This is a genomic window from Nocardia aurea, assembly GCF_003123685.1.
Classification (GTDB): Bacteria; Actinomycetota; Actinomycetes; order Mycobacteriales; family Mycobacteriaceae; genus Nocardia; species Nocardia aurea.
On the sequence record NZ_QCYJ01000005.1, the window covers coordinates 57,672 to 519,044 of the forward strand.

At 67.0% G+C, this 461,373-nt stretch carries 383 protein-coding genes, 10 tRNA genes, 1 other RNA gene and 4 pseudogenes (2 of these 398 running past the window's edge); 190 read left to right on the forward strand and 208 right to left on the reverse strand.

Features of this window, described 5'->3' with window-relative positions; all coding sequences use genetic code 11:
• The 3 genes from DAT37_RS00990 to DAT37_RS01000 all read left to right on the forward strand — a co-directional run.
• A protein-coding gene (locus DAT37_RS00990) for a hydroxysqualene dehydroxylase (RefSeq protein WP_288049784.1) crosses the window boundary here: on the forward strand, positions 1-1,002 show its 3' portion. Its footprint begins 675 nt before the window's first position; the window shows 1,002 of its 1,677 coding nt (coding positions 676-1,677); the start codon falls outside the window, past its left edge; the stop codon is at positions 1,000-1,002.
• Positions 1,003-1,550: 548 nt separating this feature from the next.
• Complete coding sequence (locus tag DAT37_RS00995; RefSeq protein ID WP_109522754.1) at positions 1,551-2,816, forward strand: Mur ligase family protein; 1,266 nt, start codon at positions 1,551-1,553, stop codon at positions 2,814-2,816.
• A complete protein-coding gene (locus DAT37_RS01000; RefSeq protein ID WP_109522755.1) occupies positions 2,813-3,523 on the forward strand; it encodes a type 1 glutamine amidotransferase in 711 nt (236 codons plus the stop codon). The genes DAT37_RS00995 and DAT37_RS01000 overlap by 4 nt, the downstream gene beginning before the upstream one ends.
• Positions 3,524-3,526: 3 nt before the next feature.
• On the opposite strand, the gene DAT37_RS01005 is transcribed toward DAT37_RS01000, so the two are convergent.
• From DAT37_RS01005 to DAT37_RS01045, 7 genes are all read right to left on the reverse strand, one after another.
• The gene (locus DAT37_RS01005; protein ID WP_109522756.1) at positions 3,527-3,901 is read right to left on the reverse strand and encodes a type II toxin-antitoxin system VapC family toxin; all 375 of its coding nucleotides are present in this window, start codon (positions 3,899-3,901) and stop codon (positions 3,527-3,529) included.
• Complete coding sequence (locus DAT37_RS01010) at positions 3,898-4,152, reverse strand: type II toxin-antitoxin system Phd/YefM family antitoxin (protein ID WP_232839418.1); 255 nt, start codon at positions 4,150-4,152, stop codon at positions 3,898-3,900. Before DAT37_RS01010 ends, DAT37_RS01005 begins: the two co-directional genes overlap by 4 nt.
• A 70-nt stretch (positions 4,153-4,222) precedes the next feature.
• On the reverse strand, positions 4,223-5,437 hold the full coding sequence (locus DAT37_RS01015) for a zinc-binding metallopeptidase family protein (RefSeq protein ID WP_232839419.1): 1,215 nt from the start codon (positions 5,435-5,437) through the stop codon (positions 4,223-4,225).
• 6 nt (positions 5,438-5,443) lie between these two features.
• Positions 5,444-6,349, reverse strand: coding sequence for a transglutaminase family protein (locus DAT37_RS01025; RefSeq protein WP_109523194.1), 906 nt, complete (start codon positions 6,347-6,349; stop codon positions 5,444-5,446).
• Positions 6,346-9,864 carry a circularly permuted type 2 ATP-grasp protein gene (locus DAT37_RS46325; protein WP_109522758.1) on the reverse strand — a complete coding sequence of 1,173 codons (3,519 nt, stop codon included), beginning with the start codon at positions 9,862-9,864 and terminating at the stop codon, positions 6,346-6,348. The genes DAT37_RS01025 and DAT37_RS46325 overlap by 4 nt, the downstream gene beginning before the upstream one ends.
• Before the next feature lie 84 nt (positions 9,865-9,948).
• Positions 9,949-13,635, reverse strand: coding sequence for a transglutaminase family protein (locus tag DAT37_RS01035; protein WP_109522759.1), 3,687 nt, complete (start codon positions 13,633-13,635; stop codon positions 9,949-9,951).
• Between the two features lie 342 nt (positions 13,636-13,977).
• On the reverse strand, positions 13,978-14,367 hold the full coding sequence (locus tag DAT37_RS01045) for a Uma2 family endonuclease (RefSeq protein WP_109522761.1): 390 nt from the start codon (positions 14,365-14,367) through the stop codon (positions 13,978-13,980).
• A 156-nt stretch (positions 14,368-14,523) separates the two neighbouring features.
• On the opposite strand from DAT37_RS01045, the gene DAT37_RS01050 reads away from it, so the two are divergent.
• Positions 14,524-15,180 carry a hypothetical protein gene (locus tag DAT37_RS01050; protein WP_109522762.1) on the forward strand — a complete coding sequence of 219 codons (657 nt, stop codon included), beginning with the start codon at positions 14,524-14,526 and terminating at the stop codon, positions 15,178-15,180.
• 176 nt (positions 15,181-15,356) lie between these two features.
• Here DAT37_RS01050 and recR read toward each other — a convergent pair whose 3' ends face one another.
• Complete coding sequence (recR, locus tag DAT37_RS01055) at positions 15,357-15,965, reverse strand: recombination mediator RecR (RefSeq protein WP_109522763.1); 609 nt, start codon at positions 15,963-15,965, stop codon at positions 15,357-15,359.
• A gap of 11 nt (positions 15,966-15,976) precedes the next feature.
• Positions 15,977-16,318: a YbaB/EbfC family nucleoid-associated protein gene (locus DAT37_RS01060; RefSeq protein WP_109522764.1), complete on the reverse strand. Its 342-nt coding sequence runs from the start codon at positions 16,316-16,318 to the stop codon at positions 15,977-15,979.
• 3 nt (positions 16,319-16,321) lie between these two features.
• Here DAT37_RS01060 and DAT37_RS01065 point away from each other — a divergent pair, with 3 nt between their 5' ends.
• From DAT37_RS01065 to DAT37_RS01075, 3 genes are read left to right on the forward strand one after another with little or no spacing between them, the layout of a single operon-like run.
• Positions 16,322-17,098, forward strand: coding sequence for a hypothetical protein (locus DAT37_RS01065; RefSeq protein WP_232839420.1), 777 nt, complete (start codon positions 16,322-16,324; stop codon positions 17,096-17,098).
• Positions 17,099-17,137: 39 nt separating this feature from the next.
• Positions 17,138-17,953 carry a MerR family transcriptional regulator gene (locus DAT37_RS01070; RefSeq protein ID WP_109522765.1) on the forward strand — a complete coding sequence of 272 codons (816 nt, stop codon included), beginning with the start codon at positions 17,138-17,140 and terminating at the stop codon, positions 17,951-17,953.
• 29 nt (positions 17,954-17,982) lie between these two features.
• A complete protein-coding gene (locus DAT37_RS01075) occupies positions 17,983-18,333 on the forward strand; it encodes a VOC family protein (RefSeq protein WP_109522766.1) in 351 nt (116 codons plus the stop codon).
• Positions 18,334-18,391: 58 nt separating this feature from the next.
• Here DAT37_RS01075 and DAT37_RS01080 read toward each other — a convergent pair whose 3' ends face one another.
• Entirely contained in the window at positions 18,392-18,826 is a 435-nt protein-coding gene (locus DAT37_RS01080; protein ID WP_109523196.1) for an SRPBCC family protein, read from the reverse strand.
• Between the two features lie 250 nt (positions 18,827-19,076).
• Between DAT37_RS01080 and DAT37_RS01085 the strand changes: the two genes are divergently transcribed.
• Both DAT37_RS01085 and DAT37_RS01090 read left to right on the forward strand, forming a co-directional pair.
• Positions 19,077-20,519, forward strand: coding sequence for an FAD-binding oxidoreductase (locus DAT37_RS01085; protein WP_109522767.1), 1,443 nt, complete (start codon positions 19,077-19,079; stop codon positions 20,517-20,519).
• Positions 20,516-21,832, forward strand: a complete 1,317-nt coding sequence (locus tag DAT37_RS01090) for a class I SAM-dependent methyltransferase (RefSeq protein ID WP_109522768.1) — start codon at positions 20,516-20,518, stop codon at positions 21,830-21,832. Before DAT37_RS01085 ends, DAT37_RS01090 begins: the two co-directional genes overlap by 4 nt.
• Before the next feature lie 47 nt (positions 21,833-21,879).
• Here the strand turns inward: DAT37_RS01090 and DAT37_RS01095 are convergent, their stop codons facing one another.
• The 5 genes from DAT37_RS01095 to DAT37_RS46330 form a co-directional block, all read right to left on the reverse strand.
• Positions 21,880-25,476 carry a serine/threonine-protein kinase gene (locus DAT37_RS01095; RefSeq protein WP_109522769.1) on the reverse strand — a complete coding sequence of 1,199 codons (3,597 nt, stop codon included), beginning with the start codon at positions 25,474-25,476 and terminating at the stop codon, positions 21,880-21,882.
• A 215-nt stretch (positions 25,477-25,691) separates the two neighbouring features.
• Entirely contained in the window at positions 25,692-26,324 is a 633-nt protein-coding gene (locus DAT37_RS01100; RefSeq protein WP_157978234.1) for a hypothetical protein, read from the reverse strand.
• Between the two features lie 212 nt (positions 26,325-26,536).
• Entirely contained in the window at positions 26,537-28,687 is a 2,151-nt protein-coding gene (locus DAT37_RS01105; protein ID WP_109522771.1) for a 3-hydroxyacyl-CoA dehydrogenase NAD-binding domain-containing protein, read from the reverse strand.
• 37 nt (positions 28,688-28,724) lie between these two features.
• Complete coding sequence (locus DAT37_RS01110) at positions 28,725-29,939, reverse strand: acetyl-CoA C-acetyltransferase (protein ID WP_109522772.1); 1,215 nt, start codon at positions 29,937-29,939, stop codon at positions 28,725-28,727.
• Positions 29,940-30,231: 292 nt separating this feature from the next.
• Entirely contained in the window at positions 30,232-33,264 is a 3,033-nt protein-coding gene (locus DAT37_RS46330) for a DNA polymerase III subunit gamma and tau (protein WP_408637353.1), read from the reverse strand.
• A 444-nt stretch (positions 33,265-33,708) separates the two neighbouring features.
• On the opposite strand from DAT37_RS46330, the gene DAT37_RS01120 reads away from it, so the two are divergent.
• From DAT37_RS01120 to DAT37_RS01135, 4 genes are all read left to right on the forward strand, one after another.
• Positions 33,709-34,542: a hypothetical protein gene (locus DAT37_RS01120; protein WP_232839421.1), complete on the forward strand. Its 834-nt coding sequence runs from the start codon at positions 33,709-33,711 to the stop codon at positions 34,540-34,542.
• Positions 34,543-34,615: 73 nt separating this feature from the next.
• Positions 34,616-36,853, forward strand: a complete 2,238-nt coding sequence (locus DAT37_RS01125) for an MMPL family transporter (protein ID WP_109522773.1) — start codon at positions 34,616-34,618, stop codon at positions 36,851-36,853.
• On the forward strand, positions 36,850-37,530 hold the full coding sequence (locus DAT37_RS01130) for a TetR/AcrR family transcriptional regulator (RefSeq protein ID WP_109522774.1): 681 nt from the start codon (positions 36,850-36,852) through the stop codon (positions 37,528-37,530). Before DAT37_RS01125 ends, DAT37_RS01130 begins: the two co-directional genes overlap by 4 nt.
• Positions 37,531-37,619: 89 nt before the next feature.
• Positions 37,620-38,897 carry an ammonium transporter gene (locus DAT37_RS01135; RefSeq protein ID WP_109522775.1) on the forward strand — a complete coding sequence of 426 codons (1,278 nt, stop codon included), beginning with the start codon at positions 37,620-37,622 and terminating at the stop codon, positions 38,895-38,897.
• Here DAT37_RS01135 and DAT37_RS43770 read toward each other — a convergent pair.
• The gene (locus DAT37_RS43770; protein WP_198654035.1) at positions 38,894-39,502 is read right to left on the reverse strand and encodes a TetR/AcrR family transcriptional regulator; all 609 of its coding nucleotides are present in this window, start codon (positions 39,500-39,502) and stop codon (positions 38,894-38,896) included. The two genes, DAT37_RS01135 and DAT37_RS43770, sit on opposite strands and share 4 nt — an antisense overlap.
• A 62-nt stretch (positions 39,503-39,564) precedes the next feature.
• On the opposite strand from DAT37_RS43770, the gene DAT37_RS01145 reads away from it, so the two are divergent.
• Positions 39,565-40,545, forward strand: a complete 981-nt coding sequence (locus DAT37_RS01145; protein WP_157978236.1) for an SDR family NAD(P)-dependent oxidoreductase — start codon at positions 39,565-39,567, stop codon at positions 40,543-40,545.
• Here the strand turns inward: DAT37_RS01145 and DAT37_RS01150 are convergent.
• Together DAT37_RS01150 and DAT37_RS01155 are read right to left on the reverse strand one after the other, a co-directional pair.
• Positions 40,509-41,315, reverse strand: a complete 807-nt coding sequence (locus DAT37_RS01150; protein ID WP_109522777.1) for an acyl-CoA thioesterase domain-containing protein — start codon at positions 41,313-41,315, stop codon at positions 40,509-40,511. The genes DAT37_RS01145 and DAT37_RS01150 overlap by 37 nt on opposite strands.
• 63 nt (positions 41,316-41,378) lie before the next feature.
• Positions 41,379-42,563 (reverse strand): neutral zinc metallopeptidase, encoded by a 1,185-nt coding sequence (locus DAT37_RS01155; RefSeq protein ID WP_232839422.1) that lies wholly within the window; start codon positions 42,561-42,563, stop codon positions 41,379-41,381.
• Positions 42,564-42,719: 156 nt separating this feature from the next.
• Between DAT37_RS01155 and DAT37_RS01160 the strand changes: the two genes are divergently transcribed.
• On the forward strand, positions 42,720-44,351 hold the full coding sequence (locus tag DAT37_RS01160; RefSeq protein ID WP_109522779.1) for a DUF2207 family protein: 1,632 nt from the start codon (positions 42,720-42,722) through the stop codon (positions 44,349-44,351).
• Positions 44,352-44,411: 60 nt separating this feature from the next.
• Here DAT37_RS01160 and DAT37_RS01165 read toward each other — a convergent pair whose 3' ends face one another.
• The 3 genes from DAT37_RS01165 to DAT37_RS01175 all read right to left on the reverse strand — a co-directional run bounded on the left by DAT37_RS01165 (position 44,412) and on the right by DAT37_RS01175 (position 47,644).
• Entirely contained in the window at positions 44,412-45,680 is a 1,269-nt protein-coding gene (locus DAT37_RS01165; RefSeq protein WP_109522780.1) for an ROK family transcriptional regulator, read from the reverse strand.
• 553 nt (positions 45,681-46,233) lie between these two features.
• Positions 46,234-46,944 carry a hypothetical protein gene (locus DAT37_RS01170; RefSeq protein WP_109522781.1) on the reverse strand — a complete coding sequence of 237 codons (711 nt, stop codon included), beginning with the start codon at positions 46,942-46,944 and terminating at the stop codon, positions 46,234-46,236.
• 115 nt (positions 46,945-47,059) lie between these two features.
• Positions 47,060-47,644, reverse strand: coding sequence for an HhH-GPD-type base excision DNA repair protein (locus DAT37_RS01175; RefSeq protein ID WP_109522782.1), 585 nt, complete (start codon positions 47,642-47,644; stop codon positions 47,060-47,062).
• Positions 47,645-47,800: 156 nt separating this feature from the next.
• Here DAT37_RS01175 and DAT37_RS01180 point away from each other — a divergent pair, with 156 nt between their 5' ends.
• A complete protein-coding gene (locus DAT37_RS01180) occupies positions 47,801-48,649 on the forward strand; it encodes a methyltransferase domain-containing protein (protein ID WP_408637354.1) in 849 nt (282 codons plus the stop codon).
• 57 nt (positions 48,650-48,706) lie between these two features.
• Here the strand turns inward: DAT37_RS01180 and DAT37_RS01185 are convergent, their stop codons facing one another.
• Both DAT37_RS01185 and ffs read right to left on the reverse strand, forming a co-directional pair.
• A complete protein-coding gene (locus DAT37_RS01185) occupies positions 48,707-49,996 on the reverse strand; it encodes an aminotransferase class I/II-fold pyridoxal phosphate-dependent enzyme (protein ID WP_109522784.1) in 1,290 nt (429 codons plus the stop codon).
• Positions 49,997-50,211: 215 nt separating this feature from the next.
• Positions 50,212-50,306, reverse strand: an RNA gene (ffs, locus tag DAT37_RS01190) — signal recognition particle sRNA small type.
• Between the two features lie 137 nt (positions 50,307-50,443).
• On the opposite strand from ffs, the gene DAT37_RS01195 reads away from it, so the two are divergent.
• Positions 50,444-50,531 (forward strand) — tRNA-Ser (locus DAT37_RS01195).
• Between the two features lie 110 nt (positions 50,532-50,641).
• Here DAT37_RS01195 and DAT37_RS01200 read toward each other — a convergent pair.
• The 3 genes from DAT37_RS01200 to DAT37_RS01210 all read right to left on the reverse strand — a co-directional run bounded on the left by DAT37_RS01200 (position 50,642) and on the right by DAT37_RS01210 (position 52,421).
• Positions 50,642-51,139 carry a hypothetical protein gene (locus DAT37_RS01200; RefSeq protein ID WP_109522785.1) on the reverse strand — a complete coding sequence of 166 codons (498 nt, stop codon included), beginning with the start codon at positions 51,137-51,139 and terminating at the stop codon, positions 50,642-50,644.
• Positions 51,140-51,160: 21 nt separating this feature from the next.
• Positions 51,161-51,943 carry an ArsR/SmtB family transcription factor gene (locus tag DAT37_RS01205; RefSeq protein WP_109522786.1) on the reverse strand — a complete coding sequence of 261 codons (783 nt, stop codon included), beginning with the start codon at positions 51,941-51,943 and terminating at the stop codon, positions 51,161-51,163.
• A 160-nt stretch (positions 51,944-52,103) separates the two neighbouring features.
• The gene (locus DAT37_RS01210) at positions 52,104-52,421 is read right to left on the reverse strand and encodes a hypothetical protein (protein WP_109522787.1); all 318 of its coding nucleotides are present in this window, start codon (positions 52,419-52,421) and stop codon (positions 52,104-52,106) included.
• Positions 52,422-52,677: 256 nt separating this feature from the next.
• Between DAT37_RS01210 and DAT37_RS01215 the strand changes: the two genes are divergently transcribed.
• On the forward strand, positions 52,678-53,520 hold the full coding sequence (locus DAT37_RS01215) for an ADP-ribosylglycohydrolase family protein (protein ID WP_109522788.1): 843 nt from the start codon (positions 52,678-52,680) through the stop codon (positions 53,518-53,520).
• Positions 53,521-53,612: 92 nt separating this feature from the next.
• Here DAT37_RS01215 and DAT37_RS01220 read toward each other — a convergent pair whose 3' ends face one another.
• Positions 53,613-55,052 carry a wax ester/triacylglycerol synthase domain-containing protein gene (locus DAT37_RS01220; protein ID WP_109522789.1) on the reverse strand — a complete coding sequence of 480 codons (1,440 nt, stop codon included), beginning with the start codon at positions 55,050-55,052 and terminating at the stop codon, positions 53,613-53,615.
• A gap of 354 nt (positions 55,053-55,406) precedes the next feature.
• Complete coding sequence (locus DAT37_RS01225) at positions 55,407-55,655, reverse strand: DUF397 domain-containing protein (protein ID WP_332873259.1); 249 nt, start codon at positions 55,653-55,655, stop codon at positions 55,407-55,409.
• Positions 55,656-56,035: 380 nt separating this feature from the next.
• Between DAT37_RS01225 and DAT37_RS01230 the strand changes: the two genes are divergently transcribed.
• Genes DAT37_RS01230 through DAT37_RS01240 form a run of 3 tightly spaced genes read left to right on the forward strand, consistent with a single transcriptional unit; the run spans position 56,036 to position 58,276 of the window.
• On the forward strand, positions 56,036-56,539 hold the full coding sequence (locus DAT37_RS01230; protein WP_109522791.1) for a DUF309 domain-containing protein: 504 nt from the start codon (positions 56,036-56,038) through the stop codon (positions 56,537-56,539).
• Between the two features lie 51 nt (positions 56,540-56,590).
• Complete coding sequence (gene gluQRS, locus DAT37_RS01235) at positions 56,591-57,508, forward strand: tRNA glutamyl-Q(34) synthetase GluQRS (RefSeq protein WP_109522792.1); 918 nt, start codon at positions 56,591-56,593, stop codon at positions 57,506-57,508.
• Positions 57,509-57,562: 54 nt separating this feature from the next.
• Positions 57,563-58,276, forward strand: a complete 714-nt coding sequence (locus tag DAT37_RS01240; protein WP_109522793.1) for an RDD family protein — start codon at positions 57,563-57,565, stop codon at positions 58,274-58,276.
• A 69-nt stretch (positions 58,277-58,345) separates the two neighbouring features.
• Here DAT37_RS01240 and DAT37_RS01245 read toward each other — a convergent pair whose 3' ends face one another.
• The gene (locus tag DAT37_RS01245; protein WP_109522794.1) at positions 58,346-58,864 is read right to left on the reverse strand and encodes a DUF4190 domain-containing protein; all 519 of its coding nucleotides are present in this window, start codon (positions 58,862-58,864) and stop codon (positions 58,346-58,348) included.
• An 85-nt stretch (positions 58,865-58,949) separates the two neighbouring features.
• On the opposite strand from DAT37_RS01245, the gene DAT37_RS01250 reads away from it, so the two are divergent.
• The gene (locus DAT37_RS01250) at positions 58,950-59,702 is read left to right on the forward strand and encodes a queuosine precursor transporter (RefSeq protein WP_109522795.1); all 753 of its coding nucleotides are present in this window, start codon (positions 58,950-58,952) and stop codon (positions 59,700-59,702) included.
• Positions 59,703-60,004: 302 nt separating this feature from the next.
• Here the strand turns inward: DAT37_RS01250 and tgt are convergent, their stop codons facing one another.
• The 5 genes from tgt to DAT37_RS01275 all read right to left on the reverse strand — a co-directional run bounded on the left by tgt (position 60,005) and on the right by DAT37_RS01275 (position 66,179).
• On the reverse strand, positions 60,005-61,252 hold the full coding sequence (gene tgt, locus DAT37_RS01255; RefSeq protein ID WP_109522796.1) for a tRNA guanosine(34) transglycosylase Tgt: 1,248 nt from the start codon (positions 61,250-61,252) through the stop codon (positions 60,005-60,007).
• A gap of 81 nt (positions 61,253-61,333) precedes the next feature.
• On the reverse strand, positions 61,334-63,250 hold the full coding sequence (locus DAT37_RS01260) for an ABC transporter ATP-binding protein (RefSeq protein ID WP_109522797.1): 1,917 nt from the start codon (positions 63,248-63,250) through the stop codon (positions 61,334-61,336).
• Positions 63,247-64,980, reverse strand: coding sequence for an ABC transporter ATP-binding protein (locus tag DAT37_RS01265; RefSeq protein ID WP_109522798.1), 1,734 nt, complete (start codon positions 64,978-64,980; stop codon positions 63,247-63,249). The genes DAT37_RS01260 and DAT37_RS01265 overlap by 4 nt, the downstream gene beginning before the upstream one ends.
• A gap of 90 nt (positions 64,981-65,070) precedes the next feature.
• A complete protein-coding gene (locus DAT37_RS01270) occupies positions 65,071-65,538 on the reverse strand; it encodes an RrF2 family transcriptional regulator (protein ID WP_109522799.1) in 468 nt (155 codons plus the stop codon).
• A gap of 98 nt (positions 65,539-65,636) precedes the next feature.
• Positions 65,637-66,179: a TetR/AcrR family transcriptional regulator gene (locus tag DAT37_RS01275; RefSeq protein WP_232839423.1), complete on the reverse strand. Its 543-nt coding sequence runs from the start codon at positions 66,177-66,179 to the stop codon at positions 65,637-65,639.
• A 251-nt stretch (positions 66,180-66,430) separates the two neighbouring features.
• Here DAT37_RS01275 and DAT37_RS01280 point away from each other — a divergent pair, with 251 nt between their 5' ends.
• Positions 66,431-68,725 carry an MMPL family transporter gene (locus DAT37_RS01280; protein ID WP_109522801.1) on the forward strand — a complete coding sequence of 765 codons (2,295 nt, stop codon included), beginning with the start codon at positions 66,431-66,433 and terminating at the stop codon, positions 68,723-68,725.
• Between the two features lie 209 nt (positions 68,726-68,934).
• Positions 68,935-71,230 (forward strand): annotated as a pseudogene (locus tag DAT37_RS01285) (MMPL family transporter).
• A gap of 27 nt (positions 71,231-71,257) precedes the next feature.
• Here DAT37_RS01285 and DAT37_RS01290 read toward each other — a convergent pair.
• Entirely contained in the window at positions 71,258-71,506 is a 249-nt protein-coding gene (locus tag DAT37_RS01290) for a hypothetical protein (protein ID WP_232839424.1), read from the reverse strand.
• 441 nt (positions 71,507-71,947) lie between these two features.
• Complete coding sequence (locus DAT37_RS01295) at positions 71,948-72,163, reverse strand: hypothetical protein (RefSeq protein ID WP_109522802.1); 216 nt, start codon at positions 72,161-72,163, stop codon at positions 71,948-71,950.
• Positions 72,164-72,292: 129 nt separating this feature from the next.
• On the opposite strand from DAT37_RS01295, the gene DAT37_RS01300 reads away from it, so the two are divergent.
• Complete coding sequence (locus DAT37_RS01300; RefSeq protein WP_198654036.1) at positions 72,293-72,655, forward strand: DUF6191 domain-containing protein; 363 nt, start codon at positions 72,293-72,295, stop codon at positions 72,653-72,655.
• Between the two features lie 21 nt (positions 72,656-72,676).
• On the opposite strand, the gene DAT37_RS01305 is transcribed toward DAT37_RS01300, so the two are convergent.
• The 5 genes from DAT37_RS01305 to DAT37_RS01325 all read right to left on the reverse strand — a co-directional run bounded on the left by DAT37_RS01305 (position 72,677) and on the right by DAT37_RS01325 (position 74,636).
• Complete coding sequence (locus DAT37_RS01305) at positions 72,677-73,090, reverse strand: type II toxin-antitoxin system VapC family toxin (RefSeq protein WP_109522803.1); 414 nt, start codon at positions 73,088-73,090, stop codon at positions 72,677-72,679.
• Positions 73,083-73,334, reverse strand: a complete 252-nt coding sequence (locus tag DAT37_RS01310) for a type II toxin-antitoxin system Phd/YefM family antitoxin (protein WP_109523199.1) — start codon at positions 73,332-73,334, stop codon at positions 73,083-73,085. Before DAT37_RS01310 ends, DAT37_RS01305 begins: the two co-directional genes overlap by 8 nt.
• A gap of 141 nt (positions 73,335-73,475) precedes the next feature.
• Positions 73,476-73,566 (reverse strand) — tRNA-Ser (locus DAT37_RS01315).
• A gap of 55 nt (positions 73,567-73,621) precedes the next feature.
• Positions 73,622-74,056 (reverse strand): nucleoside deaminase, encoded by a 435-nt coding sequence (locus DAT37_RS01320; RefSeq protein WP_408637358.1) that lies wholly within the window; start codon positions 74,054-74,056, stop codon positions 73,622-73,624.
• A 40-nt stretch (positions 74,057-74,096) separates the two neighbouring features.
• Positions 74,097-74,636: a tRNA adenosine deaminase-associated protein gene (locus DAT37_RS01325; protein WP_109522804.1), complete on the reverse strand. Its 540-nt coding sequence runs from the start codon at positions 74,634-74,636 to the stop codon at positions 74,097-74,099.
• A 58-nt stretch (positions 74,637-74,694) separates the two neighbouring features.
• Between DAT37_RS01325 and DAT37_RS01330 the strand changes: the two genes are divergently transcribed.
• Positions 74,695-75,645: a prephenate dehydrogenase gene (locus DAT37_RS01330; RefSeq protein WP_232839425.1), complete on the forward strand. Its 951-nt coding sequence runs from the start codon at positions 74,695-74,697 to the stop codon at positions 75,643-75,645.
• A 6-nt stretch (positions 75,646-75,651) separates the two neighbouring features.
• On the opposite strand, the gene DAT37_RS01335 is transcribed toward DAT37_RS01330, so the two are convergent.
• From DAT37_RS01335 to DAT37_RS01345, 3 genes are all read right to left on the reverse strand, one after another.
• A complete protein-coding gene (locus DAT37_RS01335) occupies positions 75,652-76,248 on the reverse strand; it encodes a putative glycolipid-binding domain-containing protein (RefSeq protein WP_109522806.1) in 597 nt (198 codons plus the stop codon).
• Between the two features lie 110 nt (positions 76,249-76,358).
• A complete protein-coding gene (locus DAT37_RS01340) occupies positions 76,359-78,164 on the reverse strand; it encodes an ABC transporter ATP-binding protein (RefSeq protein ID WP_198654062.1) in 1,806 nt (601 codons plus the stop codon).
• 98 nt (positions 78,165-78,262) lie between these two features.
• Positions 78,263-80,161 (reverse strand): ABC transporter ATP-binding protein, encoded by a 1,899-nt coding sequence (locus DAT37_RS01345; RefSeq protein ID WP_232839427.1) that lies wholly within the window; start codon positions 80,159-80,161, stop codon positions 78,263-78,265.
• 159 nt (positions 80,162-80,320) lie between these two features.
• Between DAT37_RS01345 and DAT37_RS01350 the strand changes: the two genes are divergently transcribed.
• Positions 80,321-80,599 (forward strand): putative quinol monooxygenase, encoded by a 279-nt coding sequence (locus tag DAT37_RS01350; protein ID WP_109523202.1) that lies wholly within the window; start codon positions 80,321-80,323, stop codon positions 80,597-80,599.
• 219 nt (positions 80,600-80,818) lie between these two features.
• Here the strand turns inward: DAT37_RS01350 and fadD32 (DAT37_RS01355) are convergent, their stop codons facing one another.
• Both fadD32 (DAT37_RS01355) and DAT37_RS01360 read right to left on the reverse strand, forming a co-directional pair.
• Positions 80,819-82,738, reverse strand: a complete 1,920-nt coding sequence (gene fadD32 / locus DAT37_RS01355; protein ID WP_198654037.1) for a long-chain-fatty-acid--AMP ligase FadD32 — start codon at positions 82,736-82,738, stop codon at positions 80,819-80,821.
• A gap of 121 nt (positions 82,739-82,859) precedes the next feature.
• Positions 82,860-84,110 carry a KasA/KasB family beta-ketoacyl-ACP synthase gene (locus DAT37_RS01360; protein WP_109522808.1) on the reverse strand — a complete coding sequence of 417 codons (1,251 nt, stop codon included), beginning with the start codon at positions 84,108-84,110 and terminating at the stop codon, positions 82,860-82,862.
• 341 nt (positions 84,111-84,451) lie between these two features.
• Here DAT37_RS01360 and DAT37_RS01365 point away from each other — a divergent pair, with 341 nt between their 5' ends.
• The 5 genes from DAT37_RS01365 (at position 84,452) to DAT37_RS01385 (ending at position 88,123) form a co-directional block, all read left to right on the forward strand.
• Complete coding sequence (locus DAT37_RS01365) at positions 84,452-85,585, forward strand: DNA cytosine methyltransferase (protein ID WP_109522809.1); 1,134 nt, start codon at positions 84,452-84,454, stop codon at positions 85,583-85,585.
• Positions 85,582-85,992 carry a very short patch repair endonuclease gene (locus DAT37_RS01370; RefSeq protein WP_109522810.1) on the forward strand — a complete coding sequence of 137 codons (411 nt, stop codon included), beginning with the start codon at positions 85,582-85,584 and terminating at the stop codon, positions 85,990-85,992. Before DAT37_RS01365 ends, DAT37_RS01370 begins: the two co-directional genes overlap by 4 nt.
• Before the next feature lie 270 nt (positions 85,993-86,262).
• Entirely contained in the window at positions 86,263-86,973 is a 711-nt protein-coding gene (locus tag DAT37_RS01375) for a DUF998 domain-containing protein (RefSeq protein ID WP_109523204.1), read from the forward strand.
• Positions 86,966-87,358 carry a RidA family protein gene (locus tag DAT37_RS01380; protein ID WP_109522811.1) on the forward strand — a complete coding sequence of 131 codons (393 nt, stop codon included), beginning with the start codon at positions 86,966-86,968 and terminating at the stop codon, positions 87,356-87,358. Before DAT37_RS01375 ends, DAT37_RS01380 begins: the two co-directional genes overlap by 8 nt.
• Positions 87,359-87,397: 39 nt before the next feature.
• A complete protein-coding gene (locus DAT37_RS01385) occupies positions 87,398-88,123 on the forward strand; it encodes a maleylpyruvate isomerase family mycothiol-dependent enzyme (protein WP_109522812.1) in 726 nt (241 codons plus the stop codon).
• Positions 88,124-88,142: 19 nt separating this feature from the next.
• Here the strand turns inward: DAT37_RS01385 and DAT37_RS01390 are convergent, their stop codons facing one another.
• Positions 88,143-88,625: a hypothetical protein gene (locus DAT37_RS01390; protein ID WP_232839428.1), complete on the reverse strand. Its 483-nt coding sequence runs from the start codon at positions 88,623-88,625 to the stop codon at positions 88,143-88,145.
• 151 nt (positions 88,626-88,776) lie between these two features.
• On the opposite strand from DAT37_RS01390, the gene DAT37_RS01395 reads away from it, so the two are divergent.
• Positions 88,777-89,124: a hypothetical protein gene (locus DAT37_RS01395; RefSeq protein ID WP_109522813.1), complete on the forward strand. Its 348-nt coding sequence runs from the start codon at positions 88,777-88,779 to the stop codon at positions 89,122-89,124.
• A gap of 86 nt (positions 89,125-89,210) precedes the next feature.
• Positions 89,211-89,354, forward strand: a complete 144-nt coding sequence (locus DAT37_RS43775; protein WP_157978237.1) for a hypothetical protein — start codon at positions 89,211-89,213, stop codon at positions 89,352-89,354.
• A 43-nt stretch (positions 89,355-89,397) separates the two neighbouring features.
• On the opposite strand, the gene DAT37_RS01400 is transcribed toward DAT37_RS43775, so the two are convergent.
• The 4 genes from DAT37_RS01400 to DAT37_RS01415 all read right to left on the reverse strand — a co-directional run bounded on the left by DAT37_RS01400 (position 89,398) and on the right by DAT37_RS01415 (position 90,692).
• Positions 89,398-89,470 (reverse strand) — tRNA-Ala (locus DAT37_RS01400).
• 218 nt (positions 89,471-89,688) lie between these two features.
• A tRNA-Arg gene (locus DAT37_RS01405) sits at positions 89,689-89,761 on the reverse strand.
• A gap of 35 nt (positions 89,762-89,796) precedes the next feature.
• Positions 89,797-89,886, reverse strand: a tRNA-Ser gene (locus DAT37_RS01410).
• Positions 89,887-89,978: 92 nt separating this feature from the next.
• Complete coding sequence (locus DAT37_RS01415) at positions 89,979-90,692, reverse strand: dienelactone hydrolase family protein (RefSeq protein WP_109522814.1); 714 nt, start codon at positions 90,690-90,692, stop codon at positions 89,979-89,981.
• A gap of 179 nt (positions 90,693-90,871) precedes the next feature.
• Here DAT37_RS01415 and hisC point away from each other — a divergent pair, with 179 nt between their 5' ends.
• Entirely contained in the window at positions 90,872-91,948 is a 1,077-nt protein-coding gene (hisC, locus tag DAT37_RS01420) for a histidinol-phosphate transaminase (RefSeq protein WP_109522815.1), read from the forward strand.
• Here hisC and DAT37_RS01425 read toward each other — a convergent pair.
• Positions 91,945-92,991, reverse strand: coding sequence for an alpha/beta hydrolase (locus DAT37_RS01425; RefSeq protein WP_109522816.1), 1,047 nt, complete (start codon positions 92,989-92,991; stop codon positions 91,945-91,947). The genes hisC and DAT37_RS01425 overlap by 4 nt on opposite strands.
• A gap of 545 nt (positions 92,992-93,536) precedes the next feature.
• Between DAT37_RS01425 and DAT37_RS01430 the strand changes: the two genes are divergently transcribed.
• A complete protein-coding gene (locus tag DAT37_RS01430) occupies positions 93,537-94,628 on the forward strand; it encodes a nitric oxide synthase oxygenase (protein ID WP_232839429.1) in 1,092 nt (363 codons plus the stop codon).
• A 7-nt stretch (positions 94,629-94,635) separates the two neighbouring features.
• Here the strand turns inward: DAT37_RS01430 and DAT37_RS01435 are convergent, their stop codons facing one another.
• Complete coding sequence (locus DAT37_RS01435; RefSeq protein ID WP_109522818.1) at positions 94,636-95,466, reverse strand: enoyl-CoA hydratase/isomerase family protein; 831 nt, start codon at positions 95,464-95,466, stop codon at positions 94,636-94,638.
• A gap of 77 nt (positions 95,467-95,543) precedes the next feature.
• Between DAT37_RS01435 and DAT37_RS01440 the strand changes: the two genes are divergently transcribed.
• The 3 genes from DAT37_RS01440 (at position 95,544) to DAT37_RS01450 (ending at position 98,492) form a co-directional block, all read left to right on the forward strand.
• A complete protein-coding gene (locus DAT37_RS01440) occupies positions 95,544-96,023 on the forward strand; it encodes a winged helix-turn-helix transcriptional regulator (protein ID WP_109522819.1) in 480 nt (159 codons plus the stop codon).
• Positions 96,024-96,147: 124 nt separating this feature from the next.
• Positions 96,148-97,893, forward strand: coding sequence for an N-acyl-D-amino-acid deacylase family protein (locus DAT37_RS01445; RefSeq protein WP_109522820.1), 1,746 nt, complete (start codon positions 96,148-96,150; stop codon positions 97,891-97,893).
• Positions 97,890-98,492 (forward strand): TetR/AcrR family transcriptional regulator, encoded by a 603-nt coding sequence (locus tag DAT37_RS01450; RefSeq protein WP_109522821.1) that lies wholly within the window; start codon positions 97,890-97,892, stop codon positions 98,490-98,492. Before DAT37_RS01445 ends, DAT37_RS01450 begins: the two co-directional genes overlap by 4 nt.
• A 17-nt stretch (positions 98,493-98,509) precedes the next feature.
• On the opposite strand, the gene DAT37_RS01455 is transcribed toward DAT37_RS01450, so the two are convergent.
• The 3 genes from DAT37_RS01455 to DAT37_RS01465 form a co-directional block, all read right to left on the reverse strand.
• Positions 98,510-98,594 (reverse strand) — tRNA-Ser (locus DAT37_RS01455).
• 84 nt (positions 98,595-98,678) lie between these two features.
• Entirely contained in the window at positions 98,679-99,170 is a 492-nt protein-coding gene (locus DAT37_RS01460; RefSeq protein WP_109522822.1) for a MarR family winged helix-turn-helix transcriptional regulator, read from the reverse strand.
• 43 nt (positions 99,171-99,213) lie between these two features.
• A complete protein-coding gene (locus tag DAT37_RS01465) occupies positions 99,214-100,389 on the reverse strand; it encodes an alpha-hydroxy-acid oxidizing protein (RefSeq protein WP_232839430.1) in 1,176 nt (391 codons plus the stop codon).
• Positions 100,390-100,660: 271 nt separating this feature from the next.
• Between DAT37_RS01465 and DAT37_RS01470 the strand changes: the two genes are divergently transcribed.
• Positions 100,661-101,662 (forward strand): NAD(P)H-quinone oxidoreductase, encoded by a 1,002-nt coding sequence (locus tag DAT37_RS01470; RefSeq protein ID WP_109522823.1) that lies wholly within the window; start codon positions 100,661-100,663, stop codon positions 101,660-101,662.
• A gap of 62 nt (positions 101,663-101,724) precedes the next feature.
• Here DAT37_RS01470 and DAT37_RS01475 read toward each other — a convergent pair whose 3' ends face one another.
• A complete protein-coding gene (locus DAT37_RS01475; RefSeq protein WP_109522824.1) occupies positions 101,725-102,927 on the reverse strand; it encodes a cysteine desulfurase-like protein in 1,203 nt (400 codons plus the stop codon).
• A 294-nt stretch (positions 102,928-103,221) separates the two neighbouring features.
• On the opposite strand from DAT37_RS01475, the gene DAT37_RS01480 reads away from it, so the two are divergent.
• The 7 genes from DAT37_RS01480 (at position 103,222) to DAT37_RS01510 (ending at position 110,106) form a co-directional block, all read left to right on the forward strand.
• Complete coding sequence (locus DAT37_RS01480; protein WP_198654038.1) at positions 103,222-103,824, forward strand: bacterial proteasome activator family protein; 603 nt, start codon at positions 103,222-103,224, stop codon at positions 103,822-103,824.
• A 273-nt stretch (positions 103,825-104,097) separates the two neighbouring features.
• On the forward strand, positions 104,098-104,946 hold the full coding sequence (gene wzm / locus DAT37_RS01485) for a galactan export ABC transporter permease subunit Wzm/RfbD (protein WP_408637359.1): 849 nt from the start codon (positions 104,098-104,100) through the stop codon (positions 104,944-104,946).
• A 12-nt stretch (positions 104,947-104,958) separates the two neighbouring features.
• Positions 104,959-105,822: a galactan export ABC transporter ATP-binding subunit Wzt/RfbE gene (gene wzt, locus DAT37_RS01490; protein ID WP_109522825.1), complete on the forward strand. Its 864-nt coding sequence runs from the start codon at positions 104,959-104,961 to the stop codon at positions 105,820-105,822.
• Complete coding sequence (glfT1, locus tag DAT37_RS01495) at positions 105,819-106,865, forward strand: galactofuranosyltransferase GlfT1 (protein WP_232839431.1); 1,047 nt, start codon at positions 105,819-105,821, stop codon at positions 106,863-106,865. The genes wzt and glfT1 overlap by 4 nt, the downstream gene beginning before the upstream one ends.
• 244 nt (positions 106,866-107,109) lie before the next feature.
• Positions 107,110-108,153 carry a ribosome small subunit-dependent GTPase A gene (gene rsgA / locus DAT37_RS01500; protein WP_109522826.1) on the forward strand — a complete coding sequence of 348 codons (1,044 nt, stop codon included), beginning with the start codon at positions 107,110-107,112 and terminating at the stop codon, positions 108,151-108,153.
• 55 nt (positions 108,154-108,208) lie between these two features.
• Positions 108,209-109,057 (forward strand): hypothetical protein, encoded by an 849-nt coding sequence (locus DAT37_RS45215; protein WP_232839432.1) that lies wholly within the window; start codon positions 108,209-108,211, stop codon positions 109,055-109,057.
• A 197-nt stretch (positions 109,058-109,254) separates the two neighbouring features.
• Positions 109,255-110,106 (forward strand): SDR family oxidoreductase, encoded by an 852-nt coding sequence (locus DAT37_RS01510; protein WP_109522827.1) that lies wholly within the window; start codon positions 109,255-109,257, stop codon positions 110,104-110,106.
• Positions 110,107-110,154: 48 nt separating this feature from the next.
• Here DAT37_RS01510 and DAT37_RS01515 read toward each other — a convergent pair whose 3' ends face one another.
• Both DAT37_RS01515 and DAT37_RS01520 read right to left on the reverse strand, forming a co-directional pair.
• The gene (locus DAT37_RS01515) at positions 110,155-112,050 is read right to left on the reverse strand and encodes a glycosyltransferase (protein WP_109522828.1); all 1,896 of its coding nucleotides are present in this window, start codon (positions 112,048-112,050) and stop codon (positions 110,155-110,157) included.
• Between the two features lie 171 nt (positions 112,051-112,221).
• Positions 112,222-112,794 (reverse strand): GtrA family protein, encoded by a 573-nt coding sequence (locus DAT37_RS01520; RefSeq protein WP_232839433.1) that lies wholly within the window; start codon positions 112,792-112,794, stop codon positions 112,222-112,224.
• A gap of 129 nt (positions 112,795-112,923) precedes the next feature.
• On the opposite strand from DAT37_RS01520, the gene DAT37_RS01525 reads away from it, so the two are divergent.
• Positions 112,924-113,916 (forward strand): glycosyltransferase, encoded by a 993-nt coding sequence (locus tag DAT37_RS01525; protein ID WP_109522829.1) that lies wholly within the window; start codon positions 112,924-112,926, stop codon positions 113,914-113,916.
• Positions 113,913-115,553, forward strand: a complete 1,641-nt coding sequence (locus tag DAT37_RS01530) for a DUF2142 domain-containing protein (RefSeq protein ID WP_109522830.1) — start codon at positions 113,913-113,915, stop codon at positions 115,551-115,553. The genes DAT37_RS01525 and DAT37_RS01530 overlap by 4 nt, the downstream gene beginning before the upstream one ends.
• Before the next feature lie 44 nt (positions 115,554-115,597).
• On the opposite strand, the gene rfbB is transcribed toward DAT37_RS01530, so the two are convergent.
• On the reverse strand, positions 115,598-116,608 hold the full coding sequence (gene rfbB / locus DAT37_RS01535) for a dTDP-glucose 4,6-dehydratase (protein WP_109523212.1): 1,011 nt from the start codon (positions 116,606-116,608) through the stop codon (positions 115,598-115,600).
• A 307-nt stretch (positions 116,609-116,915) separates the two neighbouring features.
• Between rfbB and DAT37_RS01540 the strand changes: the two genes are divergently transcribed.
• Positions 116,916-117,635, forward strand: a complete 720-nt coding sequence (locus DAT37_RS01540; RefSeq protein WP_109522831.1) for a hypothetical protein — start codon at positions 116,916-116,918, stop codon at positions 117,633-117,635.
• A 116-nt stretch (positions 117,636-117,751) separates the two neighbouring features.
• Here DAT37_RS01540 and DAT37_RS01545 read toward each other — a convergent pair whose 3' ends face one another.
• Positions 117,752-118,732, reverse strand: coding sequence for an alpha/beta hydrolase (locus DAT37_RS01545; protein WP_109522832.1), 981 nt, complete (start codon positions 118,730-118,732; stop codon positions 117,752-117,754).
• A gap of 254 nt (positions 118,733-118,986) precedes the next feature.
• On the opposite strand from DAT37_RS01545, the gene rfbA reads away from it, so the two are divergent.
• Complete coding sequence (gene rfbA, locus DAT37_RS01550) at positions 118,987-119,859, forward strand: glucose-1-phosphate thymidylyltransferase RfbA (protein WP_109522833.1); 873 nt, start codon at positions 118,987-118,989, stop codon at positions 119,857-119,859.
• Between the two features lie 2 nt (positions 119,860-119,861).
• Complete coding sequence (locus DAT37_RS01555) at positions 119,862-120,419, forward strand: dTDP-4-dehydrorhamnose 3,5-epimerase family protein (protein WP_109522834.1); 558 nt, start codon at positions 119,862-119,864, stop codon at positions 120,417-120,419.
• A 57-nt stretch (positions 120,420-120,476) separates the two neighbouring features.
• On the opposite strand, the gene DAT37_RS01560 is transcribed toward DAT37_RS01555, so the two are convergent.
• Positions 120,477-121,943 carry an MFS transporter gene (locus DAT37_RS01560; RefSeq protein ID WP_109522835.1) on the reverse strand — a complete coding sequence of 489 codons (1,467 nt, stop codon included), beginning with the start codon at positions 121,941-121,943 and terminating at the stop codon, positions 120,477-120,479.
• A gap of 85 nt (positions 121,944-122,028) precedes the next feature.
• Here DAT37_RS01560 and DAT37_RS01565 point away from each other — a divergent pair, with 85 nt between their 5' ends.
• Complete coding sequence (locus DAT37_RS01565; protein WP_109522836.1) at positions 122,029-122,436, forward strand: MarR family winged helix-turn-helix transcriptional regulator; 408 nt, start codon at positions 122,029-122,031, stop codon at positions 122,434-122,436.
• Between the two features lie 66 nt (positions 122,437-122,502).
• On the opposite strand, the gene DAT37_RS01570 is transcribed toward DAT37_RS01565, so the two are convergent.
• Both DAT37_RS01570 and DAT37_RS01575 read right to left on the reverse strand, forming a co-directional pair.
• Positions 122,503-123,369: a helix-turn-helix domain-containing protein gene (locus DAT37_RS01570; protein ID WP_109522837.1), complete on the reverse strand. Its 867-nt coding sequence runs from the start codon at positions 123,367-123,369 to the stop codon at positions 122,503-122,505.
• 226 nt (positions 123,370-123,595) lie between these two features.
• Complete coding sequence (locus DAT37_RS01575; RefSeq protein WP_109522838.1) at positions 123,596-124,156, reverse strand: DUF4282 domain-containing protein; 561 nt, start codon at positions 124,154-124,156, stop codon at positions 123,596-123,598.
• A 189-nt stretch (positions 124,157-124,345) separates the two neighbouring features.
• Here DAT37_RS01575 and DAT37_RS01580 point away from each other — a divergent pair, with 189 nt between their 5' ends.
• The 3 genes from DAT37_RS01580 (at position 124,346) to DAT37_RS01590 (ending at position 128,129) form a co-directional block, all read left to right on the forward strand.
• Entirely contained in the window at positions 124,346-124,879 is a 534-nt protein-coding gene (locus DAT37_RS01580) for a hypothetical protein (protein WP_232839434.1), read from the forward strand.
• A gap of 191 nt (positions 124,880-125,070) precedes the next feature.
• The gene (locus DAT37_RS01585) at positions 125,071-127,272 is read left to right on the forward strand and encodes a molybdopterin-dependent oxidoreductase (RefSeq protein ID WP_109522839.1); all 2,202 of its coding nucleotides are present in this window, start codon (positions 125,071-125,073) and stop codon (positions 127,270-127,272) included.
• Positions 127,273-127,502: 230 nt separating this feature from the next.
• Positions 127,503-128,129 carry a pyridoxamine 5'-phosphate oxidase family protein gene (locus DAT37_RS01590; protein ID WP_109522840.1) on the forward strand — a complete coding sequence of 209 codons (627 nt, stop codon included), beginning with the start codon at positions 127,503-127,505 and terminating at the stop codon, positions 128,127-128,129.
• A gap of 10 nt (positions 128,130-128,139) precedes the next feature.
• On the opposite strand, the gene DAT37_RS01595 is transcribed toward DAT37_RS01590, so the two are convergent.
• The gene (locus tag DAT37_RS01595) at positions 128,140-128,643 is read right to left on the reverse strand and encodes a GtrA family protein (RefSeq protein ID WP_109522841.1); all 504 of its coding nucleotides are present in this window, start codon (positions 128,641-128,643) and stop codon (positions 128,140-128,142) included.
• Positions 128,644-128,799: 156 nt separating this feature from the next.
• Between DAT37_RS01595 and DAT37_RS01600 the strand changes: the two genes are divergently transcribed.
• The 6 genes from DAT37_RS01600 (at position 128,800) to DAT37_RS44755 (ending at position 139,436) form a co-directional block, all read left to right on the forward strand.
• Positions 128,800-130,218, forward strand: a complete 1,419-nt coding sequence (locus DAT37_RS01600; protein ID WP_109522842.1) for an FAD-binding oxidoreductase — start codon at positions 128,800-128,802, stop codon at positions 130,216-130,218.
• A complete protein-coding gene (locus DAT37_RS01605; protein ID WP_109522843.1) occupies positions 130,215-130,976 on the forward strand; it encodes a decaprenylphospho-beta-D-erythro-pentofuranosid-2-ulose 2-reductase in 762 nt (253 codons plus the stop codon). Before DAT37_RS01600 ends, DAT37_RS01605 begins: the two co-directional genes overlap by 4 nt.
• A 280-nt stretch (positions 130,977-131,256) precedes the next feature.
• The gene (locus DAT37_RS01610; protein ID WP_198654039.1) at positions 131,257-133,278 is read left to right on the forward strand and encodes a galactan 5-O-arabinofuranosyltransferase; all 2,022 of its coding nucleotides are present in this window, start codon (positions 131,257-131,259) and stop codon (positions 133,276-133,278) included.
• Positions 133,279-133,521: 243 nt separating this feature from the next.
• The gene (locus tag DAT37_RS45220) at positions 133,522-135,558 is read left to right on the forward strand and encodes a glycosyl transferase (protein WP_232839436.1); all 2,037 of its coding nucleotides are present in this window, start codon (positions 133,522-133,524) and stop codon (positions 135,556-135,558) included.
• A 161-nt stretch (positions 135,559-135,719) separates the two neighbouring features.
• Positions 135,720-139,094, forward strand: a complete 3,375-nt coding sequence (locus DAT37_RS01625; RefSeq protein WP_456320108.1) for an arabinosyltransferase domain-containing protein — start codon at positions 135,720-135,722, stop codon at positions 139,092-139,094.
• Positions 139,095-139,277: 183 nt separating this feature from the next.
• On the forward strand, positions 139,278-139,436 hold the full coding sequence (locus DAT37_RS44755) for a hypothetical protein (RefSeq protein ID WP_198654040.1): 159 nt from the start codon (positions 139,278-139,280) through the stop codon (positions 139,434-139,436).
• A 154-nt stretch (positions 139,437-139,590) separates the two neighbouring features.
• Here DAT37_RS44755 and DAT37_RS01630 read toward each other — a convergent pair whose 3' ends face one another.
• Positions 139,591-142,926 (reverse strand): arabinosyltransferase domain-containing protein, encoded by a 3,336-nt coding sequence (locus DAT37_RS01630; protein ID WP_198654041.1) that lies wholly within the window; start codon positions 142,924-142,926, stop codon positions 139,591-139,593.
• 228 nt (positions 142,927-143,154) lie between these two features.
• On the opposite strand from DAT37_RS01630, the gene DAT37_RS01635 reads away from it, so the two are divergent.
• Entirely contained in the window at positions 143,155-143,652 is a 498-nt protein-coding gene (locus tag DAT37_RS01635) for a peptidylprolyl isomerase (RefSeq protein WP_109522845.1), read from the forward strand.
• A 68-nt stretch (positions 143,653-143,720) separates the two neighbouring features.
• On the opposite strand, the gene DAT37_RS01640 is transcribed toward DAT37_RS01635, so the two are convergent.
• The 17 genes from DAT37_RS01640 to DAT37_RS01720 form a co-directional block, all read right to left on the reverse strand.
• Positions 143,721-145,265, reverse strand: a complete 1,545-nt coding sequence (locus DAT37_RS01640; protein WP_109522846.1) for an acyl-CoA carboxylase subunit beta — start codon at positions 145,263-145,265, stop codon at positions 143,721-143,723.
• On the reverse strand, positions 145,262-150,715 hold the full coding sequence (gene pks13, locus DAT37_RS01645; protein WP_198654042.1) for a polyketide synthase Pks13: 5,454 nt from the start codon (positions 150,713-150,715) through the stop codon (positions 145,262-145,264). Before pks13 ends, DAT37_RS01640 begins: the two co-directional genes overlap by 4 nt.
• A 91-nt stretch (positions 150,716-150,806) precedes the next feature.
• Positions 150,807-152,720 (reverse strand): long-chain-fatty-acid--AMP ligase FadD32, encoded by a 1,914-nt coding sequence (gene fadD32, locus DAT37_RS01650; protein WP_109522847.1) that lies wholly within the window; start codon positions 152,718-152,720, stop codon positions 150,807-150,809.
• Positions 152,721-152,914: 194 nt separating this feature from the next.
• Positions 152,915-153,946 (reverse strand): LLM class F420-dependent oxidoreductase, encoded by a 1,032-nt coding sequence (locus DAT37_RS01655; protein WP_109522848.1) that lies wholly within the window; start codon positions 153,944-153,946, stop codon positions 152,915-152,917.
• 211 nt (positions 153,947-154,157) lie between these two features.
• Positions 154,158-155,090: a cutinase family protein gene (locus DAT37_RS01660; protein WP_232839484.1), complete on the reverse strand. Its 933-nt coding sequence runs from the start codon at positions 155,088-155,090 to the stop codon at positions 154,158-154,160.
• A 47-nt stretch (positions 155,091-155,137) separates the two neighbouring features.
• Positions 155,138-155,686 carry a DUF732 domain-containing protein gene (locus DAT37_RS46005; protein WP_109522849.1) on the reverse strand — a complete coding sequence of 183 codons (549 nt, stop codon included), beginning with the start codon at positions 155,684-155,686 and terminating at the stop codon, positions 155,138-155,140.
• Between the two features lie 112 nt (positions 155,687-155,798).
• Positions 155,799-157,670 (reverse strand): alpha/beta hydrolase-fold protein, encoded by a 1,872-nt coding sequence (locus DAT37_RS01670; RefSeq protein ID WP_109522850.1) that lies wholly within the window; start codon positions 157,668-157,670, stop codon positions 155,799-155,801.
• Between the two features lie 274 nt (positions 157,671-157,944).
• A complete protein-coding gene (locus DAT37_RS01675; protein WP_109522851.1) occupies positions 157,945-158,982 on the reverse strand; it encodes an alpha/beta hydrolase in 1,038 nt (345 codons plus the stop codon).
• 357 nt (positions 158,983-159,339) lie between these two features.
• Positions 159,340-160,314 (reverse strand): alpha/beta hydrolase, encoded by a 975-nt coding sequence (locus DAT37_RS01680; protein WP_109523217.1) that lies wholly within the window; start codon positions 160,312-160,314, stop codon positions 159,340-159,342.
• Positions 160,315-160,596: 282 nt separating this feature from the next.
• A complete protein-coding gene (locus DAT37_RS01685; protein WP_109522852.1) occupies positions 160,597-161,652 on the reverse strand; it encodes an alpha/beta hydrolase in 1,056 nt (351 codons plus the stop codon).
• Between the two features lie 296 nt (positions 161,653-161,948).
• Positions 161,949-163,031, reverse strand: a complete 1,083-nt coding sequence (locus DAT37_RS01690; protein WP_269814727.1) for an alpha/beta hydrolase — start codon at positions 163,029-163,031, stop codon at positions 161,949-161,951.
• Between the two features lie 255 nt (positions 163,032-163,286).
• Positions 163,287-165,221, reverse strand: a complete 1,935-nt coding sequence (zomB, locus tag DAT37_RS01695; protein ID WP_109523218.1) for a flagellar motor control protein ZomB — start codon at positions 165,219-165,221, stop codon at positions 163,287-163,289.
• A 7-nt stretch (positions 165,222-165,228) separates the two neighbouring features.
• Positions 165,229-166,161, reverse strand: a complete 933-nt coding sequence (locus tag DAT37_RS01700) for a decaprenyl-phosphate phosphoribosyltransferase (RefSeq protein WP_109522854.1) — start codon at positions 166,159-166,161, stop codon at positions 165,229-165,231.
• A 13-nt stretch (positions 166,162-166,174) separates the two neighbouring features.
• Positions 166,175-166,681, reverse strand: coding sequence for a phosphatase PAP2 family protein (locus DAT37_RS01705; RefSeq protein ID WP_109523219.1), 507 nt, complete (start codon positions 166,679-166,681; stop codon positions 166,175-166,177).
• A 119-nt stretch (positions 166,682-166,800) separates the two neighbouring features.
• Positions 166,801-168,738 (reverse strand): glycosyltransferase, encoded by a 1,938-nt coding sequence (locus DAT37_RS01710; RefSeq protein ID WP_109522855.1) that lies wholly within the window; start codon positions 168,736-168,738, stop codon positions 166,801-166,803.
• A 64-nt stretch (positions 168,739-168,802) separates the two neighbouring features.
• Positions 168,803-170,029: a UDP-galactopyranose mutase gene (gene glf / locus DAT37_RS01715; protein ID WP_109522856.1), complete on the reverse strand. Its 1,227-nt coding sequence runs from the start codon at positions 170,027-170,029 to the stop codon at positions 168,803-168,805.
• A gap of 192 nt (positions 170,030-170,221) precedes the next feature.
• On the reverse strand, positions 170,222-170,944 hold the full coding sequence (locus tag DAT37_RS01720; protein WP_109522857.1) for an SDR family NAD(P)-dependent oxidoreductase: 723 nt from the start codon (positions 170,942-170,944) through the stop codon (positions 170,222-170,224).
• 100 nt (positions 170,945-171,044) lie between these two features.
• Between DAT37_RS01720 and DAT37_RS01725 the strand changes: the two genes are divergently transcribed.
• Positions 171,045-171,671, forward strand: a complete 627-nt coding sequence (locus DAT37_RS01725; protein WP_109522858.1) for a TetR/AcrR family transcriptional regulator — start codon at positions 171,045-171,047, stop codon at positions 171,669-171,671.
• Here DAT37_RS01725 and DAT37_RS01730 read toward each other — a convergent pair.
• The 3 genes from DAT37_RS01730 to DAT37_RS01745 form a co-directional block, all read right to left on the reverse strand.
• A complete protein-coding gene (locus DAT37_RS01730) occupies positions 171,660-172,199 on the reverse strand; it encodes a hypothetical protein (RefSeq protein ID WP_109522859.1) in 540 nt (179 codons plus the stop codon). The genes DAT37_RS01725 and DAT37_RS01730 overlap by 12 nt on opposite strands.
• Before the next feature lie 110 nt (positions 172,200-172,309).
• Positions 172,310-173,080: a MerR family transcriptional regulator gene (locus tag DAT37_RS01735; protein ID WP_109522860.1), complete on the reverse strand. Its 771-nt coding sequence runs from the start codon at positions 173,078-173,080 to the stop codon at positions 172,310-172,312.
• 541 nt (positions 173,081-173,621) lie between these two features.
• Positions 173,622-174,920 (reverse strand): SpoIID/LytB domain-containing protein, encoded by a 1,299-nt coding sequence (locus DAT37_RS01745; RefSeq protein ID WP_232839439.1) that lies wholly within the window; start codon positions 174,918-174,920, stop codon positions 173,622-173,624.
• A gap of 338 nt (positions 174,921-175,258) precedes the next feature.
• Between DAT37_RS01745 and DAT37_RS01750 the strand changes: the two genes are divergently transcribed.
• Complete coding sequence (locus tag DAT37_RS01750) at positions 175,259-177,280, forward strand: N-acetylmuramoyl-L-alanine amidase (RefSeq protein ID WP_109523221.1); 2,022 nt, start codon at positions 175,259-175,261, stop codon at positions 177,278-177,280.
• Between the two features lie 72 nt (positions 177,281-177,352).
• On the opposite strand, the gene DAT37_RS01755 is transcribed toward DAT37_RS01750, so the two are convergent.
• Complete coding sequence (locus DAT37_RS01755; RefSeq protein ID WP_109523220.1) at positions 177,353-178,153, reverse strand: HAD family hydrolase; 801 nt, start codon at positions 178,151-178,153, stop codon at positions 177,353-177,355.
• 74 nt (positions 178,154-178,227) lie between these two features.
• Positions 178,228-179,121, reverse strand: a complete 894-nt coding sequence (locus DAT37_RS01760; protein ID WP_109522863.1) for a DUF4064 domain-containing protein — start codon at positions 179,119-179,121, stop codon at positions 178,228-178,230.
• A gap of 180 nt (positions 179,122-179,301) precedes the next feature.
• On the opposite strand from DAT37_RS01760, the gene DAT37_RS01765 reads away from it, so the two are divergent.
• The 8 genes from DAT37_RS01765 to DAT37_RS01800 all read left to right on the forward strand — a co-directional run bounded on the left by DAT37_RS01765 (position 179,302) and on the right by DAT37_RS01800 (position 190,748).
• Positions 179,302-180,279: an ABC transporter permease gene (locus DAT37_RS01765; protein ID WP_109522864.1), complete on the forward strand. Its 978-nt coding sequence runs from the start codon at positions 179,302-179,304 to the stop codon at positions 180,277-180,279.
• Positions 180,280-180,343: 64 nt separating this feature from the next.
• Entirely contained in the window at positions 180,344-181,333 is a 990-nt protein-coding gene (locus DAT37_RS01770; protein ID WP_109522865.1) for an ABC transporter permease, read from the forward strand.
• Positions 181,330-183,180: an ABC transporter ATP-binding protein gene (locus tag DAT37_RS01775; RefSeq protein ID WP_109522866.1), complete on the forward strand. Its 1,851-nt coding sequence runs from the start codon at positions 181,330-181,332 to the stop codon at positions 183,178-183,180. The genes DAT37_RS01770 and DAT37_RS01775 overlap by 4 nt, the downstream gene beginning before the upstream one ends.
• 31 nt (positions 183,181-183,211) lie before the next feature.
• Entirely contained in the window at positions 183,212-184,918 is a 1,707-nt protein-coding gene (locus tag DAT37_RS01780; protein ID WP_456320109.1) for an ABC transporter family substrate-binding protein, read from the forward strand.
• Positions 184,915-186,603, forward strand: a complete 1,689-nt coding sequence (locus DAT37_RS01785) for an ABC transporter family substrate-binding protein (protein WP_109522867.1) — start codon at positions 184,915-184,917, stop codon at positions 186,601-186,603. Before DAT37_RS01780 ends, DAT37_RS01785 begins: the two co-directional genes overlap by 4 nt.
• Positions 186,604-186,671: 68 nt before the next feature.
• A complete protein-coding gene (locus DAT37_RS01790) occupies positions 186,672-188,351 on the forward strand; it encodes an ABC transporter family substrate-binding protein (protein ID WP_109522868.1) in 1,680 nt (559 codons plus the stop codon).
• A gap of 46 nt (positions 188,352-188,397) precedes the next feature.
• Positions 188,398-190,068: an ABC transporter family substrate-binding protein gene (locus tag DAT37_RS01795; protein WP_109522869.1), complete on the forward strand. Its 1,671-nt coding sequence runs from the start codon at positions 188,398-188,400 to the stop codon at positions 190,066-190,068.
• Positions 190,065-190,748 carry a hypothetical protein gene (locus DAT37_RS01800; protein ID WP_408637355.1) on the forward strand — a complete coding sequence of 228 codons (684 nt, stop codon included), beginning with the start codon at positions 190,065-190,067 and terminating at the stop codon, positions 190,746-190,748. Before DAT37_RS01795 ends, DAT37_RS01800 begins: the two co-directional genes overlap by 4 nt.
• Here DAT37_RS01800 and DAT37_RS01805 read toward each other — a convergent pair.
• The gene (locus DAT37_RS01805) at positions 190,745-191,251 is read right to left on the reverse strand and encodes an NUDIX domain-containing protein (RefSeq protein WP_109522870.1); all 507 of its coding nucleotides are present in this window, start codon (positions 191,249-191,251) and stop codon (positions 190,745-190,747) included. The two genes, DAT37_RS01800 and DAT37_RS01805, sit on opposite strands and share 4 nt — an antisense overlap.
• 111 nt (positions 191,252-191,362) lie before the next feature.
• Between DAT37_RS01805 and DAT37_RS01810 the strand changes: the two genes are divergently transcribed.
• The 4 genes from DAT37_RS01810 (at position 191,363) to DAT37_RS01825 (ending at position 196,426) form a co-directional block, all read left to right on the forward strand.
• On the forward strand, positions 191,363-192,085 hold the full coding sequence (locus tag DAT37_RS01810; RefSeq protein WP_109522871.1) for a FadR/GntR family transcriptional regulator: 723 nt from the start codon (positions 191,363-191,365) through the stop codon (positions 192,083-192,085).
• Positions 192,086-192,120: 35 nt separating this feature from the next.
• Positions 192,121-192,804, forward strand: a complete 684-nt coding sequence (locus tag DAT37_RS01815; RefSeq protein WP_109523224.1) for a sterol desaturase family protein — start codon at positions 192,121-192,123, stop codon at positions 192,802-192,804.
• A gap of 320 nt (positions 192,805-193,124) precedes the next feature.
• Positions 193,125-194,066, forward strand: a complete 942-nt coding sequence (locus DAT37_RS01820; RefSeq protein WP_109522872.1) for a hypothetical protein — start codon at positions 193,125-193,127, stop codon at positions 194,064-194,066.
• 50 nt (positions 194,067-194,116) lie between these two features.
• Positions 194,117-196,426: a heavy metal translocating P-type ATPase gene (locus tag DAT37_RS01825; RefSeq protein ID WP_109522873.1), complete on the forward strand. Its 2,310-nt coding sequence runs from the start codon at positions 194,117-194,119 to the stop codon at positions 196,424-196,426.
• 54 nt (positions 196,427-196,480) lie between these two features.
• Here the strand turns inward: DAT37_RS01825 and DAT37_RS01830 are convergent, their stop codons facing one another.
• From DAT37_RS01830 to DAT37_RS01850, 5 genes are all read right to left on the reverse strand, one after another.
• On the reverse strand, positions 196,481-197,464 hold the full coding sequence (locus tag DAT37_RS01830) for an NADPH:quinone oxidoreductase family protein (protein WP_109522874.1): 984 nt from the start codon (positions 197,462-197,464) through the stop codon (positions 196,481-196,483).
• 152 nt (positions 197,465-197,616) lie between these two features.
• A complete protein-coding gene (locus DAT37_RS01835; RefSeq protein ID WP_109522875.1) occupies positions 197,617-198,234 on the reverse strand; it encodes a TetR/AcrR family transcriptional regulator in 618 nt (205 codons plus the stop codon).
• Positions 198,235-198,454: 220 nt separating this feature from the next.
• A complete protein-coding gene (locus tag DAT37_RS01840) occupies positions 198,455-198,634 on the reverse strand; it encodes a hypothetical protein (protein ID WP_109522876.1) in 180 nt (59 codons plus the stop codon).
• Between the two features lie 215 nt (positions 198,635-198,849).
• Positions 198,850-198,922 (reverse strand) — tRNA-Gly (locus tag DAT37_RS01845).
• A gap of 352 nt (positions 198,923-199,274) precedes the next feature.
• The gene (locus tag DAT37_RS01850) at positions 199,275-200,147 is read right to left on the reverse strand and encodes an NAD(P)H-binding protein (RefSeq protein WP_109522877.1); all 873 of its coding nucleotides are present in this window, start codon (positions 200,145-200,147) and stop codon (positions 199,275-199,277) included.
• Between the two features lie 394 nt (positions 200,148-200,541).
• Between DAT37_RS01850 and DAT37_RS45230 the strand changes: the two are divergent.
• Positions 200,542-200,985, forward strand: a pseudogene (locus tag DAT37_RS45230) (helix-turn-helix domain-containing protein); the annotation flags it as partial.
• Positions 200,986-201,050: 65 nt separating this feature from the next.
• On the opposite strand, the gene DAT37_RS01860 reads toward DAT37_RS45230, so the two are convergent.
• Positions 201,051-201,806: a lysophospholipid acyltransferase family protein gene (locus DAT37_RS01860; protein WP_109522878.1), complete on the reverse strand. Its 756-nt coding sequence runs from the start codon at positions 201,804-201,806 to the stop codon at positions 201,051-201,053.
• Between the two features lie 189 nt (positions 201,807-201,995).
• On the opposite strand from DAT37_RS01860, the gene DAT37_RS01865 reads away from it, so the two are divergent.
• Together DAT37_RS01865 and DAT37_RS01870 are read left to right on the forward strand one after the other, a co-directional pair.
• A complete protein-coding gene (locus tag DAT37_RS01865; RefSeq protein ID WP_109522879.1) occupies positions 201,996-202,835 on the forward strand; it encodes a hypothetical protein in 840 nt (279 codons plus the stop codon).
• 80 nt (positions 202,836-202,915) lie between these two features.
• Entirely contained in the window at positions 202,916-204,457 is a 1,542-nt protein-coding gene (locus tag DAT37_RS01870; RefSeq protein WP_109522880.1) for an MBL fold metallo-hydrolase, read from the forward strand.
• Positions 204,458-204,548: 91 nt separating this feature from the next.
• On the opposite strand, the gene DAT37_RS01875 is transcribed toward DAT37_RS01870, so the two are convergent.
• From DAT37_RS01875 to serS, 6 genes are all read right to left on the reverse strand, one after another.
• Complete coding sequence (locus DAT37_RS01875; protein ID WP_109522881.1) at positions 204,549-204,887, reverse strand: BP74-related protein; 339 nt, start codon at positions 204,885-204,887, stop codon at positions 204,549-204,551.
• A gap of 197 nt (positions 204,888-205,084) precedes the next feature.
• Positions 205,085-206,116 (reverse strand): MauE/DoxX family redox-associated membrane protein, encoded by a 1,032-nt coding sequence (locus DAT37_RS01880; RefSeq protein ID WP_109522882.1) that lies wholly within the window; start codon positions 206,114-206,116, stop codon positions 205,085-205,087.
• Positions 206,117-206,190: 74 nt separating this feature from the next.
• Positions 206,191-207,159: a DMT family transporter gene (locus DAT37_RS01885; protein WP_198654043.1), complete on the reverse strand. Its 969-nt coding sequence runs from the start codon at positions 207,157-207,159 to the stop codon at positions 206,191-206,193.
• A gap of 314 nt (positions 207,160-207,473) precedes the next feature.
• The gene (locus DAT37_RS01890; protein WP_332873260.1) at positions 207,474-208,760 is read right to left on the reverse strand and encodes an MFS transporter; all 1,287 of its coding nucleotides are present in this window, start codon (positions 208,758-208,760) and stop codon (positions 207,474-207,476) included.
• A gap of 126 nt (positions 208,761-208,886) precedes the next feature.
• Positions 208,887-210,170, reverse strand: coding sequence for a diguanylate cyclase domain-containing protein (locus DAT37_RS01895; protein WP_232839441.1), 1,284 nt, complete (start codon positions 210,168-210,170; stop codon positions 208,887-208,889).
• An 86-nt stretch (positions 210,171-210,256) separates the two neighbouring features.
• Positions 210,257-211,519 (reverse strand): serine--tRNA ligase, encoded by a 1,263-nt coding sequence (serS, locus tag DAT37_RS01900; protein ID WP_109522884.1) that lies wholly within the window; start codon positions 211,517-211,519, stop codon positions 210,257-210,259.
• A 93-nt stretch (positions 211,520-211,612) separates the two neighbouring features.
• Between serS and DAT37_RS01905 the strand changes: the two genes are divergently transcribed.
• The 6 genes from DAT37_RS01905 (at position 211,613) to DAT37_RS01930 (ending at position 217,483) form a co-directional block, all read left to right on the forward strand.
• Entirely contained in the window at positions 211,613-213,313 is a 1,701-nt protein-coding gene (locus tag DAT37_RS01905) for an aldehyde dehydrogenase family protein (protein WP_109522885.1), read from the forward strand.
• A gap of 76 nt (positions 213,314-213,389) precedes the next feature.
• The gene (locus DAT37_RS01910; protein WP_232839442.1) at positions 213,390-214,517 is read left to right on the forward strand and encodes a septum formation family protein; all 1,128 of its coding nucleotides are present in this window, start codon (positions 213,390-213,392) and stop codon (positions 214,515-214,517) included.
• Between the two features lie 2 nt (positions 214,518-214,519).
• Entirely contained in the window at positions 214,520-214,870 is a 351-nt protein-coding gene (locus tag DAT37_RS01915; protein WP_109522886.1) for a metallopeptidase family protein, read from the forward strand.
• Between the two features lie 225 nt (positions 214,871-215,095).
• On the forward strand, positions 215,096-215,419 hold the full coding sequence (locus DAT37_RS01920) for a PE domain-containing protein (RefSeq protein WP_109522887.1): 324 nt from the start codon (positions 215,096-215,098) through the stop codon (positions 215,417-215,419).
• A 76-nt stretch (positions 215,420-215,495) separates the two neighbouring features.
• Entirely contained in the window at positions 215,496-216,653 is a 1,158-nt protein-coding gene (locus DAT37_RS01925) for a PPE domain-containing protein (RefSeq protein ID WP_109522888.1), read from the forward strand.
• The gene (locus DAT37_RS01930; RefSeq protein ID WP_198654044.1) at positions 216,650-217,483 is read left to right on the forward strand and encodes an ESX secretion-associated protein EspG; all 834 of its coding nucleotides are present in this window, start codon (positions 216,650-216,652) and stop codon (positions 217,481-217,483) included. Before DAT37_RS01925 ends, DAT37_RS01930 begins: the two co-directional genes overlap by 4 nt.
• Before the next feature lie 3 nt (positions 217,484-217,486).
• Here DAT37_RS01930 and DAT37_RS01935 read toward each other — a convergent pair whose 3' ends face one another.
• From DAT37_RS01935 to DAT37_RS01945, 3 genes are all read right to left on the reverse strand, one after another.
• Positions 217,487-218,149, reverse strand: a complete 663-nt coding sequence (locus tag DAT37_RS01935) for a histidine phosphatase family protein (protein WP_109522889.1) — start codon at positions 218,147-218,149, stop codon at positions 217,487-217,489.
• Positions 218,146-219,063, reverse strand: a complete 918-nt coding sequence (gene pheA / locus DAT37_RS01940; RefSeq protein ID WP_109522890.1) for a prephenate dehydratase — start codon at positions 219,061-219,063, stop codon at positions 218,146-218,148. Before pheA ends, DAT37_RS01935 begins: the two co-directional genes overlap by 4 nt.
• A 61-nt stretch (positions 219,064-219,124) precedes the next feature.
• Positions 219,125-219,559: a hypothetical protein gene (locus DAT37_RS01945; RefSeq protein WP_198654045.1), complete on the reverse strand. Its 435-nt coding sequence runs from the start codon at positions 219,557-219,559 to the stop codon at positions 219,125-219,127.
• A gap of 183 nt (positions 219,560-219,742) precedes the next feature.
• On the opposite strand from DAT37_RS01945, the gene DAT37_RS01950 reads away from it, so the two are divergent.
• The 5 genes from DAT37_RS01950 (at position 219,743) to DAT37_RS01970 (ending at position 224,437) form a co-directional block, all read left to right on the forward strand.
• Positions 219,743-220,504 carry a DUF2470 domain-containing protein gene (locus DAT37_RS01950; RefSeq protein ID WP_109522891.1) on the forward strand — a complete coding sequence of 254 codons (762 nt, stop codon included), beginning with the start codon at positions 219,743-219,745 and terminating at the stop codon, positions 220,502-220,504.
• Between the two features lie 480 nt (positions 220,505-220,984).
• Entirely contained in the window at positions 220,985-221,740 is a 756-nt protein-coding gene (locus DAT37_RS01955; RefSeq protein WP_408637360.1) for a CPBP family intramembrane glutamic endopeptidase, read from the forward strand.
• Positions 221,741-221,873: 133 nt separating this feature from the next.
• Positions 221,874-223,268 carry an LCP family protein gene (locus DAT37_RS01960; protein WP_109522893.1) on the forward strand — a complete coding sequence of 465 codons (1,395 nt, stop codon included), beginning with the start codon at positions 221,874-221,876 and terminating at the stop codon, positions 223,266-223,268.
• Positions 223,269-223,277: 9 nt separating this feature from the next.
• On the forward strand, positions 223,278-223,817 hold the full coding sequence (locus DAT37_RS01965; protein WP_109522894.1) for a ferritin: 540 nt from the start codon (positions 223,278-223,280) through the stop codon (positions 223,815-223,817).
• A gap of 71 nt (positions 223,818-223,888) precedes the next feature.
• Positions 223,889-224,437 (forward strand): ferritin, encoded by a 549-nt coding sequence (locus tag DAT37_RS01970; RefSeq protein WP_109523229.1) that lies wholly within the window; start codon positions 223,889-223,891, stop codon positions 224,435-224,437.
• 229 nt (positions 224,438-224,666) lie between these two features.
• Here the strand turns inward: DAT37_RS01970 and DAT37_RS01975 are convergent, their stop codons facing one another.
• From DAT37_RS01975 to DAT37_RS01990, 4 genes are read right to left on the reverse strand one after another with little or no spacing between them, the layout of a single operon-like run.
• Complete coding sequence (locus DAT37_RS01975; RefSeq protein ID WP_109522895.1) at positions 224,667-225,587, reverse strand: DUF5926 family protein; 921 nt, start codon at positions 225,585-225,587, stop codon at positions 224,667-224,669.
• A 50-nt stretch (positions 225,588-225,637) separates the two neighbouring features.
• Positions 225,638-226,402 carry a glycerophosphodiester phosphodiesterase gene (locus DAT37_RS01980; protein ID WP_109522896.1) on the reverse strand — a complete coding sequence of 255 codons (765 nt, stop codon included), beginning with the start codon at positions 226,400-226,402 and terminating at the stop codon, positions 225,638-225,640.
• A complete protein-coding gene (locus tag DAT37_RS01985) occupies positions 226,399-227,475 on the reverse strand; it encodes a DUF4328 domain-containing protein (protein ID WP_109522897.1) in 1,077 nt (358 codons plus the stop codon). Before DAT37_RS01985 ends, DAT37_RS01980 begins: the two co-directional genes overlap by 4 nt.
• Before the next feature lie 25 nt (positions 227,476-227,500).
• Entirely contained in the window at positions 227,501-227,866 is a 366-nt protein-coding gene (locus DAT37_RS01990; protein WP_109522898.1) for a rhodanese-like domain-containing protein, read from the reverse strand.
• A 416-nt stretch (positions 227,867-228,282) separates the two neighbouring features.
• Between DAT37_RS01990 and DAT37_RS01995 the strand changes: the two genes are divergently transcribed.
• The 4 genes from DAT37_RS01995 to DAT37_RS02010 all read left to right on the forward strand — a co-directional run bounded on the left by DAT37_RS01995 (position 228,283) and on the right by DAT37_RS02010 (position 231,662).
• Positions 228,283-228,894 carry a hypothetical protein gene (locus DAT37_RS01995; RefSeq protein ID WP_109522899.1) on the forward strand — a complete coding sequence of 204 codons (612 nt, stop codon included), beginning with the start codon at positions 228,283-228,285 and terminating at the stop codon, positions 228,892-228,894.
• 353 nt (positions 228,895-229,247) lie between these two features.
• Positions 229,248-229,871 (forward strand): superoxide dismutase, encoded by a 624-nt coding sequence (locus tag DAT37_RS02000; RefSeq protein ID WP_109522900.1) that lies wholly within the window; start codon positions 229,248-229,250, stop codon positions 229,869-229,871.
• A 249-nt stretch (positions 229,872-230,120) separates the two neighbouring features.
• Entirely contained in the window at positions 230,121-230,648 is a 528-nt protein-coding gene (locus DAT37_RS02005) for a peptidase (RefSeq protein ID WP_109522901.1), read from the forward strand.
• A 297-nt stretch (positions 230,649-230,945) separates the two neighbouring features.
• Positions 230,946-231,662 carry a TMEM165/GDT1 family protein gene (locus DAT37_RS02010; RefSeq protein ID WP_109522902.1) on the forward strand — a complete coding sequence of 239 codons (717 nt, stop codon included), beginning with the start codon at positions 230,946-230,948 and terminating at the stop codon, positions 231,660-231,662.
• Between the two features lie 7 nt (positions 231,663-231,669).
• Here DAT37_RS02010 and DAT37_RS02015 read toward each other — a convergent pair whose 3' ends face one another.
• Both DAT37_RS02015 and DAT37_RS02020 read right to left on the reverse strand, forming a co-directional pair.
• Positions 231,670-232,335 (reverse strand): TetR/AcrR family transcriptional regulator, encoded by a 666-nt coding sequence (locus tag DAT37_RS02015; RefSeq protein ID WP_109522903.1) that lies wholly within the window; start codon positions 232,333-232,335, stop codon positions 231,670-231,672.
• 25 nt (positions 232,336-232,360) lie between these two features.
• Entirely contained in the window at positions 232,361-233,239 is an 879-nt protein-coding gene (locus DAT37_RS02020) for an SDR family NAD(P)-dependent oxidoreductase (RefSeq protein ID WP_109522904.1), read from the reverse strand.
• A 152-nt stretch (positions 233,240-233,391) separates the two neighbouring features.
• Between DAT37_RS02020 and DAT37_RS02025 the strand changes: the two genes are divergently transcribed.
• Complete coding sequence (locus DAT37_RS02025; RefSeq protein WP_109523230.1) at positions 233,392-234,159, forward strand: SDR family NAD(P)-dependent oxidoreductase; 768 nt, start codon at positions 233,392-233,394, stop codon at positions 234,157-234,159.
• 67 nt (positions 234,160-234,226) lie between these two features.
• Here the strand turns inward: DAT37_RS02025 and DAT37_RS02030 are convergent, their stop codons facing one another.
• The 3 genes from DAT37_RS02030 to DAT37_RS02040 form a co-directional block, all read right to left on the reverse strand.
• Positions 234,227-235,054 carry a class I SAM-dependent methyltransferase gene (locus tag DAT37_RS02030; RefSeq protein ID WP_109522905.1) on the reverse strand — a complete coding sequence of 276 codons (828 nt, stop codon included), beginning with the start codon at positions 235,052-235,054 and terminating at the stop codon, positions 234,227-234,229.
• A 225-nt stretch (positions 235,055-235,279) separates the two neighbouring features.
• On the reverse strand, positions 235,280-237,244 hold the full coding sequence (gene htpG / locus DAT37_RS02035) for a molecular chaperone HtpG (RefSeq protein ID WP_109522906.1): 1,965 nt from the start codon (positions 237,242-237,244) through the stop codon (positions 235,280-235,282).
• Between the two features lie 49 nt (positions 237,245-237,293).
• Positions 237,294-239,018 (reverse strand): TM0106 family RecB-like putative nuclease, encoded by a 1,725-nt coding sequence (locus DAT37_RS02040; protein WP_109523231.1) that lies wholly within the window; start codon positions 239,016-239,018, stop codon positions 237,294-237,296.
• Positions 239,019-239,259: 241 nt separating this feature from the next.
• On the opposite strand from DAT37_RS02040, the gene DAT37_RS02045 reads away from it, so the two are divergent.
• From DAT37_RS02045 to rraA, 10 genes are all read left to right on the forward strand, one after another.
• Positions 239,260-239,889, forward strand: coding sequence for a DUF6474 family protein (locus DAT37_RS02045; protein WP_109522907.1), 630 nt, complete (start codon positions 239,260-239,262; stop codon positions 239,887-239,889).
• Positions 239,890-240,028: 139 nt separating this feature from the next.
• Entirely contained in the window at positions 240,029-240,505 is a 477-nt protein-coding gene (locus DAT37_RS02050) for a hypothetical protein (protein WP_157978238.1), read from the forward strand.
• Positions 240,506-240,543: 38 nt separating this feature from the next.
• Positions 240,544-241,194 carry a YcnI family copper-binding membrane protein gene (locus DAT37_RS02055; protein ID WP_109522909.1) on the forward strand — a complete coding sequence of 217 codons (651 nt, stop codon included), beginning with the start codon at positions 240,544-240,546 and terminating at the stop codon, positions 241,192-241,194.
• Between the two features lie 32 nt (positions 241,195-241,226).
• Complete coding sequence (locus DAT37_RS02060; RefSeq protein ID WP_109523232.1) at positions 241,227-241,745, forward strand: copper resistance CopC family protein; 519 nt, start codon at positions 241,227-241,229, stop codon at positions 241,743-241,745.
• A gap of 13 nt (positions 241,746-241,758) precedes the next feature.
• Entirely contained in the window at positions 241,759-242,688 is a 930-nt protein-coding gene (locus DAT37_RS02065) for a CopD family protein (protein ID WP_109522910.1), read from the forward strand.
• Positions 242,689-242,748: 60 nt separating this feature from the next.
• The gene (locus tag DAT37_RS02070) at positions 242,749-243,216 is read left to right on the forward strand and encodes an SRPBCC family protein (RefSeq protein WP_109523233.1); all 468 of its coding nucleotides are present in this window, start codon (positions 242,749-242,751) and stop codon (positions 243,214-243,216) included.
• A 2-nt stretch (positions 243,217-243,218) separates the two neighbouring features.
• A complete protein-coding gene (locus DAT37_RS02075; RefSeq protein WP_109522911.1) occupies positions 243,219-243,599 on the forward strand; it encodes a DUF5313 family protein in 381 nt (126 codons plus the stop codon).
• Between the two features lie 64 nt (positions 243,600-243,663).
• A complete protein-coding gene (locus tag DAT37_RS02080) occupies positions 243,664-244,251 on the forward strand; it encodes a hypothetical protein (RefSeq protein ID WP_109522912.1) in 588 nt (195 codons plus the stop codon).
• Positions 244,252-244,314: 63 nt separating this feature from the next.
• Positions 244,315-244,680, forward strand: coding sequence for a DUF5313 family protein (locus tag DAT37_RS02085; protein ID WP_109522913.1), 366 nt, complete (start codon positions 244,315-244,317; stop codon positions 244,678-244,680).
• A 65-nt stretch (positions 244,681-244,745) separates the two neighbouring features.
• A complete protein-coding gene (gene rraA / locus DAT37_RS02090; protein WP_232839444.1) occupies positions 244,746-245,258 on the forward strand; it encodes a ribonuclease E activity regulator RraA in 513 nt (170 codons plus the stop codon).
• Between the two features lie 3 nt (positions 245,259-245,261).
• On the opposite strand, the gene DAT37_RS02095 is transcribed toward rraA, so the two are convergent.
• Positions 245,262-245,486: an RNA-binding S4 domain-containing protein gene (locus tag DAT37_RS02095; protein WP_109522914.1), complete on the reverse strand. Its 225-nt coding sequence runs from the start codon at positions 245,484-245,486 to the stop codon at positions 245,262-245,264.
• 175 nt (positions 245,487-245,661) lie between these two features.
• Between DAT37_RS02095 and lysX the strand changes: the two genes are divergently transcribed.
• The 4 genes from lysX (at position 245,662) to DAT37_RS02115 (ending at position 250,543) form a co-directional block, all read left to right on the forward strand.
• Positions 245,662-248,985 carry a bifunctional lysylphosphatidylglycerol synthetase/lysine--tRNA ligase LysX gene (gene lysX / locus DAT37_RS02100; protein WP_109522915.1) on the forward strand — a complete coding sequence of 1,108 codons (3,324 nt, stop codon included), beginning with the start codon at positions 245,662-245,664 and terminating at the stop codon, positions 248,983-248,985.
• Positions 248,986-249,100: 115 nt separating this feature from the next.
• Complete coding sequence (locus DAT37_RS02105; RefSeq protein ID WP_109522916.1) at positions 249,101-249,322, forward strand: hypothetical protein; 222 nt, start codon at positions 249,101-249,103, stop codon at positions 249,320-249,322.
• 154 nt (positions 249,323-249,476) lie between these two features.
• Positions 249,477-250,100 (forward strand): histidine phosphatase family protein, encoded by a 624-nt coding sequence (locus DAT37_RS02110; RefSeq protein WP_109522917.1) that lies wholly within the window; start codon positions 249,477-249,479, stop codon positions 250,098-250,100.
• A 128-nt stretch (positions 250,101-250,228) separates the two neighbouring features.
• Positions 250,229-250,543, forward strand: a complete 315-nt coding sequence (locus DAT37_RS02115) for a hypothetical protein (RefSeq protein ID WP_157978239.1) — start codon at positions 250,229-250,231, stop codon at positions 250,541-250,543.
• Positions 250,544-250,620: 77 nt separating this feature from the next.
• Here DAT37_RS02115 and DAT37_RS02120 read toward each other — a convergent pair whose 3' ends face one another.
• The 3 genes from DAT37_RS02120 to gltB form a co-directional block, all read right to left on the reverse strand.
• A complete protein-coding gene (locus tag DAT37_RS02120) occupies positions 250,621-251,517 on the reverse strand; it encodes a cutinase family protein (protein WP_109522919.1) in 897 nt (298 codons plus the stop codon).
• 531 nt (positions 251,518-252,048) lie between these two features.
• Entirely contained in the window at positions 252,049-253,518 is a 1,470-nt protein-coding gene (locus DAT37_RS02125; protein ID WP_109522920.1) for a glutamate synthase subunit beta, read from the reverse strand.
• 59 nt (positions 253,519-253,577) lie between these two features.
• Positions 253,578-258,230: a glutamate synthase large subunit gene (gene gltB, locus DAT37_RS02130; protein ID WP_109522921.1), complete on the reverse strand. Its 4,653-nt coding sequence runs from the start codon at positions 258,228-258,230 to the stop codon at positions 253,578-253,580.
• Positions 258,231-259,301: 1,071 nt separating this feature from the next.
• Here gltB and DAT37_RS02135 point away from each other — a divergent pair.
• The 6 genes from DAT37_RS02135 to DAT37_RS02160 all read left to right on the forward strand — a co-directional run bounded on the left by DAT37_RS02135 (position 259,302) and on the right by DAT37_RS02160 (position 267,066).
• The gene (locus tag DAT37_RS02135; protein ID WP_109522922.1) at positions 259,302-261,020 is read left to right on the forward strand and encodes a DUF4407 domain-containing protein; all 1,719 of its coding nucleotides are present in this window, start codon (positions 259,302-259,304) and stop codon (positions 261,018-261,020) included.
• A 101-nt stretch (positions 261,021-261,121) separates the two neighbouring features.
• The gene (locus DAT37_RS02140) at positions 261,122-262,681 is read left to right on the forward strand and encodes an adenylate/guanylate cyclase domain-containing protein (protein WP_109522923.1); all 1,560 of its coding nucleotides are present in this window, start codon (positions 261,122-261,124) and stop codon (positions 262,679-262,681) included.
• A gap of 195 nt (positions 262,682-262,876) precedes the next feature.
• A complete protein-coding gene (locus DAT37_RS02145; RefSeq protein WP_232839445.1) occupies positions 262,877-263,665 on the forward strand; it encodes a hypothetical protein in 789 nt (262 codons plus the stop codon).
• Positions 263,662-264,735, forward strand: coding sequence for a DUF4129 domain-containing protein (locus tag DAT37_RS02150; protein ID WP_109522925.1), 1,074 nt, complete (start codon positions 263,662-263,664; stop codon positions 264,733-264,735). Before DAT37_RS02145 ends, DAT37_RS02150 begins: the two co-directional genes overlap by 4 nt.
• A 49-nt stretch (positions 264,736-264,784) precedes the next feature.
• Positions 264,785-265,768, forward strand: a complete 984-nt coding sequence (locus DAT37_RS02155) for an AAA family ATPase (protein ID WP_109522926.1) — start codon at positions 264,785-264,787, stop codon at positions 265,766-265,768.
• Between the two features lie 2 nt (positions 265,769-265,770).
• Positions 265,771-267,066, forward strand: coding sequence for a DUF58 domain-containing protein (locus DAT37_RS02160; protein WP_109522927.1), 1,296 nt, complete (start codon positions 265,771-265,773; stop codon positions 267,064-267,066).
• Between the two features lie 26 nt (positions 267,067-267,092).
• On the opposite strand, the gene DAT37_RS02165 is transcribed toward DAT37_RS02160, so the two are convergent.
• Positions 267,093-267,869 (reverse strand): RDD family protein, encoded by a 777-nt coding sequence (locus DAT37_RS02165; RefSeq protein WP_109522928.1) that lies wholly within the window; start codon positions 267,867-267,869, stop codon positions 267,093-267,095.
• Positions 267,870-267,911: 42 nt separating this feature from the next.
• On the opposite strand from DAT37_RS02165, the gene DAT37_RS02170 reads away from it, so the two are divergent.
• Positions 267,912-269,000 (forward strand): stage II sporulation protein M, encoded by a 1,089-nt coding sequence (locus DAT37_RS02170; protein ID WP_109522929.1) that lies wholly within the window; start codon positions 267,912-267,914, stop codon positions 268,998-269,000.
• A gap of 754 nt (positions 269,001-269,754) precedes the next feature.
• Here the strand turns inward: DAT37_RS02170 and DAT37_RS02175 are convergent.
• Complete coding sequence (locus tag DAT37_RS02175; protein WP_109522930.1) at positions 269,755-271,920, reverse strand: MMPL family transporter; 2,166 nt, start codon at positions 271,918-271,920, stop codon at positions 269,755-269,757.
• Positions 271,921-272,010: 90 nt separating this feature from the next.
• On the opposite strand from DAT37_RS02175, the gene DAT37_RS02180 reads away from it, so the two are divergent.
• Positions 272,011-272,679, forward strand: a complete 669-nt coding sequence (locus DAT37_RS02180) for a TetR/AcrR family transcriptional regulator (RefSeq protein ID WP_109523235.1) — start codon at positions 272,011-272,013, stop codon at positions 272,677-272,679.
• A gap of 463 nt (positions 272,680-273,142) precedes the next feature.
• On the opposite strand, the gene DAT37_RS02185 is transcribed toward DAT37_RS02180, so the two are convergent.
• The gene (locus DAT37_RS02185) at positions 273,143-274,555 is read right to left on the reverse strand and encodes an NHL repeat-containing protein (protein ID WP_109522931.1); all 1,413 of its coding nucleotides are present in this window, start codon (positions 274,553-274,555) and stop codon (positions 273,143-273,145) included.
• A 140-nt stretch (positions 274,556-274,695) separates the two neighbouring features.
• Between DAT37_RS02185 and DAT37_RS02190 the strand changes: the two genes are divergently transcribed.
• Positions 274,696-275,334: a class I SAM-dependent methyltransferase gene (locus tag DAT37_RS02190; RefSeq protein ID WP_109522932.1), complete on the forward strand. Its 639-nt coding sequence runs from the start codon at positions 274,696-274,698 to the stop codon at positions 275,332-275,334.
• Here DAT37_RS02190 and DAT37_RS02195 read toward each other — a convergent pair whose 3' ends face one another.
• Together DAT37_RS02195 and DAT37_RS02200 are read right to left on the reverse strand one after the other, a co-directional pair.
• A complete protein-coding gene (locus DAT37_RS02195; RefSeq protein WP_109522933.1) occupies positions 275,335-276,102 on the reverse strand; it encodes an SDR family NAD(P)-dependent oxidoreductase in 768 nt (255 codons plus the stop codon). It abuts the gene before it with no gap.
• A gap of 251 nt (positions 276,103-276,353) precedes the next feature.
• Positions 276,354-276,436: transfer RNA gene (locus tag DAT37_RS02200), tRNA-Leu, on the reverse strand.
• Positions 276,437-276,683: 247 nt separating this feature from the next.
• On the opposite strand from DAT37_RS02200, the gene DAT37_RS02205 reads away from it, so the two are divergent.
• From DAT37_RS02205 to pknB, 7 genes are all read left to right on the forward strand, one after another.
• Entirely contained in the window at positions 276,684-278,129 is a 1,446-nt protein-coding gene (locus DAT37_RS02205; RefSeq protein ID WP_109522934.1) for a DUF3662 and FHA domain-containing protein, read from the forward strand.
• Between the two features lie 220 nt (positions 278,130-278,349).
• The gene (locus DAT37_RS02210) at positions 278,350-278,817 is read left to right on the forward strand and encodes an FHA domain-containing protein FhaB/FipA (protein WP_109522935.1); all 468 of its coding nucleotides are present in this window, start codon (positions 278,350-278,352) and stop codon (positions 278,815-278,817) included.
• Entirely contained in the window at positions 278,814-280,358 is a 1,545-nt protein-coding gene (locus DAT37_RS02215; RefSeq protein WP_109522936.1) for a PP2C family protein-serine/threonine phosphatase, read from the forward strand. Before DAT37_RS02210 ends, DAT37_RS02215 begins: the two co-directional genes overlap by 4 nt.
• The gene (locus tag DAT37_RS02220; protein WP_109522937.1) at positions 280,358-281,833 is read left to right on the forward strand and encodes an FtsW/RodA/SpoVE family cell cycle protein; all 1,476 of its coding nucleotides are present in this window, start codon (positions 280,358-280,360) and stop codon (positions 281,831-281,833) included. Before DAT37_RS02215 ends, DAT37_RS02220 begins: the two co-directional genes overlap by 1 nt.
• Complete coding sequence (locus tag DAT37_RS02225; protein WP_109522938.1) at positions 281,830-283,296, forward strand: peptidoglycan D,D-transpeptidase FtsI family protein; 1,467 nt, start codon at positions 281,830-281,832, stop codon at positions 283,294-283,296. The genes DAT37_RS02220 and DAT37_RS02225 overlap by 4 nt, the downstream gene beginning before the upstream one ends.
• Before the next feature lie 34 nt (positions 283,297-283,330).
• Complete coding sequence (locus tag DAT37_RS02230) at positions 283,331-284,827, forward strand: protein kinase domain-containing protein (RefSeq protein WP_109522939.1); 1,497 nt, start codon at positions 283,331-283,333, stop codon at positions 284,825-284,827.
• Positions 284,824-286,731 carry a Stk1 family PASTA domain-containing Ser/Thr kinase gene (gene pknB / locus DAT37_RS02235; RefSeq protein ID WP_109522940.1) on the forward strand — a complete coding sequence of 636 codons (1,908 nt, stop codon included), beginning with the start codon at positions 284,824-284,826 and terminating at the stop codon, positions 286,729-286,731. Before DAT37_RS02230 ends, pknB begins: the two co-directional genes overlap by 4 nt.
• Positions 286,732-286,890: 159 nt before the next feature.
• On the opposite strand, the gene DAT37_RS02240 is transcribed toward pknB, so the two are convergent.
• The 3 genes from DAT37_RS02240 to DAT37_RS02250 are packed head-to-tail and all read right to left on the reverse strand — an operon-like array spanning position 286,891 to position 288,784.
• Positions 286,891-287,454: a deaminase gene (locus tag DAT37_RS02240; RefSeq protein ID WP_232839446.1), complete on the reverse strand. Its 564-nt coding sequence runs from the start codon at positions 287,452-287,454 to the stop codon at positions 286,891-286,893.
• Positions 287,451-288,143 carry a RibD family protein gene (locus DAT37_RS02245; RefSeq protein WP_109522941.1) on the reverse strand — a complete coding sequence of 231 codons (693 nt, stop codon included), beginning with the start codon at positions 288,141-288,143 and terminating at the stop codon, positions 287,451-287,453. The genes DAT37_RS02240 and DAT37_RS02245 overlap by 4 nt, the downstream gene beginning before the upstream one ends.
• Entirely contained in the window at positions 288,140-288,784 is a 645-nt protein-coding gene (locus DAT37_RS02250) for an aminodeoxychorismate/anthranilate synthase component II (RefSeq protein ID WP_109522942.1), read from the reverse strand. Before DAT37_RS02250 ends, DAT37_RS02245 begins: the two co-directional genes overlap by 4 nt.
• Before the next feature lie 206 nt (positions 288,785-288,990).
• On the opposite strand from DAT37_RS02250, the gene crgA reads away from it, so the two are divergent.
• Both crgA and DAT37_RS02260 read left to right on the forward strand, forming a co-directional pair.
• Positions 288,991-289,254 carry a cell division protein CrgA gene (gene crgA, locus DAT37_RS02255; RefSeq protein WP_109523237.1) on the forward strand — a complete coding sequence of 88 codons (264 nt, stop codon included), beginning with the start codon at positions 288,991-288,993 and terminating at the stop codon, positions 289,252-289,254.
• Between the two features lie 99 nt (positions 289,255-289,353).
• Entirely contained in the window at positions 289,354-289,815 is a 462-nt protein-coding gene (locus tag DAT37_RS02260) for a PH domain-containing protein (RefSeq protein ID WP_109522943.1), read from the forward strand.
• Positions 289,816-289,870: 55 nt separating this feature from the next.
• Here DAT37_RS02260 and DAT37_RS02265 read toward each other — a convergent pair whose 3' ends face one another.
• Together DAT37_RS02265 and DAT37_RS02270 are read right to left on the reverse strand one after the other, a co-directional pair.
• On the reverse strand, positions 289,871-290,743 hold the full coding sequence (locus tag DAT37_RS02265; RefSeq protein WP_109522944.1) for a rhomboid family intramembrane serine protease: 873 nt from the start codon (positions 290,741-290,743) through the stop codon (positions 289,871-289,873).
• An 8-nt stretch (positions 290,744-290,751) separates the two neighbouring features.
• Positions 290,752-291,282 (reverse strand): peptidylprolyl isomerase, encoded by a 531-nt coding sequence (locus DAT37_RS02270; protein ID WP_109522945.1) that lies wholly within the window; start codon positions 291,280-291,282, stop codon positions 290,752-290,754.
• A gap of 149 nt (positions 291,283-291,431) precedes the next feature.
• Between DAT37_RS02270 and DAT37_RS02275 the strand changes: the two genes are divergently transcribed.
• Entirely contained in the window at positions 291,432-291,635 is a 204-nt protein-coding gene (locus DAT37_RS02275) for a hypothetical protein (protein WP_109522946.1), read from the forward strand.
• Between the two features lie 4 nt (positions 291,636-291,639).
• Here the strand turns inward: DAT37_RS02275 and DAT37_RS02280 are convergent, their stop codons facing one another.
• The 3 genes from DAT37_RS02280 to DAT37_RS02290 all read right to left on the reverse strand — a co-directional run bounded on the left by DAT37_RS02280 (position 291,640) and on the right by DAT37_RS02290 (position 295,095).
• Positions 291,640-292,494: an ABC transporter permease gene (locus DAT37_RS02280; RefSeq protein WP_109522947.1), complete on the reverse strand. Its 855-nt coding sequence runs from the start codon at positions 292,492-292,494 to the stop codon at positions 291,640-291,642.
• Positions 292,491-293,516, reverse strand: coding sequence for an ATP-binding cassette domain-containing protein (locus DAT37_RS02285; RefSeq protein WP_198654046.1), 1,026 nt, complete (start codon positions 293,514-293,516; stop codon positions 292,491-292,493). Before DAT37_RS02285 ends, DAT37_RS02280 begins: the two co-directional genes overlap by 4 nt.
• Before the next feature lie 646 nt (positions 293,517-294,162).
• Entirely contained in the window at positions 294,163-295,095 is a 933-nt protein-coding gene (locus tag DAT37_RS02290) for an acyl-CoA dehydrogenase family protein (protein WP_109522948.1), read from the reverse strand.
• 168 nt (positions 295,096-295,263) lie between these two features.
• Between DAT37_RS02290 and DAT37_RS02295 the strand changes: the two genes are divergently transcribed.
• Positions 295,264-295,974 carry a YoaK family protein gene (locus DAT37_RS02295; RefSeq protein WP_109522949.1) on the forward strand — a complete coding sequence of 237 codons (711 nt, stop codon included), beginning with the start codon at positions 295,264-295,266 and terminating at the stop codon, positions 295,972-295,974.
• Positions 295,975-296,052: 78 nt separating this feature from the next.
• On the opposite strand, the gene DAT37_RS02300 is transcribed toward DAT37_RS02295, so the two are convergent.
• A tRNA-Ala gene (locus DAT37_RS02300) sits at positions 296,053-296,125 on the reverse strand.
• Positions 296,126-297,298: 1,173 nt separating this feature from the next.
• On the opposite strand from DAT37_RS02300, the gene DAT37_RS02305 reads away from it, so the two are divergent.
• Positions 297,299-297,751 carry a hypothetical protein gene (locus DAT37_RS02305; protein WP_157978240.1) on the forward strand — a complete coding sequence of 151 codons (453 nt, stop codon included), beginning with the start codon at positions 297,299-297,301 and terminating at the stop codon, positions 297,749-297,751.
• A 492-nt stretch (positions 297,752-298,243) separates the two neighbouring features.
• On the opposite strand, the gene DAT37_RS02310 is transcribed toward DAT37_RS02305, so the two are convergent.
• The 3 genes from DAT37_RS02310 to DAT37_RS02320 form a co-directional block, all read right to left on the reverse strand.
• Positions 298,244-299,119, reverse strand: a complete 876-nt coding sequence (locus DAT37_RS02310; RefSeq protein ID WP_109523238.1) for an RNA polymerase sigma factor — start codon at positions 299,117-299,119, stop codon at positions 298,244-298,246.
• A 42-nt stretch (positions 299,120-299,161) separates the two neighbouring features.
• Positions 299,162-300,034, reverse strand: a complete 873-nt coding sequence (locus DAT37_RS02315) for a haloalkane dehalogenase (protein ID WP_232839447.1) — start codon at positions 300,032-300,034, stop codon at positions 299,162-299,164.
• 987 nt (positions 300,035-301,021) lie between these two features.
• Positions 301,022-301,095, reverse strand: a tRNA-Ile gene (locus DAT37_RS02320).
• 211 nt (positions 301,096-301,306) lie between these two features.
• On the opposite strand from DAT37_RS02320, the gene DAT37_RS02325 reads away from it, so the two are divergent.
• A complete protein-coding gene (locus DAT37_RS02325) occupies positions 301,307-301,657 on the forward strand; it encodes a GntR family transcriptional regulator (RefSeq protein ID WP_109522952.1) in 351 nt (116 codons plus the stop codon).
• 67 nt (positions 301,658-301,724) lie between these two features.
• On the opposite strand, the gene DAT37_RS02330 is transcribed toward DAT37_RS02325, so the two are convergent.
• The 8 genes and pseudogenes from DAT37_RS02330 to dnaA form a co-directional block, all read right to left on the reverse strand.
• On the reverse strand, positions 301,725-302,858 hold the full coding sequence (locus DAT37_RS02330; protein ID WP_109522953.1) for a DUF3566 domain-containing protein: 1,134 nt from the start codon (positions 302,856-302,858) through the stop codon (positions 301,725-301,727).
• 39 nt (positions 302,859-302,897) lie between these two features.
• Positions 302,898-305,408, reverse strand: coding sequence for a DNA gyrase subunit A (gene gyrA, locus DAT37_RS02335; protein ID WP_109522954.1), 2,511 nt, complete (start codon positions 305,406-305,408; stop codon positions 302,898-302,900).
• 56 nt (positions 305,409-305,464) lie between these two features.
• Positions 305,465-307,513: a DNA topoisomerase (ATP-hydrolyzing) subunit B gene (gene gyrB / locus DAT37_RS02340; protein WP_109522955.1), complete on the reverse strand. Its 2,049-nt coding sequence runs from the start codon at positions 307,511-307,513 to the stop codon at positions 305,465-305,467.
• 300 nt (positions 307,514-307,813) lie between these two features.
• The gene (locus DAT37_RS02345; protein WP_198654047.1) at positions 307,814-308,752 is read right to left on the reverse strand and encodes an alpha/beta fold hydrolase; all 939 of its coding nucleotides are present in this window, start codon (positions 308,750-308,752) and stop codon (positions 307,814-307,816) included.
• 189 nt (positions 308,753-308,941) lie between these two features.
• Positions 308,942-309,508, reverse strand: coding sequence for a DUF721 family protein (locus DAT37_RS02350; protein WP_109522956.1), 567 nt, complete (start codon positions 309,506-309,508; stop codon positions 308,942-308,944).
• Between the two features lie 880 nt (positions 309,509-310,388).
• Positions 310,389-311,543, reverse strand: a pseudogene (recF, locus tag DAT37_RS02355) (DNA replication/repair protein RecF); the annotation flags it as partial.
• A gap of 63 nt (positions 311,544-311,606) precedes the next feature.
• A complete protein-coding gene (gene dnaN, locus DAT37_RS02360) occupies positions 311,607-312,782 on the reverse strand; it encodes a DNA polymerase III subunit beta (RefSeq protein ID WP_109522957.1) in 1,176 nt (391 codons plus the stop codon).
• Between the two features lie 837 nt (positions 312,783-313,619).
• Complete coding sequence (dnaA, locus tag DAT37_RS02365) at positions 313,620-315,527, reverse strand: chromosomal replication initiator protein DnaA (protein ID WP_109522958.1); 1,908 nt, start codon at positions 315,525-315,527, stop codon at positions 313,620-313,622.
• Between the two features lie 660 nt (positions 315,528-316,187).
• Here dnaA and rpmH point away from each other — a divergent pair.
• The 9 genes from rpmH to DAT37_RS02420 all read left to right on the forward strand — a co-directional run bounded on the left by rpmH (position 316,188) and on the right by DAT37_RS02420 (position 328,873).
• The gene (rpmH, locus tag DAT37_RS02370) at positions 316,188-316,331 is read left to right on the forward strand and encodes a 50S ribosomal protein L34 (RefSeq protein ID WP_071932098.1); all 144 of its coding nucleotides are present in this window, start codon (positions 316,188-316,190) and stop codon (positions 316,329-316,331) included.
• A gap of 21 nt (positions 316,332-316,352) precedes the next feature.
• Positions 316,353-316,817 (forward strand): ribonuclease P protein component, encoded by a 465-nt coding sequence (rnpA, locus tag DAT37_RS02375; RefSeq protein WP_109522959.1) that lies wholly within the window; start codon positions 316,353-316,355, stop codon positions 316,815-316,817.
• Positions 316,814-317,167: a membrane protein insertion efficiency factor YidD gene (gene yidD, locus DAT37_RS02380; RefSeq protein WP_109522960.1), complete on the forward strand. Its 354-nt coding sequence runs from the start codon at positions 316,814-316,816 to the stop codon at positions 317,165-317,167. The genes rnpA and yidD overlap by 4 nt, the downstream gene beginning before the upstream one ends.
• A 4-nt stretch (positions 317,168-317,171) precedes the next feature.
• Positions 317,172-318,266, forward strand: a complete 1,095-nt coding sequence (gene yidC / locus DAT37_RS02385; RefSeq protein WP_109522961.1) for a membrane protein insertase YidC — start codon at positions 317,172-317,174, stop codon at positions 318,264-318,266.
• Between the two features lie 157 nt (positions 318,267-318,423).
• Entirely contained in the window at positions 318,424-318,930 is a 507-nt protein-coding gene (locus tag DAT37_RS02390) for a Jag family protein (RefSeq protein ID WP_232839489.1), read from the forward strand.
• A 170-nt stretch (positions 318,931-319,100) separates the two neighbouring features.
• Positions 319,101-319,865: a 16S rRNA (guanine(527)-N(7))-methyltransferase RsmG gene (rsmG, locus tag DAT37_RS02395; protein WP_109523240.1), complete on the forward strand. Its 765-nt coding sequence runs from the start codon at positions 319,101-319,103 to the stop codon at positions 319,863-319,865.
• A 6,011-nt stretch (positions 319,866-325,876) separates the two neighbouring features.
• Positions 325,877-326,827: a ParA family protein gene (locus DAT37_RS02410; RefSeq protein ID WP_232839490.1), complete on the forward strand. Its 951-nt coding sequence runs from the start codon at positions 325,877-325,879 to the stop codon at positions 326,825-326,827.
• Positions 326,828-326,881: 54 nt separating this feature from the next.
• Positions 326,882-327,925 (forward strand): ParB/RepB/Spo0J family partition protein, encoded by a 1,044-nt coding sequence (locus tag DAT37_RS02415; protein ID WP_109522965.1) that lies wholly within the window; start codon positions 326,882-326,884, stop codon positions 327,923-327,925.
• A 228-nt stretch (positions 327,926-328,153) separates the two neighbouring features.
• Entirely contained in the window at positions 328,154-328,873 is a 720-nt protein-coding gene (locus DAT37_RS02420) for a hypothetical protein (protein WP_109522966.1), read from the forward strand.
• A gap of 85 nt (positions 328,874-328,958) precedes the next feature.
• On the opposite strand, the gene DAT37_RS02425 is transcribed toward DAT37_RS02420, so the two are convergent.
• The 8 genes from DAT37_RS02425 to DAT37_RS02460 all read right to left on the reverse strand — a co-directional run bounded on the left by DAT37_RS02425 (position 328,959) and on the right by DAT37_RS02460 (position 341,626).
• Positions 328,959-330,155, reverse strand: a complete 1,197-nt coding sequence (locus DAT37_RS02425; protein ID WP_109522967.1) for an N-acetylmuramoyl-L-alanine amidase — start codon at positions 330,153-330,155, stop codon at positions 328,959-328,961.
• Positions 330,156-330,432: 277 nt separating this feature from the next.
• Positions 330,433-330,765 carry a thioredoxin gene (gene trxA / locus DAT37_RS02430; RefSeq protein ID WP_109522968.1) on the reverse strand — a complete coding sequence of 111 codons (333 nt, stop codon included), beginning with the start codon at positions 330,763-330,765 and terminating at the stop codon, positions 330,433-330,435.
• Positions 330,766-330,838: 73 nt separating this feature from the next.
• Complete coding sequence (gene trxB / locus DAT37_RS02435; RefSeq protein ID WP_109522969.1) at positions 330,839-331,819, reverse strand: thioredoxin-disulfide reductase; 981 nt, start codon at positions 331,817-331,819, stop codon at positions 330,839-330,841.
• Between the two features lie 138 nt (positions 331,820-331,957).
• Positions 331,958-332,749, reverse strand: coding sequence for a hypothetical protein (locus tag DAT37_RS02440; RefSeq protein WP_109522970.1), 792 nt, complete (start codon positions 332,747-332,749; stop codon positions 331,958-331,960).
• Positions 332,750-332,913: 164 nt separating this feature from the next.
• The gene (gene sigM, locus DAT37_RS02445; RefSeq protein ID WP_232839491.1) at positions 332,914-333,462 is read right to left on the reverse strand and encodes an RNA polymerase sigma factor SigM; all 549 of its coding nucleotides are present in this window, start codon (positions 333,460-333,462) and stop codon (positions 332,914-332,916) included.
• A gap of 313 nt (positions 333,463-333,775) precedes the next feature.
• On the reverse strand, positions 333,776-338,077 hold the full coding sequence (locus DAT37_RS02450; protein WP_232839449.1) for a lipid II flippase MurJ: 4,302 nt from the start codon (positions 338,075-338,077) through the stop codon (positions 333,776-333,778).
• A 442-nt stretch (positions 338,078-338,519) separates the two neighbouring features.
• Entirely contained in the window at positions 338,520-341,093 is a 2,574-nt protein-coding gene (locus tag DAT37_RS02455) for a DUF6049 family protein (protein WP_109522972.1), read from the reverse strand.
• Positions 341,090-341,626, reverse strand: a complete 537-nt coding sequence (locus DAT37_RS02460; protein ID WP_109522973.1) for an NUDIX hydrolase — start codon at positions 341,624-341,626, stop codon at positions 341,090-341,092. The genes DAT37_RS02455 and DAT37_RS02460 overlap by 4 nt, the downstream gene beginning before the upstream one ends.
• A gap of 160 nt (positions 341,627-341,786) precedes the next feature.
• On the opposite strand from DAT37_RS02460, the gene DAT37_RS02465 reads away from it, so the two are divergent.
• Complete coding sequence (locus DAT37_RS02465) at positions 341,787-343,262, forward strand: CCA tRNA nucleotidyltransferase (protein ID WP_109522974.1); 1,476 nt, start codon at positions 341,787-341,789, stop codon at positions 343,260-343,262.
• Here DAT37_RS02465 and DAT37_RS02470 read toward each other — a convergent pair whose 3' ends face one another.
• Positions 343,263-344,078 (reverse strand): hypothetical protein, encoded by an 816-nt coding sequence (locus DAT37_RS02470; protein ID WP_109522975.1) that lies wholly within the window; start codon positions 344,076-344,078, stop codon positions 343,263-343,265.
• A gap of 111 nt (positions 344,079-344,189) precedes the next feature.
• Between DAT37_RS02470 and DAT37_RS02475 the strand changes: the two genes are divergently transcribed.
• From DAT37_RS02475 to DAT37_RS02485, 3 genes are all read left to right on the forward strand, one after another.
• On the forward strand, positions 344,190-344,942 hold the full coding sequence (locus DAT37_RS02475; RefSeq protein WP_109522976.1) for a LamB/YcsF family protein: 753 nt from the start codon (positions 344,190-344,192) through the stop codon (positions 344,940-344,942).
• 159 nt (positions 344,943-345,101) lie between these two features.
• On the forward strand, positions 345,102-345,755 hold the full coding sequence (locus tag DAT37_RS02480) for a 5-oxoprolinase subunit B family protein (protein ID WP_109522977.1): 654 nt from the start codon (positions 345,102-345,104) through the stop codon (positions 345,753-345,755).
• Positions 345,752-346,612: a 5-oxoprolinase subunit C family protein gene (locus DAT37_RS02485; protein ID WP_109522978.1), complete on the forward strand. Its 861-nt coding sequence runs from the start codon at positions 345,752-345,754 to the stop codon at positions 346,610-346,612. Before DAT37_RS02480 ends, DAT37_RS02485 begins: the two co-directional genes overlap by 4 nt.
• An 18-nt stretch (positions 346,613-346,630) precedes the next feature.
• Here the strand turns inward: DAT37_RS02485 and DAT37_RS02490 are convergent, their stop codons facing one another.
• Entirely contained in the window at positions 346,631-348,235 is a 1,605-nt protein-coding gene (locus tag DAT37_RS02490; protein WP_109522979.1) for a DUF4185 domain-containing protein, read from the reverse strand.
• A gap of 137 nt (positions 348,236-348,372) precedes the next feature.
• Here DAT37_RS02490 and DAT37_RS02495 point away from each other — a divergent pair, with 137 nt between their 5' ends.
• Positions 348,373-348,948 (forward strand): hypothetical protein, encoded by a 576-nt coding sequence (locus DAT37_RS02495; protein ID WP_109522980.1) that lies wholly within the window; start codon positions 348,373-348,375, stop codon positions 348,946-348,948.
• On the opposite strand, the gene DAT37_RS02500 is transcribed toward DAT37_RS02495, so the two are convergent.
• Both DAT37_RS02500 and DAT37_RS02505 read right to left on the reverse strand, forming a co-directional pair.
• Positions 348,945-350,333, reverse strand: coding sequence for an MFS transporter (locus tag DAT37_RS02500; RefSeq protein WP_408637356.1), 1,389 nt, complete (start codon positions 350,331-350,333; stop codon positions 348,945-348,947). The genes DAT37_RS02495 and DAT37_RS02500 overlap by 4 nt on opposite strands.
• A gap of 35 nt (positions 350,334-350,368) precedes the next feature.
• On the reverse strand, positions 350,369-350,848 hold the full coding sequence (locus DAT37_RS02505) for an NUDIX hydrolase (RefSeq protein WP_109522981.1): 480 nt from the start codon (positions 350,846-350,848) through the stop codon (positions 350,369-350,371).
• Positions 350,849-351,110: 262 nt separating this feature from the next.
• Between DAT37_RS02505 and DAT37_RS02510 the strand changes: the two genes are divergently transcribed.
• Complete coding sequence (locus DAT37_RS02510; RefSeq protein WP_109522982.1) at positions 351,111-351,887, forward strand: pirin family protein; 777 nt, start codon at positions 351,111-351,113, stop codon at positions 351,885-351,887.
• Positions 351,888-352,078: 191 nt separating this feature from the next.
• Positions 352,079-352,567 (forward strand): DUF4190 domain-containing protein, encoded by a 489-nt coding sequence (locus tag DAT37_RS02515; RefSeq protein WP_109522983.1) that lies wholly within the window; start codon positions 352,079-352,081, stop codon positions 352,565-352,567.
• Here the strand turns inward: DAT37_RS02515 and DAT37_RS02520 are convergent.
• Positions 352,545-353,087 carry a hypothetical protein gene (locus tag DAT37_RS02520; protein WP_109522984.1) on the reverse strand — a complete coding sequence of 181 codons (543 nt, stop codon included), beginning with the start codon at positions 353,085-353,087 and terminating at the stop codon, positions 352,545-352,547. The two genes, DAT37_RS02515 and DAT37_RS02520, sit on opposite strands and share 23 nt — an antisense overlap.
• A 126-nt stretch (positions 353,088-353,213) precedes the next feature.
• On the opposite strand from DAT37_RS02520, the gene DAT37_RS02525 reads away from it, so the two are divergent.
• The 6 genes and pseudogenes from DAT37_RS02525 (at position 353,214) to DAT37_RS02550 (ending at position 358,490) form a co-directional block, all read left to right on the forward strand.
• Complete coding sequence (locus tag DAT37_RS02525; protein ID WP_109522985.1) at positions 353,214-354,065, forward strand: Scr1 family TA system antitoxin-like transcriptional regulator; 852 nt, start codon at positions 353,214-353,216, stop codon at positions 354,063-354,065.
• Positions 354,066-354,075: 10 nt separating this feature from the next.
• Entirely contained in the window at positions 354,076-354,483 is a 408-nt protein-coding gene (locus DAT37_RS02530; RefSeq protein WP_109522986.1) for a DUF397 domain-containing protein, read from the forward strand.
• A 93-nt stretch (positions 354,484-354,576) separates the two neighbouring features.
• Positions 354,577-356,595, forward strand: a complete 2,019-nt coding sequence (locus DAT37_RS02535; RefSeq protein WP_198654048.1) for a M13 family metallopeptidase — start codon at positions 354,577-354,579, stop codon at positions 356,593-356,595.
• A 49-nt stretch (positions 356,596-356,644) separates the two neighbouring features.
• Complete coding sequence (locus tag DAT37_RS02540; protein ID WP_109522988.1) at positions 356,645-357,658, forward strand: NAD-dependent epimerase/dehydratase family protein; 1,014 nt, start codon at positions 356,645-356,647, stop codon at positions 357,656-357,658.
• An 84-nt stretch (positions 357,659-357,742) separates the two neighbouring features.
• A pseudogene (locus DAT37_RS02545) lies at positions 357,743-358,297 on the forward strand (zinc-binding dehydrogenase); the annotation flags it as partial.
• A 4-nt stretch (positions 358,298-358,301) separates the two neighbouring features.
• Complete coding sequence (locus DAT37_RS02550) at positions 358,302-358,490, forward strand: hypothetical protein (RefSeq protein WP_109522989.1); 189 nt, start codon at positions 358,302-358,304, stop codon at positions 358,488-358,490.
• 17 nt (positions 358,491-358,507) lie between these two features.
• On the opposite strand, the gene DAT37_RS02555 is transcribed toward DAT37_RS02550, so the two are convergent.
• Entirely contained in the window at positions 358,508-360,388 is a 1,881-nt protein-coding gene (locus DAT37_RS02555) for an ABC transporter ATP-binding protein (RefSeq protein WP_109522990.1), read from the reverse strand.
• A gap of 168 nt (positions 360,389-360,556) precedes the next feature.
• On the opposite strand from DAT37_RS02555, the gene DAT37_RS02560 reads away from it, so the two are divergent.
• Both DAT37_RS02560 and DAT37_RS02565 read left to right on the forward strand, forming a co-directional pair.
• Complete coding sequence (locus tag DAT37_RS02560; RefSeq protein WP_109522991.1) at positions 360,557-363,307, forward strand: FAD-binding and (Fe-S)-binding domain-containing protein; 2,751 nt, start codon at positions 360,557-360,559, stop codon at positions 363,305-363,307.
• 433 nt (positions 363,308-363,740) lie between these two features.
• On the forward strand, positions 363,741-364,688 hold the full coding sequence (locus DAT37_RS02565) for a DNA-3-methyladenine glycosylase family protein (RefSeq protein ID WP_232839450.1): 948 nt from the start codon (positions 363,741-363,743) through the stop codon (positions 364,686-364,688).
• A 42-nt stretch (positions 364,689-364,730) separates the two neighbouring features.
• On the opposite strand, the gene DAT37_RS02570 is transcribed toward DAT37_RS02565, so the two are convergent.
• Both DAT37_RS02570 and DAT37_RS02575 read right to left on the reverse strand, forming a co-directional pair.
• Positions 364,731-364,937, reverse strand: a complete 207-nt coding sequence (locus DAT37_RS02570) for a hypothetical protein (RefSeq protein ID WP_109522992.1) — start codon at positions 364,935-364,937, stop codon at positions 364,731-364,733.
• Positions 364,937-365,260, reverse strand: a complete 324-nt coding sequence (locus DAT37_RS02575) for a hypothetical protein (protein WP_232839451.1) — start codon at positions 365,258-365,260, stop codon at positions 364,937-364,939. The genes DAT37_RS02570 and DAT37_RS02575 overlap by 1 nt, the downstream gene beginning before the upstream one ends.
• Before the next feature lie 276 nt (positions 365,261-365,536).
• Here DAT37_RS02575 and DAT37_RS43780 point away from each other — a divergent pair, with 276 nt between their 5' ends.
• From DAT37_RS43780 to DAT37_RS02595, 5 genes are all read left to right on the forward strand, one after another.
• Positions 365,537-365,695, forward strand: a complete 159-nt coding sequence (locus DAT37_RS43780) for a hypothetical protein (RefSeq protein ID WP_157978241.1) — start codon at positions 365,537-365,539, stop codon at positions 365,693-365,695.
• Positions 365,696-365,877: 182 nt separating this feature from the next.
• The gene (locus tag DAT37_RS02580; RefSeq protein WP_232839493.1) at positions 365,878-366,723 is read left to right on the forward strand and encodes a helix-turn-helix domain-containing protein; all 846 of its coding nucleotides are present in this window, start codon (positions 365,878-365,880) and stop codon (positions 366,721-366,723) included.
• Positions 366,720-366,926: a DUF397 domain-containing protein gene (locus DAT37_RS02585; RefSeq protein ID WP_109522994.1), complete on the forward strand. Its 207-nt coding sequence runs from the start codon at positions 366,720-366,722 to the stop codon at positions 366,924-366,926. The genes DAT37_RS02580 and DAT37_RS02585 overlap by 4 nt, the downstream gene beginning before the upstream one ends.
• Before the next feature lie 33 nt (positions 366,927-366,959).
• Positions 366,960-367,181 (forward strand): DUF397 domain-containing protein, encoded by a 222-nt coding sequence (locus tag DAT37_RS02590; RefSeq protein WP_109522995.1) that lies wholly within the window; start codon positions 366,960-366,962, stop codon positions 367,179-367,181.
• A 179-nt stretch (positions 367,182-367,360) separates the two neighbouring features.
• Positions 367,361-367,498 (forward strand): hypothetical protein, encoded by a 138-nt coding sequence (locus DAT37_RS02595; RefSeq protein WP_232839452.1) that lies wholly within the window; start codon positions 367,361-367,363, stop codon positions 367,496-367,498.
• Between the two features lie 62 nt (positions 367,499-367,560).
• Here DAT37_RS02595 and DAT37_RS02600 read toward each other — a convergent pair whose 3' ends face one another.
• Genes DAT37_RS02600 through DAT37_RS02610 form a run of 3 tightly spaced genes read right to left on the reverse strand, consistent with a single transcriptional unit; the run spans position 367,561 to position 371,144 of the window.
• Entirely contained in the window at positions 367,561-368,307 is a 747-nt protein-coding gene (locus DAT37_RS02600; protein WP_109522997.1) for a succinate dehydrogenase/fumarate reductase iron-sulfur subunit, read from the reverse strand.
• Positions 368,308-368,309: 2 nt separating this feature from the next.
• On the reverse strand, positions 368,310-370,250 hold the full coding sequence (locus DAT37_RS02605) for a fumarate reductase/succinate dehydrogenase flavoprotein subunit (RefSeq protein WP_109522998.1): 1,941 nt from the start codon (positions 370,248-370,250) through the stop codon (positions 368,310-368,312).
• 45 nt (positions 370,251-370,295) lie between these two features.
• Positions 370,296-371,144 (reverse strand): hypothetical protein, encoded by an 849-nt coding sequence (locus DAT37_RS02610; RefSeq protein WP_232839453.1) that lies wholly within the window; start codon positions 371,142-371,144, stop codon positions 370,296-370,298.
• A gap of 460 nt (positions 371,145-371,604) precedes the next feature.
• Here DAT37_RS02610 and DAT37_RS02615 point away from each other — a divergent pair, with 460 nt between their 5' ends.
• Complete coding sequence (locus tag DAT37_RS02615; protein WP_109523246.1) at positions 371,605-372,822, forward strand: thiolase family protein; 1,218 nt, start codon at positions 371,605-371,607, stop codon at positions 372,820-372,822.
• A gap of 44 nt (positions 372,823-372,866) precedes the next feature.
• On the opposite strand, the gene DAT37_RS02620 is transcribed toward DAT37_RS02615, so the two are convergent.
• From DAT37_RS02620 to DAT37_RS02635, 4 genes are all read right to left on the reverse strand, one after another.
• Positions 372,867-373,154, reverse strand: a complete 288-nt coding sequence (locus tag DAT37_RS02620; protein ID WP_109523247.1) for a hypothetical protein — start codon at positions 373,152-373,154, stop codon at positions 372,867-372,869.
• Between the two features lie 282 nt (positions 373,155-373,436).
• Complete coding sequence (locus tag DAT37_RS02625) at positions 373,437-374,402, reverse strand: alpha/beta fold hydrolase (RefSeq protein ID WP_109522999.1); 966 nt, start codon at positions 374,400-374,402, stop codon at positions 373,437-373,439.
• Positions 374,403-374,692: 290 nt separating this feature from the next.
• Positions 374,693-376,657 carry an acyl-CoA dehydrogenase family protein gene (locus tag DAT37_RS02630; RefSeq protein ID WP_109523248.1) on the reverse strand — a complete coding sequence of 655 codons (1,965 nt, stop codon included), beginning with the start codon at positions 376,655-376,657 and terminating at the stop codon, positions 374,693-374,695.
• 144 nt (positions 376,658-376,801) lie between these two features.
• Positions 376,802-377,983: an ATP-binding protein gene (locus DAT37_RS02635; protein WP_109523000.1), complete on the reverse strand. Its 1,182-nt coding sequence runs from the start codon at positions 377,981-377,983 to the stop codon at positions 376,802-376,804.
• Positions 377,984-378,145: 162 nt separating this feature from the next.
• Between DAT37_RS02635 and DAT37_RS02640 the strand changes: the two genes are divergently transcribed.
• The 3 genes from DAT37_RS02640 (at position 378,146) to DAT37_RS02650 (ending at position 379,845) form a co-directional block, all read left to right on the forward strand.
• The gene (locus tag DAT37_RS02640; protein WP_109523001.1) at positions 378,146-378,397 is read left to right on the forward strand and encodes a hypothetical protein; all 252 of its coding nucleotides are present in this window, start codon (positions 378,146-378,148) and stop codon (positions 378,395-378,397) included.
• Between the two features lie 475 nt (positions 378,398-378,872).
• Entirely contained in the window at positions 378,873-379,436 is a 564-nt protein-coding gene (locus DAT37_RS02645) for a C40 family peptidase (RefSeq protein WP_232839454.1), read from the forward strand.
• Positions 379,437-379,440: 4 nt separating this feature from the next.
• Positions 379,441-379,845 (forward strand): RNA-binding S4 domain-containing protein, encoded by a 405-nt coding sequence (locus DAT37_RS02650; RefSeq protein WP_109523003.1) that lies wholly within the window; start codon positions 379,441-379,443, stop codon positions 379,843-379,845.
• Here the strand turns inward: DAT37_RS02650 and DAT37_RS02655 are convergent.
• From DAT37_RS02655 to DAT37_RS02685, 7 genes are all read right to left on the reverse strand, one after another.
• Positions 379,842-380,984 carry a cation:proton antiporter gene (locus DAT37_RS02655; RefSeq protein ID WP_109523004.1) on the reverse strand — a complete coding sequence of 381 codons (1,143 nt, stop codon included), beginning with the start codon at positions 380,982-380,984 and terminating at the stop codon, positions 379,842-379,844. The two genes, DAT37_RS02650 and DAT37_RS02655, sit on opposite strands and share 4 nt — an antisense overlap.
• A complete protein-coding gene (locus DAT37_RS02660) occupies positions 380,981-381,358 on the reverse strand; it encodes a hypothetical protein (protein WP_109523249.1) in 378 nt (125 codons plus the stop codon). Before DAT37_RS02660 ends, DAT37_RS02655 begins: the two co-directional genes overlap by 4 nt.
• Positions 381,359-381,424: 66 nt before the next feature.
• Entirely contained in the window at positions 381,425-383,152 is a 1,728-nt protein-coding gene (locus tag DAT37_RS02665; protein WP_109523005.1) for a fatty acyl-AMP ligase, read from the reverse strand.
• Positions 383,149-388,533 carry a type I polyketide synthase gene (locus DAT37_RS02670; RefSeq protein ID WP_109523006.1) on the reverse strand — a complete coding sequence of 1,795 codons (5,385 nt, stop codon included), beginning with the start codon at positions 388,531-388,533 and terminating at the stop codon, positions 383,149-383,151. Before DAT37_RS02670 ends, DAT37_RS02665 begins: the two co-directional genes overlap by 4 nt.
• A complete protein-coding gene (locus tag DAT37_RS02675) occupies positions 388,530-388,814 on the reverse strand; it encodes an acyl carrier protein (RefSeq protein ID WP_109523007.1) in 285 nt (94 codons plus the stop codon). Before DAT37_RS02675 ends, DAT37_RS02670 begins: the two co-directional genes overlap by 4 nt.
• 135 nt (positions 388,815-388,949) lie before the next feature.
• Positions 388,950-390,041, reverse strand: coding sequence for an RNA ligase (ATP) (locus DAT37_RS02680; RefSeq protein WP_109523008.1), 1,092 nt, complete (start codon positions 390,039-390,041; stop codon positions 388,950-388,952).
• 72 nt (positions 390,042-390,113) lie between these two features.
• A complete protein-coding gene (locus DAT37_RS02685) occupies positions 390,114-390,794 on the reverse strand; it encodes a class I SAM-dependent methyltransferase (RefSeq protein ID WP_109523009.1) in 681 nt (226 codons plus the stop codon).
• A gap of 118 nt (positions 390,795-390,912) precedes the next feature.
• Here DAT37_RS02685 and DAT37_RS02690 point away from each other — a divergent pair, with 118 nt between their 5' ends.
• Positions 390,913-391,530 carry a TetR/AcrR family transcriptional regulator gene (locus DAT37_RS02690; RefSeq protein ID WP_109523010.1) on the forward strand — a complete coding sequence of 206 codons (618 nt, stop codon included), beginning with the start codon at positions 390,913-390,915 and terminating at the stop codon, positions 391,528-391,530.
• Positions 391,531-391,633: 103 nt separating this feature from the next.
• Here DAT37_RS02690 and fadD5 read toward each other — a convergent pair whose 3' ends face one another.
• Entirely contained in the window at positions 391,634-393,205 is a 1,572-nt protein-coding gene (gene fadD5 / locus DAT37_RS02695) for a fatty-acid--CoA ligase FadD5 (RefSeq protein ID WP_109523011.1), read from the reverse strand.
• A gap of 373 nt (positions 393,206-393,578) precedes the next feature.
• On the opposite strand from fadD5, the gene DAT37_RS02700 reads away from it, so the two are divergent.
• Positions 393,579-394,556: an NAD(P)H-dependent flavin oxidoreductase gene (locus DAT37_RS02700; RefSeq protein ID WP_109523012.1), complete on the forward strand. Its 978-nt coding sequence runs from the start codon at positions 393,579-393,581 to the stop codon at positions 394,554-394,556.
• Between the two features lie 57 nt (positions 394,557-394,613).
• On the opposite strand, the gene DAT37_RS02705 is transcribed toward DAT37_RS02700, so the two are convergent.
• Positions 394,614-396,986 (reverse strand): lysylphosphatidylglycerol synthase transmembrane domain-containing protein, encoded by a 2,373-nt coding sequence (locus tag DAT37_RS02705; RefSeq protein ID WP_109523013.1) that lies wholly within the window; start codon positions 396,984-396,986, stop codon positions 394,614-394,616.
• A 139-nt stretch (positions 396,987-397,125) separates the two neighbouring features.
• Between DAT37_RS02705 and DAT37_RS02710 the strand changes: the two genes are divergently transcribed.
• Positions 397,126-398,118: an SDR family NAD(P)-dependent oxidoreductase gene (locus DAT37_RS02710; RefSeq protein WP_198654050.1), complete on the forward strand. Its 993-nt coding sequence runs from the start codon at positions 397,126-397,128 to the stop codon at positions 398,116-398,118.
• Positions 398,119-398,187: 69 nt separating this feature from the next.
• Here the strand turns inward: DAT37_RS02710 and DAT37_RS02715 are convergent, their stop codons facing one another.
• On the reverse strand, positions 398,188-398,931 hold the full coding sequence (locus DAT37_RS02715; RefSeq protein ID WP_109523014.1) for a 2OG-Fe(II) oxygenase: 744 nt from the start codon (positions 398,929-398,931) through the stop codon (positions 398,188-398,190).
• Between the two features lie 131 nt (positions 398,932-399,062).
• Here DAT37_RS02715 and DAT37_RS02720 point away from each other — a divergent pair, with 131 nt between their 5' ends.
• Positions 399,063-399,692 (forward strand): DUF459 domain-containing protein, encoded by a 630-nt coding sequence (locus tag DAT37_RS02720; RefSeq protein ID WP_109523015.1) that lies wholly within the window; start codon positions 399,063-399,065, stop codon positions 399,690-399,692.
• Here DAT37_RS02720 and DAT37_RS02725 read toward each other — a convergent pair.
• Complete coding sequence (locus tag DAT37_RS02725) at positions 399,689-401,161, reverse strand: ABC1 kinase family protein (RefSeq protein ID WP_232839455.1); 1,473 nt, start codon at positions 401,159-401,161, stop codon at positions 399,689-399,691. The two genes, DAT37_RS02720 and DAT37_RS02725, sit on opposite strands and share 4 nt — an antisense overlap.
• Positions 401,162-401,265: 104 nt before the next feature.
• On the opposite strand from DAT37_RS02725, the gene DAT37_RS02730 reads away from it, so the two are divergent.
• Together DAT37_RS02730 and DAT37_RS02735 are read left to right on the forward strand one after the other, a co-directional pair.
• Positions 401,266-402,036, forward strand: a complete 771-nt coding sequence (locus DAT37_RS02730; protein WP_109523016.1) for a GntR family transcriptional regulator — start codon at positions 401,266-401,268, stop codon at positions 402,034-402,036.
• Positions 402,037-402,134: 98 nt separating this feature from the next.
• Positions 402,135-403,118, forward strand: a complete 984-nt coding sequence (locus DAT37_RS02735; RefSeq protein WP_109523017.1) for a DUF5996 family protein — start codon at positions 402,135-402,137, stop codon at positions 403,116-403,118.
• Here DAT37_RS02735 and DAT37_RS02740 read toward each other — a convergent pair.
• The 4 genes from DAT37_RS02740 to DAT37_RS02755 all read right to left on the reverse strand — a co-directional run bounded on the left by DAT37_RS02740 (position 403,105) and on the right by DAT37_RS02755 (position 408,628).
• On the reverse strand, positions 403,105-404,226 hold the full coding sequence (locus DAT37_RS02740; RefSeq protein WP_109523018.1) for a nitronate monooxygenase: 1,122 nt from the start codon (positions 404,224-404,226) through the stop codon (positions 403,105-403,107). The two genes, DAT37_RS02735 and DAT37_RS02740, sit on opposite strands and share 14 nt — an antisense overlap.
• Before the next feature lie 287 nt (positions 404,227-404,513).
• Positions 404,514-405,869, reverse strand: a complete 1,356-nt coding sequence (locus DAT37_RS02745) for a WS/DGAT/MGAT family O-acyltransferase (RefSeq protein WP_109523019.1) — start codon at positions 405,867-405,869, stop codon at positions 404,514-404,516.
• Between the two features lie 132 nt (positions 405,870-406,001).
• The gene (locus DAT37_RS02750) at positions 406,002-406,634 is read right to left on the reverse strand and encodes a class I SAM-dependent methyltransferase (RefSeq protein ID WP_109523020.1); all 633 of its coding nucleotides are present in this window, start codon (positions 406,632-406,634) and stop codon (positions 406,002-406,004) included.
• Between the two features lie 143 nt (positions 406,635-406,777).
• Positions 406,778-408,628: a cutinase family protein gene (locus DAT37_RS02755; protein WP_109523021.1), complete on the reverse strand. Its 1,851-nt coding sequence runs from the start codon at positions 408,626-408,628 to the stop codon at positions 406,778-406,780.
• A 642-nt stretch (positions 408,629-409,270) separates the two neighbouring features.
• On the opposite strand from DAT37_RS02755, the gene DAT37_RS02765 reads away from it, so the two are divergent.
• Complete coding sequence (locus tag DAT37_RS02765) at positions 409,271-410,170, forward strand: hypothetical protein (protein WP_157978242.1); 900 nt, start codon at positions 409,271-409,273, stop codon at positions 410,168-410,170.
• Positions 410,171-412,123: 1,953 nt separating this feature from the next.
• Here DAT37_RS02765 and DAT37_RS45235 read toward each other — a convergent pair.
• The 7 genes from DAT37_RS45235 to rpsF form a co-directional block, all read right to left on the reverse strand.
• Complete coding sequence (locus tag DAT37_RS45235) at positions 412,124-412,615, reverse strand: hypothetical protein (protein WP_232839456.1); 492 nt, start codon at positions 412,613-412,615, stop codon at positions 412,124-412,126.
• Between the two features lie 434 nt (positions 412,616-413,049).
• Positions 413,050-413,706: a hypothetical protein gene (locus DAT37_RS02780; RefSeq protein WP_157978244.1), complete on the reverse strand. Its 657-nt coding sequence runs from the start codon at positions 413,704-413,706 to the stop codon at positions 413,050-413,052.
• A gap of 416 nt (positions 413,707-414,122) precedes the next feature.
• Positions 414,123-416,780: a replicative DNA helicase gene (locus DAT37_RS02785; RefSeq protein ID WP_109523027.1), complete on the reverse strand. Its 2,658-nt coding sequence runs from the start codon at positions 416,778-416,780 to the stop codon at positions 414,123-414,125.
• Between the two features lie 659 nt (positions 416,781-417,439).
• The gene (gene rplI, locus DAT37_RS02790) at positions 417,440-417,892 is read right to left on the reverse strand and encodes a 50S ribosomal protein L9 (protein ID WP_109523028.1); all 453 of its coding nucleotides are present in this window, start codon (positions 417,890-417,892) and stop codon (positions 417,440-417,442) included.
• Between the two features lie 17 nt (positions 417,893-417,909).
• The gene (gene rpsR / locus DAT37_RS02795) at positions 417,910-418,161 is read right to left on the reverse strand and encodes a 30S ribosomal protein S18 (protein ID WP_067786801.1); all 252 of its coding nucleotides are present in this window, start codon (positions 418,159-418,161) and stop codon (positions 417,910-417,912) included.
• Positions 418,162-418,252: 91 nt separating this feature from the next.
• A complete protein-coding gene (locus DAT37_RS02800; RefSeq protein WP_109523029.1) occupies positions 418,253-418,807 on the reverse strand; it encodes a single-stranded DNA-binding protein in 555 nt (184 codons plus the stop codon).
• A 93-nt stretch (positions 418,808-418,900) separates the two neighbouring features.
• Entirely contained in the window at positions 418,901-419,188 is a 288-nt protein-coding gene (rpsF, locus tag DAT37_RS02805) for a 30S ribosomal protein S6 (RefSeq protein ID WP_109523030.1), read from the reverse strand.
• A 134-nt stretch (positions 419,189-419,322) separates the two neighbouring features.
• On the opposite strand from rpsF, the gene DAT37_RS02815 reads away from it, so the two are divergent.
• Positions 419,323-420,705 carry a glycosyltransferase family 87 protein gene (locus DAT37_RS02815; RefSeq protein ID WP_109523031.1) on the forward strand — a complete coding sequence of 461 codons (1,383 nt, stop codon included), beginning with the start codon at positions 419,323-419,325 and terminating at the stop codon, positions 420,703-420,705.
• 61 nt (positions 420,706-420,766) lie between these two features.
• Here the strand turns inward: DAT37_RS02815 and DAT37_RS02820 are convergent, their stop codons facing one another.
• From DAT37_RS02820 to DAT37_RS02830, 3 genes are all read right to left on the reverse strand, one after another.
• Positions 420,767-421,387, reverse strand: a complete 621-nt coding sequence (locus tag DAT37_RS02820) for a Tellurium resistance (protein WP_232839457.1) — start codon at positions 421,385-421,387, stop codon at positions 420,767-420,769.
• A gap of 128 nt (positions 421,388-421,515) precedes the next feature.
• Positions 421,516-422,625, reverse strand: coding sequence for a DUF475 domain-containing protein (locus DAT37_RS02825; RefSeq protein ID WP_109523252.1), 1,110 nt, complete (start codon positions 422,623-422,625; stop codon positions 421,516-421,518).
• Between the two features lie 164 nt (positions 422,626-422,789).
• Complete coding sequence (locus tag DAT37_RS02830; RefSeq protein WP_109523033.1) at positions 422,790-423,365, reverse strand: TerD family protein; 576 nt, start codon at positions 423,363-423,365, stop codon at positions 422,790-422,792.
• Between the two features lie 204 nt (positions 423,366-423,569).
• On the opposite strand from DAT37_RS02830, the gene DAT37_RS02835 reads away from it, so the two are divergent.
• The 5 genes from DAT37_RS02835 to DAT37_RS02855 all read left to right on the forward strand — a co-directional run bounded on the left by DAT37_RS02835 (position 423,570) and on the right by DAT37_RS02855 (position 429,520).
• On the forward strand, positions 423,570-424,787 hold the full coding sequence (locus DAT37_RS02835; RefSeq protein ID WP_109523034.1) for a hypothetical protein: 1,218 nt from the start codon (positions 423,570-423,572) through the stop codon (positions 424,785-424,787).
• 13 nt (positions 424,788-424,800) lie between these two features.
• Positions 424,801-426,015, forward strand: coding sequence for an HpcH/HpaI aldolase/citrate lyase family protein (locus DAT37_RS02840; protein WP_109523035.1), 1,215 nt, complete (start codon positions 424,801-424,803; stop codon positions 426,013-426,015).
• Between the two features lie 65 nt (positions 426,016-426,080).
• Positions 426,081-427,514, forward strand: a complete 1,434-nt coding sequence (locus DAT37_RS02845) for a phosphoribosyltransferase family protein (protein ID WP_109523253.1) — start codon at positions 426,081-426,083, stop codon at positions 427,512-427,514.
• Positions 427,511-428,677 (forward strand): cysteine protease StiP family protein, encoded by a 1,167-nt coding sequence (locus DAT37_RS02850; RefSeq protein ID WP_109523036.1) that lies wholly within the window; start codon positions 427,511-427,513, stop codon positions 428,675-428,677. Before DAT37_RS02845 ends, DAT37_RS02850 begins: the two co-directional genes overlap by 4 nt.
• A gap of 3 nt (positions 428,678-428,680) precedes the next feature.
• Positions 428,681-429,520, forward strand: coding sequence for an HAD family hydrolase (locus DAT37_RS02855; protein ID WP_109523037.1), 840 nt, complete (start codon positions 428,681-428,683; stop codon positions 429,518-429,520).
• Between the two features lie 104 nt (positions 429,521-429,624).
• Here the strand turns inward: DAT37_RS02855 and DAT37_RS02860 are convergent, their stop codons facing one another.
• Positions 429,625-430,677, reverse strand: a complete 1,053-nt coding sequence (locus DAT37_RS02860) for an alpha/beta hydrolase (RefSeq protein ID WP_109523038.1) — start codon at positions 430,675-430,677, stop codon at positions 429,625-429,627.
• 252 nt (positions 430,678-430,929) lie between these two features.
• On the opposite strand from DAT37_RS02860, the gene DAT37_RS02865 reads away from it, so the two are divergent.
• Entirely contained in the window at positions 430,930-431,157 is a 228-nt protein-coding gene (locus tag DAT37_RS02865) for a hypothetical protein (RefSeq protein ID WP_157978245.1), read from the forward strand.
• 41 nt (positions 431,158-431,198) lie between these two features.
• On the opposite strand, the gene DAT37_RS02870 is transcribed toward DAT37_RS02865, so the two are convergent.
• The 4 genes from DAT37_RS02870 to DAT37_RS02885 are packed head-to-tail and all read right to left on the reverse strand — an operon-like array spanning position 431,199 to position 434,901.
• Entirely contained in the window at positions 431,199-432,704 is a 1,506-nt protein-coding gene (locus DAT37_RS02870; protein ID WP_157978246.1) for a hypothetical protein, read from the reverse strand.
• Between the two features lie 55 nt (positions 432,705-432,759).
• Positions 432,760-433,521 (reverse strand): AIM24 family protein, encoded by a 762-nt coding sequence (locus DAT37_RS02875; RefSeq protein WP_109523041.1) that lies wholly within the window; start codon positions 433,519-433,521, stop codon positions 432,760-432,762.
• A 47-nt stretch (positions 433,522-433,568) separates the two neighbouring features.
• Entirely contained in the window at positions 433,569-434,267 is a 699-nt protein-coding gene (locus DAT37_RS02880) for an AIM24 family protein (RefSeq protein WP_109523042.1), read from the reverse strand.
• Positions 434,268-434,277: 10 nt separating this feature from the next.
• On the reverse strand, positions 434,278-434,901 hold the full coding sequence (locus DAT37_RS02885) for an AIM24 family protein (protein WP_109523043.1): 624 nt from the start codon (positions 434,899-434,901) through the stop codon (positions 434,278-434,280).
• A gap of 250 nt (positions 434,902-435,151) precedes the next feature.
• Between DAT37_RS02885 and DAT37_RS02890 the strand changes: the two genes are divergently transcribed.
• Entirely contained in the window at positions 435,152-436,483 is a 1,332-nt protein-coding gene (locus DAT37_RS02890) for a TerD family protein (RefSeq protein ID WP_109523044.1), read from the forward strand.
• A 27-nt stretch (positions 436,484-436,510) separates the two neighbouring features.
• Positions 436,511-438,067 (forward strand): TerD family protein, encoded by a 1,557-nt coding sequence (locus DAT37_RS02895; RefSeq protein WP_232839494.1) that lies wholly within the window; start codon positions 436,511-436,513, stop codon positions 438,065-438,067.
• Positions 438,068-438,078: 11 nt separating this feature from the next.
• On the opposite strand, the gene DAT37_RS02900 is transcribed toward DAT37_RS02895, so the two are convergent.
• Positions 438,079-439,770, reverse strand: a complete 1,692-nt coding sequence (locus tag DAT37_RS02900) for a glycosyltransferase family 87 protein (RefSeq protein ID WP_109523254.1) — start codon at positions 439,768-439,770, stop codon at positions 438,079-438,081.
• A 285-nt stretch (positions 439,771-440,055) separates the two neighbouring features.
• Here DAT37_RS02900 and DAT37_RS02905 point away from each other — a divergent pair, with 285 nt between their 5' ends.
• The gene (locus DAT37_RS02905) at positions 440,056-440,316 is read left to right on the forward strand and encodes a hypothetical protein (RefSeq protein WP_109523046.1); all 261 of its coding nucleotides are present in this window, start codon (positions 440,056-440,058) and stop codon (positions 440,314-440,316) included.
• Positions 440,317-440,390: 74 nt separating this feature from the next.
• Here DAT37_RS02905 and DAT37_RS02910 read toward each other — a convergent pair whose 3' ends face one another.
• Positions 440,391-442,541: a transglycosylase domain-containing protein gene (locus tag DAT37_RS02910; RefSeq protein WP_232839495.1), complete on the reverse strand. Its 2,151-nt coding sequence runs from the start codon at positions 442,539-442,541 to the stop codon at positions 440,391-440,393.
• Positions 442,542-443,417: 876 nt separating this feature from the next.
• Positions 443,418-443,837: a DUF5318 domain-containing protein gene (locus DAT37_RS02915; protein WP_109523047.1), complete on the reverse strand. Its 420-nt coding sequence runs from the start codon at positions 443,835-443,837 to the stop codon at positions 443,418-443,420.
• A gap of 158 nt (positions 443,838-443,995) precedes the next feature.
• On the opposite strand from DAT37_RS02915, the gene DAT37_RS43785 reads away from it, so the two are divergent.
• The 4 genes from DAT37_RS43785 to DAT37_RS02935 all read left to right on the forward strand — a co-directional run bounded on the left by DAT37_RS43785 (position 443,996) and on the right by DAT37_RS02935 (position 447,703).
• Positions 443,996-445,111 carry a DUF1707 SHOCT-like domain-containing protein gene (locus DAT37_RS43785; RefSeq protein WP_157978247.1) on the forward strand — a complete coding sequence of 372 codons (1,116 nt, stop codon included), beginning with the start codon at positions 443,996-443,998 and terminating at the stop codon, positions 445,109-445,111.
• A 31-nt stretch (positions 445,112-445,142) separates the two neighbouring features.
• Positions 445,143-445,931, forward strand: a complete 789-nt coding sequence (locus DAT37_RS02925) for a DUF1707 SHOCT-like domain-containing protein (RefSeq protein WP_157978248.1) — start codon at positions 445,143-445,145, stop codon at positions 445,929-445,931.
• A gap of 124 nt (positions 445,932-446,055) precedes the next feature.
• Positions 446,056-446,613 (forward strand): PadR family transcriptional regulator, encoded by a 558-nt coding sequence (locus DAT37_RS02930; RefSeq protein WP_109523049.1) that lies wholly within the window; start codon positions 446,056-446,058, stop codon positions 446,611-446,613.
• Positions 446,606-447,703, forward strand: a complete 1,098-nt coding sequence (locus tag DAT37_RS02935; protein ID WP_109523050.1) for an inositol-3-phosphate synthase — start codon at positions 446,606-446,608, stop codon at positions 447,701-447,703. The genes DAT37_RS02930 and DAT37_RS02935 overlap by 8 nt, the downstream gene beginning before the upstream one ends.
• Positions 447,704-447,785: 82 nt before the next feature.
• Here the strand turns inward: DAT37_RS02935 and DAT37_RS02940 are convergent, their stop codons facing one another.
• The 7 genes from DAT37_RS02940 to DAT37_RS02965 all read right to left on the reverse strand — a co-directional run bounded on the left by DAT37_RS02940 (position 447,786) and on the right by DAT37_RS02965 (position 455,479).
• Positions 447,786-448,211, reverse strand: a complete 426-nt coding sequence (locus tag DAT37_RS02940) for a GyrI-like domain-containing protein (RefSeq protein WP_109523051.1) — start codon at positions 448,209-448,211, stop codon at positions 447,786-447,788.
• 9 nt (positions 448,212-448,220) lie between these two features.
• Positions 448,221-448,679 (reverse strand): GyrI-like domain-containing protein, encoded by a 459-nt coding sequence (locus DAT37_RS02945; RefSeq protein WP_109523052.1) that lies wholly within the window; start codon positions 448,677-448,679, stop codon positions 448,221-448,223.
• Positions 448,680-449,017: 338 nt separating this feature from the next.
• Complete coding sequence (locus DAT37_RS02950) at positions 449,018-451,144, reverse strand: transglycosylase domain-containing protein (RefSeq protein WP_109523256.1); 2,127 nt, start codon at positions 451,142-451,144, stop codon at positions 449,018-449,020.
• A 949-nt stretch (positions 451,145-452,093) separates the two neighbouring features.
• Positions 452,094-452,963, reverse strand: a complete 870-nt coding sequence (locus DAT37_RS02955; RefSeq protein WP_109523053.1) for a carbohydrate ABC transporter permease — start codon at positions 452,961-452,963, stop codon at positions 452,094-452,096.
• Complete coding sequence (locus tag DAT37_RS43790) at positions 452,963-453,109, reverse strand: hypothetical protein (RefSeq protein ID WP_157978249.1); 147 nt, start codon at positions 453,107-453,109, stop codon at positions 452,963-452,965. The genes DAT37_RS02955 and DAT37_RS43790 overlap by 1 nt, the downstream gene beginning before the upstream one ends.
• The gene (locus DAT37_RS02960; RefSeq protein ID WP_408637357.1) at positions 453,106-454,128 is read right to left on the reverse strand and encodes a carbohydrate ABC transporter permease; all 1,023 of its coding nucleotides are present in this window, start codon (positions 454,126-454,128) and stop codon (positions 453,106-453,108) included. The genes DAT37_RS43790 and DAT37_RS02960 overlap by 4 nt, the downstream gene beginning before the upstream one ends.
• Positions 454,129-454,177: 49 nt before the next feature.
• Positions 454,178-455,479, reverse strand: a complete 1,302-nt coding sequence (locus tag DAT37_RS02965) for an ABC transporter substrate-binding protein (protein WP_109523054.1) — start codon at positions 455,477-455,479, stop codon at positions 454,178-454,180.
• A gap of 183 nt (positions 455,480-455,662) precedes the next feature.
• Here DAT37_RS02965 and DAT37_RS02970 point away from each other — a divergent pair, with 183 nt between their 5' ends.
• A complete protein-coding gene (locus DAT37_RS02970; RefSeq protein ID WP_232839458.1) occupies positions 455,663-456,517 on the forward strand; it encodes a DUF2786 domain-containing protein in 855 nt (284 codons plus the stop codon).
• Between the two features lie 43 nt (positions 456,518-456,560).
• Complete coding sequence (locus DAT37_RS02975) at positions 456,561-457,073, forward strand: TIGR04338 family metallohydrolase (protein ID WP_109523056.1); 513 nt, start codon at positions 456,561-456,563, stop codon at positions 457,071-457,073.
• Between the two features lie 15 nt (positions 457,074-457,088).
• Here DAT37_RS02975 and DAT37_RS02980 read toward each other — a convergent pair whose 3' ends face one another.
• Positions 457,089-458,057 (reverse strand): o-succinylbenzoate synthase, encoded by a 969-nt coding sequence (locus DAT37_RS02980; RefSeq protein WP_109523057.1) that lies wholly within the window; start codon positions 458,055-458,057, stop codon positions 457,089-457,091.
• Between the two features lie 72 nt (positions 458,058-458,129).
• Here DAT37_RS02980 and DAT37_RS02985 point away from each other — a divergent pair, with 72 nt between their 5' ends.
• Positions 458,130-458,462 (forward strand): hypothetical protein, encoded by a 333-nt coding sequence (locus DAT37_RS02985; RefSeq protein ID WP_109523058.1) that lies wholly within the window; start codon positions 458,130-458,132, stop codon positions 458,460-458,462.
• 39 nt (positions 458,463-458,501) lie between these two features.
• On the opposite strand, the gene DAT37_RS02990 is transcribed toward DAT37_RS02985, so the two are convergent.
• On the reverse strand, positions 458,502-459,671 hold the full coding sequence (locus tag DAT37_RS02990) for a thiolase family protein (RefSeq protein ID WP_109523059.1): 1,170 nt from the start codon (positions 459,669-459,671) through the stop codon (positions 458,502-458,504).
• Between the two features lie 101 nt (positions 459,672-459,772).
• Here DAT37_RS02990 and DAT37_RS02995 point away from each other — a divergent pair, with 101 nt between their 5' ends.
• Entirely contained in the window at positions 459,773-460,294 is a 522-nt protein-coding gene (locus tag DAT37_RS02995) for a winged helix-turn-helix transcriptional regulator (protein ID WP_198654052.1), read from the forward strand.
• A 51-nt stretch (positions 460,295-460,345) separates the two neighbouring features.
• On the opposite strand, the gene DAT37_RS03000 is transcribed toward DAT37_RS02995, so the two are convergent.
• A protein-coding gene (locus tag DAT37_RS03000; RefSeq protein ID WP_109523259.1) for an ABC transporter ATP-binding protein crosses the window boundary here: on the reverse strand, positions 460,346-461,373 show its 3' portion. It continues 64 nt past the right edge of the window; the window shows 1,028 of its 1,092 coding nt (coding positions 65-1,092); its start codon lies off the right edge, out of view — the gene reads right to left on this strand; the stop codon is at positions 460,346-460,348.

Sequence of the window (461,373 nt, forward strand, 5' to 3'; positions counted from 1 at the left end):
TTCCTCGGCAACCCGTTCGAAGTCGGTAACGACGGCGCGCTCGACCGGGTGCTGAACGGGCCGACCAATGCCGCGTGGATCGACCCGTGGACCGAACGTCTGCGCGCACTCGGGGTCGAATTCGCGCTCGGCGCGGAAGTTCGCGGGCTGGAGGTGCGCGACCGCAGGATCGCGGGGGCGCGCATCGTCGACGCGGCCGGGGCTCGCACGGTGGAAGCCGACTATTTCGTCGTCGCGCTGCCCGCCGAGATCGCCCGCACCCTGTGGTCACCCGCCGTTCTCGAATTGCAGCCGGAACTGGCCTCGATGGACCGGCTTTTCGTCGACTGGATGACCGGTATCCAGTTCTACCTGCGCACGCCGTCGGATATCTCGCGGGGCCACACCGCCTATATCGACGCGCCGTGGTCACTCACCTCGATCAGCCAGAATCAGCACTGGTCACGCAAACTGCCACAGTACGGCGACGGCACCGTGCGGGACTGCCTCTCGGTGGACATCTCCGACTGGAACACCCCCGGTGTGCTCTACGGCAAGACCGCCAAGGAGTGCAGCCCCGACGAGATCGCGCGCGAGGTCTGGGCGCAGATGCGTCAGCACCTCGACGACAACGGTGAATCACTGCGCGACGCCGATCTGCATTCCTGGTTCCTCGATCCCGGAATCACCTGGAATGCCGCCCAAGGCCGCAACACCAACGCCGATCCGCTGCTCATCAATACCGCCGGTTCCTGGGAGTACCGCCCCGAGTCGCACGGCGCGATCGAGAATCTGTTCCTCGCCGGTGATTACGTGCGCACCAACGTGGATCTCGCCACCATGGAGGGCGCCAACGAATCCGCGCGCACCGCCGTGAACGCCCTGCTCGACGTCGCCGGATCGAACGCGGCACGCTGCCGCATGTTCGAGATGTACCGCGCCGTCGAATTGGAACCGCTGCGCCAGATCGATGCCGACCGCTACGCCACCGGACAACCCAACCTGTTCGACCGGGCGGTGTGAGCGGTCATTCGCTCCGAACCGGGCACACGGTAAGCCGAACACCCGGCGACCGCCCCGACGGCTCGCTGGACATCCCGCCCTTCTCCACACAGGCGTGATCTTCGTCATTTTCGGCCGAAGCGAGACACCGCGCGTCAACGACCGCGCCCACCCCGTCCATGACGCCGATCACTTCGACCACGGGTGGCTCCTAGCCATCACCCCGATCCTCGCGATCGAGATCGACATCGAGCAGATCTTCTTCCACTGCGCCGAGCCTTCCTCCGCCGCCACGTCCGGAACCCGACAGGTGACGCTTCACCCCCACAAGAGCCCAGTTCACGCCCGATCTCCCACCGCAGATCGCGACGCACCCCACCACTGGCGCGAGCCCGACGAGCGCTCGGTTCGCGGCCCGTCTCGCGTCCGAGCGGTCGAGACAATGCGACGCAGTCGCGAGTATCGACCGCTCGGACGCGAGACAACAAGGGGCCGCGAACCCGCGGCCCCCGGGCCGCCGAATTACAGCGAACCCGCGGCCCCGGCCGCAAATAACCTAAGCTCACCGCGTGGCAGAGATTTCGGTGCGTGGGCGTATCGCCCTGCGGGCCGCGGCGGCAGCGTCGTGGGCGTCGCAGCGAGCGGGTCGCGGCAAGGGGTCGATGATCGGCGGGCTGATCGCGCTGAAAATCGATCCGTCGATCATGGATCAGCTGGGTCGTGGCAGGCGCACGGTGCTGGTGACCGGAACGAACGGCAAGTCCACCACGACCAGGATGACGACGGCGGCGCTGGCGACCTTGGGCGAGGTGGCCACCCAGGCCGACGGCGCGAATATGGATGCCGGGATCGTCGCCGCGTTGAGCGCGCATCCGGGTGTCGAGTTGGCGGCGATCGAGGTGGATGAATTGCATCTGCCGCATGTGACCGATTCGCTGGTTCCGGCGGCGGTGGTGTTGTTGAATCTGAGCCGCGACCAGCTGGATCGAGTGGGCGAGATCAATATGATCGAGCGCCGACTGCGGGCCGGGCTGGCGAAACATCCCGATACCGTGGTGATCGCCAACTGTGACGATGTGCTGGTCGCCTCGATCGCCTACGACCACCCGAATGTGGTGTGGGTGGCCGCGGGCGGCGGCTGGGCCATGGACGCGACGAGTTGTCCGCGCAGTGGTGAGCCGATCGTGTGGGAGGGCGCGCATTGGCGCAGTACCGGCACCGATTTCGAACGGCCGGAACCGAATTGGTGGCTCGATGGCGAGGAGTTGCGCGGCCCGGACGGTATCCGTTTGCCGTTGACGCTGGCGCTGCCGGGCAAGGCGAATCGCGGTAACGCGGCGCAGGCGGTGGCCGCCGCGGTCGCGCTCGGCGCCGATGCCGGGCAGGCGGCCGCGGCCGCGGGGACCGTGCGTGAGATCGCGGGCCGCTATCGGACCGTGCAGGTCGGCGAGCACGCGGCTCGGCTGTTGCTGGCGAAGAATCCGGCGGGCTGGCAGGAGGCGCTGTCGATGATCGAACCGTCCTCGGCGGGGCTGGTGATCGCGGTGAACGGGCAGGTGCCCGACGGCGAGGATCTGTCCTGGCTGTGGGATGTGCGTTTCGAGCATTTCGAGGGCGTGCAGGTGGTGGCCTCCGGTGAGCGGGCCACCGATCTCGCGGTCCGCCTCACCTATGCGGGGGTGGAGCACACGACCGTGGCCGATCCGAAGCGGGCCATCGCGTCCTGTCCGGCGGGCCATGTGGAAGTACTCGCGAATTACACCGCGTTCCGGGATCTGAACCGCGACCTCGAGGCAGTGACCAGGGTGACGAACAGCAGCGAGCGGAAGTCATGAGTGAATCGACCGTGCGGATCGGGCTGGTACTGCCCGACGTGATGGGTACCTACGGCGACGGCGGCAATGCGTTGGTGCTGCGTCAGCGGGCGCGGATGCGCGGCTACGACGCCGAGATCGTGGAGATCACGCTGCCCGATCCGGTGCCCGAATCGCTGGATATCTACACCCTCGGCGGTGCGGAGGATTCGGCGCAGCGGTTGGCGACCCGGCATCTGCAACGCTATCCCGGTTTGCAGCAGGCGGCCGCGAAAGGTGTTCCGGTTCTTGCCATCTGCGCCGCGATCCAGGTGCTCGGCCACTGGTACGAGACGTCCACCGGCGAACGGGTCGACGGTGTCGGCCTGATCGATGTCACCACGTCCCCGCAGTCCAAACGCGCCATCGGCGAGGTCACCACGACCCCGCTGCTGCCCGGCCTCACCGCCGCACTGACCGGTTTCGAGAACCACAGGGGCGGAACGAAACTCGGCGGCGACGCGACGGGTCTGGCCCGCGTCACCCGCGGGGTCGGCAACGGCGTCGGCGACGGTCTGGAGGGCGTCGTCCAGGGTTCGGTCCTGGGCACCTACATGCACGGCCCCGCCCTGGCCCGCAACCCGGAACTGGCCGATTTTCTGCTGCGCCGCGCTCTGGGCGTCGATGAACTGGCCCCTCTCGATCTCCCCGAGGTGGACCAGCTCCGCCGCGAACGCCTGCGCGCCTGATTTCTAGACGGCCAAGATCGCGACGTCGTATTTCTGACAGTAAGGATCGCGGGTCGCGAACGTCAGCCCCTCGCACTGTGCCTGCGCGACCAACATCCGATCGAACGGGTCACGGTGCAAGGGTGGCAAGCGCCCGGCGACGATCGCGTGTTCGTGGCTGATCGGGAGCGCGAGAAAACCGCTGTCCCTGATGCGTTCAGGAAGGTCACCTGGTCCCGCGAGTTTCCCTGTCGCCTGCTTGATCGCGACCTCCCACAGGATCGCGGCACTGAGGTACACATCCATATCGTGGTCGATCCGATCCACGATGTCCGACGACAGTGCGGGGTCACCGGTCAACCACCAGAGAACCACATGGGTGTCGAGAAGAAGACTCATGGCATCAGACCGAAATCGTCGGCGATCGAGGCGTTGGTCTCGTCGGAATCCCATTCCGGCCCGAGCACGAGATGTCCACGCAACGACCCACGCCCACGGCGGTCGACACGGCGGATGAGCGGTACAACCTTCGCGACAGGATGGCCCGCTCGGCTGATGACGATCTCCTCGCCTTGTTCGACTCGCTCGATTATCCGCGACAAATTGGTCTTGGCCTCGTGGATGTTGAACTGCTCCGCTGCATCACCCACCACACCACCTCCTTAGCTAATAGCTTAGTCCGATCGTCGGCGCATTGCGATGGAACGGCGAGAACGTCGCTCAGACCGCCGCGGTCGCGCAGAGTTCGTGGACCAGGCGCATCTTCTCCAGGACCGGTTCGGGGAGGACGAAGGGGTAGAGGTCGGGATGGCCCATCGAGCGGTTCACCATGTTCAGCGACCAGGCCAGGGGCAGCCACTGGTCGATGATTTTGTCGAATCCGGCGGGTCCCGGCTGCGGCCGGTCCAGGGTCGCGCCCGCGGAGGCGATGCCGAACGCGGCGGCCGTGTCGAGGGTGTCGCGGATGTGCAGGTAGTGGGCGAATGTCTCGGCCCAATCCTCGGCGGCGTGCATGGTGGCGTAGGAGGAGACGAAATTCGACTCCCAACCGGCGGGCGCGCCGTGGGAATAGTGGTGGTCGATGGCCGCCTGGTAGTCGGCGTCGGGATCGCCGAACAGATTCAGGAAGCGTTGCCGCGCTTGGTCATCGGCGACGAGCACGGTGAAGTAGTAGTGACCGATCTCGTGCCGGAAATGTCCGAGCAGAGTGCGATACGGCTCGGCCATCTCGATGCGCAATTGCTCACGATGCGGATCGTCGGCCTCGGCCAGATCCAGGGTGATGACACCGTTCTGGTGGCCGGTGAACACCTTGTCGATCTTGCTGGACAGCAGGTCGAAGGCGAGTCCGGTGTTCGGATTCTCGTCGCGGCCGACCAGCGGGAGACCGAGTTCGGCCAGTTCTACGATCAGACGGCGTTTGGCGGCCTCGGCCTCGGCGAAGGCGTCCAGCCCCGCGATATCGGCGTCGTTCGGCCTGGTGCGCGTCAACCGGCAGGATTCGCACAGCGCGGGACCGGTGCCGTACACGGCGGGCGGGGCCGGCTCGATCACTTCCTGTCGGGTCGTCGACCCTCGGAACCGCGCGCGCAACCGCTGGGCCCGCGTGAGGCGTCCCTGTTCGGGCGCCGAACCCGACGGGTTCGGATCGAACTGCGCGCCGTTTCCGCCATCGGAGACCGACTGCCCCGCGGGCTCGGTGGGGATCTGTACGAGCCAATTGCATTTGGCGACATGCAGATTGTCGCAGAGCCGGTAACGCCGACCGTCGACCTCGCCGCTGAGGTTGCCGTTGTCACCGGTCGGGACGAAATCGGCGATGACGAGCAGGGTCCGCAGCGCGAGACTGAAACCCAGTGGGCTGGAACAGGAAAGGCAGACCGAATTCTCGAACGCGAGTTGTTGACCGCAGTTCGGGCAGGTGAAATCACGCACTCGGGTTCATACCTCCAGCGGAGCGACGTCGACCGATACGGTAATGATGCTCTCCCTTGCGTCGGTGTAGATGATGCCCCGCAGCGGCGGCACATCCGCGTAGTCGCGACCCCAGGCCGCGGTCACATAGCGCTCATCGGCGAACTGATCGTTCGTCGGGTCGAAACCGATCCAGTGCCCGGTCCGGTCCGAAGCCGAATCCGCAGGCACCCATACCGCGGCCCAGGCGTGGGTGGCGTCGACCCCGACCATCCGTTCCTTGCCGGGCGGCGGATCGGTCGCCAGATATCCCGACACGTATCGCGCGGCCAGACCGTGTGAGCGCAGGCAGGCCGCGGCGATGCGCGCGAAATCCTGGCACACGCCTTCGCGGGCGGCGAACACATCGGCGACCCTGGTGGAGACATTGGTCGAGCCGGACCGGTAGGCGAAATCGCGGTGGATCCTGGTGTTCAGATCCGTGACCGCCTCCAGCATCGGACGACCCGGCGTCAGCGATTCCGCCGCGTAGGCGGTGACCTCTGCGCTGATCTCCGGCGGACGCAGATCCAGGGTGAATTCCACCGCGAGCGGGCCGTTGACGGACGTCGGACGCGCCTGTTCCCACGGCCCGTCCGCACTGGCGGGAACCGGGCGCTGTACGTCCACCACCGATATCCCGGTGACCACCAGTTCGGTGTGCTCGGCTGTCACGTGGAAATACGAGGTGGTGTTGCCGTAGACGTCGGTGCCGACTGAACGATCCGACGGCACCGGGTCGATGGTCAGATCGTGCGAGACCAGGCGCTGGCCGGGGAATTCACGCGGGGTGAGGTAGGCGCGGCCGTAGGAACTGCTGACCTCGTCCGAATACGAGTACTTGGTTCTGTGCTCCACCCGGTAACGACGGGCGAAACCGTCACGCCCGGTCATCCGACCACCCTCGTGCTGCCCCACAGCGGTTGTATACCCGCCGGCAGCGAAAGTTTCGTCGTCTCGAACGATTCGGAGACCTTGCGCAGCCGCAAATGCACACCTTCCAACAGCTCGGCGAGTTCGGTCCGCTTGCCGTCCGCGTCGGTGGCCTCCAGATCCGCCGGATCGACGCGGCGCAACATGCGTTGCGCGTCGGCCAGAAGCCGTTGCGGCCGTGACGATCCCGATGCTCCGGGCAGCGCCTGGAAATTCTCGTCGAGCCGATCGAGCTGGTAGGCCAGTGACCGCGGATTGCTCGCGTCGAAGAGCAGCAGCCCGGCGACCGCCGACACCCGCACCGAATCCCGGTGCCGCCGTCGGTAACTCACCAACGATTCCGCGGCGCGCAGCACGGATTCGGTGACCACCTGCTGGGTTTCACCGTGGAAGGTCTGCGTCAACGCCGCCGACATCAGCGCCGTCAGCGCGAGCCCGCGCTCGATGCGCTTGCCGATGTCCATGACGTACCAGCCCGCGTCTCGCACCAGCGATTCTGACCCGATCCCGTTCAGCGAGAGCAGTGCGGCGAGGGTCAGCGAATGCATCGACGACAACGCCGCCTCGCCGTCCTCCTCGCTCCCGCGAATCTCGGCCAATGCCCGATCCACCGCGCTCAGGATCATCCAGGTGTCCTGCGACAGCTGATCGCGTACCGCCCGCGCCGCCGACCCGTACCGGTCGATCGCGAACGCGAGCGAACCGGGCAGACCCGGGTCGAGGGTCAGCGACATCAGGTAGTCGTACCCCGCACGCGAGGCACTCGAGCTCAGCTGCGAAGCACGGGTGCGCCGGGGATCACGCTCCCCCGCACCGGAATTCCCGCGCAGGAGGGCGGGTTGATCGCCGAGGATCGGCTGCGCATCGCCACCGGTGAGACCGGCAGTTCGTGACTGCTCACCGGCCGATCGGGACTGGGACTGACCGCCACCCGATTGAGACTGAGACTGACCACCGCCCGATTGAGACTGAGACTGACCGCCACCCGATTGAGACTGAGACTGACCGCCACCCGATTGAGACTGAGACTGACCGCCACTCGATTGAGACTGCGACTGACCGCCACTCGACTGCGTTCGGCCACCGGTCGACTGCGACTGGCCACCGGCACCCGGCTGGGACTGGCCACCAGCATCTGCCTGCGATGTAACACCGGCATCCGATCGATCCTGACCAGCAGCACCCGATCGGGACGGGGACTGACCGCCAGCTGACTGCGGTTCACCCGCCACCCCAGACTGCGCCGAGGACGGCACCGTGGTCCCCGATCCAGATTCTGCCGCACCGAGCGGGGTCGCGGATCGATCCTCGCCGACCGTCGACGGCGACCGCGTAGCCTCCGTCTCGGAGTTCGCCGAGTCGGTCGCGGAAGCATCGCCGTTCGCGGCAACCGCGCCGGAATCCACCGGCCCGGAACCTGGAACAGCCTGTGTATCAGCACCACTCGCGGCGGTGGCCGGGCTCTCGCCGTCGGCCGGGGAACCACCCTCGGACCGCACCGACGTCGCCTGTTGCGGAACGGGTGGTGTTTCGACGGGCGTGGCCGCCACCACGGCGGCCGGGGCGATCGTGCCGGTGGTCCTCGCCAGCGCCGACATGAGGACCGGAAGGGCTTCCGCGCCGTCGGACCAGGCGCGGTAGCGGTAGTCCTGGTAACAGTCGTTGGTGGCGATGAGCAGGCGGACCACCGACTCTGCGCGTTCGCTGTAGCGGCCCATCCAGAACAGATCGTTGAGGACGCGGGGCGAACTGATCGCCTCCACGATCGCGGTCGACCGCTGCGGGCGTTCCTCGACCTGGGGTTCGGCCGAGACCGCCGTCACCTGGGTCGGCGCGGCGCGTACCCACACATCCTTGGCGGCGACCTTGATGACCGCGCGGTCCGGTTCCAGTCGCTGTCGCAATTGGCCGAGACCGCCCGCCATGGCCGTATAGCCACCGCGTCGCGCCAACGAGAACAGCCGGATGCCGACCGGCGCCGAGGCCAATCCGCCGTAGCCCTGCACCGCGGGCGACACCGAGAACTGGGCCGGTTCCTGTCCGACCCACTGCCACGGATTCGCCTCGATCCGCGCCTTCGACGCCTCGAGTTGTTCGGACGACAGTTCGGGGCCGAACAGGGTCGAACCGTCGACCGCCGACCGGATGACCAACCGATCCAGTCGTGCCAGCAGATGCGACCGTTCGCTGTCGTCGCCGCCCCAGTAGGTCGGCGTGCTGTCGAGAAGTAGTTCCTCGCCGAGCAGCGCGCGCGAGATCCGGGGCAGGAATCCGGTCAGCGCCGGACTTTCCAGCAGACCGCTGCCGAGGGTGTTGACCACGGTCACCGCGCCCCGGCGCAGCACTTCGACCAGACCGACGACACCCAGGTGGGAGTCCGGGCGCAGGTCGAGCGGGTCGGAGAATTCCGCGTCGACGCGGCGCAGCACCACGTCCACGCGTTTGAGGGTGCCGAGCGAGCGCATCCACAGCGCGCCGTCGCGAACGACGAGATCGGCGCTCTCGACCAGCGGGAAACCCAGCGTCGCGGCGAGATACGCCTGATCGAACGCCGTCTCGGAGTGCACACCGGGACTCAGGACGACCACCATCGGGTCGTCGACATCGGCGATGGGCGCCGATTCGATCAGCATCAACCGCATGGCGCGCGCGAACGGAGTCAACGGGCGCGGGCTGGAATGTTCGAAGGATTCGGGGATCGCGGTCGAGATCACGCGCCGGTCGGCCAGCGCGTAACCGGCGCCCGACGGTGCCTGTGCCCAATCGGCGACGACCCGGAAATCCCCGTCGCCCCACCTACTGATATCGCAGGCGTGCAGGAACAGCTGATGCCGTCCAGGAATCGTGATGCCGTGCGCGGCACGCACGTATCCGCTGTTGCCGAAGACGATCTCGGGCGGAAGCAGACCCGAGGTGATGGTGCGGCGCGAACCGTAGATATCGGTGAGCACCTCGTCCAGCACCCGCGAGCGCTGCACGAGACCCGCTTCCAGCCGGGTCCAGTCGTCGGCCGACACCAGCAGCGGGATCGGATCCAGCCGCCACGGCACCGGTTTCACCGGCTCCCCCGAGCCGTTCACCTCGGTATAGGTGATGCCGTCGTCCTCGATCAGCCTGCGGACCCTGGTGTCGAGCCTGCCGAGACCGGTGGTGCCGATATCGAGGAAATCCGACGACAGTTCCGACCACATCGAACGGACCGAACCCTGCGGGTCGACGAGTTCGTCGTAGTAGCCGGAGGTCGGGAGACCGCATTCGTCGTAGGCCCCCGACGCCCCGCTCTCCTCCCGATACCGGGCGAACTGTTCGGCTATCTGCTCACGCACCGTGACTCGGCGAGCTTCCCGTGCGTTCCATAAGGTGCCCTGTTCGTCACGCGCCGACGAGTCCTCGTGGTCGCTGCGCGGGTCGGATTCGAGTACGTCCGTCCTGGTTCCGGCCTCGGATGTGCCGGCCTCGGATGCTTCGTGGTTCATCGCTGCGCGCCTCCCCTGTGGGTGGCCGCCGCATACTCCGCATCGGCCACCATGCCGACCTCATTTCCGCTGCCCGACGTATGTTTACCGGTCGTTGACCAGCCCCCAAACGGTGCGAGCCCGGCGTAGATCCAGGATGCCCGGCGCGCCGACATCGGTCGACTGTGCTGCAATCTTCGCACGGAGTTCGCCGGGATCCATCGGGGTCGTGGTGTGACCGGCCGCCTCGAATCGGCGATTCCGTCGCGACTGCGCGACTTCCGCGTTCACCGGGGGCTGCTCCCAGTACTGCCCGCCCGGATGCGACACGTGATAGGTGCAGCCGCCGCGCGAGATCCCGGTTCCGGCGTCGAGCAGGTCGAAGACCAGCGGCGCGTCGACGGTGATCGACGGATGCAGGGAATTCGGCGGCTGCCAGGCGCGGTAGCGGACTCCGGCGACCTGGACATCGGTCTTGTCGGTGGCGAGCAGCGGAACCGGCATGCCGTTGCAGGTCAGCACATACCGCTCCCGGTCCGCGCCGACCACCCTGACCTGGATCCGCTCCACCGAGGAGTCGACGTAGCGGGCGGTGCCGGTGGCGGCGGACTGCTCGCCCAGGGTGTGCCAGGGTTCGATGGCCCCGCGCAGTTCGATCTCGATATCCCCGATGACCACCGTGCCGATACGCGGGAACCGGAATTCGGTGAACGGATCGAGCCAGCTCGCGTCGAACTCGATGCCGTGCGCGCGCAGATCCGCGGTGACCTCGGCGATATCGGTCATCAGGAAATGCGGGAGCAGGTAGCGGCCGTGCAGATTGGCGCCGTGCCTGACCAGCCGCGCGCGCAACGGCTCCCGCCAGAAGCGCGCGACCAGGCCGCGGACCAGCAGTGATTGCACCATCGCCATCTGGAAATGCGGCGGCATCTCGAATCCACGCAATTCGACCAGGCCGAGTCTGCCCCTGGCCGAATCGGGGCTGTAGAGCTTGTCGATGCAGAATTCGGCGCGGTGGGTATTGCCGGTGAGGTCGGTGAGCAGATGCCGCAGCGCGCGGTCGATATGCCACGGCGCGACAGGCTGGTCACCGCCCGCCGTATTCGCGGTCAGCCGAGCGATTTCGGAGAACGCGATCTCGAGTTCGTAGAGCGCGCCCTCGCGGCCCTCGTCGGCCCGTGGCGCCTGCGAGGTCGGGCCGATGAAACGACCGGAGAACAGGTACGACAACGCCGGATGACGCTGCCAGTAGGTGAGCATCGACACCAGCAGATCCGGCCTGCGCAACATCGGTGACCGCGCGGGCGTCACGCCGCCGAGGGTGATGTGATTGCCACCGCCGGTACCGCTGGAGCTGCCGTCGACATCGAAGGATTCGGTGCTCAGCCGGGCCAGTCTGGCCTGGTCGTAGAGGGTGGACAGCAGTTCGGCCTGTTCGGCGAACGACGCGGTCGGCTGCACGTTCACCTCGATGACGCCCGGATCGGGGGTCACCGACAGGCTCTGCAACCGCGCGTCGACCGGAGGGCCGTAGCCCTCCAGCACCACCGGATGTCCCGGTAGTCCGGTGACCGAACCCGCCGGGTTGAGCGCGGCGGCGGCGTCCTCGACCCGGGCGATCAGGTCGATGAAATCGGACAGCTGATCCACCGGGGGTAGGAATATGTGCAGTCGGCCGTTGCGCACCTCTGCCACCACGGCGGTCGTCGGTTCCCAGTGACCCGGTTCCACGACCGCGGGCGGATCCTCGCGCACGGGGCGCAGCGGGCCCATGAACAGCGGGTCGTTGTCCGGGCGCGGGCGCGGGGTGCGCCAGGAGATGGCGTCGAGCGGTAGTCGCAGACCGGCGGGAGAATCGCCGTCGGCGAGGACGATTCGACCGCCGGGGGAATCCTCCGAACGGCCGCGTCGCAATTGCCAGTCGGCGCTGGCCCACCCGCGCCCGTCGCTCCTGCGGTACAGCGGGAGCACGTAGGCGACGGGTTCGGTGACCGGTTCGTCGAGACGTTCGAGCAGTTCCTTCCTCTTCTGCGGTGAATCGTCCTCCGGGTCGATATCGGTGGGGACGGGCGGATCGCCCGCCGGGGTGCGCAGTGTTCCGGCCAGGCGAGCCAGCGGATCTTCGTAGGCGGGGCGGACCTGTGTCTGCGGCAGTCCGAGCCCTTCCGCCAGATGCGCGATAAGACCCTCGGCGGTCCGGAAATCGGCGGCGGGGATCCGGCGCGGGCCGGGCAGGACCGCGGTGGCGCCCGCGTCGGTATTGCCCTCCACCCGGACGATGCGCAGATCCTCGTCGTCGGATGCGTGGTCGGTGACAACAGACCGATCGGTACTGTTCAACTTCGAGAAGCCGTTGCCCTCAGCACCGTTCGCGCCCGTCTCGGCGGCCTCCTCCGCGCCGGGGAGTCCGGACGGTGACGAGCCACCGTTCGACGAGGTTGTCGCAGCCTCGCTATCGGGCCTCGAATCATCCTGTCGGGCAACCGCGTCTACCCGCGCGGACACGGTGTCGATCGGCGTCCACGGATCGATGAGCAGATCCGGGCGGGTCCACAGCGGTTCGTTGTCGGTGCGCCAGACGATGGCGATCTCCCAGCGCGGCAACGGCTCACCGGGGTACCACTTGCCCTGCCGGTACTGCACGAGTCCGGTGGGGGCGTAGATGCGGCGCAGGCGGTCGGCCAGGTCGACGGCGCGTTCGCGTTTGTGCGCGCCGTCGGCGTCGGTGGTCCACTGCGGACTCATCTGGTCGTCGACGGAGACGAAGGTGGGTTCGCCGCCCATGGTGAGTTCGATGCGGTCGGCCGCCATCCTCGCGTCGAGTTCGATACCCGCCGCTCGGATCCGTTCCCACTGGGAGTCCGTATAGGGCAGGGTGACCCGGGGATCCTCGTGGATTCGCCGGACGGTATTGGAGAATTCCAGGGTGGATTCGGTGCGGCCGGTCGCACCGGAGATCGCCGCCGAGGTGCTGGGGTGCGGGGTCGCGGATAGCGGAATATGGCCCTCGCCAGCGAAAAGACCGGAAGTCGGGTCCATCCCGATCCAGCCCGCGCCGGGCACGTAAACCTCGGTCCAGGCATGCAGGTCGGTGAAATCCGCCGGAGGACCGGACGGCCCATCAAGCGATGGCACGTCCTGGGCGAGCTGCACCAGGTAACCGGAGACGAAACGTGCGGCAAGACCGAATTCGCGCAGGATCGATACGAGCAGCCAGGCGGAATCCCGGCAGGATCCGATCGCGGTGCGCAAGGTGTGATCCGGTGTCTGCACACCGGGTTCCATGCGGATCGTATATCCGACATCTTCTCGCAACACGCGGTTCACTTCGACGAGGAAGTCGATGGTTCGCGGGGCGCTTTCCGGTCGGTGCGCACGCACCCACTCCCGCACCAATTCTCCCGCACCGGAACCCGGTGTCGATTCGTCCACGCGCCGCAGATACGGCTCGAGATCCGCTGTCAGTTCCGAACTGTAGGTGAACGGAAAGTATTCGGCGGAATCCTCGATGAAGAAATCGAAGGGATTGACGACCTCGAGATCGGCGATCAGGCCGATCGTTATCGACAATTCCCTGGTCGGCTCGGGGAATACGAGCCTGGCAAGGAAGTTGCCGAAGGCGTCCTGCTGCCAGTTGACCCAGTGTTCGGCCGGTGTCACGCGCATCGAATAAGCCTCGATGCGCGTGCGCGAGTGCGGGGCCGGACGCAGGCGCACCACGTGAGGATGCACCTCCACCAGCCGGTCGAAGGTGTAGGTGGTCCGGTGCTCGAGTGACACCTTGATGCCCATGAAGCAAGTTCACCACACCGCGCCGATGCGTGCGGTGCCATGCAGCAGGCGTTTTCCGGACAGCAACATTGCGTCATATGCCGACACGCGGCCGACTTCCCACATCCTGTGCACGCCCGGTGATAAGACCGCATTACCAATAGATCTCATCGGGAGGTCAAAAATATATGCCTGCTCCGATATGCCGATCTTGCGAAACCGCGATCGATCACTGCCACGGCACGCTCATTATCCACGTGGGCCGCATGCCCGAATGCACCGATCTCGACTGCATCGATTTCGATCACAGCCGTCACACATTCCTCATCGACTGCACCGATATCGCGGGCGGATGCCCCTGTGTCAACCGGTACCGCAGCGCCCGATAAGCCCTCGGTCCATCCCGTCGTCGAGTTCCTGCCAGGTCAACCGCACATCGAACGGCACCGGGCATTCGATAGCCGGAGACGAAGCGTCACCTCGGCTGCGATGGCCGGACGTGACGTAGTTCCCAGCGGAATCGAGGGTCAACATTTCGATGGAGATCGCCGGCCCGTCCTCATCGACCATCCGGACGATCCAGTAGTGCTGTATGCCGAACCGGGCGTACTCGGCACGCTTGTCGACGAGATCAGCGGTGATCGTCGTCGGCGAGACGACCTCTACCACCAGCACCGTTTCGGCTACCGTCGGTTTCAGCTTCCATTTCGGCCGGGGCTGATCGATGCGGCGATAGACGATGACATCGGGGATCCGCGCCTCGCGTACCCGTCATAGGTCTTCGGTGAAGACCAGTCGAACGCTTCCGACACGGTAACCGTCCTCGGCTGGTAGTCGCCGGTAATCGTAGGTCAGCGAAGCGGGGAAGGGCAGCGAGCCCGCGGCAGTGCCGGGTCGTAGGCTGGGCGGGTGAATTACGACCACGTGCTGTTGCCGTCCGGGGTTGCGTCGACGCCGGACGAGGCCGACGAGTATCTGGCGGGGCAGCAGGGGCTCGCGGAGACCGAGGTGGTCGCGGAGCTGGCGGCGGTGCTGAATCGCCGCAACGGCGAATTGCCCGAGGCGGATACTTTTCTGGGAACGGAGTCGGTGGGCGGCGCCGCGACCGGGGCGGTGCTCCAGGTGTCGTGCCCGTACGACGCGATCGGGTTCGTCCGGAATCTGCTGTTCGAGATCGCGACGCCGCGCGAGTACGCGGTGTACGACCCGCAGTTGGCCTGGCTGATCGATCCGGCCGGACGGGTCGACATCACCGTGACGCACGGCGGCGCGGGCGAATTCCCGTACGTCACAAAAGCACTGTTGGACCTGTGGATTCCCGCCCTGGTCGACCCCAACCCCTACCTCATCGCCGAACGCGCCGATCAGGTCTACATCCAGACATATCGGGACCCGGTCGGGGTGTACACGATCGAATACCGCGACGGCTCGCCCGACAGGCATTTCGGTACGACGGCCGAGGACCCCTCCGAGGTGGTCGCGTTGATCTGGGCGTGGGCCACCGGCGCAAAACTTGCCGACACCGATTGGAAACGGATCGAATTCGAGCCCGAACAGCGCCGGTGATTCCGGAGGGTCGACCGCGACGGACGGCCGGTGACGTGCGTCAGCAAACCTTGGTGCACGTCACCGGATCAGGGGCTGAACGCAGGTCGAGCCCAGTCGGATTGCGGTGAACGGAGATCCGACGGAATTCGATCCCGCGCCAGCTGATCACAGTGCGACACAGCGGGGACCGCTGTTCAGAGTGCGCGGCGCCCCGACAGCGCTCGGCCGAGCGTCAATTCGTCGGCGAATTCCAGGTCGCCGCCCATCGGCAGGCCCGACGCCAGCCGGGTCACGCTGAGGCCGGGGAAATCTCGCAGCATCCGAACCAGGTAGGTCGCTGTCGCCTCGCCCTCGGTATTCGGATCGGTCGCGATGATGACCTCGCTGACGTCGATCCCGTCCTGTTGATTGCCGATGCGCGCCAGCAGTTCCCTGATCCGCAACTGGTCCGGGCCGATACCGCTGAGCGGATCGAGCGCGCCGCCGAGAACGTGGTAGCGGCCGCGGAATTCCCGGGTGCGCTCGATGGCCTGCACATCCTTCGGCTCCTCGACCACGCAGATCATGGTGCGATCGCGGCGCGGATCGGCGCAGATGCGGCACAACTCGTTGTCGGCGACGGTGCCGCACATCACGCAGAACTGCACGCCGTCGCGCACCTTCTGCAACGCGGACTGCAACCGGTCGATCTCGGGAGGTTCCACCTGGAGCAGGTGGAAGGCGATGCGCTGTGCGCTCTTCGGCCCGACGCCGGGGAGTTTGCCCAGTTCGTCGATCAGATCCTGGACCGGACCCTCGTACAACTGCGGAAACCCTAGAAATCCGGCAGACCGGGCAGCGCACCGCCGCCGAGTCCACCGGAAAGGGGCCCGAGACGCTCGACGGCGATCTGCTGCGCGTTCGCCATGGCGTCGTTGACCGCGCCGATCACCAGATCCTGTAGACCTTCGACATCCTCCGGGTCGACCACCTTCGGATCGATCGTCAGCGCGATGACCTCACCACTGGCCTTGATGGTGACCTTGACCAGCCCGCCGCCGGCCTGACCTTCGACCTCGGAGGCCGCGATCTCGGCTTGGGCTTCCATCACCGCCTGCTGCATCTGCTGCGCCTGGGCGAGTAACTGCTGCATGTCGAACTGACCACCGGGCTGCACGGCATGTCCTCTCTGCGGAAAGTGTCGTGGTCCAGCGTAGTGGACGGGCGCGGGGCGATTCCGCCCGCGCCCGAGCCCGAGAGCCCGGTCACCGAGGCCGTCTACGCGTGCCGCCGCGCCGCGCTGATCGGTAACGGAATCATTGCCGAAGATCGGCAAGGCCGCGACCCGGCCTACCATCGAGAACGGGTCGGACAGGAGTCTGGAGACGACATGGGCACGAACCGAGCACGCTTCCTCTCCGCCCTGACAGCGGTGTTTGCCATGTTCATCGCGGTCGGAGCACCATCGGCCACCGCCGATTCCGGGGTGAATCCACCGATGGACTACGGCGGCGGATGTGTCATCGATCCCGCGAACAGATCGGTAACCATCTATTCGCTTCGCTCCCGTTGCGCGCTCCAACAACAGAACTCGATCTTCGGCAACGCGGCGCGCGGCGCGGTGCCGACAGGGGTGAAGAACGGCTGGGTGACCAGCCCCGCGACCACGCGGGCGATCGCCCCGGCGTTCTGGATCGGCAAGACCTTCTACACCGGCCAGGACGGCGGTTACGTGCTGAACCGGCTGACCGGTGCGGGGCTCGAGGGTCTGCGGGCGAACGTCTACTCCGGACCCGCGATCACCGATGGCGCACCGACCTGGGCATTGGACTACCTGCCACCGGTCGCGCAGATCTACGACGAGATCCGGGAGATCACCCCCGGTGTCTGGTTCGGCTATTCCTGGCAGCGCGACACCGCCCCGCCCACGCTGATGCTGACCTTCGCGCTGGCGTGAGCTTGACCCTCCCGTCACGGGAGGGTGTGCTCTGTAGGCATGACAGCGACGGTGTCGATCGGAGAATTCTCCAGGCTGACCTATCTGAGCGTAAAGACGCTGCGCCACTATCACGATGTCGGCCTGCTCGCGCCGGTCGATATCGACGCGCATTCCGGTTACCGCCGCTATTCGACCGACCAGGTGACCCGCGCCCATCTGATCCGCAGGTTACGCGGCCTCGACATGCCCATTCCCGAGATCAGGGCGGTATTGGAGGCGCCGGATACCGGCACCCGCGACGCCGCGCTGCGCGCGCATCTCGAGCGGATGGAGGCGCAATTGCAGCGCACCCGCGACGCGGTGGCCTCGCTGCGCGCGCTGCTCACCCCGGCTGCGCCGCTCACGGTGGAATACCGCACCGTGGCCGCCTTTCCCGCGCTCGCGATCCGCGACGTGGTCGGTCGCGATGCCATCGGCGACTGGTGCGGATCCTCGTTCGCGCTGCTGTACGAGACCCTCGCCGCGGCGGACGGTGTACCCGCCGGACCGGGCGGCGCCACCTACTCGATGGATTTCTTCGCGGAGGAGTCGGGCGAAGTACTCGCCTTCGTTCCGGTCGCGCCCGGTACCCGGTTCGCCACACCGGCAGGCGTCGCGCTGGTGGAAATGCCCGCGCGCCGATTCGCGATCACCGCGCACCGAGGATCGTTCGAGAATTTCGACCGCACCTACGGCGCGCTGGGTAGTCACGTCGCCGAACACGACACCGTGTCGACCGAGCCGGTGCGCGAGATCTACCTGATCTCGCCCGACGAGACCGACGACCCGGCCGAATACCTCACCGAACTGTGCTGGCCCGTCGACCGCCCCTGAACGATCCGAACAACCCGACAAGGAGAGGTATGGCCCTGACCCTCGAGAACATCACCTTCGACTGTGCCGACGCCGCGGCGCTGGCGGACTTCTGGGCGCGACTGCTCGAACGTCCCGTCGACCCGGAGGCGAGTACCGGTTTCGCCACGGTCGGACGCACGGCGGGCACGTCCCCGATACTCATGTTCATCCAGGTGCCCGACAAGAATCCCGGCAAGAACGTGGTGCATCTCGACCTGCACGCCACCGCGTTGCGCGAGCAGATCGAGCGCGCGGTCGCGCTCGGCGCGAAACATGTCGCCGACTTCGAGGAATACGGCGGCCGATGGGCGACCCTGGCCGACCCCGAAGGCAATCTGTTCGATATCGCCGAGGGCTGAATACACGTGTGGCGGCCCGGCACGATGATGTGCCGGGCCGCCGCCGTACGTGTGCTCGCTAGCCGAGTTCGTTCTTCAGATTCCCCAGCACCTCGGCCTGGATCTTCTTCAGCCCGAGCGGCGCGAAGATGCCCTCGAAGATGCCGGACACACCGCCCGCGCCCTGCCACGAGGTGCGCAGGGTCACCTGCGAACCCGTACCGTCCGGCGTCACGGTCCAGGTGTTGACCATGGTGGAGTTCGAATCCCGCTCGGTCACCATGGAATCGGACACCGAGACGACCGCGCGCACATTGCGCGAGCGCTTCTCGGTGGCCTGCAACGTCCACTCGGCGACGGTGCCCGCGCCGGTTCCGCCTTCGACGACCTTGTAGTCGCGGTAGTGCGGCGAGAGGATGCGCGGACGCACCGACCGGTAATCCGCGATGGCCTCGAGTGCGCGCTGCGGATCCGCCGCCACGGCGATCGAACTGCTGGCGCTGACCTGTCCCACGATGAACTCCTTGTCCGGGTACGTTGCTCGGCCTTCGGGATTCACCATAGGCGCTGCGCGCCCGGCGAGTGTCGGCGCGCCCCGGTAGGCTCGGACCGCGATACGGCGCTATTCCGATCGAACAAATCCAGTTGCGCTACCGTCATCAACGATCAATATTCCCGTTGCAACATATGCGTGACATTTCTCCTCCGGCGGTCACCTCGCGGTGGCTGTCGGCCATGGTGCGTACTAGCGTCGAGGGGTGGCAGTGAGTCTGTTGGGTAAAGCCGGTTTCGCGTCGGCCGAACGTGAATCCGGGTTCGCCGCGCACCGGGCGGGCGTGGATCGCCTGTTGGCGAGTTACCGCGCCATTCCCGCCGGTGCGAGCGTGCGGTTGGCGAAGAAGACTTCCAACCTGTTCCGGGCCAGGGCGAAGAACACCGGTCCCGGACTCGATGTGTCCGGATTGACCCGGGTGATTTCGGTCGACCCGGTGGCCAAGACCGCCGATGTCGCCGGAATGACGACCTACGAGGATCTGGTCGCCGCGACGCTGCCCTACGGGCTCGCGCCGACGGTGGTCCCGCAGCTCAAGACCATCACCCTGGGTGGCGCGGTCACCGGCCTCGGCATCGAGTCCACCTCGTTCCGTACCGGGTTGCCGCACGAGGCGGTACTGGAGATGGATGTGCTGACCGGGGCGGGCGAGATCATCACCGCGACCCCCGACGGCGAATACTCCGATCTGTTCCGCGGCTTCCCGAATTCCTACGGCACGCTCGGCTACACCGTCCGGTTGAAGATCGAGCTGGAGACGGTCCTGCCCTATGTCGCGCTGCGGCACGTGCGCTTCCACGACCTGCGCGAACTCGAGACGACGCTGGCGAAGGTCGTGGACGAGAAGTCCTACGACGGCGAGCGGGTCGACTATCTCGACGGGGTGGTGTTCACCGCCGAGGAGAGCTACCTGACCCTCGGCAGGCAGACCGACGAACCGGGCCCGGTCAGCGATTACACCGGGATGGACATCTTCTACCGTTCGATCCAGCACGACAGCCGCACGCCCAAACGTGACCGGCTGACCATCCACGACTACCTGTGGCGCTGGGACACCGACTGGTTCTGGTGCTCGCGTGCCTTCGGGGCCCAGAACCCCACGGTCCGGCGGTTCTGGCCGAAACGCTACCGGCGCAGCAGTTTCTACTGGAAGCTGATCGCCCTCGATCACAAGTACCACGTCGGCGACAAGCTGGAGGCCCGCAAGGGCAATCCGCCCAGGGAGCGGGTGGTGCAGGACATCGAGGTTCCGGTCGAGCGCACCGCCGATTTCGTGGAATGGTTCCTGCGCGAGATCCCGATCGAGCCGATCTGGTTGTGCCCGTTGCGGTTACGCTACGACGCCGCGACCGCGGGCTCCACCGAGCGCGCTTGGCCGCTCTACCCCCTCGAACCCGATCGAACCTACGTGAACGTGGGTTTCTGGTCGGCGGTGCCGACCACCCCCGGCGCGCAGGAGGGCGCGGCCAATCGAGCGATCGAGAAGACCGTGACCGACTTCGACGGCCATAAGTCCCTGTACTCCGACGCGTATTACGACAAAGATGAATTCGCGGCGCTGTACGGCGGCAGTATCTACACAGAATTGAAGAAACGCTACGACCCGGACCAGCGCTTGCTGGATTTGTATTCGAAGGCGGTGCAACGCAAATGACGACATTCAAGGACCGGTCCGATGTCTTCGCGGATCTCGGAACCAAGCTCAGCATTGCCGAAATCTTCGAGACGCTGATAGACGGCGACATGCCGATCCGGTTGACCGCCTACGACGGTAGCGCCACCGGTCCCGAGGATTCGGAATTCGTGCTGGATGTGAAAACTCCGCGCGGTATCAACTACCTGGCGACCGCGCCCGGCGATCTCGGGATGGCGCGCGCCTACATCTCCGGCGACATGTCGGCCGACGGCGTCCACCCCGGCGATCCGTACGACATCCTGAAAGCGATGGACAGCCTCAAGTTCCGGCGTCCTTCCGCGCTGGCGCTGGTGACCATCGCGCGCTCGCTGGGCTGGGAACGGCTGCGCCCGGTCGCGCCGCCGCCGCAGGAGACGCTGCCGCGCTGGCGTCGCATCGCCTTCGAGGGCCTACGCCACTCCAAGACCCGCGACGCCGAGGCCATCCACCACCACTACGACGTCTCGAACACCTTCTACGAGTACGTCCTCGGACCGTCGATGACCTACACCTGCGCGGTCTACGAGGACGAGAACTGGACTCTGGAACAGGCCCAGGAGAACAAGTACCGCCTGGTCTTCGAGAAGCTCCGGTTGAAGGAAGGCGATCGCCTGCTCGATATCGGCTGTGGCTGGGGCGGAATGGTCCGCTACGCGGCCAAGCGCGGGGTCAAGGTCATCGGCGCGACGCTGTCGGCCGAACAGGCCGAGTGGGCGCAGCAGCGTATCGCCGAGGAAGGTCTGTCGGATCTGGCCGAGGTCAGGCATTCCGATTACCGCGATATCGCCGAGGGCGGTTTCGACGCCGTCTCCTCGATCGGGCTCACCGAACACATCGGCGTGCACAACTACCCGTTCTACTTCGAGTTCATCAAGAGCAAGCTGCGCGACGGCGGCGTGTTCCTGAACCACTGCATCACCCGCCCGGACAACCTGCGCACCACCAAGGCCGGTGATTTCATCGACCGGTACGTGTTCCCCGACGGGGAGCTGATCGGGTCGGGACGCATCATCAGCGAGATCCAGAACATCGGTCTCGAGGTGGTGCACGAGGAGAATCTGCGTGAGCACTACGCGCTCACGCTGCACGAATGGTGCAAGAACCTGGTCGCCAACTGGGATGCCTGCGTCGCCGACGTCGGCGAGGGCACGGCCAAGGTGTGGGGGCTCTACATGGCGGGCTGTCGGCTCGGATTCCAGCGCAACGTGGTCCAACTGCACCAGGTGCTCGGCGTCAAACTGGGCCCGGACGGCGCCTCGGGTCTGCCGCTTCGCCCCTGGTGGCAGGCGTAACCGCGCTCCCCGTGACCCCGTCCGCCTTCCGGCGGGCGGGGTTTTTCTCAATCCAGCAGTTCCGCGAGGAACAGGGCTGGAAGCGTCACTTCCTCGGCTCCCTCGGGCGCGGTGTGCATATCGCTGCGCAGCACCCGCAGGATGGCGAGCACCCCCGGACCCGCGTCCAACAGCGGCCTGGTCCAGCCGAGTTCGGCGCAGGTCGCGGCGGCGGGTAGCAGCAGGCCGGTGGCCTCGCCCACCCAGCCCGACGCGGCGAGACATTCCGCCAGGAGCAACGCGGTGTCCAGTTCCGCGCGCGGACGAACCTGCTCGCGGGTCCTGACGTACAGGGCTCGGGCGCGGCGGACCGCGCGATCGTCGGAGCCGAGGCGCGCTTCGGCGAGCAGTGCCCTGATATCGGCGATCTCCTGCGCTTCCGAGGCCAGCGCCGCGGCACCGGTCAGCCGGTGCGAGCGGTGGACGCCGTCGCTGTCCGTCACCTGTTCGGAGTCAGCGGCGCTCTCCTGGAGTCCGAGCCGCAGCCGTTCGGCGCGCACATGGGCGGCCAGGCGCGGCAATTCGTTATCCGCCGCGATACGCGCGCCTTCGTCGAGACGGGCCGACGCGGTGTACAGATCGCCGAGCACCGCCTTGACCCGCGCGCCGATCACGAAGGTGGCGATCAGGAAATCGACCGGGCCGATCCTGGTCACCAACTGGTGGCTCTCGTCGAACAACCGATCGGCGGCGTCGAGGTCGCCGCGGCGGTAACTCAATTCGCCCAGCAGCGCCGAGGCCACCCGGACCGCGTGCGAACGCGGACCGGATCGGGTGTGCGCGGTGTCCCAGGCCAGGTGGAAACAGCTGTCCGCGGTCTCGATATCGAGCTGTTCGTAGGCCGCGGCGCCCTGCCCGCACAGACCGAAGACCGCGCCGAGCGGATTCTTGGCGCGCGCGTGGTATTCGGCGGCCCAGTCCTGGATCTCGCGGGCGCCGTCGAAGTCGAAGGTGCACAGCCGCACGAACGAGATCAGGTTCGCCGCGGTCGAGACCGTCCAGGCGGGTAGTTCGTCGGGCCGTTCCAGGCAGTCGGCGACCCGTTCGAGCACCCCCTCGGTGTGGTCACGCGAGATGTCGTCGGAGGCGGCCAGCACCGCGGCCTCGCACCGCTGCGTGATGACGTCGGCGTCGGTCGAGGAACTCCGCGCGAGGATATTCGACAGTCGCCCCAGCGCGTTGCGCGCCGCACCGGACTGTTGCAGATTGACATTGGCTCGCGCCACCGCCATCAGCAGTTTCGAGCGCGAGGCCACCTGTTGCATCGGCAGTTTCGACACCGTGCCGAGCAATGTCGCCAGGCGGGAACCGTCGATGAGATCCATGCCGCCGTTCTCGATCAGATCCATCGCGAATTTCAGATCCGTCGCGGCCAGCGCGTGATCGACCGATTTGCGCAGCAGCTGATGTTCGGCATACCAGCGGGAAGCCTTGCGGTGCAGGGATTTCAGCTCGCCCGGCGTGGTGCGCTCCAGCCTGGCCCGCAGATGTTCGGCGAACAGCGGCTGCATCCGGAACCACTCCGGATCGTGTTCTATGCGCTGGAGGAACAGCTCACGCTGCTCGGCTTGGACGAGGAGCATCTCGGCCTCGCTGTCGCCCGAGAGCGCGGAAGCCAGCGACGCGTTGACCCGCTCGGTCACCGAGATCGCGGTCAGGAAATCGAGCATGCGGGGTTCGAGGGTGTCGAGGACGTTCTCGGCGAGGTATTCGCGAATGCCGTGGCTGCCCTCGGAGAGGTTCTCGATCAACGGGGCCGGATCCGGATTGCCGCGCAGCGACAGGCTGACCAGCTGAATCGCGGCGGGCCAGCCGTCGGTGACCTCGTAGATCTGCTGGACCTGCGCGTCGGTGAGATCGAAACCGTTGCGCTCGACGAGGATCCGGGCCGTCTCCTCGACGGTCAGACGCAGATCCGACGATCCGATCTCGACCAGTTCGTCGTGAACTCGCATCCGACTGGTCGGCAAACCGGCCTGGTCCCGGCTCGTCACCACGAAACGCAGGTGGTGGCATCCGTTGTCGAGCAGCGCCGCCATCGCCCGGTGCGCGCCCCTATCGGCCACCCGATGCCAGTCGTCGACCACGACGACCACGGTTTTCCCGCTGGCGTGGATCTCGTCGATGAGCGTCGAGATGACGTAGGCGACGGCGTCGGCGGGTCGTTCCTCCAGCACCTGATCCAGACCGGTCCCCAGCTCGGGCCGAACCCGCCGGATCGCCTCGATGAGATGGGCGAGGAACCAGATCTCGTTGTCGTCGCCGTTGTCGACCCCGATCCACGCGACGGCGACCCCGCGTTCGGCAAGTTCCGCCCGCCACTGCGCGACGAGCGTGCTCTTGCCGAATCCCGCGGGCGCGTGGACGGCTGCCAGCTTGCGGCGTCCGCCCGCGCGCAGGATTTCCAGCAGCCGTGGGCGCGCGACCGGTTCCCTGGCGGGCGTCGGCGGCCGGAATTTCGTCGCGGCGGTCGGCGGCATGGTGGTCGTGTAGCCGGATCCGGATCCGGTCGGGTGCCGCGATACCGCGGGTCGCATCGTCAGCGGCCAGCTGCGGCGGGCGGTCACGGCGGGCCGTGACGCGGTGGACTCGCCCGCACCGAGTGCGCCGTCCACCTGCCCGGCGAGCGCCGGATCGGGTAATGCCATCTCGTCGGGCACCTGACCGTGCGCGACCTGGACCGCGCGGAGCATTTCACCGAATTCGAAGGCCGACCGGGGCCGATCACCCTGCTCGGGCGACATCGCCTTCTCGATCGCGGCCGCGACATCGGGCGGTATGTCCTGATCGCGCAGATTCGGCACGGGTTGGGTGGTGATCCGCAGGAATTGCGCGACCACCTTCTCCCCCGCCTGTCTCTCGAAGGCCGCGTGCCCGGTGAGCAGGGCGAACAACGTGGCGCCCAGTCCGTAGATATCGGAGCGCACCGTCGGCTCGTCGCCGCGCAGCACCTCGGGCGCGGTGAAGGCGGGCGAACCGGTGATGAGACTGCTCGAGGTGCGGAACCCACCGGGAATCCGGGCGATGCCGAAATCGGTGAGTTGCGGTTCGCCGTAGCTGTTGAGCAGGACGTTGGCCGGTTTCACATCCCGATGCAGGATCCCGGCGCGGTGTGCGCTCTCGATCGCACCCGACAGTTTCACCCCGGCGCGCAGGGCGTCCTGCCAGGTCAACGGCCCCTGATCGCGGATCAGCTGTTCCAGCGACCCGCGCGTGCAGTAGGGCATCACGATGAAGGGCAGCCCGGTGGCCGTGACATCGACCTGGAGGATGTCGACGATATTGGGATGCCCGGAGAGCCTGCCCATGGCCTGCTCCTCGCGCAGGAAGCGCTCACGGCTCTCGCGGTCGATCTCCGAGGACAGCACCTTGACGGCGACCACGCGTTCCAGGGCCGATTGCAGACAGCGGTAGACCACGCCGAAGCCGCCGCGACCGATCTCGACGGCGCCGGACAGACCCATCGCCTCCAATTCGTCGGCGATCCCTATCGGCTCGTCACGCTCGGTATTCGCCCCCTGCTGCCGAACTTCCCCCCGCGATGACGACGAATCGGCCGACGTTTCCCCGCGACTCCCCCGGCCCGAGCGAATCTGTGGATTCATGTGACCACCTCGAACTCACATCGAATCGACGTCACCGGCGATCCTGCGTGCGCCGACAACAGACAACGCGGAGCGAACCAACGCTGTCCGTCATGCCTGCGCATACTCCAACGTAGCGCGCTCCCGGGCCGGGTGGGTGGAGATTCGATTCAGTGGTGTCGCACCGGAGACGGGCAGTGGTCGACGCTCGCGCTCACCGGATCGCGGCGACGGTCTCAGACCTCGGCGGGCACCGGAGCACGGGCGGGTTCGGGGGCGATCTCGTCGGCGTCTTCCTGGACGTCCCTGTCCTTGAGCACCTCGATGCCGAGTTCGGCGCGGGTCGCGTAGATGACCGAGGTCTCCTGCTCCACGGTCTTGGCCATCGCCTTGTGCCACAGCGTCAGCACGTCGAGCACTTCCTTGCTACTCGGATCGTCGTCGAGTTCGGTTTTCAGCCGTTGCAGGGTGATGGCCTGTGCCGCGGTCAGCGTGCGCAGCAGATCCTCGCAGCGATTGGGGATCTTGCGATTCGACAGCACCCGCAACCGGCTCACCGTCCCGTGGCAGCCCTCGATGATCCGGGCGACCTCGTCACCGACGGCGTCGATCTCGTCGGCGTCGGTGGCATTCCAGTGGGCGCAACCCTCCAGCTGATCGCGCACCTCCTCCGACACGGCGAGCACGGTGGAGACCGCGGCCAGAATCGAATCGCGACGCCACTTGTCGCGTTCGCGGCGTTCGGCCGCGGAATTGGTGAGTTCGGTACTGCGCTGGGCGGTTTCGATGGTGACTCTGTTGCGTTCGTCGGCCGCCGTTATCGCGTCGCGGTTGGTGCGATTGTTGACGAGGACGCCCACGAGCGCCACGCCGGCAATGATGAGCGAGCTGAGAAGCGGAAGCCACTGGGTCACCACGGAATCATCGCATCGCGGCCGGGCCCCGCGCCCCGCAACCGTCGCCGGACCGGGGGAAATCCGGCGCCGAAGGCGTTCGTCGCTGGTCAGCGAACCGCGAGTGTTTCGGACGACGAAGCCCGCCACCGCGAAAGGCGGTGACGGGCTTCGGCGTAACTATCGGATTACTTGCGCAGCGAGGCCGGAACCTCGAAACGCTCGCCGTAGGTCTTGGCGAGTTCGTCCGCGCGGGCCACGAAGGCTTCCTGTCCGCCCGGGTAACCGACGATGAACTGGTGCACGCCACCGGTCCAGGCCGGGTAGCCGATGCCCAGGATCGAGCCGATGTTGGCGTCGGCCGAGGTCTCGAGCACACCCTCGTCGAAGCACTTCTGGGTCTCGATCGCCTCGATGAAGAGCATGCGGTCGATCAGATCCTGCAACGGGACGGTGAAATCCGCCGTGGTCTTGAAGTGATCGCGCAGGCCCTGCCACAGACCGAGACGCTTGCCGTTCTCGTCGTAGTCGTAGAAACCGGCCTTGCCGAGACGACCCGGACGACCCTCGGAAACCAGGTAGTCGATGACGTCCTGGGCCGGGTGCCGCTTGTTGCCCATGGTGGTGTCGCCCTGCTTGAAGGCCTCTTCGGTCTCCTTGGCGATCTTCTGCATGAGCGTCAGGTTCAGCTCGTCCGACAGCTGCAACGGCGCGGCCGGGTAGCCCGCCTGCATACCGGCCTGCTCGATGGTGGCGGGCTCGATGCCCTCACCCAGCATGGCGATCGCCTCGTTGACGAAGGTGCCGATGACCCGCGAGGTGAAGAAGCCGCGGCTGTCGTTGACGACGATCGGGGTCTTCTTGATCGCGAGGGTGTAGTCGAACACCCGGGCCAGCGCCTCGGGAGAGGTCTTCTCGCCCTTGATGATCTCGACCAGCGGCATCTTGTCGACCGGGGAGAAGAAGTGGATGCCGATGAAATCGCTCTCGCGCTTCACGCCGGTCGCCAGACCGGTGATCGGCAGGGTCGAGGTGTTCGAGCCCAGCAGCGCGTCGGGATCGACGATGTCCTCGATCTCCTGGAACACCTTGTGCTTGAGCTCGGTGTTCTCGAAGACGGCCTCGATGACGAAGTCGACGCCCGCGAAATCGGCGGCGTCGGCGGACGGGGTGATCCGGTCCAGCAGCGCCTTGGACTTCTCCTCGGTGGTCTTGCCACGCGAAAGGGCCTTGGCCTCGATCTTCTCGGAGTAGTTCTTGCCGCGCTCGGCCGCCTCGATGGTGACGTCCTTGAGCACGACCTCGAAGCCTGCCTTGGCCGAGACATAGGCGATGCCCGCGCCCATCATGCCCGCGCCGAGCACGCCGACCTTCTTGATCTCACGCTTGGGCACGTCCTTGGGACGCGAACCACCGTTGTTGATCGACTGCAGGTCGAAGAAGAACGCCTGGATCATGTTCTTCGCGACCGGGCCGGTCAGCAGGTGCACGAAGTAGCGCGACTCGATCAGCGACGCGTTGTCGATATCGACCTGCGAGCCCTCGACCGCGGCCGAGAGGATCGCGCGCGGCGCGGGCATGTTGGTGCCCTTGAGCTGCTTGCGCAGGTTGGCCGGGAACGCGGGCAGGTTCGCCGCGAGACCGGGGGAAGCGGGGGTGCCGCCCGGGATCTTGTAGCCCTTCTTGTCCCAGGGCTGCACGAAGGCTTCGGGATTGGCCTTGATCCACGCCTTGGCGGCGGGCACCAATTCCTCGACCGAGCCGACGACCTCGTTGATCAGGCCGATCTCCTTGGCCTGAGCCGGACGGAACTTGTTGCCCTGCAACAGCACCGACAGCAGCGCGGTCTGCAGACCCAGCATGCGCACGGTGCGGATGATGCCACCGCCTGCGGGCAGCAGGCCCAGGCTCACCTCGGGCAGGCCCAGCTGCACACCCGGCACGTCGGCCGCGATGCGGTAGTGGGTGGCCAGGGTGATCTCCAGGCCGCCGCCGAGCGCGGCGCCGTTGATCGCGGAGACGACCGGCTTGCCGAGGGTCTCGAGCCGACGCAGCGCACCCTTGATGGTGGCCAGCTCGTCCATGAGGGCCTGGCCGTCGCCGGGGCCGACATTCATCATGTTCTTCAGGTCGCCGCCGGCGAAGAAGGTCTTCTTCGACGAGGTCAGCACCACACCGGTGATGCTGTCCTTCTCGGCCTCCAGCCGGTCGACGGTCGCCGTCATCGACGCCTTGTACAGCTCGTTCATCGTGTTGGCGCCCTGGTTCGGGTCGTTCATCGTCAGTACGACGATGCCGTCCGAATCCTGCTCCCAACCGATCATGTTGGTTTCGCTCACAGCTCTGTGTCTCCTTGTGAAGAAAAGTCGGTGGGGATCAGACGCGTTCGATGATGGTCGCGACGCCCATGCCGCCGCCGATGCACAGCGTGATGAGCGCGTAGCGGCCGTTGCGGCGCTCGAGCTCGTCGATCATGGTGCCGGTGATCATCGCGCCGGTGGCGCCCAGCGGGTGGCCCATCGCGATGGCGCCACCGTTGACGTTCAGCTTCTCGTCCGGGATGTTCAGATCCTTCTGGAACTTCAGCACCACGGAGGCGAACGCCTCGTTGATCTCGACCAGGTCGATGTCGTCGAGGGTCAGACCCGCCTTGGCCAGCGCCTTCTTGGCGGCCGGGGTGGGACCGGTCAGCATGATGGTGGAGTCGGCGCCACTGGTGGCGGTCGCGACGACGCGGGCGCGCGCGGTCAGGCCCGAGGCCTTGCCCGCCTCTTCGGTGCCGACGAGCACCAGCGCGGCGCCGTCGACGATGCCCGAGCTGTTGCCACCGTGGTGGACGTGGTCGATCTTCTCCACGAAGTGGAACTTCTGCAGCGCGACGGCGTCGAAGCCGCCGACTTCACCGACACCGGCGAAGGACGGGGTCAGCTTGCCCAGATCCGCGGCGGTGGTGCCGGGACGCATGTGCTCGTCGTTGTCGAGCACGATCAGACCGTTCTGGTCCTTGACCGGAACGATCGACTTGGCGAAGTAGCCGCCGGTGGTGGCCGCGGCCGCCAGTTCCTGCGAGCGCACCGCGTAGGCGTCGACGTCATCGCGGGTGAAACCCTCGATGGTGGCGATCAGGTCGGCGGAAACACCCTGCGGCACGAAGTAGGTGTCGTAGTTGGTGGCCGGATCGAGCAGCCAGGCGCCGCCGTCGGAGCCCATGGGCACGCGCGACATGGATTCGACGCCACCGGCCAGCACCAGATCATCGAAGCCCGAGCGCACCTTCTGGGCGGCCAGGTTGACGGCCTCGAGGCCGGAAGCGCAGAAGCGGTTCAACTGGAAGCCGCCGACGGTGTCGGGCAGGCCCGCCGCGGTCACCGCGGTGCGGGCGATATCGGCGCCCTGGTCACCCACCGGCATCACGACGCCGAGGATGAGATCGGAGATCCGGTCCTCGTCGAGGTTCGGGAAACGACCGCGCAGCTCCTGGATCAGACCAACGGTCAGGTCGATCGGCTTGACCGAGTGCAGCGAACCGTTCTTCTTGCCGCGTCCGCGCGGGGTGCGGATGGCCTCGTAAATGTAGGCCTCTGTGGTCATGTGGAGTGTTTCCTTCCTTAGGGTGCGGCGGCCGGGCTCTCGCCCGCCCGAGCGCTCTTTGCACCGCGCACCGCGCATGGCACGCGGACACGGCTGACCTCGCCGACCGGCCCCGGGACCGACCGTTCTAACGCTGTACAAAACACGGCACGCAACGACCGGCACACGTTCCCGGTACCCGCGTACACGGGCATCACATCGAACCTCGCCGGACCGGAGCTCGCGCCCACACGCCCCATACTACCGTGGTGTGCGAACTCCGGTTAACTTAACGTCCTCGAGGCGGTGGTTGTCAACCATCCAGGCGTGTGGCACCGAGCTCACTGCGGAGCAACTCCAGAGCGACCTCGTCCGGGTCACGCCGGTCTTCCGGCGCGACGGGTACCGCGGCGGCGTCGAGCATCTCCTGCTCCTCCTCCGGCGTCGGCGGCCGCGACACGGCCGAGCCCGCTCCACCGGAGGTTTCGTAGGCCGCCCCCGGATCCGGGGGCGGGTAATCACCCGGTCCGGGATCGTCGGGCAGATCGGGGAAGTCCGGCGGCGGGATATCGTCCTCGCCCACGAACGATCGCGACTCCGACCCGGTCCGAGGCCCACCACCGGACGGTTCGGGCGCCTTGTTGGCCTGACTCGGCCGCGAGAACCGCGGCGCGGCGGGCGCGGCGGCCTTCCTGCCGTTCGGGTCCGCACCGCCGCCGTTCGGCGCGTCGACACCGCGACCGTTCGGCGGCGCTTGGCCACGGCTCGCCGGAACCCGCTGCTGCGGCGCCGCGGCACCGCGCCCCCTGCCACCGGCCTGCGCCGCCGCCGGACGCGCCGACGCGCTCCCCACTTCCCAGCGCACCGCGTGATCGCGACCGAGCACCGCGCGCACCGCGGACTGCACCGCCGCCAGATTCTGCGCGCCGGAAAGCCGCTCGGCCAGCGGCGCGTGCTGATGCGCGAAGACGATGACATCACCCTCGATTCGCGACACCGAGGCACCCGACAGCAGCGCGTGCACCGCAGCCCCGAACTCGCGCACCTTCGCGCGGATATCGCCCCACGCCTCTTCGACCGCCCGCAACAGCTCCGCTTCCGACCCGGCTCCCGCCGCCGGCGACGGTGCGGCAACCGATGCCGCGTCCGACCCGGAGGCCGCACCGGCCGCCACCGTGCGCCGCTCGGGTTCGCCCGGCTGCCCGCTCACTTGCGGCCGCGTCCGCCCCGCCTCGGAAACAGCTGTCGCCGTGGGGACTCCGGACGAGTCGGCGGTAGCGCCCTCCGGCCCGCTGAGATCGGAAACATCCTGACCACCACGTCGATCGACGGCCGGTCCGCTCACACCGCGTCGCTCGCTGCCCTCGCCGTCCGCCGCTCCGGCGGTCCGCTCGTCGGCCGGGGGGGAATTCGGCACGCCGCCGCTCGCACCTTCGTCCGCTCGGGCCGAACGCTCCTCGGCGGCGCCATCGGGACCACCCCGCGCGTCCCCTACCGCGCGACCACCGGTCCCAACGTCCACAAGATCGGAGGCCGTCCCGTCGTCGGATCGCCGCCCCCGCGAATCCTCCGCACCCGGCGACACCCGCGAGACTTCCGCCCCGGCGCGCCCCTGAGAATCGTCGACCGGTCGCCGCACCACGCTTACCTCGGCACCCGCTGATCCCCGCCCCGCCGCCTCGTCGCCCTCGACGGCGACAGGAACATCGGAACCACTCCCGCTCGGCGACCCGCTCGGCGACCCGCTCGGCGACCCGCTCGGCGACCCGCTCGGCGACCCGCTCGGCGACCCGCTCGGCGACCCGCTCGGCGACCCGCTCGGCGACCCGCTCGGCGACCCGCTCGGCGACCCGCTCGGCGAACCGCTCGGCGACCCGCTCGGCGACCCGCTCGGCGAACCGCTCGGCGACCCGCTCGGCGACCCGCTCGGCGCGATCGCGCCCTCGCTGGGCTCGCGACTCGAAGTATCGACGGTTCCGGAACCCGCGTCCCGCGACGGCGCCTCGTCGCGACTCCGGTCCCCTTCCCCGGCGGCCGAGGTGCCCGCCCCACCCCTTGTCTTGCCTTCCCGCACCGCCGCGAGGACTTCCGCCCCACGGCGGCGGCCGGGCTCGGCGGGCGCCGGGCGCGCGGCGGGCGCCGCGGGGGAATCCGCGGCGGGAGCGGAGGCGGCGGCGGGGGCGATCGCACCGGTGGCGACACCACGCTCGAGGCGCTCCAGGCGTTGGAGGGTGGCGGATTCGGTGTCGGCGACCGAGGGCAGCAGCATGCGGGCGCACACGATCTCGAGGAGCAGGCGCGGGGCGGTGGCTCCGCGCATCTCGCCGAGACCCTCGTGCAGCAATTCCGCGTAGCGGGTCAGGGTGGCGGGGCCGATGCGTTCGGCCTGTTCGTTCATCCGCGCGAGTACGTCACCGGGGCCGGAGACCAGACCGCGGTCGGTGGCGTCCGGGACCGCGCGCATCAGGATCAGATCCCGGAAGCGTTCCAGCAGATCGACCGCGAATCGACGCGGATCGTGCCCGGCCTCCATCACCCGGTCCACGGTGCCGAACAGGGCGGCGCCGTCCTCGGAGGCCAGCGCGTGCACCGCGTCATCGATCAGCGCGACATCGGTGACGCCGAGCAGCGATACCGCCCGCGTATAGGTGACGCCCTCCGGACCCGCGCCCGCCAGCAGTTGGTCGAGCACGCTGAGACTGTCACGCGGTGATCCGCCGCCCGCGCGAATCACCAATGGGTACACCGCGTTTTCGACCGGTACGTTCTCCTGTTCGCAGATGCGGGCGAGCAGTCCGTGCATCGTCGTCGGCGGCAGCAGCCGGAACGGATAGTGGTGGGTGCGCGAACGAATCGTCGGCAGCACCTTGTCCGGTTCGGTGGTGGCGAAGATGAAGATCAGATGCGCCGGCGGCTCCTCGACGATCTTGAGCAGCGCGTTGAACCCCGCGGTGCTGACCATGTGCGCCTCATCGACGATGAACACGCGGTACCGGGATTCCGCCGGCGCGTAGAACGCGCGATCACGCAGTTCGCGGGTGTCGTCGACACCGCCGTGGCTGGCGGCGTCGAGTTCGATCACATCGAGGTTGCCCGGACCGCCGGGACCGAGCGCGACGCAGGACGGGCAGACGCCGCACGGTGTCGACGTCGGGCCCTCCACGCAGTTGAGGGAGCGCGCGAGGATGCGCGCGGAGGAGGTCTTACCGCAGCCGCGCGGTCCCGAGAAGAGATAGGCATGACTGATCCGCCCGGTGTCGAGCGCGGTACTCAAAGGGTCGGTGACGTGCTCCTGACCCACTACCTCAGCGAACGTTGCCGGTCGGTACTTCCGGTACAGAGCCACGGCCAGAGGTTACCGGCGTGGGCCGACAAAGAACATTCCGCCGACGGCCACGGTGCGACACGACCGAGCCGGGCCGGATAAGTGATATAGATCACATAATTCACGTTGCCTTCTTCGCCGCACTCGAACCACATTCGCGATGGCTACCCACTGGCAATCACAAAAGAAGAGGCGACCAGATTCCGACGCAAGCACTCTCAACGACGGATAAACAGAGCTAGCCATACTTGCTCCCCGTTTTCGAGCGTCGAAATGGATGTAACGAATCCATCACCATCAGTGACATCCATGCAAGCTGCTGGCTACCGTGGTTATCGGCAACTTCGGTAGCCAAACCTTCATCAGGTTGGTGGCCCCGGTCGGTCCCTCATCCCGACCGGGGCACAACCTGGAATCCCATGATCCTCGGGCGTCATCGCCGAACTCCCACCGACTTCCGGAGGAATGTTCCACGTGCCGTCTTGTGACGACATCGCCACCGCACTGCTCTCCAGCACCGACTTCGCGGGTGACCCGATCGCGGTCGACCTGCTGAGCCGGGCCATCAGTCCGCGAGATTTCGCGCTGAAACGCGATTCACTGCCGGTGGCCGCGGCCGCCGACCCGGCGACCGCCTCGGCGATTCTGGAACTACTCGAACGCGGCCAGGTACCGACCATGGCCGCCATCCGCACCCTGACCGCGCAGAACGAGATGCGCCACGAGGCCGAGCGGATCGAACGCCTCGGCCGCCGCGCCCAGCGCAGCATCGACGATTTCGGTCGCACTCTCGCCCGCCTGGCGCACGAGCACTGGACCGAACACGGCACCGGCCCGATCCGGCGCGACATCCTCAACTCCGAACCGGTCATGGCGCTGATCCAGGAACGAATCGGCGACGTCGCGCCGAGCGCGGTCAAACACCTGTGGTTGATCGAACGCGCCCAGCGCGCGGGATGGATCGCCTCCAACGCCAATCCGCAGTCGCTGTGCGCGGGGCGGCGATTCCATGCCGCGAAGTACGGCAATCGGGTCTCACTGCGACCGGTGAACTCCATCGGCACGCTGGTCGCGGGGTTCCTCGCCGAATACCGCGAGGGCCACGGACGCTCGCCGCGCTGGTCGGCGGTCGCGCACGAACTGCGCGACGACCGGGCCCGCCGCGTGTTCTTCGATACCGCCGACGCGACGACCCAGCAGTTGTGGCTCCGCACTGCCGAATGGGTCGACATCGTCGACGGAATGCCCGTTCCCGGCCGACGCGGCCAGCGCGCACTGGCCAAACAGGCGCGCCGCTGACCCGATCGAGCTCTCGACTTTCATAGGTTAACAGCGTTACTCTAACGTCGTTAACCTACGGAGGGGACCTCGGATGCTGACCAGAATCGCCCAACTCGCCACCGGAAGACCGCGTACCGTACTCGCCGCGGCCCTGGCCTTCGCGCTGTTCTGCGGCATCTTCGGCGCCACCGCGGCCGGTCATCTCAAATCCGGCGGATTCACCTCCGACGACGCCGAATCCTCCCGGGTCACCCGGTTGCTCGCCGACGATTTCGACGGCGCCGCCCCCAATTTCGTCCTGCTGATCGAATCCGAGGCGGGCGCCGACGACCCCGTCACCCGCGCGGCGGGGCTGTCCCTGGTCGACACCCTGCGGTCGCGATCGGACGTGCGCGGCACCCGGTCGTACTGGACCGCGCCGCCCACGCTGGCCTCGGCGCTGCGCGGCACCGACGGCAAGAGCGCCCTGATCGTGGCCTACCTGGTCGGCGACGAAACCGAAATCCAGCGGGTCGCGGGTGATCTCGCCGACGAGCTCACCGGAACCACCGACGGCGTCACGGTCAGGCAGGGCGGAATCGCCGCGATCTACCACGACGTCAACGCCCAGACCACGCGCGATCTCGCGGTGGCCGAATCCGTCGCGATACCGCTGTCGATGATCGTGCTCGTCCTGGTCTTCGGCAGTCTCGTCGCGGCCTCCCTGCCGCTGATCATCGGCCTGTTCGCCATCGCGGTGACGCTGGCGATCCTGCGCCTGTTCACGGTCTTCACCGATGTCTCGATCTACGCGCTGAACCTGACCACCGCGATGGGCCTGGCACTGGCCATCGATTACGCCCTGTTCATCGTCAGCAGATATCGCGAGGAACTGGGCAACGGCCTCGAACCCGTCGCCGCCACCATCCGGGCCGTGCAGACCGCCGGACGCACGGTGCTGTTCTCGGCGCTGACCGTCGCGCTGTCGATGGCGGTGCTGAGCGTGTTCAACCTCTACTTCCTCAAATCCTTCGCCTACACCGGCGTCGCGGTCGTCGCCGCTGCCGCCGCCGCGTCGATCCTGGTGCTGCCCGCCGCGCTCGTACTGCTCGGACACCGGGTCAACGCCGTCGATCTGCGCGTTCCGCTGCGTCGCTTGTTCGGCCGCGATCCGCACCCCGGCCCGATCACTCCCGAGCAGAGCGGCTGGTACCGCCTGGTCCATTGGGTCATGCGCCACGCCGTGCCGGTCTCGGTCGTCATCATCGCGATCCTGCTCGCCCTCGGATCACCGTTCCTCTCGGTGAAATTCGGCTATCCCGACGACCGGGTGCTGCCGACGAGCGCGCCCGCACACCAGGTCGGCGACACCCTGCGCGAGGAATTCCCGCAGGCCGATCCGGGAGCCGTCACCACCGTCGTCCTCGACGACTACCGGGGTGACACCGCCGCGATCGGCGCCTACGCCGCCCGGCTGTCGACCATCGACGACGTGCCCGCGGTGCTCTCCGCGGCCGGTGTGTACGTCAACGGCCAGCGCGTCGCCCCGGCCCCGCCCGGCATGTCCAACGACACCGGCACCTACCTCAGCGTCTCCACCCGCCTGGATCCCTACTCCCCCGGCGGACAGGACCAACTCGCGGAGATCCGCGCCGTCGACGCGCCCGCGCCCGCGCTCTACGGCGGCGCGGCCGCGGTCAACGCCGACTCGCTCGCCGCGCTCGGCGCGCGAATGCCGTTGGCGCTGGCGCTGATCGCGCTGACGACATTCGTGGTGCTGTTCCTGTTCACCGGCAGCGTGGTGCTGCCGATCAAGGCGCTGCTGCTCAACACCCTGTCGCTGGCCGCGGCCTTCGGCGCGATGGTGTGGATCTTCCAGGACGGACATCTGTCGGGTCTGCTCGGCTTCACACCGGTCGGGCACATGGTGCCGACCATGCCGATCCTGATGTTCTGCCTCGCGTTCGGCCTTTCGATGGACTACGAGGTCTTCCTGTTGTCGCGCATCCGCGAGGAATGGCTGCTCACCCACGACAACACCCGTGCGGTCGCCATCGGCGTCGCGAGGACCGGACGCATTTTCACCGCCGCCGCCGTGCTGATGGCTATCGTCATGGGCGCGATGATTACTTCCAAAGTGGCGTTCATGCAGTTGATGGGGCTGGGTCTGACCCTGACTATCCTGGCCGACGCGACCATCATCCGAGGGCTGCTCGCCCCCGCCCTGATGCGACTGCTCGGCCCGCTCAACTGGTGGGCACCGAAACCGCTGGTGCGTCTGCACACTCGCATCGGCCTGTCGGAGGAGGTAGAGCCCGACCGCGAACCGGTCGCCGCCGCACGCCTATGACCGCATCACCTCGTCCACGTTCACCGCGCGGTTCCGGAGCTCGACTCCGTGCCGAAATCCTCGATGCCACGGCTGAATTGCTCGCCAGCGCCGGGCATTCCGATGCGGTGTCGATCCGGGATGTCGGCAGAATGGTCGGCATCAGCGCGCCGTCGATCTACCGGCATTTCGCCGACAAGGACGAATTGATCGAGGCGGTGGTCGCCCGCGCCTTCGAAGATTTGTCCGGCGCGATGCACGCCGCGAGCGATCCCGCGCTGTCCGCGATGAGCAGACTACGAGCCCAGGGCATGGCCTACGTTCGCTACGCGCTGGAACATCCGGCGCAGTACCGGGTCGCCACCGCGCCCACGGCCGAGAGCGGCGCGGTGGACCGGGTACTGAGCAGCGGCGCGTTCCGGCTGTTCGCGACGACGGTGTGCGAATGCATGGACGAGGGCGTCATGACCCCGGGCGACCCGACGCCCATCGTCCTCGAACTCTGGGCCGCCGCGCATGGTATCGCCTCCCTGTTGATCGCCAAACCGTTCCTGCCGTGGGGTGAGGTGGAGGCGAGCGCGGACCGCGTGCTGTCGGCGGCCTGTGTCGGACACGCGGTCCTCGACATGATCGGGGACGCACCGGGGCCGGACGAGATCACCGACTGGCTGGACCGGCTCAGGCGCGATCCGCCCTGAGTCCCGCTCGCTGCCGACCTGTCCGGCTCGGCGGTCGTGCGGATTCGGTAACTTCCTTGCAACGCCCCGAGGTGTCAGAAGGAGTCTCCATGCCACCGACCATCGATCCCGCGGCCACCGCCTGGTTGCTCGTGAGCACGGCACTGGTGCTGCTGATGACTCCCGCGCTGGCCATCTTCTACGGCGGCATGGTGCGCTCCACCGGTGTGCTGAACATGCTGATGATGAGTTTCATCTCGATTCCGCTGGTCACCGTCGTCTGGCTGCTGCTCGGTTACAGCCTCGCCTTCGGCGACGACGCGGGCGGCGGCCTCATCGGCGATCTCTCGCACGCGGGCATGACGGGTATCGATCCGAACACCGTGCACGAGACCGCGCACGGCGGGGTGCCGGAGCTGCTGTTCGCGACCTTCCAGCTGACCTTCGCCGTGCTGACGGTCGCGCTGGTCAGCGGCGCTATCGCGGACCGGGCGAAATTCGCCGGGTGGATGGTGTTCGTCCCGCTCTGGACGCTGGTGGTCTACGTGCCGATCGCGCACTGGGTGTGGGGGCCCGACGGCTGGCTGATGTCGTTCGGCGCACTCGATTACGCGGGCGGTCTGGTCGTCGAGGTCGCGTCGGGCTCCTCCGCGCTCGCGCTGGCCCTGGTGCTCGGCCCGCGCGTCGGCTTCAAGATCGACGCGATGCGTCCGCACAATCTGCCCTTCGTCCTGCTCGGCGCGGGCCTGCTGTGGTTCGGCTGGTTCGGATTCAACGCCGGATCGGCGCTGGCCGCCGACGGTATCGCCGCGGCCGTCTTCCTGAACACCCTGGTCGCGGGCTGTCTCGGCATGCTCGGCTGGCTCGCGGTCGAACAGGTCCGCGACGGACGCCCGACCACCTTCGGCGCGGCCTCGGGCGTGGTGGCGGGTCTGGTCGCGATCACCCCGTCCTGCGGTTCGGTCAACACCCTCGGCGCCGTCGTCGTCGGCACCGCGGCGGGGGTGGTGTGCTCGTTCGCGGTCGGCTGGAAACACAAGGCGGGCTACGACGATTCGCTCGACGTGGTCGGCGTGCACTTCATGGGCGGCGTGGTCGGCACCGTGCTGATCGGCCTGTTGGCCGCCGAGGTGATGACCGGCGGCGTCGAAGGACTCTTCTTCGGCGGCGGCCCCGCCCAGCTGGGCAAACAGATCGTCGCCGTACTCGCGGTCGCGGCCTACGCGTTCGGGGTCACCTACGCGCTCGGCACCGGGGTCGCCAAGGTCGTCGGCTTCCGCGTCAGCCGGGAGGACGAGACCTCCGGCATCGATTTCGCGCTGCACGCCGAAACCGCGTATGCCGAAGGCGTGCACGGACACTCGCCCCGCCGCTTGGACGAGAGCTAGCCCGCCGCCCGCGCCTCGACACAGGCGACGGCGGCGTCGAGCGCCGCTTCCAAGGGTTCGGGCGCGCGCTGCGCCCTGGAGACGAGCATGCCACCCTCGTAGGCGGTGACCACGACCAGGGCCAAGCGATCGATGTCGGTGTCGGACAGCAGTTCTCCCGCGTCGCGCATCGCGGTCAGGCCCGCGGCGACGGCGGCGGTCAGGCGACGCAATCCGGCGGCCACCAGTTCGAGGAGTTCCGGATCGGAATCCGGGATGTCCTCGGCGAACGATGCCAGCGGGCAACCGACGCGGCATCCGGTCGCGCGCGCCGCGTCGACCACCGCGTCCCGCCAGGCGCGCAGATCCCGCAGCGAACGCATCTCGAGCAGCCAGGTGTTGGCGAGCACGATCTCGGTACTCGCCTGGATGACCGCCGCCAGCAGATCCCGTTTGTTGTCGAAGTAGTGGTAGAGCTGCGAGGCACTGACCTCGGACTCGTGCTGGATCGCCTCCATCGTCGTGCCGTGCGCGCCGTTCGCGAGGATCAGGCGGGTGGCGGTATCGACGATTCTGGTCCGGGTACGCAGTCCTTTGGCGGTCAGCGCGTCGACGGATGCTGGCATCGGCTTCTCCGTACTCGATTTTTGGTATTGGCATTCCATTCTGGGCTCCCACAATGAGAGCAATGGACACAACGAACCGATCGACGGTCCCACCGGCCTCGACCGCCTTGGTGACTGGAGCGACCGGCGGTATCGGATTCTCGGTCGCCTCTTCCCTGGCAGGCCTCGGGTGGACCGTCCTGGTGCACGGGCGTAGCGCGGAGCGTGCGCGGGAAGCCACCGCGCGGATGGGCGACGTGCCGGGTCGTCTCGTTCCACTCGACGCCGACCTCGACACGCGGGCCGGGGTTGCTCGCCTGGTCGAACAGGTGCGCGGCGCCGCCCCGGATGGTCTCGACGTCCTGGTGAACAACGCCGGCGCCGCCTTCGACCGGCGACGGCTCACCCCGGACGGTGTCGAACGGACGGTAGCCGTCAACCATCTGGCGGTCGCCGAACTCACCCGGGATCTCGGACCACTGCTGGAATCGGCTCGCGGACGGTCGGATTCCCCCGCGCGCGTGATCATGATGACCTCGTACCTGGAAGCCCGGGCCCGCCCGGCGCAGGACTGGGCGTATCCGAGCGACTGGACGCAGCTGCGCGCGTACGCCGCGAGCAAACTCCTCAACCTCGCCTACACCTACGCGCTGGCCGAGCGATGGGGCGAACGAGCGCTGGTGTACGCGGTGGATCCCGGTGCCGTGCGGACCGGATTCCAGCGCAGCGCGGGCGGATCACTGCGGGTGATCGGCCTCTTCGGCGCGCCCTTGATGACATCCCCGCACCGTTGCGCGCGCACGGTGGTCGCGGTCGCCACGCGACCGGTCGCGCACCCCGGCGGCAGCTATATCCGCGCGGTCCGCGCCGTGGACACCGGACGGGTGACGTTGTCGTCGGCCCGTTCCCGCGACCGCGCCTATCAGCGCGATGTGTACGACGCGACCCACCGCTACCTCGACACCGGGACCGTACCTCCGGTCACCGCCACGGGATCATCGCCAGAGGTCCGGAGCGCCGACGTGGATCAGCCCGCGCGCTCGGACACCCGGAACCGCGAGTAGTCGATCTGACGCCGGGCGTTCGACAACGTGCTCACCACGCAGGTTCCGAGCTGGCCCGCGCGATCGTAGAGGGTCGCGGTGCCGATCGAGATCCCGTCGGCGGCAATGATGTTGTCGGCGCGCAGCCCCAGTTCGAAACCGGTCGGCAGCCGCGCGAGGGTCAGGGTCATATCGGCGTTGATATAGCCCGCGCCCTCCGAACCCCAGTGACAGATGTGATTGGTGGTGTCGCCCACCATCGCCGCGTGCTGGAACGGTGTCAGCGGCTCGTCCTCGACGAGTGCGGGCATGGCGTGCCAGGAGATCTTGCGGTCGGCGTTCTGGTTCACGGTGAAATCGCCGCTCCAGTCCCGATCGCCGCTCTTGAACAGCGGCGGCGCCCCGTTCGGGGACACGCACCCGGGCGGCGGCATGGGCAGATCCGGCGTCGGACTCCACACCCGGCCCGGCGGCTCGGTCCCGGTGGCGAGGAATACCGCCGTCGCGCGGACCCGCGTCTTGCCGCCCTGGGCGATGGACGCGTCCGCGACGGCGATCCTTCTGCCCCTGCGCACGATGTCGCTGTCGACCTCGAGCGGCACATTGCTCACCGGACTGAACAGGTCGACGGTCAACCGGGCCGGGACGAATCCGTCCGGACAGTGCGTCTCCAGTCGCCGTGCCAGCACACCGCACACGCCGGGACCGCTCAGCTGATCAGCGGACCAATGGCTGATCGCGAGTTCCCGCGCGACCAGTTGGTCCCCGTCCCGCGCGAAGAAACAGACCATCGCAACGCCTCACACTCGAATCGACCGAAGTGCAACACGTTACAGGTCAGCGGCGGGCGGGGCTCATTCGACCGAATCCGCCGACGCGGTGAAGGTATTGCACCGCGAGGTCAGATTCTTCTCCAATCCGAGTTCGAACCAGTCGCCGCTGTTCTCCGGAGTGCCGTGATCGCGGGAGTCGGAAGGCGCGTCACCTCGGCCGTTGGCGTCGCGTTTGGCGATGGTGATCTGCGAGTTGGTCAGCGAGCCCGCATCGGCAGACGAGCCGACGTACATGCCGTTGAAGCACTGGGCCTGCAATTCGACGCGGCGCGAGAGTTCGAGACCTCGGTCGCTGCGGGTACCGGCGTCGACCCGTTCGGCATTGGCCTTGCGCAGGATGCCCGACATGGCCTGCACGTGATGTCCGTACTCGTGCGCGAACACCGACAGGTAGACGACCCAGTTGTCCTTGAACAGATCCGTCTGCAACTGACTGATCGGCATGTAGATGGTCTTGTTCGCCGGGCAGTAGAAAGCGGCGAAATTCGTGGTGGAACCGGTGCACGGGGTAGTGATACCGGTGGTGTTCGCGCTGACGTTCACCGTCGGCGGCTCGAACGGCAGATCCGCTTCGGCGAGCACCGGTTTCCACGCGGACTCCAGGCAGTCGGCGGCGCTGTCGAAGAATTTGCGTGCCGTCTCGACCTGGGTGCCCCACGGCGAGTAGCTGCAACGGGCCGGAACCAGGGTCGCGTCGGTATCGGTGAGCAGCGGATTGTTCGCGGTTTCCGCCGATGCCGAGGTGCCGTCGGACGGGAAGGTCAGACTCGGATCGGGACCCGCGGACGGATCGTCGACGACGCTGCGCGCGGCGTTGAGCACCAAACCGCCTGCCACCAGCACGATCACCACGACCAGCAGTGCCAACAGGCCGCCGCCACCGCGTTTACGCGGACGCTGCGGTGGACGACCGGGCGGACCGTAGGGCATGGGCGCAGGCATCCCCTGGCGGTATCCGGACGGCGGATACCCCTGCGGCGAACCGTAACCCGGCGGCGGACCGTATCCGGGCCGGTTGCCGGGCTGCCCGTATCCGGGCTGCTGACCGTATCCCGGCTGCGATCGGTACCCGGGCTGCTGACCGTATCCCGGCTGCGATCGGTACCCGGGCTGCTGACCGTATCCGGGCGGTGTGCCGTATCCCGGTGGCGGCCCCGGCCGCCCGCCGGGTGGAACCGGTCCGGATCCGTACGGTGGTTGCGTCACTCCCCCGTACCCCCTCGTCTCGATTGGTCACCGACAGTGTTGGTATCAGCAGCGCGCGTCAGGCCCCCGTGTGGTGACGCTGCGCTGCTGCCGCCGGGCCCGTCGCTCGCGCCGTGCCGCTGACGAAGGATAGCAACTTGTCTAGAGTAGGCAGCCATGCTGACATTTCGGGGGGCCGCCGCGAGCGCGCTTGTTCTCGCAGGCCTTGGAATGGCGGCGGCCGTGCCCGCGTACGCCCAGCCCGCCCCTTCGGGCGTCACGATCACCGCGGATCTGACCCTGAACCGCGAGGGCGTCCTCGACGTGGTGGAGACCGTGAATGTGCCCGAGGGCGGCCACTTCACGATGGCGCTGCCGCTGCGCCTACAGGTGAGCGACGATGTCGAGCGGGTCTTCCAGGTCACCGATGTCGACACCACCGGCGCGGGCACCGCGACCGTCGCCGGTGACCGGTTCACCATCGACGCCAACCCCGGCGAATCGACCTTCACCTACTCCCTGCACAACACCGTCAGGAACGCGCCGGGCACCCAGGTCTTCCACTGGATCGGGGTGATGAGCACCGATATCGCCTCGATCAGCGCCTCGGTGATCGCCCCGAGTTTCGAGATGGGCATCGTCGACTGCAAACTCGGCCCGCCGGGCAATATCCGGCCGTGCGCCGATGTTCGCGTCGAGGCGACCGGCGCGCTGTATCTCGAACAGACGGACCTGCGCAAGGGCGACACCATCGACCTCACGCTGCAACTGCCGCCGGGGACCGTACCAGCCAACGCCGATATCCGCGTGGACGAACCGGGCCCCTTCGCCCTGACCGGTCCGGTGTGGCTCGCCTTCGGCGTCCTGCTGGCCGTGCTCGCCGGACTGGCCGCGGTGGTGCTGCGCGCCCGGCGCGAGAACGCCTCGGCCGGGGCCGGATCCGATATCGCCGACCCGCTGGAACGCGACGGTGACCAGGTGCGATTCATCTCGCCCGACGCCATCCTGCCCGGCGAGGCGGGTCTGCTGCTCGACGAGCACGCCGATCCGATCGATATCGCCGCCACCGTGGTGGATCTCGCGGTACGCCGCTACATCTGGGTCACCCCGATCAGCGCGGCCACCGGCACCCCCGGGGGTAACGACTGGCGGATCACCAGGGTCAATGCCGTCGACGATCAACTGCGCGACTACGAGAAGGCCGTCTACGGCGCGCTGCTGCCCGATGGCGTCGACGCGGTCACCGTCAGTGAACTACGCGCGCCGGACCGGGTTTCGGTCGACGCGATCCGCGCGGCGATGATCGCGGACGCCGTCGAGCGCGGGGCCTTCGCCGATCGGTCCGGTCCGGGCCTGGCGCGCCTGATCGGCGGCGGGCTGATCGTGGCGGGTATCGCCGCGACCCTCGGCCTCGCCTTCTCCGCCGGGCACGCCCTGGTCGGCGTGGCCATCGCCATCGGCGGTGTCGCGGTCTTCCTGCTGCCCACCTATCTGCCCGTGCGCACCGGCTACGGCCGCGAACTCACCGGCCGGGTGCGGGCCTTGCAGCGCGGACTCGAGGCGACTCGGCGCGAACAGATTCCGGACAGCGATCAGGAGACCGTGTTCTCCCGCGCGCTGCCGTTCACGGTCGTCAACGGTCGCGCCGACAATTGGATCCGCGTCTTCCGCGACCTCAATCCGGCGGCCGACTCCCAGCCCGGCCTGTACTGGTTCGGCGGTTTCGAGCGCGACGCGAATCTGCAACGCTTCGCCGGACATTTCCCGTACTTCATCACCGCGATGGAAGGTCTCTTCGGTCACGACTGAGACGGAACGGCAACGGCCGGGTCCGATCGGACCCGGCCGTTGCCGTCTGCGGAGGCGGTATCAGTCGTTGAGCGACAGCCGGCGCATCGCGGCCAGCGGATCGGCGTAGATCGCGCTCACCGAGGTGACGACGGCGGCGAATTCCTGCACCTTGCCGCCGAATCCGCTGATCCGGATATCGGTCGGCGGCAGCGTCGAACCCTGCCGGAACGCACTCGCCACGTGGGCGACCGCGGGCCGGTAGCCGGTGAACGCCTGTCCGCCGAGGATGACCCGATCCGGGTTGAGCATGTCCCTGACCATCGCGACCGTGTGCCCGAGCATCGTCGCCCGCTCCGCGAGCAACTCACGCGCGGGTTCGGAACCGGCCTCGGCCGCCCGGTACAGATCGGAGATGGTCGACCCGGCGGTTCCGTTGTACGCGGGGATGATTCCGCGACCGACGGCCCGCGCGTGCAGCGCCCGGTCACCGACGGTGACCTCCAAGCAGCCGCGACGGCCGCAGGTGCAATCGACATTCGAGCCGGTCGGCAGATGCGCGATGGAACCGGGACCGTTACTCGGCGTATGCACCCGACCGTCCAGAGTCACCGCGATTCCGGCGGTTTCACGAACGTAGAAGTACAGGCTGCTACCGCGTTCCTGACCTTCGCGCGGTTCCGGCGTCGGCAGCAGCAGTTCGGACGCGGCCATCGCCTCGACGTGCGGGGCCACCGAAACCGGCAGTTCCAGCACCTCGCCGAGGACGGCGCCGACGGGCGCGCCGTGCCATTCCAGTTTGGGGTGATCGACCACGCCGGTCAGCGGATCGACCCGGCCGCCGATGGCGACACCGGCCCACAGCGGTTTGCGCCGATGCCAACGCTGCAGGAAGGCCTTGGCGCTGCGGGCGACGGTGGTGGTCGCGAATTCCTGGCCGGTCTGCGGGGTGGCGATGGCGAGTCCGCCGAGGATCCGGCCGCGCAGATCGGCCGCGACGATCTTGGTGACGGCGGCGCCGATGTGGATTCCGAGGGTCAGGTACGCCTCGTGATCGATCTCGAAGGGCACCCGGGGACGCCCCACCGCTCCGGAAGCGGTCAGGTCCGGTCGCTCGCGCAGCAGTCCGGCGGCCAACAGCGCGGAAACTTGACGATTGACGGTGGCGATACTCAAACCCGTTGTACGCGCGGCATTGTCGCGGGAGACCGGGCCACCGGTCGCTGCCCGCAGCACGGCCGCGGCGGGGTTGTCGGCGATACGGAGTTCGGGGGCGATGACTGGACGCTGGACACGGACACGACCGGTGGCGGCCCGCGAGGCGGGACGCTCCAGGATGGGGAGGGCCATATGAAGATTCCTTGCTGAAGTCCCGAAATCGAAACGGGACGTGCCTACACCTACGGCGACGAGGCAGCCGGGAGCTGAAAGGGGGTGCTCAGCTCAGCTGCAGCGGAAGGAACAACACAGTTCGCGAGTCAACGGCAACCGCAGGCCCAGCGCGGCGGTCACGTAGGTGACCCGCGGGGCGGTGGGGCGGTTGCTGGACATAAAAAAACGGTAACACCCGGTTGGTCGGTATACCAACACAATGGCAGATTTCGGTGTGGAAGCCCACATGATCTCCGCAGGTCACGGCAATATCCCACGGCGTGTCACGGAAGCGACACGGCGGGCGTCCACCGGTTAGCGACCGGATAGGCCGGGTCGTGCGGCGATTCCCACGAATCCGACGTGACCGTCACCCGACCGCGCCCGACGCCACCGGAGCGCAGGCCGGGTTCCCCTCCGGTCGTGCCGATGCGGAGCGTCATGTGCGCAAACAAAAGCGGACGTCACCCGCTGTCTTGGACAGCGGGTGACGTCCGTTTGTTCCGAACCAGGAAGAGTCCTCCCGGTCAGATCACTTCGCCGGAGCCGGGAACGGCGTGTTGACCGTGGTGAAGTACTGGATCGCGGCGGCGATCGCGACCGGTGCCGTCACGAAGATCTGGCCGAGCAGCGTGCCGAGGAACCCGACCGTGCTGGCGCCGATGAGGCAGCCGACTGCGGCGGCCGGGATGAACGGACCGAACAGGCCCGCGATGGTCGCCGCGGCGACGGTGCCCGCGGTGAGCGCGCCGACAACGCAGCCGATGCCGCCGCCCGCGATACCGCCGACGAGCGTGCCGATGGTCGCGCCCGCGGCGATCGTGCTGGTCAGACGGGTCCAGGCCGCGACCTCACGGTCGTACTCGTTCTTCCAGGGCGCCTTGTCCTCGTAGGGCAGCGCGACCGGCTTGTACACGGCCTGGGCGACGTCGAGCTGCGGGGTCAGGGTCGCGGAATTACCCGCGATCTGGGCGGCGATCGGGAATTCGAACTCGTCGACCCGGAACTTCAGCTCGGTGCCCGCGACGACGGTGCCGTCGGCGGCCTTGATCTTCAGGGTGTCGTTCTCCACGACGATGGAGCCCGCGTCGGTGGTGATGATCGACTGGGTGTCGGTGGCTCGCGCCGTGAAATTGATGGAGGCGGGTTCGGCCGCCTCGGGTGCCGCTCCCGCAGTCCCCGCGGCGACACCGGTCGCCACCGTAAGCAATGCGGCCACAACGGCCAGTTTCCTCATCCGCATGATCGTGCAATCCCTCATCTCGGTCCAGCTTTCGAGGGAAAGCATCACCGAGAATTCCCGGGCAGACGAGGAAAAAACGCAGCGCGATTCGAACCCCGCAAACGCGCGGGAAACCCTATTTTCCTGCCGTTTCCTTCGCGGCCGCCTTCATCTGCTTTTTGAAAGCGCGAACCTCGAGCAACGACTCACCGTCGACGATGTCAGCGGCCGAACGACGTGAGCCCTTCTCCGAATACGCGCCCGCCGCCTTCTCCCACCCGGCGGGCCGCACCCCGAGCTGTTTTCCCAACAGGGCCAAGAAGATTCGTGCCTTCTGGTCGCCGTAACCCGGCAGCGCCTTGAGCCGGCGCAGCACCTCTTTGCCGTCCGGATCGCCCTCGGTCCAGATCGCCTCGGTCCTGCCGCCGTAATTCTCGACGACATACCGGGCAAGTTCCTGAGTCCGGCGCGCCATGGAACGGCCGTAACGATGGATGGCGGGCGGTGTCGCACACAACTCTTCGAAAACCTCGGGGTCGGCCTCGGCGATCTTATCGATCGCGAAACCGTCCATCCGGTCGGCGATTTTCTTGGGGCCGCGGAATGCGTGTTCGAGCGGGAATTGCTGATCCAGCAGCATTCCGGTCAGTAGCGCGAAGGGGTCCGTGGAGAGCAGTTCGTCCGCTTCCGGTTCCTGCGCGAGACACAGTTCGACGGTCACCGTGGATCCTTTCGCCGTTGCCACTCGGACTACATCCGATCATCGCACCGCGGCCGCGCGAGCGGACAACCCACCTCACACCACCCGCCTCCGGAACGTGACACAGCTCACACCCCTGCCGTGCGGGCCGTTGTGCCCCCCGGTAGGCTACCGGCCATGCCCCAGACGACGGCGATAACCAGGGACGGACGCGGGCCCATGGACACTTACTCCCCCCGACCGGATCGCTTCGACAGCGCGGGCCAGGACCAATTGGTCGACGTCCGCGACCTGCAGGCCGCCCTGCCCGCCATCCGGCGCTTGCGCACCTGGGCCCACGAGGCGCTCGCCCTGCGACTCGGTGAATCCGCCGTCGATATCGGCTCCGGTACCGGCTCCGAAGTTCTCGCGTTCGCCGAAGCCGTCGGGCCGACCGGCACCGCCATCGGCGTCGAACCCGATCCCAATCTGCTGGCCTCCGCCGAGCGGCGGGCCGAACAGGCGGGTTCGTCGGCGAAATTCCATTCCGGCGACGCCTACGGCATACCGTTCGGCGCCGAAACCTTCGACGCCGCGCTCTGCGAGCGCGTGTTCCAGCATCTGACCGCGCCGGGGCGCGCGGCGAACGAGATCGCCCGCGTGCTGCGTCCGGGCGGTCGCACCGTCGTGGTCGACGTCGACTGGGGCACCGCGATCGTGCACCCGGGCGAACTGTCCGTCGTGCGACAGGTCATCGATACCCTGGCCGCCGCCACCACCAACCCGCGCTCGGGCCGCAGACTGCCGGGCCTGCTCACCAGGGCGGGCCTGGTCATCGACGATATCGGCTCGCACGCACTGGTCCAGGAGCGCACCGTCGGCGCGGGCTCACTGGTCACCAGGATTTCCGCGATGGCGGTGGCGCGCGGCGCGATCACCGAGGCCCAGCGCGATCAGTTGCTCGCCGACCTGCGCCGCGGGGCCGAGACCGGCGATATCCACCTCTCGGTCACCATGTTCGCGGTACTGGCCCACAAACCACGCTGATCCCGGTCGAAAACGGCGGGCCCCACCGAGTTCCGGTGGGGCCCGCCGTTTCTTCCGCTATTGCGCCAGTGCCTTCTCGGTCGCGGCGAGCAGCACGCAGGTCGCGAGGCCGTCCATGGCCTTCTCCAGTTCGGGCAGCTTCGGGAAACTCGGCGCGATCCGAATATTCTTGTCTTCGGTGTCGTTCCGATACGGGAAGGCCGAACCGGCGGCGGTGAGCGCGATTCCGGCGTCCTTCGCCAGCGCGATCACGCGAGCCGCGGTGCCCTCCAGCACGTCGAGGCTGATGAAATAGCCGCCCTTCGGCTCGGTCCAGGACGCCACCTTCGACGCGCCGAGCCGGTCCTCCAGAATCCTGCGCACCAGCGCGAACTTGGGTTCGAGGATCTCGCGATGCTTCTGCATATGCGCCCGCACCCCCTCGGCGTCGCCGAAGAAGCGCAGGTGCCGCAGCTGATTGATCTTGTCCGGACCGATACTGCTCTTGGCCGCGTGCCCCAGGTACCAGTCCAGATTCGCGGTCGACGCACCGAGGAAGCTGACGCCCGAGCCCGCGAAGGTGATCTTGGAGGTGGAGGCGAAAACGATGGGGCGGTTGGGGTTTCCGGCCGCCGCCGCGAGTCCGAGAACGTCGATGACGGGCTCGGCGGTATCGGTCAGCGGATGCACCGCGTACGCGTTGTCCCAGAACAAGCGGAAGTCCGGCGCCGCGGCGCGCATCGAAACCAGTTCACGGACAACGGATTCGGAGTAGACGGTGCCGGTCGGATTGGCGTAGTTCGGCACCGCCCACAGGCCTTTGATCTGCGGGTCGGCGGCGACCAGCTCGGCGATGGCGTGGGTGTCGGGCCCGTCGTTGCGCATCGGAATCGGGATCATCTCGAAACCGAGCGCCTCGGTGATGGCGAAATGCCGGTCGTATCCCGGACTCGGGCACAGCCACTTGATCTTCGGTTCCTCGACCCAGCGCCGCTCGGAATCACCGGTGCCGTACAGCATCGCGTAGGTGATGACGTCGTGCATCAGTTGCAGGCTCGCGTTGTTGCCCGCGATCAGGTTCTCCACCGGAATGTTCAGCAGTTCGCCGAAGATCGCGCGCAACTCCGGGAGACCGTGCTGCCCACCGTAATTACGGCAGTCGACCCCGCTGCCGTCGCGGTAGTCGCCCGGACCCGGTAGCGATAACAGCCCCGCCGACAGATCCAGTTGTTCGGGCGAGGGTTTCCCCCTCGTCAGGTCCAGCGTGAGCTTTTCGGCCTGGAGCGTCACGTAATTCGCGGTCTGGGTCTCGTGTTCGGACACGAGCTCCTCGTGGCTCATCACACCGATTTGCGTTTGCCGGGGCATCCTGAAAGGCCTTTCGAAGCAGCGTAAGGGGGTGTTTCGACGTCCTGGCCGAAGCCTGTGGCGACCGTCGGCGGACCGCTGTTCACGTTACCCGGCCCTCGCTCCGAAGTGGGGGGTATATGCGGGCCGACTCCGATGCCCTCGCGACCCGAACCTCGCTACCTGAACCTCACTGCCCGAACTTCACGGGAGGGAATCGGCCGAGTGCCGGAAATTTGAGGGGACCCCGCGCACCCGGCAGAGCCCGTTGACCCTTGCTGCCTTCCGGCCCTGGGGGAGTTCACAGGATGCGCGCCGCGCGGGATCCGTCGGCAAGTGTAGCCGGTTGTCGATCCCCCGTACGAATCCGGGGCATACCGAACGTGTCCGCACTGGTCAGAGCGACGTGGTTGCGAGCCCGACCCCCGGTTTGGCATGTCGAGGGGTGGAGCCGCTATGCTGCTCCACGGAGGATTCGCCTAGTGGCCTATGGCGCTCGCCTGGAACGCGGGTTGGGTTAACGCCCTCAGGGGTTCAAATCCCCTATCCTCCGCCACGAGAACGGCCGGGGTGGATACGCACATACGTATCCACCCCGGCCGTTCCGCTTCGACAGGGCAGTTCACCGGAGAGAAACCCGGTCGCCCTCGACTCCCGCGCCGAACGTCAGGCCGTGACCACCACCGGTTCGACGAGCAGGGCCATGAGCTGTTTCGTATGACCGGGTAGTTCCACTTCCGTCAGGCCGGTGATGATGTCGCGCAGCGGAACGGGGCGGTCGAGCAGCAGCGTGGTACCCGACAGCAGTCGGGTCGATACGGGGATGTCGAGTTCGGTCTCGCTCAGCGACGAGCCGACCAGTGCGCACATGGCGTCCGCTTGGCCGCTGATCCGGGCGCGGAGCCCGGCGGAGCCACCGGCGAGGGTGATGGCGCGGTCGATGGTCCAGGGGTCGAGCGTGAGGCGGGTGTCGTAGACGGTGTGGGATCCGGCGGTGACCGCGGCGACCACGCCGATGGTCGTGGCGTCCACGAGGGTGACGTGCGCCAGGATCTGGTCGGCGTTCCATTCGCCCGGCGGTGGCGCGGTGGCGGTGTCCGCGACGGTGACGGCGGCGTCGAGCAGCGCGTCGTAGGCCGCGCGCAGTGCGGTGGTGTCGAACATGTCGGCTTCCTTCGGTGATCGTCAGGCGTGCGAGTCGGTCATCTCCCACGGCGCCTGCGGCAGGACGTGTCCGGTCTCCAGCAGCGATTTGAGGTTGGCGAGTACGGCGGGCCAGCCCTGCGAGATACCGTCGCGCATATCGGCGTTCGGGAACTTCTCGTGGGTCACGGTCAACCGGACGATGTCGCGGTGCGGTTCGACGAGGAAGGTGACCACCGACGGTTCCCGCGTCTTGTCCGCGTCCGGGACATCATCGAAGGTGACGACGAGACGGGTGGGCGGTTCGGCTTCGAGCACCGTGCCGAAGACGTCGACCTTGTCCGATCCGTCGATGCGGCGGTGCTCCCAGTCCGAGCCCGGCTGCCAGTCCGACACGTTCGCGTGCCCCCAGTATCGCGCCGTCAGATCGGCGTCGGTCAGGGCCTGCCACACCTGTTCCGCACTGGCCTTTATATAGGTGACGTAGACATAGCTCGGTATGGATGCACTGGTCATGGCGTACTCCTCTGCCTGATTCTTGATGGCGTTGATCATCTGTAAGCGGGGCCGGTCGAATATCGCGATCCAGCGCTGTTCGATGTCGTGGATCGGCACCGGATTGAGGTAGTGCAGCCGTTCGCGCCCGCGCCGCACGACGGTGACGAGACCGGCTCGCACGAGGATGTCGAGATGCTGCGTCACCGACTGCCGCGCCATATCCACGCTCTCGCACAATTCGCGCAGGGTCTGCCCGTTGTGTTCGCGCAGCCGATCGAGCAGTCGCCGCCGAGTCGAATCGGCCAGCGCCTTGAAAACCGAGTCCATCTCTGTCGCCTCGCCACTCACCCCGCAATTATGCAGGTATTTACCTGCCTATTGCAACAGCCGCGTCCCACCGGCTCGGACGGTCATCGGGACCCGGCACGAGAAAGGGCCCCGACCGGAATTCCGATCGGGGCCCTCTACCAGGCTGAAACAGGCCGTGTCAGAGGCACTCACCATTGGCGACGGTGCCGCGGACCCACACGCCGAAGCCCGCGTCCCTGGTGCACTCGGTGCCGTCGGGGAGGTTGACCTGCACGTAGCGACCATCGGGCATCAGGCACCCCGCCTTGCCGGCGAACTGGCCGGGAACATTGAAGTAGTTCTGCGGGTAGGTACCGCCGATGGCCGCGCAGGCTGCTTCCACCTGTGCGCGCAACTGCGCCTCGTTCTGCTCGGCCGCGGCTACACCTCCCGCGAAGACCGTCATCGCAGTAGCCGCCAACGCCGCGAAACCAGCGGCCAGAACTCGAACACCCATACCGGAAACTCCTTGTTGTCCAACGCCGTTGTGATCGAAATTCACAGTAGATGGCTCGGTTGTGATTAGCCAAGTACGTGATCTTGTCGTTGATCGGAAAAGGAGGGACGCAATGTCCTTTCGCAGGTCACGGCGGAGAAAACGGTACGCCGTCAATTCAACGGAACACCGTGGCACAAATCCCTTCGCGCGAATGATCACGCGATGGCATGCTGACAGGGTTCGGGGTGGTGAGGCGCGATGAGATGGGGGCGACATGCTGGTCGAGTTGGCGGTCGGTGACGCGTACGGTGCCGGTTTCGAGTACGCGGAACCGGCTTTCGTCGCCGAGCACAACACCCTCGCCGGATACGTCCAGCACCCGACCCATCTCGGCATCCGGCCGGGCGCCTACACCGACGACACCCAGATGACATTGGCCGTAGCGGAGTTGCTCGTGTCGGGAAAGCCCTGGGACCGGGCGCATGTGGCCGAATACTTCGTGCGCGCCTACCGCAGGGATCCGCGCGACGGTTATGCCGGGCGGTTCCAGCGATTCCTCGACACCGTCCACACCGGCGCGGATTTCCTCGCCCGCATCGAACCGGCCAGCGACAAGAGCGGCGCGGCGATGCGCGCGGGCCCGATCGGTCTACTGCCGACCGTCGAGGACGTCCTGCACTACGCACGGGAACAGGCGCGCGTCACCCACGACACCCCGGACGGGATCGCCGCCGCACAGGCCGCGGCCCTCGCGGTGCACTACTGCCACCACGGGATCGGCCCGGTCGCCGAATTGCCCGGCTGGATCGGGTCGCGACTCGGCACGTCATGGGCACGACCGTGGCGGGGGAAAGTCGGGTCGAAGGGCTGGATGAGCGTGCGCGCGGCGCTCACCACACTCTCGACCAGCACGAGTCTGCGTGAGGCGTTGCGCGGCGCGGTGGCCTGGACCGGTGACGTCGACACGGTCGCGACGATCGCGCTGGCCGCCGGATCTCGCACTCCCGAAATCGCCCACGACCTGCCGGAGATCCTCACCGACGAACTGGAGAACGGCGAGTTCGGACGAGACTATCTGCGCGACTTGAACTCTCGCCTGCTCGCGGCGTACTCCTGACGGCGAGGCCGCATCCGAGCGGATCGCACGCCGACCGAGCGCGGGAATCCTGTGCTGTCGTAGACCGCGCCGCGCAATCTCCGGAGCGCTCGTCAACGCGGTTCGATGGCCGAAACCCGGTTGAGCGCGACCCGCAGGAGCTCGGCGTAGACGTCGATATCGGGAAGAACCGCGAGGTCGGCGTGCACCGAGATCGTCACCGTATCGCCGAGGCCGTGAATCCCGTGGGTCAGGTGCATCACCGAACCGATCGCGGGAAATCCGCCGGTGAACCGCACGGGACCGCCGAAGTGGAGATCGGCCGCGCCCCGGTGCACGCTGGAGACGACGGTATGCCCCGCGATGGATTCGGGAGTGTCGAGCGGATAGCTCTCGGTGTCGCGTCGCAGCACCCGCGCCGGTGTCACCGCCGTCACTCGCTCCTGCGCTCCCAACAGTGGATGACCCGCGCGAATCCGGCGTTCGGCCAATTCGTCGGCGATACGGTCGGCACGGCGGGACAGGTCCGGTTCGTCCGCGTGCAGATCGACGCCGAGGCCGCGATAGTTGTTTCGCACGTGTGCGCCCCCGGGCACCGCCATGGGAACCTGCGCGCCGAGCCGATCCACCGATTCGCCACGCAGGGCGAGGTATTCGGTGAGTGCGACCGATACCGCGGTCAAGGCCAGTACCGTCACGGTACGTCCCGCGAGCCGCATGTCGTCACCGTCGGTCATGATCACGCGCACCGCGTGCCGCGAAATGCCCTCGGCCGCAGATCGGTTCAGTGAGGTAGGCGTGAACCCCGATGGAGGTGCGGGCACCGCGCCCGCGGCGGTCGATCGGGCCAATTCCCGCTGGGCCCGGTAGGCGCGCACACCGCGCGTGACGGTTCGCACCACCTGTACGGGCGTGGCGACCAATCCGACCACGGCGTCGACGGGTTCGCTGCTCCCGACTCCGCGTAGAAAGCCCGCCGCGCGGATCGCGAGAGCGCGCGACCGCCCGAACACCGAATCCCGGGACGAATCGGTATCCGGGTCCGATTCCGCCGCTTCCGTGCCGATCCCGGGCGACGCGAACAGCGCACGCGCGACCGCGGAAGCGCGTCGCCCGTCCACCAGGGCATGCGACATCTGTAACAGCACGACCGTCGCCTGTTCGGACTCGCCTCCCGGCGCGGGTGCGCCTTCCACCGCGCGAAATACGTGCACGCGCCACGGCCGGACCGCGGCATCCACCGAGGTGTCGAGTAGTTCCCCGACGGCGTCCAGCAGATGCGGCCAGTCCGGGCGGCGCAGCGGATGTTCGATGAATTGATCGTCGCGGAAATCGCACGGCACCCACGCCGGGTAGTCGAGATCGCCGCGAACCGCACGCAGCCGTACGCGCAGGTCGGCGATCTCGGCGCTGCGGGTTTCGACGAGAGCGCGCAGCACCCCGGTCGGTACGCCCTCGTCGGCGAATCTGTAGAGCAGGAACAGGTCGTTGCGGGTACGCGCGGACAGCCAGAACATCGTCGCGTCCTGCGCGGCGACCCTGTTCACCCGCATATCGCGCCGCCCGACAGGTCGCCGCGCGTCGCGGATCCGATGCCCCCGGCGGGTCTGCTCACCGCTTCGATACCACCGTTGTCCGACCGCTCACTCACGGATCCGACCATATCGACCGAATGCCGCGACGGTGCGTAGGTGACGGCCTTCGAGGCCGAACCCGGGGTGGTTGGGGGTCCAGAGAAGAGGAGAGTCCGCGCGTCGATGCGCGGACGTCACGAGCGGGGGCGGCCGATGCCCCGCGATTTCGCCGCAGGCGATGAAAAGTGAGGTGGAACAGTAGGTTTCGCAGACGCGACGACCCCGAGTTTGTGCCTACCCGGGGCCATGCTTACCGTTCCGACGCCCGAGGACTCAGGAACGCCCGAACGCTCCGACCGAAACCCCCGTTAGGAATGCGTCCCATCCGCCCGGAGCGAAAGCCAGCACCGGGCCGTTGCCATTATCCTTGGTGTCACGAACTGCTACTTTGCCGTTGCCGAGAACCGCGACTTCCACGCAGTTCCCATCGGGGCCGCTGTATGTGCTCTTGTGCCACACAGCACCCGTCAAATCAACCTCCACGGCACTAGCTCCTTTGCTGCGTCGAGAACGAGAATTCATTGGACATCGTTCTAACTAGCACCGGAATCCAGCGAGGAAGCGCCGAATCCCCGTGGTGCGCCTAGCGTTAGCGCGCTACTTTCACGGTGCGTCGTATCGCACTGTCGTTCGAGGTGGAATACACCCCCGGGGTCGTCCCCGCGCGGTAAACACTAGCAGCTCCGCTCATAGTTTGCCGACCTCCCGATAATTCGATCGCCATTTTTGCCAATCTTGCGAAGATATGATGTTGCGGGAACATTGCCAGCATCGAACCGGGAAAGAAGTGGACCTCGGATGACTAACTTCCAAATGGGCGTGATTGGTCCGTGATGCGCCAATTGGTCCACCCCTGATCCACATCCGCGACACGGACGACACGAAGCGTGGATCATGGAGACATGCTGGAACGCCCTCGCGACGAGGCAGGTCGCGCCCGTAACCCCCGTCCTCGTGATCGATTCGGACGCCCACTACCGCACGGTAGTGTCGGAATTCCCCGAATTCCGGACGACCTGAATCTGCCACCCCAGCAAACTCTTACCTTCGCCCAGCAACTGCTGGACGACGGTTTGGCATTCAACGCACACGAGGTATTAGAGGCCGCATGGAAGAACCAACCGTTCGCCGAAAGGATGCTGTGGCAAGGGTTGGCCCAATACGCGGTCGCTCTGACACACATCCAACGGGGCAATCCGAAGGGCGCGCGTACCCTGCTCGGCCGTGCGATGACCCGTCTGGAGAGCTACGAGCCAGGTGATAGCCGGGAACCCACCGACGACGCGGGCTGCTACGGGGTCGATCGGCGAGGGCTGATCGCGCACGCGAACGCACTGTTGCGAGCACTGGACGCGGGGACCCCGATCACGCCGGACGAGTTGAAGCCTCGACTGTGCGGCCCATGATCCGCACTACCATGGCGATCGTGGCCGCCAGCTCCGAGACAGATCCGACCCGTGGCTGAGCGGGCCGCGGGCAGATACGCCCCGAGCCCCTCCGGTGACCTGCACCTGGGCAATCTCCGCACCGCCCTGCTGGCCTGGCTGTTCGCGCGATCGACCGGAAGACGTTTCCTGATGCGCGTCGAGGATCTCGATCGCGTGCGCCCCGGCGCCGAACAGCGCCAGCTCGCCGATCTCGCCGCGCTCGGATTGGACTGGGACGGACCGGTGGTACGACAGAGCGAACGTCTCGACCTGTACGGCCACGCCATCGACAGACTCCGCGCACAGGGCCGCACCTACGAATGTTTCTGCACCCGCAAGGAAATACAGCAGGCCGCGACCGCCCCGCACGGGCCGATGGGCTCCTACCCCGGCACCTGCCGCACCCTGACGACCGCCGACCGCGCCCGGCTGCGCGCCGAAGGCAGGCCCGCCGCGCTCCGATTGCGCGCCGATATCACCGAATACGAGATCGTCGACGAATTGCACGGCGTCTATCGCGGCTTGGTCGACGATGTGGTGCTCCGTCGCGGTGACGGTCTGCCCGCCTACAACCTGGCGGTCGTCGTCGACGACGCCGACCAGCACATCGACCAGGTGGTTCGCGGTGACGACCTGTTGCCGTCGACCCCGCGGCAGGCGTATCTGGCCGCTCTGCTCGGGCTGCCCGTACCGCGCTACGCGCACGTCCCGCTCGTACTCAACACGGCCGGGCAGAGATTGGCCAAAAGGGACGGTTCGGTCACGCTCGCGGACCGAACAGCCCTCGGCGACACCGTCGAAGACGTGGTCAGCGCGTTATCATGCTCGCTGGGCTATAGCGCTCGTACACCGGCGCACCTGCTCCGACAATTCGATCCCGCCGTGCTGCCACGCCGGCCGTCGACCTTCGACGAGAATGGGTTGTTGCAACCCGACGGATGTCCGTAACGTACCCAGTCGACCGATCTATTGATCTACTGATCACAACGAGGACGAAACACTATGACAAGCGGTGGCTACGACCCCAACCAGAATCCGCAGGGCGGCCAGCCGTACGGCGAACCGTATCCGCAAGGTGGACAGCAGTACCCGCAACAGGGCTACGGGCAGCAGCCCCCGCAGTACGGCCAGCAGCCCCCGCAGTACGGGCAGCAGCCGCAGCAGTACGGCCAGCAGCCTTACGGCCAGCAGCAGCCGCAGTACGGGCAGGACCCGTACGGGCAGCCGCAGCAGCAGTACGGGCAGGACCCCTACCAGCAGCAGGGCTACGGCCCGCAGGGCGGAGGATCCGGTGTCGGGGCCGATATCGGCGTCCGCATCGGCGCGCGCGTCATCGATCATCTGATCGTGGCCATCCCCGTCGTGATCATCGTCTCCGTCCTCTTCGGTCTCGGTACCGGAGGACAGATCATCAACGGCGTGCTGTCGACCGTCGCGCTGCTCGCGTACTTCGTCGGCATGGAGACCAGCCAGGGCACCACCCTCGGCAAGAAGATTCTCGGCCTGAAGGTCGTCGCCCCCGGCGGCGCGCCGAAGCTCACCCCCGAGGTCTCGCTCAAGCGCAACCTCTACGTCGCGGCGCAGATCATTCCGTGCGTCGGCGGGCTGATCTCGCTCGGTCTGGCGATCTACATCATCATCACCACCTCGCAGGATCCGAACAAGCAGGGCTGGCACGACAAGTTCGCCGGCGGCACCCAGGTCGTCAAGGCCTGATATCGCGCACCGAACCGAACAGGGGCGCCCCCACGAAGGGAGCGCCCCTGTTTCATGTCCGGAGACCGGCTAGGTCGAATTGTTGGCCAGCAGAACGACGAAGTAGATCGCCACCGAGACGATGCCACCGACACCGACCCAGATACCGGCCAGCGCCATACCGCGACCGTCCTGCGGACGCTCCTTCAGCTGATTCAGCGCGAGGACACCGAGAATGATGCCGACTATCGACCCGACGGCGCAGGTGCAGAACCCGAGCAGCGAAGCGACGAGCGCGCCGATCGCCAAACCGTTGGTGCCCTGTACGACCGGACCGCCGTAGGGCTGATACCCGGACGGATAGCCGTAATTCGGTTGCTGCGGATACGGCTGCGAGGGCGACTGCTGGTAGGGCTGCTGCTGGTATTGCGGCTGCGAGGGCTGCTGATACGGCGGCGGTTGCTGCTGAGGGTATTGCGGAGCCGAGGGATACCCGGACGGTTCGGAGGTCGGGTACTGCGGGACCGAACTCTGGGCGCCGGACTCCGGCGACACACCTTCGCCGCCGTACTGTTTCCACCACTCGTCGGAATCGCCGGGATTGGTCATGGCTACAGACTAATGGGCGAGGACAACGCGTAGCACGGTCGAAGCCGACCTTCGACCGGACACGGCGGGCTCAGAACCTGGTTTGATGAGACCCGTGAGTGACTCGATCAAGACCGAAGAACACGAGGGGTCTGGACACCCCGCCGACCATGCGGCATTCGCCCAGGTCGCGCGGGGGTACTACACACCCATCGTCGTACTGTTCACCGCTACCCTCATCATCTCCAATATCTGCGCCACCAAAGGCGTGGAGTTCCTGGGCGACAAATCGGTGTCGCTCGGTCCGCTCCAGATCCTGCCGATCGCGACCGACGGGGCGTTCTTCCTCTTCCCCCTCGCCTACATCCTCGGCGACGTCCTCAGCGAGGTCTACGGCTTCCGCGCCACCCGCCGCGCCGTCTACTACGGTTTCGCCGCCCTGCTGCTGACCGTGGCTTGTTTCGCCATCGCCATCCGCCTGCCCGCCGCCGGCTTCTACGAGAACCAGGAAGCGTTCCGCACCGTCATCGGCACCACGCCGCGGCTCGTCGTCGCGGGCCTCGCCGGATATTTCGTCGGCCAGCTGCTGAATTCCGCCACCCTGGTACTGATCAAGGAACGGACGAAGGAAAAGTACCTGTGGGCCAGGCTGATCGGCTCCACCGTCATCGGCGAATTCGCCGACACCCTCATCTTCTGCTCTATCGCCGCCGCCGCCATCGGCATCGACAGCTGGGAGCAGTTCGTCAACTACGTGATCATCGGGTTCCTGTGGAAGACGCTGTGCGAGATCGTCGTCATGCCGATCACGTACCGGGTGATCGGCTTCCTGAAGAGGCACGAACCCAGCTACAGCTGAAATTTGGCGGCCCGGGGGCCGCGGGTTCGCGGCCCTTCTTGTCTCGCGTCCGAGCGGTCGAGACTCGCGACTTCGTCGCATTGTCTCGACCGCTCGGACGCGAGACGGCCGCGAACGGGGCGCTCGTAAGACTCGCGCCGTTGTGGGTGGGGTTGGTGAATGTTGCTTGTGAGGCTCGCCTGTAGGAACTGGGGCGGGCGTGAGCCGTCGCCTTCGGGGTGCACCGTGCAGGGGCGGATCTGGTATGGACGGGTGCGCTCTCGAAACCGCACCGATCCGGGGGCACGTGAATGAGGCAGTTGCTACTTCTTGGCGCTGTTCCAGAGAGCCAATGTTTCCGCCTTGAAATCGTCGAAGTAGCCGCCGTCGATGCTGGCGCGGATCTGGTCGACCAGGCGAATCGTGAAGCGCTCGTTGTGGATCGTGCACAGGGTCGCGGCCAGGATCTCCTTGGCTTTGAACAGGTGGTGCAGGTAGGCGCGGGTGTAGTTGGCGCAGGTGTAGCAGTCGCAGGTGTCGTCGATGGGGGTGAAATCGCGACGGAAGCGGGCGGTATTGATATTGAATCGGCCGCGCGCCACGTAGATGGCGGCGTTGCGCGCGACGCGGGAGGGGTTGACGCAGTCGAAGGTGTCGGCGCCGTTCTCCACGGCGACGAAGATGTCCTCGGGCTCGCTGATGCCGAGCATATGCCTCGGCTTCTCCTCGGGCAGTTCGTCGCAGCACCAGCCGACGATGGTGCCGAGGTTGTGTTTCTCCAGCGCGCCGCCGATGCCGAAACCGTCGAAGGATGTTCCCGCTTCGCCGCGGATCGCGTCCAACTCCCGGCACGCCTTGCGGCGCAGATCCTCGTACTGCGCGCCCTGGATCACGGCGAACAGCGCCTGGTACGGGTGCTCGGCGCGCGCGGTGGTCAGCCGTTCGTGCTCGTCGATGCACCGCTGCGCCCACTCGTGCGTGCGTTGCAGTGATTTCTCCTGGTAGCCACGGGTATTGAGCAACGTGGTGAGTTCATCGAAGGCGAACATGATGTCGGCGCCGAGCTGATGCTGGATCCCCATCGAGACTTCGGGGGTGAAACGGTGTCTCGACCCGTCCAGGTGAGAGCGGAAGGTGACGCCGTCGTCGTCGACGGTCGCGAGGCGTTCCTTGCCTTTGGCGATCACGTCGTCGCTGCGGACGTCGACGGCCTCCATCGCGAGCACCTTCTTGAATCCGACCCCGAGCGACATCACCTGGAATCCGCCGCTGTCGGTGAAGGTCGGCCCCGGCCAGTTCATGAATTTCCCGAGCCCGCCCGCCTCGTCCACGATGTCGGAACCAGGTTGCAGATAGAGGTGGTAGGCGTTCGCGAGCAGGGCCTGCGCGCCGATCTCCTTCATGGTCTCCGGCAGCACCGACTTGACCGTCGCCTTGGTGCCGACGGGGATGAACGCGGGCGTCGCGATGGAGCCGTGCGGCGTTTCGATCACGCCGGTTCGCCCGTGCCGCCCGTCGAGCCGGGTACCGACGGTGAAGGAGAACGATTCGGGTGCAGACACGACGACCATCCTCCCAGCGCCCTGCCGCGCACCGCGCCGCAGGGCCGGTGGCACCTGCGGCGATCGGCGTGTTCGGCCGCTCAGGCGGCTCTAGGCATCCGAGGCCGCGGCCGCGAACTGGGAGTTGTACAGGCGGTAGTACGCGCCACGTTCCGCGAGCAGACGCTCGTGGTTGCCGTGTTCGACGATGCGCCCGGATTCCATGACGACGATCAGATCGGCGTCGCGGATGGTCGAGAGCCGGTGCGCGATGACGAAACTGGTGCGGTCGCGGCGCAGCGCCGCGGTAGCGTGCTGCACCAGCAGTTCGGTGCGGGTGTCGACCGAACTCGTCGCCTCGTCCAGGATCAGGATGGACGGTTTGGCGAGGAACGCGCGGGCGATCGTGATCAGCTGCTTCTCACCGGCGCTGACCCCGGACCCCTCCTCGTCGATGACGGTGTCGTAACCGTCGGGCAGCGCGTGCACGAACCGGTCGACGTACGCGGCGCGGGCGGCGGCGAGGATGTCCTCTTCGCTCGCGTCCGGATCGCCGTAGGCGATGTTCTCCCGGATGGTGCCCTTGAACAGCCAGGTGTCCTGCAACACCATGCCGATCCTGGAACGCAGGTGGTCGCGGGTCATCTCGGTGATGTCGACATCGTCGATGGTGATGGTGCCCGCGTCGAGTTCGTAGAACCGCATCAGCAGGTTGACCAGCGTGGTCTTACCCGCACCTGTCGGTCCGACGATGGCGACGACGTGACCGGGTTCGGCCACCAACGACAGCCGCTCGATCACCGGCTTCTCCGGTTCGTAGCGGAACGACACCGCCTCGAATTCGACGCGGCCCCGATCGACCGGGCGCGCGTTCTCGACCGCCGGATCGGGTGACTGCTCTTGCGCGTCGAGGATTTCGAAGATCCGCTCGGCCGAGGCGACGCCGGATTGCAGCAGGTTGGCCATCGCGCCGATCTGGGTCAGCGGCTGACTGAACTGCCTGGAGTACTGGATGAAGGCCTGCACCTCGCCGAGCGAGATATGCCCTGTCGCCACCCGCAGCCCGCCGACCAGCGCTACCAGCACGAAATTGATGTTCCCGAGGAACATGATGGCGGGCATGATCAGCCCGGAGATGAACTGCGCCTTGAAACTCGCGTCGTAGAGATCCTGGTTCCGCTTGTCGAATTCCTCGCCGACCTCGCGGTTGCGGCCGAACGCGGTGACCACCTCGTGCCCGGTGTAGGCCTCCTCGACCTGGGCGTTCACCATGCCGGTGTATTTCCACTGATTCACGAAATGCGGTTTGGAGCGTTTGGCGATCTGGGCGGTGACCACCACCGCCGCGGGCACCGTGAGCAGGGCGATCACGGCGAGCAGCGGCGAGATCCAGAACATCATGATCAGGATGCCGATCACCGAGAACAGCGACGTCAGCAACTGGCTCATGGTCTGCTGCAAGGTCTGCGAGACATTGTCGACGTCGTTGGTGACCCGGCTCAGCACGTCACCGCGCGGCGAGGAATCGAAGTAGCGCAACGGAAGCCGGTGGATCTTGTCCTCGACCTCGCCGCGCAGCCGCTTGACGGTGGTGTTGATGACGATATTGAGCAGATATCCCTGCAACCAGCTGAAGACGGCCGCGCCGATGTAGAGCGCGAGCACCAGCATCAGCACCCGGCCGACGGCGGAGAAGTCCACTCCGACACCGGGTACGACATCCATGGCGCCGAGCATGTCGGCCAGGGTGCCCTCGCCGCGCGCACGCAGCGTTTCGACGACTTCGTCCTTGCTCATCCCGGTGTACGGGGTGAGTTGTTTGCCGACCAGGCCGTCGAAGACGATATTGGTCGCCTTGCCGAGGATGTAGGGACCGAGGGTGTTGAGTACCACCGAGGCGATCACCAGTGTGACGATCAGCCCGACGTAGAACTTCTCTGGCGCGAGTCTGCGCAGTAGTCGTTTCAGCGAGGGGCCGAAGGATTTCGGCTTGGCCTCGGGCGCACCCGGCCCGGCACCGGGCCTCATCGGACCTCCTCCGCGCTCAGCTGGGATTCGACGATCTCCCGGTATTCGGGACAGTCACGGAGTAATTGATCGTGCGTGCCGATGCCCGCCATCTCACCGTCCTCGAGAACCACGATCTGGTCGGCATCGCGGATGGTCGAAATTCGTTGCGCCACGATGATCACCGAGGCGTCTTCGGTTTCCGGCCGCAACGCCTCGCGCAGCCTGGCATCGGTCGCCACGTCGAGCGCGGAGAACGAGTCGTCGAACAGGTAGATCCGCGGCCTGCGCACCAGCGCCCGCGCGATGGCCAGACGCTGACGCTGTCCACCCGAGACGGTGGTGCCACCCTGGGCGACAGGCGTGTCGAGGCCCTGCGGCATCTCGCGGACGAAATCGGCGGCCTGCGCGATCTCGAGCGCGCGCCACAGTTCGTCGTCGGTGGCGTCGGGTTTGCCGTAGCGCAGATTGGTCGCCACCGTGCCCGAGAACAGATAGGCCTTCTGTGGGACGAGGCCGATCTGGTTGCGCAGCAGTTCGAGATCGGCCTGCCGCACGTCGGTGCCGCCGATGATCACCGCGCCGTCGGTGACGTCGACCAGCCGCGGAATCAGATTGAGCAGCGTGGTCTTGCCCGCACCCGTCGATCCGACGATCGCGGTGGTCTTACCCGGCTCCACGCGGAACGAGATACCCGTCAGCACCGGTTTCTCCGCGCCGGGGAAACTGAATTCGGCGGCGGCGAATTCGATCGAGCCGGGATCGCCCGTGAGGGGTTGCGGCTTCGACGGCGGCACCACCGAGGTCTCCGTCTCCAGCACCTCGCCGAGCCGATCGGCCGAGACCGCAGCGCGCGGGGCCATCATGGCCAGGAACGAGGCCATCATGACGGCCATCAGGATCTGCATGATGTAGGACAGCATCGCGGTGAGCGAACCGATCTGCATGGTGCCGTCGTCGATCAGGTGACCGCCGAACCAGATCACCCCGACCGCCGTCACATTGCTGATCAGCATGACCGTCGGGAACATCAGCGCCATCAAGCGGCCGACCCGCAGCGATGTCTCGGTGAGATCGCTGTTGGCCACCCCGAAGCGCCAGGTCTCCTGCCGTTCCCTGACGAAGGCGCGAACCACCCTGATGCCGGTGATCTGCTCGCGCAGCACCCGGTTCACCTCGTCGATGCGGAACTGCATCTCGCGGAAGCCCGGCACCATCTTGGCGACGATGAAACCCATCGAGAGCCCGAGTGCGGGAACGGCGATCAGCAGCAGCCACGACAGATCGAAATCCTCGCGAAGCGCCATGAAGATACCGCCGACGCACATGATCGGCGCCATCACCAGAATCGTGGCCGACATGACGATCAGCAGCTGAACCTGCTGAATATCGTTGGTATTGCGGGTGATCAGCGACGGTGCGCCGAACATTCCGACCTCGCGGGCGGAGAAGGTGCCGACTCGGTGCAGCAGGGCGCCGCGCAGGTCTCGGCCCGCGCCCATCGCCGCCTGCGCGCCCAGGTACACCGAGAACGCCGACGCCACGATCTGCACCGCGCTGACCGCGAGCATCCAGAGGCCGGTCGTCCAGATGTAGCCGATATCACCTTTGGTGACGCCGCCGTCGATGAGATCGGCGTTGAGGCTCGGCAGGAAAAGCATCGCGATCACCGAGATCAGCTGAAGGACGACGACCCCGGCCAGCTGAGCGCGATAGGGATTCAGATATGTACGAAGCACGCTGATCAACATGATGAAGGCAGGCTACCGGGTGCGGGTGAAATACGTCTCGAACTTTCCTGACCAGCGTTGATGTCCGATTTCGGAGGATTCACATACCGCTCACCGTCGTGCCCAGGCACCCGAGTCCTCGGTGAGCGCCTCGACGAACGCGGGCAGTTCGTCGAGTGCGATCTCGGCGATCGAGACATTCTCCAGCACCGAGCGGATATTGACGCGCAGCGCGATCCACACCCGCTGCAACGGCCGCGCCGCTCCCCCGTATTCGACATCCTCGGGCCGCTGCCCGCGCACCGAGGCCAGCGGACCTTCGATCGCACGGATGACATCGGCGATCGAGATCTGCGCGGCGGGCCTGGCCAGCCAGTAGCCGCCGTCCGGACCGCGCCTGCTGATCACCAGTTCGGCCCTGCGCAATTCGCCGAGAATCGTTTCGAGCACCTTGGGCGGGATCCGCTGCGCCGACGCGATGGCATCGGCCTTGAGCGCCACGTTGCCGCTGTGCTGTGCCGCACGGGCGATTTCGAGCAGGGTTCGCACCGCGTAGTCGATCTTCGCGGTGATGTGCACGGGATTACTCCTGGACGCTGAGCGGTCGTCGAAAACGGTCCGGCCGGACGATCCGCTCGAATCTACGCCGAACCGTCCCGGTGGCGGGCATGCGGACGCTACCCCGATCCGATGCCGGTCAACACCGAGGTCGCCGCGTCGAGCAGGGTGGTGGCGACGGTGGCGTCGTCCGCGGCGGGAACGAATTCCTTCGACGTCAGCGCCACCCCGAGCACCTCGAGCGCGGCACAGGCGCGCAATTGCATTTCGGGAGTCGCGGACGGTCCGGCGAGCCAGGTGCGCAGTACCCGGTTGGCGTTCATCAGATCCGGATACCGGTCGGCCATCGCGTTGAGGATCGCCACGGTGTCGCGAATACACAGCGCCCCGGCGTCGCGGTTGCGGATCATCCCGCGCAGGTAGGTGCGCAGGACCGCGCGAATCCCCTCCGCGTCGTGGGGTACCGCGTCTATGTCCTCCACCACATCCCGCATGTGGTCGACGATCGGATCGATGATCGCGAGAAGCAGGTCAAGTTTCGACGGGTAGTGGTAGTAGAGCGAAGCCTTTGTGATTCCTACCGCATCTGCGACCTCGCGAAGGCTGGTCTGCTCGAAACCTTTGCTGCCGAAAAGCTTCACCGCGGCATCGCGAATCGCCACTTTGGTACTTCTACCAGCGACGACGCTTTCCGATACTGCACGGACGACCATCCGATGATCCTCTCACCACTACTGCGGGCAGCCAACGGCCCCACTGAAATCGAGGTTGTATCTCCGCTTAGCCGATGGGTAGTCTACCTACCGCACGGTAGGCAGGAGCGTCACATTGGAGGCGGGGACGATCAGGGCCCCGCGAGTGCTGTCTACGCGCCACGATCCAGCACGTCCCAGTCACCGCTAGGAGTTCACTCGTGTCCGTATACCTCTATAGATGGGGAAAGCTCGCTTTCCGCCGGAAATGGATAGTGCTACCGGTCTGGCTTGTGCTGTTCGTTCTGATCGGCGGCTTGGGCTCCCAGCTCAGCAAGCCGATGACGAACGACTTCAGTATGCCCGCCCTTCCATCGGAGCGCGCCAACGAGATCCTCGACAAACACTTCCCCGGCGCCTCGGAAGCGTTCAAATTCGATGCCGTCACCGGCACGTATGTGATCGCCGCGCCCGAGGGCCAGAAACTGACCGACCCGGCGAACCGTGCGGCGCTCGATGCGTTCATCGCCAAACTCGGTCAGCTCGATATCGTGGATCACGCCAAACCGCTGACCAATCCGGTCGAGACCGCCGACAAGATGGGCTGTCTGACCAACCCGGATCCGTCGCAGTGCAGTGGCGCACCGCTCAACGTGCTCAACAAGACCGAACCGGCGTCCGTGGCCTTCATGAGCGTGCCGTTCACCATCCCCACCTTCACCGATATCACCGACGAGCAGCGTGAGGCCGCCTACGACGTCGCCGCCGACGCGCGCAACGCCGGACTCACCGTCGAGATGAGCGGCTCGATCGCCCAGACCAACGAGGGTCCGACCGGCAAGGCCGAGATGATCGGCATGGGCGTCGCGCTGATCGTCATGATCATCGCCTTCGGAGCGATCGTGGCCGCGTTCATCCCGATCGTCACCGCGATCGTCGGTCTCGGCGCCGCCATGTCGCTGATCATGCTCGGTACCTCCATCACCGACGTGCCCAGTTTCACCACGTTCCTGGCCTCGATGATCGGTATCGCGCTCTCGATCGACTACGCGCTGTTCATCGTCTCGCGCTACAAACACGAACTCGCCGTGCAGGATTCACCGGAGGAAGCGGCCGGTATCGCACTCGGCACCGCCGGTTCGGCGGTGGTGTTCGCCGGTCTGACCGTCATCATCGCGCTCGCCGGACTCGGCATCATCGGCGTGCGGTTCATGACGTTCATGGGGCTCGGTGGCGCACTCGCCGCCGCGCTCGCGGTGCTCGCGGCCATCACCCTGATGCCCGCGCTGCTCGGCGCGTTCGGCCGGTTCCTGTTCACGCCGAAGCTGCCGCTGGTCGCCCAGCACGATCCCGAGGACGACACGCAGGTCACCAACGGTATGCGCCTGGGTCGCCTGATCGGCAAGGCCCCGTGGGCCGCGCTGATCCTGAGCGTCGCGGTACTCGGCGCGCTCGCCGCACCCGCCGCGGGTCTGAACCTGGGTCTGCCCGGTGAGGACAGCCAGCCGAAGACGACCACCATCCGCAAGGCCTACGAACTTCGCACCGAGGGGTTCGGCGAGGGCAGCAACGGTGTGCTCAATATCGCCGCCGACCTCAGCGGCGTCCCCGCGGACAAGCGCGAAGAGGCGGTCGAGGCGCTGCGGAGCAAACTGGCCTCGTATCCGAATATGGATTACGTGACCGCGCCGCAGTGGAGCGAGGACAAGCAGGGCGCACTGCTCGACGGCGTGCCCGAATTCGGTCCGAACAACCAGGACACCAAGGATCTGGTGTCCGACGCCAGGGACGCGGAGGCCGAATTCGAGGCCGCCTACGGCATGGCGTACGGCGTCACCGGCAGCACCGCCATCGCGGCCGATATCGACCACGTACTGCTCAGCAAGATCGCGCCCTACCTGGCGATCGTCGCGGGCGCGGCGTTCGTGCTGCTGATCCTGGTATTCCGCTCGATTCTGGTACCGCTGACAGCGGCGCTGGGCTTCCTGCTGTCCATGGCGGCCACCTTCGGCGCGACCGTGCTCATCTTCCAGGAGGGCGCGCTCGGACTCATCGATGATCCACGTCCGCTGATCAGCTTCCTCCCGATCATGTTGATCGGTCTGGTCTTCGGCCTCGCGATGGATTACCAGGTCTTCCTGGTCACCCGCATGCGCGAGGAATACGTGCACGGCAAGTCCGCGAAGGACGCGATGGTCTCCGGCTACCACCACGGCGCCAGGGTCGTCACGTCGGCGGCGATCATCATGATCTCGGTCTTCGCGTCCTTCCTGCTGGAATCGGACGCGATCGCCAAGCAGATGGGCTTCGCGCTCGCCGTCGGCGTGCTGCTGGACGCCTTCCTCGTCCGCATGGTGCTGATCCCCGCGCTCTTGACCATCATGGGCAAGTGGTCGTGGTGGATGCCGAAGTGGCTGGATCGGATCGTGCCCGAGATCGACGTCGAGGGCTCGAAACTGGTCGAACTACAGAAGAAGACGGTGGACATCACCAAGGAACCCGTCCGTGTGAGCTGATCACGCGCTCGGTCGACGATCCTTCGGCCCCGTACCCCTACCCGGGGTACGGGGCCGAAGCCGTATCGGCATGTGATCTTGAACTCGGGCTCGGCGCGCAGCAGACTCGGGGGTAGTTCGACTCTTCAGCTCGGTGCTTCGCCGATGCACGGCGGTCGGTGGAGAAATTCGTGATCCGGATCGACCCCGACCATCGCGAGGAGAACGCTGTGTCCGTCTACCTGTATCGGTGGGGAAGGTTCGCCTTCCGGCACAAATGGATCGTGCTGCCGATCTGGGCGGTGCTCTTCGTCGTCCTCGGCGTGCTCGGCACCCAGCTGAAACAACCGATGACCGATGACCGATGACTTCAGCCTGCCGAACCTGCCCTCCGAACGGGCGACCGAAATCCTCGACGAACATTTCCCCGGCATGTCCGAGGCATTCGAATTCGACGCGGTCACCGGCACTTACGTCGTCGGCGCGCCCAAGGGCGAGAAACTCACCGACCCGGCCAACCGGGACACGGTGGCCGCGCTGATCGGGCAGATCGAGCAGCTCGGAATCGTCGATCACAGCACGCCGATCGTCGACCCGATCACCGCGACCGAGGAAATGGGCTGCCTGGTCCCGAATCCCGATCCGAGCACATGCAGCGGCGCGCCCATGAACGTGCTCAACAAGACCGAACCGCAGACCGTCGCCTACTTCAGCGTGCCGTTCACGATCGCGAACTTCAGCGATATCACGGCCGAGGATCGTCACGCCGCCTACGACGTCGCCGCTCCCGCCCGCGACGCCGGACTCACCGTGGAGATGAGCGGCACCATCGCGATGGATCAGGAGGGGCCGAGCGGACAGTCGGAGATGATCGGCATGGCGGTCGCGTTGGTCGTGATGATCGTGGCGTTCGGCGCGATCGTCGCCGCGTTCGTCCCGATCGTCACCGCGCTCGTCGGCCTGAGCGCGGCGACCTCGCTGATCTTCCTCGGCACCTCGTTCCTCTCGATCCCGAGTTTCACCACCTTCCTCGCCACCATGATCGGCATCGCGCTCTCGATCGACTACGCGCTGTTCATCGTCTCGCGCTACAAACACGAACTCGCGGTGCGGGAACTCCCCGAGGAGGCGGCGGGCACCGCGCTCGGCACGGCGGGCTCCGCCGTGGTGTTCGCGGGCCTGACCGTCATCATCGCGCTGGTCGGACTGGCCGTGGTCGGCGTGCGATTCCTGACGTTCATGGGTTTGGGCGGCGCGGTCGCCGCCGCGTTCGCCGTACTCACCGCGATCACCCTGATGCCCGCGCTGCTCGGCGCGTTCGGCAGGTTCCTGTTCACACCGAAACTGCCGATCGTCGCCCAGCACGATCCCGAGGACGACGACCAGGTCACCAACGGTATGCGGGTCGGCCGGTTCATCGGCCGGTTCCCGGTGCTGACCCTCGTGCTGAGCATCGTGGTTCTCGGCCTGCTCGCCGCGCCCGCGGTGAATCTCACCCTCGGTCTGCCGGGCGAGGACAGCATGCCCGAGACCTCCACGGTGCGTAGGGCATACGAATTACGCACCGAGGGTTTCGGCGAGGGCAGCAACGGCGTCCTCCAGGTCGCGGTGGACCTGAGCGATGTCGCGCCGGAAGCCAGACCGGAAGCGCTTGCGGCACTGCGCGATACCCTCGCGTCCTATTCGGGCATGGAGTATGTGACGCGACCGACGATGAGCCGGGACGGGCGGGGCGCACTACTCGACGGAGTGCCCGAGGCCGGGCCCAACAACCAGGAGACCAAGGATCTGGTGCGCGATGCCCGCGACGCCGAGAACCCACTGCGTGAGCGATACGGCATGACCTACGGCATCACCGGCACCACGGCCATCTACGCCGACATCGACCACGTGCTGCTCAGCAAGATCGTCCCCTACCTGGCGATCGTCGCGGGCGCGGCGTTCATCCTGCTGATCCTGGTGTTTCGTTCCATCCTGGTGCCGCTGACGGCGGCGCTGGGCTTCCTACTGTCCATGGCGGCCACCTTCGGCGCGACCGTGCTCATCTTCCAGGACGGCGCGCTCGGACTCATCGAGGACGAACACGCGATCGTCAGCTTCCTGCCGATCATGTTGATCGGCTTGGTATTCGGACTCGCCATGGACTACCAGGTCTTCCTGGTCACCCGCATGCGCGAGGAATACGTGCACGGCAAACCGCCGAAGCAGGCCATGATCTCCGGTTACCACCACGGGGCGCGGGTCGTCACCTCGGCCGCGATCATCATGATCTCGGTCTTCGGTTCCTTCATCCTCGAAACCGACGCCACCGCCAAGCAGATGGGTTTCGCCCTGGCCGCCGGCGTGCTGCTGGACGCCTTCCTCGTCCGGATGGTGTTGATCCCCTCGCTGCTCGCGCTGATGGGCACGTGGTCGTGGTGGATGCCGGGATGGCTGGACCGGATCGTTCCCGACATCGACGTGGAAGGCGCGAAACTGCACGCCCTGCGGACCGATTCGACAGTCACCGAATCCACGTCGGCCTGATCGCGGCCGGACGACGGGCGCGAGCCCCTATTCGCTGGGTTGCGGCAGATCGCCGCATTCGGAGAGTTTCGGATTCAGGCCCACGTAGTTGAGCGGACCCGCGACGGCCGTGAGCGCGATGGTGCCGAAACCCGCGCAGTTGATCGGCCCGATGACGAAGTAGTTCCGCTGGCCTGCGGCGATCATGCCGATGGCCAACCAGATCAGGACCAGGAGGCTCCCGACTCGCATGCCGAACTCGTGGGACGGTCGGCCGTAGGTCGCACGCTCGCGCATAGTCATCGCATCCTTCCGCACTCGCGTAAGGGCCGGAAACTCGTACAACCCTCCGCTACCTGCTTTCATGCCCCACGAAGCGTCCCTGCACCGCTACAGCAATTTTTTCAGCGGGATCTGGTAATTTCGCGGCATCTTTTTCTCACTCGGGGGCATATTCAATGTTTCTTGTGAAACATCGCTCTACGCTGCGCGGTAACTCAAATTCTCCGGCCCGAATCGACTCCCGGCACTTTTCGGAGCGCGATCGGTATACAAGATCATCCGGTTCGCAAACACATCGCGATCTGACCGCAACCTATCGCCCGACCGAATGTGCATCCACCCGGCAAACCCAGTTCGCCTCCGCGGCAACGACACCCGTGCCATCCCCGCCGACGCGTATCCCCCGGACACGAAAACGGGCCGGATGCTCGCGCACCCGGCCCGTTCTCCGAACCACTACGGACTCGGCTGCGGCACGTTGCAGTCATCGATCTTCGGATTCACCCCCATGTAGTTCAGGGGCCCCGCGATGGTGGTCACCACGATGGTGCCGAAACCTGCGCAGTTCACCGGCCCGCTGTCGAAGTAATCGCGCTGCGCCGCGGCGATGACGCCGATGAGCAACCAGACAAGGACAATCAGTCCACCGATTCTCGAATAACTGTCACGCATTGTTCCAACGCGGCTCCGTCGGTGACGCCTCGAACGTCACACCTGTCCGCGCTCCTTACTTCCGCACATACCCCGTTCCGGACAAAACATCCGCGGGAACATCGCATTAGTTCCGTTCGTTCAGCGGGGGTGACAGGACTGCTGGCGTGGATGATCCCCGGCTGGGTGCTGCTGCTGGTCGCGGTGGCCGTCTTCGAAACCCTCACGCGCAAGCGACGCCGACGCCGCACCCCCATCGCCGCCACCTTCACCGACGAATTCACCGCGCTGTTCTACCCCACCAAACGCATGGAACTCGACCACCGCGAATCCATTTCGATGCTCCGCGACGATCACACCCGGGCGGCCCCACCCCCGGTCACGGTGGATCTCACCCGCCGCATCGTCACCCTCGAGCCGACCTCGGCCGCGATACCGTCCGGTGAAACCGCACCCGCGAATGTGCCCGTTCCGCCACGGATCCGAGCGCTTGCGTCGCAAGACGGGCGTTGAACGCGCCCGTCCAGTGACCATCTAGACCGCGACGAGGTTCAGCAGCGGTTCGAGCCCCTTGAAGTCGTCAGGGTTACGGGTGTACAGCGGCAAGCTGAACTGGACCGCCGTAGCGGCTATCTGTAGGTCGGCCACGCGACCCCGCGGCTTGCGTCCGATCTGCTCCAGGAGAAACGCCAACGACCCGTAGACGTTGGCCGTCTCGGCGTCGAACGCGAGCGGGTTGAAAGATCTTGCCACCCACTGAAACTGGAGCTGGCGTCGGGCCTGTTTCATCGGGTCCGCGGTGGAGTGCAATCCCGCCGCGAGTTCGGCGAGACTCACCGCGCTGATGGCCGCTTCCGCTTCTTCGGGTAGCGATGAATACACCTCGGAGTAATCGATGAGGACCGACGTGTCGAGCAGCACGTGCCGAGGAACAGCGGGCTCATTCACGGCCAGGCATCTCCTGGTCGATCATCGCGTCCATGTCGGCACGCCACTCGCTGTAGTCGACATGCGGTAAATGGGCACTTGTACGGGTGAGCTCGGCGATCGGCACAAAGGTTCGCCGTGCCAGCGGTCTGAGTTCGGCAACAGCTTTGCCATTGCGGGTGATAGTGAAGCTCTCCCCGGCTTCGACCGCGGCGAGAACTTTGCCACTGTCATTGCGGAGGTCGCGCTGCTGGATAGTCCTCATAGCTTCCAAGCTACCCATGGTGCTACACGGTGTACAGAGTGCTACAGCAAAACGGCACTTGTTTCATCGAACGCTTGCCGGGTGAAGCGTGTTCTTATGGTATGAAAAAGCCCCTGACCTGCACTTGCAGGTCAGGGGCTCTGGCGGTGGCGGAGGGATTTGAACCCTCGGAGGGGGGTTACCCCTCACACGCTTTCGAGGCGTGCTCCTTAGGCCGCTCGGACACGCCACCGCCGAGAACAATACCGGAAGGGCGCTGGATCGCTAAATCGCCTGGAACCGGGCGGTCAGCGACGCTGCTGGAAGAAGGTGTCGAGGAGGGCGGCGCATTCGGGTTCGAGGATTCCGCCCCTGACGTCGGGGCGGTGATTGAGGCGACGGTCCCGCACGACGTCCCACAGCGAGCCGACCGCGCCGGTCTTGGGCTCCCAGGCGCCGAAGACGACCCGGCCGACGCGGGCGAGGACCAGGGCGCCCGCGCACATCGTGCACGGTTCGAGGGTGACGGCCAGGGTCGCGCCCTCCAGCCGCCAACTGTCGCCGAAGACGGCGGCCGCACGGCGCAGCGCCAAGACCTCGGCGTGGGCGGTGGGGTCACCGAGGGCCTCGCGCGCGTTCGCGGCGCGCGCGAGTTCGCGGCCTTGCGCGTCGAAGACGACCGCGCCGACCGGGACATCGCGGGGGTCGGCCTCGGCAGCCGCCGCGATGGCGGCACGGACCATCGCGGTATCCGAAATGATCGGGTTCTGCGGCAGATTCACGTCACCGAGGCAGTTTGTCCAGCACCGCGGATAGTTCGTTGGCGAAACCGAGTCGCTGGGCGATCATGCCGAGCTGTTCGTCCGGGTACAGGTCGGTCTCGGCGAGGATGACGCTCAGCACGGGCTCGGGCAGGCCGAGATCGGCGAGCACACCGAGATCGCCTTCTTCCCAGGGTTCGATATCGTCGAGTTCGTCGGGTTCGATATCGGGAATCTCGACATTGAGCGCTTCGAGGACGTCGGCGGCGATGTCGTATTCGATCGCCGCGGTGGCATCCGATACCAGCAGCCTGGTTCCGCTCGGCGCCGGACGCAAGACGACGAAGAATTCGTCATCGATGTCGAGCAGGCCGAACACCGCGCCCGAGCTGCGCAATGCTTTGAGTTCGTCCTCCGCCACGGACAAATTGGTGAGCGCTTCCGAGCTCAGCGGACTACACCGCCATTTGCCGTCTTCGCGGACAACCGCCACTGCGAACCCTTCCACGTCGTCGTAATCTTCCGACGTCGCCCTGTTAGTGCCCGAGCGCTGTGCTGCCATGGCCGCAACGGTAGTCTGCCTGACCCGAAATGTTGAAGTCGTATGCCAATCTGTTCCGGTGACTTCCGACCAGAAAGCGCCGGTTTGCGTCCTCGGAGCCGGTTTGATCGGCGGTTCCCTGTTGCGGGCCGCCGCCGACGCCGGATATCGAGCCTGGGGATACAACCGATCCGAGGCCGGGGTCACGGCCGCGGTCGCCGACGGTTTCGACGTCTCCGCTGATCTGCCCGCCACCTTGACCCGCGCCGCCGAGGCGGACGCGCTGATCGTCATCGCGGTCCCGATGCCCGCGGTGGACCACCTGCTCGGTGCCATCACCACCTTCGCCCCGGACTGCGCGCTCACCGATGTCGTCAGCGTGAAGGGTCCGGTGGCCGACGCGGTGCGCGCGCACGGTCTCTCCCGCCGCTACGTCGGCGGGCACCCCATGGCGGGCACTTCCGAATCCGGCTGGGCCGCGACGAATTCCGACCTGTTCGAGTCCGCCGTATGGGCGGTCGGGGTCGATCCGGGCACGCACGCGCTGACGTGGACCCGGGTGACCCGGCTGGCGCTGGACTGCGGCGCGGTGGTGGTGCCGGTGACATCGGAGGACCACGACCGCGCGGTCGCCAGGATCTCGCACCTGCCGCACGTCCTGGCCGAGGCGCTCGCGGTCGCGGGCGCGAGCGGCGGACCGCTCGCGCTCGGCTTGGCCGCCGGATCCTTCCGCGACGGCACGCGGGTCGCGGCCACCGCGCCCGACCTGGTCCGGGCGATCTGCGAGCCGAATCGCGACGCCCTGTTGAGCGTGCTCGACGACACGCTCACGGTGCTCGGCGCGGCCCGCGACAGTCTGCGCGCCGACGGCTCGCTGGCCGATCTGATCGCGGCCGGACACGACGGCCGCACGGCCTACGAGGACAGCGAACGCTGGGAGATCACCGATATCCGCCCCGGCGACCACGACTGGCTGGAACGGATGCGCGAGGCGGGCAGGCGCGGCGGGGTGTACACCGCGCGGGCGTGAACCGGCTCAGATGCGTTCGGCGAGGCCGGGATAGTCGAGCAGGAATCCTTCCGCGTCCACGGTGACGGTCGCGCTCGACACCGGCGACAGCACGCTGATGCCGTCGACTCCACTGCTGTAGGTGAGACTCGCCTCCTGCACGAGCAGGTCCGGCAGCCGCACGTAGACGACGGGAACCTGCACGTCGTCGGCCCGGTGTTGCAGGCCGAACCGGCGAATCGGAAGGGTATTGAAGAACGGGCTGAGCACGACGTCGACGTCGAGCGCACCGGCGAAGGTCGAGCGCACGTGGCTGCCGCCCGCGTCGACGAGCCAGTAGCTCTCCTCGTCCCTGGCGATCGACGCGTGCCGTTCCCCCGCCGCGGTGGTGGTCCGCAGGGATAGTCGCTTGGTGGCGCCGTTCTCGTCGGTGACCAGATCGTAGGACGCACTGAACGCGGGATGATCCGCGCAATCGCCACCGATCATGCGGCCGGCGGCGCGGATGCGATTGCCGTTCATGGTCACGCGCACCGACTCCATCCGCGTGGCATTGTGGGACCGCCACGTGAGAATCGCCGGCCACCGGGATGCGCTCTCGGAGCCAGGGGCTGGATTGGTCACCTATCTACCGTAAGCGACAAACCCCCGGCAACCGCATCGCACCGGCGTCTGCCCTCGTCACACCGCGAATCTCGTCCTCTTTTCTGCCGGGTGGATCACAGGTCGACGCGTCACACCAGCGACTCCCGCCACGCCGCGTGCAGCCCGGCGAACCGGCCCGCGCCCGCGATGAGCTGGGCCGGTGCGCCGTCCTCGACGATCCTGCCCTGTTCGAGGACGAGCACCCGGTCGGCGATGGCGACGGTCGAGAGCCGGTGGGCGATGATCACGGCGGTCCGTTCGCGCAGCACCGTCTCCAACGCCTGCTGCACCTGACGCTCGCCCGGGATATCCAGGCTGGAGGTGGCCTCGTCGAGCACGATCACGGCGGGGTCGGCCAGGAAGACCCTGGCGAAGGCAACGAGTTGGCGCTGCCCCGCGGACAGCCTGCCACCGCGCTTGCGCACATCGGTGTCGAAACCGTCGGGCAGGGCCGCGACGAAATCGTGCAACCCGACCGCGCGGGCCGCCGCGTACACCTGCTCGTCGGTCGCGTCCGGCCTGCCGAGCCGGATGTTGTCGGCCACCGATCCGGCGAACAGATAGGCCTCCTGCGTCACCATCACCACGTGCCGTCGCAGATCCACGTCGGAGAGTGCGCGCAGGTCGACACCGTCGAGGGTGACCGTGCCGCCCGACGGGTCGTAGAACCGCGTCAGCAGTTTCGCCAGCGTCGATTTACCCGCGCCGGTCGCGCCGACCAGGGCGATCACCTGGCCCGCCGGAATATCGAGGGAGAATTCCGGGAGCACCGCGCGCACCCGCCCGCCGCCGTCGCGGTCCGGTTCCGCGCCGGGCAGCGTCCCGTAGCCGAACCAGACGTGATCCATCCGCACCGCGCCCGCCGCCTGCGCCAGCGGTGTCGGATCGGCGGGTTCTGGCACCGAAGGACGCTCCTCCAGCACCCCGGAGATCTTCTCCAGCGCGGCGGCGGCGGACTGGTAGGAGTTGAAGACCTGCGCGAGCTCGTCCAGCGGGCCGTAGAACTCGTTGAGGTAGAGCAGGTAGGCCGCGAGGACGCCGACCGCGAGATTGCCCTCGATGACCTGCCAGGCGCCCACCACGATGACGATCACCGTCGTCAGATTGCCGAGCAGCCTGGTGAGTCCGGCGTAATCGCCCATGCCGCGCATGGCGACGATGGTCGACGACGCGAATTCCCCGTCCTCGACGGCGAGAACCGATTCGTTGCGCTGTTCACGGCGGAACGTCTGCACCGCGCGTATGCCGCCCATCGATTCGACGAACTGCACGACGACCCTGGCGATGGCGACACGCGTGCGTCGGTATCCGGCCCGCTGCCTGCGCTGCGCCCAGCGGGTGACCAGCGCGAGCGGTACGAAGCCGACGAGCACGATCGCGGCGAGCAACTGGTCCAGGTAGATCAGGATGGCGGCGATCGTGATGACCGAGAGGATCGCGCTCAACGCCTGGTCGAGTGCGCCTTTCAACAATTCCTGGAGGGTTTCGATATCGCCGGTCAAGCGGGTGACCACCTTGCCCGAGGTGTACTTCTCGTGGAAGGACACGCTCAACCGCTGGGTGTGCGCGAACAGCCGCACCCGCAGATCGAAAAGCACGCTCTGACTGAGCCGCCCCGAGACGCGGAGGAAGAAATACGTGGTGAGCACGCCGATGCCGACCGTGGTCAGATAGCCGGTCACCGTCCACGCCAGCGGAGCCCAGTCGCCCTCGGCTCCCCGGGCGATTCCGGTGTCGAGACCGTGCGCGATGAACAGCGGCGCCGAGACCATGGCCGCGTTGTCGATGACGATGAGCGCCAAGGCGAGCACCGCGAGGGAACGGTAGGGGCGGGCCAGACTCATCAGCAGTCGCCGGGATCGTCCGGCCAGCACCACGTTTCCGGCCTCGGTCATCTCGCGGTCCTCGCCCGCGATCCCCCGCCAGTCGGCGGTGTCGTCCCCGGCCGGATCGCGAGGGGTCTTCTCGTTCGGTCGCGCGGTCTCGCTCGTGCTCACGCGTCCGCCTCCGATCGGGTACTCGACTGCGCGCCGACCGCCGCGTCCACGGGATCGGATGTGCCGCCCATCAATTCCCGGTAGTGGGCGCTGGTGCGCAACAACTGTTCGTGGGTGCCCTCGGCGGTGATGCGACCGTCGGCCAGCACCGCCACCCGGTCGGCGAGCGACGCGGTCGACGGACGGTGCGCGACCAGCAAGGTCGTCGCTCCGGCGAGCACGGTGCGCAGCCGTTCCTGCACCCGCTCCTCGGTTTCCACGTCCAATGCCGACAGCGGGTCGTCGAGCACCATGATTCTCGTTCGCTGACCGGCGCTCTCGCTGGTCAGGACCGCGCGGGCCAGGGCGAGACGCTGACGCTGTCCGCCGGACAGGCTCAGGCCCTGCTCGCCGATCCTGGTGTCGAGCCCCCACGGCAGGTCGTTCACGAAATCGGTGGCCTGCGCGACGTCGAGCGCGCGAAGCACATCGGCGTCGGTGGCCTCGGGATCGCCGAGCGCGACATTCTCGCGCACGCTCGCCGAGAACAGCACCGGATCCTCGAACGCGACCGTCACCAGCGAACGCAGATCCGCCAACCGCATCGACGCGACATCGATACCGTCGATGGTGACGGCGCCGCTCGACACGTCGTACAAACGCGGAATCAGGTTGAGCAGCGCCGTCTTCCCGCTTCCCGTCGCCCCGACCAGCGCCACCGTCTCACCGGGGCGCACCCGGAGCGTGACATCGCGCAGCACCCGGTCCTGCGGCTCGCGAGCGCTGTCACCGGTGCGCGGAAAAGCGAAACCCACCTTTTCCAAACGCAATTCACCGGCGACCCGCGCGGGCAGCCGGACCGGATCGACCGGATCGGCGATATCCACCGGCGTATCGATGATTTCCCAGTAGCGGTCGGCCGCGGTACGCGCGTCGTTCAGTTCGGCGAGCAGGAACCCCATCCAGATGAACGGCCACTGGAGGAAGGTCGCGAGGGTGATGCCCGCGACCAGGGTGCCCAGCGTCATGGTGCCGTGCGCCACCGCGTACCCGCCGTATCCGAGCGCGAACGCGATGGCCAACTGCGGCAGACTGCGCATCGCCGACCACAGCGTGGCGTCCAGGCGGACCTTGAGCAGTTCGGTCTTCCTCAGCTCCCGTGACTGCACGGTGAACCGGGTGCCGAAGTACGCGCCGCGCCCGAACGCCTTGAGCACCCGCACCCCCTGCGCGGATTCCTGCGCCGTCGTCGCCAGGTCACCGGATTGGTCCTGCGAGCGACGCGAAGCCACCTCGTAGCGGCGGACGAACCGAAAACAGATGGCGGTCACCGGGATCGAGATCAGCGTGAAGATCAGGCCGACCTGCCAGCTCAGCGCGATCAGCGTCAACAGACCCACCGGGATGACGACGATATGGATACACATGAACGGCCCGGCGAACGCGACGAAGCGGCGCATCGTGGCCAGATCGTCGACGGCGCGGGAGAGCAATTGCCCGGATTCCCAGGCGTCATGCCTGCCGATCGCCAAGGACTGCAACTTGCGATAGATCTTGGCGCGCATGGTGATCTCGAATTCGGTGGCGGGCACGGCGATCAGCCATCGCCTGCCCCAGATCCCCACGGCTTCGAGCACACCGAGTACGCCGACCAGCGCGACCGGTCCCGCGATGGCGGGGAAATCTCGATGCGCGATCGGACCGTCGATGATCCGGGCGATCATCAGGGGGATCACGATGGCTGTCAGCGTCGACAGCACCGCGAGCACGGTCGCCCACACCAGAACCGTGCGATGCGGACGCAGATACGGCCAGAAACGCCGCAGTGAGTGCAGGCGGCCCGACGCCGGTACGGCGGGCCGCTCGGGTAAATCGGTGTCCGGTTCAGTGGACTGCGACCGCGTTGCGACAGACAATGATCCCCCTGCTGATTCCTGGTTCGTCACATGGAAGAACGAGGCGCCCAGCGAAACTCGCACAGGAGCCCGACTTTCCAGGATGGCATCAGCGGCCACACCGACCAAGCGGTTTTCAGTGCATCGGTAGCCCCGGCGAACAGGCAATACACTGCGAAGGTGCTCATCGTCGCCGGACATCTGAAGGTCATCGACCGTGATCGATATCTCGCGCAATGCCGCGAGGTGGTCGAGCTCGCCCGCGCGGCGCCCGGCTGTCTCGACTTCGGGATCGGCCCCGATCTGGTCGACCCGGACCGCGTGAACGTCTTCGAACGCTGGGTCGGCCGGGCCGAGGTCGAGGCTTTCCGCGGCGCGGGCACGTCGGGTGAACTGAACGGACAGATCGTCGGCGCGGATGTCAGGGAGTTCACCTACGACAGCGAAACCCGGCTGTAGTGAGTGGATGCGCACCCGTGCGTCGTCCGGCCACCGGGTGATCTCGTGGCGCCCCCGCGGCTGCGCGGTGGTCGACAATTCGGGGAACGTCGGTGGGCGGGCGAACGATACGCCCGCCCACCGACGCCGACGTGATCCCGGCACCGTGGAACCTCGCGCGGAGCAACCGGCATCACGGCCGACGAGCGGTGGTTCCGCGATACGTCGCTCACAGCGGAATCACCGCACCCCGGCGCGCTCCACCTCCACCGTGTCGGGGAACGCCTGCTGCTGGTAGCCACCGCGCAAGGTGCCTTCGAGATAGGCGGCCCGGCAGGCGCGACGCGCGATCTTTCCGCTCGATGTACGCGGAATCGACCCGGCGGGGACGAGAAGTAGATCGCGCACCGTGACACCGTGACGCTGGGCGATGGCGGCGCGCACGATATCGGCGACCGGTTCGGGATCGATCTTGCCCGCGCCGGTGCCGCGTTCGGCGACCACCACCAGTTGTTCGGAACTGTCCTCGGCGTCGAAGCGCAGACCCGAATGCGAGCCCTGGGCGAAGACTTCGGCGGGCAACTGGTTGGCCGGCACCGAGAAGGCGGCGACGAACCCCGGCCGCAGTGCCGAATTCGCCTCCTGCGCCGAGAATTCCAGATCCTGCGGATAGTGGTTGCGCCCGTCGACGATCACCAGATCCTTCACCCGGCCGGTGATGTAGAGCTCGCCGTCGAGGTAGGCGCCGTAATCGCCGGTACGCATCCATTTGGCCCCGGGGTCGGTGCCCTCGGCGTGGCTGTTCTCGGGCAGTCGGCAGATCAGCGTGTTGTGGAAGGTTTCCGCGCTCTCCTCGGCGCGCCCCCAGTACCCGATGCCCATATTGTCGCCGTGCAGCCAGATCTCCCCGACCGTGCCGTCCGGCTGTTCGGCGCCGTGCTCGGTATCGACGATGACCGCCCACTGCGAGTGCGCCACATATCCGCAGGACACCTGGGCGATGGCGTTCTCGACGCCCGGGTCGACCTCGACCATGCGGCCCGCGTTCAATTCCGCGCGATCCACGTGGACGACGCGCGCCTCGTCAGAACTCTTCGTCGCGGAGACGAACAGCGTCGCCTCGGCCATGCCATAGCAGGGTTTGATCGCGCTCTTCGGCAGCCCGTAGGGGGCGAAGGCATCGTTGAATTTGTTGATCGACGACATCGACACCGGCTCGCTGCCGTTGATCAACCCGATCACATTCGACAGATCGAGTTCGTCGCCGTTCTTCGGGAGTCCACGCGCCGCGGCGTGTTCGAAAGCGAAATTGGGTGCGGCGGCGAATGTTCCGGCTCCGTCGGATACCGCGGCCAGTTCCTTGATCCACCGGTAGGGACGCCGGACGAAGGCGCTCGGCGACATGATGGTGATGTAGCCGCCGCCGATGGTCGGCAGGATCACGCACAGCAGTCCCATATCGTGGAACAACGGCAACCAGGTGACCCCGCGCGAATTCTCGGTGACACCGATGGCATCGATCATCTGGAGCAGATTGGTGCCGACCGCCCGGTGGGTGATCTCCACACCCGCCGGTGACCGCGTCGATCCCGATGTGTATTGCAGGTAGGCCACGTCGTCGATCTTGATATCCGGACGGAACCACTGCGCTCCGACGCTGTCGGGAATCGCGTCGACGGCGATGATGCGCGGGCGCTGCGACGCCGGCAGGTGCCGGAAGAACTCGCGAACGCCCGCCGCCGCCGTGGAAACAGTGAGGATCGCCGCCGGGGAACAATCGTCGAGAACGGTGCGCAGTCGATCGGTATGTCCCTGTTCGTCCGGATCGAACAGCGGGACCGCGATATTGCCCGCGTAGACCGCGGCGAAGATCGAGATGACGTAGTCGAGGCCCTGCGGGGCCAGGATCGCCACCCGGTCCCCCGGACTCGTCACCTGTTGCAGTCGAGCCGCCACCGCGCGCAGCCGGATTCCGAACTCTCGCCAGGTCAGATCCTGGTATTCACCGTCGACTTCCCGGGAGTAGTCGATGTAGCGGTACGCGAGACCCTCCCCGTTCTGCGTACTGTGCTTGTCCACGAAATCGATCAGGGTCTGGTCACCCGGAATCTTGATCTTGCCTTTTTCGTCCACGTAATCGTCAAAGGTCTCGCCGATCATTCGCCATATCCTTTATCCAACGCACGCGCGAAGCGTGCAGTGACACCGAACACAGAACGACACTGGAGCGCCGGGAAGATTAGCAGGTCCGAGACCGGACCTCATACCCTCCCGGCATCACTCAGTACCTGCCGAAGGCCAACGCGACGTTGTGACCGCCGAAGCCGAAGGAGTTGTTCACCGCGTAATCGATCTGCCCCGGCCGCGCCTGACCTCGCACGATATCGAGATCGATCTCGGGATCCTGGTTGTCGAGATTCAAGGTGGGCGGGACCACGCCGTCGCGGATGCTCAGCACGGTGAGCACCGATTCCAGCGCGCCGACCGCGCCGATCGAATGGCCGAGCGCCGACTTGGGCGCGTAGACCGACGCGTGATTGCCGATGGCCTTGGCGATCGCCCTGGCCTCGGCGGTGTCGCCGATCGGGGTGGCGGTGGCGTGCGCGTTGATATGACCGATATCGTGCCTGGTCAACCCGGCGGTCTCGATGGCCCGCGTCATGGCGCGCGCGGCCCCGGTCCCTTCCGGATCGGGGGCGACCAGGTGGAAGCCGTCGGAGGTGACGCCCGCGCCCATCAGCCTGGCGTGGATCGTCGCGCCGCGCGCCTTGGCGTGTTCCTCGGTCTCGATCACCATCATCGCGCCCGCCTCGCCGAAGACGAAACCGTCGCGATCGACGTCGAACGGGCGGGACGCGGATTTCGGGTCGTCGTTGCGCATGCTCATCGCGCGCATCATGGTGAACGCCGCGATGGCGATCGCCTGGATCGACCCCTCGACCCCGCCGGTGACGACCATGTCGGCATCACCCATCACGATCATCTTCCACGCGTTGGCGATGGCCTCCGAACCCGACGAACAGGCCGAAACCGGTGTCGCCACCCCGCCTTTCGCGCCGAGGTCGACCGAAACGCACGCGGCGGCGCCATTGGGCATGATCGCCTGCACGGTCAGCGGCGACACCTTGCGGTATCCGCCGTTGGCCAGTTTGTCCCGCGCGTCGATGATGGCCTCCGCGCCACCGAGTCCGGTGCCGATCGAGACGCCGAGCCGTTCGGTGTCCACCTCGGGACTGCCCGCGTTGCGCCACACCTCACGGCCGAGCACCGTCGCCATCTGCTCCACGTAGGCCAGCCTGCGGGTTTCCGCGGGGGTCAGGCTCGCGGCGGGCGGCACCTTCAGATGCCCGCCGATGCGCACCGGCAGCTCGAACTGGTCGATGAAGGAGTCCTCCAGGATGTCGATGCCGCTTTCGCCGTTGAGCAGTCCCTTCCAGGTCGAGTCGACATCGCCCGCGATGGACGTCGTCGCCGCAAGGCTCGTGACGACCACGCTGGGGAAATCCCCGCGGGTGGTGGACGGAATCTGCATTCGATGGCTCGCTTTCCTGGCTTCGCTTGGATGGATCCGGGAACTGCGCGTCGACGCGAGGAGCGCGTCGGGAGACAAATCTCTGGAGACAACCGGCTGGAGACAAACCGTCTGGAGACAAAACACAGAGCAAGGCGAGAGGAACCGCCCCTACCGTCGAGAAGCCGCATTCGAAATACGGCCGATTGGCATTATCGGGGAGGCAGAGCTGATCCGCAGCATGACACGCGAACTCGGTTCGCGCCACCCCAGGGCGGTATTCACGACCGCCGTGACTCGAGTAGTCTCGGCTCCCATCGTGGGTTCGCGAGACGCAGAAGGGGTTGACGGTGACGGGGCGGATGGTCGGGTTGTTCGCCGGGATCGGCGGACTCGAACTCGGCCTGGCACACCACGGCTGGCACACCGAACTGCTCTGCGAGATCGATCCGGGCGCCCGCGCGGTGCTCACCCACCACTTTCCCGACGTCGAACTGCATACCGATGTCACCAGGCTGCGCGCGATCCCGGCCCGAACCGAGCTGGTCGCGGCGGGTTTTCCGTGTCAGGACCTGTCGCAGGCCGGACGCACCGCCGGTATCACCGGGCCTCGGTCCGGACTGGTCGACGAGGTGTTCCGCCTGGTGCGCCGCAAACGCGGACCACGCTGGCTGCTGATCGAGAACGTCCCCTTCATGCTGCAACTCGGCCGGGGCGCGGCGATGCGGCACATCACGATCGCGCTGGAGGAGCTCGGTTACACCTGGGCCTACCGGGTGGTGGACGCGAGGGCGTTCGGGCTGCCACAGCGCAGGCAGCGGGTCCTGATGCTGGCCTCACGCACCGAGGACCCACGGCCGGTGCTGTTCGGCGCGGACGCCGGGGCGCTGGAAATCGGTGACCAGGAACAGGATCCGTGCGGCTTCTACTGGACCGAGGGGGTCCGCGGGCTCGGCTGGGCGGTCAACGCGGTGCCGACGCTCAAGGGCGGTTCCGCGCTCGGCATCGCGAGTCCGCCCGCGGTGCGGCTGCCGTCAGGCGAACTGGTCACCCCCGGCATCGCCGACGCCGAACGACTCCAGGGTTTCGCCCCCGGCTGGACCGCGCCCGCGGTCACCGCGGCCGGTGTGCGCCAAGGCCACCGCTGGAAGCTGGTCGGTAACGCGGTGAGTGTCAGGATGGCCGACTGGGTCGGCGCGCGCCTGGCCGCACCGGACGGAACGACGCCGGAATATCTGCCGCTCGCCCCGGGAGCCCCGTGGCCGGTGGCGGCGTGGGGGCACAACGGCGTCACCCAGCGGGCCCCGGTCTCGACCTGGCCGGTACACGAACCGTACGAGGACCTGAAGAATTTCCTGACCGATTCCCGGCTGCTCTCGGCCCGGGCGACGGCGGGATTCCTGCGGCGAACCGGAATGGGCAGACTGCGATTCCCGCCCGGATTCCTCGACGACGTGGAAAGCCATCTCGATCGGATGGGCGGCTGGGCGGCATGACCGAACGTCCGCCCACCGATGCCGCCACCAGCGCGCGGATGTCGCGGCAGCGGCGGACGGGCACCAAGCCCGAACTGGCATTACGTCGCGAACTACACCGGCGCGGACTGCGCTATTTCGTGGACCGCGCGCCGCTGGCCGGTCAACGCCGCCGGGCCGACGTGGTCTTCCCGAGGCTGCGGGTCGCGGTCTACGTCGACGGTTGTTTCTGGCACCGCTGCCCCGAACACGCCACCGATCCGAAGAACAACGCGCAGTGGTGGGCGGCGAAATTGGCCGGAAACGTCACCCGAGATCGAGCGACCGACGCGGAATTGACGGCGGCGGGCTGGCATGTGGTGCGCGTGTGGGAACACGAGGACGCCGCGGCGGCCGCGGACCGGGTACAGGCCGCGCTGGAGAATTGAACGTCACCGGTGGCGTACGCGAACGAGATCACGTGGCGCGTGTGCCGCCAGATAGCCGGACGCCGCTATCGCCGCCATCATGGCGAAGCCGGTGACGGCTGTCGCGAATCCGATCATGAGACCTCCTCGGTTGCGTACTCTCCACCCTCGGTGGCCAACCTGATAGGACGCTGTGTTTCCGATGGTAATGCCGTACGAACCGATAACTCGGCAAGGAATCGCGGTCGGGTGGTCGGCCATCGCGAACGTGCCGCGGCGGACAATGTGCGAGTGACCGACAACCCGGGGATCGCGGAACGACGAGCACGTGCGGGGTCGTGGTTCATCGCGGCGGCGATCGCTGTCGCCGGACTCTGTTATTCCTCGTGGGTGCTCGAATTCGCGTTACCCATCGATGTGGACTCGGTGAATACCTTCCTCAGTGAACTCGACGCCGAAGGAAAGCCGTATCGGGAAATATTCTCGACCGCCGATAAAATAGTCGGCGCGTTACTCATTCCCGCCGCGATCGGCGGACTGCTGCTCTTCCCGCGCCGCGCACTGACCACCGTCGGCTGGATCGCGCTGCTGTGCTTCGGCGCGTCGACCATCGCCGACGTGCTGATGCCGCTGCACGACTGCGCCCCCGGCGAGGACTGCGGCGGCGGCCTGTTCCCCCAGCTGCATCAGCCCCACGCGTTGACCAGCACGCTCGCCGTCACCTCGATCGCGGTCGCGGTCTTCGCGTTCACCCTGGCCGCCTACCGCTACCACCGCTGGCGGATCCTGCGGGAGGCGGGCGTGGTGATCCTGGTGGTCGGTGCGTCGGCGACCGTGTGGATGCTGGTCGCCGACAACCTGACCGGCGATTACGCCCTCGGAATCGCCCAGCGCATCCAGGTCGGATCCATGTCGCTGTGGCTGATCACGCTGGCGGCGGCGGTCGTGCTGGAAGCACGGGAGTGGACCGAACCGGTCGTGCCATGCTCGGATCATGGTTGAACGCCTGAAGATCTCGTCCGAATCCGAGTTCGAGGACATCGTCGGTTATTCGCGAGCGGTACGCGTCGGCGATTTCGTCGCGGTCAGCGGAACCACCGCCGCCGCGCCCGGCGGCACCGCCGTCGGCGGGGACGATATCGCCGAACAGACCCGTGAAGCCCTGCGCCGCATCGCCGGTGCCCTCACCGAAGCCGGGGCGAAACTCGACGACGTCGTCCGCACCCGCATCTTCGTCACCGATATCGCCCGCTGGCCGGAGGTCGCGCGAGCTCATCGCGAGGTCTTCGGCACGATCCGGCCCGCGGCGTCGATGTATCAGGTCAGCGCGTTCATCACACCGGCCCTGCTGGTCGAGATCGAAGCGGACGCGATCGTCGGCGAATAACCGCCGAGCGGTTCGCGCGCGCCGACTAGGGTCGCAGGGGTGACCACGCCCGAACCCGCCGCTCCGCTCGCGCTGATCGATCAGGTCGCCGAGGCCACCGCTCGCCTGGTCGACAGTGTGAAGTCCATGGGCAACGACGCGGTGGTCGAACCGTCGCTGCTGCCCGGATGGACCAGGGGCCACGTGCTCGCCCATTTCGCCCGCAATGCCGACAGCCTCGTCAACCTGCTGCTGTGGGCGCAGACCGGCGTCGAGATCCCCCAGTACGCCAGCCAGTTCATCCGCGATTTCGATATCGAGGCCGGTGCGCCACGCCCGCTCACCGAACAACTCATCGACATCGAAGCGTCCGCGACCCGATTGGCGGCGCTGGCGTGCACGCTGCCCGACACCGCGTGGGCGGCCACCGTGCGTATTCGCGGCGGCCGTGAGATCCGCGCCACCGACATCCCGTGGATGCGGCTACAGGAGGTGGAGATCCACCACGTCGACCTCGGCGTCGCCTACCGCCCCGAGGACTGGCCCGAGGAATTCCTCACCCGCCTGCTGCCCGCGGTCACCGCCGACCTGTCCGCCGCCGCGCCCCCCGGCCGCGCGACCTTCACCGTCGAGGCCACCGATATCGGTTTCGAAGCCACCATCGGCGCGGACGCTCCGACCCACACCGTCACCGGTCCGGCCCACGCGTTGGCCGCGTGGATCATCGGCCGCTACCCCGGCGATTCCCTACGCGGCTCCCTCCCCGAACTCCCCGCCTGGCGCTGACTCCCGTTCACATCCGGGATCAGCGCGGGCAGTTCACCGTGTAGTCCCAGTCGGTGTTGTTCGGCCCGGTCACCCGAACCACCACCGACGTCGCCGTTCCCGGCGGGACGTTGACCAGCGCCGACCCGGTTCCCTGGTTCAGGTTGTCACCGACGTACCCCGTGTTGTGGATCAGCGCCCCCTGGTAGAACACCTCGATCTTGTCCGGGATCGCGTAGGTCTCATAGCTCAGCACGAACGACGTGGGCCCGGTCCGACCGATCTGGTGATTGGTGGACGTGACTCCCGCACCGCCGGATTTCGTCGATTGATTGCACTGCTGCGTCTGCGGCGCCGACGACCCCGTTCCGTCACCGAAGCTGCCACCGCCGCCACTGCCGGTCCCGCTACCACCATCGCTACCTCCCGCACTCCCCGTCCCCGGAGCCGCCGCCGCACCCGCGCACGCCGCGATCGTCACCGCCGCGACCGCTGCCGTCTCCCGAATTCTTGACTTACCCAACGCATTTCCTCACGGCTAGTCGGTGGAACATCCGTCGAGACGACGGTTCCAGCGCGAGCCGCCGCCGAATATCCTGCGATCGGACGACAGGCGCGCCCACCCCGTCGCGTCACTCTTGCATGACGCATCATCAACACCCATAATCGAATATATGTTCGATAATCGACACCGGGACGTCTGGCGGCCCTACTCCCCGCCCATACCGATCTACGTCGACATCGACATCGTCCTGCCCTCCGACTCACCCCGCCGCGACGTCTCGCCACGCATCGCGAAGTACGGCCTCGACCTGTCCGGGCGCATGCCCGCCCGACAACGCGCCTGGCACCGACTGGCCGACGGACGCTGGATCGCCAGCATCGAAGTCCCCATCGAAACCGGCGGGCAGTGGGTCTTCCTGGACTTCATCGCGTCATCCGAGGCCGTCGCACCCCGCGAAGACGGCGAAGCGTTGCCGGACCGGCCGAGCAATCGCTGGGGACAGCCGAAACGCTTCTGAATCCCCGCCAGCTCCCGCGACGCGTGATAATCGGTCGAGCCCGCGACGAACTCTCGCGCTACGACCCGCCGTGGAAAAGTGGGGCCATGGGAGCAGATGTCGACGGCGCGGCCCGAATCGCCCGCATCGCAGCAGAATTCGCGTGGACCTGGACCGAGGCCGACGTACCGCGCTTCGCCATAGCCGCGAACATCGGATTCATCCACGAAGACGCGATCGGCGGCGTCTGACGACTGTCGTCGGACGTGTCGTCGAACCGGCACCGTAGAGAGGCCATGGAGGCCGGAATCGAACCGGCGACCTCCGACTTGCAGGGGCGGCGCTCTACCAACTGAGCTACACCATGACCACATCGGACCGTATCAACCGAGCCGGACTCCGGGACAATCATTTTCGCGTGTGATGACAACTCACCGAGTCCAGGCGGCTGCCACGCACCTTCGACCAGTTCGCGAAGGGAAGGTAGTCACTCGTTTGCAGTCGGAAAGTAACCGATCTGACGGAAGCCCTCGCAAAAGAGATCCGCCCTTCACCGAGGAAGTCCTGGTTACGGGCGGATCATTGTGCGCCCGAAGGGATTCGAACCCCTAACCTCTTGATCCGTAGTCAAGTGCTCTATCCGTTGAGCTACGGGCGCATGTGTTATTCAGTTGTTACCCGGCGAACCGGGTGTGGCGGAGGCGAGAGGATTTGAACCTCCGGTCCCCGTGAAGGGACAACTCATTAGCAGTGAGTCCCATTCGGCCGCTCTGGCACGCCTCCTGGAGCCTTCTCTTCGAGGGCACCGGTCCTTTCGAACCGCCGAGCATGAAGGTTACAGGAGGTGGATGGAAAGTAACAAAACGCCAGGTCAATCAGCGTAAATTGCTGTCGAACCAGTCGAAGATCCTGGTTTGGGAATCGAGGGTGATGTGGTCGTCGTCGGGGTCGCGGCCGGGGGTGTCGGCGCGGTGGCGCAGACCCGGGTAACTGATGACGAGACTGGCGACCGAGGCGCGCGCTGTGGCGTCGCGGAGTTGGTCGATGTGCGCGGGCGGGGTGGCGGGGTCGTCGGTGCCGTAGAGACCGAGCCAGGGCGCTTTCAGTTCGGGTGCGACGCGGATGAGAGCGTCGGCTTCGGAGGTCAGTGGTTCGACGATGCCGGGGGCGGCGACGCTGACGGCGGCGCCGACGGGGCGGTTGGTGGCGACCAGGAAGGCGGCGGTGCCCGCGTGGTCGAATCCGAGGACGCCGATGCAGTCGGGGAACACCCCGTGCTGGGTCAGCCAGTCGAAGCAGGCGTCGAAATCGGCGAACAGTTCGTCGCCGAACACCTCGTGGGCGGGGTCGCCGTTACCCCGGTGGAACAGGTCGGGCGCGAGGACGGTCCAGCCCTCGCCCGCCAGTGCCTTCATGAGTTCGAGCAATGATCCCGTGAACTCCCGGGATTCGTGGAGTACCACGATCCCGCCGCGCGCGTTTCCCTCCGGTTCGACCACGGTGATGGGCACCTTGGCGTCGGCGGCAGAGCGCTCTGTCATGTCGTCGCCACCACGTAGCGCGGCGGTATCGTCATAAATGCCCGACATGAAACCAGAGTAGGGCGCTGGCCCGATCTTCGCGAGAAATTGCACATCGGCGGTCGTTATTCAGGGGTTTTTCCGGCTGAATCCCGCTTACATCCCCAATCCACCGGTTGACGCGGAGGCAGCCGAAAGGTGCGCGACCGGGCGACGGGAGGCGGAGAAGGGTCGCCTAGTGTGGAGGGGTGACACCGCATATCCGGCCGGATCTCGCCTCCATTCCGGCGTACGTACCGGGCCGCAGCAACCCCGGCGCGGTCAAGCTCGCCAGCAACGAGACGACGCTGCCACCGCTGCCCGCCGCCGCGAAGGCGATCGGCGCGGCCGCCGAACTCGCGCACCGGTACCCGGACAACCAGTCCGGCGAACTGCGGGCCGCGCTGGCGGAGTTTCTGGGCGTCACCGTGGCCAATGTGGCGGTCGGGTGCGGCAGTGTCGCGATTTTGCAGGAACTGGTGCAGATCACCTGTGACGCGCCCACCGACGAGGTGGTATTCGCTTGGCGCTCGTTCGAGGCCTATCCGATCGTCACCCAGGTCGGCAACGCGAAGGCCGTGCGGGTTCCGCTCGACGGTGACGCGGTGCACGATCTGGACGCCCTCGCCGCGGCGGTCACCGATGACACCAGGATGATCTTCGTCTGCAATCCGAACAACCCGACGGGCACGGCGGTTGGCAAGGCGGCGCTGGAGCGTTTCCTGGACGCGGTGCCGTCGCGTGTGCTGATCGTGCTGGACGAGGCCTACTACGAATATCTGCGGTTGACCCCGCAGGATCGGCCCGACGGCGTCGAGCTCGGCCGGGACAGGCCGAATGTCGTTGTGCTGCGCACATTCTCGAAGGCGTATGGACTCGCGGGGTTGCGTGTGGGATACGCGGTGGGTGATCCGGAGGTGATCACCGCCCTGATGAAGGTGCATATCCCGTTCAGCGTCAACCGGGTCGCGCAGGCCGCGGCCATCGCGTCGCTGGAGGCGCGGCACGAGTTGCTCGACCGCACCCACGCCCTGGTTCTCGAGCGCGAGCGGGTGCGCTCGGCACTGCTGGCAGCCGGGTATCGCATCCCGCCCAGCGAGACGAATTTCTTCTGGTTGCCGCTCGGTGAACGCAGCGCCGAATTCGGTGAGGCGAGCGCGGCGGCCGGTGTGCTCGTGCGTCCGTACGGCGTCGACGGCGTCCGGGTGACGATCGGCGATCCGCACGAGAACGATCTGTTCATCGCGTTCGCGACCGAGGCGCAGGTCGCGGCCCGGTTCGCCTAGGCGGCGCCGATCGCGTCGGCGATCGTCGGCCAGGACAGCGCGAGTTCATCGGTCCAGTAGGGCCACGAATGCGTGCCGGTGGCACGGAAATTCACGGTGGCGGGTATGCCGAGCTCGGCGAGTCGGTCGGCGAGTCGGTGCGTGCAGATATTGGCGCCCGCTTCCAGCGGAGCACCGAAGGTAATGGCGCCGACGACATCCGGATTGCCCGGCACGTCGTACGCGCCGGGCACGCCGCTGCCGACCGATACGTAGATGGCCTTGCCGCGCAGTGTCTCCGCGTGCGCGGTGACGTCGTGGGCGAGCCAGTCCGGATCGTCGTACCGGCCGAACATATTGTCCGGCTGGCCGAGATAGGTGGCGACGATCGCCCTCGCCTGCGCCTGTCCCAATTCCGAACCGATCGAGTAGCAGCCACTGTGCGCCGCGACCGCCGAATAGAGCCCGGGCAGCCGCACCATCAGCATCATCGCGGCCTCGGCGCCCATCGACACACCCATGACGGCGTTGTGGCCGTTGCCGAGGAATTCGGCGTCGATCAGCGGCGGCAGTTCCGCCGCCAGGAAGGTTTCCCACCGGTTGGTGCCGAGTACCGGATCCGGGCGCTGCCAGTCGGTGTAATAGCTGGCCGGTCCGCCGATCGTCAGCACGACGTTGACGTCCTTGTCCGCGTAGAAGCGGTCGACGTGGGCCTCTTCGAGCCAGTTGTTGGTGTTCGAACTCGCGCTGCGCCCGTCCAGCATGTACACGGTGGGGCGGGGGCGGGACCGGTCCTCCGGAAGCAGGACCTGCACTTGGACGGTGCGGCCCATGGCGGGCGACTGCACGAACACACGCAGTCTGCGGTCGTTGATCGGCTCGATCCGCTCGATCACGGGCCGGGTCGGCGGTACGGCGATCGGATCGGCGCCCTGCGATCCGGTGCCGGGCAGGTCCGGCTCGGCGACGACGCGCGGAGCGCCTACGCCCGCCGCACCGGCGAGCAGTGCGGCGGTCAGGATGACGCTGGATATCCAATGCCGTGCTTCTCGCCGAGACAGCATCTTCGCGATACTGCCAGAGCGCGCACGGCATTCAGGTCCGCCATACCGAGGTGACAAACTTGTGACTTGCCTCACTTTTTTCGCATTCGATATGCGTGCGCACGACCCGCATCGCTGGGGCGCGACACGCTACGCCACACCGTGTCGATTACCGAGCGAACTGGGATTACCTCGAAACCGGGCACACGACCAGCACACCCCGCCTAATCTCCGTTTCGGACCTCTCGGGGGTCGATAGGGAAAACGCATACCGCACGCAGCGCCGCCACGCATCGAGGTCACGGTGTCACGCGATGCCGTCCGCGTGTGCCGTGATCCCGTCGTTCGTCCGGGGGTTGCTGTGACCGTCGTGCGCGGGCTATTCGACCGCATCGCGCGCGACATCGTGCTCGTGGATGTCCCGGCATGACAGGGGGGTGCACCACGCGCGAGTTCTCTGCTCGAAAGATGTTCTGTCTGTTAGGCCCGATGCCCGACCGGAGAAAATCGTGAACAATGTGTCGCCAGTTCGATCAGTCGAGACCACCGCAACCCCGGCAACCTCGTTGCCCGACCGCACGGATCTACACCGCCGTCTGCGCGAATGCGACGAATTCTTCCGCCGACCCGAACTAGCGCATCTGTCCTCCCACCGCCGCCGCACCGCCTCGGAACAACTCGAGCAGAACGGGTGCTATGTCCAGACGGCCGAGGAAATCCTGATCGGCGCCAAACTCGCGTGGCGCAATCACTCCCGATGCGTCGGCCGAAAGCACTGGCGCTCTTTGAAATTGGTCGATGCCAGGCAGGTGCGGACGGCTCGCGAACTGGCCGAGGTCTGCTGGCAGCACCTGCACATGGCGACCAACGGCGGCGCGGTCCAGTCGATGATCACGGTCGGACCGCCGCGCCAAGCCGACGGACGCGAATTCCGTATCGTCAGTCCACAACTGATCCGCTACGCCGGATATCGCAACGGCGACGGCACCGTCACCGGCGACGCCGCCCACGTCGGAATCACCGAATTCGCGGCGAAATTGGGCTGGCGCGGTGCGGGCACGCCCTTCGACGTACTGCCGCTGCTGATCAGCACGCCGGATGAGCCGATCCGCTGGTTCGACGTGCCGCCGGAGTTGGTCCGCGAGGTCGAACTCGAACATCCCGATTTCGACTGGTTCGCCGGACTCGGGCTGAAATGGCATGCGGTACCGGCGGTCTCCAATATGAATCTGGAAATCGGCGGCGTCACCTACCCGTTCGCGCCGTTCAACGGCTGGTACGTGGGCACCGAGATCGGGGCGCGCAATCTCAGCGACACCAACCGCTACAACATGCTGCCGCTCATCGCGGACATGATGGAACTCGACACCTCACACGCCCGCACCCTCTGGCGCGATCAGGCGCTGATCGAGGTGAATCGCGCGGTACTGCACAGCTACCGCAAGGCGGGCGTCCACATCGTCGACCATCACACCGTGGCCAAACAGTTCTGCGACCACGTCGACAAGGAGGCGTCGGCGGGCCGCACCTGCCCCACCGATTGGTCCTGGATCAACCCGCCGATCTCCTCCGGCCTGACACCGACCTTCCACCGCTATTTCGACGCGGCCGACGACGACATACGCCCCAATTTCGTGCACCGCCCACCGGAGGACTGACCGGCCGCTACACCGATGCCGCCCCGACGCCGACCTCGAGGACCCGCTCGAGGTCGAGCTCGCCGTCGCGTGTCTGCGCGCCCGCGGCGAGGGCGGCCGCGGTGCGTTCGATCGCCGTGGCGCCGGTGAAGACGGGCCACAACAGTTCGGCCTCCACCTTCGATCCCTCCTCTATCGGCAGACTCGCGGCGTCGACCGCCCGGCGCGCCGCGGCCACGGCCTCGGCCGGGTAGGAGGCGATGCGGGTGGCCAGCCGATCGACGTAGTGGTCGAGTTCGGCGGCGGGCAGCGCGCGGTTGATCCAGCCGTAGCGCTCGGCGGTATCGGCGTCGAACAGGTCCGCGCCGAGGACGGCCTCGAGCGCCCGGGCCCGACCACCCAGTCGGGGTAGGTACTGGGTGCCGCCGCCGCCGGGGAAGATGCCGAGACTCACCTCGGGATATCCGAACCAGGCGGCGTCGCGCGCGGCGAAACGCATATCGAGGGCGAACAGGAATTCGTTCCCGCCGCCGCGCACCCGGCCGGTGATCTTGGCGATGGTCACCTGGGGAAGGGCACGGAAGCGGCCGTGCAGGCCCGCGCCAGGACCTTCGACGAATCGCGCGAGGGCATCCGGATCGACGATCAGTCGCATATCGCCGTGGGCGATGAAGAACTCCGCATCCGCGCTGTCGAGCACGATCACCCGGATCGCGTCGTCGGCGGCGACCTCGGTGGCGAATCGATCGAGATCGGCGACCAACGCGGTGTCCAAGAGGTTGATCGGCGGGTTGTCGATAGATACGAAGGCAACGCCGTGCGCTACCCGAACGCGCAGCGTGTCGTAGGTGTGGTCCACAAACTCTCCTAACTACTGAATCAGAAGTCAGACTAGCTGAATACTATTTCAGAATCCACAATCGGTATCCTGGACACGTGGAGTGGACATCGGTCGATCTAGACAACTGCCCGATCGTGCGGGCGCTCGACGTCCTCGGCAATCGATGGACCCTGATCGTGTTGCGCGAATCGCTCAACGGCGTGCGTCGCTTCGAGGATTTCCTGCACCACCTCGGCGTATCCCCCTCGGTGCTCAGCAAGCGGCTCAAGGAAATGGTCGATCAGGGACTGCTCGTCCGCGAGCCCTACCGTGAGCCGGGCGGGCGCGAACGGCACGAATACCACCCGACACAGAAGGCATGGGAGCTGTACCCGGTGCTGGTCGGACTCATGCAATGGGGCGATCGCCACCTGGGCGACCCCACCGGGCCGCCGGTGCGACTCGTCGACAGCGTCAGCGGGCAGCCGGTGATGGCGGCCGTCGTCCCGAGCGACGCCGCCGTGTGCTCACCCGCCGACATTCGCGTCGAGCCGGGGGAATCCCTCAAGCTCCGCGAGGCGGATCGACCCGATTAAGCCTGGTCGGTCCGTTATTGATCGACGCGACCGATCGCCTCGTCGCGCGCCATCGCACCAACTTCGCCATCCGACAGTCCGATACCCCCTTGACAGTTAGCGACCAAACGGTTTCTATCTATGAGTGAGCTACGACACAATCATCAAGAACGGGCGGTGGTTCGACGGAACCGGCGGGGCGTCGGCGATTCGGAACCTCGGGCTTCGGGGTGGGCGGGTCGTGGCGGTCACCTCGGAGTCGTTGGACGAGGACGGGTGCGGGGATGTGGTCGACGCCAGCGGGCAGTGGGTGCTGCCGGGGATGGTCGATATCCACACGCATTACGACATCGAGGTGCTGCGGGGGCCCGCGCTGGCGGAATCGGTGCGCCACGGGGTGACCACGGTGCTGCTGGGGTCGTGTTCGCTGTCGACCGTGCACGTCGACGCGACGACGGCGGGCGATATCTTCGGGCGGGTCGAGGCGATTCCGCGGCGGCACGTGATCGAGGCGATCAGCGAGAAGAAGACGTGGAATACGGCACGCGAGTATGTCGCGGCGCTGGAGGAACTTCCGCTGGGACCCAATGTCGCGGCGTTCATCGGCCACTCCGATATCCGTGGCGCGGAAATGGGCCTCGACCGAGCCACCCGCGGCGATATTCGCCCGACCGCCGCCGAAATGACTTCGATGGAGGCCACGCTCACCGAGGCGCTCGACGCGGGATTCGTCGGAATGTCGGCTCAGCAATTGCGATTCGACAAACTCGACGGTGATCTCTGCCGGTCGCGCACGCTGCCGTCCACCTATGCCAAGGCACGGGAACGACGGCGGCTCAACGCGATTCTGCGGCGTCGGCGTCGTGTGTTGCAGGCCGGTCCGGATATCACCTCGCCGCGCAGCATCATCGCGATGACCTCCAGCACGCTCGGGATCGGACGGCGGCGACTCAAGACGAGCCTGCTCTCGGCCGCCGACCTGAAGGCCAATCCGTTCCTGGTCTATCTCATGGGTGCGATATCGCGTGTCCTCAACGGGCTCGGCGGGGATTTTCGATGGCAGCATCTGCCGGTGCCGTTCGAGGTATACGCCGACGGTATCGACCTGGTGATCTTCGAGGAGTTCGGTTCCGGCGCGGCGGCGCTGCACCTGTCGGATCAGGTCGAGCGCAATGCCCTGATGCGGAACGAGAAGTACCGGCGGGAGTTCAGGAAGCAGTACGACTCGAAATTCGGCATGCGGGTGTGGCATCGCGATTTCTTCGATGCCGAGATCGTGGACTGCCCGGACGATACCGTCATCGGCAAGACCTTCGGCCAGGTCGGACAGGATCGCGGCGGAGTCCATCCGGTCGACGCCTTCCTCGACCTCGTCGTCGAATACGGGACGAAACTGCGCTGGCGGACAACGATTTCCAATCATCGCCCGGAATTCCTGGCCAAGCTCGGCGCCGATCCCGGTGTGCAACTCGGCTTCTCCGACGCGGGTGCGCACCTGCGCAACATGGCGTTCTACAACTTCGGGTTGCGTTTCCTGCGTCGCGTGCACGACGCGGAGCGGGCCGGATGCCCGTTCATGACCATCGAACAGGCCGTGCACCGTCTCACGGGCGAACTCGGCGACTGGTACGACATCGACGCGGGCCGTCTGCGCGAGGGCGATCGCGCCGATATCGTCATCATCGATCCCGCCCACCTGGACGAATCACTGGACTCCTACGCGGAGTGCCCGGTCCCCCAGTTCGATAATCTGCCCCGCATGGTCAATCGCAACGACGACACCGTGACCGCCGTATTCATCGGCGGCCAACGGGTATTCGGCGACGGAGAACCGACGGCGGCCCTCGGCAACACGAAAACCGGGCGGTTCCTGCGGGCCGGCGCGAAGTGACGGCGCCGCGCCGGACACAAGCCGAACGCAAAGGCGCGACCATCGCGAAACTGGTCGACGCGACCATCGAGGCGATCGAGGAGGTCGGCTATCACCGGGCTTCGATCGGCGAGATCTGCACGCGGGCGGGAGTGTCCAAAGGCGGGCTGTTCCGGCATTTCGATTCCCGGCTCGATGTGGTCGTGGCCGCGGCGCAGGAGGTCGGGCGACGGCATATGGCCAACTTTCGTGACCTGACCACCACCGAGGACCGGCTGCCGCCGATCGACCTCGTCCGCTACGCGCGCGCGGCGATACGGCACGAGACGAATGTCGTCTGGTTCGAATTACTCGTCGCGGCACGGACCGAACCCGAACTCCGCGAGCGGCTGCATCCGGTGGCGCGAGCGCTGATCGACGACGTCGAACAGGCCGCGATCGACGCGCTCGACCCGGACGTGCCCCCGGATCTCACCCGCCTCGTCGCGACCTCGCTGATCCACATGTTCGACGGCGAGTCGATCTTCCGGCACACCTACCCGCGTCCGGATCTCGAGGAGGAGAGGCTGGAGAACGCGGCGCGGCTGGTCGAAATGCTCAGCCGACAGGCGGTGACCTGAGAAGACCGATGAGTATGCGGAGACGGAGGGATTTGAACCCCCGGTCGCTCTCGCGACGCTCGCTTTCAAGGCGAGTGCATTCGGCCGCTCTGCCACGTCTCCCTGCGGGTCGGCGCGTTGGACGACCCGTGCGGCGACTCTACCTTGCGGGGTGGGGGCACGCCCAATGAGATATGGGCGGTGGTGTCACTCGCCGCGGCGGGCGATGGCGGCGTCGATGCGGGAGAAGACGTCGGCGATGACCTCGAGTTGATCGGGGGTGAGCAGGTCGATGAAATCGCGACGGACGGCTTCGACGTGGCGGGGGGCGGCGGCTTCGAGGCAGCGCATGCCCTCTTCGGTGAGTTCGGCGATGACGCCGCGGCCGTCGTCCTCGCAGGTGTTGCGGCGGACCAGGTGCTGGTCCTCCATTCTGCGGATCTGGTGGGTCAGCCTGCTGCGGGAGGACAGGACGCCATCCGCGAGTTCGCTCATCCGGAGGCGGTGGTCGGGGGCCTCCGACAGCAGCACCAGGATGCGGTACTCGGGGAGGCTGAGGTCGCTATCGGTCTGCAACTGCCGGTTCAACGCCGCGTTCATCCGCTGGTTACCGTCGATGTAGGCCCGCCATGCCCGTTGCTGCGCCGGGTCGAGCCACCGGGGCTCGGCAGGTGCGCGACGGTTCGGTTCGAGATCCACGCATTCATTCTAATGCCGTTGAACAGCACAAACACTTTTCGATTCAGCGGGAGGTGACGATCATGGAGCGGCTCAGTTCGGCGGGGGTCGCGCAGCCGGACAGCCCGAGCGCGGAATCGAAATCGGCGAGCAGCATCCGCAGCGCGTGCCGTACGCCGTCGCGGCCCGCCAGGCCGAGACCGTACACCCACGGTCGGCCGTACAGCACCGCTTTGGCACCCAGTGCCAGGGCGATCAACATCTCCGAACCGGTGCGCACGCCGGAGTCGAACAGGACGTCCGCGCGATCGCCTACGGTGGCGATCACGGCGGGCAGGGCATCCAGTGCCGCGACCGCACCGTCGACCTGGCGGCCGCCGTGATTGCTGACGACGATCGCGTCCGCTCCCGCGTCGACCAGCTGCCTGGCGTCGTCCGGGTGCATGACACCTTTCACCGCGATCGGCAGATCGGTCCATTCCCGCAGGTGAGCGAGGTCGGAGGGGCGCAGATCGTGATTGCCGAACACCCCGCGCCAGGCGAGGACGGCGGCCCGCATCGCCTCGGGGCTCTCGTGCGGGGGCGCGGCGAGCCGATCGAGGAATACCGGGTCGGACAGGTAGTTGGCGATCCCCTTACCGTGCAGGAAGGGCAGGTGCGCGACCTCGAGATCGCGGGGCCGCCAGCCGAGGGTCGGGGTGTCGACGGTCACCACGATCGCGGCGGCCCCGGCGCGCTCGGCGCGCTCGACGAAGGATCGCGCCAATTCGTCGTCGGAGGGCCAGTACAGCTGATACCACCAGGCGCCCGCGGCCGCGCCGACCTCCTCGATCGGCGTGGACGCCGCGGTGGAGAGGACGGTGCCGATGCCGAGTTCTCGCGTCACGTCCGCCACGATCACCTCGCCGCTGTCGTGCATCAATTCGAGCACCCCGATCGGCGCGGTGAGCACCGGCGCGGCCAGTCGCGTGCCGAGTACTTCCACCGACAGATCACGCGCGTCGGGTCCGGTCGTGCCGCGCAACATTCGCGGCAGGATGCGATAGCGGTCGAATGCCGCGCGATTGGCCGCGGCGGTCCGCTCGGACGAGGCGCCGCCCGCGACATAGGCGAAAGCGGACCGCTCCAGTTCACGCTCCGCACGTTCCTCCAAACCCGCTGCCGTCATCGGCAATTCGGGCACGTCACCTACCGATCCGCCCTGGTAGATCTCGTTTTGGAAGTCGACGAAATTACTCACGCCGGGAACGGTAGCGCCTCCGGCTCATCCGCGCGGCCCGGCGGGCAAATCGAAATCCAGGGATTACATACCGGGCTCGGCTCTGTGCGAATTCGGCAATATTCGCACCGGCAACGCGGACGGGTTCGCGTGCGGCGGACGGGTACCCTTTTGCACGCAAGAATCGATGTCGCCGGTGACCGGGTGACTCGCCCCGGAATCGGCCGGCGGCGGCCCGGCGGGACACGGCCGAGACACTCACGTGCGACACGAGTCGCGGAGAGGCGGAGCAGTGCGCGCTATCAAGCTGAACGGTTTCGGCGGCCCCGAGGTCATGACGTGGGGCGAGACGCCGGATCCGAAGCCGGGGCACGCGGAGGTGCTCATCGACGTCGTGGCGGCGGGCGTCAACCGGGCCGACCTCCTGCAACGGCAGGGCTACTACTCGCCGCCGCCCGGATCCAGCGAGATCATGGGCCTGGAATGTTCGGGCGTCATCGCGGAAGTCGGCGAGGGCGTACGGGATTGGCAGGTCGGTGACCGGGTCTGCGCGCTGATGTCCGGTGGCGGTTACGCCGAACGCGTCGTGGTGCCTGCCGCCCAGTTGCTGCCGGTGCCGCAGGATTTCGATCTCGGCGCGGCGGCCGGACTACCCGAGGTGGCCGCGACGGTCTGGTCGAATCTGGTGATGACGGCGGGTCTGCGGGCCGGTCAGCTGGTGCTGATCCACGGCGGCGGCAGTGGCATCGGCACCCACGCGATCCAGGTGGCGGTCCAGCGGGGCGCGCGGGTGGCGGTCACGGCCGGTTCGCCCGAGAAATTGCAGCGCTGCAAGGAACTCGGCGCGACGGTGCTGATCAACTACCGCGACGACGATTTCGTCGCCGCCGTACGCCGCGAGACCTCGGGCGCGGGCGGCCCCGGCGCGGACATCATCCTCGACAACATGGGCGCGGCCTATCTGGCGCGCAATGTCGACGCGCTGGCCGCGCACGGGCATCTGGTGATCATCGGTATGCAGGGCGGTGTCACCGCGGAACTCAATCTCGGTGCGTTGCTGGCGAAATGGGGTACGGTGCACGCGACGAACGTGCGCGGCAGGCCCGCGTCGGGTCCGCACAGCAAGGCCGAGATCATCGCCGAGGTACGCGCGCAGCTGTGGCCGCTGGTCACCGACGGCGCCATCGTGCCGGTCATCCACGCGGAACTGCCGATCGCCGAAGCGGCGGACGCGCACCGGTTACTCGAATCGTCGGAGGCATTCGGCAAGGTCACGCTGCGCGTGCGGGACTGAGGATCGCCGCGGGCACCGTCCGAGAGGCAGTGTCTATTCGAGGGCAGCCCCGAGGGCGGTGCCTACTCGAGGGCGGCGAGCGCCCGGCCGAGCTGGTCGATCTCGAATTTGGTCGTGTACGGGGCCAGGCCGACGGTCACCGCGCCGCCTTCATCGTTGACGCCGAGCGCGTCGAGCAGGCGGCTGCCGCCGTGCACGCCGCTGAGGGTGCCGATGCGGGCGTCGGCGAGTTTGGCCGCGACCTTCTCGGCCTGCATGCCCGACAGGGTGAAACTGACCGTCGGGATGCGGGTGGACGCGCGGCCGATCACCGTCAGATTCGGGATCTTGTCCAGGGTGTCCATCAGGTGCTCGAACAGCTGATCGTGATAGTCCTGCAGCGAGGTGATGGAGATCTCGAGCCGCTCGCGACGGGTACCCGAGGCACGCTCGTCCAGGCCCGCCAGGAATTCGATGGACGTCGTCAGCCCGGCGAGCAGGGCGTACTGGTGCCCGCCGACCTCGAGCCGTTCGGCGCCTTTCGCGTAGGGATTCAACGACATCGACGGGATGCGGTCGAGGAAGGCCGGATCGCGGAAGACCAGCGCGCCGATCTGCGGGCCGCCCCACGCCGGTGCGCTCAGCGCGACCACGTCGGCGTTGAGTTCATCGATATCTATCAGCGCGTACGGCGCCGCGCCGAACGCGTCGGCGACCAGCAGGCCGCCCACCTCGTGCACGCGGTCCGCCGCCACCCGCACGGCGGGGGCCGATCCGACGATCGGGGACGCGGCGGTGAGGGCGACCAGCCGCGCCGTCGGCCCGATCAGCTCCTCGAACTGCCACGACGGCATCTCGCAGGTCTCGATCTCGACCTCGGCCCAGCGCACGTGGGCGCCGTAGCGGTTGGCTATCCGCAACCACGGCGCGACATTCGCCTCGTCGTCCAAACGGGACAGCACGATGCCCGTGCCGAGCCCGAGCCGGGAGCTCAGCGACTCCGCGAGCCAGGCCAGCAACACCGCCCGATCGGGACCGAGCACCACGCCCGCCGGATCACCGCCGACCAGATCGGCGACGGCCTCGCGGGCCGCGTCCAGGATCGCGGCACTGCGCACGGCGGCGCCGTTGCGCCCGATATGAGAGAACGACGACGTACGGAAACCCGTTGACACGGCACGGGATACCGAATCCGGAACCAGCATGCCTGCCTGCGGATCCAGATGGATCCAGCCGTCGCCCAGGGACGGTATCAGGCCCCGAACCCTCGCGACGTCGTAAGTCATGCTGGCCACTCTAAGGGCAGTGGGCAAGCCCATGTAACAGTGTTCCCCCCGAGGTTCCCCCCGACCGGCGCGGACGAGCGCGATCGCCCCCGGTTACGCGGCGGCGTGACCGGGCGCGGCGAACTGGGACTCAGCATGGCAACCGACTTTCGACAAATCCGAACCATACGACGACCCGAACAGTTTAGGACGCTACCGGCCGGCGCAGACACCGACCGGCGAACAGCTCGGTCGGCCCGGTGTGCCCGACTCCCGCCTTAGCGCGATCGACCCGGATTCGACATGATGGAGATCATGACGCACTCGGATGAGTCACCCGATTCCATCGTCGTGGTCGGTCCCGACGGACAGCACCTCGTCATCCCCGCCGACGCGGGCACACCGCTGACCGGTCAGGTGGTGTCCGGAACCGGGAAGAAATCCGACGACCAGGGCGATCGCGACGACGCGGGCGAATCACTCGCCGACATGGTGGAGCAGCCCGCGAAGGTGATGCGCATCGGCACCATGATCAAGCAGTTGCTGGAGGAGGTGCGCGCGGCTCCCCTCGACGACGCCAGCCGCACCCGCCTGCGCGAGATCCACCGCTCGTCGGTCCGCGAGCTGGAACAGGGCCTCGCCCCCGAACTGCGCGACGAACTCGAGCGGCTGACCCTGCCCTTCACCGACGAGGCGATTCCCTCCGACGCCGAACTGCGGATCGCCCAGGCCCAGCTGGTCGGCTGGCTCGAGGGCCTGTTCCACGGCATCCAGACGGCGCTGTTCGCCCAGCAGATGGCGGCGCGGGCGCAACTGGAACAGATGCGCCAGGGCGCGCTGCCGCCGGGGTTGCAGACGGCGGATACGCGCGGCGGCCGACCGGACCATGTCACCGGCGGCTCCGGTCAGTACTTGTAGTGCTCGCACGGCCCGGGGGGTCGCGAAATCCGGCGCGATCGTATATGCACCAGCGGGTCCGCACGGGATTCGGGACAGGTAGTGTCGTGCACCGTGCCCGCCGCTGCCGCTCGACCCGACTCCGATGTGAGTACGGTGCGTCCTGAAGAGAGCCAAGTGCGTTCAGATGACAGCTCGGTGGAATCTGCTGGAGCAGAGGACACCCGTGGATCGGAAGAAGAGAATTCGGTGACCACCGAGGACTCGACTACCGCCGACGATGCCGGCGCTCCGGTGATCGGCGTCCCGACCGAGCCGCTGGTCTCGGACTCGCAGACCTTCCGGCGCGCCTTCAAGGATTTCCGCGACGGCCTCACCCAGCGCGAGCTATGGCTGTCGCTCGGCTGGCAGGACATCAAGCAGCGCTACCGCCGCTCGGTGCTCGGCCCGTTCTGGATCACCATCGCGACGGGCCTGCAGGCTGCGGCCATGGGTGTGCTGTACGCGACACTGCTCGACCAGCCGCTGCGCGAATACCTGCCCTACGTGACCGTCGGTCTCATCGTCTGGAACGTGATCTCGGCCAGCATTCTCGAGGGTTCGGAAGTCTTCATCGCCAACGAGGGCCTGATCAAACAGCTTCCGTCGGCGCTGAGCGTGCACGTCTACCGACTGGTGTGGCGGCAGGTCCTGTTCTTCGCCCACAATATGGTCATCTACCTGGTGCTTCTGGTCGCGTTCAGCGTGTGGAAGAACCTGGGCTGGTCGAGTCTGCTCGCGCTGCCCGCGATGGTGCTGCTGTTCCTCAACGCGATGTGGGTGTCGATCGTCTTCGGCATCTTCAGCACCAGGTACCGCGATATCGCGCCGATCCTGAGCAGCACCACGCTGATGCTGTTCGTGCTGACGCCGGTGATGTGGACGACCAAATCGCTGCAATCGCAGATGGGCGCGGGTGACCGGGCCCGGCTGGTCGAGATCATCCCGACCTTCCACTATCTCGAGATCGTCCGGGCGCCCCTGCTGGGTGAGCCGCAGGCGCTGCGGCACTGGGTGATCGTCGGCACGATCACCGTGGTCGGCTGGATCATCGCGGTGCTGGCGATGAAACAGTTCCGTTCGCGCGTTCCCTACTGGGTTTGAGGAGGCTCCCCGGTGACCTCTCAGGTGAGTATCGAAACCCATCAGGCATGGGTCGAATTCCCGATCTTCGACGCGAAATCGCGGTCGTTGAAGAAGGCCTTCCTCGGTAAGGCGGGCGGCGCGATCGGACGCAACCAGTCCGATGTGGTCGTCGTCGAGGCGCTGCGCGATATCAATCTCGCGCTCAAGGAAGGCGACCGGGTCGGGTTGGTCGGCCACAACGGCGCGGGTAAATCGACGCTGCTGCGACTGCTCTCGGGGATCTACGAGCCCTCGCGCGGCAGTGCCCGCATCCGAGGACGGGTCGCGCCGGTCTTCGACCTCGGCGTCGGCATGGACCCGGAGATCTCCGGCTACGAGAACATCATCATCCGCGGGCTTTTCCTCGGTCAGACCCGCAAGCAGATGCTGTCCAAGATCGAGGAGATCGCCGACTTCACCGAACTCGGCGAATACCTGTCGATGCCGCTGCGGACCTATTCCACCGGTATGCGGGTGCGGCTGGCGATGGGTGTGGTCACCTCGATCGATCCGGAGATCCTGCTGCTGGACGAGGGCATCGGCGCGGTCGACGCGGAATTCATGAAGAAGGCGCGGCTGCGATTGCAGGAACTGGTCGCGCGTTCCGGCATCCTGGTGTTCGCCAGCCATTCCAACGAATTCCTCGCGCAACTCTGCGATTCCGCGCTGTGGATCGACCACGGGCAGATCCGGCTGCGCGGCGGTATCGAAGAGGTGGTGCGCGCCTACGAAGGACCGGAAGCGGGCAATCACGTCGCCACGGTGCTGCGGGAATTGGGTGCCGAGCGCACGCGGGAATTGGCGGCGCACGGCGAGAAATCGGACGAACGAGAACTGGAGCGCAACCCGACATGAACGAGCCGACCGGGAGCGATGTCCCGATCGATGCAGGGGTGTCGAACCCGGTCGACTCCGACGACGACTATCCACCGCTGTTGGACGTCTCGCTGGTGCAGCCCGAGGCGGGAACCGGCCCCGACGCGCGGATCATCGCCGTCGTCGTCACGCACAAGCGGCGCGAACTGCTCGCCGAATCGCTGAAAGTACTCGCCGCGCAGTCCCGGCCGGTGAATCACCTGATCGTGATCGACAACGGTAACGAGCCCGAGGTCGCGGAGTTGGTGCGCGAGCAGCCCATCGAATCCACCTATCTCGGTTCGGCCCACAACCTCGGCGGCGCGGGCGGTTTCGCGCTCGGCATCCTGCACGCGCTCACCCAGGGCGCGGATTGGGTGTGGCTGGCCGACGACGACGGCAGGCCCGAGGGGGCCGAGGTGCTGTCGATCCTGCTGGATTGCGCGGCGAAATACGGCTTGGCCGAGGTCTCGCCGGTCGTCTGCGATATCGACGAGCCGGATCGGCTGGCCTTCCCGCTGCGCCGCGGTGTGGTGTGGCGGCGGCTGCGGTCGGAACTGGGCGAGGAGGATTTCCTACCCGGTATCGCCTCGCTGTTCAACGGCGCGCTGATCTCCGCGAAGGCGGTCGATCTGATCGGCGTTCCCGATCTGCGGCTGTTCGTGCGCGGCGACGAGGTGGAAGTGCACCGCAGGCTGGTCCGTTCCGGTCTGCCGTTCGGCACCTGCTTGCAGACCGCCTATCTGCACCCCAACGGCGCGGAGGAATTCAAGCCGATCCTCGGCGGCCGGATGCACACGCAGTACCCGGACGACCCGGTGAAGCGCTATTTCACCTACCGCAATCGCGGTTACCTGATGGCGCAGCCCGGCATGCGGAAGCTGTTGCCGCAGGAATGGATTCGCTTCTCCTGGTTCTTCCTGGTGACCCGGCGCGATCCGGCGGGTCTGCGCGAATGGTTCCATCTGCGCTCGCTCGGACGGCACGAGCAGTTCGGCAAGCCCGACAAACAGCCGCCCGATCCGCAGTCCCCCGAGAAGTAGGTCGAACCGAACGCGCGCGGCGCGGAATCGTCGCAGGTAGAAAATGCGTTGCGTGGGTTTCGGGGTCGTGCGAGAGTGTGTGCACCAGCGAGAGAGACGAGGAGGTGGAGTCATGAAGGTCAACGCTCGGATTGTCGTGTCCGGTCGAGCCGCGCACACGCGCGCCGCCACATGGAATTCCACCTCGAAACTTTCTCGCTGAGTCCTGCCGGGCTCGGCGCCCGCAGAAGGACTACACCTACCCATGGTCGAGAACGACCTCATTCCCTACGGCTTGAACGAAGCCCTCTCCGACGAATACGAACGAATCCTCACCGACGGATGCGTGCCGGCGCGCGTGATCCGCATGGACCGCGGCGAATGCGATGTCGCGACCTTCACCGGAATCGTCAGGGCGCGGTGTCCGCGTTCGGATTCCGAGCTCAGCGGACTGTGCACCGGCGACTGGGTCGGCATCGACCAGCAGTCGAATGTGCGCCAGTTGCTGCCGCGACGTTCGGCCATCGTCCGTTCCTCGGTGTCCGGGAGATCCGAAGGACATGTCCTCGCCGCCAATGTCGATACGGTGCTGATCTGTACCGCTGCGGACGGCGATGTGGATCTCAACCGGATCGAGCGGATGCTCGCCCTGGCCTGGGAGAGCAACGCGCAGCCGATCGTGGTGCTCACCAAAGCCGATGCGGCGGAAAATGTTCCGCTCGACGAGGTACGGGCGGTCGCACCGGGCGCCGTCACGCTGGCGGTGAGCGCGACGACCGGGGTCGGCCTCGACGTGCTCACCGCGACGCTGGAGGGCACCGTCGCGTTGATCGGACCGTCGGGCGCGGGTAAATCCACGCTCGCGAACGCGCTGCTCGGCGCGGAGGTGTTCGCGACCAACGCGGTGCGCGCGGGCGACAAGAAGGGCAGGCACACCACGGTGCATCGCGAACTGCGCCCGCTGCCCGGCGGCGGCACGCTCATCGATACCCCCGGACTGCGCGGCATCGGGCTCTGGGATGCCTCCGAAGGCATCGAACGAACCTTCAGCGATATCGAATCCTTCGCGGGGCGCTGCCGATTCGGTGACTGCGCGCACCGGAGCGAGCCGGGATGCGCTGTTCGCGCGGCCATCGACAGCGGTGAACTGACCGAGCGGCGGCTGGAGAGTTACCGCAAGCTCGCCAAGGAGAACGAGTGGATGCGCGCGCGTACCGACAAGCGTTTGCAGGCCGAGCGGGAACGGGTGTGGAAGGACATCACCAAACAGCAGCGCCGCAACTACCGGGACCGGAGCTCGCGCCGCTGATCGTGGGGAACCACGGTAGATTCGGCACGCACACACGCGATCCTGGGAGAGATGGATGAGTTACCCCGGCGGAAATCCGCCTCAGGGCCAGCCGCAGCCCGGACAGTGGCCGGGGGCACCCGGTCAGCAGGCGGGTCAGCCGAACAACGCGCCGCAGCCGTACGGGCAGTCGTCGCCGCAGCACCAGCAGGTGCCGCCGCAGCCCTACGGGCAGTCGGCTCCGCACCAGCAGGCACCGCAGCCCTACGGACAATCCGCGCCGCACCAGCAGGTTCCCCAGCCGTACGGACAATCGGCTCCGCACCAGCAGGTTCCCCAGCCGTACGGGCAGTCGGCTCCGCATCAGCAGGCGCCGCAGCCCTACGGGCAGTCCGCGCCGCACCAGCAGGTGCAGCAGCCGTACGGGCAGCCCTTCGGCGGGCAGCCGCAGCAGTTCGGGCAGCAGCCCGCGCCGCAATTCGGCGGTCCGCCGGGGCAATTCGGGCAACAGCAGGGGCAGCAGCAGGGTCCGCCCCCGCCGCCGGGCATCACGGTGAACACGTCCTACGTGTGGACGGCGTTCCTGCTCGGGCTGCTGGTCAAGCCGAAGATCAAGATCAACGGTCAGCAGGTGCCGAACACCAGGTGGGGCGACAACCATATTCCGGTCGGTCCCGGTACCTACCACGTCTGGATCGCCACCCCGTGGCTGTTCGACATGGGCCCGGGTGAGATGCCGGTCCAGGTCGGCCCCGGGCCGGGCACACGGGTCTACTACAAGCCCCCGGCCGTGTTCTTCCTCAAGGGCGCGATCGGGTTCGGGCCGCAGAAGACACCGGGCATTCTCCTGGTCTGGCTTCCGCTCGCGATCGTCGCGCTGTTCACGGTGCTGATGTTCGTGCTCGCGCTGGCGGCCTCGGTCTGATTCGGACGGGCGTCTGATTCGGACGGGCGTCGGGCCTCGCGGGTCCGACGCCCGTTCTCCGGTCTTCGCGCCGCGTGGCGGGCAGCCCGCAAACCCTATGCAACTAGTTGCATAGGGTCGTGGTCTACGCTTAGTGTGCAAAGCGCGGAAGGCCGCGGGCATCTGTCGACCTGCGGCACATACGACAGGAGCAGGTAATGACGGAACCGGCATCGAAGCCGCTCGCGGGCAAGACGCTGATCATGTCGGGCGGTAGCCGCGGCATCGGTCTCGAGATCGCCAAGCGCGCGGCGGCGGACGGCGCGAACATCACCCTGATCGCCAAGACCGATCAGCCGCATCCCAAGCTCCCCGGCACCATCCACACCGCGGCGGCGGAAGTGGAAGCGGCAGGCGGCCAGGTGCTGGCGTTCGTCGGCGATGTGCGTATCGACGAGTCCGTGGCCGAGGCCGTGCGTCAGACCGTCGAGCGCTTCGGCGGGATCGACCTCGTGGTCAACAATGCCTCCGCCATCGATCTATCGCCCACCGACGCGATCTCGATGAAGAAGTACGACCTGATGCAGGACATCAACTGCCGGGGCAGCTTCCTACTCTCGAAACTCAGCATCCCGCATCTGCGGGCCTCGGCGAAGGCGGGGAACAATCCCCACATCCTCACCCTCTCGCCGCCGCTGAACCTGGACCCGAAATGGGCGGGTTCCTCGCTGGGTTACACCATCGCCAAATACGGCATGTCGCTCACCACGCTCGGCCTGGCCGAGGAGCTCAAGAACGACGGCATCGGCGTGAACTCGCTGTGGCCGCGCACCACCATCGCCACCGCGGCGGTCGAATTCCTGCTCGGCGGCAAGGAGATGATCGCGACATCGCGCACCCCCGATATCTATGCCGACGCGGCCTACCTGGTGCTGACCTCGCCCGCGGAGAAGACGACGGGCAATTTCTTCATCGATGACGATGTGCTCGCCGCCCACGGCATCACCGACCTGGACAAGTACCGCGTCACCCCCGGCGACGGGCCGCTGACCACCGACCTGTTCCTCTGAGAGTCCCGGTAGCCGCGCCCCTCGGCACGGCCACCGGTTCCCGCTCGATCAGTCCGCCTCGAGCCCGTACAGCCGTTCCCAGTTCGAACGGCTGGTGAGTTCGGGCATGGCGGTGCGGTACTGCTCCTGGAGCGCGGGAAGTTCGTCACGCAGGCGACGCAGTACGCGGATGGTGCGCAGCAGCAGGGCGCGGGCACGCGCCTTGTCGCGGCGGCGGATCCGGACGCCCGATTGCGAGGCGTCGGTGACGACGACGTGGTCGAACAGCGAGACATGCCACCAGTAGGCATCCTCGCGGGTCACCCCGATCAGACCGTGCTGGGTGCGACCGAACCACTGGTTGACGGCCCGCTTGACGAGTACGAGCATGGTCCGGCTCGGTTCACCGCCCGCGCGACGGATCTGGATGTCCGCGGAGGGCACCGGCGGTGTCGCGGCCGGATGCTTGATCGTCTCGGCGTAGTCGGCACGGCTGGTGCGCGCCTCGGCCAGCGCGGCGATACCGCCGTCACGCAGGATCTTCGGTCCCTCGAGGAAATCCTCGATGCCCTGAAGGGTGGTGTGCACGAGGCCGTACTGCATGGCGACCAACTGTTCAGCCAGATCGCGGAACAGTTTGCGGGTGATCGCCTTGCCGTCCAGATCCGTGTGCAGTGAACCGACGATGAGCGAGTTGCGGGTGCTGAAGTAGCGCGCCCAGTCGTCGTAGTCCTTCCAGTAGAAGTCGGCGTGCCACACGGCCGCGTTCGGCAGGGTGACGGTCGGAAAACCGTGCTTCCTGGCGCGGACGCCGTATTCGACGTCGTCCCACTGGAAGAAGATCGGGACCGGCAGGCCGATCTCGGCGACGACTTCGGCCGGGATCAAGCAGGTCCACCAGGCGTTGTAGCCCGCGTCGACGCGCCGCTCCTGATTCTTCTTGAGCATGCTGGTGTTGCGCAGCGCCTTGGACACCTTCTGCCCGTGCTTGAGCTCGTGCAGGTGCACCTCTTCGGCGCCGACGTTCAGGTAGTCCGGGTTGAGCAGGAACAGCATCTGCGCGCCGACCAGCATCGGTTCCACGGTGGAGTTGGCGAAGGCGTTGAGCCGCAGCACCGTCTCCGGTTCGCACAGGATGTCGTCGTCCATCAGGATGACGTCGGCGTGCTCGTTGGCGGAGGACACTTCGTAGAGCCCGCGGGTGAAACCGCCCGCGCCGCCGAGGTTCGGCTGACGGATGTAGCGGAGTTTGTCGCCGAAGATCGGGCGGGTCTCCTGGAACCGCGGCCGGTCCTGCACCAGGTCGGTGCCCTGGTCGACCACGTAGACCGCGTCGATGGCGGCGAGCACGGTCGCGTCGGAGGCCAGCGCGGCCACCGTCTCGGCGCAGTCGGCGGCCCGGTTGAAGGTGCAGATCGCGATGGCGACCGGGCGGACCCGCTCGGGCGCGACCGAGGTCCAGGTCAGCTCGGTGATGCCGAGGTCGCCGCCGAGCGCGTCGAATTCGAGCCACAGCGCGCCGCCGTCGACGTACTGGTCCAACGGCGCGCTCAGCGTCACCGGACCGCTCGCGGTGACCTTGGTGGTCTGGATGATCCGGCGGTGCCCGGCGATGTCGGAGGCGACCAGCCGGACGTTCGCCTTGCCGACCACATCGAGCACCATGGTGGTGCGCACTTCGGTGACGGTGGTCCAGCGTTGCCAGTAGGCCGCGGCGAAGCGGCCGAAGTAGGTGTTGGTGTGCGCCGTCGCGCCCTTCTCCAGGCGCAGGGCCAAACGTTCGCGGTGTCCGCGACCTTTGACCACGGCGTACAGCTCGTCGCTGACCTTGGCCGAAGGTCCGGTGAAGATTCCACGCTGCAAAACCAGCCGATCGGGCGCGCGGTGGTCGCCGCGCAGCGAGGCCGGCGCTGATTCGGCGCGGTCGTTCGTTTCGGTAACGGCCTGGGTAGCCGACTGCTCCATGAAGTTCCTCGAAATCCTTACTGTGCCGACGGGGCAGACACGCCCCTTGACGCCGATCGCGGCGGGGCCGAGGATATCAATCCGCGCCTTGGCCTGCCCGCCCAGCGACCGGATGATCCGGTCGGATCGGTCATGCGACGACCAACTCCGTACCCGTACACCGCGTTCACCCTATGCCTGATTCCGGCTCTCCGGGGCGCGCAATGCCTCGGCCTCGTCCGATTTCTCGGATTTTCCGGTGAACACGAATTTGTCATAGGCCCAATACCGGAAGACGACGGCGACGATCTGGCCGATCAGAGTTCCGGAGATGTTGTCCGACAGCGGTGAAGAAAGATCGAGAACATAGCGGGAAAAACCCAGGCAGCCCAACTGGAGGCCGATCGCGGCCACGTTGGATACCGCGTAGAGCAGGTATTCCCGGCCCGGATTCTCGGTCTGCTTGTGGGAGAAGGTCCACCACTTGTTGCCGAAATAGGTGACGACGGTCGCGACCGCGATCGCGATGATCTTGGCCTGCAACGGAGCGTGATGCAGAACACCCTCGCCGCCCCAGAAGACCAGCAGGTTGTAGGTGCCCGCGTCGACCAGGAATCCGATCGCTCCGACGACGAGGAACGCCGCGCCCTGACGCAGACCCGCGATCAACCGCGACGCGGGAGCTCCCGCCTCCGGCGTCGGCGGCGGTTGCGACGCGGACCCCGACCGTCGCGGAACCGACACGGGCTGTTCGGGGTAGGACACCGGGCGACGGTACCCCATCGGGCTCGACACACGCGGCCCGTGGCCGAGCCGACCGGATGCGCGCCGTACCCCGTTGCCCTGTACCCTCCCGGTGTTCCCATTCACCGCCGACATCGAGGATTGACCCGGGTGGATTCCACCGAGCTTCGCATTGCCGCCGTGGTCCCGTGCCACAACGAAGAGGCTTCGGTCGCCAAGGTCGTCGCCGACCTGCAGGCCGCCGTGCCGGGAATCGTCGTTTACGTCTACGACAATCTCAGCACCGACAACACCGCCGAGCGGGCCCGGGAAGCCGGTGCGATCGTGCGACACGAGCACACCAAAGGCAAAGGCAATGTGGTCCGCCGCGCCTTCGCCGATATCGAGGCCGATATCTATCTGATGATCGACGGCGACGACACCTACGAGGCGTCGGCCGCGCCGCTGATGATCAAGACCCTGCTGGACGGTCCCTTCGATCACGTACTCGGCGTGCGCAAACAGGACGAGACCGGAACCGCGTATCGCACCGGCCACGAAACCGGTAACCGGGTGCTCAACGGAGTGGTCGGCAAGGTATTCGGCGAGAATGTCGAAGATATGCTCAGCGGTTTCCGGGTGTTCTCCCGTCGATTCGTGAAGAGCTTTCCTGCGGTATCGCGTGAATTCGAGATCGAAACAGAACTCACGGTGCATTCACTACACCTGCGGGTGCCGCACACCGCGGTACCCGTCGGCTTCCGCGATCGCCCCGCGGGCAGTGAGTCGAAACTGCGCACCTATCACGACGGTTTCAAGATTCTGGCGCTGATCATCGGATTGGCCAGGCACGAGCGGCCGGTCGCGTTCTACGGCCTCGCCGGAACGCTGAGCTGGCTCATCTCGATCGTGCTGACCATTCCGATCGTGATCGAGTTCTACAACACCCACGAAGTGCCCCGATTCCCCACACTCTTCCTCGGTTTCACACTGTTGCTGCTCGGCAGCCTGGCGTGGACGGCGGGCCTGATCCTCGACGGCATCCGCCGCTCGCGGCACGAGGCCGCCCGATTGGTCTACCTGCGCTATTCCGCGGTCGGCTCGGACGACGTGCGGGCGATCCGGCCTGGTGGTGACGAACCCACCGGCGGAGTCACGCGGTGACCACCTCCGCAGATCCCGCGCCGAACACCGAATCGGGCGATTCCGTGTCGGAAACGTCGCACGCGGACTCGAACGGCAACGGCGCGAAGAGATCCGATACGGCGAAGGCCGAGTCGACACGACCCGACACGGTGAAAGCCGAGCCGAAACCCCGGATCGGCTCGGGTGTCCGCCGATCCGCGCAACGCTACGGCGCACCGCTGGTCGCCCGCTTCGGCGCGGCGACCCTGGCGTTCACCCTGATCGCCGCAATCTTCGGCGCGCTGTTCGCCGTGGTGACCCCGCCCTTCTGGGGACATGACGAGATCACCCAGTTCGGCCGCGCCTACCAGGTCGCGCACGGCGGCGTACTCCCCCAGCGCATCGATGACACCCGCGGTGTCGCCTACGGCGGCGACGTTCCCGTCAGCGTGACGGAACTGATGGGTTACGCGCTGCGTGACTACACCAGCAACCCCCAAGAGCCCGATCCGATGATCGAGGACCCTGCCGTCTACGACCGGTTGAAGGACGCCGCGGTCGGCGACGCGGTCGAACCCGTCTGGTTCACCAATACCGCCGCCTACTCGCCGGTGCCGTATCTGCCCGCGGCCCTCGGGATCCGGATCGCGGAGGTGACCGGTCTCGATGTCGGCGGCCTGGTGTCGCTGACCAGGCTGGCTGGCCTGCTCGCCTATCTCGCGGTGGTCGGATTCGCGCTGTGGACTCTGCGGGCACACCGGGTGCAGTGGCTGGCGTTCGCCGTCGCGGTACTGCCCATCGCGGTGTTCCAGGCGGGCACCGTCACCGCCGACACGCTGACCAACGCGCTCGCGATCCTGGTTTCGGTGCTGCTGGTGAAGGGCCTGTTCCTCGGCGAGCGGCTGCGCGGCGTAGAGACCACCGCCCTGCTCGCCGCGACGGTGCTGCTTCCGGTCAGCAAGCCGACCTACGTCCTGCTGGCGATGCTGGTCGTCGTCGTGCCCGCCGACCGGTTCGGTTTCACCGGCGCGCGCCGGTGGATCCCGTGGGCTTTCGCGGCCACGGGCGCGCTGGCGTTCGCGGTCTGGATGAAGATCGCGGCGCCGACCGGCGACGGTATGGGCCTGATGCGTCCGGAGCACCAGTGGAAATCGGTGCGCCCGGGTGATCAGCTGAGCGAAATCCTCGGCGATCTCCCGCAATTCGTCTCGACCTTCGGCGACAGCATCGTCTACCGGGATCAGCGCTGGTTCACGCAGTTCTTCGGTGAACTCGGTTTCGCCTATATCGACGTGCCCGCCATCTCGGTGTTGGCCTGCCTGCTCGCCTTCGCGGTGAGCGTCGGCGTCGCCGAGCGCATGAATACCGCGACGGCGACCACGCGCCGCACCGTGATCGTCGCGCTGACGGTGGCCGCCAGCGTCGCGATGATCTACGTGACGCTGTACATGTCGTTCACACCGGTCGGGTACTACATCATCGACGGTGTGCAGGGGCGCTATTTCGTGCCGCTGGCCATCCTTGGCGTCGCCGTGCTGCTGCGGTGGATATCGTTGCGGCTCACCGATTCCGAGGGCAGGACGCCCACCTGGGGACCCGCCGTCACGGTGATCGCGGCGTCGACGGTCGGGCTGATCGCCGCGCTGGCGAAGTACCACGCCATCGTCTGGGGCTGAGCCGCCCCCGCCCCCGGCCTCGCGCTCAGGCCGGGGGCGGGGGACTACTCGGTCCCGAGGGTCCGCTCGCCCGCCTGGGCGTAGGCGCGTTCGGTGCCCGCCTTGTCGGGACGCCACCATGATTCGTTGTCGCGGTACCAGGCGATGGTCGCGTCGAGTCCGGCGCGGAAGTCGCCGTATCGCGGTGTCCAGCCGAGTTCGGTGCGCAGCAGACTCGCGTCGATCGCGTAGCGCTGATCGTGGCCGGGTCGATCGGTGACGTGGTCGAAATCGTCGGGATCACGACCGAAAGCCTCGAGCAGCATGCGCACGACCGATTTGTTGTCGAGTTCGCCGTCGGCGCCGATCAGATATGTCCGACCGATTTGTCCATTTTCCAGAATGGCCCACACCGCGCGATTGTGATCGTCGACGTGAATCCAGTCGCGTATTTGATGGCCCGCGCCGTAGAGCCGCGGACGAACGCCGTCGATCAGATTGGTGATCTGGCGTGGAATGAACTTCTCCACGTGCTGGTACGGACCGTAGTTGTTACTGCAGTTGGACAGCGTGGCACGCACGCCGAAGGAGCGCGTCCAGGCACGAACCAGCAGGTCACTGGATGCTTTGGTAGCCGAATACGGACTCGACGGATTGTAGGGGGTCGCTTCGGTGAAGGCCGGATCGTCCGCGTCGAGATCGCCGTAGACCTCGTCGGTGGAGATGTGGTGATATCTGACGTCATGCCTGCGCACGGCCTGTAGCAGCGAATACGTTCCGACGATATTGGTCTGGACGAAGGGCCACGGTTCCGACAGCGAATTGTCGTTGTGCGATTCGGCGGCGAAGTGCACGACCGCGTCCACACCGCTGACGAGTTCGTCGACCAGATCCAGATCGGCGATATCGCCGTGCACGAAATCGATCCGGTCCGCCACCGAATCCAGCGACGCCTTGTTGCCCGCATAGGTCAACGCGTCGAGGACGGTCACCGTCACGTCGGACCGTTCGAGGACTGTCTGCTGGACGAAATTCGCGCCGATGAACCCGGCACCGCCTGTTACGAGCAATCGCACACCCATGACCTTACGTGGGCCACAGCGGGTTACGTCGCCGGATGGCCGCGACCTGGATCGAAGAAATCAATCATTCCAGAGGTGTGACCTTCATCACACTACCTGGAGGCAAGGCGACGAGCACGGGCCCACTCGGGTCGGGAAAACCCTGTTCACAGTGCATATTTCAACGAACCCACCAAACCGCAAGTCTTTATGGTGAACAAGATTTGAATTGTCGGTCACGGTCGGTTCACCACGCGTTAGCTGGTCTCGATTTCTATCAGCAGGTCCCCTCCGAACGCTTTACATCGAGGTTGAGAACCACATGCTGATGAGGAAATTCGCCGTCACCTCGGCGCTGCTGATCGCCGCTATCGGCGTCACCGCCGGTGCTGTCAACGCGGCCCCGGCTGCGCCGTCCACCGATGGTTCCGTCAATTTCACCGCGCACGCCACCGACACCCAGTCGATCATCACCACCGACTCCGGTTCCATCGTCGTGGAAAATGACACCCTGAAGGTCAAGGCCGCCGACGGCACCGTCGTCGCCGGCACCGAGCTGAAGTTCCGGGTCGACGAGTTCGAATTCCCGATCGCCGCGGAGATCGCCGGTAACACCGCGACCCTGACCCCGCAGGTCGACCTGGACAAGGCCGTCTACAAGCCGGTCGCCCTCCCCTACGAGGAGAAGGCGCCCTGGAAGAACGAGTACGACCGTGAGCTCGCGGCGTTCAACCGTCTGAAGGACACCATCAGCGTCGGCGCCACCATCGGCACCCTGGTCGGCGGCCTCAGCGGCGGCGCGATCGGCTGTGTCGTCGGTGCGGTCACGGCGGGCACCGTCGCCTCGGCCACCATCGTCGGCCTGTTCGGCCCGTTCATCCCGGCCGCCGCTGTCGGCTGCCTCATCGGCGCCAGCGCCGTCGGCTTCCTCGGCACCATCGTCGGCCAGATCTTCGTGACCGCCCCGGTCGCGATCGCCGCCGCGCTCCAGTACTTCGCCACCACCACCGCGCCGTTCGTCGCGCCGCCTGCGGCCAAGTAGATCGCTGGGCTCAGGCCTGACGCGCCGTAGAGATCGCTCGCGGCACAACTGAATTCAGACGGAGAACCCCGCCCCGAATCTTCGGGGCGGGGTTCGACTCGTCCGGCCGACCGTGGTCAGGCCGTCCGAGCTCGGTGCGAGGTCTCGATGACGGTGCGGACGAATCGCGCCGCCCGCCCCAGCGCGGCCCTGCCCTCGGGCAGGTTCGGCGCGATACTCGTGAAGGCGTGGACCTGACCGCGCCACAGTTCGAGGGTGTTCGGGACACCCGCCGCGGTGAGCCTGCGCGCCATCAGTTCGCAGTCGTAGCGCAGCATTTCGTCCTCGGCGGCGATCAGCAGCACCGGCGGCAGATCCGCGAGCGCGCCGTTCACCGGCGACAGCATCGGATCGAGCGCACCGTCCACCTCGGCGCCGAGCATGGCCACCGTGCGCAATGCCGCCAGCGGCAGGTAGGGATCGCGGATGACGTTCATGTAGTCCCGCTTGGCGATGTAGTCCAGATCGAGCAGCGGACTGAAACCGATCAGTCCGGCCGGACCGGGCAGACCCGATTCGATCGCGGCGAGCGCGCAGGCGAAGGCGAGATATCCGCCCGCCGAATCACCCGCGAAGACGACGCGGGCCGGATCGGCGCCGTGCCGCAGCAGCCAGCGGTAGGCGGTCATGCAGTCCTGGACCGACTGGGTGATGCTTCGACCGGGCAGCTGACGGTAGGCGACATTGACCACGGGCAGTCCGGTGCGCCTGGCCAGACTGGCGGCGACCGGGCGATGGGTCTCCAGACCGCAGATCGCGAACCCGCCGCCGTGCATGTAGAGCACGGCGCCGTGCCGCAGCGCGCGGGCCGCGCCGGACGGGCGGATGATCTCCATGCGGAAACCGCCGAAACTCACCTGCTCGCGATCGATACCGCGCGGTCGCGGCCGCAGTCTCGCGAGATTGTCGATGGCGAACGCGCCGATCGGAATGGTCGTACGGGTGATCGGGGCGACCCGCAGGATCGGCCGCACCACACCGCGACAAGCGGCGAGCAGCACCCGCGCCGACGCACTGGGACCAGCCGGATTGATGACGACACCGGTTTCGCCTGCCATCGGACACCTACTTCGACTCGGCGCGCCGATGCGGCCCGGCCGGTTGCTCCGGGACGATGTCGACGCTGACATCAAACACGGTGTTTCGAATGAAGCGTTCATTCAGAACACGGCCATTACAGAACACCATGTCATCGTGACCTATGCAACAGAATCGCCCCGACACACCTCATCGCGAAACCTTCGTGATGAATTCGTAGGCCAGTCGGAACCTCCCCGACTCCGAAACGGGCGCGGCTGGCAGACTCCTGGGCATGCGCGGAATCATCTTGGCGGGCGGCACCGGATCGCGGTTGCACCCGATCACGCGCGGGGTCAGCAAACAACTGGTCCCGGTCTACGACAAACCCATGGTCTACTACCCGCTGTCCACCCTGATGCTCGCCGGTATCAGGGATGTCCTCGTCATCACCACGCCCGAGGACGCCGATGCCTTCGGCCGCCTGCTCGGCGACGGTAGTCGGTACGGCATCTCGATCAGCTACGTCGTGCAGCCCGCACCGGACGGCCTGGCCCGCGCGTTCGTTCTCGGCGCCGACCACATCGGCAGCGAATGCGCGGCACTGGTACTCGGCGACAATATCTTCCACGGTCCCGGCCTCGGCACCAGCCTGAACAGGTTCGCCGGGCTGAGCGGCGGCGCGGTATTCGCCTACTGGGTCTCGGATCCGACCGCCTACGGCGTGGTCGAATTCGCCGACGGGCGTGCGGTATCGATCGAGGAGAAACCCAAGACGCCGCGCTCCAACTACGCCATCCCCGGGCTGTACTTCTACGACAACGACGTGGTGGAGATCGCGCGCGGGCTGCGGCCCTCGGCGCGCGGGGAATACGAGATCACCGATATCAACCGCGCCTACCTCGAACAGGACCGGCTGCGCGTCGACGTCCTCGCCCGCGGTACGGCCTGGCTCGACACCGGCACCTTCGACTCGCTGCTCGACGCCGCGAACTATGTGCGCACCATCGAAGAGCGCCAGGGCCTCAAGATCGGCGTTCCCGAGGAGGTCGCCTGGCGAATGGGGTATATCGACGACGACGAGTTGCGCACCCGCGCCGAGCCGTTGGTCCGGTCCGGTTACGGCGGGTATCTGCTCGATCTGCTCGAACGCGGACGGGATTGGTGAGCATGGACATCCGGGAACTCGCGGTGCCGGGCGCGTGGGTGGTCACCCCGCGCCAGTTCCGTGACGAGCGCGGCGCTTTCGTCGAATCGTTCAAGGCGTCGGAGTTCGAGAAGGCCACCGGCCGCCCGTTCGAACTGTGCCAGGTGAACTGCTCGGTCTCCGCCGCGGGCGTGCTGCGCGGCATCCACTACACCGAGGACCCGCCGGGGCAGGCCAAATACGTCACCTGCGTGCGGGGGGCGTTCCTCGACGTGGTGGTCGATCTGCGGCCCGGCTCGCCCACCTACGGGCGCTGGGACAGCGTGCTGCTCGACGACGTCGACCGCCGTTCGGTCTTCCTCTCCGAGGGCCTCGGGCACGCCATCCTGTCGCTGGAGGACCAGTCGACGGTCACCTATCTGTGTTCGCTCGAGTACACCCCCGAATTCGACAGGGACGTCGACGCTTTCGACGCCACGCTGGCCATCGACTGGCCGACCGTCGGCCGCGACGGCGCGCCTCTCACCTACGTCCGCTCCCCCAAGGACACCGTCGCACCGCCGTTCGCTGCCGTGACATGACCGAACGCCGTACCCGGGTAACGGGTACGGCGTTCGGTTCTCCACAGCGACCGGGGATCAGCCCGCGAGCGCGATCTCCGGTTCGCGCGCTTCGGTCGCGCGCCCGCGGAATTTCGGCACGAAGGCCAGCAGGGCGACCAGCGCGCCGACCGCCGCCACCACACCGGCGAAGACCAGGCCGGGACGGTAGGCGTCGAGCATGCCCGAGGGCGAGGTGTCGGTATGGGCGCCCGAGGTGACGATCGCCGTGGTCACCGCGAGCACGATGGCCGCGCCGACCTGCATCGACGTCTGGAGAACACCGGCCGCAAGGCCCTGTTCCTCGTCCTCGATGCCGTTGGTGGCCTGGATGTTGATGGCGGGGAAGCCGACCCATCCGATGCCGATCAGCAGAACCGCGGGCAGCAGCATCGTCAGGTAGGACGGATTGTCGTCGAGCCGCAGGAACAACACGTAGCCGACAGCCATCACGACCAGGGTGACCGCGATGATGGGTCCGGTGCCGAAGCGGTCGACCAGTTTGTCGGAGAAGAACGCCGAACCGACCACCATCAGACCGACCGGCAGCAACGCCATGGCGAGTTTCAGCGGCGACCAACCGAGTGATTCCTGCATGTACAGCGTCACGATGAACTGCCAGCTGAAGTAGGAACCCGCCACGGCGACGATCGCGATACTCGCCCGCACCAGCGACGCCTTGCGCAGGATGCCGAGGCGGATCAACGGATACCTGACCCGCTTCTCCACCGCGACGAAGGCGACGAACAGGGCGACGGCCACCACGAACGAACCGATGCTGCGCGCCGAGAGCCAGCCGACCTCGGGCGCGGTGACCACCGTGTACACCAGCAGCAGCATGGCCCCGGTCGACAGCAGCGCACCGAGGATGTCGTGGCCGCCTTCTTCGGCCGCCCCGTCCTTGGGCACCAGGAAGTAGCCCGCGACCAGCGCCGCGACGGCGATCGGCACCGGGAGCAGGAAGGTCCAGCGCCAGCCGACGCCGGTCATGAGCCCACCGAACAGCAGACCCATGGAGTATCCGCCCGCGCCGAAGACGGTGTAGATGGACAGCGCCTTGTTGCGTGCCGGGCCCTCGGCGAAATTCGTCGTGATGATCGACAGACCGGTCGGCGCGGTGAACGCGGCGGCCAGGCCCTTGACAAATCGGGTGAGGATCAGCAGCGGACCGGAGCTCACCAGGCCGCCGAGCAGGGAGGCGACCGCGAAGACGGCCAGGGCGATCAGGAAGACCTTGCGGCGGCCGAGCAGGTCGGCGGTGCGTCCGCCGAGCAGCAGCAGGCCGCCGTATCCCAGGATGTAGCCGCTCACCAGCCACTGCAGGGTCGAGGTCGACAGGTCGAGTTCGGAACCGATGGAGGGGAGGGCGACTCCGATCATGGAGACATCGAGTCCGTCGAGGAAGAGCACGATGCACAGGGTGATCAGCATGCCCCAGAGCCGGGCGGACCAAGCGGTCGGATCGGTCGCCGTTCGGGCGGCCGAGAGCGTTGCTGGTGAAGTCATGCGGTGGACATTACATGCGCACGCATTAAATGCCAACACATCTAATGCGGTTGCATACGTTGCTATCGGGGCCTAGAATGAGGCCATGTCGAACCCGTCGACGTCCGAAACAGCCCGGCGCGGCGAAGCGCCGACCGGGCTGGTCGACGAGTGGCGTCGACTGCTCGATCGGCACGCGGCGGTGAGCTGCGCCCTGGAGAAGGCGTTGCAGGGGCAGCACAACATCGGCCTCAGCGAATTCGAGACGCTGGACCGTCTGATCGACGCGAATTGCGGCGACTACCGGATGGCCGACCTCGCGGGTGACATCTACCTGAGTCAGAGCGCGCTCTCCCGGACCGTGGCCCGGCTCGAACGCGACGGCCTGGTGCGGCGCAGCATGTGCGCCGAGGACCGCCGCGCGATCTTCGTCTGCCTCACCGAACGCGGCCGCGAGGTCTACGAGCAGGCGGCGCCGACGCACCGCGAGGTGCTCACGCGCAACTGGGAATAGCGCGTCCGGTCAGCGCCAGCTGGGAATAAAGCGTCCGGTCAGCGCCAGCTGGGGAATGGATCCCGGTCAGCGCAGGTCGTCGATCACCGTGCGCACATCGACCGCGGCCGCCTCGATACCGGCGAATGCCTTGCGGTACCGCTCGACCTCGGGTTCCTTGTCCAGGTACACCGGACCGGTGAACGCCTCGATGTAGGCGACCGGCGGCTCCGGCGGCTCGCCCATCCGGCCGTCCGGGAATTCGAGTATGACGAAGGGCCCGGTCTCCATGCCGTCGTGGTAGCCGGACTCGGTGGGCACCACCCTGACCCGCACGGTCGGCAGCTCGCACAAACGGAGCAGGTGCTCCAGCTGTTCGGCGCGTACGCCCGCGTCACCGACCCGGTGCGTGAGAGCGGCCTCGGTGATCACCGCGTCCAGCCGCAACGGCGCCTCGGCGCGGACGACGAGTTGTTGACGGGCCGCGCGCAACTGCACGCGCCGGTCGATCTCGGTGGCCGGTGCGGACGGACGCGCCGCGGCCAGCATCGCCCTCGTATAGCCTTCGGTCTGCAACAGGCCGGGAATCAGGGCGTGCTCGTAGGAGCGCAGCGCCCACGCCGCCTCTTCCAGCCCGATGTAGACGTCGTACCCCTCGGCGATCACATCGCCGTACCCGGTCCACCAGCCCCTGGCCTTGGTTTCCCGGGCCAGCGCGGTCAGCGGGGCCACGATATCGCCCGGCGCGCCGTAGACCTTGCACATCGCCTCGACATCGAGACTGCGCAGCGACGTCTGCCCGGTCTCGATCCGCCAGATCTTGGCCTCCGACCATTCCAGCTGCTGCGCGGCGGTGCGCGTGGTCATCCTGGCGCGATTGCGCAGTTCCCTGAGATGACGGCCGAGCTGCCGTCGCGGCATGGTCGACCCGGTCGTACCGTGCGGTAAAGCCATTACTTCCCCCTCGCGCCCATGCGCCGCATCGACCCTGCGTGATCTCCAGAGCCCCCGATACGACGATTGCCAGCGGACGCCTTCACTCCTCAGTCGGTCATCCGGTCAGCATTGTTTCACAGCGAATCTGACATAGGGCACACTTTGGTGCACAGGCAGGCCACTGTCACAACCGCGCCAAAGAGGTTAGTGGGCAACCGGATCCGGCAATCTCGATCAGTTGCCCCTACTTTCGGGGGGTGCGACCCCGAAACCGCCAGAACTGCACCGCCCGAACATCCTCGGACAGCTGGTTGACCGGTTCGGCCACATCGGACAGCGCCTGGAAGAGATCGTCGGCCAACTCGCTGATGTGTTCCACCCGCGTCGCCAGCCGCGAGGCGTTGACCAGGAATTCCAGCAGCAGACGCACGACGGCCGCGATGGTCAGGCCGAGCGGAACGGCGATCAGCGCGGCCAGCACCCCGAGCACCGCCGAGCGCTGCCACATCAGGATGGTCAACGCGATCGGTATTCCGAGAGCGAATGCGAGTCCGAGAATGTAGGCGAGTGGCAGCAGGGTCGTGGTCGCGGGCCTGCGAAATTGCACGTCGAGAAGTCCGCGCGCGGCCCGTGCGCTCCACTCACCGAATGCGCGCGGACTCTCGAAGGGTTCGGCCCGCGGCTCCTCCTCCTCGGAAGCTCGCGTAAAACGCCTGGCAGTAGAGGTTTTCCAGGCGATCCACCTGGACTCGGTCGCGCGCTCGGCCGAATCCGCTGCCGGAATTCCGTCGCTCTCATCGGTCATCACGCGATACTCCCCCGTCCGCGCCCGAAGGGCCAAGCGGAACTCTTCGGATTCATAGCGAAAAGACACTGGATGAGACGAAGGCGACAGTCCGGAAAAATATTTCGAAAGAGCCGTAACGCCGGGGCTACCGGTTGTCGATACGCCCCATGAACGCAGACCCAGATCTATCGGGGAATGGAGAAAACAGTGCGCACCACGTTTCCGACTTCCGTCTCGGCGGCCGAGATGACCGCTGCAGCGCAGGACTACACCCAGCGCGGATGGACGGTCGCCGAAACGGCCAACGGGATCTGCCTGATCACCGATGAGGACGTGTCCGGCATCGAGGTCAGCGGCGAACTCGCCGGCGACGTGCGTCGCTACCTGCGCGCCAACAACCTCTCCGGCCCGGTGATCGAGATCCCCGGCACGGAGCGTCGCGAGATCCACCTGGTCACCGGCCTGCGTAAGGCCGCGATGGCCATCGAGGGGCTGCGCGAGGCGGGCGCCACCGTCTACACCGACGGCGCGGGCATCGCCCTACCGCCGACCCAGATCTCCGCCGCGGGCACCGCCCAGTGGCGGGTCGCCCCGCACGAGGCCCGCTGGCTGCCGCCGGTCGTCGCCATCGCCGCGGCCGTCCGCTCCTCGATGGCGCGTCGCCGCGCAGGCGACAGTGGCAGCCGCGCGGGCGAGACCGTCACCCGGACCGGCGAAAGCCTCACCAGCGTCGCCTGCTGACCCTCCGGATTCGTGCGAACGGGTCCGCGTTCAGTACCCGCGACGAATTCCCGATCCGCCCGGCGGATGACTCCCCCTGCAGGGGTCGGCCGGAATTCCACCGGCTCACGCGACCGGTATCCGTCACGCGGATACCGGTCGTTTCCCTCAGCACCCTGTCGCGAGAAGTACCTCGCGCGCGATGATGGGGTATGGCCCAGCTCACCGACGCCCGGAATCTCCTACGCACCTGCCCGCTCTGCGAGGCCGTCTGCGGACTCGAGATCACCCTCGATCCGGACGACCACGTCACCGCCGTGCGCGGCGATAAAGAAGATCCGTTCAGCCGCGGATTCATCTGTCCCAAAGGCGCGAGCCTCGGACACCTCGACGAGGATCCCGACCGGGTCACCGAGCCACTGATCAGGGACAGGGCCACCGACACCTGGCGCACCGCGTCGTGGGACGAGGCCTTCGATTACATCGCGCGGCGCTTCCCCGCCGTCGTCGCCGAGCACGGCGCGCAGTCCGCGGCGCTCTATCTCGGAAATCCCAACGCGCACACCATCGCCGGGGCGCTGTACGTGCCCGTGCTGATCCGCGCGCTCGGCACCAAGAACCTCTATTCGGCCAGCACCGTCGACCAGATGCCGAAACAGATCGCCAGCGGACTGATGTTCGGCGACCCGCTGACGGTGCCCGTCCCCGATCTCGATCGCACCGATTACCTGCTGATGCTCGGCGCGAACCCGCTGGAATCCAACGGGTCGCTGTGCACGGCCCCCGATTTCCCCGGCAGACTCAAGGCGTTGCAGGAGCGCGGCGGACGATTCGTCGTGGTCGACCCCAGGGTGACCCGCACCGCGAAACTCGCCGACGAACACCTGTTCATCCGGCCCGGCAGTGACGCCTACCTGTTGTTCGGCATCGTGCACACGCTGTTCGCCGAAGAGTTGACCGATATCGGGATCGAGGTCGCCGGACTCGACGACGTGCGGGCCGCGGCCGCCGATTTCACCCCCGAGGTGGTCGCCGCGCGCACCGGGGTACCCGCCGACACCGTCGTCAGGATCGCCCGCGAACTCGCCGCGGCGCCGACCGCGGCCGTCTACGCCCGCATCGGCACCTGCACGGCCGAATTCGGCACGGTCACGCAGTGGCTGGTCGACGTCGTCAATGTCCTCACCGGCAATCTGGACTCCCCCGGCGGTGCGATGTTCGCCGACGCCGCGGGCGGCGGGATCAATCGCACCAAGCCGTTCCGGACCGGTCGGTGGACCAGCCGGGTACGCGGACTGCCCGAAACGATGGGCGAACTGCCGGTGGCGACGCTGGCCGACGAAATCCTCACCCCGGGAGACGGGCAGATCAGGGCCATGATCACCGTCGCGGGTAATCCGGTGCTGTCCGCGCCCGGCGGCACCAGGATGGCCGAGGCGTTCGCCGAGCTGGAATTCATGGTCAGCGTCGACAGGTATGTCAACGAGACGACCCGCAACGCAGATGTGATCCTGCCGCCGCCGCGTCCGCTGCAATCCCCGCATTTCGATTTCGCGCTCCTCAAATTCGCGGTGCGCAACTACGTCAGGTATTCGCGGCCGCTGGTGCCGCTGGGTGATCGGCCGTCCGAGGCGGGCGTACTCGCCAGGCTCGGCGCCGCGGTGAGCGGGCAGCCGCACACCGGCGACGTGCTCGGCGCGGTGGACGAGATGCTCATCGCGGGCACCCTGGAGAAGGCGGGCCTGGCCGATCGCCGCCACGAGTTGTACGGCGAGACCACCACCGAGCAGCGCATCGACATGATGGTGCGGCTCGGTCCCTACGGTGAGTGGAACGAGCGGAGCGCCGATTCCGACGCGCCGCGCCACGATCTGAATCTGCGGAAACTGCTGGACAATCCGCACGGCATCGACCTCGGTGCGTTGCGCCCGCGACTGCCCGGTGCGCTGCGCACCGCGTCGCGACGGGTGGAACTCGCGCCCGCGCAGCTGCTGGCCGACGTGGACCGGATGCGAGCCGGGCTCGCCGACGTCGCGCCGGAGTTCGTCCTCATCGGACGCCGTCAGCTGCGCTCCAACAACAGTTGGATGCACAATGTCGTGCGACTGGTCAACGGATCGAATCGCTGTACGTTGCAGGTCAATCCGGCCGACGTGGAGCGGCTCGGGCTGGGCCAGGAGGCCGTGGTGAAATCGGCGGCGGGGACGCTCACGGTGCCCGTCGAGCCGACCGAGACGATCATGCCGGGCGTGGTCAGCCTGCCGCACGGCTGGGGCCACGCCGAGAGTCCGCAGTCGGTGGCCAGTGCCAACGCGGGCGTCAACGCCAATGTGCTGACCGATGATTCGGTGATCGATGTGCCGTCGGGCAATGCCGTTTTCAACGGCGTTCCGGTGACGCTGATCCCGGCCTGAGATTTCTCGCATCGAGGTATGTCATTTCGACCGGCCGAAAATATTCCGGCCGGTCGGAATGGGCAAATCCCCGGAAAACCCTGTAGCAAACCGGCATTCGGCCCATCCCCGGCGCTGATTCCGCTCATGCCGCCCCTCTCATTCCCCTAAAATGGACGAGATTTCGGCCTTATTCCGGGTTCAGCGCAGAACCCCGATCATCCGGATTCCGGCTACCAAAGGGGGCGCACATGCCCGATCCACGTTGGGGCAGCGACGGCGAGCACGAACTACAGGACAGGTACGGTACGCAGGCACGAGCCGAACGTTTCTACACCGATCAAGTGCTCGACCGACTCAATCCGACGATGGTCGAATTCATCGCCAGGATGGACATGGCGTTCATCGCCACCAGCGATAAACACGGCGAATGCGATACCAGCTTCCGCGCCGGTTCCCCCGGATTTCTGCACGTCATCGATGAACGCACGGTCGCCTATCCCGAGTACCGCGGCAACGGCGTGATGGCCAGTATGGGCAATATTCTGGAGAATCCCCACGTCGGCATACTTCTCATCGATTTCGTCCGTGACCTCATCGGACTCCACGTGAACGGAACGGCCCGCATCGTCGAGGACGTCACGCTGCGGCGAAGTACCGAGTTGCCGCCGCAGACGAAAGGCCGCGCCGCCGAACTGTGGGTGGTAGTCGGCGTCGAAGAGGCCTATATCCACTGCCGCAAACACATTCCGCACCTGATCCCCGCGCAGCGCGAACAGCGTGCCTGGGGTACCGACAATGTCCGGGCCAAGGGCGGGGACTACTTCGGGGCCAAGGCGCAACAGCCTCGGGAACCCGAAGAGCTGGTGGTGGGCTGACCGATCGGGATCAGCGCAGTTTGAAGATCACCAGCCGCTGCACGACGAAGTTGATGACGGTGGCGGTGCCCTGCGCGACGACGAACGCCGCCGTCAGCTGCACCCCGCCCTCACCGAGCACGTTCACCAGCAACTGATTGATACCGACCTGGACCGCGAAGGTCGTCGCGTAGAGCGCGACCACCGCGAGGAACCGGGCCCGGCTCGGCGGCGCCTGGAAGGTCCAGCGCCGGTTGAGCAGATAGGCCGTCGTGGTGCCCGCGACGAAGCTGATCGACTTCGCGGCGCTCGTCGGCAGCCCGACCACCTTCAACAGGAACAGGTACAGACCGAAGTCGACGATCGCGGACAGCCCGCCGGTCACGGCGAACCGGAAGACCTGGGTCACGAGACCGCCACCGGGCGCGGCGCCACTGTCCGGAGCATCCTCGGCATGCTGTCCATCTTCGCCGCCACCTTCACGCGACGCGTCGACGACGCCCGCGGGCTCGTCGACCAGCGGTGGTTCGGTCATGAGCGGACGGTGGGGTTCGGCGTGCACGGCGGTCAGCTTAATGCGCGCGGGCCCCCGCCGTACCCCGCCATACCCCGGTGTACGGCGACCCGGGCGCGACCTGCGCCCATACCTGTAGCCTCTATGCCGATGTCCACGAAAGCTTCGACCCCCACCATGACAACCGGTGACGCCGAGCCCGCGTACGACCTACCTACGCGGACCAGATCGTTGACCGGGTGGGGTCGCACCGCAGCAACCTCCGCCGAAGTTCTCGCGACCGGTGATCCGGAAGTGATCGCCAAGGCCGTGGCCCTGGTCGCCGAGGACAACGACGGCAAGCCCGCCCACCTGCGCCGCGGCGTGATCGCGCGCGGGCTCGGCCGCTCCTACGGCGACAACGCCCAGAACGCGGGCGGGCTCGTCATCGACATGACGGCGCTGAACAAGATCCACCGGATCGACCGCGACACCAGGATCGTCGACGTCGACGCCGGCGTGAACCTGGATCAGCTCATGAAGGCCGCGCTGCCGTTCGGCCTCTGGGTTCCCGTACTGCCCGGCACCCGCCAGGTCACCGTCGGCGGGGCCATCGGCTCCGATATCCACGGTAAGAACCATCACAGCGCGGGCAGTTTCGGTAACCACGTGCGCTCGATGGATCTGCTCACCGCCGACGGCACGGTGCAGCACATCACGCCGCGCAAGAACGCCAAACTGTTCTGGGCGACCATCGGCGGGTGCGGTCTGACCGGCATCGTGCTGCGCGCGACCATCGAGATGACGCCGACCGAGACCGCGTACTTCATCGCCGACGGCGACGTCACCGCGACGCTGGACGAGACCATCGCCTTCCACAGCGACGGCTCCGAGGACCGCTACGAGTACAGCTCGGCCTGGTTCGACGCGATCAGCCCCGAACCGAAACTCGGCCGGGCCGCGATCTCGCGCGGAAACCTCGCCAAACTGGATCAGCTGCCCAAGAAATTGCAGAAGGATCCGCTGCGATTCAACGGCAAGACCTTCCTGTCGCTGCCCGATGTCTTCCCGAACGGGCTGGCGAACAAATACACCTTCACCCCCATCGGTGAACTCTGGTACCGCAAGTCGGGCACCTACCGCGACAAGCCGCAGAGCTTGACGGCCTTCTACCACCCGCTCGACATGATCGGCGAGTGGAACAGGGGCTACGGATCCAACGGGTTCCTCCAGTACCAGTTCGTGGTGCCGCCGGAGTCGGTGGACGAGTTCAAGCGGATCATCGTCGACATCCAGCGGTCCGGGTTCTACTCGTTCCTCAACGTGTTCAAACTCTTCGGGCCCGGCAACCAGGCGCCGTTGAGTTTCCCGATGCCGGGCTGGAACATCTGCGTCGACTTCCCGATCTCGGCCGGACTCAACGAATTCGTCTCCGAACTCGACCGCCGGGTGCTCGAATTCGGCGGACGGCTCTACACCGGCAAGGATTCGCGCACCGACGCGGAAACCTTCCACAAGATGTATCCCCGCATCGACGAGTGGATCAAGATCCGCAGGACCGTCGATCCCACAGGCGTTTTCATGTCCGACATGGCGAGAAGGCTGGAGCTTCAGTGATCAATGCCGTAGGTAACCCGCAGACCATCCTGCTGCTGGGCGGAACCTCGGAGATCGGTCTGGCGATATGCGCGGAGTACCTGAAGAAGGGCCCGATCCGCATCATCCTCGCGGCACTGCCCAACGATCCGCTGCGTGACGACGCCGTCGCGCAGTTGCAGGCCGCGGGCGCGAGCACGGTCGATCTCATCGATTTCGACGCGCTCGACAACGGCAGCCACCCCAAGGTGATCGACGCGGCGTGGGCCTCCGGCGACGTCGACGTCGCCATCGTCGCCTTCGGACTGCTCGGCGACGCCGAGGAACTGTGGCAGGACCAGCGCAAGGCGGTGCAGATCGCCGAGATCAACTACACGGCCGCGGTATCGGTCGGCGTGCTGGTCGGCGAGAAGATGAAGGCGCAGGGCTTCGGGCGGATCATCGCCATGTCCTCGGCGGCGGGCGAACGGGTCCGGCGCTCCAACTTCGTCTACGGCTCGACCAAGGCCGGGCTCGACGGGTTCTACCTCGGTCTGGGTGAGGCGCTGCGCCCGTTCGGGCCGCGCGTGCTCGTCATCCGGCCGGGCCAGGTCCGCACCAGGATGTCGGCGGGCGTGAAGGAAGCGCCGCTGACCGTCAACAAGGAAGACGTCGCGGCGCTCGCGGTGTCGGCCTCCCAGAAGGGCAAGGAACTGGTCTGGGCGCCCGGCACGTTCCGGTACGTGATGATGATCCTGCGCCACATCCCGCGCCCGATCTTCCGCAAACTCCCCATCTGAGCCGTTCCCCGAGCCGCACCACGATCCGCCGCGTCACGCGGCCGGAACCGGGTGCGGCTCGGTCGTATCCGGGCTCGCCGTACGGGTGGCTACCATCGTTGCGGCTGCGCTCACGCGGTCACGTCCGGCGCTGCCGGGCGGATCGCCGAGCACCATGTCACGGAGCCGATCAGTGAACCGGAGGCGTAATGCGAGAAGTCCGACGAATCCTCACCGGTCACCCGCCGTGCCGGGTTCCCGCCGAGATGGATTTCGCGCGCCGGTCCGAAGCGGTGGGTCGATGAGCGCCACCGTGACTTCCCCCGGTACCACCGCCCCCTCGACCGGACCGGGCCGGTCCTCGGTACTGCTGCGGCGTCTCGGCGCGGGACTGGGCGAGGCGCTGCTCGCGACGGTGGTCGCGGTCGTGGTCGCCGGTGTCGGACTCGTCGCCTTCTCGCTGGTGGACTGGCCCGCGTTCAACTCCTCACACGTGACCAGGGCGCTCACCACCGTCGGCCAGGTGGTCTCGGTGGCCGTACTGATCGCGGCGATGGTGCTGCTGCGCCTGCATAAGTGGCCGTGGCTTGCGAAAGTACTGTCCTGGGCCGGTATCTCGGCGTTCGTGACCGTGACGCTCGGGATGCCGCTCGCCGCGACCAAGTTGTACCTGTTCGGCGTCTCGGTCGACCAGGAATTCCGCACCGAATACCTCACGCGGCTCACCGACAGCGCGGCACTGCGGGATATGACCTACGCGGATGTGCCGCCGTTCTATCCGGCCGGATGGTTCTGGATGGGTGGACGCGTCGCGAACGTCCTCGGCATGGACGGCTGGGAAGCGTTCAAGCCATACGCGATCGGCTCGCTCGCGGTGGCGGCTGTGCTCGCGCTGGTGCTGTGGTCGGAGCTGATCCGCGCGGACTGGGCCGTCGCGGTGACGGCCGCGACGACCGCCGCGGCGATCACCTTCGCCGCGCCCGAGGCGTACAGCGCGGTGATCGTCCTGCTGCTCGCGCCGTCGCTGGTGCTCGCGTGGGGTGCTGTTCACCGGCCCGCCGAGGACACAGCACCGGCGGGCACCGCAGGAATGGGCACCGCAGGCGGGTGGGGGGCGGTGATCGGCGCCGGGCTGTTCCTCGGGCTCGCCGCGACCTTCTACACCCTCTATTTCCTGGTCGCCGCCTTCGCGGTGGGACTGATGGGGCTGATCTCCGCCAGACTGGCCGTGCGGGCGCGACGGGTCGAGGCGCGGGCGCGACGCGTGCGACCGGAGGATCTGGGTCCGGCATGGCGGGCGGCGGCGCCCCCCTTGCTGCGCCTGGTGGTGATCGGGGTGATCGCCGGGGTGATCGCGGCGCTCGTGTGGCTGCCCTACCTGCTGAAACACCTCACGTCGACGACACCGAGTTCCGGGACGGCGCTGCACTACCTGCCGGAGTCGGGCGCCGAACTGCCGTTGCCGATGGCGGATTTCACGCTGTTCGGCGGGCTGTGCCTGATCGGCACCGTCTGGCTGATCGTGCGCGCGGGTTCCTCGCGACGCGCGCAGGCGCTCGGCATCGGCGTGGTGGCGATCTATCTGTGGACGCTGCTGTCGATGCTGGCGACGGCCGCGGGCACCACCCTGCTCTCGTTCCGCCTGGAAGCCCCCCTGCGGGTGCTGCTCGCGGCGGCGGGCGCGTTCGGCTTCGTCGAGGGCGCACGCGCGCTCTACCGGGCCTTCGACGAACCCGCCCGGTTCCGGCCCGCCGCGGCCCTGCTCGCGACACTCGGCGCGCTCGCGTTCGTCCAGGACATCCCGCACGTGCTGACCCCCGAGATCACCACCGCCTACACCGATACCGACGGCGACGGTGAGCGCGCCGACAAGCGTCCGCCCTCCGCGGTGTCCTACTACCGCGAGATCGATGCCGCGCTGTCGGCGCAGACGGGACGACCGCGCGACGAGAACGTCGTCCTCACGGCGGACACCACCTTCCTCGCGTTCTACCCGTACTGGGGATTCCAGGCGCTCACCTCGCACTACGCCAACCCGCTCGCCGATTTCGCGGGCCGGGCCGCGACCATCAAGGCGTGGAGCACCCTGGATTCGTCCGCCGAACTGCGCGACGCGCTGAAGGCCTCCCCGTGGCGCGCGCCCGACGCCTTCCTGTTCCGTCGCAGCGGTGACACGTACACGCTGCGCCTGGCCGAGGACGTGTATCCCAACGATCCGAACGTCAAGCGGTACACGGTCGCGTTCCCGGCGGACCTGTTCAGCGATCCGGCGTTCACGACCACCGATATCGGACCGTTCACGCTGGTCACCGTCCGGCGGTAGGAACGCTCGCTAGCCGACGCGGTACACCGAACCCACAGCGACGTGTCGCGGCGGCGGGCGCGTCCGGACGGCTCGGTCCCACGGCCCGGACGTGATTCGCGCCGCATCGGGGTTATCGGGGATATTCGTGGTCAACCCTGGGGGAAGTTGCCTGCGCTCCGGGCGCTCGATCGCCGTTCGGACAGCGGGGCCGCACCCGGGGCGGGGCTGGTTCCGAGCGTCGAGTTTTGTGGGGATTTGTCGGTGAGAGCAAGCAACGTCGATCGGGCCGCGCGACGGGAATCGACCGAGGGGGCGACCGTACCGGCGGGGGCTGTCGACACCGACACACTATTGCGGGACCGGCCCGAACCCGCTCGGACGCGGGTGGGCGAGCGGGTCACGCGGGCGGATCTGTGCGCCGGGGCGGCCTACCTCGGGCTCGCGGTGCTGGTGCTGTCGGGACAGTGGCGCGACACCGGCGGGGCCTATCTGATCAAGAGCGGTCAGGACCAGACCATGTGGGAATGGTTCTTCGCGGTCACCGCGCATTCGGTGGCGCATCTGGAGAATCCGCTCGGCACCACGTTGCAGAACTTCCCGGCCGGCGTGAACCTCATGGCGAATACCGCGATGTTCGGGGTCGGGGTTCCGCTCACCCCCGTCACGCTGCTGTTCGGACCCACCGTCACCTTCGTCCTCGTACTGACCCTGGGCTTGGCCCTCACCGCCTTCGCCTGGTACCGACTCTTCGCCCGTGAACTGGTCGAATCCCGGTTCGCGGCGGCGCTCGGCGGGCTGTTCTGCGGTTTCGCGCCCGCGATGATCTCGCACGCCAACGCCCACCCGAATTTCGTCGCCCTCGGCCTGCTGCCCGTCATCGCCGGTCTGGTGATCCGGATGAGCCGTCATAGTGCGGACGGGGTGCGGTCGAGTAAGTCCGGGGGCACGGTGGGACCGGGCAGCCCCGGCCCGGAATCCCGCGCCGTTCGCGGCCGCGACGCCGGCGCCGTCACCACCGGATCGCGCACCGCGTCTCACCCTGCCGGATCCGATAGCGCTGGATCACCCGGCGCGGCGGCCCGGGTCGGCAAGCGCGCCCGGGGCGTACGTCTGCGGGACACGCTGCTGCTCGCTCTCCTGGTCACGACGCAGATCGCGCTCGGCGAGGAGCCGTTGTTGATCTTCGCGATGTCGTTCGCACTGTTCGCGGTGGTCTATTACCTGCACGCGCCGCGCGCAGGTCTGCGAGCCCTGCGCACGGTCGCCCCGACCGTGGCGGTGGCGGGACTCATCACCCTCGCGCTGACCGCGATACCGCTGTGGTGGCAGTTCTTCGGTTCGCAGAGTTACCGGTCCATCGACCACGGGCCGATGGGCAACGATCTGAAGGCGATCACGCAGTTCCCGTCGGAATCGCTGGGCGGGCTGTTCGCGCCCGGACAGCCCGTCGCGATCAACGAGACCGAGCAGAACGCCTATTTCGGCTGGCCGCTGCTGATATTGCTCGCGGTGGCGATCTTGTGGCTCTGGCGCGATCGGGTGGTGCGGGCCGCGACGGCGGTGATCCTGGTCTTCGGCGTGCTCTCCCTCGGCGCGACGGCGATGATCGGCAAACGGTCCACCGGCGTCGCCCTGCCGTGGCGGTGGGCCGAGCAGGTTCCGCTGGTGAATTCGGTGCTGGAGACGCGACTGACGATGGCGGCGATTCCGGCCATCGCCGCGATTCTCGCCCTGGCCGCGCAGCAGGCGGTGTCGATGTGGCGGGAGTCGGCGGTGGACTGGCGGCCGCTCGCCTGGTTCACCGCGACAGCGCTGGCACTGTTGCCGCTGACGCCGACCCCGCTTCCGGTCGTCGACCGCGCGGGCACGCCCGAATTCTTCGCGCACGGCACGGTGCGCGACTACGTCGGCGACGGGTCGGTCGTCCTCGTCCCCACTCCGCGCCCGGACGACGCCGAGCCGCTGCGGTGGCAGACCGAGGACGATTTCTCGTTCCCGCTCGCGGGCGGCTACTTCGTCGGCCCGACCGGCGGCGACAAGAAGGGGATCTACGGACCCGAATTCCGGCCGACCACCGCCCTGCTCGTCGGAACACGCGAGACCGGGGTGGTGCCGAGAATCGGACCGGACGAACGCGCGAACGCCATCGCCGACCTGAATTTCTGGCGCGCCGACGTCATGGTGCTGCCTCCGACGCGCAATGCCGACGCGCTGCGCTCGGCCGTCACCGAACTACTCGGCTTCGCGCCCGCCCGAATCGAGGATGTCTGGCTGTGGGATGTGCGCGCGCTGCGCTGAATTCGCCCCGCCGACCCTCTCGCAGCCCGGACGGCGGGCGACGGTGGCTAGCATGAACCCCCGTGCGACCGGACCGATCGACTTCAGCGTTTGACCGCTACCGCCTGATAGCCCTGGTATCCGGGCTTCTCGGATTCATCCTGGCGTTGCTGACCCCGCTGCTGCCGGTCGAACAGGATCGGGCGACGCTGGATTGGCCCCAGGCGGGCAACAGCACCGATGTCGAAGCGCCGCTGGTGTCCTACGAGCCGCAGCGGCTCACGGCCACCCTGCCGTGTTCGATCCTGCCGAGCGCGACCGACTCTTCCGAATCCGGTGCGCCTGGCCGGCAGGGTGAGCCGACCCCGACCGGCGACACGCAGCAGACCCCGACCGTCGGCAACGGCACCCCGAGACAGGCCGACGACTCCACCCCGCCGGATACCGCCGCACCGCAGGCGAAGCCGTCGCGCACCATCCTGTCGACCATCCCGGTCGCCTCGGGCCAGGCCGCGACCAAGGGACTCGTCGTCGCGGTGTCCGACGGCACGCTGACCGTCGTCCAACGCGATATCCCGCTGCTCTCGGCTCCGGTCGCCGAAATCGGCGGATGCACCGCGATCACCATCGATTCCACCGCCGCCGCCACCACCGTCGAATTCACCGGTGTGCGGCGCGAAGACGGAAATCCGTTCGTGAACACGCTGCCGCGCGATATCCGTCCGCAGGTCGTCGGTCTCTTCACCGATCTCGACGCCGCGCAGGTCGCCGCCGCCCGCGTGCATCTCGATATCGATTCGCGCTTCTCCTCGACGCCGACACCGCTCAAACTGCTTGTCCAGATCGCCGCGGTGATCTGCACCGTCATCGCGCTGATCGCGCTGCATCTGCTCGACACCTCCGACGGGCGCAGGGCCCGGCGTTTCCTGCCCGCGCACTGGTGGCGTTTCTCGATCGTCGACGGCGCGATACTCGGCGTGCTCGCGCTGTGGCACATCATCGGCGCGAACACCTCCGACGACGGCTACATCCTGAATATGGCCAGGGCGTCGGAACATTCGGGCTACATGGCCAACTACTACCGCTGGTTCGCGGTGCCGGAGGCCCCGTTCGGCTGGTCCTACGAGGTACTGGCCTGGATGACCAAGATCTCCGATGCCAGCCCGTGGATGCGGCTGCCGACGTTGCTCGCGGGCGTGGTGTGCTGGCTGGTCATCAGCCGCGAGGTGCTGCCGCGCCTCGGTGCCCGGGTCCGACGCGACCGGGTCGCGCTGTGGACGGCGGGCCTGGTGTTCCTCGCGTTCTGGCTGCCCTACGACAACGGCCTGCGCCCCGAACCGCTCATCGCGGCGGGCGCGCTGCTGACCTGGTGCTCGATCGAACGCGCCATCGCCACCGGACGTCTGCTGCCCGCCGCGATCGGCGTGCTCATCGCGGCGTTCTCGCTCGCCGCGGGCCCCACCGGGCTGATCTGCATCGCGGCGCTGATCGCGGGATCGCGGCCGGTGCTCCAGATCATCGTCAAGCGCGCGCAGGGAGCGTTGCCGCGCCGGATCGAGGCGGACGCGCACGCGCCGGACGCCACCGATGACGACGGGCGACGCGTACCGACGCCGACACTGTCGCGCGCCTCGCTCTTCTTCCGGTACGCGGCGCTGATCGCGCCGGGACTCGCGGCGGGCACCCTGGTGCTGATCGTCGTGTTCGCGGACCAGACCTTGGCCACCGTCATGGAGGCCACCCGGGTGCGTACCGTCGTCGGCCCCAATGTGGCGTGGTTCGACGAGCGCACCCGCTGGGATTCGCTGCTGATGCTCTCGCCCGACGGTTCGCTCGCGCGGCGGTTCGGCGTCCTGGTGATGCTGCTGTGCCTGCTCGTCTGTGTCCTCCAGGTCCTGCGCAAGGGCCGTATCCCCGGCACCTCGCGCGGTCCTTCGGTGCGGATTCTCGGCATCGTGTTCGCCTCGCTGCTGCTCATGATGTTCACGCCGACCAAGTGGACCCACCATTTCGGCGTGTACGCGGGACTCGCGGGTTCGCTCGCGGCGCTGGCCGCGGTCGCGGTCGGCACCAGTGGTATTCGGGCGCCGCGCAATCGGGCGCTGTTCGCCGCGGCGGTGCTGTTCCTGCTCGCGATCACCTTCACCGGTTCCAACGGCTGGTGGTACGTCTCCAGTTACGGGGTGCCGTGGTGGGACAAGGCGCCGCTGATCGCGGGTAAGGGGCTCTCGACGCTCTTCCTGGGCCTGAGCGGACTCGCGCTGCTGTGGGCGGTGTGGGCGCACTACCGCGAGCCGTACCGCGAACCGGCGGCTCCCCGCCGTTTCGAGCGTTTCGCCTCGGCGCCGCTGACCATCGCGGCGGCGCTGCTCGTCCTCTTCGAACTGGCCTCGCTGACCAAGGCTGCGCTCACCCAGTACCCGGCGTATTCGATCGCGAAATCGAATGTGGAAGCTCTCGGCGGCGATTCGTGCGGTCTCGCCGACGGGGTACTGGTCGAGACCGATACCGCGGATTCGCTGCTGCAACCCTTCGACGGCTCCCCCGCCGACGGCCTGTCGGCGAAGTCGAAGGGTTTCACCCCCAACGGCGTCGCGAGCGATCTCACCGCCGACGCGGAGGAAACCGTCTCCGGCGGAGCGAATTCCATCGATAAGGATTCGGCCAACAAGACGACCAACACCACCGGCGCGGGCACCGGCGGCGGTACCAGTGAGCGCACCGGGATCAACGGCAGCACCGTGGCGCTGCCGTTCGGGCTCGACCCGGCCCGCACCCCGGTGCTGGGCAGCTACCAGGAGGGCGAGCAGCAGCAGGCCACGCTCGAATCACAGTGGTATCACCTGAATCTGGTCGACAGCATGCGCCACGATCCCGCCTACCGGGTGCTGGTCGTCACCGCGGCGGGCCGTATCCGCTCCGTCGACACCGACGGCGTGCTCACCTACGGCCAGGAACTGCACATGGAGTACGGCGTGCGGGGCGCGGACGGCCGGGTGCGCGTACTGGGTTCGGTCGATCCGCTCGATATCGGACCCGCGCCGTCCTGGCGCAATCTGCGGGTGCCGCTGGACGGTCTGCCCAGCGAGGTGAACGCCGTGCGCCTCGTCGCGGTCGACAACGACATCACGCCGAAGCAGTGGCTCGCCGTCACCCCGCCCAGGCTGCCGAGCCTGAAAACCCTGAATTCGGTGGTGGGATCGCGGGATCCGGTCCTGCTCGACTGGCATGTCGGTCTCGCGTTCCCGTGCCAGCGGCCGTTCGGCCACCACGACGGCGTCGCGGAAGTGCCGCAGTGGCGCATTCTGCCGGACCGGGTCGGCTCCGACGCCTCCAATGCGTGGCAGGACGATATCGGCGGCGGTCCGCTCGGCTGGACCGGTCTGCTGCTGTCCTCCGAATCGGTGCCGACCTATCTCGAGGACGACTGGGGACGGGACTGGGGTTCGCTCGAACGGTTCACCCCCTACGATCCGGATGCGGATCCAGCTGTGATCGATATCACCACCGTGAAACAGGGCGGGATCTCCCGACAGGATCCGATTCGGATCAGATAGTCGACCCGAAAGCGTCCGATCCGGGTGCGGCACAGACCGTTCGGTCTGTGCCGCACCCGTTCACGTTACGTGGGCATTTCGCCAAAACTCCTGATAGGGCGTCGGTTTCGTCCGGGTGACGCCTCAGTAACCGATGAGCGGATTGCCAGGCATAGCACAGTTTGAGAACGTACTGTTGTGGGTATGACAGGAGCCTTCGATGACATGGATCTGCGCGATCTCGTCGATCTGCTCACAGATGACGAAAAGCGCGAATTACGGCCGGCGGTCTTACGAGTACTCGAACGGCTGCCTTCCCAGGAGGTGTTGCGCCGCGAACTCGGCAGGCGCATGAAGGTCTGAGCGCTCACGTCACGGCACCGTGACGCAGCGCACTCGCGTCCCTACGATTCCCCCCGCCACGCCATCGATCCCGGGCAACTCCCGGAAAAAATTGGGCCGTAGCGTCTATGACGCTACGGCCCTTCGACCTTTCGGCCCCTCTACCAGCGACCCGCTAGAACACCCGCAGCTGCCCCGGGGACCACAGTCCCCAGCGATTCGCGGTGCCGGTCTCCAGTTTCGCCGGGGTCGCGTCGCGGTCGTACTGCTCGTAGCGCTCGAGCGAGCCCCAGTCGCGGGCCCAGTCGTCACGCATGTAGGTCGGCACCGTGACCGAACGCGCCAGCATCTGGGTGAAGCCGAGCGGGCCGCCGAATTCCTCGGCCTGCCAGGTGTTCGTCGAGCTGATCGCCAGCGGACGGTCCGGCAGGATGCGGTAACCCGGCACCTCGGCGACGCCGTTGCGGTGATCGAAGGGACGCTGGCACGGGAACTGGAGTCCGACAGCCCAGTCCAGCAGTACCGGCTGATCGCCGCCGATGAAATCGTTCAGCGGTGTCAGTTTCGGCATACGCGGCGGGGTGAACGCCAGCCACTGGTCGCCGATCAGGATCGGATCGTTGGCGACGATGCGCACCGCGTCGGCCTCGGGTGCGATCTCGTCCAGCGGAATCCGGAGATTGCGCCAGGACGGGAACGGGCCGATATCGCGCGGCAGGTAGTTGCCGAGCGGTTCGACGGTGCCGTCGGGCAGCCGCTTGCCGTAGTCGACGGTCAGCGACTGGCCGTATTTCAACGCTCCGGCGTTGTCGAAGGACAGGATGCGCCCGGCCGCCGAGATGACGACAAGGGGCTTGTCCTCCGAACGCGGCGCCAGCTGGTACCAGCTCGACGTCAGCAGCGCGGGCTGCTGCACGCCCTCCTGGTAGCTGCCCATCACCGGGGTGCTCGCCGGATCGAGTCCGAAGGGCAGGGCCGCGGTGCTGCCGTTGACGCCCTGCGCCCCCTGACCGCCGCCGGTGCCCGCGCTCTCGCCCTCGGCGAAGGCCGCGCCGACCGACTGGGTGGAGGTGTTGCCGGTGCCCGGTTTCACCTCGACGGTGTCGGCGGACAGGTCGTCCGGCACGCCGTTGGCGTCGAAACCGACCGGATCCACCCCGCCGAGCGGGTCACCGTTGGTCGGCGGCTCGGCCGGATCGATGATCGGCTGCAACCGGCCGCCGTTCGGATCCGGTTCGACCAGGATGTCGTTGGCCAGACCACAGCTGTCACCGGCGAGCGCGTCGAAATTCGATCGGGCCAGCGAATACGCCGGGTACTGCTCGGCGGCGCCCTTCACCAGCGACATCACCTCGATCACCACCATCAGGGCGGCGACGACGGTCAGCGGTATCGCGGCGAATTTGCGAATCCGTTTGCCGCGCGCCGATTTCGGCGACGCCGCGGGCGGAATGTACTGCTCGCGCAGGGTGAGCCAGGTGACCAGGGCCAGCGCGGCCGCGAACAGCACGAGCATGACCGTGTTGGACTGGAAACCACCGAGCGAGATGCGCCTGTCGAACCACGGCACCCCGAAACTGGAGACGTACCAGTACCCGTTGATACCCGAGAACGAGATCGCCAGCACGAACAACAATCCGGCCAGGAAGATGGCCCTGTTCTTGCGGGCCCGCAACGCCGAGGCCGACACCGCGACCGCCGTGACCGCCGCAAGCGAACCCGCGATACCCGCGTACGCGCCGAAATGGTGGGTCCACTTGGTCGGGTTGAACATCATGAAGAAGACGGTGCCGAGCACCACGCCCATGAGCCGCCAGGTCGGACCGCTCGCGATACCCGGCACCTGCCTGCGCCGCAGCAGCACCAGCATCGTGGTGAAAAGGCACAGCAGCATCGTCAGGAAGGCGAAACGGCGCGAGAGCGAACCATCGACCGTCTCCACGAACAGGTAGTAGTAGCGCAGGTAGTCCTCGTACCAGGCCAGGTTCGGCCCGGTGACCTGGCGGACGCGGTTCGCCTCCTGGATACCCGCGAAGGTCTGATCGCTGTAGACCACCGTCAACACCAGCAGACCCGCCGCCGCGATCGGCGCGAGCAGCGGCAATGTGCCGTGCACTCGATGTCGGCGGACGACGATCTTGACCAGCGGTCTGATACCCGCGAGCAGCGCCGCCACACACATCAGACCGGTCGGGGCCGCGGCCAGCGTGAACGCGGCGATCAGCACCGCGGCGGCGGCGGGCAGCAGGCGGCCGGTGGCGATGGCTCGCTCGATCGAGACCCAGGTCAGCAGCGCGCCGAGCGCGACGACGGGTTCGGAGCGCAGGCCGTTGTCGAAGGGCAGCCAGAACGCGAGGAAAACCAGTCCGCCGGTCCACAGCGCCACCCGGCTGTTGCGCACGCCGCGACCCAGGCGCGGCACCACCTCGCGGCTGATGACCATCCAGCACAGGATCGCGCAGGCCAGCGCGGGCAATCGCACCCAGGGACTCGCGGTGGAGATCTCCGAGAAGACCTGGATCACGTAGTAGTACCAGCCGAACGGCGCCTCGGGGACGCCGTACCAGCGGAAGTAGTTGGCCATGTAGCCCGCGTGCGGCGCGACCCTGACCATGCTCAGGATGTAACCGTCGTCGGAGGTGTTGGCGCCGACGAAATGCCAGACCAGCAGGGTGCCGACCACCGCGCCGTCGGCCCAGGTCGGCTTCAGCCAGTTGGCGGGCAGGAAACGCCGGTGACCGCGACCGTCGCTGCCGTCGAGACGGGCCAGCGCGCCCAGCGCGATCAGCGTGCACAGCACCGCGACGATCATCGCGATCAACTTGATCAGGGTCGGGGTGGAGCTGAACCGCGTATCGATGTTCATCGTGAAGGACAGCCCCGACGGCACGGACCCCTCCAGATCGGAGAACACGCCGACGACCTGAGGTCGCAGATCACCGATCAACTGCCCCTCGACCGGAACCTGCACCGTCTCCTTCACGCCGGGAGCCCCGCCCTGGACCGGCCGCTCGACGGTTTTGGTCAACCCGGTGAACGCGGCCGTCGTGCGCTCGTTGTCCGAGGTGATGACGATGCTGGAACACTGCCCCATCGCGGCCCGGTCGGCCGTGGTGACCACGGCGTTTCGATCGACGACGTCCACCGAGGTCTCCGAGACGCGCACGAACAGCGCCTCCAGCGCCGCACCGTCGCCCTGCGGCGGCGCGGTGGCCAGCAACATGCCGCCCTGCGGCGGCAACGCCTCGACCGCGCTACACGGAATGGTGGCCCGCAATTCGATCGGCACCTGCGACATCAGCGGCGCCTGCACATTGCCGAGCGTGCCGCCCTGCGGCCAGTTCAGTACCGCCGTCGTCTGGGTGACCGGAAGAAACGGTGTCGCCAGCGCCAGCAACGCGCCTATCAGGCCTGCGACGAGCGCGATGATTCGCGCGGTCCGGAAATCGCGTGATCCGACCGCCGGGGCGGGGGTCGGTTTCGTGAGAACAGCAGTTGCGGCGTCGGGCACGGTTGGCAATGCTAGCGGCAGCCGTAGTCCGCGTCGTGGTCTGTAGGCACGAACCGCGAAGCCCGCGCGCCGACATCGGCCGTAGCGCCCACGCCGGGCCCCGGCTCCGACACGCCGGTGTCACCGCGCCGTGCGCGAGACGCCGTCGAATCGATCACCACCGGCGAAAAGTCGCGTGGAGGCGGGGAGATTGCTGACCCGTATCCGATGCCATGAAAAGGTAGAGATATGACCAAGGTGAATCTCGTAACGAATTACGGTCCGATCGTCCTGGAGCTGGACGACGACAAAGCGCCGAACTCGGTGCAGAACTTCGTGAACTACGTGAAAGCCGGCCACTACAACGGAACCATCTTCCACCGTGTGATCCCGGGCTTCATGGTGCAGGGCGGCGGTTTCGAGCCCGGCATGAAGCAGAAGGGCACCGAGGCCCCGATCCAGAACGAAGCCGACAACGGCCTGAAGAACAACAAGTACACCGTCGCCATGGCGCGGACCAACGATCCGCACTCGGCGACCGCGCAGTTCTTCATCAACGTCTCCGACAACGATTTCCTCAACCACTCCGCACCGACCCCGTCCGGCTGGGGCTACGCCGTCTTCGGCAAGGTCACCGACGGCACCGAGGTGGTCGACAAGATCACGGCGGTGAGCACCGGATCGGCCGGTATGCACCAGGATGTCCCGCGCGACGACGTCGTCATCGAATCGGCCACCATCGTCTGACACCGGTTACCGGACGCGAATCGGGCCGTCACCACCTGGTCACGGCCCGATTCCCGGACTGCGGCCGCCTACAGCGGCAGCAGGTGATGTTTCCGTGGATTGCGGGTCAACTTCTTGTCTCGCAACAGATGCAGTGCCTTGCGTAGCTCCAGGCGCGTCGTCGACGGCTCGATGACGGCGTCGATATATCCGCGTTCGGCCGCCACCCACGGTGTCGCCATGGTGGCGTTGTAGAAGTCGACCATCTGCTGACGGACCGCGGCGCGCTCTTCCTCCGGCGCGGCGGCGATCTGCCTGCCGCCGATCAGGCTGACGGCGCTCTCGGCCCCCATCACCGCGATACGGGCGGTCGGCCAGGCCAGATTCACGTCCGCGCCCAGCTGTTTGGACCCCATGACCGCGTATCCGCCGCCGTAGGACTTGCGGATCACCACGGTCACTTTCGGTACCGAGGCCTCCACGAAGGAGAACAGGAACCGGCCGCCGCGTTTGATGACGCCGATCTTCTCCTGCTCCACCCCGGGTAGGAAGCCCGGCGTGTCGACCACGAAGACCAGCGGCACCTCGAAGGCGTCGCACAGCCGGACGAAATGCGCGGCCTTGTCCGAGGCGCGCGCGTCCAGCGCGCCCGCGTAGACCATCGGCTGATTCGCCACCACACCGACACTGCACCCGTCGACCCTGGCGAAACCGGTGAGGATATTGCGTCCCGCCGTCGCGCCGATCTCGTGGAAGTCGCCGTCGTCGAAGATCCGCAGCAGGATGTCGTGCATGTCGTAGCCCGAGTTATCCGAATCGGGGACGATCGAATTCAGCTCGAGATCGGATTCGGTCAGCTCCGGTTCCAGCCCCGGGTTGACGATCGGCGGCAGTTCCTGGCAGCTCGTCGGCAGGAAGCCGAGATAGTTACGGACCCACTCGAAGGCAGCGACCTCGTCCTTGGCGACGTGGTGGATATTGCCGTACTCCGCCTGACTCTGCGCGCCGCCCAGTTCCTCCAGGCTGACGTCCTCGCCGGTGACCTCGCGGATCACCTTGGGACCGGTGACGAACATGTACGCCTCTTCGGTCGCCACCACCACATCGGTATTGATCGGCGCGTACACCGCGCCGCCCGCGCATTTGCCGAGAATCATCGAGATCTGCGGCACCAGACCGGACAGCGGTTCCTGCCGCCTGCCGAGTTCGGCGTACCAGGCCAGGGAGGTCACCGCCTCCTGCACCCGCGCGCCGCCGGAATCGTTGATGCCGACGACCGGGCAGCCGACCTTGGCCGCGTACTCCATGATGTAGGCGACCTTGCGGCCGAACATCTCGCCGACCGTCCCCCCGTAGACGGTCTGGTCGTGGGAGAAGACCGCCACCGGGCGGCCTTCCACCAGTCCGTGCCCGGTGACAACACCGTCGCCGTAGAGCGCGGCCGGATCTCCCGGCTTGCGCACCAGCGCACCGAGTTCCACGAAGGTGCCCGGATCGAGCAGCATTGTGATCCGGTCGCGTGCGCTGGGAATTCCCTTCCTCGCCCGCTTCGACACCCCCGCTTCGCCCGCCGGTTCCTGCGCCAGTTCGAGGCGTTTACGCAGATCGGCGAGTTTCTCGGCAGTAGTTGTCACTTGGCCCCTTTCGCCTCGATCGCCACGAGCTTCGCGGTCAGGTCGGCGCCGATCTTTCCGATGCGCGGCTCATCGACGATCTGTAGGTGGTCGCCCGCGATGTGAACGACCTCGAGATTCGGCAGGTACTCGTCCCAGCCGCCGTTCTCCTTGCGATCGGCGAAGCGGGGTTCGAGTTCGATCATGCCGTCGTGATAGCGATCCGCGAGGTAGAGCACCACATTGCCGTCGTAGCGCGAAGGCGTGGTCCGGGCGAGATGCCTGCTCTCGATCCACGAGGTGCGCTGGTGTTCGAGCACTCCGCCGGGGATCTTGGTACCGCTCATCTTGATCAGATCGCTGATCATCTTGAACTGGTTCTCATCCGAGGCCGCGGCCAACTCCTCGAGCTGTTCGCGATCGAGTTCACCCTCGACGCCGTAGGTCTTCTTCGCGAAGACCTGGTAGCGCTCGATCCGACGCACCCGCTCCTCGGGGCTGTTGTCCTCGCCCTCGGTCGGGATCGCGAGGTCGATGAGCCCGACGACGCTCACCTCGGCGCCCTCGGCCCGCAGCAATTGCGCGACCTGCAAGGCGAAGACCGCCCCGAGCGACCAGCCGTACAGCACGTACGGACCGTTGCCCTGGATCTTGCGCAACTCGGGCAGGTACTGACGCGCCCGCTCCTCGATATCGCCCTCGACGCGTTCGAAGCCGTACATCGGGGTGTCGTTCGGCAGCCTGCGCAGCAGCGGCTCGTAGACCAGTGTGTTGCCACCGGACGGATGGAACACGAAGACCGGCACCGCGTTCGACCCGTCGACGCGCGCCCGCAGCGGGCGTACGAAACCGTCGATCTCGGCGGCGCTGTCCTGGAGATCGCGCACGATATCGGCCAGCTGCTCGATGGTCTCGCAATCGAGGACGTCGTCGACGGTGACCTCGGCCTTGACCCGCTCCGACAGCCGCTGCGCGAGCTTCTCCGCGATCTCCTCCTCGAGGATCGGGAGGGTGTTGAAGATGCCGCCCGCCGACTTGCCGGTGATATTGGCCCAGGTGCCGAACGTCAACCGCTCGGCGGCGTCACGTGGCGGCACATCGTCTTCCTCGCCCGCGCCGCCGAATACCGTCGACGGCGTCGAATCGGCCTCGGCGACAATCGCTTCGGCGGCGCCGACGGCGGTCGTGTCCTGGACCTCGAGTGCCCGTTCCCTCGCCGCGTCCTTCGCAGCGGCCGCGGCGATCTGCTCCTCCGACACGGGAGCCGGTGCGGCCGTTCCCGCGTCGGCGCGACGATGACCCGCCTCGGCCTCGGCCACGATCGCCTCGGCCTCGGCATGCACCGAGGTGTCGACGATCTCCGCGGAACCCTGGGCAGCCAGCGGCGAACCCGATTCGGCGGCAACGGATTTCGCGGCGGCGGCCGGATCCTCACCGGCCGCGAGCGCGGCGCGGGCAGCGGCGACGAAACCGCCGTCGACGTCGATATCCTCGCCCGCCGCCTGCTTCTCAGCGATCTCGGCCACTTCGTCGCGGTGCTCGATGGCGTAGCGCAGCACCTTGCCGACCTCGCTGAGGTTGGCGTCGCGCACGGCCTGCATCTGCAACTGCGGGATGTCGAATTCGTATTCGACGCGGTTCTTGATACGCATCGCCATCAGCGAATCGAGTCCGAGTTCCATCAGCGGGATCTCCATCGGGAGATCCTCGACCGCGTAACCCATCGATTCGGCGACGATCAGCGCCAGCCGTTCCTCGATCGTCTGGGAACCCTGGGGATCCCAGCGGTCGCCGTGAGTCTCGACCGCGGCAGCGGTCTCGGAGACTTCGGCGACCTGTGTCTCGACACTCTCGGTGACCACCGGCTGTGCCACCGCGATCTGCGGCAGCGGCGCACCGGAGACGACGGTGCCGTCGAACAGCAGCCGGAAGGCCGAACCGTCCTTGGCGTGCACCTGAACCGCGCCGCCGCCCGGATACGGGGTCAGCGTGACGGTCAGGGTTCCGGTCGCGGGAACGGCGGCGTGTGGCACCGAGATTCCGGGTGACACGTCGCTGAGCACCTGTGCCGCAGCAACTTCGGTCAGTTGCGCCAGGTCGGTGACCGATCCCGCCTGCACCTCCCACACGTGGCGGCCGTCGGGCAGCGACACGTGCGCGCCGGGGACCCTGGCACTGCCGCCGCCGGAGTTCAGCCTGACCTTGGGCCAGTACTGCTTGCGCAGGAACACCGTGCGCGGCACATCCGCGTAGTCACCGTCGGGCAGCAGCGAGACCAGGTCGACCTTGTGCCCGTGCACGTACAGCTGGGCCAGCGCGCCGATCACACCGGCGGACTCGTCTTCCTTGCGCTTGAGCGTCGGAATGAGCTGGGCGTCGTGCACGCCCGCGGCGAAGGTGGTGCCGAGCACCTGCATGAGCGCGACGGAATTCGGCGCGAGTTCCAGGAATGTGGTGTGGCCCGCGTCCACGGCGAGTTTCACCGCGTTGGTGAAGTACACCGCGTGGCGCATGTTCTTGACCCAGTAGTCCTCGTCGTGGATCGGGTCGTTGCCGGGCCGGTAGAACTCTTCCTTGTGCACCGTCGAGTACAGACCCGCCGTGAGTTTCGTCGGCTCGATTCCGGCCAGTTCGGCGGCCAATTCACCGAGCAGGGGATCCATCTGGGAGGTATGGCCCGCGCCTCGGGTCTGTAGCACCCTGGCGAATTTGCCCGCCGCCTCGACCTGCGCGACGATCGCCGCGACCTGATCCTGCGGGCCGCCGATCACCGTATTGGTCGGCGCCGCGAACACGGCCATCTCGACGTCGGGGTAGTCGCCGAGCAGTTTCTCGACGTCGGCGACACCGAGTTCGACCAGCGCCATATTGCGCACGTCGGCGTCGGAGATCATCGCCTCGCCCTCGCCCATCAGGCGCGAACGCGCGCAGATGACGCGCACCGCGTCCTCTAGCGTCAGACCACCGGCGATATACGCACCGGCCACCTCACCCATCGAATGGCCGACCACCGCGTCGGGTTGCGCGCCGTGCGCGCGCAGCACCGCGGCCAGACCGACCTGGATGGTGAAGATGCCGACCTGCGAGGTGCCGACGTTGTAGTCCTGCTCGTCGTCCAGGATCATCTCGCGGATCGAATAACCCGCCTCGTCCTGCACCAATTCGTCGACCTCGTCGACGGCCGTGCGGAAGATCGAATTCTCCCGGTAGAGCTGCTTGCCCATCTTGCGATGCTGCGCGCCGAAACCAGCGAGCACCCAGATGGGGGCCTTGACAGCTGGCGCGTCGGCGGTGAACACGCCGGTGCCGGGTTTACCGGCCGCGATGGCGCGCAGACCGGTGACGGCCTCCTCGTGCGTCTGCGCGAGAACCACACCGCGCGAACGCCAATGGCTGCGTTTGGCCAGCGACCGGGCGACGTCGGCCAACGGTACGTCGCGACCGGCGTCGGACTCCAACCAATCGGCGAGTTCGGCGGCGGCACGGCGGCGACGGGAGGGGAGGTATCCGGATACCGCGAGGATCACCGGCAAGGGCTCTGCCCGGTCGGCACTCCACTCGGGTTCGGGAGTGGTGGTCGCGGTACCCGCCGCACCCCCGGCGCCCGCGGAATTCTCGGCGTCCTCGCCACTCTCGGCCGTGATTCCGACCGCCTCGGCGATGACGTCGGCGCTCTCGTCGGAGAGTCCCTCGTTGCGCGGTGCGGCGGTGTCGACGGACCCCGGCACGTACTCCTGGAGCACGAGGTGGGCGTTGGTGCCGCCGAAACCGAAGCCGGAGATGCCGACGGTCGCGGTGCCGCTGTAGCGCGGGAATTCGGTCGGCGCGTCGACCACTTTCAGATGCGCCTGCTCGAACGGGATGTACGGGTTGGGGCCCGCGTAGTTGATATTCGGCGGCAGTACGTTGTGCTGGAACGACATGACGACCTTGGCCAGGCCCGCCGCGCCCGCACCGGATTCCAGGTGACCGAAATTGGTTTTCGCCGAACCGAGCAGCGCGGGCTTGTCGTCGTCGCGACCGCGACCGACCACGCGGCCGAGCGCGTCCGCCTCGATCGGATCGCCGATCAGGGTTCCGGTGCCGTGCGCCTCGATGTAGTCGACCGAGGACGGCGCTATACCGGCGTCGCGGTAGGCGCGGCGCAGGACGTCGGCCTGAGCGTCGGGGTTCGGGGCGAGCAGGCCGTTGGAGCGACCGTCGTTGTTGACCGCCGAACCCTTGATGACCGCGAGGATCCGGTCACCGTCGCGTTCGGCGTCGGTCAGGCGCTTGAGAACGACCAGACCACCGCCCTCGGAGCGGATCATGCCGTCGGCGTCGGAGGAGAACGCCTTGATACGGCCGTCCTTGGCAAGGCCACCGTTCTTGTCGAAACCGAGCGTCGCCAGCGGGGCCAAGAGCATGTTCACGCCGCCCGCCAACGCCAGATCGGCGTCGCCTTCACGCAGCGCGCGTACAGCCTGGTGCACCGCGACCAGGGTCGATGAGCAGGCCGTGTCGACCGAGACGGAGGGCCCGCGGAAATCGTAGAAGTAGGACACCCGGTTCGGGATGATGCTGGAGACGCTGCCCATGATCGCGTACGCCTCGGCGGAGGCGGGCACGTTCGGATCGTTCTCGCCGAGACCGAGGGCCGCGAGCAACTGGAAATCGTTACTGGTGGAGCCGATGAAGACGCCGACCGCTTCGCCGCGCAACTCGCTCGCGGGAATCCTGGCGTGCTCCAACGCTTCCCAGGTCAGTTCCATCATCAGCCGCTGCTGCGGATCGACCCGCTCGACCTCGATCGGCGACATGGCGAAGAATTCCGCGTCGAAACCCTTGACCACGTCCTGGTCGAGGTAACCACCTGCGGTATTGCCCTCGGCGACCGCCGCGGCCACCTCGGGATCGCTGGTGAATTCCTCCCAGCGCCCTTCGGGCAGATCGCGGATGCCGTCTCCGCCGCCGATCAGGAATTCCCACGTCGACTCGGGGGTATCGCCCGCGCCGGGCAGCCTGGTCGACAGGCCGACGATCGCGATGTCGTGCGCCTCGCCGGGTGTGTAGGAGGCGTAGAAGGCGTCGTCACCGGATTCCTCGGGCGCGTCCGGCTCGCCGTTGATGATCCGCTCGGCCAGCGACGCGATGGTCGGATGCTGGTAGACCACCGTCGCCGTGAGGATGACCCCGGTCAATTCCTCGATGTCACCACCGAGGGCGAGGGCATCGCGCGAAGCGAGCCCGAATTCCTCCATCGGCCGGTCGACGGTGATCTTCTCGATCTCCTGACCGGTCGCGTCGGCGACCCAGCGCCGCAACCACTCTCGCAGTTCCGCCACCGACATCTCGATGGCCGCCGCGGGTTCGGACACCGCGCCTTTCGACGCGGTGTCGGAGGCCACGACCTCGGAAGACACGGCAGCGTCTCCCGGGTCGGTGCTGGCGCTCTCGGTCGTCGGTTCGGGCTTACCCTCGTTGTCAGCCATCAATTCCTCAAGCTACCTGTCTGCGTACCGGGCGCGCCGCCAAATGACGCTCGGGTGCGTGGTCGAGCGATATGGAGCAATCGCGAGTCGGCTACTCTTCCGGTGCATCGGGGAAAGCCTGCTGGGTGTAACCACCCCGCAGCGTTCCCTCCAGATACGCGGTCTTGCACGCGCGCCGCGCGATCTTGCCGCTGGAGGTACGCGGGATCGAACCCGCGGGCACCAGCAGCACATCGCGCACCGTCACACCGTGCCGCAGCGATACCGCCGCGCGGACCGCGTCGGCGATCGGAAGCGGATCGGCCTTACCCGCGCCAGGTCCGCGCTCACCCACGATGACCAACTGCTCGGAAGCGTCGTCGGCGTCGAATTTCAGGCCGGAATGGCTGCCCTGTTCGAAAACCTCGACCGGCAGCTGATTCGCCGGCACCGAGAACGCCGCGACGAAACCGGGCCGAAGCGCGCTGTTCGCCTCCTGCGCGGAAAATTCCAGATCCTGCGGGTAGTGGTTGCGGCCGTCGACGATCACCAGATCCTTCACCCGGCCGGTGATGTAGAGCTCGCCCTCGAAATACACGCCGTAGTCGCCGGTGCGCATCCAGTTGGCGTCGGGTTCGGTGCCCTCGGCGTGGCTGCCCTCGGCGACCCGCTGGCTGACCTTGTTACGGAAGGTCTTGGTGGTCTCTTCCTCACGACCCCAGTACCCGATGCCCATGTTGTTGCCGTGCAGCCAGATCTCACCGACCCGGCCGTCGGGCAGTTCGTGCCCGCCGTCGGCTTCCACCGTCTCCGGATCCACGATCACGGCCCACTGCGACAGCGCGACGTAACCGCAGGACACCTGCGCGATCGAATTCTCGGCAGCCTGGTCGACCTTCACCATCCGACCGGCGTTGAGTTCCTTGCGATCGACGTAGACGACCTTGGCCTCGTCCTCGGCCTTGGTCGCGGAGACGAACAGTGTCGCCTCGGCCATGCCGTAGCAGGGTTTGATCGCGGTCTTGGGCAGACCGAAGGGCGCGAACGCCTCGTTGAATTTCTTCATCGAGGAGGTGGTGACCGGTTCGCTGCCGTTGATCAGGCCGATGACGTTGGACAGATCCAGCGTCTCGCCGTTCTTGGGCAGACCGCGTGCCGCGGCGTGCTCGAAGGCGAAGTTCGGCGCCGCGGCGAAGGTGCCCGCGCCGTCGGAGACCGCGGCGAGTTCCTTGATCCAGCGGTAGGGCCGCCGGACGAAGGCGCTCGGCGACATGATGGTGATGTACTTGCCGCCCACCGCGGGCAGGATCACCGTGAGCAGACCCATGTCGTGGAACAGGGGCAGCCAGGTCACACCGCGCGAACTCCAGTCGAGGTTGAGCGCCTCGACCATCTGCAGCAGGTTGGTGCCGACCGCGCGGTGGGTGATCTCCACGCCCGCGGGCACCCGGGTCGAACCCGAGGTGTACTGCAGGTAGGCGATGTCGTCCATCTTGATGGCCGGGCGGGCCCAGGTCTCGGCGACACTGTCCGGGATGGCGTCCACGGCGATGATGCGCGGACGCTGTGCGGCGGGCAGGGCGCGGAAGAACTGGCGAACACCCGCCGCCGACGTGCTCGCGGTGAGGATCGCCGACGGCGTGCAGTCACCGAGGACGGCGTGCAGCCGATCGGTGTGCCCCGGCTCGTCCGGATCGAAGAGCGGCACCGAGATGCAGCCCGCGTAGATCGCGGCGAAGAAGGAGATCACGTAGTCCAAGCCCTGCGGGGCCAGGATCGCGACCCGGTCGCCTCGCTTGGTCACCTGCTGGAGACGACCGGCCACCGCGCGCAACCGAACACCGAACTCCTGCCACGTCAGCTCCAGCACCTCACCGTCGCGTTCCCGCGAATAGTCGATGTAGCGATACGCCAGCGTGTTCGCGTCGTTCCTGGTGTGCTTCTCGACGTGATCAACCAGGGTGTGATCCTCGGGAATAACGATGTTCCCGGTTTCGTCCAGGTAGTCGTCGAAAGTCTCGTCCATTCCTTCTTCTCCTCCGAGGCACACGCAGCAATACGGCGTGATCGCCGCTGTCACCTGTGAGGCCCCGACTCGCTTTCGCCCGCGGGTGCTCTAAATGTAGGGAGAGCCAACCTGCAGATTTTCGTGCGGTCTGCGCGGTGACCGCTATCGGCTAGATGTACTCAAACCAGAGTTATGTTACAGAGAACAGCGGCTCACTCATCTCGCAGCATGGGGATAACCGGCGCGAACGCGTCCATCTGGGTGGGGAACACCCCGACATACGACATCGAGGTGAGTTGACGCACACGTCGGAGCTGCTCGGCGATCTCCTCGAACGACCCGATCGCCACATACGGCGACGACAGGATCTCCTCGACGGAGAGTTTCACGTCGACCTCGAGATCGGGGTGCAGACCGCGTTCGAGCGCCGACAGCGCCATCTCGGCGGTCTTCTCGCGATCGTCGGTGACGACGATGGCGGTGATCGCCCAGTTCAGTTCGATATCGGCGAAACGATCCCCCGCCGCTTCCTTGATCAGCTCGATCTTCTCGATCGTCTTCTCCAGGGTGATGCCGGAGAGCAGGCCTTTGCCGTTCTTGGTGGTGACGGGAACGACCGAGATGATGTCGGCGTGCTTGGCCGCGAGTCGCAGCATCTTCGGACCACCGCCGCCGGTGCAGATCGGCGGGCGGGGACCCTGACGCGGTCGCGGCGTGCCCTTGATTCCGTGCACTTGGTAGTACTTGCCGTCGAAATTGCATTCCTGGCCGCGCAGCAGCACATCGAGGATGGTCAGCGCCTCGTCCAGTTTCGCCAGCCGGATGCCGGGCGAATCGTAGGTCAGTCCGGCGGCCTGGTACTCGTCCTGCTTCCAGCCCGCGCCGAGACCCACCTCGAGGCGTCCCTTGGACAGCACGTCGATGGTGGCCAGATCCTTCGCGAGCACCACCGGATGGCGGAAGCCGTTGGCGAGCACCGACGTGCCGAGGCGGATGCGCTCGGTGGCCTGGGTCAGCGCGCCGAGCGCGGCGATCGGGCCGATCTGGTCACCGAGGTGATCGGGGACGACGAAGGTGTCGAACCCGTACTCCTCGGCCTGCTGCGCGGTCTGGATGAACTTGCGGGCCCCACCCTCCTGCTTATTCCCCTCGCCCGCGGCCGCGAAGCGGAAAGGACGCAGCGGAACCCCCTGCGCGGTCGACCCGGCGACGGCCGAGTCGACCGGTGCGGCGGCTTGTGTCATGAACTCGTGCTCCTGGCTGTCGGTGTGCGTTCCTCGATCACCGAGGGGGTGATCGCCGCTGAACCACCACGACGCCCGGTGCGCCGCGGGTGAAAACGGCTACCGGCATCGCGATCATCAGCGCACTTTACAACGTGCAGACGAACCACAGTACGGTTGTCGAGGCAGCCGATGGGTTCCCACCGACGGCCGGTGTCGGGCTTGTGCAACGTCACGAATGCGCCGGATGCGGCGCCTTCTCGATCAGGTCGGCGGCCCAGACAGTCGTCCACTCGGTGGCGGTCGTGCCCTTCTCGTCGACGACGAAGCCCTTGTAGAGCGCGTGCACCGGATTACCCGCGGCACGCACCAACGTGAGCACACTGCTGACGAAATTGATCGGATTCAACGCTTGTCGTGGCGAGTCACAGATCAGGTCGGTCGGCGCGCAGATGGTGTAGGTGCGATCGGCGACCTTGCCGAAACCACCCTCGCGCGGGCCCGTCATGGTGATGCCGGGCACCCGGACGCCGGTCAGGGCGATCTCCGCGCCGACGCCCGGCGGCGGGGTGCCGATCTGGGTGGCCTCGCCGGATCCGGTGTCCCCGGTGCGCCTGCCGTCGGCGATCAGCGTGACACCGAGGACCAGATCGGCCGAAACCGGACCCTTGCCCGCGCCGATCAGGTTGGCGACATCGCCCGCGATGACCGCGCCCTGGGAGAACCCCGCGAGCACATAGGTGGTCAGCGGGCACTGCTCGGTGCGCTGGGCCATGAAATCGACCATCCGCTGCGCGCCCTCGGCCCTGCTGTTGTTGTAGGACTGCTGCCCGTCCGGCGGTATGGCGACCGGATTCGAGAACTGCGCGACATACGGCACGGTGTAGACGTCGACCCGCTCGGACGGGAACTGCTGCCGAATCGGGTTGGAGACGTTGAGCATCAGCGACGCCGGATTGGCCGTCGGATTGTAGGGATCATCGCCGCTGCTGGACTCCCAGGTGCCGGGCACCGAGATCATCTGCACGTCGGGACACCACGCGGGCTGCGAGGTCGGCGGCTCCGGCGGTTTCGGCGGTTTCGGCGCGCGACCGCAGCCCGCCAGCATGTACCAGGCCAGCACCGCGATCGCGATGATCAGCGCGACGCCGCCGAGGAACGTCAGACAACCCGCAGGCCGGAACCTGCGGGTGGCGGGGCCGCGACGCGCGTTCACTGGCAGTACGTCTGCTCAGCGGTGTCGATGTAGATCTTGCCCGCCGTCTCGACCGGCATCTTCGAGGGATCGAACGACGGATCGGATCCGGCCATCGCCGTGACGAAGGTCGACAGATCGGCTTCGGAGGCGCCCGCGGCGACGCCCTGGCAGACGTAGGTGGCGATGCTCAGCGCGATATCGGGGCTGGCCGGGGCGATGCCCTGGGACTTCAGGGAGTCGAGGAATTTGCGATCCTTGTCGCTGAGACCCGACGTGTCCTGGGGCACCTCGTTGGTCGGCACCGGTTGCGGACGCTCGGGAGCCGCGGTCGCGGTCTCCGGCGCGGGGGCCGCGGTTTCGGGCGCGGGCGCTGGGGTCTGCGGCTGGGCGCTCTCCCCCGGAGCCGAGGATGTCGCGGCGCTCGACGCGGCGGCCGAGGTGCTGGACGCCGTCAGCGTCGGCGTGCTGGACGCGGTCGAGTCGTTATCGCCACACGCGGCGAGCAGGCCGGTGGCGGCGATCGCGAGGGCGACGCCGACTACCTTTCCACGGGTCCGATGCATGAATTCGTATCCTCGATCTGTTCACAGGGGGACGCGGTCGCCCCCAGGGTAGCGTTGTCCGATTCGCGGCGCCCTCGGCGCTACGTCTGCGATGTGAACAGAGCGGCGCGAACTACAGGCCGTTGACTTCCGGCCTGCCGTCGCGCACGGTGACGAATCCGGCCTGGAAGTTCTGCTGGATGCCACCGGGGATCTGGAACTCATCACTGATGGGATAACCCAATTTCCCGTTCTCGTAACCGGCGGCTTTCCACGCCTCCATCACCGGACCCGATCGCACCGGCCAGGCGCCCGACAGCGGGCTCCAGTAGATATTGCCGCCTTCGAATCGAGCGTAGACACCGAAATCCTTCAGCGGCGCTTCCTCTGCCACCGGGAAACCGAGCGCGCTGTTCTCGTAGCCGAGTTCGGCGTACTTGCCGAGGATCAGGCCCTGAACGCGGTGCACTCCGGTGCGAGGGCTGTAGTAGAAGGGCCCGCCCTCGAACGCCTGGACGACGCCGTCCTTGCGCGGCGTCGGCACCTCCGGGGCGGAGGGATAGCCCGCGGGGCCGCGTTCGAACCCCTGCCTGCCCCACTCCGACAGAATCGCGCCGCGCACCACCTGGGCGCCGGTCTGCGGTGTCCAGTACAGCGAGCCGTACTGGAACGGCTGGAATCGACCGCGGCCGTCGGGGAGTCCGGATTCGCCGCCGGTCGGCAGACCGAGCGCGCCCTCGGGGCCCTGTGCCGCCTGGTAGCCGCCGCCGATCAGGCCGCCCACCGGATACGCGCCGGTCGCCGGGGCGTAGAAGACGCGACCGTGCAGGAAGTCCTGCGCGAGACCGCCTTCGACCGGGTACTCGCCGGTGAGACACTCACCGAGCCACCCGTTGTCCACCAGCGTCGCGGCGATCGCGCCGCCCGCGGCGCAGGTCGGTTTACCCGGCTCGACGCCCAATGCCGCCGCGGCGGTCGGCCAGGACTGGCGCATCTCGAAATCCCAGTACGGCCACGTGTGGGTGCCGGACTGCCGGTAGTTGATCTGGGCCGGAATGGACAGTTTCGCCAGTTTCGTGACGAAGTTCTGCGAGGTCAGCCTGGACAGGATCTCCAGACCCATCCCGGCGTAGTTCGTGCTGACCCCGGGGATATCCGCCGCTTGGTCGTAGGTGCCGACCGTGCCGCTGCCGCTCGAGATGTAGAGGCTGATGCCCTTCAGTTTGTCGGCCAGCGCGTACGGATCGTGGCCTTCCCATTCCGGGCTGGTCGGCGGACCCCACATGGAGGCCGAATCGAATCCGCCCGCGTCGCGCATGGCGAACTGGATGGCCTGCGGCATGCCGAGGGTGGTCGTGGTGAGGAAACCGGAGTAGGAGGCGGCGTAGCGGACGAATTCGGGGTTGCGGCCCGCGAGGAACATCGCGGCGGTCCCACCCATCGACAGGCCCTCCATACCCCGCACCTCGGTGGCCCGCCATTGACTCTCGAGCAGCGGCGGGAGTTCCTTGGTCAGGAAGGTCTCCCACATGTAGTTCTTGCCGTTGTTCGGCTGCAACCAGTCGGAATAGAAACTGGACTGGCCGCCGACCGGCAGCACCACGGTGACGTTCTTGTCGGCGTAGAAATCCTGCGCGCCCGCCTCTTTGGTCCAACCGCTCTCGTCGTCGGTGGCGCGCAGACCGTCGAGCATGAACAGGACCGGGAACCTGGCATCGGGGCGGCTGTTCCAATCCCTGGCGAGCAGCAACTGCACCTGGACCGGGGTCGCCATCGACGGCGAGTACACCCACAGCGCCACCCGGCGGTCACCCAGCCACACCACCTTCTGCACCGACGCCTCGGCCGGCGCGGTCGCCGGTTGCGCGAGGGCGGGCGCGGTGTGGGTGACCGACGCCGCGAACGGGAGCACCAGCGCGGTGGCGACAAGCGCCAGCCCACGACGGGCGGCGCGTCCGCCGCGTCGACGCCCTGTCCCTGCGCTGCCACACCTCTTCCCGGCCATCAGTGCTTTGTACCCCGGTGGGCGGCGGGTTCCGGTGACGACGCGCGGATGTCGAGCTAATCCTGTTCCAGCCGTTATGCAGCGTCTTCACGTGCTGTAACACCCGATTTGCCGGATAGGAGCGAATCGATTCCCGACATACAGCATCTATTCCGCTATCCGGACGGTCACGGCGACGATCGTCGTCGTGACATCTCGCCCCGGGCCTCGAACGCGAAACGGCGCCACCATCCTCGTGAACGAGGAGGTGACGCCGTTTCGGTGTCGCGTATGGTCACCAGCCGCCGGTGGCGTCCAGGATTCCCTTGCGAGCGTTGAAGAGCTGGCCTTCCCAGTACTTCCACGAGTGCGTACCCGAGGCCGGGAAGTCGAAGAACGCCGGGATACCGAGCGAGCTCAGGCGAACCTGGAACGCGCGGGTATTGACCAGCGAGAGGGCTTCCAGCGCCATCGCGTTACCGGTATTGAACGCACCGACCGCCGAGGCCGGACGATCGAACTGCCCCGGCAGACCGCTGGCCGCCGAGATGTACATCGGCAGCCCCTTCAGCTGCGGCGCGAAGACGAACGGGTCCATGCGCAGCCACGCGGGGCTCCACGGCGCCGCCATCGAGTCGACGTTGAAGCGACCCGCGTCGAGCATCGCGATGCGGATGGCCTCGCGCATACCCGGCGCCGAGATGTTCAGGTAGCCCGAGAACGACGAGGCGTGCTTGAACTGATCGCGGTGGTACGCGGCCAGCGCCAGCGCGGCACTGCCGCCCATGGACAGACCGGCGACGGCGTTGTTGGTCTTCGAGACGCCGTAATTCGCCAGGAAGTTGGGGAGCTCCCGGGTGAGGAAGGTCTCCCACTTGTAGGTGGTCTTCTGACCGTTGGTGTTGCTCGGGGAGACCCAGTCGGTGTAGAAGCTCGACTGGCCACCGACCGGCATCACCAGGGTGATGTTGTCGTTGCCGAACTGCTGCTGCGCGTTCGTCTCGAACGACCAGGCGTTCTTGTCGTCGCGAGCACGCAGGCCGTCGAGCAGGTACAGCGCGGCGCTACCACCGCGAGCTGCCCACTGGACCTGGACCTTGACCGGCCCCATGGCCGAGGGGACCATGAGTTCTTCTTGGCCACCCGCCGGCGCGCGCAGCACCGGTGCGGCGATGGGAGCGGCATTCGCGGCGGTCGGGGCCGCCACTCCCGCGGCGATCGGTAGCGCCAACGCAGCGGCACCGACAGCCAGAATTCGATTACGCCAACCGCGAGGTTCGCCTCGCCTGCCCGGCTCGACTATCTTCGGCGCGGCGGCCCTGCCGAAACGCATGAATGCTGCTCTCTTTCTGCTGTTGTGGCATCGCCCAGCACCCGCGAGGGCGCGGGCAACACCTCGTGCTGCCAACGGACACACGCCATATCGGAGCCGGACCCCGACAGCCGGCACCTATGGCAGCGCTACAACGATCTGGTCACACTTGCGCTCGCAGGAGGATATTCGACGCCAGATTCCTAGGCAAGGCCGAGGCCCGCCGAGGAGTCTGGATTGGCCGAAATCCGCCCGAACACAATCTGTGATGGTCCGGTGACACTACCGCGTTCATCCAGTGATGTCGTCCCGGATGACGTGATTCGTTACTCGGCCCAGGTGGGCAGTAGAAAACAGCGGCCGAGTGGACGGAAAACATCAACCCAGGTGCGCGCTCAAATCGGGAAGCATCTTGTAAACCTGGTCTTCCCAGTAGCGCCAGCCGTGTACGCCGACCGGCGTGTAGTCGAATACCGCGTTCAGGCCGCCGATACTGTCGACCCTGGCCTGGAAGGCGCGCGTGTTGGCGAGCGCGACCGTCTCCAGCGCCATCGAATTACCCAGGTGGAAGACGTCCATCGGGGCCTTGATCACATCGCGCGGACCGTTGACGCCGTTGCCGGTCGCGATCCACAGACGAGTTCCGTTCTGCCGCAACAGTGGCGCGAACATGAACGGATCGTTGCGCAGCCAGCGCGGATCCCAGGGCGGACCCCACATCGCGTCGATATTGAACCCGCCCGCGTCGAGCAGCGCCAGCCGCAGTCCCTCGCGCATACCGGGGGCGGAGATATTCAGATATCCCGAATACGAACCCGCGTACCGGAATTGCTCGGGGTGATAGGCGGCCAGCGCGAGTGCGGCGCTACCGCCCATCGACAGCCCGAATACGCCGTTGCCATTGGGGTTGAGCCCGAGCCGGTCGCGCAGTGCCCAGCGCAAGTCCTGTGTCAGGAACGTTTCCCAGGCATATGTGGTCCGTTGACCATTGGTATTACTCGGCGCAACCCAGTCGGAATAGAAGCTGGATTGCCCGCCGACCGGCATGACGACATTGATGTTCCAATCGGTCAGCACCCGCGAAACCTCGGTGTCGATCTCCCAGCCGCTGAGGTCATTTCGGGCGCGCAGGCCGTCGAGCGCGTAGACCACGCGCCTGGTGTTGCCGTCGGCGGCCCGGAAGACGCGCGACTTGATCGGTCCCATACTCGAATCGACCCAGAAATCCATACCGGCGGGATTCATCCGCGCTCCCGCTGTCGCTTCGAGACCGACCGCGGCGACGCCGAACGGTAGTGCGAGAGCGAGGACGAGCCCCGCGGCCGCACGTCTGAGGGCAACTCTTCCGCACATCATGCGAGAACGCATCGATTCGGACCTTTCGCCGCGCGGTCACCGTTGACCGCAACCATCCTGCACAGGCAATGCCGATAGTGACGCCGGTCATCGCGATCGGCGTCACTGCACTTCTATAGGCAGATATTCGGAGCAGAGCCGGGAAAACGCCCCGCGATGCGGGATCGTGATCGAAACCAGGAATTTGCCATGGCTACACCCAACGGCCGCAGCGGAATATCGGTCGCACAGGGACGGGGCTGCCCGGCGACTTCTGGGACAACCACGTCGCGGCGGGTGCTATCCGATATTGGCCGAGAGGTCCGGGATCATCCGATAGGCCTCGGCTTGCCAGTTGGTCCAGTTGTGGATGCCGAACGCCGGATAGTCGTATATGGCATTGCCGCCACCCAATGTCGCCATCCTGAGCTCGAACGAGCGGGTGTTCGCGAGGGCGAGGGCTTCCAGCCCCATGCCGTTGAGCGTGTCGAAACTCGGCCCGTCCGTCGCGGTGGGCAGTCCGCTCGCGGCGGCCACCCACAATCGGGTGCCGTTGCGCACCAGGTTGGGCGCGAAGACGAACGGATCCATCCGCAGCCACTGCGGACCCCACGGCGGCGCCATCGAATCCACGTTGTAACCGCCCGCGTCGAGCATCGCGATACGGATGGCCTCGCGCATACCGGGCGCCGAGATATTCAGGTAGCCGGAGTAGGAACCGGCGAAACTGAATTGCTGGGGGTAGTAGGCCGCCAATGTCAGCGCGGCGCTTCCGCCCATCGAGAGGCCGAATACCCCGTTGCGAATCGAGCTGAAGCCGAGCCGGTCGCGCAGTGCCTCGCGCAGGTCGCCGGTGAGGAAGGATTCCCACTGGTACCGGTAGCTCTTGCCCGGACCCGCCGCGAACGCGTTGAGCGCGCCGGAACCGGAGACCGAGGAACCCGATCCGGGCGGGACGCCGAAGAAGGAACTCGGCGCGTTCCAGTCGGCGTAGAAACTGGACATCCCGCCGACGGGCATGACGACATTGATATTCCAGCTCGCCAGAACCGCGGGAACGTTGGTCTCGATCTCCCACCCGTTCAGTGTTTCCGGCGCGCGCTGGCCGTCCAGCACGTAGACCACCCGGTTGGTGTTGCCGTCCGCGGCGCGCAGGATCCTGGATTTGATCGGCCCCATCGCCGAATCGACCCAGAAGTCGAAAGCCGCGGGATCGAAGGCCGCGGACGCGGGCGGGCCGTCGCCGACCGCGGTGACGCCGAGCGGAATCAGCACGGCCAGCGCCACTCCCGACGCCATGCGCCCGAACCATGCCCTCGAGATTCCGGGCGTACGTTTCCAGCGGACATTTCGCATCGACTCGACCTTTCATCCGGACGGCCGACAGCGAACGGAAAGCTATTCCGCCGGCCCCTCATCGGGCACCGAATCCGGCCATCCGCAGCGAAACGGACGAATCCGACCTCGGTGCATCACTTTCCCTGTCTCGATCAGCGAACGATCGCCTTCATGTTGCTGGAAAGTAATTCAAGTCACAAGTAGCGAAGCCTCGCCGCAGCGCATTCGTTGTCGATCGATGTCGCAGACATGCCACCGACGCGAAGAGGCCACCCGACGCGGTGCGTCGGGTGGCCCCTTTCGATCGGATCGGATCAGCCGATATTGGCGGACAGGTCCGGAATCATCCGGTAGACCTCGGACGCCCAGTTGTTCCAGTTGTGGATACCGACCGGCGGGAAGCTGTAGGTCACGTTGTTCGCGCCCAGGCTCGCCATGCGGATCTGGAACGCCCGGGTATTGGCCATGGCGAGCACCTCGAGCGGGGTGCCCTGCACGATGCCGAGCGGATCGGTCGCGTCACCACCGGCCGGAATACCGCTGCCCGCGGCTACCCACAAACGAGTGTTGTTGGCCTTGAGCTGCGGGGCGAAGACGAACGGATCCATCCGCAGCCACTGCGGACCCCACGGCGGCGCCATCGCGTCGATGTTGTAGCCGCCCGCGCTGATCATCGCGACGCGCAGCGCCTCGCGCATACCGGGCGCGGAGATGTTCAGGTAGCCGGAGTAGGAACCGGCGAAGGTGAACTGGTCCGGGTGGTAGGCCGCCAGTGTCAGCGCCGCGCTTCCGCCCATCGACAGTCCGAACACGCCGTTGCGCACCGAACTGAAGCCGAGCCGATCACGCAACGCGTTGCGCAGATTCTGAGTGAGGAAGGTCTCCCACTTGTAGGTGTTCGTCTTGCCGAGGGTTTCCTGCCAGCCCGACGATCCGGTCAGCGCGGATCCCGAGGACGAACCCGACGGGCCCGACCCGGTCGGGATGCCGAAGAAATTGCTCGGCGCGTTCCAGTCCGCGTAGAAGCTGGACGGTCCGCCGACCGGCATGACGACGTTGATATTCCATTTGGTCAGTTCACGGGCGACCTCGGTGTCGTTCTCCCACCCGTTCAGATCGCCTCGGGCACGCATACCGTCCAGCGCGTACACCACGCGTCCGGTATTGCCGTCGGCCGCGCGGAAGATCCGCGACTTGATCGGCCCCATGCTCGAATCCACCCAGAAGTCGAAGGCATCGGGGTTGAACGCCGCCGAAGCGGTTCCAACCCCACCTGCCACCGACGCCCCGAGCGGCAGCACGATCGCCATCGACAACAGCATCGTCCGCTTGAGCCAGCCCGCACTTCGAGCCTTCAGACGACCATCCTGCGCCCTACGCCCGATAACGCCTCGCATCTAGTTCGCTCCTTCATTCGGCCGGATTTCGGCCGCGTTCGACGGTGACTCCGCCGGATGTTTGCTCAGAAATTACCGACGCCCCGGCGGGCATACCCCGACCGAGACTAACCTGCCATCGATGCAGGCGCGTTATCAAACCGAGATGAAGCGGCGTACGCCACTTTTGTGGAGCATAGCCAACGAGGCCACTGGGCTCATAGTGCTCGCTGAGCATTTGTGATGCCTGTGTGAATCGTCGGCCCGACACTGGGATCAGCGCGGGGGGTCGGGAACGGGATTCACGAGATCACAGCGTTGGATCTCGTACTTCGGCACCCGATCGATTCGGTACTGCGCGAAATGCAGCGCGTTCTTGAGGTTATGGCGGAACCGCTCGAAGGTCAGCGGATCACGGTAGGAGATCATCAGCGCCTGGGTGTCCGGGCAGGTGAGCGCGGTTCTGGCCTGGATGACCCAGTCCTCGTCGAGATACCAGGGCATCCACGGCTTCCTGTCGACCATGCCCGTCTCGACGACGACCCAGTCCGGGTACAGGTTCTTGTCGTGCCCGATCCGGCCGTCCTCCAGCCGCTCGGTATGCGCGGCGAGCGGATAGGCCAGGCCCATCTGATCGATGACCCGCACGTGCAGCGGGACATTCATGCTGGTCATGCCCAGATTCAGGAAGTAGACGGTATGCCCGGCGCCGCCCTCGGGGATCGGCTGCGGCGGCGGCGCGATGTACCAGAAGGTGTAGGCGGGCGAATTCAGCAGCAGACCGCCGTCGGGGGTGGCGGCGATATTGTCGACCATCGCGCGGATGCGCGGGTAGTCGAGGTAGTCCTCGGCCCGGATCGGATGGTCGTGCCCGGTGTTGAGCACGTAGTAGACGCGCTCGTCGACGATGCCGGAGGCGCTGATCTTGGTGCCGGTCTTGATCGCGGTGGTGTTCGCCGCGAAAAGCGCCCAGCCGACGGTCGCCAGCCAGCCGATCGCGAGCACGGCGAAGGTCACATCGACGCGGCGCGGACCGCGTTCGGGCATCCGCAGCGGCAGGACGGCGACCGGGAGCAGGAAGAGGAACAGCTGCGGCAGCAGCATCCGGCCGTGCATGAAATCGCCGCCGACGCGCAGGGCGTAGATCGTCAGGATCACGGCACTCGCCAGCACCAGCGTGACGACGGCGCCCGGCGAACGCAGCCATCGGCGCGCCCACTGGATCGAACGGCGCGGCGCGGTGTCCGCGGTGTTCTCGGACGTCGCGCGCGAGCGAGCGGCGGCGATTCCGGCCACCAGCAGCACGAGCAGCGGCACGAGCAGGTAGTAGGGACCGACCAGATCCCACAGGTAGGTCAGCCCCTGACCCCATTTGGCCCCGCCCGCGTCCTTGGCGACGGCGGTGTTCGGGTAGGGCAGGCCGTAGTAGCCCATCCGCCAGATCTGGTATCCCAGCGGCACCAGACCGGCGGCAGCGACGATGAGCGCGCGCAACACGGTCGGGCCGTACCGGAATTCCGGCATCGGGGCGAGGAAGATCATCAGCAGGGCGAACGCGCCGACCAGGGTCATCTCCGGCCGGATCAGCGGTGCCAGACCGGCCAGGAACACCAGGCCGAACATGCCGCCGACGCGGACTCGATCGGCTTGGGCCCAGCGCATCAGCTGCCACCACAGCAGGCCGAGCCAGCAGATGACCAGACCGCTCTCCAGCCCCGAGGTGACGTAGTCCCGCGCGGGCGGCACGGCGATGTAGGCGAACGCGCCCGCGGGCAGCAGCAGTGCCGACCCGGTGCCGCCCCACAGGCGCGCCGAGCCGAGCATGGCGAAGACGACGGCGGCGAGCGACAACGTCAACGCGATGGCGAGCACCACGTATTCGAGCCTGAGCTCGGTCAGCCAGCTGAAGAACCAGACGATGTAGGTCCACGCCGTGCTGGTGTTGGTCTCGACCCGCTCGCCCTCGTTGAAGACCGGGCCGTTGCCCGCCATCAGATTGCGGACGGTGCGCAGCACGATCAGGCCGTCGTCGGCGATCCAGCGCCGCTGCCAGCCGCCGATCGCGAAGAGCGCGACGGTGAGCACGATCCCACCGACGAAGGTGGCGCGGGATAGCAGGGCGAAACGCGACGCCTGCGACGGACCAGCCGCCTGCTCGATGGCAGGCGGCTGCTCCGCGTCGTCGTTCGTTCGCTCCACTCCCTCTACCAGCGTTTCGTCAGGTGAGATAGACAGCGACACCTACCGCTCCGATCCAGGCGATTGCGAGGAACTGGAGGACGCGATCCCCCAGCGCGATCTCTTCGGGTTCACCGGCCTCGCCGCCATCGACGTCGACCGCGTAACGCAGGATTGCGATGGTAAACGGAATCATCGAGATTGCGTACCAGTTCGTGTCGTTCGCCTCGCCCTGTTCGAACGCCCACAGGCCGTAGAACACCACGACGGCCGTCGCCGCGAGGATCCACACGAAACGCAGGTAACTGGGTGTGTAGTACTCGAGCGACTTGCGGATCTTGGCGCCGGTGCCGATGGCGATCTGGAGTTCGGCGAAACGTTTGCCCGCCGCCATGAACAGCGAGCCGAACGCCATGATGAGCAGGAACCACTGCGACAGGTCGATACCCGCCGCCGCGCCGCCGGCCACCGCGCGCAGCAGGAAGCCCGACGACACGATGCAGATGTCGAGGACCGGCTGGTGCTTGAGTCCGAAGCAGTACGCCAGCTGGATGCCGATGTAGACCGCCATCACCACGGCCAGCTGCCAGGACGCGACGAACGACAGCGCGAGCGAGGCGACGAGCACCGCGATCGACAGCGCGTACGCCAGGTTGATCGGCACCACGCCCGCGGCGATGGGACGGAAACGCTTGGTCGGGTGAGCCCGGTCGGCCTCCACGTCCAGCGCGTCGTTGACCAGGTAGATACCCGAAGCCGCCATGCAGAACACCACGAACGCGATCGCGACGTTCCACAGCACCGACGCGTCGCTGAGCACATCGGGACCGGCCGCGAGGGGTGCGGCCAGTACCAGGACGTTCTTGACCCACTGACGGGGCCGAACGGCCTTGATCAGCCCGCCCGCCAACGTCTTGGGCGGGCCCTTCACCACGGACTCGGCCAGGTCGGCGCCGGTCGGCTCTTCACTCATGTCAACCAAGGCCTTATCTTGTGCGGTCACTATCTAGTCTTCTTTCGGCGGCTAGCACGACAGCGGCGGACGCGGCACCCAACGCGGATCCGGCGAGCACGTCGGAGGGATAGTGCACGCCGAGCACGACCCGCGAAAGCAACATCGGTGGTACGAGCACCGCAGGCAAGGGTAGCCCGGTCAGCTTTCCGAGCAACACCGCCGCTGCCGTGGTGGAGGTGGCGTGGGAGGACGGGAAGCTCAGTTTGCTCGGCGTCGAGACGTTGACCTGCACCGACGGATCGTTGGGACGGGGACGACGGACGACTCGTTTGATCACGATCGAGGCGGCGTGCGCGCCGACAGCGCCCACGGCGACCCCGGCCCACTGTCTGCGCCGCGGCTTGTCGACGAGCCAGCCCACCGCGGCGATGCCGATCCAGCCGAGCGCGTGCTCACCGAAATGCGACATACCGCGCGCGGCGCGCACCACCTCCGGCTTGGCGCCGAGCGTGGCCTGCACCGCGTTGATGATCTTCACCTCGGGCGGCTGTTTCTTCGCGTTCGCGGGCTCGGCGACGTGCGGTCCGTGCCCGTTGGTGCTGTATCGCGGCTGATCCACCGCCGCGGCGTCGTCCGCGGAGGCGTTGGGTCCGAGACTCACCGCTGCTCGCTCCCCGCGCCGTCGATGCCGAACGCCCGCTCCCAGGCCGCCGTGCTGGTCAGCTCGGGATGGGCCGCGCGGTAGCGCTGCTGCATCTCGGGGAACCGCGCGGCGAGTTCCTTGCGCAACCGCATGGCCTCCTTGAACAGGCCGACGGCCTGGCGCGGGTCACGCTTGCGGTAGACGACACCGCGGCCGTCCGCGGTGGTAACGGTCACGCCGTCGACCTGGGAGAGCAGGTACCAGCGCGCGTCGAGCGTCGGGACGTTCAGCTGCGGCGTCTGGTGGTGCCGTTCGTTCGCGGGTTTGGCGTTGTGCAGCACGCCCTTGAGCAGTCGCACCACCTTGGCGACCGGATTCACCGGTTCGCCGACGGCGCCGACCTCGAGGTGGCTGGCCAACGGCAGTTCGGTCGACGACGGCAGCACCACCGCGTCCGGGAACTGCTTGCGCATCTCGTGCACCGCGCCGAGAGCGCTCGGCAGCAGCTGGAACAGGCGTTCGGGTCCGGCGAGGAAATCCTTGATCGCCAGATTCTGGATGGCGACCGTCGAATACTCGAGGCAGAGCAGATGTTTGAGCGTCGCCTTGATGGTGTTCACCACCAGACCGCGGCCGTTGCCCGGCATGTGCAGCGAGCCGACGACGAGGCGGTTGCGCAGGTGGAAATACGCCTGCCAGTCGATGGCGTCGTCCTTGTCGCTCCACGCCATGTGCCAGACCGCGGCACCGGGCAGCGTCACCGTCGAATATCCGTGGTCGCGAGCCCGCAGACCGTATTCGACGTCGTCCCATTTGAGGAACAGCGGCAGCGGCTGACCGATCTCCTCGGCCACCTGACGCGGGATCACACAGGTCCACCAGCCGTTGAAATCGACGTCGATGCGCCGATGCAGCAGTTTGGAGTTGTCGCGATCCTTGAGCGGGTACTTCGAGAAATCGTGGTCGTACTCGACGTTGGGCGCCGAGGTCCACATGAAGATGCCGCGGTCGACGACCTCGCCCATGGAATGCAGATGCGAGCGTTCCTGGAGGTTGAGCATCTGCCCGCCGACCAGTATCGGCGATTTCGCGAACCGGGCGAAGGCGAGCGCGCGCAGGATCGAATCGGGTTCGATCTCGATATCGTCGTCCATGTAGACGATGTACTGGGCGTCGGTGGTTTTCAGCGCCTCGTACATGACCCGGCTGTAGCCGCCCGATCCGCCGAGGTTGGGCTGATTCCTGATCGCGAGGCGGTCGCCGAGCACCGCGGCGGCCTCGGTGAAGCCCGGCTCGTCGACGACCTTGCGATTGCCCTGGTCGGCGACGATGACGGCGGCGATCTTCTCCAGCACCAGCGGATCGGAGCCGAGCGCCGCGAGGGTTTTCACCAGGTCGGTCGGCCGGTTGAACGTCGGCATGCCGACCGCGATGGTGCCCTCGCCGGGCGCCTCGACCGGGGAGTACCAGCCGCCGTGCAGCAACGTGACCGCCGTGTCGGTGGTGATGTCGAACCAGATCCAGCCGCCGTCCTCGAACGGGCCGAGATCGGTCTCGAATTCGACGGTCACCGAATCCGAACCCGAGCTGACCGCGAATTCCCGGCCTTGCACGTGGATTCGCGAACCGTCGGTCTTGGAGCGGTACACGTCGACCCGGCCGTGTCCGGCCAGTTCCAGCCGCAGCACCACCGAATTCAGGATGCTCCAGCGCCGCCAGTAGCTGGCGGGCAACGCGTTGAAATAGGTGCTGAACGAGACTTCGGACTCCGCGCCGATGGACAACTCGGTCCTGGTGCCCGCGTGCGCGCGCCGGGCGTTGGTCGACGACTCCTCCAGGTAGAGGGTCCGCACGTCCAGCGGTTCACCCGGCCGAGGCAGGATGATCCGCTGGAGCAGCGACTTGGCACGGGTCTCGATGGTCGTCTCTTCCACTATGGATGGGGAGGTCATTCGTTGCTTTCGTCATCTGTGCGGGTGACCCGCACTCGGTCGGCTGCGAGGAGCCGGGCGGTGTCTAGGTTTCCTGGTCGACCAGGGGCGCGTCGGATTCCAGATGCGGTCGCAGCACATTGTCGAACATGCTCAACGCGGAACCGATGGCCATATGCATATCGAGATACTGGTAGGTGCCGAGCCTGCCGCCGAAAAGCACCTTGGCCGAAGCGGTTTCCTGCTTCGCGCGCTCCCGGTAGGCGAGCAGTTTGGCGCGGTCCTCCGGCGTGTTGATCGGGTAGTACGGTTCGTCCCCGGTCTGCGCGAAACGGGAGAATTCGCGCATGATCACCGTTTTGTCCTGCGGGTAGTCCCGCTCGGGATGGAAATGGCGCGGTTCGATGATGCGGGTGTAGGGCACGTCGGCATCGTTGTAATTCATCACCGAAGTGCCCTGGAAATCACCGGTTTCGAGTACTTCGGTCTCGAAATCGATGGTGCGCCAGCCCAGCTCGCCCTCGGCGTAGTCGAAATAGCGATCCAGCGGGCCGGTGTAGACGACGGGGGCGTCCGGGCTTTCGGCGCGCACCTGTTCGCGCACGTCGAACCAGTCGACATTCAGCCTGACCTCGATGAGTTCGGAGGCCGCCATGTTCTCCAGCCACTTCGTGTACCCCTGCGTGGGCAGACCCTCGTAGGTGTCGTTGAAGTAGCGGTTGTCGAAGGTGTACCGGACCGGAAGCCGGGTGATATTGCCCGCGGGCAGTTCCTTGGGATCGGTCTGCCACTGCTTGGCGGTGTAATCGCGGACGAACGCCTCGTAGAGGGGGCGGCCGATCAGCGAGATCGCCTTCTCCTCGAGATTCTGCGCGTCCTTGGTGTCGATTTCGGCGGATTGTTCGGCGATCAGCGCGCGCGCCTCGTCCGGGGTGAAATAGCGGCCGAAGAACTGCGAGACCAGGCCGAGGCCCATCGGGAACTGATACGACTGGCCCTTGTGCATGGCGAAAACGCGATGCTGGTAGCCGGTGAACTCGGTGAACTGCGTGACGTAGTCCCAGACCCGCTTGTTCGAGGTGTGGAACAGATGGGCACCGTATTTGTGCACTTCGATTCCGGTCCGGGGTTCCGGCTCCGAATAGGCGTTGCCGCCGAGGTGGTAGCGGCGGTCCAGCACGAGCACGCGTTTGCCGAGTAGGTTGGCGGCGCGTTCGGCGATGGTGAGCCCGAAGAAGCCCGAGCCGACGATGATCAGATCGAACGGTGCGGTGGAGTCGAGGGAGGTACCCGGAGACGATGCGGCGGTCACGGTGGCCCAGCGTATCGGAAGACCGCGCCGCACCCGGGGGGAGTTCCGTACCCGGCGACGCGGTAGCTCCCTTATCCGAAACCGCCCGGCCGGGAGCGAGCCCGCCGACCGGGTGTGGAAGCGGGCGCGGCCACCGGCCGATATCCGCGGTCCACCTCGATTTCGCCGAGAATTCGCGCGGGGTGGGATGGATCAGTTCGTGAAGCCGACGTCGAGTTCCACATTGTCGCGTTCGGTATACAGCCGCCAGTAGTGATCACCCAATTCGTCGTTGCCGATGCGGGTGATCTCGAGACCGGGCGGGATGAGTTCCGGATGCGCGTCGACGGCGACCTGGGCCAGGCTGCCCTGGATCAGCGCGCCGATATTGAGCAGACCCGCGTAGACGCCGGTGCCGCGCAGTTCGGCGTCGAGCTGGCGGACATATTGGCGCTGCGCGGCCAGGATCACGCCGACATTCGCGAGATAGGGCTGAAGATGGCTTTCCGAGAGCCCGGAGGAGAACAGCAGCGCGCCCTCCCCGCGTTCGATCATGGCCGGGGCGAGCGCCCTGGTCATCCAGATCGGCGAGTAGAGCTTGAGTTCGAGCGGCGCTCGCAGCGCCTCGGCGTCGACGATCAGGGTCGAGGCCGACCGGATCGACATATCCGCCGCCGCACCGTGCAGGGCGACGTCGATCTGCCCGAATCGGGCGGTGACCTCCTCGACCGCCCGGCCGAGTTCGGTCTCCACGCTCAGATCCGCGGTGAACGCGTCGGCGCCGATCCCTTCCCGCTCCAGGGTCGCCACGTGGGCGCGCGCGCGATCCGCGTCCCGTCCGATCACCGCGACGCGGAAACCCTCGCGGCCGAATCTGCGTGCGGTTCCGAGTCCCAGTCCCGGGCCGAAACCGAAGATCGCGATCGTCTTCGACATTTCTCTACCTCACTAAGTTGAGCCATAGTTCAAGTTAACTCCGACGGTAACCCAACTTGAACCCATGCTCAAGTTATTTGGGCGTTTGTAGGATCGGTGGATGTCCGAGGAGAAACCGCTGCGCGTCGACGCCCGCCGCAATCGCGACGCGCTGGTGGCGGCGGCGCGCGAAGTCTTCCTCGAACGCGGTCTCGACGCACCACTCAAGGAGATCGCCGCGCGCGCGGGCGTCGCCATCGGCACGCTGTACAACCGGTTCCCCACCCGCGACGAACTCATCGCCGCCGCCGTCGAGGACCGCATCGAAGCGGGCGGGCGCGTCGCCGAAGCGGCACTCGCGATCGCCGACCCCTGGGATTCGTTCGTCTACCTGGTGGAGAACGTCTGCGAACTCCAGGCACGCGACCGGCTCATCGGCGAACTCGCCCTTCGCGCCGCGCCCAGCCAGGCCATCGCCCGCGCCCAGGAATACGGGCACGGCCTGATGCGCGAGATCGTCGACCGCGCGCAACGGGCGGGCGTGCTGCGCCCCGACTGGGTACTCGAGGACATCGCCTTCATCTCCTGGGCGCATATCCGCATCGTGGAGGCCACCGCCGATATCGCACCCGAGGTCTGGCGCCGCCACCTCGCCCTGGTCCTCGACGGCCTGCGCGCACCCGCCGCGCACCCACTGCCCGTCGCACCGCTCACCGAGGACGAGCTGATGCGGGCACTACGCGGCTGAACGCGACGCGGCCCTGTCGGACGGGTACCTCGGCGTCGCCGCGAGCGCGGTGAGCACCGGCGGGGCGAGCGCGGCCAGGGCGGCGATCGGCTCGGCGTCGAGTAGTGCCGTGACCGCGCCGACGATGCCGGTGAGCGCGAACAGGGATTCGGCGACAGGGCCGGTTCCGGCGAACCACTCGACGCCGTATTCGAACGAGTAGTCCACCAGCGCGAGGGCGAGGCCGACGACGCCGATGGCCGCCCACACCCAGCAGGTGACGATCACCGTGAAACGGCCGGTCTCGTCGTGACGGAAGATCAGGATCGCGCCGTAGGTCAGCATCGCCGCGGTCAGCAGGCCCCCGAGCAGGGTGATGTAGGCGAGCGAATTGTCGAAATCGCCCGGGTCGTGCAGGAAATCGAGTCCGAGCCGCCCGACCCCGATCAGATTCAGCACCGCGCCGAGCAGCGCGAGCGTCCCCGCCAGGGTCGCGATCGCACCGATGGACCTGGCCGCGTGCGCCGCCCCCGGGTTCTCGTACAACATCGCGAAACCTCCACCTACGCGGGCACACCCGCACCCGCCCCACTGAGAAGGTATGCGTCCGCGCGAAAGCCCGCATGTCGGAGGACATGCGGGCTCGCGATGACCAGGTACTACAGGTTGGTCTCGGCGTAGATCGTCATCGCGTCGCGGACGAATTCGACGGTGCCCGCGCCGTGCACGTCGTAGTTCCGGCCGAAACGCGGATCGGCGACATACATCTCGCCGAGTCCGATGAACGCCTGCTTCTCCACCGCTCGGCCCTGCCAGCCGACCCCGATCCACTCCCGGTGGCGGGCGACGATGGCCTGCACCTCGGCGCTGTCGGGGTCGAGACCGGCCGCGTGGGCCCGGCCGTAGTCGGCGGCGATATCCAGGTGGGTCTGCTGGAACCGCTGTTTGTCGGCATCGGTCATCGAACGCCACCAGCGGTCACCGCTGTCGTAGGCGTCCTTGCCCCACCGCTCGATCACCTCGTCCTTGTACCGCGTGTGGTCGAATCCGTCGAAAACTTCGGCAGCCACGAGTCGTTCACCTCTTTCCGTCTTGTGCAACGTGGTTCGCACCGACTCGATCCGCCGCCGGATCCGATCCTGTTCCTGCTCGAGCAGTCCCAGGTGCGCACGCAACGCGGTCGCCGTATCTCGTTGTCCCGCGAGAACTTCGGCGATGGCCGGGAGGCCGAGACCGAGTTCGCGCAACAGCAGGATGCGTTGCAACCGCACGAGGGAGTCCTGGTCGTAGTAGCGATACCCGTTGACGCCGATCCGGCTCGGCGTCAACAATCCGAGCTGCCCGTAGTGGCGTAGCGCGCGACTGGTTGTGCCCGCCGCCTTCGCCAGATCCTGAATGGACCATTCACCGGGACGGGTGCCCGCTGCCATGACCTGCTCCTCGCTATCTCGTCGGTACGACCAGTCTGCGAGTTGACGCTACGTCAAGGTCAACACCGATGAGCAGAGATTTTCGCCGCGACCGGGCGACCGGACAGGCGGGCAGGCGGACGGACGGACAGCAGACAGACGGACAGCGGACGGACGGCATCGGACAGGCAGCATCGGGCTCCAGCTCCAGCTCCAGCTCCAGCTCGGGCTCCAGCTCCAGCTCCAGCTCGGGCTCCAGCTCGGGCTCCGGCGGCTCCGGGCTCCGGCTCCCTCAGGCTCACGCTCGGGCTCCCAGCTCCAGCTCCAGCTCCGGCTCCGGCTCCGGGCTCCGGCTCCCTCAAGCTCACGCTCACGCTCACGCTCACGCTCACGCTCGGGCTCCCAGCTCCGGCTCAGGCTCAGGCTCAGGCTTCGGCTCGGCTCGGCTCGGCTCGGGCTCGGGCTCGGGCTCGGGCTCGGGCTCGGGCTCCGACATCGTCGTGAACGACCGCGGGTACCCCACAGCGGTGTCGTGACGCCAGGGCTTCTCTTCCGATCCGGACTACTCGCCCGGCGCCGAATCATCCAGCGGCACTGAATCTCCCGCCGGATCGTCCGCGACGGCCGGGTCCGGCGCCTGCTCCGGCGGCGCGACCGGCTCATCGGACATCGGCGCCTCGGTGTCCGCCTGCGGTGTGTCCTGCGTCGACTCCGACGGCGGCACGGCCGGGTCCGGCACCAACCGCATCAGCGTGGTGAAGTCGACGATCTGCGCGCCGAGCGTCGGCGTCGCGATGATGACGCCGTTGGTGAACAGGCGGTAGGTGCCGCCGTTCTGCGGCAGGCGCATCTCCGGTCCGAGCGGGGCGCCGATCGCACTGGATTCGCCGCCGATGCGGGCATATTCGTTCTCGATGGCCGACGCGGGAACGGCGGCGTCGACTCGCGGGTCGGTGGGCGGTTTGCCGACGGCGAGTTCGGCGGGTTCCGGGCCGACCTCGAAGGTGGTGATATCGGTGGGCGCACCGGCGTCGGGAGCGGCGGAGTATTCCGCGCGCAGGATTCGTCCGTCACGCAGCAGGACGGTGCCCGCCGTGGTGGCGATCGCCGTACTCGCGCGCTGATCCTCCTTCGCGGTGCCCGGATAGACCTGGCAGTCGGCGGTGTCGCAGGTCTGGGCGTACGGGTAACGCTGTTCGGCCAGCGCGTAGGACCGCGCCGCGATGGCCTGGGCTCGCAGGGCCTCGTTGGCGCCCTTGTCCGCCCAGTTGGCCTGCACCTCGGCGGGTACGACGCCGAGCAGGTAGTCCTCGATGTCGACCCGGTTGACCGTGCGGGCCGCGCCGTCCTCGCCGGCGACTCCGAGCGCGCCGCGATAGGAAGGTCCGCCGCACAGCGTGAGGTGTTCGGCCGCGGGGCGGCCCGGCTTGGGGTCCATCGGATAGATCCACGGGTCCTTGGTCGCCGTCTGCCAGAGCACCTCGCCGTCGCAGCCGACGGTCACCGCGACATTCGCGCCGCCGTCGGGCAGCGCGGTCATATGCGCGACCTGGCCCGATTCCAGTTCCCGGCCCGCGACCCTGAGCCCGGCGGCGGCGTAGACGTCGAGTCCGGCGTCGTCTCGGTCCATCAGCCGCACGGCCACCGTGGTCGTCGGCACCGTGCCGAGGGTGGCGCCCGGGTAGTAGTGCGCGAGTATGCGTTCGGCCACCGAGCCCTGCCGCGCGCTGTCGAAGGCGCCGAGTTGGCTCATCCCCCGCCCGTGACCCGACTCGATGAGTTCGATATTCGGCGTGTCGCCGGGCGTGTCCCAACCCGCGAGCGCCGTTCCGGCGAGGAGGGCGGCACCGCCCGCGACCACTATCCGCCGGAGTGTAAATACCGTTCGCCGACCGTTGATCCGGTTCCCGAAATGTATTCTGCGCTGCACTTTCGGCTCCCTCTCGCTCCTCGATCCCGGCGCGGGACGACTAATCCACGCACCGCCCGCACGGGTTTCCGTATTCGGATCGACCGGACGCCTTTTCGGCATGTCGCGCGGTCCATCCACATCCCGAGAGCTACATTCGAGCTATTCGCAAAATCCTAAACAAGAGGTTTAGACATGTGAGATTTGTGAACCAGTGTGGTCGTTGATACATCAAGAATCAAGTAGGAAATTGTGCGCATGTTCACTGGTCGATCCGATTGGAGACGCTCGTGCCGAACCGCAAACCGAAACGTTCCTACGTGCTCCCGGTTCTCACCACCCTTGCGGTCACGGCTCCGCTGGCGGCACTGACACTCAGCGATTCGGTCGGTTACCGACCGGCGAACAACAGCGACCTGGCGGCGGTACCCGCGCGGATGGCCGAGGTGATGATGAACTCGGCGCCCGACATCACGCTTCCGGTGCGCGAACTCACCGGACTCGACCTACCCGACCTGCACCTGTCCGATCTGCGGATGCTGCCGTTACCGCCTTCGGTCACCGTCCCCGACGGGCTGCCGCTGCCGTCGGGCGTGGAATTACCCGACGAGATCCCGCTGCCGCAACTGAACGACACCGGCCCATCGGTTCCCGCCAGAGCCCCGGGGCAGACGGGCGGGAGCATCCGATTCGTCGCCGATCCCACCCAGCTCGAACCCGGAACCACCCCCGACACACCGGCATTGGCACCGGGCGCGATCCCCGCCGACCTGGTCGACCAGGTCGGGGCCCAGGTCAAGGAACTCTCGCGCGACACCCCGTTCAGCGTCGTCGCGCTCACCGCGCAGGATCTGGTGAACACCAAGGCCATGGTGCGGGCGCGCCAGCCGAACGGCACCTGGGGGCCGTGGTACGAGACCGAACCCGTCGACACCAGGCGCACCGACCGCAGCACCGCCGACCGGACCGCGGGCACCGAACCGATCTATGTCGGCAACACCACCGCCGTGCAGATCCTGGTGACCCGCAAGGACGCCGCCGCCGCGCCGAAGGCCCCGCCGCCGCCTTCGCTGCCGCTGGCCGATCCGGTCCAGCCGGTGCCCGCCGCCGCGCCACGGTCCGATATCTCGGCCCTCGCCCCCGGATTGACGGCGGTGCTGATCGATCCGGGTCGCGGCGCGATCGACGGCGCGCTGCACGACATCGCCTCGGCGTTGCCGGGCGGCGGGCCGAACGTCATCAGCCGCGCGCAGTGGGGCGCGGACGAATCCATCCGATGCGACGAACCCACCTACGACGACCAGCTCGGCGGCGTCACCGTGCATCACACCGCGGGCCGCAACGACTACAGCAAATCCGAATCGGCGGGCATCGTCCGGGCGATCTACACCTATCACGCGCGCACGCTGGGCTGGTGTGACATCGGGTACAACGCGATGGTCGACAAATACGGTCAGATCTTCGAGGGCCGCGCGGGCGGATTGGACCGGCCGGTGCAGGGCGCGCACGCGGGCGGGTTCAACGAGAACACCGCGGGCATCGCGCTGATGGGCAACCACGAATCCGAGACGCCGTCGAATATCGCGCTGGAGGCGGTGGGGAACTTCATCGGTTGGCGGACCAGGGTGGCGGGCCTGGACCCGAAGGGTTCCACCACCATGTGGTCCGAGGGCACCGAGTTCACCCCGTACGCGCAGGGCGAATCCGTGCGGCTGCCCGTGGTTTTCGCGCACCGCGATGTCGGGAACACCAGCTGCCCGGGCGACGCCGCCTACGACGTGATGGATCGCATCCGCGATATCGCCGCGGGCGGCGACACCCGTCAGCAGGACAGTGCGACGTCGCGGCGCAGCGCCGCCGAACTCGCCGAACTCGCCGCGCTGACCGCCCGACTGCTCACCATGGTCGATGACAATGTCATCGCCAGGCACTGGTCCGAGCGTGGCGGTCCGGACGGTCCCCTCGGTGACGCCGAATCCGAGCCGATGCCCGCCGCCAACGGCGGCCAGTACGCCCGGTTTACCAACGGCTACGTCTACACGAACGCCGAGGGCGGGGTGTTCGAAGTGCTCGGCGCGATCCTCGACCGCTTCCTGCAACTCGGCGGGGACGGGGGCGCACTCGGACTCCCCCTGACCGACAGCTATCCGGTGCCGGACGGGTTGCGCTCGGATTTCCAGAACGGATCGCTGATCCTCAACGAACTCACCGGGATCGTGACCACGGTGCTGAAGACCTACAACGACACCTACGAGCAGGAGATGCGTCGGGATCCGGCCGAGGAGTCCGGGGCGTCGGAGCCAGGCCCGTAGCGCCGAACACGAACCGAACAGCAGCGGCGGGTGTGCCCTCGAAAGGGCGCACCCGCCGCTTCGTTCACCGCTTCAGACCCACCAGCGTTCGAGAATCTGGGCGACCCCGTCCTCGGAATTCGCCGCGGCGACCTCGTCCGCCGCGGCGATGGCCTCCTCGTGCGCGTTCGCCATGGCGACGCCGTGCCCCGCCATCCGCAACATCGGCACGTCGTTGGGCATATCGCCGAAGGCGATGATCGCGGAAGGTTCCACGCCGAGGCGCTGGGCGACCGAGGACAGTCCCGACGCCTTGGTGACGCCGGGCGCGGACAGTTCGATCAATCCGTGGTCGGTGGAATAGGTGATGTCGGCGCGTGCGCCGACCAGCGGTTCCAGGGTCGCGAGCATGGTCCCGCTGCGGGCCCCCGGCAACCGGATGAGCATCTTGATCGCGGGCGCGTCGATGACCTCGTGCCGCGCGACCGCAGTGTCGTCCGGGTTCAGCCAGGCGTGTTCGTATTCCGGTGAGCTGACGAACTGGGGTGTCACCGCGTCGTGCGCGGTGGCCCCGACTCGTTCGGCGGCCAGTCCGCAGCCGGGCAGCGCCCGCTCGGCGAGATCGGCGATCCACGACAGTGTCGGGACGTCGAGGGTGCGGCTCGCCAGCACTTTGTCGGTGGCGCTGTCGTAGATCACCGCGCCGTTGCCGCAGACGCACAGCGGCGCGTAGCCGAGGCCGTCGACCACCGGATCGATCCAGCGTGGCGGCCTGCCGGTGGCGAGAACGAACGGCACACCGTCGGCGATCAGGGCCGCCACCGCGGCCTTCGTGCGCGCGGTGACCCGCTCGTCGTGGTCGATGAGGGTGCCGTCCACATCGGTGGCCACCATCTTGGGCTTGGGCAGGTGCAGATGGGTCACCTATTCCATCCTGCCGGAAATTCGTCGAAGCGCGATCGCAACGCTCACCATCCGCCCTGTGGTTTCCACGTTTCGTCCTGGGATTTGGTCAGCGGGACGGGCGGCGGCGGGTAGGCGGAGTCGGGTCGCGGCAGCGGAGGCGGCGCGGAATACGCCGGGTCGCCGAGCGGCACGCCCGGTGCGGGAATGCCGTGGTCCTGCTGCGGGTAGCCGGTCTGCGGCACCGAGGGCGGCGCGGAGTAGGCGGGATCGCCCAGCGGCGCACCCGTTCCGGGAATGCCGGGGGCCTGCTGCGGATAACCGGGCTGCTGGTACCCCGGCCGCGAGCCGCCGTACTGCTGGTCGCGGGCGTCCGGATATCCGGGTTGGGGGTAACCCTGTTGCGGGGAGCCGTAACCTGGCGGGACCTCCGTCGGCCGGTGGGCCAGCCACCGCGATGTCGCCGGCACCAGGGCCAGGACGAGGGTCGCGACCGGGAAGACGATGCTGAAGATTCCGCTCAGACCGCCGCTGACCGGGGAGACGTCGGTCGAGGACAGCAGGCCGAGCACGACGACCACCCCGACGAGCTGCGACAGGATGCAGACCGCGCACGCCGCCGCCACGAGTGTGCGGCCGAGCGCTTTGCGGTTGAACAGCATGATCGCACCGACGCCGAGCACCACCGCCGTGATGATCGAGACGATCCCGGTCACCAGAGCGAATGTGCTGTAGCTCTCGTTGCCGAGTAATCCGGTCGAATCGAATTCCGACAGGTCCGAGCCGAAGTCCGCGGCGCTGAACGCGACGTTGAATCCCCCGCCCACCAGATTGGAGAGCGCGCCGAGACACGCCAGCACACCGGCGATGATCGCGGTCGCGCCGTTCGGCGCCGCGGCGGGCATCGAATAACCGCCGGGATACGGGTTGTAGCCCCCCGGATACTGCGGATACGCCACTGGTCTTCCCCCTCCCACGCCGGATAGCCCGACGTCATGGTCCGCTCAGGATAAAGCAGTTCACCGACACCCGGCGGACCTGCTGTTGCGCGCGCGGCATGCGAGACCGGTGTGCGCGTCCCTATGATCGGGGCCTAATACTCGGACGCTGGCCCGACCAGCCGTAGGACCAGAGGACTGATGACCGGCTTCCTGCTACGACGCGCGCTGAACTATGTCGTGCTGTTGCTGCTGGCCTCCTTCCTGACGTTCAGCCTGGCGTCGCTGACGTTCCGGCCGCTGGACAGTCTCGAACAGCGCAACCCACGCCCACCGCAGTCGGTGATCGACGCCAAGGCCGAGGAGTTGCATCTCGACGACCCGATCCCGCAGCGGTATATCACCTGGCTGAAAGGCATTCCGCACGGCGATTTCGGCACCACGCTGGCCGGGCAGCCGGTGAGCGAGGAGTTGCCGAGGCGGGTGGCCGTGAGCTTGCGTCTGCTGATCGTCGGCTCGCTGATCGGCACGGCGCTCGGTGTGCTGATCGGCGCGGCGGGGGCGATAAGGCAGTACAAGTTCAGCGACTATTTCACGACGATCGTGTCGTTGCTGATCTTGAGCACGCCCATCTTCCTCCTCGCGACGCTCCTGAAATACGGTGCGCTCGAGATCAATTCGCTGACCGGGTCGCAGATATTCCTCTATACCGGTGAGACGTCGGCGAACAAGATCGAGGGTTTCGGGCCGCAACTGCTCGACCGGGTGCAGCATCTGGTGCTGCCGACGGCGGCGCTGGCCCTCGGCGGAATGGCCGGATACAGCCGCTACCAGCGCAATGCGATGCTCGACGTACTCCAGAGCGATTTCATTCGCACCGCGCGCGCCAAGGGACTGACCCGCAACAAGGCGTTGTACAAGCACGGTCTGCGCACCGCGTTGATCCCGATGGCGACACTGTTCGCCTACAGCCTCGGCGCCCTGATCACCGGCGCGACCTTCACCGAGAAGATCTTCGGCTGGCACGGGGTCGGCGAATGGCTCGTCGATTCGATCAACGCCCAGGACCTGTACGTCGTGGTGACGGTGACGGCCTTCGCGGGCCTGGTCGTACTGGTCTCCGGCCTGCTCTCCGATATCGTCTACGCGCTGCTCGATCCCAGGGTGCGTGTGGGATGAGCGTCGGACAGAGGCAGACCGGCGCGCACGGGGGCCGGGTGGATCGCACAGGGGAGGCGCGGGCATGACCGAAGCCGAGATCATCGTCCAGGGCGCGCCGGAGATCGCGGCGGCGGGACGCCGCAAACTCGTGATACGGCGCTTCCTGCGCAACAAACCGGCCGTGGCGGGCGCGGTGGTGCTGGTCCTGATGTTCATCCTCAGTTTCGCGCTGCCGCCGCTGCTGCCCTACGACTACCAGCAGATGGACTACACGGCGCTGCTGAAACCGCCGAGCGCCGACCATCCGTTCGGTACCACCCAGATCGGTCAGGACGTACTGGCGCAGACCCTGCGCGGTCTACAGAAATCGCTGGTCATCGGCCTGCTGGTGGCGCTCATCTCGACGACCATCGCGGCCACGGCCGGCGCGCTGGCCGGATTGCTCGGCGGCTGGACCGACCGGGCCATCATGTGGTTGGTCGACCTGCTGCTCGTCGTCCCGAGTTTCATCATCATCGCGATCTTCGCGCCGCGCACCAAGGGCAGCGGATCCTTCTGGCTGCTGATCGTGCTGTTGGCGGTCTTCGGCTGGATGATCAGTGCCCGCATCGTGCGCGGACTGACGCTGAGCCTGCGTGATCGCGAATTCGTCAAGGCCGCGCGATACATGGGCGCGCCGACCCGCACCGTGATCGTCAGCCATATCGTGCCGAATATCGCGTCCATCCTGATCATCGACACCACGCTCACCGTGGGTGCGGCGATCATGGCCGAAACCGGTTTGAGCTTCCTCGGATTCGGTGTGCAGCCGCCCGATGTGTCGCTCGGTTCGCTGATCGCGGCGGGCACCCGATCGGCGCTGACCTACCCGTGGCTGTTCATGTTCGCGGGCGGCCTGCTGATCCTGACGGTGTTGTGCGCGAATCTGGTCGGCGACGGCCTGCGCGACGCGTTCGATCCGAGCGCCGCGCGCGCGAGGTCCAAGAAGAAGTCGGCCCCGGATAAATCAGCTAAGTCAGCTAAATCAGCTAAATCAGCCTCAGCGGCATCGGAAGAGAAGGCCAAGCCATGACCGGCGCACATTCGACAGCGCCCCTGCTGGAGGTTTCCGATCTGCGGGTCTCCTTCCCCAGTGAAGAGGGTCGTATCGACGCCGTGCGCGGGGTGAACTACACCGTGGCCGACGGTGAGGTGCTCGCGATCGTCGGCGAATCCGGGTCCGGCAAATCGGTGTCGTCGCTGGCGATCATCGGTCTGCTGCCCGAGCAGGCGCGTATCAACGGATCGATCCGGTTGCGCGGGCGCGAACTGCTCGGACTGGGCGACCGTCAGATGTCCGCGCTGCGCGGCAGTTCGATCAGCATGGTCTTCCAGGACCCGCTCTCCGCGCTCACACCGGTGTACCGGGTGGGCGAGCAGATCGCGGAGGCGCTGCTCGCGCACGGCTCGATGGGCCGCAAGGAGGCGGCGGCGAAAGCGGTCGACCTGCTGAAACTCGTCGGCATCGAGGACGCCGAGGTGCGGGCCAAGGCCTTCCCGCACGAATTCTCCGGCGGTATGCGCCAGCGCGTGGTGATCGCGATGGCGATCGCCAACGATCCCGCGCTGATCATCTGCGACGAGCCGACCACGGCACTCGACGTCACGGTGCAGAAGCAGATCTTGAATCTGCTGCGCAAGGCACGCGATATCACCGGCGCGGGCGTCATCATGATCACCCACGACATGGGCATCGCCGCGACCTTGGCCGACCGGATCGCGGTGATGTACGCGGGCAAGGTCGTCGAAACGGCAACCGCGGCCGAACTCTTCAACGAGCCGAGGATGCCGTACACGGTGGGTCTGCTCGGCTCGATCCCGAGGATGGACGGGCCTGCCCGCTCGCCGCTGATCCCGATCGTCGGCGCGCCGCCCGCCATGCACGCCCTGCCGCCCGGCTGCTCGTTCGCGCCGCGCTGCCCGATCTCGATCGACGAATGCCTGGTCGCGGAACCGCCGTTGGAGAACACCGCGCCCGGACACGCCGTGGCGTGTATCCGCACCCAAGAGGTCGGCACGGCCGAACTGTTCACCGCCTACCGCACCGAGATCACCGAACCCGCGACCCGTGACGACGCCGATTCCGGTGTGGTGCTGCGAGTCTCGGAATTGCGGAAAACCTTCCCGATCACCTCGGGGGTGATCTTCCAGCGCCGCAAGGGCGAGGTCCGCGCGGTCGACGGCATCAGCTTCGAGGTGCGCAAGGGACGGACGCTGGCCCTGGTCGGCGAATCCGGTTCCGGCAAATCGACGACGCTCACCCAGATCCTCGACCTGGCGAAACCGGAATCGGGCACCATCGAGATCATGGGCCGCGATGTCGCGACGCTGACCAGGTCCCAGAAACGCGAGATCCGCCGCACGATGCAGATCGTGTTCCAGGATCCGACGGCCTCACTCGATCCGCGGCTGCCGATCTTCGACGCGCTGGCCGAACCGCTGCGCATCGACGGCAGGCCAAGGGCCGAGATCGCCGAACGGGTACCGCAACTGCTCAGGCAGGTCGGCCTGCGTCCCGAACACGCCGACCGCTATCCGGCGGATTTCTCCGGCGGCCAGAAGCAGCGCATCAGCATCGCGCGCGCCCTCGCCCTGGATCCGGAACTGCTCGTGCTGGACGAACCGGTGTCGTCACTGGACGTGTCCATCCAGGCCGGTGTGCTGAATCTGCTGCGCGATCTACAGACCGAGCGGGGACTGTCGTATCTGTTCGTCTCCCACGACCTGTCGGTGGTGCGCAATCTCGCGCACGATATCGCGGTGATGTATCGCGGCAAGATCGTCGAAGCCGGTCCGGCCGAGCAGATCTTCGACGATCCTCGACACGAGTACACCCGGGCGTTGATCGAGGCGGTGCCGGTTCCGGTCGTCAGCGGGTAGGCAGGAGAGCGCTGTGGAAGTTCGTTCGAGGCTGGACCGGTCGGTGCGCACACGGTCCGGGCGCACACGGTCCGGGCGGTTTCGCTGTGCCACGGCGATCGTCGTGGTCGGACTCGTCGCGGCGGGCTGCGGCTCGAGCGACGATCATTCCGCCCACGGGCTGTCCGACGCGATCGGCACCACCAGCGATATCAATCCGAGAAGCCGCGACGAGCTCCGCGACGGCGGCAATCTGAGGTTGGCGGTGACCTCGTTCCCCGCGAACTGGAACACGCTGTCCAACGACGGCAACGAGGGCGAGATCGCCGATATCGAGAAGCCCATGATGCCGCGCGCCTTCCAGGTGAACGCGGCGGGCGAACTCGCCGTCGACACGAACTACTTCACCGATATCGCGCTGACTGGAACGAATCCGCAGCAGATCACCTACACGATCAATCCGAAAGCCACGTGGTCCGACGGGAATCCGATCACCTGGGAGGATCTCGCGTCCCAGGCGAACGCCCTCAGCGGACGGGACAAGGCGTTCCTGATCGCGATAACCAACGGTTTCGAATTCGTGGAGAAGGTGGAACGCGGCGTCGACGACCGGCAGGCGGTGCTCACCTTCAGGCAGCCGTACGCCGAATGGCGCGGGCAGTTCGCGGGCAATGCCGCGCTGTTCCCGAAATCGGTGACGGCGACGCCGGATTCGTTCAACAAGAGTCTGACCGACGCGATGGGGCCGACCGCGGGCCCGTTCCGGATCCGGTCGACCGATCGCGGCCAGGGCCGGATCGTGCTCGAACGCGATCCCGGGTGGTGGGGCGATCAACCGAAACTCGACACCATCACCTTCAGCGTGCTCGACCACGCCGCCTGGATCGGCGCGCTACAGAACGACGAACTCGACCTGGCGCTGCTCAGCTCGGTCGACGAGGTGAAGACAGCGCGTGACACCTCCGGCCTCGAGGTGCGCCGCGCCCCCGGCAATCGCTGGCGTCACATCACCTTCAACGGCGCTCCGGGTTCGATCCTGGCCGATCAGGGTGTGCGCGTGGCGATCTCGAAGGCCATCGACCGGCAGGGCATCGCGACCGCCATTCAGAACGGACTGGTCGAGAATCCGAAACCGCTGAACAACCACGTCTACCTGCAGGGGCAGGACGGTTACCGGGACAACAGCCTCGGCTACGACCCGGCCGCCGCGGCGCGCGAACTCGACACGCTCGGCTGGAAACTCAACGGCGAATTCCGCGAGAAGGACGGGCGCAAGCTGGTCATCCGCGATGTCATGTACAACGACCCCGTCTGGGTGCAGGTCGCGCAGATCATCCAGCAAAATCTCGCGGGCATCGGCGTCGGGCTCACCATCGACACCAAACCGGGCGCGGGATTCTTCACCGATGTCATCCAGCCGGGTGATTTCGACGCCGCGCAATTCAGTTTCCAGGGTGACGCTTTCCCGCTCGGGAGCATCCGGCAGATCTACTATTACGACCCCACCGACCTCCAGGGCAACTACGGCCGGATCGGCTCACCGGAGCTCAACGCCCTCATCGAGCGAACCCTCGCCGAACTCGAACCGGACAAGGCCGTCGAACTGGCGAACGAGGTCGACCGCAAGGTTTTCGACGAGGGACACTCGCTGCCCCTGACCCAGTCCGACGGTAGTTACGGCGTCCGGGCGAATCTGGCCAATATCGGATCTCCCGGTCTGGCGACCTACGACTACACCACGATCGGATTCCTGCGATGAGAACCCAGCGGACCACCGCACGCCGTCGCGGACTCGCCGTGCCGTTCGTCGCCCTCACCCTGGTGCTCGCCGGCTGCGGCGACGCCGAGGAGAGCGCGCCGGCCGGTGCGGCCGCCCAACTCGGCACCACCAGCGATATCAATCCGCGCGATGTCTCCGAATTGCGCGACGGCGGCAACCTGCGGCTGGCCCTGACGTCGCTGCCGGAGAACTGGAACGTGCTGCACACCGACGCCAGCGGTGAGGTCGGCGCGCTGGCGAGGCCGATGATGCCGCGTGCCTTCCGCACCAGCGCCAGCGGTGAACTGTCCGTCGACACCAATTTCTTCACCGATGTCCGGCTGACGAGCACCGAACCGCAGCAGGTCACCTACACGATCGACCCGAAGGCCGTCTGGTCCGACGGCAGCCCGATCACCTGGGAGGACATCGCCTCCCAGGCAAACGCCCTCAGCGGGCGGGACACCTCGTACCTGATCAAACTGACCACCGGTTTCGACCGGGTGGCCAAGGTCGAACGCGGGGCCGACGACCGCGAGGCGGTGCTCACCTTCGCCCAGCCCTATTCCGAATGGCGCGGCCAGTTCGCGGGCAACTCGTTCCTCTATCCGAAATCGGTCACCGCGTCGGCCGAGGCGTTCAACAACAGTCTGCGCGACGGCATCACCCTGACCGCAGGGCCCTTCCTGGTCCGGTCGGTGGACCGCGCGCAGGGTCGCGTGGTGCTCGCCCACAATCCCCGGTGGTGGGGCGCCACACCGAAACTCGACACCATCACCTTCTCGGTGCTCTCCAGCGAGGCGCTGATCCCGGCCTTGCAGAACAACGAGATCGACGCGGTGGGAATCTCCTCGATCGATGAGATGAAGACGGCGCGAAACACCCCCGGCGTCGCCATCCGCCGCGCACCGGGCAACAGCTGGTCGCATCTGACCTTCAACGGCTCCCCCGGCTCGATTCTGGCCGACCCGGCGCTGCGCGTCGCGGTGTCGAAGGCCATCGATCGCCAGGGCATCGCGACGGCGGTGCAGAACGGGCTGGTGGAGAATCCGAAACCGCTGGGCAACCATGTCTTCGTCGAGGGGCAGATCGGCTACCGCGACAACAGCCTGCCCTACGATCCCGCGGCCGCCGCGGCCGAACTCGACGCGCTCGGCTGGAAACTCAACGGCGAATTCCGCGAGAAGGACGGCCGCAGGCTGAAATTCCGCGATGTCATGTACAACGCGCAGTCGTGGGTGCAGATCGCGCAGGTCATCCAGCAGAATCTCGCGCGGGTCGGCATCGAGATGGAGATCGTGACCAAACCCGGCGCGGGTTACTTCACCGACGTGATCAAACCGGGTGATTTCGATGTGGCGCACTGGGTCTGGTCCGGCGACGCCTTCCCGTTGAGCAGCCTGCCGCAGGTCTACGCCTACAACCCCGGCGGAGAACTCCAGGGCAATTACGGTCGTATCGGCTCGCCGGAGATCAACGCGCTGATCGAGCGGTCGCTGGTCGAACTCGACCCGGAGAAGGCCAACGAACTGGCCAACGAGGTCGACCGCGAACTGTTCGAGATCGGCTTCTCGCTGCCGCTGGTGCAGTCGACCGGCAATGTCGCGGTGCGGGCCGATCTCGCCAATTACGGCGCGCCGGGTCTGGCATCCTACGACTACACCACGATCGGATTCGTGCGGTGAACATTCGTGCGGTGAGGATTCGAGTACGACAGCCGGGTCACGCACTTCGTCGTCAGGAAGGTTATTCCATGGGATATCGGTCTCTCGGCTCACGGTCGGCCGTCACGGTCCTCGCGTGCGCGCTGGTGCTGACGGGGTGCGGTTCCGGCGACGACACCGCCCCGGAGGGGGCCGTCGCCGAACTCGGGACGACCAGCGATATCAATCCCAAGGATGTCTCCGAACTGCGTGACGGCGGCAATCTGCGGCTGTCGGTCTCCGCCTACCCGGCCAACTGGAACACGTTGTCCAACGACGGCAACGACGCGACGATCACCTCGATCGAGCGTCCGATGATGCCGCGCGCGTTCCGCACCGACGCCTCGGGCCGACTGTCGATCGACACCGACTACTTCACCGACATCCAGCTGACGAACACCGAACCGCAGCAGGTCACCTACACCATCAACCCGAAGGCCGTCTGGTCCGACGGCAGCCCGATCACCTGGGAGGACATCGCCTCCCAGGCCAACGCCCTCAGCGGGCGGGACAAGGCGTTCCTGATCGGCAACAACAACGGGTTCGACAAGGTCGCGAAGGTTGAACGCGGCGCCGACGACCGGCAGGCCGTCGTCACCTTCACCCAGCACTACGCCGAATGGCGCGGCCAGTTCGCGGGCAATTCCTTCCTGTACCCGAAATCGGTGACGGCGACGCCGGAGAGTTTCAACAAGAGCCTCGTCGACGCGATCGCGCTGACGGCGGGCCCGTTCACGGTGCAGTCGACCGACCGGGCCCAGGGCCGCATCGTGCTCGGCCACAGCCCGACCTGGTGGGGCGACAAGCCCAAACTCGACACCATCACCTACTCCGTGCTCTCCAGCGAGGCCACGCTGCCCGCACTGCAGAACAACGAGATCGACGCCACCGGGCTCGGTTCCAGGGACGACCTGAAGACCGCGCAGAACACCCCCGGCGTCGTGGTCAGGCGCGCACCCGGTAACGGCTGGAGCCACCTGACCTTCAACGGCGCGCCCGGTTCGATCCTCGCCGATCCGGCGGTGCGCGTGGCCATCTCCAAGGCCATCGACCGCCAGGGCATCGCGACCGCCATTCAGACCGGACTGGTCCAGGATCCGAAACCGCTGAACAACCACATCTACCTGCGGGGCCAGGAGGGGTACCGGGACAACAGCCTCGGCTTCGATCCGGCGGCGGCCGCCGCCGAACTCGACGCCGCGGGCTGGAAACTCAACGGGGAGTTCCGCGAGAAGGACGGGCGCAGGCTGGAGATCCGCGACGTCATGTACAACGACGTCACCTGGGTGCAGATGGCGCAGATCATCCAGCAGAACCTGGCCGCGATCGGGGTGAAGGTCGATATCGAGACCAAACCCGGCAAGGGCTACTTCACCGACGTGATCCAGCCGGGCAATTTCGATGTGGGGCAGTGGAGCTGGGTGGGTGACCCGTTCCCGCTGAGCAGTCTCAATCAGATCTACGGCTACAACCCGGACGATCTGCAGGGCAATTACGGCCGCATCGGCTCTCCTGAACTCAACGCGCTGATCGACCGGACGATGTCCGAACTCGATCCGCAGAAGGCGATCGAACTGGCCAATCAGGTCGACCGCAAGGTTTTCGAGGAGGGCCATTCGGTGCCGCTGCTCCAATCCCCCGGCAACGTGGCGGTACGCGCCGACCTCGCCAATTTCGGCGCGGCGGGACTCGCCTCGCTCGACTACACGAAAATCGGTTTCGTGAAATGACTTTCGCCGGACGCGGCGGACGGTTCGGCCATCTGGAAGGAACACCGTGAGGATTCGGTCGCTCGGGCTACGCCTGATCATCCGCGCCACCGCCGTCGGACTCGTCGTCGCCGGATGTTCGGCTGACAGCAATGGTGTGACGGCGGGCAGCGGCGCCATCGGCACCACCGTCGACATCAATCCGCACGACGTGAGCGAATTGCGCCAGGGCGGCAATCTGCGGTTGCAGATCACCGGCTTCCCGGAGACGTTCAACAGCCTGCACGTCGATGCCGACGGCGATGCCTCCGAGGTGGTCGGGTGGACACTGCCAGGCACGATCAACTCGACCGCGTCGGGTGAGTTGCCGATCGACCGCAACTACTACACCGACATACAGCTCACCGGTACCGAACCGCAGCAGATCACCTACACGATCAACCCGAAAGCGGTGTGGACGGACGGCACCCCCATCACGTGGGAGGATCTCGCGAGCCAGGCCAACGCGCTCAGCGGCCGCGACAACGCCTTCCTGGTCGGGGCGACCCAGGGCTACAGCCGTGTCGCGAAGGTCGAGCGCGGAGTAGACGACCGGCAGGCGATCGTCACGATGGCCAAGCATTACGCCGAGTGGCAGGGCATGTTCAATCCGCTCTACCCCAAGGCGAGCACCGCGACGCCGCAGGCCTTCAACGATCTCGATCGCAACGGATTGCACGCCTCGGCGGGACCGTTCGTGATCACCTCGATCGACCGGGCGCAGCAGCGAATCGTGCTCGGCCGCAACCCCAAGTGGTGGGGTGATACGCCGGTCCTCGACACCGTCACCTACAGCGTGCTCGACAGTTCGGCGCGTCTGAGCGCGCTGCAGAACAACGAACTCGATTCGGCGTCCATCAGCGGTATCGATGAGGTGACGACGGCGTCGGGTTCGCCCGGATTGGTGGTACGGCGCGCACCGTCGCTGAATTTCACGCATATGACCTTCAACGGCGCTCCCGGCTCGATTCTCGAGGATCCGCGGTTGCGTGTCGCCGTCTCCAAGGGCATCGACCGGCAGGGTATCGCGACGGCGCTCCTGAACGGAGTGGTGCAGGATCCGAAGCCGCTCGACAACCATCTCTACCTCAACGGTCAGAAGGGCTATCAGAACAACGCCCAGTCGGTTGCCTACGACCCGGATCAAGCGGCCAAAGAACTCGACGAACTCGGCTGGAAACTCAACGGCGACGTCCGCGAGAAGGACGGACGCAAACTCGTCATCCGCAATGTCATGTTCCAGGCCGAAACCTGGAATCAGGTCGCGCAGATCGCCCAGCAGAACCTCGCCGCGATCGGCGTGAAACTCGACATCCAGACCTATCCCGGCAACGGCCTGTTCACCCAGGTCATCGATCCCGGCAATTTCGATATCGCCAATTTCGTCTGGAGCAAGAGCATCTTCCCGCTCGGCGCGCTGCCGCAGATCTACTACTACGACCCGAACAACCTTCAGGGCAACAAGGGACGTATCGGGTCACCGGAATTGAACGCGTTGATCGAGGAGATCATCTCCGAACTCGACCCGGACAAAGCGATCGAGATGGCCAACGAGGCCGACAAGATGATCTTCGCGGAGGGTTTCTCGCTGCCGCTCTACCAGTCGGCCGGGACCATCGCCCAGCGCGCGGATCTCGCGAACTGGGGCGCGTTCGGTCTGCAATCGGCCGATTTCACGAAAGTCGGCTTCCTGAAGTGAGATCCGGACCGGGTCATCCGCTCGGCTACCCGGTCGGAACGACCATCGGCGTCATCGCGGTATGTGCCGCGATGACGCCGTTCGCCGATGTGGACCAGCTCGCGGGCCTTGCCGTGGTGGTGGTCGTCGTCCTCGGCTACACCGCGTTCCGGCTCGCCACCGCGTTCGGCCACCTGCCCAACGGGCTCGATTCGCCGGGCACGGTCAGGATCAGGCGGGTCAGGAATCAGCACCGGCTGGTCAGCCGATCATGGTTGGAGATCACCGCGAACGCCGCGACGGATTCGCGCACGGGCGTCGAATCCCGTTGGCTACCGGTTTATTTCGATCCCGCTCTGCTGGCGCTCACCGAAACCACCGCCGAGGTCACCGGGCGAACGCTGCACACGGGCACCGTACGCCTGTATCCGTCCGGCCGTATTCGCACCGGCGAACCCCCCGGCCGCCTCATCGACAACGCGTCCCTGCCCGATCCGGAGGCCGCCGAGAAGGCGGCGACGGTCACCACAGCGACCCGCCGCCTGCTCCTGGACGCCCAGTCCGCCGTCGCCGCCCCGTTCGCGGCCCTGCTCTGGGTCTACGTCATGGGCGGCGGTCTGCCCGCCTTCGTCGGGGCCACGCTGGTCGGCGCGGCCGTCACCGTCTGGCTCGCCGCGGTGCGCGGCTCCGATCCCAGCTAGGTCAGCAGGCCGAGCGCCTCCGCGTGGTCGAGGGTGCGCCGCACATGCCAGACCAGCGGCACATGGGTGGCCTCGGCGTAGGACATCCACTCGAATTCGCAATGTTCGGGCGTGAGGCTGACATCGCGGTCGAGCCTGTTCTCGAAACAGCCGAAGGTGACGGTGTGGATGCCGACGGTCACGGCCTCGTTGATCTGGAGCGGGTTGGTCTGGGTGTTGATCGTCTCGGTATCCGCGGTCTGCAGGTCGACCTCGTCGTCTCCGGTGTCCGGGTTGACGAAATGGGTCAGTTCGTCGGCGATCAGGACGTCCAGGCCCGTTTCCGCGCTGACCTCGCGTCGTGCGGCCTGTGCCGGTGTCTCGCCGGGGCCGACCGAGCCCCCGGGGATATCCCACAGATCGCCGTGCCTACCCCCCGGATTGCGATGCAGGAGCAGCACTCTCCCGGTCCGGATCGGCAGCGCGTGCGCTATCCACCGTTGCCCGCCGTGATGTCGCGTCATGACCTCTCCCTCCTCCCATGTTCGAGTCTGCCACGACCGGACGGGCTACGACGGACCGAGAAATTGGTATGACCACTTGACCAGCTGACCACTGCGGGGCAAGGTGGGGGCATGGCATTGCAACCGGTGGTCAAGCGTTCGGTATCGGCTGACGTCTTCGAACAGATAGCCGCGGATGTGCTCAGCGGCGAACTCGCACCGGGTTCGACGCTGCCCAGTGAGCGACAGCTCGCCGAGGCGCTCGGCGTCTCGCGCCCCGCGGTCCGCGAGGCGCTGCAACGACTCGGCGCGGCCGGACTCGTCGCGGTGCGCCAGGGCGACGCGACGACGGTGCTCGACTATCGGCGCGGCGCCGGACTGGAGGTACTGCCACGGCTGCTCGTCCGAGCGGGTGTGCTGGAACCCGCTGTCGCGCGCAGCATCCTGGAGGCGCGGCTGCACAACGGCCCCAAGGTCGCCGAACTGGCCGCGGCGCGAATCGGCGACGCCGACGCCGAGGCGTTGCGCGCCGAACTCGCGCGACTGCTCGACGCACTCGGCGCCGAATCCGATCCGATCGCCCTGCAACGGCTCGCGCTGCAATTCTGGGATCACATCATCGACGCGGCGGACTCGATCGTCTTCCGGTTGATGTTCAACATGCTCGGCGCCGCGTACGAACCCGCGCTCGTCGCGCTCGCCCCCCTCATGTCCGCCGAGGTGGGCAATACCGACGGCTACCGCCGACTCGCCGACGCCGTGCTCGCGGGCGAGCCCGAACAGGCCGCGGACGCGGCAACGGCACTTCTGGAACCGGCGACCACGGCCCTGATCGCCGCCCTCGGCGGGCAGTGACCGCCCTGGACCGTCTCAGCACAAGGAAAACCGTCATGACACATACCGATAGCCCCACCGCCACACCCGGCCGCGCGCTGCGACGCGGACTCGATCTCCCCGACGCCTTCCGGGAATTCCTGCGCCATCCGTCGCCGTGGATGATCGCCACGGTGCTCGCCGGGGCCTTGATCGCCCGCGTCGTCGTCGGCGACTGGCGGTGGAGCGACGCCGCGGTGCCCGCCGCGGTGCTCGCCGTCTTCCCCGCCTTCGAATGGGTGGTGCACGTGCTGGTGCTGCACTGGCGACCGAAACGGCTCGGCCCTGTCACCCTCGACAGCGAACTGGCGCGCAAACACCGCGAACACCACGTGAATCCGCGCGACATCCCGCTGATCTTCATCCCGACCAGGTCACTCGCGGTGGTCGTCGCGGCCCTGCTCGCGATCACCGTATTCGCCTTCCCGCGAACGGGTCTCGGCCTCACATTCCTGCTCACCGTCACGGTGCTCGGCCTCTGCTACGAGTGGACCCACTACCTCATCCACACCGACTACAAACCGAAACACGGCCTCTACCGGGCGGTATGGAAGAACCACAGGCACCACCACTACAAGAACGAACATTTCTGGTTCACCGTGACCACCTCCGGCACCGCCGACCGCCTCTTCGGAACCCACCCCGATCCGGCCACCACCGCCACCTCACCGACCGCGCGGAATCTGCACGCGGCCGCCTAGCGACTCGGTCCGTCGGGCGGATGGCCCGAGCGTTCCACGGTCGACTCGTTCACCGCCGTCACGATCGCCCCGGGTCGGTACCGCCGGAAACGTTCCGGCGGTACCGACCCGGGGCGATCTCGGTTTTCGGGGACGGCATGGCTGGGTAGGGCGAAGGCAGCCCCGTGACCGGTGCGATTGCCGCTCATGGGCGACCGCAGCCGGTTGACAAGTTACCCTAGGGGGGTATGGTAACCACTAGGACGACGGTGAGCCGCACGCGTTCGTACCGCACGGACCAGCCCGAATCCGTGACGAAACCATCCGGAACGGAGCCCCCGATGAACACACCAGCGAAGTTCGCAGGCTTCGCCGTCGGCCTCGCGGCGATCTTCGGGATCGCCGTCGCGGCAGGCGCGACGATCGGCCCGGAACCCGGCGGGGCCGCCGCACACGATTCGAATTCCCACACCGACGAGCGGACGGCTCCGGTCGACGAGATGCCAGGGGGACTCATGTCCACCGAGAACGGGTACACCCTTCGCCTCGAGAATCCGGTCGCCTCGGCGGGGCCGAACGTCGCGGTGCGGTTCCGCGTCGTCGATGTCGAGGGCCGCGCCGTCACCCGCTACACGCGCAGTCACGACAAGGATCTGCACCTGATCGTCGTGCGGCGCGATATGGCCGGTTACCAGCACGTGCACCCGGTCCTCGACGGCAACGGCGACTGGAACGCCACGCTCGACCTGCGCCGCGCGGGCGACTACCGGGTCTTCGCCGACTTCACCCCCGACGGCGGCGTGAACACCACCCTCGGCGCCGACCTGCGAGTTCCCGGACAGTACGACGTGCAACCGCTGCCCGCCCCCGCCACGACCGCGACGGTCGGCGAGTACACCGTCACCCTCGACGGGACGGTCGCACCGGGTCGGGCGTCGCGGGTCACCCTGTCGGTGGCACGCGCCGGTCGCGCGGTGACCGACATCCAGCCCTACCTGGGCGCCTACGGCCACCTGGTCGCGCTGCGCACCGCCGACCTGGCCTACCTGCACGTCCACCCGGAAGGCCATCCCGGCGACGGTGTCACTCCCGCGGGGCCCGGCATCACCTTCTCGATGACCGCACCGAGCGCGGGCGACTACCGACTCTTCCTCGACTTCCAGCACGACGGCGTGGTCCGCACCGCCGAGTTCACCGTGCGAGTCGCCCCGGCGTCCTCGGCGCCGACCATGGAACCGCACGGCGGCCACGGGGCCACTCCCGCCCCCTCCCATCCACACTGACGCCCCGACCAGCGACAATGCACCAGTTGACCCTGAGAACGGAGCCCACGATGATCGCCCCGACACAACCGAGCGCCCCCGATCGGGTCGAATTGGTGATCGGCGGTATGACCTGCGCGTCGTGCGCTGCCCGTATCGAGAAGAAGCTGAACCGGCTCGACGGCGTGACCGCGAGCGTGAACTACGCGACCGAGAAGGCCCGCGTCGACGTCACCGGTGACATCTCCCCGGAACAGCTGATCGCGACCGTCGAGCAGGCCGGATACACCGCCGCGCTACCCGCGCCGAAGGTCGAGGCCCCGACCGAGGACACCGACGCGGACGACCCGAGCGCGGCACTGCGCACCAGACTGCTGATCTCGATCGTGCTGACCGTCCCCGTGATCGCCATGGCGATGATCCCGGCACTGCAATTCGACAACTGGCAGTGGCTGTCGCTGACGCTGGCCGCGCCGGTCGTGATCTGGGGCGCGCTGCCGTTCCACCGGGCCGCGTGGACCAATCTGCGCCACGGCGCGGCCACCATGGACACCCTGGTGTCGATGGGGACGCTCGCCGCGTTCGGCTGGTCGCTCTACGCGCTGTTCTTCGGCACCGCGGGAACACCCGGTATGAAGCATCCGTTCGAATTCACCATCGCGCGGATGGACGGCACCGGCAGCATCTACCTGGAAGCCGCCGCCGGGGTCACCACCTTCATCCTGGCCGGGCGGTATTTCGAGGCCAGGTCCAAGCGCAGGGCGGGCGCGGCACTGCGGGCACTGCTCGAACTCGGGGCCAAGGAGGTCTCGGTCCTCCGTCGCGCAGGCGACTTTCACAGCGTAGGCGGCACCCACCACACGGGCCACCCCTCGAACGGTGCTGTCGAACAGCGTATTCCGATCGAAGAACTGGCCGTCGGCGACGAATTCGTCGTCCGCCCCGGCGAGAAGATCGCGGCCGACGGCACCGTCGTCGAGGGTTCGTCGGCGATCGACGCGTCCATGCTGACCGGCGAGTCGGTGCCCGTCGAGGTCGGTCCCGACGACGCCGTGGTCGGCGCGACCGTCAATGTCGGCGGCCGGATCGTGGTGCGCGCCACCCGTATCGGCTCCGACACCCAGCTCGCCCAGATGGCCCGCCTGGTCGAGGAGGCCCAGACCGGCAAGGCCCAGGCCCAGCGTCTGGCCGACCGGATCTCCGGGATCTTCGTCCCCGTGGTGATCGCGCTCGCGGTCGCGACACTCGGATTCTGGCTCGGTACCGGCGGTTCGGTGGCGGCGGCCTTCACCGCGGCGGTCGCCGTGCTGATCATCGCCTGCCCGTGTGCCCTCGGGCTGGCCACGCCGACCGCGCTGATGGTCGGCACCGGACGCGGCGCGCAGCTCGGCATCCTGATCAAGGGGCCCGAGGTGCTCGAGTCGACGCGGCGCGTCGATACCGTCGTCCTCGACAAGACCGGAACCGTCACCACCGGCCGGATGACCCTGCTCGACGTGGTCGCCGCCGAAGGCGAGGACGTCACCGAGGTACTCGCCCTCGCGGGCGCACTGGAGGATTCCTCCGAACATCCGATCGCGCGCGCCATCGCCGCGGGCGCGCGGGAGAAGACGGGCACGCTGCGCGCGGTCGAGGATTTCTCGAATATCGAGGGACTCGGGGTGCAGGGCGTCATCGACGGGCACGCGGTGCTCGTCGGCAGGCCTCGACTGCTCGCCGACTGGTCGCTGGAACTCGGGCCCGCGCTGGAACACGCTCTGAACACGGCACAATCGGAGGGGAAGACCGCGGTGGCGGTCGGCTGGGACGGTCGCGCGCGCGGCGTGCTCGTCGTCGCGGACGCGGTGAAACCGACCTCGGCCGAAGCCGTCGCGCAGTTGAAGGCGCTCGGTCTCACCCCGATCATGCTCACCGGCGACAACGCCGCGGCGGCCCGCGCCATCGCGGATCAGGTCGGCATCGACGAGGTGATCGCGGAGGTGCTGCCCGAGGACAAACTGGCCGTGATCACCCGGCTGAAGAGTGAAGGCAAGGTCGTCGCCATGGTCGGTGACGGCGTCAACGACGCGGCGGCGCTGGCGGGCGCGGATCTGGGTCTGGCGATGGGCACCGGCACCGATGTCGCCATCGAAGCCGGTGACCTCACCCTGGTGCGCGGCGACCTGCGGTCGGCCGCGGACGCCATCCGGCTGTCGCGCCGCACGCTGGCCACCATCAAGGGAAACCTGTTCTGGGCCTTCGCCTACAACGTGGGCGCCATCCCGCTGGCGATGGCGGGTCTGCTGAACCCCATGCTCGCCGGTGCGGCGATGGCGTTCTCCTCGGTGTTCGTGGTCAGCAACAGTTTGCGACTGCGCGGTTTCCGCTCCACCGCGAGCTGACGAACCGGACAGGTGCGAGGGCTGGAGGAAGCCCGCGCACCTGTCGTCCGACGATCAGGGCTGGAAGACGACGCGCCCGACCGTGCGCCCCTCGGCGAGCCTGGTCAGACCGTCCGGGACGTCGGCCAGGGCGAGTTTCGCCCCGATCAACGGCGCGAGCGCACCCGATTCCGCCAGCGCGGTCAGCTCGAGATGGCAGTCCCAGACCGACGCCGGATCCTTCTGCTTGTACAGACCCCAGTGCAGGCCGACGATCGAATAGTTCTTCACCAGCGCGTGATTCAGCGCGGGTGCCGGAATCCGGCCCGCGGCGAATCCGACGACGAGAATCCTGCCCTCGAAGGCGACGCATTTGGTGGACCGGTCGTAGCTGTCCCCACCGACCGGGTCGTAGATGACATCCGCGCCGCGACCGCCGGTGGCCTCGCGCACCACCTCGACGAAATCCTCCTGGCTGCGGTCGACCACGATATCCGCGCCGAGTCCGCGCGCGACCTCGACCTTGCCCGGTCCGCCGACGACCGCGATCACCCGCGCACCGGCCGCCTTGCCGAGCTGGACCGCCGCGCTGCCGACCCCGCCCGCCGCGGCGTGCACCAGCAGCGTCTCGTCGCGGCGCAGCGCCGCCCGGCGATGCAGTCCGAACCAACCCGTCTGGTAGGCGATATGGAATGCGGCGGCCGCGGCGTCGTCGAGAGCAGGCGGGGCGGGCTGGGCGTCGGCGGCGTCCATCACGGCCATCTCGGCGAAACCGCCGTGCGGCAGGGACGCGGTGCCGATGACGCGATCGCCGACCGCGAATCCGGTGACGCCGGAGCCGACGGCGACGATCTCGCCGCACAATTCGACACCGGGCGTGAACGGCAGTTCCGGCCGGATCTGGTAATGGCCCCGGCACATCAGCACATCGGGGAAATTCGCGGCCGCGGCGAGTACCCGGACGACGAGCCGACCGGGTTCCGGCTGCGGATCCGGCAGATCGGCGAGTTCGAGCACGTCACCGGGTTCCCCCAGGCGCGCAATCTGCCAGGCTTTCACATCAATCTCCGTTCGATGGGGTTCGGGACAGTCGATCCGGCGGCGACTGACTAAGCGCTTGCTTAGACCTCTAGAGGGTGGCTCAAACCCGATCGGGCGTCAAGGGGCGGCGGTCGCGACAGCCGGACCGGCACCGATACGACTCGCCGGGTTCAGGAGACCCGTGAACCGACGATTCGCAATGCCAGCGAGCGGTAGTAGGTCCCGATCCGTTCCGGGGTCCAGGTGCCGTCGTCGCGATACCACCGGGAGACATCGACCCCGAGGGAAAGCAATGCCATGGTCGTCATCGCGATATCGGGAGTGTCGAAGATCCCGGCGGCGACACCACGCTCGACGACGGCCCTGACCTCGGCCTCGATCGCGCGACGGATCGCGGTGATCTCGTCGAGGTGATCCGGCGACAATGCCGACAGCTCGTAATTGACGATGCGCGCCGTCTCGTGATGGGTGGCGTGGTGTTCGGCGAAACGATCGGCGATCGTCGCCAACTGCACGGCCGGATCGGGCGACACCGCGACGGCACCACGCACCAACCGCAACGTCTGCCGGTGACCGTCACGGGAGATGATGTAGAGCAGATCCTCTTTCGAGGGGTGATGCACGTACAGCGCGGCCGGGCTCATACGCGCGGCGGTCGCGATATCGCGGGTGGTGGTGGCGTGAAACCCCTTTCGCGCGAAGAACTCGACGGCCGCGGCGACCAACCTGGCACGCGCGTCTCCGGAATCCGCGTCGGTATTCGCGCGGCCCCTGGTCGCTCCGGGCATGACCGTCTCCTTCCACGCACCACGAGTCGCCGACGAAATCCCACGAGACGGACCCGACGGCTCACTCTAACGAGACGGTAACCGCCGCCGCTGATCGCCGAGGCACGGGCAGGGCTGACCCTCTGAGCGCCGATTCGCGCAACCACCCTCGGCTACGGCAGCCGACCGAGCACGGCGCGCCCACACGACATCGGCGGATCGGACGGTGCGTCGAACCCGTCTAACGGGCGACGCGGCGGAATTCGGTGGTGGCCGCCCCCGGCCCCTCGCTGGCGATGATGCGCAGGCAGGCGTCGTGTTCGGACTCACCGGGGCGGCATTCGTTTCGTAGGCGCAGGACGGCTTTGGGCAGATCGATGCCCAGCACGTTCGACAGCCGCATCGCGTCGACCTTGGCCACGGAAACCCTCCTACGTCTCGAGAGAACGATGAATTCGAGACCGATTCGCTGACGAGGTACCCGGCCGACCGGTTGCTGAACCCTCGAATTCGGTCCGGTCCCGCACAGTAGTCGGGTTGCCGGAAGTTTCGCGGCTTCTCCAGCGAACACAGCCGGAATCCATGCTGATGAGCGATGGCATCGGCGCGCCGTCGTGCCGGGTTGTGGAGAAAGAGAGCGGATGACGAGATTCGAACTCGCGACCCTCACCTTGGCAAGGTGATGCGCTACCAGCTGCGCTACATCCGCACGCACTCGACGAGTATCCGGTAACCGGAACCGCGTCATCGTGCGAACGTGAACTTTAGTCGACCGTCGACGCAAACCGGAAATCCGCAGGTGAGAGCTCCCCTTCCGGGATGCGACCACCGGCTGCGGCGAAGGCGTGCGGCACCTGCGACACCCGTACGGACCGATCGGCCAGGAGTTTGCCCGACGCCGATATCGGGCATACCCGACCGTGCCGACGCGACCGGAACGGGCGCACGGCGGCACGGCGGGCGGCCCGCGCGCACCCGCCGTGCCCACGAACGGTCATGCGTAACGACGGCCCCTGTGACAGAACTCTCCGGTCAAGGCACCTTTCGTATGACGACCCCGGTTATCGGGGCACGGGCCGCGCCGCACCGGAGAAAACGTGCGCGTGATCGGTCGCCCACCGCGCGTATCGCCGCGGCGGCCGACCGAGCACCTGTCGCACATCCTCGGTGAGTACCGCGTTACCCCCGGCGCGGACGTAGGCCTGTCCCGCGAGCGCCCCCTCCACGTATTCCGGCGTCATCCCCGCCGCGACCATATGCGCGCGTGCGTCCGACTCCTCGATATCGATGACCTCGATCGGGTGACCGAGAACCTCGGCCAGCGCGGCCGCCTGGTCGGCGGTACCGAGCAGTTCCGGCCCGGTCAACGTGTAGATCCGCCCGGTATGGTCCGGCGACCGCAGCGCCTCGATGGCGACAGCCGCGATATCGCGCGGGTCGATGACGCCCTGGGTGCCGACACCCGTCAGGTTGGGGACCGGCTGACCGGCGCGGATCGGGTCGACCCAGCTCAGGGTGTTGGAGGCGAACGACGACGGGCGCAGCACGGTCCATTCGAGCCCGCTCTCGCGCGCCGCGTTCTCGCCGGGCAGGTGCCAGGTGCTGAAATCACCGAGGCCGGGTTCGCCGGTACCGATGGCCGACAGCTTGACCACGCGGCCGACTCCCGCCTCGCGGGCGGTGTGAACGAGGTCCCTGTCCACCTGCGCGTCGTCCGGACCGAGTACCCCGACCAGGAACACCGCGTCCGCGCCGGTCATGGCCGCCGCCATCGAGGCCCGATCGTGGTAGTCGCCCCGGACGACCTCCACCCCGGCCGGGACGTTCGCGCGCCCGGGGTCGCGTGTCACCGCGCGCACCCGAATCTCCCGGGCCGAGGCCTGCCGGACGATCTCACTGCCGATGGTGCCCGTGGCACCGGTAACCAGAATCATGGTCACGAGCCTGGTCCCGGATTCCGGGGGTCTCTAGGAAATTTCGGCACGGACACCGAGGTCACGGCGTGCCTACAGTGTTCGGGTGACCACCTACGCGCCGCCGACCCCGGTACTCGCCGACGATCTCGTCGAACAGGCGATCGCCGCGCCGGAATCGCTGCGACCGTGGTTCACCGAACTGGCCCGCATCCCCTCCGGCACCGACCTCTCCGGCTCGTTCACCCACATACCGCAGGCCGCGACCACGATCGTGCTGCGCGCGGAGACCGGCGGTCGTCGCGAGGCGCTCGTCATCGGTCCACGGACCCGCGCGAGCTATTCGGTCGCCGACCGGCCCGCGAGTTGCACGCGGGTGCGCATCGCGCCGGGCGCGGTCGGACAGTTGCTCGGGGTGCCCGCGATCGAGCTGACCGACCGGATATTGCGCCTCGGCGAACTGCCGGGAGTCGCGGCAGAACTCGCCGACGACCTCGCCGGACTGGCCGCCGACGAGATCTTCGCCTTCCTCGCGGCCGAACTGCCCGAGCGGATCTCCGAGGACCGTGCCGTCGCCGCCAAACGCGGTCTGCTGCGCGCGGCGACCGCGGCGCTGTCCGGTTCGACCCCGGTCCACGCGTCGGCCGCCGAGTTGTCGGTCAGCGAACGTCAACTGCGCAATCTGTTCACCGCCGAGATCGGGGTCTCCCCCAAACTCTTCGCCCGCATCGGACGTGTCCGCCACGTCATCACCCGGGTCGCGGGCACTCCACTGGCGCAGATCGCCGCCGACAGCGGCTATTACGACCAATCCCATATGGCGGCGGATTTCAAGGCGTTGATGGGGGTGGCGCCGACTGGATTCTTCCGTGGCGAGCTGCCGGCGCCGACGACGTGCGCGAACACCCCGCGACCGGGCGGCGCCTACTCCCGATCCTCGCGGGCGGCCTTCGCCGCTGCCCGTTCCGCGGCCTCGGCGGCGTCCATGGCGTCGGCCTCTTCCAGCGTCGGCGCGCTACCGCCGAGGCGAGCGGGCACCCAGTAGGCGCCCGGCTCGTGCGTGTAGTCCTTCTGGAGGTCGGCGAGCAGCCCCTGCATGGTGACGCGCAATCGCGCGGTGAGCTCGGCGGCGGGTTCGTCCGGCGGAATCGGCGCGCCCACCGCGATGGAGATCGGAGTATTGGTGCGGCCCAGTCGCTTCGGGAAGCCCTTGGTCCACACCCGCTGCGCACCCCAGATCACGATCGGGATGATGGGCACGTCGGCCTCGATCGCCATGCGGGCCGCACCCGACTTGAATTCCTTGATCTCGAAACTGCGGCTGATCGTCGCCTCCGGGTACACCCCGACCAACTCGCCGCGTCGCAGGTAATCCACCGCGGCCTTGTAGGAATCGGCGCCCGCGCCACGGTCGACCGGAATATGCTTGAGCGCCCGCATGATCGGGCCGGAGACGGAGTTGTCGAACACCTCCTTCTTGGCCATGAAACGGATATAGCGCTTGGGGGTGCGGACCGGCAGACCGGCGTAGGTGAAGTCCATGTACCCGGTGTGGTTGACCGCGAGCACGGCACCACCCGAGGCGGGGATATGTTCATCACCCACAACGGTGAACTTCAGGCCTTCGGCGAAGAAGACGGTCCGGGCCAGCCCGATGATCGTGCGGTATACGGGTTCCACAATTCCGCTAGCGTAGTCGCAGACCGTCCCCCTCCGGCAGAGGCGTCGCCGCGGACCGGAAACGGGAATGTCTTCGACCCCGGTATTCAACGAAAGAGGATCGTCGAAGTGGAACGCGCCCGACCGCTATCGCGTGAGCACGACCGAACCGCGCGATGTGGCCCCGGCGGATTATCCGTCCTCGCACGGATGACGGTGATCGGCGGCGTCGCGGTGACCGCGCTCGTGCTGACCGCGTGTGATTCGGTCTCCGGTATCCCCGTCGACGATCCGGCCCCGGTGCGCACCGAGGCGATCAGCACGCCGTCGGCCGCGGTTCCGACGACGCAGGCCCCGACCACCGTCGCGCTGCCGCCGCCGCCCGAGGACGCCCCGCCGGTCGGCGCGGTGCCCGGCCTGCCCGACGCCGCGGTCGCCGTACGCCGCTGGGCGGCCGACCTCCAGACCGCCACGAGCACCGAACTCCAGGCCAAATGCTGGAATATGGCTCCGGCCAACGTCACCGGGATGTACCAGAGCAAACAGACGATCCTGACCGCACTCGCCCAGCCGGGCACCGTCAGCGCGGACACCATCACCTGGAAGAGCCGCGCCACCACCGTCACCGTCGAACGCGATCTCATCCACACCGGATACGCCTGCCCCCGGGTGTTTCCGGCGGGCACCGAAATCGGCTACAACGACGCCGATGCCAGACATACGGTGCGCCGCTATCTCGCGCGATTCGTGGGCGAGCCGCTCGACGCGGCCGACAAAGAGGGCGACTACCCGCTGGTCTGCAAGGCCGCCGCCGCGACATGGGATCCGCAGGACACCGGGTCGCCGACCCGCGCGCCGCTGGCGAACAACCCGGGTAGGCTCACCGGGGTCACCGAATTCGACGGTCAGGAAATCAGCTCCGACCAACTCGGTGCCGAGTACATCACCGTCGACGTGCCGGTCACCGATTCGACCGGAACAACCAAGACCCGAACGTTCACCTTGGCCCAGGGTCCGGACGGCTACTGCATCGGAGATATCTCGCCGTAGCCCGCCCGGAGGCGGCGGCCTGCGTTTCCACGCGGGGCACTACCCTTGATGGCTGGTAACGGTCAGGAGGAAAACAGCTCGTGCAGATCACCAGCGTCGGACACGCAGGCTTCCACATCCGCACCGCGGCCGGGTCGATCCTCTGCGATCCCTGGGTCAATCCCGCGTACTTCGGGTCGTGGTTCCCCTTCCCCGACAACACCCAGCTCGACTGGGACGAGCTGGGCGATTGCGATTTCCTCTATGTCTCCCACCTACATCGCGACCATTTCGACGCGAAACATCTCGTCGATCACGTCAACAAGGACGCGACGGTCCTGCTGCCGGACTATCCCGTGCCGGACCTGCGGCGGGAATTGGAGAAGCTCGGCTTCCACCGGTTCTTCGAGACCGATAACTCGGTCAAACACACCGTCAGCGGCCCCGGCGGCGATATCGATATCATGATCATCGCGCTGCGCGCGCCCGCCGACGGTCCGATCGGTGACTCCGGAATCGTCGTGTCCGACGGCGAGACCACCTGTTTCAACATGAACGACGCGCGCCCGGTGGATATGGACGGCCTGCACGACGCGTTCGGCCATATCGACATCCACCTGCTGCAGTACTCCGGCGCCATCTGGTATCCGATGGTCTACGACATCCCTGCCAGGACGAAATCCAATTTCGGCAAGCAGAAGCGTCAGCGCGGAATGGACCGGGCCCGCAGTTATATCGAGCAGGTCGGGGCTACCTGGGTGGTGCCGTCGGCCGGTCCCCCGGTCTTCCTCGATGACGAATTGCGCTACCTCAACGACGATCGCGGCGACGAGGGCAACATCTTCCCCGACCAGGCGGTATTCCTGGAGCAGATGCGCATTCACGGCAACGAGGGCGGAATCATGATGATTCCGGGTTCGGTCGCCGACGTCCGTGGCGCGGAACTCGAACTCACCCACCCGTTCGACCCCGGCCTGATCTACGACAACAAGGCCGAGTACATCGAGAAGATGGCGCACCGTCTGGCACCGGTCCTCGAAGCGGAGAAGGCGGCGTGGATCACCGGCGACGGCTCGCTGCTCGAACCGCTGCGCGATCTGTTCGAGCCGATCATGGCGCAGTCCGATCTCATCTGCGACGGCATCGGCTACCCGGTCGGCCTGGTCATCGGCGCGGAGACCGTCGTCCTCGACTTCCCCGCGCGGGTGGTGCGCGCGCCGATCGAGGGTGAGGGCAAGTACCGCTACGGTTTCCGGATCGCGCCCGAACTGGTGCGCACCGTTCTGCACAACAACGAGCCCGACTGGGTGAATACCGTATTCCTGTCGACCCGCTTCCAGGCGTGGCGTGTCGGCGGCTACAACGAATTCCTCTACACCTTCTTCAAATGTCTGACCGACGAGCGGATCGCCTACGCCGACGGCTGGTTCTCCGAGGCGCACGACGATTCCGCGTCGACCGAATTGGCGGGCTGGGAGATCCAGCGGCGGTGCCCGCACCTGAAGGCGGACCTATCCAAGTTCGGTGTGGTCGAGGGAAATACGCTCACCTGCAATCTGCACGGCTGGCAGTGGGATCTGGAATCGGGTCGCTGCAAATCCTCCAAGGGCAACGAACTCCGCTCGCGCAAACTCGTGCCGTAGGTCCGCCCTCCTTCGGCCGGGCCCTGGCCGAAGGAGTTCTCGATGTGCGGATCATGCGGTGTTCTCGCGAATCATGCGGTGTTCTCGCGAATCAGGCGGTGATCTCCCTGGTCAGGCGCGAGGACCACGGACACCAGAAGCATCCGGGCAGGAACGCGCCACAGGCCTCGTCGAGGTGGTCTTCGACGTAGGTGATGCTCGAGTCGCAGACTTCGATCGCCATGGTGAAGAAGGTGATCGTGTCCGGGTCGAGGTGGAAATTCCAGCCCGGGTTGTAGTCCACCATCTGCTTGCGCAGACGGCCCATGACGTGGACCGACATGGTTTCCTCGCCGGACAGGATGCGACGCGCTTCGGCGATACGTTGCTCGTTGTTCAGCCGGATGATGAATTCTTTGCCCGAGTAGTCGGTGAATGCGAAGTCCGCCATGAATTCCCCTTCGAAGATTCGGTGGGTAGATCATTCGGTGTCGATCATTCGGTGGTCATGGAACGAGCATCGATGCCCGATGAGCATAAGGGCAGCCGAGGTATACATCGATGATTTCCGCATGGAAATCGCTGCCCTACAAGATAATTGGAAAAATGGTTGGTTTCGACCCGCACAACCGGCGATACGAAGGCCGATCAGCCGAGAGTGCGCGTGCGGCTTCCGCTGTGCTCGACAATTCGCGACCGTCGTGACGGTTTGACCGACGAGATCAATTCACGTACCGCGATAGCACCGCGTGCAACGGGCGCGGCGACCCTTCCCTCGCCGTCGATCAGGACGCCTGACGGTGTACCGCGGACCCGGTACCGGAGCGCGACCTCGTTTCCCTGCTGAACCAGCGCCGGTATCTCACCGAGACCCTGTTCCACACCCCAGGCCGCCTGCTCGGCAGCATCGCCGTTGCCAAGCACCACGATCGACAGCGCGTCACGCGCGCGCGCCTGCCAGCGCGGCAGTTCGCGCGCCAGGGCCGCGCACATCTCGCAGCCCGGATGCACGAAGACGAGCAGGATATGCGCGCGCCGCGCCAGCAGCGATTCCAGGCTCGTCCGCTCCCCCGCCGGATCGAGCAGTTCGAATTCCGGGGCGACGGCGCCGACGGGAAGACCTTCCGCCCCGAGCGTCGACAGCGCCTGCTGATCCAGGCGCCTGCGCAGGCCCGCGACCGCGCCGACCAGCCACGTCAGCACCGCGGCGAGCACCGCGAGGATCGCGAGTCCGACCACGTCCTGGGCGGGCAGTCCGGCGGGCACCCCTGGCCGCGCGATCGAACCGACCAGGACCAGCAGCACCAGCGCCAGCAGAACCCCGTTGCGCACCAGCGTCATCCGGCCGATCGGAGTCGGACTCAACGCCCCGAAACACGAACAGGACGGATGCTCGCCGGCGCGCAGCAGCCGTGCCACCGCACCCGTGAACACCACGAGCAGCAGTAGCGCCGTCACCGACGCGGCGACCGCCGTCCACGGTGGCAGCACCGCGACGGCGACGGTCGCCTCCACGAGGGGCAGTGCCGTCGCCACCGCGGGCGCCCACCGCATCGGCACCCCGAAATCGGTGACGGCCGTGCGTGTTCCGACCCGATCCACCGCCTTTCCCCATGCCGAGAGTCCGAAGACCACACCGACCAACAGCCGCGAAACCCACACCCCGTATTCGATCAGCATGAGCCGCACCCTTACATACCGAAGGCCGCCTGAACTGCTATTCCGGGAGAACGGGAGTCCCCGGCGCGCGTCGCTCAGGCAGCGGCGGGCACCCGGCGGCTGCCCGCGATCACGACCGCGACGAGGGTCAGGGCGCAACCGAGCGCCGTCGGCACCGAGATGCCCGCCGAGGTCGGAGTGAGCAGGTCGAGCACGAGCGCGGCGGCGAGTTGTCCGGCGACCGAGGTGAGGCCGAGCAGCAGCACCCCGATCCAGCGCACCACCAACGCCGCGAGGGCGATGAAGGCGACGCCGATCAGACCACCGAGGTAGAGCCACGGTTCGGTCGGCGGATCGAAACCGCGACCCGAGGTCGTCAGCAGCACTGACTCCAGTGCGAGGAGGGCAACGATCCCGACGGCGAAATTGGTGAGTGTCGCGGCGAACGGACCGCCGACCTCGCCGACACGGCCGTTGACCGCCTGCTGCCAGGCCAGGCCGACACCCGCGAGCGCGGGCAGCGCGATCAGCAGCCCGACGGGCAGTCCGCGAAGGGAGTCCGGCAGGGCGAGTGCACCCGAGGTCTCGTGCGAACGTCCCGCGCCCGCGATCAGTACCGCGCCTATCGCCACGGCCGCGCCGACCAGGCGGGGCGCGGTGACGGGCGTTCGTCCACTCGGGCCGATTCCGAGCCGATCCACCACCAGACTGCTCAGCAGCTGTCCCGCGACAGCGGCGACGGTGAACGCAGTGACGCCGATCGCTGCGACCGTGAGTCCCTGACAGGCGACGAACAGCGCGCCGCACAGTCCACCGAGCACCTGCCACGGACGCAGCGTCCCCGCGGCGAGCGCGCCGCGCACCCGGCCCATCGCCGCCCGCAACCGTCCACTCAGCGCGAAGGCGACGAGCAGAACCAGCAGTCCCGACCCGAAACTGATGGTGGCGGCGGCGATTCCATCGTGCAGGCGAGCCCCGAGCGCACCGTTGATCCGTCCCTGCACCGCGACACCGGCGCCGATGCAGAAACCGCAGACCAAACCCGATATGCGCCGCGCATCCACCAACGCACGGTACCGGGCCGCCGAGATCCCGGCTCGGGACGTGCGGAAGGTGCGGCGCGACCCACACCCACCGTCGTCCGAACCGCACGCAGGATACGAGTAGTGCCGTCGCGGCGGCGCGACGCACCGACCATCGTCCGAACCGCACGCCGGACACGAGTAGTGCCGTCGCGGCGGCGCGACGCACCGACCATCGTCCGAACCGCACGCCGAGTACGAGGTGGTGCCATCAGGTCGGCGCAACCCGGCGTCATCGGGTGGACCACCCGCATTCGAATGACCGCGACCGCGGCTCCGGTGCTGACTCCGGCGGCCTATACCCGCCCGCCGCGACGCGGGAGCCAGGCCGGCGTCACCAGCGCGGTGAACAGCATCACGACGCCGAGCAGGGCGACCGTCGTCGACAGGGACAGCCACAGCGTGGCCAGCGCGACGAATCCGAAGACGGCCAGGGCCACCACCTCCGAGAGCAAACCGGATACGGAGGTGACGGTGGCTCGGGCCGGACCTTCGATGGCATCCTGCAATCGGGCCTCGGCGACCACTTCGGCGTTGAAGACGATTCCGTAGGCGATGCCGATGGCGACGAAACCCGCGCCCGCCAGCGGATAGACCGCCGAGGGGTGCCGCGCCGCGACTCCGGCGGCCAGCGCGCCGCCGATGAACAACACACCGCCGATCACCAGCGCGACCGCCATGGTCCGGCCCGGCATCGACTCCGTCCGCCCTGCCAGCAGTGAACCGGTGAGCGAACCGGCCACCGTGACGCCGACGAACAACGGCACGATCGCGGTCGACACGCCCGCCGTCTGCGCGAGCAGGGCGAAATACTCGTCGTAGGCGGTCACACCGTAGATCAGCGCGCCGAGCAGGACGCCGTTGCGGACGTGGCGCACCCGCATCGATTCGCCGATTCCGGCGCGCAACATCGACCGATACCGCGTGAAGACACGGGGCTCGCGACCACCGATTCCGGGTGCGCCCGCCGCCACGACCCCGCCGGGCAGCGAAGGAACGGGCGGCGCGTCGTCATCGAGTGCTTCGATATCGGCCGCCGACACCGCCTTGGGCGCGCTCGGCAGGGTCAGGGCGGTCAGGCAGTGCAGCCCGGCCACCGCGACGCTTGCCCAGCCGACCAGCGGATACCCGCCCCAGGCGTACAGCGGGGCCGCGGCGAGGATGGCGAGCACCACCGCCGATTCCTGAGCGGCCCTGGTGTATCCCATGATCCGGGGGTAGGCGGACGACGCGCCCGCGGCGGTCAACTCGTCGTAGACCAGCGCCTCGAAGGTGCCGGACTCCAGCGCGCCCGCGATACCCCAGACCACGAAACCCACCGCGAAACCGAGGAAACCCGGTGCGACGGTCCACACCGTGAATCCGGTGCACATCAACAACGCGGCGAGTATCAGCATGGCGCGGCGCGACACCGTGTCGGCCCACGCGCCCGACGGCACCTCCAGGACGAACGCCGTCAGCGACCACATCGCCAGCAGCAGCGAGATCTGCGCGGTGCTCAGCCCGTGGTCGGCGAACAGCAGCGCGTAGAGCGCGTAGAGCGGTATGAGATCACGCGAACCCCGGAATAGGATCGCGCGCACGGTGAGGCCACGTACGCCGTGGCTTCGACCCTTCAGCAGGGCCGTCAAGGCATCGGCGGATCAACAGCCGTAGAAGAGCAGACGCATGTACCGAGCTTGGGCCGCCGCGCGGACAACGTCAAGCGATTATCCGAGAGTCAGATCGAGCTGGGCGAACGTGTCCTGTAGTCGCGCGGCGTCGGCGCAGGCGCGGCGCAGCACGAGTTCGTCCAGATCCGAGATCAGGTCGTATTCCTCGGCGACGCGGATGAGCCCCTCCGTGGTGACATCCGGCTGCGCGCTCGATGACCACCGCAGCAGCGCCTCGACGCCGACGGCCTTGCCGCCGCCTTCGGTCAGGCTGACGATCGGCTGGTAGTGCACGTCGAGCGCGCCGGTGTCGATGGCCTCGCGCAGTTCCACCGCGAGCGGCAGCTGCCGGGAGGATTCGAGCACGGTGCGATTGCGTCCGGCCTGCTTGGCCCGGTAGAGCCCGACATCGGCACGGCTCACCAGCAGCGAACCGGACTCACCCGGCTGCCAGGAAGTGACTCCGGCGGAACAACCGGTGGTGACCGCGGCGCGCAGCTGCTCGGTGAGCAGGATCGCGGCCTGTTCGGTGGTGTTGGGCAGCAGCAGCGCGAACGCGTCACCGCCGTAGCGGGCGAGTCGCTGATCGGGGGTGAGCAGTTTCGCCCAGGTGTCGGCGACCCGTTGCAACACCGCGTCACCCGCGCGATGTCCGAGGTGGTCGTTGATCTTCTGGAAGCGATCGAGGTCGACCAGGACCAGCGCGAGGCCCTGCCCGGAGCGGGTGGCGAGTTCGATCGCGGAATTGAGCGCCCGGTCGAACCCGCGCCGGTTCAGCAGGCCGGTGAGCACGTCGATATCGGCTTCCGACGCCATCCTGGTCAGAATGCCGACCACGACGCCGACGCCGAAGGTGACACCGGCCGGAATCAGCCCCGACCACCACGGCAGATCGCGGGTCGGCAGGACGAGCAGACAGAGCAGCATCGCGAACGCCAGATGCGCGGCCGCCTGCGACCAGCGGAAGAACAGCGCGGCATCACAGGCCACGAAGACGTAGAAGGCGGCGAGACTGATCGCGCCGGTGGTGTTCGGGAACGAATGGATCGCCACGGTGATGAGTACCGTCGCGATGGCGACGTAGGCGTGATGGATACCGTGTGGCATCCGCGGACCCCATACGAGCAGCGTCGATCCCAGCACCAGCGCTACGGCTGCCGCTATCGCCACCAGCGGTCGATTACCCTCGTCTCCGGGGGCTACGGCCGTGATAAGCAGGCCGAGCACACCACCCATGACGTAGAACGCCCCGGTGGTCCGAGCCATGACCATTGCCGTCGCCAACGCCGATGCCGCCCGCACCCGGGTTCGGGTATCGCCGCGCGCCCCGATTCCTCGCACGGGGAACAGCCTAAACACAACGCATCTCGTCGGTTGCCACATCCCCGTAATCCGACGCGGCGAACCGACAGCTATTTACCTCCCGGTCACCTGGGAGGCGTCAGCACCTCGGTACCGACGAAGGGCACCAGCGCGGCGGGCACCCGCACCGAACCGTCGGCCTGCTGATGGTTCTCCAGGATCGCGACGATCCAGCGCGTGGTCGCCAACGTACCGTTCAAAGTGGCTGCGATCTGTGGTTTTCCGTTCTCGTCCCGGTATCGGACCGCCAGGCGACGGGCCTGGAAGGTCGTGCAGTTCGAGGTGGAGGTGAGCTCACGGTAGGTCCGCTGGGTGGGAACCCAACCCTCGCAGTCGAACTTGCGGGCCGCCGAACTGCCGAGATCGCCCGCCGCGACGTCGATGATGCGATAAGGCACCTCGACGGCCGCGAGCATCTCGCGCTCCCAGCCGAGCAGTCGCTGATGTTCGGCGTCGGCCTGGTCGGGTGTGGTGTAGACGAACATCTCGACCTTGTCGAACTGGTGCACCCGGATGATGCCCCTGGTGTCCTTGCCGTAGCTGCCCGCCTCGCGCCGGAAACACGACGACCAGCCCGCGTACCTCTTGGGGCCGCCGCTCAGATCGAGGATCTCGCCCGAGTGGTAGCCCGCCAACGGCACCTCCGAGGTGCCGACGAGGTAGAGATCGTCGTCGGCGAGGTGGTAGACCTCGGCCGAATGCTGTCCGAGGAATCCGGTGCCCGCCATGATCTCCGGCCGCACGAGAACCGGCGGGATCATCATCGTGAAACCGTTGGCGACCGCGCGCTGCGCTGCCAGTTGCAGCAGACCGAGCTGGAGCAGCGCGCCGTATCCGGTGAGGAAGTAGAACCGCGAGCCCGACACCTTCGCGCCGCGTTCCATATCGATGACACCCAGCGACTCGCCGAGTTCCAGATGGTCTTTGGGTTCGAAATCGAAATCCCTTGGCGTACCGAAGGTTTCCAGGACGATGTAATCGTCTTCGCCGCCCGCGGGCGCGCCGTCCTGCACCACGTTGGAGATGGCGCGGTGCGCGGCGTCCAGGTCGGCGTCCGCCGTGCTCTGTGCGACCTCGGCTTCCTTGACCTTGACCGACATCTCCTGCGCTTGCGCGAGCAGGGCCGGACGTTCCTCCTTGGACGCCTTGCCGACCAGCTTGCCCATGGACTTGTGCTCGGCACGCAGATTGTCCGCCGCGGCCACGGCCGCACGGCGCGACGCGTCGGCCTCGAGCAGGGCATCGACGAGGGCCGGGTCTTCACCGCGGGCGCGCTGCGAGGCGCGGACCGCTTCGGGGTCTTCCCGCAGGAGTCGGAGGTCGATCATGGGTGATCAGCCTAGTGGGCGCGGCATCGCGGTTTCACGCCGATATCGGTGGTACCGGGGTCGCCGACCTCGCGGAGCGCGCATAGTGGGCCTGTGGGCACGACTTTCGACGAAACCACCATCGACGACGCCGTGGCGGATCTCGCGGCGCGCGAGAAAGCGTGGGCGCAGACCTCGCTCGGCAAGCGCGGCGAACTGCTCGACCTGATCCATCGGCGGACTGCCCGTTTCGCCGAGGACTGGGTGCGCGCGGCCAGGACCATCAAGGGTCTGGACGCGGGATCACCCCTGGTCGGCGAGGAGTGGATGTCGGGTCCGCTCGCGTTGTTGCAGGCCACCGCCGCCCTCTCCGCGACCGTGTCCGCGCTCGACAAGGGTCGAAGTCCGATCGACGGCATATCCCTCGGCAGCGCGCCGGGCGACCGGGTCGCCGTGCCGATCCTGCCGCTCGACTTCTACGACCGGTTACTGCTCAGCGGCTTCCGCGGCGAGGTCTGGCTGCGTCCGGGCGTCGACGCCGACACCGCTCGCCGCAGAGCCGGGCTCGCCCAGCTCGATCCCACCGCGACCGGCGGTGTCGGCGCGGTACTCGGCGCGGGCAACATCACCTCGATTCCGCCGCTGGACGCGCTGTACGAGCTGTTCGCGCACAACCGGGTGGTCGCGCTCAAACTGAATCCGGTCACCGATCCGCTGTTCACGGTGTTCGAGATGATCTTCGCGCCGCTGCTCGAACTCGGCGTGCTGCGTATCCTGCTCGGCGGCGCGGAAGCCGGCGGCTACCTGGTCGGACACCCCGGTATCGCGCACGTCCACATGACCGGCAGCGCGCAGACCCACGACGCGATCGTGTGGGGTCGCGGCGCCGACGGCGAGAAGCGCAGGAAGAGCGGCGAGCCGCTGCTGCGCACACCCATCACGAGCGAACTCGGCGGCGTCTCCCCGACCATCGTGCTACCCGGCGACTGGTCCGAGGCCGATCTGCGCTTCCAGGCCGAACACGTCGCCACCCAGCGCCTGCACAACAACGGCTACAACTGCGTCGCGACACAGGCCGTCGTGATCGCGCGGGACTGGCCGCAGAAGCGCAGATTCCTCGACGAACTGCGCACCGCGCTCGAACTGGCGCCCCAGCGCGCCGCCTACTATCCGGGCAGCGACGGCCGGGTCGCCGACGCGCTCGCCGCGTATCCGGACGCCGAACGGCTCGGGCAGGGCCGGGTGCTGGTCGCGGATCTGCCGCGCACGCGAACCCCACTGCTGCGCACCGAGTACTTCTCCCCCGTACTCGGTGTCGTCGAACTCCCGTATTCGGGCGGCGATTTCCTCGCCCGCGCGGTCGACTTCGCGAATACCGAGCTGACCGGCACGCTCGGGGCGAACATCATCGCCGACCCCACCACGATCGCCAGACTCGGCATCGCCTTCGACCGAGCGCTCGAGCGGCTGCGCTACGGCACCATCGCGGTGAACGCGTGGACCGGACTGGCCTTCCTGACCCCTCGCGCGGCGTGGGGCGCTTTCCCCGGCCACACCATCGATGACGTGCAGAGCGGAATCGGTGTCGTGCACAACGCCTTCCTGCTCGACGACGTGGAACGCACCGTGGTGCGCGGTCCGTTCCGGCCCGCTCCGCGCTCCCTGTTCGCGGGAGAGCTCGCGCTCTCGCCCAAACCGCCGTGGTTCGTCACCAACACCACCGCCGCGCGGACCGGACGCAAGCTGACCGAGTTCTACGCGGGATCCGAACCCGTCCGACTGCCCGGCCTGTTCCTGTCCGCGTTCCGTGGGTGACGGGGCATACCGGGCGACGGGCCGGATCACACCAGGTCGTGGCACCGGGGCACAGACACTGCCATGATGGACCGCGATGTCCTCCGACGATGAGCCCCAGGATCCGCAGATGCCCGTGCCGTCTTCGGGCGACTCGCCGCGTGGCGAGTCGTTCCCGCAGTCACTGATCATCGACCGCCAGTCGGTCAGACACCTGTCGGCGTCGAAGCTGCGCTGGGTGCTGCTCGCCGTCGCCGTCGGCGCGGTGCTCGCGTCCCTGGTCGGGCTCTTCGTCACCGGATTCGACAACGAGAAGGGGCTGGAGGCGCACAATCCCGGTGCGCCCGTCCAGTCGGTCCTCGACAAGGAATTCGGCACGGCGGCCCGCGGCGACTGCCTGAGCTGGTCCAAGCCGGATCGTTCCGATCTGGTGAAGGTCGCCTGCTCGAACAAGCACCTGTTCGAGGTGGCCGCCGATATCGATATGAGCAAGTACCCGGGTGTGGAATTCGGCCCCGGCTCCCGGTTCCCGGATTCGCTGCGACTGACCGAGTTGAAAGAGGAGCACTGCGTCCCCTCGGTCCAGCAGTACATGGGCGGGCGTTTCGACCCGCGCGGGAAATACGTCGTCGGCCTGATGTATCCGAGCCCGGACGGCTGGAAGCACGGGGACCGCACGCTGCGCTGCGGTGTGCAGTACTCGGGCAGCTCCGGCACCCCGCTCGCCGCGTCGGGCAGTGCGACCGACCACGATCAGTCCAAGGTGTTCGAGCCGGGCACCTGCCTGGGCATCAACCAGAATCTGCCGACCGATCCGGTCGATTGCGCCCAGGCGCACGCGGTGGAGATCATCTCCACCGTCGACCTGGCGGCCCGCTTCCCCGGCGGCCCGCCCGCCAAGGAGGAACAGGATCGTTTCGTCGAAGAGGAGTGCACGCGGGCGGTGACCGACTATCTCGGTTCGCCGGACGCGGTCCGCAACAAGACGTTGACGCTGTTCTTCGATTATCTGGACGCGCGCAGTTGGCTGGCGGGCAGCCGCAAACTCGACTGCATGATCGGCAAGGGCACCGACCGCGAGGGTTTCGCGCCGATCATCGGTTCGGCAAGGGGCGAGATCCTGATCAACGGTCAGGCGCCGGTGCCGCCCCCGAATTCCGGACGCTCCACACCCACGCCGCTGCCGGGGGCCGCGCCGTTGCCGCCACAACCGCAACCCAGGTAGACATGCCGGTTTCCATGTCCGAGAAGCGGTTCGAGGAACTGGTCGGCGACGCGCTCGACCTGATCCCGCCGGAGTTCACCAGGGCCATCGACAACGTGGTCGTCCTGGTGGAACCGCGTGACCCGGACGACCCGCATCTGCTCGGGCTGTACCACGGGATCGCGCTGACCGAACGCGACAGTCATTACGGCGGAGCGCTTCCCGACACGGTGACCATCTACCGCGACGCGATCCTGGAGATCTGCGACGACGATCATCAGGTGGTCGAAGAGGTCGCGATCACCGTGATCCACGAGATCGCACACTATTTCGGCATTCCCGAGGAGCGTCTGCACCAGCTGGGGTGGGGCTGATCCGCGATCGGTCGTGAGCGGATTTCCTGAGCCGTGCCCGGCGCGGCGGCACCCGTCGACCGCGGTCGACGCGTGGCCGGTCTTGCGAGTTCGCCCGCGGCTGGGCAAGATCGCAAGGAAATAAGGGGATTCGATGGAACCGATCGCGTAGCTGTCGCGTCCTATCACTCGAAGGGGGAATTCTCGTGGTTCCGCCCCATAGCCGCCACTAGAAGGAGTCGAGTCATGGTTGGCCTGGTAAACATCTCACCCGAAGTCGTTCTCGCCGCCGCCGCCGAGCTCGATCTGCTGGCCGAGCGGCTGGGGGTCGCCGCCGCGCTCACCGCACCGGCGACACATGTCATCCCCTCCGGTTCCGAGGAGGTGTCGTGGCTCGCCGCGAACCACCTCAACAGGGCCGCGGGCACCCACGACACGGCCATCGCGGCCGCCCAGCTGGAACTGCACCACGCGGCCGCGACCCTGCGGATGCAGTTGGCCACGCACGTCGCCGACGACACCCTCAAGTCGGGTGTCATGAACGGGATCGCCGGAACGATCGGCGCGTAGGTCGGTGTAGGTCGCCATCTCACGGCGACCACAACGACCACGACCGCCGAGCACAAACACAAGGGGAGACAAGTACATGACCGCAGGAATCACCGGGGTTTTCTGGTTGCCCCGCATGGCCGAATGGAATTCCACGGCCCTGAACACGGGAGCGCACGCGATCCCGATCTCGGCCGCCGCGACCGCGTGGGGCGGGCTCACCGCGGCATGGGTCGACGCGACCGCGACGACGACCCGCGTCATGGCCGAACTCGGCATCGGCATGCAGGGTGTCAACGGTATCGCCGCGCTGTCGCGGCTCGTCGGCTTCACCGGATGGTCCGAGCAGCAGGGCGTGATGGCCGCGGCCATGGGGGCGAAGGCCGCGGCCAACGCCACCGCGTACACCGTCGCCTCGATCGCCATGCCGAGTCTTCCGGAGATCGTCGCGACCAACGGCGCCGTCGTCGCGTCCGCGAATCCGGCCGGCGCGGTGTCGGGCACGTTCGAAGCGGCCGAAATAGCCAAGAACGCGATGGATTTCCGCGCCGCGATGGTGATGGAGGTCTACGAGGCCCAGACCAGCGCGATGGTCGCGACGCCCGGCGAATTCTCCACACCGCCGCCGATCGCCAACGGCGCGGGCACCGCCGACGCGGCGCAATCGCCCGACTCCGCCTTCGGCAACGATCCGGTCCAGGCCGCCGTCGGCGCGGCGCTGTCCGCCGTCAACAACCCGGCTCTCGCCAACGCGGCCACCCAGGTCGCCAATGTCGCGGGCTCGGTCGCCAGCGGTGGCGTCGGCACCGTGGGAAATCTCGGCGCGAACGCGATCGCCGCGGTCGGCAACGCCGTGTCCCCCGGCGCCCCGGCCCCGTCGGCGCCGCTGGTCGGCGGACTCGGTTCCTTCGGCTCGCCGTCCGGCGAGGCGTCGACCCGGTCCGCGTCCGCGGGATCGGGGGTTTCGGTCAACCTGCACAGCGGCTCGCTCAAACTGCCCGAGGGCTGGGGTTCGGGCGGCTCGATCGGCTCGACGCCCGCGTCGGCCCCGATCGGCGAGACGACTGTCACCCGCGTCGACGCGACGCCGGTGCGTACGGCCACGTCGTCGGGTAGCCCGCTGCTCGGCAACGCCAGGAGCGAGCGCGACGAGGAGAACGAACACAAGTCCGCCGATTACCTCAACGACGACCTGTTCAACGACGGCCGCTCCGTGGCGGACGGCGTGATCGGCGCCTCCGGGACGGCTCAGTGACGATTCTGGGTGAGGGCCGCGGCCCATCGATGCTCGGTGGCGTCATGTTGTCGCTCGACGAGATGCAGTTCCTCATGGAGGAATTGCAGACCGACGAGATGCCCGTCGTGCTCCAGGCGGTGGGTCGATACGACAATCGGAACGACCACGACGTAGCGATGAAAGCGGCCGCCCAGTCGCTCGTCGATCGGGAATTACTGATCGACGGTGCGGTACATCAGGAACTCGAAGACCGCCTGCGGACGCTCAACCGCCCGCACTGGGTGCTGGCGCTGCGGCTCGTCGTCGAGGGACAGGTGAGTCGGATGTGTCTCGCGAAGGGCGACGACCTGGTTATCGTCGCCCTCCGCGGGCCCGATTCGTATGCCATCGACGAGGTCCAGGAAGATCTGCCCGGTCCGATGATCGCGGCCCTCGGTGCCGCCGAACCACTCGAACTGACCGGGATGAACGCTCGAACCGATATGCTCGCACCGATTTTCGAGGACACCGGGGACAGCGCGGCCACCGCGAACCGGCTCGCGAAGGTCGGCAACCCCGCGCGTGACGCACAGGTTCTCGCCTCGGCACTGGTCGAGATCCGTTCGCACGTGCAGATCTCCGGCGTGGTGTACGGCGACGGCACCCGCGATATCGCCGACAATCACATCGCCGTCTTCAACACCAGGGGCGGACGGTTCATCATCACCGCCAGCGTCGCCGACGACGGCACCAAATGGTCGTCGATCAGCAGCGGCACGAACGCCCGTCTGCGCCAAGCCCTGCTCGACCTGATCGACTCCCTGCCCGAGCGAGCGGATTTCCCGACCGACAAGGCGAAATCCGTCTGAACGTCAGCCCATCGGGTCGTCGGGGGTGGGTGCCACCTCGAAGGTGAACGGCGGGACGAATCGGCCCCACCGCAGGCATTCCCAGCCACCGTCGACCCGTGGGGACAATTCGATGGTCTCGGTGTTGTCCAGATGGTTGTTCGTGGTGAACGGCGGGGTGACACCCGCGACACTGCGGGCAACCAATCGCATTGCCGCGCCGTGGGTGACGAGCACGACGTCACCCACGTCCGCACCGGCGAGGTACTCCGCGCGCACGTTCTCGATCACGGGCAGGAACCGCGCGAGCACCTCGTGACCGGACTCGCCGCCGGGAGCGCGCTGCGCCAGGTCGCCGTCGTGCCAGGACCGGTAGATCCGCTGGAAGATCTCGTGCGCCTCCACGTCGCCGCGGCCCTCCATATCGCCGACCTGCACTTCGTACACGCCGTCGAGGACCGACGCCGCCACGCCGGTGGTGGCTTCGATATAGCCCGCGGTTTGTCTGGCGCGCAGCGCCGCCGAGGAGAACAGGGCAACCGGCGGCGCGAGCAGCGACGAACCGAAGGTCTTCGCCTGTGCCGCACCACGTTCGGTCAACGGGAGCCCCGGCACCCTGGTGTCGAGAATCTTGGCGACATTTCCCTCGGTTTCGCCGTGCCGGACCAGAATCAACTTGCCACTCACAGATCCGCCACCCCCTTTCGCAATTGGATCAGCCATTCCGCGCCCGCTTCGTCCGACGGCGGCGGTGTACCGGTGGCCGAGGTCGCCGGCCAGGAACCGAGGTATCGGATCCTGCCCGCTGTTCGGTGCAGCGCCTTGAGCGCCTCGGCCACCGCGGTGTCGTCGATATGTCCCACACAGTCCAGGTAGAAGCGATAGGTTCCCATCCCCGTGCGGGTCGGACGGGATTCGATTCTGGTCAGGTCGATCCCCCTGGTCGCGAATTCGGCGAACGCGCGCATGAGCGAACCCGGCTCGTTGGTGAGCTCGAGCACGATCGAGGTCCGGTCGGCGCCGGTCGCCGGGGGCGCCACCCTCGGGCGGGTGACCAGGACGAAACGCGTGATCGCCTGGTCGTGATCGGCGACACCGGAGGCCAGGGCCGTGAGACCGAGCCGTTCACCCGCGAGGGCGGTCGACACGGCCGCGTCGGCGCGTTCGGCGACCACATCTTCGGCCGCGGCCGCGTTGGACGCCGAGGTGAACATCTGCGCATCCGGCAGGTGCCGGGAAACCCAGTCGCGAACCTGCGCGCCCGCGACCGGATACGCGGCCAGCAGCCGCACATCGGCGAGCGTGGTGCCGGTCCCGGCCAGGATGGTGAAACTGACCTCGAGTTCTGTCTCGGCGACGATCTGCAATCGCGGCCCGATCGCCAGCGAGTCCAGCGTGGCCGAGATGGAACCCTCGACCGAACTCTCGATCGGGACCACCGCGCCCTCGACGGTTCCGGATCGGATCAGGTCGAGCGCGCCGCCCTGACTCGGCGCGGCCACCCGTTCCACGGGCGCGTCGAAGACACCCGCCGATTCGAACTGGGCGAGCGCCATCTCGGTGAACGTTCCTGACGGTCCGAAGTACGCGATTCGGGGCACAACTACGAGATTACTGGCGCGACCGGTGGGCGCGTGGCGAGTGGATGCCCGGAAATCGCGGTCAACCGACGTCCAGCACGGTCAGCGCCCCGATCACCGCCTCGGCGGCCTCGGTCTCGATGGCGAGCAGCACCCCGCGCAGCGCCTCGACCGCGGGTGGTTTCAACGCGGTCAGGAACGCGATATCGGGACGGGCCAGGGCGAGGCGGATGTCCTCGCCGCACAGCGCGGCCACGGTCGCCGCGATGATGGCCAGGGCACGTTCTCCGGAATCGGTGCGTGCCACGAACCCCGTGTCGGTATGGACGATGCCCGCGAGGAAATCCGCGATCTCGGCGTCGGGACGATCCGCCGACAGGCGCGGAACTCCGGTCTGCGCACCGGAACCCGTGTCGCACACCAGACCCCGTACCAGACTGCGCCGCGCGGGCGCGGTCAGCGAGATGAGCACGGGTTCGGCCTCGGAACCATGACCCGTTTGCGCGCCGTTCACCACGGGGTCAACGGTAGCGTGCCGCGCACGGCGCGGCGGCACCTCCATCGTCCTTCCGTGCCCGCACCGGGGGATCCTCCGAAATCCGTTCGGTGCGAACGCTTGCGGAACCTCACCCGGTGACTTAGCTTAGGTTTACCTAATTCTTCTTCGCCGTTCTCGAACGTCCATCATTCGGAGGTCCGCATGCCGAACCAGACCGTCACACCGACCACTGCCGAGCGAGTGCGCAACGCGTGCGCCCACGCCGAGCAGGCGGTGCTGGCACTACCCGGCATCGACCCCACACCGACCTCCGTGCACTACCTGCGCCAGTGCGGCGACGTCGTGATCGCCGTCCCGTCCGGATCCACCGCGGCGGTACTGATCGGCAACTCCAGCCCCGGCGGCGCGGCCGCCGTCCTCGAACTCACCGACCACGCCCCACTGCCACTGCGCGAACCCGTACGCGCGCTGGTCTGGCTACGCGGCGTGGTCCGCGCCGTACCCGTCCCCGCACAACGCGCGCTGGCCTCCGAAGTCGCCAAGGACCACCCCGACCCGGCACTGCTCGACGTCGGACACACAGCGACACTGCTACGACTGGTGATCGGCTCCGCCGTCATGGCCGACGCCACCGGCGCCGAATCGGTCTGCGTCGACCAACTGCGGCTGGCCCAACCCGACCCGTTCTGCACGGTCGAATCGGCATGGCTGCAACACATGGAATCCGACCACGGCGACCTCGTCACCCAACTCGCCCGCCACCTGCCGCCGAAACTCCAGACCGGAGCCGTCTACCCGCTCGCCATCGACCGCTACGGCATCACACTGCGCGTCGAAGGCCACGACGGCGACCACGATTTCCGCCTCACCTTCAGCGCCCCCGCCGACGATATCGAGGCCTTGAGCCGCGCCGTCCGCACACTGGCGGGCTGCCCCTTCCTCAACGGGCTGCGGCGACTCTAGCGGCCGGGGCCGCGGGGTTCGCGGCCCCTTTGTCTCGCGTCCGAGCGGTCGAGACTCGCGACTGCGTCGCATGCGCTTCGACCGCTCGGACGCGAGACGGCCGCGAACCGGGGCGCTCGTAAGGCTCGCGCCGGGCGGGGTTGGGTGGGTGGGGAATCGTCTGATGGGGTACTTGGTGTGGCTCGGTTGTGGTGGGGCTGGTTCGGAGGGTCGCGATTACGGCAGATCTTCGAGGAAGTCGGAGTGGGACCGCGCACGAAAAACGCGCCTGCCGTTGCCGCGCTGGTCGTTGTCCGAGACTCCGCGCTCGGCGGTCGACGTGGGGCGTCATGAACGAGTCCGACGGGTCGAGGGAGTCCGCTGAGACGGGGGCAGCTGGGGCTCGGACGTCTTATCGGGTGCGGCGCACGGTCTATGGGTGGTGTGGGCAATAGATTCGGTCGGGTGAGCGCTGAGTCGAAGGGCGAATGGGCCGAATCCGTGTCGGGGGATCGGGAACGGTTCGCGATCAAGGTCGAGGTCGCGATTGTGTTGTCCATCACCTTCGGGCTGAGTGGGCTGAACGCGGCGCTGTCGCTGATCGACAGTGCGCTGTCGCCGGAAGGGGTCGGGGGGCGGACGGTCGCGCTCAATGCGTCGCGTTCCACGGCGTCGTTGCTCGACCTGCTGTTCCAACTGCTCGGGGTGTTGCGGCTGACCGGCTGGGCGGCACTCGGGTTGTATCTGCTGTGGCGCAGTGGGATCGGGCCGCGCCTGATCGGGTTGGCCAGGATCGGGGTGCGGCGGGATGTGCTGCCGGGACTGGCGCTCGCGGCGGTGATCGGGGTTCCGGGGCTCGCGCTGTATCTGATAGCGCACAGCATGGGGGTGAGTGTGACGATCGTCCCCAGCTCGCTCGGCGACCACTGGTGGCGACTACCGGCGCTGATCCTTTCCGCCTGCGCGAATTCGGTGGCCGAGGAAGTTCTCGTGGTGGCGTACCTGATCACCCGGCTACGAAGGCTCGGCTGGTCGGAGAACTCCTCGCTGTTCGCCTCGGCGCTGCTCCGCGGCAGCTACCACCTCTACCAGGGCGTCGGCGGTGGGCTCGGAAATCTGGTGATGGGCTTGATCTTCGGGAGATTCTGGCAGCGCACCAACCGACTGTGGCCGCTCGTACTCGCGCATGCGACCATCGATGCGGTGGCCTACATCGGCTATACGTTGCTACGAGGTCACGTTTCCTGGTTGCCGTAACGACAGCGGTCGAATCCGGGATTATCGAGAGAACGTGTGTACCGAATCCGGCCGCCGACGAGTGCTCGGAGGCGGATGAAGCGCCGCTCACGACACCACCACCCAGCGATCCACGATCAGTAGAGTCGGAACGATGAACGGCGACGACCCCCAGTTCAAGGACCGCAGACGCGGGGTTCCGCCGCCACCACCGGCACGCGGCGGCGACCCGGCGCAGCGCCCGCAGCCCCCGCGACAGCGTCCCCCGCAGCAGCCGCACCGGCCACCGCCCCCGCAACAGGGTCGCGGACCGGTGCCGTCGCATATCGAGCCGACCAAACGGCTGCACCGCGACGCCGTGGAACAGCCGCTTGCCTACTCCCAGCCGCCCGCCGAACCGATCATCCGGCGCACCGCGCCTCCCCCGCGCCCGAACCGGCGGACCCACGCGCCGACCCAGCGGCCGGAGCCGTTCAACGAACCCGCGCCGCGCGGCCGGAACGCGCCGCCGCCCCAGCGACCGCAGTCCCGGCGCAACGACCAGCCGCCACCGTCCGGACCGCCGCCGAGCGCGCACGGCCGGGCACCCCAGCCGCCGCGTCGACGCCGCAAACGTCATCCGTTCCGGTGGTTCCTGGTATTCCTGCTGGTGCTGGTGCTCGCCGCGATCGGCGGGATCTTCCATCTCGACGGCAAACTCGTTCGCATCGACGCGCTCGCGGGCTACACGGATCGGGTCGGCGACACGCCCGGAACCAACTGGCTGCTCGTCGGTTCGGACGGACGCGGCGGGCTCTCCTCGGAACAGGAACAGGAACTCGCCACCGGCGGCGAGGTCGGGCCCGAGCGCACCGACACGATCATGCTGGTGCACATCCCGAAATCCGGTGACACCACGCTCATCAGCCTGCCGCGTGACTCCTACGTCTCCATTCCGGGCCACGGCAAGGACAAACTGAACGCCGCCTTCGCATTCGGCGGTCCGCAACTGCTCGTGCAGACCGTCGAGATCGCGACCGGCCTGCGGGTCGATCACTACGCGCAGATCGGATTCGCCGGATTCGCCGGGATCGTCGACTCGCTCGGCGGAATCGACGTCTGCGTGCCGATGGCGATCGACGATCCGCTCGCGGGTATCGACCTGCAACCCGGATGCCAGAAACTCGACGGCCCCACCGCTCTCGGATTCGTGCGCAGCCGCGCTACCGCGCTCGCCGATATCGACCGCATGAACAATCAGCGGTTGTTCATGGCGGCCCTGTTGAAGAAGGCCACTTCGGGTGCCACCCTGGCGAATCCGTTCAAACTGTGGCCATTGGCGACCGATACGGTCGGCTCACTGAAGGTGGACGAGGGCGATCACCTGTGGGATCTCGGGAAGCTCGGCTGGTCGCTGCGCGGTGATACCGTCGCGACCACGGTGCCGATCGGCGGGTTCGAGGACACCGACAGCGGCAATGTCGTGGTGTGGGACAAGTCGAAGGCGAGTCAGTTCTTCGACGCGCTCGCCACCGATCAACCGGTCCCGGAGGCGTTGCTGACGCGGTAGCGTCGAGATATGGCCGACACCGATGTGTCCTTCGACGTCCTGTTGCGCGACCGGATACGGCAGGGTCTCACCGTGGCCCAGCAGTATCTGGCCGCCGCGGTCTACTTCGATTCCCAACGGCTGCCCCGATTGGGCGCGCAATGCTATGACCTGTCCCACGAACATCGCGGACACGCGCTGCGCATGATCCAGTACCTGCTCGACCGCGATGTGACCGTCCGGGTCGGCAGCATCGGCGCGGTGCGGGAGGATTTCGACTCGCCGCGCGCCGCGGTCGCGTTCCTGCTCGAGGTGGAGCGAACGTCGACGGGCGATATCACCGACCTCACCCGCGCGGCCCGTGAATCCGGCGACTACCTGGGCGAAGGGTTCACCCAATGGTTCCTGAAAGAGCAATTGGAGAATGTCGCCGGTATGACCCGGCTGCTGGCCGTGATCGATCGCGCCGACGGCGACCTGTTCGACGTGGAGGACTTCCTCCGTCGTGAGCCATTCCGCAACCGGAACGACGGAGCGGCTCCGAAAATGGCGGGAGCGGCCCAAAAATAATTAGGCAACACTAGCCTCAATAAGGGTGTACTTGGATGACACGCGCGCTGACCAGCGATAATCTCTGTGTCATGTCCAGCCATCCGGAATCACCACAGAGCAAATTCCATGGTCTGCTGCACGACCAGATCCGGCACGAATTCAATGCCGAACATCAATACATCGCCATGGCGGTGTGGTTCGACAATGCGGATCTGCCGGTGCTGGCCAAGCGCTTCTACAAGCAGGCCGTGGAAGAACGTAATCACGCCCTGATGATCGTGCAGTACTTCCTCGACCGGGACATCAGCGTCGAGCTGTCCGGTGTCGACTCCGCGAAGTCGCAGTTCGAGAATGTCCGCGAAGCGATCGCCTTGGCGCTGGCCCAGGAGAAGAACGTCACCGATCAGATCGTCCGGCTCGCGAGCACGGCCCGCGAAGAGGGCGACTACCTCGGCGAACAGTTCATGCAGTGGTTCTTGAAGGAGCAGGTCGAGGAGGTCGCGAATATGACCACCCTGCTCAACGTCACCGATCGTGCCGGGTCGAACCTGTTCGATCTCGAGGACTTCATCCGCCGCGAAATGAGTGGACCAGCCGATGCGTCAGGTGCCCCGTCTACTGCCGGCGGCAGTATCTGATCTCCTTTACCACGAAAAAAGGTAGCCGCGGCTCGCGCCACGGCTACCTTTTGTTTCGCCTACGTCCGATTACAAGCTGCGCAGGGTGTCGATCAGACCGGTGAGCAGCACGACGATCGCTTCCATGATTTCCCTACTTCCTCATGTGTTCGGTTAGGTTTCCCTATTAACCGGGTGGACATCGGAAATAACTTTTCTTCAGAAAATCGCTCGAGCGAGTGGCGTCGAATCAGCGCAGTGTGACCTGACGCGACCGCAACCCATCGCGCGACCTGCGCTCTTCGGCCGAGAGCGGAGCGTCGACAGCCACCGCGGCTGCCAGTCGTGCGCCGAATTCCTTTGCCGCGCCGATCCATTCGTTCGCGTACCGCTCCGGATCCAGATCGAATACCGGAACGAGCAGACCGTGCGTGCGGAACGAACCCGCGAACCGGGAACCCTCACCCATGTGCAGCCCGCCCGAGGCGTGCAATCGGGCCAGCGCCAGCATCAGGTCGTCCTCGTTCTCGGGACGCACCCAGCGCACATGCGCCTTCTCGCCCGCGTCGACCCACCACGGCGCTCCGATCGCGTCCGCGCCGAGATCCAGACGCGCGGACGGCATGATCGCCTGTTTCGCCTGTTCGATGGTCGCGGCGACCTGCGGATCGGGCTGCACCCCTTCGGGCACCCACCAGTCGAAGTCCTGGTGGACGGTCAGTTCGAGGTCGGCGCCGGGATCGATGACGTCGGCAAGTCGCGGTCCGCCCGCGACGCTCTGCGCCGCCTGCAACGAGTCACCGGCTTCGGCCGACTGGGTCCACAGGATCGCGGCGGCGATATCGGCCGCCGGGTCGTCGCCCTGGTACTGGACCTGGGCGCCCACGTAGCCGCTCGGCTCGTCACCGGCACGGACCAGCGCGGCCACCGCGCCGGGCAGCACCGTCGCCAGCACCACCGGACGCTCGGCGGCCACCTCGGGCGCCAACTTCAGCGTCGCGGTCGCCGACGGCACGAACTCGCGTAGCGCGACCAGATCGCATTCCGCGGCCAAGCCCTCGAACGGACGTGTGACCGACTGCGTCGCCTGCTCCAGCGCGGCCTTGCGCTCGGCGAGACGCTGGGCCCGGTTCCCTCCGGGCTTAGGACTGTTGCGCTTGCTCTTTCCCACGGATGGTCAAACTACTCCCCTCGCGCCCGTACACCCCCATACGCCACGTCTCAGCTCGACAGCATCGCTTTCGTGCGGCCCGGGTGGTTGGTGGCGATCCAGTTGACGCCGAGGTCGGAGCACAGGGCGACGTCGGCGGGATCGTCGACGGTCCAGCAGTAGGTGGCGCGTCCGGCCGCGGCGGCCTTGTCGACGAGATCCGGGTGATCGCGCAACGTCTTCACCGAGGGGCCGACGGCCGTCGCGCCGACCGTGGTCGCGGCGCCACCGCCCAGATAGCGCGAGGATTCGCCCAGCAGCACGGTGGGCAGCAGCGGCGCGGCCCTGCGGATGCGCCACACCGCCAAAGCGGCGAACGACATCACCACGGCACGCGAATGATCGGCAGACGCCGGGGTCGCGATGCCGAAACGCTGGAGTTCGGCGAGCAGTTTGTTCTCGACCAGTCCGCCGTAGCGCACCGGATGTTTGGTCTCGATGAACAGTTTGGTCGGCCTGCTGCGCCAGTCCAGCACCAGTTCGATCAGCTCGCTCAGCGTCAGCACCGGCACCGGTTCGCCGTCGCCGCCGAAATCGAGCGCGCGCAATTCCTCCAGCGTCATCTCGCTGACCAACCCGGTGCCCGAGGACGTCCGGTCGACGGTGCGGTCGTGCACGCAGACCAGATGCCCGTCCCTGGTGAGCCGCACATCGCATTCCACGCCGTCCGCGCCCTCTTCGAGCGCGAGCTCGTACGCGGCGAGTGTGTGCTCGGGGAGCGCCGCCGAGGCTCCACGGTGCGCGACGACGAATGGTGCGCGATTACCCTGGCTCACTTGGCCGAAACCTCCTGCCGTTCACGCTCAACAGCGTTGTCGGTATCCCGATCTTCGGACATGTCGTCCCCGGCCGCATCCCGGACGGGCCCGGCCTCGGCGTCCGCGACAACCCCCGCGCCGGGGTGCACGGGTTCGATGACCTGGACGACCGGATCGGCGCCGACCACCCAGCGGCGGGCGGTCCGCGCCCGGCCGAGCAGATCCCGGCCGTCGAGCGAGCGCACGACCCACAACGTCAGCAGGGCGATTGCGGCGGCGAAGGCGTCGGTGAACGCGGTGAAGACGACGCCGTCCGCCTTGACCTGCAACGAATCCGCGGTCCGCCAGATCAGCGCGGCGACGGTGAGCGCACCGCCGAACACCCAGGCCGACCACCAGATCCTGATCGCGCGCAGCGCGCGCGGGTCGTCGCGGCGTTGCGCGAGTTCGGTGAGGAACACCCCGGGCCAGAGCAGATTGACCACCGGGACCAGGCAGCCGAGTGCCAGCGCGCGCGGACGGCGCGGATCGCGCAGTCCGGCCTTCGCGAACACCGCGGCGCGCGCGTCGACCAGCCACATCACCAGTCCGATCGCCGAGGCGAGTCCGAAGACCAGTGCCAATGCGGCGGAACCTTTGACCAGCGAGTCCGAGATCCACAGGACGGTGGGATCGATCAGCCGGGTGCGATTGCGCAGCAGGATCGCGTAGCGACCCGCCTCGGCCAATGCCGATACCGCGAACAGGAGGGCGGTGACCAGCAACAACGAGCTGACCCTCGCACCGAACCAGGCGAAGCGGCGGCGGGGAACGGTGACCGGCTTCGGCGGCGGATCGATCAGCCCCCAGCGCGGTATCTCGGTATATCTCGGTGTCGGCGTCGGGGCGGAGGCGTTCGCGGCGGTGTCGACGCGACCGTTGCGGTGTTCGGGGCGCCTGGCCACCCAGCGGTAGTTACGGCGTGCCGCGGGGGCGTCGATCGGCGCGGGCGAGAGCAATACGCCGCGGCAGCGCGGGCACCAGTGCATCGGCGCGCCGCGCACCGCCCAGCGCGCGCCGCACCGGGCACACGGCTGAACCACCGTACTCATGGCTGCCTCCGTCGATAGAACCTCGTCAGTAGATCTTCGCCTGCCGGTCACCCTCGGCGACCAGCGGGCGTCCGGCCTGCTGCCAGGCCACCATGCCACCGCTGACGTTGACCGCCTCCACACCGATATGCGCCAGATATCTGGCGACCTCGAGCGAACGGCCGCCCTGCCTGCAGATGACGTACAGATCGCTGTCGAAGTCCAGTTCGTCCACTCGCGACGGCACATCCGACATCGGGATGTGTATCGCTCCCGGCGCGTGGCCGAGTTCCCACTCGTCGTCCTCGCGGACGTCGAGCAGGGTCGCCCGCACCCCTTCGGGACGGTCGGTCTGGTCGAATTCGCCGGGCAGGGACTGCACCGGCACCGACGGAATTTCGGCGCTTGTCACGCTTCGATCCTGCCACGGCCGCGACCGTGCGGGGGAGTAGGTGCTCGGACCGAGACACTCATCGGGCACGCCGGAGAAACCCGCAGATCCAATCTTCGAGTTTGTTTCCGACCGGAACTCCTGCCGAGCACCCCGATTCGGCCGCAACTGCCCCTATCAGCCACGAAGTTATCCACATAATCCACAACCTGATCCACAGGTCGTGGGTTGCGAACGACCGTTCCGGAACTCCCCTCCTGACATCCCGGAGCGGTCATTCGCCGCCTCTCGAGATCATGACCCGAGCATGATGGCCGTGCTGATCCCGACAACTACTTGGACGGGGCGCGCGGCGATTCGGTTCCACAAAAAAACGAGAACACTAGCGAAAATCTGAAATACACAGTGGACACGGACACGGTCGGTAACCTGGGCGTATGAACGTGAGCAGGGGGCTACTCGACGGATTGGATACGACCGGACTCAACGCGGCACTGTCCGAGGCGACCTGCCTCGGGTTGCAGGTCGACTCGACGGCGCGGACGCTGCGACTCGATCTCGAAGTGTTGACGCTGCCGGTCGACGCGTCGGCGATCCATGACTACAAGGTTTCGTTGACTTTTCTCGGTGTCGGCCGCGTGGCCGCGTCGCTACGCGAACAACGCTGGGACGATCTGGAGCCGCGGGTACTTCCGCTCCAACTCGACGGCCTGAGCGAGGCCATTCGCAGTTTCGGCGGCGGCAGGCTGCACGGCTGGGAATTCATCGATCTGGACGACAGCGGGTGGACGCTGTGGAGTGAGCTCCTGAGTTTCGACACCAGGATCGACAACCACGTCTGCGCGCACGTCCTGGAATTCTCCCAGGAAGAAGGTATCGATCCGCGCGAACTCGATGTGCGAGTGTGGTTCGACAACATGGCCATTCACGACGCCGACGGTCGCGAGATCCCGCTGACCGACTTCATCGCGGGCGGCGTGCGCTGGTGGGAAGCCCACGACGCGGGCGACCCGCAGACCATCCGTCCCGGGATCGCGCCGCCGCTCTGAACACCGATGGCAGCGCCCGTCGATGTCGCGCTACCGCATCCGGTCATCGGGTGCGGTAGTCCCGTATTTCCGATTTCGCTCCACCGTAGTCCACCTCGCGCAGCGCCGTCAGGGCAAGCGGCACAACCGGAATGCCCCGGTGGCTCGCCACACCCCGACATGGTTCGATCGTAGGCGCGGGGGTCCGACGGACACCGATTTTCTCCGCACGACGGCACCGGGCCCGCCACCGAATCCGTGGCTGCCGGAATAGCGGGGGGTTCGGACCGGGTTGGACCCACCGGGTGTACGAATGATGGTTGGGTGTGCTCGAGAATCCGGGTGCACGCAGCCCGACATTAGGAAGGGACATCGTGGCTGAGTACACGCTGCCAGATCTGGACTACGACTACAGCGCCCTGGAGCCCCACATCTCCGGGCAGATCAACGAGATTCATCATTCCAAGCACCACGCCGCTTACGTCGCGGGCGTGAACACCGCCCTCGAGAAGCTGGAAGCGGCGCGCGAGGCCGGCGATCACGGCGCCATCTTCCTCAACGAGAAGAACCTCGCCTTCCACCTGGGTGGCCACGTCAACCACTCGATCTGGTGGAAGAACCTCTCCCCCAACGGTGGTGACAAGCCGGTCGGCGAACTGGCCGCGGCCATCGACGATCAGTTCGGTTCGTTCGACAAGTTCCGCGCGCAGTTCGCCGCGGCCGCCAACGGCCTGCAGGGCTCCGGCTGGGCCGTGCTCGGCTACGACTCGCTGGCCCAGAAGCTGCTGACCTTCCAGCTCTACGATCAGCAGGCCAACGTGCCGCTCGGCATCATTCCGCTGCTGCAGGTCGACATGTGGGAGCACGCCTTCTACCTCCAGTACAAGAACGTCAAGGCCGACTACGTGACCGCGTTCTGGAACGTCGTCAACTGGGAGGACGTGCAGGAGCGTTTCGCTCGCGCCGTCAGCCAGGGCAAGGGCCTCATCTTCGGGTAAGACTCCGCCGAACAGTCACGGGCCCCTGCCGTCGCACCAGTGCGACGGCAGGGGCCCGTTGTCGTTCACATGCCGCCGACCGGCCCCACCTCGGATGTGTCGTGCACCACGCGAGGGCCTCCGCGGGGCGGGTCGGCGTCCGATTGGCACTCTTTGGTACTTGTGTGCCAGGTGATACGTGCCTCATTGTCAGGTTCCATAGTTACGAGGACGGGCAAAGCCGCCCCCGGTTCCACGACGGGAGGCACCATGCGTATCAACGAACCGATCGGCATCACGCCGTTCCACTCACGCGGGTCGTTGCGAGGTTTCGTCATCTCCGGCCGGTGGCCGGACACCACCAAGGAATGGGCCCAGGTGCTCGTACTCGCGGTGCGTGTCGCCACCATGCCCGGCCTGCTCACCACGACCACCGTATTCGGCGTCCGTGAGGAACTGCCCGACGAGCCGATGCCGGGCACGGTCGGGATGGTGCTGGCCGAGGGCACCGTCCTCGGCGAGGAGGCGATCGCGCCCGGCCGCTTCGCCGACCACGTGCCCGCCGCGCTGCTGATGTTGCATCCACCCTCGGAAACCCGGCCTTCGCTGCCCGAATGCGCGGGCGCCGCGTCGGGCTGCGTTCTACTGCCCGGTGTGCCCCACCTCGGGCTCGAACACCGTGCCGCGTGGGTCGAGGCCGAATCGGACGGAACCATAACGTCGCTGGTCAGCCGGGTAGGGCTCGATCCGATCAGTGATCCCGACACCGCGGTTCTGGCTATGCTGCTCGCCGCGTAAGGGTACCCGAAGTTACGTACGTGGATCTCCAAACTTATTGTGCCAGCGATGATTTGGAGAGCCACGGGCTTGGCAGAAGGCGTGCGCCCGGGTACAGTCGTGCACAGCGAAGGGGAGTAGCCCCCAATCACGCAGTCGACATACTGACTCGCGAACCCGTCAGGGATCGCGGTCCGGTTGCGTGAACCGGTGAATTCCGGTGGGCGAGACCTTCGGCCTGACAAACCACAGTTTCGTTTGTCGGCCGGAGGCGTACCCAGATCTCCGGCGGACAGGCCGAAGATTCGGGAGCTACACATGACCGCCACGATTCTGCTCAGCATCGGAATCGTCTTCCTGGCCGAACTAGGCGACAAATCCCAGCTCATGGCGTTGACGTTCGCGTTGCGCTACCGCTGGTGGGTCGTGCTCGGCGCAATCGCGACGGCCACCGCCTCGGTGCACGTCATCTCGGTCGGTGTCGGATATTTCCTCGGTGTCGCGCTGCCGACCAGGGCCATCGCCTTCGCGGCGGCGCTGACCTTCCTCGCCGTCGGCATCTGGACCCTGCGCGAACATTTCGCCCCGGAGGATCCCGACGACGAACCGAAGCCGCCGCGTTCCACCAGGGCGCCGTTCTTCATCGTCGTCTCCGCCGTACTACTGGCCGAACTGGGCGACCGGACCATGTTCGCGACCGCGGCGCTGGCCACCGACAACAACTGGTTCGGTGTGTGGATCGGGTCGACGATTGGCATGGTCGCCGCCGACGCGCTCGCCATCGGCGTCGGCATCCTGGTCGGCAAACATCTGCCGGAACGCCTGATCGGCATCGGCGCCGGGCTGCTCTTCCTCTACTTCGGCGCGGCCACTCTGCTGTCGGCGGCGCTGCCCGATCTCGCGTTCGCGGCCAGTGCGGCGATTGCCGCCGCGGCGCCCGCCCTCGCGGGCGCGCTGCTGCTCGCTCGCCGACGCGGCGGCGTGCGGCGCGCCCACGAGGGTGTCACGGAACCCACCGACGCCCGTCACCGGTGAGCGACGGTCAGTCGGCGACCATGGCTTCGCCGTAGAGATCGCCACTGCGGGCGATCAACTCGAGCAGCGGCTCCTTCAGCGCGGGCAGGCCCTCCACGTCACCGACCGCGATCCGGCCGGTGACCATCGCGCCGACCGCCGCGGCGAACGTCTGGCAGGCGAAGCGTTGCGCGGCGGTGCGGGCGTCGAGGGCCTCGGCGATCAGGCCGACGAACAGTTCCAGCAGGCGCGCGCGACCCGCGATCGCCTTGGAACCGACGGCGTAGACCTCGACGAGGAAGAGTCTCGCGTGCGCGGGTTCGACCACGAGACCCTCGAAGTAGGCGTCGAGAATGCGCCGCATCCGGTCGGTCTTGTTCGCCTCCAGTTTGGGCACGGCCTCCGCTTCGGCGCCGACCGCGGCGTCGATGCGCGCGAGCATGCCCGCGACGGCGTGCTCGTAGGCGGCCTCGAAACAGTCCTCTTTCGACCGGAACTGCTCGTAGAAGGTTTCGCGTGACACTCCGGCCCGTTTGAGGATCATCGCGACCGAGGTGTTCACGTACCCGTTCTCGGCCATCGCCTCGGCCAGCGCCTCCAGGATCCGTTCTCGCTGCGACGCGACGACCTGTTCCCGCGGCAGGCCGTGACGGCCTCGCGGTAGTTGTCTGGCGTTGCCTGCGACTTCGGTCATGCGGTGACTCCGGGTTCGGATCGGGCTAAGCGGGCCGCTCCATTCTGCGTGGTCGTGCCGGTTGGTCGGTGGTGAAGGGTGCGTCCTCGGTGCGCGCGATCTCCAATGCCACCGCGACTCCCCTGCGCAACGCGATATCGATGACGTACTGCGCGATGGGCCGGAACGGCAGCACGATCGACACCCACCAGGGTGAGACGGTCTGGCGTTTACGGCGCGCGATCGCGCGTTCGATGCCGTCGATCGCCGGACCGAGCGGGGCGACCCCGGACACGGTCGAGCGGCCGAGGATCTCGCGCGCCGCGGCGGTACCGAAACCGCGGGTGGTCATATCGGTGTCGAGTTCGGCGAAGTAGGCGATGCCGACCTTGGCGCCGGTATGCCTGATCTCGTTGCGCAGCGTGTGACCCAGCGCCTCCGCGGCGGCCTTGGACGCGCTGTAGGCCCCGGCCAGCGGCAGATTGACCGCGGCGGCCAGCGAGGAAACGATCAGCACGTAGCCGCCGGGATGGCAGATGTACGGGCCCGCCGCGCGCAGGGTGTAGTAGACGCCGAGCACATTGACCGTGAGCGTTTCCTCGAGAATCGAGGGGTCACCGCCGATGAGCGCCAACTGTTTGGCGATCCCCGCGTTGGCGACGACCACGTCGAGTCCGCCGAGTTCCGCGACGAGCGTGGCGACAACCCGCTCCACCTGCGCGAAATCCCCCACATCGCAGTAGCGCCACGGGGCATCACCGCATTCGGCGGCCACCTCGGCGAGCTGTTCCGGTTCGACCCCGAGTAGTGCGACCGAGGCGCCCTTCGCGTGCAGTTGCCGGGCCAGTACCGCGCCGATACCGCGCGCGGCCCCGGTGATCAATACCTTCCGACCGGCGATCCCGCCGTCGGCGAACAGCTTCATAGCTCGACGATACCACCAATGAACAGGTCTGTTCGTGAATAATCCACGGTAGCGGGCCGATTGGCGGGGAGCCGTGATCCGGTTCTCGACGGCCACCCGTTAGGGTGCAATTGACGAAAGGCCAACTGGCTGTCACGAACGAGAGGACCATCGTGGAGATTTCGGGTACCGCCGCCATTGTCACCGGAGGCGCGTCCGGCCTCGGAGCCGCGACCGCCAAGCGCTTCGCCGATCTCGGCGCCACCGTCTTCGGACTCGACGTGCCCCAATCCATCGAGCGCGCAGGCGATAACGTGCCCGCGGGCGTCACCCTGATCCCCGCCGACGTCACCAGCCACGAAGAGGTCGCGGCCGCGGTCGCCACGGTCGTCGAATCCGGCTCGCCGCTGCGCATCGTCGTCAACTGCGCCGGTGTCGGCTGGGCCGGGCGCATCCTGTCCAAGAACGGCCCGCACGACCTGGAACTGTTCCGCACCGTCATCACCGTGAACCTACTCGGCACCTTCAACGTCATGCGCCTGGCCGCGGACGCGATCGCCAAGACCGACGCCGTCGACCAGTACGGCCAGCGCGGCGTCGTGATCAACACCGCGTCGGTCGCCGCGTTCGAGGGCCAGATCGGCCAGATCGCGTACTCGGCCTCCAAGGGTGGCGTACACGGCATGACCGTCCCGGCCGCGCGTGACCTCGCGCAGTTCGGCATTCGCGTCAACACCATCGCCCCCGGCATCATCGACACCCCGATGCTCGCCGGCGTGACCGAGGAATACCGCCAGGGCCTCGAGGCCGGCGTGCCGTTCCCGTCGCGCCTGGGCCGTCCCGACGAGTACGCGCAGCTGTCGCAGTACATCGTCGAGCACGACTACCTCAACGGCGAGACCATCCGCATGGACGGCGCGCTGCGCATGACCCCGAGGTAGGTCTTCCCGCGACACCCGCCGCGCCCCTGCCGTCCGGTTCCCGCCGCGACGACAGGGGCGCGGCGCGTTATCCGGGGTACGCGAGCGGTTTGTGCGCGATGCCGAGAAAGGCCGTCGTCGACAGCGCGGTATCGGGGCGATAGTTCGCCGCGAGGTACTCGAGCATCGCTTCCGAGCGCTCGCGCCACACCCGTTCGCCGTCGGCACGCCGGACCAGCTGCATCGCGGCGCTGCTGCGCACCATGGTGTCCCGCAGGTGCTCCGCGCTCTCGAATACCGCGGAAGCGGTGTGGCGCTGGATCGTCACACCGCGCAAACCGCTTGCCGCCATCTCCGAGGCGAACACCTCGGGATTCTCCAGCCCGAGGAAATCCGGCTGCGGTTCCTGGAGTTCCGGATCGGCGGCGGCACAGGCCGCGAAGATCTTCATCATGAGCGGGGAATCGATGATCGGAGCCCAACTGGAGACCACCGTGACGCCGCCGGGACGCAGCACCCGGTACAACTCCGCGAAACCCTTGGCCCGGTCCTGGAAGAACATCAACCCGAACATGGAGAAGGCCGCGTCGAAACTCTCGTCGTCGAAGGGCAGCGCCTGACCGTCGGCCACGGTCGTCGAGATATTGGCGAATCCGGCGGCGGCCGCCGCTTCGCGCAGCCGGGTGAGCATCTCCTCGGAGAAATCGACGGCGTGCACCGAGGCCACCTGCGCCGCGGCGGACAGACTCAGCGCCCCCGGACCCGCCGCGACGTCGATGATCCGCGAATCCGATGCCAGTCCCGCCAATTCCAGTGCGCGGGCGGCGAAGGGTCGCACGATCATCGGCGCGAATTCGGCGTAGTCACCCGCGACCAGGTCCCAGGACTCGGCCGTGGCGAGCAGATTTGCTGACATGTTCGTGCACGATCCTTTCGACCGTCCCAGGCTACGCGCGAGTACGTTCCGCGAACCAGAGACCGAGTCGAATATCGCTGCGCCCGAATATCTTCGACAACCGAAATCGACCGGCCGGTCTTTTTGGCTACGCCTGACCCGAGACCGCCGCACGCAACGGACCGACACCGCGACGACCGCGGACCGGTGGCCTCCACGAACGGGAGGCCACCGGTCCCGATCGGGCTACAGCGTGCGCGTCAGCCGGTCGGTGAGGATCTGAGCGAAACGCGCCGGATCCTTCAACTCCCCGCCCTCGGCCAGCACCGCCGTGCCGTAGAGCAGTTCCGCGGTCTCCGACAGCTCGGGCACCTTGTCCGCGTCGGCGTCGTCCTTGCGGGTGAAGTAGGCGTCGCGCAGACCGGTGACCAGCGGGTGCGACGGATTGAGCTCGAGAATCCGCTTGCTCTCCGGTACCGCCTGACCCGAGGCCCGGTACATCCGCTCCAGCATGGGGGTGAAGTCGTAGACATCACCGACCAGGCAGGCCGGGGAGGTGGTGAGCCGGTTGGTGAGCCGCACCTCCTTGACGCTCTCGTCCAGGGTTTTGCCGAGCCAGCTCAGCACATCGGCGAAATCCTTGTCCTGCTGTTCGCGCAGCGCCTCGGAGGCCTTCTTCTCCTCCTCGGTCTCCAGGTCGATCTCGCCCTTGGCGATGGACTGGAACGGTTTGCCGTCGAATTCGGTGACCGAACCGACCCACATCTCGTCGACCGGATCGGTCAGGATCAGCACCTCGCGGCCCTTGGCCTTGAATGCCTCGATATGGGGCGAGGATTCGATCTGCTGACGGCTCTCGCCGGTCATGAAGTAGATCGAGTCCTGGCCTTCGGCCATCCGCTCGACGTACTGCGCGAGGGTGGTCACCTCGGAATCCGAATGCGTCGACGCGAACGAGGAGACCTGCAACAGTGTCTCGCGATTGTCGAAATCCGAGAGCAGACCCTCCTTGAGGACGCGACCGAACTCCTTCCAGAAGGTCTGGTAGTTCGTCTGGTCCTCGGCGCCCTGGATGTCCTTGACCGTCGAGAGCACCTTCTTCACCAGGCGCTTGCGGATCATCTGGATCTGGCGGTCCTGTTGCAGGATCTCGCGCGAGACGTTGAGCGAGAGGTCCTGCGCGTCCACCACGCCCTTGACGAAACGCAGATACTCCGGCATCAGCTCCTCGCAGTTGTCCATGATGAACACCCGCTTGACGTAGAGCTGCACGCCGCGCTTGTGATCGCGGGTGAACAGGTCGAACGGCGCGTGCGACGGGATGAATAGCAGCGCCTGGTACTCGAAGGTGCCCTCGGCCTTCATCGGGATGATCTCGAGCGGATCGTCCCAGCCGTGGCTGACGTGCTTGTAGAACTCCTTGTACTCCTCGTCGCCGACCTCGCTCCTGGGGCGGGTCCACAGCGCCTTCATCGAGTTGAGGGTCTGATCCTCGACGATCACACGCTCGGTCTTCTCTTCGCCCTCCTCCCCGGAGTCCTCGGTGACCGTGCGCTCCACCTTCATGCGCACCGGCCAGGCGATGAAATCGGAGTACTTCTTCACGATTTCGCGGAGCTTCCACTCCTGGGTGTAATCGAAGAGGTGGTCGTCCTCGTCGGCGGGCTTGAGGTGCAGCGTGACCGTGGTGCCCTGGGGAGCTTCGTCCAGCGTCTCGATGGTGTAGGTCGACTGGCCCTCCGACTCCCAGCGGGTGCCTTCGGTCTCGCCCGCCTTGCGGGTGGTCAGGGCGACCTTGTCGGCGACCATGAACGTCGAGTAGAAGCCGATGCCGAACTGGCCGATGAGCTCCTCGGCCGCGGCGTCGGATTTGGCATCGTTGAGCTTCTTGCGCAGTTCCGCGGTGCCCGACTTGGCGAGTGTGCCGATCAGGTCAACCACCTCGGCGCGGGACATGCCGATGCCGTTGTCCCGGACGGTGAGGATCCGCGCGTCCTTGTCGACCTCCAGTTCGACGTGTAGGTCGGAGGTGTCGACGTGCAGGTCCTTGTCCTTGTAGGACTCCAGCCGCAGCTTGTCCAAGGCGTCGGAAGCGTTCGAGATCAGCTCCCGCAGGAACGTGTCTTTGTTGGAGTAGACCGAGTGGATCATCAGCTCGAGAAGCTGATGGGTTTCGGCCTGGAACTCGAGTTGTTCGACATGCTCTGTCACGGTCGCGATGGTACCGCCGTCGCTCCGGCGACCGGATCGCGACCGCTGGTCAGACGCCTGCGCGGAAATCCGTGAGGCCGGGAACCTCGAGATCGGCGCAGTGCGCGACCCGCTCACGCGGATTCATCCACTCGCGCAGCACCATGGTCGCGCGCACGTCGTCCTCGTTGTACTCGAGCAGGCGGGTGCGCTGGGAAAGGTCGGGTTCGGCGTCGTAGCCGACCGCGCGGCGGTACCAGCCCATCGACGCCTCGCCGCCCGCCTCCGGATCACGCCAGGAGAAACCGGCCACCGGCGCGATCTTCTTCAGGCCCTTGCCGTTCGGGCAGATGAACTGCTCGGAGACGGCCTGGAACATGTCGACCCATTCGGGGCCGTCGACGAACGCGCGCACCTGTTCGACCGTCGGCACGCCCGGCCTGCCCGCGAACCTGCGCGCCGACTCGTAGAGCCACTTGTCCTCGGCGGTACGCGAATAGCAGTAGGCGGCAAAGGTTTTCCCGCTGGTGGCGGCCTCGGCGCGCACCGTCATCAACCAGGTCCAGAATTCGCCGAAGGAACGGCCCTCGTCCTCGGTCGGCAGCGGGTCCCAGGTGAGGAACGGCCGGTAGACCCCGTCGAGCAGCGTGCCCCACAGGTAGGCGCCGTACTCCTGGTAGCTCTCCAGATCGACGTCGACCTCGACATCGGCGCGGCGCACGTACACCCGGTCCAACCTGCGCACCAGCGGCGCGCCCGCGAGCCAGGCCCGCGCGGTGACGACAGCCTCGTCGAACGGGCCGTGCTGCCAGTCCTCGGGGTCGGGGCCGACCCAGGCGGCGAGATCGTCGATGGTCCGCACCCCGTGCCCGCGCAGGACCTCGGCGCGCGAACCGGGCGCGACCAGGCTGACGTCGTGGTGTTCGGCGAGCCAGCCCTCGCAGCCGCGCCCGCCGTCGACACCGCGGTTCCACCACGGGCACTGACGGCATTCGGGCACCTTCGACGGCACGGTCGGCAGTTCGTTGCGCACCACGGCGATGCGGTCGGCGTAGCGGTGGTCGTAGTCGGCGAGCACCGGGCCGAGATCGTGGACCAGGATCCGGTCCGGGTCGTAGCGGCGGGCGCCTCCTGGCCCGCGCCCGGCGTTCTCACCGCCGACCTGTCCCTCGTTGCGACCGAACTGGTAGCCGATCACCCCGCCGACCAGCGCCGGACTGGCGAGCCCGTGGCGTTGCAGCATCCGGTACAGGTGTGCGAGACGTTGCTGATCGCGGGGCTGCTGGCGCAGTTTCCGGTACGGATCGGGCCGGGGGTCCCAGCGATAGGGGTCCGAGGTGGTCGGATGGAAATCGGCCGGTTCGGGTCTGCGCGGATCGGTCACCTTGTGATTGACGACGATCACCGGGATGTAGCCGCCCCGATCGTGGTCGCGCAGCAGGATTTCCGCGCCACCGCGCCTGCCGGTATCCGGTTCCTGGGGCAGCAGCCCGCCCCAGATGTGTTTGCCGCCCGCCGCGCACGCCCGCATGGTCGCCTCGGCGCGCTCCGTGGCGCGCAGACTCGGATCGATCACGACCCAACCGTCGGGATCGGCGCCGACCAGCGCCTCGCGCACCCGATTGCGGTGTTCGGCCGCGGCTTCGCGCCGCTGGCGCACGCCGGGATCCTCCACGACACCGGTCAGCAGATGGGGGTGGGCGGAGTTCAGATGCAGCCGATGCCGGCACCCGATCAGTGCCCGCGCGTCGATGAAAGCCACCGGGCCGCCGACCGCCTGCCGATTGCCGGCCATGCCGTCGTCTACGCGACCCTCGCGGTCACCGATGCCCGAATTCACGTATGCAGTATGGTCCCTGCCCCCGACAACTCCGCGCACCGCATGACCGGCCACCCCGGCGCTGACATGCACCGCTCACCCCCTCGCGATGGGGGACGGCAACCCGATAGGGTTACGGCAAACCGTGTGACATGGGCGGAAGGGCGTTCCCCGACGTCCTACTGCCATGGCAAACCAGCATGACGGAGGGCCTTCGATGGGGTTGTTCACCAAGCGCAAGCGGCGTCCGAGCCGGCGGGCCGAGGCGAAAGCTCTCAAGCACAAGGCCGCGATGGAGGCCAAGCTGGGCGCGAGGAACGACCGCAAGGCCCAGCGCGCGCAGGCGCGCATCGACCGCAAGGTCGCCAAGGCGCGGATCTCCACGTTGCAGGCCGAGGAGAAGGCCGCGCTGAAACTGGCGGCCAAGGCCGAGCGCGATCCGTTCAGCGCGAGCCAGGTTCGCAAATACCTCGGTGTGGCCCGGGTTCTCGTGCCGGTGCTGGCTCCGCTCGCCTACCGGGGCGCGACCTTCGTGCGCGGACAGATCGATACCCGTCGCGCTCAGCAGCTCGGGATCGGCATCGACCAGCTCGGGGATTTCGCGGGTCACGGCGGCAAACTCCAGGCGCGGATCGCCAATGTGGAATCGGCGCTGGGCAAGATCGAGGGTGAGGCCGACAACAAGAAGTTCGTCACCACCACCGAGGATCGCCTGGCCAGCCTGTCCGCGGCGGTGCGCACCGCCGAACAGATGCCCGCGCCGCGCCGCAGGGCCGTGCACCAGTCGATCTCCGACGAACTCTCCGGTGTCGAGGCGGATGTGCTCGCCCGCCTCGGTGTGAACTGACCACTGCCGAGATGCGGGACCCGGCACGACCTCACCGAGCGCGGCTCTCGCCGTGCCCGGTGACCGTCGTCCGGCCCACCGGTGCTCCGAAGTGACGGCGCGGTACGGGAATACGGCCCGTGGCGGCATTGTCGGCGCGATGGTCGCGGCCCTCGCCATCGCCGCGCACGGATGCGCGGGCGGCGGTTTCCCCGACTCCGCCGACGGCGCCGCGCTGATCCTGCTCTCGATCGTCGCCGGAACCGTCGCCGCGCGCCTGCCGCTCGGTGTCTTCGGGGTCCTCGGCACACTAGCGGCGGGTCAGTTCGCCGGACATGTCGTACTGAGCGGGATGGTCGGCCACGGTCATGCCGCGATCGCGCAGCCTCCGGTCCCGCTGCCCGGCGCAGGGATGCTGTTCACGCACGGTCTGGCCGCGGCTGTCGGCGGCGCGCTGATCCTGCTGGCACAGCGCCTCTACGATTTCGCCTGCGCCACCGTGCTCGCGGTGATCACCCGGCCCGTCGCCGGGCCCCTCCCCCGCTTGCTCGGATCGGCGGCGACCGGCCCCGGACCGTCCCCTGCTTCTCCGAACGGCGCGATCGGACCTCGCGCGCCGCCGGTGCCCGCTCGCTAGCTCGCACCATCTTCCCCTCGGAGAGAAAGCATTTCACCATGCGTAGTTCAGTTCTGCGTGCCTGCGGCGGCTCGGTGGCCGTCCTCGGACTCGTCCTGCTCGGCGGCGGCACCGCCGCTGCCCACGTGACCGCCGACGCCCCCGGTGCGGCACAGGGCGGGTACTCGGTCGTCACCTTCCGCGTCCCCACCGAATCGGAGACCGCGGCGACGACCGCGCTCACCGTCACCCTGCCCAACGTGAAAAGCGCGCGCACCGAAGCCCTTCCCGGCTGGAGCGCCAAGGTCGACCGCAACGACAAGTCCGAGGCGGTCGCCGTGACGTGGACCGCCGATCCCGGTTCGCCCGGCGTCGCGCCCGGCCAGTTCCAGCGCTTCGTCGTCTCGCTGGGCCCGCTGCCGAAGCAGGACACCGTCAGCTTCCCCGCGAAGCAGACATACAGCGACGGCAAGGTCGTCAGCTGGGATCAACCGGCCGGACCCGACGGCGCCGAACCCGAACATCCGGCACCGGCGCTCACCCTTGCGGCGAGCGCGGGCGACGGCGACGATCACCACGCCGCGAGCGCCGAACCGACGACCGAGGACACCGACGACACCGCGCGGTGGATCGGCGGCATCGGACTCGCCCTCGGATTGCTCGGCGTCGCGCTCGGCATCGGCAACGTCCTGCGCGGACGTCGATCGTGAAGCGCGGCACGAGGTTCCGGGCCGGTCGGGTGATGGCCGCGCTGGTCGTCACCGGACTCGCGTTACTCGGCGGCGGACTGGCGGCCGGACCCGCGGCGGCGCATTCGGCGCCGGTCGCCAGCGTGCCCGATGACGGCGCGACGGTCGACACCGCGCCCGCGCGCGCCAGTGTCACCTTCAACGAGGCCCTGCAATCGAATTTCCCGACGATGACGGTGGTCGGCCCCGACGGCAACCTGTGGTCCAAGGGTGAGCCCGTGGTCGACGGGAAGACCATCTCGGTCGAGGTCGGCGAACTCGGGCCCGCGGGTAAATACACCGTCGCGTTCCGGGTGACCTCCGCCGACGGCCATCCGGTCAGCGGTTTCAGGACGTTCACGCTGAGCACCGCCGGTCACGGCACGCCCGGTGCCGCCGCCGATGCCGCGGGCACATCCGACAGCGACGACGGCGGCGTCCCGCTGTGGGTCTTCATCGTCGGCGCCGTCGTGCTGTTCGGCGGCGGTCTCGCCTTCGCGCTGTTCGGCGGACGCGGACGCGAGAAGCGATAGGAACGCGACAGCGGTGAAGAGTGGGACGACCGGCGGCAGGGACGCGGTATCACTGTTGCTGATCGTCCCCGCCGGACTGCTCGGCGTCGGCCTGGCGTGGGTTCTCACCGCCGGTGACCTGCCCGCCCAGGCCGTCATCCGGGTGCTCGCGGACTGCGTCGGCGCCACGGTGCTCGGGCTGGCCGCGCTGCCCCGGTTGCACGCGCGACTCCAGCCACCGTGGCGGCTGCTGGCCGTCCTGGCCGGAATCTGGTGCGGTACCGAATTCGCGATCCTGCTGTTCGAGGCCGCCGACGTCGTCGGCGTGCCGCTGCGACGACTCGGCGCGGGGCAGTTCGGCACCTTCCTGACCGAGATCAGCGCCGGGCAGGTCGGTATCGCGATCCTGCTCGGCACCGGCGCGACCGCGGGCTATTCGGCGCTGATCTACCGGCGCAGCGAGGCCGCGTCGACCGATCTCGTGCTGGTGTTCGCCGCCGTCGCGCTGATATTGCGCCCGATCACCGGGCATATGTCGCAGCAGTCCTTCGGTTCGGTGCTCGCGGCCGTGCACGCCCTCGCCGCGGCGGCCTGGTTCGGCCTGCTCGTCGCCTTGGCCTCGGTGGTGCGTTCGCGCGGTCAGTGGGCGACGGTGCTGCCCCGGTACTCCGCCGTCGCGCTGCCGTTGATCGGCGCGGTGGCGCTGACCGGAATCGTGAACGGACTCGTGCGCCTCGGCGGACTCGGACCGCTGCTGTCGACCGGTTACGGCCGGATCCTGCTCGCCAAGACGGTCGTACTCCTCGCACTGCTGGCGCTGGGCTGGTGGTGGCGACGCTCCTGGGTCGGGCGCGCCGCCGACCATCGCATGACCGCCGACGCGTCGCTGCGCCGAGCCGTGACCGAGGTGGCGGTGATGGCGGTCGCATTCGGTCTCGCGTCGGCGCTCGCCGTCACCGCCTGAGGGTCGGACGGCGTCATCGGACCGTGGGGCGACCTGCGGTAACCCGTTACAGTGGCCGATATGACCGAAGTGAAAATCGTCGCGGATTGCGCGGCGTCGGCCGAATCCGCGTTCCAGTACGTCAACGACTACCGGAATCTGCCGCACTTCCTGCACGGCATCGAATCGTTCACCCCGGTCGGCGATCAGATCGAAGGGCTCGGCGCGAGTTTCGACGGGCACATCAAACTCGGCCCGGCCTCATTGCGTTCCCGCGTCGAAGTGAACCGGTGGGAGAAGGATTTCGCCATCGGCATCCGGTCGATCAAGGGGTTCGAGATCGATTCGACCTTCCTGTTCCATCCGAAAGGCGACGATCTGTGCACGATCGACGCCATCGTCGACTACCGGGTGCCCGGCGGTCTGGCCGGACGCGCGCTCGGCAAGACCATCGAACCGTTCGTGAAGATCACCGTGAAACACACGACGGATAACCTGATCCGGCAGATCGCCGAATTCCATCGCGGTCGCGACCGGAATTCGCGCTGACGATGACCGAGTCACCCACCCCCACATTCGCGCAGCGGGTCGGATACATCTGCGGGAAGAACCTTCCCGCGTCGAAATCGGAGTGGGTGCTGGCCGATCTGACCGGCCCCGGCGCCACCCGCCGCTACCTGACCCGCATTCTCCTGCCGATCATCCCGGTACTGTGCCTGTTCCTGCTGCTGCCCGGACCGCTGTGGATGGGGCTGGCGATGATGGCGCTGCTCTACATCCCGCTGATCTATTTCACGGTGGCGCTGATGTACGTGTACCGGCGGCACCGGCTGATCGGCCACGGCCTCGATCCCGCCCTCGCCGATATCGACGCGCGTCGTCGCAGCGAGGCCGACCGGCTCGATTACGAGCGCCGTCACGGCCGCGCCTGACCCGCGTGCACCGGATCTCCCGCGCGTTTGCGGACACCCGAGGCGGGTGGCAGCATGCACCGCGATGAAGATCACCGCGGCACGGGCCGACGAATTACTGGGCAGCTCCTGGTTCACCGGCTACACCGCCGAGGTCGATCTGCACGAGGAGCCGGTCGTCCACGACGAATTCGATGTCGAAGCCCGCTGCGAAGCTCTCGGCGACACCGAATGCGTCCTGTTCGGAGCTGGCCTCATGGTTCACGGCACCCTCGATCTCGCCGGTGACGTCCACTCCATCTACGCGGTACGCGGCACGCTCCGCGCGCGACGCCTGATCCTCGGCGACGCGGTCCTCGTCGTCGACGGCACCGTCGAGGTCGAGGAGTGGCTGTTCGGCGGGGATACCCGTGGTGTCTTCGAGGTCGGCGGCCTCCAGGTCGAGTCCGACGAGGGCCACGACGCCCTGTTCGCCAAGGTCGCGACACCGACAGCGGTGCTCTTGGACCGCGCCCGCGGCGAGCTGGTGCTCCGCCGGAACGGGGAGCCGAGGCAGACCGGACAACTCGTCGCACCGGCGCTGGCTGATCTCGATCCCGACTATCGGCCCGAACTGCTCATCGGTGCCCGCCTGCGCGAACTACTGGTCGCCGGGCAACCGATCTTCGCCTGACAACGGCACCGACGGCACCGTCGACACTGGCGGTGACCTGCACCACAGGCATAGCCTGAGGATATGAGAACTCCCACGATAGGGCAGCGGATCGCCTACGATCTGGGCCGCGAGCTTCCCCGGGAGCTGCACGAGTGGGTAGTCCACGACCTCGTCGGCCACGGGGCCATGGAACGCTACCTCGTCCGGTTCCTGGTTCCGATCATTCCGTTCTTCGCGCTGGTGCTGCTGTTTCCCGGCCCCATGCCACTCAAGATCGGCATGATCGTGATGATGATCATCCCGCTGGTCGTGTTCACGGTGTCGCTCAGTTACGTGTGGCGCCGCTTCCGACTCGCACAGCACGGTCTCGATCCGAATCTGCTCGACCACAACAAGATCTCCGAACACGACCGTGACATGTACGAACTGCATTACGGGCACCGATAGCGACCGAACTCACTTCGGCGGCCCGCCTGCCGAAACCGCGATTCGCGCCCCCTTAAGCTGGCAGCGTGAGTGAATCCAATGCCAGCGAATCGACCGTGAACGGCACCGGCACCGCCACCGCGGATCTCGCCGACGAGATCGGCCCGGACATCCGCAGCTGCGATACCCAGTTCATCCAGTTCGGCGGCCGAGCGGTGTTCTCCGGACGGATCACCACCATCCGCTGCTTCCAGGACAACCTGCTGGTGAAGCAGACGTTGAGCGAACCCGGCAACGGCGCGGTACTTGTCGTCGACGGTGGGGCGAGTGTGCATACCGCGCTGGTCGGCGACATCATCGCCGGACGCGGTGTCGACAACGGCTGGGCGGGGGTCATCGTCAACGGCGCGGTGCGCGATTCGGCCATCCTGCGGACCCTCGACATCGGTATCAAGGCCCTCGGCACCAATCCGCGCAAGAGCACGCAGACCGGAAGCGGCGAACGTGACGTCACCGTCGAATTCGGCGGTATCACCTTCGTTCCGGGTGAAATCCTCTACAGCGACCACGACGGCGTCGTGGTGCGCGCAGAGGGCTGATCCTCACCGACCCGGCGCCACCCGGACCCGGTGCCCGGCCAGGACGACGATATCGCCCGCCTGTAACTGCCGACCGCGGCGCAGTTCCACCTCGTCGTTGACTCGCACGAGGCCCGAGGCGATCACGGTCTTGGCCTCGGCGCCGGAGTCGATCAGGTTGGCCAGTTTCAGGAACTGTCCGAGCCGAATAACGTCGTCATCGATCGGTACATCGACTGCATCTGACATGGATATATCCTTACCCGCCCGGTATTCACGGGGTGAGCCAACCCCCGTGGACGGCGCGACGGACTCGGAATAATCCGACATAGCGGACACCGCCTCGGCATACCGATCCAGCACGCGACGCGACATCACGGGTGCCTTGGAGCACTGAGGGCACGGCACCGTACACACTGGTTCGGTGACTTCCACGCAAGCCGGTCATCGTACGGACACCGAACCCGAGCGGGCCAGGCCGACGCCACCGGTCCCGCACCGGGGCCACGGCAGGCTCTCCGAGGTCCCGCACATCGCGGGACTGGTGCTCGGGGTGTTCGCGATCGTGTGCCTGCTGTGGAGTCTGTCGCCCGGATTGCGCTACCTGACCCAGGTACCGCGGCGCTATATCGACGACTACTACTTCGACGCGCCCGATACGAACCTGATGTGGGCACTGCTCGTCGGCCTGCTCGCGGGCGCGCTGGCCAGCCGCAAACGGATCGCCTGGTGGCTGCTCGTCGGCTACCTCGCCGTGTACGTGCTGGCCAACGCGCTGCTGTTCGCGGGTGAAGGCAATATCGACGCGCTGGTCGCGATGCTGGTCCAACTCGCGGTGATCGGGGTGCTGATCGCGGCGTGGCCCGAGTTCTACACCAAGGTCAGACGCGGGGCGGGCTGGAAAGCGCTCGGCGTCCTGATCGGCGGGCTCGCCATCGGCTGCCTGCTCGGCTGGGGTCTGGTCGAACTGTTCCCCGGCACGCTGCCCAGCGGCTGGCAGCGGCCCGGGTGGGCGGTCTACCGGGTGACCGCCGCGATCCTGGCCGAGAACGAACATTTCGACGGTCATCCCCGGCCCTTCGTCAACTTCCTGCTCGGCCTGCTCGGCGCGATCGCCCTGATCGCCGCGGTCGTGGTGCTGCTGCGCTCCCAGCGGGCCGAGAACGCGATGACGGGCATCGACGAATCCGCCATTCGCGGGCTGCTCGAGCGTTCCGATGTCGAGGATTCCCTCGGCTACTTCGCGACCCGCCGCGACAAAGCGGTGATCTTCGCGCCCAACGGCAAGGCCGCCATCACCTACCGCGTCGAATTAGGCGTCTGCCTCGCCAGCGGCGACCCCATCGGCCTGCGCGAGGTGTGGCCGCAGGCGATCGACGCCTGGCTGCGGCTGGCCGACCGCTTCGGATGGGCGCCCGCGGTGATGGGCGCGAGCGAATTCGGCGCGCAGGCCTACCGCAGGGCAGGACTGTCCGCGCTGCGCCTGGGCGACGAGGCCATCCTCGACACCAGGCATTTCTCGCTGGCCGGGCCGGAGATGAAACAAGTGCGCCAGGCGGCCAACCGACTACGCAAACACGGCATCACCGTGCGGATCAGACGGCATCGCGATATCACCGCCGAGCAGTTCACCCACATCATGGCCAGAGCGGACGCGTGGCGTGACACCGAGACCGAACGTGGTTTCTCGATGGCCCTCGGCAGGCTCGGTGACCCGCTCGACGGCGACTGTCTGCTGGTGGAGGCGATCAACGGTCAGGACCGGCCGTTGGCCGTGCTGTCGCTGGTGCCGTGGGGCCGGACCGGAGCGTCGCTGGAATTGATGCGGCGTGATCGGCAGAGCCCGAACGGCGTGATGGAGCTGATGATCTCGCAGCTCGCGCTGAACTCCGAACAGTTCGGCATCACCAAGGTCTCGCTGAATTTCGCGGTGTTCCGCTCGGTCTTCGAAGAAGGCGGGCGCATCGGCGCCGGGCCGGTCCTGCGAATGTGGCGGGGCGTGCTGCTGTTCTTCTCGCGCTGGTGGCAGCTGGAAGCGCTGTACCGGTCCAATGTGAAATACCAGCCGAACTGGGTGCCGCGCTTCTTCCTGTTCGAAGAACGCAGGCAGTTGCCGCGCGTCGCGATGGCCTGCGGGCTCGCCGAGGGGTTCCTACCGCGCCTCGGCAAGGATCCCGAGACGACGGTGCACACCGGAGTGCGTCGCGCGGTACCCGACACCGTCACCGGACTGCACGCCGACGGCACCCCGCCGGACCTACCGGAAACCGAACTCGCCGAACAGCTCCCGCGCCGCCCCGAACAGGTGCGGGTGCGCATGGACAAACTCGACAGGATGACCGAGGCGGGCGTCGATCCCTACCCGGTCGCCTACCCCCCGACCCATACCGTCGCGGCGGCGCGGCAGTCACCGCGCGGCACCACCGTCCGCGTCTGCGGCAGGCTGCTCCGCATCCGCGACTACGGCGGCGTCATCTTCGCGGTGGTGCGCGACTGGACCGACGATATCCAGCTGGTCATCGACCGGGACCGGGTCGGTGCCGAACGCAGCGCGGAATTCGGCGAGTATTTCGACCTCGGCGATCTCATCGAGGTCAGCGGACAGATCGGGCTCAGCCGCAACGGCGAACTGTCGCTGCTCGCGGCGGACTGGCGGATGAACGGCAAATGCCTGCATCCGCTGCCCGACAAGTGGAAGGGCCTGGCCGACCCCGAGGCCAAGGTCCGCCAGCGCTATGTCGACATGGCGATCAACCCGGAGGCACGGGTGGTGCTCGCCAAACGCAGCGCGGTGGTGCGCTCGCTGCGGGATTCGCTCAACACCTGGGGTTACCTGGAGGTCGAGACGCCGATCCTGCAACAGGTGCACGGCGGCGCCAACGCGACTCCCTTCATCACCCATATCAACGCCTACGACCTCGACCTGTATCTGCGCATCGCCCCCGAGCTGTATCTCAAACGGCTCTGCGTCGGCGGGATGGAGAAGGTGTTCGAACTCGGCCGGACCTTCCGCAACGAGGGCGTCGACTTCAGCCACAACCCCGAATTCACCATCCTCGAGGCCTACGAGGCGCACAGCGACTACGAGCGGATGATGCACACCTGCCGCACGCTCATCCAGAACGCGGCGCTGGCCGCCAACGGCGCCGTGGTGGCCCTGCGCCCCAACGACGACGGCGACTTCGACGAGATCGACATCTCCGGTGAGTGGGCGGTGAAGACCGTGCACGGCGCGGTCTCCGAAGCCATCGGCACCGAGATCACCCCGCGCACCGAACTCCCCGAGCTGCGCGCCCTGTGCGACCAGGCCGAGGTCACCTACCAGCACGGGTGGGACGCCGGGCAGGTGGTGCTGGAGATGTACGAGCACCTGGTCGAAGCGCGTACCGAGGCGCCGACCTTCTACATCGACTTCCCCACCTCGGTCTCACCGCTCACCCGCGCGCACCGCAGCGTCCCCGGTGTCGCCGAACGCTGGGATCTGGTCGCGTGGGGCGTCGAATTGGGCACCGCCTACAGCGAACTCACCGATCCGGTCGAACAGCGGCGCAGACTCACCGAACAGTCGATGCTCGCCGCCAACGGCGACCCGGAGGCCATGGAACTCGACGAGGATTTCCTCCAGGCGCTCGAACACGCGATGCCGCCCACCGGCGGACTCGGCATGGGCGTCGACCGGATAGTCATGCTGATCACCGGTCGCAGCATCCGCGAGACACTGCCGTTCCCACTCGTGAAACCGCGCTGAACAAGGTTCTCGAGATGAGGGATTCATGGCCGAACGGTTAACGCGGAACGTCACAGCCCGATAACCTTGGTGATTCGGTACCGGGAGGAAGCCGACACTTCGGAATGGGGAATACATGTATCTCGATCTGCTGACCAACGCGAGCCTGCTGGATCACTCGGTATGGGCGAGCCCGGACATCTGGGCGTCGGACACCTTCAACACCGCGCTCGACCTCGCCGCCAAGAAGAAGAAAAAGAGCAGCAAGGGCGGCCTGATCGGCGTCATCTGCTGCGTGCTCGTCGTCGTCGCGATCATCGTCGGCATCGTCTACTTCACCAAGCGCAACAAGAACTGACCGACGCGCACACCCGATTCGACGGCCCCGACGCCTCGGCGAACCCGGCCGTCGATTCGACCACCCGCGCACCTCCGGAAAATAGTGTGCCGCCGGTGCCGGGTTGACGATGCCTGCTGTGGCGGTCGGTCGGGGATGCGGCAGAGTGTCGGGGGTGCAGTTGATTCTCGTTCGCCATGCCCAGCCGCTTCGGACCACGAGCGCCGACGGCCCCGCCGATCCCGAATTGTCGGAGATCGGGTGGGAGCAGGCACGGCGGGTGCCCGCCGCGTTGAGCAGGCATCGGGTCGCGCGGGTGCTGAGCAGTCCGCAGCGGCGGGCGCGCGAGACGGCCGAACCGACGGCGGCGAAATTGGGGCTCGACGTCGAAATCGTCCGTGATCTGGCCGAATACGATCGGGATCTGCCCTCGTACGTCCCGATCGAGGACGCCAAACTGGAATTCCAGGCGGTATACGAGCGGATCAAGGCCGGATTCCTGCCCGAACAGATCGACGGACCCGCCTTCATCTCGCGGGTGCGCGACGCGGTCACCGAGATCGCCGCGGCCACCGATCCCGCCGACACCGTGGTGGCCTTCGCGCACGGGGGTGTGATCAATGTCCTGCTCCAGGACGTTCTCGGGCTGGCGCGACCGCTGACCTTCCCGATCGATTACGGGTCGATCACCCGGATCCTGTTCTCGCGCACCGGTCGACGCACGGCCGCGACCGTCAACGAGAACGGGCACGTCTGGGATCTGCTGCCGCGCAACATCGACGCCCGACAACGCGGCTGATCCGGGGATCACTCGCCGATACACAGGTGATTGCCAGGTGCATCGCACCGCGATCCCAGCGACGGAACCTTCGATGGAATCCGTGAGCCGCCGCACCGCGACTCACGTTCCGTAGGAAAGGAATTTCGTTGCTCTCCACGACATCGTCAACATTCCGGCGCCGTTTCGCCCAGGTCGCCGTGGCAGGCGCGCTGGCCGCCGTACCGATCGGAGCCCTCGCCGCCACCGCCTCCGCCGAGGCTTTGGAGTCCACCGCCGACGTCACGGTCGCGCCCGCCGACGCGGTCGGTGGCGAGATCGCCGACCGTCCGCATCGCGGTGACCACGACGGCCCCCGCGTGCGGTTCCACCATCCCGGTGATCACCCCGGCGACCACCGCGGTCCCGACGGCCCGCCCAACTTCTTCCTGCCGCCGAGCCTGCCGACGGGTTCGGCCGGCTGACAACGAGTTCCCGGACGACAGAAGGGCCCACCTCCGACAAGGAGGTGGGCCCTTCCGCTGGTGCGGGGTGCCGGTGCTCAGGCCATTCCGGCGATCCAGTTGCGCATCCAACTGGTGGCGGTCTGGCCGCCGCCGACGTTGTAGCTGCCGTAGACCGTGTGGGCCTGCGACCGGTAGAAACGCTCGAGATCCTTGGCCCGCTGCTCATTCGCGGCGTCGGTGAGCTGCGAACCGAGGGCGGGCATCCCGCCGTGCGACATCAGATCGTTGATGATGGCCCCGGCCTCGAGCTGGTAGCGCCAGATATTGGCGGGGTTGGCATCCGAACTCTGGGCCAGGAATCCGGCGAACCTGGTGACGAAATCCTCGGTGGCGGTGGCGCAGTAGAGGTCGTCGACCGCGCAGATGGTCCGGGTGCGGTCGCTGACGAAGCCGAAGCCGCCGACCCGCGCACCGCCCGCGCCCGCACCCGGTGCGGGCGGGCCGATCTGGATGTCGGTCGGCGAACGGCGCGGATCGGAGATCAGGCCGACGCCGGAGATGCGTTCCGGGCGAACGGTGCCGACGCCGGTGCCGATCTCCGCGGCGAGATCACCGGCGGCATCGGCGCCCTGGCTGTATCCGACCAGGGCGATCTGGGTGGCGCCGCAGCGCTGCGCCATGGCCGTGACCAGCCCGCGCGCGCCGTCGGTCGCTTCCTTCTTGGAAGCGCCGTAGACATCGCCCTCCCACGGGAAGGCGGTGGCCGCGTAGGTGACGTAGTCGACGTCGACCGAGGACGGCAGCCCCCTGGTGACACCGGCCAACATGCCCGGCTGCGGCGTCTTGTCGTGGCCGGTCTCCCAGGTACCGGGAATGGCGACCACATAGAGACTGGGGCAACTGTCCGCGACGGCGGAACCACTGCCCATTACCAGGCCGGACGCAATCGATACCGACGCACCGACGGCCGCGACAACCCTCTTCAAGCGCATTCTGCTCCAGTTCGAACTTCGCCCCTTCGGGCAACCCCGACAAGTGTGTTTGCGCTAACCATGCTGATCTCGACGAATGTCATTTCAGTGCACACCGGGTTAACTGAAGTGTCCGCCCATATGAGATGCACGCCCGAACTACATCCCACCAGCCACGTAGCGCATCGCTGATCACAATAGAGGCACGGCGACGACGACGCCATTCGAACTCGCCGACGTGTCCGATTCCCGTCGAAAACCGTCCGACCGGTCCCGTCGGGGACGAGCGATGCTGTGCCAGATCGACTTCCGCGTTCACGGCACCCGACGAGACGCCGTCGGTAGACGGGTCCATCGGTGAATCGAGGCCCCGCGAAATGTCCGTTATAGCGAGCGATTCCGATCACATTCGGGTATCCGTGACGCGAAGTCACGATCTTGATCTGCTATTTCGGTAAAACGACAGCTATCGATTTCGGTAGTGCAACAGCCCCCTCGGACGCGAACGGCGCCCGCGGACCAGGTCCACGGGCGCCGTCGAAGTGGCGAGGGTCAGCGCTGGGCGACCATCGTCGGGGTGATCGGCGAGGGCAGCGCGGTCTCCCCCTCCAGGTAGTTGTCCACCGCGGCCGCGGCGGCGCGGCCTTCGGCGATGGCCCACACGATCAGCGACTGGCCGCGACCCATGTCACCGGCGACGAAGACGCCGGGCACATTGGTCGACCAGTTCTTGTCACGCTGGACATTGCCGCGCTGGTCGTAGCCGACACCGAGATCCTCGAGCAGACCCCGCTTCTCGGGTCCGACGAAGCCCATGGCCAACAGCACCAGATCCGCCTCCAGGGTGAATTCGGTGCCGTCGACCTTCTCGAAACGGCCGTTGACCATCTTGACCTCGTGCGCTTCCAGGCCGGTGACCTTGCCGTCCGCGCCGACGAAACGTTCGGTGTTCACCGAGAACAGTCGTTCGCCGCCCTCCTCGTGCGCCGAGGCGACCCGGTACATGAGCGGGTAGGTCGGCCACGGGGTCGAGGAGGCACGCTCCTCCGGCGGACGGGGCATGATCTCGAACTGGTGGATCGACGCCGCGCCCTGCCGGTGCGAGGTGCCGAGGCAGTCCGCGCCGGTGTCGCCGCCACCGATGATGATGACCTTCTTGCCGTTGGCATGTACCGGCGGCAGGCCGTCGGCGTCGGTGACCTCGTCGCCGAGCTGCACCCGGTTGGCCCACGGCAGGAATTCCATCGCCTGGTGGATGCCGTCGAGTTCACGGCCGGGGATCGGCAGATCACGGGCCAGGGTGGCGCCACCGGAGAGCACGACCGCGTCGAACCGCTCACGCAGTTGTTCGGCGGTGATGTCGACGCCGACGTTCACGCCGGTCTTGAAGATCGTGCCCTCGGCCTCCATCTGCGCCATCCGGCGGTCGATGAAACGCTTCTCCATCTTGAATTCCGGAATGCCGTAGCGCAGCAGACCGCCGATGCGATCGGCACGCTCGAAAACCGTCACGGTATGGCCCGCGCGGGTGAGCTGCTGCGCGGCGGCCAGTCCGGCGGGACCGGAACCGACGACGGCGACCTTCTTGCCGGTGATGCGGGTCGGATACACCGGGGAGACCCAGCCCTCGTCGAAGGCGTTCTCGATGAGTTCGACCTCGACCTGCTTGATGGTCACCGGATCCTGGTTGATCCCGAGCACGCAGGACGCCTCGCACGGCGCGGGGCACAGCCTGCCGGTGAATTCCGGAAAGTTGTTCGTCGCGTGCAGACGGTCGATGCCGTCACGCCACTGTCCCCGGTAGACCAGGTCGTTCCACTCCGGGATGAGGTTGCCCAGCGGACAACCGTTGTGACAGAACGGGATACCGCAGTCCATGCAGCGGCTGGCCTGACGCTGGAGGGTCTTGTGTTCGAAACCCTCCTCGTAGACCTCTTTCCAGTCCATCAGACGCAGCGGAACCGGACGTCGTGTCGGCAGTTCCCGCGATGTGTGCTTCAGAAATCCCTGCGGGTCAGCCACGAGCGGCCTCCGTCTTCTCGCCTCGCAACATCGAACAAATCTCTCGGACGCGCCGCACGTCAGCCACGAGCGGCCTCCATGATCGCCTCGTCCACGTCTTTCCCGGCCTTCTCCGCTTCGGAGATGGCGAGCAGCACCTTCTTGTACTCGCGCGGCATGACCTTCACGAAGTGATTGACCTGCTGCGACCAGTCGCTCAGGATGCGTTCGGCCACGGCCGAACCCGTCTCGTCGCGATGCTGGGTGATGATGTCGCGCAACCAGGTGAAATCGTCACCGGCGAGTTGTTCGACCGCGTCGCTCTGCTCCGGATTGACCCGGTCGACGAAGGTGCCGTTCGGGTCGTACACGAACGCCAGACCGCCGGACATGCCCGCGCCGAAGTTGCGCCCGGTCTCACCGAGGATGACGACGCGGCCACCGGTCATGTACTCGCAGCCGTGATCGCCGACGCCCTCGACCACCGCGACGGCGCCCGAGTTGCGTACCGCGAAACGCTCACCGACGATGCCGCTGATGAACGCGCGGCCGTTGGTCGCGCCGAACAGGATCACGTTGCCCGCGATGATGTTCTCGTCGGCCGCGAACTCCGCCGGTGCGTTCAGCGACGGCCGGACCACCAGGTGACCGCCCGAAAGACCCTTGCCGACATAGTCGTTCGCGTCACCGTTGACCCGCAGCGTGATGCCCGCCGGCACGAAGGCGCCGAAACTGTTACCCGCCGAACCGGTGAAGGTGATGTCGATGGTGTCGTCGGGCAGGCCCGCGCCACCGTAGAGCTTGGTCACCTCGTGGCCGAGCATGGTGCCGACGGTGCGGTTCACGTTCGTGATCTTGGTCTCGAACTTGACGGCAGCGCCACGCTCCAGAGCGTCGCGGCTCTGTGCGATCAGCTGCTGATCCAGCGCCTTGTCCAGACCGTGGTCCTGGGTCTTGGTGCAGCGACGGTCCTGGTACATGAACGCCGTCTCGACGTTGTCCAGGATCGGCGACAGGTTCAGCTTGCTGGCCTTCCAATGCTCCTTGGCCTTGGCGGTGTCGAGCAGGTCGACCCGGCCGATGGCCTCGTCCAGCGTGCGGAAGCCCAGCTGCGCCAGCAGTTCCCTGACCTCTTCGGCGATGAACATCATGAAGTTCTCGACGAATTCCGGCTTGCCGGTGAAACGTTCGCGCAACACCGGATTCTGCGTCGCGACACCGACGGGGCAGGTGTCGAGGTGGCAGACCCGCATCATGATGCAGCCCGAGACCACCAGCGGCGCGGTGGCGAAACCGTATTCCTCGGCGCCGAGCAGCGCGGCGATCATCACGTCGCGACCGGTCTTCATCTGACCGTCCACCTGGACGACGATGCGGTCGCGAAGTCCGTTGAGCAGCAGCGTCTGCTGGGTCTCGGCGAGGCCGAGTTCCCAGGGACCGCCCGCGTGCTTGAGGGAGGTCAGCGGCGAGGCGCCGGTGCCGCCGTCGTGACCCGAGATCAGCACCACGTCGGCGTGCGCCTTGGAGACGCCCGCCGCGACGGTGCCGACACCGGGCTCGGCGACGAGTTTCACGTGAATCCGCGCCTGCGGGTTCGCGTTCTTCAGATCGTGGATCAGCTGCGCCAGATCCTCGATCGAGTAGATGTCGTGGTGCGGCGGCGGCGAGATCAGGCCGACACCCGGCGTCGAGTGCCGTACCTCGGCCACCCACGGGTACACCTTGTGCGCGGGCAGCTGTCCGCCCTCGCCCGGCTTGGCGCCCTGGGCCATCTTGATCTGGATATCGGTGCAGTTGGTCAGGTAGTGCGCGGTCACGCCGAAGCGGCCCGAGGCCACCTGCTTGATCGCGGAACGACGCCAGTCGCCGTTCTCCTCGACCTCGAAGCGGGCCGGATGTTCGCCGCCCTCACCGGAGTTCGAACGTCCGCCGAGGCGGTTCATCGCGATGGCCAGGGTCTCGTGCGCTTCCGCCGAGATGGAGCCGTAGCTCATCGCGCCGGTGGAGAAACGTTTCACGATGGCCTCGGCGGGCTCGACCTCGTCGATCGAGATCGACGCGCGCTCACCGGATTTGAACTTGAACAGACCGCGCAACGAGGCCAGCCGCTCGGACTGGTCGTCGACCATCTTGGTGTACTCCTTGAAGATCGAGTACTGGCCGGTGCGGGTCGCGTGCTGCAACTTGAAGACGGTGTCGGGGTTGAACAGGTGGTACTCGCCCTCGCGACGCCACTGGTATTCGCCGCCGACCTCGAGTTCGCGGTGCGCGCGCTCGTTGCGGTTCTCCAGGAAGGCGATCCGATGTCGCGCGGCGACATCGGCGGCGATCTCGTCGAGGCCGATTCCGTCCAGATGCGAGCGCAGGCCGGTGAAGTATTCGTCCACCAGATCCTGCGACAGGCCGATCACCTGGTAGAGCTGCGCGCCGGTGTAGGAGGCGATGGTGGAGATGCCCATCTTGGACATCACCTTCAGCACGCCCTTGCTCGCGGCCTTGTTGTAGTTGTAGACCGCGGTGCGGAAGTCGGCGGCCCGATCACCGGTGCTGCCCGGCATATCGAGGGCGCCGCGCTCGATCATGTCCTCGATGGTCTCGAAGGCCATGTACGGGTTGATCGCGGCCGCGCCGAAGCCGACGAGCATGGCCATGTGGTGCACCTCGCGGGCGTCACCGGCCTCCACGACCAGGCCGACCATGGTGCGGGTCCGCTCGCGCACCAGGTGGTGGTGCACCGACGAGGTCAGCAGCAGCGACGGGATCGGCGCCAGCTTCTCGTTGGACTCGCGGTCGGACAGCACGATGATCCGCGCGCCGCCGTCGATGGCGGCCGAGATCTGGATGTTGATGGCCTCCAGGGCCTTGCGTAGCCCCTTGCCGCCCTTCTTCACCGGGTACAGACCGCGCACGACCACCGAGCGCAGGCCCGGATGCGAGCCGTCGTCGTTGATGTGGACGAGTTTGGCCAGTTCGTCGTTGTCCAGGATCGGCTGCGGGATGGTGATCTGCTTGCAGGAATCCGCGCTCGGATGCAACAGGTCCGATTCCGGCCCGAGCGCGCGGCGCAGGCTGGTGACCACTTCCTCGCGGATCGCGTCCAACGGCGGATTGGTGACCTGCGCGAAGAGCTGGGAGAAGTAGTCGAACAGCAGACGCGGCCGCGACGAGAGCACGGCGATCGGGGTGTCGGTGCCCATCGAGCCGAGCGCCTCGCCGCCGGTCTTGGCCATCGGCGAGATCAGCAGGCCGAGTTCCTCGTTGGTGTACCCGAAGATCTGCTGGCGGATCAGCACGCGATCGTGCGACATGTGCTCGTGCGGGCGATCGGGCAGATCGGCCAGTTTGGTGACACCGGCGTCGAGCCACTCCTGGTAGGGGTGCTCGGCGGCCAGTTGCGACTTGAGTTCCTCGTCACCGACGATGCGGCCCTGCGAGGTGTCGACCAGGAACATGCGGCCCGGCTGCAACCGGACCTTCTTGACCACCTTGGCCGGGTCGATGTCGAGGACGCCGACCTCCGACGCCATGACGACGAGGCCGTCATCGGTGACCCAGATGCGGCTGGGGCGCAGACCGTTGCGGTCGAGCACCGCGCCGACGACATTGCCGTCGGAGAAGCACACCGACGCCGGGCCGTCCCACGGCTCCATCACCATCGAGTGGTAGCGGTAGAACGCACGGCGCTGCGCGTCCATGGTCTCGTTGCGTTCCCATGCCTCGGGAATCATCATCAGGACCGAGTGGGGCAAGCTGCGGCCGCCGAGGTGCAGCAGTTCCAGCACCTCGTCGAAGCGCGCGGTATCGCTCGCCCCGGGCGTACAGACGGGGAAGATCTTCTGGAGGCGGTTGTTGCCCGCCTCGTCGATGCCGAAGACATCCGAGCGCAGCAGCGCCTCGCGGGCCCGCATCCAGTTCTCGTTACCGGTGACGGTGTTGATCTCACCGTTGTGCGCCACCCGGCGGAACGGGTGCGCCAGCGGCCAGGAGGGGAAGGTGTTGGTGGAGAAGCGCGAGTGCACGATGCCGAGGGCGGATTCGACCCGGCCGTCCTGTAGGTCCAGGTAGAACGCGCGCAGCTGGGGCGTGGTGAACATGCCCTTGTAGACGAAGGTCTGGCCGGAGAGGCTGGGGAAGTACACCGACTCCTTGCCGACCGTGCCCTCGCCGGGGCCCGCCTTGCCGAGTTCGTGCTCGACGCGCTTGCGGACGACGTAGGCGCGACGCTCCAGGTCCATGCCGGAGAGTTGCTCGGAACCGCCGCGGGGCGAGGCGACGAAGATCTGCCGGAAGGTCGGCATGGCGTCACGGGCGAGTGCGCCCAGCGACGATTCATCGATCGGCACCTCGCGCCAACCGAGAACTTCGAGGCCCTCTTCCTTGACGATCTTCTCGACGCCGTACGCGGCACGGGCGGCCTCGCGGCGGGCCTGCGGCAGGAAGGCGATACCCGACGCGTAGGACCCCTCGGGGGGCAACTCGAAATCCACGATCGCGCGGAAGAAGCGGTCGGGAATCTGGAGCAGGATGCCGGCACCGTCACCGGAATTCGGTTCGGCGCCCGCGGCACCGCGGTGCTCCAGGTTCAACAGAGCCGTAATAGCCTTGTCGACGATGTCACGGCTGCGGCGACCGTGCATGTCGACGACGAAAGCGACGCCGCAGGCGTCGTGTTCGTTCGCCGGGTCGTAGAGCCCGATGGGTCCAGGTGACCTGTGGCCAGGAAGTTGCGTCATGCCTCTGCCTTCAAGAAAGTCGGCCTTCGAAGAAAAAACGGCCTTTCGTTCGAACGCCTACGTAAAGACTGCGCCCGTACGTCCCGGAAACCAGCCGCGCTGATGGTCTCGTATCGGATCTGCGGTGCTCCCAGGCTCTGCGTGGTTGCGCAAGCTCCCCTTTCGAGCCTGTTCGTTCGCACCGCCGGGTGCAGTCGCGTCTCCAGTTGTTCACCCGCTGGGTGTTACATGGTGGGTGCTCGGAGGTAACGGAACCCTTACGTGTTCCTTACTTCCATGCGGGTGTTCGCCCGCTACTCTGGGCACCTGCTTGGTGAGCCCTGAGCGGGCGATGGTGCCGACCATTTTTGTGTTCGGCGTAAGAGCAAACGATAAGTCAGGTCCGGGGCCCAACCAACTTAGGTCGTACTAATAACCCGGTCTATCAGGGCCAATTCTTTCCGTCCTCCACTTGTGCGCGTTGTCCAGTGTAAAGCAGTGAATGCACTGGGATCGATCCCCTGACACCGAGTGCCAGGCGATCAGTATCCTCGCGGAGATCGTCTTCGACCGGCGCGCAGTACCCGGCGAGAAGTGCTCCTCACCTGCGTCGAACTGGATTTCCCCCGGTCGCGGGAAGGCAAACCCCCCGGTCGCGGCTAACTCACCGGTAGGTAGGTGAGATATCGCCGACAGCGGGCATGACAAGCACACGACTTGATCCGACCGTCCGGGTTCTTTCGCCGTTTGTGGTTTTTAGCACACTTTCAGCTAACAAATTTGGTGTCATTCGACACACGATCCGCGCCACCGCGCGCCGTGCCACGGGCGAGGGCGCCGAAGAGCGCGCGTGGGTCCTCGACGCCGCCCCCGTCGGAGCCCTCAGACCCCGCCGGACCAGGCACGCGGGGACGTGCGCGAGCCCGATCCACCCGCCGAAGTGCGGATTCGCGCGATGATCTGTGAACCTGGCCACATCCGGCGACACCTGCTCGGTGTGTCGGGCCGACGCCTGTCACGCTGTGACAACGAATCCGTGACAGTTTCGCCAAGCACACCGCCCTGCCTGGACATAGAGGATGTGAGATCCCCATGACCGTCACCGGTATCTTCACCCGGCTCGGCGGGGGTCGGCCCGAGGACATCACCGAAGGCCACGAGCGGGCGAGTTATGCCGTCACCGGTACCGCCGTCATCCTGTTCGCCACCGTCACCGGGCTGGTCACCGCGCTCGCGCTGACCGAGGCGAGCGGTCGGCCCGTCTTCGGGACCGTCGCGCTCGCCGTGGTCGCCGCACTGCTCGCAGGCACCGTGGGGCGCGCACTGGCCACCCGTCGGCCCGCGAGCGCCGCCGACCGGCCCGGCCTCCTCGCCCGCATCGCCGTCGCCGCCGTCTCCGGCGCGCTGATCGCCGAACTCGCCTGCACCGTGCTGTTCGGCGGCACCGTCGACCGACTGCTCGACGAACGCGCGCAACGCGGGGTCGACTCGGCTCCCGCCGTGGTCGCCGCACGTGCCGAATCCGATTCCGCGCGCGCCGACCGCGCCGCGCTCGACCGGGCGGTCACCACCGCGCAGGCCGATATCGACCAGGCACTCGTCATCGCGCGGTGCGAATTCAATCCGAGCGCGCAATGCCCGCAGACCCGCATCACCGGCGTCCCCGGTCGCGGTCCCGAGGCCGCGACCGCCAACGCCATGCTGGAGGACGCGCGAACCCGGCTCGCCGCGGCACAGGGCCGGGTCGACGCGGCCGACGTGCGCGTGACCGCGGCGGACAGGGCCGTCACGGCGGCCGGATCCACCGCCTTCGCCGAGGCCGATCGCGGCCTCGGCGCCCGCTGGCAGGCCATGAACGACCACACCTCCGCCTCGGCGGGCGCGCTCGCGCTGCGGATACTCACCCTCGCGGCCTTCGTCCTGCTCGCCCTGCTGCCGCTGATCCTGCGTTGGTGGCGTGGTGAGACCTCGCTCGATCGGCGAGCCGCCTACCGCACCGTCAAGGAACAGGCGGAATTCGACGCCGACGCCGCCATCGCGCTGGAACGGGCGCGCATGCGGGCCGAGGCCGAAACGCTGCGGGCCGAGCAGGAGCTCACCGCGACGAGGCTGGCGGTCGAGGCCGATACCGCCATCGACCGCGAACGCCAGCGCACCAGGATCATCGCCGCCATCGGCGGTCTGGAACTCGGTATCGCCGAACCCGGACGCCTCGGTGAACGAGCGCGCCGGACCGAACTTCCCGCGGGCCACGACCGCGCCGCGACCCAGGAGGACATCGTGACACCGAATCTGCCCACCCCCGCGACCGCGAGCACGCTCGCGCGGGCGGCCGCGCCCGTCCCCGAGGTCAGGGCGCCCAAGGGCGGTCTCGAACTCCCGATCATCGGTCAGGTGCCGTTCACCGATACCGCCGCGCGCTGGATCCGCCCGCTGGTGCCCGCGTTCGTCGCCGACGCGATCGACACCGCGACCCATCCGCTGCGCACCGTGCGGCAGGTGTTCGAGGAGGCCGAGGAGATCACCTTCACGCTGCGCCGCACCCGCAAGGTCACCGTCGACACCCAGGAGTACGGGCCGGACGGCTACGCACTCGGCTCGCCAGGCACCGGGCACGCGGGGCAGGTCGCCGCGACGGTGGTCGACGCGGACTACTCGACGCCGCGCGATCCGCGCTACTCCGCGCTGTCCTCGGCGTCGACCGAGGGATACGACCTGCCGCCGGGCGGGCGCGAACACGAACTCGCCGCCGGTCGCCAGTCCGAACTCACCGGCGGGCGCGGCCCGCGAGAGCTCCCGCCGGGGCGTTGAACCGGCGCACTCGCGTGATCCGCGCGACAGCGCGGGCCGGGAGCCCCGGTGGTCGCGCCGAAAATGCGCGGACCGTCGGATGATCGCCCTACTCTGCACCCATGCCAGCCACCGAGCCGAAGCTCTCCCCCAGCGGACCCGCGCCCTGGGGTTCGCGACTGCTCGGCTCGGAGGCGGAATCGTCCGGGGTGCGGCGGCTGCGGATCCAACTGCTGCTGACCGTCCCGCTCCTCACCGCGAACGCCACCGGCATGTTCGTCTCGATCGCGCTGATCGGTTTCGTCCTGCCCGGCCCGACGATCTTCACCGGTGACCTGCTACTGGTGAACGCCCTCACCGCACCGCTGTATTCGGCCGTGGCCATCGTGATCGGGGCGTGGTGGGGCACCGCGGCCGGATTGCGGGCGCTGCGTTGGGCCACGGATCAGGACCGGGTGCCCACCGAGGCGGAGCGGGCCGAGGCGATCGCGGTCCCGCGCAAACTCACGATGATCCAGACCGTCCTGTGGCTCGGCGGTTTCGCGGTGCTCATCACGGTGTACGGCCTCGCCGATCCGAAACTCATCCCCAAGATCGCCTTCGGCATCAGTTTCAGCGCGATCGTGGTGTGCGCCAGCAGCTACCTGGTCATCGAATTCGCGCTGCGGCCGGTGACCGCGCGGGTGCTAGAGGCCGAACAATCGCGGCGACGGCGCGGCATCGGCGTGTTCGCGCGCTTGCTGCTGGTGTGGTTCGTGGGTTCCGCCGTTCCGGTCGCGGGCACGATGGTGCTCGCGATCCTGGCGTTGACCACCGACGAGGTGTCCACCGCCCGACTGGCGATCTGCGTGCTCGCACTCGGCGGGGCCACCCTGGTCTTCGGACTGCTGTTGATGACCCAGACCCTGTCGGCGACGATCGCGCCGATCCGCGGGGTGCGCACCGCGCTGCGACGGGTGGAGAACGGCGATCTCGACAGCGAGGTCACCGTCTTCGACGGCACCGAACTGGGCGAACTCCAGAGCGGTTTCAACCGGATGGTGACCGGTCTGCGCGAACGCGAGCAGATCAGAGATCTGTTCGGCAAACACGTCGGGCAGGACGTCGCCGACGCCGCGCTCGCCGCCGAACCGGTGCTCGGCGGCGTGGAGACCGAGGCCGCCGCACTGTTCATCGACATCATCGGTTCGACCCGGATGGCCGCCACCCGCCCGGCCACCGAGATCGTCGAGATGCTGAATCATTTCTTCGGCATCGTGGTCGAGGAGGTGGAACGGCACGGCGGGCTGGTCAACAAATTCGAGGGCGACGCCGCGCTGTGCCTGTTCGGAACGCCCGCGCCGCTGCCGGACGGGCCCGGGTCGGCCCTCGCCTGCGCGCGCGCTATCGCGGCCAGACTCGCCGAGACCTCCGATTTCACCGCCGCTATCGGCATCAGTTCCGGGCGGGTGGTCGCGGGCAATGTCGGCGCGCACCAGCGCTACGAGTTCACCGTCATCGGTGATCCGGTCAACGAGGCCGCGCGGCTGTGCGAACTCGCCAAACAGGAGGACGGCCTGGTCCTTGCCGCCGCGGACTCCGTCGCCGCCGCCGATCCCGTCGAATCGCGAAAGTGGCGACTCGGCGAATTCGTCACCCTGCGCGGACGGGTCACCGCGACCCGGCTGGCCCGCCCCCGCTGACACCAGCGTTCGCACCGGCGCAGGTAGCGCGGCCGGTGCGCCGGATCGCGCCGCGCTCACGGGACCGGGCCGCGCGAATGGGATAGTCCACCAATCGGCCGGACACGCTCTAGACTCGGCCGCGTGTCACCTGCCACCGAGGCGGGTGCCGTCGGGGCGGGAACAGATCCGGTACCAGGGTCGCCTGGAACGACGGTGCCCATACGCCCGTTCCTGTTCCGCGAACTGCTCGATATGCCGTTCGCGCTCATCCAGGCGAATATCACGACGCTGGGTGGGCTCGGCCTGGCCGGGTTGCTCGTGGCCGAAATCGTCGTCGTCACGCTGACCGCGAGTTTCTCCGATCTCACCGACGGCTCCGACGCCGCCACCTGGTGGTCGGCGGTCCTGTCCACCGCGGTCTGCGCGTGGCTGCTGCGCTATTTCCTGCGCGGGGTCACCACCGCGGTCGGCTGGTCGGCCCTGTCGGGGGTGCGGATCGGGGCGCGCGAAGCGGTGCGGCGGTTCCGGATCCGAGCGCTGCCGCTGCTGGTGTTCCAATTACTGTTCACCCTGGTCGGGATTTCGGTGATCGTGGTCTGCTCGCTGCTGATCGTCACCGCGCCGATCGCGTTGCCGTGGCTGGGCCGACTGCGTGGCAAACGTTTCGTCGCGGTGCCGGAGATACTGGCCGGTGCCGGTCACGCGGATGCCGTGCGGCACGCGAAAGTGCTGTCCGCTGGATCGGAATGGTCGCTGGCAGGTCTGTGGATGACGCAGCGGGCGCTGTTCGCCCTCGTCGCCATTCCCCTGCTCGGAATCCCGTTGTTCCTCACCGAGTTCACCGGAACCCATCGCTGGCCGGTCATCGTCCTGCTCACCTCGGCGGTGCTACTGCTGGTGGCCTTCGGCGAGATCGTCGAGGCGAGTTCGCGCATGCTCTGCTACATCGATCTGCGCTGCCGCAGGGAGGGTCTCGACATCCGGATACCGAGGCAGCGATGAGTGACCGGCCCGATCTGCTGCGCAAGGAACAGGGTCCGGCGGACGACCCGGCGACGCGGCAGGCTCCACGGACACCGCGACTCGGCGCGGCGGCCGAGCACCGGGCCGCCGCGGACCACGCCGCCGCGCACCGGGACTACGACCGCGCGCTGCGCGAGCGTTTCCGTGCCATGCTGCGCGGCCTGGAACAGGGCGGCGTACTCGAGGTCCGGCGTTCGAGGACCGCCGACGAAACGGTGGACGATGTCTCCACCGCCCTGCCGCAGGATCTGACCGCCGAACTCCAGCCGACCGCGCGCAGTTTCGACGAAGTCGTCTACGGAGGCCGCCGCGCGACCGAGGACGAATACCGCAGGCTCGAATACGCCGACAGGTTCTCCGAATCCGCGCCGCCGCCCGTCGCCGAACCGGTCGACAAGGTCGTCACCGACACCGTCGAACGCACCAAACGATCGCTGCCACCGCTGCCCGCGCTGCTGCGCAACCCCAAGTTCTGGGCCGCCGTCATCGGTGCGATCGTGCTGATCCTGCTGGGGTGGGCGCTGATCCAGGCGTTGAGCGCGCCGGTCGCGCCGAAACCGCCGCAGACACCGGATTTCCCGCCGCCGCCACCGCCCGACACCGATTACGACCGGCCCGATTTCGGGTCCGGCCGTGACTCGATCTTCGACCGCTTACCCGCGCCGATCGCTTTCGGCGGCCTGCAATTGCTGATCGCGGCGGGAGTTCTGGTGGCGTGGCGCGCACGCAGGCGCGGCGCGCTGGTCGGTGAACCGCGCCCGGTCGAGGTCGCGGCCAACGAACTGCTGGCGGGCCAGGCAGCGCTGTACCGGAAGTCGAAGGATGTCGAATTCGTCGCGGCGAAACTGCGCGCGGCCACCCTGCGGCGGATCCGACCTTCCCTCGGTATCGGCACCGATGCCGCGCCCGACGAGGTGATCGCCGCCATCGCCGCGCGCACCGGCGTCGACCCGACCCTGATCGGCACCGCGCTCTACGGCCCGGTGGCCGACGCGAGCGCCATGCGACTGGTTGCCGCGCAACTGGAATGGATCGAGGCCCAGGGATGAGCACACCGATGAACACGCACGCCCCGTACGGGACATACAGGAGGGCCGAATGACCCAGACCGACATCACCCGCACCCCGACCGCGGAAGAGGCGGGCGCGGCCTTCGGCGCGTTACGCGTCGAGATCGGCAAAGCGGTGGTCGGCAACGACAGCGCGGTCATGTACCTGGTGCTGGCACTGCTGTGCCGAGGCCACGTCCTGCTCGAGGGTGTGCCCGGCGTCGCGAAGACGCTGTTGGTGCGCGCGTTGGCGGCGGCACTGGATCTGGAACACGCGCGCGTGCAGTTCACCCCCGACCTGATGCCGGGCGACGTGACGGGTTCGCAGATCTACGACCCGCATTCGGCCGAATTCACCTTCAGGAAGGGCCCGGTCTTCACCAATCTGCTGCTGGCGGACGAAATCAACCGCACCCCACCGAAAACCCAGTCCGCGCTGCTGGAATCGATGGAGGAGCGCCAGGTCTCGGTCGACGGACAGCCGCGCGCGCTGCCCGATCCGTTCGTGGTGATCGCCACGCAGAACCCGATCGAACAGGAAGGCACCTATCCGCTTCCGGAAGCCCAGCTGGACCGCTTCCTGTTCAAGGTCGACATCCGACTGCCCGACCGCGACGACGAATTCCGCATCCTGCAACGCCATGCCGCCGGATTCGATCCGCGCGATCTCGCGGCGGCGGGTCTACGCGCGGTCGCCACGCCCGCTCACATCACCGCGGGCAGGGCCGCGGTCGCGCAGGTGGCGATCAGCCCGGAAGTTCTCGCCTACACCGTCGACATCTGCCGGGCCACCCGCAGCTCCCCGGCCGTCCAGCACGGCGCTTCGACCCGGGGCGCGACCGCCCTGATGGCCGCATCGCGTGCCCTGGCCTGGTTGAACGGGCGTGGATTCGTCACCCCCGACGACGTGAAATTCGTGGCGACGACGGTGCTGCGGCACCGCCTGCACCTGAAGCCGGAGGCCGAGCTGGACGGGGTGACCACCGAAGGTGTCATGTCGTCGCTGCTGCTCGCGGTCCCGGTTCCGGTATAGCCGTGGTTGTGACGGGGCGGCTGGCCGCCGCGGCGGCGGTCGGTGTGGTCGTGGTCGCTGCCGCGTGGCACAGCTGGGCCGGGGTCGTCATCGTGACCGGTCTGCTCGTCGCGGCGGTGCTCTTCGATCTGGGCTCGGTCGCGCGGGCGAGCGATCTCACCGTGTCCAGGGATCCGCTCACGGTGGTCAGACTCGGTCGGACCGCCGAGGTCGAGTTGACGGTGGTGAACACCGGTCGCAGGACCGCGCGCGGATACCTGTGGGACGACTGGCCCGGCAGCGCCCGCGCCGGACATCGTGAGCACCGGCTGGATTCGGGCCCGGACACCAGGGTTCGGCTGCGCACCACCGTGACGCCGACCTATCGCGGTGACCGCGTCGCGGGCCCGGTCACGCTGCGACTGCTCGGTCCGCTCGGCCTCGCGGGCAGGCAGTCCCGCCGCACGGTGCCCGCCAGGGTGCGCGCGCTGCCGCCGTTCCGCAGCGAAAGACTGATGCGGTCGAAGGTGAAACGTCTGCAACATCTGGAAGGCCGCAATATCGCGACCATGCGCGGCCAGGGCAGCGAGTTCGACTCGTTCCGCGAATACGTCGCGGGCGACGATGTGCGAGCGATCGACTGGCGCGCGACCGCCCGCGCGACCGATGTGCTCGTACGCACCTGGCGTCCCGAGCGCAATCGGAACATGCTCATGCTGCTCGACACCGGCCGTATCAGCGCGGGCCGGGTCGGTGACGGCACCCGGCTCGACGCCGGTATCGAGGCCGCGTTGCTGCTCGGCGGGCTCGCCGCGGCCGGGGGCGATTCGGTGGATCTGCTGGCCTACGACCGCGAGGTCCGCGCCGAAGTCCGCGGCGTCGGCGGAAACCGGTTGCAGCTCAAGTTGATGCACGCGCTGGCGTCGGTGACGCCAGCGCTCGTCGACACCGACAGTGCGGGACTGGTGCGCGCCGCACTGCAACGCGCGCGCAGGCGCAGCCTGGTGGTCTGGTTCACCACCTTGGACGGCGCGGCGGTCGAGGAGAATCTGCTTCCGGTACTTCCCGTGCTCGCCCAGCGACACCGCGTGCTGATCGTCTCGGTCACCGATCCGGAGATCGCCGACGCGGCCTCGCGTCGCGACACCCTCGACGACCTCTACAGCGCGGCCGCCGCCGAATCGGTGCTGGCCGAACGCGCGCTCGTGCAGGAATCGTTGCGGCGCAGGGGTATCGCGGTGGTCGCCGCCTCCCCCGAACGTCTGCCCGAGGCGCTGGCCGACGAATATCTGGAATTGAAGCAGTCCGGCACGATGTGAGTATCCGTATCGCCGTCGCGCCGGCGTCAGCCCGTGCGGACCAGTCCGTACGAGGGCGGTGTGAGTGCCCGTCGCTGCCGTTCGGCCACGATCGCGCCCAGGATCTGCACCGGCGGATATCCCGCGGGCGCGGCCACCTGCAACCGCGCGAAGACCGCCGCGACCAGTGCGCCGCCGAGCGTGGCCTCGGCTTCCGGGGTGAGAGTGCGGACCCGGGTCAGATACTGCCGCACGGCCAGCGCCAGATCCTCGGGAATCCCGGACAGATCCAGTCTCGTCACCCAGCCCGCGAGCCAGGGCGGCGGCGTGACCAGCGCGGGGAACGGCAGCGTGGCCTGGGAGTGCACGACCACCGTTCCCGCGAGCACATCGCCGACGCGGCGGGCGTCGCGCGAGCACATCGACGTGACGACCGCGACCGCGCCGAAGAGGCCGAGCAACCAGAAATCGACGATCACTCCGGCCAGTCCCCTGGTGAGCGCGTGCCGGAAATCGGTGGGTCCGCCGTCGGCGCGCACCACGCGCAGCCCGAGTACGAGTTTGCCGAGACTGCGTCCCCTGCTCAGGGTCTCGCAGGCCACCGGATAGCCGACGAGCACGCCGATCACGATCAGCAGCGTGATCGCCTCGATCCACGCCTCGTCGGGATCGAGCGGAATCACCACCAGTGCCATCAGCGTGAACAGCAGCAGGTACAACGCCAGTTGTATCAACACGTCGATGATGAACGCGGTGGCACGCGTCGGAATCCGGGCGATCGGCAGTTCGAGAGCGACCGCTTCGCCGGTAGTGAATTCAGCCATGTCGATAACATTCTTTCGACCGGCGGTCAGGGAGGCAACCGAATGGACGTGGACGCGTACAGCTTGGCACACCGGCGGTCCTGGGAGCGGCTGGATCATCTGGCCAAACAGCGCAAGCTGAGCGGGCAGGAAGCCGACGAATTGATCGTGCTCTACCGGCGCACCTCCCAGCAGTTGGCGCGGTTGCAGTCGCACAGCCCCGATCCGCAACTCATCGCCGGGCTCAGTGCCGTACTCACCCGCGCGCGCGGCCGGGTTCTCGGCACCGGAACCGGGGTGTGGGCGGAGATCGGGCATTTCCTCACCCACAGCTTCCCGGTCGCCCTGTACCGATCCTGGCGCTGGTGGGCCGCGACGGCGGCGTTGTTCGTCGCGGTGTCGACCTGGCTCGCGATCTGGATCCAGGGTTCGGGCAACGCGCGCGAGCTTTTCGGCATCCCGACCGACAACGACGATCTCACCGCCCCCGGCGGCCAATTCGAGACCTATTACACCGAACATCCGAACGACGCCTTCGCCGCGCAGGTGTGGACCAACAACGCGTGGGTCGCCGCGATCGCCCTCTTCACCGGCGTACTGATTCTGCCCGTGCTGTACCTGCTGTTCATGAACGCGCTCAATGTCGGGATCACGGCCGCGCTGATGGCCGAGGCGGGTCGGCTCGATTCGTTCTTCGGATTCATCCTGCCGCACGGAACCCTGGAGCTGACCGCGGTTTTCGTCGCGGGCGGCGCGGGCATCAAACTCGGCTGGACGCTCATCGATCCGGGCCGCCTGAGCAGGTTGGAGGCCGTCGCCAGACAGGGCAGGGCCACGGCCACGATCGCGCTCGGGCTGGTCGGGGTGCTGTTCGTCTCGGGCCTGCTGGAGGGTTTCGTGACGCCGAGCGGTCTGCCGGTCGCGGTGCGCATCGCGATCGGTTTCACGGCCGAGGCGCTTTTCCTCTACTACGTGTTCGGGGTCGGCGGAGCCGCCGCGCGCGAGGAGGACGGCGACCTCGCCGACCTGGCGAGTTTCGACAGCGAGGCCCTGTACGTCAATGCGATCGACAGCGGTACATCCCACGTCAGGCACGGGAAAAGCGGGGAAACAGCGGCGGTCGCATCGCAGACAACACCGAGCACACGATAGGCTGAGCGGGTTCGGATAATCGACAGCAATGCCGGGTTACAAAGCGGTGTCGAGATCCCCCATTTGAGTTCCGCTGACCGCAGCGAGTCGAGCTCAGCTGCGGTCAGCGTTACCGTCAACTCTACACAATCGTTATGGCGGCGCAACCCTGTTCGTAGGGGTTCGGCGTATAAAGCAGCACGCCAGCAACCCTGTTCGAACACGATATATTTCACATATCCAGCTACCTCGCAGCTGATATTTCCGTGCCATTTCGGGACCATTTCCGCGCCGAGGCGCGACCTTTTCCGACCGCGGCGCCGAAGGCGTTTTCGAGAGTCCCGAGCGCATCCGGAGCGATTTGCCATGGGCTCCGGAGATACTCGGTATGCAATCCTCGCAGCATGCCTACCAGGCACTTTGGTGACACCGGACCGGGTAGCTGGACATTGGGTGAACAGAAAGCGACTTCAGGTTTGTTTACTCGGTAATTAACCAGATACACGTCCTGTCACGCCGGTAATCAGCGAACTCACATTGGGTCAAGATCGGAAATAACCAGAGCCGGAAGTGTCACCCCGCGCGGGCTCGACGGGAGCCCGATCAGCACCGTAATGGCAACTACGGCAGGTCGTGTGATCTTCGCCTCACCGGTGCATACATCGCGGCCGACGGGACATATCCGCGCCCCGAAACGCCTGTTCGCGACCGCGAAGAGGCGCTCGCAGGCGGGTTCGGAAAACCACGCCGGGGCGAGCGCCTCGCACGGATCGAATCAGGCTTCGGCGAGGCCCAGACGCGAGTGCACAACCCGCAACGGCTGCGGCGCGAACCATGCCGCCCGGCCGAGCAGCCGCATCGTCACCGGGACCAGCACGCCGCGAACCAGCGTCGCGTCGATCAGAATGGCCAGCCCCGCACCGAGCCCGAAGAACTGAATGAACCGGACATCACTGATGACGAAGGCGAGGAAGCTGATCGAGATCAGCGCGGCGGCCGTGGTGACGAGCCGACCGGTGCGGGCCAACCCCTCGGTCACCGCTTCCACCGTCGATGCGCCGCGATCGTGCATTTCCTTGATCCGGCTGATCACGAACACCTCGTAATCCATGGAGAGCCCGAAGGTGATGCAGAACAACAGCAGCAGCATCGAGACATCCAGCGGAGCCGGAGTGAATCCGAGCAGTCCGGACAGGTGCCCGTCCTGGAAGACGAAAACCATCAGGCCCAGCGTGGCGGCCAGGCTCAGCGCGTTCGACAGCAGCGCGCGCAGCGGCTGCACGACGCTGCCGGTGAACAGGAACAGAAGGACGAAGGTCGTCAGCAGGATCCAGCCGAGCACGATCGGCAGCCGTTCACCGATCGAGGACAGGCTGTCGCGCAATCCCGCGACCTCGCCGCCGACCAGCGTGCGCGTCCCGTCCGGCGCGGGCACCGCCCGGACCCGGTCGACCAGATCCCTCGCTTCGGTGGAATTGCGATCGAGATCCGTCAGCACCGTCAGCCGCTGGGCATCGGGCCGGGCGAATCTGGCGTCGGCGGGCGAGGTGCCGCGCTGTTCCCCCGCGACGAAAGTGCCCGCGCTGGAATCGACCTGGGTGACATGCTCGACACGCGACAGCGCGCGGGCGTATTCGGACACCGGTCCCGCCGCGACGCCGGAGGTGGTCACCACCGACAGCGCGTTCGCGTCGCCGCCGCCGAATTCCGTGCGCATCGCGTCACCGACCTGCCGGACCTCGAGACCGGTCGGCAGCACCCGATCGTCGGGGGTGCCGAACTGGACCCCGAGCAGCGGGGCCGCGGCCAGCAGCAGAACCGCGACCACGGGAATCCCGGCGAGCGCAGGCCTGCGCATCGCGAAACCGGCCACATTCGCCCAGAACGGCGTCGCCTCACCGCGGATGCCCCGGACGCCGGGCACCTTCCACGCCTCGGCGCGCACACCGAGTACCGAGATCAGCGCCGGCAGGGTGATCACCGCGGCCGTCGCGGCGATGGCGACGACCCCGATACCCGCGTAGGCGAACGAGCGCAGGAAATACTGCGGGAAGATCACCAGCGACGACAGCGCCGCCATGACCGTCGCCGCGCTGAACGCGATGGTCCGGCCCGCGGTGGCCACCGCACCGGCGATCGAATCCTGCGGTGTCTCCCCCGCCGCGCGCCGTTCCCTGAACCGGCTGACCATGAGCAGGCCGTAGTCGACCGCGAGGCCGAGTCCGAGCGCGGTCGTCAGGTTGACCGCATAGATCGACACATCGGTGACGGATCCGAGAATCGCCAGTTCGGTGAATGTCCCCAGAATCGCGATACCGCCGACGACCAGGGTGAGCAGGGCGGCGACCACATTGCCGAAGGCCAGCACCAGCAGCACCATGATCAACGGCACCGCGATGCCCTCGGCGAGGCCGAGATCCTTGCCGATCTGCGCGCCGACCGCGCTGAACGTCGCGGAGAGACCGCCGATCCGCACCGTCGCGGCGGGCCCGTCGGCGCCGTACTCGTCGATGATCGCCTCGGCGATCTTGTCCTGCTTGCCCGGATCAGTCTCGACATTGCCCGCGAGCACCACCGCGGCGGTGCCGTCGGTGGAACGCATGGCGGGCGATCCGGTGTCCCAGTACGAGACGACGTTGGTGAGCCGGTCGTCACCCGCCAGCCGCCGTGCCAGATCGCGGCCGAAGTCGGCGGCCGCGCCGGAGTCGACCGACCCCTGCTCGACGCGGATCAGGAACACGTAGTCGGTATCGGCGCCGAACTCGTCGGTCAGACGGTCGGCGGCGAGACTGGATTCGGCGTTGGGGTCGTCCTGTCCCGCCGACTGCATCTTGCCGAACGCGGTGGCGCCGACCACGCCGCCCGCGATGAGCGCTAGCACGCTGACGATCAGTATCAAGCGTGCTCGGCGGACTACGAATCTGCCGAGTTGTTCGAACATGTCTGGCCTCCCCGATCGGGATGTGATCGCCTGTAAACTTTGTGGGTGTTAACTTGCCACCTGATGTGCATGGGTGTCAACATCGAAGTGATGACACCTACCGGAGCCGCCTCGAAGAAAGACACGCAGACCAGCGCAAAGCCCGCCCGTGACGGTCGCTACCACCACGGCGACCTCCGCAACGCGCTGGTGCTGGCCGCCGCCGAACTCGCGGAGAACGGTGGACCGGAGGCCGTGACCGTGCGAGCGGCGGCGCGGCGGGTCGGCGTGACCCCGACCGCCGCCTACCGGCATTTCACCAATCACGATCAACTGCTGCACGCGGCACACGAACAGGCCCAGCAGAGCCTGTTCACGGCGATGACCGAAACCGTGGCCGCGATCGACCCCGCATCGGACGCGGTCGGCAGGCTGATCGCGATCGGCCGCGGCTACATCACCTTCGCGTTGCGCGAACCGGGTCTGTTCCGAACGGCCTTCTGCGGCAGCGATACTGCCGACCCCGGCGAGTGGAATTCACCCGCCTTCGACATGCTCTCCGCGTTGCTCGACGAACTGGTCGCCATCGGCTACACCGACCCGGCGCATCGCCCCGATGCCGAGGTCGCCGCGTGGGCCGCCGTGCACGGAATGGCCTCGCTGATCATCGAAGGCGCAATGGGCGATCTCGATGCCAGAGCGCGCGAAGCCGTGATCGACCGAACCCTCTCGATGGTGCGTATCGGACTGGCGACCGGGCCACGGGCAGGCGAGTACTGAGATTTTGCCGCGCGGGCGCGGGGGGGTTCGCGGCCCCGGTTGTCTCGCGTGCGAGCGGTCGAGACTCGCGACTGCGTCGCATGCGCTTCGACCGCTCGCACGCGAGACGGCCGCGAACCGGAGGGGGCTGGTCGGGGTGGGTTCAGGAGCTATACATAGGACCCTGTGCATAACCCTATAGGCGAGGATGAGGGTCACGGGGAGGTCACTCGCGGGGCATGATCCGGGTTTCCGCGGTGCGGGCCGGGGCGATGTTCGAGGCTCGTCGCGAGGTCGAGAAACTGGCTCTACCTGGGGATTTGTGCAACTTCACATATTTCGACGCCGCGAATTGTGCACTGCACCTCGGCCGCAGTGACTTTCCTCGAGGGGGTGTCGAGTTATCCACAGCTGACCACAGGCTCGCCCGGGCGTTCATAGTTATCCACAGAAATGCCCCGGATATCCACAGGGGCGAGGGAGGTCAGGCGATACGCAGGATGCCGGTGATCGTGCCCTGGAAAACCCGGCCGCCGGTAGCGATCAGCGCCGATGTCTGTAGCGGATCGTCGACGATCGTGCCCGGCAGCGGACTCCCCGAACGCACCGCGCCGGTCTCGGGATCGATGACGGTGAAGGTGTATCCGTCCAGCGGGGTCGTCGCTTGCGGTCCGACCCGCGTCACGGTGTAGAGCCGACCGTCCGCGACCGACAGGTGCGGTACGGCGGCGCTGCGCACCGAGTTCTCCCAGACCGTGTGGCAGCCGCTCTCGTCGACGTCGACCCGTGTCATGCCACCGGCGAACGGGGCGACAGCGGGTACCGCGGGCCCGGCGCCCTCCGGCACCGCCGGATACGGGTAACCGTATGTGCTCGCGACGAATACCGAACGCCCGATGCCGATCGGCGAATTCTCGCTGCCCGCACCGCCTTCGGTGAGCACCGGCCGCGAACACACCGATTCCCCTGTCCCCGAACGGAATATCAGCACCTTCACCCGGCCGTCGGCGTTGTCGACGATGGTGAGGTACTCCGCGCCGGTATCGGGTCCGAAGTAGGTCGGCGTCGACCCGGTCCCCCAACTCAACTGTCCCGGTTTACGCGCCGCGCCACGGTCGTAGGCCGCGCGCCACAGCTGTTCGGGTCGTCCGGCGGCATCGGCGCGGAACTCGTAGATGGCGTGGGTGGTCGCGACCGCGACACGTCCGCTCGGCGCCGAGGAAATGCTGTTCGCGACCTCCTCCCCGGCGGGCAGGGTGAGCGTCTCGGTCGCGCCGGCGGGCGTCACCAGGCCGACTACGCCCTTGCCGGTGGCGAACCACACGTTGCCCGATCGATCGGGCACGAGTCCGGTCACGTTGTCGCCCGGGGGAATCGCCGCGCGCAGATCGACGGTGTCATCGATGGTCAGCGTCCAGCGGCCGTCGGTGTCCCTGGTATGCGCCACGCGCACGAGGGCGCGATCGCCGTCCACCGCCACCAACCGGTCGGCGTCGTCGAGATAGGCGTAGACGCCGCCGAGCAGGCTGCCCTTGGCCAATTCCCGTGCGGCGAGCGAATATCCGATCGGTCCCCGCACCTCCGGATCGAGCAGGTGCACCGTCGGGCGCTGCCCGGCGATCGAGGTGCACAGTGCCACCACCAGACCGTCGGTCCCCTGCAACAGCGTGGGACAGGCCGAGGCCAGCGGATAGGCCGATACCGCGCGTGGTCCGAGCCCCGGACCGGCCAGCGGCGTCGCGTCCGAGGAACCCGCGTCACCGTGCATGGTCGACGTGCCGACCGGACCGAGATGAGGATTCGGTGGCGCGAGCGGTCCCCACGGTGTCGCCTGCGCAGAACCGGCGGCCGACAGCGTTAGGACGCCCGCGGCGAGCAGTATCAACGGTGATCGCATCGCACTCCGCTTTCGTCGGTGACACCCGCGCTTCGAGGTGCGCGGCAACAATATTCGAGACGTGATCCGGCGCGGGAGACCACGACGAACCGGTCCCGCTCGGCACCGGACCGCGTGTGCCGCTGTCTAGGCTGGCATTCATGAGCGGACTCCGTGATCGCATCCTGTCCACCGTGGCGGGCCAACTGGGCAAACCGCACGGCGTCCTCGGCAAGGGCGTCGCCGGATTTCTCAACCGGGGTAATCGAAAGGCCATCGAGGGCGCGGTCGAGGCCACCGCCGTGACGCCGGGAGCGACCGTCGCCGATATCGGCTTCGGCGGTGGTCTCGGACTCGAACTGCTGCTGGCCCGGCTCGGCGGCGCCGGAACCGTGCACGGCCTGGAGATCTCCGCCGATATGCTCGCCAGGGCCCGATCCGGTTTCGCTCGCGAGATCGCCGCCGGGCATCTGCTGCTCGACAACGGTTCGCTCACCGCACTGCCGCTGGCCGACGACAGCCTGGACGCGGCCATCACGGTCAACACCGTGTACTTCCTCACCGACCTGGACGCGGCATGTGCCGAACTCGTCCGCGTCGTACGTCCCGGCGGGCGCGTCGTGATCGGCATCGGTGATCCGGACGCGATGGCGAAGATGCCGTTCACCGCGTACGGATTCACGCTGCGGCCGGTGGCCGAGGTGAGCGCGGCACTCGAGCGGGCGGGTTGTTCGGTGGAGCACAGGCCGCTGGAGAACCGGCCGATCCCACATCACCTGCTCGTCGCGCGACCGCGCTGATCACATCAGCGCGCCGCCGTCGACGCGGATCTCGGTGCCGGTGATGTAGCGGCCGTCCTCCGAGGCGACCATCGCCACGACACCGGCGATGTCCTCCGGACTGCCGAGCGCGCCACCGTTGAGCCAGCCGGTCAGTCGAGCGAACAGGCTGTAGTCGACGCCCTCCGGCTGATCGAGGATCGACGTGGTGGTGATCCCGCTCGTGATTCCCGCTGGCACGATATTCACCGCGCGCAACCCCTGCTTGGCGTATTCGAGGGCGATCGCGTGCGTGAACGAGTTCACCCCGCCCTTGGACGCCGCGTACGCCGCGAGATACGGCGCGGCCTGGAACGCCGCCGTCGACGACAGGTTCACCACGACGCCGTGCCCCGAGTCGATCAGCGCGGGCAACGCGCTCTGGGTGACGAGGAAGGTACCGGTCAGATTGACCGTAATGACCTGGTTCCACACCTCGAGCGGCATCTCGTGGGTCCGCGCGGGCCGCAGGATGCCCGCCGCGTTCACGAGTACATCGAGCCCACCGAGGAATTCCAGCGCGTCTCCCGTCGCCGCCTGCACCGACACCGGATCAGCGATGTTCACCTCCACCGTCCGCAACCGATCACCGACATCACCGGCCTTGTCCGCCGTCGCCGCCAGCCCGGCCGCATCGATATCGGCGGCGACCAGTTGCGCCCCCTCGTCGAGCAGCCGCAAGGCGATCCCCTGCCCGATACCCGACCCGGCTCCAGTGACGAGAACTCGGCGACCCTCATATCTGCGCATGCCCAAAATTAGAACAGGTTCTCATCTGGAAGCAACGATTTTCGCCCACCGTTTTCCCGACGACCGACAACACCCACCCGCCACGACACAACGCGCCTCAGCCGCCACCACCGAGCCGGGGCGAAGCCCTCGGCAGCGGGGTCCGGGGGCGCAGCCCGCCGGGCGGGGCGTGGGGGCCGCGCCTCCACAACGATGCCGAAACGAGAAAAGGCCCACGCTCTACGTGAGCATGGGCCTTCTATCGAGTGAAGTGGGCGAAGGGGGACTTGAACCCCCACGTCCCGAAGGACACTGGCACCTGAAGCCAGCGCGTCTGCCATTCCGCCACTCGCCCGAGCGACTGGAAGAACTTATCACGGGGCGATACGGTTTACGAAATCGCCCCCTGACCAGCGGTGCGGCGGGGCTGGTGACGTCCACCGACGACACGGGGAACCTACTGGGGTTTCCGGGAGTTACAGGTGTGGACGATCGTGGATATCATGCAATGAACGTGGTCGACACACGACACGCCATACGCGCGTGTCGTTGTTATGAATTGAGTAGAGACTCGGGTAGACGGACAGCGAAGGGAGGCCGGGATGGGCATCGTTTCACGGTTCGAGCGTCGCCTGAGGGGTACCGTCGACGACGTATTCGCCCGCGCCTTCGGCGGCAGCGTGGTTCCCCGGGAAGTCGAGGCAGCGCTGCAGCGTGAGGCCACCGATCACATCCAGGACGTGGGCGGCGGGCATCTGCTCGCGCCCAACAGTTATGTGATCACGATCAACTCTTCCGATCATGCGCAACTCGATGCCGATCACGACCTCACCACCCGCGCGTTCGCCAAACATCTCCAGGACTACATCCGCGATCAAGGGTGGCAGACCTATGGCGAAGTACACGTAGCGTTCGAGGCATCACCTACGCTGCACACCGGACAGTTCAGGGCCAGCGGCCGCGTCGATCCCGACGCCGGTCGCGGCGCCGGCAAGGCCGACAGCCCCGAACCCCCGCCACAACGACCTGCACACCCGCAACCAGGAGCTGGCCCCATGACGCAGAACTCTGGCTACGACCCGAGTCGTGAGCCCGCGGAGTCCGATCCACGCAGCCGCGGGTACGCGCCGCCGCCGGCGGGGCGGCCCGGTCCGCAGAACGGTGCGTATCACGAGGACTACGGCCGAGGCGCCGCACCGTACGGCGGCGCGGACTACCAGGCTCCGGATTCGCAGCAGGGATACGGCGACTACCAGAACGGCTACGACTACCAGCAGGGTGGCCAGGCCGGTCAGGCGGGCTACGGCCAGCAGGCTTACCAGGAACCCGGCTACGGCCAGCAGCCCGGCTACGGAGATCGTGCCGCCGAGCGCGGCGGTCAGCAGCCCGGCTACGGCCAGCAAGGGTACGGCGAACCGGGTTACGGTCAGCAGCCCGGCTACCAGGATCCCGGGTACGGTCAGCAGCCCGGCTACGGCGACCCGGGTTACGGACAGAGCGGCTACGGCCAGCAGCAGGGCTACGCCGACCAGGGGTACGGCGATCCCGGCTACGGTCAGCCCGGCTACGCGCAGCAGAGCTACGGCCAGCAGGGCTACGCCGAACCGGCCTACGGCGACCAGACCTATTCCGAGCAGGCGGGCTACGGCCAGGAGGAACAGGCGGGCTACGGCCAGGCCTACTCGCAACAGCCCGGCTACGGCGCGCAGCCCGGTTACGCCGCGCCCCCCGCGTACGGCGCAGGCGCACAGGCCGGTTCGGGCTATTCGGCGACACTGCAACTGGATGACGGCTCCGGCCGTACCTACCAGTTGCGCGAGGGCAGCAACATCATCGGCCGCGGTCAGGACGCGCATTTCCGCCTGCCCGACACCGGCGTCTCGCGTCGCCACATCGAGGTCAGGTGGGATGGTCAGACGGCCATGCTGTCGGATCTCGGCTCGACCAACGGCACCCTCGTGAACGGTTCCCCGGTCCAGGATTGGCAACTAGCCGACGGCGATGTGATCCGCGCCGGGCATTCCGAGATCCTGATCCGTATCGTGTGATCCCGTAAGCTCGCCGGTGCAGTCACGCTATGCCGCGCTCCTGAATGGTAATCGGGGGTTCTGCGGTCGTATCGTGATCGGAATCGACTGACGGCCCTATGATGCTGCCAACACGCACGGCGCCACTTCGGGGCCGGGCAAGACCAGCAGGCTTGTGGGGGTGGGTCGAACCGCACCTACAGCACCGACGTACACACGGTCGAACAGGAGGTGGAACGCCGTGCAGGGACTGATCCTGCAATTGACCCGTGCGGGGTTCCTGCTGTTGTTGTGGCTGTTCGTATGGGCGGTCATGCGAACTTTGCGCAGCGACATCTACGCGGCATCCGGTGTTCGGATACAGCCAAGGGCCGCACGCGGTTCCGCAGTGCTGCCTTCCTTCAGCCGAGGCCAGAAGGGCGCCAAATATCTTGTGGTGACTCAAGGTTCACTCGCCGGCACCCGCATCACCCTCGGCACCCAACCGGTGCTGATCGGTCGTGCGGACGACTCAACGCTGGTGCTCACCGATGATTACGCCTCCACCAGGCATGCGCGACTCTCCCCGCGTGGTGACGATTGGTACGTCGAAGATCTCGGCTCGACGAACGGCACGTACCTCGACCGCGCGAAGGTGACCACCGCAGTCCGTGTTCCCCTCGGCACACCAGTTCGTGTCGGCAAAACAGTGATCGAGCTGCGACCGTGACACTTGTTCTCCGCTACGCAGCGCGTAGCGACCGCGGTCTCGTCCGAGGTAACAACGAGGATTCCGTCTACGCGGGCGCACGGCTGCTCGCACTCGCCGACGGCATGGGCGGCCACGCCGCGGGCGAGGTGGCATCCCAGCTGATGATCGCCGCGCTCGCCCATCTCGACGACGACGAACCCGGCGACGATCTGCTCGGCAAACTCGACGCCGCCACCCACGAGGGCAACGCCGCGATCGCCGACCAGGTCGAGGAAGAACCCGAACTCGACGGCATGGGCACCACGCTCACGGCCATCCTGTTCGCGGGTCGCAAACTCGGCCTCGTGCATATCGGCGACTCGCGCGCCTATCTGCTACGCGGCGGTGAACTCACCCAGATCACCCGGGATGACACGTTCGTGCAGTCCCTGGTCGATGAGGGAAGGATCACACCCGAGCAGGCGCACACCCATCCGCAGCGTTCGCTGATCATGCGGGCGCTGACCGGTAACGAGATCGAGCCTACGCTCATCATGCGCGAGGCGTGGCCGGGCGATCGTTATCTGCTGTGCTCCGACGGCCTTTCCGACGTGGTCAGCGACGAGACGATCGCCAACACCATGCGCGAGGGCAGTACCGACGAATGCGCGGATCGGCTCATCGAGCTGGCGCTGCGCAGCGGTGGCCCGGACAACGTCACCGTGGTCGTGGCCGACGTCATCGATCTGGACTACGGCCAGAGCCATCCCATCGTCGCGGGCGCCGCCTCCGGCCAGGACGACGACTCACCGCCGCCGAACACCTCGGCGGGCCGTGCCGCGGCGATGCGCCCGCCGAGGGCGACGCCGCCGCGCCGCGCCGCCGCGACACCGGAACCACCCGCGCCGGGTAAATCCCACCGGCTGCGCTGGATCATGCTCGCGGTGGCACTGGTACTGGCGGTCGGCATCGGACTCGTCGTCGGCTACAAGATGATTCGCGGCAACTACTACGTCGGCGCGGACAACGGCCAGGTCGTGATCATGCGCGGGCTACCCGGTTCGATTCTCGGGTACTCGATCCACGAGGTCGACACCGTCGGCTGCGTCAACAAATCCGGTGACCTCACCATGCTCCAGACCGGAACCGACCTGCCCGCGTCGTGTAAGACGTTGCGGGTCAACGACCTCAAGCAGACCGGGCGCGATCAGGTGGTGAAGGGTCTGCCGCCGGGTTCGCTCGGCAAGGCCGAGGATCAGATGCGGCTGCTCGCCCAGCAGGAACTGCTGCCGCCGTGCCCGCCGAAGGAACAGCCCAAGCCCGCTCAGCCGACCACCCCGCCCGCCCAGCCAGGCGTGGTGCCCAACGATCCCGCTCAGCCGCCAGCGCCCGAAACACCGCCCGCGCCGACCGACACACCGCCCGCGGCCAACCCGGCGGATACGCCGACCGCGCCCGACGCCGGTGACAACAGGGGAACCGACGTCAAGACACCGACGAAGGTGGAAACCACCGCGCCGACGTCGACCGCGTCGCCGACCCCCCAGATCGCGGGGGAGAACTGCCGGGTGACGGACTGATGTCCGCACCCGCACCGCCGTCCGCTGGGGCCTTTCCCAGTCCGCCCGGCGGATTCGCTCCCGCGCCACCACCGTCGACGCGACGCAATGCCGAGCTGCTGCTGCTGGCATTCGCCGCGTTGCTGACCACCGTCTCCCTGTTCCTGGTCGAAGCAAGTCAGGAACAGTCGGTCACCTGGGATATCGCCAAGTACGGACTGGCGTTCCTCGGACTGTTCGCGGTGGCGCATCTCGCGGTCCGGCGTTTCGCGCCGTTCGCCGATCCGCTGTTGCTCCCGGTCGTCGCCGTTCTCAACGGACTCGGCCTCGTGCTGATCCACCGGCTCGATCTCGGAGCGGCGCAGAACGCCGAATACAACTCGGTGTCGATCCCCTCCCCCGACGCCAATCAGCAGATCATGTGGACCGGCCTCGGCATGGTGGTCTTCGTCGTGGTGCTCATCGTGCTGCGCGACTACCGGACCCTCGCCCGCTACAGCTACACCCTCGGGCTGATCGGCCTTGTCGCCCTGATGATTCCGGCCCTGCTGCCCGACCGCTTCTCCCAGACCAACGGCTCCAAGATCTGGATCAGGTTGCCCGGTTTCAGCGTGCAGCCGGGTGAGTTCGCCAAGATCCTGCTCATCATCTTCTTCGCCTCGGTGCTCGTGGCCAAGCGCGATCTGTTCACCACGGCGGGCAGACATATGCTCGGCATGGATTTTCCGCGCGGTCGTGACCTGGGCCCCATCCTCGCGGTGTGGCTCGTGTGCATCGCGGTGCTGGTCTTCGAGAAAGATCTCGGCACCTCGCTGCTGATCTTCAGCACCGTGCTCGTGATGCTCTACATCGCGACCGAGCGGGTGGGCTGGCTGATCATCGGCGGCGGACTACTCGCCATCGGATTCGTCTTCGCCTACAAATCCTTCTCCCACGTCAGGGTGCGGACCGATACCTGGCTCGATCCGTTCGCGGATTACCACAACACCGGTTATCAGCTCTCCCAGTCGTTGTTCGGGCTCGCGACCGGCGGTCTCGCCGGAACCGGACTCGGCAGCGGGCGGCCGAATCAGGTCCCCTTCGCCAACACCGACTTCATCATCACCACCATCGGCGAGGAACTCGGGCTGATCGGGCTGACCGCCGTGCTGATCCTGTTCCTGGTCCTCATCCTGCGCGGCCTGCGCACCGCCATCGCGGTACGCGACAGCTTCGGCAAACTGCTCGCCGCCGGACTCTCGTTCACCATCGCGATCCAGCTGTTCGTGGTCGTCGGCGGTGTGACCAAACTGATTCCACTGACCGGCCTGACCACGCCCTTCATGTCCTACGGTGGGTCGTCGCTGCTGGCCAACTACGCACTTCTCGCCTTGTTGATCAAGGTGTCCGACGCCGCCCGCGCGCCCGCACCGGCCCGAAAGAAGGACCCGGTCGCCCCCATCGCCGAAGCCACGACAGAGCTCTTGCGTCGCTCGGAGACGAGGCCACAGGAATGAACACCCCGCTACGACGTGTCGCGGTCGCGGTCATGGTGATGATCGTCGCGCTGCTGGTCAACGCCACGATCATCCAGGTCGTCCAAGCCGACCACTACCGCAACGACCCGCGCAATTCGCGCATCCTGCTCGACGAGTACGCGCGCCAACGCGGACAGATCTCGGCGCGCGGCACCGTGCTCGCCAGTTCGGTCGCGACCGACGACCGCTACAAGTACCTGCGCACCTACCCGACCGATCCCTCCGCCTACGCCCCCGCCACCGGCTTCTACTCGATCCAGAACGGCAGCACCGGCTTGGAGAAAACCGAGGATTCGGTGCTCAACGGGTCGGACAGTCAACTGTTCGGCCAGCGCCTGATCGATATGGTCTCCGGACGCGATCCGCGCGGCGGCAATGTGCTGACCACGCTCGACCCGGTCATGCAGAAAGTGGCCTACGACCAGCTGACCGCGAAGGGTTTCACCGGCTCGGTCGTGGCGATCGAGCCGAGCACGGGCAAGATCCTCACCATGGTCTCCACGCCGAGCTACGACCCCAACGAGCTGGCGGGCCACGACGGCGCGGCCACGACGGAAGCCTGGGACCGGCTGTCCAGCGATCCGGACCAGCCGATGCTCAACCGCGCCATCTCACGCACCTACCCACCCGGCTCCACATTCAAGGTGGTGGTCACGGCCGCCGCGCTCGCCAACCGCGTCGCCACCCCGGACGACCAGTTCACCGCCGCGCCGACGATCACCCTGCCCGACACCACGACCACGCTGGAGAACTACAACGGTTCCAGCTGTGGCGGCGGACCCACCGCGTCGCTCACCGAGGCGTTCCGGCTGTCCTGCAACACCGCCTTCGTCGAACTCGGATTGCGCGTCGGCGCCGCCAACCTCGAGGACGAGGCCGCGGCATTCGGCATCGGACCCCACGGGGGTATTCCCATCCCGGTGGCCGAGAGTACGGTCGGCAGCATCTCCGACAACGCCGCGCTCGGGCAGAGCAGCATCGGCCAGCGCGATGTGGCACTCACCCCGCTGGACAACGCGGTCATCGCGGCGACGGTCGCCAACGGTGGCGTGCGGATGCAGCCCTATCTCGTCGACCAGTTGCAGGGACCCGATCTGAGCGAGTTGTCCAAGACCAAACCCGTCTCGGTGGGGCAGGCGGTGAGCGCGCAGGTCGCCTCCCAGCTGACCACCATGATGGTGGCGTCGGAGAAGAACACCGTGGGCGGCGGTCGCTCCGCCTATACCATCGCGTCCAAGACGGGTACCGCCGAACACGGCGAGAACCCGCGCTCCACCCCGCCGCACGCCTGGTACATCGCGTTCGCTCCCGCCCAGAACCCGAAGATCGCCATCGCGGTCATCGTGGAGGACGGTGGCGACCGGGCTCTGGCCGCCACCGGTGGGTCGGTGGCGGCGCCCATCGCCCGTGCCGTGCTCGACGCCGGTCTCCAGGGGGGCTGAACGATATGAACGTACGAGAGGTACGGGGGCCCCGATGCTGAACAACGGTGCGATGGTCGCGGACCGCTACCGACTGCAACGACTCATCGCCACGGGCGGTATGGGCCAGGTGTGGGAGGCACTCGACACCCGGCTCGACCGCAGGGTGGCGGTCAAGGTGCTCAAGGCCGAGTTCTCCGCCGACCCGACCTTCCGGCAACGATTCCGCACCGAGGCCAAGACCACGGCTCAGCTGAATCACCCCGGTATCGCCGGGATCTACGACTACGGCGAGACCTACGATCCGTCGGCGGGCGAAACCGCCTATCTGGTCATGGAATTGGTCCAGGGCGAACCGCTGAACACGGTACTCAACCGACTCGGCAGGCTCTCCGTGGTCCAGGGCCTCGACCTGCTCGAACAGACCGGACGCGCACTCGAGGTGGCGCACGCCGCCGGCGTGGTGCATCGCGACGTGAAACCGGGCAACATCCTGGTGACGCCGACCGGTCAGGTGAAGATCACCGATTTCGGCATCGCCAAGGCGGTCGACGCCTCCCCCGTCACCAAGACCGGCATGGTCATGGGCACCGCGCAGTACATCGCCCCGGAGCAGGCGGTCGGCGAGGACGCCACCTCGGCCAGTGACGTCTACTCCCTCGGCGTCGTCGGTTACGAGGTGCTGGCGGGCATGCGTCCGTTCAGCGGCGACGGCGCGATCACCGTCGCGATGAAACACGTTCGCGACGCACCACCGCCCATGCCGGACGATCTTCCCCCCAACGTGCGTGAACTCATCGAGATCACCATGGGCAAGGACCCCGATCGGCGCTACGCCAGCGGCGGCGAATTCGCCGATGCCGTCGCGGCGGTGCGTGCGGGTCACCGTCCACCGCCACCGCACGGCGCGGCCGGTGGGCCCGTGACCGAGGGCGCGACCCGGGTTCTGCCGCCAGGTCCGACCGTTGTCATGTCCGCGGGCCAGCACGACGGTTCGAACCGTTACGGCCCGCAGACCGGCGCGGTCGGTGCCGCGGGTGTCGCGCCGACGGCGATGAATCCCGGCACCCCCGGTGGTCGTCCGCCCGTGGGCAACCAGGGGTGGACCGGAACGCAGAAATGGCTGGCCGTGCTCGGCGCGGCGGCGGTGGTGCTCTGCGGTGCCGCGCTCTGGCTGCTGTTCGGTGGTGACACCAACCCGAATCCGACACGAACGCCGGTCACGACGAGTGTCGCGCCGCCCACCAAACCGCCGACCACCAGCGCGGCCGAACCGACGACGACAAGGGCGCAGCCGCCCGTGCCGCCGCCGACCACGGAAACGCCGGAACCGACCACCACCGAACCTCCGACGACAACGCCGGAACAGACGACCGTGCCGCCGACCAGTACGGCGCCGACTACGACCAAGACGAGCAAGTCGGCAGGCCCGACGACGACGCGTACCTGGTTCCCGACGCTCCCCTTACCATTCTCCGAAGCCCCCAGTGGTGCCCGAGGCCCCTCCGGTACCCGCAGTGCGCCGCCCACTTCCTCGCAAGGACAACCATGACGACCCCGAAGAATCTCGGTTCCCGCTATGAGCTGGGCGAGATCATCGGCTTCGGTGGCATGTCGGAGGTGCACAAGGCGCGAGATCTGCGGCTGAGCCGCGATGTCGCGATCAAGGTGCTGCGCGCCGACCTCGCTCGCGATCCCACCTTCTACCTGCGCTTCAAACGCGAGGCACAGAACGCCGCCGCGCTCAACCATCCGGCCATCGTCGCCGTGTACGACACCGGCGAAGCCGAGATCGACGGCGGTCCGCTCCCCTACATCGTCATGGAGTACGTGGACGGCGACACGCTGCGCGATATCGTGCGCGGTAAGGGTCCGCTGCCGCCGCGCCGCGCCATGGAGGTCGTCGCCGACGTCTGCGCCGCACTCGATTTCAGCCACAAGGCCGGAATCGTGCATCGCGATATGAAGCCGGCGAACATCATGATCAACCGCGCGGGCGCGGTGAAGGTAATGGATTTCGGTATCGCGAGAGCGCTGGCCGACACCTCCAATCCGATGACCCAGACCGCGGCCGTGATCGGCACCGCCCAGTACCTTTCGCCGGAACAGGCCCGCGGCGAGACGGTCGACGCCCGTTCCGACGTGTACTCGGTCGGCTGCGTCCTGTTCGAAATTCTCACCGGGGAACCGCCTTTCACCGGCGACTCACCGGTCGCGGTGGCATACCAGCACGTACGCGAGGATCCCCGCCTGCCCTCGCACGTCTACAACGGCGTGCCGCGCGAGTTGGATTCGGTCGTGCTCAAGGCGATGAGCAAGAATCCGGCCAACCGGTACCAGACCGCCGCCGAGATGCGCGCGGATCTGATCCGGGTGCTCGGCGGACAGCGGCCCAGCGCGCCGATGGTGATGACCGACGAGGATCGCACCACCGTCTTCGGCTCCAACGAACCCCCGCCGCGGAGTTTCCGCACCGTCGAGCGCAGGGACGACACCGCCGAACAGGAACCCGCCGAACAGAACGCGCCGCGGCGCACCGCCTACCTGGCCCTCGGCGCAGCCGCCGGACTCGCGGTGATCTTCGGCCTCTTCTGGGTGCTGATCGGGCCTGGAAGTAAACCGGATCAGGTCGCCGTGCCCGATCTGTCGAACAAATCGCAGCAGCAGGCGCAGGACTCCCTGTCCCGACTCGGCTTCACGGTGGCTATCCAGCAGAAACCGGACGGCAAAGTCGCGACCGGCAACGTCATCTCGACCCAGCCACTGGGTGGATCGCGAATCGACGAGGGCAGCACGGTGACCGTCCAGGTGTCGTCGGGTCCGGCGCAGGTGCCGGTTCCACGGCTGGACGGGCTGACCCAGCAGCAGGCCGAACAGGAATTGAATTCCAAGGGCCTGCGGATGGATCCGACCGTGCAGCGCCGCGAATCCAGCGAGCAGGACACCGACAAGGTGGTCGGCACCGATCCGTCCGCGGGTACCAGGGTGGATGTCGACCAGGCGGTCATCGTCTACATCGGCAAGGGACCCGAGCAGATCAAGGTGCCGAGCGTCGTCGGCCAGGACATCAGCATCGCCCAGCCGAATCTGGTCGAGAGCGCGGGCTTCGCGGTGACCATCCAGGAAGTGGCGTCCTCCAAGCCCAAGGGCGAGGTGATCTCGACGAATCCGGCGGGCGGCACCATGGCCGACAAGGGTTCCCCGGTGATCGTCCAGGTCTCGAGCGGCGACCAGATCACCATGCCGACCCTCGTCGGACTGACCCCCACCCAGGCGCTGGATCGACTGCGCCAGGCGGGTTGGACCGGCAGCGTGAGCCAGATCAACCAGAACACCCAGGGCACCTTCGATACGGGCAGTATCGGCCGCATCCTCAGTCAGCAGCCGACGACGGGCTCCTCGGTATCGAAGACCGGCACCATCACCATCACGACCGGTGTGCTCGGTCCGCCGTAGCACCGCGATTGTTCGGAGGCCCGGTCGCGCAGTATTGCGTCGCCGGGCCTTGTTCGTTCACGGGCGCTCTCCTACCGCAATGAAAGTCTTGCGCCGAGCCGCCTCCGGTCCGCCGCATCCCTCGACGAGATCACCACCGCGACCTGCGCCGTGATTCGACTACAGCTCGAGGTGCCGATTCATCGACATCGCTGCCTCGGCCAGGTCGGGCAATTCGACCACCGTCACACCGTGCTCGCGCAACTTCTCGACCCCGACGCAATTCGTGACGAAGGTCGACGGTTCGCGCCAGGCGATGACGACCCGGGGAATTCCGGCCGCGAGAATCCGGTCGGTGCAGGGTGACCTGGTGACCGTGCCGCGCTGAGAACAGGGTTCGAGCGTGCTGTAGATCGTCGCGGCGGCCAATCGCGGATCGTCGGGATCCAGTTTGTTCAGCGCGGCTTCCTCCGCGTGCACCTTCGCGTCGGTCTCGCGCGAGTATCCGGTGGACAGCACCGCACCGTCGGCGACGATCACCGCGCCCACCGAGAACGCCGTCTCGCTCGGCGGGCACCGGCGCGCCCACTCGATCGCCTCGAGCATGTGACGACGGTCGGCGGCGGATTGCTCCGCGCTCTCCGGGCTCGCCGCGCTCTCCGAATCCGCGGGCCGACGATTCGACCGCTCGGCCGACGGGCCGACCGAACCGCGGGCAAGGCGTGCCGGATCGTAGAAGGTCATCCGGTCACCGAGGCTCGCGGCGCGTAGCGCAGCAGCGCGATATCGCCGACCCGCGCGACGTCGACCAGATCCAGCCTGCGTCCGGCCCCGCCGGGGAATTCGGCGGGGTGGAGGAATCGCGGCGCCCCGGCGTCCCCGACCAGGATCGGCGCGACGGCGACATGCAGTTCGTCGGCGAGATCCGCGGCGAGGAAAGCCGTGTGGATACCCGTGCCGCCCTCGACCATCAGCCTGTCGACGCCGCGCGCGCCGAGGTCGTCGAGCAGCGCGGCGAGATCGATATCCGGACCGAGGGCCACCACCTCGGCGAGTCCGGCCAGACGATCACCGAGAGTCGCCGCACCGGCATCGGTGGTGTAGACGAGTTTGGCGCCGCCGTCGTGCCAGAACCGCAACTCGGCGTCCAGATCGCCGGTCGCCGTGACCGTCACCTTCAGCGGATATTCCGGTTTGCCCGCGGTGCGGCGCACCGCCCTGCGCTCGGCACTCTTCACCAGCAGTCGCGGGTTGTCGCGACGCAGGGTCTGCGCACCCACCAGGATCGCGTCCGATTCCGCCCTGACCTCGTCGACTCGATCGAAATCCGCGTCGCCGGACAGTCGCAGCCGTTCGTCGCTCGCGTCGTCGATATAGCCGTCCAGGCTGACGGCCACCGACAGCAGTACATGGGGACGTGTCGCCGCACTCATTGCAGCACCAGCGCCGCGACTTCCGCCTCGAGCGTTTCGACCAGTTTCTCGGCCGGGCGCGCGCCGCAGACCTCCAGCCAGTTGGCCAGCATGCGATGCCCTCCCTGGGTGAGGACCGATTCGGGATGGAATTGCACGCCGTGGATCGGCAGCGTGCGATGTCGCACGGCCATCACGATGCCGGATTCGGTATGTCCGATGACCTCGATCTCCTCCGGAAGCGTGTCCTCGAGCACGGTGAGCGAGTGATACCTGGTCGCGGTGAACGGATCGGGCAACCCGGCCAACACGCCCGAGCCGACATGGAAGACCGAGCTGGTCTTGCCGTGCAGCAGTTCCGGCGCCCTGGTGACGGTGGCGCCGAATGCCTCGCCGATCGCCTGATGCCCCAGGCAGACACCCAGCAGCGGCGTCGCCAGTCGGGCGCAGGCGTGTACCAGCGCGATGCTGGCGCCCGCCCGATCCGGCGAGCCCGGCCCCGGGCTGATCAGGATGCCGTCGAATTCGGCCGCGACCGCGTCGGGATCGTCCAATTCCGGGGCGTCGTTGCGCCGGACCACGGCGTCGACTCCCAGCTGGCCGAGGTACTGGACCAGGTTGAATACGAAGCTGTCGTAATTGTCGACGACCAGTACGCGCATGGTATGAGGTTACGTGGCCACCCCTCGGGGCGTCGCACGCATTACCACTCGAGATAGCCTGGAACCACACCGGTGGGCGCCCGAGCCCCGTCCCGGGCCGCATCCGGCTGCCGCCGGATCGGTCACCGCGGCGAGCGCGTTCGATGCATAATTCGATCCGAATCCGCCCCGCCGGTACCGACCCGCACGCCGATAACGAGGACGTCATGCCTAAGTCGAAGGTCCGCAAGAAGGCCGACTATACGATCAACCCCGCGAGCCGGATTCCGGTGAAGGTCAAGGCCGGGCCGTCTCCGGTCTGGTATGTCGCGGTCATGCTCGGTTTCATGGTGGCCGGACTGGTCTGGCTGCTGGTGTACTACCTGGCGGGCGACCAGATCAGCTGGATGAGCGATCTGGAAGCCTGGAACTTCCTCATCGGCTTCGGTCTGATGGTGATCGGCCTGATCATGACCATGCGGTGGCGCTGATCCGCCCCTGATTCGACCACCTGATTACAGACGTGTCATTCATTCACACCTGTGGATGACCCTGTGGACAACTCGAGGAACGATTGGGGAAATCGCCGCGTGACACCTGAATCCCCGCAACAGCGCCTCGCATGGGCCACGCCCACCTCCGCGCTGTACGCGGTGTCGGTCGGCGCGGTGATACTCGCGGGCGCGGCGGTCCTCAGCAACGACAACGCCGGTCGTTTCCTCATCGCGTTGGCCGCGCTCGGTCTTGCCGGACTCGCGGTCCTCGGCTTTCGGCAGCGTCCTCGGCTGGCCATCGTGCCGGGACCGAGTCCCCGGCTCGTGATCCGGAACCTGGCCGGCCCGACCGAGTACACGCCGAACCAGCTGGTGCGGGTGCGTATGGTCGGCTATCGACGTCTCGGACGCAAAATGCCGATGCTCGAGATCGACGTCCGCGATCAGGACGGCGCCGAACGCCTGTTGATATTCGGTCGCTGGGACCTGGGCACCCATCCCGAGGATGTCTTCGACGCCCTACTCGCCCACGGATTGGCCACCCTGCCCTCCCCGTAGTCAGGGCGACCGACCCCCCGGCACGCGATTGCTTCACGTGAAACGTCGACTTCGGTCAGGCGAGTGCCGCGGCGGCGAGTCCGATCGCGATCAGATCGACCAGGCCGACCACCGCGATCGAGGCCCATCCGATACTGCGCATCGCTTCCTGGGAGGTCGCGCGCAACCACTCCGGGACGAAGAGCACACCGAGAGCGGCGAGGGTGCCCGCCAACAGGCCGCCGAGATGCCCCGACAGCGAGATTCCCGGGACCGAGAAGCTGATGAAGACGTTGATACCGATGAGAATCAGCATCTGATTCGGATTCTGTCGCACCCGGATCAGAAATACCGTGATCGCTCCGAACAGACCGAAGACCGCGCCCGACGCTCCCGCCGCGGCGGCGTTGGAGTCCTGGAAGATCATGCTCGCCGCCGAACCACCGAGCAGACCCACGAGGTAGACCGCGAGATAACGCGTTCGCCCCAGCGCCGGTTCGAGAATTCGGCCGACCACCCACAACGCGAACATGTTCATCGCCAGGTGCAGCGGCCCCCAGTGCAGGAAGCCCGCCCCCAGCACGCGAATCCACTGGCCGTGGGCCACCAGATCGGGCACCAGCATCCAGTGCGCGAACAGCGGTGACCCGTAATAGTTGTCGACCAGACTCCTCGACTGAACCACGGTGATCGCGAAAACCACGATATTGGCCGCGACGAGCGCGTAGGTCACGTACGGAATCGCCGAGCGGGCCACCGCCGCGCCCGCGACGGTGCGCATCCGCGGCGCGGCGCGCTGATCCTGACCGAGACAGTCGACGCAGTGCTGGCCGACGGCGGCCGGGCGCAGACATTCCGGGCAGGAGGGGCGCCCGCATCGGGTACACGCCAATCCGGTGGCGCGATCAGGGTGGCGGATACATGTCGGTGCGGGCGGCTGAGGATTCATCGGACCATCTATTCGATCGTGACCTGGGAAATTATCACCGGCTCCTTGGGCCGGTCGTCGCGATCCGTCGATACGGCCGCGATGGTGTCGACGACCTTGCGTGAGCCGGGATCGACGACCTCGCCGAAAATGGAGTGCTTGCGGTTCAGATGCGGCTGCGGGCCGAGTGTGATGAAGAACTGCGAACCGTTGGTCTTCGGCCGCGAGGAATTGGCCATGGCGAGCAGGTACGCGCGGTCGAAACGGAGTTCCGGATGGAATTCGTCGGCGAATTCGTAACCCGGCCCGCCGCGCCCGGTTCCGGTCGGATCACCGCCCTGGACCATGAAACCCGCCATCACCCGGTGGAAGGTGCTGCCGTCGTAGAACGGCCCGGTGCTGCCCCCGCTCGCGTTCTCGGTGGTGTAGGCGGCCGAGCCGTCGGCGAGGCCGAGGAAGTTCCGCACCGTCTTCGGGGCATGGTTGCCGAAGAGCGCGAGTTCGATGTCGCCGTAGTTGGTGTGCAGCGTCGCACCGGCGGTAGGAATCGGTGAGGTCACCCCGCCAATGCTAATCACGAACCGGCGGCGGACCCGCGCACCCGGCGATGGCGACGCCGAGTGTGGAGTTCCCGGGTATTCGTGCGGCGCCGTCGCCCCGGAGACCTGCGGCTGAAGCGCGGTTCACCCGGTTGTGCCAAAGTGGTCGAATGACCTCGAGGCGTTTGCAGGTACCCACACGTTCTCTGATTGCCGCGGTCGTCGTCGCGTTGGCCGGTGGCGTGGCCTGGCTGGTCCGCAGCAAGCGGCCGCAGACCCCCGAGCCCGCCGCGGCACCGCCCCGGATCGGCTACTCCCGCAACGGGTCGGCGCCGACCCCCGTGGCGGGGGCCGGCACCGACAGCGGTCGCTGACCTATCAGCGACTGACGGTCCGTTTGTACTGACGCAGCGACAGCGGGACGAACACCACCAGGATGATCACCACCCACGCCAGGGTGGCGATCTCCGGATGCTGCATGGGCCACGCGTCGGAGACCGGCACGGCCGAACTGGTGTTGCCGAACAGCTCACGGGTCGCCTGGGTGACCGCGGAGACCGGATTCCACTCGGCGAAAACCTTCAGGACGGTCGGCAGATTCTCCAGCGGCACGAAGGTGTTGGCCAGGAAGGTGAGCGGGAAGATCACCATGAAGCTGGCGTTGTTGAAAACCTCCGGCGCACGAACCAGCAGGCCGACGACGGCCATGATCCAGGACACCGCGTAGGCGAACAGCAGCAGCAATACGTAGGCGAACACCGCGTCCAGGAACGAACCTCTGATACGCCATCCCACCAGCAGACCCGTCAGCGACATGACGACGAGACTGACCACGTTGATGACGACGTCACTGACCGTACGGCCGACCAGTACCGCCGAGGGCGCCATCGGCAGCGATCGGAATCGATCGATGATGCCCTTCTGCATATCCTCGGCCAGTCCGGCTCCGGTGAAGGTGGCGCCGAACACCACGGTCTGGGCGAAGATGCCCGCGATCAGGAATTCCCGATAGCCGCCTTCCATTCCCGGCACCTGGATGGCCGTGCCGAAGACATAGGCGAACAGCAGCACGAACATGATCGGCGACATCGTCGAGAAGATCAGCACGTCGGGTACGCGTTTGATCTTGATGACATTGCGTTTGGCGATCGTCACGCTGTCGCTGACGACGATCGCGAGCCGTTCTCCCAGGCCGGGCCGTGAGAGCTCCTCGGTCGCGGTGGCCGTGGTCATCTGACCTTTCCTTCCGTCTTGTCGAGCAGTTCGGCGGTGTCGGCGCGACCGGAACGATTTTCGGCGGCGCCGCTCAGGCTCTCCTCGGCTTCGTGTCCGGTGAGGGTGAGGAAGACATCGTCGAGCGAGGGACGGCGCAGTCCGACATCGTGCAGTTTGATGTTGTCCTTGGCCAGCAGACCGATCGCGTCGACCAGTGCCTGCGAGCCGTTGCTCACCGGCACCGTGATCCGGCGCAGACCCGGCTCGACCTGGATCTCGCCGTCCGCCAGACCGCTCAGCGCCTGCTGGGCGATACCGAGCTTGTCGGCGTGGTCGACAGTGAGTTCGATCCGGTCGCCGCCGACCAGGGTTTTCAGTTCGTCCGCGGTGCCGCGGGCGATCACCTTGCCGTGATCGATGACGGCGATGGCGTCGGCCAGACGATCGGCCTCGTCCATGTACTGCGTGGTGAGCAACAGTGTCGTTCCGCCCGCGACCAGTTCCTCGATGACATCCCAGAGATCGAGCCTGGCCCTCGGGTCGAGTCCGGTCGTCGGCTCGTCGAGGAAGAGGACCGGCGGATTGGCCACGAGCGCGCCTGCGAGATCGAGCCTGCGGCGCATACCGCCGGAGTAACCCTTCACCGGCCGATCGGCGGCATCGCTGAGCCGGAATCGTTCCAGCAGTTCGCGCGCGCGTTCCTTACTGCGCTGCACACCCATGTGATACAGCCGCCCCACCATTTCGAGGTTCTCGAATCCGGTGAGGTATTCATCGACGGCGGCGTACTGACCCGAGGCGCCGATCCGGGAACGCAGAGCCTGTGGATTGCCGAGCACGTCGATTCCCGCGACGGTCGCGCGGCCCTCGTCCGGGACGAGCAGGGTGGTGAACACCCGGACGGTCGTGGTCTTGCCCGCGCCGTTGGGGCCGAGAAGCGCGGTGACGGTGCCTTCCGGCACCGCGAGGTCGAGTCCGTCGAGGGCGACGAGTTGACCGTAGCGTTTGACGAGACCCTCGGCGACTATTGCGTCGGGCATGATTCTCCTGACGTTCGGGTGTTCTCGATGACAATGGTCGGACAATGTCCGACACAGAAGCGTCGAAGCGGTGGCACAGGATCGGACATCCAACCGATACCGGAGTCAGTATTGTCCGCGAATCGGACAATTTCATCCGATTTGTTCGTGCCGGAAGCCGTCCTTGTGAGCACGCGCACATGATGGCACCGGGGTACGACAGGTTCGCCGGATCGCGTCCGGGCACGGCATGCCCGGCACTTCCGCGACACGCAGAAGGCTCCCGAAATTCTGTCGGATCTCGAGCCGCATCCGGTCCGACGACACGCGTCCAGCGACTGGTCGGCACGCTCCGAATGTTTGGGACATCGCCCGGTCGTAGGCACATTTACCAACGTAAATCAGTGCAACACAACGTCTTTGGCAAACGTTTAGCCGCTTCCGAATGGAGGTTTCGGACCGGGTGCCGAACCTGTGGCGATACCCGCTGGAATGACCGGAACAACAGCGCCCGAAAAACTTCCGGAGTGGTCATCGCCACGCACACACAAACGTGGATCATCGCGTAGGATCGTTCACGTCGGCCCCTCCCCCCCGGGCCGACCTTACGCGGGCCTCGGCTAACTCCCCCCCTTCGCCGAGGCCCGCTCCCCATTTCCGGGGCAGGTCACTTCTCCGAATATTCGGGCCGATCGCGCACCGAGCGCCACGCCGTCTCCAACCGCTGCGCCCTGACCCGTCCGGCCGTCGTCAGCAACGGACGGTCTCGCTCCCACCGCTCCCGGACCACCGGATCGACCAGTGCCCACTGCGCTTCCAGTTCTGCCGACAGCCGATCCACCTCCTCGAACAGCCCACCCAGGGCGATATGCAGACCGGGTGCGGTCGGATCGGACAGCTCGAGTCCGCGCAATCCGGCCAGCGAGGCCAGGAGCCGCTGCTGGGTCGAATGCGCCCATCCCGCCCGCCGTCCGACCCGCACCAACCAGCCCAGCGCCGCGGCCAGCACGTGCGCGTCCTCGATCGTGCGGAACGGTTTCAGGAAATCCGCGTACCCGTCCCCCGGCAGCGGTTCGGCCGCGGCGTCATCGAATGTCACAGTGGCATGGCCGATCTCGGGTGCGAACGAGATCGGCGGCCGATCGGTGACCGTGACGCCCGCCTGGTCGACGGTCACCAACGCCGCGCGCAGACGGCGACGCCCACTCGCGTCGACACCGGTACCCGCGATCACCACCAGTCGTCGCGCCAGCGCGGCGAGAGTCGTGAAGGTCTTGGTGCCACGCACCTTCCACCCGTCACCGGTTTCGACCAGGACCGTTTCGATCGCGGACGGATGCGCGCCGCCCGCCTCGGTCGCGGAGACCGCGACCATCTCCGCGGCCGCGAGTCCGGGGACCAGCGCCCGGATCGCCTCCTGGTACCCCGAGAGGAAGGCGTAACCGAGTCGGTCCGCGCCGAACCCGCCGACGATCGCCGCGTCCAGCGGACTGTCGAATTCCCGTGCGCTGATCAGATGTCTCGACCAGGCCTCCGCCGCGCTCCCCAGCGGCGTCTCGTCGATGGGCGCGGTCAGCACGTGGTCGAAAACAGATTGCACGGTTCACGGTAACCCGTGCGCGCGGACGCTGAAGCGACCGTGCGCGTTCCTCCACTGCGGGGTACGACCCGTGGCAAATACCGGGACATCCCCCGGCGTTCCCTCGGCGAATATTCGAGCCGAGGCGGTTGACTGGATCCGTCAACCGTCCCGGAAGGAGTCTGCACTGTGAAGCAGCCGGACGAGGTCCGCAGAAAAGCGCTCTTCGACAGTGACGCTCGGCTGTCGTGGGTCCTCGCCGCACTCGCCGGACTCATCGGCGCGGCCGCGTTCATGCACACCGCCGGATATTTCGTCACGTTCATGACGGGCAACACCGAGCGGGCCGTCCTCGGCTACTTCCACGACGAGACCGACGTCGCCGTCGCCGCCGCGCTGCTGCTCGGCTCATTCCTGTCCGGCGTCGTGGTCTCCTCGCTGTGCCGCAGACATTTCTGGTCGGGACATCCGCACGGCCCCACCCTGCTCACCACCGCCTGCCTGGCCGCGGCCTCGATCATCGACATCGTGATGTACGAGATCACCTCGTCGACCCGGATCGAATTCGTCCCGATCCTGTTCGTGGCCTTCGGCGTCGGCGCGCTCAACACCTCGTTCGTCAAGAACGGCGAAGTCTCCATCCCCTTGAGCTACGTCACCGGCACCCTGGTCAAAATGGGTCAGGGCATCGAACGCCATATCAGCGGCGGCACCTACGCCGACTGGCTCGACTACTTCCTGCTGTACGCCGCGTTCGCCCTCGGCGCCTTCGTCGGCGGTCTGCTCAGCCTCATGGTCGCGGGCTGGGCGATGCTCATCACCGCTACCGTCGTCTGCCTCATCGTGACCGGGTACACCTATCTGCACCTGGATATCCACGGACCGCTGACAGATGAATAACCCATCCGGAATGCCGCACGCCGACAACGCGCGGCCTCACATCCCGTGATCGCAGACCAGCGTCGCGCTGGTCGAAAGTGGAGCCTAGGGGAATCGAACCCCTAACCCCTGCCTTGCAAAGGCAGTGCTCTGCCAATTGAGCTAAGGCCCCGAGTACCCAGAAAAGGGTCGTTCAGCGAGTGGTGACCTCGTGCCACAGATCCGCGTCTTCACGCTTCCGCAGCTTGGTGATTCCCACGAGAACCAGGACCGCGACACCGATCGTGAGAAGAATTTTCATAATCCCACCCTACTGTGATGATCGGTCACCGGCCCGCGAGTATCCGAGATTCGCGTCATTTCACGACACAAACTAACGCTTTGCTGCTATAGACGTCAACACAGCAGGTCAGCGGCCTTCCCCTGCCCCGACGCGCCGCGCCCTCGGGCTGATCCCGCGCCGACTTCGTGTGAGGCACGACAAGTCTGTCGCGTGATCAGCCGTGTCCTACGGACGCCCCTCGCCGACCAGGCGACCGTTGGACACTGTCACGCGACAGGCCGCCGACACTCGATCTTCTCGTTCAGCTCGAACGCCTCCGCCGCGCGCCGACGAAATACGGGTGTCGTGCGCCGGTGTCTACCGCGTTCCACGCATCGGCTCCCACGCGAGGTAACCGATGCGCGCTCTCCAACTCGCGGTACCCGACCCGCGGATCTGTCCACACCATGAACGTGGAGCGCTGTCTATTCGCGTGGGAATCCCCTTCGCCCCCAACGACAGGGAGCAGCGGGCACCGGTTTCAGCGAAGCCATCGCGGCGGCTTTCTCCGGTCGGCCGTTGCGATCGGCGACATCCGAGCACCGAAATCCGCAGACCGGGGCATTCATCGATCACAATTCGGATTCGGTCTTCTCCGCATACTTGTGTTCGTCCTCGGCATGCTCCTAGGTGGCCGGCCGGACACAGGAAATGGCAGCATCGAAGCCGCTCCCCGGTGTTCCGCGCCAGCCGATTCACGCACCTCTTCGACGCCATGGTCCGCGTACAGAGAAGGGCGATTAGCTGCGCGTATGCGGAAAATTCAGAACTGACGACGGCCCCGTCACTACCCGGCTCGGTCGAGCGTTTCGCCACGATAGCCGGAAGCCGACCGAACAATACCCAAAGGTAACCCGATCACCGTGTCGCCGAACACGACTCCGCCGTATGCAGTGATCGAAATCAGGAGTTGATTCGCCGACCGAGATCGGATAGAACTTGATCGTTGCAATTCGCAACACGGATACATTGCGCACGCTTGAAGAGTCAGCGTGTCGCGGGGGTCGGGAGGCTAGGAAAATCATGCGTAGGACTATCGGAAAAATCGGTCGTAAGGCACTCGTCGCCGCTTTGCCGCTGGCGGTCGCGGTAACTTTCGTGGGCGTGGGAACGGCTTCCGCCGAAGCCCCGGCCGCCGCGCCTCTGGCAGCGGCAACAGTACAGCTGGACGCGGTTCCGGAGGCGGCTCCCGACTTCGTGCAGGCCGCCGCCTCGGATGCCGTTCAGCCGGTCGCGGCTTCGGATCTGCAGGATATCGCCACGGATCCCAATGCGGCCAACCATGATCCGCTGGCCAACGGCGCCGCCGCGGGCGCGGTCGTCGGCGGCGCGTTGGGTGCCGTCGTCTGCGCCGTCTCCCTCGTCGGCATTCTGCTCATTCCGCTCTGCGCCCTCGGCCCCGCCCTCCAAGGCGCCGTGGTCGGCCTGATCGTCGGCGCGATCGCCCCGAATATCATTCCGCAGGTCCTGCCCTGATCCCTTCGGGATCTACGATCTCTGTTCTCCGGTAATCCAATCGCGTCCGATTACCGGGAAGACGGAATATCGATGTGCGCGGAAGACTGATCGCGACGGGGTTGATCGCCCGTTGCGTATACGTCTTTCGCGCTGGTCTCGGTTCGTGGTCGACGTCGACGTGGTTCACCGAACACCCGGTCGATACGTCGACTCGGCCGACAACCGAACACGAATGACAAAAGCTCCATCCGACCGTGGTACACCGCCGCGGACAGGTGGAGCGTTCTGGTTTTTCGATTTCTGTTCAGCAAGGTTGGTCGACCCACCGAGAACGCGAGTAACAGCCCAGACCGTCTGCGGCGAAACGCTACTCGTCGGTAAATTAATTCAGCGCCGAATCAGCCGGACGTATATCTGCGAGCCGGGGCAACACTCTCGATCCTCGAGTCCATACGGAATGGAATTCCCACGGACCCCGGATCGCTTACCGCGCCGAATCAAGGGGCTGGTTTACTCGGATTCGTCTACCAGCATGGAGAACCGTCCGGATTTCAGGAGACCGGCGACGGCTTTCATCTTCGCGCCGGGGGAAGCGTAGTCCGGATGGACGCTGATCACTGCCGCGGCGTCGTGCAACGCGATCATCTGCGACTCGGCTGCCTCGGCGTTGCGGCCTCCGCCGGTGACCGGATGGGTAGCCAACTCCGGCCGCCGCCGATCTACCCGGCCGGTCGACACCGCGTCCTCGATTCGTCTCGAACACCGGCACCGCGCCTGTTCGGTCGCATGACCGCAATTCGAGTTCAAGAATGCGCGCAGACGCTTCCTCGTCCGCTCCAGACGCTTTCGGTACGCGGCGGGTGTCAGTTCCAGAATCCATGCGGCGTCGGCGGATCCGACGTCGAACACGTCGTCCAGCACGAACGCGATCCTTTCCTCACGGGTCAAGCACTGCAGCATCGCCTGGCTGCACTGCAGCCTTACCTCGGTGGCGAGCAGATCCGCGTCGGGTCCGCGATAGTCGGCTGCCAAACCATCAGCGAGCTTCTCACCGAAGGCGTCGAGACTGAGCTGCACGGCCTCCTGCGGCGACCGCCTGCGCTGATTGAGCAGGTGGTTGACACCGATGCGGTACGCCCATGTGAGCAGTTTCGCCTCGGCGCGCCACGTGGACAGCCTAGTGAACACGCGCAGGAGGATTTCCTGGGTGGCGTCCTCGGCGTCGGCGGGGCGGCCGGTCATCCGAAGCGCGAGCCGATAGATCGGATCCTGTAGTCCGCGCAATACCTCGGCGACCGCGGCCGGGTCACCTTCGATCGCTCTGGCCACGAGCGCGACCTCGCCCGGGTCGGGTGAGCCGGGTTCGGTCGGTGCGTCCTCGATCATCGGTTCATCGTCGACCAACAGATGGTGCGTGGGCACAGGATGTCAGCGTTTCCGTGTCTCGATGAGGGCATGGCGCTGGAGCCATGCAGCGATCGCGGCGCCGATCTCATCGGGGCGATCCTCAGCGGCATGATGTCCGGCTCGGCCACAGGCGACGATATCCACTGTCGCGATGTGGTGTTCGCACCAGTCGGCCATCGCGGCGTCGATGAGCAGCGTGGGGGAACCTTCGAAGGTCATCAACAGCTTGGGCGTGCCGACGCTGGTAGCCAGCCACCGGTCATAGGCTTCGATGCGCGCGACTAGTTCGACAGGCTCTCCACCGAGCGGTATTTGGCGCGCCCACGCCAGGACGGGTCGACGACTGTCCCTGGTCGGGAAAGGCGCGAGGTAGGACCGCAGATCCTCCGCGCTCACGGGATCGAGCACGCCTCCGGTGAACGCTTGGCGAATGAACAGGTCTTGGTCGAGCACCATCTCCTCGCCGACGCTGGGGGTTCGGATGGATTCGGACCGTTCGCGCGCTTGCGGAGACAACTCCTCCCATCTCATCGGTTTGATGATGCTTTCGAAGAAGGCGAGACCGAGTACCCGATCAGGGTGTCGCGCGGCCCAGTCGCAGGCCAGCGCGCCGCCCCAGTCGTGACCGACGAGAATGACGCGGTTCAGGCCGACGGCGTCGAACCAGGCGTCGAGATAGCGGGCGTGATCGGCGAAGTCGTATCCGATATTCGGTTTGCCGGATGCGCCCATGCCGATGAGGTCCGGCGTCAGCAGGCGTCCGTGGGTCATATGGGGCAAAATTTCGCGCCACATGTGCGACGAACTCGGGTTGCCGTGCAGGAATACGATCGCGGCGCCGTCGCCGGTATCGGCATAGGACATATGCGAGTCGAGAACTGTTGCGGTAGCCACTGTCTGGCCTTTCTGGTCGGTCGATCTGCATCCGGAGGAAGCGAACGCGACCCATGCGGCGACACCCTGGAGCAGTGCGCGTCGAGATACCGGTCGGCCGTGGTGCGATGTGTCCACGCTGCGCTGCTCGCCCATCTCGGTCCCTCCTCGGCCTTGCGCGGTGCGCAGGGGTCGATGACTGTTACACCTCTTTCGACACGGGAAACCGACGACCGTGACCGGACCGGCTGGTGATCTGCGTCTCAGTCGCGTCGATGGCCGATTCGGTCCGCGAGATATCAGCCGAGAAGTCGGCAACTCCAGAACATCCAGGATCCAGGCCGACTCGGGTTCAGATCGTCACGCGACGGAATCGGTGGCGTAGGCGCGGTGGACATACGAGCAGTTCCGGGCCCTGACGGTCAGCGGGTCGAAACGACCGCGATACAGGTGGCTCTTCGGCCACGCGCGGGTGTCGATACGGGGTCTGTCCGCTTATGCACAGGAACTCACAGGCTGAATTTCCACAGTATCCACAGCCCCGTTCATGCACAGGCGCTGACCGGCGGATCTTCGAAGTTGTCCTTGTGGATTCCTCGAGGAATCCTCGAGGAATCCCTGGGGAGTCTTGATGGTCCTGAGGTTTTCGAAGATCCTTCGTGCCGACGATCGACGGATACTCCACTCATCGACGCCACGGGCACCGACGCGTTGGATCTCGGGGACTTGTGCGCGTTGCGAAAGTTCCGCACAGTCGAGTGTTGCCGCATCCGCTCGGGCGTCGAGGCGCTCGTCGAAGGTTTCACATACTCGCGGCGGATGTTCCAGACGTCACGTCACCAGGTCTGGATCTGCCCACCCGACATGCTGTGACGCCACGGGGCGGCAGATGTGGTGGTGAGCATCCCGAAGGGATGAAGACGAATCATGCCATCGGCGTTGACGTCCGCACCGATTGGTCGAGCAGGTCTCCATCGGCAAGTTAGCCGAGAGCCTGGCAAAAAGGTGTGGGCCTAGGAGGACTTGAACCTCCGACCTCTTCGTTATCAGCGAAGCGCTCTAACCGCCTGAGCTATAGGCCCGTATCTCATCGCCGATTCACACAATGAACTCTCGTGGACCGACCGGACATACAATACCCAACCCTTCTCCACTAACCAAAACGGCAGGTAGAGGCGTTGTCCGGATTGCGTCGCGACAGGGAGACGCCGCACCGAGCGGGCGGTCTAGATCAGTATGTATCAGTGCACGTCGATCCATATCGGTAGAGGTCGGTCTCCCTACACTCATCGCATGCACCCCGACCGTGCCGGAATGTCCGCCTACGAACGAGTCGCCGAACAGATCAAGCAGGACATTCGGATCGGCAGCCTGGCCCCGGGTGCGAAACTGCTCGGAAACCGCCGTCTCGCGGACTATTTCGAGGTCGCGCTCGGCACCGTACAGAAGGCCGTTCATCTGCTTCAGGATCAGGGGTGGGTGGTGGCGACTCCGGCGGTCGGCGTGTTCGTCGCGGACAGACAGCCGGAGGAAGCACCGGGTACGACGATCGAGGAAATCCGCGAGGAACTCCGGCTACTCCAGGCCAGGACGGCTGATCTGTCGGTACGGCTGGAACGGCTCGAAGTCGATCGGTCCCATTGACGGCCGAAAACGACGAAGGCCGGCACCCGCCTCGTGGGCGAGTACCGGCCGTACGTTCGCTTCCGGACTAGTCCGGATCGGCGAGGGTCACCTGGATGCCCCCGACGAGATCACAGCACTGGTTGTAGATGAAGGTGCCGACGGTGCCGAGCGCGGTGAACAGCACCACGTTGATCAGGCCGACGACGCCCGCGTAACCGAAGACGGTACCCGCGTCGATCAGGCCCGCCGATCCGCTGTCCTGGGAGACCATGTCGGTGAAGGTGTTGTTCAGCCGCTCCCACACGCCCATACCCTCGAGCACGATGTAGAGCAGGCCGACCGCGAGCATCCACACGAAGAACAGCGCCACGCTGATCACCAGCGAGATCTTCAGCGTCGACCAGGGATCGATACGCCGGATCTGCACGGTGGCCCGCAGCGGTTCGCCCGCGGCTGCCGCGGCGACCGCGACCGGTGCCGCGGGCGAATACATCGGCGGCTGGTACATCGGCGGCTGTCCGCCGCTCTCACCGGGCGGCAGGGGATGCCGGATCTCGGACAGATCCGGCATGTCCTTGATGAGTTCCGGCCGCGCGATACTGCGGGTCGGACCGTCGATGCCGACGGATTTCACCATCGCGGCCTCTTTGCGAGCCGCCTTGGCGGCGAGGTCAGCGGTGGTGCGAGCGTTGGTGGCTCCGCCGTTGAGACCACCACCGTTGAGGCCACCGCCCCCGCCCGCGCCGCTCGGCCGACCGGTGACCGGAGCCTGACCGGGCCGGTACAGGTTGGACTGCGGCTCCCGCTGCGGCAGCTGCGACCAGCCGTCCTGGAACGGTGACTGACCGCCCTGGCCGCTGCCCTGCTGCTGCGGAGGCTCCCCACCGCCTTCCGACGGTTTCGGAGGCTGCCCGCCGCCCTGATTGTTCATTCGGACCGTTGCCTGGTCGAACCCGTCCTTACCGGACTGGTTCGACGACGGCTCCTGGCCCTTCGGCGGTGCGAAATCGCCCTGTTTACCGGTGTTTTCGTGCGGCTGGCCACCCTGGGGTGCGGCGTTGTTCGGCGCCTGTCCGGGTTGCCCCGCACCCTGCTGCCCGTTCTCGGCCGAGGAGACCGGCCGAGTGTTCGGCCGCGGCGGAATCGGGGACGGTGTGATCCGTTCGGTCACACCGTTCGTGTGCTGCCGCTCGTCATTCGGCTGATTCGGAGTGGTCAATGGGAATCCTTAGATCCGTTCTTTGCCGCCGCTGTGGATTTACTGGTCTGGAGATCCGGTGCTGTCGTCACCGGCGAGGTCGGGTTCATCGGCGTTGCGCGCGATTGCAAGCAAGGTATCGCCATCTGCGAGGTTCATCAATCGCACGCCCTTGGTTTGGCGTCCGGCTTTACGAACCTGCCTTGCCGCTGTACGGATGACGCCACCGACCGAAGTGATCGCGTAGAGCTCATCGTCATCGTCGACGATGAGCGCACCGACCAGGGTGCCACGCTTGGCGTCGAACTGGATAGTCAGCACGCCTTTACCGCCGCGTCCCTGTGCGGTGTACTCCTCGATCGCGGTCCGCTTGGAGTAACCACCGGAGGTGGCGACCAGCAGATACGTATCGGGGCGAACGACATTGAGCGACAACAGCTCGTCGTCGGCGTTGAACCGCATACCCTGCACACCCGAGGTTGCGCGTCCCATCGGACGCAACGCCTCGTCGGTGGCCGAGAAACGGATCGACTGCCCCTGAGCGGAGACCAGGAGCAGGTCGTCCTCGGCCGAACAGAGCACGGCTCCGACCAGTTCGTCCTCGTCGCGCAGGTTGACCGCCACGATGCCGCCGCTGCGATTGGAGTCGAAATCCGACAGTTTGGATTTCTTCACGAGGCCATTCTTGGTGGCGAGCACGAGATACGGGGCATCTTCGTAAGACTTGATGCGAATGATCTGCGCGATCCGCTCGTCGGGCTGGAAAGCGAGCAGGTTCGCCACGTGCTGACCGCGCGCCGTGCGGTTGGCTTCGGGCAGCTCGTAGGCCTTGGCCCGATAGACGCGGCCCTTGTTGGTGAAGAAGAGCAGCCAGTCGTGTGTCGAGCTGATGAAGAAATGCTTGACGATGTCGTCCTGCTTGAGACCCGCGCCCTGCACGCCCTTGCCGCCGCGTTTCTGCGAACGGTAGAGGTCGGTCTTGGTGCGTTTGGCGTAACCGGTCTCGGTGATCGTGACGACCACGTCCTCGCGAGCGATCAGATCCTCGTCGGCGACGTCACCGTCGGCGGCGATGATGCGGGTCCGCCGTTCGTCGCCGTACTTCTCCACGATTTCGGAGAGTTCGTCGCGGACGATGGCGCGCTGACGCTCCGGCTTCTCCAGAATGTCCTTCAGATCGGCGATCTCGGCCTCGATCTTGGCCAATTCCTCGATGATCTTCTGCCGCTCCAACGCCGAGAGGCGGCGCAGCTGCATATCGAGGATGGCCGTGGCCTGGATCTCGTCGATCTCGAGCATCTGCATCAGGCCGGTGCGCGCGGTGTCGGTGTTGGCCGAACGCCGGATGAGCGCGATGACCTCGTCGAGCGCGTCGAGTGCCTTGACCAGGCCGCGCAGGATATGGGCCCGTTCCTCGGCCTTGCGCAGCAGGTAGCGGGTGCGCCGGATGATGACGTCCAACTGGTGGTCGACGTAGTACCGGATCATCTGGTCCAGGCGCAGCGTGCGCGGCACCCCGTCGACGATCGAGAGCATGTTCGCGCCGAAGCTGGTCTGCAGCTGGGTGTGCTTGTAGAGGTTGTTCAGCACCACCTTGGCCACGGCGTCACGTTTGACGGTGACCACGATCCGCATCCCGGCGCGGTCGGAGGACTCGTCGTGGATATCGGAGATACCCGCGATCTTGCCGTCCTTGACCTGCTCGGCGATCGAGTTGATGAAGTTGTCGGTGTTGACCTGGTAGGGCAGTTCCGTGATGACGATGGTGGTGCGGTTGCGAGCGTCCTCTTCGATCTCGACGACACCGCGCATACGGATCGACCCGCGACCGGTGGTGTAGGCGTCGTGGATGCCCTGACCGCCGACGATCAGGCCGTAGGTCGGGAAGTCCGGACCCTTGACCCGCTCCATGCACGCGGCGAGGGTGGCTTCCTCGTCGGCGTCGTAGTTCTCCAGCGCCCAGTAGATCGCCTCGGCGAGTTCGTTCAGGTTGTGCGGCGGGATATTGGTCGCCATACCGACCGCGATGCCGTTGGAACCGTTCATCAACAGGTTCGGCACCCGGCTGGGGAGAACCGTCGGTTCCTGGGAACGACCGTCGTAGTTGGGGATGAAATCGACCGTCTCGTGGTCGATCTCGCGCAGCAGCTCCATCGCGAGCGGGGTCAGCCTGCACTCGGTGTAGCGCATGGCGGCGGCGCCGTCGTTACCGCGCGAACCGAAGTTGCCCTGACCGTCGACCAGCGGGTAGCGCAGCGACCACGGCTGGGCCATGCGGACCAGGGTGTCGTAGATCGACGCGTCGCCGTGCGGGTGGTAGTTACCCATGGTCTCGGCGACCGGACGGGCGGATTTCACGTAACCGCGGTCGGGCCGGTAGCCGTTGTCGTACATCGCGTAGAGCACGCGGCGATGCACCGGCTTGAGGCCGTCGCGGACGTTGGGCAGCGCGCGCCCGACGATCACGCTCATCGCGTAATCGATGTAGCTGTTCTGCATTTCGTTCTGGATGTCGACCGGCTCGATCCGGTCGCCTGCACCGCCGCTCGGGGGCAGCGTGGTCTCAGTCATGCGGACTCCTTAGATGGCCTGGCGTGAAAGGTTGATCGCAGCGGAATTCACACCGGCTAAACGTCGAGGAAGCGAACATCCTTGGCATTGCGGGTGATGAAGCTGCGACGTGCCTCCACGTCCTCGCCCATCAGAATGGAGAACAGTTCGTCGGCCGCGGCCGCGTCGTCCAACGTCACCTGACGAAGTACCCGCACCGCCGGATCCATGGTGGTCTCCCACAGTTCCTTGGCGTTCATCTCACCGAGGCCCTTGTAGCGCTGGACGCCGTCGTCCTTGTTGATCCGCTTGCCCGCGGCCTGGCCAGCTTCGAGCAGACCGTCGCGCTCACGGTCGGAGTAGGCGAACTCCGGCTCGGAGCGCTGCCACTTGAGCTTGTACAGCGGCGGTTGCGCCAGGTAGACGTGCCCGTGCTCGACCAGCGGCCGCATGAAACGGAACAGCAGTGTCAGCAACAGGGTCGAGATGTGCTGGCCGTCCACGTCGGCGTCGGCCATCAGCACGATCTTGTGATAGCGCAGTTTGGCGATATCGAACTCGTCGTGGATACCGGTGCCGAACGCGGTGATGATCGACTGGACCTCGTTGTTCTTGAGGACCCGGTCGATACGCGCCTTCTCGACGTTGATGATCTTGCCGCGCAGCGGGAGGATCGCCTGGTACATCGAATCGCGCCCGGATTTGGCCGAGCCGCCGGCGGAGTCGCCCTCGACGATGTAGATCTCGGATTTGCTCGGGTCCTTGGACCGGCAGTCGGCGAGCTTGCCCGGCAGACCGCCGAGATCGGTGGCGGATTTGCGGCGCACCAGCTCGCGAGCCTTACGGGCCGCCATCCGCGCCTGCGCCGAGGACACCGCCTTGTTCACGATGGTCTTCGCGTCGGCCGGATTGGCCTCGAACCAGTGGGTGAGATGTTCGTTGCAGGTCTTCTGCACGAACGACTTCACCTCGGTGTTGCCCAGTTTGGTCTTGGTCTGGCCCTCGAACTGCGGCTCGCCGACCTTGACGCTCACGATGGCGGCCAGACCCTCGCGGATATCGTCGCCGGTGAGGTTGCCGTCTTTGTCCTTGAGCAGCTTCTTGTCCTTGGCGTACTTGTTGACCACCGTGGTGAGCGCCGCGCGGAACCCCTCTTCGTGGGTACCGCCCTCGTGGGTGTTGATGGTGTTGGCGAAGGTGTGCACCGACTCCGAATAGCCGGAGTTCCACTGCATCGCGACCTCGAGCTCGTGCCCGGTGCCCTTACCGGTGAAACCGACGACCGAGTTGTGGATCGCCTGCTTGGTCCGGTTGATGTGGCGCACGAAATCCTCTAGCCCACCCGGGTAGTGATAGGTGCGGGTCTTGACCTTGTGCACGACGACATCGGCGGCCGCGACTTCCTCGGCATGCGATTTGGGCGCGTCCGCGGTCTCGCTGACGACCTCTTCGGTGATGTCGGTGTCGGTGACCCGCTCGTCGGTGAAGGTGATGGTGAGGCCCTTGTTCAGGAACGCCATCTCCTGCAAACGCCGCGACACGGTTTCGAAGTTGTAGGTCGTGGTCTCGAAGATGTCCGGATCCGCCCAGAACCTGGTGGTGTTACCGGTTCTCGTGGTCGGCTCGCCCTTGACCAGCTTCCCGGGTTTGGCGCCCTTGTAGCTCTGACTCCAGTGAAACCCGTCGCGGTCGATCTCGAGGTCGACTTGGCTGGACAGCGCGTTGACGACCGAGATACCCACACCGTGCAGACCGCCCGACACCGCGTACGAGTCGGAGTCGAATTTGCCGCCCGCGTGGAGTTGGGTCATGACGACCTCGACGGTCGGGATACCGGACGCGTGCATCTCCACCGGGATGCCACGACCGTCGTCACGTACTTCGACTCCGCCGTCGGCGAGCAGGGTGACATTCACCTGACTCGCGTATCCGGCCATCGCCTCATCGACCGAGTTGTCGACGACTTCCCAGATCAGATGGTGCAGGCCGCGCTCGCCGGTGGAGCCGATGTACATACCGGGGCGCTTACGAACCGCCTCGAGCCCTTCCAGGACCGTGATGGAGGAGGCGCCGTAATCCTGCTTAGCCGATGTCGCTTTGGTCGAGCCCGATTCGTTGGAGTCCATGGCAGCCACTGGTCGGTAGCTCTCCTTACTTGCTGATCCCCGGCGCGGCGATCGTCACAGCACAGGTATGGCCAGGAAATACGGGTGCCACACGTGCGCTGAGCGGAACGCGCCGAAATTCGCCGCTAGTTACTCCACCATCCTACTGGTAAGCCCGCGCCACAACGCACCTACGACACCCCTGACGGCTCCGTGGCTGCGAGAAATCGACCGGCGACGAGTCCGGTCAGCCGAATCGAGGTTTGATCAACGTCTCCGACCGTTCAGGCCGCACTAGTCCGAGGCCGCGACGATCTCGCGCTATCGGACCTCGTGCACGGCGTCGCTGCCGGCCTCGCGCCGGGCGATCTCGGCGATGAAATCGGCGGTGAGCTGCGCCAACTCGACCGAATGCGAGATCGGCGACCAATGGCCCGCCGCGATTTCGGTGCGGGTGAGGTCGGCGACCCAGTGCGGCGCCTCGTCGTTGACCACCGGACGCACAGCGCGATCACCGGTCGAGACGATCAGTCGCACCGGCAATTCGACACGTCGCGGCCGCGGACGGCGTAGACGAGCGCCGATATTCGCGCGATACAGCGCCAAACCGTTGAGCATGTCCTCGCGCAACGTCGGCGCGGTGTGCACCAGCGCGGGGTCGAGTCCATCGAAGAGGGCGAGGAAGCGCGGCCACCGGGTCGACAGCGCACGCAGCACCGGATCCGCGAGACGGGGAACGCGGAAGGCCGCGGTGTAGGACGAGGCGAGGCCCTGGGTCACCGCGCCGCGCAGACGCGCGAAGGAGAACGGGCCGCGCAGGTAGGCGCCGAGAAGATCCAGATTGGGTCCGGAAACCGAGGTGAAGGACGCGATCCGGCGCGCGACTGCGGGGGTGGCGACGAGTTCCCAGCCGACGACCGACCCCCAATCGTGGCCGAGGACGTGGACCGGCCTGTCCGGCGACAATGCCTCGACCACGGCGAGAATGTCGGCCGCGAGTTCCTCTACGCGATAGGACTCGACCGCGGCCGGCACCGTGCTCGCACCCGCGCCGCGATTGTCGAAGGCGATGACGCGATGCCTCGTACCGAGATGTTCGGCGACGCGGTTCCAGAGCAGATGGGTGTCGGGCCAGCCGTGCACGAGCAGGACCGGGGTACCCGCCGGATCTCCGGTCTCGAAGACGGCGAGGTCGATATCGCCGCGGCGGACGATCGTCGTCGGAGCCGCCGGGAACGGGCCGGTATGCGTGGTGGTCACGGTTCACCTTCCGGGTACTCGCTCGACGCCGGGCACGATGTCGAGAACGAGGAGCCGGGACCGCGACGTCGGAATCGGAGCGTTCCACGTGAAACTCGCACGCGGTCGCGCCGAGCCTGTGGATATCCACATAAACGTAACATCAAGTACCAGATAGATGTCGCGGCTTCGACGACCCATCCGGAGGACCTACCCGTAGGTGTCGCGCGGACCGCGTCCCCTGATGTGCCGCTCCCCTTTGCGCCAACTCGGCGCGACGGGTCCGGAAATCTTGACCGAGGTCACCACGCCGTGGCCGACGGCGGCATTGATCTTCGCGAGGATCTGGGACTGCAACATTCGCAGCTGTGTGGCCCACGCGGTGGATTCCGCCGCGATGCTCAACACGCCGTCCTTGAGCGTGACCGGGGTGGCGTGCGAGGCGATGTCCTCACCGACCACGGCGGACCAACGCCCGAAAACCATCCCCTCGGCGACCTTGGCCGACCACCCCCGGTTCTTCGCGATCGACCCGGCCAGTTTGAACAGTGGCTGGGGATCACGCTCGTCCGGGCGCGCACCCGACCACCCCGTACGTCGTCGCGCCCCGGTCCGCAGTCGTTTGGGCGAAGCCCGGCCCTGTCCGACGGATTTACCGCTGGCGCGCGCGGCGGCACGAGCCTCTTCCAAGGCGCGACGGGCCAGATCGATCCCACGCAATTCGGGCTCTCCGCCGGGCTGCTCAGCCCCCGAGCTCGGCTCCGACTGGTCGGTCATCGGCACGCTCCGTCCGCCCTCGCACCGGGTTTGTCCCCAGTTCCGCCTACTTTGTCCCCAGCCTCCGCACGGCCCGCATCGACCCGAAACAGGTGGTCGAAGCACCGCCGAGCAGCCCCGTCGAACATACGTTCGCCCCCGTCACCACGTATTTCCATCTGATTGCGGTCCGAACGGGGGCAATTTCCGCAGGTGCGGAAGATCCACAGCCATGCCCAGTTATCCACAGACCCTGTGGATAACTGGGCATGGCTGAGCAGGACCGAATCTCGGGGCAACTCTACGGGAGCTCACGCCGTGACCGACAGCGCGCGGCACGCCACTTTTCAACGATCGATGTTCGATAGTGCCGGGGTGATTCTCGGACCACCAGATGATGGGGTCGCCGCCGATTTCATCCCCAGATGTGGATAAACAACGGCATTTCTGTGTATAGATTCGACGTAGATCACATTTTGTCCGCGGGCCGAACAGCGCTGCCGTTCGGTCCGGCCCCCCTCCCGGACTGACCGATCGCTCGCGGGATTACTCAGCGCGGGCTTCCGTTGTCGGCGACTTCGAGGGAATCAGCGACGGAACGATCGTCCTCACCGCCGACGAACCGAGAAGTACCGGGTTCGGCGGTGTCGACCGTATCTGCGAGTTCGGCTGTGTCAGCGGGTTCGGCTGTGTCAGCGGGTTCGGCTGTGCCAATGGGTTCGGCTGTGCCAACGGTGTCTGCCGCGTCATCGAGCTCGGCTGTGCCAACGGGTTCAGCCTCGGCGGCGGTAGTGGCCTCGCCGGCGGTGACATCGGTTGTGGTGGTAGCGGCTGCTCCAGGCTGGGCCGCGCCTGCGGTGGCAGCCGTGCTGGTGGTGCCCTCCCCATGCGTTCCCCGCGCGATCCGCGATATCCGCCGCGCGGTGTCTCCGCTCGTCTCGACCCGCAGCGGCGTCGCGGCCAACTCCCCCGGCACGTCCTCGGCGACGGCGGCGGTGATCAACACCTGTTCGGCGCCTGCCGCTACCTGAGCCAGCGCCGTTCGCCTACGCCGATCCAGTTCGGCGAACACATCGTCGAGCAGCAGCACCGGTTCCGCGCCGGTACTGCGCAGCAGTTCGAAGGCGCCCAGGCGCAGAGCGAGGGCGAAGGACCACGACTCGCCGTGACTGGCGAACCCCTTCGCCGGCGCCTCCCCGAGCATCAGGTCGAGATCGTCGCGGTGCGGCCCGACCAGGCATACGCCTCGATCGAGTTCCTTGGTCCGGGCGACGCCGAGTTCGCGCAACACGATGGCCTCCAAGGCCACGGCGTCGTCCTGCTGTGGTTCACGCGCGGGATCGAGCCATTCGGGTGGCAGATAAGAGCTGCGATAACCGATTGCGGCCGAGCGGGATTCGGGCGCGATGGACCGATACGACTGCGCCAGATGGGGATACAGGTCGTGCACGAGACGCAGTCGCTGCGCGAGCAGCACCGCGGCGTGTTCGGCCAGGTGCCCGTCCCACACATCGAGGGTGCTCAGGTCCGATTTCGACCGTGCTTGTCGCCCAGCGGTTTTCAACAGGGCGGAGCGCTGCCGGAGGACCCGCTCGTAATCGGCGCGGACACCGGCGAGTCTGGGCAGCCGGGCTGTGCACAACTCGTCGAGGAACCGGCGGCGCTCCCCCGGATCGCCGCGCACCAGCGCCAGATCCTCCGGGGCGAACAACACCGTGTGCAGGATCCCCAGGATTTCCCTCGGCCTGCGGACCGGTGACCGGTTGATCTGGCCGCGATTGGCCGCGCCCTGGTTCAGGTCCAGGTCGATGCGCAGTTCCCGACCGCTGTTGACCACCGTCGCGCCGATCCGAGCGCGGTCGGCACCCATACGGATGAGGGGTGCGTCGGCCGCGACTCGATGCGAGCCCAAGGTCGCCAGGTAGCCGATCGCTTCGAGCAGGTTGGTCTTGCCGTTACCGTTCGATCCCAAGAAAACCGTTCGGCCTGGGGATAACTCGATTTCGGCATGTTCCCAGGAACGAAAATCACGCAGCGACAGCGCTCGGATGAACATGCGCTATACCGTCGCGCCCGAAACCCGGCCCGGCCCCGATGGAACCCGTTTGTGCACAGGCGCTCAGCCCGGAAGCCGAACCGGCATCAACAGGTAGATGTACGGGCTGGCCAGCGCCGCGAAGGCGCCGGAATCGAGTACTTCGGGTTCTTCCTCCCCCGCGGGCAGCAGCACCGCGGGACGACTGGGAGTGGTGAATCCGAACGTGACGCGATCGGCGTGCAGCGCGGACAGTCCGTCGACCAGATAGCCGGGATTGAAGGCGATGGTGAGGGATTCGCCGCGGAAGTCGGCCTCGATCCACTCCTCGGCGCGCCCCGCGTCGTCCCCGCCCGCCGACAGCAGCAGACCCTCTGTGGAGAACTCCAGACGCACCTGGGCGCCGCGCTCGGCGACGAGTGCGACGCGCTTGATGGCCTCGGTCAGCGCGGACACGGCGAGCGTGGCGATGGAGGTGTGCTCCTTGGGGAGCAATTGGCGGAACTTGGGGAATTCCGCGTCGAGCAGTCGCGTGGTGGTGCGGCGGCCGCCGTTCACGATGCCGAGCAGGCCCTCTGAGCCGGAACCGGAGCCGAGCGACAACTGCACGGGAGCATCGGACGGACCGAGCGTCTTGGCGGCCTCGGACAGCGTGCGCGCCGGAATCAGCACCGATGTCTCGATATCGCTGTTGTTCGGCTTCCATTCGATGTGGCGCACCGCGAGCCGGAACCGGTCGGTGGCCGCGAGGACGACACGTGAGCCCTCGATCTCGACCCGGATGCCGGTGAGCATCGGCAGCGTGTCGTCGCGCCCCGCGGCGACGGCGACCTGGGAAACCGCCCCGGAGAACACATCCACAGCCAGTTCGCCGGTCTGCTGCGGCACCTCGGGCAGTTGTGGATAGTCCTCGACGGGCATGGTGGGCAGCGAGAATTTCGCGCTGCCACAGGAGATCAACACCCGCGTCCCGTCCACCGAGACGTCGACGGGTTTGTTGGACAACGCCTTGGTGATGTCGGCGAGCAGACGCCCGGAGACCAGAACCTCGCCGGGGCCCGCTACCTCGGCCGCCACCCGCATCTGGGCGGAGACCTCGTAGTCGAAGCCGGAAACGGTCAGCCCGTCCTCGTCGGCGACCAGCAGCACGCCGCCGAGTACGGGAACGGGCGGCCGGGACGGCAGGCTGCGCGCCACCCAGGCGACGGATTCGGCGAAATCCTCCCGGGCGACCCGAAACTTCATGCTTGCAAGCTCCATCGCCCGAATTTCCTCTCCCAGTTCCGTGATCCGTGTCGGCTCGTCAGCTGTGGTTCTCGTGAGGGGTGCTGGATCGTCCGCCCCCGCAGTGTGGCACAGGCGACCGACACCAAACCGTACCCGCGTCCGTCGCGAGTACATAGTCCGACCCGCTGTCGACGCTTCGTGGGCGTTTCGCCGAATGGGCCGAGGCGACGCGGAGGAGGCCGAGCGGTTCCTCGATCGAGCATCGCCTCGGTCCCTTCCTCCTTGCTTCTCGAAACCGAGTGCCTCACGAGCTGACACGTCCCGACCGAGTTTCCACACAGCCTGTTTTCAAGAGAGATTCTTAATGAGAAGAAATGAAGTAGTAGTAGGCGCTGTGGAATCTGTGGACTGAGGCCGTATCCGCAGGTCACAGGGTGTGGTGCCGTGGGGATGGCCGTGGGGTGACTCGAGGATGAACACGAGGCGTCTGTGGAGACCCGGAACTTGTCCCATGTTCATCCTCGAGTGCTCCTCGAGTTGTTCCACCATATTCACCCGGTTGTGCACACATGTGCACCGAACCGTGGACAACTCGAGGATTCCTCGAGGAGTCCACAGGGACTCCTCGAGGAATCCACAAGCGCAACTTCCCAGATCGCCTGGTCAGTGCCTGTGTGTGGATTCGGCTGTGGAAGTTGGGGACTACTGCCTGTGAGTCCTGTGAACGACGCCGACGCCCCCACCTGTGGACGAAACGGTGCACAACCGGTGGATTCCTCGAGGAATCCACAGGAATTCCTCGAGGAATCCACAACCCACAAAAAAGCACCGCCCCTGGTCAGGGGCGGTGCTGGGGGTGTTAGTGGAAAATCAGCGCGAGCGTTGCTTGATTCGGGCTGTGAGTTCTTGAACTTGGTCGTAGACCCGGCGCCGTTCGGTCATCTCCTTGCGGACCTTCTTCTCCGCGTACATCACCGTGGTGTGGTCGCGGCCGAACGCCTGGCCGATCTTCGGCAGTGACAGGTCCGTGAGCTCGCGGCACAGGTACATCGCGATCTGACGCGCCTGGGCCAGCGGACGGGCCTTACCCGGGCCGGTGAGTTCCTCGAGCGTGGTGTTGAAGTACTCCGCGGTCACGGCCATGATCGTGGCCGCGTTGATCTCGAGCGCCGCCGTCTCCGGCATCAGATCGCGTAACACCACCTCGGCCAGCGGCAGATCCAGCGGTTGGCCGTTGAGCGAGGCGAACGCGGTCACCCGGATGAGCGCGCCCTCGAGTTCGCGGATATTGCGCTCGACCCGGCTCGCGATCAGTTCCATGACGTCGTGCGGCACATCGAGCCGGTCCATCCGCGCCTTCTTGCGCAGAATCGCGATGCGGGTCTCCAACTCCGGCGGCTGCACATCGGTGATCAGGCCCCATTCGAACCTGGTCCGCAGTCGTTCCTCCAGCGTCGCCAGTTGTTTCGGCGGACGGTCCGAGGAGACGACGATCTGTTTGTTGGCGTTGTGCAGGGTGTTGAAGGTGTGGAAGAACTCCTCCTGGATACCTTCCTTGCCCTCGATGAACTGGATGTCGTCGACCAGCAGGATGTCGGTTTCGCGATACCTGCGCTTGAACGCGACCTTGCGGTCGTCACGCAGGCTGTTGATGAAGTCGTTGGTGAATTCCTCGGTGGAGACGTATTTCACCCGCATACCGGGGAAAAGTCGCTGCGCGTAGTGCCCCGCCGCGTGCAGGAGATGGGTTTTGCCGAGGCCGGAGGCGCCCCAGACGAACAGCGGGTTGTACGCGCGCGCCGGTGCTTCGGCGATGGCGACCGCCGCCGCGTGCGCGAACCGGTTGGATGCGCCGATGACGAAGGTCTCGAACGTGTACTTGGCGTTCAGGCTGGTCGAGGAGGAGGGCTGCGGGGATTCCTGGCTCTTGTTGAAATAGGTCGGCCAGGAATTGCGGACGCTGACCACCGGTTCTTCGTCGCCGCGCGGAGACGGTTCCGGTTCGCGGACCGAGTCGTGCGCGGCCGTGACGGCCTGGTCGTCGTCGTGTTCGCGTACCGGCGAGCGCCCGGCCATCCGCATCGGTCCGGTTTCGGGCGAGAACAGCGATTCCTGGCCGGCCGGGCCGGGGCGGGATGGCTGTGCGCCGTCGCGACGCTGCGGCGGATGCCCTTCCGAGCCGCCCGTTCCCGGGTAGTCGAGTTGGGGCGGAACCTGGTAGGTGTTCGTCGGGTAGTCGTCCACCGGGTATTCCGGCGCGGGCGCGTATTCCTGGGCGGGCGAGTATTCGGTCGCCTGCGCGTATTCGCGGGTGCCCGGATACTCCGGCGTCGGGACGTAATCGGCGGGCGCGGCGTAGCGCGGCGTTCCGTAATCGCCGCGACCAGGGAATTCGCCCCCCTGGGCGCGGGGTGTCTCGCGTGCCCGCTCGGGCCTGCTCGTCATCCGCGCGTGCCGGGGGTTGGCGCCGGGCCGGTCGGGCGTCGGGGTCGCCGGTGCGGCGATGCGCACCCCGAGACCTTCTACCTGGGGGCCGAGTCGCCTGCCCAGCGAGCGCAGGATCGGTTCGCGCAGATCGCGTTCGATGGCCTCCTGGGCCAGCGACGAGGGGACCGAAAGCAGCGCGAAACCCTGGGCGACAGTGATCGGCTTGACCAGTTTCAGCCAGGCCTGCTGCGCGCGTGTCACCGCGGGGATCGTCCCGTCGGCAGAACCGGTGGTGAGTTCGGCGATCACCTCGGGCCACACCGTGGCCAACACGTTCTGCTCGTCGTCCATGCAGTTTCCTCCCCGGAAGTAGGTCGATAGGAGCAGACGGCCGGGGTGCGCGGACATCTACCGTCGATGGTCGATATGGTGATCCCGCGTACAACCGAAACCGGGTCGGTCTCTGCTCTGTTCCCCCGGTTGCGGGCGGCGGCGTGGGCGCCGTCGGCCCTACGAATATGCCACTCCAGGGGTCTTTCCACACAATTATCCACAGATGTGGACAACCCTGGGGAAATCCGGATCTGTCGTGGATTCGGCCTGTGAAAGGCCTGTACCAGGGGTTCTTCGGCAAACTTTCGGCAACGCCGAGTGGCGCTTGCGGTAGCGTACGCACAGGGGTGTGGACGAACTCACCATCGCGGGTGGGTGTCGCTCCCTTCTCGACGGGAACCGCGCAGGTCGGACCGCGAACCCGACAGGTGGGCCGAGTTTGACCCTCCGGGGGACGGTCAGTACCCTCGTACAGTCACCCCTTGGTGCGGTGGCGGTTCTGTGCTGGCTCTGTCCTAGCGACGGATCGCCGGTGTGGTTCGAGAACTGTTGGTTCGACGACCGACTGTGCGCCAGGACCGACGCGCGCCGAGGATGACCTACCAAGCGATTCGTCGCGCATATCAATGACAAAGCTTCGGGCACCGTAGGTGCCCAACAACTCGAGGAGTGTTGACCGTGGCCAAGGGCAAGCGGACGTTCCAGCCGAACAACCGTCGTCGGGCGCGGGTTCACGGCTTCCGCCTCAGGATGCGGACCCGTGCGGGTCGCGCCATCGTTTCGGCGCGCCGCCGTAAGGGCCGCTCCGAACTCACTGCCTGATCCTCGCTTTCGGACGCTCGGGTGTTGCCTGAGCCGTATCGGTTGCATCATCGTGCCGACTTCTCCCGGACGGTGCGCCGCGGCCAGCGAGTCGGGAGACGAGATCTGGTCGTACACGCGCTTGTGCACGGGTACGACGGATTCGTCGGCGCGAGTGGACGAAACAGCGATCCGGTAGTCGCCGGATCGATGGTGCGCATCGGCGGACCGAGGTTCGGATTGATTGTCAGCAAGGCGGTGGGCCCCGCGGTGATACGACACCGGGTGGCCCGCCGCCTGCGTCATATGTGCGCCCAGGTGATTCCGGAACTCACCGCCGAGGCCGACGTCGTCATCAGGGCACTGCCCGGTGCGGCGGACGCCGATTCGGCCGAGTTGCTCCGCCAGATCCGGGGCGCGCTGCGCAAACTCGACGTGTCGCCGCTCCCCTCGGAGTACCCCGGGGGCACACTCGATACGACCCGTGGGTCGGGTGATCGGTCGTGAGCCCCCTCGCGACGCTGGGTCGGCTACCGGCGCGGGCGCTGATCTTCCTCATCGAGCTGTACCGGACCTACGTCTCCCCCACGCGGATGCCGGTCTGTCGCTTCACCCCGAGTTGCAGTGAATACGCGGTCACCGCGCTACGCACCCGTGGGCTGGTCGTCGGCCTCGGATTGACGGTCGTGCGACTGGCCAAATGTGCGCCCTGGCACCCTGGTGGGTGGGACCCCGTCCCGGAGCGTCGCGGACGCGACCGGAACGAGGCGGTCGCCGACCCTGTGGGCTCGGCACCACACGCTTGTAAAGGATCACCGCGCGCGGTGGTCGGCGACACGAACGACGGGAGTGCATAGAGCCGTGCTCGACTTCATTTATTACCCGGTGTCCTGGATCTTGTGGTTCTGGCACCGAGTCTTCGCGGCCATCCCCGGCCTCGGTCCGGATAACGGACTCACCTGGTCACTCGCCGTGGTGTTCCTGGTATTCACGCTGCGCGTGCTGCTGTACAAGCCGTTCGTGAAGCAGGTCCGCACCACCAAACAGATGCAGGAATTGCAGCCCCAGATCAAGGAGTTGCAGAAGAAATACAAGAACGACCGCCAGAAGATGGCGCTGGAGATGCAGAAGCTCCAGAAGGACAACGGCTTCAACCCGCTCATGGGCTGCCTGCCGGTCCTGGCCCAGGTGCCGGTCTTCATCGGTCTGTTCCACGTCCTGCGCTCGTTCAACCGGACCGGCCATGGATTCGGTCAACTCGGAATGTCGCCCGAGGAGAACGCCAATACCGCGAACTACGTCTTCAGCGCGGCCGATGTCCAGTCCTTCCTCGGCGCCCGTATCTTCGGCGCCCCCATCTCCGCCTTCATCACCACCCCCACCGCGGAACTCCAGGCCTTCGCCGACTACGGCGGTATCCCGTCCAAGCTGAGCATCGCGCTGGTCGCGATTCCGCTGATGGTGATCGCCGGTCTGGCGACCCACTTCAACGCCCGCGCATCCGTCGCCCGTCAGACTCCCGAGGCCGCCGCGAACCCGCAGGCCGCGATGATGAACAAGCTCGCGCTGTGGGTCTTCCCGCTCGGTGTGCTCGTCGGTGGTCCGTTCCTGCCCATCGCGATCCTGCTCTACTGGGTGTCGAACAATATTTGGACTTACGGGCAGCAGCATCTCGTCTTCGGTCGGATGGCCAAGGAAGAAGAAGAGAAGAAGCAGGCCAAGCTCGAATTGCGAGCGCAGAACGCACCGAAACCGGGTGTGAAACCGGTCAGCACCAAGAAGAAATCCGACACGGCGGTCACCGATGATGTCCCCGTCGACGATGTGCCCGCGCAGGCGGAGCCCTCGACGAACGGCACCGCGAAGAACGGTAGCCGCGGGTCCGGACAGCGCAGGCCCGGTGGCCAGAAGCGTCCGGGCAACCGGGGCCGCGCCAACCAGAAGCGGCGGCGCTGAACGTTGATCGGCCCGGCCCGCGAGGCCCGCTGATTCCCTGAGCAACCCCTTGATCGCGTACCACCGGGCGGCGGTCGCCAGGCGTGCGTGACGAGCAGATGAAGGAAATCAAATGACTGTTGAGACCGACGGAGGGGACGCCACAGTGGCGACGACGATGGTGAACGCCGGGACGGAGCCCGACGACGTCGCGAACGACGCCGAGGAAGCCCTGATCGAAGAGGGCGAGATCGCCGGCGATTACCTCGAGCAGTTACTCGACGTTTTGGATTTCGATGGTGATATCGATCTCGACGTCGAGGGCGATCGTGCCATCGTGAGCATCGACGGCGGCCGCGATCTGTCGAAGCTGGTCGGCCACAACGGTGAGGTGCTGGACGCGCTCCAAGAGCTCACCCGCCTCGCCGTTCAGCAGACGACCGGCGTCCGCAGTCGGCTGATGTTGGATGTGGCGGGGTGGCGGGCCAAGCGTCGCGAGGAGCTGAGCGCCCTCGGTACCGCCGCGGCCCAGCGGGTGCTGGAATCCGGCGCGGCGGAACCGCTCGCCGCGATGACCCCCTTCGAACGCAAGATCGTGCACGATGCGGTCGCGGCCGTCGAGGGTGTCAGCAGCGAGAGCGAAGGCGTGGAGCCGAACCGTCACGTGGTCGTTGTTCCAGCCTGATTTCGTATGACTCTCAGTGTGGACGAATTTCGTCACCCTGACGAAATTGAGTGGATGGGCCTCCGATCTTCGGATCGGAGGCCCTCTCCATATCTGATATCGGCCCGCTCCCCCGGCTGCGGAAATCCGTCATCGGAGGTATGCCTGTGATCGACTCGAGCTGGGAAGGGATGTTTCACGTGGAACGAGATCTCGATGGAAGCGCCGCAATGTCTGCCGAGTCGGAGCCGCCCGCCGAGGCTGCCGTCATCTTCGGCGACCGGTTGGAGATCGCCCGCCGGTACTATCTCGCGTTGGCCAGCGCCGGGGTGGAGCGCGGACTGATCGGCCCCCGGGAGGTTCCGCGACTCTGGGATCGTCACATCCTCAACTGCGCTGTCATCGGTGAATTGATTCCCGAAGGCGCGACCGTCGTCGATATCGGCAGCGGCGCCGGACTGCCCGGCATCCCGCTCGCCATCACCCGACCGGATCTTCGGATCACCCTGGTCGAGCCACTCCTCCGCCGGACCATCTTCCTCAGCGAATTCATCGAGTCCGCCGGGCTGGACGTAACCGTCGTCCGCGGCCGCGCCGAACAATCCGGGGTGATGAAAGAAGCGGGCGGCGCGGATGTTGTCACCTCCCGGGCCGTAGCCCCCCTCGCCAAGCTCGCTCAGTGGTCCCTACCCCTCCTGCGGGACCACGGACGCATGCTTGCCCTGAAAGGTGCCAGTGCCGCAGAGGAATTGGAGCGCGACGGCGAGGCATTGGCTCGCGCCGGTGCCGGCAATGCCGAAGTCCTCCAATGTGGCGCCGGTATCGCGTCGACACCGACGGTCGTGATCAGTGCGATCCGGCTCCCTCGCTCGGAGCGGGGGTCGCACCGTCATGGGAAAGGGGGATCGGGTCGTCGGGGGAAGGACGCCAAGGGGCGGGGCGAGGGGGCGAGTTGATGGGGCGAGTTCGCGGGATCGCGTGGGCGATCTGATGGAGGGGGCTTGCGGGTTGTCCGCGCGTCCGTCTCCGGGTCTGTCTCCGGCTGTCCTGTGTTTCCCGTGAAACAGTGCGCGGTGGGTCCGCGTAAGGGTAGGCCGGTTGCGGCAGTCCGAGTTGTAGTCCGTGGGCGGCACGGCTGTGGCGGATCGTGCGCTTCGTGTGCGGACTGAGCGGGATCTCAGGTAGGCGTAGTTCGATCAACGCGCGTGTGGGTTGCTGACTCGCCGGTGTTGGTTCGTGAGCGCAATGGGCCAGACGTGGCGGTGGCTCCCCCGGTGTTCGTGAGTTGCTCGTCGCCGACGAGCAACGCGGTCTCCGACTGGTGCTGGCCGACAGGGGTCAGCACCAGTCGGGTCAACAGCGTCACGTCGAGGGTGCTGCCAGATCACGGTGCTGCCATTCCTCTGGGTCCTTCTGACGCGTCTGCGGAGGAATCTCCTGACGCCCGGAACGAATCCGTATACGCGTCCGCTCGATGCGAGGATTTCGAACGTGACGACACTTCTCTCGACCTTTTGTACGAACTCCGTCACTGATCGAGGAAGGGCCGGTGTCTGGAGTGTGTGGTCGCGTGTGCGGCGAACCGGGGCGTACAGCTGCGCGGTGTGATCGAAAGCCTCGTAGGCCGCCCGCAGTCAGGGCGGCACTCCCCCACGTAGGGACGCCGCCGCTTTTCCCTCAGCGGCCTCGACGTGAGCACTGGTAGGTCCCCCGGTCGAGACCAATGTCGCGAGATCCCTGCGGCAGCCCGACGCGAGATCCCCGCGGCAGCCCGATGAGCCGAAAGCGCCGCCGCACATGTCATCGATGGCGATAGCGGCCCACCCCAGGAGTGGTAACGACGATCGTCTGATTTGTAGTGCCACTTGGACACGCTTGAAGCCGCTGATCGACTTCGGTCCTCGCTCTGACTTCCGTTGTGGCGCGACCTCCGTTGTGGCGCGATTCAGAACAGGTGTCGTGTGATGAAAAATCGAGCCTCTCGACGCGCATCGTGTTGACCGGAGCGTCATACAGCGCAGAGGGGAGACGTGTCGAGCCACAAGGTTTGCCGCGACGTCGTGGGTGGTCGGCACCTGCCAGTGCGCGCGTTTCAAGTCCCGTTCGCCCCAAGCCGTGCTGCCCCCTCCGTTGCAAGCAGGTCGTTGCTCCACCTATTTGAGTGGTGAGGGCGGTCAGCGGCGCTCCGTCTGCCAATGTCACCTGGATCGTCACCTGGATCGCGATCGACAAGTAATGCTGTCGGCTCGGAGATGTATCCGCGGAGACTGCGCGCACACAATCGTCCGGGACAAACTGCCGACCGGCGCAGCCGGAGGCTGCCGCCATCCGCCATCCGCCATCCGCCATCCGCCATCCGCCATCCGCCATCCGCCATCCGCCATCCGCCATCCGCCATCCGCCATCCGCCATCCGCCATCCGCCATCCGCCATCCGCCATCCGCCATCACTGGCATTTGCTCCATGCTCGTGCAGTCTCTGAACGGGGATGGCGGCCGTTGTCGGCTGGTACACCTCGGCACGTTGGTCGGTGGCGGACTGTTCGACACTGTGCCGCAGGGGTGGGTTCGCACCCATTGGAGTAGTTCTCGGATTTCGGGGACCGCGCCGCCAGTTGGACTCGCATGGCTGGATTGCCGTTGGCCGATGTGAAGGTGGTCGGCCAGAAGGCCATCGGGCTGACCGGGTATCGGGCTGACGGGTACGCCGGTCTAGTTGGGTGCGCTGGGTGGTGGTGACTGACAGAGCAGGGCAGGCGGAGCGGCACTGCCGAACCCGGGGTGGGCTGGTGCCCCTGAGATTTTCGGCGCCAGGGATACGCGCGCTTGGCGCTCGCTTCAGCTGGTTGGGTGTGAGCTGCTCGCTGGGAGCGTGACGGTCGGAGTGTTGGACGACTGAGGTGGGCGACTGATCGTGATCGGGTAAGGACACGACCCGAGGATGCCGCTCAGCTCCATGATGGATTGAGCCTTTGGTTCGATGGCAGTGTGCAGTGTGGGGAGCGATTCCCGGTCTGGGAAGAAGGCGTGGCGGATACCAATACGTTCGGCGGACGGTGACTGAAAAGAAGATTCACGGTGTGGCCACTCCCCTGGAGTCCCGCTGCCGCGCTGCGGTCAGTCGTGGTTTCCCGTGAAACATGCGTCCGTGGGTGGTCATGGAACGTGGTCATCGAGAGGGGGCTGCCGAGGTGCCGTTGCCGCCGAGGCTTCGGGATGCCGCTGCCGAGCGTGCGGACGAAGACCGCGAGCGACGGCGATGCGGCCACACGGCGTGGTAACGGAGAAGCGGTGTAGACCGTAGCGATTCGAGGGTGGGCGCGTGTCGTCGCCGATTCCCACGCGTTGAGGTCGCCTCCGAAAGTGACCGGTGCGGACGCTCACCGCCATGGCGGGTGGCACGTATTTGCGGGTGGGCATCACGATCATCAAAAACCTGTCGTCGGTAACAGGTCACCCATTGCGGTCAGGTGGCGTGCCGACGACCTACATCTGGGCGGCACGCAACGGCCGGGGCCAGGTTGCGGAGAAGTCATTGCGGAGGTGTGCGCACGAGAATTCTTGGCACCGGAACCGCCGGGGTTCGAGCGCCTTGGTCGTCTGATGCGCTCGACGAACGGCTGCGCAGGAGAACCGGGCTGAGGTCTGGCGGCCGGTCTGCCGCCGTGGACCGCGATCATCCGACCGTTCATGGATGGGTATCGACGGCACTTCATCATGCGGATACGACTCCCGTTGCGCATCACTCCCCTGCGTTCGGCTTCCGAACGACTCCGGACATCTGATCGGTGAATGATCCACGTGAAACCGTGTACCTGTCGAGGGCTGGGAGATGCGCTCGGCTGACCCGCGAGCCCGTCGCGGTAGTCGGTGTTCAGGTGAATGGGTGGGAGTGGACCGTCTGCGTGGATACGTTGACATCTCGCACCGCGTCGTCGAGCGAATCCACGCGGTCCTCGTTGGCGGTCCCGTCGATCGGGCGGACGTCGACGGTTTCGTCGGAACGGATGACAGAGGTTCTGATTTCATTGGTACGCAGAGTCGTCGCGACACGTGTGGACGACGACTGATCGGGCCGGAGTAATTAGGGGTGGCGAGACGGTCAACCGCCTTCGGATCGATGATCTCTCGTATCGAGGGTGACCCCACGCCTCGCCTTGTCTGTTGGATGGCTCCCGCTGGCTTCGGTGTTCGGTTGGAGGCGATCGTGCGGCGAGGGTGCGCAGCCCTGACAGTGGAGCGCCAGACGGCAACCGTTGGATGTTTTCGCGGCACAAGAGCCAGTGATGTGGAAAGAGCGACAAGACCACGAATGGTTGATCAGCGGTCTGTGCGAACAGAAGACGGTGGCGTGGTAGCGGCCTGCTTCCGACGCACCGCTATGAGGGGAATAGTCGGCGTATCGCGACGATGCCGAGGAAAGCGGGTCGATCCCGGGTCGTTGACGGCCTGGCCCGCAGGATGGCGGCGGCCCAACCGCTCGCCTTCGGAGAGCTCAGCGGCGGGTGTTCGTCGGCGAGGTCCGGACCACGCGCGGGAATCGCGGACCGGGCGCAGGATTATCTGCACTCGACACGAGAAGGTCCATCACCTGACTTCGGCTCCCGTCGGAGCTCTGCCGACTCGGAGCGAATTCTCCCGATTGGCCCATCCGCTGTCGACTTGTACCGAGTTCACACTCGCCGATGGTTTCGGGGTGCCCGCTGCCAGACTTGGCCGACCTCGCTCGAGATGGACGTGGACTATGCGACGCGTCCACACCGATTCGGGCCACCGCTGCGAGCGGACGCCACCAATCGAACTCCGCGTAGGAACTGTGGGTTGGACGCTGCGACAACCTCCGAAGTAGTACGCGTACATCGGATGCCGACGGCCGACTCGATGGCACTGCGGGGAGCCGCCTCAACTGAAGACTGATCGTGATTGGGTAGTCAGGCCCTGGGGACGCCGCTCAGTTCGATGATGGATTGGGCCTTTGGTTCGATGGCAGTGTGCAATGTGGGGCGGAATTGCTTCGCGGCGAACCTGCGCTGCCTTGTCCTCCACCCACGCTCCGGCTATCGACGTCCGGGGTAGAGGCGCAGGACCTCCAGGACGGTCGCATCACCTGGGGTGTACCCCTTGGCTCCCGGTGCAGCATCAGATCGCGCACCCGCCTTGCTGGCTGCCGCCTACCCGCCCCGAACTGATCCGTAGCAGCGCAACGGTGAGCAACTCCGCCGTGCGCGGAGAGGACTCGCGAACCAGTCACCGCTCTGAATATCCGTGGCTCGAAGCCAGCTCCAGAACGCGGCGGTGACGAGCTCGAATCTGAGCCACAGCGTTCTCTCGACCAGCCGTCTCAGGATCGGCGCGATTCACGTGAAACTCGGTACCTCGCGACGCATGGCTTCCACGAAGCGATATGGGGAGTCTCATGGTGTACGGACGATATTGGCGAGCCCGAATCGGCGGCTGCAAAAGAAGATCGTCGTCTTGAGCGGTGGGGCGGCCCCACCACAGCCAAGCTGCGCCCGCTGACCGTGTCTGCAACTTCTGTCCACTGTGGACCGGTGAACAGCGCAGAAAACGCGTCACCGACCGCGCGGGCTTTGTGGCAACGTCGGCAGCTGCCGGTTCGACCGATGCCCGGTTCGACCGATGCCCGGTTCGACCGATGCCCGGTCCGACCGATGCCCGGTCCGACCGACGCCCGGTCCGACCGATGCCCGGTCCGACCGACGCCCGGTCCGACCGACGCCCGGTCCGACCGACGCCCGGTCCGACCGACGCCCGGTCCGACCGACGCCCGGTCCGACCGACGCCCGGTCCGACCGACGCCCGGTCCGACCGATGCCCGGTCCGACCGATGCCCGGTCCGACCGAGTGCTGATGATCGATAGGCCGCCGAGCCTTCGAGTACTTCGCGAGATTGGTTCTACGGCTTGATCATCGTCACGGCTCCCACCATTCGCGCGACTCCGTGTGATGGCAGGATGCGCGCGACTCAGGCGACGGCAAGTCGGACGTTCGGTAAGTGGGGCCGAGAACGTACGACATCGAGTAGAACCGGGCGAAACGTAAGTGGGTGGGAGTTCGGGAACGACGGCGGCATTGCGACGCAGACAGGAATTCCGCTCTGGCACCGACCGGTCGGCCGAGGCTGATCGTCTCCGCCACTCATGCGAAGGGCGAGTCGGTTCAGACCCGGGGCGGTGGCTCCTCTGACGCGCTAGGCAATCCGATGCGTGATATGAACGGCTGTGCAGGAGAGCCGCGCTGGCGTGGTTCACGTGAAACTCGATGCCGCGCGACGCGCGACTTCACGCAGCGATGCACTCACGGTGCACGAACGATATTCGCCAGGTCTGCAACCGCGGCTGCGGAAAGTGGATTGGCGTGCGGGACAGGCAAGACGCATATCCGAACCCCGGTGACTGTTATCACCCCTGCCGCGCAAGCGACTTCAACCGGGAACGCACCATCCGCACTTTCTCTGCGGTAGGAACATTGCGTCACAGTGATGAAAATATCGGAAGGTCCAGGTACCCACCTGACTGTTGCATCTCAACACCCATCCCCCACCTATCAGCCGGATGCCCTCCACGCCTGTGCCCGAACCGAGCCTCGCGATCGATGTTTCATGTGAAACATGGCGACTCGCACGAATTTCGGCGCGAGTTTCGCGTGTCGTTTGTGTCGCACCGCGATTCAGCTTTCCTATCGCGCTGAGTGCTGGCAAGCTAGTGAGCGTCGGGCGTCAGCGTAGGTGCCACGGAGGATGTGGGTGTCACAGCGGCGCGGGCTCCGTCCGCTCGGTCGGACTCCTCGGTCCCAGGTCGAGCATCGTGTTTGGATCCGGCACAGCTGTTGAAGACACAGCGACGGCCTCTGTCGGTCGCACGTGGTCTGAGTTCTCGGGTTAGGAGCTGTCTATGTCGAGCGGTCCGGCGAATGTTTCACGGGAAACGACGTCGCGCGTGCCGGGGATGCTGGACTCCAGCAATCTCGACGCGGAAGCATTCGGAAGCACACCGTTCGGGCACATCTCCCCCAGTGAGACCCCGATCGCGGCCGAAGCTCAGCGCGCCAGTCAGATATTGCATCCAGGAAAGGTGACTGTGCCGAAACCGCACGAGCAACGGATCATCACCATTGCCAATCAAAAGGGTGGGGTCGGAAAGACAACGACGGCCGTCAATCTAGCTGCCGCCCTGGCATACCAGGGGATGACGGTGCTCGTGATCGACCTCGATCCGCAGGGCAATGCGAGCACGGCGCTCGGTATCGAGCACCACTCGGGTGTTCCCTCGAGCTACGAACTGCTCATCGGCGAGGTATCGGTCAAGGAGGCTATTCAGACCAGTCCGCACAGTGAACGCCTGCTGTGCATTCCGGCGACGATCGATCTCGCCGGCGCCGAGATCGAACTGGTGTCGATGGTGGCGAGGGAGGGGCGGCTCAAGGCCGCTATCCAGGAGGCGAATATCGCAGGCTTCGACATCGACTACGTCATGATCGACTGCCCGCCTTCGCTCGGTCTGCTGACCGTCAACGCGATGGTGGCGGCGAAAGAGGTGTTGATCCCCATCCAGTGCGAGTACTACGCCCTGGAGGGTGTCGGTCAGTTGCTCCGCAATATCGGGCTGGTCCAGGCACACCTCAACCCGGATCTCCACGTTTCGACCGTGATCCTCACGATGTACGACGGCCGCACCAAATTGGCGGACCAGGTCGCGGAGGAGGTTCGCGGACACTTCGGCGATATCGTGCTGCGGTCGGTGATTCCTCGCAGTGTGAAGGTCAGCGAGGCGCCGGGTTACGGGATGACGGTCCTCGATTATGATCCAGGCTCCCGGGGTGCGATGAGCTACCTGGATGCCGGTCGGGAAATGACTCAGCGGGCCACCCTGGCCGCGCAGGTCGCGGATGGCGCGTAATCCCAACGGGGTGGCGGTTTTCTGGTGGCGAAAAGAGAAGGGATCGGAAAGCCGATGACTCAGGCGAAAAAAGGCGGGCTGGGGCGCGGGCTGGCGGCATTGATCCCGACCGGGCCGACGACCACGCAGGGCCTCGGCAGTGCGCCCGGGCTCGGCAGCGCGGCGGCGAACGTCGTGATCGGGCTCGACCCCATCGGCCCGCAGCCTGCGTCGGCGTACCTGCATCGCGTTCCGGATCCCTCGGAGGTGGCCGAGGACGACGGTGAGCTTTCGACGAGCGGTGCCATCTACCGCGAGATCGCCCCCGACCAGATCGAACCCAATCCCAAGCAGCCCCGCCAGGTCTTCGAGGAAGAGGCGCTGGCGGAGCTGGTGCACTCGATCCGTGAATTCGGTCTGATGCAGCCGATCGTGGTTCGTCGGGTCGAGCCGGGTGTCGATCGCTATCAGCTCGTCATGGGTGAGCGGCGGTGGCGCGCCTGCCAGGAAGCCGGGTTGGAGGCCATCCCGGCGATCGTCCGGGAAACCGCCGACGGGTCGATGCTGCGTGACGCGCTGCTGGAGAATATCCACCGCGTGCAGCTGAATCCGTTGGAAGAGGCGGCGGCCTATCAGCAATTGCTGGAAGAGTTCGACGTCACGCACGAGGAATTGGCGACCAGGATCGGACGGTCGCGTCCGGTAGTGACCAATATGATCCGGCTGTTGAAACTGCCCATCCCGGTGCAGCGACGAGTGGCGGCCGGTGTGCTGTCGGCCGGACATGCCAGGGCGCTGCTCGGTTTGGAGGCGGGCGCCGACGCGCAGGAAGTGCTCGCCGCGCGGATCGTCGCCGAGGGGCTCTCGGTGCGAGCGACCGAGGAAGCCGTCACCCTCGCCAATCGCGATCCGGATGCGGCCGCTCCCCCGACGCCGCGTCGCAAGCCGATTCATATGCCCGGCCTCCAGGATGTGGCCGAGCGGCTGTCGGAATCCTTCGATACCCGGGTCACCGTGAGTCTGGGTAAGCGGAAGGGAAAGATCGTCGTCGAGTTCGGTTCGGTGGAAGATCTCGAGCGGATTGTCTCCCTGATGGAGCAGCAGCAGCTCGGTATGTGAAGTAGATGAAAATCGCCCGTGTGGGCCCGGTATACGGGAGCAGGGTGTTAAAACGTCACTGTGACAGCGCCTTGGAAAAGCGCTCCGGTGGCGCGGGCGAGGGTTCCTGACCAACAGCACAGCGGCATGGGAGTGAGGCAGGTTTCTGTTGATCGCTTATTCTTGCTGGCGAGAAAATAGTGATGCGGCGTGATCGAAGAATCGGATAGCTGGAGGCTGAGCAGAGCGGTGTCGACCAGCGTCACAGCACTTACCCTCGGCGGAGTGGATCAGCTCCCGGCACATGCCAGGCGCTGTGTCTTCTGGGAGATGGACCCGGCCGTCGCCGAGGACTCCCGCGAATTCAGTGATCCTGTCTTCGAGAAAGAGGCATGGCTGTCGACGGTCATGCTCGAATGGGGTTCGTGCGGTCAGCTGGCCAATATCGACGGCAATGTCGCGGGATGCGCGTTGTACTCACCGCCGAGCGTGGTGCCGCGCGCCGCGCTGTTCCCCACCTCCCCCGTGAGCCCGGACGCGGTCCTGCTGACCACGCTCCGCTCCGAACATCCCTACCGGGATGGCGATGTGGCTCAGCGACTCATCCAGGCCGTGGTGGCCGATCTGGTGCGTCGTGGTGTGCGTGCGCTGGAGGCATTCGGCATCCGTGGTGAGCCGCCGGCCAAGGCGATGTCGGATCGCACCGTCGGGTCGATGCGGCTGATGGAGCGTATCGGCGCACCGGCCCGGGAATCACGGTCCGCGGGATGTTCGCCGGAGACGTGCATGATCGAAGCCGATTTCCTCGAGGATGTCGGTTTCGAGGTGGTCGCCGCCCACCATCGGTTCCCGAGGCTGCGTCTGGAGCTGAATTCCGACCACGGCTGGAAGGAAGACGTCGAGCGTGCCCTCGACCAGCTGCTTGCCGCCGCTTCGCTGAACGAGGCGACCCGCGTCGGCGCGCCCTGACCTTCGGCTGCCCCGGATAGACCAATACGCCCCTGTCGATACGTGATCGGCAGGGGCGCACTGTATTCGGGAAGTCGTGTCGACCCTAGACCCGGTCGGCCGCGGCGAGTTCTTCGGCCAGTAGTTCCGCGAAGGTGTAGGTGCCGGTCGGCTGATCGTCCTGACCGAGCAGATACAGCCGCTTGACCGAGATCAGGATCGCCTCGGCGATGACATCGCGCATCCTCGGATTGGTGAGGACCGAGGCGTCGTAGCTGTTGGTGAGGTAGCCGATATCGACCTGGACGGTGGGCATCTTGGTGAGACGCAGCAGATCCCAGGTCCGAGAATGGGTCCGGCAATCCTGCAACGAGGTCCGTGCGACCACCTCGCGCTGGATGAAGCCGGCCAGCACCTGACCGATCATCGACACCGAACCGTGCGAATTGCCGAAGTGGAATCCGGCGACACCGTTGGCCATCGGACTCGGATTGTTCGCGCACCGCAGCGAGATCATCAGGTCGGCGTCGAAGGCGTTGGAGGTCTCGGCCCGCTCGGCATCGGTGGGATTGGCCCCCCAGGGCCGCGACAGGAACGTCTCCATACCGGTGGCCGCCATGCGACCCTCCAGCCTGCTCGCCAGATCCCACAGGATCTCCGACTCGTAGACGTCACCGAATTCGCTCGGCACCGCGTAACCCTTGTCGGGGCCGCCGAGGCCGGGATCGATGACGATCCGCTTACCCGTCAGCTGCGGTCCCGCGCGATGGACGACCTCTTCTTCGGCGATCCGATGCGGATTGCCGCCGGTGACCCTGGCGCCGAGCAGTTCGAGCGACCGCAACGTATCCGGTCCGCAGATGCCGTCCGCGGAGAGCCCGATCTCACGTTGGAACGCGGTGAGCCCTTCGTGGGTGTGCGGGCCGAAATACCCGTCGACGCGGTGCACGTAGAAACCGAGGTCCTGCAACCTGCGCTGCAGGGTGGCGACATCGTCACCGTACAGCGGTGCGGACAACTGGTAGATCAGCGTGCGCGCGCCGAGCCGGTAGGACGCTTCCTTGAGGGACCGATAGGTCGCGGGCCCGACGACACCGTCGACGAGAAGACCGCGATGCTGCTGGAACGCGCGCACCGCGGAATCGAGATGGTGGTCGAACGAGGCTTCGGTATCTTTCCAATACTCTTGCGCACCCGGCCGGTCGTCGCCGACCGCGTGCGCGTGGAGGAACCCGAGACTTGCCAGGGTGCTCCGAACCTCTGCAACGGCTGGACCGGAATCGCCGTGACGAAGTCGGTGCATGCGTGAGAGCCCTTCCCTTCCGTCAAACCCGGGTACCCACTCATGCGTTGGGATACACCTTCACACGACCATCGCCATGTCGATCGGCGCCTTTTCGCGGCCATGCGCACGTTGTGCACGCTACCGCGTCCGGGCATGTCGTCCACGGCGTGTGGTCGATTGTCTCAGACCTGACCCGGAATCCGACAATCAACCGGGGTCCAGGCATCCTACGGCGCGTCGTCGCACGGCGGTGTTCTTTGGAGAATCGATACCGCAGCGGCACAGTGCCGCTGTGTCAGAGGACGTCCTCGAGTTCACGTAAGAGGGCGGCTTTGCCCTTCGCTCCGACGATCTGCTTCACCGGTTTTCCACCGGAGAACAGCATCATAGTGGGCAGCGACAGGATCTGATAGTCGCGTGCGGTACCGGGATTGGCGTCCACGTCGAGCTTGGCCACGGTGAGTTTGTCCGCGTGGGTTCCCGCGATCTCCTCCAGGACGGGGGCGACCATCTTGCACGGCCCGCACCAATCGGCCCAGAAGTCGACGAGGACCGGCTTCTCGCTGAGCAGGACGTCGTCGGCGAAGGACGCGTCGGTCACGGTGACCGTCTTGGCGCTGTCGGCCATGGGATATCTCCTTGCGGTGGTAGAGCGTTGTGACGAGAACGAGCGGCGGCTGGTCCGCACCGACCGTGGCGGATCACACGCCGGCGACGGGCCGTCCGGCGTGGTCGAGAGTGTTGGAGGTGATGTCACCCTGATCGGCCAGCCAGCGCTCCGCGTCGATGGCGGCGCGGCAGCCGGTACCCGCGGCGGTGATCGCCTGCCGGTAGGTGTGATCGACCAGGTCGCCCGCGGCGAAGACACCGGGGACCTTGGTCGCGGTCGACGGGTGCTCGACCTGCACGTAGCCCTCGTCGTCCAATTCGACCTGATCGCGGACCAATTCGCTGCGCGGGTCGTGCCCGATCGCGACGAACAGGCCGGTCGCGGCGAGTTCGGACTCCTCGCCGGTGCGGGTGTCGCGCAGGGTCAGGCTGGTCACGGCCGAATCGCCGTTGACCTTCGCGATTTCCGAGTTCAGCACGAAGCGGATCTTCTCGTTGGCCTTCGCGCGTTCCAGCATGATGCGTGAGGCACGGAACTCCTCGCGGCGGTGCACGATGGTGACGCTCGACGCGAATTTGGTGAGGAAGGTCGCTTCCTCCATCGCCGAATCGCCGCCGCCGACCACGACGATGTCCTGGCCCTTGAAGAAGAAGCCGTCACAGGTGGCGCAGGCGCTGACGCCGCGGCCGAGCAGTTCCTGCTCCCCCGGTACGCCGAGGTAGCGGGCGGCCGAACCCATCGCGAGCACGATCGCGTACGCCCGGTAGGTCTCGCTGCCGACGGTCACGGTCTTGATCGGACCGCTCAGATCGATCGCGTCCACGTCCTCGGTGCGGATCTCGGCGCCGAATCGCTTGGCCTGCTCGCGCATCTCGTCCATCAGGTCCGGGCCCATGATGCCTTCGCGGAAGCCGGGGAAGTTCTCCACCTCGGTGGTCGTCATCAGTGCGCCGCCGAACTGGGTGCCCTCGAACAGCAACGGCTGGAGTTCGGCGCGTGCGGCGTAGACCGCGGCCGTATAGCCTGCGGGTCCGGAGCCGACGATGATGAGGTCGCGAACTGGCGTGCTCATGGGGCCCTTCCGAAAAGAAAGCTAGGGAACGTGCGATTCAACAACAGCCTAAACGGCCTTGTTCCCGCGGCGTCAGCACTGTGGCCCGACCCATTATGCCGACAGACCAGGGCGGCGAGCTGATCGCGGCCCGCGGGCTCAGCCGATATCGGTGATGTTCTTCACCTGGGGATCGCCGACGCCGCAGCCGGGACCGACGACGAGCGCGGTGATCTTCGGCGGATACGGGCCGCTGAGCAGGATCAGCACCGCCGCGCCGCCGCGATAGTTCATATCGGTCGAGCCGAGGATCGCGCGGTCGAGTCCGGCCGCACGCACGCAGTCCGCCAGGGCGCCGCGGCTGCCGAGCTGTCCGCTGACGTCGTTGCGGCCGAGGGCGGCGAGCGCGAGCGTGGACGTCAGCTCGCCGCCGGTGTCGGTGGTCGCAGGCCCCGCGGTGGGAGGGGATTCGTCGGCGCGCAGGAACTGGGTCGCCACGCCCGCACCCGCGATCACGGCGACGACGGCCGCCGCGGCGGCGAGCCAGCGCAGCGCGACGACGTGGCGGCGGCGCGGAGACAGCGGTGTCGCGAAGTGCGGCGGTGAATCCTCGGCGCCGGTCGGTATCGAGGAGGTTCTGGGTCCGTTCGGCAGCGGGCGCAGGGTCGCGACCCGCTCGGTGGGTTCCTCGATCGAATCGAGTTCCTCGAGGAATCGCTCCATCCTCGCCGCCACGTCGGGGGGCATGGGGTGCAGTATCCGGTCGTCGACGGCCAGGGCGCGGAGCCCGGCGTTGACGTCGTCGAGCGCCTTCAGATACGCGGCCGCATCCGAATCGTCGCGGGCGGCTGCCCATAGCTGTGCGCCGAGTTCGGGGTCGATATTCCCCGCGTGCAGATCTGCCAGCAACTCCGCGGAGAACGGAGGCTGCGGTACGGACCGGATCGCCATCGCACCTCCATCGCTCTGATCCGACATCGTTCTCTTCCGACATCACAACTGTTCGGGGCTGTCATCGATTCGCCCTCGAGGGCGACACCGCGCAGGCGCCGCATCGCTACGGGCACAGCATTGATATCGCTTCGTGGTTCGTCACTATTAATGACGCAGCGGGTCTACTTCCGGTTCCCCGGATCGCGCAGAAATTCCAAACGTTCTTTCAACCGTTGCCTGGCACGCGCGCACCGACTTTTGATCGTCCCCTCGGGTACCCCGAGCTTCGCGGCCGCATCGGCCACGCTATACCCCGCCATTTCGATCGCGACGAGCGCGGTGCGTTGTTCCGGCGGGAGCGTGAACAGCGCGTGGCCGACGACGAGCGACATTTCCAACTCGGCGAATTCGTCCCGCTCCTCGGCGGGTTCGGGCATGTTCTCCGGCGACAGCGACACCGCGCGTCTGGTCTTGTTGCGACGAATCCGATCCAGGCAGGCGTTGACGACGATCGCGTGCAGCCAACTGCGCACTTCGGCCTCCCCCCGGAAGGATCCGGCGGTGCGGTGGGCCGACAGCAGGGCGTCCTGTAGCGAATCGGCGGCATCCTCGCGGTTGTAGGAGGTGCGCAACGCCGTCTGCCAGAGGTGATCGTTATGTCTGCGCAGGATTTCGGCGAAGGCGTGACGTTGTCCGGCGACGTGGGCGCGCAGCAACTCGACATCGCTCATGTCGTCGGGCACGAACGAGCGTGCACGGTACGTGACCGGCCGCGATTTCCCCCCACGGGAATCCTCGTTCAATTCGGACGACAAACCCATACCCCTCGGACAGCGCTCACGTGGGCGACAGATCTGCCGATCGCCACCTATAAATTTCGCAGCATCCAGGATCGAGGCACCAGATCCCGGGAAGCTCCCCCTGCTGTGAGAGCGCGAAGGCATCATACCGGGCGGCATGAATCCGCAGCAACCGTGCGGAGGGCCACGGCACGGGAGACGACACGTGCGGGCGGAAGAGAAGGAGGGGTGCGCTGCGCTCGTCTTACGGCGCGGCGTCGAAACGCAGATCCGAGATGGCCGACTGGAACTGGTTGCCGGAGTTACCGAGTCCGGTGATCCATACCAGGACATAGCGCGCGGAAGCGTCGGCGCGGACCGGGATCTCGGTCGCGCCGACGGAGAGTTTGGCCGAGCCGATCAGTTGGGTCTGGTCGATCGTCGGAGTATCCGTCGGGGAGGTGCGGATCTCCACGGTGGTGCCAGCGCTCGGCGAGTTGATCGAGACATTCGTCAACTTCGCCGGGCTCGGCAGCGTGGCCAGCAGCCCGACCCCCTTCTTGAGGGCCGGGAACTGCTGGAAGTACTGATCGGTGCGCCACATGGTGCCCGGGTCCTGATCGATCACCGCCCTGGCGTTGGACCCGTTGTCGGGAGTGCCTTCCGGGGAGAACACCGACACGGCGGTCACCGGGACCGGGACGCCACCCGGCGTCCCGTCGTTCGGTATCGCGCCGGGAGCGGGCGCGGCGGTGCTGTTGGTGGTGAGGCCGATATTGCGCTGTTCGTTGAGCGGGGCATCCGACGCGCCCGGCGCGAACATGCTGACCATCCACCAGATGACGATGCCGACCACGAGCGCGGCCAAAATCCCGAGCCCGACCATGATCCACATCATCCGCTGGGAGCGTTCCCGTTCCGCGGCAAGCAGTTCGGGATCGGCCAGCGAGTCGTCGACGGCGTTGGCCTGCGCGGCCTGCCGCTGCCCCAGACGCAGCACCGGGATGAAATCGGTCTTCTGATCGACGACCGATGCCTGCTCGAGCACATGCTGCACGGTGGCGGCGGTGCGCACGCCCTTGTTCGACTCCAGCGAACGCACGGCCACGGCGGAGATCTCGAACGGGACCTCCGGGCGGATCTGGCGTGGCTCGATGGGGGTTCCGTCGGTGCCGAAATCGGCCAAGCGCAGCCCGCCGACCGTGGCCGCGGTTCCGGTGACCCCGCCTGAACGAATCGGCCAGCGCGCCGTGACCAGCGCGTACAGCATGGCGCCGAGTCCGCGGACATCGGACTGGGCATCCGAATCCGACAGCGTGCCGGGGAAGGCGAGGACCGCGTCGCCGGAAGCGCTGATCCTGATCCGGTCCGGATGGTCGATGGACAGCGAACCGCCACCGCGGTGGGCCAATTCGGCCGCGGACGCGAGCGCGCGGATGGCCCGAGCCGCGCCGATCGGCGACGGCACGGTGTCGGCCATCTCGCGCAAGGATCTACCCGGTGTCCACTCCGCGACGACGATGCCGCCCGAACTGCCTCGGACCACGTCGAGGACGCGCGCCAAGCCCGGTGAGTTGATCCGGCCGAGCCGCAGCGTGCGCGACAGAATCGCCTGCGGTCCATCGTGACCGGAGTTCTCCCCGGACTTCTGGTCGGCGTCGACGAAGGTCAGCGCGACCTCGCGATCGAGTTTGATATCGAGCGCCTGCCAGAATTTGAGTCCCCGCGCGCCGCCGTGACCGGCCAGCAGCCGGTAACGCCCACCGGCCACCGACGCGCCCGGCATCAGCTTGGGACCGCGTGGCACGGCCCGGCGCGCCGCCGGATCCGCGGGGGGCGGGGCCAGTTGCGGAATCGGGATCATGCCGGTGTCGTACATCGGATCGCGCGGTGCGGGCCCCGAACTGTCCGGCCTGTCCCGCGCGTTCTGATCCGATCCCGTAGGTCCGGAGTTGCCCGCGGCACCTACGCCGTCCGGGTATCCCGGATTCGACGGGTGTCCTGCGGAGAGCGGAACATCGGTCGAAAGGCCGCCTGCCGCGGCCGCAGAAGAATCGGCGGCTGGGACGCCGCCCACCGCCGCGTCGTCGCTCACCCTGGGTCCTCCTTCGCCCTGATATGTCGAGGTTCCGGCGAATTCGCCACTTGTGCTTCTATGCCGAACAGGGTACGGGAACTCGCCCTTGCCGGTGCTGTCAACGGCGTCGGGTCTGATTACGGGCAACACCATGGTCTGCGTGTCCATATACGGGTCGAATGACGGATACCCATACAGGTCCGGCCTACGCAGCACCTGCGTGGCGTACACATCCTCGACCGGGCTGTCCAGATCGAGATCCGGTGCGGGCGGGGTGAACCCGAGACGGCGCGACACGGCCACCGTGATCGCGACGATTTCCGGGATCCCCGCCAGGCGCATCAGGCCGAACGCGACCGAGAACATGACGATCGCCGAGATCACCACCCGGATCAGTGAGCCGAAGCCACCCGAGACCTGGTCGAGGCCCACGATCGCGTTGAGGATCAGCATGACGGCGCCGCCCGCGGCCGAGGCGAGCACGACGCGGGTCACGGTGCGTCCGACGTTGACCATGCGCAGATCGCCGAGACTGCGGTGCAGCAGGTAGCCGCCGATGACGGCGCCCGCGGTGAAACCGAGTCCCGTCGCGACACCGAGGATGATGACGACCTGGTCGCTGTTGTTCGCCAGCGCGGGGGCGAGCGCCGAGAGCAGTACCTTGATCGTGGTGATGCCGAGGATGATCCAGGTCGGGGTCCACGCCTGCTCCCTGGCGTAGAACACGCGCAGATGGATGAGCACGAGGGAATAGGGAATCAACGCGAAGGCCGACCAGGCGACCGCGGTGCCGAGCCGTTCGGCGTCGCCGGCGAACCGCGCGTAACCGAACAGCGCCTGGCCGACCTGCGGACCGGCCAGGGTCAGGAAGGTGACGACGGGGACGAGCGCGATCATCGTCAATCGGGTGGCGACGGACAGATCGTCGACCACGGCGGGCGTATCGTCGGCGGCGGCGTTGCGGCTGAGCCGGGGCATGATCGCCGTGAGCAGGGTGACCCCGAGAACGCCGTACGGCAATTGCAGCAGCAGCCAGGCGTTCTGGTAGATCGCCGGGCCGGCCTCGTCGGCGGTGGAGGAGATGTGGTTGGCGAAGATCGCGCCCATCTGGCTGATGAGCACGTACAGCATGATGGCCGCGCCCATCTTGCCGAACTGCCTGAGCCTGGCGTCGATTCCCCACAGCGGTCGCAGATCGATGCCGTAGCGGCGGATCGCGGGCAGCAGACTCATCGCTTGGGTGATGACGCCTGCGGTGATACCGCCGCCGAGCAGCAGCAGTTTCGGATCGCTCATCTTCACCGGATCGAGGGTGATCTCGCCGGGGGTGAACGCGTACAGCGCCAGCACGACCAGGACGACGACGTTGTTGAGCACCGGTGCCCACGCGCCGGGTTTGAACGCCTGTCTGGTGTTGAGAATCGCCGTCAGCAACGCGGACATGCCGTAGAAGATGATCGCGGGCAACAGCAGATACGTCAGCGCTGTCGTCAGCGAGGTGTCGACCTTGCCGTCGGAGGAGACGAAGACATGCGTCGCGAGGATCGGCGCCGAGACCATGGCCAGCAGCGTCGACACGGCGAGGACGACGAATGCCGCGGTCACGAGTCTTCGGACGAAGGCCGCGCCGCCGTCGTCGTCCTCCTGTTCGGCGCGGACCAGGGTCGGCACCACGATCGCGGTCAGCACCGCGCCGAGGACGAGTTCGGCGATCATGTTCGGGATCAGGCTGGCCGAGGTGTAGGCACTGGCGATGGCAGGGCCGAGCGCGGTCAGCAGCAGCAGTTGCTTACCGAATCCGGTGATGCGGCTGATCAGCGTCGCGAACGCGATCGACCCCGAATCCCGTAGCAGTCGCGCGTTGGAACTCTCGGCGGACTCGCGCTCCTTCGGCTCCGGCTCGGCTTTGGTGGCGACCGGCCAGTCGTGGGTACGCGGACGGCTCGCCGCCGACGCTTCGATCCGTTCGGCGGGCGCGGGCCGCCTGCGCTGCGGTGTCGGCGTCGGTTGCGGCTGCGGGTAGTTCGGTGGCGGCGCAAAACGCTGCGCCGGATTCTGGTGCGCCGGATTCTGGTTGGCCGGATTCGGCGGCGCGGGACCGCGTCGCACGGGTTGCCCGCGATCGGGGTCGGCGGACTGGCCGGGTGGCGCCTGCTGCGGTCGGCCCTGTCCCGACGACGGAACGGCCGGATACTGCCGTTGCCCGGGATGTCCCGGTTGCTGTGGCGGTCCGGGTCTGCGCGGCGCGGCTCCTGGCTGCGCGGGCATGGGGCCCGACGGCGGTGCGGGCTGACGCGGCATCGCGCCCGATTGGCCCGGCATCGGTCCCTGCGGTCCGGGTCTGCGCGGCGCACCCGGCGGTGCGGGCGGCCTCGGCCCCGCTCCCGGCTGCCCGGGCTGATGCGGCGCCTTGCCCGGCTGCGCGGGCTGCTGGGGCGCCTTGCCCGGCTGCGCGGGCTGCTGGGGCGCCTTGCCCGGCTGCGCGGGCATCGGACCGGACGGTGGCGGTGGTGGCACCCGACGTCCGGGTGGCGGCATCTGACGTCCGGGCGGAGGCGGAGGTACCGGCCTGCTGACACGGGGGACGCGCGGCGGTTGACCGCCGTACGGATCGCGGTGCGTCACGCCGGGATCCTCCCCGGCTTCGGCAGCGGGGACCGGACGTTCCCACGGCGCGGCGGGCGCCCGACGGGGCGGTGGCCCGTCGGGGCGTTCCTCGGGTCGGGACCGATGAGCGGACAAGTCATCGTCGCTCATCATGCCTCCTGTACCGCGCAGGACCTCTGCTTCGGACTCGCTCGAGGTCCGGCGTTTCGCCTAGTTCCCACCCGTCGAGCTCCCCCCATTGTGATGCCATCGGGCCCGTGTGACACAAACACAGTTTCCGTACAACTGTCCCGAATCGTACCGATGTGCGGTTAGGGGTTCGAGTTCACTCATCGTCACGCTCCCGCATGACCTTCTTGCGTGCCCGCCGGTACCTACCGACCCGCCGTACCGTACCGGGATCGAAGCCTTCGTCGGCCGGGTCGGGCCTGCCTCGGAACCTGCGCCACAGCCTGCGTCCGGCGAGGAGGAACAGCAGGAGACCGGCACACGCGGTGATGATCGCGAGTGCCTGACCATAGGCGTTGGAACGTACAGAGACCGAGGTGGCGTTGCCGAGGGGTATGCCTTCCGGGGTTGTCAGCGAGATCGGGATCACCAGGTTGCGGCTGTCGCTGACCTCGCTGGGGATCTGGAAGGACCGGGTGCCTTTCGGCGGCAGTTGCTGCTCGCCGATATCGGTGATGCGGGTCTGGGCGGGCGCTTCGATCCGGAAACGGACTCGGATGGCGACCGGCAGATCGTTGCGCGCGACGAGCAGCAGCGGACTCTGCTCGGAGGCGAGGGTGTACACGCCGCCGGGGGGAAGGACCGTCACCGCGCGATAGGACTCGTCGAGCGCCTTGGTGGTCTGATCGAGTCTGCGCTGGGCGAAGGTGTCGGGCGCGGCGCTGTTGCCGGTACGGCGATCCGAGAGCGAGAGCACCCGGATCAGATCGTCGCCGAGTGGCGCGAGGTAGCCGCGCGGCGTCGGCTCCGATTCGGGGATCTCGACCAGCGCGTGCATCAATTCGGTGATCCTGGTCGCCTGTTCGCGGACCGGGAGCACGAAACGGCCGGGCACCGCGTCCTCGGCGGCCTGGGGCAGGTAGTCCAATTGGTACGGCTGCGCGTCGGGCGCTTCGGCGAGCAGCTCGGTGAAGGGACGCGCCGTGGCGAGGTTGGATTTCAACAGGAGTTCGACCTGTCGCAGCAGGGCGGCGGCCTCGTCCCGGTTGGCGCCCCACTGCTGCGGCGGCATCAGCAGTTGTGATCTCGGCCCGCCGTTCTGCGGATTGAGCGCCGTCCACGAGATCGCGCCGAGCGCGTCCTGCATACGCGCCGTGCGGGAGTCGTTGGTGACGTCGTAGCGCACCCGTTTCGGCGTGAACGACGGAGTCGGCGGATTCGAGCCGACCGCGGCGAGCGCGGTGGCCGACCAGATGTCGAAGGTGGCCGCCCGCAACGCCGGATCGGGCGCGACGGGTGATGTGGGCGCCGAGGGGGCCGCGCCGGATTCGGGCGCGGGTGAGGCGCCCGCCTGCGGCACCGTGATCTCGGGAACGCGGACGACGGCCGGGGCCGCGGGTTTCGAGTCCGTGCGAGCGCCGGTCGTCGGCATTCCGAGACTGCCCGACGTGGCCTCGGCCGGATCGTCGACGCGAGGTTCGCCGACCGGGTGGACGGCGGTGTCGGCGAGTACCGCGGTGGTGAATCCGTGGGTGCGCAAGAGCGTTCCGGCTCCGGCGTCGATACTGCCGGAATCGGGCAGCGCGACACCGCGCACCGATCGTGTCGCCAGGATCGCGTCGACGATATCGGCCGGAGCGTTCACGGCACGCGCCGACAGCGCCGGATCGCTCACCGCCGCCAGCGCCGTGACATCGACCTGCGCGAAGGGAAGCGCCACCGTGCACACCGACCTCGCCGCGGCACGCAGGCGGTCCAGCCACGCCTGCGCCGCCTCCGCGCCCGATCCCTGTCTGGTCGCGCCGTCCGGGTCGGACGGACTGGCGAGCACGCGGTAGCCGTTGGTCATCGCGTCGACGGTGACCAGCAGATCCGGGTCGACCGCGACGCAGACCGCCGAGTCGAGATCGCGCTCCTTCGCCCCGCCGGTACCGAGCACGGCCTCGAGCGCGCCGAGCAACTGCTCGAGCCTGCCGCCCTTGCCGAGCGAGGCCGCGAGATCGTCGTCGGTGAGTTCGACCTTCCCGTTGACCGATCCCGGCACACCCGCCACCAGGCGGGGGCGATCGGCCAGCGGCCAGATGAGCGTCGTCGCCACGGGCGCGTCACTCGGCGCGGGCGCGGGCGATCCGCCCTCGGTTCCCGCGGGCAGACCCAGAACGGGCAGCAGGAACCGCGCGTCGTCGAGTCTGGCCTGATCGCCGTAGGCGGGTTCGCCGTTCACATTGAGCAGCAGCGGGTACACCCCGGGCGCGGAGAGGTCGAGCGAGGGCCCGTCCCCGGTCGGGCGCAGCGCAATACTCAGCGTGAACTGTTTGCGCTGGCCGGGGGTGAGCCGTTCGGCGATGTCCTCGAACGACCCGGCGACGTCGTAGGCGACCTGATCGAGGCGCAGCGCGGAGCGCAGATCGCTCGGCGTGGTGACCGCGGCGGCGCGCTGCACCCGCACGCTCACGTCGTCGACGACCCGATCGCCGATATTGGTGACCGTCCCCGCGACGGTCAGCAGTGGGTCGCTGGTGGTGGTGACCGCCGACGGCGACACCGAATCCAGCGACAACTTGAGGAATTTCGGCGTCGCCGGGCTGCTCGATCCGTTCGGCTGGGCCCCGGCTGTGCCGCTGGAAAAGAAGCCGCCGGAGAAGACGCCATCGGACAACATGGGCACAGACGTCACCGAACCGAGCAGGATCAGGACCGCCACGGTGATCCGGACCAGTCCACGCGTCATCGCTTGCCGGTCTCCATCCGGTCGATCAACCGATTCGCGACTTCGGCCAGGCGCCGTTCGTCGGCGTAGGCCAGCCGGGAATCGAGTTCGCTCAACGGAACCCAGGCGACCTGGGTGACCTCGACATCGGCGTCGGACAACTCACCACCGACCGAACGCATGAGGTAATGATGCACGGTCTTGTGTACCCGACGGCCCTCGGTCACGAACCAGTAATCGATACTTCCCAATTCGGCGACGACGATCCCGTTGATACCCGTCTCTTCGGAGACTTCGCGAATCGCGGTCTGCTCGGGGGTCTCGCCCTCTTCGATATGCCCCTTGGGCAACGACCACAGCAACCTGCCGCGCCGATCGGTCCTACCGATCAGGGCCGCACTGCGCTGTTCGCCCGGACCGTCGAGGCCGTCGACGACCAGACCGCCCGCCGAGGTTTCCCGGACCGTACGCATGCGAGGTTTCGCCGCGTTGGCCGCCGAACCGCGGCGCCGGGGCTGGCGGCGTCGATTGTTCGCTCGATCGGCCGGGGACACCTGGCAATCCTACTGTGCGTGATCGGCGCGCCAACGGCGCGGCGTGCTCGCGGGGCACTCATGTCGCGGCGACGGCCCGGCGTGTCGGTTCTCACCCGGGACCGGCCCCGGGAGGTCGCGGCGGCGGACCGGCCGAAGGCGCTGGGTAAGCTGCCTGTTCGTGGTTTCGCCCAAGTCCCTCGATGACTCCCCCGACGACGCAGCGCTGGACAGACGTACCCGATTGCTGGCCGCCGCCGCGGTCACCTTGGGAGGGTTGTCCGATGTATTGACGCCGTTGGGCGCGCTGTTCGCGGCACGCGGTCATCAGTTGTATCTCGTCGGCGGCAGCGTGCGGGACGCGGTGCTCGGGCGGCTCGGCACCGATCTGGATTTCACCACCGACGCCAGGCCCGAGGTGGTCCAAGAGATGATGCGCGGCTGGGCCGATCATCTCTGGGACACCGGCGGACTGGCCTTCGGGACGGTGAGCGCGGCCAAGGACGATCAGCAGCTCGAGATCACCACCTTCCGCAGCGACGACTACGACCGGGTGTCGCGCAATCCCGAGGTGACCTTCGGCGACACGCTGGAGGGTGATCTGGTGCGCCGGGATTTCACCGTCAACGCGATGGCGGTGCGGATCGGCGCGGCGGGCGAACTGGAGTTCGTCGACCCGCTCGACGGTATCGCCGCGCTGCTCGCGGGCGTCCTCGATACACCCGCGGCGCCGCAGGACTCGTTCCACGACGATCCGCTCCGGATGTTGCGCGCGGCCAGGTTCGTCTCCCAGCTGGGTTTCGAACTCGCGCCGCGGGTCGAGACCGCGATGACGGAGATGGCCGAGCAGATCGATCGGATCACCGCCGAGCGGGTGCGCACCGAACTCGACAAACTCATCGGCGGCGAGAATCCGATCGACGGCATCAACGTGATGTGCGAGACCGGTCTGGCCGCGCGGGTGCTGCCCGAGGTGCCCGCCATGAAACTCGAGATCGACGAGCACCACCAGCACAAGGACGTCTACTGGCATTCGCTGACCGTGCTGAAACAGGCCATCGATCTGGAGGACGGCGATCCGGATCTGGTGCTGCGCTGGGCGGCGCTGCTGCACGACATCGGCAAACCCGACACCAAGCGCAACGAGCCCGCGGGCGGGGTCAGCTTCCATCACCACGAGGTGGTCGGCGCGAAGATGGTGCGCAAACGGATGCGCGCGCTGAAATACCCCAAGCAGTTCACCGAGGACGTGGCGCGGCTGGTCTTCCTGCACCTGCGTTTCCACGGGTACGGCAAGGGACAGTGGACCGATTCCGCGGTCCGTCGCTATGTCACCGACGCCGACGAACTGCTGCCCCGGTTGCACAAACTGGTCAGGGCCGACTGCACCACCCGCAACAAGCGCAGGGCCGCGGCGCTGCGAGCCACCTACGACGAGTTGGAGGAGCGCATCGCCCGCCTGCGCGAGCAGGAGGATCTGGCGAAGGTGCGCCCCGATCTGGACGGCAACGCGATCATGGAATTGCTCGGTCTCCCGCCAGGCCCCGAGGTCGGGAAGGCGTGGAGTTTCCTCAGGGAGTTGCGCCTGGACCGCGGGCCGCTGAGCCGGGAAGAGGCCGAATCCGCCCTGCTGGAGTGGTGGAAGTCGAAGTCCTGATCAGAAGATGATCAGCGTGGTTCCGGCCACGATGGCCGACCGCATCTGCGCCAGATCGAAGGATCCGGTCATCTCCGGTAATTCGACGCGGAACCGGATCAGGTCCTCGTCGCGGGCGGCGAAGGCGACGCGCGCGCGGTGCGGCAGATCCGTCAGTCGCACGCCGGGCGCGCGGACGAGGGTGCGCGGCACCCGGAAACCGAGCCAGTTCGCCCGGTGGACCTCGATCGTCAGCAGATCGTCGGTGATGGCGGCGTCGATGAGCGCCGTCAGCCTGCGGGTCCGGTGCGAAGCCCTGATCAGGCCGTTCTGCTCGACCCGTAGCGACCAGTCGAGCGGCTGTTCGTTGAGCCAGCCGACCAGCGCCTCGACGGTGAGCGTGCCCTCGACGTCGATGTGGGAGGCGCGGACCTTGGTCGGGACGCCGGGGATCATCCTGACCCCGTGCGCGATCACGGTGACCGCTTCGACCGGGTGGGCGTCCCAGTGCACCCGGGACAGCACGGTCTTGGTCTGGAAATGCGCGCCTCGGCGTCGCACCTTGAGTACCTGGAGGGTGGCCCGCACGTCGTGGCCGAGCAGCGTCGCGGTGAGTTCCTGGCCACCGAAACGGCTCAGGATGCCTTCGCTGAGCACGGTCATCAACACATCGGGCATCAGCGCGGTGACGGTGCCCATGCCGAGGTCGGCTACCGGATCCACCCAGGAGGTGGTGACGGTGACCCACTGCTCCAGCCAGGACTGGTCGAACAGGCGTTTACCGAGATCCACAGCCCGGGACGGCGACCATGACTTCGGATCGAAATACGTGGCCATGACCGGTCCGAGAGTACTCGGCGGCCGATGGTGGCACAGTGGGTATGTGGTCCGAGTCACCTGGGACCCAGGTGTCCCGGGGTCCGGCAGATCGACATTCGGAGGACGGGTATGCCGCTGGATCTGAACAGTGATCTCGGCGAAGGTTTCGGCGCGTGGACGATGGGCGACGACGCGGCCATGCTCGACATCGTCACCAGCGCGAATATCGCGTGCGGGTTCCACGCGGGCGATCCGGTGATCATGCGCCGGATGTGCGCGCTCGCCGTCGAGAAGGGCGTGCGGATCGGCGCGCACGTCGGCTATCGCGATCGGGCGGGATTCGGGCGACGGGCGATCGTGATGGATCCGTCCGAACTACGCGACGAGACCCTCTATCAGATCGGTGCCCTCGATGCCTTCGCGCGCGCGGCCGGTGATCGGGTGCGCTACGTCAAACCGCATGGCGCGCTCTATCATTCGGCGGGCCGGGATCGCCGGTACGCCGACGCCGTGATCGCGGCGCTGGCCGAATACGATCCGCGGCTGGCGTTGCTCGGTCCGGCGGGCAGTCGGTTGGAGGACGCCGCGGTGGCGCGCGGTGTGCGTTTCGTCGGCGAGGGATTCGCCGATCGCGGGTACACCCCGGCGGGCGCGCTCGCCCCGCGCGGGACCCCCGGCGCGGTGCTGCACGCGAACGAGGCCGTGGCGCAGGCGGTATCGATCGCGCTGACCGGTGGAGTGCGCGCCGTCGAGGGCGGCGAGGTGAAGGTGATGGCGCAGAGTATCTGTGTGCACGGCGACACCCCGTCCGCCGTGGAGATGGCACGGCGGATCCGCGTCTCGCTGGTCGACGCCGGGGTCCCGATCGAATCGTTCGCGTGAGCGGCCGCCACGGCGGATCGCGTCTGATCTTCGGCGCCGCCGATTCCCGGTCGATCCGTGGCGAACGTTCCGACGGCAGCCGGGACGGCGACGGTGTCCCGGGTTCGCACGTGCCTGGCCGTCGCGTGCGAGGCCGAACGATACCGAGGGGGTAGCGCGATGGCGGGCGAGAACACGTCGACCGAGCCGGGCCGGCTCATCAGGGCGGCGGGCGATCGCGCATTCCTGGTGACCGCGTCGCCTGTCGCTGTCGCCGCCGAAATGCGCGCTGTCGCGGGGGTGCGGGATGTGCTGCCCGCGGCGGAAACCGTGCTGGTGACCCTCGAATCGGTCGGCGACGCGCACCGGGTCCGCACCCGACTGGAGCAGATCCTGCGCGAGCATTCCCCCGGAAACTCCCCGTCCGCAGTGCCTTTCGAGTCCGACGCCGAACCCGTGCGCATCGAGGTCGAGTACGACGGCGCTGACCTGACCGAGGTCGCCCGCTTACTGGACATGAGCGTGTCCGAAGTGGTCGCCGCGCATACCGGGACGCTGTGGTACTGCGGATTCATCGGTTTCGCACCGGGTTTCGGCTATCTGCGCGCGCCGGACGGGCGTCTGGACGTCCCGCGCCTGGCCCAGGCCCGCACCGCGATTCCGGCGGGTGCGGTGGCACTGGCAGGCGGGTATTCGGCCGTGTATCCGCGTGCGACACCGGGAGGTTGGCGACTCATCGGTCGCACCGCGACGCCGATGTGGGATATCGATCGCGATCCGCCCGCGCTGATCCGCGCGGGCACGACGGTGCGTTTCGTGGAGGCGGGGCGATGATCGTCGTCGAACAGGTCGGACCGCTGGCCACCATCCAGGATCTCGGCAGGCCGGGCTGGTTCGGCTCCGGTGTCGGACCGTCGGGCGCGGCCGACCGCGCCTCCTCCGCACTCGCCAATCGCCTGGTCGGCAACCCCGAATCCGCCGCGCTACTCGAGGTTCTGGTCGGCGGCGTGGTGCTGCGCGCCGATCGCCACCACACCCTCGCGGTGACCGGCGCGCCCGCGCCCGCCACGGTCGACGGCACCCCGGTCGGACCCGCCAGTGTCGTCGAACTCGAAGCGGGACAGACCCTTCGGCTCGGCATGGCGCAGCGGGGACTGCGCAGTTATATCGCCGTGCGCGGCGGTATAGATATCGCGCCGGTGCTCGGCTCGCGCAGTCTCGACACGATGTCGGGTATCGGCCCGCCGCCGGTGCGGGCCGGTGACCTGCTGCCCGTCGGCCCCGCGCCACGCACCTATCCGATCGTCGACCTCGCCCCGGTGGTGCAACCGGAAGCGGGCACCCTCACCGTGCACGCCATGCTCGGCCCCCGCGACGACTGGTTCATCGAACCGAACGCGCTGTTCGAGGGCGAATGGTCGGTCTCGCCCGACGCCGACCGCGTCGGCGTCCGGCTCGAACGCCGTGCCGGGCCGCCGCTGCGTCGCCGCAGTGACGACGAATTGCGCACGGAGGGTGTGGCACTGGGCTCGATCCAGGTGCCGCCGAGCGGGAATCCGGTGATCTTCCTCGCCGATCATCCGATCACCGGCGGCTATCCGGTGATCGCGGTGGTGCTCGACGCCGAGGTCGATCTGGTGGCCCAGGCCCGTCCCGGGCAGGCGCTGCGTCTGCGTCCGCCCCCTCGCTAGGGTCCGATCGCTACTCCGTCATCGAGGCGAATCCAGTTTCGCCCGCATGAGATACACGTTGTAGCTGTCCCACGCAGACACCGTGAAATACAGATCGGTATCGGTCGACCACGGATGGATGAAGCCGCCGTAGGCCTTCGGGTAGTCCAGGGTGGAGGCCACCGGGACCGAATCGCTCCACACGCCCTGCGGTGTCGCGGCCTGCCGCAGCACGATCGAGGCCTTCAACGGATCGAGGTACATCATCTGCCAGCGGTCGGCCATCGCGTCGTACCGCACGGACAGTTCGCTGGCGATACCGCGGAACAGCGGCGTCGCCTGGTTCTCGGCCGCGGGCGCCCAGCTGCCGTCGACCCAGTACTGGTAGGCGGATTTGTTGAGCACTTCGTCCTTGTCCACCCTGGCCAGCCCGGTGACGCCGAGCCTGCCGTTGGGTGTGCCGAACATGTACACGTACTCCCCGTGCGGGACCATCGCGGCCACCTGGAAACGACCGAATCCGAAGATGTTGTCCCACCTGGCGTGCTGATCCTTGATCCAGGTGCTGCCGCCGTCGTCGGAGTAGGCGATGCCGCCGAAGTTGGTCGACCACATGCCGGGGGTCCGGCTCCAGTGGTTGATCGACATATAGCTCAGGTATTGCCGTTTCCCGATGGCGAATCCCGAGGTCGGGATGACGGTGGTCTCCCAGTTCTTGATCTTGCGGCTGGACAGGAATTCCGCGGCGTGACAACGGCTGTCCTGGACCATGGTGTCGATGACGAGACCGTCGGACAGATCGCGGTCGGTGCTGAATCCGAGCACATTGCTGCGCCAGTCCGGTCCGCCGAAACGGCCGTACTCCCAGCCCTCGCCGAAGGTGTCGCCGAAGGCCATCGCGATCTTGCCCGGTTCGCTCTCCCACATCAGCCCGAGATCGGTGCCGTCGACCTGCCAGCGCATATCGGTGCGGTTGATCGATCCGTGCCCGGTCACCTGGCCGATCATGTCGACCGCGCCGAGCCGGGGTGTGCCGAGGGGCTGGGCGACCGGACCCGGTTCCACCGGATGCACGACGTGCGGCGGCGCGGGTTGCGGTGTGTCGCCCTCGCCGCCCGGCACCGGAATCGGAATGGGTTCGATCTCGGGCCGCAGCTCGATCCTCGGCAGTTCCAGTGCGGCCGATCCGGATCCGGATCCCGACGCGGAACCGGAATTCGAGCCCGACCCCGAGCCGGTGTCGGGCGCGGTGGAGCCCGACTCCGGCGACTCCTCGACCGGTTTCGGCGTGTCCCGCACATCCGGGCACGGGTTGCGGCAGGGATCGGCGGGCAGCGGTTCGGCGACGATCCGGGTGTTGTCCTGGGGCGGATCGGGCACCGTGACCGGAGTGATCTCGGGTACCGGAACCCAGATGTCGATCACCGGCGGGATATCGATCACCGGCGGGGGCGGCAGGCTCGGATCCGGTTGGCGCGCCAGCGGGTCGAAGCCGACCTCGCCGCAGACATTCGTCGGCGGCGGCAGCCACGGCGCGGGCGCGGCGGACGCGGAGGGCACGAAGGGGACCGGCAGTGAGAGTGCCCCGAGTAGCGCGACACCGAACAGCGCGGGCGCCTCCAGCTTCCCCGGCAGCAGGCCCATATGTATCGACTCCCCGTTGGTTCGGATCGAAGCAAGATCAACCTACCGGATCGGACCTCCTCGGGCGGGGCGCCGGACCCATGTGCCGACCGCCGATCGCACGGAACCGGATGCGGCCCACTCGCGTCCAATCAGATATGAACGAGATCGAGTACGTGTTCGGCACGGGCGACGGCACGGTCCACGTCTGGGCTTCCCAGGCCGACCTGGAGCTGGCGCAGACCGGCACCACCGACGCGGTCCAACTGGATTTCGACGGTGACGGTCTCGCCGACGACGCCCTCTGGGATTCCGCGGGTACCGGGTCCGCCGATATCGCGGCGCTGGACCTGGACGACGACGGCGTGCTCGACCACTTCTACACCGACCCGACCGGACTGGGCATCTGGGATCACCGGATCACCGGTTCCGCGGAGGACGCCGAGCAGGAGCCTCTGGACTGGATCCTGCGCACGGGTCCGTTTCCGGACACGAGTCCCGAATCGAACAATGTGGTCGCCGAGGGCCTTTCCGCGGCACTCGCGGAATACCCCGTCGCACCGTTCGAAACCACGGTGCGGGATATCGATGTCGTCCCCGATGGTGTCCCCGACCTGCTCGAGCACACCGTCGCGGTGTGCTCGGATCGGCGGGGCCGCATTGTCGAGGGACCTACCGAACCCGGTGTCGGCACCATCGACGGTGCCGATCCGTCCCCGTCCGACTCTCCCTAGTCGACCGCCGCGGGCGGCCGCCGATCCGCGGCACGACCTCGCCGCAGCACGAGCAGGACGGCCACGATCCCGCAGCAGTAGACGACCGCGCCCGCGATGACGAGGGGCAGCGAACGCCCGTCGGGCGGGATGACGAGCGCGGCCGTCGCGAGGGCGAGCACGAAGGCGATATTGAAAACCGTGTCCTGGAGTGCGAATACCTGGCCGCGTCGGGCGTCGTCGATATCGATCTGCATGGTGGCGTCACCGGTCAGCTTGATCGTCTGCCCGGCCAAGCCGAACAGGAACGCGCCGAGCAGGAGCATCTGGTGCGCTCGATCGGCCGCGACGCCCGTCTCGGCCACCGCGATCGGGGTCACCAGCGTCACCTGAACGAGCGCCGCGACGCACAGACCGACGATCACCGTGCGCGGGCGTCCCCAGCGTGGAATCAGCAGCGGCGCGATCCCGGCCGCGACCACCATGCCCGCGGCGGTCGCGGCGATGGCGACGCCGAATCCGATCAGGCCGGAACCGAGTTCCGAGCCCTGGTCGGTGGGCTGGCGCAGCACGAGCACCATGAGCAGGGTGTTGACGCCGAACACGATCCGATGGGTGCCGATGCCGAGCATCGCGGTGCTCACCTGCGCGGATTGCCACACGGCTCGTGCCCCGGTGCGCAGTCCGGTGGCGATCGCGTGGATCGCGCTCGCCGCACCCGCCGCGCCCGGTTCCGGCCCGAGTGCGCGCGGCCGGAATCGCGCCGCGATCACGGCGCTGACGATCGATCCGGTCCCGCTGGCCGCCACCGCGACCGCGGCACCGGCGTCGCCGGGCCCGATCAGTCCGATGATCGCCACCGCCGCCGCGGCGCCGATCCCGGCGCACGCGGAAGCCGCCGTAGCGAGTACCGAATTCATCGGGACCAGCCATTCCTGCGCGAGCACCCTCGGCAGTGCCGCGGAGACCCCCGCCATCACGAACCGGCTCACCCCTACCACCGCGAGCGCGAGCAGGAGCAGCGGCGTCTCCCCGGCTCCCGCGAGCAGCGCGCCCGCGGCGACAGCGATGAGCCCGGCGCGCAACACCGCGGCCACGAGCAATACGGCACGCCGGTCCCAGCGGTCGAGCAGGGCGCCCGCGTACGGTCCGATCAGGGAATACGGCAGCAGCAGGACGGCGAAACCCGCCGCGATGGCGAGCGGGTCGGTTTCGCGTTCCGGGTTGAACAGGATCGCGCCCGACAGCGCGGCCTGGAACATTCCGTCACCGAACTGCCCGGAGAAACGGATGATCGCCAGTCGCGCGACGGCCGGATTGTTCCGCAGCGCCGTGCGCCAGGCCGTCCAGCGCGGTGGCGACGGCTCGCCGGCCGGTAGCGGGCTTTCGGGGCGAGCGGTCGGCACCCTGCCGATTGTGCCTTCCCGCTCACCCCACCCGGTCACGCGGGATGCGAGGAATCGAGTGTCTGCACCAGGGCGCTGATGGTTTGCCGCATATCGGGTGCCATCGGCAGCCTGTCCAGCGCGGATGCGTCGATCCACGCGAAGGCGTCGTGTTCGCCGGGCGCCACCGAGACCTTCCCCGGGTAGGCTTCCACGACGAAGTTGAACTTGCGCACCCTGGCCTTGGTGCGGGTGGCGTAGTCGATGGCGCCGAGGAATTCGGTGATGTCGCGTACGCGCAGCCCGGTCTCCTCGAACAGCTCGCGGGCGACGCATTCGGCGAAGGTCTCCCCCGATTCGACGCCACCGCCGGGCAGTTCGTACATCCCGCCGTGGTAGTCGTTGGGCACCCGGCGTACTACCAGGAGTTTGCCGTCACGGAAGACCGCCACACCGACGACGAAATCGCCGATGTCGTCAGCGCGCGCGGCCGCGCGGAGTTCGTGCTCGATGCCGTTGAGTTGCTCGAATCGCATCTGCCTGTCACCTCCGGTTTGCGTTGTGCCGCATCACCTTACGTATCCGGCTTCGTCCTGTTCGCCAGTCTTGTTCGCGGTACCCTACTCGGCCGCGCGGCGGGTCCGCCTACCGGCAGTTGGTGCTCGCCATCCGTTCACCCGCTGGTCGCTCGCGTAAAATGCCGAGTGCACGACAATTTACTAGGAATTCGGAGTACCGCGTCGGATGTACTCCTACCCTGAAAGGCGATCGGTGCACGGTCCCGAGAGGAGGGCCTCGATGTCCACACTCACGACACCACACATCGATGTCCATCGCGGCGGAGACCGCATGAAGACACGAGTTTCCTGGCTGGATTCGAAGCATTCGTTCTCCTTCGGGGAACACTACGACCCGGACAACACCCACCACGGCCTGCTGCTGGTGAACAACGAGGACGTCGTGCTGCCCGGTGAGGGCTTCGACACCCACCCGCACCGGGATATGGAGATCGTGACCTGGGTGCTCGGCGGCAGCCTCGTGCACCAGGATTCGCTCGGCCACAACGGTGTCATCTATCCCGGCCTCGCCCAGCGGATGAGCGCGGGCACCGGGATTCTGCATTCGGAGAAGAACGACTCGTGGCGCCTCGACGGCACGGCCGAACACGACGAGCCGGTGCATTTCGTCCAGATGTGGGTGGTTCCGGACGAACCCGGCATCGAACCCGGATATCAGCAGCTGGAGATCGACGGCGAGCTGTCCTCCGGCGCGCTGGTGACGGTCGCCTCGGGCCTGCCGCGGTATCGCGATCGCACCGCCATCGCCATCGCGAGCAGCCACTCCGCGTTGCATGTGGCGCGGATGTCCGGTGATCCGGAACGGGCCGTCGACCTGCCCGACGCGCCGTACGCGCATGTCTACGTCGCCCGCGGCGAGGTGGAGATGGAAGGCGTGGGAACCCTCTACGAGGGTGACGCGGTGCGTCTGACGCGGACCGGCGGACAGCGGGTGACGGCGAACGGCCCAGCCGAGATCCTGGTGTGGGAGATGCACGCGCGACTCGGCGGCGCCTGATCGGCGGGGCTCGCCACGCCGACGGTGTCGCGCGGCACGGCGCGGTGCACTGTTCGTCCCATTAACATCCTGACCCAGGGGGCACGATCAGTAGGCAGTGAGCCGCGTGAGCGCGCCCGACCGGACCGTGCCTCCGCCGAGGTGGGGCCGAGCAACCGCTGACAGCCGCCGCGCCGACCGAGAGGAAGTCCATGTCGCAATACCCACCTCCGGGCCAGTACCCACCCGGTCAATATCCCCCGCCCCCGCCCGGCCAGTATCCGCCGCCGGGCGGTCAGTACTGGCAGGAATCCCCGAAGGGCAAGGGGATGGCGGTGACCGCCCTGGTCCTGGGCATTCTCGCGATCATCGGCCTGCTCGTCGTGGTCGGCGGATTCCTCTTCGGCGTCTTCGCGGTGATCTTCGGCATCATCGCCCTGGTCAAGGTGCGCCGAGGCACCGGTGGCGGCACCGGTTTCGCGGTGGCGGGCCTGGTGCTCGGCGTACTCGCGCTCATCGCGTCGACGGTCATCACGATCGTCGGCTGGAGTCTGTTCGTCGATTCCGGTGGCAAGGACTTCCTCGACTGCGTCAACAACGCGGGCAACGATCAGTCCAAGATCGACGACTGTGAGCGCGAGTGGCAGCAGAACGTCGAGGACAGGTTCAGCATCACGCTCACTCCGCAGCCGACACCCTAGTGGCGCGAGCCCCGCAGGCCCGGGTCGCGGAAACCACTTCGGCGAGCCCGGGCCGATAGTCGTACTGCGGCGCGGAGATCCAGCACCGATATCCCCCGCGTTCGTCGGCCGGTGAGGGCAGCACGATCGTGCTGCCCGGGTGCGCGACCGAGGCGCAGACCCGGAACAGGTCCGAGAACAGGGCCATGTCCAGGTAGGAGTTGTCGGTCGGGCCGGTGAGGAAGGTCCACCGGTCCGAACGCGGGTGCGAGATGATCGGGCCGACCGGATCGCCGCCGGAGGCCATCGAGTCGCGGACGTGCGCGCCGAGCGCGGCGGGCATGACGACCGCGCCGACCGCGCCCACCTCGAGCATGATGCGACCGAGCGACGCGTCGACCACGGCGTAAAGCCGGTGCTCCTTGCGATATAGGCGACAGCGCGCGAACGCGTCCTGGATCGTGGTGTATTCCTCGACCGCCGCACGCGGCGGTCGGACAGGCGTGACCGTGCGGGAAAGACGATCACTGCTCTCGATCATTGGCAAACCTCGTCTCGAATCGAACGTGACGGGTGAATCGGCCGCTAACTCCAGACAGTAGCTGTGCGCAACTGGATTGACAATAGTCACACGCGAGCGAATCGACAGCGCGTAGCATCACTGGTCATGGCACCCGTCTCGCCTACCGTCGCGCGCTGGGAGTTGGTACTGCGGCTACGTGAGCTGCGAGAACAGCGCGGATTCGACTCGGCGACCTTCGCGAAGCAGATCGGATTCACCGCGGCCAACTGGTCCCACGTGGAGAAGGGCCGACGCGTCCTCACCACCAACACGATCGGTCCGGTGCTCGAAATACTCGAAGTCGACGCCGAGGAACGCGAAGAATTGCTGGCTTTGCTGGCCTCCAGCAAACAGCGCGGGTGGTGGGCGAAGTCGTCGGCGCTGATCGGTCCCGAACTCCAGCGGCTCTACGGCATGGAGTACGGGGCGCAGAGCATCCGCAGCTACGACAGCCTCATCGTGCCTGGCCTGCTACAGACCGAGGACTACGCGCGGGCGCTCATCAGCGCCGACGTGATGATCCGGCCGGTGCAGGTGGAACAGCTGGTGACGATCAGAATGCGCAGGCAGGCGCGACTACGCGGTCCGGAGCGCGTGGAGTTGACGGCGGTCGTCGGCGAGGGCACCCTGCTACAGCAGACCGGCGGTCCGAAGGTGCTGCGGGCCCAGCTCGAACACCTGGTCGCGCTCAGCGAGGACTCCGACAGTATCGAGATCAGGGTCATTCCCTTCACCGCCACCGCGGGCGCCATTCTCGGCGGTTCGAGTTTTCATTTGCTCGACTTTGCCGGAGAACAGCTACCCACCTTCGGATGGGCGGAGAGCGCGGTGTTCGGCGGCGCGGTCGATGATCCGGATCTGGTGCGTGACCTGGCATTCGCCTATGTTCGCGCGCGGGAACAGTCGTTGAGTCGTGAGGATTCACTGGCGGTCATCAGGTCGTACTCGCGAGTGTAAAATCTGCCGCATGGCAACCACCGCTACGTTCCGGTCGGTTTGTATATCCGACTGGTTCACGTCGAGCAGGTCTAACAACGGCAACCAATGTGTCGAGGTTCGATTCGTCGGTGACGTGGTGTTGGTCCGTGACAGTAAGTACCGCCGAGACCCGGCCGCACTCCTATGCGACGAGCCGATCATCACCGTCACCGCGACCGAATGGACCTCGTTCCTCACCGTGCTCGCGAGCGGTGGCTCGGTCGAAGGGCCGACCGCCCCGATCACTCCGACGGCTCTGACCGCTCTCACCACGTCGGACGGCACCACGTCGTTGCGTCACGGAGATATCACCCTCACCTACACACCCGAGGAATGGGACGCCTTCATCGCCGGCGTCCGTGACGGGGAATTCGACCGCGTCGTACTTCCCGCCTGACCTGTCCGTCTCCCCCGGCCGCGACCGCGGCCGGGGCACATCACCGAGCTCGGCACTGCCGCGCGAAGCCGCGTTCTGGGCATACTGGTTGGCGTGACTTCCGAGCTGAGCAGTCCCTCCGGTATCGATCTGTCCTACCTCGACGACGCAGTCCGGGTGCAGGACGATCTGTTCGCGCATGTCAACGGCAAATGGCTGGACGACTACACGATCCCCGCCGATCGCGCCGTGGACGGGGCCTTCCGCACGCTCTACGACCAGGCGGAACTGGACGTGCAGCGAATCATCCAGAACGCCGCCGCCGAGCAGGCCGCCCCCGGCACCGACGCGCGCAAGATCGGTGACCTGTATTCCAGCTTCATGGATACCGAGGCCGTCGCGGCAGCGGGCTTCGGGCCGATCTCGTCCGAACTCGCCGCGGTGCGCGAGGTCGTCGATCGCGGTGGTTTCGCGGCGCTGCTCGGCCGTTTGCAACGGACCGGAATCGGCGGCGCGCTCGGCTTCTACGTCGACACCGACGACAAGAACTCCCAGCGCTACCTGCTGCACGCCACCCAGTCCGGCATCGGACTGCCCGACGAGTCCTACTACCGTCAGGACGAGTTCGCCGAGATCCGGGACAAGTACATCGCGCATATCGGGCGCATGTTCGCCCTGGCCGCGGCCGACCCGAGGATCGCGGCCCTGTTGCCCCCCGATCTGGATACCGTGGGGCAGCGGATCTTCGAACTCGAGAAGAAGTTGGCCGCCGGGCACTGGGATGTCGTGCGCCGTCGCGATGCCGAACGCAGTTACAACCTGATGACCTTCGCCGCGCTGACCGCCGAACATCCCGAATTCGACTGGACCGCGTGGACCGAGGCGCTGGCGGAGAGCGTCGACCGCTCGGGCCCCGATCTCTTCGCCGAACTGGTTGTCCGCCAACCCGATTATGTGAGCGCGTTCGTGCGGGCGTGGTCGTCGGAATCGCTGGCGGATTGGCAGGCATGGGCCGCGTGGCGTGTACTGCGTTCACGCGCACCGTATCTCACCGACGCGGTGGTCGAGGAGAATTTCGACTTCTACGGTCGCACCCTGACCGGCGCGCAGGAGAACCGCGAGCGGTGGAAGCGCGGCGTCTCGCTGGTGCAGGATCTGCTCGGCGAATCCGTCGGCAAACTGTATGTGGCGCAGCATTTCCCGCCCGAGGCGAAGGCCAGGATGGTCGAGTTGGTCGCCAATCTCCAGGAGGCGTACCGGCGTAATATCGCCGATCTGGAATGGATGGGCCCCGACACCCGCAAGGCCGCGCTGGCCAAACTCGAGAAGTTCACCCCCAAGATCGGCTATCCCGAGCGCTGGCGAGACTACTCGGCCGTCACCGTCGATCCGGCCGATCTCGTCGGCAACTACCGCAGCGGATATATCGCCGAACACGACCGTGACCTGAACAAACTGGGCGGGCCGGTCGACCGTGACGAATGGTTCATGACCCCGCAGACGGTCAACGCCTACTACAACCCCGGCATGAACGAGATCGTCTTCCCCGCCGCGATCCTGCAACCGCCGTTCTTCGACATGAACGCCGACGACGCGGCCAACTACGGCGGTATCGGCGCCGTCATCGGACACGAGATCGGTCACGGATTCGACGACCAGGGCGCGAAATACGACGGCGACGGCAACATGGTCGACTGGTGGACCGACGACGATCGGGCCGAATTCGGTAAGCGCACCAAGGCTTTGATCGAACAGTACGACGTGCTGTCCCCCAAGGAACTGCCCGACGAGCACACCGTCAACGGCGAATTCACCATCGGCGAGAACATCGGCGATCTCGGTGGACTCTCCATCGCGCTGGAGGCGTACCGGATCTCGCTGAACGGAACCGAAGCACCCACGATCGACGGACTCACCGGATTGCAGCGGGTGTTCTACGGCTGGGCTCAGGTCTGGCGCACCAAGGCGCGCAGCGAGGAGGCCATCCGGCGGCTCGCCGTCGATCCGCATTCGCCGCCGGAATTCCGGTGCAACGCCGTGGTCCGCAATATCGACAGCTTCCACGAGGCCTTCGAGGTGCGCCCGGGTGACACGCTGTACCTGGAACCGGAGCAGCGCGTGAAGATCTGGTAGTTCCGCGGTTCCGGCGGGAACCCGAACCGCGAGCACCTACCATCGGCACGTGCGTGTGCTGGTGACGGGCGGAACGGGTTTCCTCGGCGCGTGGACGGCGAAGGCCGTCGCCGACGCCGGACATCGGGTGCGGTTCCTGGTCAGGGATCCGTCGCGGCTCACCGCACCCGCCGCGCTCGGCGTCGATACCGCCGACCGCGTGGTCGGCGATATCACCGACGCCGATTCGGTGCGCCTGGCCCTGCTCGGATGCGACGCGGTCGTGCACTGCGCGGCCGTGGTGGCGACCGACCGCCGCCGCGCGCGCGAGATGCTCACCACGAACACGGTAGGCGCGACGCATGTGCTCGGGATCGCGGCCGAACTCGGTCTCGACCCGATCGTGCACGTCTCGAGTTTCACCGTCCTGTTCCATCCGGGCGCGACGACGGTGTCGGCCGAGCTACCCGTCGTCGGCGGTTCCGATGCCTACGGGCGTTCGAAGGCCCGGGTGGAGCTGTACGCGCGGGGGTTACAGGACGCGGGCGCGCCGGTGGTCGTCAGCTATCCGGGTATGGTGCTGGGCCCGGCTGCCGGTCCTCGGTTCGGCGAGGGCGCCGACGGTGTCGAGGTCGCCGTGCGGCTGCGACTGCTCCCGGGCAGGCACGCGGGATGGACCATCGTCGACGTCCGCGATGTCGCGGCGCTGCACGCGGCGGCCCTGGTCCCAGGGCTGGGGCCGCGCCGCTACCTGTGCGGTGGTCATCGCGTCGGTGTGACCGAACTCGCCGCGCTCTTCTCCGAGGTCACCGGCCGGACCACGCGCGCCGTCCCGGTGCCGGACGCCGCCCTTCGCCTGCTCGGCCGCACCTCCGACGCGCTCTCGCGCCTGGTCCCCTTCACCAGCCCGCTCACCGAAGCCGCGATGCAGTACTACACCCGGATGCCGGAATCCGACGACAGCGCGAGCGAACGCGACCTGGGCCTGCGCTATCGCGATCCGGGAGAGGTCATCGCCGACACCATCTCGGGTCTGCGCGCCGCGGGCCGGTTACCGCGCCTGCCCGGGCGGGACGAGTCGTAGGCCGGAAACGCGAAACCCGCGGCCGATCACGTCGGCCGCGGGTTTCGGTGGAACGGGTGGGGACCGTCAGTTCCAGTCGCCCATATTGTCCCCGGCGCTGAGGGTGCCGCCGGAGGTGTTGACGACGATCACCGGATCGCCATCCTGTCCGGTCTCGGCTTCGAGGTGATCGCCTCGACCGGTAAGACCGACGCGGCCGACAAACTCGCCGATATCGGCGCCAACGAGGTCATCGGTCGGCTGCCGGAGGATCCCGACGCGAAACCGCGCCCGCTGTCGAAGACGCGATGGGCCGGTGCGGTGGACAGTGTCGGCGGCGCGTCGCTGGCCTACATCCTCAGTTCCATCGGCTACGGCGGCACCGTCGCGGCGAGCGGCCTGACCGGCGGCCACGTGCTGCCGACCACGGTGATGCCGTTCATCCTGCGCGGTGTCGCCCTCATCGGCATCGATTCCGTCGCGCTGCCGATCGAGCCCCGCCGCGAACTGTGGACGCGTCTCGGCCAGGACATGCGTCCGCGTCACCTCTCGGATATCGAGAATGTCGCACCGATCACCGAGGCGGAGAAAGTGCTGCATTCCATCAAGAACGGGACCCATTCCGGCCGAACGATCTTCGGTGTCGCGGGCGAATTCTGATCGCATGGAGCCGATGGTCGTGCTGATCGTGATCGGGGTGGTGCTCGGCCCGATCGTGGTCGGCTCGGCCATGATCGTCGCGATCGGCGCGACCCTCGGCCGCAGGGCCCGCGCCGGACGTAAGGCGGGGCGCTACACCTCGCGACCGGGAAACTCCGGCGACACGAGTTCATCGTCGGCGTTTCCCGGCTGATTCCGGTTCGAACGCGCTCAGGCGGCGGTCGGCACCGGATCGTCCGCGAACTGGGTGCGGTACAGCTCGGCGTAGCGGCCGTCGGCGGCGAGCAATTGGGTGTGGGTGCCGCGTTCCACCACGCGGCCCTCCTCCAGCACGAGGATCTGGTCGGCGGCCCGGATGGTGGACAGCCGGTGTGCGATCACCAGGGCGGTCCGGCCGACCAGCGCTTCCGAAAGAGCCTCCTGCACCGCGGCTTCCGACGTCGAATCCAGTGACGCGGTGGCCTCGTCCAGAATGACGACTCTCGGCTGTTTGAGCAGCAATCGGGCGATGGTCAGCCGTTGACGCTCCCCGCCTGACAGCCGGTAGCCACGTTCGCCGACGACGGTGTCCAATCCGTCCTGCAACGAATCGACCAGCTCACGCAGCCGCGCCCGTTCCAGCGCGTCCCACAATTCGGTCTCGCTCGCCTCCGGCCGCGCCAGCGACAGATTGGCCCGGATGGTGTCGTGGAACAGATGACCGTCCTGGGTCACCAGGCCGACGGTCGCGCGCAACGAGGCGGTGTCGAGTTGACGCACGTCCGCGCCGTTGAGTCGGACCGCCCCGGAATCGACGTCGTAGAGCCGGGAAACCAATTGCGCCACCGTCGATTTGCCCGCACCGGACGAACCGACCAGCGCGATCAGCTGGCCCGGCTCGGCCCGCAGCGAGACCCGGTGCAGCACTTCCACCCCGCCGCGCGTGTCCAGGGTCGATACATCCTCCAGCGAGGCCAGCGACACCTTGTCGGCGGACGGGTAGCCGAAACTCACCTCGTCGAGTTCCACCGTCACCGGGCCTTCCGGTACGGCCACCGCGTCGGGGGCGTCCTCGATCAGCGGTTTCAGGTCGAGCACCTCGAAGACACGCTCGAAACTCACCAGCGCGGACATTATCTCCATCCGAGCGCTGGCCAGTGCGGTCAACGGGGCATACAGCCTGGTCAGCAGCAGTGACAGCGCGACAACCGCACCCGCGTCCAACTGCCCGCGCAGCGCGTACCAGCCGCCGAGGCCGTACACCAACGCCACGGCCAGCGCCGAGACCAGGGTCAGCGAGGTGACGAAAACCGTCTGCAACATCGCTGTGCGCACACCGATATCGCGCACCCGGCGCGCCCGCACCGCGAATTCGTCCGATTCCTGCGCGGGCCTGCCGAACAGTTTGACCAGCGTCGCGCCCGGCGCGGAGAACCGTTCGGTCATCTGGGTGCTCATCGACGCGTTCAATCCGGCGGCTTCGCGCTGGATCGAGGCGAGCCGATGTCCCATCCGCCGTGCCGGGAGGACGAACACCGGAAGCAACAGCAGCGCCAACAGGGTTATCTGCCAGGAGATGCCGATCATCACCGCGAGCGTGAGCACCAGCGTGACCAGGTTCGCGACCACCCCCGACAGGGTGTCGCTGAAGGCCCGCTGCGCCCCGATCACGTCGTTGTTCAATCTGCTCACCAGCGCGCCGGTGCGGGTCCTGGTGAAGAAGGCGACCGGCATCTTCTGCACGTGATCGAAGACCGCGGTGCGCAGATCGAGGATGAGTCCCTCGCCGATCCGGGAGGACAGCCACCGGATGACCAGTCCGAGCATCGCGTCGACCACGGCCAGCGCGCCGATGAGGGCGGCGAGCAGCACGACAACGCGCGGCGCGGCGCCGCCGACGATATTGTTCACGATCCGGCCCGCCAGCAGGGGAGTCGCGACGGCCAGCAGTGCCGAGAGCACGCTGAACAGCAGGAACACCCCGATCCTGCGCCGGTGCGGCCGGGCGAATCGCAGGATGCGCTCGGCGGTGACCCGACGGAAGGGCCGCTCGTCCTGCGGTGCGTTCGCCTGCCGGTACATCTGGCTCCACGCCACTGACTCGATACTCACGTCCCGGTCCTCTCGCTTCCCGCCCATTCAACGCTCGACCTCCGACATTAAGACCTCAACATAGGTTGAGAGCAAGCCGATTTCCCCGTTCGGAGCGGATTTCCGCCGACGGCGGAATCCACGCGGGCTGAACAGCGCGTTTAGGCTGGCAGGGTGATCGACGACGGGATGGTGCGGGCATTGCGCGGTCGTGTCGACGGCGAGGTGGATCTGTCCGCGCGCCGTCGCGCCGAATACTCGACCGACGCGTCGAACTACCGCGTGCTGCCCACGGCCGTCGTCTTCCCGCGCGCCGACGACGATGTCGCGGCCACCCTCGAATTCGCCCGCGACAACGGGCTCACCGTCACCGCGCGCGGCGGCGGAACCTCGGTGGCGGGCAATGCGATCGGCCCCGGCCTCGTCCTGGATTTCAGCAGATATATGCGCCGTATCCTCGAGGTCGATCCCCAGCGGCGGCTGGCGCGGGTCCAGCCGGGGGTGGTGCTGTCGGACCTGCAACGGCTGGCCCGCCCGCACGGTCTGCGATTCGGTCCCGATCCCTCCACCCAGAACCGCTGCACACTCGGCGGCATGATCGGCAACAACGCCTGCGGGCCGCACGCCGTCGCCTGGGGTCGCACCTCCGACAATGTCGCCGAACTGCGGATACTCGACGGCACCGGCGCGGCGAGAACCCTCGGGTGCGATCCGTCGGCGGTTCCCGGTCTCCCGGAATTCACCCGTGCCAACCTGGCGGTCCTGCGCACCGATCTCGGTCGCTTCGACCGGCAGGCGTCGGGCTACGGACTGGAACATCTACTGCCCGAACGCGGTTCGGCGGTCGCGAAATCCTTCGTCGGGACCGAGGGCACCTGCGGACTGCTGCTGGAGGCGACCGTCGAACTGGCGCCGGTACCCGCCGCCACGGTGCTGACGGTGCTCGGCTATCCCGGAATCGCCGCTGCCGCCGACGATGTCGCGGCGGTGATGGCGTGCGCCCCGATCGCGGTCGAAGGGATCGACGCGCGACTCGTCGACGTGGTGCGCGCCCGCCACGGCAGCGTGCCGGAACTCCCGCGCGGCGGCGGCTGGCTCTTCGTCGAGACGTCGGGTGATTCGCAGGCGCAGGCGCTGGCGGCGGCCCGCGCGCTGGTCCGCGCGGCCGACGCGCTGGACTCGCGCATCGTCACCGATCCCGTCGAGGCCGCGGCACTCTGGCGGATCAGGGCCGACGGCGCCGGGTTGGCCGGCCGCACACCCGACGGGCGTCCGGCCTGGCCGGGGTGGGAGGACGCGGCCGTTCCCCCCGAACGGCTCGGTGACTACCTGCGGGATTTCGCCGACCTCACCGCGGCGCACGACGTCGACGGGTTGCTGTACGGCCATATCGGCGACGGCTGCATCCATGTCCGTCTCGACCTGCCGATCGTCGGCGCGCCGGAACGGTTCCGCGCCTTCCTCTTCGACGCCGCCGAACTGGTCGTCCGCTACGGAGGCTCGCTGTCGGGCGAACACGGTGACGGGCGGGCGCGTTCGGAACTGCTGGAGGTCATGTACTCCCGCGAGGTGCTCGACGTATTCGCCGGTTACAAGGCACTTTTCGATCCGGGGAATTTGTTGAACCCGGGCGTCCTCGTCGAACCGCGCCCGGTCGACGCCGATCTGCGTGCGGCGGGACTGCCTCGAATTCCGCTCGCGGGCTTCGCCTTCCCCGAGGACGACGGCGATTTCGGCACGGCCGTGCACCGCTGCGTCGGCGTCGGGAAATGCCGGGCCGAGGGCGGATTCATGTGTCCGTCGTATCAGGCGACCGCCGACGAGAAGGACAGCACGAGAGGTCGGGCGCGGGTGCTCCAGGAGGTGGCGCGCGGCGCGCTCGACTGGACGTCGGAGGCGGTCGCCGAATCGCTGGATCTGTGCCTGTCCTGCAAGGCGTGCGGGACCGACTGTCCGGCGGGCGTCGACGTCGCGACCTATAAATCGGAAGCGCTGTACCGCCGCTACCGGCGACGTCCGCGGCCCGTCGATCACTACACGTTGGGGTGGCTGCCCCGGTGGTTACGAGTCGCGACCCGGGTACCCCGCCTGGCGAACGCGCTCGCGCGGTCCGACCGCCTGCGTCGCACCGGTTTGCGGGCGGCGGGGATGGACCCGCGACGGCCGATACCGGTTCTCGCCGAACGCAGTTTTCGCCGGATATGGCGAGCACGGCGACCCACCGAGTCCGGGAACGGTCCCGAGGTCATGCTCTGGATCGATACCTTCACCGATGCCTTCGATCCGCAGATCGCGCTGGCCGCCGTGCGGCTGGTGGAATGGCTCGGCTACCGGGTCGTGGTGCCGCGCGCACGGGTGTGTTGCGGACTGACCTGGATCAGCACCGGACAGTTGGACGGGGCGCGCGCTCGGCTGCGCGCGACCCTCGACGCCGTCGATGAGCATGTCCGCGCGGGAGGACTCGTGGTCGGGCTGGAACCCTCGTGCACCGCGGTGCTGCGCGCGGATCTGCCGCAACTGCTGCCCGAGGATCCGCGTGCGCGGGCTACAGCCGCCGCCGTGCGCACGATGGCCGAATTCCTCGGCGAGCATCCCGACTGGCGACCCCCGGTGCGTTCGGACCTGTCGGTCGTGGTGCAACCGCATTGCCATCAGCACGCCGTATTGGGCTTCGAATCCGATCGCCAGATATTAGCCGCAATGCGGGTAGATGTGCGCGAGATCACCGGATGTTGTGGTCTTGCCGGAAATTTCGGGATGCAGTCCGGCCATTACGACATCTCTGTCGCGGTGGCCGAGAATGGTCTGCTGCCCGCTGTGCGAAGTGCGGGATCGGAATCGATACTCCTCGCGGACGGATTCTCCTGCCGCACCCAAGCGGCGCAACTCGCCGCCCGCGAAAGCCGTCACCTGGTCGAGTTACTCATGGAAGAACGATGATTCGGGTCCGGGCGGCGGATTCCCGCACCGCCGCGGTGAGATGCGAGCGCGGGCGTGTATCGCCTCAGCTGCCGGACGGGAACATGCCTGGCGGAATCTGGTAACCGGAGCTACCGGCGAAAACGCCACCCCAGGCGGCGAGAAGCGCATTGATAAGATTCGTGATCATGTCGCCCTTCCATCACGGCTATTGCTGCATGTTCGCTGATTCTAAGGAATCATCGAAAGAATTATCGCCTGCTGAAATTGGCGTGTTACAGAGGGCGTAGATCGGTGATTATGTCGAATACCTATCGCGACATATCCGGTGAATCCGGCGGGATCGATGCCGGTGCCCGCGACCTCCCGCGCGACGGAGGATCCGGTGACCCGAAGTCCTCGGAGAACGCCGGGTCGACACCGATCGCGGCGGCGGGGCGAGCACAATGGTGCGGTGCGCGAATCGACGGCAATCCCGGACACGAGCCACCCCGGCCCGTCCCGGACGGTGATCGCGGACCGGCCGATCGATCTCGATCCGACGCTCGCCCCCCTGCGTCGCGGCACCGGCGACCCGTGCCACCGCGTGACCGCCGACGGCGCGCACTGGCACGCCTCGCGCATGCCGACCGGCCCCGTGACCTACCGATTGGCCCAAGCCGGTCCGTGCGGTGTGGACGCCAGGGCCTGGGGACCGGGCGCCGCCGAATTTCTCGACGGGTTGGAGCACATGCTCTGCCTGGACGAAGATCTCTCCGGATTCGCCCCCGAACATCCGAAACTCGCCGACGCGCACCGCCGCTTCCCCGGTCTGCGCATGTTGCGGACGAAACTGGTTTTCGAAGCCCTGGTACCCGCGGTGCTCGAACAGAAGGTGCACACGATCTCGGCGCGCGCCTCGTGGCGGACCCTCGTGCGGAAATTCGGCACCCCCGCTCCCGGTCCCGCCCCGGCTGGACTCCTGCTCCCGCCCGACGCGCAGACCTGGCGCCGGATCCCGTCGTGGACATTCCACAAGGCAAATGTCGGCCCGGAACGTGCCAGGACCATCGTCGCCGCCGCCCGCGTCGCGGATTCGCTCGAGCGCACCGCCGTCCGGAGTCCGGACGAGGCCGCGCGCATGCTGCGGACCGTGCCCGGTATCGGGGTCTGGACGGCGGCCGAGACGGCCCAGCGCGCCTACGGCGACGCGGACGCTCTCTCGGTCGGTGACTACCACCTGGCCGCCATCGTCGGATGGACCTTGATCGGGCGTCCCATCGACGACGCCACAATGATCGAATACCTCGAACCCCTTCGCCCCCACCGCTACCGCGCCATTCGGCTGCTGGAGATCAGCGGCTACGCGCACAAACCCAAATTCGCCCCCCGCACCCCACTGACCGATCACACCTGGCACTGACCTGCGCGTAGGGGCCGCGGTGGTGCGGCCCCGCGCAGCTGGTCAGAGCGGAAGCGCCCTTTCGTCGAGGACGCATTTGCCGGATTCGACGAGAGTGGTGCGGGCGCGACGTCGGACCATGCAGCGGTCGACCGTGCAATCCAGGTGCAATTGCATTGCCGCGTGGGCCTGTTCGTCGGTCATCACCCCGGGATCGCGCCCGCAGGTGAGGAACGAGGTGACGGGCATGTTGAAGTTCGGCAGTTGCATCACGCCACCTCCGCCGGGATGTAGGCCGAATACGACGTCAGGTCGGTACCCCGCGGGTGCGGCAGTTCGTCCCACGGCGCCTGGTGGATGGCCATGCCCACGGCTTCCAACGCGGTGAGGCCGACCTGATCGGCCAGCTCGCCGACCGAGTCGAGTAGGTCCGGCACAACCTCGGCAACCTTCAGGGCGGACACGGCCTGTGCGCACGTCAGTGTGCGCCCGGGTAGGTAGGAGACCACCCAGCGCTCGTGCCCGACGCTGCGAGCTCGGTGCGGGGTCGAATCGCTGGTCATCAACGACGACGCAATGACATGTACAGCCATGACTCCTCGTTCCTGCGTGTGAGTCCCGCGGCGCTCGTGACGCGCCCGGAGACGTCGACCCCGCGTGATCGAGCGGATCGCGCGGGGCCTCCGTCATCGAATTCGGTGCGTGCCCGGAGGTTTCACAGGGGGGAGGGGACCGTCTGATCGGCTCCGGGCACACATCCAGCACACCACCGTGAGCACCCTCGGATCGGGTGTCTGCCGATATCCGAAAATTTTCGAGCGAAACCCCAGCACGAAAACCGGTGGGGAGGGCAGGATTCTCCATGGTGGATGAAGTTGCTCCCGGCCGAGGTTGCTGACGCGGATATCGCCGAAGCGGAGGCGGCCGACCAGCCGGGCGGTGACTTTCGAGAGTCCGATCGTCCTCGAAATGCCGTAACTCTCGAGAGCCCGATCATCTTCAAAAAATCTATTGCCCAGGCGAAGTGACGACGAAACCGAGCTCGTGGGACCGTGGTGCCGTCGTTTCGCGCGAGTCCGAGCACAGAACGGAGCGTGCTGTGTCAGCGAGTTCGGCAGAAACTTCGGCACATTCGGAACGAGTCACCGGAGGCGGGCATCGCTCGCATACCGGCGCCGACAACGCCGCCTCCACCCTACCGCGCCGCCAGCTGGGCAGATACCTGCGCGATTGGCGGACCCAGGCCGGACTGACGATCGCCGAGGCGTCGCGCCTGATGGAATGGGGTGCGAGCACGTTGCAGCGGCTGGAAAAAGGCCAGGCCGACCGTATTCGGACCATCGATATCCAGGAGCTGTGTCGGATCTACGGGATGCCCGACGAACTCGTCGACGGTCTCAAGGGACTGGCCCAGCAAGCGGCGGTGAAGAGCTGGTGGCACGCGTACGGCGACCTGATCCCCGAAAACTTCGATGTATACGTGGGTCTGGAAGCTTCCGCGCAGAAATTGACGTCCTATCAGTCCGAATTGGTGCTGGGTTTACTACAGACCGCTGAGTATGCTCGGGCCCTGAATCATCTTGGCTACCCGGACGATACGGAAGACGAGATCGAACGCAGGGTCGCGCTGCGCATGCAGCGCCAAGCGCTCATCACCCGCAGGGTCGCGCCCGCCACCGTCGACGTGGTCCTGCACGAGTCGGTGTTGCACCGGGTGGTCGGTGGCGCGAAAGTGATGGCGGCGCAGCTACGACACCTTGCCGATTTCAGCACACGGGACAATGTCGGCCTGCGTATCCTGCCGTTCGCGGCCGGTGTCCCGCTCGGAGTCTCCACCGGACCGTTCACGGTTCTGGAATTCGGAACCGACGGCAAGGGACACCCGGTGGAGCCGCCTGTGGTGTACGCGGAGGGTTTCACCGGGGATCTCTATCTCGAAAGACACGCCGATGTGCGGCGGTACGACCGGGCACACGAGTGTCTTCGACGTCATGCGCTCGATATTCAACCCAGTAGACACCTGCTACGGCAGGTCGCGAAGGAGTATGTGGCATGAATTTCGATCTGGTCGGCGCGCGGTGGTTCAAGAGCACCCGCAGCGGTGCGGGCAAGGATTGCGTCGAGGTGGCATTCCTCGACGCGGACCACGTCGGCGTGCGCGACAGCAAGAATCCGGGCGGCGGGGCCCTGGTCTTCACCCCGCGCGAATGGGACGCGTTCACCGCCCGGGTGACCGGTGGCGTCTTCGATCGTTCGTGAATCCGGTTTCACGGTACGGAAGGAATTGGGCAGATGAGCGTCAACGGCCGCACGAACGTCGATCTCGACGGCGCCACCTGGCTGAAGGCGGGTGACAGCCCCGGTAGCGACAGCGTGGAGGTGGCGTTGCTAGCCGACGGGCACGTGGGACTGCGCAACGGCAACGACCCCGACGGTCACGTCCTGGTGTTCACCCCTGGTGAGTGGGCCGCCTTCACGGCCGGAGTGCAGGACGGCGAGTTCGACCGCCCCTGATTCGACGGCCCCCGGACGGCGTAGGGAGTCGCCGTCCCGGGGGCCGGAAGATCACGAAACAGCGCAGATTCGACAACGAACGGGCGTTTATCGAGGCCGTGGTCGGGTAGCCCAATCATGTGGACCGAGGGTTAAAGAATGCCCCGCCCCGGTACAAGAAACTTCGGCCTGGCGATTGGGTGGAATGGCTGATCGTCGCGCTGCTGTTCGCGGTGTCATCGATCGGCGTCTACGTGCTCACCAGCTCGTTGTTGCCGGCGTTGTTCGTCGGGGTGCTGGTGTGGGTGGTCGCCATCGGTGTAGTGGCGATGTTGTGAATGGGTGCGCCGACCGGCCGGGCTGTGAAAACCCGGCCGGTTGTCGTACATCGTCGTAGATCTCAGCGGCGGAAGAGTTTGTTGCCGAGCCAGACCAGGGGGTCGTACTTCCGGTCGGCGACGCGTTCCTTGAGCGGGATCAGCGCGTTATCGGTGATCGCGATATGTTCCGGACATACCTCGGTGCAGCATTTGGTAATATTGCAGAAACCGAGCCCCTGCTCGTCCTGGGCCAGGTCGCGCCGGTCGGCGACATCGAGGGGATGCATTTCCAGTTCCGCGATGCGCATGAGGAAACGCGGCCCGGCGAATGCTTCCTTGTTCTCGTCGTGATCGCGCACCACGTGACAGGTGTTCTGGCACAGGAAGCATTCGATGCATTTGCGGAATTCCTGTGAGCGCTCCACATCGACCTGTTTCATCCGGTAGTCGCCCGGTTTCAGATCGTCGGGGGGCGTGAAAGACGGTATCTCCCTTGCCTTCTGGTAGTTGAAGGAGACATCGGTGACGAGATCCCTGATCACCGGGAAGGTGCGCATCGGCGTGACGGTGACCAGTTCGTCCGGCTGGAAGGTGGACATGCGCGTCATGCACAGCAGCCGCGGTCGCCCGTTCACCTCCGCCGAACAGGAACCGCATTTGCCCGCCTTACAGTTCCATCGCACGGCGAGATCCGGTGTCTGGGTGGCCTGTAGCCGGTGGATGATGTCGAGGACCACTTCGCCCTCGTTCACCTCGACGGTGAAATCCTCCAGTTCGCCACCGTTTTCGTCACCGCGCCACACGCGGAATTTGGCGTCGTAACCCATCGTTACGCCTCACCTTCCGTGGCAGAGACCGAACCGGACGGGTGTGTCGCGAGTTCGGCGGGGTTGTAGTACTTCTCCAGTTCGGACAGATCGAACAGCGCGAGCAGATCCTCGCGCATCGGAGTCTGATCCTCCGGGGTGACCCGCACCGACGGCACCGCCTGGGCGGCTTCGGCCGGGTCGATGGAACAGACGAGCAACTTGTTGCGCCAGACCGGATCCATGCCGGGGAAATCGTCGCGGGTGTGTCCGCCCCGGCTCTCGGTGCGCAGCAGCGCGGCCTGGGCGACGCAATCGCTGACGAGCAGCATGTTCCGCAGGTCCAGGGCGAGATGCCAGCCCGGATTGAACTGCCGATGTCCCTCGACCTGCACGCCCGCGAAACGTTGCCGCAGTTCGGCGAGCCGCTCGATGGCCTGGTGCAGTTCGTGGTCCTTGCGGATGATGCCGACCAGGTCGTTCATCGCCTGTTGCAGATCGGTGTGCAGGGTGTACGGATTCTCGCCCGCGCCGTCGGCGGGCGGATCGAACGGTGCGACCGCGTCGCGCGCGGCCCGGTCGACATCGGCGTCGGAGACCGCGGGCCGGGCGGGCAGGCCCGCGACGTAGGTGGCGGCGCCGAGTCCGGCCCGCCTGCCGAACACCAGCAGGTCCGACAGCGAATTGCCGCCGAGACGATTGGAACCGTGCATACCGCCGGAACATTCGCCCGCCGCGAAGAGGCCGGGCACGGTGGCCGCCCCGGTATCCGGCGCGACCTCGATACCGCCCATCACGTAGTGGCAGGTCGGGCCGACTTCCATCGGCTCCTTCGTGATGTCGACATCGGCCAGTTCCTTGAACTGGTGGTACATCGACGGCAGTCGCCTGCGGATCTCCTCGGCGGGCAACCGCGAGGCGATATCGAGGTAGACGCCGCCGTGTTCGGTGCCGCGCCCCTCCTTCACCTCGGAGTTGATGGCGCGAGCCACTTCGTCACGTGGCAGTAGATCGGGGGTGCGCCGAGCCGAGTCGTTATCCTTCAGCCACTGGTCGGCCTCGGTCTCGGTCTCCGCGTACTGTCCCTTGAACACCGTGGGGATGTACTCGAACATGAACCGCTTGCCCTCGGTGTTCTTGAGCACCCCACCGTCACCGCGTACGCCCTCGGTGACCAGGATGCCCTTCACACTGGGTGGCCAGACCATGCCGGTCGGATGGAATTGCAGGAATTCCATATTGATCAGCGTCGCGCCCGCCCGCAGCGCGAGGGCGTGACCGTCGCCGGTGTACTCCCAGGAATTGGAGGTCACCTTGTAGGACTTGCCGATACCGCCGGTCGCCAGCACCACCGCCGGGGTTTCGAACAGGATGAATTTGCCCGATTCCCGCCAGTAGCCGAACGCGCCGGAGATCCGGTCACCGTCCTTGAGCAGTTCGGTGATGGTGCATTCGGCGAAAACCTTGATACGCGACTCGTAGTCACCGGATTCCGCGAAATCCTCCTGTTGCAGCGAGACGATCTTCTGCTGCATGGTGCGGATGATCTCGAGTCCGGTCCGGTCGCCGACGTGCGCGAGGCGCGGGTAGGTGTGGCCGCCGAAATTGCGCTGGCTGATGCGGCCGTCCGCGGTCCGGTCGAACAGTGCGCCGTAGGTCTCCAGTTCCCAGACCCGATCCGGCGCCTCCTGCGCGTGCAGTTCGGCCATGCGCCAGTTGTTGAGGAATTTGCCACCGCGCATGGTGTCCTTGAAATGGGTTTGCCAACTGTCCTTCTCGTTGGCGTTTCCCATCGACGCGGCGCAGCCGCCCTCGGCCATCACGGTGTGCGCCTTGCCGAACAGGGATTTGCACACCACCGCGACCGAAAGGCCGTGTTCTCTCGCTTCGATCACCGCGCGCAGTCCGGCGCCTCCGGCACCGATGACGACGACGTCGTATTTGTGCCGTTCCACTTCTGGCATTGCCGCGAACTCTCCTCTGACTTCTTGGTTACTGGCGGGCGCGGGTCAGTTGATGAACCGCAGGTCCGAAATCGTGTCGCTGGCAACCAACATCACGTAGAAGTCGGTGAGCACGAGCGTGCCGAGCGTGGTCCACGCCAGCGCCATATGGCGGGTGTTGAGTTTGGAGACCTGGGTCCAGAACCAGTACCGCACCGGATGCGCGGAGAAATGCTTGAGTTTGCCGCCCATGATGTGCCTGCACGAATGGCAGGACACGGTGTAGGCCCAGAGCAGGATGACGTTGACGAGCAGGACGATATTGCCGAGGCCGAATCCGAATCCGCCGGTCTTGCCGTGGAACGCGGAGATAGCGTCGTAGGTGTTGATCAGCGAGACCACGACCGCCACGTAGAAGAAGTAGCGATGCGCGTTCTGGATGATCAGCGGCAGTTTGGTCTCGCCGGTGTAGCGCGCGTGCGGTTCGGCGACGGCGCACGCGGGCGGGGAGAACCAGACCGCGCGGTAGTAGGCCTTGCGGTAGTAGTAGCAGGTGAGCCGGAATCCGAGCAGGAACGGCAGCACCACGAAGCCGAGCGGCAGGATGACGGGGAGATCGCCGAACGGGGTGCCGAAATGCGAGGACCCCGGTTCGCACGAGGTGCTCAGGCACGGTGAGTAGAACGGCGTCAGGTAGTGGTACTCGGCCACCCAATACGCCGTCCGCACATACGATCTGATCGTCGCGTAGATGACGAAGGCGCCGAGCCCGATGGCGGTGACCAGGGGCGGGATCCACCATCGGTCGGTGCGCAGGGTGCGCTCGGAGATGCGGGCGCGGGTCTTTCCGAAGACGCCCGTTCCCGGCTGTGGGGCTTCGGGAGTGGCGGGGGTGGCTGTCGGTGCGGCACTCACAGGTGGATGCCTCGCTGATCTGCTGTGCGGGTGGTCATCATTCCCTCCGCGATCGAATGTGATGCTGAGCACCATACGACACGTGCGCTATCGATTGAGCGGGGTCTTGCGAATCCTGGCGGGCCGTGGCAGCTATGATTTACGCCACATCGACCGATCCGCGAATACCCGCCCGTTGCGTGGCGGACGAACGCGACATTTCGAACTCGACTAAAACAGAACATGTTTCGAGCGACCTCGGTGAAAACGGAACCGAGAGTCCGATTTTCCGGTTGCGGAGCGTCACACGACCGCAACAATTTCGTGGTCCCATTTCCTTGAGTTTTACCTTTGACGTGCACCGATGCCCGTCACGCCGCGGCGTGGACGAGGGTGGGCACGCCCGATGCCCGCGTTTGCCGGGAGCCGCGGAAGCGCCGCAGTTCGGACCCTGCCTTCGGCCGGGGAAGGAGTCACCATGATGAGAAGAGCCGCGATCGTGGCACCGGTTCGGACACCGAGTGGCGTCGAAGGTGGAGCGCTGACCGGGATGCCGCCCGATTGGCTGGCCACGACGGTGCTTTCCGCGGTGATCGAACGTTCGGGAATCGATCCGTGGCGTATCGAAGATGTGGCGATGGCCTGTGTCGACGGCGGCGTGGTCGGTGCGCCCGAGCTGAGCAGGCTCGCCGCGCGCGGCGCGGGACTGCCCTTCGCGGTGCCGGGATTTCTCACCGATCGACGCAGCGGCAGCGGACTCCAAGCGGTGATCACCGCGGCCATGATGGTGCAGACCGGGGCCGCCGACGTCGTGGTCGCGGGCGGCGTCGAATGCGCCGCCGATCCGTTCGCCGTCGATTCGGTGCGCACGGTGGAATTGGCCAATGCCGAGGAGATCGCGCGCCACTACGGCATCCGGCGTTCGGAGGCCGACGAATTCGCCGTCGCGAGCCACCGCAAGGCCGCCCGCGCGTGGCGCCAGGGCTTGTTCGCGTCGGAGGTGATCCCGGTCGGTGTGACCGCCCAGCCCCCCGGGTGGAGCGAACCGGGATTCGACACCGCGGGTCATCGGATCCTGCGGGACGAGGGTGTGCGCGACGATATGTCGACCCATACCCTCGGTGCGCTGCGCCCGCTGCTCTCCGACGGTGTCGTCACCGTGGGCAATATGAGTTCGCACCGGCACGGCGCGTCCGGCTGCCTGGTTGTCGCGGAGGATCGGCTCGAAGAACTCGGCCTGACGCCGATGGCGTTCCTCGTCGGCTGGGCTGCGGCCGGATGCGACGCCGACTCCGCGACCCTCGGCGCCGCGCCCGCGGTCGCGAAACTGCTCGGCCACACCGGATTCACCCTCGACGAGATAGACCTGATCGAGGTCAACGAGGGTTTCGCGGTGGAGGTACTCGCCCTGGCGATGGAATGGGATCTCGATCCGCGTGATCGCCTGAACGTGAACGGCTCGTCCATCGCGCTCGGTCACCCCGTCGGGGCGACCGGCCTACGGATCATGACGACGATGCTGCACGAATTGTCCCGTATCGAGGGACGTTACGGTCTGGAGGCCATCGCGCTCGGCCGTGACCACGGCATCGCCGCGCTGTTCGAATCGGCCGAGGTGAGCCCGGTCGTCGAGACGCCGCGCGGCGCGCGGTTCCATGGCATCCGGCCGTCGCGCAGGCCCGGTAGGCACCGGGCCTGAGTCCGTGACGACGTGCGCCGTGACGACGGGCGCACGTCACGCCGCTACTTGGTGCGGGGTCTGGAGTGGAATCCCAGACCTTCGTCCTGGGCGCCCATCCAGGCGGCTTCGTCGGATTTGCTGTCGGGCACATAAATCGTGTCCTGGGGCCTATGCGAAACCTCCGGCGGCGGGGACTGCTCGAACTCGTCGGCATCGATGGCGAGGCGCTCGAGGTCGTTCTCCAGCCTGCGCACGGTCTTCGCGTCCCCGTAGTGGGAGCGCAGTGCGCCGATCGATTGCCGGAGCTGGCCGACCGCGTAGCGTAGTTCCGCAATATCGCTGCGTGTCATCATTACCTCCTGTGTTCCTTGGCGGATATGCGATCCCGGCCATATCCGCCCGGATCAGGGATCTGCCCTGGGGCGCACTACACCGAGTCGTGTGACCCACCACACAACGTGATCTACAACACAGTACAGAAAGAATCGGGTTCAGGCTCGTGTCCGGCACAACCCGATATTTGCTCGGATGTTGCCTCCTTCGTCGGGGGCCTTGTCGACCAGCCTGCGCCCGCCCTGCGCGTCTCGCAACCGGGCGACCCGCTGGGCCGGGGTCGTACCGGCCGAAACCGCTCAGCCCGCCGCCGCGTATTCGGGTCCGGGATCGGTCATCGCGGTGGACACCCTCGCGACGAGTGCGACGATCGAGAGCGCGACCTCCTCCGCCCTTTCCAGGATGACACTGTGGCCGGCGCCATCGAGCCGGACCAGTTCGGACCTGGCCAATTGCGAAGCGAGGACCACCGAGTGCGCGTAGGGCACGACGATATCGGCCGAACCGGCGAGCACCAGTGCGGGAATCTCGCCGAGACGGTGCAATGTCGCGGTCTCGTCGAAGGTCATCAGCGAGGTCAGGAAAGTCGCCATCGTGAGCAAGGGTGTCTCGTTCAGCATGGCCGTGGCGACCGCGGCCATACGGGGGTTCACCTTCTTGGTGCCGAACTGGGCCTCACGAACGATCGGTTCGAAGAGTCGGCGGGTCATCCGCTTGGACACCTGCATCACCCGTGGCGCGCGGACCACCGCGATCTGGAGCGTGCTCACCGCGTAGCGGTGCAGGAAACGTCCGAGTCCCACCTCGGTGACGCCGTTGGCCGCGCCCGCGATCAACGCGATCCCGACGACCCTGGTGCCGATCGCCTCGGGGAACAGGCGCGCGTAGGCGAGTGTCACCATCGCGCCCATCGAATGTCCGACCAGGATCACCGGTCCGGCCGGCGCGATCGCGCGCAGGACGGCGTCCAGGTCGTGACCGAGCTGGTCGATGGTGTACGTCGACGGGTCAGCCAGGCCGGAGTCGCCGTGACCGCGGTGGTCGTAGAACACCATCCTGGTGTCTCGGCCCCACTGCTTCAACAGGTGATCACGCAGGTAGGACCAGGATTCGGCGCGCAGGCAGTGTCCGTGCACGAAGACGACGGTGGCTGTCGCGTCGTCGTCGCCGAAGAGGCGAACGGAGATCGGGACGCCGTCGTCGGCGGTGACGGTGACGCGATGGCCATCGGGACCGGCGGCCCGGCGGGCGATAGTCGTGGACATGATGTCTCCTGTCGCGATGAACCCTTGGACGGAGCGTTCTTGCCCGGTTGTCGGTGTGGATTTCCGCTGCGTTAGCTGCCTATACCAGGCGTTATGCACACGTTGCGCAACCGACGCACGCGGTCGATCCCGGCGTGGCGGCGCCCCACTTCTCGTACTGTCTACGAATCGGTAGTCAGGACACTAGATTTCTCTAGATTCTCCGATAGCGGAACGGGCAGGCGACCGTAACGGACCCGGAGCTGTCCGTTGCCGTCTATCGGAGAATCGAGCAGATCCACTAGAAATAGCTAGATTGTGGAATCGGCGTCCGGAGAGCCGGTATGCGCCAGGAAGGGGCGCAGCAGATTCGGTTCCGTCGACGGTCCGGTCTGCCATTCCGCGATCCACGGGCCCGTCCCCTCGCTCGGATCGAAGATGCCGTCCTCCAGCCAGGTGTACCGACCGTCGAGGACCCCGTGCGCGACGGCGCGGTCATCGTCGTCGGTGTTGTCCCACAGCGCGTCGAACAGGGCGCGGACCCGAAGGCGGGATTGGCGGCAGAACGCGTCGGCCAGTTCGGCGGCGGCGGTCGCGTCGGGGGAGCCCGCCGAGCGCTGGGATTCGGCGCGCACGCACACCGCCGACATCGCGAACAGTTCGGCGGCGATATCGACGATGCGGCCGAGGAAATTCTGTCGATATTCCAAACCGGCCTGCCAGCGCGCCATGGCGTACATCAGGGCACGCGCCTGTTTGCGGGAACTGCGTTCGACGAACCGCAGATGCCGTGCGAGCGGCCCGAATTCACCGTATCCGGCTGGTACGGTACCCGCGCCCACCGCCAGTTGCGGGAACCATTTGGCGTAGAAACCGCCCGCGCCGACCGCGGCTTTGGCCTTGTCCTTGAACTGGGCGTCGCGCTCGACGAGCGCACCGGCCGCCGCCATGTGCGCGTCGGCCATCTCGCGGGCGACGAGCAGTCGCATGATCTCGCTCGACCCCTCGAATATGCGATTGATGCGCAGATCGCGCACCATCTGCTCGGCGGCGACGGCGCGTTCGCCACGCGCCGCGAGCGAGGCCGCGGTCTCATAGCCGCGTCCGCCGCGGATCTGGACGAGTTCGTCGGCGATACGACAGCTCATCTCGCTCGCCCACAGTTTGGCCAGCGCCGCTTCGATGCGAATGTCGTTGCGTCCTTCGTCGCACATGGTCGCGGACAGATCGAGCACCGCTTCCAGGGCGTAGGTGGTCGCGGCGATATAGGAGATCTTCTCGGCGACCGCGGCGTGCTCGCCGACCGGCCTGCCCCATTGCACCCGTGCCGCGCTCCACTGCCTGGCGATCGTGAGCGACCATTTCGCCGCCGCGGTGCACATCGCCGGTATGGCGAGTCGGCCCGCGTTCAACGTGGTGAGCGCGATCTTGAGACCGTCGCCCTCGCGTCCGATCAGATTGGCCTTCGGCACCCGGACCCGGTGCATCCTGGTGACGCCGTTCTCGATGCCGCGCAGACCCATGAACGCGTTGCGCCGTTCGACCGTGATGCCCGGACTGCTCGCCTCGACCACGAAGGCGGAGATGCCGCCTCGATGCCCTTCGCTCTTGGGCACGCGGGCCATCACGACCAGCAGTTCCGCGACGACGCCGTTGGTGGTCCACAGCTTCACGCCGTCGAGTTCGTAGGCTTGCCCGTCCTCGGTCGGTGTCGCGGTACTGGCCATCCTGGCCGGGTCGGAGCCGACGTCGGGTTCGGTGAGCAGGAACGCGCTCACCGCGCCCGCCGCGCAGCGGGGCAGGAATTCGGCCTTCTGTTCGTCGGTGCCCGCCAGTTTCAGCGGTTCCGGCACACCGATCGACTGGTGGGCGGAGAGCAGCACGCCGAGGCTGGGGTGAGCGCAGCCGACCAGCATCAGCGCGCGGTTGTAACCGACCTGGGAGAGTCCCTGTCCGCCATACGATTCGGGGATCTTCAACCCGAAGCATCCGAGTTCGGCCAGACCTCGGACGTACTCGTCGGGGATACGTCCCTGTTCCTCGATCACCGCGCCGTCGATGGATTCGCAGAACGGGCGCAGCCGCGCCAGGTAGGCGGCGGTTTTCGCGGCGTCCGCCGCGTCGGGGTGCGGGTAGGGGTGGATCAGGTCGAGTCGGAAGCGTCCGAGGAACATCTCCTTGGCGAAGGAGGGTTTCGCCCAGCTCGTTTCGCGAGACTCCTCGACAAGTGCGCGTGCCTGTTCTTCGGTGGCGTCGACCTTCGCCGCTGTCGTCATGATCTCCTCCTCGAACGTGACGGGAATCACATTCGAGTGTAGGGAGAAAAGTTACCGACTGGTAGGTGTTCGAGCGAATGTATCTCTACAGAAATCTATTGATCTTGATAGATCGGCGAATATTCAGCGATCGTCGGCCGGATCTCACACGCTGCGCAGGTAACGACCGAAATGCGGCACGGTGAAACCGATGGTTCCTCGCTCGGCCGAATAGATGAGCCCCTTCTTGATCAGGCCGTCGCGCGCGGGCGACAGCGACGCCGGTTTGCGGCCGAGTTCGGTCGCCACGGCGGCGGTCGCCACCGGTCCCTCGTCGCCGGACAGATCGGCCATGGCACGCATGTACTCCCGTTCCGCGGGGGTCGCCCGTTCATAGCGGGATCCGAAGAAGCCGACGGCCAACTCCTCTTCCGCGGAGGGCGAGGCCAATTCGACGTCCTCGGCGGTGATCGGACTCTCCGGTGCCTGATCCCAGGCCGCTTTCCCGTACGCCTGCACGAAATACGGGTAGCCATCGGCCTTTTCGTAGAGCACATCGAGCGCACCCTCGGTGAACTTCACCTCTTCGCGCTGGGCGGGGGCGATGAGCGCCTGATTCGCCGACTCTCGGTCGAGTCGATCGATACGGTGATAGCTGAAAAGACGCTCGGAATAACTCTTCGACGCGGAAAGTACGGCGGGCAGATGTGGTAGGCCCGCGCCGACGACGATCAGCGGCGCGGCGTCCTGGCTCAGTTCGTGGCACGCGCCGCAGATCGCGGAGATGTCGGCGGGGCCGAGATCCTGCATCTCGTCGATGAATATCGCGATGCCGACACCGACGTCGCCCGCCAGTCCGGCGGCCTCCTTGAGCAGCTCGACCAGGTCGATCTCGATATCGCCGGAATCGGCGCGACCGGAGACGGCGGGTACGTCGATACCGGGTTGCCAGCGTTCCCGCATGCCTTTGTCGGCGGTGGCACGCAACGCGAATGCCTTGAGGATGCCGAGGAAATCGTCGACGCGTTCGGGGTTGCGGTGCGTCATCGCGATCGCGCGCGCGGCCATGTGCAGCGCGGAGGACAGCGGCCTGCGCAATTCCTGATCCGGACGGGCCTCGATCTTTCCCGTGCCCCAGTTGCGCGAGACGGCGGCCGAACGAAGTTGGTTGAGCAGCACCGTCTTTCCTACGCCGCGCAATCCGGTGAGCATGACGCTGCGTTCGGGCCTGCCTCGGGCGACACGTTCGAGCACGATGTCGAAGGCGGTGAGTTGTTTGTCGCGCCCGGCGAGTTCGGGCGGGCGCTGTCCGGCTCCGGGAGCATACGGATTCCGCACGGGGTCCATACCCCGACACCGTAGCGCTTCCGGTCGCCGAAATCTCAATTAATCTGGGGCATTCTAGGGCGTTCCATAGAAAGCGGTATTTCGCGCTTTGTCATTGCGGGGGAACTCTCTACGCTTATCGCGTTCGGAGGCAGGGTCGGCGGCTGGGACGAAAGGGGCGTCATGTCCGAGGATGGTCACGTGCTCGCCGAGGTCGTCGCCTCGTGGCCGGTGCCGCCGGACGCGGAGGAGGCGGGCCGGATCCGGTCGAACATTCTCGTCGCGATCGAGCAGGGGTTCGACGATCCGCAGTTGGTCGCCGATCTCGCGGTCGGGCCGCTGGTGGTTGCGCTCGGCGAACTGGAGGTCGGGCTGGCCGACGCGCGCCGCAGAATAGCCGAACTCGAGCGCGCGCTGGCCGAACGGGACCGCTGATCTCACATCCCGATAACCCTGGCTCGCAGTCGATATCGAATCGTGACCTGCCCTGAGCTGCACGGGAGCCGCAGCGTGTCCAGTGATTTCTCACCGACCCCCGAAAACCCTGGTCTGTGCGCTGGACAACATCGCGTCCGCGTCGTAATCTTCTCGTGACTTAGTGGAGTCTGTCGCTTCGCAAGAGAAACGGCGCCACTGGGTTACCGCCTAATCGGCTGTCGGGGCCTCGCAACTTCGGCTGCCGTGCCGGGAACCACAGGTTAGTCACTGGGGTGTATCCGCAACGGTCCTGGGGATCGGCGCGGTAGGGCCGATCCGCTCGGCACGAACCCGCAGTCGACCCGGTCGGCGGGAAAGTAGGAAAGATCGGAGACTCAGGTCGGTGGGTAAACACAGTTTGCAGCGGGAATCTCGGATGCCGAATTCCGTCAAGGGTGCGCTCGTTCTAGGCGCAGTGGCCGCGACAGGTGCGATGCCCGCTATCCCCGCGATGGCAGCCACCATCAACGTCCCCGGCCTGGGCGACTTCGATGTTCCCGTCCCGCAGGAGTACGAGAGCTCGGTCCAGCAGCTCAACCAGCAGCTGTCGCAGGCCCTCTCCAACCAGCCCGCGATCCCGCAGGGCGCCTTCGGCACACTGCCCGCGGTTCCGCAGGGCGGACTCCAGTTCCCGAACCTCATGGAAGACCACTCCCCGGCCCAGAAGGCGCTCGACGCCGCTCGGTCGAAGGTCGGCGCCCAGTACTCCTGGGGCGCCGCGGGCCCGGTCAGCTTCGACTGCTCCGGTCTCGTGCAGTGGGCGTTCCGTCAGGCCGGTGTCGAACTGCCGCGCACCAGCTTCGAGCAGTCGCATGTCGGCGCTCCCGTCGCCTTCCAGAACTTGCAGCCCGGTGACATCGTGATCACCAACGGCGGCGGCCACGTCGGCATCTACGCGGGCGACGGCAAGCTGCTCAATGCCGTCCAGTCGGGTACCCCGGTGTCCTACACCCACCTCGACGCCGACGATGTAGTCACCGCCCGCCGCGTCGTATAACGGGTTGCCCCCCGCCGAGCAGGCTGCCCCGTCCCAGGCCCGCGTCGATTCGTGGACCTGGTCGGTGCGCCTGTTCAAGACGAGATCCGCTGCGGCCGAGGCATGCCGGGGCGGTCACGTTCGCGTCAACGGTGCCACGGCGAAACCCGCCCAACCGGTTCGCCTCGGTGACGAGGTCCGGATCCGGGCGGGTGGTGTCGAGCGCATCGTGATCGTGGAGCGCGTCGTCACCAAACGAGTCAGCGCGCCCATCGCCGCGCAATGCCTGATCGACCGCAGTCCGCCACCACCTCCGCGAGAGATTCTCGCGACCATGCCGCGTCGTGATCGCGGCAGCGGCAGACCTACGAAGCGCGAACGTCGCGAAACCGACCGTCTCCTCGGCCGCGACGATCCACCGCAGGACTAGGTTTCGGCTGTATCGCCCATGCGAGAGGCGATACGGCTCGCCGCGATTGCCGCGACCCCCACGGTCACCAGTGCGCCGAGCATGATGGCCGACGATTCCCCCGGCGCCAACACGTGTAGTTGTCCGCCGACGGTCACCGCCGCGACCGGCACCCCGATCTGTGCCGCCGACAAGGCCGCGAACCGGGCCGGTTGTCCGGTGAATCGATTCACCAGGTGCACCGCGACAGCTCCCGCGCCCAATACGAATCCGAGCCCGATGAGCGATGGCCGTTCCGCGAATTCGCGCAGATTCAGCCGCGCGCCGAGCCAGACGAAGAACACGGGCGCGAGGAAACCGTCGTTGATGGCGAAGAGTTGCCGTGCGACCCGGCGGGGCTCGCCGATGCCCGCCACCGCGAGTCCGGCCGCGAAACCGGCCAGCATGATCGAGACGTGCGTCTGCGTCGCCACCGCGCACAGCGCGAACAACAGCACCAGGCTGACCCGCAGTTCGATCGCGAACCCTCTGTCCTCCGACAATCGGTGTACCCGCCGCCGTGTGCCCGACGACTCGAGTCGGCGCAGGACCAGGAACATCACGAACGCGCAGGCCGCCACCGCGCCGGCCCCGACGGCGGCCCGCCCCGCGTTGCCGGGGTCGATAACCAGCGGCAGCGCGACCACGCACGCGGTATCGGCGATCGCCACCTGCGCGGTCAGTGCCAGCACCGCCGATCCCGTCGCGCCCGCGGCGTCGATGATCGGCAGGACCAGCGCGGCCGATGACGAGGCGAGCAACACCGCGTAGATCGCCCCGTTTCCGGTGTCGAAGAGCTCGGCGATCCCGAAACCCGCGGCGGCGGAGAGTAATCCGACGATCACGGCCCGCGTCGCGCCGATGCCGATGGCCGATCGGACCCGTGGATCACGTACCGGTACGTGGGTGCCCGCGACGAACATCACGACCGCGAAACCCATGTCGGCCAGAAAGGAGAAGATCGGATCCGAACTGTCGAGAACCCCGAATCCGGTAGCGCCGAACGTGATTCCAGCCGCCAACTCGCCCAGGATCACCGGTACGTGCCACGCGGTGCGCACCGCGAACAGCGGGCCGATCAGCCCGAGCGCGATGACGAGGGCGAGGGTGGAGAAGGTCACGGCATCGAGGCGATCTTGAGCGGAATGGCGATGTTCTCGTCGGCCCAGTGGATCGCGCACACGCGGTGGTAGCCGTCGGCGATCACCATCGCGACACCGCGTCGGAAATCGCCGCGCACGACCAGGATCGGGGACAGCGCGGCGCCATTGTTGATCTTGATGAGATCGCGCCGGACATGCGGGTTGTCCGCCGAGAGCAGTTCGAGTCCGGCGGCCCGCAAAATGTCCTTGGCCTTCTTGCGGATGACGGGCGCCTCGCGCAGTCGGTCGACGACGGTCCGCACCACATCCGGTTCGCCGAGCAGTTCCAGATAGTCGGCCGCGGCGGGATAGTCGTGTTCCTCGGGCTTGCTCTTCCACTTCACGTCGACGATTTCGGTGGTCATAGCTCATCATCGCCCCCGCGCCGACCCATCCCGGGGAAATCCGGCGGCGGCGCGTCAGTGCGGTGGCTGCCTGCCGACGACGGCCAGACTCGGCAGCCGACCCGAGCCGAACAGTGCGCGACAGTCCCCGCGACGGATCTTGCCGCTGGAGGTCTTCGGTATCCGGCCCGGTTCGACCAGCAGCACCGTGCCCGCCATCACCTCGTGCACGGCGGCGACCGCGGTACGGATGCGGCGCGCGACGGCCACGGGGTCCGTCGACGGCGGCAGCGCGCCGGTATTCAATTCGGCGACGATCACGAGGTCCTCGCGGTCGCCGTCATCGTGGCCGAAGGCGGTGATATGGCCCGCGCGCACCTCCGGTGCGGCGGCGCAGGCTGTCACCTCGATATCGGACGGGTAGTGGTTGCGCCCGTCGACGACGATCAGATCCTTGAGTCTGCCCGCGATATAGAGCTGGCCGTCGTGGCGGAATCCGAGGTCGCCGGTACGCAACCAGCGCTCGGTCGCACCGACGAGCGTGGCCTCGAAAACGTTGGCGGTCGCCTCGGGTTTCCCGTGGTAGCCCGCGCCGACATTGGCCCCCGACACCCAGATCTCGCCGATTTCGCCGTCGCCCCGCTCGACTCGCGACAGCGGATCGACGATCGTCACCCGCTGTCCGGCGGGAGCGCCGCAGCCGACCAATGTGAGCCCCGACTCCGGCGGCGCGTCCCCGGCCTGTGGTTCGGCTCGGCCGTCGGCCAGCGCGGCCCGGTCGAAACGCGGCGTCACGGGTTCGTGGTTCTGGCCGACGATGGATACCGACAGGGTTGCCTCGGCCAACCCGTAGCCGGGGGCGTGGGCGCGGTGCCGGAATCCGTACTCGGCGAAGGTCCGGGTGAACTCCGAAAGTACCTCGGCGCGTACCGGTTCGGCCCCGTTGATCAGAACGTCCAGCGCGGACAGATCGAGTCCGGCGCGTTCGGACTCGGAGGTGCCCGATACCGCAAGGGACAGGCCGAAATTGGGGCTGCCCGTGGTACCCGCGCGGTACTCGTGGCAGGCGCGCAGCCAGCGGATCGGCCTTTTGACGAAATCGAGCGGTGCCAGCGTGACGCCGTGCACCCCCGAATACAGCGGCAGTGCCAGCGCCAGCACCAGACCCATATCGTGGAAGAAGGGCAGCCAGGAGACGATCGGTCTGTGGCGGGTGGCTGGCACGGCGTCGCGCAACTGCTCCATGGCTGTGGACAGATTGGCGTGGGTGATCCGCACGCCAGCGGGGGTTTTCGTCGAACCGGAGGTGTATTGCAGGTAGGCGATGTCGGCGGGCGGGTCGATGGTCGCGTCGGACAGTGCGGCGGATGTCGCGGTATCGGACGGTACGCGCACCAGCCGCCCGGCCGCCGAACCGAGGGCGGGACCGGTCACCGTGTCGGTCGCCGAGACCAGGCCGATGATGGGTTTCGCGTCGGCGAGTACGTCGTCCAGGCGTGCGGTGTTGCGGCTGCCCGCCACCGGGAACAGCGGAACCGCGATCCGTCCGCTGTAGAGGCAGGCCAGGAAGGCCACCACGTAGTCGAGTCCGTGACCGCACAGGATCGCCACCCGATCGCCGGGCGCGCTCTCGCGTCGCAGCAGCTGTGCCGAGCGGCCCGCCGCGCCGTGTAACCGGGCGTAGGACACGGTGACGGGCGTGCACTCGGTTCCGCGATAGCGCAATTCGGTGAACGCCGGGTCGTCCGGCCGCGTTCGCGCCCATCGCGCGACCCGGGCGGCGAGAGTGTCGGCGGTCGTCATGACGCCTCTTCGGAATCGACCGCGGCGACCCGGTCGGACAGCGCGGCGCCGAGTGCGGCGACGGTCGGATGCATGAACAGTTCCGCGGTCGAGATGGCGATGCTCAGTCGGGTTTCCAGGGCCCTGCGCAATTCGATCGCGAGCAGCGAACTGAGACCGAGATCGTTGAAATCGGCGGTCGGCGGGATGGATTCGGCCGGAATGCCGACGGTGGCGGCCACGATCCGGCGGATGGTCGCTGTCAGAGGTTCCGGTGTGGCGGTGCCGGGCGGGGTCGGCTCCGGGTCGACGGGGTGGGGGCGCGCCGGAGAATTCCGCAGGTCACGTCCCGGCGCGAGCAGCGTGCGCAGCCGGTTGGCCACCGGGGACCGGTCGGGGGTCGGCGCGTAGTCGACGGCGAGCAGATAGGGTCCGGTGTGCCGCAGCGCGCGACCGAGCATTTCCGCGCCGCGCGCCGGATCGAGTGCCGCGATCCCGGCGCGGCGCAGATGGGTCGCGCCGCCCGCCGCCTCGGCCAGCCCCGATGCCCACGTACCCCAGCCGATACTGATGACCCGACGCCGCGGTACCGACGCGGCCAGCGCGTCCATACCCGCGTTGGCCGCCGCGTAGGCGGCCTGGCCCGGCGCGCCGAGCGCACCGGTCGCCGAGGAGAACAGCAGGACGAAATCGATCGGATCGCCCGCGGTCAGCTCGAGGAGATCGCCTGCGGCGCCGATCTTCGGCGCTGCCATCCGTGCCAGCTGGTCCGCGCCGATATCGTCGAAAACCGCGTCTTCGAGGGTGCCCGCGGCATGCACGACACCGCGGATGGTCGAACCGCATTCCCGGATATCGCTCAGGGCGTTGGACAGATCGCCGCGGTCGGTCGCGTCGCAGCGGACCACGACGATCCGCTCCTCGAAACCGTCCAGCGCCGTGGGCACCGGCCGGGGTGATCTGGTCAGCACCACCACGTCGTGCGCGCCCGCGTCGAGCAGCCAGCGCACCGCCAGCGCGCCGAGACCGCCGAGACCGCCGGTCACCACGTAGGTCCCGTGCGGGTCGATCGTGGGCGGCGCGGTGTCGGCGGTCGCGACGGTGAAGCGTCGGATGGCGGCGTCGCCGCCGGTCAGCCGGATCTCCTCGGGCAGTCCGGCTTCCGGTTCGGCGGTGACGAGTCCGGCCAGCACCGCCGTGTTCTCGGGATCGTGGTCGGTCCACACCAGCCGGATCGTGCGCCCGGATTCGAGTTGCAGCGATCGGATCAGCCCGGCCGTCGCGTGCGCGGCGGGGGAGCACCCGAGCGGAAGTACCACCGTCAGCGACGCGGTGGCGTCGTGGGATTGCAGGTGCTGGAGCAGACCCAGTACCCGTCCGACGGTGGTGATCGAATCCCGCCGTGTTCCCGGCTCGTCCGGCCATACCAGTACCACCGCCGTGCGTTCGGCGCTCCCGCGACGCAGCAGCGCCGAGGCGACCACCGCCGCGGCGGCGTCGGGTTCGCGGGCCGCGCGTTCGGTCGGCACGATCGTCTCCAGTGTGCGTGCCAGCCGGGTCGCGAGCGCGGATTCGCCGACGACCAGGGCACGCCGCGCGTGAGGTGGTCGTGCGTCGGCGTCCGGGCGTCCGATCGCCTCGGGATGCAGCGGATGCCAGGTCTCCTGGCGGAACGCGACGGCGGGACCGAGCGCGGACTGCTCGGCGGCGGGCACGCGGGACAGGTGATCCGCGAACCGGATGCGCACGCCGCACAGCGCCAGTACGGGCGCTCCGTGCTGATCGGTGGCGACGACATCGCCGACCAGACCGCTCTCGGAATATTCCGTGATCAGCGCGTGTCCCTCGACCACCACGCGATCGGATTCGGTGGAGACCCAGGCCGATTCGATGCCGATCGGGAGGGGGATCGCCTCGTCGGGCAGGTCGTCGTAACAGGCGGCGGCCAACAGGTGCAGGCAACCGTCCAGGGTGGCGGTGCTGTGCGGTTCGGCGTCCTCGAAGGTGCCGAGGGCCCGGCCGCTACCGGTCGCGATCCGGCGCAACGGGCGGAATCGCGGACCGTATTCCAGTGCTCTGCCGCGCAATTGGGCATAGAAGTAGCCCGCTTCCAGGCCGTGCATCTGGTGACGCACCGCGCGATTGGCGTCGGCCAGACGCATCCAGGCGACGATATCCGCGGGCGAGGGATGCCCGTCCGGTCGTGCGGACGCCACCGGAACCGCGCTGTCGGGTGTGACGCGCAGCGTGCCCGTCGAATCGTCGGCGTGGTAGGCGATCCGGGGCAGCGCGCTCAGCTCGGTCAATTCGTCGACGACGAAATCAGCCAGCATGGTGGCGGATTCGGGTCCGGCCAGGTGCGACAGCCTGCGCAGCCAGTACACCGCGGGGACGGTCGCCGCACCGAGTACCACGTGGTCGTCCAGCAGGTCGGGGACGAACTCGGGTTTCGCGGCGGGCCGATCGGTCCGAGCCGTCGGCGCGAATCGTCGCCGCTGCCAACGGCGTCGATACTCCGGACCGGTGAAAGGGCCGAGTGCCGACCAGTTCACCGCGCGTCCCTCGATATACAGCCGCGCGACGGTCTCGAGGAAGGCCTCGGCCTCGTCCTCGCGCGCCGCTCCCGGATAGGCCGAATCGCGGAACGCCCGGTATTCGCGCACCGACGAGACCAGGACCGGATGCGGCGAGATCTCCACCACGCTCGTGAACCCGTCGGCCGCCGCCAGGTCCAGTGCCGCGCCGAGTTCGACTGTCCCGGAGACATTGTCGGCCCAGTAGTCCGCGGTCAGCGTCGCGGAGTCGACCACGGTGGCGCGCCGCGCCGTCGAATAGAGCCTGGTGTGCGGCGTGTGCGGCGTGAGTCCGCTCAGCGCCTCGACGAAATCGGGCAGTACCGGCGCGACCTGGGGACTGTGCGCGGCGAAATCGACGGCGATGCGCTGGGCGAACATATCGCGACGTCTGGCCCGGCGCACCACGGTGTCGATGTAGCGCGGCACCCCGGAGATCACCACCGAACGTGGTCCGTTGATCGCGGCGATACCCACCGACGCCCGCACGGGCTCAACCAATTGCGCCGCCTCCTCCGGCGCGGCTTCGAGCAGGGCCATCGCGCCCTGACCGTCGAGCGCGCCGAGCGCCCTGCTGCGCCGCACCGCGATATGCGCGCCGTCCGCCAGCGATAACGCGCCCACCCTCACCGCACCGGCGATCTCACCGAGACTGTGCCCGACCACCCCGTCCGGCCGGACACCCCAGGAGGCGAACAGTTCCGCCGACGCGACCTGGTAGGCGAAAAGCGCGGGCTGAACGAATTCCGTCGCCTCGTCACCGAGCGCGAATCCGTGCCTCGGGGTCCACACCCGAGGCCCGCCCGCCGCCACAACGGCATCGGTCGCCGCCGTCACCGCCCGCGCGAAAACCGGCCACCGCGCCGCCAGCGATCTACCCATCCTCGGATGTTGCCCACCCTGACCCGAGAACAGGAACAGCACACCACCGCGCCGCCGCGCCGAACTCGGCCCGATGACACCGGGACTCGAATCGCCCGAGGCCAACGCGCGCAGCCGCTCCCGCGCCTGATCGATGTCATGTGCCGTGACCACGGCCCGGCTGGTCTCGGGTAGTGCCCGCGCCGCGGACACGGCGACCCTGTGCAGAGTCGACCACGTGCCGGTGTCGGCGGCGGGGCCACCATCGGAACGGCCCGCACCCCCACCGATACTGCCCGTGCTGCCTGTCGGGCCGGCACCGCCTGCCTCGCTCGAACGGCCCGCGCCCTCGGAGCCGACCCCGGGACCTGAGCTGCCTACACGGTCGGCACCGCCTGTTCCGCCGGTGCCGGTAGATGGACCGGCACCGGCGGAGGCACCGGCACCGATATGGGCACCCGCCGCGGCGGAGGAAGCAGCGACGTTGTTCGCGGCGTCCGTGTCGGCGGCTGCGGCATACACGGTGGACTTCGCGGATCGAACCGGATGCGCGACGTCAGCACCGTCGACGGTCGTCGGCACGCCCCGACCCACCTCCAGACGAGTGATCAGATCCTCGGCCCGCGTGCGAATTTCGGCGATATCGCGTCCGGTCACCGGAATGACCAACGGCCCGGCGCTGTCCCGGCGGCCAGGAGTCCGCGCGACCCCGCGCAGGACCACGTGCGCGTTGGTCCCGCCGAATCCGAACGAGCTCACGCCCGCGTGACGTTCGGCGCGTGGCGTCGTGCTCCAGTCGACCGGCTCGGTCGGCACCTCCAGCCCGCGTTCGCCCAGTTTCAACAGCGCGTTCTCGGTGGTGAAGTGGATGGTCGGCGCGATCGTCGCGTGGTGGATGGACAGCGCGGTCTTGATCAGGCCGGTCACCCCGGCGGCGGCCTCCAGATGGCCGAGGTTGGATTTCAGCGAACCGATGCGGATCGGTGCCCGGTCGGGCTCGTCGGTGGCGAGTACCGCGGCGAGCGCCCCGACCTCCACCGCGTCGCCGAGGGCGGTGCCGGTGCCGTGGCATTCGATGTAGCCCGCGGAGCGCGGATCGAGTCCGGCCCGCGACCACGCGGTGCGGATGGTGTCCTGCTGCGCTCGGCCGTTGGGTGCGTACAGACCGTTGGAGCGACCGTCGGAACCGACGGCGGCACCGGCGATCTCGGCGTAGATCCGATCGCCCGCGCGACGCGCGTCGGCGGTGCGCCGCAGCACGATCACCCCGCAGCCGTCGCTGCGGGTGTAGCCGTCGGCCGTCGCGTCGAATGGTTTGCACCGCCCGTCCTCGGCCAGGAATCCGCTCTCGGCGAGGTAGTCCGAGGTGTAGGGCAGCAGTGTCAGGTTGACCCCGCCGACGATCGCGAACGGCACCGTCTCGTCGGCGAGCAGTCGCAGCGCGATATCCACCGCGGCCAGCGAGGACGAACAGGCGCTGTCCACAACCAGGCTGGGACCGCGCAGGTCGAGCACGTAGGACAGCCGGTTGGCGATGATGCTGAGCGCCGAACCGGTGACCGCGTACGGCGCGTCGTGTCCGCCGGAGCCGAGCACCGTGACGCCGTGGTCGAACCCGCACGCGCCGAACACCACCGCGGCACCGCGACCACGGGTGCGATAGCCGATGCCCGCGTCGTCGATCGCCTCGATCGCGACTTCGAGCGCCAGCCGCTGCTGCGGATCCATCGACGCGGCTTCCCTGGCCGATATCGCGAACCAGTCGTTGTCGAACCGGTCGATATCGCCGAGATAGCCGGCGTGCCGGGTGACCGATCGGCCCCCGGGTGGTTCGCCGGTGGCGTCGCGTCCGGTGCGCAGCAGTTCCCAGAACTCGTCGAGGCCGTCCGCGCCGGGCACTCGGCATCCCATCCCGACTATGGAGACCGGAGGGTGCGGCGGCGGGAGGGGAGTGTCGGCGGCCGTCATGGCATCGTGAGATGCTCGACAAGCTGCTCGATGTCGGGGTGGTCGTAGAGGGCGGTCAGCGACACCTCGACACCCATGGCATCCTCCAGCGCGGCCGTCAGCCGGGCGAGCTGAGTGGAACTCAGCCCGAGGTCGCTGAACGGCACACCGGTGGCGACCGCCTCGGGAGCGACCCCGAGTAGGTCGGCCACGGCGGCGACGGCGGCCGATAGCAGAGTCGTGCGCCGACCCTGCTCCCGACCGCTCCCACCATCGCGCCCATCCGGCAGACCGGACCCCATCGTGTCCTCCCTCTCCGCCTCGCTCGGGCCGAGAAGCCCGGGAGCGGTACCCCCGCGATTATGCCGTAATCGCGGGGTGGAAGAGGAATGCGTTTCCGGCTGTCCGCCTGCCCCTTTCGCGGCGGCGCGGGCGGTTCACTCGTATTCGGTGCCCCCGTCGCGCAGCAGGTAGCCGTCGGAGACGATCTTGCCGATGGCGCGACCGCCGAGGACGTCCGAGCGTCGTTCGGTCACCGGGCGCACCACCAATCCCTCGCGGATACCGGTTTCCGATCCGGAGACCGTCTCCCTGCCCTCCGCCAGTTCCATCAGCCGCGCGGCGTCGTAGGGGCCTTCGTACAGCACCGGCACCCGTGGCACCGACAGACCGAGATCGGTCCAGACCGCGCCGATTTCGGCGTGGCCGAGCCAGCGCACCGGTTCCGGCTCCGGATCGACCGCGACGTCGAACAGCGCGTAGCCGAGGGTCTCGTCGCGGTCGGCGGCCGCGCCGTAGTGCAGGTCCTGAACGCCCGCGCCGTACACCTCACCGAAGAATCCGACCCGGGCCAGGCCGAACTCGTCGGCGATCGCGCGCGCCGCCTCGACGAGTCCGTAGCGGTGGACCGCGCGCCAGTACAGGTTGCCCTCGGCAGGTATCAGCGCCAACGACTGCCCGCCGACACCCTTGGACGACACGTAGGTCCGCTCGCCGTCACGCACGTAGGTGAACAGGCAGGCGGTGCCGTGGATCTTCTCGGTCGCGACGACGGGTTCGCCCGCCTCGAAGATATCCGGGTACCGCTTGATGTTCTCGACATCGATCCACCGCAGGAGATCCGGCGCGGCTTCGACCTGCCCCGACATCGAGACCGGCACCGTCGGAACCCATTTGGTGATGCCGAGTGTCTCGGCGAAATCGGTCCCGGCCAGCGCCGCGGTCGCGAGGTCGACGTCGCCCAGGGCCGCGGGAACGCAGACGATGCCCTGCGAGACCTCCCCGCGCAGACGCACGGTCTTGACCCGGTTACGTTGCGCGCCCGCCAGTTTCCCGCTCAACCCGATCTCCTCGATCAACGGGTCGGGCAGCACCGCCTGTTCGGGGATGTAGAGCGCGTGGTCGCCGGAGACGAACGCTCCCTTGGCGACGACGGCGCGGTACAGACCGACCTGCGCCAACTCGAGTCGGTCCGCGTTCGGATGCGGATGGACGACCAATTCTTCGACGGTGACTCGTAATGTCGACATGTTGACGACCCCCTCCTGCTGAATCCGGTCAGCGTAGAAGGGCGGACCCGTGCCGGTCGACCGAATTTCGGTCTACTTGACGGCCAGCAACATCGCGGTGGACGAGCCCACCGTGGTGAAATCGACGGTACGAAAACCCGCGCCCCGCAGATCTTCTCGGTACCGGCGTATGTCGATGGCGGCCACCGGATCTTCGGCGTGGTCGTGGGCGCGCGCGGCGGCGAAGCGGGACATGATCGCGACCGCGGCCTTCAGGCGTCCGCCCGGATAGGTATCGGCCAGCAGCAGTCGCCCGCCGGGGCGCAGCACTCGATACATGTGGGCGATGGCGGCCCGGCGATGCTGTTCGGGTATGTGGTGCATGACGAATGTGCAGGTCACCAGGTCGTAGGAGGCGTCGGGCGCGGTGATGTCCTGCGCCGCGCAGACCTCGAATCGACAACCGGCCGAGGACCGCGCCGTCGCGTATTCGATCATCCTGGGTGACGGGTCGACCCCGGTCACCGATCCGTCCGGTCCGACTCGCTCGCCCATCGCGCGGACGAGATCACCGGGACCGCAACCGATATCGAGGACGTCCGCGCCGGGGCCCGCGCCGCTCTCCCGGATCAGCGCGGTGTTCAGGGCCCCTACGCGCCCGAGCAGGTACAGGGATTTGACGAGGCGATATCCACGCGGTTTGGTGATCAGCAGGCCGATTTCGTTCTCTGTCCGCGAAGTCACGCTGTCGAACTGTTGTCTGTTTCCGGTCATGTGTTCATGATCGAGGGTGTATCAGCGGCTCGACCAGGAGCAAAGTGGCGGAAACCGTGCCGTTCGGGACGGTTTCGCACGCTTTATCCGGAGGACTCATGTACTCGGAATCAGCGCGATGAACAAAGGCAACGACCGCCGTGTCCGGCGGACCAGAAACGCTCTGCACCAAGCCCTGATCGAACTCATGATCGAGCGCGGCTACGAGCGGATCTCGGTCAGCGACATCCTGGACCGCGCCGATGTCGGCCGCTCCACCTTCTACGCCCACTTCCGCGACAAGGACGATCTGCTGCTGGTCAGCAGTACCGAATATCTGCGCGCGACCATCATGGCGGCGCGCCCCGACCCGGATGACCCTTTCGCGCCACCGCTTTCGGCCCCGCTCGCCCCCGTCTACACGCTGTTCCAGTTGGCCGCCGAGAACCCCGAGGTGTACCGGGCCCTGCTCGGCCGCAAGGCCAACGCGGTGCTGCTGCGCGCCACTCGCGGTATGGTCGCCAAGATTCTGGTCGAGCGTCTGACCGACACCTTCGATGTCGAGGAGGAGGCGCTGTCCGCGTCGGTCAACTTCCTGTCCTGGGGCATCGTCGGGCTGCTCGGGATGATCGCCGACTCGGACCCGCCGCTGGCGGCCCCAGACGCCTATCGCCAGGTGGAAGCTCTCGTCGCGCCCGGTCTGGAGGATCTGGTCCGCGGGGGCGCCACGGCCGGGGCCGATCGCTCGACCGGCTGATCACGACGGCGCGGACGCCTCGGTCCACCTTCCGGTGATACCGACGCGTCCGCGCCATCCGCGTGCCCGATTCCGTGTCCCAGTCACGGAATCGGGCGTGTGGTCAGGACGAATAGTCCTTGCGCAGTTGTACTTTCACGACCTTGCCGCTGGCATTGCGGGGCAGTTCGGCGACCACGACGAGTTCCTTCGGGTGCTTGTAGCGCGCCAGGTTCTCGTTGAGGAACGGTTCGAGGTCGGCGATGGTCAGTTCGGCGTCCGGATCGACGAGCGCGACGACCGCGACCGGCACCTCGCCCCACTTCTCGTGCGCCCGACCGACCACGGCGGCCTCGCGGATCAGCGGATGGGCGAAGAGCACGTTCTCCACCTCGGCGCAGTAGATGTTCTCGCCGCCGGAGATGATCATGTCCTTCTTGCGGTCGACGACGTAGATGAACCCTTCCTCGTCCTGGCGCACCAGATCGCCGGAATGGAACCAGCCGCCCGCGAACGCCTCCGCCGTGGCTTCCGGCTTGTTCCAGTAGCCCTGCATGAGAGTCGGTCCGCGGTAGACGATCTCGCCGATCTCGCCGGGGGCGACATCGTTCATCTCGTCGTCGACGATGCGGGCCTGGATGGTCGGGATGGGTTTGCCGACCGAGCCGAGTTTGCGGATCGCGTCCTTGCCCTCGAGGACACAGGTGATCGGCGACATCTCGGTCTGGCCGAAGACCGCGACATTGAACGCGGTCGGGAAGGCTTCGGCCATGGCGCGCAGCACCGTGTCGGAGGCGGGCGCGGCGCCCCAGCTCAGCGCCTCCAGGGCCAGCTTGCGGTCCTTGACGGTCGGATCGGCGCAGATCAGCTGCCATTGCGCGGGCACGCAGAACGCCGTCGTCGCCTGCTCGGCCTCCAACGCGTCCAGGAATTCGGTGGCGTCGAACGCGCCGAGCGGATGCAGGACGGTCTTCGCGCCGAGCATGAAATACGGTGCGAGACTGCCGAGTCCGGCGATGTGGAACAGCGGGGAGGTGCAGAAGCCCACCGATTCCGGTTCGATGGCGAGTGCGCGGATACAGGTGAGCGCCTGGGCGTTCATATTCGCGTACGAGAGCACCGCGCCCTTGGGGCTGCCCGTGGTGCCCGAGGTGTACATGATCAGGCTCGGGGTGTCCTCGGGGATGTCGAGCGGCGTATGCGGCGCGCCCTCCTCGGCCAGCGCGTCGTCGAATCCGATGACGCCGTCACCGGAGGCGCCACCGATGACCACGCAGGTCTCCAGCGCGGGGGACTGCGCCTTGACGGCGGCGGCCAGTGGCGCCAACACCGTATCGGTGACGATCGCCTTCGCGCCGCTGTCGCTGACGATGTAGGCCACCTCGGGCGGGGTGAGCCGGAAGTTGACCGGTACCGCGATGGCGCCGAGCGCGTTGATGCCGAAGACCGTTTCCAGGTATTCCGGGTAGTTCAGCGCCAGGATCAGCACCCGGTCGCCGAAGCCGACACCGCGCCGGGCGAGGGCGTCGGCGAATTTCAGCGAGCGTTCGTGCAGTTGCTTCCAGGTGGTGTCCACACCACGGAACCGCACGGCGACCTCTTCGGGACGCATCTGCGCGTGCGCCGCGAGCTGGTTGTTCCAGTGGTTGCGCCGCGAACGGATCGGTTCGTCGAGTGCTTGTGCACCAGTGGTCATGCCGCGAACTCCTTGGCTGTGCGGTGTCGCGAACTGCGGGCAGTCGCGGAGGGGACCGTGACCCGCGTCGGTGGGACCGACGGCATCGACGGGCTGAACTGAGACGAGAATAACAACTAACTTACAGCAGCGGCAAGCGCGCGAGAGAAGAATGATCGTTAATCGTCTCGCGATGCCATTGAGGTCGACAAATATGCCTCGATCTGCCGGTTTGCGGATCTCCGAACCCGATCTACGCGGAGGGGAACCCTACGCCAGGAGATCATGTATGCGAATCCCGGCTCACTTGTGGGTTGTCTGCCGGTCGACCCCCGTGTCACCATCGACCCGGCAGGGCGGGAACGACGCCCACCCGGAATAGAGGAGTAGCGCGATGCTGCGGACCAGGTTCACCGAGACCTTCGGGGTGGAGCACCCCATCGTGCAGGGCGGCATGATGTGGGTCGGCCGGGCCGAACTCGTCGCGGCCGTCGCGAACGCGGGCGGACTCGGCTTCATCACCGCTCTGACCCAGCCCACCCCCGACGAACTGCGCAACGAGATCGCCAGGACCAGGGAACTGACCGACAAGCCGTTCGGCGTCAACGTCACCATCCTGCCGTCGATCAACCCGCCGCCGTACGCCGAATACGTTCAGGCGATCATCGACAGCGGCGTGAAGATCGTGGAGACCGCCGGTTCCAACCCCGAGCCGTACCTGCCGTACTACCACGACGCCGGTATCAAGGTGCTGCACAAATGCACCAGCGTGCGGCACGCGCTCAAGGCCCAGCACGTCGGCGTCGACGGTGTCAGCATCGACGGATTCGAATGCGCGGGTCACCCGGGCGAGGACGATATCCCCGGCCTGATCCTCATCCCGGCCGCCGCGCGCGTCCTCGACATCCCGATGATCGCCTCGGGCGGTATCGCCGACGCCCGCGGACTGGTCGCGGCGCTCGCGCTCGGCGCGGACGGCGTCAATATGGGCACCCGTTTCCTGTGCACCCGCGAATCGGCCATCGACCAGAAGGTCAAGGAACAGATCGTCGCCAACAGCGAACTCGACACCCAGCTGATCTTCCGCACCATGCGCAATACCGCCCGCGTCGCGGATAACGAGGTCAGCCGCAAGGTCGTCGAAATCGAGAAGGCCGGAGGGAAATTCGAGGACGTCCGCGAACTCGTCGCCGGTGCGCGCGGCCGCCGGGTCTTCGAGGAAGGCGATCTCGACGCGGGAATCTGGTCGGCGGGCCTGGCCCAGGGCCTGATCCACGACATCCCCAGCTGCGCCGAACTCATCGGGCGCATGGTGTCGGAGGCCGAGGAGTTGATCACCGCCCGGCTCGCCGACGTCGTCGTCACCGCCTGATCGAATTCGAGACGACCCCGGAACGCGTCGCCGTCCGGGGTCGTTCGCATATCCGGCTCAGATCATGTTCCTCGCGGTCATCCACCGCATGGTGAACCACCCGCAGAACACCGGGAGCCAGCAGGTCAGCACCCGGTAGAGCAGCACCGAGGGGACCGCGATCGTCGCGGGCACCCCGAAGGCGGCCAGGCCGCCGATGAGCGCGGCCTCCACCGCGCCGACACCGCCCGGCGTCGGCGCGGCCGAGGCCAGCGTGCCGCCGATCATGGTGACGATGGTGACCGTCACGAAATTCGTGCCGCCGCCGAAGGCTTCGATACTGGCCCACAGCGCGCCCGCCTGACCGAGGGTGATCGCGGCGCAGCCGAGCACGATGATGGAGAAGCGCTTGGGATCCCGGGCCAGCTGACCGAGTTCGCCGAGTACCTCCTGCAATTGCGGCCGTACCGAATTGTTGAGCCAGTGCCGCAGTTTCGGCACGAACATGAAGGTGCCGATGATGCCGACCGCGACACCCGCCGCCAGGTAGATCACCATCACGTCCGGCACGAAATGCGACAGGTTCGCCGAGGTGCCCGCCACGACGCTGAACAGCACGAGCAGGCTCAGGTGGGTGATGATCTGCACCGCCTGCTGCAACGCCACCGCGGCCGTCGCCCGCACCGCCCCGAGGCCGCCCTTCTGGAGGAAACGCACGCTCAGCGCGAGTCCGCCCACCCTGGCCGGTGTGGTGGTCGCGGCGAAGGTGTTGGCGATCTGCATGATCACCAGATTCGTGAATTTGACCAGTCCGGAGGCGCAGGCCCACAGCGCCGCCGCCGCGCCGATATAGGTCAGCGCGGACACACCGAGTCCGAGCAGCGCCCACCACCAGTTCGCGGTCTTGAGCTGGGTGAAGAAGGTCGGCACCGCGCTGATGAACGGGTAGGCGACATAGACCAGGCCGATCAACAGCACCAACTGGATGATCTGGTTGCGGGAGAACCGGGTGATCTGATCGGCCTCGATCTTGTCCTGCCCGGTCTGCTTGCGGACCTCCTCGCGGGCCTTGGCGACCACCGAGCCGCCGCCGGAGACCGATTTGCGGATACCCGACGGCATGGCGTTCTTGGTCAGCCGACGCGAGGCCAGCAGGATGGTCTGTTCGCCGAGCGCCTCGATCGCGGCCCGCACGGCCGGTTCCTTACCGTAGATCGCCGTCGTCGAGACCAGCAGTTGCGCGATATCGGACTGCATCTGGGTGTCGGAGGCGCCGAATTCGGCACTGCCGAATCCGCCGAACAGGGTGGCGCCGTCATCGATCCTGACCTCGGCCGGACGCAGATCGCCGTGCGAGATCTGGCCCTTGTGCAGCAGATCCAGCGCCGTCCACACCCCGGGCAGCACCGATTCGGGCAGTTCGGCGATGGTCGTGCCGCGCGGGGTCGTGTGCGCGTACAGCATCCAGCCGCGGTCGAGCGCGGCCACGCCGACGGCGGTCTGACTCGACAGGCCGAGGTCGTCGGCGGCGATCGTCATCAGGGCGCGGTGTTCGACCGCCCGGTGCATCGACCCGTGCAGCGCCGCGGTCTCGCTGCTGCGGAACGTCAGCCAGCGCCACAGCATGCGCAGCGCGCTCCAGCTGCGCTGGTTCTTGCCGTACAACTCGATCATCAGTTCCCGCTCGGGCCCCGTCACCGCGGCGGCCAGCGTCAACGGGCCCGGGCCCGCCGGGCGCACCACGGTGAAACCGTTCACCGTGTGCCCGCGCCGGGCCAGCACCCGCACGGCCGCGTCGAGCGGAACCTCCAGCGCGGGCGTGCCGACCACCCAGACGATGAGCGCGCCGACCAGCCAGCCGACCGAGAGCCCGAGCATCGCGCGCGCCGGAACCACGGTGCTGACCACCAGGTGCATCGGCGCGAACGCCAGCAGCAGGAACCACAGCCAGCGTCGCGGTTTGGTCGGCAGCCAGGGGCTGGAGACGGTGAGGACCGCGGCGAGCATCGCGATCCAGCGCGGATCGTCGAGGAATTGGGAGAGGAAGGTGTCGAGCCGGTCCGGCACCTGGAGATGCCATTTCGGCGCGGACAGACCGGTTCCGGTGATGGAGAGCAGCAGGCCCGCGGTCAATCCGGCCGCCGCGTATCCGGCGAGGAGTTTCCACTGCCTGCCGATGACGAGTTCGATCAGGATCGCGAAGGGCAGGATCAGGATCAGGACGCCGTAGACCAGGTAGACGAGGTTGGACTGGTCGGGGGTGAGGAAGCCGACGATATCGGAGACCGAGCGCTCCAGTGCCAGCCATTCCGGCCGGGTGATGACGGACGCGGCGATGACGACGGCCAGCCACAGCGCCGCGATGACGACACGGACGATGTCAGTGGTCCGCCGGATCAGCGGTTGTAGCAGGCTGCCCGTGACCGGGATGTCCCGCCCGTCGACTCGCATGTCGTATCGGCACTTTCGGATCGAGTTGGAGCTTCACCGGCCACCCGCGTCGCGCGTTCGGTGAGTATGCAGCAGGTCACCGTGCCCGATCGGCCCAACACGCCGCCGTGGTGCGACGCCGCGAGTGCCGTTTCGGGCGGTGATCAGCCTGCCAGAGACAGCGGCGACGGGGCAGGGCGGGCCGGTCGGCAACTATCCGGCGACCCACGGCCTTGCCGAAATCGTCGACGCCGATAACGATCTATGGCGGACCGGACGATCGAGGGAGACCATGGCGGAGCACGAGCGGGATCTGGCAGGCAGCACCATCGTGGTGACCGGAGCGAGTTCCGGTATCGGCGCCGAGGCCGCCGCGAAACTGGCGGTGCGCGGTGCGACGGTCGCGGTGGTCGGGCGCTCGCCCGAACGCACTCGGGAGGTGGCCGCGGCGGTGGGCGCGCACGCCTTTCTCGCCGATTTCGGCCGACTCGACGACGTGCGCTCCCTCGCCGAGCAGTTGCTGAGCCGATACCCGCGCATCGACGTCCTCGCCAACAACGCGGGCGGCTCGTGGCCGAAACGCACCGCGACCGCCGACGGCAACGAACTGACCTTCCAGGTCAACCATCTCGCCCCGTTCCTGCTGACCGGTCTGCTGTTCGAGCGCTTGTCACAGGCGCCGCAACCGCGGGTGATCAACACCTCGAGCATGACCTACCGCTCGGCGAAACTGGATCCGGAAACCGCCAACGCCACGACCGGATCGTTCGGCATGCTCGGCGCCTACAGCGCGTCCAAACTCGCGAACATCCTGTTCACCCGCGAATTGGCGCGTCGCACGGAGGGCACCGGGCTGGTCACCGCCGCGTTCCACCCCGGCGTCGTCGCCACCAATGTCTACGACAACATCCCGTTCGGTGTCGGCGCGTTCGTGCGTTCGCCGCTGGCGCGCCCGTTCTTCATCCGCCCGGAGAAAGGCGCGGGCCCGCTGGTGCGCCTGGTCACCACGACGGACACCGACGCCGTCCACGGCCGCTATTTCCACCGTTTCGAGGAGGAGACGCCGCGCAACGCGCAGGCCGTCGACGCCGATCTCGCGCAACGTCTCTGGGCTATGTCGGAGCGGCTCACCGGCGTCTCGATACCGGGCTGAACCGCGACCGGCCGAACACGGGGTACGTCTCCGCGATATCGCTCGCGCCGACGCCGAACACCCCGCCGGTCATCGGTGCCGGTCGACGCGCTCCGCTCCCCGTCGCCGCTGCGCCTCGTGTCGCGGTCGGTGCAACCACATCACCACGCTGCCGCGATCGGCCGTGTTACCGCCAGCGAAGTTGTGCCATGAGCGCGGCGTGCATTCGAAGACCACCATCGAATTGTCCAGTGGCGGAATCGTGAGGGTGGGTCTGGTGGAATCGCCGCGATCGGCCCGGAGCCCGATCTCGCCTCCGTCACCGGTGCGCCAGTCCGGATTGCCCAGGTGGAACAGCACCGCCACCGCCCGCACGGTCTCCCGTGTGCCCGCGCCCGCGTCGGGCAGGCGCACCTCGCCGGGTCCCGGCACGGGTTCGGCGAACAGCGCGGAAGCCAGTCCGTTGTCCGGTGTCCCGGCCGGACTGCCCGGCGCGTGGTGCCGTACCGAACCGTCGATATCGCCGGTCGCCGTCACCCCGGTCACCCCGGCGATCAGGTCGTGCCATTCCCTCGTGGCGAACAGGGCGAGCGGGCCGTCCCGCAATTCGGATAATCCGAGCGCGGTGGGGTCACCCTGGCCGGTCACCGGTCGGAATCGGTCGCTTCGCTCGGCGCGCACGCGCGCGTAATCGTCGACGAGCCGCTGGTAGAAGTCGGCGACGAAGATATCGCGGGCGTAGATGTGCGGAAAAGGCCCGGTTCGGCGGATCCAACGCCGGTGCGCGAACAATTCCGTGAACCACGCGGGCTGGGCCTGCACCCGGCTCGTCATTACCCCAGTCACAATTACCCCAGTCACAGCGAACTCCCTCCCGGACGAACATCGTGATCCTATTGAATTCGGTTGTCCGGTATCGACCCCGCCGACTGTTCGTCGCCGGCGCGGACTGACAGGATCGCGGTGTGCTCGGTGATCTTCGTATCTGCTGTGTCGGCGACTCCTTCGTCGCCGGGGTGGGTGACCCCCGCTGCCTCGGTTGGGTGGGCCGCCTCGGCGCCTCGGCCCATGCCGACGGCTTCGCGCCGACGCTCTACAACCTCGGCGTGCGCCGCCAGACCTCCGTCGATATCGCCGAACGCTGGCTGGGGGAGTGCGAACAGCGTCTGCCGTCGGGAACCGACGCCGCGGTCGTGCTGTCGTTCGGTGTCAACGACACCTCGTGGGAAGACGGCGGTCCGCGCGTCGATCCCGCGAGGTCGGCGGAGTCGTTGGCGCGGATGCTGCGCGAGGCCGCGGCACGCGGTTGGCGGGTACTCGCGGTCGCGCCGCCGCCGGTCGCCGACCCGGACCACAACGCGCGTAGCGCCGCACTCGACGAGAGTTTCGCCGAGATCTGCGCGTCGACCGCCGTGCCCTACGTGCGGATTCATCACGCTCTGCGTGCGAGTCCGGTGTGGATGCGCGAGGTGCGGGCGGGAGATGGCGCGCATCCGGGCGCGGGCGGATACGACATCCTCGCCGAACTGATCGAGCCACGGTGGCGCGAGTGGCTGTCCGGCTGGAATTCGCTCGAATCTGTCTCAGACGTTTAGCTCGCCGTGATCCGTCGCGCCCGTCGTTCGCGGGCGGCGGCGAGATCGACGGGCCGGGGATCCTGCTGGTCCAGCCGGTCGAAGACCTCGGCCAGCACCGGAAGCGACCGCACGATCTCTTCGCGGTAGGCGCCTTCGGTGCCGAGTTGCGCCAGCGCGCCGATGATCGTCAGCGAAGATCGCGCGAACGGGGTGAAAGGCACCGGGATCGTGCACTGCCTGGCCACATTCGACAGTTTGGGCCGGGTCGCGCGCACCACCTGCCTGCGCAGCCACGGCGAGGTCAGCTGAAAGGTCTTGTGCCGCAGTGGTTCACTGCACGGAAGAACCGCCGCGAACAGCGCGTCCACATCGAAACTGCGATCGCCGGTGACGAATCCGTGCCGCCTGCTCGCCGCTTCCAGATCCGTCGGCCCGCCTTCGAACACGGCCCGGCAGTAGTCGAGGGCGAGGCCGTCGAAACCGGCGGGTGGCCATCGGCAGCACGCGCCGAAATCCACGACGCCGAGTCTGCCGTCGGGCAGCACCCGGAAATTGCCGGGGTGCGGGTCGCAGTAGAGCAGATCGGTGCGTGTGCAACCGTCGAGCACGAAACGCACCATCGCCATGCCGACTCGATCGCGTTCGGCCTGCGAACCCGAGGCGATGATGTGCGGCACCGGGGTGCCGTCGAGCCATTCGGAGACGACGACGTCGCCCTGCTGGGCCACCACGTCCGGGACCCGGAATTCCGGGTCGTCGCGGTAGGCGTCCGCGAACGCGCGCTGGCTGGCGGCTTCGGCGGCGTAGTCGAGTTCGCGGAGAATGCCCGCGCGCACCGAATCGGTCAGCGCCGCGACATCGGCGCCGGGCACGAACACCCCGAGCAGGGCCGACATGCGGCGTAATTGGTCGAGATCGCCGAGCACCGATTCGCGGGCGCCGGGATACATGATCTTGACCGCGACTTCCCTGCCGTCGTGCCACACGGCCCGGTGCACCTGACCGATGGACGCGGCGGCGGCCCGGCGGTCATCGAACTCGAGGAAATTCGTTCGCCAGTCCCGGCCCAACTGTTCGGCAAGCACCGCGTGCACCGTCGACGGCAGCATCGCCGGGGCGGAATCCTGGAGCCTGCCCAGCGCGATCCGGTACGGCTCGGCCAGCTCCGACGGCAGCGCGAGTTCGTAGATGGCGAGGAGCTGGCCGAATTTCGTCGCGCAGCCCTTGAGTTCGCCGAGAACTTCGAAAATATGCTGCGCGGTCCGTGACCTGATGTCGCGATTCACTTCCGCGGCCGAACGACCGAGCGCGCGCTTTCCGTAGCCGATCGCCCTTCTACCTGCGAAGGCCACCGGAATCGATGCGATTCTCGCATTGCGGACCACCCGGCCGACCGGGAGTGCGGCGGCCGTTTCGGTCGTGGAAATGTGGGTGTCGGAACCGGTCGATATCTCGTCCGGTCGATCTATTCCCCGTCCAATGGTCATGAATCACCTCACATCGTGCGCGGATCAGTGTTACATAGATGCGGTCCGACCTCGTGCGTCCTAGACTGTCTGGGACGTGCAGCCAGAGCCGAGAGGTGGCATTGATGGGTTCCCGAACGGTAGTCGCCGACGTTGCCGATGAATTGGCACGCCGGGTCACCGCGGGGGAATACCAGCCCGGTGAACTGATGCCGTCGGTCCGTCAGGTGGCCGAGGAATTCGATATGAACCGGGCCACCGCGCAACTGACGCTCGGCAGGCTGGAATCGTACGGTTTCGTCGAAGCCCGCCGTGGCAAGGGTTTCACCATTCGCGACGTCCGCGAGGCGGGCGGAATCGACGTGTATCGGCATCTGTTCCGTTTCTCGGTCCCGATGCCCGATGTCGCCATCGATATGTTCCGCGACATCGTCGAGGTCGAGCGCGGCATCGTGATGGACGTCCTGCTCGCCTACACCGCGAGCGCGCAGGACATCGATCCGGCCGAGTTGAAATCCGCCATCGATCAGCTGGAATCGCTGGCCCGGCGCGAGGTCCCCGACTACCAGCAGATCCTGGCCATCGAGGTGGTGCTGGTCCGCAAATTGCTGACCGCGCTCGGCATGAGCATGCAACGGGCCATCCTCAACTCCATCGGCGAGATGGTGCTCGAGGTGCCGGAGGCGGTGCAGGCGTTCTTCGCGGGCGCCGCCGATCTGCACGTGCTGGTCTGGCGTGCGCTGGTCGCCGTGTGGGAATCCGGTTCGGGTCCGTCGGACGCGCAGTTGGCGCTGTTCGAAGATCTGTTCGGGATGTACCACGAGAAGGTCGTCGCGAAATTCGAGGAACTGCTCGTGGCCGAACCGGTCGAGCAAACGCACGCGGCGACGGCCTGAGCCCCCTTCGCGACCACGGTCCGAGCCCCGTATTCCACGTTCGCTACACATACGGCTAACTTCTGGCACACCTGCTCGGTCGAACGTACCGTTGCGGTATGACCGACTCCGTCGAGTTGCTGCCCGCCCTGCCCTACGAGTCGTGGCGCCCCGCCAAGGAGACGCTGCACCGGTTCACGCAGATCGTCGGCAAGGTCGCGCTCGCGACGGGGATCCGCCGCAACCACTGGTGGCATATCACCTACCGGCTGACCGCGCGCGGATTGAGCACCGTCCCCCTCGGTGACGCCCGCGGCGGTCCCGTGTTCACCTGCGCGTTCGATTTCTTCGATCACGTGCTTCGGATCGCCGACGCCAGGGGTACCGAGGTGGAGATCGAGCTCTCCGACCGGTCCGTCGCGAGTTTCTACACCGCCGTCATGGACGGCCTCGCCGAACTGGGCGTGGAAGTGGTTCTGCCCCATCCGCATCCATTCGACCTCCCCGATGTCGGGCGCCCCTTCGCCGAGGACACCGAGCACGCCCACTACGACCCCGACCAGGTGCGGCGCGCGCACACGGTCCTGGTCCGGGTCGGGCGGATACTGGAGGAGTTCAGCGCCACCTACTCCGGCAAGATCAGCCCGGTCCAATTCTTCTGGCACAGTTTCGATCTCGCGGTCCAGCGGTTCTCGGACCGGCATATCGACCTGCCCGAGACCCTGGATTCGGTGACCCGCGAAGCCTATTCGCGCGAGGAGATCAGCGCGGGATTCTGGTTCGGCGACGCGAAAGTGCCCGCCCCGACGCTGTATTCGTATGTCGCGCCGGAACCCGACGGACTGGCCGATCGTCCGCTGCCGCCCGGGGCGCGCTGGGTCGCCGCCGGGTCGAGCCACTCGGCCTACTTCGACTACGACGACCTCCGCCGCGCCGACGATCCGGTCGGCGCGGCGCTGGAATTCCTCCAGTCGGTCTACGTGTCGGGTTCGGAGTTGGCGGGCTGGGATACCGCGCGACTTGCCTGCTGGGGCGGTATCACCGATCCGATCCTCGAACGCGAGCACCCGAGGTGGCCGGAATGGCCGCTCAAGCCCCGTTGAGCTTGTTGAGACGTTCGCAGGATTCGACGTATTCGTTGATCAGCCGCGCGACGACGTCGGCGGAACGTTCGACCTTGTTCAGCATGCCGACCACCTGACCGACCGGATTGAAGTTCACATCCTTGGCGGCCTCGGGGTAGCGGTGTCCGCGCTTGACGCCGTCGAGGGCGACCATCATCTGCAACGGCATCGGCAGCGGGCTCGGATTCTCCGGCTGTTCCCAGGCCTCGGTCCAGTCGTTCTTGAGCATGCGGGCCGGTTTGCCGGTCCACGCGCGCGAGCGCACGGTGTCGTTGCTGGTGGCGTCGATGTAGCTCTGCATCTGCGCGGGCGGCACATTGGCCTCCTCGACGGTCAGCCACACCGAGCCGGTCCACGCGCCCGCCGCGCCCATCGCCAGGGCCGCGGCGATCTGGCGGCCGTTGCCGATACCGCCTGCCGCGAGCACCGGCAGGTCGCCGACGGCGTCGATCACCTGGGGCCAGAGCACCAGCGAGGAGACCTCACCGGTGTGTCCGCCACCCTCGGTGCCCTGGCAGACGACGAAATCCAAGCCCGCGTTCTTGTGGTTGAGCGCGTGTTTCACCGATCCGCACAGCGCGCCGATGAGTCGGCCCGAGTCCTGGATCTGCGAGATCACCTCGGCCGGCGGGGTGCCGAGCGCGTTGGCGACCAGTTTGGCCTTCGGGTGGCGCAGGATCACCTCGATCTGCGGGGCGACCGTGGTGGCGGTCCAGCCGAGCAGTTGGTTGTGGTGTTCTTCGGCGGGCAGTTTCGGCACACCGTGGTCGGCGAGAATCTTCTCGGCGAAATCGCGGTGGCCCTGCGGAACCAGTTCGGCCAGTTTGGCTTCCAGTTCCTCGGGGTTGAGCCCGTCGATGCCCTTGCCCTCGTACTTCGACGGGATGACCAGGTCGACGCCGTAGACGCCGTGCACGTGCTCGTCGAGCCAGCTCAGCTCGACTTCGAGTTGCTCGGCGGTGAATCCGACCGCGCCGAGTACGCCGATTCCGCCGGCATTGCTGACCGCGGCCGCGACGTCGCGGCAGTGGGTGAAGGCGAAGATGGGGAACTCGATCCCCAGCCGGTCGCAGATTTCGGTACGCATGGGTGCTGGTCTCCCTTACTGGCTCCGCAGCCGCTGGCCGCGGACCGAGGACGCTATAGAACGAGTTACATAGATGCCCCGCCGTGTTCCGGCGCGACGACACGCGTGGTCGACCGGCGCAGTCGAATGGCCCGCGTACCGCGGGTATCGCCATGGCGCGGCAGCGGTCCATTTGACTGGGTGGTGCACCATAATTTGACAGTAACACGTTCTAGTTTTGCCGGAAAAGAACTTCTTCCCCACGGGGCGAGTCGGCTCGTTCCGGTAGCGTCCGCGTGTCGTCGCGGCTAGTGCGACTCCTCCAGCTCGGTCAGCGCGTTGTCCAGGTGGATCAGAATCCGGTCCAGATGCGGCACACTGCGACGGCAACCGACGATGCCGAAGTCCAGATTCGCGCCGTTGGTGGTGAGCGTGATGTTGGCGGCCTGTCCGTCCAGCGGAATCGACATCGGGTAGCCCGCGTCGAGCCGGGCGCCGTTCCAATAGAGGGGTTCGCGCGCGCCGGACACATTCGAGATGACGATATTGAACGCGGGGTTGGCCACCGAGTTGAGCGCGGGCAGCAGCGACATCGCGAACGGACTCAACGTCAACGCCGACAGGGCCATCGCCTGGGTGTTCGACAAGGCCCGATACACCTCCTTGTTGCGGTGCATCGAATCCTTGATCGCCTCCAGCCGGGCGAACGGATCGGCGAGATCGGTGGCGAGATTGCACAGAATGGCGCAGATCTTGTTACCGCCGGGCTCGTTGTCGTCCTCGTCGCGCAGCGATACCGGAACCATCGCGATCATCGGCTTGTCCGGCAACGCCTCCCGTTCCCTGAGGAATCCGCGCAGCGCGCCCGCCGACATCGCGAGCACCACATCGTTGACGGTCGAGCCGGTGGATTTGGCCACCTGCTTGACCCGTTCCAGCGGCCAAGACCTGACCACGACCCGCCGCGCTCCGCCGATGGGGACGTTGAACATGGTGCGCGGCGCGGAGAACGGCATGGTCAGCTGTTGGCGCAGCAGCGCGTCGCGCGCGGTGCGGGCCAGGGCCGGGACCGATCCCGCGGCGGACAGGAGATTGCGCGCGGCCGAGCCGAACGTCGAACCGGAAGGCTCGTCGGTGTTCCTCGGATGGGTGCGCGGCAGATTCCAGGGGACCAGGAGGTCACGGGCGGTCGCGTCCTCGGTCATGGTGCGCCGCATCAGACGCTGCCCGGAGACGCCGTCGATCAGGGCGTGATGCATCTTCGTGTAGAGGGCGAAACGGCCGTCGCCGAAACCCTCGATCACATGCATCTCCCAGAGCGGGCGATGACGGTCGAGCAGCGTGCTGTGCAACCGTGACGCCAGGTCGAGCAACTGTTGTTGCCCACCCGGCCGGGGTAGCGCGGCGCGGCGCACGTGATAGCCCAGCTCGATATCGGATTCCTGTGTCCATCCGATCTGGGGCGCGCCGAGCCAGGTGGCGGGGCGTTTGCGGAAGGTCGGATGGAACGAGGTCTCCCGCAGGATCCGCTCGTGGGTTCGCCGGACGTAATCGGGTCCGGCGTCCTCCGGTGGCTCGAACAGCATGAGACCACCCACGTGCATGGGGTGCTCGCGAGATTCGGCGAGGAGGAACAATGCATCGATCGGCGAAACGAACTCCATATGTGGTCGCCCCCTGACGACAGCGGTGAGCTTCGAATGATGGATCGACCACATTGTCGGGTGGGTACGCACAACCCCGAATCGGTGTGACAGACCAAACGTACCCGCACTTTGTTGCGGGTGCCGGTCGAATCAGTGATCCCTCGTGACCAGCAGGTATGCCTGCGCGCCACGTTCGTCCGGTTCCGGTTGTCGCACCATTCGGCACACCTCGGTGAATCCGATGTCGCGCAACACCTCGGCAAGTCGCGGAGGCGACCAGCGATAGGAGAGCGCCACCCGGTGGTCGAAGGCCTCCACCGCGACCGAGGTCTCGATCGCCTGGAAGGCCAGCAGCGCGTGCCCTTTCGGACGGAGTACCCGATAGAACTCCGATAACACGTCGGGAACTCGATCCGGCGGCAGGTGGATGATCGAATACCAGGCGACCAGACCCGCGAGCGTCCCATCGCCGAAGTCGAGCCGCTCCATGGAACCCTCGTCGAATCGCAGATTCGGGTAGCGGCCTCTGGCGTAGGCGATCATCCGGGCGGACACGTCGATTCCGCTGATGTCCAGCCCGCGCCCCGACAGATAGTCGGTGATCCGTCCCGGCCCGCAACCGACTTCGAGCACGGGTCCGGATTCGTTGGCGCGCAACAACTCCGAGAAGGTATCGAGCATCGCCCGATCGAGCGGTTGCGCCGCGAGCTGACCTTCGACCAGTTCGATGTACAGGTCGGCGATGTCGTCGTAGGCGGCGCCGATCTCGACGCTGTGACTCATGGGCACTCCGTTACGCGCTCGGTGGTTCCGCGGTCGTTGTCGCCGTCGAATTCTATGCGTGGCAACGGTATCGGGACCCCGCCGACATGCGGATGCCCCGGATACCTCTGGCGGGAGGTAGCCGGGGCATCCGGTCGAACTCGCTACCGCGAACCCGTGGTGGTCGGGGTCGTGGATTCGGTTGTCGTGCCGGTCGTGCTGGTGCCGGTCGCGGACGGCTCCGTCGCGGCGGGCGCGGTGTGCGCGGGCGCCGGTGCGGGAGTCTCGACCGGAGCCATCGCCGCGGGCGGTGCCGCGACGGAATTCCTGGCCTGCGGTGCGGCCTCCTGCTGGGTCGTCGTGGACGTCTCCGCCGGCGCGGCGGGCGGGTCGGTGGTCGTCGGCGGATTCGTGGTCGTCGTGGTCGTCGGCGCGGCGGTCGTGGTCGACGGCGTCGTGGTCGGAGGTGTCGTGGTCGGAGGTGTCGTCGTGCCGGGTGACGTGGTTGTCGTCGACGTGGTGGTCTTCGACTCACCGCCGGTCTTCGACTTCGCCGCCTCGGCGCCCGTCGTCTTCGTGGTGGTCGTCGGCTTGGACGTGGTGGTCGTCGGCTTCGCCTTCGTCTCCTCCACCGCCTTGTACACCGCGGCCACATCGGCTTCCTGCGGCTTGGCCTTCGTGTCGACCGGCTCGCCCGCCTGCGCCTGCTTGGCCAGATGCGTCAGCCAGGCCGCCGCGTACTCCGCCGAGGTCAGCGGCTTGCCCGCGGCGGCGTCGGCGTCATCCCAGTAGTCGAAGTGATGACCGGTGTGATTCGGTCCGAGCGTCAGCTGGTACGGGTCGCTCATGATGACCGGAATGGTGTTCTGGTTCGTCACGATGAGACCGATGATCTCGTTGAGCACCTTCTGCGGCAGATAGGCCAGCGGCGACATCTGATCGGAGGCGATCGCGTCCGCCTTCGCCGGTGTCTTGGGAGCCGTACCCGGTTTGTACTCCGGATCCGACACCCGCAGCAGGACGTCGAGGAAGGTCTCGTCGCTCTGCATCCAGTTCTTCTGCGACTGGATATCGGCGAACGCCGCCAGGGCGATCTTGCCCAGCGTCACCGCGACATCCTGTCCGGTCGCCGGGGTCAGCCCCTCGCGCTCGAGTGCGTCGACATTGATCTGGCGGCCCACATTGACCACCAATTGCAGCAGCGAGATGTTCTCCGGCGCGGCGCAGGTGAGGTCGCCTTCGGAGCAGAAAGACGCGATCTTGCCGTTCAGCGCACCGAAGTCACCGCTCGTCCCCGGCAGCGCCCCCTTTCCGGGAGCCGTGTTCTTGCCGCTCTGGTACTTCTGATCGAAACCGTCGGGGTTGGCGTACGGGTCCTCCGCGCCGGGGAACGGTCCGTCTCCGGCCGAACGACCCGCGTCGGCCAGGATGACGACACCGACCACATCGGCCGGATCGACGATGCCGTACTCACCGTCCGCACCGGGCTCCTGATGCCCGATCTCCATCGCCACCCGACGCACGACATCGGCGCCCTCGCTGTAGCCGACGATGGAGAACCGCGTGTCGGGGCAGGCCTGCGCGATTTCCCGCATGACCTGCTGGGTATTGGCGACGCCGGTGTTCACGGCGTCCTCGTAGCTGTCCATATTCGCCGGATACGCGATGTACACGGCGGCGTAGGCGTCGGGATCGACGTCGTCGGCGGGCGCGTTGACCACCGGATCGACCCACTCGCTGTTGTGGTCACCGGCCATCGCGGCGGGCAGCGCGTTCCCGTTCGCGTCGACCAGCATCCGCGTCGTCCCCTCGACGGGAGTGTCGTTGCGTCCGGCCACCGAGATGGTCACCATGTCGCGACATTCGGTGACCGATGTGGTGAGCCGGGTATCCGCCGTCCGCGGCGGTGACGTCAGTGCCAACGACCCCGCGACGAGCGCCGCGATGCCGAGAACTGCGGGCGCGGCTACCGCCGAAGCGATCCGGTGCCGCGCGAAGAATTCACGAAGAGACATGCCCTCATCCCCATTCCACGATGATCGACAGGTGAACGGACAGGCCCCCCCGAAGGGCCATGTGTCACCAGGGACGTCGTGGTAGGAGCCGCGAGCGTTACTGAAGTGGAATCCGGGTCACAGGAAAATGTCACCGACCGGCGCCCACCGGTTCCCGGAGTGCCACTCCGTAACCTCGCCCCGTCCCGCCCGCGACCAGCTAACTCCTGGTGACATATGGCTCGATCCGCCTCCCGCTCGGCCGATCGGATGAATGGTCCGGACGCTGCCGATACGCGGGGGAAGGTTCACGTCGAATGACCAGTGCCGTAGACAGTTCCGGTGAGGACGAGAGCGTCGCTCCCGACATCGCGGTGATCGCCGACGAGTTCGGTGCGGTGGTGGTCGGCGACGAGGCATTGATCGCCGAGTTCGTCGACCAGTGGTCGAGCGACGACCCGGATACCGCCATCTCGATACCCGACACCCCGGTGTCGGATGTCGCGGGCAAGGTCGCCTCGTCCGTGATGAAGACCACAGCGCCCGCCACCCGTTATATCCAGGATCTGGGAGCACGCGTCGCGTCCGAAGCCGGGCACCGTGGTCACCTTCCACAGGACGACCAGGTCGGCGACGACGGGGAAAATCCTGTCGAATCCCCAGGTGGCGCTCGCTCCCGTCCCGGGAATAGGGCAGGCCGTGCTGGCGCATATGGCCGTGACGGCGGCGTTCGAACAACTGGCGGACCGGATCGACGCGCACCTGGACCGAATCGAGGACAAGGTCGACGACGTGCTGCGCCTGGCCTCGGCCCAGCGCCTCGGCGATGTATGCGGGCACCGACGGATTCTGCGGCGGCGCGTGGCCGAGATCAGCGCGGGCGCGGTCCTCACCGAGACCGATTGGTCCAGTGTCGCCGCACTCGGGGCCGACCTGGAAGTCGGCGTGGAACGACTCCGTCAGCACGCGGCCGACCTCATCGCCCAGTTGCGCCCCGACGACTCCGCCGACAAACGAGCCGAACAACTCAGGTCCGCGGTCGACAAGGGCATGCTCGGTGAAACGCTGAACCTGCTGCTGGTCGCGCAGCAGTCGCTGTATCTGTGGCAGCGCCTGCGATTGGAGCGCACCCGGCGGGAGGAACCCGACCACCTGGAGCAGACGGTCGGCAGCGCCAAGGCGACCCTGCGCGAGCACATCGAGGCCGACGCGGAATTGGCGAGTCACTTGCGAACGGTGCTCGACCGGCACGCCGCGCTGCGCGTCTCCGAAGTGCACCGGCCGCTGGCGGGCCGAACGCTGACCAGATACCGCGTCCCCTTGGCACGCACCGTCGACGCGTTCATCGATGCCCGCGCGTTGCAGGTCGAATCGTGGAACGGGGTCGAGAACGCCTCGATCCGCGATGCCCTCTCGGTCGCACGCGGTCGGACGATCGACGCGGCCAACAGTGGTCGACGGCAGATATCCGCGGGCGCGAGCGCGGTCGCGCGGTGGGTGGAACCGAAGGCCGACGGCTCCGAGTCCGGCGAGACCGTGCGGGCGGATACGCCCCTGTCCTAGGGATGCGACGCGGTCATAGCCGTACCCGAATCGGCCGTGACAATTGTCCGGGAAATCGGCCGTATACCCGAATATCGGAATACTGTCCTGTAGTTCGTCGAGATAGTGCCCTATGCGGCCGCTCCTCGGAACGGCTCGGGTGATTTGTCCTGTCCGAAATTCCGTCGTGTCGATGCCGAATTTTTATCTGAAGTGCCGCATATTCGGATTGTGATTACGGTCTGTCGTCTATTTCAGCGGGTTGAAGGGCTGAAACCCCGGTCGACCATCATTCGAACGATAAGGCCACGACGTGTGGACCTCGTCGCGTGATCGTATCGATCGTGCACGTCGACGGCGAGTCTCCGGAATCGAGTGTCCGGATCGATGATATGTACCAATTACCTTCTGTCCAAACATGACTCGGGTCGATTCGCCCGATCGAACTCTCGTCCGATCACCCACCGAATACGCGAATTTCGCGTTGTGATCCACGGGTTACATGGGACGTGTGGCATTGATTCGCAGCGGTGAAACAGCCCTTGACGCTACCGACTCGGAGTGTAAGCGTAGGGACGTGGACATGCCCGAAAAAGGGCGTCCCAGCTGGGCGACAGTAACCTCGGAGTCGGTCGGGATTTCACCGATCGACGACAGAGGGGTCGTCGTATTCTCGGGTTCTCATACCCACGAACTATGTCAACTTTTCATCGAAGCACGAGGAGGAAGCCATGAGTGCAATTATCGGACTCGGCTCCGCGGCCGCGGGCGCTGCAGTCAGTCTGGTGTGGGCGCTGCTGGGCCTGATCATCATCTGAGTACGGCCGCCGGATCTCGATCGAAAGGATTCACCGAGATCACGGCGGCAGTTCAGCTTTCGCCCGTAGGGCGACTCACGGAGTGAACACGCGGCCGATGTCACCGGCGGCCCGGCTGTCTCGTCTCATGGTTCGAAATTCGCGAGACACGAGGCAGCGACGGAGCCGTCATCGATGGGCAGGCTGTGTATCGAGAGTTCGCCCTGGTCACCGGGCGAACAGGGGATCAGTCGATGAACGGCGAGGCGCGAGAAAGCGGCGATACGCAGGCCGCAGGACCGGACATGCGCTGCCCCCGGACATCATCGACCCGGCGACCCTGCCCGCAGCCGCCGTGCAGGCCGAGGAGCGTTCCGGCCACCTCGTCATCCTGATCGACAACGCGGGCATCACCGGTTCCGGACAGGTCTCGCCTGCCTACCCTCATAATCAGGTGCTGAGCACTGTCGATGTGAATACGGCCAGGCGGGGTATACGAGATCAGTGTCTTCGGGGGTGACCGCGAGGACCAATGACCACGCTGGCGCTGCTGTGAAGCTCACCGGCGGCGCGCATCGTCAACGTGCGCGGTCATGCGCCTCGCTGACCCTCACCAGCGACCCGGACGCCCCTTCAGCGCGTTGCTGCTCTCAAACCTGTACCCACCGTCCAAGTCCGCGCTGAGCCCGGTACGCCAACGAGTTACGCGGGACGGCAGACTCGTCGACGCCGTCGCCCCGGTCTCGTCGTCATCGGCAGGCCGCTCGGGACGGCACGGTGATCAACACCGGTCCCTCGACGGCCGCACACCAACGACCCGCTCGGTGAAACCCAACAATTCGGGGTACCAGGGCTGGGTCCGGTAGCCGACGCGTGGGCATCCCTACGCGAAGGCAACAGCCCCATCCGCTCTGCCGGACGATGGCAGTTGTCGTCTCCGGCGTTGGAGCAGCATAGAACGATGCCCGTAATTCACGGGGCAGGACGAGGCGTAACGGACCTACCGCCGCACCCGGTGCACAGGGTGACAACCATCCGTCGTCCGCGAGGAATCACCATGGTCAATTTCATCGCTATACCGAGCAACCCGATCGAGGCGGTGCTGCGCCTGCTGGCCCAGGTGTCGTGCGGCCTCTCCTCGACGCAGGGCTGCGCCGTCATCCAGTAGGGCGCCGACTCAGCCGCTCGGGCTCGGCAGGAAGTTCTGCGGACCGAATCCACCGTTCGGCGGGAACTGATTGTCCAGATTGTTCGGGTTGGCCGGATTCTCCGGATTATTGAGATTTTCCGGACTGTTCGGATTCTCCGGGTTGTTCGGGTTCTCCGGACTGTTCGGGTTGTTCGGGTTCGCCGGATTATTGGGGTTTTCCGGGTTCGCCGGATTTTCCGGATTCAGTGGGTTCTCGGGATTCTCCGGGTTCTCCGGACTCAGCGGGTTTCCCGGATTCATCGGGCTGAGCGGCTGCTGCGGGATCTCGGGTTCCACGATCGGCGGCGGTGCGCCGGGCACCGCAATCGGTGCCGGTTCGGCCACACCGGGCTGGGATGAAGCCGGGGTGCCGATGTCGGCATTCGCCGAGGCGATTGCCGTGGGCGCGACGGCGAGTGCTCCGGAGAACACGGTCGCGGCGATCAGACGACGGGTTCCGGATGAGGTGGCTCTCGACACGGCGGTCCTCCTGCAACATAGGGCCACCGCCCTCGGGCACGAAGGCGTCGAGATGCGGGACTCGGCATGAAAAGCGTTGTGGGTCAACGCCCGCTGCACCTGTCACTCGACGCGGATCCGGCCCTGCCGCCGCCCACCGGCAAATGCCGAGGGCCGGATTTCCGGTCGAGATCCCAGCACGGGATCCCGACGGCGGTGGGGTGAAGTGACCACAATCGGTAGCTGCGAGTTTACTCCGGGGCTATGACGCATCACGCTGAATCCCGAAATCGCGGCCGACCGGCAGATCACGCATGCGCACGGCAACCGCCAACCGGCTCAGCGTCCCGGCCAAGCGCGGGACCACGGGGCATCCGCCGCTGTCCGCGAGGAGTCCGAAGTCCGGTCATCCGAAGTTTCGCCGACGGCTGGCGTGGCCTCGGGTTGGCGCCGGTTCACGATCCGTCGTTCGTCTCCAGCTTTCCGGAGAAGGGGCGGTTCCCTGTCGCGCGCTCGAACTTCCACAACTGTGCTTCGAACGCCGGATGGCCTGGATCGGCGGCAGCTCGCACACCGGCTACGGCCGAGTTATCGCCGCCGAGATAGGTGAGGACGTCAGCGGGCGGCCCGTCGAGGTCGAGAACGCGGATCCGATAGACGCCCTCGCCGAATCCGTCGACCGCGACGACTTCCCACTCCGCGAGGAGTTCGGTCCAGCCGGTGCGGCCGTCGCGGTGGTAGCCGAGGTATTCGTCGGTGCGCTGGTTGAGCAGGTTGTACATGTTGCGCACCGGACGGACCCGGATCGTCTGTTCCGGATCGTCGTCGTCGCCCTCGCAGACCGCCGCTTTCGATATCGGGTCCGCGGTCAGGACCTGATCGAGGTGGGCGAGCGGGCGGATCGTGAAGAGACCGGGTCCGGGACCGGGGGGAGCGGGCTGGGCCTTGGTCGGCGCGGACAGCCCGACACCGATCAGCAACGCCGCGGCAAGTACCGAGATCCACGGCCCGCCCCGCCGAGCGACCCGCGCCGTCCCCGGACAGCGCGCGACCCGATCCGGTTTCGCTGGTCCAAGCGGGTGAACTCGCAGCGCGCCAGCTCGCACGACCATGCCTCTCTCGAGTCGAAGGGGACATCGAGTCTTCGGCGTCGGGGGCTTCGCGGATGGGTACGGACTCGCGACAGCCCGATCGACGTCGATCCGACATCGCCGACGCGGTGCGACGCGCCGGAAAAACTCGGCTACCAGGCGTTTTGGTTTCCCGAGATGGTGACCGTTCGGCTATATTCCTGCGCGCCGCCCGATGCGGTGAGATCTCGCCGAACCCCACCACTACGAGAGGGTGACGATGAACTCCGCTGTTCTGGATATTCTGACGACAATCGCTTGGTCACTGTTGACCGGCCAATGTGTCGGCATGCCGTTCCCCGGCCCCTTCAGCTGATCTCGCCCGCCGACCGGTCCGTACTCGCAACGATGCCGACGGCTTCCAGTGTCGATCGGCTTGGAAAGAAGAGGAACAACGCCTACCCGCGCGCCATGTCGACGAAGCGCGACAAATGCAATTGGTGGGCGACGGTGATCGTGGCGGTCGGGCCGTTACGGTGTTTGCCGACAATGAGATCCGCCTCGCCGCCGCGCGGGTCGTCGCGTTCGAACGCGTCCGGCCGGTGCAGCAGGATGACCATATCGGCATCCTGTTCCAGCGAATTGTGGACCGCGATGCCCTGCGCGATGAAGTTGTGCGTTCCCGGAACCGTTCCGTCGTAGACGTCCTGCTCGCCCAGACCGGTGATCTCAACGATCTGATCCCAGAAAACGTCGTTGGTGGCCAACATCTCGATATCGGCGTCATCGAGGACCGCCGCGACCCGCGCCAGCCGGGCGCGGCTGGGAGAGTGCTTCCACATGGTGGAGCCGCAGAAGCGCGAGCCCATAGCGGCCGAGAATTGGCGATGCGTCATATTCTTGTCGGCGAGCAAACTGCGAACACTCGACCAGACCTCTTTGGGGACGGTGTCGACATTGGTGTTGGACGCCATCGTTTCCAACTCGGCGAGTGCGACCGCGGCCGACTTGCCTCGCGCGCCGCTCACTCCGATATCGCGGAGGAAGACGGTCTGATTCTCGGCGCCGTCGATGGTGAGATGCCAGCAATCACGGTAACCCGCCTTCGGAACCCGCTTGATACGGCTGTGCACACCGAGTCGTAAGAGCAATTGGGCGACATCATCGATGAGTCGGCGGCTGGTCGACGCGTAGTAGATCCGGGCCTGATTACCCTTCGTGTCCCATCGGACAGAACCATCGGTCGCCCAGAGATGTTGCAGGAACAACGCGACCTGATCGTTCGGAAGTGCGAAAACCGCCTGCGGAACGAACTTGTCGTAACTGCGGAGCCCGAACAGCCCGAGCCCGTCGAGCCATTCGGCAATGGGGTTGCGTCTACCGCGAGCGAGTCGATACGGCGCGGGCAACCGCAATGTGGTGACACGCGCGGCCGCGTACTCGTCACGTATCGCCGTGATACCGAAATGCTGTGCCGCCGTGGTCACCACCGCGAGATTCTCTTCATCGATGCTGGCGTAGCGGACCGGTTGGCGCGCGACACACGAACCGTCGCCGATCATGTGCGCCAACACGATAATCTCCGCGGACGCCATGCGTTTCGTCTGTGACGGTTCCGGTATGTGACGAGGTATGGCGAGCCGGTCGTCGACAGCCAGTTTCGCCAGCGGAATCCAGCCGTCGACGGTCAGGAACGGATGGTTGCCGGTGGCTTCGATTACCCGACCCGAAGCCAGTCGCAGCCGAAACACTTCCTTACGGCCACTGGGGAAAACTTTCACCATCGGCCGCGCGACCATCCGCATGCGTTCGTCCAGCGACCACACGAGTGGTTGCTCGCCGCTGCTCATCAGTTCGCCGAGCGTCGTCTCACCGCCGGTATCGGCGCGCAGAATCCGCGTCGACGCCGGAAGGCAACCCGACTCACGCAGGTCGGAGACCATAGGGCGTTTGTCGGTGCGCTGTTCGGGACCACGATTCAGCTGACTGATCGCGATAACGGGAACCTCGAGTTCCTTGGCGAGCAGTTTCAGATTTCGCGAGAAATCGGAGACTTCCTGCTGCCGTGATTCGACTTTCTTGCCCGAGGTCATCAGCTGGAGGTAGTCCACCACAACGAGTTTCAGGTCGTGGCGCTGTTTGAGCCGCCGCGCCTTGGCGCGAATCTCCATCATGGTGAGGTTCGGTGAATCGTCGACGAACAGCGGCGCCTCGCTGATCTCACTCATTCGCCGCGCCAGCTTCGTCCAGTCGTCGTCGCTCATCCGCCCCGAACGCATATCGCCGAGTTTGATCTTCGCCTCCGCCGACAGCAGCCGCATGACGATTTCGGTGCGACTCATCTCCAGCGAGAAGATGACACTCGGCAAACCGTGTTTGATCGAGCAACTCCGCATGAAATCCATTCCCAGCGTGGATTTCCCGACGCCGGGACGGGCGGCGACGATGATCATCTGGCCGGGGTGCAGGCCGTTGGTGAGTTCGTCGAGTTCGGTGAAGCCGGTGGGGACGCCGAGGGAGATGCCGCCGCGGGAGGCGATGGAATCGATTTCGTCCATCGTCGGCTGGAGGAGATCCTCCAGTGGCATGAAATCTTCGGTGGTGCGGCGTTCGGTGACCTCGTAGACCTCGGCCTGGGCGCGGTCGACGACTTCGGCGATGTCCTGGCCGTCGGCTCCCGCGTAGCCGTACTGGACGATGCGGGTGCCCGCTTCGACGAGGCGGCGCAGGATGGCCTTCTCAGCGACGATCTCGGCGTAGTAGCCGGCGTTGGCGGCGGTGGGGACGGTCTGGGTCAGGGTGACCAGGTAGGACGGGCCACCGATGCGTTTGAGCTCGCCTTTGCGGTCCAGGCCGGCGGAGACGGTGACGGGATCGGCGGGTTCGCCGCGTCCGTACAGATCGAGGATCGTGTCGTAGACGGCCTGGTGCGCGGGGCGGTAGAAATCGCCGGGGCGCAGCACTTCGATGACGTCGGCGATCGCGTCCTTGCTGAGCAGCATTCCGCCGAGTACCGACTGTTCGGCGGCCATGTCGTGAGGTGGCTGCCGTCCGAAATCCTCGCCGGGAGGTTCGGGCGGGTAATTCGTGTGCCCTCGATCGTCGGTGGCTGTCACGAGACTCGACCGTCCTCTCTGCCCCACGATCGGGTGCCACGCTATCGGTACTCGTTCTACTCCCGGGTACCGACAAGTTCGTCGTCGGGGGGTCGCCGTATCGGTGCCGACAGCGGTTCTACCTGCGGTCCAGCAAACTGATCCGATGGTGGCCTCGCGGCGATTCGTTCACGACGATGCGATGAACCTAGGCCACGCGCGAGCGGCTGCCAAGCCGGGTTGTGTACACATCTGTGGATAACTTGGGGACTGTTCACCCAGCGTTGTGCACCTCCTGTGGACAACTTGGGGAAAACCCAGGTCACCCGACCTAAAGGTGCTGATAGGTATTGGTTTCGCGGTTCATCCGGGTGTGGATCAATGATGCTGCGGCGTGTCGGTGAAGTTGAACAGCCGGGCGTGTTGAGTTAACGGCTCGTGTACAAGTTATGAGCTGTATCACATTACGATCGGTTGGTTTCTCCAGTAATCCACAGGCTGAATAACCGGTGGTAGAGCCGGTGCCAACATCGAGTCCATGTGGTCCAGCGCACAGCGGGTCAACAATGGCAAATATTCCGCTAATAACATGGTGCGCATACCGAAGACCACCCCCGTGCGAACACGGGAGTGGCCTTTCACCGAATATGGTGCGAATCACCCGAAGGTGACACCGGAGATCAGTTGGCCGCGACCTCGAGGTCGAACTTGGCCGCGACATCGGGATGCAGGTGCACCACGATGCCGTGCTTGCCGGTGCTCTTGATATGCGACTTCGGCAGCTCGATGCTGCGCTTGTCGATAACCGGACCACCGGCGGACTTGATGGCCGCGGCCACATCGGCCTGGGTCACCGAGCCGAACAGCTTGCCGGTGCCCGCGGTCTTCACGCTCAGCGAGACCGACTCCAGGCCCTCGATGGCCTGCTTCAGCTCGTTGGCGTGATCCAGGTCGCGCACCTTGCGCGCGTCCTGGGCACGGCGGATGCCCTCGACCTGCTTCTGGGCACCACGGCTGGCGACGATGGCCAGGCCGCGGGGCAGCAGGTAGTTACGGCCGTAGCCGTCCTTCACCTCGACGCTGTCGCCGGGCGCGCCGAGGTTGTCGACATCAGCAGTCAGAATCAGCTTCATTTTGCGTGTCTCCCTTCTCAGCGAGCCGTCGACACGTAAGGCAGCAGGGCCACCTCACGGGAGTTCTTCACGGCAACGGCGATATCGCGCTGGTGCTGAACGCAATTGCCGGTGACACGGCGGGCGCGGATCTTGCCCCGGTCGCTGACGTACTTGCGCAGCAGCGTCGTGTCCTTGTAATCGATCGAAACGGTACCGGACTTGGCTTCCTTGCAGAAAGCGCAGGCCTTCTTCTTCAGTACCTTTTCGCGCGCGGGCGCTTTAGGCATGGTCTATTACTCCGTAATCATTGATGGTCCGTCTCGGTCGCGCGTACCTTCGCAGGTCGTCGCGGCCGAGCCGGTCCGATGAGAGCCGTTGTCAGAACGGCGGTTCGTCGTCTACGCGGCCGCCCCCGAAGGAGGAGCCTGCTGTGGGCGCGTTGCTCCACGGGTCGTCCTCGGCACCGCCGGAACGACCGCCACCACCGCCGGAGGAGGAGGCGTTGAAATTACCGCCGCCACCGCCGCCGCTGCCGGAACCGAATCCACCGCCGCCGCCACCGCCACCGCGATTGGCCTTGTTGACCTTCGCGGTCGCGTAGCGCAGCGAGGGACCGACCTCGTCGACCTCGAGTTCCACGACCGTGCGCTTCTCACCCTCGCGGGTTTCGTAGGAGCGCTGCTTGAGCCGTCCGCTCACGATGACGCGAGCGCCTCGGGTCAAGCTCTCGGCGACATTTTCCGCAGCTTCGCGCCAGATGTTGCAGCGCAAGAAGAGCGCTTCGCCGTCTTTCCATTCATTCGAATTACGGTCGAACACACGGGGAGTCGATGCGACGGTGAAATTCGCCACCGCCGCGCCCGCGGGCGTGAATCGAAGCTCGGGGTCAGCCGTCAGATTTCCGATGACGGTGATGACCGTGTCGCCTGCCATGTGGTTCCTCCTGCTCGGTGTGCAGTTCGCCCTACACTCGCTTGTCGCGCTAGAGCCTAGAGATAGGCACCGACGCTGACGAGTGCTGGAGAACTACTTGTCGTGGCGCAGGACCTTGGTACGCAGCACCGACTCGTTCAGACCCAGCTGGCGGTCGAGTTCGTTCACCGTGGCGGGGGTCGCTGTCAGATCGACCACCGCGTAGATGCCCTCGGCCTGCTTGCGGATCTCGTAGGCGAGCCGGCGGCGGCCCCAGATGTCGACCTTGTCGACTTTGCCGCCTTCGGTCTTGACGACGCTCAGCATGTTGTCCAGCGACGGACCAACAGTGCGCTCGTCCAGGCTCGGGTCGAGGATAACCATCACTTCGTAATGACGCACGGACCAATCACCTCCTGTGGACTAGGAAACGGCCACGGACGGTCCGTGGCAGGAGGGTCGTTGCGTCAGCAACCCGACAAGGCTACATGACCAGGCCCTGACCTCTGAAATTCGCCCTCATCTAGGGTGGATTCATGTCGACCGGACCCGCCGCCAGCGATCTGTTCGCCGGCCGGGTGGCACGCCGCACCGCATTGGCGATCGCGGTCCTGCTGCTGTGCGGGCTCACGCTGGCGCTGGGTTACGCGAACAAGGCGCGCTGCGCCACGGGGCCGATCGACGAATCCGGGCGCAGCACGATCTTCGACACGATCAAGGATTCGGATGTCTGCTATTCCGATATCCAGTTGCTGTGGCTCGGTCGCGATATCGACCTGCATGTCTTCCCGTATATCGACGGCGGGATCACCGACGACGGCACTCTGGTCGGCGGCGCGGTCGAATATCCGGTGCTCAGCGGCACGATGATGTGGCTCGGCGCGCTCGGGGCCGATGACGACGCGGAATTCCTGCGGTACACGGCGCTGATCCTGGTGCCGTTCGCCCTGCTCACCGCGTGGCTGCTCTTCCGGCTGGCGGGCCGGGCCGCGCTGTTGTGGGCGGCCGGTCCGCCGCTGGTGCTCTATGCCTTCCACAACTGGGAACTGCCCGTCGTGTGCACCGCGGTGGGCGCGGTCTACGTGATGATCTGTTGGCAGCGGATATCGCTGCGGACCAGGGCGGTGCTGGCCGCGGTGCTGCTCGGGCTCGGTTTCTGTCTCAAGTTGTATCCGGGCATCTTCGTGCTGCCGCTGATGGCCTACGTCATGACCCACGGTGACGAGCGGGACGAGGGACGCGGTCTCGACGTGCGCGGAGCGCTGCTGACCGCGGCCGCGGCCGTCGGCACCGTGGTCGTGGTCAATCTGCCGTTCGCGCTGGCGGGATACGAGGGCTGGCGCGCCTCGATCACCTTCCAGCAGATGCGTCAGGCCGATATCACCACCAACTCGCTCTGGTACTGGGGTCTGCGCCGGTTGTACGGCGACAACGCCGACAGCGAATCCTCGTTCCAGCACACGGTGTCGATCGCCTCGCCCGCCCTGGTGATCGGATCCTTCGCGCTGGCCATGTGGCTCGGCAAGCGGCGGTACGCGGCCATCGGAGTCTTCCCCTGGGTGGGGGTCAGCGGCGCGATGCTGTGCGGATTCCTGCTCTTCCACAAGGTGCACTCGCCGCAGTACACGTTGTGGCTGATCCCGTTCCTGGTACTGCTCGAAGTGCCGTGGTCGCTGATCGGCTGCTACCTGGTCGCCGACGCGGCGATCGGCGTCGGCGTGTTCCGGTACTTCTACGCGATCACCTCGGGCGGTTCGGTCGAGATGACCGAGAACGTCGTGCAGTTCGGCGTGTGGGGTCGCGCGATCCTGCTGGTGCCGTTGTATTTCCTGTTCGTCCGGGCGGGTATGCGCGGTATCCGGCCCGCGCCGAGCGCGTTGCCGCGCAGCGCGTCCGGTGCACTGGTGCCCGCCGGTTAGTCGAACCCCACGCCGCGCGTCGGCGTGGGATCGATTGCGGCGGAGGCGATCCGGGGCCTGGCTACTTGGTCGTGCTGTGCCAGCGCATACCCCAGCCGTACGCCTCGTCGATATGACGCTGGGTCCCGTTGATGTAGTTCACTTCCCGATTCACGACGATTCCCGATCCCCGGTTCTCCAGCAGCGCGACGGCGCAGCAGCGCGCTCCCCTCGAGGGCGAATCGAGTGCCATCTCCACCCGCGGTCCCTCGGTCGGGAACAGCGTCACCACCGCGTCGGCGGCGGCCCAGTTCGGCACGCCGTCGTAGATGAACGCGAAGATCAGGATGCGCCGGAACAATTCGGGCCGGGTGAGATCGATGTGCAGGGTCTCGCCGCCGCCATCGCCACCGCCGCCATCGTCGCCATTGACGCCGCCGCCGGTGCGATCGTCGCCGTCGAGCCGGATGTACGGTGCGTCGTCGATGGATCCGAAGTTGTTCCCGACGGCCTGCACGACACCCTTGTCACCGTCGGACAACTCGTAGAGGCACCCGAGGTCGAGATCGACCGGCTTGGCTCGGCGTAACAATCCGCGCGGACGACTGGACCATCTCAGGTGCGCTCGCATCACGCCTTGTCGCGCACCGGGTTCGGTGAGATTGACACTCGGTGTCGCCTTGGACAGTGTCACAGTCGCCATGTCGACGTCGCCGGGATGGGTCATCGGCGGGTGTGCCCCCTCGTGAATGCGGCAGAAAGAAAGGTGGCAGCGGATCCGTCCTGAGACGGGGCCGCTGCCACCGGAATTCGTCGGCTGCTTGCCGGGGGTCAGCCTACCGGCGTGACCGAACGTTCTTTCTCGACTTCGTCCGGATCGCCTTCGCGACGGTTGCGGATGATGCTGGTGATGAACGCCGCGCCGATGAACGCGACACCGACCAGGCCGGTGATGATCTCGTCGATGTGCACGCCGATCGAGACCAGCAGGATCACCGCGAGCGCGCCGATCGCCCAGTGCGCGCCGTGCTCGAGATAGACGTACTCCGAGAGCGTGCCCTTGCGCACCAGGTAGACCGTGATCGATCGGACGAACATCGCACCGATCAGACCCAGGCCCAGGGCGATGATGATCGGGTCGGAGGTGATGGCGAAGGCGCCGATCACGCCGTCGAAGGAGAACGACGCGTCGAGGACTTCCAGGTAGAGGAACAGGAAGAAGCCCGCTTTACCGGTGGCCTTGACCAACTCCGAAGGCCCGCCGCTCGGGTTCTCCAGATCCTCGGTGTGGAACATCGAACCCAGGCCGTCCACCGCGATGTAGGTGATCATGCCGAGCAGGCCCGACAGCAGGACGGTGGCTCGGTCCTCGTCGTGGGCGACGAGCTCCGCGATCAGCACCAGGCCGATGCCCGAGACGACAACGGAGGCCATATCCAGTTTGCCCGCCTTGGCCAGTGGCTTCTCGAGCCAGCTCAGCCAGGTGATGTCGCGCTCCTCGAAGATGAAGTTGAGGAACAGCAGGGCCAGGAACATGCCGCCGAACGCCGCGATCTGCGGATGCGCGTCGGTCAGCAGGGTTTCGTAGCTGGGGCTGCCGTCGGGGAAGGTGGCAGCGTCATCGGGCGGCGGGTTGAGTGCCAGGTCGAAGGCCTCGACCGGGTTGAGTCCGGCGGTGATCCACACGATCGCCAGCGGAAACACCAGGCGCATACCGAAAACGGCGATGACGACGCCGATGGTGAGGAAGATCTTCTGCCAGAATTCGCTCATCCGTTCCAGGACGGTGGCGTTGATGACAGCGTTGTCGAACGACAGCGACACTTCGAGGATGCCGAGGATCGCACAGAGCACCAGGGCCTCTGGGCCGCCGTACAGCAGCGCCACGACGAGCGACACCACCGTGACGACGCCGGAGAGGCCGAAAATACGCAGGACCACGCGGGGACCTTTCATTGCTTCGGGAACAGATTCGGCGAGATTGATACCAGCGTGGCCGTTGAACCGCCGTATGTCCAACGATGCGTCCAGGCAGTTCACGGGGGTCTGGACGCGCACGGAGGGGGCTCGTCACCGAGCCCCCTCCGCACAGAGATGCGTGTTACTTAGACGTTGACGCCGTAATCCTTGGCGATACCCGACAGGCCGGAGGCGTAGCCCTGGCCGATGGCGCGGAATTTCCACTCGGCGCCGTTGCGGTACAGCTCACCGAAGACCATGGCGGTTTCGGTGGAGGCGTCCTCGGACAGGTCGTAGCGGGCGAGTTCGGTGCCGTTGGAGCGATCGACCACGCGAATGTAGGCGTTGCGCACCTGGCCGAACGACTGCTGCCTGGTCTCCGCGTCGTAGATCGAGACGGGGAAGAAGATGCTCTCGATCGTGGGCGGGGTGCCCGCGAGGTTGACGTTGATCACCTCGTCGTCGCCCTCGCCCTCGCCGGTGGTGTTGTCACCCGCGTGCTCGATGGCGCCCTCGGGCGACTTCAGGTTGTTGAAGAACACGAAGTGCTGATCCGACACCACCTTCTTGTCCGCTCCGGTCGCGATGGCGCTGGCGTCCAGATCGAAGTCGGTTCCGGTGGTGGTCCGAACGTCCCACCCCAGCCCGACGGCAACAGCAGTAAGGTTAGGCGCCGCCTTGGTCAGCGAGACATTGCCGCCCTTGGACAAACTGACACCCATGCGGGATTCCCTTTCAATAGTCCGTCTGTGGTTCCCAGCATGTCCGAATCGCCGGGTACGAGTTACGACAGTAGTAGGTTTCGGCGAACTTGCGTAGGAACTGGGGGAACCCTCGGCGAACAGGACCATCTCCTATGGTGCTGCGCCGGACATCGGCGCGACATTGTCCGCTCGGTAGTCACCTTCAGCACCTACCATCGGGGCGTGGCAGGCCGTAGGCGTGGCTGGTTCCGGTCATCCGGTAACAGCGAATGGATTCAGCAGGCCCGGTCGCGGCTCGCGGACGCGTTCCTCGACATGGACCGGCGACAGAGTGCGGCCGATACGGCGGTACTCGCCTCCGACGAGGTGTTCCCGGAACGTCGATTCGGCGCGGCGTGGGAACCCGTGCGCAGCCGTTGCTACGACGCCTCCGGCGCGTACTTGGCGCTGGCGGACGAACTGGAAACCGCGGAGCGGGACAACTCCCCGCTACCGCAGGGGCAGGAGCGCACGGCGACCGTCACGCGGCTTCTCGGCGATGCCGCGCGCGCGGTGGACGAGTTCTATCGGGCCAACCAGTCGCGACTGGAAGAGGCGGTCGCGATACTGCGCACGGTGCCGCAACTGGCCCACCAGGTGAAGGTGACGGCAGCGGGAGTGCGGGCGCAGGCGGCGAATTCCGAGTACGCCGACTATCCGTCGGTGCGCGCGTGGTCCCGCGCGGTCGATGAGGCTCTCGTCACATTGGAGGCAGCGGGTGGTCCCGGCGCCGCGGGCGCGGTGCGCGAGGCCGCGAACCGCTTGGAGTACGCGACCAGGGAACTGGCTGATGCGCTGGCGCAAGCGCCATCTCGCAACGCCGCAGCGAATACCGCGATATCCTCGGTGAATACCAGGTTGGCCGCGGTTCGCAACCGCTCGGCGGGGTTGGCGCCCGCCTATTCGGCACTGCTGCGTGAGTTCAACGCTGCGAGTTCGGCCGATCTGGCGAACAATGAGCGAGAAAGTCAGCGAGCCATCGATGCCGCCGCCGAAGCCCTCGACGGGGCCCGGGCGGCATCGGCGCAGAACAATCCGGAGTCCGCACTTGAATTGACCACTACCGCGCGCGGGAATCTCGCCGAGGCCGAACGACAGGTCGACGCCGTCACCAAACGGCTCGCTCTGCTGCGTGAGGTCCGGGCAAATCCGCGAGAACGGGCCGAGGCCGTACGATTCCGGCTGCGGGATGCGCAGATGCTCGCGGTGAGCCGCGGGCTCGTCGGCGAATGGGGATCTGTGCTCGACGCACAGATCGACCGCATCGATCGAATTTCCGAACCACTGTCGGGGCGTCACCCCGACTACTTGGCCTATGTGACGGAACTGGATGCCGTCACCGAGTTCATAGCCGGGGTAGTGGATCGCATGAGGAAACACACAGGACCACGACGAGAATGAGGATGGGCCCTCGATGACCGCAGGCATCGCCGTCCAGCAGGAGATTTCCCTGCGGAAGCGACTGCCGCTGCGCCATTTTCGGCAGCTGCAAGGGCCGGATATCCGGCATCTGTTTCATCGGCAACCGGAACCGTTCGGCGATCACGCCGACCGGGAGCTACTGGCGTACGCGCTCGGCGCCACGCTCTACGCGCCCGCGACAAGGGCGGATCTGGCCGAGACGATTCGCCGACGCGCCGCGCACGGCGTGTGCTCGATGGTGATCGATCTGGAGGACGCCGTCGCCGACCACGAGGTCGAGATGGCCAAACTCCAGGCCGTGGAAACACTCGACCTGTTGGCGACCAGTCACGATCCCAATCCGCTGCTGTTCATCAGGGTGCGCGACGCGGACACGATCGGCGAGATCGTCGAGCGGCTCGGGCCGGGTGCGGCCGCGCTCACGGGGTTCGTGTTCCCCAAATTCGACTGCGCCACCGGGCAGAAGTATCTGGACGCGCTCGATTACGCGGCGACCAGGATGCAGCGGCCCGTCTACGGGATGCCCGTGCTGGAATCGGCGTCGCTGGTGCATCGCCAGACCCGTGACCAGGAGTTGAGCGGGATCGCGGCGATGCTGGCCGAACATCGGGAGCGGGTGCTCGCGGTGCGGATCGGGGCGACGGATATGTGCTCGACCTTCGGTATCCGCCGTGACCGCGATCTCACCATCTACGACGTGCGGGTGGTCGCCGATGTGATCGCCGACATCGTGAACTATCTCGGGCGGATGGACGGGACCGGTTACGTCATCACCGGGCCGGTGTGGGAGTACTTCGCCGACCACGAACGTATGTTCCGGCCGCTGCTGCGCACCGCGCCGTTCGAGGAATCCGACGCGGTGCCGTTCCGCAGGTATCTGGTGTCGAGGGATCTGGATGGGCTGCTGCGCGAGATCAGCCTGGATCGGGCCAACGGCATCCAGGGCAAGACGGTGATCCATCCCTCGCACGTGGCCGCCGTGCACGCGCTGTCGGTGGTCACCCACGAGGAGTACTCCGACGCCCTCGACATCCTGCAGGTCGACGTCGGCGGGGTCGCGGCCTCGGAATACCGGAACAAGATGAACGAGATGCGACCTCACCGCAGTTGGGCCAGGCAGACACTGCTGCGGTCGCGGGTGTTCGGGGTCGCCAACAAGGGAGTGTCCTTCGTGGATCTGCTGTCGGCGTTGGTGCAGGTCCGGTGAGCGAGCGCGGTAACAGCGGTACGCACGTCGAGATCATCGGCGAAGGTGGTCATCCTTCGGTCGAATTGCCTTGGGCTACAAGAGAATTAGGTATCGAGTTACGTCATCACGCGTCCCATGGCGCCGGTGACGGCAGTACTCTGCCCGGCGAATTGCGGATCGGCGAGCTGGTCCGGCCGGGGTTGCGGCGTAATCCGCGGCGGGCGCATCTGCTGGTCTCGACCGTGCTCGGCAAGCATCTGCCGACCGATCCCCGCATCGTGCTCGACGCGGGAAACCGGCTCGGCGATCTGGTGACTGCCGCGCTGGCCGCGCGTCATGGGGTCGACCGGATTCCCGTCGCGTCGTCGGGCGTCGCCGCAGTCGTGCTCGGGTTCGCCGAAACCGCGACCGGGCTCGGCCATACGGTCGCCGCCCGCATCGGTGCGCGGTGCTATCTGCATTCCACCCGTCGCGATGTCCCCGAGGCGCACACCCTCACCGGATTCGAGGAGGGGCATTCGCACGCCACCTCGCATCTGCTGCAACCCGCTCCGGCGGAGATCTTCGTCAACGATCTGCCTTTGGTACTGGTCGACGACGAGATCTCGACCGGCGCCACGGCCATCGACGCCGTGCGCGCGCTGCACGCGTTCGCGCCGAGGTCGCATTACGTGCTCGCCTCCCTCGTCGATATGCGCACCGGCGAGGATCGCGCCCGCTTCGATGACGCCGCCGCCGAACTCGGGGCGGTCATCGACACGGTGTGCCTGGCCTCGGGGCACACCGTGCTGCCGGAAGGGCTGGTCGACGCGGTGACCGCGCTGCCGGAAGCCGAACTCAATCCGACGGCCTCGCATCGCGGCACCTGCACCCGGGTGCGTCTGCCGTGGCCGGATCACGTGCCGGAGGGCGGCAGGCACGGAATTCTCCAGGCCGATGCCGACGCGTTCGAGGTCGCACTCGCCGAGGCGACCGCGGTGCTGCGGGCGAATCTGGATCCCGCACGTCCGGCCATCGTGATCGGGCACGAAGAACTCATGTACCTGCCGCTGCGATTGGCGGCCGAACTCGCCGAATCCGGTGTGCCGACCCGGTTCCAGACGACCACCCGCTCACCCGCGTACGTACTCGACGCGCCGGGATATCCCCTGCGACGCGGATTCCGTTTCGCCGCACCCGAATCGGACGTGGACGCGCCGCGCTACCTGTACAACGCGCAGTGGGAAGACGATGTCGACGCCGTGTGGGCGCATCTCACCGGCACGAGCGGCGCACCCGCCGCCCCGGTGCTGGTCGTGGTGATCGACGCGCCCGCCGACACCGCCGAACTCGTCGCCGAGGGCGGACTGCTCGACGTGCTCACCGCATCGGGCAGCGACGTCGTCGTCGCGGTGCTGCCGGGTGCCGACCCGCGCAAATTACACGCCGAGCGCAGCGAAACGCCGCACGGCACCGTACTGGATCCCGTCGGCGTCGCCGGGCCCCCGACCTCGAAGATCCCGGTGGAGTCCACGTGAACGCAGCATCGAACACTTCGCCGGGTTCGGCGCTCGACCTACCCGATCCGCTCTACGGCCCGGAATTCGGATCGTATGCGGCGCACGAGGTGTCCTGGCTGTTGAAAGACCTCTCCGACGCCGACCTCGAAGCCGATGTGGCCGAACGGGAGCGCCGCATCCAGGCCGGTGACGCCCACTACGCGGAATCGCTTCCCATCGAATTCCAGCCCGACGCCGCCTATCGCGAACTGTTCGACCGGGTGCTGACCGAGAGCGCGCACCGGCTGGCGCTCGCGGTCGCGACGGTGTCGGAACTGGTCGTCGCCGAGCGCGGAGAGAACATCGTGCTGGTGTCGCTGGCCAGGGCGGGCACCCCGGTCGGCATTCTGATGAAGCGCTGGCTGGGCACGGATCGCGGCGCGGGCAAGGCCGCCCTGGACGTGCCGCATTACGCGGTCTCCATCGTGCGTGATCGCGGTATCGACACCGTCGCACTGGATTATATTGCGCGCCATCATGATCCGGCCTCGGTGGTTTTCGTCGACGGGTGGACCGGCAAGGGCGCGATCACCAGGGAACTCACCGAAGCGCTGGACATCTACCACGCGGCGGGCGGCGCGCGATTCGACGGTGAACTCGCCGTTCTCGCCGATCCTGGCCACTGCGTGCGCACCTACGGCACCCGCGACGACTTCCTGATCGCCTCGGCTTGCCTGAATTCGACTGTCTCGGGCCTGATCTCGCGCACGGTCCTCAACGACACGCTCATCGGCCCCGGTGAATTCCACGGCGCCAAGTTCTATCGCGATCTCGCCGAGGCCGATGTGTCCGGCAGACTCCTCGACACCGTCAGCGCAGCGTTCGACTCCGTTCGCGACCGCGTGCCCGCCGAACTCGCCGCCGTCCTGGCGAGTGACAGGACTCCGACGTGGTCAGGCTGGGCCTCGGTCGAGAAGGTGCGCGAGGAATACGGCATCGCGAGCGTGAATTTCGTGAAACCCGGTGTCGGCGAGACGACCAGGGTGCTGTTGCGCCGGGTGCCGTGGCGAGTGCTGGTCCGCGAGGCGGACGCACCGGAGCACGCGCACCTGCGGCTGCTCGCGGCGGCGCGCGGAGTTCCGGTGGAAGTCGTTCCCGACCTTGCCTATTCGTGCATGGGATTGATCAAGGAAGTGCAGTAGCGAATGCTCCTACGTAATACGCGAAGACAGGCCCTGATCGCGACGGACCTGGACCGGACGATGATCTACTCGCGCAACGCCTTCAGCACGACCTCGGAAGTGCCGATGGTCTGCGTGGAACATCTGGAAGGCGCGCCGCTGTCGTTCATGACGACCGCCGCGGCGTTACGGATGCAGTCGCTCACCGAACCCGCCGCGGTCATCCCGACCACCACCCGCACCATCAAGCAGTTCAACAGGATCAAGCTGCCGGGCGCGCCCTGGCGCTACGCCATCACGAGCAACGGCGGAAATATCCTGGTCGACGGCGTACCGGATATGCGCTGGCGCATCGACATCGATGACCAGGTGCGCGCGGGCGGCACGACGCTGTCGGAGGTCAGCGCAGAACTGCGCTCCCGTATCGACGATTCGTGGGTTTCCAAATTCCGCATCGCCGACCACCTGTTCTGCTACCTGGTGGTCAAACCCAAGGAAGTTCCCGAAGGTTTTCTCGCCGAATGGGATTCGTGGTGCGGTGCGCGCGGGTGGTCCGCCTCGCAACAGGGTCGCAAGATCTACACGATGCCGAACGCGGTATGCAAGAGTCTCGCCGTCGCCGAGGTGCGCAGGCGACTACTCGAGTCGGGTGAACTCGCCTCCGCGGCGAAGACTTTCGCGGCGGGCGACGGTGCACTCGACGCAGAGATGTTGCGCGCCGCCGATTCGGCCATCCGCCCCCGGCACGGAGAACTCGAACAACTCAACTGGACCAGCCCGAACCTGACGATCACCGAGGCGACCGGGATCATGGCGGGCGAAGAGATCGTGAACTGGTTCATCGACGCGGCCCCTGCCGCGTAGGGCGCAGCGGCCCCTGCCGCGTAGGGCGCAGCGGCCCCTGCCGCGTAGGGCACAGCCGCCCACCCCGTAGGCCGCCGACGTGCGACGGCCTACGGTCGATCCGACTACGGTGTGCTGAACAGGCCTTCGGCCAGCACCGGCCACGACGACTTCAGATCGTCCTGCCAGTAGCCCCACGAATGGGTGCCGCTGTCGCGGTAGACGAATTTGGCCGGAATGCCCAGCTGGTTCAACCGGGTGTTCATGTTGTGGTTCGACCAGTTGACGCCACCTTCGATGACCGAACCGATCGCCACCACCTGCGGGGTCTCCGCGGGGGATTCCATCCGGAACTTGCCGCCCGCCTGGTCGAATTCACCGGGAATGCCGTTCCCGGTGGAGAAGAACAGGTTGGTGCCGCGCAGCTTCTCGGCGTTCACCATCGGGTCGTTGGCCCGCCACAGCGGGCTGTCGGTCGGACCCCACATGTTGCGGGTGTCACCGCCGCCCCACGTCTCCACGGTCAGCTTGACCATCTGCTGTCCGATCGGGTCGCTGACCTGGGCGATACCGCTGTAGGTCGCGACACTGCGGAACAGGCCCGGCTTCGCGATCGCGAAGTTGAGCACCGAGGTGCCCGTCATCGAGAGCGCGGCCACGGCATTGACGCCGTTGGTGCCGAGCGCCGCGTCGACCAGCGGCGGCAATTCCTCGGTGGTGAAGGTCTGCCATTTGTTCACACCGAGCACCGGATCGGGATTGATCCAGTCGGTGTAGAAACTCCACGCGCCGCCGACGACCTGCACCACATTGATGTTCTTGGTGCCGAGGAATTCCAGCGCGTCGGTATTGCGCTTCCACGACGCGTCGTCGAGACCGCCGCCGGCGCCGTTGAACAGGTACAGCGAAGGCCGAGCTTCGGAGGTGTCACTCGGACGCAGCACATCGACGGCGACCGTATTGTTCATGGCCGCGGAGTACACGTGCAGCCGCACATTGCGACTGTCCTTGACCTCGATCTTCTGGATATACGAACCATCCGAGGATTTCACCGATGTCTCGACGACACCGGGACTGTTCACCGGCTCGGCAGTCGCGGGAGACACTCCGATCCCGAGCGCGACCGCGCTCGCGACCGCCGCGAGCGCGACCCGTCTCCTGGTGCGGTGGTGCGACATCCGCTTCCCCTCTGTCTTCTTCTCGTGCGATCGACACACTTGTCCACGAGGCTGATCGGAATTCCCTCCGCCCGTGTTACTCGCCGATATTTCGGACCGACAGTCGAGAGACCGGTCGCCACGTGTCGGCATCACCCGAGACCGGTACCGCCTACCGCTCGCGCGTGTCGCCCCCACATTCGCGGGCAGGCCATTCGGGGGCGTGTCCTCGACCGCGCCGCTCCGTACGTTCGTCCGTACAAACGAGGAAAGATGAGGGTATTCATGTCGACATTGGTGCGTGGAGCGTTCGTGGCGGTGGCGGCCGCGGGATTCATGATGGGGGCCTCGACGATCGCCGCCGCCGATACCGGTTCGGCTTCGTCCGGCTCAGCCGGTTACTTCGGCAACCCGACCTGCATGATCAACACGCTCCTCACCTATGGCACCCTCAGCGCGGGCGATGCCGCATTCCACCTGCCGGGGTGCAGGCCCTTCTGATTTCAGGCCTTCGATTCCTGCGGGATCCGCGTAGTCCGAGTTCAGCGTCCGTCGCGCAGCGAGATCAGTCCGCCGAGGGTGCCGACATACGCGGTGCCGTCGGGGCCGAGCGCGATACCCGCGTAGTTGTTGTTGAAGCCGAAACCCACCCCCGACAACCGTTTCCACACGACTTCGCCGGTGCGGTAGTCCAGGGCGGTCCAGTACCAGGGATCGGTGGGCTGGGTGCCTTTGGTGTAGGTGTAGATCAGGCCGGTGGCGAGGGAGAGTTTCGGGACCACGCTCGGGGCGGCCTCGGTGTCGTTGGTCCAGGCCAGGGTGCAGCCGTTGCCGTCCGGGTCGATGTCGACGCGGGCGAAGCCCGGGGTCGTCGTGGCGCCGAGCATGGTCGAGCGCGGATTGGCGTAGCCGTAATTGTTCTCGACGATGAGGGTGCGGCCCGCGCCGATGAGGGAGTTCTCGGTGGCGCTCGCGCCGGGGGCGAAAACCGGGACGGCGCAGACCTCGCGATCGGCGGCGGTGGGGGCGGTGCGGTAGACGACGACGTTCATCGGGTCGGCGTTGTCGGTGATGGCGACGTAGCCGTCGGGCAGCACGGTCGGCGTGGTGCCGGTGCCGTCGTCGACCTGGCCGGGTTTGCGCTGGCCGCTGTTGGCGTAGGTGACGCGCCAGGTGATCAGGGGGGAGCCGTCGGGGGACGCGTCGAATCGCAGCAGTTCGCGATTGGTCGCGATGTAGACCTCGCCCGAATCGCCGACCGCGAAAGAGTTCTCGATCTGGCCGTCTTCGCCGGAACCGAGTCGGATCGCCCGCACCGCGCCGGTGTCCGGGTCGACGGTGCCGACGACGCCGTTGGTCTTCGCGACGAACCAGATGAGTCCGTTCGAATCGGGCAGCGCCGAGTTGAGGGTTTCCCCCGGTCGCAGCACGCCGGTCAGGTCGTAATCGCGGACCAGCGCGAAGCCGTCGGCGGCCGGAGTCTGCTGGAATACCTGGAGGTGGCCGGTTCCGGTGCCGATGACGGCACGGTCCTCGTTGTCCAGGTAGAAGTAGCCGCCGCCACCGAAGTTGTTGAAAGCGCCCGGTTTCAACAGATCGAGCGGGCTGCGTCCGGGCAGTGGATGTTTGCCGAGCACCGCGAGGGTGTTCGGATCGATGAGGTAGAGGCCCGGGGCGATGCCGAGACAGGTGGTGACGATCCGACCGGCCCGATCGAAGGCGACCGAGCCGCATTCGCTGGCCAGCAGCATCGAATTCACCCGGGTGTCGTGGCCGAGCGGGCCGGGGCGGGTGTAGCTGTCGCTCATCCAGCCGTCGTTGTGGATACCGGAATCACCGTTGGGCGCGAGATAGGGGTGTCGTGGGACGGGTGGAATCCCGGAGATCGGCGCGGCGACGGCGGGCGCACCGAGGAATTCGGGGATATCGGGGCCGGCTGGCACCGACGGTATGGGGGCGGCGCCCAGCGATCCCGCACCGCCGATCAAGGCGGCGGTGCAGGTGAGGGCGGTGATCCACATCAACCGTGCGGCTCTGGAGCCGAGCATGCGCGACACGGTGCACACGGTAGCCGAGTGCACCGTGTCGCCGTGCTCGGTGCGGTCAGTACTGCTGTTGGCCCGCGAGCTGCTGGGCGATCACGGACTGGATCCGTTGGAGGCCGCCGACGGTCATCCCGCTCTGCAACTGGCCCTCGATGGTGCGGACCAGCACGGAATCGCTCATCACCTTCTCGCTGGACTGGATGAGCACCGTGCCCGCGCCGGTGAAATCGAATTGCCGTTCCTCACCGGAGTTCACGCCCATGCGCGCCGCGCCCGCCGCGAGGAAATCGGTGACCCAGCGCTGGTCGTAGTGGTGACTCGGGGACGGGCAGTCGGCCCAGCCGACCAGCGATTCCGGGTCGACCCGCAGCGGCGGTTCGGCGAACATCACCGGGCCGTTGGAGGAGGCGAGGAATTTGCCGGTGCCGATCAGCGTGAGGAAGCCGGGCACGATCGACTGGTTGAGCGACAGACCCGGTTCGAACGCCAGCAGATTGGCCGCGCGAATCGTGAGGTTGCCCTCTTCGAGATCATAGGAATTGATGTTGTAGCCGCGGTCGCCGATGATCAGCTTCCCGTGACCCTCGGCCACGACGTAGTCACCGGTGAACAGCGGCGCGGAGAACTGCTGCGACACCATCTGTAGCAGTCCGCCGTGCAGGCCGTGGGTGAGCATCTGGAAATTGATCTGCCCGTAGTAGGCGATCATCGCGCCCTTGCGCATGAACCACGGCCGGGTCAGGTCGATGCAGTAGGCGTAGTCGTTGCCAGGGACGTTGTCGCTCTCACCGAGATTCGCCGGGCTGAAAACCTGTGCCATCACCGCACCTCGCCGATTCGCCGGATCCTGATTCGCTCAGACATATCTCACAACTTCTCTTCGGAGGCCTGCACGTAGACGACGCCCTGTCCGACGCAATGCAGTTGCATCGCCTCGCCGGAGCCCTTGCCGACCGCGTCGCGCCAGCTGAGTGCCGATTTCAGTTCGGTCTGCACATTGCCGTAGGCGGCGACGAACGCCTGCGGATCGACCACGATCGGATGTGGCCCGCCCACCTGCAATTCCAGGAACCCGCCGTGCGCGAGCAGGACCGCGGACCCCTGGCCCGCGAGCTGGGTGGTGAACATGCCCTGACCGGTCAGGGTGCCCGCCGCGGCGCCGCGCAGCGCGCCCATGATGCCGCCGCCACCTCCGCCACCGCCGCCGGAACTCATCACCGAGACGACCGAACTCTGCAATTGCGCGCTGTTGGCGAGCAGTCGCGACGCCTCGACCCGCAGGGTCGCGCCGGGCTGCATCTGCACCACGTGCACTTCGAGTCCGGCCAGGCCGTAATGCACTTCGCCGTTGCCTTGGGCGAGCATGGTGCGCTCGTGCTCACCGGCCATCATCCGGCCCGCCATCCCCATGATGCCGCCGCCGCCCATCCCCTGCGCGCCGGGAATCTGGTGCGGTGAGAAGGAGATGTCGCCGGTGTAGAACAGCATCGCGCCGTTGCGCGCGACGACGCCGCCCGCCATGCCGACGTTGACCTTGACGACTTTTCCGTTGACTTTCTCGAACATGGACCTGCCCCTACCGTTCCGCCGGCTGGATCAACACGACGCCCTGGCCATCCCAGCGCAGCGAGAACGCCTCGCCCGCGTCCTGGCCGACCACTGTCCGCCACGACACATCGGTGACGAAGGACTGCTGCAGGTTGCCCTGCGCCGCCACGAACGCGTCCGGGTCGACGATCAGCGGGTACTGCGGTGACACTTCGAGGTGGATCAGCGGGCCGCCCGCCGACAGCAGCGCGACCTGGCCCTGACCCGACACCGTCGTGGTGAACAGGCCCGCTCCGGTCGACGCGCCGCGCACACCGGCGAAACGCACGTCGGTGCGCAGGTTTCCGGCGAACGCGAGCAACTGCTGCGATTCGACCTGCAGGGTGTCGCCGTTGATGTTGATCACGGTGACGTCCTGGCCGTTGACGGCGAAGAAGACCCGGCCGTTCCCGCCGCATTCCATCAGCGACAGCTTCTCGCCGGTCGCGCGCCGCTTCATGCCCGCGAGTACACCGTCGCCGCCGCCGAATCCGGCGCTCTTGAACTGGACGTTTCCTTCATAGGCGATCATCGAGCCGGAGATCGCGCGGATACTTGTTCCGGCGAGGTGCGCCTCGATCACCTTTTTCGACTGTTCGAACAGTTGCGCCATGGGGGAGTCTGCCTGCTGTCTTGTCCGGGAATGTGGGAGTTCTCGCCACTTCCAACTGTTTTCCGCGGGAGTTCCCGCACCCCGTAGATCGCGCGGGACCGCGCAAATGTGTCCCATCGATCTCTCGTGTGCCGACACACTAACCGATGTCGGCCCGGGAGTCGGGTCGTGTACGGCGCTTACCCGGGTCGCACCGAGTCCGTTTCTCGTAGAGTGGCTACCGAACGCACCGACAAGCGAAGGGTCGACCTTGTCCGCAACACTCGCCAAGGGCCAGAACGGGCCGCTGGCCTCCAATGATGTGGTGATCTCCATCCAGCTGACGGCTCCGGCGGATCTGTCCGCGCTCCTGGTGACCGAGCGGGGCAAGGTCAGAACCGACGCGGATTTCGTGTTCTTCAACCAGCCGAGTGGACCGGGCGTGAACCTGCAACCCGCACCCGCCGGGCAGCCCGCGTCGCTGGCGGTGTCGCTCGACACCGTGCCGCAGGATATCGACCAGATCCGCGCCGTGATCACCCTCGACGACCCGTCGAGCAATTTCGGACAGTTCGCCCCGCCCACCGCCATCGTCTCCGACGCGGCGGGCAACCGGCTCTACGAGTACCAGATCGGCGGGCTCGCGACCGAGTCGATCGTCATCGCGCTCGAGCTGTACCGCCGCCAGGGCACCTGGAAGGTGCGCGCGGTCGGGCAGGGTTACGCGGGGGGATTCGCGGCGCTGGTCACCGATCACGGTGTGAGCGTCGAGGACTCGTCCCAGCCCGCGCAACAGCCCGCCGCCCAGCAGCCGGTCGCGCCGCCGCCGGTCCCGCCGCAGCCCATGGCACCGCCGACCCAGCAGGCCCCGCAGTACGCGGCGACCGGCGCGTATCCGCCTCCCACCCAGGGATACCCGCCGCCACCGACCCAGGGTTACCCGCCGCCGCCCACTCAGGGGTACCCGCCCCCGCAGCAGGCGGCGCCGCAGCCGACCGGCGAGGTGAGCCTGAGCAAGGACCGGCCGGTCAGTCTGCAGAAGGGGCAGAAGGTCACCCTCCGCAAGGAGGGCGGCACCGCGCTCACCTTCGTCAAGATGGGTCTCGGCTGGGATCCGGTGCAGACCCGCGGCATGTTCGGCAATCGCACCGTCGACATCGATCTCGACGCCTCGGTCATCATGTTCGCCGATATGAACCCCGCCGATTACGCCTACTACGGTCAACTCTCGTCCAAGGACGGGTCGGTCCGGCACCAGGGCGACAATCTCACCGGTGAGGGCGAGGGCGACGACGAGGTGATCCTGGTCGACCTCACCAGGATCCCGGCTCACATCACCACCCTGATCTTCATCGTCACCTCCTACAAGGGACATACCTTCGAACAGGTGCAGAACGCGTTCTGCCGCTTGGTCGACGGCGCCAACAACGCCGAGCTGGCGCGATACACCCTCGCGGGCGGTATGCGGTTCACCGCGATGGCGATGGCGAAGGTCTACCGGTCCGGGGGCGATTGGAAGATGCAGGCGCTGGGTGAGGGGTTCCAGGCCAAACATCCCGGCGAGGCGATTCCGCAATTGGGCCGGTTCCTTTCGGCCAACTGAGGCGTGCACGGCAGGGTAGAACACGTGATGCAGCTCAAAGCGGGCCAGAATTTCGCGCTGTCCGGCGACACCGTTCGATTCAGCGCGGAAGCCGAGGTGGCCCTCGATATCTCGGCGCTGGTGGTGGCGGAGAACCTGCGGGTCATCGAGCCCGAGGATTTCGTCTTCTACAACCAGCCGGGCACTTCGGGCGTGAGTCTGTCCGAGGGCGGGGTGACGATAAGCCTCGCCCAGGTGCGTCCCGAGGCCAAGGCGGTGCTGCTCGTCGTCAGTGCCGACCCGGTCGCGCCCGCCGCGTCCGGGCTCGGTTCCGTGGTCGCCACACTGGCCGAGAACAGCACGGTGACGGCGGAATTCGCCATCACGCCCACGGCGGGGGAGACCGCGCTGATCTGCCTGGAGGTGTATCGGCGCGGCGCGGACTGGAAGGCGCGCGCGGTCGGACAGGGCTACGCGGGCGGGCTGGAGGTCCTGCTCCCCGCGCACGGCGTCGACGTGGACACCCCCGCCGACGCCACGCCGACGCCCGCCCGCGACACGCTCTCCGCTCCGCAGGCGGGCGCGCATCCCACCGGGCCCGCCCCGGTCGAAGTGGCGCACGGTCTGGAACGGCTGTGGATGATCTTCGAGGACGCCGCCCGCTCGGCCGCCGCCCTGATCTCGGCCCGCGATTACGCCGCCACCAGGCTCGATACCGAATTGTCCGCCGCGGTGGCCGATCCCGCGACGCGCAACGGACCGGATGCGGTCACCGCCCGTCGGGAGGCGCAGCGCCGCGCCGACGAACTGATCGCGACGGCCGAGAGCAACCATCGGCGCGACGCCGAACACCTCATACGCGAACTGGCCGAGGCCGACCGCAAACTGCCGCCCGCACTCGCCTCGTGGACCTCGCCCGCCTGGGACGGGCCGCCCGCCCCGAGTGACGGAATCCGCCTCGGCGAGCTGTACGCGATCGAACGCGGACCGTTGCGGGTGCCCTACTGCGTTCCGGTGCCGCTCACCCGGCCGCTGTGGATCGATACCGAGAGTTCGGCGGCGGTGGTTCCCGTCGTCGGCGCACTGCTGGCCCGGCTGCTCGTCGCCGATCCCGGCAGGCGAACCAGTATGGATGTCATCGATCTGACCGGCGCTTTCGCGGGACTGCTCACCCCGCTGTCCTCGGTGCTCAACGGACCGGTTGTCACCGACCACGCCGACATCTCACCGCGCCTACAGGCCCTCGCCGATGCCGCCGAACTCGCCGAGATGGCGTATACCAGCGGCAATTTCGTGCCGCCACAGGTGCATCGGGTACTGCTCGCCGCCGACTTCCCGCACGGTTACCAGGCCTCCGACGCGGTCCGTATCGCTTCCCTGATCACCAGGGGCGATCTGATCGGGCTGTCCATCGTGATCGTCGGCAGCGACGAATCCGAGTCGGGCGAGAGCGCGGTCTCCCTTCTGTCACAATCCTGTCGGCACCTGCCGACGATCGACGACACGCCCCTGTTCGATCCGTGGACGTCGAGCGCCTGGCAGCTCGAACTCGACCTGCTGCCACGCGATCCCGCGCACCGGGCCCGCCTGCTGCGCGCCGACTGACCGGAGCGAGTTCAGCGGCGGACGCGCGAATCCCGGTATCGGTCACCGATCCCGCTCGGCCGCAGCGGTGCCGGAAGCCACGGGCGCGGCGGATCGGGCAGCCGATCCAGGATTCCGCCGACCGGGTCGTCGACACCGTCGCGGCGGACCAGATCTTCGTCGGGCCGGTAGATCTGGCGGACGATGACCGCGCACAGGGCGATGACGGCCAGGTCGCGCAGGATCACCGTGCCGGTGAACCACTGCTCCGGCACACCTTTCCGGTCGAGGCCCAGGTAGTAGAACATGCGCGGAACCCAGACCAGCGCGTCGATCGTCATCCAGGCCAGCAGGACGCGCCGGTGCGGTAGGGCGAGCACGGCCACCGGGACCAGCCACAGCGAATACTGCGGGCTCCAGACCTTGTTCGTCAGCAGGAACGCGGCGATCACCAGGAAGCACAGTTGGGCCAGGCGGGGACGCCGCGGCGCGGTGAGCGCGATATAGCCGATGATCAGGCAGGCCACCACGAACAGCAGCAGTGAGACCAGATTGAGGATCGTCGGCGCGACACCGTGGGGCAGATACCCGTCGAAACCCTGCCATCCCGTGAACGAGGTGATGACGTTGTAGATCGAATCCGGATCGGCGTGCCTGGTGGTGTTGAGCCGGAAGAATTCGCGCCAGCCGTCCGGGAAGAGCACGGCGATGGGCAGATTCACCGCGATCCAGGTGCCCGCCGCGGCCGCGATCGTCGTCGCCGCCGCGCCGAGCGGACGCAGGGCGAGCAGGTCGATTCGCGTCGGGATCCCGCGTATCCAGTCCATCAGGGCCGTGGGGCTGTCGATATCGCGGATCCGCGGCAGACCCGAACCGTAGCCGGGCACCCGGTACATCGGGTCCGTGCGCAGGGACAGCACGAGGATCGGGCCGAGCAGCAGCAGCGGATAGAGTTTCGCCGCGCCGCCGAGTCCGAGCAGCACCCCGGCCAGCACCGGCCGTCTGCGCGCCCAGGCCAGCAGGCCGGTCGCGGCCAGCGCCGTCGCGATCGCGTCGAAATTGGTGAAGGCGTGCACGAGGACCAGCGGTGAACAGGCGATGAGCGCGGCGTCCCAGATCCGGCGTCCGGCGAGAATGGCCGAGGCCCACACCGTGACCAGCCACGCCAGTGCCAGCCCGACGGCGATCACGTTGAAGTAGATGACCACTTGGAGCGCGCCAGGCAGCGGCGCGCTGTCCCACGCCTTGGCGATCTGCATGCCGACGTACTGGTAGAGACCCGAGAGCACCGGATACTCCATATATCTGGTCTCGGTGCCGCCGTCTGGAGTGTCCTCGGTCCACTGTTTCTTGTACGGGAAGGCGCCCTCGTCCAGTCGCTCCGCGCCGTAGAGCGGGACGGTGTCGGAGTAGCACATGGCGACGTACTGCCTGCCGTTGTGCCAGTCCAGGGTGGGTTTACCGTCGGGCCCGTCGGTCTGCTGGATGCAGCCGGCCTTACTCGCCCAGCCGAGCGCGAGGAAGATCAGCGTGAACACGAACAGCACCCGCAACGGCGTCCAGATCCTGACCCGGCCGATGAGCGCGTGGTCGCCGACCGGACCGCCGACCACCGTCGACAGTTGCGAGACGAGCGAATCGTTGCGGCTCGGTTTGTCCCTCTCGTCCGCCGAGCGCAGGTCCGGCGCGAGCGGACCGGGTGAGAGATATCGCGCGCCACCCATCGGTTCCCCGCTGGGGTGCGGCGCGATGGCCTCCGCCCGCTCGTCCACCAGTCGCTGATCGGTCACGGTACTCGAGGCTACCGTTCCCGTGAGCCCGCACGCGGACCACGTCGAACGGCCACGATCCGGCAATCCGCTTGCCCGGCCGCGGATCGGCACGGATTACGGGCGGTGCGTGAACCTGGATGCACCCGACCGAAATTCGGTGGGCGACGGGTCGCAACGCTGATAGTTTGAGGTAGACCGCTGGGGAAGCTGGTCGTTTCGACGAAAACGGGGGTAATCATGGTCGGGAAATTGCTGCTGGCGTTCGCTGTCGCCGGGACGGCGCTGATCGGTTCCGCGGGTAACGCCTCGGCCGGATACGGGTCCCTCTCCGAGTGCCTGACTTGGGCCGGGGTTCGCGACAGGTGCGTCACGATCTCGGATGGCACCTACGTGGTGCTGAAGGGGTACGGGTCGTACTCGGAATGCCTGACGTGGGCCGGTGTGCACGACCGGTGCTACCAGGATCCCAATAGGTTCTGGTACATCACGCCCGTCTGATCTGGCGGCACCACCGCTGAGAAAGGGCCGAAGCCGACTCGTTCGTCGGCTCCGGCCCTTTCACGATTCGGAGGCTAGCGGCTCCTGGTCGGCACGGGTTTCGGGGATTCGTCCTCGGTGTCGCTGTTACCGGGTCTGGATCCCGTGGTGGGTTGGGCGCCACTGCTCGGTGCGACCGGCTGGCCAGGCAGCGGGCCGGGATCGTCCTGTTTCGGCTGTTGCTGTTGGCTCTGTGGGTTCGGCTGGACGCCCGGTACCGGAATCGTGATGCCGGGCAGGATCTCGACCTGGGTCGGCGCGACCACGACCGGCGGCACGAAGGAGGGCACCGTCGTCGAGGGTGGCGTGTAGGCCGCACTCCACTCCGGCACACCGGACTGGCCCTTGATCGGAGCGGGTTTGGGGAAGGACTCGTTCGAGGTGCCGGAGAGCGCCCCGTCCATGGTGGCCTTCCAGATATCCGACGGAAGACTGGAACCATAGATCATCGCGCCGCCGTAGTTGCGCAGCGGCGTGTTGTCTACGCTGCCGACCCAGACGGCGGTGGACAGCGACGGGGTGTACCCGACCATCCAGGCGTCCTTGTTCTCACCGGTATCGAGCAACTGCGCGGTACCGGTCTTAGAGGCCGACTCGCGTCCGCCCGCAAGCCCGTGATTGCGTGAATAGCCCGCAATGGGCTTCATCGCGGCGGTCGCGTTGTCCGCGACGGCCGCGGCGACCCGCTGCTCACCGGCCACGTCGCCGCGGTCGAAGAGAACCTGGCCGTCGGCGGTCACCACCTTCTGCACGAAATGGGGTGCGTGGTACATACCGGAGGCCGCCAGAGTGGCGTACGCCGAAGCCATGTCGAGCGGCCTGGCCTGGTACTGGCCGAGCACGATGCCGTTGTTCGGTCCGGAACCGTCGGGTTCGGTGAGGGTCTTGCCGACGCCGGGAAGAGTCTCCGGGATACCGAGCTTGTGCCCCATGTCGGCGATCTTCTGCGGACCGTTGCCCATATCGAGCTGCATCCGGTAGAAGCTGGTGTTCAGCGACCGCTTCAGCGCTTCGGCGATGGTGCAGGTACCGCACTGCTCGCCTTCGACATTGGTGATCTTGATGCCGTTGACCGTGACCGGCGAACTGTCGTACATCTGCGACAGCGGAACGCCCTGCTCCAGATTCGCCGCGAGACCGATCACCTTGAACGACGATCCGGTCTGCAGCGCGGCATTGGCGAAGTCGTAGCCCTGGCCGTCGTTGCCGCCGTAGTAGGCGCGCACGGCGCCCGTCTTCGGATCGATCGACACCACCGCGGTCCGCAACTGCTCCGGCTCGCCCTCCATGGTCGAGGTCGCCGCGTCGACGGCGGCCTGCTGGGCCTTGGGGTCGATGGTGGTGGTGATCTGCAGGCCTTCGGTATTGAGCGCCTTCTCGCTGATACCGGCCGCGGTGAGTTCGTCGAGCACCTGGTTCTTGATCAGGCCCTCGGGGCCGGAGTCCAGGGTTTTGTCCTGGGTGGCGGCGACCGGAAGCACAGCCGGGTACTGCATGCTCTGCCGCTCGGCGGCCGCCAGATTGCCGCCGTCGACCATGCCGTCGAGCACATAGCTCCAGCGGGTCTTGGCGCCTTCCGGGTTCTTCTCCGGATCCAGCAGCGACGGCAGCTGAATGGTCGCGGCGAGGACGGCGCCCTCGGCCGGGTTCAATTCCTGCACCGGCTTACCGAAGTAGGCCTTGGCCGCCGCGTCGATACCGTAGGCGCCGCGACCGAAGTAGATGGTATTGAGATAGGCCGTGAGGATCTCGTCCTTGCTCCACTGCCTGGCCATCTTCGCCGAGACGACCAGCTCGTGCAGTTTTCGGCTGAGCGAGCGCTCATCGCCGACCAGAGCGTTCTTCACGTACTGCTGGGTGATGGTCGAACCACCGCCCGCGCTCTCCTTGCCGAGCAGGTTGTCGCGCGCGGCGCGGGCGAAGCCCGTGGCCGAGAAGCCGGGGTTGGTGTAGAAATCACGGTCCTCGGCGGCGATCACCGCGTTGCGCACATGCGGCGGGATCTGCTCGATGGTGACGTCGGTGCGGTTGCCCTGCGGCGGCACCACCTTGCTGAGCACCGTCGAGCCGTCGCTGGCGTAGATCAGCGCGACCTGGTTGGTCTTCAGATCGCCGGGTTTCGGTACCGAGACCGTGGTGTAGGCCACGATCGCGACCGTGCTCACCGACAGGATGACGACCGCCATCAGCGCGTAGATGGTGCGGCGAATCGTCTTCCACGGGATCTTGCGTTTCTGTCCGGGACCACGGCCGTCGGTGCCGTCACCGCCGCCGCCGCGCCGAGGCGGCGGACCCGAAGGCGGTCCGCCCGCGGTCGCGCGCCGTTCTCCGGTGGTGCCCGCCGTGCCGTTGGGCCGCCTCGCGCCGGGACGGCCGTCGACGGCGGGCCTGGATCCGGTGGCGGGACGAGCGCCGGGGCCGGGACGTTCGGCCGAGGTCGGCCGGGGACCGGTGACCGGTCCGCCACGCCGCTCGCGTTCGGCGACCGCTTCGCTCAGCGACGCGGGCCGAGGACCACCCTGGCGGGGGCTCGCGGGGTCGCCGGGGTGTTGGGCGCGTCCCGGCGCGGGCTGACCGGGCCGGACGATCTTCTGGGTCGCCTGCGGATTGCCCTGGCCGGGTTGCGGCCGAGGCTGGGGCCGCTGGTTCGGCGGGGGAACCGGCCGCTGCGGGGGCTGCTGGCCACGGGGTGGCGGCGCGCCGTGCGGCGGCGGTGCTCCCCGGGACGGGGGCGGCGGCGCGCCGTTGGGGCCGCCGCGGGGAGTACCGCCGGGTCGCGGACCGCCGGGAGGCGGCGGGCGGTACCCGGGTGGCGGCGTCGCGCGCTGCGGGTCGGGACGCTGCGGGTCGGGGGATCCGGGATGTGAACTTCGCTGAGCACGGCCGCCGTGCGGTTCATCGCCGTAGGGGGAAGTCTCGTAGGGCGAATTCACTGACAAGATCTCCATAACTCGTATCGGACTGCGGGACGGGGCGCGGTCGTTGACATCGCGGGGACGGAGACACGGGGGCTCCGCATGTCATCCAGGTGGCAGATGACCATGCACACTATTCGGCGCACACTATTCGGCGACAGTACGCCGGTTGGTCCGGGTACCGGTACGCCGCCGTGTCGGCGTCGGGGCTGTTCCGAGTACGTAGGACTGCACGAGATGATTCCAACTGCAGCTCCGGCACACCTCGACGACGTGCACGGAGAACTCCTCGCGGCTCTCGGCCAGGCGAACCAGTTCCTCGGGCGTACGGGCCGAGCCCGCCATCTGACCGAGGCCGTCGCCGTAGACCCAGGAAACCAGCGTGAGCTGTTCTTTCCTGCAGATTGGGCACGTGACCTCGCTCCCCCGACCGTGGAATTTCGCCGCGCGCAACAGGTAGGGATTCGCATCACATACCTCGGCGACGTCGACCCGGCCCGCATAGACGTCAGCCAGCAGCGACCGACGCCGAAGCGCGTAGTCGACGACCTGCCGCTGAATTCGCACGAGAACCAGAGTAGCCGTGTCTGATTGGCGGCGCTGGCGCGCGGCGGTTCCCGAGCGCCGTGCGCGAGGGCCGTCGGTGATACCGCACCGCGGGCGATGTCCGACCAGAACATACTCATCGCCGCGCTGACCGGGCCACCGCCGTTTACGATGCACCCGTGTCCACCACCGCTTCAGGGCGCATGCGAGCGCGTGACCTCGACCGCTCCACGGTGTCCAGCGTGCTGGACGCCGCCTACGCGGAGGGGCAACTCGGCGCGGGCGAATATCACGACCGCACGGCGCGCGCCGCGTCGGCCAAGACACTCGGTGAACTCGACGCCCTGGTCGCCGACCTGCAATCGCCAACGGCGGTAACCGATCTCACGTCGCGGCGGGCGGGTGCGTCGCGTGACACCCGAACGACGAGTTGGCGCAACGCGCTGATCGGCCGACGTACCTCCGGTGGTTATCCCGGCCACACCCGGGCCCGTGAGATCGATCGCGCCGCGACGGTGCGCGCCCTGGACGACGCGCGCGCCGAAGGGCAGCTCACCGCGGACGAACACGCGGCGCTCACCGAACTCGCCGCCGAGGCGAGAACACTCGGTGACCTGGCCGAACTGGTGGACGATCTCCAGCGCCGCGCCGACGCCCCGCTCCCGCCGAGTCCGCCGCGCTCATATCGGAGCACCGTGTTGAACGCCACCCTCGGGGTGCTGGCGGTGCTGGCCGCGATAGCCGGTTTCGCGGTCACCGGCCGCGAGGATCCACCGCCCGTCGCGCAGGCGAGTGTGCCTGTCGACCTGTCGGCGGTGGAACCGCTGGTCATAGCCACGCCCAAACTCACGACCGCCGCGGGGATGACGCTGTTCCGTGAGCGCTATCGCGCCAAGTTCGGCGACACGATCGTCGACGAGGTGTGGTTCCACGAGGATTACGCCTCGGTGAAGCGCGTGGCTCCCGACGGCGCGCAGTGGACGGTCGGCTACGACTATCGCGGCGGATTCCAACCGGCGCCCGGGCCCGTCCTGTCCACCCGCGAACGCGACCGGGTGCCCGTCGATCTGGCCACCGTCGATTTCGAGGCCATCGACAAGGTGGCCGCCGCCGCACCGGTGACGACGAAAGTCCCGCAGGGGGTTGTCTCGGCCGTTTCCATCGATGTCCCCAACTCGGGTTCGTTCGGCGGCAGGCCGGTCGCGGAGATCAACGTGCGCAACGAGCGCTCGCAATACGGCGACGTGCAGGTTTCGATTACCGGTGAAGTGCTGAAGGTGCGTGAGGTCCGATGAAATCGCCGGTGACGAACGAAGCGGTGCGGTGATGGCGTCGACGACCTCCCGGGTACGGGCGCGCGACGACGACCGCGCCGATGTCTGCGGCCTGATCGACGCCGCCCTGGCCGACGGCCAGTTGAGTTCGGACGAACACGCCGCGCGCACCGCGGCCGCGATGAAGGCCGAATATTTCGGTGAACTCGACAAACTCACCTGGGATCTCCAGATTCCCGGTGCGTTCGCCGATACGCCGGTGGTGCGCGGCGGTGTGCGCAGGCGTACGCGCTGGTGGATTCCGGTCGGGGTCCTGCTCGTCGCCGCCCTGCTCGGTATGGGCGCGGGCTGTGTCGGCTCCGCGGCCGACAAGATCTCCGGGCCGCCGCTGCCGGATCTGACGACCGGTGCGGGCCAGGCCTATTTCATCGATCGATATCGGGCGGAATTCGGCGATACGGTCGCCGACGATCTCACCATCTACCCCGGCTACGCGCTGTTCCACAGAAGTACCGACAACCCCCTGAAATCGCAGTACTACCATTTCGACGGCGATTTCGACGAGTTCGGTTCCGAATCCGCCCGCAAGCCGACCACCCCGACCGTCGACTTCGGCACCGTGAACCTGCCTGTTCTGGCTCGGCTGCTTGCAGGCGCCGTCGACTCGGTGAAGGTCCCGAACGGGCGCATCAGTCATATGAGTCTCGCGCTGCCGTCCGGTTCGGAACCGGACGCGGCGCCCCTGGTGTCGATCTACGTCCGGAACGAGGCGCAGGACTCCGGCTCCATGGAGATCGCCTTCGACGGCGAAGTGCTCGAAGTCAGCCCGCTCCGCAAATAGTCGGCCGTAACCAGCGGAAACGCTACTTATATCGGACACGACTGTGCATAGATGTATCGGCGCGATATAGTTTGTCATCGCATCCATCAGTCAGGTCTGGACACACGTCAGGGGGTGAAGCCCGATGCTCGAGTTGGCAATCCTCGGGCTGCTCCTCGAATCGCCCATGCACGGATACGAGCTGCGCAAGCGGCTGACCGGTCTGCTCGGGGCATTTCGGGCCTTCTCGTACGGTTCGCTCTATCCCACCCTGCGTCGCATGCAGGCGGACGGGCTCATCGCCGAGGAACTTCCCGCGGGCGCGGTCACCCGCCGCGCCAGGCGGGTGTACGACCTGACCCCGGTAGGCCGGGAGCGGTTCCAGGAACTGCTCGCCGATACCGGACCACAGAACTACACCGACGACGGCTTCGGCGTTCATCTCGCCTTCTTCGGCCGCACCCCCGCCGAGGCGCGGATGCGGATTCTCGAAGGCAGACGCAGGCAGGTCGAGGAACGCCGAGAGGGATTGCGTGAGGCGATCAAGCGGGCCAGCGGCTCGCTCGACCGCTACACACGCCAGCTCCACCAGCTCGGTCTGGAATCAAGCGAGCGCGAAGTGCGCTGGCTCAACGAGTTGATTGCGGCGGAGCAGTCAACGAAGGCGGCACCACAGAAAGAGGGAAACATCGGCCATGACTGACACCAATACGGCTGGTAACGCCACCGAAGTACGCGTGGCCATCGTAGGCGTTGGCAACTGCGCCTCCTCCCTGGTCCAGGGCGTGCAGTACTACCACGACGCGGACGAGACCGCGGCCGTGCCCGGTCTGATGCACGTGAAATTCGGCCGGTACCACGTCCGCGACGTCAAATTCGTCGCCGCGTTCGACGTGGATGCCAAGAAGGTCGGCTTCGACCTCGCCGAAGCGATCTTCGCGAGCGAGAACAACACCATCAAGATCTCCGACGTGCCGCCCACCGACGTCGTCGTGCAGCGCGGTCCGACCCTCGACGGCATCGGCAAGTACTACGCCGAGACCATCGAACTGTCCGAGGCCGAGCCGGTCGACGTCGTCAAGATCCTGAAGGACGCGAAGGTCGACGTCCTGGTCTCCTACCTGCCGGTGGGTTCGGAAGAAGCCGACAAGTTCTACGCGCAGTGCGCCATCGACGCGGGCGTCGCCTTCGTCAACGCGCTGCCCGTCTTCATCGCCTCCGACCCGGTCTGGGCGCAGAAATTCGTCGACGCGGGCATCCCGATCGTCGGCGACGACATCAAGAGCCAGGTCGGCGCCACCATCACCCACCGCGTGATGGCCAAACTGTTCGAAGACCGCGGCGTGCAGCTCGACCGCACCATGCAGCTCAACGTCGGCGGCAACATGGACTTCAAGAACATGCTCGAGCGTGAGCGCCTGGAGTCGAAGAAGATCTCCAAGACCCAGGCCGTCACCAGCAACCTGAAGAAGGAACTGGGCGCCAACGACGTGCACATCGGCCCGTCCGACCACGTCGGCTGGCTCGACGACCGCAAGTGGGCCTACGTGCGCCTGGAAGGCCGCGCCTTCGGCGACGTGCCGCTGAACCTGGAGTACAAGCTCGAGGTGTGGGACTCGCCGAACTCGGCGGGCATCATCATCGACGCGGTGCGCGCGGCGAAGATCGCCCTCGACCGCGGCATCGGCGGACCGGTCATCCCGGCATCGGCGTACCTGATGAAGTCCCCGCCGAAGCAGCTGGCCGACGACGTGGCCCGCGAGCAGCTGGAAGCCTTCATCATCGGCGCGTGATATTCGGCGCCTGACGGATACGAAACCGGCCGGAGGACACGTCCTCCGGCCGGTTTCGTATTTTCTTGTGTCGTAGGGTTTTTCAGTCCAGGGAGACGTATACCTCTACCGACGTGGGGCCGGTGTAGCGCTCCAGCTCGGCGGTGTGGGAGCGGGTGATGATGCCCGCGCTCTCGGCTTTCGCGACCTGGGCCCAGGCGGTGCGGAGCAGGTCGTAGGGCTTGTCGGAGACAACGAATTTCGCGTAGCGGCCGTGGGGGATGCGGGTCATGACGTCGCCGGCGTCCATCTCGTCGATATCGGCGATCTCGTAGCCGAGTACGGCGACGGCGTGATCGTTCTGGGCGATGTAGGCGGCCACCCGCGAGACGTCCTTCTCCCTGGCCAGGTAGCGATCCCAGGTGAAATTCACCAGGTCCAGATCGCGCGCGGCCACCTCGCGGCCGGACAGCGGAATGGTGAGTCCGGCGACCAGGCTCTCGTCCAACGTGACGATCTCGAAATCCACAGTCCGTTCCTACCCGTCACTCGGTTCGACTGCCACCGCGACGAAAACCTCCGCGGTGCGGGCATCGGGATAATGTTCCCAATCGCCGGTATAGGTGCGCACTATGCGGCCCGCGGCTTCCGCGTCCCACACCGCCCGCCAGATGCTGACGATGGTATCGCCGAGATTGTCGCCACTGGCGACGAAACGGGCGAAACGTCCCGCGGGCACCCGCGCGAGAACGTCACCGGGCAGCAGGTCGGCCACGCTGTGACAGCGGTAGCCGACGATATGCGTCAGATACGAATTGATCTCCGGCGCATGGTCGACGTACGCGCTGGTCGGTGGTCCCGGTAGGCGGCGCGCCAGAACGCGCTTCCATGCTTCCTCGACCTTCGCGCGGCGCGGGCCTTCGACCGCGAGCGCCGGGCTGCGCAGCACCACGCCCGCCACCAGCGTCTCGGGTTGGTCAACGACATTGAAATCCACCGGCGTAGCCCCTATTTCTAGTCTGTCTTCACTATGCGGCGCTGCCGGGCCCATCGTGGCCGCGCAGGCAGATCGCCTACGGCCCGTCGCTCGCGCCTGATATTCAATTCGCGGCAGTCGGCGGGCCGAATCGCGTTCGCCGCGTTGTCGTCGCTCGAGCGCATATCTTCCCGCATCGGTCTCTCGGTCTCGCCATCGGGCCGAATTCCGGTCGGCGCCGATACGCCCACTCTGACAAACGATGCTGCCATGTCCCGCGTTCCCGGTGGGCGTCGTAGGTCACAAGATCGACACTAGATGGCACGGCCGAGTGATTATCGCCCCGGGGCGGCGCATGTTTATCGCCCTCCGGGCACGTTCAGCCCGGGGAAGATCTCCGTTGGGCGGGGTTGCTCGGCGCCGGGCGGGATGATCACCGGCGGTGCGGGCTTGGTGGTCTGCGGCGGATTCAGGATGTCGTACGGGCCGCCCGAGGGTTTGCCGGGATCGATGAGTCCCGGCGTCGCACCGCCGGGGACATCCAGTGTCGGAAATTGTTCTATCGGTGTTCCCTCCAATGCCGCGTCCATCATCTGTTTCCAGATATCCGCGGGTAATCCGGAACCGTAGATATCTCCGCCACGGGCCGTGCGAATTGCTTGTGATTGTTCCGAACCGACCCAGACGGCGGTGGACAACGACGGCGTGAAACCGATCATCCACGCGTCCTTGTTCGAATCGGATTCACCGAGTTGTGTGGTGCCGGTCTTGGCGCCGGACGGGCGTCCTCCGGACAGTCCGTGGCCGTTGGAGTAGGTGGCGATCGGGAGCATGGCCTGCGCGGTGTTTTCGGCGACGGCGCGGGGGATGCGCTGTTCACCCGGCGGCATCTGCTCGCCCACCCTGGTCTCCTCGGCGCCGCGATCGAGCAGGACGCGACCGTCCCCGGTGACGACGCGCTGGACGAAATAGGGCCGGTGATAGATGCCCGACGCCGCGATGGTGGCGTAGGCCGATGCCATGTCGATCGGACGGACCAGGTACTGCCCCAGCACTATTCCGTTGAGTGGGCGACCACCGTCCTCGGTGAGGGTCTTACCGGCGACACCGGGGATCTCCTCGGGGATGCCGGCCTGGTGCGCGGCGTCGGCGATCGCCTTCGGCCCGTCGAACATCATCATGGTCAGCCGGTAGAAACTGGTGTTGAGCGACCGTTTCAGTGCCTCCGCCATGGTGCATTTACCGCAGTACTCACCGTCGACGTTGGTGATCTGGGTGCCGCGGTCGGTGACCGGCGCGCTGTCGAGGACCCGACTCAGCGGGATGCTCTGCTGCTGAGCCGCGATCGCCGCGAAAACCTTGAAGGCCGAACCGGTTTGCAGCGGAGCCTGCGCGAAGTCGTAGCCGAACCCGTCCGGCCCGCCGTAGTACGCGCGCACCGCGCCCGAACGCGGATCGATCGAGACCACCGCCCCGCGCAGGTGCGGCGGCTGGTTGTCGAGCCGGTCGCTGATCGCGCCGAGCGCGGCCTGCTGGGCTTTGGGGTCGATGGTGGTGGTGATCTGGAGCGCGCCGGTGTTCAGTTCGCGCTCGCTGATCCCGGACTCACGCAATTCGCGCACGACCTGGGTGCGGATCAGGCCCTCCGGTCCGCGCGACTCGGTGTCGTTCGGCAGATCGGCGATCGGCACGATATCCGGGAAGACCGTCGCGTCGCGGTCACCCGGCGCGAGCACCCCCATCTCCACCATGCCGTCGACGACGTAGTGCCACCGCGTCTTCAGTTCCGGCAGATGGGTTTCCGGATCGAGTATCGACGGTGTCCGCAGCACCGCGGCGAGCACGGCGCCCTCGGCCAGCGTCAGTTCCGCGGGCGGCTTGGCGAAATACGCCTGCGACGCGGCGGCGATCCCGTAGGAGCCGCGACCGTAATAGACGGTGTTGAGGTACGCGGCGAGGATGTCGTCCTTACTCCATTGCCGCGCCATCTTGGCCGCGATGATCAGTTCCCGCATCTTGCGGGTGAGTGTGCGTTCCGACCCGAGGAACGCGTTCTTCACGTACTGCTGGGTGATGGTCGAACCACCGCCCGCGTTGTCGTGCCCCGCGATGTTGTCCCGCACCGCCCGCAGGAACCCCGAGGTCGAGTATCCGGGATTGGTATAGAAGTCCCTGTCCTCGGCCGACAGCACCGCGTCCCGCACCGGCTGCGGTACCTGCGCCAGCGGCACCGGCGTCCGATTCCCTTCCGGTGGAACGACCTTCGCGATCACCGTGGTTCCGTCCGCCGCGAGCACGGTGGCGATCTGATTACTCTGCACCGCTTCCGGATCGGGAATCTCCGCACTCCAGTACACGAGGACGAACAGCAACGACGGCGCCGCGACGAAGAGAATGAACAACGCCAGGCATAGTCGCCGAAACCGCTCCCCTCGCGTACGCCTCTTCGGCGGAACATCTTCGGGGTTGGTCGTATCGGCCGTCATCGCCTCCCGCCGCGACTCCGCCACGCCCCCAGCGCTTTCCGCCCGCCTCTCCCGAGTCCCCTTGAACCCCGCTATCGAGGTATAGGGAACCTCTCCGGGCTCCTCCGCATCACCACGTCCGCGCCTCTTCCCGAACGAGCCCACGATCCTCTCCTCCCGGAGCGCAGCAGAACCCACCTGCGGTCGATACGGACACCTCGATCGTCCACACAGAGCCTGCCCCGGACTCTACCCGCGCCGCCTCCCTCCACGAAGAACACGCCCCCACCGGTGTTCCCCCTCTTCGTGCCCCCCGGCCGTCCACGTAACAGCGAAGTCCTACTTGCCCCAGCCGCATAAGCCTGAGTCAGTGCCCACACACACACACACCCGAGCCGCATGCGCCCGAACGCCACTCCCACCGGCCCGGCCTCCCCCACAGTCTTCCTCCACGGTGAAGGCCCACCTACCCGAATTCGTTCGTGCTGACGCCACCCGCGACCGTCCCAAGGCCAGCGTGGGCGCCGCAAGGTCAGCGTGGCCGCCATGGTCCCGCACATGCTCGACCCATCAACGACAAAGTCGTTCGATGTGCCGACCGGCGCCCCGCACGGCACCGCTCAGCCGAACGGCACCTTCGCCAGGTACACCTCACACCTGACCCGCACGCTCCCGAGGCACCATCCCCACATGCTCTGGTCGGCATCAGGCGCGACCATCGCGGCGATCAGATTTCCCAACACGATGTTGTCGATGACCGCGCCGACCGCGCCTATTCAGCCGACCCACCCAGCAGCCCCAAAAGCGGGTTTCCCACTCAACTTCCCCCGCACGGCGCGAGCCCGACGAGCGCCCGTTCGCGGCCGTCTCGCGTCCGAGCGGTCGAGACAATGCGCCGAAGGCGCGAGTATCGACCGCTCGGACGCGAGACAAAAAGGGCCGCGAACCCGCGGCCCCGGCCGCCAATATTTCAGCTCTTGACGCCGCCCGCCGTCAGGCCGGAGATGATGCGGCGTTGGAAGATGAGGACCATGACGACCAGTGGGATGGTGACGATGGTGCCCGCGGCCATGATGGCGGCGTAGGGCTGGACCAGCGGGTTGTTTCCGGAGAATCGCGCGATGGCGACGGTGACCGGTTCGGTGCTGCCGCTGGAGAGGAGCCTGGCCAGCAGGTATTCGTTGACGGCGGCGATGAAGGCGAGGATCGCGGTGGTGAAGACGGCGGGGGCGGCCAGCGGCAGCATGACCAGGCGGAAGGCCTGTGCTTTGGTCGCGCCGTCGATGCGGGCGGCTTCTTCGAGTTCCCAGGGCAGTTCGGCGAAGAAGGAGGCGAGGATGTAGACCGTCATCGGCAGGACGAACGAGATGTTCGGGATGATCATGGCCTGGTACTGCCCGATCCAGCCGAGGTTGGTGAACAGCTGGAACAGGGGGGTGACCAGGACGACGACGGGGAACATCGAGGCGCTGAGGATCAGGCCGGAGACGACGTAGCGGCCTTTGAAGGTGAGTCGTGCCAGCGCGTAGGCGGCGAAGATGCCGATCACCAGCGCGATGGCGGTGGTGATGGAGCCGATGATCAGGCTGTTGATCAGGGCGCTGCCGAAGTCGTTGCCGCGGCTGGTGTCGAAGGCGTTGCGGAAGTTCTCCAGCGTGACGTGGGTCGGCCACGGTGTGTTGTCGAAGGTGTAGTCGGGGTCGCGGAACGCGGTGACGGCCATCCAGTAGAAGGGGGCGAGGCCCCACACCAGCACGATCAGCACGCCGAGGTACAGGCGGACGGTGCCGAGTTTCTTGGTGAACGGCACCGGTCGCGTCGCGGGATTCTTGGTGGTCATCAGTGCGCCTCCGGAGATCTGCGGGGCACCCGCACCCGGTCGGGCCGAATGGCCGCTGCGCGATTGTGGCTCATCCTGCCCTGCTGTGGTCTGCGGGGCACCCGCACCCGGTCGGGCCGAATGGCCGCTGCGCGATTGTCGCTCATCCTGCCCTCCGTTGGTCTTCCTGTGTGCGGACGGCGTTCGCGCCGAGCACTTTCACGAGCACGAACGCGATCGCGAAGATGAGCAGGAAGGTGAGCGTCGACAGGGCGGCGGCGCTGTTGGGTCCTTGGCGCACCTGGTCGACGACCAGGATCGATACCGTGCGGGTGGAGGGGTTGCCCAGCGTCATGATCGCGGGCAGGTCGTACATGCGCAGCGCGTCCATGGTGCGGAACAGCACCGCGACCAGCAGCGCGGGTTTGAGCAGCGGCAGCGTGATCTGGGTGAACCGCTGCCACGCGGTGGCGCCGTCGACCTTGGCGGCTTCGTAGACGTCGGCGGGGATCACCTGGAGCCCCGCGAGCAGCAGCAGCGCCATGAACGGCGTCGTCTTCCACACGTCGGCGGCGATGACCGCGAATCGCGACGGCCATTCGTCGGAGGTCCACAGGATGTGGGTGCCGAACACGCGGTTGACCACGCCGTCGTACTGGAACATGAATTCCCACAGTCGCGCCGTGACGGCGGTCGGAATGGCCCACGGGATGAGCACGGCCGCGCGCAGCAGCGCTCGCCCGCGGAAGGTCTTGCCCATCACCATGGCCATGCTCAGCCCGATGCCCGCTTCCAGCGCGACGGTGATCACGGTGAAGAACAGGGTGACCCCGATGGCCATCCAGAACTGCGAGCCGAGGTTGCCGGTCGGGCACGAGACCGTCTCGCCACCGGCTTGGCACTGCTGCAACAGCCAGTGCGTGTAGTTCGAGAAGCCGGCGTTGCCGCCTTCGACGAACATGCCGGTGGACGGGTCGAGGCCCTGGTCCTTCTGGAAGGACATCCACAGCGCTCTGGCCACCGGATATCCGATGACGACGACGAGCGCGATCAGTACCGGGGTCACCAAGAGCCAGGCTCTACCGGATTTGCGTAATTCCAGCGCCATGCTCTCGCCGAATCCGCGTTTACGCGGCAGGAATTCGTCGTTCGGCACGCGCGTGGCCGTTCCCGAAGGATCCGACACCGTTATCTCACTCCTACGGGCTGGTCGGGTCCGCTGCTCCGCGCACCGTTTACGATCCGGCCGTCTCGATACCCTGTTGCATTCCGGTGATCGCCTCGTCGACCGACTTGGATCCCTTCAGCGCAGCATAGGCGTTGTCCTGGATGGCCTTCGACACCGCGGGATAGAACGGCGTCACCGGGCGCGGCACCGCGCTGGCGATGGAATCCTTGAGCGCGGGCAGGTACGGCATCTTCGCGATCAGCGCCGGGTCGTCGTACATGGAGGCACGCACCGAAGGCAGTGCGCCCGAGGCGATGATGTGCTGGGCGTCCTCGCTGATCAGGAAGCGCAGGAAGTCGAGCGCGGTGGCCTTGTTCTTGGAGAACGCGCTGATGGCGGCGTTGTAGCCACCGAGAGTCGAGGCGCCGACGCCGTTCTCGCCCGGCAGCGGCGCGACCCCGAATTTGTCCTTCACGTCGGAGGATTCCGCGCCGACGTCGCCGAAGGTGGACGGCCACGAGCGCAGGAACATCAGTTTGCCGGTCGCGAAGGCGTTGCTGGATTCGGGTTCCTTGAAGGTGATCGCCTCGGGCGGGATGTCGCCGTTCTTGAAGGCGTTCACCAGCGTGCTCAGACCGGCCTTGGCCTGCGGGGTGTTCACCGTCGCGGTCTTGCCGTCGGGGCCGACGAAGGTGCCGCCGAAGGCGTTGATGACCTCGGAGGTGTTCACGGTCAGGCCCTCGTATGGCGCGAACTGGCCCGCGTAGCAGCCGATGTTGTTGTCGCGCGCGATCTGGCACTGGCCGAGCATTTCCGCCCAGGTCTTCGGCGGGTTCGGGACCAGATCCTTGCGGTAGAACAGCAGTCCGCCGTTGGTGTTGCGCGGCGCGGCGTAGAGGGTGTTGTTGTAGGTGGCGCTGGCGACCGGGGGCGACAGCAGCGTCGAGGTGTCGATCGCGAAGGAGTCCTTCAGCGGCTGGATCCAGCCCTTGGCCGCGAATTCGGCGGTCCACGGCACGTCGAGCGCGACCACGTCGTAGCCGGACTGCTTGGAACGCATGTGTTCGACGAGGTCGTCGTACTGCTGCGAGGCGTCGTTCGATTGTTCCTTGAACGTCACCTGCTCGTCGGGATGCGAGGCGTTCCAGCGCTCGATGAGCTGCTTGACCACGCCGGTCTCGGTGGTGTCCTTACCTTCGACGTAGGTGATCGGGCCGCGTCCGGTGAGGTTCTGGCCGGTGTTGCTGCCGCCGCTGTCGCTGGAGCATGAACTGGTGAACGTCGCCGTCAGCAGCGCCACCGACACGGCCGCGAGCGCGGCCCTCGGAACGAGCGACGAACGTAGGGACGACACCTTCTTCAAAGCCATCTAGGACACACTCCATTGTCTACGACGTGAGCAGCGGCACACCGTCCGGTGCACAACGCAAGATACATCGTGTTCATCTCGGCTGCCCGACTCTCCTTCGTTTCTGTGGTGAGACATACCCGCACCCGGCCGGGGTTGTGGGCCGTCGCGACGATGACGCCGTGACAATTACCCTGGGGGGCGATGACTTCGCCTGATACGGGTACCGACCGGATGCTCACGCGGATCGGCGGCCTGCTGCGCAAGGCCGAATCGACCGATAACGAACACGAGGCCGAGGCTTTCCTGGCCGCGGCGCAACGGCTGGCCACCCGTTCCTCCATCGATCTGACGGTGGCCCGCGCGCACGTGGCGGGTCGCGAGCGCAGGTCGACGCCCACCCAGCGGGTGATTCCGATCGGCGCGCCGGGCAAGAAGGGGCTGCGCACCTACGTGCAGTTGTTCGTGGCCATCGCGTCGGCCAATGATGTGCGCTGCGATGTCGCGCGCACCTCGACCCAGGTCTACGCCTTCGGGTTCGATTCCGATATCGACACCTGCGAGGCGCTGTACACGAGTCTGCTGGTGCAGATGGTGCGCGCGTCGGATCACTACATCAAATCCGGGCAGTACCGCACCGCGACGGTGGACAAGATCGTCGTGGAGAAGAAGTGGGGGCGGCAGGTCCAGCGGCGCGTGCAGGCCCCTGTCGCACCGGTGACAGCGCGCCTGAATTTCCAGATGGCCTTCGCCGCGCGGATCGGACGCCGATTGGCGCAGGTGCGATCGGAGGTCGAATCCGAGGCCGTCGCGCCGTCGGCGACGGCTGCGGAGTCGGCTGAGGGGACCGCGCTCGCGCTACGCGACAAGGAACTGGAACTCACCGATTTCTACGCTCGCTCCTCCGAGGCGCGCGGAACCTGGCGCGGGCCGCAGGCCTCGGCCGGACATTCGGTGGCGGCGCGCCAAGCCGGGGATCGAGCGGGACGGGCCGCGCGGATCGGCACCGCCCCCGAATTGGGTGCCGCCCGTGGACAATTGACCGAGGGCCAGGGATGATCGCACCGGTTGACGGCGCGGGCCGATCCGCCGGACGCGGTCGTTGAGCGTGCGAGACACCCAGCGCGCCAAGGTCTACGACGCCGAGCGGTTGGTGCGCGGGATGTTCGACCGCGCCGACGAGTCGGGCAGTCGCACCGTGGAGATCCACGGCTCCGGGATCACGCTTCCGATCGAGCGCCGTTTCGCTTCGGTGGAATCGGTTCAGGTCTATGCTGACAAAGTGCTCGCGCTCAATTGGGTACGGGCGCAATGGGATAGAGCCTCGGTTCCCATCCGGGTGCGGTCGCGTGCCGGAGCGGCCGCCGCCCATTACGAGGTTGCCGGCGCGGTCCTGGCGGTGCCCCTGCACACCGGCGGGACCGCGTGGGCGTTGCGCGAACTGGTCGTGCTGCACGAACTCGCCCATCACCTGGAACCCGCCGCCGTCGCCCTCGCCTCGCACGGTCCCGAATTCTGTACGCGCTACCTGGAGTTGGTCGACGGTGTGATCGGTCCGGAAGCCGCGCTCGTGCTGCGGACCGCGTTGCTCGGCTGTGGAGTCCGCTTCGGGTGACTGTTTCGACTCGGATCAGGCGGTGCCGAGCAGTGCGTTGACCCGGTCGAACCTGTCGTGCCACCAGGCGACCCGCTCCGGGTCGGGATGCCGGAACCGCAGCAGCAGTTCGGGATCGGGTACGGCGGGTGTTCTCGGCACGGCCAGGAATCCGTCGACCGGCCGCAGCGATTCGGTGACGACATCGCCCTCGAACAGCGAGGTCGTGCCGAGCCCGCACGCGTAGTCGAGTTCGGGCAGCGCACCGGCCAGTGCCAATTGGGCGCCGAGCCCGACGCTGGTCTCCAACGCCGAGGAGACCACGCAGGGCAGCCCGGCCGCCTCGGCGACCCGCAGCGCGCGTCGCACCCCGCCGAGCGGAGTGCATTTGAGCACCGCGATATCGGCGGCGCCCGCCACCGCGACCCGCAGCGGGTCCTCCGCGCGGCGGATCGATTCGTCGGCGGCGATACGCACGTCGACCTTGCGGCGCACCTCGGCCAACTCCTCGATGGTCCGGCACGGCTGCTCGACATATTCCAGACCGCCCGCCGCCCGGTCGATCCGGGTGATGTGCGCGATCGCCGTCGCGACATCCCAGACCGCGTTGGCGTCGACGCGTACCGCGCCACCGGGGCCGAGCGCGTCCCTGACCGCTTCCACCCTGGCCAGATCCTCCGGCAGGGAATCCGGATGGTCGGCGATCTTCACCTTGGCGGTGCGGCAGCCGGAGTTCGTGACGATCTCGTGGGCCCGCGTCGCGTCGACGGCGGGCACCGTGCAGTTGATCGCGATCCGCTCCCGGACCGGCTCCGGCCAGCCGGTTCCCGACTGCTCGAGCGCCGTCGCCAGCCAGCCCGTCGCCTCGTTGTCGTCGTATTCGGTGAAGGGACAGAATTCGCCCCAGCCGAGCGGGCCGGGGATCAGCATCCCCTCCCGGACGGTGATGCCACGGAATCGGGTGCGCATCGGTATCGCGTACACGACGGGTTCGGTATCGCTCATCGTGGTCAGCCTACGTCGGCCGGAATATCCGGATCGGTGGTGCCGGAGCGCCCCGGCTTGTCATCCTTGGGTATGCGGTCGGATCGTCGGGGTGGACTGAGCGATATCGCCAGGGTGGCAGCGGCTTCGGTACTCGTGTTCGTCGTCGGGGGACTCGTGCTGGTCGCCGTCTCGGTATACGAGGTGGTCGAGCGCGAGACCGGCGGCGGCGCACGCTATCTACCGCTGGCCTATGTCGTCGCGTGGGCGGGCATCGTGTTCTCGGCGGTGGTGGCCGTCGAGCGGGTGGTGGCCAGGATCAGGGCGCGCAGGCCGATCGGGTGGGCGCCGATCGTCGCGGTGCCGCTGCTGGTCGAATCCTGGCTGGCCGGATTGCTGGTCGCGATGGTCGCGGTCTCGATATGACGGTGGCACCCGCCACGGGGGACGGGTGCCACCGGGTGCTCACAAACGCTCGATGATGGTGGCGTTGGCGAGACCGCCTGCCTCACACATGGTTTGCAGGCCGTAGCGCGCGCCGCGTTCCTGCATGGCGTGGACCAGGGTCGTCATCAGTCGTGCGCCGGACGCGCCGAGCGGGTGGCCGATGGCGATCGCGCCGCCGTTCACATTGACCCGCGAGAGGTCGGCCCCGGTGTCCTGCGCCCAGGACAGCACGACCGGTGAGAACGCCTCGTTGATCTCGACCAGGTCGATATCGGAGATCTGGAGTCCGGCGCGCTGCAACACCTTCCTGGTCGCCGGGATGACGGCGGTCAGCATCAGCAGCGGGTCGTCGCCCGCGACCGCGAAGCTGTGCAGTCGGGCCAGCGGCTTCAGGCCGAGTTCACGGGCGCGTTCGCTCGTCATGATCAGCAGGGCGGCGCTGCCGTCGCTCACCTGGCTCGCGCTGGCCGCGGTGATCGCCCAGCCGATTTCGGGGAAGCGGGCGGCCATGGCCTCGTCGTAGTAGGCGGGGCGAAGCTTGCCGAGCGTTTCCAGGGTGCTGCCGACCCGGATCCCCTCGTCGGTCTCCAGGCCGGCGATCGGCGCGAGTTCGCGGGCGAAGGATCCGTTCTTCGTCGCGAGCGCGGCCTTCTCGTGGCTGCCGAGGGCGAATTCGTCGAGTTGCGTGCGGGTCAGACCCCAACGGGCCGCGATCAATTCGGCGCTGATGCCCTGTGAAACCAGTCCTTCCGGGTAGCGTTCGGCGAAACCGACGCCGGAGAAGTCACCGCCGCCGATCATGCTCGCGCCCATGGGAATACGGCCCATCGACTCCACGCCCGCCGCGACCACGATGTCGTAGGCGCCGGAGATGACGCCCTGCGCCGCGAAGTGGATGGCCTGCTGGGAACTGCCGCACTGTCGGTCGACCGTGGTGGCGGGCACCGACTCGGGATAGCCCGCGGCCAACGCCGCGCGTCGGGTCATATTGGCGCCCTGTTCGCCGACCTGGGTGACGATGCCGCCGATCACGTCGTCGATGAGCGCGGGATCGATGCCGCTGCGGTCGACCACTTCGCGCAGGCTGTGCGCGAGCAGGTCGACGGCGTGCACATCGTGCAGCGCGCCGTTGGGCTTACCCCGTCCGATCGGGGTGCGTACCGCCTCGACGATTACCGCGTCTCTCATGGTGCTTCCTTTCGGAGCGGGAGTCCGGCCGGTTTACCTGACTCTACTGTCCTATAGTTAAGTTAACACCTGGATATACTCGACTCAAGTCAGATTTCGCTATGATGTGCGTCATGGCAGCCGTGATGGAAGGGCCGTTGGCCGATTTGAGTTCGTGGAAACCCGATGGGTGCTCCATCGCGAAGGCGATGGATCTGATCGGCACCCGCTCCGCGATCCTGATCCTGCGCGAGGCCTATTACGGCACGCGCCGCTTCGAGGGTTTCGCGTCCCGCGTCGGGATCACCGATGCCGCGGCGGCCGCGCAACTGCGCAAACTTACCGACGCCGGACTGTTCGTCAAACGGCCGTATCGGGAAGAGGGCAAGCGCACCAGGCACGAATACGTGCTCACCCACATGGGCCGCGACCTGCTACCCGCGCTGCTCGCGCTGATGCAATGGGGCGACGCCTACCTGCAACCGGGTCCGGCGCCGCTGCTGCTGGTGGAGGAGGCGACCGGCGCGCCGGTGCGGGTGGAGGTGCGCAGCTCGACGGGCAAGGAGGTCGAGCTGGAGAAGTTGGGGGTGCGCCTCAACGAGGATTACGCGCGTGCGCTGCGGAATGCCCGCGACCAGGCGTAAGCGCCCGGAACCGGGGGAAGGCGGCATGCGGCCTCCCCCCGGCGACGCGCCTCAGTTCAGGCGGCTGCCGTCGGTGGCGGAGAAGAAATAGATGTGCTCGGGAGTCGTCGACAGGTGTATCCGCGCGCCCTTCGTCGGCGGGTTACGCCAATCCGCCCGCGCCACGATGGTTTCCCCCGCGCCGTTGATCTGCCCGGAGGTCGAGGTCCGGCCGTAGACGTAGGCGTCGGAGCCGAGTTCCTCGACCACGTCGACCTCCATCTCGATGCCTTCGGCGTTCGCGCCGCCGAATTCGAAATGTTCCGGCCTGATCCCGGCGACCACCGAACCCTCGCAGATATCGGCCACCGAGCGTGGCACCGGCAGCGCGTATCCGCCCAGTGTCACCGTGCCGTCCTCGACGGCGAGGGTGAACATGTTCATGGCGGGCGACCCCATGAATCCGGCGACGAAGGCGTTGGCCGGATCGCGGTAGAGGTCACGGGGGCTCGCGCACTGCTGCAACAGCCCGTCCTTGAGCACCGCGACGCGATCACCCATGGTCATCGCCTCGACCTGGTCGTGGGTGACGTAGACGGTGGTCGTCCCGAGCCGACGCTGCAACTGCGCGATCTGGGTGCGGGTCTGCACGCGCAGTTTGGCGTCCAGATTCGACAGCGGCTCGTCCATGAGGAACACCTGCGGCGAGCGCACGATCGCCCGGCCCATCGCCACCCGCTGACGCTGTCCGCCGGACAACGCCTTGGGTTTGCGATCCAGATACGGTTCCAGATCCAGCAGTTTCGCCGCCTCCAGCACCCGCTGCTGCTTCTCCGCCTTGGCGACCTTGGCGAGCTTGAGTGCGAAACCCATATTCTCGGCGACCGTCATATGCGGGTAGAGCGCGTAGTTCTGGAACACCATCGCGATATCGCGATCCTTGGGTTCGGCGTCGGTCACGTCGTTCGCGCCGATCAGAATGCGTCCGCCGTTGACCTCCTCCAATCCCGCGAGCATCCGCAGCGAGGTCGACTTGCCGCATCCCGAAGGCCCGACGAGTACGAGGAATTCACCGTCGTTGATCTCCAGATCCAACTGGT

What these genes read in the sequence shown, in the direction of transcription:
- DAT37_RS01000 (WP_109522755.1), top strand. Translation starts at nt 2,813, where the DNA reads ATGAGTGAATCGACCGTGCGGATCGGGCTGGTACTGCCCGACGTGATG.
- DAT37_RS01005 (WP_109522756.1), bottom strand. Translation starts at nt 3,901, where the DNA reads ATGAGTCTTCTTCTCGACACCCATGTGGTTCTCTGGTGGTTGACCGGT.
- DAT37_RS01025 (WP_109523194.1), bottom strand. Translation starts at nt 6,349, where the DNA reads ATGACCGGGCGTGACGGTTTCGCCCGTCGTTACCGGGTGGAGCACAGA.
- DAT37_RS46325 (WP_109522758.1), bottom strand. Translation starts at nt 9,864, where the DNA reads ATGAACCACGAAGCATCCGAGGCCGGCACATCCGAGGCCGGAACCAGG.
- DAT37_RS01035 (WP_109522759.1), bottom strand. Translation starts at nt 13,635, where the DNA reads ATGGGCATCAAGGTGTCACTCGAGCACCGGACCACCTACACCTTCGAC.
- DAT37_RS01065 (WP_232839420.1), top strand. Translation starts at nt 16,322, where the DNA reads ATGTCCTCTCTGCGGAAAGTGTCGTGGTCCAGCGTAGTGGACGGGCGC.
- DAT37_RS01070 (WP_109522765.1), top strand. Translation starts at nt 17,138, where the DNA reads ATGACAGCGACGGTGTCGATCGGAGAATTCTCCAGGCTGACCTATCTG.
- DAT37_RS01075 (WP_109522766.1), top strand. Translation starts at nt 17,983, where the DNA reads ATGGCCCTGACCCTCGAGAACATCACCTTCGACTGTGCCGACGCCGCG.
- DAT37_RS01090 (WP_109522768.1), top strand. Translation starts at nt 20,516, where the DNA reads ATGACGACATTCAAGGACCGGTCCGATGTCTTCGCGGATCTCGGAACC.
- DAT37_RS01095 (WP_109522769.1), bottom strand. Translation starts at nt 25,476, where the DNA reads ATGAATCCACAGATTCGCTCGGGCCGGGGGAGTCGCGGGGAAACGTCG.
- DAT37_RS01110 (WP_109522772.1), bottom strand. Translation starts at nt 29,939, where the DNA reads ATGACCACAGAGGCCTACATTTACGAGGCCATCCGCACCCCGCGCGGA.
- DAT37_RS01120 (WP_232839421.1), top strand. Translation starts at nt 33,709, where the DNA reads ATGTTCCACGTGCCGTCTTGTGACGACATCGCCACCGCACTGCTCTCC.
- DAT37_RS01125 (WP_109522773.1), top strand. Translation starts at nt 34,616, where the DNA reads ATGCTGACCAGAATCGCCCAACTCGCCACCGGAAGACCGCGTACCGTA.
- DAT37_RS01130 (WP_109522774.1), top strand. Translation starts at nt 36,850, where the DNA reads ATGACCGCATCACCTCGTCCACGTTCACCGCGCGGTTCCGGAGCTCGA.
- DAT37_RS01135 (WP_109522775.1), top strand. Translation starts at nt 37,620, where the DNA reads ATGCCACCGACCATCGATCCCGCGGCCACCGCCTGGTTGCTCGTGAGC.
- DAT37_RS43770 (WP_198654035.1), bottom strand. Translation starts at nt 39,502, where the DNA reads ATGCCAGCATCCGTCGACGCGCTGACCGCCAAAGGACTGCGTACCCGG.
- DAT37_RS01145 (WP_157978236.1), top strand. Translation starts at nt 39,565, where the DNA reads ATGGACACAACGAACCGATCGACGGTCCCACCGGCCTCGACCGCCTTG.
- DAT37_RS01150 (WP_109522777.1), bottom strand. Translation starts at nt 41,315, where the DNA reads ATGGTCTGTTTCTTCGCGCGGGACGGGGACCAACTGGTCGCGCGGGAA.
- DAT37_RS01160 (WP_109522779.1), top strand. Translation starts at nt 42,720, where the DNA reads ATGCTGACATTTCGGGGGGCCGCCGCGAGCGCGCTTGTTCTCGCAGGC.
- DAT37_RS01165 (WP_109522780.1), bottom strand. Translation starts at nt 45,680, where the DNA reads ATGGCCCTCCCCATCCTGGAGCGTCCCGCCTCGCGGGCCGCCACCGGT.
- DAT37_RS01170 (WP_109522781.1), bottom strand. Translation starts at nt 46,944, where the DNA reads ATGCGGATGAGGAAACTGGCCGTTGTGGCCGCATTGCTTACGGTGGCG.
- DAT37_RS01180 (WP_408637354.1), top strand. Translation starts at nt 47,801, where the DNA reads ATGCCCCAGACGACGGCGATAACCAGGGACGGACGCGGGCCCATGGAC.
- DAT37_RS01185 (WP_109522784.1), bottom strand. Translation starts at nt 49,996, where the DNA reads ATGCCCCGGCAAACGCAAATCGGTGTGATGAGCCACGAGGAGCTCGTG.
- DAT37_RS01200 (WP_109522785.1), bottom strand. Translation starts at nt 51,139, where the DNA reads ATGTTCGACACCACCGCACTGCGCGCGGCCTACGACGCGCTGCTCGAC.
- DAT37_RS01205 (WP_109522786.1), bottom strand. Translation starts at nt 51,943, where the DNA reads ATGGACTCGGTTTTCAAGGCGCTGGCCGATTCGACTCGGCGGCGACTG.
- DAT37_RS01210 (WP_109522787.1), bottom strand. Translation starts at nt 52,421, where the DNA reads ATGGGTGTTCGAGTTCTGGCCGCTGGTTTCGCGGCGTTGGCGGCTACT.
- DAT37_RS01215 (WP_109522788.1), top strand. Translation starts at nt 52,678, where the DNA reads ATGCTGGTCGAGTTGGCGGTCGGTGACGCGTACGGTGCCGGTTTCGAG.
- DAT37_RS01220 (WP_109522789.1), bottom strand. Translation starts at nt 55,052, where the DNA reads ATGCGGGTGAACAGGGTCGCCGCGCAGGACGCGACGATGTTCTGGCTG.
- DAT37_RS01225 (WP_332873259.1), bottom strand. Translation starts at nt 55,655, where the DNA reads ATGAATTCTCGTTCTCGACGCAGCAAAGGAGCTAGTGCCGTGGAGGTT.
- DAT37_RS01230 (WP_109522791.1), top strand. Translation starts at nt 56,036, where the DNA reads ATGCTGGAACGCCCTCGCGACGAGGCAGGTCGCGCCCGTAACCCCCGT.
- DAT37_RS01240 (WP_109522793.1), top strand. Translation starts at nt 57,563, where the DNA reads ATGACAAGCGGTGGCTACGACCCCAACCAGAATCCGCAGGGCGGCCAG.
- DAT37_RS01245 (WP_109522794.1), bottom strand. Translation starts at nt 58,864, where the DNA reads ATGACCAATCCCGGCGATTCCGACGAGTGGTGGAAACAGTACGGCGGC.
- DAT37_RS01250 (WP_109522795.1), top strand. Translation starts at nt 58,950, where the DNA reads ATGAGACCCGTGAGTGACTCGATCAAGACCGAAGAACACGAGGGGTCT.
- tgt (WP_109522796.1), bottom strand. Translation starts at nt 61,252, where the DNA reads ATGGTCGTCGTGTCTGCACCCGAATCGTTCTCCTTCACCGTCGGTACC.
- DAT37_RS01260 (WP_109522797.1), bottom strand. Translation starts at nt 63,250, where the DNA reads ATGAGGCCCGGTGCCGGGCCGGGTGCGCCCGAGGCCAAGCCGAAATCC.
- DAT37_RS01265 (WP_109522798.1), bottom strand. Translation starts at nt 64,980, where the DNA reads ATGTTGATCAGCGTGCTTCGTACATATCTGAATCCCTATCGCGCTCAG.
- DAT37_RS01290 (WP_232839424.1), bottom strand. Translation starts at nt 71,506, where the DNA reads ATGCGCGAGCGTGCGACCTACGGCCGACCGTCCCACGAGTTCGGCATG.
- DAT37_RS01295 (WP_109522802.1), bottom strand. Translation starts at nt 72,163, where the DNA reads ATGCGTGACAGTTATTCGAGAATCGGTGGACTGATTGTCCTTGTCTGG.
- DAT37_RS01310 (WP_109523199.1), bottom strand. Translation starts at nt 73,334, where the DNA reads ATGAGGACTATCCAGCAGCGCGACCTCCGCAATGACAGTGGCAAAGTT.
- DAT37_RS01320 (WP_408637358.1), bottom strand. Translation starts at nt 74,056, where the DNA reads ATGGTCCGTGCCGCCATCGCGGCGGCTGCCGAGGCCGACCCCCGCGAT.
- DAT37_RS01325 (WP_109522804.1), bottom strand. Translation starts at nt 74,636, where the DNA reads ATGGCAGCACAGCGCTCGGGCACTAACAGGGCGACGTCGGAAGATTAC.
- DAT37_RS01340 (WP_198654062.1), bottom strand. Translation starts at nt 78,164, where the DNA reads ATGACCGAGGCCGGAAACGTGGTGCTGGCCGGACGATCCCGGCGACTG.
- fadD32 (WP_198654037.1), bottom strand. Translation starts at nt 82,738, where the DNA reads ATGATCGGCGAGACCTTTGACGATTACGTGGACGAAAAAGGCAAGATC.
- DAT37_RS01360 (WP_109522808.1), bottom strand. Translation starts at nt 84,110, where the DNA reads ATGCAGATTCCGTCCACCACCCGCGGGGATTTCCCCAGCGTGGTCGTC.
- DAT37_RS01365 (WP_109522809.1), top strand. Translation starts at nt 84,452, where the DNA reads ATGGTCGGGTTGTTCGCCGGGATCGGCGGACTCGAACTCGGCCTGGCA.
- DAT37_RS01370 (WP_109522810.1), top strand. Translation starts at nt 85,582, where the DNA reads ATGACCGAACGTCCGCCCACCGATGCCGCCACCAGCGCGCGGATGTCG.
- DAT37_RS01380 (WP_109522811.1), top strand. Translation starts at nt 86,966, where the DNA reads ATGGTTGAACGCCTGAAGATCTCGTCCGAATCCGAGTTCGAGGACATC.
- DAT37_RS01395 (WP_109522813.1), top strand. Translation starts at nt 88,777, where the DNA reads ATGTTCGATAATCGACACCGGGACGTCTGGCGGCCCTACTCCCCGCCC.
- DAT37_RS43775 (WP_157978237.1), top strand. Translation starts at nt 89,211, where the DNA reads ATGGGAGCAGATGTCGACGGCGCGGCCCGAATCGCCCGCATCGCAGCA.
- DAT37_RS01415 (WP_109522814.1), bottom strand. Translation starts at nt 90,692, where the DNA reads ATGTCGGGCATTTATGACGATACCGCCGCGCTACGTGGTGGCGACGAC.
- DAT37_RS01425 (WP_109522816.1), bottom strand. Translation starts at nt 92,991, where the DNA reads ATGCTGTCTCGGCGAGAAGCACGGCATTGGATATCCAGCGTCATCCTG.
- DAT37_RS01475 (WP_109522824.1), bottom strand. Translation starts at nt 102,927, where the DNA reads ATGACTTACGACGTCGCGAGGGTTCGGGGCCTGATACCGTCCCTGGGC.
- DAT37_RS01480 (WP_198654038.1), top strand. Translation starts at nt 103,222, where the DNA reads ATGACGCACTCGGATGAGTCACCCGATTCCATCGTCGTGGTCGGTCCC.
- glfT1 (WP_232839431.1), top strand. Translation starts at nt 105,819, where the DNA reads ATGAACGAGCCGACCGGGAGCGATGTCCCGATCGATGCAGGGGTGTCG.
- rsgA (WP_109522826.1), top strand. Translation starts at nt 107,110, where the DNA reads ATGGTCGAGAACGACCTCATTCCCTACGGCTTGAACGAAGCCCTCTCC.
- DAT37_RS45215 (WP_232839432.1), top strand. Translation starts at nt 108,209, where the DNA reads ATGAGTTACCCCGGCGGAAATCCGCCTCAGGGCCAGCCGCAGCCCGGA.
- DAT37_RS01510 (WP_109522827.1), top strand. Translation starts at nt 109,255, where the DNA reads ATGACGGAACCGGCATCGAAGCCGCTCGCGGGCAAGACGCTGATCATG.
- DAT37_RS01515 (WP_109522828.1), bottom strand. Translation starts at nt 112,050, where the DNA reads ATGGAGCAGTCGGCTACCCAGGCCGTTACCGAAACGAACGACCGCGCC.
- DAT37_RS01540 (WP_109522831.1), top strand. Translation starts at nt 116,916, where the DNA reads ATGCTGATGAGGAAATTCGCCGTCACCTCGGCGCTGCTGATCGCCGCT.
- DAT37_RS01545 (WP_109522832.1), bottom strand. Translation starts at nt 118,732, where the DNA reads ATGGCAGGCGAAACCGGTGTCGTCATCAATCCGGCTGGTCCCAGTGCG.
- rfbA (WP_109522833.1), top strand. Translation starts at nt 118,987, where the DNA reads ATGCGCGGAATCATCTTGGCGGGCGGCACCGGATCGCGGTTGCACCCG.
- DAT37_RS01555 (WP_109522834.1), top strand. Translation starts at nt 119,862, where the DNA reads ATGGACATCCGGGAACTCGCGGTGCCGGGCGCGTGGGTGGTCACCCCG.
- DAT37_RS01560 (WP_109522835.1), bottom strand. Translation starts at nt 121,943, where the DNA reads ATGACTTCACCAGCAACGCTCTCGGCCGCCCGAACGGCGACCGATCCG.
- DAT37_RS01565 (WP_109522836.1), top strand. Translation starts at nt 122,029, where the DNA reads ATGTCGAACCCGTCGACGTCCGAAACAGCCCGGCGCGGCGAAGCGCCG.
- DAT37_RS01570 (WP_109522837.1), bottom strand. Translation starts at nt 123,369, where the DNA reads ATGGCTTTACCGCACGGTACGACCGGGTCGACCATGCCGCGACGGCAG.
- DAT37_RS01575 (WP_109522838.1), bottom strand. Translation starts at nt 124,156, where the DNA reads ATGACCGATGAGAGCGACGGAATTCCGGCAGCGGATTCGGCCGAGCGC.
- DAT37_RS01585 (WP_109522839.1), top strand. Translation starts at nt 125,071, where the DNA reads ATGGCCCAGCTCACCGACGCCCGGAATCTCCTACGCACCTGCCCGCTC.
- DAT37_RS01590 (WP_109522840.1), top strand. Translation starts at nt 127,503, where the DNA reads ATGCCCGATCCACGTTGGGGCAGCGACGGCGAGCACGAACTACAGGAC.
- DAT37_RS01595 (WP_109522841.1), bottom strand. Translation starts at nt 128,643, where the DNA reads ATGACCGAACCACCGCTGGTCGACGAGCCCGCGGGCGTCGTCGACGCG.
- DAT37_RS01600 (WP_109522842.1), top strand. Translation starts at nt 128,800, where the DNA reads ATGACAACCGGTGACGCCGAGCCCGCGTACGACCTACCTACGCGGACC.
- DAT37_RS01610 (WP_198654039.1), top strand. Translation starts at nt 131,257, where the DNA reads ATGAGCGCCACCGTGACTTCCCCCGGTACCACCGCCCCCTCGACCGGA.
- DAT37_RS44755 (WP_198654040.1), top strand. Translation starts at nt 139,278, where the DNA reads ATGACAGGAGCCTTCGATGACATGGATCTGCGCGATCTCGTCGATCTG.
- DAT37_RS01635 (WP_109522845.1), top strand. Translation starts at nt 143,155, where the DNA reads ATGACCAAGGTGAATCTCGTAACGAATTACGGTCCGATCGTCCTGGAG.
- pks13 (WP_198654042.1), bottom strand. Translation starts at nt 150,715, where the DNA reads ATGGCTGACAACGAGGGTAAGCCCGAACCGACGACCGAGAGCGCCAGC.
- fadD32 (WP_109522847.1), bottom strand. Translation starts at nt 152,720, where the DNA reads ATGGACGAGACTTTCGACGACTACCTGGACGAAACCGGGAACATCGTT.
- DAT37_RS01655 (WP_109522848.1), bottom strand. Translation starts at nt 153,946, where the DNA reads ATGACACAAGCCGCCGCACCGGTCGACTCGGCCGTCGCCGGGTCGACC.
- DAT37_RS46005 (WP_109522849.1), bottom strand. Translation starts at nt 155,686, where the DNA reads ATGCATCGGACCCGTGGAAAGGTAGTCGGCGTCGCCCTCGCGATCGCC.
- DAT37_RS01670 (WP_109522850.1), bottom strand. Translation starts at nt 157,670, where the DNA reads ATGGCCGGGAAGAGGTGTGGCAGCGCAGGGACAGGGCGTCGACGCGGC.
- DAT37_RS01675 (WP_109522851.1), bottom strand. Translation starts at nt 158,982, where the DNA reads ATGCGTTTCGGCAGGGCCGCCGCGCCGAAGATAGTCGAGCCGGGCAGG.
- DAT37_RS01680 (WP_109523217.1), bottom strand. Translation starts at nt 160,314, where the DNA reads ATGTGCGGAAGAGTTGCCCTCAGACGTGCGGCCGCGGGGCTCGTCCTC.
- DAT37_RS01685 (WP_109522852.1), bottom strand. Translation starts at nt 161,652, where the DNA reads ATGCGAAATGTCCGCTGGAAACGTACGCCCGGAATCTCGAGGGCATGG.
- DAT37_RS01690 (WP_269814727.1), bottom strand. Translation starts at nt 163,031, where the DNA reads ATGCGAGGCGTTATCGGGCGTAGGGCGCAGGATGGTCGTCTGAAGGCT.
- DAT37_RS01700 (WP_109522854.1), bottom strand. Translation starts at nt 166,161, where the DNA reads ATGAGTGAAGAGCCGACCGGCGCCGACCTGGCCGAGTCCGTGGTGAAG.
- DAT37_RS01710 (WP_109522855.1), bottom strand. Translation starts at nt 168,738, where the DNA reads ATGACCTCCCCATCCATAGTGGAAGAGACGACCATCGAGACCCGTGCC.
- DAT37_RS01720 (WP_109522857.1), bottom strand. Translation starts at nt 170,944, where the DNA reads ATGTCGAAGACGATCGCGATCTTCGGTTTCGGCCCGGGACTGGGACTC.
- DAT37_RS01725 (WP_109522858.1), top strand. Translation starts at nt 171,045, where the DNA reads ATGTCCGAGGAGAAACCGCTGCGCGTCGACGCCCGCCGCAATCGCGAC.
- DAT37_RS01730 (WP_109522859.1), bottom strand. Translation starts at nt 172,199, where the DNA reads ATGTTGTACGAGAACCCGGGGGCGGCGCACGCGGCCAGGTCCATCGGT.
- DAT37_RS01735 (WP_109522860.1), bottom strand. Translation starts at nt 173,080, where the DNA reads ATGGCAGCGGGCACCCGTCCCGGTGAATGGTCCATTCAGGATCTGGCG.
- DAT37_RS01755 (WP_109523220.1), bottom strand. Translation starts at nt 178,153, where the DNA reads ATGGTGGCCACCGATGTGGACGGCACCCTCATCGACCACGACGAGCGG.
- DAT37_RS01765 (WP_109522864.1), top strand. Translation starts at nt 179,302, where the DNA reads ATGACCGGCTTCCTGCTACGACGCGCGCTGAACTATGTCGTGCTGTTG.
- DAT37_RS01770 (WP_109522865.1), top strand. Translation starts at nt 180,344, where the DNA reads ATGACCGAAGCCGAGATCATCGTCCAGGGCGCGCCGGAGATCGCGGCG.
- DAT37_RS01775 (WP_109522866.1), top strand. Translation starts at nt 181,330, where the DNA reads ATGACCGGCGCACATTCGACAGCGCCCCTGCTGGAGGTTTCCGATCTG.
- DAT37_RS01785 (WP_109522867.1), top strand. Translation starts at nt 184,915, where the DNA reads ATGAGAACCCAGCGGACCACCGCACGCCGTCGCGGACTCGCCGTGCCG.
- DAT37_RS01790 (WP_109522868.1), top strand. Translation starts at nt 186,672, where the DNA reads ATGGGATATCGGTCTCTCGGCTCACGGTCGGCCGTCACGGTCCTCGCG.
- DAT37_RS01805 (WP_109522870.1), bottom strand. Translation starts at nt 191,251, where the DNA reads ATGACGCGACATCACGGCGGGCAACGGTGGATAGCGCACGCGCTGCCG.
- DAT37_RS01810 (WP_109522871.1), top strand. Translation starts at nt 191,363, where the DNA reads ATGGCATTGCAACCGGTGGTCAAGCGTTCGGTATCGGCTGACGTCTTC.
- DAT37_RS01815 (WP_109523224.1), top strand. Translation starts at nt 192,121, where the DNA reads ATGACACATACCGATAGCCCCACCGCCACACCCGGCCGCGCGCTGCGA.
- DAT37_RS01820 (WP_109522872.1), top strand. Translation starts at nt 193,125, where the DNA reads ATGAACACACCAGCGAAGTTCGCAGGCTTCGCCGTCGGCCTCGCGGCG.
- DAT37_RS01825 (WP_109522873.1), top strand. Translation starts at nt 194,117, where the DNA reads ATGATCGCCCCGACACAACCGAGCGCCCCCGATCGGGTCGAATTGGTG.
- DAT37_RS01835 (WP_109522875.1), bottom strand. Translation starts at nt 198,234, where the DNA reads ATGCCCGGAGCGACCAGGGGCCGCGCGAATACCGACGCGGATTCCGGA.
- DAT37_RS01850 (WP_109522877.1), bottom strand. Translation starts at nt 200,147, where the DNA reads ATGATTCTGGTTACCGGTGCCACGGGCACCATCGGCAGTGAGATCGTC.
- DAT37_RS01865 (WP_109522879.1), top strand. Translation starts at nt 201,996, where the DNA reads ATGACGGTGATCGGCGGCGTCGCGGTGACCGCGCTCGTGCTGACCGCG.
- DAT37_RS01875 (WP_109522881.1), bottom strand. Translation starts at nt 204,887, where the DNA reads ATGGCGGACTTCGCATTCACCGACTACTCGGGCAAAGAATTCATCATC.
- DAT37_RS01880 (WP_109522882.1), bottom strand. Translation starts at nt 206,116, where the DNA reads ATGCTGATCGAATACGGGGTGTGGGTTTCGCGGCTGTTGGTCGGTGTG.
- serS (WP_109522884.1), bottom strand. Translation starts at nt 211,519, where the DNA reads ATGATCGACCTCCGACTCCTGCGGGAAGACCCCGAAGCGGTCCGCGCC.
- DAT37_RS01910 (WP_232839442.1), top strand. Translation starts at nt 213,390, where the DNA reads ATGTCCTCCGACGATGAGCCCCAGGATCCGCAGATGCCCGTGCCGTCT.
- DAT37_RS01915 (WP_109522886.1), top strand. Translation starts at nt 214,520, where the DNA reads ATGCCGGTTTCCATGTCCGAGAAGCGGTTCGAGGAACTGGTCGGCGAC.
- DAT37_RS01920 (WP_109522887.1), top strand. Translation starts at nt 215,096, where the DNA reads ATGGTTGGCCTGGTAAACATCTCACCCGAAGTCGTTCTCGCCGCCGCC.
- DAT37_RS01925 (WP_109522888.1), top strand. Translation starts at nt 215,496, where the DNA reads ATGACCGCAGGAATCACCGGGGTTTTCTGGTTGCCCCGCATGGCCGAA.
- DAT37_RS01950 (WP_109522891.1), top strand. Translation starts at nt 219,743, where the DNA reads ATGCCGAACCAGACCGTCACACCGACCACTGCCGAGCGAGTGCGCAAC.
- DAT37_RS01960 (WP_109522893.1), top strand. Translation starts at nt 221,874, where the DNA reads ATGAACGGCGACGACCCCCAGTTCAAGGACCGCAGACGCGGGGTTCCG.
- DAT37_RS01965 (WP_109522894.1), top strand. Translation starts at nt 223,278, where the DNA reads ATGGCCGACACCGATGTGTCCTTCGACGTCCTGTTGCGCGACCGGATA.
- DAT37_RS01970 (WP_109523229.1), top strand. Translation starts at nt 223,889, where the DNA reads ATGTCCAGCCATCCGGAATCACCACAGAGCAAATTCCATGGTCTGCTG.
- DAT37_RS01985 (WP_109522897.1), bottom strand. Translation starts at nt 227,475, where the DNA reads ATGAGTACGGTGGTTCAGCCGTGTGCCCGGTGCGGCGCGCGCTGGGCG.
- DAT37_RS01995 (WP_109522899.1), top strand. Translation starts at nt 228,283, where the DNA reads ATGAACGTGAGCAGGGGGCTACTCGACGGATTGGATACGACCGGACTC.
- DAT37_RS02005 (WP_109522901.1), top strand. Translation starts at nt 230,121, where the DNA reads ATGCGTATCAACGAACCGATCGGCATCACGCCGTTCCACTCACGCGGG.
- DAT37_RS02010 (WP_109522902.1), top strand. Translation starts at nt 230,946, where the DNA reads ATGACCGCCACGATTCTGCTCAGCATCGGAATCGTCTTCCTGGCCGAA.
- DAT37_RS02015 (WP_109522903.1), bottom strand. Translation starts at nt 232,335, where the DNA reads ATGACCGAAGTCGCAGGCAACGCCAGACAACTACCGCGAGGCCGTCAC.
- DAT37_RS02020 (WP_109522904.1), bottom strand. Translation starts at nt 233,239, where the DNA reads ATGAAGCTGTTCGCCGACGGCGGGATCGCCGGTCGGAAGGTATTGATC.
- DAT37_RS02030 (WP_109522905.1), bottom strand. Translation starts at nt 235,054, where the DNA reads ATGTCAGCAAATCTGCTCGCCACGGCCGAGTCCTGGGACCTGGTCGCG.
- DAT37_RS02040 (WP_109523231.1), bottom strand. Translation starts at nt 239,018, where the DNA reads ATGGCCGGCAATCGGCAGGCGGTCGGCGGCCCGGTGGCTTTCATCGAC.
- DAT37_RS02045 (WP_109522907.1), top strand. Translation starts at nt 239,260, where the DNA reads ATGGGGTTGTTCACCAAGCGCAAGCGGCGTCCGAGCCGGCGGGCCGAG.
- DAT37_RS02050 (WP_157978238.1), top strand. Translation starts at nt 240,029, where the DNA reads ATGGTCGCGGCCCTCGCCATCGCCGCGCACGGATGCGCGGGCGGCGGT.
- DAT37_RS02055 (WP_109522909.1), top strand. Translation starts at nt 240,544, where the DNA reads ATGCGTAGTTCAGTTCTGCGTGCCTGCGGCGGCTCGGTGGCCGTCCTC.
- DAT37_RS02060 (WP_109523232.1), top strand. Translation starts at nt 241,227, where the DNA reads ATGGCCGCGCTGGTCGTCACCGGACTCGCGTTACTCGGCGGCGGACTG.
- DAT37_RS02070 (WP_109523233.1), top strand. Translation starts at nt 242,749, where the DNA reads ATGACCGAAGTGAAAATCGTCGCGGATTGCGCGGCGTCGGCCGAATCC.
- DAT37_RS02075 (WP_109522911.1), top strand. Translation starts at nt 243,219, where the DNA reads ATGACCGAGTCACCCACCCCCACATTCGCGCAGCGGGTCGGATACATC.
- DAT37_RS02080 (WP_109522912.1), top strand. Translation starts at nt 243,664, where the DNA reads ATGAAGATCACCGCGGCACGGGCCGACGAATTACTGGGCAGCTCCTGG.
- DAT37_RS02085 (WP_109522913.1), top strand. Translation starts at nt 244,315, where the DNA reads ATGAGAACTCCCACGATAGGGCAGCGGATCGCCTACGATCTGGGCCGC.
- DAT37_RS02095 (WP_109522914.1), bottom strand. Translation starts at nt 245,486, where the DNA reads ATGTCAGATGCAGTCGATGTACCGATCGATGACGACGTTATTCGGCTC.
- DAT37_RS02105 (WP_109522916.1), top strand. Translation starts at nt 249,101, where the DNA reads ATGTATCTCGATCTGCTGACCAACGCGAGCCTGCTGGATCACTCGGTA.
- DAT37_RS02120 (WP_109522919.1), bottom strand. Translation starts at nt 251,517, where the DNA reads ATGCGCTTGAAGAGGGTTGTCGCGGCCGTCGGTGCGTCGGTATCGATT.
- gltB (WP_109522921.1), bottom strand. Translation starts at nt 258,230, where the DNA reads ATGACGCAACTTCCTGGCCACAGGTCACCTGGACCCATCGGGCTCTAC.
- DAT37_RS02135 (WP_109522922.1), top strand. Translation starts at nt 259,302, where the DNA reads ATGACCGTCACCGGTATCTTCACCCGGCTCGGCGGGGGTCGGCCCGAG.
- DAT37_RS02140 (WP_109522923.1), top strand. Translation starts at nt 261,122, where the DNA reads ATGCCAGCCACCGAGCCGAAGCTCTCCCCCAGCGGACCCGCGCCCTGG.
- DAT37_RS02150 (WP_109522925.1), top strand. Translation starts at nt 263,662, where the DNA reads ATGAGTGACCGGCCCGATCTGCTGCGCAAGGAACAGGGTCCGGCGGAC.
- DAT37_RS02155 (WP_109522926.1), top strand. Translation starts at nt 264,785, where the DNA reads ATGACCCAGACCGACATCACCCGCACCCCGACCGCGGAAGAGGCGGGC.
- DAT37_RS02165 (WP_109522928.1), bottom strand. Translation starts at nt 267,869, where the DNA reads ATGGCTGAATTCACTACCGGCGAAGCGGTCGCTCTCGAACTGCCGATC.
- DAT37_RS02170 (WP_109522929.1), top strand. Translation starts at nt 267,912, where the DNA reads ATGGACGTGGACGCGTACAGCTTGGCACACCGGCGGTCCTGGGAGCGG.
- DAT37_RS02175 (WP_109522930.1), bottom strand. Translation starts at nt 271,920, where the DNA reads ATGTTCGAACAACTCGGCAGATTCGTAGTCCGCCGAGCACGCTTGATA.
- DAT37_RS02180 (WP_109523235.1), top strand. Translation starts at nt 272,011, where the DNA reads ATGACACCTACCGGAGCCGCCTCGAAGAAAGACACGCAGACCAGCGCA.
- DAT37_RS02185 (WP_109522931.1), bottom strand. Translation starts at nt 274,555, where the DNA reads ATGCGATCACCGTTGATACTGCTCGCCGCGGGCGTCCTAACGCTGTCG.
- DAT37_RS02190 (WP_109522932.1), top strand. Translation starts at nt 274,696, where the DNA reads ATGAGCGGACTCCGTGATCGCATCCTGTCCACCGTGGCGGGCCAACTG.
- DAT37_RS02195 (WP_109522933.1), bottom strand. Translation starts at nt 276,102, where the DNA reads ATGCGCAGATATGAGGGTCGCCGAGTTCTCGTCACTGGAGCCGGGTCG.
- DAT37_RS02205 (WP_109522934.1), top strand. Translation starts at nt 276,684, where the DNA reads ATGGGCATCGTTTCACGGTTCGAGCGTCGCCTGAGGGGTACCGTCGAC.
- DAT37_RS02220 (WP_109522937.1), top strand. Translation starts at nt 280,358, where the DNA reads ATGTCCGCACCCGCACCGCCGTCCGCTGGGGCCTTTCCCAGTCCGCCC.
- DAT37_RS02225 (WP_109522938.1), top strand. Translation starts at nt 281,830, where the DNA reads ATGAACACCCCGCTACGACGTGTCGCGGTCGCGGTCATGGTGATGATC.
- DAT37_RS02230 (WP_109522939.1), top strand. Translation starts at nt 283,331, where the DNA reads ATGCTGAACAACGGTGCGATGGTCGCGGACCGCTACCGACTGCAACGA.
- pknB (WP_109522940.1), top strand. Translation starts at nt 284,824, where the DNA reads ATGACGACCCCGAAGAATCTCGGTTCCCGCTATGAGCTGGGCGAGATC.
- DAT37_RS02240 (WP_232839446.1), bottom strand. Translation starts at nt 287,454, where the DNA reads ATGACCTTCTACGATCCGGCACGCCTTGCCCGCGGTTCGGTCGGCCCG.
- DAT37_RS02245 (WP_109522941.1), bottom strand. Translation starts at nt 288,143, where the DNA reads ATGAGTGCGGCGACACGTCCCCATGTACTGCTGTCGGTGGCCGTCAGC.
- DAT37_RS02250 (WP_109522942.1), bottom strand. Translation starts at nt 288,784, where the DNA reads ATGCGCGTACTGGTCGTCGACAATTACGACAGCTTCGTATTCAACCTG.
- crgA (WP_109523237.1), top strand. Translation starts at nt 288,991, where the DNA reads ATGCCTAAGTCGAAGGTCCGCAAGAAGGCCGACTATACGATCAACCCC.
- DAT37_RS02265 (WP_109522944.1), bottom strand. Translation starts at nt 290,743, where the DNA reads ATGAATCCTCAGCCGCCCGCACCGACATGTATCCGCCACCCTGATCGC.
- DAT37_RS02275 (WP_109522946.1), top strand. Translation starts at nt 291,432, where the DNA reads ATGACCTCGAGGCGTTTGCAGGTACCCACACGTTCTCTGATTGCCGCG.
- DAT37_RS02280 (WP_109522947.1), bottom strand. Translation starts at nt 292,494, where the DNA reads ATGACCACGGCCACCGCGACCGAGGAGCTCTCACGGCCCGGCCTGGGA.
- DAT37_RS02285 (WP_198654046.1), bottom strand. Translation starts at nt 293,516, where the DNA reads ATGCCCGACGCAATAGTCGCCGAGGGTCTCGTCAAACGCTACGGTCAA.
- DAT37_RS02305 (WP_157978240.1), top strand. Translation starts at nt 297,299, where the DNA reads ATGCGTAGGACTATCGGAAAAATCGGTCGTAAGGCACTCGTCGCCGCT.
- DAT37_RS02310 (WP_109523238.1), bottom strand. Translation starts at nt 299,119, where the DNA reads ATGATCGAGGACGCACCGACCGAACCCGGCTCACCCGACCCGGGCGAG.
- DAT37_RS02325 (WP_109522952.1), top strand. Translation starts at nt 301,307, where the DNA reads ATGCACCCCGACCGTGCCGGAATGTCCGCCTACGAACGAGTCGCCGAA.
- gyrA (WP_109522954.1), bottom strand. Translation starts at nt 305,408, where the DNA reads ATGACTGAGACCACGCTGCCCCCGAGCGGCGGTGCAGGCGACCGGATC.
- gyrB (WP_109522955.1), bottom strand. Translation starts at nt 307,513, where the DNA reads ATGGACTCCAACGAATCGGGCTCGACCAAAGCGACATCGGCTAAGCAG.
- DAT37_RS02350 (WP_109522956.1), bottom strand. Translation starts at nt 309,508, where the DNA reads ATGACCGACCAGTCGGAGCCGAGCTCGGGGGCTGAGCAGCCCGGCGGA.
- dnaN (WP_109522957.1), bottom strand. Translation starts at nt 312,782, where the DNA reads ATGGAGCTTGCAAGCATGAAGTTTCGGGTCGCCCGGGAGGATTTCGCC.
- dnaA (WP_109522958.1), bottom strand. Translation starts at nt 315,527, where the DNA reads ATGGACGACGAGCAGAACGTGTTGGCCACGGTGTGGCCCGAGGTGATC.
- DAT37_RS02390 (WP_232839489.1), top strand. Translation starts at nt 318,424, where the DNA reads ATGGTGAACGCCGGGACGGAGCCCGACGACGTCGCGAACGACGCCGAG.
- rsmG (WP_109523240.1), top strand. Translation starts at nt 319,101, where the DNA reads ATGTTTCACGTGGAACGAGATCTCGATGGAAGCGCCGCAATGTCTGCC.
- DAT37_RS02410 (WP_232839490.1), top strand. Translation starts at nt 325,877, where the DNA reads ATGCTGGACTCCAGCAATCTCGACGCGGAAGCATTCGGAAGCACACCG.
- DAT37_RS02415 (WP_109522965.1), top strand. Translation starts at nt 326,882, where the DNA reads ATGACTCAGGCGAAAAAAGGCGGGCTGGGGCGCGGGCTGGCGGCATTG.
- DAT37_RS02425 (WP_109522967.1), bottom strand. Translation starts at nt 330,155, where the DNA reads ATGCACCGACTTCGTCACGGCGATTCCGGTCCAGCCGTTGCAGAGGTT.
- trxA (WP_109522968.1), bottom strand. Translation starts at nt 330,765, where the DNA reads ATGGCCGACAGCGCCAAGACGGTCACCGTGACCGACGCGTCCTTCGCC.
- trxB (WP_109522969.1), bottom strand. Translation starts at nt 331,819, where the DNA reads ATGAGCACGCCAGTTCGCGACCTCATCATCGTCGGCTCCGGACCCGCA.
- DAT37_RS02440 (WP_109522970.1), bottom strand. Translation starts at nt 332,749, where the DNA reads ATGGCGATCCGGTCCGTACCGCAGCCTCCGTTCTCCGCGGAGTTGCTG.
- sigM (WP_232839491.1), bottom strand. Translation starts at nt 333,462, where the DNA reads ATGAGCGATGTCGAGTTGCTGCGCGCCCACGTCGCCGGACAACGTCAC.
- DAT37_RS02450 (WP_232839449.1), bottom strand. Translation starts at nt 338,077, where the DNA reads ATGCCCGCGCAGCCGGGCAAGGCGCCCCAGCAGCCCGCGCAGCCGGGC.
- DAT37_RS02455 (WP_109522972.1), bottom strand. Translation starts at nt 341,093, where the DNA reads ATGACGCGTGGACTGGTCCGGATCACCGTGGCGGTCCTGATCCTGCTC.
- DAT37_RS02470 (WP_109522975.1), bottom strand. Translation starts at nt 344,078, where the DNA reads ATGGCCACGTATTTCGATCCGAAGTCATGGTCGCCGTCCCGGGCTGTG.
- DAT37_RS02475 (WP_109522976.1), top strand. Translation starts at nt 344,190, where the DNA reads ATGCCGCTGGATCTGAACAGTGATCTCGGCGAAGGTTTCGGCGCGTGG.
- DAT37_RS02480 (WP_109522977.1), top strand. Translation starts at nt 345,102, where the DNA reads ATGGCGGGCGAGAACACGTCGACCGAGCCGGGCCGGCTCATCAGGGCG.
- DAT37_RS02485 (WP_109522978.1), top strand. Translation starts at nt 345,752, where the DNA reads ATGATCGTCGTCGAACAGGTCGGACCGCTGGCCACCATCCAGGATCTC.
- DAT37_RS02490 (WP_109522979.1), bottom strand. Translation starts at nt 348,235, where the DNA reads ATGGGCCTGCTGCCGGGGAAGCTGGAGGCGCCCGCGCTGTTCGGTGTC.
- DAT37_RS02495 (WP_109522980.1), top strand. Translation starts at nt 348,373, where the DNA reads ATGAACGAGATCGAGTACGTGTTCGGCACGGGCGACGGCACGGTCCAC.
- DAT37_RS02505 (WP_109522981.1), bottom strand. Translation starts at nt 350,848, where the DNA reads ATGCGATTCGAGCAACTCAACGGCATCGAGCACGAACTCCGCGCGGCC.
- DAT37_RS02510 (WP_109522982.1), top strand. Translation starts at nt 351,111, where the DNA reads ATGTCCACACTCACGACACCACACATCGATGTCCATCGCGGCGGAGAC.
- DAT37_RS02515 (WP_109522983.1), top strand. Translation starts at nt 352,079, where the DNA reads ATGTCGCAATACCCACCTCCGGGCCAGTACCCACCCGGTCAATATCCC.
- DAT37_RS02520 (WP_109522984.1), bottom strand. Translation starts at nt 353,087, where the DNA reads ATGATCGAGAGCAGTGATCGTCTTTCCCGCACGGTCACGCCTGTCCGA.
- DAT37_RS02525 (WP_109522985.1), top strand. Translation starts at nt 353,214, where the DNA reads ATGGCACCCGTCTCGCCTACCGTCGCGCGCTGGGAGTTGGTACTGCGG.
- DAT37_RS02530 (WP_109522986.1), top strand. Translation starts at nt 354,076, where the DNA reads ATGGCAACCACCGCTACGTTCCGGTCGGTTTGTATATCCGACTGGTTC.
- DAT37_RS02550 (WP_109522989.1), top strand. Translation starts at nt 358,302, where the DNA reads ATGGAGCCGATGGTCGTGCTGATCGTGATCGGGGTGGTGCTCGGCCCG.
- DAT37_RS02560 (WP_109522991.1), top strand. Translation starts at nt 360,557, where the DNA reads ATGGTGCGGGCATTGCGCGGTCGTGTCGACGGCGAGGTGGATCTGTCC.
- DAT37_RS02570 (WP_109522992.1), bottom strand. Translation starts at nt 364,937, where the DNA reads ATGCAACTGCCGAACTTCAACATGCCCGTCACCTCGTTCCTCACCTGC.
- DAT37_RS02575 (WP_232839451.1), bottom strand. Translation starts at nt 365,260, where the DNA reads ATGGCTGTACATGTCATTGCGTCGTCGTTGATGACCAGCGATTCGACC.
- DAT37_RS43780 (WP_157978241.1), top strand. Translation starts at nt 365,537, where the DNA reads ATGAAGTTGCTCCCGGCCGAGGTTGCTGACGCGGATATCGCCGAAGCG.
- DAT37_RS02585 (WP_109522994.1), top strand. Translation starts at nt 366,720, where the DNA reads ATGAATTTCGATCTGGTCGGCGCGCGGTGGTTCAAGAGCACCCGCAGC.
- DAT37_RS02590 (WP_109522995.1), top strand. Translation starts at nt 366,960, where the DNA reads ATGAGCGTCAACGGCCGCACGAACGTCGATCTCGACGGCGCCACCTGG.
- DAT37_RS02600 (WP_109522997.1), bottom strand. Translation starts at nt 368,307, where the DNA reads ATGGGTTACGACGCCAAATTCCGCGTGTGGCGCGGTGACGAAAACGGT.
- DAT37_RS02605 (WP_109522998.1), bottom strand. Translation starts at nt 370,250, where the DNA reads ATGCCAGAAGTGGAACGGCACAAATACGACGTCGTCGTCATCGGTGCC.
- DAT37_RS02615 (WP_109523246.1), top strand. Translation starts at nt 371,605, where the DNA reads ATGAGAAGAGCCGCGATCGTGGCACCGGTTCGGACACCGAGTGGCGTC.
- DAT37_RS02620 (WP_109523247.1), bottom strand. Translation starts at nt 373,154, where the DNA reads ATGACACGCAGCGATATTGCGGAACTACGCTACGCGGTCGGCCAGCTC.
- DAT37_RS02625 (WP_109522999.1), bottom strand. Translation starts at nt 374,402, where the DNA reads ATGTCCACGACTATCGCCCGCCGGGCCGCCGGTCCCGATGGCCATCGC.
- DAT37_RS02630 (WP_109523248.1), bottom strand. Translation starts at nt 376,657, where the DNA reads ATGACGACAGCGGCGAAGGTCGACGCCACCGAAGAACAGGCACGCGCA.
- DAT37_RS02635 (WP_109523000.1), bottom strand. Translation starts at nt 377,983, where the DNA reads ATGGACCCCGTGCGGAATCCGTATGCTCCCGGAGCCGGACAGCGCCCG.
- DAT37_RS02640 (WP_109523001.1), top strand. Translation starts at nt 378,146, where the DNA reads ATGTCCGAGGATGGTCACGTGCTCGCCGAGGTCGTCGCCTCGTGGCCG.
- DAT37_RS02645 (WP_232839454.1), top strand. Translation starts at nt 378,873, where the DNA reads ATGCCCGCTATCCCCGCGATGGCAGCCACCATCAACGTCCCCGGCCTG.
- DAT37_RS02665 (WP_109523005.1), bottom strand. Translation starts at nt 383,152, where the DNA reads ATGACGACCGCCGACACTCTCGCCGCCCGGGTCGCGCGATGGGCGCGA.
- DAT37_RS02670 (WP_109523006.1), bottom strand. Translation starts at nt 388,533, where the DNA reads ATGACGGCCGCCGACACTCCCCTCCCGCCGCCGCACCCTCCGGTCTCC.
- DAT37_RS02675 (WP_109523007.1), bottom strand. Translation starts at nt 388,814, where the DNA reads ATGGGGTCCGGTCTGCCGGATGGGCGCGATGGTGGGAGCGGTCGGGAG.
- DAT37_RS02680 (WP_109523008.1), bottom strand. Translation starts at nt 390,041, where the DNA reads ATGTCGACATTACGAGTCACCGTCGAAGAATTGGTCGTCCATCCGCAT.
- DAT37_RS02685 (WP_109523009.1), bottom strand. Translation starts at nt 390,794, where the DNA reads ATGACCGGAAACAGACAACAGTTCGACAGCGTGACTTCGCGGACAGAG.
- DAT37_RS02690 (WP_109523010.1), top strand. Translation starts at nt 390,913, where the DNA reads ATGAACAAAGGCAACGACCGCCGTGTCCGGCGGACCAGAAACGCTCTG.
- fadD5 (WP_109523011.1), bottom strand. Translation starts at nt 393,205, where the DNA reads ATGACCACTGGTGCACAAGCACTCGACGAACCGATCCGTTCGCGGCGC.
- DAT37_RS02700 (WP_109523012.1), top strand. Translation starts at nt 393,579, where the DNA reads ATGCTGCGGACCAGGTTCACCGAGACCTTCGGGGTGGAGCACCCCATC.
- DAT37_RS02705 (WP_109523013.1), bottom strand. Translation starts at nt 396,986, where the DNA reads ATGCGAGTCGACGGGCGGGACATCCCGGTCACGGGCAGCCTGCTACAA.
- DAT37_RS02715 (WP_109523014.1), bottom strand. Translation starts at nt 398,931, where the DNA reads ATGACGAGCCGGGTGCAGGCCCAGCCCGCGTGGTTCACGGAATTGTTC.
- DAT37_RS02725 (WP_232839455.1), bottom strand. Translation starts at nt 401,161, where the DNA reads ATGACCATTGGACGGGGAATAGATCGACCGGACGAGATATCGACCGGT.
- DAT37_RS02730 (WP_109523016.1), top strand. Translation starts at nt 401,266, where the DNA reads ATGGGTTCCCGAACGGTAGTCGCCGACGTTGCCGATGAATTGGCACGC.
- DAT37_RS02735 (WP_109523017.1), top strand. Translation starts at nt 402,135, where the DNA reads ATGACCGACTCCGTCGAGTTGCTGCCCGCCCTGCCCTACGAGTCGTGG.
- DAT37_RS02740 (WP_109523018.1), bottom strand. Translation starts at nt 404,226, where the DNA reads ATGCGTACCGAAATCTGCGACCGGCTGGGGATCGAGTTCCCCATCTTC.
- DAT37_RS02745 (WP_109523019.1), bottom strand. Translation starts at nt 405,869, where the DNA reads ATGGAGTTCGTTTCGCCGATCGATGCATTGTTCCTCCTCGCCGAATCT.
- DAT37_RS02750 (WP_109523020.1), bottom strand. Translation starts at nt 406,634, where the DNA reads ATGAGTCACAGCGTCGAGATCGGCGCCGCCTACGACGACATCGCCGAC.
- DAT37_RS02755 (WP_109523021.1), bottom strand. Translation starts at nt 408,628, where the DNA reads ATGTCTCTTCGTGAATTCTTCGCGCGGCACCGGATCGCTTCGGCGGTA.
- DAT37_RS02780 (WP_157978244.1), bottom strand. Translation starts at nt 413,706, where the DNA reads ATGGTCGTGCGAGCTGGCGCGCTGCGAGTTCACCCGCTTGGACCAGCG.
- rplI (WP_109523028.1), bottom strand. Translation starts at nt 417,892, where the DNA reads ATGAAGCTGATTCTGACTGCTGATGTCGACAACCTCGGCGCGCCCGGC.
- rpsR (WP_067786801.1), bottom strand. Translation starts at nt 418,161, where the DNA reads ATGCCTAAAGCGCCCGCGCGCGAAAAGGTACTGAAGAAGAAGGCCTGC.
- DAT37_RS02800 (WP_109523029.1), bottom strand. Translation starts at nt 418,807, where the DNA reads ATGGCAGGCGACACGGTCATCACCGTCATCGGAAATCTGACGGCTGAC.
- DAT37_RS02815 (WP_109523031.1), top strand. Translation starts at nt 419,323, where the DNA reads ATGTCGACCGGACCCGCCGCCAGCGATCTGTTCGCCGGCCGGGTGGCA.
- DAT37_RS02820 (WP_232839457.1), bottom strand. Translation starts at nt 421,387, where the DNA reads ATGGCGACTGTGACACTGTCCAAGGCGACACCGAGTGTCAATCTCACC.
- DAT37_RS02830 (WP_109523033.1), bottom strand. Translation starts at nt 423,365, where the DNA reads ATGGGTGTCAGTTTGTCCAAGGGCGGCAATGTCTCGCTGACCAAGGCG.
- DAT37_RS02840 (WP_109523035.1), top strand. Translation starts at nt 424,801, where the DNA reads ATGACCGCAGGCATCGCCGTCCAGCAGGAGATTTCCCTGCGGAAGCGA.
- DAT37_RS02855 (WP_109523037.1), top strand. Translation starts at nt 428,681, where the DNA reads ATGCTCCTACGTAATACGCGAAGACAGGCCCTGATCGCGACGGACCTG.
- DAT37_RS02860 (WP_109523038.1), bottom strand. Translation starts at nt 430,677, where the DNA reads ATGTCGCACCACCGCACCAGGAGACGGGTCGCGCTCGCGGCGGTCGCG.
- DAT37_RS02865 (WP_157978245.1), top strand. Translation starts at nt 430,930, where the DNA reads ATGAGGGTATTCATGTCGACATTGGTGCGTGGAGCGTTCGTGGCGGTG.
- DAT37_RS02870 (WP_157978246.1), bottom strand. Translation starts at nt 432,704, where the DNA reads ATGCTCGGCTCCAGAGCCGCACGGTTGATGTGGATCACCGCCCTCACC.
- DAT37_RS02875 (WP_109523041.1), bottom strand. Translation starts at nt 433,521, where the DNA reads ATGGCACAGGTTTTCAGCCCGGCGAATCTCGGTGAGAGCGACAACGTC.
- DAT37_RS02880 (WP_109523042.1), bottom strand. Translation starts at nt 434,267, where the DNA reads ATGTTCGAGAAAGTCAACGGAAAAGTCGTCAAGGTCAACGTCGGCATG.
- DAT37_RS02885 (WP_109523043.1), bottom strand. Translation starts at nt 434,901, where the DNA reads ATGGCGCAACTGTTCGAACAGTCGAAAAAGGTGATCGAGGCGCACCTC.
- DAT37_RS02895 (WP_232839494.1), top strand. Translation starts at nt 436,511, where the DNA reads ATGCAGCTCAAAGCGGGCCAGAATTTCGCGCTGTCCGGCGACACCGTT.
- DAT37_RS02900 (WP_109523254.1), bottom strand. Translation starts at nt 439,770, where the DNA reads ATGGGTGGCGCGCGATATCTCTCACCCGGTCCGCTCGCGCCGGACCTG.
- DAT37_RS02905 (WP_109523046.1), top strand. Translation starts at nt 440,056, where the DNA reads ATGGTCGGGAAATTGCTGCTGGCGTTCGCTGTCGCCGGGACGGCGCTG.
- DAT37_RS02910 (WP_232839495.1), bottom strand. Translation starts at nt 442,541, where the DNA reads ATGGCGGTCGTCATCCTGTCGGTGAGCACGGTCGCGATCGTGGCCTAC.
- DAT37_RS02925 (WP_157978248.1), top strand. Translation starts at nt 445,143, where the DNA reads ATGGCGTCGACGACCTCCCGGGTACGGGCGCGCGACGACGACCGCGCC.
- DAT37_RS02930 (WP_109523049.1), top strand. Translation starts at nt 446,056, where the DNA reads ATGCTCGAGTTGGCAATCCTCGGGCTGCTCCTCGAATCGCCCATGCAC.
- DAT37_RS02935 (WP_109523050.1), top strand. Translation starts at nt 446,606, where the DNA reads ATGACTGACACCAATACGGCTGGTAACGCCACCGAAGTACGCGTGGCC.
- DAT37_RS02950 (WP_109523256.1), bottom strand. Translation starts at nt 451,144, where the DNA reads ATGACGGCCGATACGACCAACCCCGAAGATGTTCCGCCGAAGAGGCGT.
- DAT37_RS02955 (WP_109523053.1), bottom strand. Translation starts at nt 452,963, where the DNA reads ATGACCACCAAGAATCCCGCGACGCGACCGGTGCCGTTCACCAAGAAA.
- DAT37_RS43790 (WP_157978249.1), bottom strand. Translation starts at nt 453,109, where the DNA reads ATGAGCGACAATCGCGCAGCGGCCATTCGGCCCGACCGGGTGCGGGTG.
- DAT37_RS02965 (WP_109523054.1), bottom strand. Translation starts at nt 455,479, where the DNA reads ATGGCTTTGAAGAAGGTGTCGTCCCTACGTTCGTCGCTCGTTCCGAGG.
- DAT37_RS02970 (WP_232839458.1), top strand. Translation starts at nt 455,663, where the DNA reads ATGACTTCGCCTGATACGGGTACCGACCGGATGCTCACGCGGATCGGC.
- DAT37_RS02980 (WP_109523057.1), bottom strand. Translation starts at nt 458,057, where the DNA reads ATGAGCGATACCGAACCCGTCGTGTACGCGATACCGATGCGCACCCGA.
- DAT37_RS02985 (WP_109523058.1), top strand. Translation starts at nt 458,130, where the DNA reads ATGCGGTCGGATCGTCGGGGTGGACTGAGCGATATCGCCAGGGTGGCA.
- DAT37_RS02990 (WP_109523059.1), bottom strand. Translation starts at nt 459,671, where the DNA reads ATGAGAGACGCGGTAATCGTCGAGGCGGTACGCACCCCGATCGGACGG.
- DAT37_RS02995 (WP_198654052.1), top strand. Translation starts at nt 459,773, where the DNA reads ATGATGTGCGTCATGGCAGCCGTGATGGAAGGGCCGTTGGCCGATTTG.